The organism is Nonomuraea polychroma (assembly GCF_004011505.1).
Lineage (GTDB): Bacteria > Actinomycetota > Actinomycetes > Streptosporangiales > Streptosporangiaceae > Nonomuraea > Nonomuraea polychroma.
In genome coordinates this window covers 10164494-10605352 of the sequence record NZ_SAUN01000001.1, presented here as the reverse complement: position 1 = coordinate 10605352, position 440859 = coordinate 10164494, and the positions used below count along the sequence as shown (strand labels likewise).

The 440859-nt window shown below is 69.1% G+C and carries 476 protein-coding genes, 5 tRNA genes, 3 pseudogenes and 3 riboswitches (2 of these 487 only partly in view); of the genes and pseudogenes, 196 read left to right on the top strand and 288 right to left on the bottom strand.

What is annotated here, in order from left to right; translation table 11 throughout:
* Together EDD27_RS49590 and EDD27_RS57505 are read right to left on the bottom strand one after the other, a co-directional pair.
* Positions 1-942: the 5' portion of a class I SAM-dependent methyltransferase gene (locus EDD27_RS49590; RefSeq protein ID WP_127939672.1), read on the bottom strand. Its footprint begins 681 nt before the window's first position; the window shows 942 of its 1623 coding nt (coding positions 1-942); its start codon is at positions 940-942; its stop codon lies beyond the left edge, outside the window.
* A gap of 59 nt (positions 943-1001) precedes the next feature.
* A complete protein-coding gene (locus EDD27_RS57505; protein WP_241564655.1) occupies positions 1002-1421 on the bottom strand; it encodes a hypothetical protein in 420 nt (139 codons plus the stop codon).
* A gap of 578 nt (positions 1422-1999) precedes the next feature.
* Between EDD27_RS57505 and EDD27_RS49580 the strand changes: the two genes are divergently transcribed.
* The 10 genes from EDD27_RS49580 (at position 2000) to EDD27_RS49535 (ending at position 13371) form a co-directional block, all read left to right on the top strand.
* Positions 2000-2248 (top strand): acyl carrier protein, encoded by a 249-nt coding sequence (locus EDD27_RS49580; protein ID WP_127939671.1) that lies wholly within the window; start codon positions 2000-2002, stop codon positions 2246-2248.
* Between the two features lie 133 nt (positions 2249-2381).
* Positions 2382-3104: an SDR family NAD(P)-dependent oxidoreductase gene (locus EDD27_RS49575; RefSeq protein ID WP_206642009.1), complete on the top strand. Its 723-nt coding sequence runs from the start codon at positions 2382-2384 to the stop codon at positions 3102-3104.
* Complete coding sequence (locus EDD27_RS49570; RefSeq protein ID WP_127939669.1) at positions 3101-4447, top strand: AMP-binding protein; 1347 nt, start codon at positions 3101-3103, stop codon at positions 4445-4447. Before EDD27_RS49575 ends, EDD27_RS49570 begins: the two co-directional genes overlap by 4 nt.
* 106 nt (positions 4448-4553) lie before the next feature.
* The gene (locus tag EDD27_RS49565; RefSeq protein ID WP_164904141.1) at positions 4554-5579 is read left to right on the top strand and encodes a LuxE/PaaK family acyltransferase; all 1026 of its coding nucleotides are present in this window, start codon (positions 4554-4556) and stop codon (positions 5577-5579) included.
* Entirely contained in the window at positions 5579-6853 is a 1275-nt protein-coding gene (locus EDD27_RS49560) for an acyl-CoA reductase (RefSeq protein WP_206642008.1), read from the top strand. Before EDD27_RS49565 ends, EDD27_RS49560 begins: the two co-directional genes overlap by 1 nt.
* 70 nt (positions 6854-6923) lie before the next feature.
* The gene (locus EDD27_RS49555; RefSeq protein ID WP_127939668.1) at positions 6924-9038 is read left to right on the top strand and encodes a hypothetical protein; all 2115 of its coding nucleotides are present in this window, start codon (positions 6924-6926) and stop codon (positions 9036-9038) included.
* 109 nt (positions 9039-9147) lie between these two features.
* A complete protein-coding gene (locus EDD27_RS49550) occupies positions 9148-10365 on the top strand; it encodes a glycosyltransferase (protein ID WP_127939667.1) in 1218 nt (405 codons plus the stop codon).
* A gap of 2 nt (positions 10366-10367) precedes the next feature.
* Positions 10368-11066 (top strand): class I SAM-dependent methyltransferase, encoded by a 699-nt coding sequence (locus EDD27_RS49545; protein WP_127939666.1) that lies wholly within the window; start codon positions 10368-10370, stop codon positions 11064-11066.
* Positions 11067-11101: 35 nt separating this feature from the next.
* Positions 11102-11773 (top strand): polysaccharide deacetylase family protein, encoded by a 672-nt coding sequence (locus tag EDD27_RS49540; RefSeq protein ID WP_127939665.1) that lies wholly within the window; start codon positions 11102-11104, stop codon positions 11771-11773.
* A 14-nt stretch (positions 11774-11787) separates the two neighbouring features.
* Entirely contained in the window at positions 11788-13371 is a 1584-nt protein-coding gene (locus EDD27_RS49535; RefSeq protein WP_127939664.1) for a hypothetical protein, read from the top strand.
* A 64-nt stretch (positions 13372-13435) separates the two neighbouring features.
* On the opposite strand, the gene EDD27_RS49530 is transcribed toward EDD27_RS49535, so the two are convergent.
* Positions 13436-14341, bottom strand: a complete 906-nt coding sequence (locus EDD27_RS49530; RefSeq protein WP_164904140.1) for a CHRD domain-containing protein — start codon at positions 14339-14341, stop codon at positions 13436-13438.
* A gap of 254 nt (positions 14342-14595) precedes the next feature.
* On the opposite strand from EDD27_RS49530, the gene EDD27_RS49525 reads away from it, so the two are divergent.
* A complete protein-coding gene (locus tag EDD27_RS49525) occupies positions 14596-16209 on the top strand; it encodes a DUF1996 domain-containing protein (protein ID WP_127939662.1) in 1614 nt (537 codons plus the stop codon).
* 111 nt (positions 16210-16320) lie between these two features.
* On the opposite strand, the gene guaA is transcribed toward EDD27_RS49525, so the two are convergent.
* Complete coding sequence (gene guaA, locus EDD27_RS49520; RefSeq protein ID WP_127939661.1) at positions 16321-17868, bottom strand: glutamine-hydrolyzing GMP synthase; 1548 nt, start codon at positions 17866-17868, stop codon at positions 16321-16323.
* 97 nt (positions 17869-17965) lie between these two features.
* Here guaA and EDD27_RS49515 point away from each other — a divergent pair, with 97 nt between their 5' ends.
* Complete coding sequence (locus EDD27_RS49515) at positions 17966-18925, top strand: DUF2207 domain-containing protein (RefSeq protein WP_127939660.1); 960 nt, start codon at positions 17966-17968, stop codon at positions 18923-18925.
* On the opposite strand, the gene EDD27_RS49510 is transcribed toward EDD27_RS49515, so the two are convergent.
* Together EDD27_RS49510 and EDD27_RS49505 are read right to left on the bottom strand one after the other, a co-directional pair.
* Positions 18916-19737 carry an SDR family NAD(P)-dependent oxidoreductase gene (locus EDD27_RS49510; RefSeq protein ID WP_127939659.1) on the bottom strand — a complete coding sequence of 274 codons (822 nt, stop codon included), beginning with the start codon at positions 19735-19737 and terminating at the stop codon, positions 18916-18918. The genes EDD27_RS49515 and EDD27_RS49510 overlap by 10 nt on opposite strands.
* Before the next feature lie 10 nt (positions 19738-19747).
* Positions 19748-21238, bottom strand: a complete 1491-nt coding sequence (locus EDD27_RS49505) for a DUF885 family protein (RefSeq protein ID WP_127939658.1) — start codon at positions 21236-21238, stop codon at positions 19748-19750.
* A gap of 78 nt (positions 21239-21316) precedes the next feature.
* Between EDD27_RS49505 and EDD27_RS49500 the strand changes: the two genes are divergently transcribed.
* A complete protein-coding gene (locus EDD27_RS49500) occupies positions 21317-22060 on the top strand; it encodes an N-acetyltransferase (protein WP_164904139.1) in 744 nt (247 codons plus the stop codon).
* Here the strand turns inward: EDD27_RS49500 and EDD27_RS49495 are convergent.
* Positions 22045-23166, bottom strand: coding sequence for a PLP-dependent cysteine synthase family protein (locus EDD27_RS49495; RefSeq protein WP_127939656.1), 1122 nt, complete (start codon positions 23164-23166; stop codon positions 22045-22047). The two genes, EDD27_RS49500 and EDD27_RS49495, sit on opposite strands and share 16 nt — an antisense overlap.
* Positions 23167-23224: 58 nt before the next feature.
* On the bottom strand, positions 23225-23971 hold the full coding sequence (locus EDD27_RS49490; protein ID WP_127939655.1) for an MBL fold metallo-hydrolase: 747 nt from the start codon (positions 23969-23971) through the stop codon (positions 23225-23227).
* A gap of 230 nt (positions 23972-24201) precedes the next feature.
* Between EDD27_RS49490 and EDD27_RS49485 the strand changes: the two genes are divergently transcribed.
* The 3 genes from EDD27_RS49485 to EDD27_RS49475 all read left to right on the top strand — a co-directional run bounded on the left by EDD27_RS49485 (position 24202) and on the right by EDD27_RS49475 (position 29787).
* The gene (locus EDD27_RS49485; RefSeq protein ID WP_127939654.1) at positions 24202-26469 is read left to right on the top strand and encodes a protein kinase domain-containing protein; all 2268 of its coding nucleotides are present in this window, start codon (positions 24202-24204) and stop codon (positions 26467-26469) included.
* A gap of 31 nt (positions 26470-26500) precedes the next feature.
* On the top strand, positions 26501-28432 hold the full coding sequence (locus EDD27_RS49480) for a beta-propeller domain-containing protein (protein WP_241564654.1): 1932 nt from the start codon (positions 26501-26503) through the stop codon (positions 28430-28432).
* Between the two features lie 107 nt (positions 28433-28539).
* Positions 28540-29787, top strand: a complete 1248-nt coding sequence (locus EDD27_RS49475; RefSeq protein WP_164904138.1) for a S8 family peptidase — start codon at positions 28540-28542, stop codon at positions 29785-29787.
* Between the two features lies 1 nt (position 29788).
* Here the strand turns inward: EDD27_RS49475 and EDD27_RS49470 are convergent, their stop codons facing one another.
* From EDD27_RS49470 to EDD27_RS49460, 3 genes are all read right to left on the bottom strand, one after another.
* Positions 29789-30286, bottom strand: coding sequence for a DinB family protein (locus EDD27_RS49470; RefSeq protein ID WP_127939652.1), 498 nt, complete (start codon positions 30284-30286; stop codon positions 29789-29791).
* 150 nt (positions 30287-30436) lie between these two features.
* Positions 30437-32167: a glycerol-3-phosphate dehydrogenase/oxidase gene (locus EDD27_RS49465; protein ID WP_127939651.1), complete on the bottom strand. Its 1731-nt coding sequence runs from the start codon at positions 32165-32167 to the stop codon at positions 30437-30439.
* Between the two features lie 383 nt (positions 32168-32550).
* Complete coding sequence (locus EDD27_RS49460) at positions 32551-33321, bottom strand: DeoR/GlpR family DNA-binding transcription regulator (protein WP_127939650.1); 771 nt, start codon at positions 33319-33321, stop codon at positions 32551-32553.
* Between the two features lie 127 nt (positions 33322-33448).
* Between EDD27_RS49460 and EDD27_RS49455 the strand changes: the two genes are divergently transcribed.
* The 4 genes from EDD27_RS49455 to EDD27_RS49440 are packed head-to-tail and all read left to right on the top strand — an operon-like array spanning position 33449 to position 37227.
* A complete protein-coding gene (locus EDD27_RS49455; RefSeq protein ID WP_127939649.1) occupies positions 33449-34321 on the top strand; it encodes an SIS domain-containing protein in 873 nt (290 codons plus the stop codon).
* Entirely contained in the window at positions 34318-35454 is a 1137-nt protein-coding gene (gene nagA / locus EDD27_RS49450) for an N-acetylglucosamine-6-phosphate deacetylase (protein WP_127939648.1), read from the top strand. The genes EDD27_RS49455 and nagA overlap by 4 nt, the downstream gene beginning before the upstream one ends.
* Entirely contained in the window at positions 35451-36392 is a 942-nt protein-coding gene (locus tag EDD27_RS49445; protein ID WP_127939647.1) for a 1-phosphofructokinase family hexose kinase, read from the top strand. The genes nagA and EDD27_RS49445 overlap by 4 nt, the downstream gene beginning before the upstream one ends.
* A 10-nt stretch (positions 36393-36402) precedes the next feature.
* A complete protein-coding gene (locus EDD27_RS49440) occupies positions 36403-37227 on the top strand; it encodes a class II fructose-bisphosphate aldolase (protein ID WP_127939646.1) in 825 nt (274 codons plus the stop codon).
* Here the strand turns inward: EDD27_RS49440 and EDD27_RS49435 are convergent.
* From EDD27_RS49435 to EDD27_RS49415, 4 genes are all read right to left on the bottom strand, one after another.
* Positions 37217-37651, bottom strand: coding sequence for a GNAT family N-acetyltransferase (locus EDD27_RS49435; RefSeq protein WP_127939645.1), 435 nt, complete (start codon positions 37649-37651; stop codon positions 37217-37219). The genes EDD27_RS49440 and EDD27_RS49435 overlap by 11 nt on opposite strands.
* Entirely contained in the window at positions 37648-38424 is a 777-nt protein-coding gene (locus tag EDD27_RS49430) for a phosphotransferase family protein (RefSeq protein ID WP_127939644.1), read from the bottom strand. Before EDD27_RS49430 ends, EDD27_RS49435 begins: the two co-directional genes overlap by 4 nt.
* 101 nt (positions 38425-38525) lie before the next feature.
* A complete protein-coding gene (locus tag EDD27_RS49420; RefSeq protein WP_127939643.1) occupies positions 38526-39773 on the bottom strand; it encodes an RNA polymerase sigma factor in 1248 nt (415 codons plus the stop codon).
* Between the two features lie 9 nt (positions 39774-39782).
* On the bottom strand, positions 39783-40022 hold the full coding sequence (locus tag EDD27_RS49415; protein ID WP_127939642.1) for a hypothetical protein: 240 nt from the start codon (positions 40020-40022) through the stop codon (positions 39783-39785).
* A gap of 247 nt (positions 40023-40269) precedes the next feature.
* Between EDD27_RS49415 and EDD27_RS49410 the strand changes: the two genes are divergently transcribed.
* Positions 40270-40959: a Uma2 family endonuclease gene (locus EDD27_RS49410; RefSeq protein WP_127939641.1), complete on the top strand. Its 690-nt coding sequence runs from the start codon at positions 40270-40272 to the stop codon at positions 40957-40959.
* A gap of 39 nt (positions 40960-40998) precedes the next feature.
* Here the strand turns inward: EDD27_RS49410 and EDD27_RS49405 are convergent, their stop codons facing one another.
* The gene (locus EDD27_RS49405; RefSeq protein WP_206642006.1) at positions 40999-42120 is read right to left on the bottom strand and encodes a GuaB3 family IMP dehydrogenase-related protein; all 1122 of its coding nucleotides are present in this window, start codon (positions 42118-42120) and stop codon (positions 40999-41001) included.
* Between the two features lie 4 nt (positions 42121-42124).
* Positions 42125-43606 carry an IMP dehydrogenase gene (gene guaB / locus EDD27_RS49400; protein ID WP_127939640.1) on the bottom strand — a complete coding sequence of 494 codons (1482 nt, stop codon included), beginning with the start codon at positions 43604-43606 and terminating at the stop codon, positions 42125-42127.
* Positions 43607-44044: 438 nt separating this feature from the next.
* Between guaB and EDD27_RS49395 the strand changes: the two genes are divergently transcribed.
* The 3 genes from EDD27_RS49395 to EDD27_RS55140 all read left to right on the top strand — a co-directional run bounded on the left by EDD27_RS49395 (position 44045) and on the right by EDD27_RS55140 (position 45720).
* Entirely contained in the window at positions 44045-45055 is a 1011-nt protein-coding gene (locus EDD27_RS49395) for a helix-turn-helix transcriptional regulator (RefSeq protein WP_127939639.1), read from the top strand.
* Positions 45056-45094: 39 nt separating this feature from the next.
* A complete protein-coding gene (locus EDD27_RS49390; RefSeq protein ID WP_127939638.1) occupies positions 45095-45472 on the top strand; it encodes a DUF5319 domain-containing protein in 378 nt (125 codons plus the stop codon).
* 89 nt (positions 45473-45561) lie between these two features.
* Positions 45562-45720: a hypothetical protein gene (locus tag EDD27_RS55140; protein WP_164904137.1), complete on the top strand. Its 159-nt coding sequence runs from the start codon at positions 45562-45564 to the stop codon at positions 45718-45720.
* A 2-nt stretch (positions 45721-45722) separates the two neighbouring features.
* Here the strand turns inward: EDD27_RS55140 and EDD27_RS49385 are convergent, their stop codons facing one another.
* Positions 45723-46358, bottom strand: coding sequence for a sigma-70 family RNA polymerase sigma factor (locus EDD27_RS49385; RefSeq protein ID WP_127941458.1), 636 nt, complete (start codon positions 46356-46358; stop codon positions 45723-45725).
* Positions 46359-46591: 233 nt separating this feature from the next.
* Positions 46592-47311 carry a GNAT family N-acetyltransferase gene (locus EDD27_RS49380; protein ID WP_206642005.1) on the bottom strand — a complete coding sequence of 240 codons (720 nt, stop codon included), beginning with the start codon at positions 47309-47311 and terminating at the stop codon, positions 46592-46594.
* Positions 47312-47512: 201 nt separating this feature from the next.
* Between EDD27_RS49380 and EDD27_RS49375 the strand changes: the two genes are divergently transcribed.
* Complete coding sequence (locus tag EDD27_RS49375; RefSeq protein ID WP_127939637.1) at positions 47513-47971, top strand: hypothetical protein; 459 nt, start codon at positions 47513-47515, stop codon at positions 47969-47971.
* Here the strand turns inward: EDD27_RS49375 and EDD27_RS49370 are convergent.
* Complete coding sequence (locus EDD27_RS49370) at positions 47932-48525, bottom strand: DUF7711 family protein (RefSeq protein WP_127939636.1); 594 nt, start codon at positions 48523-48525, stop codon at positions 47932-47934. The genes EDD27_RS49375 and EDD27_RS49370 overlap by 40 nt on opposite strands.
* Before the next feature lie 54 nt (positions 48526-48579).
* Positions 48580-48960 (bottom strand): winged helix-turn-helix transcriptional regulator, encoded by a 381-nt coding sequence (locus EDD27_RS49365; RefSeq protein ID WP_127939635.1) that lies wholly within the window; start codon positions 48958-48960, stop codon positions 48580-48582.
* Positions 48961-49024: 64 nt separating this feature from the next.
* Between EDD27_RS49365 and EDD27_RS49360 the strand changes: the two genes are divergently transcribed.
* The 3 genes from EDD27_RS49360 to EDD27_RS49350 are packed head-to-tail and all read left to right on the top strand — an operon-like array spanning position 49025 to position 51074.
* Positions 49025-49438, top strand: coding sequence for a YybH family protein (locus EDD27_RS49360; protein ID WP_127939634.1), 414 nt, complete (start codon positions 49025-49027; stop codon positions 49436-49438).
* 32 nt (positions 49439-49470) lie between these two features.
* Positions 49471-49809: a YciI family protein gene (locus tag EDD27_RS49355; protein ID WP_127939633.1), complete on the top strand. Its 339-nt coding sequence runs from the start codon at positions 49471-49473 to the stop codon at positions 49807-49809.
* Positions 49806-51074: an RNA polymerase sigma factor gene (locus tag EDD27_RS49350; RefSeq protein ID WP_127939632.1), complete on the top strand. Its 1269-nt coding sequence runs from the start codon at positions 49806-49808 to the stop codon at positions 51072-51074. The genes EDD27_RS49355 and EDD27_RS49350 overlap by 4 nt, the downstream gene beginning before the upstream one ends.
* A gap of 69 nt (positions 51075-51143) precedes the next feature.
* Here EDD27_RS49350 and groL read toward each other — a convergent pair whose 3' ends face one another.
* The 3 genes from groL to EDD27_RS49335 all read right to left on the bottom strand — a co-directional run bounded on the left by groL (position 51144) and on the right by EDD27_RS49335 (position 54187).
* The gene (gene groL, locus EDD27_RS49345) at positions 51144-52763 is read right to left on the bottom strand and encodes a chaperonin GroEL (protein WP_127939631.1); all 1620 of its coding nucleotides are present in this window, start codon (positions 52761-52763) and stop codon (positions 51144-51146) included.
* Between the two features lie 72 nt (positions 52764-52835).
* A complete protein-coding gene (groES, locus tag EDD27_RS49340; RefSeq protein WP_043623565.1) occupies positions 52836-53147 on the bottom strand; it encodes a co-chaperone GroES in 312 nt (103 codons plus the stop codon).
* Positions 53148-53329: 182 nt separating this feature from the next.
* Positions 53330-54187, bottom strand: coding sequence for an NAD-dependent epimerase/dehydratase family protein (locus EDD27_RS49335; RefSeq protein ID WP_164904136.1), 858 nt, complete (start codon positions 54185-54187; stop codon positions 53330-53332).
* A gap of 89 nt (positions 54188-54276) precedes the next feature.
* Between EDD27_RS49335 and EDD27_RS49330 the strand changes: the two genes are divergently transcribed.
* From EDD27_RS49330 to EDD27_RS49315, 4 genes are all read left to right on the top strand, one after another.
* Positions 54277-54777 carry a MarR family winged helix-turn-helix transcriptional regulator gene (locus EDD27_RS49330; RefSeq protein ID WP_127939629.1) on the top strand — a complete coding sequence of 167 codons (501 nt, stop codon included), beginning with the start codon at positions 54277-54279 and terminating at the stop codon, positions 54775-54777.
* A 431-nt stretch (positions 54778-55208) separates the two neighbouring features.
* Positions 55209-56366, top strand: coding sequence for a THUMP-like domain-containing protein (locus EDD27_RS49325; RefSeq protein ID WP_127939628.1), 1158 nt, complete (start codon positions 55209-55211; stop codon positions 56364-56366).
* Positions 56367-56624: 258 nt separating this feature from the next.
* The gene (locus EDD27_RS49320) at positions 56625-58565 is read left to right on the top strand and encodes an apolipoprotein A1/A4/E domain-containing protein (RefSeq protein WP_127939627.1); all 1941 of its coding nucleotides are present in this window, start codon (positions 56625-56627) and stop codon (positions 58563-58565) included.
* An 83-nt stretch (positions 58566-58648) separates the two neighbouring features.
* A complete protein-coding gene (locus EDD27_RS49315; protein WP_127939626.1) occupies positions 58649-59017 on the top strand; it encodes a hypothetical protein in 369 nt (122 codons plus the stop codon).
* Positions 59018-59260: 243 nt separating this feature from the next.
* Here the strand turns inward: EDD27_RS49315 and tsaD are convergent, their stop codons facing one another.
* The 12 genes from tsaD to EDD27_RS49255 form a co-directional block, all read right to left on the bottom strand.
* Positions 59261-60292 carry a tRNA (adenosine(37)-N6)-threonylcarbamoyltransferase complex transferase subunit TsaD gene (gene tsaD, locus EDD27_RS49310; protein ID WP_127939625.1) on the bottom strand — a complete coding sequence of 344 codons (1032 nt, stop codon included), beginning with the start codon at positions 60290-60292 and terminating at the stop codon, positions 59261-59263.
* On the bottom strand, positions 60285-60731 hold the full coding sequence (rimI, locus tag EDD27_RS49305) for a ribosomal protein S18-alanine N-acetyltransferase (RefSeq protein ID WP_164904135.1): 447 nt from the start codon (positions 60729-60731) through the stop codon (positions 60285-60287). The genes tsaD and rimI overlap by 8 nt, the downstream gene beginning before the upstream one ends.
* Positions 60728-61372, bottom strand: coding sequence for a tRNA (adenosine(37)-N6)-threonylcarbamoyltransferase complex dimerization subunit type 1 TsaB (gene tsaB / locus EDD27_RS49300; RefSeq protein ID WP_127939624.1), 645 nt, complete (start codon positions 61370-61372; stop codon positions 60728-60730). The genes rimI and tsaB overlap by 4 nt, the downstream gene beginning before the upstream one ends.
* A 44-nt stretch (positions 61373-61416) precedes the next feature.
* Entirely contained in the window at positions 61417-62340 is a 924-nt protein-coding gene (locus tag EDD27_RS49295) for an aminoglycoside phosphotransferase family protein (RefSeq protein ID WP_127939623.1), read from the bottom strand.
* Positions 62337-62876: a class F sortase gene (locus EDD27_RS49290; protein WP_241564653.1), complete on the bottom strand. Its 540-nt coding sequence runs from the start codon at positions 62874-62876 to the stop codon at positions 62337-62339. The genes EDD27_RS49295 and EDD27_RS49290 overlap by 4 nt, the downstream gene beginning before the upstream one ends.
* Positions 62877-62880: 4 nt before the next feature.
* Entirely contained in the window at positions 62881-63603 is a 723-nt protein-coding gene (locus tag EDD27_RS49285) for a hypothetical protein (protein WP_127939622.1), read from the bottom strand.
* A gap of 136 nt (positions 63604-63739) precedes the next feature.
* Entirely contained in the window at positions 63740-64174 is a 435-nt protein-coding gene (gene tsaE / locus EDD27_RS49280; RefSeq protein WP_127941454.1) for a tRNA (adenosine(37)-N6)-threonylcarbamoyltransferase complex ATPase subunit type 1 TsaE, read from the bottom strand.
* A gap of 20 nt (positions 64175-64194) precedes the next feature.
* The gene (locus tag EDD27_RS49275) at positions 64195-65247 is read right to left on the bottom strand and encodes an alpha/beta fold hydrolase (protein WP_127939621.1); all 1053 of its coding nucleotides are present in this window, start codon (positions 65245-65247) and stop codon (positions 64195-64197) included.
* Positions 65248-65260: 13 nt separating this feature from the next.
* Positions 65261-66388: an alanine racemase gene (alr, locus tag EDD27_RS49270; RefSeq protein WP_127939620.1), complete on the bottom strand. Its 1128-nt coding sequence runs from the start codon at positions 66386-66388 to the stop codon at positions 65261-65263.
* A 630-nt stretch (positions 66389-67018) separates the two neighbouring features.
* A complete protein-coding gene (locus EDD27_RS49265; protein WP_127939619.1) occupies positions 67019-68470 on the bottom strand; it encodes an NAD(P)H-hydrate dehydratase in 1452 nt (483 codons plus the stop codon).
* A 9-nt stretch (positions 68471-68479) separates the two neighbouring features.
* On the bottom strand, positions 68480-68830 hold the full coding sequence (locus EDD27_RS49260; protein ID WP_127939618.1) for a holo-ACP synthase: 351 nt from the start codon (positions 68828-68830) through the stop codon (positions 68480-68482).
* 103 nt (positions 68831-68933) lie between these two features.
* Positions 68934-70343: an alkaline phosphatase PhoX gene (locus tag EDD27_RS49255; RefSeq protein ID WP_127939617.1), complete on the bottom strand. Its 1410-nt coding sequence runs from the start codon at positions 70341-70343 to the stop codon at positions 68934-68936.
* A 134-nt stretch (positions 70344-70477) separates the two neighbouring features.
* Here EDD27_RS49255 and coaA point away from each other — a divergent pair, with 134 nt between their 5' ends.
* The 6 genes from coaA (at position 70478) to EDD27_RS49225 (ending at position 75815) form a co-directional block, all read left to right on the top strand.
* Positions 70478-71380 (top strand): type I pantothenate kinase, encoded by a 903-nt coding sequence (gene coaA / locus EDD27_RS49250; RefSeq protein WP_127941453.1) that lies wholly within the window; start codon positions 70478-70480, stop codon positions 71378-71380.
* Between the two features lie 85 nt (positions 71381-71465).
* A complete protein-coding gene (locus EDD27_RS49245) occupies positions 71466-72392 on the top strand; it encodes a DUF389 domain-containing protein (protein ID WP_127939616.1) in 927 nt (308 codons plus the stop codon).
* Positions 72393-72432: 40 nt separating this feature from the next.
* Complete coding sequence (locus tag EDD27_RS49240) at positions 72433-73341, top strand: ABC transporter ATP-binding protein (protein WP_127939615.1); 909 nt, start codon at positions 72433-72435, stop codon at positions 73339-73341.
* Positions 73334-74191: an ABC transporter permease gene (locus EDD27_RS49235; protein WP_127939614.1), complete on the top strand. Its 858-nt coding sequence runs from the start codon at positions 73334-73336 to the stop codon at positions 74189-74191. Before EDD27_RS49240 ends, EDD27_RS49235 begins: the two co-directional genes overlap by 8 nt.
* Positions 74188-75102 carry an ABC transporter ATP-binding protein gene (locus tag EDD27_RS49230; protein ID WP_127939613.1) on the top strand — a complete coding sequence of 305 codons (915 nt, stop codon included), beginning with the start codon at positions 74188-74190 and terminating at the stop codon, positions 75100-75102. Before EDD27_RS49235 ends, EDD27_RS49230 begins: the two co-directional genes overlap by 4 nt.
* A complete protein-coding gene (locus tag EDD27_RS49225; RefSeq protein ID WP_127939612.1) occupies positions 75102-75815 on the top strand; it encodes an ABC transporter permease subunit in 714 nt (237 codons plus the stop codon). Before EDD27_RS49230 ends, EDD27_RS49225 begins: the two co-directional genes overlap by 1 nt.
* A gap of 39 nt (positions 75816-75854) precedes the next feature.
* On the opposite strand, the gene glmM is transcribed toward EDD27_RS49225, so the two are convergent.
* The 3 genes from glmM to rplM are packed head-to-tail and all read right to left on the bottom strand — an operon-like array spanning position 75855 to position 78198.
* On the bottom strand, positions 75855-77204 hold the full coding sequence (gene glmM / locus EDD27_RS49220; RefSeq protein WP_127939611.1) for a phosphoglucosamine mutase: 1350 nt from the start codon (positions 77202-77204) through the stop codon (positions 75855-75857).
* A gap of 2 nt (positions 77205-77206) precedes the next feature.
* Positions 77207-77728, bottom strand: coding sequence for a 30S ribosomal protein S9 (rpsI, locus tag EDD27_RS49215; protein ID WP_127939610.1), 522 nt, complete (start codon positions 77726-77728; stop codon positions 77207-77209).
* 26 nt (positions 77729-77754) lie between these two features.
* Positions 77755-78198, bottom strand: coding sequence for a 50S ribosomal protein L13 (gene rplM / locus EDD27_RS49210; RefSeq protein WP_043623506.1), 444 nt, complete (start codon positions 78196-78198; stop codon positions 77755-77757).
* Positions 78199-78585: 387 nt separating this feature from the next.
* On the opposite strand from rplM, the gene EDD27_RS49205 reads away from it, so the two are divergent.
* From EDD27_RS49205 to EDD27_RS49195, 3 genes are all read left to right on the top strand, one after another.
* The gene (locus tag EDD27_RS49205) at positions 78586-79275 is read left to right on the top strand and encodes a CAP domain-containing protein (RefSeq protein WP_164904134.1); all 690 of its coding nucleotides are present in this window, start codon (positions 78586-78588) and stop codon (positions 79273-79275) included.
* 24 nt (positions 79276-79299) lie between these two features.
* A complete protein-coding gene (locus EDD27_RS49200) occupies positions 79300-80460 on the top strand; it encodes a hypothetical protein (protein ID WP_127939608.1) in 1161 nt (386 codons plus the stop codon).
* Positions 80461-80560: 100 nt separating this feature from the next.
* Positions 80561-82867, top strand: a complete 2307-nt coding sequence (locus tag EDD27_RS49195) for a hypothetical protein (RefSeq protein ID WP_127939607.1) — start codon at positions 80561-80563, stop codon at positions 82865-82867.
* Here EDD27_RS49195 and truA read toward each other — a convergent pair.
* The 44 genes from truA to EDD27_RS48975 form a co-directional block, all read right to left on the bottom strand.
* A complete protein-coding gene (gene truA, locus EDD27_RS49190; RefSeq protein WP_127939606.1) occupies positions 82832-83710 on the bottom strand; it encodes a tRNA pseudouridine(38-40) synthase TruA in 879 nt (292 codons plus the stop codon). The genes EDD27_RS49195 and truA overlap by 36 nt on opposite strands.
* A gap of 72 nt (positions 83711-83782) precedes the next feature.
* On the bottom strand, positions 83783-84313 hold the full coding sequence (rplQ, locus tag EDD27_RS49185) for a 50S ribosomal protein L17 (protein ID WP_127939605.1): 531 nt from the start codon (positions 84311-84313) through the stop codon (positions 83783-83785).
* A 285-nt stretch (positions 84314-84598) separates the two neighbouring features.
* A complete protein-coding gene (locus tag EDD27_RS49180) occupies positions 84599-85615 on the bottom strand; it encodes a DNA-directed RNA polymerase subunit alpha (RefSeq protein WP_103960866.1) in 1017 nt (338 codons plus the stop codon).
* Between the two features lie 97 nt (positions 85616-85712).
* The gene (rpsD, locus tag EDD27_RS49175; protein WP_127939604.1) at positions 85713-86339 is read right to left on the bottom strand and encodes a 30S ribosomal protein S4; all 627 of its coding nucleotides are present in this window, start codon (positions 86337-86339) and stop codon (positions 85713-85715) included.
* 20 nt (positions 86340-86359) lie between these two features.
* Positions 86360-86764 carry a 30S ribosomal protein S11 gene (gene rpsK / locus EDD27_RS49170; RefSeq protein WP_020542285.1) on the bottom strand — a complete coding sequence of 135 codons (405 nt, stop codon included), beginning with the start codon at positions 86762-86764 and terminating at the stop codon, positions 86360-86362.
* A gap of 45 nt (positions 86765-86809) precedes the next feature.
* Positions 86810-87190 carry a 30S ribosomal protein S13 gene (rpsM, locus tag EDD27_RS49165; RefSeq protein WP_043623489.1) on the bottom strand — a complete coding sequence of 127 codons (381 nt, stop codon included), beginning with the start codon at positions 87188-87190 and terminating at the stop codon, positions 86810-86812.
* 221 nt (positions 87191-87411) lie between these two features.
* Entirely contained in the window at positions 87412-87525 is a 114-nt protein-coding gene (gene rpmJ / locus EDD27_RS49160) for a 50S ribosomal protein L36 (protein WP_003956441.1), read from the bottom strand.
* Positions 87526-87549: 24 nt separating this feature from the next.
* The gene (infA, locus tag EDD27_RS49155) at positions 87550-87771 is read right to left on the bottom strand and encodes a translation initiation factor IF-1 (RefSeq protein ID WP_012887858.1); all 222 of its coding nucleotides are present in this window, start codon (positions 87769-87771) and stop codon (positions 87550-87552) included.
* Between the two features lie 321 nt (positions 87772-88092).
* Complete coding sequence (locus EDD27_RS49150) at positions 88093-88506, bottom strand: hypothetical protein (protein ID WP_127939603.1); 414 nt, start codon at positions 88504-88506, stop codon at positions 88093-88095.
* Positions 88507-88608: 102 nt separating this feature from the next.
* Entirely contained in the window at positions 88609-89037 is a 429-nt protein-coding gene (locus EDD27_RS49145) for a DUF1707 SHOCT-like domain-containing protein (RefSeq protein WP_127939602.1), read from the bottom strand.
* 21 nt (positions 89038-89058) lie between these two features.
* On the bottom strand, positions 89059-89868 hold the full coding sequence (gene map, locus EDD27_RS49140; RefSeq protein ID WP_127939601.1) for a type I methionyl aminopeptidase: 810 nt from the start codon (positions 89866-89868) through the stop codon (positions 89059-89061).
* 111 nt (positions 89869-89979) lie between these two features.
* Positions 89980-90633, bottom strand: coding sequence for an adenylate kinase (locus tag EDD27_RS49135; protein ID WP_127939600.1), 654 nt, complete (start codon positions 90631-90633; stop codon positions 89980-89982).
* A complete protein-coding gene (gene secY / locus EDD27_RS49130; RefSeq protein WP_127939599.1) occupies positions 90633-91940 on the bottom strand; it encodes a preprotein translocase subunit SecY in 1308 nt (435 codons plus the stop codon). Before secY ends, EDD27_RS49135 begins: the two co-directional genes overlap by 1 nt.
* Before the next feature lie 172 nt (positions 91941-92112).
* Complete coding sequence (rplO, locus tag EDD27_RS49125) at positions 92113-92568, bottom strand: 50S ribosomal protein L15 (RefSeq protein ID WP_127939598.1); 456 nt, start codon at positions 92566-92568, stop codon at positions 92113-92115.
* Between the two features lie 2 nt (positions 92569-92570).
* Positions 92571-92753, bottom strand: coding sequence for a 50S ribosomal protein L30 (gene rpmD / locus EDD27_RS49120; protein WP_080043226.1), 183 nt, complete (start codon positions 92751-92753; stop codon positions 92571-92573).
* Positions 92754-92755: 2 nt separating this feature from the next.
* The gene (gene rpsE, locus EDD27_RS49115; RefSeq protein ID WP_049572667.1) at positions 92756-93385 is read right to left on the bottom strand and encodes a 30S ribosomal protein S5; all 630 of its coding nucleotides are present in this window, start codon (positions 93383-93385) and stop codon (positions 92756-92758) included.
* A gap of 28 nt (positions 93386-93413) precedes the next feature.
* Positions 93414-93797 carry a 50S ribosomal protein L18 gene (gene rplR / locus EDD27_RS49110; protein WP_127939597.1) on the bottom strand — a complete coding sequence of 128 codons (384 nt, stop codon included), beginning with the start codon at positions 93795-93797 and terminating at the stop codon, positions 93414-93416.
* Between the two features lie 2 nt (positions 93798-93799).
* Entirely contained in the window at positions 93800-94342 is a 543-nt protein-coding gene (gene rplF, locus EDD27_RS49105; protein ID WP_127939596.1) for a 50S ribosomal protein L6, read from the bottom strand.
* 16 nt (positions 94343-94358) lie between these two features.
* Complete coding sequence (gene rpsH, locus EDD27_RS49100) at positions 94359-94757, bottom strand: 30S ribosomal protein S8 (protein ID WP_020542297.1); 399 nt, start codon at positions 94755-94757, stop codon at positions 94359-94361.
* Positions 94758-94984: 227 nt separating this feature from the next.
* Positions 94985-95170: a type Z 30S ribosomal protein S14 gene (locus tag EDD27_RS49095; protein WP_020542298.1), complete on the bottom strand. Its 186-nt coding sequence runs from the start codon at positions 95168-95170 to the stop codon at positions 94985-94987.
* A 5-nt stretch (positions 95171-95175) separates the two neighbouring features.
* On the bottom strand, positions 95176-95751 hold the full coding sequence (rplE, locus tag EDD27_RS49090) for a 50S ribosomal protein L5 (protein ID WP_127939595.1): 576 nt from the start codon (positions 95749-95751) through the stop codon (positions 95176-95178).
* On the bottom strand, positions 95751-96059 hold the full coding sequence (rplX, locus tag EDD27_RS49085; protein ID WP_127939594.1) for a 50S ribosomal protein L24: 309 nt from the start codon (positions 96057-96059) through the stop codon (positions 95751-95753). Before rplX ends, rplE begins: the two co-directional genes overlap by 1 nt.
* A complete protein-coding gene (gene rplN / locus EDD27_RS49080) occupies positions 96059-96430 on the bottom strand; it encodes a 50S ribosomal protein L14 (protein ID WP_026214151.1) in 372 nt (123 codons plus the stop codon). Before rplN ends, rplX begins: the two co-directional genes overlap by 1 nt.
* A 191-nt stretch (positions 96431-96621) precedes the next feature.
* Entirely contained in the window at positions 96622-96912 is a 291-nt protein-coding gene (gene rpsQ / locus EDD27_RS49075; RefSeq protein WP_127939593.1) for a 30S ribosomal protein S17, read from the bottom strand.
* On the bottom strand, positions 96905-97141 hold the full coding sequence (rpmC, locus tag EDD27_RS49070) for a 50S ribosomal protein L29 (RefSeq protein ID WP_080047279.1): 237 nt from the start codon (positions 97139-97141) through the stop codon (positions 96905-96907). The genes rpsQ and rpmC overlap by 8 nt, the downstream gene beginning before the upstream one ends.
* Positions 97141-97560: a 50S ribosomal protein L16 gene (rplP, locus tag EDD27_RS49065; protein WP_106253402.1), complete on the bottom strand. Its 420-nt coding sequence runs from the start codon at positions 97558-97560 to the stop codon at positions 97141-97143. The genes rpmC and rplP overlap by 1 nt, the downstream gene beginning before the upstream one ends.
* A 2-nt stretch (positions 97561-97562) precedes the next feature.
* A complete protein-coding gene (gene rpsC / locus EDD27_RS49060; protein WP_127939592.1) occupies positions 97563-98390 on the bottom strand; it encodes a 30S ribosomal protein S3 in 828 nt (275 codons plus the stop codon).
* Positions 98390-98743: a 50S ribosomal protein L22 gene (gene rplV / locus EDD27_RS49055; RefSeq protein WP_020542306.1), complete on the bottom strand. Its 354-nt coding sequence runs from the start codon at positions 98741-98743 to the stop codon at positions 98390-98392. The genes rpsC and rplV overlap by 1 nt, the downstream gene beginning before the upstream one ends.
* A 24-nt stretch (positions 98744-98767) precedes the next feature.
* The gene (gene rpsS / locus EDD27_RS49050) at positions 98768-99046 is read right to left on the bottom strand and encodes a 30S ribosomal protein S19 (RefSeq protein ID WP_127939591.1); all 279 of its coding nucleotides are present in this window, start codon (positions 99044-99046) and stop codon (positions 98768-98770) included.
* 11 nt (positions 99047-99057) lie between these two features.
* On the bottom strand, positions 99058-99894 hold the full coding sequence (rplB, locus tag EDD27_RS49045; RefSeq protein ID WP_127939590.1) for a 50S ribosomal protein L2: 837 nt from the start codon (positions 99892-99894) through the stop codon (positions 99058-99060).
* A gap of 105 nt (positions 99895-99999) precedes the next feature.
* A complete protein-coding gene (gene rplW, locus EDD27_RS49040; protein WP_127939589.1) occupies positions 100000-100302 on the bottom strand; it encodes a 50S ribosomal protein L23 in 303 nt (100 codons plus the stop codon).
* Positions 100302-100964 (bottom strand): 50S ribosomal protein L4, encoded by a 663-nt coding sequence (rplD, locus tag EDD27_RS49035; RefSeq protein ID WP_127939588.1) that lies wholly within the window; start codon positions 100962-100964, stop codon positions 100302-100304. The genes rplW and rplD overlap by 1 nt, the downstream gene beginning before the upstream one ends.
* Entirely contained in the window at positions 100961-101614 is a 654-nt protein-coding gene (gene rplC, locus EDD27_RS49030; protein WP_127939587.1) for a 50S ribosomal protein L3, read from the bottom strand. The genes rplD and rplC overlap by 4 nt, the downstream gene beginning before the upstream one ends.
* A 14-nt stretch (positions 101615-101628) precedes the next feature.
* The gene (rpsJ, locus tag EDD27_RS49025) at positions 101629-101937 is read right to left on the bottom strand and encodes a 30S ribosomal protein S10 (RefSeq protein WP_012887830.1); all 309 of its coding nucleotides are present in this window, start codon (positions 101935-101937) and stop codon (positions 101629-101631) included.
* Positions 101938-102189: 252 nt separating this feature from the next.
* On the bottom strand, positions 102190-103383 hold the full coding sequence (tuf, locus tag EDD27_RS49020) for an elongation factor Tu (RefSeq protein WP_127939586.1): 1194 nt from the start codon (positions 103381-103383) through the stop codon (positions 102190-102192).
* A gap of 150 nt (positions 103384-103533) precedes the next feature.
* Positions 103534-105582 carry an elongation factor G gene (gene fusA, locus EDD27_RS49015; RefSeq protein ID WP_241564652.1) on the bottom strand — a complete coding sequence of 683 codons (2049 nt, stop codon included), beginning with the start codon at positions 105580-105582 and terminating at the stop codon, positions 103534-103536.
* Between the two features lie 90 nt (positions 105583-105672).
* Complete coding sequence (gene rpsG / locus EDD27_RS49010; RefSeq protein ID WP_020542314.1) at positions 105673-106143, bottom strand: 30S ribosomal protein S7; 471 nt, start codon at positions 106141-106143, stop codon at positions 105673-105675.
* Between the two features lie 2 nt (positions 106144-106145).
* The gene (rpsL, locus tag EDD27_RS49005; protein ID WP_020542315.1) at positions 106146-106520 is read right to left on the bottom strand and encodes a 30S ribosomal protein S12; all 375 of its coding nucleotides are present in this window, start codon (positions 106518-106520) and stop codon (positions 106146-106148) included.
* A 965-nt stretch (positions 106521-107485) separates the two neighbouring features.
* On the bottom strand, positions 107486-111361 hold the full coding sequence (locus EDD27_RS49000; protein ID WP_127939584.1) for a DNA-directed RNA polymerase subunit beta': 3876 nt from the start codon (positions 111359-111361) through the stop codon (positions 107486-107488).
* A gap of 17 nt (positions 111362-111378) precedes the next feature.
* Positions 111379-114849 (bottom strand): DNA-directed RNA polymerase subunit beta, encoded by a 3471-nt coding sequence (gene rpoB / locus EDD27_RS48995; protein ID WP_127939583.1) that lies wholly within the window; start codon positions 114847-114849, stop codon positions 111379-111381.
* Between the two features lie 457 nt (positions 114850-115306).
* Positions 115307-115792, bottom strand: coding sequence for a hypothetical protein (locus EDD27_RS48990; RefSeq protein ID WP_127939582.1), 486 nt, complete (start codon positions 115790-115792; stop codon positions 115307-115309).
* An 8-nt stretch (positions 115793-115800) separates the two neighbouring features.
* Entirely contained in the window at positions 115801-116301 is a 501-nt protein-coding gene (locus EDD27_RS48985) for a hypothetical protein (RefSeq protein ID WP_127939581.1), read from the bottom strand.
* Between the two features lie 193 nt (positions 116302-116494).
* A complete protein-coding gene (locus EDD27_RS48980; protein ID WP_127939580.1) occupies positions 116495-117496 on the bottom strand; it encodes an ABC transporter ATP-binding protein in 1002 nt (333 codons plus the stop codon).
* 91 nt (positions 117497-117587) lie between these two features.
* A complete protein-coding gene (locus tag EDD27_RS48975; RefSeq protein ID WP_206642004.1) occupies positions 117588-118154 on the bottom strand; it encodes a TetR/AcrR family transcriptional regulator in 567 nt (188 codons plus the stop codon).
* A gap of 88 nt (positions 118155-118242) precedes the next feature.
* On the opposite strand from EDD27_RS48975, the gene EDD27_RS48970 reads away from it, so the two are divergent.
* A complete protein-coding gene (locus EDD27_RS48970) occupies positions 118243-118626 on the top strand; it encodes a nuclear transport factor 2 family protein (RefSeq protein WP_127939579.1) in 384 nt (127 codons plus the stop codon).
* Positions 118627-118629: 3 nt separating this feature from the next.
* On the opposite strand, the gene EDD27_RS48965 is transcribed toward EDD27_RS48970, so the two are convergent.
* From EDD27_RS48965 to EDD27_RS48925, 9 genes are all read right to left on the bottom strand, one after another.
* On the bottom strand, positions 118630-120489 hold the full coding sequence (locus EDD27_RS48965; protein WP_241564651.1) for an ArnT family glycosyltransferase: 1860 nt from the start codon (positions 120487-120489) through the stop codon (positions 118630-118632).
* Positions 120490-120641: 152 nt separating this feature from the next.
* Positions 120642-121031: a 50S ribosomal protein L7/L12 gene (rplL, locus tag EDD27_RS48960; RefSeq protein WP_127939577.1), complete on the bottom strand. Its 390-nt coding sequence runs from the start codon at positions 121029-121031 to the stop codon at positions 120642-120644.
* 71 nt (positions 121032-121102) lie between these two features.
* On the bottom strand, positions 121103-121627 hold the full coding sequence (gene rplJ, locus EDD27_RS48955) for a 50S ribosomal protein L10 (protein ID WP_127939576.1): 525 nt from the start codon (positions 121625-121627) through the stop codon (positions 121103-121105).
* A gap of 252 nt (positions 121628-121879) precedes the next feature.
* On the bottom strand, positions 121880-122698 hold the full coding sequence (locus EDD27_RS48950; RefSeq protein ID WP_241564650.1) for an SCO4651 family lipoprotein: 819 nt from the start codon (positions 122696-122698) through the stop codon (positions 121880-121882).
* Between the two features lie 437 nt (positions 122699-123135).
* Complete coding sequence (gene rplA, locus EDD27_RS48945) at positions 123136-123855, bottom strand: 50S ribosomal protein L1 (RefSeq protein WP_127939575.1); 720 nt, start codon at positions 123853-123855, stop codon at positions 123136-123138.
* 59 nt (positions 123856-123914) lie between these two features.
* Positions 123915-124346: a 50S ribosomal protein L11 gene (gene rplK, locus EDD27_RS48940; protein WP_127939574.1), complete on the bottom strand. Its 432-nt coding sequence runs from the start codon at positions 124344-124346 to the stop codon at positions 123915-123917.
* 121 nt (positions 124347-124467) lie between these two features.
* A complete protein-coding gene (gene nusG, locus EDD27_RS48935) occupies positions 124468-125232 on the bottom strand; it encodes a transcription termination/antitermination protein NusG (RefSeq protein ID WP_127939573.1) in 765 nt (254 codons plus the stop codon).
* Positions 125233-125311: 79 nt separating this feature from the next.
* Positions 125312-125557: a preprotein translocase subunit SecE gene (gene secE / locus EDD27_RS48930; protein WP_164904133.1), complete on the bottom strand. Its 246-nt coding sequence runs from the start codon at positions 125555-125557 to the stop codon at positions 125312-125314.
* 78 nt (positions 125558-125635) lie between these two features.
* Positions 125636-125708: transfer RNA gene (locus tag EDD27_RS48925), tRNA-Trp, on the bottom strand.
* 157 nt (positions 125709-125865) lie between these two features.
* Here EDD27_RS48925 and EDD27_RS48920 point away from each other — a divergent pair.
* Positions 125866-127074 carry a pyridoxal phosphate-dependent aminotransferase gene (locus EDD27_RS48920; RefSeq protein WP_127939571.1) on the top strand — a complete coding sequence of 403 codons (1209 nt, stop codon included), beginning with the start codon at positions 125866-125868 and terminating at the stop codon, positions 127072-127074.
* Here EDD27_RS48920 and EDD27_RS48915 read toward each other — a convergent pair.
* Positions 127054-127572: a hypothetical protein gene (locus EDD27_RS48915; RefSeq protein ID WP_127939570.1), complete on the bottom strand. Its 519-nt coding sequence runs from the start codon at positions 127570-127572 to the stop codon at positions 127054-127056. The genes EDD27_RS48920 and EDD27_RS48915 overlap by 21 nt on opposite strands.
* Positions 127573-127625: 53 nt before the next feature.
* On the bottom strand, positions 127626-128312 hold the full coding sequence (locus tag EDD27_RS48910) for a hypothetical protein (protein ID WP_127939569.1): 687 nt from the start codon (positions 128310-128312) through the stop codon (positions 127626-127628).
* 107 nt (positions 128313-128419) lie between these two features.
* Here EDD27_RS48910 and EDD27_RS48905 point away from each other — a divergent pair, with 107 nt between their 5' ends.
* Positions 128420-129442, top strand: coding sequence for an adenosine deaminase (locus tag EDD27_RS48905; RefSeq protein WP_127939568.1), 1023 nt, complete (start codon positions 128420-128422; stop codon positions 129440-129442).
* Here the strand turns inward: EDD27_RS48905 and EDD27_RS48900 are convergent.
* Together EDD27_RS48900 and EDD27_RS48895 are read right to left on the bottom strand one after the other, a co-directional pair.
* Complete coding sequence (locus EDD27_RS48900; RefSeq protein ID WP_127939567.1) at positions 129431-130345, bottom strand: hypothetical protein; 915 nt, start codon at positions 130343-130345, stop codon at positions 129431-129433. The genes EDD27_RS48905 and EDD27_RS48900 overlap by 12 nt on opposite strands.
* The gene (locus EDD27_RS48895) at positions 130332-130871 is read right to left on the bottom strand and encodes an RNA polymerase sigma factor (RefSeq protein ID WP_127939566.1); all 540 of its coding nucleotides are present in this window, start codon (positions 130869-130871) and stop codon (positions 130332-130334) included. The genes EDD27_RS48900 and EDD27_RS48895 overlap by 14 nt, the downstream gene beginning before the upstream one ends.
* Positions 130872-130996: 125 nt before the next feature.
* Here EDD27_RS48895 and EDD27_RS48890 point away from each other — a divergent pair, with 125 nt between their 5' ends.
* Positions 130997-131734 (top strand): class I SAM-dependent methyltransferase, encoded by a 738-nt coding sequence (locus EDD27_RS48890; protein ID WP_127939565.1) that lies wholly within the window; start codon positions 130997-130999, stop codon positions 131732-131734.
* A gap of 30 nt (positions 131735-131764) precedes the next feature.
* On the opposite strand, the gene EDD27_RS48885 is transcribed toward EDD27_RS48890, so the two are convergent.
* The 5 genes from EDD27_RS48885 to EDD27_RS48865 form a co-directional block, all read right to left on the bottom strand.
* Positions 131765-132652 carry a carbohydrate ABC transporter permease gene (locus tag EDD27_RS48885; protein ID WP_241564649.1) on the bottom strand — a complete coding sequence of 296 codons (888 nt, stop codon included), beginning with the start codon at positions 132650-132652 and terminating at the stop codon, positions 131765-131767.
* The gene (locus tag EDD27_RS48880; RefSeq protein WP_127939564.1) at positions 132652-133527 is read right to left on the bottom strand and encodes a carbohydrate ABC transporter permease; all 876 of its coding nucleotides are present in this window, start codon (positions 133525-133527) and stop codon (positions 132652-132654) included. The genes EDD27_RS48885 and EDD27_RS48880 overlap by 1 nt, the downstream gene beginning before the upstream one ends.
* A 67-nt stretch (positions 133528-133594) precedes the next feature.
* Positions 133595-134848 (bottom strand): extracellular solute-binding protein, encoded by a 1254-nt coding sequence (locus EDD27_RS48875; protein ID WP_127941449.1) that lies wholly within the window; start codon positions 134846-134848, stop codon positions 133595-133597.
* A gap of 200 nt (positions 134849-135048) precedes the next feature.
* Positions 135049-136920, bottom strand: a complete 1872-nt coding sequence (locus EDD27_RS48870) for an acyl-CoA dehydrogenase family protein (protein ID WP_127939563.1) — start codon at positions 136918-136920, stop codon at positions 135049-135051.
* 66 nt (positions 136921-136986) lie between these two features.
* The gene (locus tag EDD27_RS48865; protein ID WP_127939562.1) at positions 136987-138225 is read right to left on the bottom strand and encodes an APC family permease; all 1239 of its coding nucleotides are present in this window, start codon (positions 138223-138225) and stop codon (positions 136987-136989) included.
* 81 nt (positions 138226-138306) lie between these two features.
* On the opposite strand from EDD27_RS48865, the gene EDD27_RS48860 reads away from it, so the two are divergent.
* From EDD27_RS48860 to EDD27_RS55135, 3 genes are all read left to right on the top strand, one after another.
* On the top strand, positions 138307-138777 hold the full coding sequence (locus EDD27_RS48860) for an Lrp/AsnC family transcriptional regulator (protein ID WP_127939561.1): 471 nt from the start codon (positions 138307-138309) through the stop codon (positions 138775-138777).
* Positions 138778-138846: 69 nt separating this feature from the next.
* Positions 138847-140274 (top strand): serine hydrolase domain-containing protein, encoded by a 1428-nt coding sequence (locus EDD27_RS48855; protein WP_241564648.1) that lies wholly within the window; start codon positions 138847-138849, stop codon positions 140272-140274.
* A 170-nt stretch (positions 140275-140444) separates the two neighbouring features.
* Positions 140445-140585: a hypothetical protein gene (locus EDD27_RS55135; RefSeq protein ID WP_164904132.1), complete on the top strand. Its 141-nt coding sequence runs from the start codon at positions 140445-140447 to the stop codon at positions 140583-140585.
* Between the two features lie 75 nt (positions 140586-140660).
* Here the strand turns inward: EDD27_RS55135 and EDD27_RS48850 are convergent, their stop codons facing one another.
* The 6 genes from EDD27_RS48850 to EDD27_RS48825 form a co-directional block, all read right to left on the bottom strand.
* Complete coding sequence (locus EDD27_RS48850; protein ID WP_127939560.1) at positions 140661-141806, bottom strand: acetyl-CoA C-acetyltransferase; 1146 nt, start codon at positions 141804-141806, stop codon at positions 140661-140663.
* Between the two features lie 72 nt (positions 141807-141878).
* A complete protein-coding gene (locus tag EDD27_RS48845; protein WP_127939559.1) occupies positions 141879-142532 on the bottom strand; it encodes a hypothetical protein in 654 nt (217 codons plus the stop codon).
* 23 nt (positions 142533-142555) lie between these two features.
* A complete protein-coding gene (locus EDD27_RS48840; protein ID WP_127939558.1) occupies positions 142556-143320 on the bottom strand; it encodes a class F sortase in 765 nt (254 codons plus the stop codon).
* Between the two features lie 5 nt (positions 143321-143325).
* Positions 143326-144192 carry a hypothetical protein gene (locus EDD27_RS48835; protein WP_127939557.1) on the bottom strand — a complete coding sequence of 289 codons (867 nt, stop codon included), beginning with the start codon at positions 144190-144192 and terminating at the stop codon, positions 143326-143328.
* A 119-nt stretch (positions 144193-144311) separates the two neighbouring features.
* Entirely contained in the window at positions 144312-145097 is a 786-nt protein-coding gene (locus EDD27_RS48830; RefSeq protein ID WP_127939556.1) for a class F sortase, read from the bottom strand.
* Positions 145097-146353, bottom strand: coding sequence for a hypothetical protein (locus EDD27_RS48825; protein ID WP_127939555.1), 1257 nt, complete (start codon positions 146351-146353; stop codon positions 145097-145099). Before EDD27_RS48825 ends, EDD27_RS48830 begins: the two co-directional genes overlap by 1 nt.
* 305 nt (positions 146354-146658) lie before the next feature.
* On the opposite strand from EDD27_RS48825, the gene EDD27_RS48820 reads away from it, so the two are divergent.
* Both EDD27_RS48820 and EDD27_RS55130 read left to right on the top strand, forming a co-directional pair.
* Positions 146659-147804 carry an acyl-CoA dehydrogenase family protein gene (locus tag EDD27_RS48820; RefSeq protein WP_127939554.1) on the top strand — a complete coding sequence of 382 codons (1146 nt, stop codon included), beginning with the start codon at positions 146659-146661 and terminating at the stop codon, positions 147802-147804.
* Between the two features lie 44 nt (positions 147805-147848).
* Positions 147849-148010: a hypothetical protein gene (locus tag EDD27_RS55130; RefSeq protein ID WP_164904131.1), complete on the top strand. Its 162-nt coding sequence runs from the start codon at positions 147849-147851 to the stop codon at positions 148008-148010.
* A 4-nt stretch (positions 148011-148014) separates the two neighbouring features.
* Here EDD27_RS55130 and EDD27_RS48815 read toward each other — a convergent pair whose 3' ends face one another.
* Entirely contained in the window at positions 148015-148455 is a 441-nt protein-coding gene (locus EDD27_RS48815) for a MarR family winged helix-turn-helix transcriptional regulator (RefSeq protein ID WP_127939553.1), read from the bottom strand.
* 20 nt (positions 148456-148475) lie between these two features.
* Between EDD27_RS48815 and EDD27_RS48810 the strand changes: the two genes are divergently transcribed.
* Complete coding sequence (locus tag EDD27_RS48810) at positions 148476-148841, top strand: MarR family winged helix-turn-helix transcriptional regulator (protein WP_127939552.1); 366 nt, start codon at positions 148476-148478, stop codon at positions 148839-148841.
* Positions 148842-148863: 22 nt separating this feature from the next.
* On the opposite strand, the gene EDD27_RS48805 is transcribed toward EDD27_RS48810, so the two are convergent.
* The 3 genes from EDD27_RS48805 to EDD27_RS48795 all read right to left on the bottom strand — a co-directional run bounded on the left by EDD27_RS48805 (position 148864) and on the right by EDD27_RS48795 (position 152701).
* The gene (locus EDD27_RS48805) at positions 148864-149640 is read right to left on the bottom strand and encodes an alpha/beta fold hydrolase (protein ID WP_127939551.1); all 777 of its coding nucleotides are present in this window, start codon (positions 149638-149640) and stop codon (positions 148864-148866) included.
* A 16-nt stretch (positions 149641-149656) separates the two neighbouring features.
* Complete coding sequence (locus EDD27_RS48800; RefSeq protein ID WP_127939550.1) at positions 149657-151873, bottom strand: ATP-binding SpoIIE family protein phosphatase; 2217 nt, start codon at positions 151871-151873, stop codon at positions 149657-149659.
* A gap of 123 nt (positions 151874-151996) precedes the next feature.
* Entirely contained in the window at positions 151997-152701 is a 705-nt protein-coding gene (locus tag EDD27_RS48795) for an iron-dependent transcriptional repressor DtxR (protein ID WP_127939549.1), read from the bottom strand.
* Between the two features lie 136 nt (positions 152702-152837).
* On the opposite strand from EDD27_RS48795, the gene EDD27_RS48790 reads away from it, so the two are divergent.
* The gene (locus tag EDD27_RS48790; protein WP_127939548.1) at positions 152838-153455 is read left to right on the top strand and encodes a UdgX family uracil-DNA binding protein; all 618 of its coding nucleotides are present in this window, start codon (positions 152838-152840) and stop codon (positions 153453-153455) included.
* A gap of 112 nt (positions 153456-153567) precedes the next feature.
* On the opposite strand, the gene EDD27_RS48785 is transcribed toward EDD27_RS48790, so the two are convergent.
* Positions 153568-154836: an MFS transporter gene (locus EDD27_RS48785; protein ID WP_241564647.1), complete on the bottom strand. Its 1269-nt coding sequence runs from the start codon at positions 154834-154836 to the stop codon at positions 153568-153570.
* A gap of 10 nt (positions 154837-154846) precedes the next feature.
* Positions 154847-155500, bottom strand: a complete 654-nt coding sequence (gene pdxH, locus EDD27_RS48780; RefSeq protein ID WP_127939547.1) for a pyridoxamine 5'-phosphate oxidase — start codon at positions 155498-155500, stop codon at positions 154847-154849.
* A gap of 258 nt (positions 155501-155758) precedes the next feature.
* Here pdxH and EDD27_RS48775 point away from each other — a divergent pair, with 258 nt between their 5' ends.
* The 3 genes from EDD27_RS48775 (at position 155759) to EDD27_RS48765 (ending at position 158874) form a co-directional block, all read left to right on the top strand.
* Positions 155759-156865, top strand: coding sequence for a citrate synthase 2 (locus EDD27_RS48775; RefSeq protein WP_127939546.1), 1107 nt, complete (start codon positions 155759-155761; stop codon positions 156863-156865).
* A gap of 194 nt (positions 156866-157059) precedes the next feature.
* A complete protein-coding gene (gene serC / locus EDD27_RS48770) occupies positions 157060-158169 on the top strand; it encodes a phosphoserine transaminase (RefSeq protein ID WP_127939545.1) in 1110 nt (369 codons plus the stop codon).
* A 117-nt stretch (positions 158170-158286) separates the two neighbouring features.
* Positions 158287-158874: a TIGR00645 family protein gene (locus EDD27_RS48765; protein ID WP_241564646.1), complete on the top strand. Its 588-nt coding sequence runs from the start codon at positions 158287-158289 to the stop codon at positions 158872-158874.
* Here the strand turns inward: EDD27_RS48765 and EDD27_RS48760 are convergent.
* From EDD27_RS48760 to EDD27_RS48725, 8 genes are all read right to left on the bottom strand, one after another.
* Positions 158868-159497 carry a rhomboid family intramembrane serine protease gene (locus EDD27_RS48760; RefSeq protein WP_127939544.1) on the bottom strand — a complete coding sequence of 210 codons (630 nt, stop codon included), beginning with the start codon at positions 159495-159497 and terminating at the stop codon, positions 158868-158870. The two genes, EDD27_RS48765 and EDD27_RS48760, sit on opposite strands and share 7 nt — an antisense overlap.
* A 112-nt stretch (positions 159498-159609) precedes the next feature.
* Positions 159610-160374 carry a crotonase/enoyl-CoA hydratase family protein gene (locus EDD27_RS48755; RefSeq protein WP_127939543.1) on the bottom strand — a complete coding sequence of 255 codons (765 nt, stop codon included), beginning with the start codon at positions 160372-160374 and terminating at the stop codon, positions 159610-159612.
* A 6-nt stretch (positions 160375-160380) separates the two neighbouring features.
* Positions 160381-161154, bottom strand: coding sequence for an SDR family NAD(P)-dependent oxidoreductase (locus EDD27_RS48750; protein WP_127939542.1), 774 nt, complete (start codon positions 161152-161154; stop codon positions 160381-160383).
* A gap of 48 nt (positions 161155-161202) precedes the next feature.
* Positions 161203-161541, bottom strand: a complete 339-nt coding sequence (locus EDD27_RS48745) for an STAS domain-containing protein (RefSeq protein ID WP_090946873.1) — start codon at positions 161539-161541, stop codon at positions 161203-161205.
* Between the two features lie 84 nt (positions 161542-161625).
* Entirely contained in the window at positions 161626-162360 is a 735-nt protein-coding gene (locus EDD27_RS48740) for an energy-coupling factor ABC transporter ATP-binding protein (protein WP_127939541.1), read from the bottom strand.
* Positions 162357-163112, bottom strand: a complete 756-nt coding sequence (gene cbiQ, locus EDD27_RS48735; protein ID WP_127939540.1) for a cobalt ECF transporter T component CbiQ — start codon at positions 163110-163112, stop codon at positions 162357-162359. Before cbiQ ends, EDD27_RS48740 begins: the two co-directional genes overlap by 4 nt.
* Before the next feature lie 3 nt (positions 163113-163115).
* Positions 163116-164138 (bottom strand): energy-coupling factor ABC transporter permease, encoded by a 1023-nt coding sequence (locus EDD27_RS48730; protein ID WP_127939539.1) that lies wholly within the window; start codon positions 164136-164138, stop codon positions 163116-163118.
* A gap of 74 nt (positions 164139-164212) precedes the next feature.
* Positions 164213-166024 (bottom strand): glycosyltransferase family 2 protein, encoded by a 1812-nt coding sequence (locus EDD27_RS48725; RefSeq protein ID WP_127939538.1) that lies wholly within the window; start codon positions 166022-166024, stop codon positions 164213-164215.
* A 324-nt stretch (positions 166025-166348) separates the two neighbouring features.
* Here EDD27_RS48725 and EDD27_RS48720 point away from each other — a divergent pair, with 324 nt between their 5' ends.
* On the top strand, positions 166349-166705 hold the full coding sequence (locus tag EDD27_RS48720; protein ID WP_127939537.1) for a hypothetical protein: 357 nt from the start codon (positions 166349-166351) through the stop codon (positions 166703-166705).
* Positions 166706-166722: 17 nt separating this feature from the next.
* On the top strand, positions 166723-167088 hold the full coding sequence (locus tag EDD27_RS59220) for a ClpX C4-type zinc finger protein (RefSeq protein ID WP_127939536.1): 366 nt from the start codon (positions 166723-166725) through the stop codon (positions 167086-167088).
* 209 nt (positions 167089-167297) lie between these two features.
* Here EDD27_RS59220 and EDD27_RS48710 read toward each other — a convergent pair whose 3' ends face one another.
* Positions 167298-167867, bottom strand: a complete 570-nt coding sequence (locus EDD27_RS48710) for a CGNR zinc finger domain-containing protein (RefSeq protein ID WP_127939535.1) — start codon at positions 167865-167867, stop codon at positions 167298-167300.
* A gap of 72 nt (positions 167868-167939) precedes the next feature.
* Between EDD27_RS48710 and EDD27_RS48705 the strand changes: the two genes are divergently transcribed.
* Positions 167940-168698, top strand: coding sequence for a class I SAM-dependent methyltransferase (locus EDD27_RS48705; protein WP_127939534.1), 759 nt, complete (start codon positions 167940-167942; stop codon positions 168696-168698).
* Positions 168699-168702: 4 nt separating this feature from the next.
* Here EDD27_RS48705 and EDD27_RS48700 read toward each other — a convergent pair whose 3' ends face one another.
* Genes EDD27_RS48700 through EDD27_RS48690 form a run of 3 tightly spaced genes read right to left on the bottom strand, consistent with a single transcriptional unit; the run spans position 168703 to position 170919 of the window.
* A complete protein-coding gene (locus tag EDD27_RS48700) occupies positions 168703-169332 on the bottom strand; it encodes a hypothetical protein (protein ID WP_127939533.1) in 630 nt (209 codons plus the stop codon).
* Between the two features lie 50 nt (positions 169333-169382).
* Positions 169383-170021 (bottom strand): hypothetical protein, encoded by a 639-nt coding sequence (locus EDD27_RS48695; protein WP_127939532.1) that lies wholly within the window; start codon positions 170019-170021, stop codon positions 169383-169385.
* The gene (locus EDD27_RS48690) at positions 170014-170919 is read right to left on the bottom strand and encodes a hypothetical protein (RefSeq protein ID WP_127939531.1); all 906 of its coding nucleotides are present in this window, start codon (positions 170917-170919) and stop codon (positions 170014-170016) included. The genes EDD27_RS48695 and EDD27_RS48690 overlap by 8 nt, the downstream gene beginning before the upstream one ends.
* 472 nt (positions 170920-171391) lie before the next feature.
* Between EDD27_RS48690 and EDD27_RS48685 the strand changes: the two genes are divergently transcribed.
* Together EDD27_RS48685 and EDD27_RS48680 are read left to right on the top strand one after the other, a co-directional pair.
* Positions 171392-171796: an archease gene (locus EDD27_RS48685; RefSeq protein WP_164904129.1), complete on the top strand. Its 405-nt coding sequence runs from the start codon at positions 171392-171394 to the stop codon at positions 171794-171796.
* Positions 171797-171914: 118 nt separating this feature from the next.
* The gene (locus EDD27_RS48680; RefSeq protein WP_127939529.1) at positions 171915-172190 is read left to right on the top strand and encodes an isoamylase early set domain-containing protein; all 276 of its coding nucleotides are present in this window, start codon (positions 171915-171917) and stop codon (positions 172188-172190) included.
* Positions 172191-172213: 23 nt separating this feature from the next.
* Here the strand turns inward: EDD27_RS48680 and EDD27_RS48675 are convergent, their stop codons facing one another.
* Together EDD27_RS48675 and EDD27_RS48670 are read right to left on the bottom strand one after the other, a co-directional pair.
* A complete protein-coding gene (locus tag EDD27_RS48675; RefSeq protein WP_127939528.1) occupies positions 172214-172678 on the bottom strand; it encodes a hypothetical protein in 465 nt (154 codons plus the stop codon).
* Between the two features lie 112 nt (positions 172679-172790).
* Positions 172791-173390 carry a hypothetical protein gene (locus tag EDD27_RS48670; protein ID WP_127939527.1) on the bottom strand — a complete coding sequence of 200 codons (600 nt, stop codon included), beginning with the start codon at positions 173388-173390 and terminating at the stop codon, positions 172791-172793.
* 97 nt (positions 173391-173487) lie between these two features.
* Here EDD27_RS48670 and EDD27_RS48665 point away from each other — a divergent pair, with 97 nt between their 5' ends.
* Together EDD27_RS48665 and EDD27_RS48660 are read left to right on the top strand one after the other, a co-directional pair.
* Entirely contained in the window at positions 173488-173919 is a 432-nt protein-coding gene (locus EDD27_RS48665; protein ID WP_127939526.1) for a hypothetical protein, read from the top strand.
* A 459-nt stretch (positions 173920-174378) separates the two neighbouring features.
* A complete protein-coding gene (locus EDD27_RS48660) occupies positions 174379-174765 on the top strand; it encodes a hypothetical protein (protein ID WP_127939525.1) in 387 nt (128 codons plus the stop codon).
* Positions 174766-174890: 125 nt separating this feature from the next.
* Here the strand turns inward: EDD27_RS48660 and EDD27_RS48655 are convergent, their stop codons facing one another.
* The gene (locus EDD27_RS48655; protein ID WP_127939524.1) at positions 174891-176228 is read right to left on the bottom strand and encodes an MFS transporter; all 1338 of its coding nucleotides are present in this window, start codon (positions 176226-176228) and stop codon (positions 174891-174893) included.
* Positions 176229-176445: 217 nt separating this feature from the next.
* Between EDD27_RS48655 and EDD27_RS48650 the strand changes: the two genes are divergently transcribed.
* The gene (locus tag EDD27_RS48650) at positions 176446-177174 is read left to right on the top strand and encodes a FadR/GntR family transcriptional regulator (RefSeq protein WP_127939523.1); all 729 of its coding nucleotides are present in this window, start codon (positions 176446-176448) and stop codon (positions 177172-177174) included.
* On the opposite strand, the gene EDD27_RS48645 is transcribed toward EDD27_RS48650, so the two are convergent.
* Positions 177147-178454, bottom strand: coding sequence for an L-fuconate dehydratase (locus tag EDD27_RS48645; protein ID WP_127939522.1), 1308 nt, complete (start codon positions 178452-178454; stop codon positions 177147-177149). The genes EDD27_RS48650 and EDD27_RS48645 overlap by 28 nt on opposite strands.
* 190 nt (positions 178455-178644) lie before the next feature.
* Between EDD27_RS48645 and EDD27_RS48640 the strand changes: the two genes are divergently transcribed.
* Entirely contained in the window at positions 178645-179670 is a 1026-nt protein-coding gene (locus EDD27_RS48640) for a zinc-dependent alcohol dehydrogenase (protein WP_127939521.1), read from the top strand.
* Positions 179667-180428 (top strand): SDR family NAD(P)-dependent oxidoreductase, encoded by a 762-nt coding sequence (locus EDD27_RS48635; RefSeq protein ID WP_127939520.1) that lies wholly within the window; start codon positions 179667-179669, stop codon positions 180426-180428. Before EDD27_RS48640 ends, EDD27_RS48635 begins: the two co-directional genes overlap by 4 nt.
* Before the next feature lie 214 nt (positions 180429-180642).
* Here the strand turns inward: EDD27_RS48635 and EDD27_RS48630 are convergent, their stop codons facing one another.
* Positions 180643-181104, bottom strand: a complete 462-nt coding sequence (locus EDD27_RS48630; protein WP_127939519.1) for a MarR family winged helix-turn-helix transcriptional regulator — start codon at positions 181102-181104, stop codon at positions 180643-180645.
* A gap of 96 nt (positions 181105-181200) precedes the next feature.
* Here EDD27_RS48630 and EDD27_RS48625 point away from each other — a divergent pair, with 96 nt between their 5' ends.
* The 3 genes from EDD27_RS48625 (at position 181201) to EDD27_RS48615 (ending at position 182511) form a co-directional block, all read left to right on the top strand.
* Positions 181201-181569, top strand: coding sequence for a VOC family protein (locus tag EDD27_RS48625; protein WP_127939518.1), 369 nt, complete (start codon positions 181201-181203; stop codon positions 181567-181569).
* 297 nt (positions 181570-181866) lie between these two features.
* Positions 181867-182103, top strand: coding sequence for a hypothetical protein (locus EDD27_RS48620; RefSeq protein WP_127939517.1), 237 nt, complete (start codon positions 181867-181869; stop codon positions 182101-182103).
* 99 nt (positions 182104-182202) lie between these two features.
* Positions 182203-182511, top strand: a complete 309-nt coding sequence (locus EDD27_RS48615) for a PIN domain-containing protein (RefSeq protein WP_241564645.1) — start codon at positions 182203-182205, stop codon at positions 182509-182511.
* A 447-nt stretch (positions 182512-182958) separates the two neighbouring features.
* Here EDD27_RS48615 and EDD27_RS48610 read toward each other — a convergent pair whose 3' ends face one another.
* Positions 182959-183402 (bottom strand): hypothetical protein, encoded by a 444-nt coding sequence (locus EDD27_RS48610; RefSeq protein ID WP_127939516.1) that lies wholly within the window; start codon positions 183400-183402, stop codon positions 182959-182961.
* 270 nt (positions 183403-183672) lie between these two features.
* On the opposite strand from EDD27_RS48610, the gene EDD27_RS48605 reads away from it, so the two are divergent.
* Complete coding sequence (locus EDD27_RS48605; protein WP_127939515.1) at positions 183673-184866, top strand: lipase family protein; 1194 nt, start codon at positions 183673-183675, stop codon at positions 184864-184866.
* Between the two features lie 104 nt (positions 184867-184970).
* The gene (locus EDD27_RS48600; RefSeq protein ID WP_164904128.1) at positions 184971-185657 is read left to right on the top strand and encodes a DUF4097 family beta strand repeat-containing protein; all 687 of its coding nucleotides are present in this window, start codon (positions 184971-184973) and stop codon (positions 185655-185657) included.
* A 349-nt stretch (positions 185658-186006) separates the two neighbouring features.
* Here EDD27_RS48600 and EDD27_RS48590 read toward each other — a convergent pair whose 3' ends face one another.
* The 3 genes and pseudogenes from EDD27_RS48590 to EDD27_RS48580 form a co-directional block, all read right to left on the bottom strand.
* Positions 186007-186906: an IS982 family transposase gene (locus EDD27_RS48590; RefSeq protein WP_127939512.1), complete on the bottom strand. Its 900-nt coding sequence runs from the start codon at positions 186904-186906 to the stop codon at positions 186007-186009.
* A gap of 132 nt (positions 186907-187038) precedes the next feature.
* Positions 187039-187524: a nuclear transport factor 2 family protein gene (locus EDD27_RS48585; RefSeq protein WP_127939511.1), complete on the bottom strand. Its 486-nt coding sequence runs from the start codon at positions 187522-187524 to the stop codon at positions 187039-187041.
* 174 nt (positions 187525-187698) lie between these two features.
* Positions 187699-188124 (bottom strand): annotated as a pseudogene (locus EDD27_RS48580) (transposase family protein); the annotation flags it as partial.
* 31 nt (positions 188125-188155) lie between these two features.
* Between EDD27_RS48580 and EDD27_RS57495 the strand changes: the two are divergent.
* The gene (locus tag EDD27_RS57495) at positions 188156-188587 is read left to right on the top strand and encodes a tyrosine-type recombinase/integrase (RefSeq protein WP_241564644.1); all 432 of its coding nucleotides are present in this window, start codon (positions 188156-188158) and stop codon (positions 188585-188587) included.
* On the opposite strand, the gene EDD27_RS48570 is transcribed toward EDD27_RS57495, so the two are convergent.
* Complete coding sequence (locus EDD27_RS48570) at positions 188575-189153, bottom strand: hypothetical protein (RefSeq protein WP_127939509.1); 579 nt, start codon at positions 189151-189153, stop codon at positions 188575-188577. The genes EDD27_RS57495 and EDD27_RS48570 overlap by 13 nt on opposite strands.
* A gap of 591 nt (positions 189154-189744) precedes the next feature.
* On the opposite strand from EDD27_RS48570, the gene EDD27_RS48565 reads away from it, so the two are divergent.
* Positions 189745-191175: a serine hydrolase domain-containing protein gene (locus EDD27_RS48565; protein ID WP_206642003.1), complete on the top strand. Its 1431-nt coding sequence runs from the start codon at positions 189745-189747 to the stop codon at positions 191173-191175.
* Between the two features lie 317 nt (positions 191176-191492).
* Here EDD27_RS48565 and EDD27_RS48560 read toward each other — a convergent pair.
* The 4 genes from EDD27_RS48560 to EDD27_RS48545 form a co-directional block, all read right to left on the bottom strand.
* Positions 191493-191565, bottom strand: a tRNA-Thr gene (locus EDD27_RS48560).
* 20 nt (positions 191566-191585) lie between these two features.
* Complete coding sequence (gene rlmB, locus EDD27_RS48555; protein WP_127939508.1) at positions 191586-192548, bottom strand: 23S rRNA (guanosine(2251)-2'-O)-methyltransferase RlmB; 963 nt, start codon at positions 192546-192548, stop codon at positions 191586-191588.
* Positions 192549-192618: 70 nt separating this feature from the next.
* A complete protein-coding gene (locus EDD27_RS48550; RefSeq protein WP_127939507.1) occupies positions 192619-193545 on the bottom strand; it encodes an RNA polymerase sigma-70 factor in 927 nt (308 codons plus the stop codon).
* Positions 193542-194453: an NAD-dependent epimerase/dehydratase family protein gene (locus EDD27_RS48545; RefSeq protein ID WP_127939506.1), complete on the bottom strand. Its 912-nt coding sequence runs from the start codon at positions 194451-194453 to the stop codon at positions 193542-193544. The genes EDD27_RS48550 and EDD27_RS48545 overlap by 4 nt, the downstream gene beginning before the upstream one ends.
* A gap of 366 nt (positions 194454-194819) precedes the next feature.
* Between EDD27_RS48545 and EDD27_RS58490 the strand changes: the two genes are divergently transcribed.
* From EDD27_RS58490 to EDD27_RS48525, 5 genes are all read left to right on the top strand, one after another.
* A complete protein-coding gene (locus EDD27_RS58490; RefSeq protein ID WP_338324720.1) occupies positions 194820-194927 on the top strand; it encodes an SDR family NAD(P)-dependent oxidoreductase in 108 nt (35 codons plus the stop codon).
* Positions 194924-195586 carry an SDR family NAD(P)-dependent oxidoreductase gene (locus tag EDD27_RS48540; RefSeq protein WP_338324719.1) on the top strand — a complete coding sequence of 221 codons (663 nt, stop codon included), beginning with the start codon at positions 194924-194926 and terminating at the stop codon, positions 195584-195586. The genes EDD27_RS58490 and EDD27_RS48540 overlap by 4 nt, the downstream gene beginning before the upstream one ends.
* A 323-nt stretch (positions 195587-195909) precedes the next feature.
* Positions 195910-196470: an RNA polymerase sigma factor gene (locus tag EDD27_RS48535; RefSeq protein ID WP_127939505.1), complete on the top strand. Its 561-nt coding sequence runs from the start codon at positions 195910-195912 to the stop codon at positions 196468-196470.
* Positions 196471-196501: 31 nt separating this feature from the next.
* The gene (locus EDD27_RS48530) at positions 196502-196780 is read left to right on the top strand and encodes a hypothetical protein (RefSeq protein WP_127939504.1); all 279 of its coding nucleotides are present in this window, start codon (positions 196502-196504) and stop codon (positions 196778-196780) included.
* Between the two features lie 111 nt (positions 196781-196891).
* Positions 196892-197788, top strand: coding sequence for an LLM class flavin-dependent oxidoreductase (locus EDD27_RS48525; protein WP_127939503.1), 897 nt, complete (start codon positions 196892-196894; stop codon positions 197786-197788).
* On the opposite strand, the gene cysS is transcribed toward EDD27_RS48525, so the two are convergent.
* Positions 197785-199176, bottom strand: coding sequence for a cysteine--tRNA ligase (cysS, locus tag EDD27_RS48520; RefSeq protein ID WP_127939502.1), 1392 nt, complete (start codon positions 199174-199176; stop codon positions 197785-197787). The genes EDD27_RS48525 and cysS overlap by 4 nt on opposite strands.
* A gap of 43 nt (positions 199177-199219) precedes the next feature.
* The gene (locus tag EDD27_RS48515; protein ID WP_127939501.1) at positions 199220-199606 is read right to left on the bottom strand and encodes a PPOX class F420-dependent oxidoreductase; all 387 of its coding nucleotides are present in this window, start codon (positions 199604-199606) and stop codon (positions 199220-199222) included.
* Positions 199607-199659: 53 nt separating this feature from the next.
* Between EDD27_RS48515 and EDD27_RS48510 the strand changes: the two genes are divergently transcribed.
* Positions 199660-200844, top strand: coding sequence for a DUF2637 domain-containing protein (locus EDD27_RS48510; RefSeq protein ID WP_127939500.1), 1185 nt, complete (start codon positions 199660-199662; stop codon positions 200842-200844).
* Positions 200845-200922: 78 nt separating this feature from the next.
* Here EDD27_RS48510 and EDD27_RS48505 read toward each other — a convergent pair whose 3' ends face one another.
* The 4 genes from EDD27_RS48505 to EDD27_RS48490 form a co-directional block, all read right to left on the bottom strand.
* Positions 200923-201150 (bottom strand): GlsB/YeaQ/YmgE family stress response membrane protein, encoded by a 228-nt coding sequence (locus tag EDD27_RS48505; protein WP_421916954.1) that lies wholly within the window; start codon positions 201148-201150, stop codon positions 200923-200925.
* A 140-nt stretch (positions 201151-201290) separates the two neighbouring features.
* Positions 201291-201578 (bottom strand): GlsB/YeaQ/YmgE family stress response membrane protein, encoded by a 288-nt coding sequence (locus EDD27_RS48500; RefSeq protein ID WP_127939498.1) that lies wholly within the window; start codon positions 201576-201578, stop codon positions 201291-201293.
* Between the two features lie 186 nt (positions 201579-201764).
* The gene (ispF, locus tag EDD27_RS48495) at positions 201765-202238 is read right to left on the bottom strand and encodes a 2-C-methyl-D-erythritol 2,4-cyclodiphosphate synthase (protein ID WP_127939497.1); all 474 of its coding nucleotides are present in this window, start codon (positions 202236-202238) and stop codon (positions 201765-201767) included.
* Positions 202239-202255: 17 nt separating this feature from the next.
* Positions 202256-202738: a CarD family transcriptional regulator gene (locus EDD27_RS48490; RefSeq protein ID WP_020544658.1), complete on the bottom strand. Its 483-nt coding sequence runs from the start codon at positions 202736-202738 to the stop codon at positions 202256-202258.
* A 213-nt stretch (positions 202739-202951) separates the two neighbouring features.
* Between EDD27_RS48490 and EDD27_RS48485 the strand changes: the two genes are divergently transcribed.
* On the top strand, positions 202952-203557 hold the full coding sequence (locus EDD27_RS48485; RefSeq protein WP_241564643.1) for a copper chaperone PCu(A)C domain-containing protein: 606 nt from the start codon (positions 202952-202954) through the stop codon (positions 203555-203557).
* A gap of 57 nt (positions 203558-203614) precedes the next feature.
* On the opposite strand, the gene EDD27_RS48480 is transcribed toward EDD27_RS48485, so the two are convergent.
* Both EDD27_RS48480 and EDD27_RS48475 read right to left on the bottom strand, forming a co-directional pair.
* The gene (locus tag EDD27_RS48480) at positions 203615-204307 is read right to left on the bottom strand and encodes a response regulator transcription factor (RefSeq protein WP_127939496.1); all 693 of its coding nucleotides are present in this window, start codon (positions 204305-204307) and stop codon (positions 203615-203617) included.
* Entirely contained in the window at positions 204304-205485 is a 1182-nt protein-coding gene (locus tag EDD27_RS48475; protein WP_127939495.1) for a sensor histidine kinase, read from the bottom strand. Before EDD27_RS48475 ends, EDD27_RS48480 begins: the two co-directional genes overlap by 4 nt.
* A gap of 124 nt (positions 205486-205609) precedes the next feature.
* On the opposite strand from EDD27_RS48475, the gene phoU reads away from it, so the two are divergent.
* Together phoU and EDD27_RS48465 are read left to right on the top strand one after the other, a co-directional pair.
* Positions 205610-206254 (top strand): phosphate signaling complex protein PhoU, encoded by a 645-nt coding sequence (phoU, locus tag EDD27_RS48470; RefSeq protein ID WP_127939494.1) that lies wholly within the window; start codon positions 205610-205612, stop codon positions 206252-206254.
* Positions 206255-206357: 103 nt separating this feature from the next.
* Entirely contained in the window at positions 206358-207164 is an 807-nt protein-coding gene (locus tag EDD27_RS48465) for an alpha/beta fold hydrolase (RefSeq protein WP_127939493.1), read from the top strand.
* On the opposite strand, the gene EDD27_RS48460 is transcribed toward EDD27_RS48465, so the two are convergent.
* Genes EDD27_RS48460 through mshA form a run of 4 tightly spaced genes read right to left on the bottom strand, consistent with a single transcriptional unit; the run spans position 207098 to position 210436 of the window.
* Complete coding sequence (locus EDD27_RS48460) at positions 207098-207943, bottom strand: carbon-nitrogen hydrolase family protein (RefSeq protein WP_164904127.1); 846 nt, start codon at positions 207941-207943, stop codon at positions 207098-207100. The genes EDD27_RS48465 and EDD27_RS48460 overlap by 67 nt on opposite strands.
* The gene (locus tag EDD27_RS48455) at positions 207940-208683 is read right to left on the bottom strand and encodes a phosphoglyceromutase (RefSeq protein ID WP_127939491.1); all 744 of its coding nucleotides are present in this window, start codon (positions 208681-208683) and stop codon (positions 207940-207942) included. Before EDD27_RS48455 ends, EDD27_RS48460 begins: the two co-directional genes overlap by 4 nt.
* 23 nt (positions 208684-208706) lie before the next feature.
* Positions 208707-209186: a type III secretion system chaperone family protein gene (locus tag EDD27_RS48450; protein ID WP_127939490.1), complete on the bottom strand. Its 480-nt coding sequence runs from the start codon at positions 209184-209186 to the stop codon at positions 208707-208709.
* An 11-nt stretch (positions 209187-209197) separates the two neighbouring features.
* Entirely contained in the window at positions 209198-210436 is a 1239-nt protein-coding gene (mshA, locus tag EDD27_RS48445) for a D-inositol-3-phosphate glycosyltransferase (protein WP_127939489.1), read from the bottom strand.
* Positions 210437-210631: 195 nt separating this feature from the next.
* Between mshA and EDD27_RS48440 the strand changes: the two genes are divergently transcribed.
* Both EDD27_RS48440 and EDD27_RS48435 read left to right on the top strand, forming a co-directional pair.
* The gene (locus EDD27_RS48440; protein ID WP_127939488.1) at positions 210632-211372 is read left to right on the top strand and encodes an SDR family NAD(P)-dependent oxidoreductase; all 741 of its coding nucleotides are present in this window, start codon (positions 210632-210634) and stop codon (positions 211370-211372) included.
* Positions 211369-212163, top strand: coding sequence for a class I SAM-dependent methyltransferase (locus EDD27_RS48435; RefSeq protein ID WP_127939487.1), 795 nt, complete (start codon positions 211369-211371; stop codon positions 212161-212163). Before EDD27_RS48440 ends, EDD27_RS48435 begins: the two co-directional genes overlap by 4 nt.
* Here the strand turns inward: EDD27_RS48435 and EDD27_RS48430 are convergent.
* Positions 212160-212663, bottom strand: coding sequence for an O-acetyl-ADP-ribose deacetylase (locus EDD27_RS48430; RefSeq protein ID WP_127939486.1), 504 nt, complete (start codon positions 212661-212663; stop codon positions 212160-212162). The two genes, EDD27_RS48435 and EDD27_RS48430, sit on opposite strands and share 4 nt — an antisense overlap.
* Before the next feature lie 54 nt (positions 212664-212717).
* Between EDD27_RS48430 and EDD27_RS48425 the strand changes: the two genes are divergently transcribed.
* The 7 genes from EDD27_RS48425 to EDD27_RS48395 all read left to right on the top strand — a co-directional run bounded on the left by EDD27_RS48425 (position 212718) and on the right by EDD27_RS48395 (position 216928).
* Entirely contained in the window at positions 212718-213074 is a 357-nt protein-coding gene (locus tag EDD27_RS48425; protein WP_127939485.1) for a BlaI/MecI/CopY family transcriptional regulator, read from the top strand.
* On the top strand, positions 213071-213976 hold the full coding sequence (locus EDD27_RS48420; RefSeq protein WP_127939484.1) for a M56 family metallopeptidase: 906 nt from the start codon (positions 213071-213073) through the stop codon (positions 213974-213976). Before EDD27_RS48425 ends, EDD27_RS48420 begins: the two co-directional genes overlap by 4 nt.
* Positions 213977-213980: 4 nt before the next feature.
* The gene (locus EDD27_RS58190; RefSeq protein ID WP_277750815.1) at positions 213981-214532 is read left to right on the top strand and encodes a helix-turn-helix domain-containing protein; all 552 of its coding nucleotides are present in this window, start codon (positions 213981-213983) and stop codon (positions 214530-214532) included.
* 3 nt (positions 214533-214535) lie between these two features.
* Positions 214536-214964, top strand: a complete 429-nt coding sequence (locus EDD27_RS48410; protein WP_127939482.1) for a hypothetical protein — start codon at positions 214536-214538, stop codon at positions 214962-214964.
* A 122-nt stretch (positions 214965-215086) separates the two neighbouring features.
* A complete protein-coding gene (locus EDD27_RS48405) occupies positions 215087-215458 on the top strand; it encodes a DUF2516 family protein (RefSeq protein ID WP_127939481.1) in 372 nt (123 codons plus the stop codon).
* A 16-nt stretch (positions 215459-215474) separates the two neighbouring features.
* Complete coding sequence (locus EDD27_RS48400) at positions 215475-216209, top strand: alanyl-tRNA editing protein (RefSeq protein ID WP_127939480.1); 735 nt, start codon at positions 215475-215477, stop codon at positions 216207-216209.
* A 119-nt stretch (positions 216210-216328) separates the two neighbouring features.
* Positions 216329-216928 (top strand): hypothetical protein, encoded by a 600-nt coding sequence (locus EDD27_RS48395; protein WP_127939479.1) that lies wholly within the window; start codon positions 216329-216331, stop codon positions 216926-216928.
* An 8-nt stretch (positions 216929-216936) separates the two neighbouring features.
* Here the strand turns inward: EDD27_RS48395 and EDD27_RS48390 are convergent, their stop codons facing one another.
* Positions 216937-217845 carry a TetR/AcrR family transcriptional regulator C-terminal domain-containing protein gene (locus EDD27_RS48390; protein ID WP_127939478.1) on the bottom strand — a complete coding sequence of 303 codons (909 nt, stop codon included), beginning with the start codon at positions 217843-217845 and terminating at the stop codon, positions 216937-216939.
* Between the two features lie 106 nt (positions 217846-217951).
* On the opposite strand from EDD27_RS48390, the gene EDD27_RS48385 reads away from it, so the two are divergent.
* Positions 217952-219040, top strand: coding sequence for an FAD-dependent monooxygenase (locus EDD27_RS48385; protein ID WP_127939477.1), 1089 nt, complete (start codon positions 217952-217954; stop codon positions 219038-219040).
* Positions 219041-219059: 19 nt separating this feature from the next.
* Positions 219060-220667 carry a DUF2207 domain-containing protein gene (locus EDD27_RS48380; protein ID WP_127939476.1) on the top strand — a complete coding sequence of 536 codons (1608 nt, stop codon included), beginning with the start codon at positions 219060-219062 and terminating at the stop codon, positions 220665-220667.
* Here the strand turns inward: EDD27_RS48380 and EDD27_RS48375 are convergent.
* The gene (locus EDD27_RS48375; protein ID WP_127939475.1) at positions 220664-221572 is read right to left on the bottom strand and encodes an asparaginase; all 909 of its coding nucleotides are present in this window, start codon (positions 221570-221572) and stop codon (positions 220664-220666) included. The two genes, EDD27_RS48380 and EDD27_RS48375, sit on opposite strands and share 4 nt — an antisense overlap.
* Positions 221573-221632: 60 nt before the next feature.
* Here EDD27_RS48375 and dtd point away from each other — a divergent pair, with 60 nt between their 5' ends.
* Positions 221633-222058 (top strand): D-aminoacyl-tRNA deacylase, encoded by a 426-nt coding sequence (dtd, locus tag EDD27_RS48370; protein WP_127939474.1) that lies wholly within the window; start codon positions 221633-221635, stop codon positions 222056-222058.
* Between the two features lie 155 nt (positions 222059-222213).
* Here the strand turns inward: dtd and ygfZ are convergent, their stop codons facing one another.
* The 4 genes from ygfZ to EDD27_RS48350 all read right to left on the bottom strand — a co-directional run bounded on the left by ygfZ (position 222214) and on the right by EDD27_RS48350 (position 224745).
* A complete protein-coding gene (gene ygfZ, locus EDD27_RS48365) occupies positions 222214-223152 on the bottom strand; it encodes a CAF17-like 4Fe-4S cluster assembly/insertion protein YgfZ (protein WP_127939473.1) in 939 nt (312 codons plus the stop codon).
* Positions 223153-223210: 58 nt separating this feature from the next.
* Positions 223211-223624, bottom strand: coding sequence for a Fur family transcriptional regulator (locus tag EDD27_RS48360; RefSeq protein ID WP_127939472.1), 414 nt, complete (start codon positions 223622-223624; stop codon positions 223211-223213).
* A gap of 333 nt (positions 223625-223957) precedes the next feature.
* Positions 223958-224260: a DUF2470 domain-containing protein gene (locus tag EDD27_RS48355; RefSeq protein WP_127939471.1), complete on the bottom strand. Its 303-nt coding sequence runs from the start codon at positions 224258-224260 to the stop codon at positions 223958-223960.
* Positions 224257-224745: a heme-binding beta-barrel domain-containing protein gene (locus EDD27_RS48350; RefSeq protein ID WP_127939470.1), complete on the bottom strand. Its 489-nt coding sequence runs from the start codon at positions 224743-224745 to the stop codon at positions 224257-224259. Before EDD27_RS48350 ends, EDD27_RS48355 begins: the two co-directional genes overlap by 4 nt.
* A gap of 104 nt (positions 224746-224849) precedes the next feature.
* Here EDD27_RS48350 and EDD27_RS48345 point away from each other — a divergent pair, with 104 nt between their 5' ends.
* Positions 224850-225212: a DsrE family protein gene (locus tag EDD27_RS48345; protein ID WP_127939469.1), complete on the top strand. Its 363-nt coding sequence runs from the start codon at positions 224850-224852 to the stop codon at positions 225210-225212.
* Here the strand turns inward: EDD27_RS48345 and EDD27_RS48340 are convergent.
* The 7 genes from EDD27_RS48340 to EDD27_RS48310 form a co-directional block, all read right to left on the bottom strand.
* A complete protein-coding gene (locus EDD27_RS48340) occupies positions 225206-225520 on the bottom strand; it encodes an amidohydrolase family protein (RefSeq protein ID WP_127939468.1) in 315 nt (104 codons plus the stop codon). The genes EDD27_RS48345 and EDD27_RS48340 overlap by 7 nt on opposite strands.
* A gap of 487 nt (positions 225521-226007) precedes the next feature.
* The gene (locus EDD27_RS48335) at positions 226008-226289 is read right to left on the bottom strand and encodes a type II toxin-antitoxin system RelE family toxin (protein WP_127939467.1); all 282 of its coding nucleotides are present in this window, start codon (positions 226287-226289) and stop codon (positions 226008-226010) included.
* A gap of 5 nt (positions 226290-226294) precedes the next feature.
* Positions 226295-226576 (bottom strand): type II toxin-antitoxin system Phd/YefM family antitoxin, encoded by a 282-nt coding sequence (locus EDD27_RS48330; RefSeq protein ID WP_241564642.1) that lies wholly within the window; start codon positions 226574-226576, stop codon positions 226295-226297.
* A 224-nt stretch (positions 226577-226800) separates the two neighbouring features.
* Complete coding sequence (locus tag EDD27_RS48325) at positions 226801-227514, bottom strand: type 1 glutamine amidotransferase (protein WP_127939466.1); 714 nt, start codon at positions 227512-227514, stop codon at positions 226801-226803.
* Positions 227504-228733 (bottom strand): MurT ligase domain-containing protein, encoded by a 1230-nt coding sequence (locus EDD27_RS48320; RefSeq protein ID WP_127939465.1) that lies wholly within the window; start codon positions 228731-228733, stop codon positions 227504-227506. The genes EDD27_RS48325 and EDD27_RS48320 overlap by 11 nt, the downstream gene beginning before the upstream one ends.
* A 332-nt stretch (positions 228734-229065) precedes the next feature.
* Positions 229066-232035 (bottom strand): ATP-binding protein, encoded by a 2970-nt coding sequence (locus EDD27_RS48315; protein ID WP_127939464.1) that lies wholly within the window; start codon positions 232033-232035, stop codon positions 229066-229068.
* A gap of 74 nt (positions 232036-232109) precedes the next feature.
* Positions 232110-234053 (bottom strand): hypothetical protein, encoded by a 1944-nt coding sequence (locus tag EDD27_RS48310; protein WP_127939463.1) that lies wholly within the window; start codon positions 234051-234053, stop codon positions 232110-232112.
* A gap of 169 nt (positions 234054-234222) precedes the next feature.
* On the opposite strand from EDD27_RS48310, the gene EDD27_RS48305 reads away from it, so the two are divergent.
* Together EDD27_RS48305 and EDD27_RS48300 are read left to right on the top strand one after the other, a co-directional pair.
* Positions 234223-234882, top strand: coding sequence for a hypothetical protein (locus tag EDD27_RS48305; protein ID WP_127939462.1), 660 nt, complete (start codon positions 234223-234225; stop codon positions 234880-234882).
* Positions 234882-235538 (top strand): hypothetical protein, encoded by a 657-nt coding sequence (locus EDD27_RS48300; protein WP_127939461.1) that lies wholly within the window; start codon positions 234882-234884, stop codon positions 235536-235538. Before EDD27_RS48305 ends, EDD27_RS48300 begins: the two co-directional genes overlap by 1 nt.
* Here EDD27_RS48300 and EDD27_RS48295 read toward each other — a convergent pair.
* Positions 235489-236193, bottom strand: coding sequence for a hypothetical protein (locus EDD27_RS48295; RefSeq protein WP_127939460.1), 705 nt, complete (start codon positions 236191-236193; stop codon positions 235489-235491). The two genes, EDD27_RS48300 and EDD27_RS48295, sit on opposite strands and share 50 nt — an antisense overlap.
* Positions 236194-236388: 195 nt before the next feature.
* Here EDD27_RS48295 and EDD27_RS48290 point away from each other — a divergent pair, with 195 nt between their 5' ends.
* Complete coding sequence (locus EDD27_RS48290; protein WP_127939459.1) at positions 236389-236922, top strand: hypothetical protein; 534 nt, start codon at positions 236389-236391, stop codon at positions 236920-236922.
* On the opposite strand, the gene EDD27_RS48285 is transcribed toward EDD27_RS48290, so the two are convergent.
* Positions 236912-238231 (bottom strand): hypothetical protein, encoded by a 1320-nt coding sequence (locus tag EDD27_RS48285; RefSeq protein ID WP_127939458.1) that lies wholly within the window; start codon positions 238229-238231, stop codon positions 236912-236914. The genes EDD27_RS48290 and EDD27_RS48285 overlap by 11 nt on opposite strands.
* A 150-nt stretch (positions 238232-238381) precedes the next feature.
* Between EDD27_RS48285 and EDD27_RS48280 the strand changes: the two genes are divergently transcribed.
* Positions 238382-238966, top strand: coding sequence for a helix-turn-helix domain-containing protein (locus EDD27_RS48280; protein WP_127939457.1), 585 nt, complete (start codon positions 238382-238384; stop codon positions 238964-238966).
* Here EDD27_RS48280 and EDD27_RS48275 read toward each other — a convergent pair.
* The 11 genes from EDD27_RS48275 to EDD27_RS48230 all read right to left on the bottom strand — a co-directional run bounded on the left by EDD27_RS48275 (position 238912) and on the right by EDD27_RS48230 (position 244919).
* Positions 238912-239694 (bottom strand): methylated-DNA--[protein]-cysteine S-methyltransferase, encoded by a 783-nt coding sequence (locus EDD27_RS48275; protein WP_127939456.1) that lies wholly within the window; start codon positions 239692-239694, stop codon positions 238912-238914. The genes EDD27_RS48280 and EDD27_RS48275 overlap by 55 nt on opposite strands.
* A complete protein-coding gene (locus EDD27_RS48270; protein WP_241564641.1) occupies positions 239691-240242 on the bottom strand; it encodes an RNA polymerase sigma factor in 552 nt (183 codons plus the stop codon). The genes EDD27_RS48275 and EDD27_RS48270 overlap by 4 nt, the downstream gene beginning before the upstream one ends.
* Before the next feature lie 117 nt (positions 240243-240359).
* Positions 240360-240662 (bottom strand): DUF1416 domain-containing protein, encoded by a 303-nt coding sequence (locus tag EDD27_RS48265; protein WP_127939455.1) that lies wholly within the window; start codon positions 240660-240662, stop codon positions 240360-240362.
* Positions 240662-241501: a sulfurtransferase gene (locus tag EDD27_RS48260; protein WP_127939454.1), complete on the bottom strand. Its 840-nt coding sequence runs from the start codon at positions 241499-241501 to the stop codon at positions 240662-240664. The genes EDD27_RS48265 and EDD27_RS48260 overlap by 1 nt, the downstream gene beginning before the upstream one ends.
* Positions 241498-241911, bottom strand: coding sequence for a DUF4395 domain-containing protein (locus EDD27_RS48255; RefSeq protein ID WP_127939453.1), 414 nt, complete (start codon positions 241909-241911; stop codon positions 241498-241500). The genes EDD27_RS48260 and EDD27_RS48255 overlap by 4 nt, the downstream gene beginning before the upstream one ends.
* Before the next feature lie 58 nt (positions 241912-241969).
* Positions 241970-242053 carry a putative leader peptide gene (locus EDD27_RS59130; protein WP_421917383.1) on the bottom strand — a complete coding sequence of 28 codons (84 nt, stop codon included), beginning with the start codon at positions 242051-242053 and terminating at the stop codon, positions 241970-241972.
* Between the two features lie 79 nt (positions 242054-242132).
* Entirely contained in the window at positions 242133-242552 is a 420-nt protein-coding gene (locus tag EDD27_RS48250; RefSeq protein WP_127939452.1) for a thioredoxin family protein, read from the bottom strand.
* A 28-nt stretch (positions 242553-242580) separates the two neighbouring features.
* Complete coding sequence (locus tag EDD27_RS48245) at positions 242581-243390, bottom strand: anti-sigma factor family protein (RefSeq protein ID WP_241564937.1); 810 nt, start codon at positions 243388-243390, stop codon at positions 242581-242583.
* Positions 243390-243947 carry a sigma-70 family RNA polymerase sigma factor gene (locus EDD27_RS48240; protein ID WP_479680937.1) on the bottom strand — a complete coding sequence of 186 codons (558 nt, stop codon included), beginning with the start codon at positions 243945-243947 and terminating at the stop codon, positions 243390-243392. The genes EDD27_RS48245 and EDD27_RS48240 overlap by 1 nt, the downstream gene beginning before the upstream one ends.
* Positions 243940-244605 (bottom strand): LmeA family phospholipid-binding protein, encoded by a 666-nt coding sequence (locus EDD27_RS48235; protein WP_127939450.1) that lies wholly within the window; start codon positions 244603-244605, stop codon positions 243940-243942. Before EDD27_RS48235 ends, EDD27_RS48240 begins: the two co-directional genes overlap by 8 nt.
* A 62-nt stretch (positions 244606-244667) precedes the next feature.
* Complete coding sequence (locus tag EDD27_RS48230; protein ID WP_127939449.1) at positions 244668-244919, bottom strand: MoaD/ThiS family protein; 252 nt, start codon at positions 244917-244919, stop codon at positions 244668-244670.
* Positions 244920-245093: 174 nt separating this feature from the next.
* Here EDD27_RS48230 and EDD27_RS48225 point away from each other — a divergent pair, with 174 nt between their 5' ends.
* The 3 genes from EDD27_RS48225 (at position 245094) to EDD27_RS48215 (ending at position 249797) form a co-directional block, all read left to right on the top strand.
* Positions 245094-245786 carry a response regulator transcription factor gene (locus tag EDD27_RS48225; RefSeq protein WP_127939448.1) on the top strand — a complete coding sequence of 231 codons (693 nt, stop codon included), beginning with the start codon at positions 245094-245096 and terminating at the stop codon, positions 245784-245786.
* Between the two features lie 104 nt (positions 245787-245890).
* Positions 245891-249331, top strand: coding sequence for a tetratricopeptide repeat protein (locus EDD27_RS48220; RefSeq protein WP_127939447.1), 3441 nt, complete (start codon positions 245891-245893; stop codon positions 249329-249331).
* Between the two features lie 103 nt (positions 249332-249434).
* Positions 249435-249797, top strand: a complete 363-nt coding sequence (locus EDD27_RS48215) for a hypothetical protein (protein WP_127939446.1) — start codon at positions 249435-249437, stop codon at positions 249795-249797.
* Between the two features lie 17 nt (positions 249798-249814).
* Here EDD27_RS48215 and EDD27_RS48210 read toward each other — a convergent pair whose 3' ends face one another.
* Positions 249815-250516, bottom strand: coding sequence for a 2'-5' RNA ligase family protein (locus EDD27_RS48210; RefSeq protein WP_127939445.1), 702 nt, complete (start codon positions 250514-250516; stop codon positions 249815-249817).
* Positions 250517-250546: 30 nt separating this feature from the next.
* Entirely contained in the window at positions 250547-251068 is a 522-nt protein-coding gene (locus tag EDD27_RS48205; protein ID WP_127939444.1) for an SET domain-containing protein, read from the bottom strand.
* Between the two features lie 60 nt (positions 251069-251128).
* Between EDD27_RS48205 and EDD27_RS48200 the strand changes: the two genes are divergently transcribed.
* Positions 251129-251737 carry a dienelactone hydrolase family protein gene (locus EDD27_RS48200; protein WP_127939443.1) on the top strand — a complete coding sequence of 203 codons (609 nt, stop codon included), beginning with the start codon at positions 251129-251131 and terminating at the stop codon, positions 251735-251737.
* Between the two features lie 3 nt (positions 251738-251740).
* Here the strand turns inward: EDD27_RS48200 and EDD27_RS48195 are convergent, their stop codons facing one another.
* From EDD27_RS48195 to EDD27_RS48185, 3 genes are read right to left on the bottom strand one after another with little or no spacing between them, the layout of a single operon-like run.
* A complete protein-coding gene (locus tag EDD27_RS48195; protein WP_127941440.1) occupies positions 251741-252589 on the bottom strand; it encodes a PHP domain-containing protein in 849 nt (282 codons plus the stop codon).
* A 5-nt stretch (positions 252590-252594) separates the two neighbouring features.
* The gene (locus tag EDD27_RS48190) at positions 252595-253290 is read right to left on the bottom strand and encodes an anti-sigma factor family protein (RefSeq protein ID WP_127939442.1); all 696 of its coding nucleotides are present in this window, start codon (positions 253288-253290) and stop codon (positions 252595-252597) included.
* Positions 253291-253330: 40 nt separating this feature from the next.
* The gene (locus EDD27_RS48185; protein ID WP_479680936.1) at positions 253331-253855 is read right to left on the bottom strand and encodes a sigma-70 family RNA polymerase sigma factor; all 525 of its coding nucleotides are present in this window, start codon (positions 253853-253855) and stop codon (positions 253331-253333) included.
* Positions 253856-254009: 154 nt separating this feature from the next.
* Here EDD27_RS48185 and EDD27_RS48180 point away from each other — a divergent pair, with 154 nt between their 5' ends.
* The gene (locus EDD27_RS48180) at positions 254010-258239 is read left to right on the top strand and encodes an FtsK/SpoIIIE domain-containing protein (RefSeq protein WP_127939441.1); all 4230 of its coding nucleotides are present in this window, start codon (positions 254010-254012) and stop codon (positions 258237-258239) included.
* Positions 258240-258252: 13 nt separating this feature from the next.
* On the opposite strand, the gene EDD27_RS55125 is transcribed toward EDD27_RS48180, so the two are convergent.
* Positions 258253-259452 carry a protein kinase family protein gene (locus EDD27_RS55125; protein WP_164904126.1) on the bottom strand — a complete coding sequence of 400 codons (1200 nt, stop codon included), beginning with the start codon at positions 259450-259452 and terminating at the stop codon, positions 258253-258255.
* Between the two features lie 359 nt (positions 259453-259811).
* On the opposite strand from EDD27_RS55125, the gene EDD27_RS48170 reads away from it, so the two are divergent.
* The gene (locus EDD27_RS48170) at positions 259812-260420 is read left to right on the top strand and encodes a hypothetical protein (protein ID WP_127939440.1); all 609 of its coding nucleotides are present in this window, start codon (positions 259812-259814) and stop codon (positions 260418-260420) included.
* 52 nt (positions 260421-260472) lie between these two features.
* Here the strand turns inward: EDD27_RS48170 and EDD27_RS48165 are convergent, their stop codons facing one another.
* Positions 260473-261972: a M28 family metallopeptidase gene (locus EDD27_RS48165; RefSeq protein WP_127939439.1), complete on the bottom strand. Its 1500-nt coding sequence runs from the start codon at positions 261970-261972 to the stop codon at positions 260473-260475.
* 120 nt (positions 261973-262092) lie between these two features.
* Positions 262093-263052, bottom strand: coding sequence for a DNA polymerase domain-containing protein (locus EDD27_RS48160; protein WP_241564640.1), 960 nt, complete (start codon positions 263050-263052; stop codon positions 262093-262095).
* Between the two features lie 23 nt (positions 263053-263075).
* Between EDD27_RS48160 and EDD27_RS48155 the strand changes: the two genes are divergently transcribed.
* Together EDD27_RS48155 and EDD27_RS48150 are read left to right on the top strand one after the other, a co-directional pair.
* Positions 263076-263684, top strand: a complete 609-nt coding sequence (locus EDD27_RS48155; RefSeq protein ID WP_127939437.1) for a histidine phosphatase family protein — start codon at positions 263076-263078, stop codon at positions 263682-263684.
* 17 nt (positions 263685-263701) lie between these two features.
* Positions 263702-263797: riboswitch (TPP riboswitch) on the top strand.
* Entirely contained in the window at positions 263786-264460 is a 675-nt protein-coding gene (locus tag EDD27_RS48150) for a TenA family protein (RefSeq protein WP_127939436.1), read from the top strand. It overlaps the preceding riboswitch by 12 nt.
* 3 nt (positions 264461-264463) lie before the next feature.
* Here the strand turns inward: EDD27_RS48150 and EDD27_RS48145 are convergent, their stop codons facing one another.
* Positions 264464-265096 carry a maleylpyruvate isomerase family mycothiol-dependent enzyme gene (locus EDD27_RS48145; protein WP_127939435.1) on the bottom strand — a complete coding sequence of 211 codons (633 nt, stop codon included), beginning with the start codon at positions 265094-265096 and terminating at the stop codon, positions 264464-264466.
* 65 nt (positions 265097-265161) lie between these two features.
* Between EDD27_RS48145 and EDD27_RS48140 the strand changes: the two genes are divergently transcribed.
* Entirely contained in the window at positions 265162-265587 is a 426-nt protein-coding gene (locus EDD27_RS48140) for a MarR family winged helix-turn-helix transcriptional regulator (protein ID WP_127939434.1), read from the top strand.
* On the opposite strand, the gene EDD27_RS48135 is transcribed toward EDD27_RS48140, so the two are convergent.
* Together EDD27_RS48135 and EDD27_RS48130 are read right to left on the bottom strand one after the other, a co-directional pair.
* On the bottom strand, positions 265571-267688 hold the full coding sequence (locus tag EDD27_RS48135) for a carbon starvation CstA family protein (RefSeq protein ID WP_127939433.1): 2118 nt from the start codon (positions 267686-267688) through the stop codon (positions 265571-265573). The genes EDD27_RS48140 and EDD27_RS48135 overlap by 17 nt on opposite strands.
* Before the next feature lie 3 nt (positions 267689-267691).
* On the bottom strand, positions 267692-268030 hold the full coding sequence (locus EDD27_RS48130) for a hypothetical protein (protein WP_127939432.1): 339 nt from the start codon (positions 268028-268030) through the stop codon (positions 267692-267694).
* Between the two features lie 254 nt (positions 268031-268284).
* On the opposite strand from EDD27_RS48130, the gene EDD27_RS48125 reads away from it, so the two are divergent.
* Together EDD27_RS48125 and EDD27_RS48120 are read left to right on the top strand one after the other, a co-directional pair.
* A complete protein-coding gene (locus EDD27_RS48125) occupies positions 268285-268587 on the top strand; it encodes a hypothetical protein (RefSeq protein WP_127939431.1) in 303 nt (100 codons plus the stop codon).
* Positions 268588-269115, top strand: a complete 528-nt coding sequence (locus tag EDD27_RS48120; protein ID WP_127939430.1) for a GNAT family N-acetyltransferase — start codon at positions 268588-268590, stop codon at positions 269113-269115.
* Between the two features lie 6 nt (positions 269116-269121).
* Here the strand turns inward: EDD27_RS48120 and EDD27_RS48115 are convergent, their stop codons facing one another.
* Entirely contained in the window at positions 269122-269655 is a 534-nt protein-coding gene (locus EDD27_RS48115) for a GNAT family N-acetyltransferase (protein ID WP_127939429.1), read from the bottom strand.
* A gap of 89 nt (positions 269656-269744) precedes the next feature.
* The gene (locus tag EDD27_RS48110) at positions 269745-271532 is read right to left on the bottom strand and encodes a bifunctional metallophosphatase/5'-nucleotidase (RefSeq protein WP_127939428.1); all 1788 of its coding nucleotides are present in this window, start codon (positions 271530-271532) and stop codon (positions 269745-269747) included.
* 107 nt (positions 271533-271639) lie between these two features.
* Here EDD27_RS48110 and mshD point away from each other — a divergent pair, with 107 nt between their 5' ends.
* Positions 271640-272542 carry a mycothiol synthase gene (mshD, locus tag EDD27_RS48105; protein WP_127939427.1) on the top strand — a complete coding sequence of 301 codons (903 nt, stop codon included), beginning with the start codon at positions 271640-271642 and terminating at the stop codon, positions 272540-272542.
* 202 nt (positions 272543-272744) lie between these two features.
* Here mshD and EDD27_RS48100 read toward each other — a convergent pair whose 3' ends face one another.
* The 3 genes from EDD27_RS48100 to dcd form a co-directional block, all read right to left on the bottom strand.
* Positions 272745-273749 carry an inorganic phosphate transporter gene (locus EDD27_RS48100; RefSeq protein WP_127939426.1) on the bottom strand — a complete coding sequence of 335 codons (1005 nt, stop codon included), beginning with the start codon at positions 273747-273749 and terminating at the stop codon, positions 272745-272747.
* A gap of 5 nt (positions 273750-273754) precedes the next feature.
* Positions 273755-274372 (bottom strand): DUF47 domain-containing protein, encoded by a 618-nt coding sequence (locus EDD27_RS48095; RefSeq protein ID WP_127939425.1) that lies wholly within the window; start codon positions 274370-274372, stop codon positions 273755-273757.
* 249 nt (positions 274373-274621) lie between these two features.
* On the bottom strand, positions 274622-275197 hold the full coding sequence (dcd, locus tag EDD27_RS48090) for a dCTP deaminase (RefSeq protein ID WP_164904125.1): 576 nt from the start codon (positions 275195-275197) through the stop codon (positions 274622-274624).
* Positions 275198-275296: 99 nt separating this feature from the next.
* On the opposite strand from dcd, the gene EDD27_RS48085 reads away from it, so the two are divergent.
* Positions 275297-275367, top strand: a tRNA-Gly gene (locus EDD27_RS48085).
* A gap of 28 nt (positions 275368-275395) precedes the next feature.
* On the opposite strand, the gene EDD27_RS48080 is transcribed toward EDD27_RS48085, so the two are convergent.
* The 9 genes from EDD27_RS48080 to EDD27_RS48040 all read right to left on the bottom strand — a co-directional run bounded on the left by EDD27_RS48080 (position 275396) and on the right by EDD27_RS48040 (position 281889).
* Entirely contained in the window at positions 275396-275809 is a 414-nt protein-coding gene (locus EDD27_RS48080) for a DUF6188 family protein (protein WP_127939424.1), read from the bottom strand.
* A gap of 322 nt (positions 275810-276131) precedes the next feature.
* Entirely contained in the window at positions 276132-277469 is a 1338-nt protein-coding gene (locus tag EDD27_RS56135) for a tyrosine-type recombinase/integrase (RefSeq protein WP_206642001.1), read from the bottom strand.
* Positions 277469-277675 carry a helix-turn-helix domain-containing protein gene (locus EDD27_RS48065; RefSeq protein ID WP_241564639.1) on the bottom strand — a complete coding sequence of 69 codons (207 nt, stop codon included), beginning with the start codon at positions 277673-277675 and terminating at the stop codon, positions 277469-277471. Before EDD27_RS48065 ends, EDD27_RS56135 begins: the two co-directional genes overlap by 1 nt.
* Before the next feature lie 12 nt (positions 277676-277687).
* Entirely contained in the window at positions 277688-279229 is a 1542-nt protein-coding gene (locus EDD27_RS48060) for a replication initiator (protein ID WP_127939422.1), read from the bottom strand.
* 29 nt (positions 279230-279258) lie between these two features.
* Positions 279259-279411, bottom strand: coding sequence for a hypothetical protein (locus tag EDD27_RS55120; protein ID WP_164904124.1), 153 nt, complete (start codon positions 279409-279411; stop codon positions 279259-279261).
* 6 nt (positions 279412-279417) lie between these two features.
* Positions 279418-280815, bottom strand: a complete 1398-nt coding sequence (locus EDD27_RS48055) for an FtsK/SpoIIIE domain-containing protein (RefSeq protein ID WP_241564638.1) — start codon at positions 280813-280815, stop codon at positions 279418-279420.
* A gap of 89 nt (positions 280816-280904) precedes the next feature.
* Positions 280905-281207 (bottom strand): hypothetical protein, encoded by a 303-nt coding sequence (locus EDD27_RS48050; protein WP_127939421.1) that lies wholly within the window; start codon positions 281205-281207, stop codon positions 280905-280907.
* The gene (locus EDD27_RS48045; protein ID WP_127939420.1) at positions 281204-281479 is read right to left on the bottom strand and encodes a hypothetical protein; all 276 of its coding nucleotides are present in this window, start codon (positions 281477-281479) and stop codon (positions 281204-281206) included. Before EDD27_RS48045 ends, EDD27_RS48050 begins: the two co-directional genes overlap by 4 nt.
* Complete coding sequence (locus tag EDD27_RS48040; protein WP_127939419.1) at positions 281479-281889, bottom strand: plasmid replication, integration and excision activator; 411 nt, start codon at positions 281887-281889, stop codon at positions 281479-281481. Before EDD27_RS48040 ends, EDD27_RS48045 begins: the two co-directional genes overlap by 1 nt.
* A 168-nt stretch (positions 281890-282057) precedes the next feature.
* On the opposite strand from EDD27_RS48040, the gene EDD27_RS48035 reads away from it, so the two are divergent.
* Entirely contained in the window at positions 282058-282513 is a 456-nt protein-coding gene (locus EDD27_RS48035; protein WP_127939418.1) for a hypothetical protein, read from the top strand.
* 6 nt (positions 282514-282519) lie between these two features.
* Here EDD27_RS48035 and EDD27_RS48030 read toward each other — a convergent pair whose 3' ends face one another.
* On the bottom strand, positions 282520-283260 hold the full coding sequence (locus tag EDD27_RS48030) for a GntR family transcriptional regulator (protein WP_127939417.1): 741 nt from the start codon (positions 283258-283260) through the stop codon (positions 282520-282522).
* 780 nt (positions 283261-284040) lie between these two features.
* Here EDD27_RS48030 and EDD27_RS48025 point away from each other — a divergent pair.
* The 3 genes from EDD27_RS48025 (at position 284041) to EDD27_RS48015 (ending at position 286525) form a co-directional block, all read left to right on the top strand.
* Positions 284041-284913: a DUF5919 domain-containing protein gene (locus tag EDD27_RS48025; protein ID WP_127939416.1), complete on the top strand. Its 873-nt coding sequence runs from the start codon at positions 284041-284043 to the stop codon at positions 284911-284913.
* Positions 284910-285734, top strand: coding sequence for an inositol monophosphatase family protein (locus EDD27_RS48020; RefSeq protein WP_127939415.1), 825 nt, complete (start codon positions 284910-284912; stop codon positions 285732-285734). Before EDD27_RS48025 ends, EDD27_RS48020 begins: the two co-directional genes overlap by 4 nt.
* A gap of 419 nt (positions 285735-286153) precedes the next feature.
* The gene (locus EDD27_RS48015; protein ID WP_127939414.1) at positions 286154-286525 is read left to right on the top strand and encodes a hypothetical protein; all 372 of its coding nucleotides are present in this window, start codon (positions 286154-286156) and stop codon (positions 286523-286525) included.
* A gap of 186 nt (positions 286526-286711) precedes the next feature.
* Here EDD27_RS48015 and EDD27_RS48010 read toward each other — a convergent pair whose 3' ends face one another.
* Positions 286712-287200 (bottom strand): hypothetical protein, encoded by a 489-nt coding sequence (locus EDD27_RS48010; protein WP_127939413.1) that lies wholly within the window; start codon positions 287198-287200, stop codon positions 286712-286714.
* 943 nt (positions 287201-288143) lie between these two features.
* Between EDD27_RS48010 and EDD27_RS48005 the strand changes: the two genes are divergently transcribed.
* Positions 288144-288821 (top strand): hypothetical protein, encoded by a 678-nt coding sequence (locus tag EDD27_RS48005; RefSeq protein ID WP_127939412.1) that lies wholly within the window; start codon positions 288144-288146, stop codon positions 288819-288821.
* A gap of 238 nt (positions 288822-289059) precedes the next feature.
* Here the strand turns inward: EDD27_RS48005 and EDD27_RS48000 are convergent, their stop codons facing one another.
* Together EDD27_RS48000 and EDD27_RS47995 are read right to left on the bottom strand one after the other, a co-directional pair.
* Positions 289060-289878 (bottom strand): LppU/SCO3897 family protein, encoded by an 819-nt coding sequence (locus EDD27_RS48000; RefSeq protein ID WP_127939411.1) that lies wholly within the window; start codon positions 289876-289878, stop codon positions 289060-289062.
* Between the two features lie 358 nt (positions 289879-290236).
* On the bottom strand, positions 290237-291073 hold the full coding sequence (locus tag EDD27_RS47995; RefSeq protein ID WP_127939410.1) for a transposase family protein: 837 nt from the start codon (positions 291071-291073) through the stop codon (positions 290237-290239).
* Between the two features lie 344 nt (positions 291074-291417).
* On the opposite strand from EDD27_RS47995, the gene istA reads away from it, so the two are divergent.
* The 5 genes from istA (at position 291418) to EDD27_RS47970 (ending at position 297072) form a co-directional block, all read left to right on the top strand.
* Entirely contained in the window at positions 291418-292905 is a 1488-nt protein-coding gene (gene istA, locus EDD27_RS47990; RefSeq protein WP_127930603.1) for an IS21 family transposase, read from the top strand.
* Entirely contained in the window at positions 292902-293681 is a 780-nt protein-coding gene (gene istB, locus EDD27_RS47985; protein ID WP_127930604.1) for an IS21-like element helper ATPase IstB, read from the top strand. The genes istA and istB overlap by 4 nt, the downstream gene beginning before the upstream one ends.
* A 789-nt stretch (positions 293682-294470) precedes the next feature.
* Entirely contained in the window at positions 294471-295391 is a 921-nt protein-coding gene (locus EDD27_RS47980; RefSeq protein ID WP_127939409.1) for a hypothetical protein, read from the top strand.
* A 564-nt stretch (positions 295392-295955) separates the two neighbouring features.
* Positions 295956-296672, top strand: a complete 717-nt coding sequence (locus tag EDD27_RS47975) for a hypothetical protein (protein ID WP_127939408.1) — start codon at positions 295956-295958, stop codon at positions 296670-296672.
* 112 nt (positions 296673-296784) lie between these two features.
* Entirely contained in the window at positions 296785-297072 is a 288-nt protein-coding gene (locus EDD27_RS47970) for a hypothetical protein (protein WP_127939407.1), read from the top strand.
* Positions 297073-297079: 7 nt separating this feature from the next.
* Here the strand turns inward: EDD27_RS47970 and EDD27_RS47965 are convergent, their stop codons facing one another.
* Positions 297080-297466 carry a hypothetical protein gene (locus EDD27_RS47965; protein WP_164904123.1) on the bottom strand — a complete coding sequence of 129 codons (387 nt, stop codon included), beginning with the start codon at positions 297464-297466 and terminating at the stop codon, positions 297080-297082.
* Positions 297467-297957: 491 nt separating this feature from the next.
* Here EDD27_RS47965 and EDD27_RS47960 point away from each other — a divergent pair, with 491 nt between their 5' ends.
* A complete protein-coding gene (locus EDD27_RS47960; protein WP_127939405.1) occupies positions 297958-298329 on the top strand; it encodes a DUF6247 family protein in 372 nt (123 codons plus the stop codon).
* An 83-nt stretch (positions 298330-298412) separates the two neighbouring features.
* On the opposite strand, the pseudogene EDD27_RS47955 reads toward EDD27_RS47960, so the two are convergent.
* Together EDD27_RS47955 and EDD27_RS47940 are read right to left on the bottom strand one after the other, a co-directional pair.
* Positions 298413-299812 (bottom strand): annotated as a pseudogene (locus EDD27_RS47955) (IS3 family transposase).
* A 412-nt stretch (positions 299813-300224) separates the two neighbouring features.
* Entirely contained in the window at positions 300225-300848 is a 624-nt protein-coding gene (locus EDD27_RS47940) for a hypothetical protein (RefSeq protein ID WP_127939403.1), read from the bottom strand.
* 697 nt (positions 300849-301545) lie between these two features.
* Here EDD27_RS47940 and EDD27_RS47935 point away from each other — a divergent pair.
* The 3 genes from EDD27_RS47935 (at position 301546) to EDD27_RS47925 (ending at position 303462) form a co-directional block, all read left to right on the top strand.
* Positions 301546-302136 (top strand): GNAT family N-acetyltransferase, encoded by a 591-nt coding sequence (locus tag EDD27_RS47935; RefSeq protein ID WP_127939402.1) that lies wholly within the window; start codon positions 301546-301548, stop codon positions 302134-302136.
* A gap of 199 nt (positions 302137-302335) precedes the next feature.
* Positions 302336-302878 (top strand): P-loop nucleotide/nucleoside kinase family protein, encoded by a 543-nt coding sequence (locus tag EDD27_RS56125; RefSeq protein ID WP_206642000.1) that lies wholly within the window; start codon positions 302336-302338, stop codon positions 302876-302878.
* Between the two features lie 113 nt (positions 302879-302991).
* Complete coding sequence (locus tag EDD27_RS47925; RefSeq protein ID WP_127939400.1) at positions 302992-303462, top strand: GNAT family N-acetyltransferase; 471 nt, start codon at positions 302992-302994, stop codon at positions 303460-303462.
* A 17-nt stretch (positions 303463-303479) separates the two neighbouring features.
* Here EDD27_RS47925 and EDD27_RS47920 read toward each other — a convergent pair whose 3' ends face one another.
* Together EDD27_RS47920 and EDD27_RS47915 are read right to left on the bottom strand one after the other, a co-directional pair.
* Positions 303480-303932 (bottom strand): FG-GAP repeat domain-containing protein, encoded by a 453-nt coding sequence (locus EDD27_RS47920; protein WP_127939399.1) that lies wholly within the window; start codon positions 303930-303932, stop codon positions 303480-303482.
* Complete coding sequence (locus EDD27_RS47915) at positions 303932-304687, bottom strand: LamG-like jellyroll fold domain-containing protein (RefSeq protein ID WP_127939398.1); 756 nt, start codon at positions 304685-304687, stop codon at positions 303932-303934. Before EDD27_RS47915 ends, EDD27_RS47920 begins: the two co-directional genes overlap by 1 nt.
* A 236-nt stretch (positions 304688-304923) precedes the next feature.
* On the opposite strand from EDD27_RS47915, the gene EDD27_RS47910 reads away from it, so the two are divergent.
* Both EDD27_RS47910 and EDD27_RS47905 read left to right on the top strand, forming a co-directional pair.
* Positions 304924-305424 carry a GNAT family N-acetyltransferase gene (locus EDD27_RS47910; RefSeq protein WP_127939397.1) on the top strand — a complete coding sequence of 167 codons (501 nt, stop codon included), beginning with the start codon at positions 304924-304926 and terminating at the stop codon, positions 305422-305424.
* Between the two features lie 249 nt (positions 305425-305673).
* Positions 305674-307614 (top strand): FG-GAP-like repeat-containing protein, encoded by a 1941-nt coding sequence (locus EDD27_RS47905; protein ID WP_127939396.1) that lies wholly within the window; start codon positions 305674-305676, stop codon positions 307612-307614.
* A gap of 460 nt (positions 307615-308074) precedes the next feature.
* On the opposite strand, the gene EDD27_RS47900 is transcribed toward EDD27_RS47905, so the two are convergent.
* Entirely contained in the window at positions 308075-308869 is a 795-nt protein-coding gene (locus EDD27_RS47900; RefSeq protein WP_127939395.1) for a class I SAM-dependent methyltransferase, read from the bottom strand.
* 577 nt (positions 308870-309446) lie between these two features.
* Here EDD27_RS47900 and EDD27_RS47895 point away from each other — a divergent pair.
* Both EDD27_RS47895 and EDD27_RS47885 read left to right on the top strand, forming a co-directional pair.
* Positions 309447-310613, top strand: coding sequence for an erythromycin esterase family protein (locus tag EDD27_RS47895; protein ID WP_127939394.1), 1167 nt, complete (start codon positions 309447-309449; stop codon positions 310611-310613).
* Positions 310614-310908: 295 nt separating this feature from the next.
* Positions 310909-311265: a hypothetical protein gene (locus EDD27_RS47885; RefSeq protein WP_127939390.1), complete on the top strand. Its 357-nt coding sequence runs from the start codon at positions 310909-310911 to the stop codon at positions 311263-311265.
* Positions 311266-311323: 58 nt separating this feature from the next.
* Here the strand turns inward: EDD27_RS47885 and nadE are convergent, their stop codons facing one another.
* Positions 311324-312154 carry an ammonia-dependent NAD(+) synthetase gene (gene nadE, locus EDD27_RS47880; protein WP_127939388.1) on the bottom strand — a complete coding sequence of 277 codons (831 nt, stop codon included), beginning with the start codon at positions 312152-312154 and terminating at the stop codon, positions 311324-311326.
* 226 nt (positions 312155-312380) lie between these two features.
* On the opposite strand from nadE, the gene EDD27_RS47875 reads away from it, so the two are divergent.
* From EDD27_RS47875 to EDD27_RS47865, 3 genes are all read left to right on the top strand, one after another.
* The gene (locus EDD27_RS47875) at positions 312381-312743 is read left to right on the top strand and encodes a VOC family protein (protein ID WP_127939386.1); all 363 of its coding nucleotides are present in this window, start codon (positions 312381-312383) and stop codon (positions 312741-312743) included.
* A gap of 503 nt (positions 312744-313246) precedes the next feature.
* Positions 313247-313591, top strand: coding sequence for a hypothetical protein (locus tag EDD27_RS47870; protein ID WP_127939384.1), 345 nt, complete (start codon positions 313247-313249; stop codon positions 313589-313591).
* 240 nt (positions 313592-313831) lie between these two features.
* Positions 313832-314878 (top strand): S66 family peptidase, encoded by a 1047-nt coding sequence (locus tag EDD27_RS47865; protein ID WP_127939382.1) that lies wholly within the window; start codon positions 313832-313834, stop codon positions 314876-314878.
* A 25-nt stretch (positions 314879-314903) separates the two neighbouring features.
* Here EDD27_RS47865 and EDD27_RS47860 read toward each other — a convergent pair whose 3' ends face one another.
* The gene (locus tag EDD27_RS47860; RefSeq protein WP_127939380.1) at positions 314904-316232 is read right to left on the bottom strand and encodes a sensor histidine kinase; all 1329 of its coding nucleotides are present in this window, start codon (positions 316230-316232) and stop codon (positions 314904-314906) included.
* 205 nt (positions 316233-316437) lie between these two features.
* Here EDD27_RS47860 and EDD27_RS47855 point away from each other — a divergent pair, with 205 nt between their 5' ends.
* Both EDD27_RS47855 and EDD27_RS47850 read left to right on the top strand, forming a co-directional pair.
* Positions 316438-316629: a hypothetical protein gene (locus EDD27_RS47855; RefSeq protein ID WP_127939378.1), complete on the top strand. Its 192-nt coding sequence runs from the start codon at positions 316438-316440 to the stop codon at positions 316627-316629.
* Positions 316630-316713: 84 nt separating this feature from the next.
* Positions 316714-317697: an NAD-dependent epimerase/dehydratase family protein gene (locus EDD27_RS47850; protein ID WP_127939376.1), complete on the top strand. Its 984-nt coding sequence runs from the start codon at positions 316714-316716 to the stop codon at positions 317695-317697.
* On the opposite strand, the gene EDD27_RS47845 is transcribed toward EDD27_RS47850, so the two are convergent.
* A complete protein-coding gene (locus EDD27_RS47845) occupies positions 317694-319115 on the bottom strand; it encodes an MFS transporter (protein ID WP_241564637.1) in 1422 nt (473 codons plus the stop codon). The genes EDD27_RS47850 and EDD27_RS47845 overlap by 4 nt on opposite strands.
* A 197-nt stretch (positions 319116-319312) precedes the next feature.
* Here EDD27_RS47845 and EDD27_RS47840 point away from each other — a divergent pair, with 197 nt between their 5' ends.
* A complete protein-coding gene (locus EDD27_RS47840) occupies positions 319313-320722 on the top strand; it encodes a purine-cytosine permease family protein (RefSeq protein WP_127939372.1) in 1410 nt (469 codons plus the stop codon).
* 44 nt (positions 320723-320766) lie between these two features.
* On the top strand, positions 320767-321228 hold the full coding sequence (locus EDD27_RS47835) for a hypothetical protein (protein WP_127939370.1): 462 nt from the start codon (positions 320767-320769) through the stop codon (positions 321226-321228).
* Between the two features lie 6 nt (positions 321229-321234).
* Here the strand turns inward: EDD27_RS47835 and EDD27_RS47830 are convergent, their stop codons facing one another.
* Complete coding sequence (locus tag EDD27_RS47830) at positions 321235-323022, bottom strand: alkyl/aryl-sulfatase (RefSeq protein WP_127939368.1); 1788 nt, start codon at positions 323020-323022, stop codon at positions 321235-321237.
* Positions 323023-323140: 118 nt separating this feature from the next.
* Here EDD27_RS47830 and EDD27_RS47825 point away from each other — a divergent pair, with 118 nt between their 5' ends.
* Together EDD27_RS47825 and EDD27_RS47820 are read left to right on the top strand one after the other, a co-directional pair.
* The gene (locus EDD27_RS47825) at positions 323141-323779 is read left to right on the top strand and encodes an HAD family hydrolase (RefSeq protein WP_127939366.1); all 639 of its coding nucleotides are present in this window, start codon (positions 323141-323143) and stop codon (positions 323777-323779) included.
* A 33-nt stretch (positions 323780-323812) separates the two neighbouring features.
* Complete coding sequence (locus tag EDD27_RS47820; protein ID WP_127939364.1) at positions 323813-324754, top strand: ribose-phosphate diphosphokinase; 942 nt, start codon at positions 323813-323815, stop codon at positions 324752-324754.
* On the opposite strand, the gene EDD27_RS47815 is transcribed toward EDD27_RS47820, so the two are convergent.
* A complete protein-coding gene (locus EDD27_RS47815; RefSeq protein WP_127939362.1) occupies positions 324741-325556 on the bottom strand; it encodes an SDR family NAD(P)-dependent oxidoreductase in 816 nt (271 codons plus the stop codon). The genes EDD27_RS47820 and EDD27_RS47815 overlap by 14 nt on opposite strands.
* Positions 325557-325566: 10 nt before the next feature.
* Between EDD27_RS47815 and EDD27_RS47810 the strand changes: the two genes are divergently transcribed.
* A complete protein-coding gene (locus EDD27_RS47810; RefSeq protein WP_127939360.1) occupies positions 325567-326301 on the top strand; it encodes a nucleotidyltransferase domain-containing protein in 735 nt (244 codons plus the stop codon).
* Here the strand turns inward: EDD27_RS47810 and EDD27_RS47805 are convergent.
* Positions 326276-326830, bottom strand: coding sequence for a TetR/AcrR family transcriptional regulator (locus EDD27_RS47805; RefSeq protein WP_127939358.1), 555 nt, complete (start codon positions 326828-326830; stop codon positions 326276-326278). The genes EDD27_RS47810 and EDD27_RS47805 overlap by 26 nt on opposite strands.
* 80 nt (positions 326831-326910) lie before the next feature.
* Here EDD27_RS47805 and EDD27_RS47800 point away from each other — a divergent pair, with 80 nt between their 5' ends.
* The 4 genes from EDD27_RS47800 to EDD27_RS47785 all read left to right on the top strand — a co-directional run bounded on the left by EDD27_RS47800 (position 326911) and on the right by EDD27_RS47785 (position 329531).
* Positions 326911-327540, top strand: a complete 630-nt coding sequence (locus EDD27_RS47800) for an FMN-dependent NADH-azoreductase (RefSeq protein ID WP_127939357.1) — start codon at positions 326911-326913, stop codon at positions 327538-327540.
* Complete coding sequence (locus EDD27_RS47795) at positions 327537-327851, top strand: DMT family transporter (RefSeq protein ID WP_127939355.1); 315 nt, start codon at positions 327537-327539, stop codon at positions 327849-327851. The genes EDD27_RS47800 and EDD27_RS47795 overlap by 4 nt, the downstream gene beginning before the upstream one ends.
* A gap of 19 nt (positions 327852-327870) precedes the next feature.
* Entirely contained in the window at positions 327871-328509 is a 639-nt protein-coding gene (locus tag EDD27_RS47790) for a maleylpyruvate isomerase N-terminal domain-containing protein (RefSeq protein WP_127939353.1), read from the top strand.
* A 197-nt stretch (positions 328510-328706) separates the two neighbouring features.
* Positions 328707-329531: an NmrA family NAD(P)-binding protein gene (locus EDD27_RS47785; protein ID WP_127939351.1), complete on the top strand. Its 825-nt coding sequence runs from the start codon at positions 328707-328709 to the stop codon at positions 329529-329531.
* Here EDD27_RS47785 and EDD27_RS47780 read toward each other — a convergent pair.
* Positions 329492-330547, bottom strand: coding sequence for an alpha/beta hydrolase family protein (locus EDD27_RS47780; RefSeq protein WP_206641999.1), 1056 nt, complete (start codon positions 330545-330547; stop codon positions 329492-329494). The genes EDD27_RS47785 and EDD27_RS47780 overlap by 40 nt on opposite strands.
* A gap of 110 nt (positions 330548-330657) precedes the next feature.
* Here EDD27_RS47780 and EDD27_RS47775 point away from each other — a divergent pair, with 110 nt between their 5' ends.
* Together EDD27_RS47775 and EDD27_RS47770 are read left to right on the top strand one after the other, a co-directional pair.
* Positions 330658-331764, top strand: a complete 1107-nt coding sequence (locus EDD27_RS47775) for a sensor histidine kinase (protein WP_127939347.1) — start codon at positions 330658-330660, stop codon at positions 331762-331764.
* Positions 331761-332408, top strand: a complete 648-nt coding sequence (locus EDD27_RS47770) for a response regulator (protein WP_127939345.1) — start codon at positions 331761-331763, stop codon at positions 332406-332408. Before EDD27_RS47775 ends, EDD27_RS47770 begins: the two co-directional genes overlap by 4 nt.
* Positions 332409-332417: 9 nt before the next feature.
* Here EDD27_RS47770 and EDD27_RS47765 read toward each other — a convergent pair whose 3' ends face one another.
* On the bottom strand, positions 332418-333443 hold the full coding sequence (locus EDD27_RS47765; RefSeq protein ID WP_164904122.1) for an antibiotic biosynthesis monooxygenase: 1026 nt from the start codon (positions 333441-333443) through the stop codon (positions 332418-332420).
* Positions 333444-333497: 54 nt separating this feature from the next.
* Here EDD27_RS47765 and EDD27_RS47760 point away from each other — a divergent pair, with 54 nt between their 5' ends.
* Positions 333498-334064 (top strand): nucleoside deaminase, encoded by a 567-nt coding sequence (locus tag EDD27_RS47760; RefSeq protein WP_127939344.1) that lies wholly within the window; start codon positions 333498-333500, stop codon positions 334062-334064.
* Positions 334065-334066: 2 nt separating this feature from the next.
* Here the strand turns inward: EDD27_RS47760 and EDD27_RS47755 are convergent, their stop codons facing one another.
* The 5 genes from EDD27_RS47755 to EDD27_RS47735 are packed head-to-tail and all read right to left on the bottom strand — an operon-like array spanning position 334067 to position 339780.
* Positions 334067-335077: an ABC transporter ATP-binding protein gene (locus EDD27_RS47755; protein ID WP_127939342.1), complete on the bottom strand. Its 1011-nt coding sequence runs from the start codon at positions 335075-335077 to the stop codon at positions 334067-334069.
* The gene (locus EDD27_RS47750) at positions 335074-336039 is read right to left on the bottom strand and encodes an ABC transporter ATP-binding protein (protein ID WP_127939340.1); all 966 of its coding nucleotides are present in this window, start codon (positions 336037-336039) and stop codon (positions 335074-335076) included. The genes EDD27_RS47755 and EDD27_RS47750 overlap by 4 nt, the downstream gene beginning before the upstream one ends.
* Positions 336036-336917, bottom strand: coding sequence for an ABC transporter permease (locus EDD27_RS47745; protein WP_127939338.1), 882 nt, complete (start codon positions 336915-336917; stop codon positions 336036-336038). The genes EDD27_RS47750 and EDD27_RS47745 overlap by 4 nt, the downstream gene beginning before the upstream one ends.
* The gene (locus EDD27_RS47740) at positions 336914-337969 is read right to left on the bottom strand and encodes an ABC transporter permease (protein WP_206641998.1); all 1056 of its coding nucleotides are present in this window, start codon (positions 337967-337969) and stop codon (positions 336914-336916) included. The genes EDD27_RS47745 and EDD27_RS47740 overlap by 4 nt, the downstream gene beginning before the upstream one ends.
* Positions 337966-339780, bottom strand: coding sequence for an ABC transporter substrate-binding protein (locus EDD27_RS47735; RefSeq protein ID WP_127939336.1), 1815 nt, complete (start codon positions 339778-339780; stop codon positions 337966-337968). Before EDD27_RS47735 ends, EDD27_RS47740 begins: the two co-directional genes overlap by 4 nt.
* A 147-nt stretch (positions 339781-339927) precedes the next feature.
* On the opposite strand from EDD27_RS47735, the gene EDD27_RS47730 reads away from it, so the two are divergent.
* The gene (locus EDD27_RS47730; protein ID WP_206641997.1) at positions 339928-340284 is read left to right on the top strand and encodes a DUF2809 domain-containing protein; all 357 of its coding nucleotides are present in this window, start codon (positions 339928-339930) and stop codon (positions 340282-340284) included.
* A gap of 184 nt (positions 340285-340468) precedes the next feature.
* Here the strand turns inward: EDD27_RS47730 and ltrA are convergent, their stop codons facing one another.
* Together ltrA and EDD27_RS47720 are read right to left on the bottom strand one after the other, a co-directional pair.
* A complete protein-coding gene (ltrA, locus tag EDD27_RS47725; RefSeq protein WP_277750825.1) occupies positions 340469-341719 on the bottom strand; it encodes a group II intron reverse transcriptase/maturase in 1251 nt (416 codons plus the stop codon).
* Positions 341720-342364: 645 nt separating this feature from the next.
* Complete coding sequence (locus tag EDD27_RS47720; RefSeq protein ID WP_127939332.1) at positions 342365-342628, bottom strand: heavy-metal-associated domain-containing protein; 264 nt, start codon at positions 342626-342628, stop codon at positions 342365-342367.
* Between the two features lie 84 nt (positions 342629-342712).
* On the opposite strand from EDD27_RS47720, the gene EDD27_RS47715 reads away from it, so the two are divergent.
* The 5 genes from EDD27_RS47715 to EDD27_RS56115 all read left to right on the top strand — a co-directional run bounded on the left by EDD27_RS47715 (position 342713) and on the right by EDD27_RS56115 (position 345614).
* Positions 342713-343258 (top strand): type 1 glutamine amidotransferase domain-containing protein, encoded by a 546-nt coding sequence (locus tag EDD27_RS47715; RefSeq protein WP_127939330.1) that lies wholly within the window; start codon positions 342713-342715, stop codon positions 343256-343258.
* 143 nt (positions 343259-343401) lie between these two features.
* Positions 343402-344931, top strand: a complete 1530-nt coding sequence (locus EDD27_RS47710) for an amino acid permease (protein WP_127939328.1) — start codon at positions 343402-343404, stop codon at positions 344929-344931.
* Positions 344932-344999: 68 nt separating this feature from the next.
* The gene (locus EDD27_RS47705; RefSeq protein ID WP_127939326.1) at positions 345000-345227 is read left to right on the top strand and encodes a FitA-like ribbon-helix-helix domain-containing protein; all 228 of its coding nucleotides are present in this window, start codon (positions 345000-345002) and stop codon (positions 345225-345227) included.
* Positions 345224-345445 (top strand): type II toxin-antitoxin system VapC family toxin, encoded by a 222-nt coding sequence (locus tag EDD27_RS56120; protein WP_206641995.1) that lies wholly within the window; start codon positions 345224-345226, stop codon positions 345443-345445. Before EDD27_RS47705 ends, EDD27_RS56120 begins: the two co-directional genes overlap by 4 nt.
* A gap of 22 nt (positions 345446-345467) precedes the next feature.
* A complete protein-coding gene (locus EDD27_RS56115) occupies positions 345468-345614 on the top strand; it encodes a type II toxin-antitoxin system VapC family toxin (RefSeq protein WP_206641992.1) in 147 nt (48 codons plus the stop codon).
* Between the two features lie 8 nt (positions 345615-345622).
* Here EDD27_RS56115 and lipB read toward each other — a convergent pair whose 3' ends face one another.
* Positions 345623-346258, bottom strand: a complete 636-nt coding sequence (gene lipB / locus EDD27_RS47695; protein ID WP_127939324.1) for a lipoyl(octanoyl) transferase LipB — start codon at positions 346256-346258, stop codon at positions 345623-345625.
* 128 nt (positions 346259-346386) lie between these two features.
* On the opposite strand from lipB, the gene EDD27_RS47690 reads away from it, so the two are divergent.
* On the top strand, positions 346387-346938 hold the full coding sequence (locus EDD27_RS47690; protein WP_241564636.1) for an RNA polymerase sigma factor: 552 nt from the start codon (positions 346387-346389) through the stop codon (positions 346936-346938).
* Positions 346935-347486, top strand: a complete 552-nt coding sequence (locus tag EDD27_RS47685) for a hypothetical protein (RefSeq protein WP_127939321.1) — start codon at positions 346935-346937, stop codon at positions 347484-347486. Before EDD27_RS47690 ends, EDD27_RS47685 begins: the two co-directional genes overlap by 4 nt.
* Before the next feature lie 154 nt (positions 347487-347640).
* Here EDD27_RS47685 and EDD27_RS47680 read toward each other — a convergent pair whose 3' ends face one another.
* A complete protein-coding gene (locus tag EDD27_RS47680; RefSeq protein WP_127939319.1) occupies positions 347641-348510 on the bottom strand; it encodes an alpha/beta fold hydrolase in 870 nt (289 codons plus the stop codon).
* Positions 348511-348601: 91 nt separating this feature from the next.
* Between EDD27_RS47680 and EDD27_RS58185 the strand changes: the two genes are divergently transcribed.
* Both EDD27_RS58185 and EDD27_RS47675 read left to right on the top strand, forming a co-directional pair.
* The gene (locus EDD27_RS58185) at positions 348602-348724 is read left to right on the top strand and encodes a hypothetical protein (protein ID WP_277750814.1); all 123 of its coding nucleotides are present in this window, start codon (positions 348602-348604) and stop codon (positions 348722-348724) included.
* A gap of 202 nt (positions 348725-348926) precedes the next feature.
* A complete protein-coding gene (locus EDD27_RS47675; protein ID WP_127939317.1) occupies positions 348927-349517 on the top strand; it encodes a hypothetical protein in 591 nt (196 codons plus the stop codon).
* Between the two features lie 65 nt (positions 349518-349582).
* Here the strand turns inward: EDD27_RS47675 and EDD27_RS47670 are convergent, their stop codons facing one another.
* Entirely contained in the window at positions 349583-349774 is a 192-nt protein-coding gene (locus EDD27_RS47670) for a PspC domain-containing protein (RefSeq protein ID WP_127939315.1), read from the bottom strand.
* A gap of 1042 nt (positions 349775-350816) precedes the next feature.
* Between EDD27_RS47670 and EDD27_RS56110 the strand changes: the two genes are divergently transcribed.
* Positions 350817-351800 carry a hypothetical protein gene (locus tag EDD27_RS56110; protein WP_206641990.1) on the top strand — a complete coding sequence of 328 codons (984 nt, stop codon included), beginning with the start codon at positions 350817-350819 and terminating at the stop codon, positions 351798-351800.
* Here the strand turns inward: EDD27_RS56110 and EDD27_RS47660 are convergent.
* Both EDD27_RS47660 and EDD27_RS47655 read right to left on the bottom strand, forming a co-directional pair.
* On the bottom strand, positions 351790-352296 hold the full coding sequence (locus EDD27_RS47660; RefSeq protein ID WP_241564635.1) for an HAD domain-containing protein: 507 nt from the start codon (positions 352294-352296) through the stop codon (positions 351790-351792). The genes EDD27_RS56110 and EDD27_RS47660 overlap by 11 nt on opposite strands.
* A complete protein-coding gene (locus EDD27_RS47655) occupies positions 352293-353228 on the bottom strand; it encodes an AraC family transcriptional regulator (RefSeq protein ID WP_127939313.1) in 936 nt (311 codons plus the stop codon). The genes EDD27_RS47660 and EDD27_RS47655 overlap by 4 nt, the downstream gene beginning before the upstream one ends.
* A gap of 74 nt (positions 353229-353302) precedes the next feature.
* Between EDD27_RS47655 and EDD27_RS47650 the strand changes: the two genes are divergently transcribed.
* Positions 353303-354112: an NAD(P)H-binding protein gene (locus EDD27_RS47650; protein WP_127939311.1), complete on the top strand. Its 810-nt coding sequence runs from the start codon at positions 353303-353305 to the stop codon at positions 354110-354112.
* Here EDD27_RS47650 and EDD27_RS47645 read toward each other — a convergent pair.
* The 6 genes from EDD27_RS47645 to EDD27_RS47620 are packed head-to-tail and all read right to left on the bottom strand — an operon-like array spanning position 354109 to position 360308.
* Positions 354109-354888: an ABC transporter ATP-binding protein gene (locus EDD27_RS47645; protein ID WP_127939309.1), complete on the bottom strand. Its 780-nt coding sequence runs from the start codon at positions 354886-354888 to the stop codon at positions 354109-354111. The genes EDD27_RS47650 and EDD27_RS47645 overlap by 4 nt on opposite strands.
* Positions 354888-355823 carry an ABC transporter ATP-binding protein gene (locus tag EDD27_RS47640; RefSeq protein ID WP_127939307.1) on the bottom strand — a complete coding sequence of 312 codons (936 nt, stop codon included), beginning with the start codon at positions 355821-355823 and terminating at the stop codon, positions 354888-354890. Before EDD27_RS47640 ends, EDD27_RS47645 begins: the two co-directional genes overlap by 1 nt.
* Positions 355823-356659: an ABC transporter permease gene (locus EDD27_RS47635; protein ID WP_127939305.1), complete on the bottom strand. Its 837-nt coding sequence runs from the start codon at positions 356657-356659 to the stop codon at positions 355823-355825. Before EDD27_RS47635 ends, EDD27_RS47640 begins: the two co-directional genes overlap by 1 nt.
* The gene (locus EDD27_RS47630; RefSeq protein ID WP_127939303.1) at positions 356656-357567 is read right to left on the bottom strand and encodes an ABC transporter permease; all 912 of its coding nucleotides are present in this window, start codon (positions 357565-357567) and stop codon (positions 356656-356658) included. Before EDD27_RS47630 ends, EDD27_RS47635 begins: the two co-directional genes overlap by 4 nt.
* 3 nt (positions 357568-357570) lie before the next feature.
* Positions 357571-359178: an ABC transporter substrate-binding protein gene (locus EDD27_RS47625; RefSeq protein ID WP_127939301.1), complete on the bottom strand. Its 1608-nt coding sequence runs from the start codon at positions 359176-359178 to the stop codon at positions 357571-357573.
* Complete coding sequence (locus EDD27_RS47620; RefSeq protein WP_241564634.1) at positions 359175-360308, bottom strand: C45 family autoproteolytic acyltransferase/hydrolase; 1134 nt, start codon at positions 360306-360308, stop codon at positions 359175-359177. Before EDD27_RS47620 ends, EDD27_RS47625 begins: the two co-directional genes overlap by 4 nt.
* A gap of 114 nt (positions 360309-360422) precedes the next feature.
* Here EDD27_RS47620 and EDD27_RS47615 point away from each other — a divergent pair, with 114 nt between their 5' ends.
* Together EDD27_RS47615 and EDD27_RS47610 are read left to right on the top strand one after the other, a co-directional pair.
* Positions 360423-361304, top strand: a complete 882-nt coding sequence (locus EDD27_RS47615) for a MurR/RpiR family transcriptional regulator (RefSeq protein ID WP_127939297.1) — start codon at positions 360423-360425, stop codon at positions 361302-361304.
* A gap of 84 nt (positions 361305-361388) precedes the next feature.
* The gene (locus EDD27_RS47610) at positions 361389-362219 is read left to right on the top strand and encodes an undecaprenyl-diphosphate phosphatase (protein WP_206641988.1); all 831 of its coding nucleotides are present in this window, start codon (positions 361389-361391) and stop codon (positions 362217-362219) included.
* Here the strand turns inward: EDD27_RS47610 and EDD27_RS47605 are convergent.
* Positions 362150-362863, bottom strand: a complete 714-nt coding sequence (locus EDD27_RS47605; protein WP_206641986.1) for a hypothetical protein — start codon at positions 362861-362863, stop codon at positions 362150-362152. The genes EDD27_RS47610 and EDD27_RS47605 overlap by 70 nt on opposite strands.
* 80 nt (positions 362864-362943) lie before the next feature.
* Positions 362944-363135 carry a hypothetical protein gene (locus tag EDD27_RS47600; protein ID WP_127939295.1) on the bottom strand — a complete coding sequence of 64 codons (192 nt, stop codon included), beginning with the start codon at positions 363133-363135 and terminating at the stop codon, positions 362944-362946.
* Between EDD27_RS47600 and EDD27_RS47595 the strand changes: the two genes are divergently transcribed.
* A complete protein-coding gene (locus EDD27_RS47595; RefSeq protein ID WP_127939293.1) occupies positions 363125-363493 on the top strand; it encodes a hypothetical protein in 369 nt (122 codons plus the stop codon). The two genes, EDD27_RS47600 and EDD27_RS47595, sit on opposite strands and share 11 nt — an antisense overlap.
* 23 nt (positions 363494-363516) lie before the next feature.
* On the opposite strand, the gene EDD27_RS47590 is transcribed toward EDD27_RS47595, so the two are convergent.
* A complete protein-coding gene (locus EDD27_RS47590; RefSeq protein ID WP_164904121.1) occupies positions 363517-364665 on the bottom strand; it encodes an MFS transporter in 1149 nt (382 codons plus the stop codon).
* Positions 364666-364752: 87 nt separating this feature from the next.
* Between EDD27_RS47590 and EDD27_RS47585 the strand changes: the two genes are divergently transcribed.
* From EDD27_RS47585 to EDD27_RS47575, 3 genes are read left to right on the top strand one after another with little or no spacing between them, the layout of a single operon-like run.
* The gene (locus EDD27_RS47585) at positions 364753-365076 is read left to right on the top strand and encodes an ArsR/SmtB family transcription factor (protein WP_127939290.1); all 324 of its coding nucleotides are present in this window, start codon (positions 364753-364755) and stop codon (positions 365074-365076) included.
* Complete coding sequence (hrpB, locus tag EDD27_RS47580) at positions 365063-367441, top strand: ATP-dependent helicase HrpB (RefSeq protein WP_127939288.1); 2379 nt, start codon at positions 365063-365065, stop codon at positions 367439-367441. Before EDD27_RS47585 ends, hrpB begins: the two co-directional genes overlap by 14 nt.
* Positions 367438-368103, top strand: a complete 666-nt coding sequence (locus EDD27_RS47575; protein ID WP_127939286.1) for a hypothetical protein — start codon at positions 367438-367440, stop codon at positions 368101-368103. Before hrpB ends, EDD27_RS47575 begins: the two co-directional genes overlap by 4 nt.
* On the opposite strand, the gene EDD27_RS47570 is transcribed toward EDD27_RS47575, so the two are convergent.
* The gene (locus EDD27_RS47570; RefSeq protein ID WP_127939284.1) at positions 368100-369275 is read right to left on the bottom strand and encodes a threonine synthase; all 1176 of its coding nucleotides are present in this window, start codon (positions 369273-369275) and stop codon (positions 368100-368102) included. The two genes, EDD27_RS47575 and EDD27_RS47570, sit on opposite strands and share 4 nt — an antisense overlap.
* Positions 369276-369327: 52 nt before the next feature.
* Here EDD27_RS47570 and EDD27_RS47565 point away from each other — a divergent pair, with 52 nt between their 5' ends.
* Complete coding sequence (locus EDD27_RS47565; protein WP_127939282.1) at positions 369328-370767, top strand: amidase; 1440 nt, start codon at positions 369328-369330, stop codon at positions 370765-370767.
* 15 nt (positions 370768-370782) lie between these two features.
* Here EDD27_RS47565 and EDD27_RS47560 read toward each other — a convergent pair whose 3' ends face one another.
* From EDD27_RS47560 to deoC, 3 genes are all read right to left on the bottom strand, one after another.
* A complete protein-coding gene (locus EDD27_RS47560; protein WP_127939280.1) occupies positions 370783-371628 on the bottom strand; it encodes an aldehyde dehydrogenase family protein in 846 nt (281 codons plus the stop codon).
* Between the two features lie 169 nt (positions 371629-371797).
* Complete coding sequence (locus tag EDD27_RS47555) at positions 371798-373255, bottom strand: aldehyde dehydrogenase family protein (protein ID WP_127939278.1); 1458 nt, start codon at positions 373253-373255, stop codon at positions 371798-371800.
* A 3-nt stretch (positions 373256-373258) separates the two neighbouring features.
* Positions 373259-374188, bottom strand: coding sequence for a deoxyribose-phosphate aldolase (gene deoC, locus EDD27_RS47550; RefSeq protein ID WP_127941432.1), 930 nt, complete (start codon positions 374186-374188; stop codon positions 373259-373261).
* 191 nt (positions 374189-374379) lie between these two features.
* Here deoC and EDD27_RS55115 point away from each other — a divergent pair, with 191 nt between their 5' ends.
* Together EDD27_RS55115 and EDD27_RS58180 are read left to right on the top strand one after the other, a co-directional pair.
* On the top strand, positions 374380-374526 hold the full coding sequence (locus tag EDD27_RS55115; RefSeq protein ID WP_164904120.1) for a hypothetical protein: 147 nt from the start codon (positions 374380-374382) through the stop codon (positions 374524-374526).
* A gap of 111 nt (positions 374527-374637) precedes the next feature.
* Complete coding sequence (locus EDD27_RS58180) at positions 374638-377490, top strand: helix-turn-helix transcriptional regulator (RefSeq protein WP_277750813.1); 2853 nt, start codon at positions 374638-374640, stop codon at positions 377488-377490.
* Between the two features lie 24 nt (positions 377491-377514).
* Here EDD27_RS58180 and EDD27_RS47540 read toward each other — a convergent pair whose 3' ends face one another.
* The 9 genes from EDD27_RS47540 to EDD27_RS47500 form a co-directional block, all read right to left on the bottom strand.
* Positions 377515-377871, bottom strand: coding sequence for an arsenate reductase family protein (locus tag EDD27_RS47540; RefSeq protein WP_127939274.1), 357 nt, complete (start codon positions 377869-377871; stop codon positions 377515-377517).
* Positions 377872-377990: 119 nt separating this feature from the next.
* On the bottom strand, positions 377991-378557 hold the full coding sequence (locus EDD27_RS47535) for a TMEM165/GDT1 family protein (RefSeq protein WP_127939272.1): 567 nt from the start codon (positions 378555-378557) through the stop codon (positions 377991-377993).
* Positions 378558-378811: 254 nt separating this feature from the next.
* On the bottom strand, positions 378812-379849 hold the full coding sequence (locus tag EDD27_RS47530) for a UDP-N-acetylmuramate dehydrogenase (protein WP_127939270.1): 1038 nt from the start codon (positions 379847-379849) through the stop codon (positions 378812-378814).
* 11 nt (positions 379850-379860) lie between these two features.
* Positions 379861-380850, bottom strand: a complete 990-nt coding sequence (locus EDD27_RS47525; RefSeq protein ID WP_164904119.1) for a hypothetical protein — start codon at positions 380848-380850, stop codon at positions 379861-379863.
* A 180-nt stretch (positions 380851-381030) separates the two neighbouring features.
* Positions 381031-381459 (bottom strand): MaoC family dehydratase, encoded by a 429-nt coding sequence (locus EDD27_RS47520; protein ID WP_127939266.1) that lies wholly within the window; start codon positions 381457-381459, stop codon positions 381031-381033.
* Complete coding sequence (locus EDD27_RS47515) at positions 381459-381908, bottom strand: MaoC family dehydratase N-terminal domain-containing protein (RefSeq protein ID WP_127939264.1); 450 nt, start codon at positions 381906-381908, stop codon at positions 381459-381461. The genes EDD27_RS47520 and EDD27_RS47515 overlap by 1 nt, the downstream gene beginning before the upstream one ends.
* A gap of 492 nt (positions 381909-382400) precedes the next feature.
* Positions 382401-382565: a 50S ribosomal protein L33 gene (gene rpmG, locus EDD27_RS47510; RefSeq protein WP_101786011.1), complete on the bottom strand. Its 165-nt coding sequence runs from the start codon at positions 382563-382565 to the stop codon at positions 382401-382403.
* Between the two features lie 70 nt (positions 382566-382635).
* Positions 382636-382709, bottom strand: a tRNA-Met gene (locus EDD27_RS47505).
* 176 nt (positions 382710-382885) lie between these two features.
* Entirely contained in the window at positions 382886-383923 is a 1038-nt protein-coding gene (locus tag EDD27_RS47500) for a hypothetical protein (protein ID WP_127939262.1), read from the bottom strand.
* Between the two features lie 336 nt (positions 383924-384259).
* Between EDD27_RS47500 and EDD27_RS47495 the strand changes: the two genes are divergently transcribed.
* Positions 384260-386182, top strand: coding sequence for a nucleotide-binding protein (locus EDD27_RS47495; RefSeq protein ID WP_241564633.1), 1923 nt, complete (start codon positions 384260-384262; stop codon positions 386180-386182).
* 239 nt (positions 386183-386421) lie between these two features.
* Here the strand turns inward: EDD27_RS47495 and EDD27_RS55110 are convergent, their stop codons facing one another.
* Positions 386422-386559, bottom strand: a complete 138-nt coding sequence (locus tag EDD27_RS55110) for a hypothetical protein (RefSeq protein ID WP_164903391.1) — start codon at positions 386557-386559, stop codon at positions 386422-386424.
* Between the two features lie 215 nt (positions 386560-386774).
* Here EDD27_RS55110 and EDD27_RS55105 point away from each other — a divergent pair, with 215 nt between their 5' ends.
* Together EDD27_RS55105 and EDD27_RS47480 are read left to right on the top strand one after the other, a co-directional pair.
* On the top strand, positions 386775-389345 hold the full coding sequence (locus EDD27_RS55105) for a DUF7824 domain-containing protein (RefSeq protein ID WP_164904118.1): 2571 nt from the start codon (positions 386775-386777) through the stop codon (positions 389343-389345).
* Between the two features lie 2 nt (positions 389346-389347).
* Positions 389348-390238, top strand: coding sequence for a hypothetical protein (locus EDD27_RS47480; protein ID WP_127939258.1), 891 nt, complete (start codon positions 389348-389350; stop codon positions 390236-390238).
* Between the two features lie 74 nt (positions 390239-390312).
* Here the strand turns inward: EDD27_RS47480 and EDD27_RS47475 are convergent.
* The 5 genes from EDD27_RS47475 to EDD27_RS47455 form a co-directional block, all read right to left on the bottom strand.
* Positions 390313-390385: transfer RNA gene (locus tag EDD27_RS47475), tRNA-Thr, on the bottom strand.
* Between the two features lie 39 nt (positions 390386-390424).
* Positions 390425-390655: a transposase gene (locus EDD27_RS47470; RefSeq protein WP_127939256.1), complete on the bottom strand. Its 231-nt coding sequence runs from the start codon at positions 390653-390655 to the stop codon at positions 390425-390427.
* A 67-nt stretch (positions 390656-390722) separates the two neighbouring features.
* Entirely contained in the window at positions 390723-391247 is a 525-nt protein-coding gene (locus EDD27_RS47465) for a C40 family peptidase (RefSeq protein ID WP_127939254.1), read from the bottom strand.
* A 75-nt stretch (positions 391248-391322) separates the two neighbouring features.
* Positions 391323-392330, bottom strand: coding sequence for a GH25 family lysozyme (locus EDD27_RS47460; protein ID WP_164904117.1), 1008 nt, complete (start codon positions 392328-392330; stop codon positions 391323-391325).
* Positions 392331-392338: 8 nt separating this feature from the next.
* Complete coding sequence (locus tag EDD27_RS47455; protein WP_127939250.1) at positions 392339-392887, bottom strand: P-loop nucleotide/nucleoside kinase family protein; 549 nt, start codon at positions 392885-392887, stop codon at positions 392339-392341.
* A 243-nt stretch (positions 392888-393130) separates the two neighbouring features.
* On the opposite strand from EDD27_RS47455, the gene EDD27_RS47450 reads away from it, so the two are divergent.
* On the top strand, positions 393131-394078 hold the full coding sequence (locus EDD27_RS47450) for an ATP-binding cassette domain-containing protein (protein ID WP_127939248.1): 948 nt from the start codon (positions 393131-393133) through the stop codon (positions 394076-394078).
* Positions 394059-394805 (top strand): ABC transporter permease, encoded by a 747-nt coding sequence (locus tag EDD27_RS47445; protein ID WP_127939246.1) that lies wholly within the window; start codon positions 394059-394061, stop codon positions 394803-394805. Before EDD27_RS47450 ends, EDD27_RS47445 begins: the two co-directional genes overlap by 20 nt.
* Here EDD27_RS47445 and EDD27_RS47440 read toward each other — a convergent pair whose 3' ends face one another.
* Positions 394806-395936 (bottom strand): calcium:cation antiporter, encoded by a 1131-nt coding sequence (locus EDD27_RS47440; RefSeq protein WP_206641984.1) that lies wholly within the window; start codon positions 395934-395936, stop codon positions 394806-394808.
* Between the two features lie 122 nt (positions 395937-396058).
* Here EDD27_RS47440 and EDD27_RS47435 point away from each other — a divergent pair, with 122 nt between their 5' ends.
* Entirely contained in the window at positions 396059-396574 is a 516-nt protein-coding gene (locus tag EDD27_RS47435) for an NUDIX hydrolase (RefSeq protein ID WP_127939243.1), read from the top strand.
* On the opposite strand, the gene EDD27_RS47430 is transcribed toward EDD27_RS47435, so the two are convergent.
* Together EDD27_RS47430 and EDD27_RS47425 are read right to left on the bottom strand one after the other, a co-directional pair.
* Positions 396551-397219: a flavin reductase family protein gene (locus EDD27_RS47430; RefSeq protein WP_127939241.1), complete on the bottom strand. Its 669-nt coding sequence runs from the start codon at positions 397217-397219 to the stop codon at positions 396551-396553. The genes EDD27_RS47435 and EDD27_RS47430 overlap by 24 nt on opposite strands.
* A gap of 52 nt (positions 397220-397271) precedes the next feature.
* Positions 397272-397883: a GNAT family N-acetyltransferase gene (locus tag EDD27_RS47425; protein ID WP_127939239.1), complete on the bottom strand. Its 612-nt coding sequence runs from the start codon at positions 397881-397883 to the stop codon at positions 397272-397274.
* A gap of 6 nt (positions 397884-397889) precedes the next feature.
* Positions 397890-397981, bottom strand: a riboswitch (SAM riboswitch).
* A gap of 84 nt (positions 397982-398065) precedes the next feature.
* Here EDD27_RS47425 and EDD27_RS47420 point away from each other — a divergent pair.
* Positions 398066-398686 carry a maleylpyruvate isomerase N-terminal domain-containing protein gene (locus EDD27_RS47420; protein WP_338324716.1) on the top strand — a complete coding sequence of 207 codons (621 nt, stop codon included), beginning with the start codon at positions 398066-398068 and terminating at the stop codon, positions 398684-398686.
* Positions 398687-398705: 19 nt separating this feature from the next.
* Here the strand turns inward: EDD27_RS47420 and EDD27_RS47415 are convergent, their stop codons facing one another.
* From EDD27_RS47415 to EDD27_RS47405, 3 genes are all read right to left on the bottom strand, one after another.
* Complete coding sequence (locus EDD27_RS47415; RefSeq protein ID WP_127939235.1) at positions 398706-399524, bottom strand: NAD(P)H-binding protein; 819 nt, start codon at positions 399522-399524, stop codon at positions 398706-398708.
* Positions 399525-399708: 184 nt separating this feature from the next.
* Complete coding sequence (locus EDD27_RS47410; RefSeq protein ID WP_127939233.1) at positions 399709-401274, bottom strand: alpha/beta fold hydrolase; 1566 nt, start codon at positions 401272-401274, stop codon at positions 399709-399711.
* 223 nt (positions 401275-401497) lie between these two features.
* Entirely contained in the window at positions 401498-402196 is a 699-nt protein-coding gene (locus EDD27_RS47405; protein ID WP_127939231.1) for a hypothetical protein, read from the bottom strand.
* A gap of 152 nt (positions 402197-402348) precedes the next feature.
* On the opposite strand from EDD27_RS47405, the gene EDD27_RS47400 reads away from it, so the two are divergent.
* Positions 402349-402567: an FCD domain-containing protein gene (locus EDD27_RS47400; protein WP_127939229.1), complete on the top strand. Its 219-nt coding sequence runs from the start codon at positions 402349-402351 to the stop codon at positions 402565-402567.
* A gap of 64 nt (positions 402568-402631) precedes the next feature.
* Here the strand turns inward: EDD27_RS47400 and EDD27_RS47395 are convergent, their stop codons facing one another.
* The 7 genes from EDD27_RS47395 to EDD27_RS47370 form a co-directional block, all read right to left on the bottom strand.
* Positions 402632-403144, bottom strand: coding sequence for a GNAT family N-acetyltransferase (locus EDD27_RS47395; protein ID WP_127939227.1), 513 nt, complete (start codon positions 403142-403144; stop codon positions 402632-402634).
* A gap of 182 nt (positions 403145-403326) precedes the next feature.
* Positions 403327-405474, bottom strand: a complete 2148-nt coding sequence (locus EDD27_RS47390) for a peptidase domain-containing ABC transporter (RefSeq protein WP_127939225.1) — start codon at positions 405472-405474, stop codon at positions 403327-403329.
* Positions 405471-405650: a hypothetical protein gene (locus tag EDD27_RS47385; protein ID WP_127939223.1), complete on the bottom strand. Its 180-nt coding sequence runs from the start codon at positions 405648-405650 to the stop codon at positions 405471-405473. The genes EDD27_RS47390 and EDD27_RS47385 overlap by 4 nt, the downstream gene beginning before the upstream one ends.
* Positions 405647-406627 carry a TIGR04500 family putative peptide maturation system protein gene (locus EDD27_RS47380; RefSeq protein WP_164904115.1) on the bottom strand — a complete coding sequence of 327 codons (981 nt, stop codon included), beginning with the start codon at positions 406625-406627 and terminating at the stop codon, positions 405647-405649. The genes EDD27_RS47385 and EDD27_RS47380 overlap by 4 nt, the downstream gene beginning before the upstream one ends.
* Complete coding sequence (locus tag EDD27_RS55095) at positions 406620-407633, bottom strand: MvdC/MvdD family ATP grasp protein (protein ID WP_164904114.1); 1014 nt, start codon at positions 407631-407633, stop codon at positions 406620-406622. Before EDD27_RS55095 ends, EDD27_RS47380 begins: the two co-directional genes overlap by 8 nt.
* Positions 407634-407773: 140 nt before the next feature.
* Complete coding sequence (locus EDD27_RS47375) at positions 407774-407911, bottom strand: putative ATP-grasp target RiPP (protein WP_127939219.1); 138 nt, start codon at positions 407909-407911, stop codon at positions 407774-407776.
* A gap of 231 nt (positions 407912-408142) precedes the next feature.
* On the bottom strand, positions 408143-409066 hold the full coding sequence (locus tag EDD27_RS47370) for a helix-turn-helix transcriptional regulator (protein ID WP_206642313.1): 924 nt from the start codon (positions 409064-409066) through the stop codon (positions 408143-408145).
* Positions 409067-409163: 97 nt separating this feature from the next.
* On the opposite strand from EDD27_RS47370, the gene EDD27_RS47365 reads away from it, so the two are divergent.
* Together EDD27_RS47365 and EDD27_RS47360 are read left to right on the top strand one after the other, a co-directional pair.
* Positions 409164-409748: a DinB family protein gene (locus tag EDD27_RS47365; RefSeq protein ID WP_127939215.1), complete on the top strand. Its 585-nt coding sequence runs from the start codon at positions 409164-409166 to the stop codon at positions 409746-409748.
* 1 nt (position 409749) lies between these two features.
* Positions 409750-410187: a VOC family protein gene (locus tag EDD27_RS47360; RefSeq protein WP_127939213.1), complete on the top strand. Its 438-nt coding sequence runs from the start codon at positions 409750-409752 to the stop codon at positions 410185-410187.
* 19 nt (positions 410188-410206) lie between these two features.
* On the opposite strand, the gene EDD27_RS47355 is transcribed toward EDD27_RS47360, so the two are convergent.
* The 3 genes from EDD27_RS47355 to EDD27_RS47345 all read right to left on the bottom strand — a co-directional run bounded on the left by EDD27_RS47355 (position 410207) and on the right by EDD27_RS47345 (position 411272).
* Positions 410207-410542 (bottom strand): hypothetical protein, encoded by a 336-nt coding sequence (locus EDD27_RS47355; RefSeq protein WP_127939211.1) that lies wholly within the window; start codon positions 410540-410542, stop codon positions 410207-410209.
* Between the two features lie 62 nt (positions 410543-410604).
* Positions 410605-410853, bottom strand: coding sequence for a hypothetical protein (locus EDD27_RS47350; protein ID WP_127939209.1), 249 nt, complete (start codon positions 410851-410853; stop codon positions 410605-410607).
* A gap of 44 nt (positions 410854-410897) precedes the next feature.
* A complete protein-coding gene (locus EDD27_RS47345) occupies positions 410898-411272 on the bottom strand; it encodes a nitroreductase family deazaflavin-dependent oxidoreductase (protein ID WP_127939207.1) in 375 nt (124 codons plus the stop codon).
* A gap of 198 nt (positions 411273-411470) precedes the next feature.
* Here EDD27_RS47345 and EDD27_RS47340 point away from each other — a divergent pair, with 198 nt between their 5' ends.
* The 5 genes from EDD27_RS47340 (at position 411471) to EDD27_RS47320 (ending at position 415158) form a co-directional block, all read left to right on the top strand.
* Positions 411471-412085 (top strand): TetR/AcrR family transcriptional regulator, encoded by a 615-nt coding sequence (locus EDD27_RS47340; RefSeq protein ID WP_127939205.1) that lies wholly within the window; start codon positions 411471-411473, stop codon positions 412083-412085.
* Between the two features lie 254 nt (positions 412086-412339).
* Positions 412340-413629, top strand: a complete 1290-nt coding sequence (locus EDD27_RS47335) for an MFS transporter (RefSeq protein WP_127939203.1) — start codon at positions 412340-412342, stop codon at positions 413627-413629.
* A 97-nt stretch (positions 413630-413726) separates the two neighbouring features.
* Entirely contained in the window at positions 413727-414254 is a 528-nt protein-coding gene (locus EDD27_RS47330; protein WP_127939201.1) for a PadR family transcriptional regulator, read from the top strand.
* A gap of 3 nt (positions 414255-414257) precedes the next feature.
* On the top strand, positions 414258-414440 hold the full coding sequence (locus EDD27_RS47325) for a hypothetical protein (RefSeq protein WP_127939199.1): 183 nt from the start codon (positions 414258-414260) through the stop codon (positions 414438-414440).
* Between the two features lie 187 nt (positions 414441-414627).
* Positions 414628-415158, top strand: coding sequence for a pyridoxamine 5'-phosphate oxidase family protein (locus tag EDD27_RS47320; protein ID WP_127939197.1), 531 nt, complete (start codon positions 414628-414630; stop codon positions 415156-415158).
* A gap of 96 nt (positions 415159-415254) precedes the next feature.
* On the opposite strand, the gene rraA is transcribed toward EDD27_RS47320, so the two are convergent.
* Positions 415255-415725, bottom strand: coding sequence for a ribonuclease E activity regulator RraA (gene rraA, locus EDD27_RS47315; RefSeq protein ID WP_127939195.1), 471 nt, complete (start codon positions 415723-415725; stop codon positions 415255-415257).
* 317 nt (positions 415726-416042) lie between these two features.
* Between rraA and EDD27_RS47310 the strand changes: the two genes are divergently transcribed.
* The 6 genes from EDD27_RS47310 to EDD27_RS47285 are packed head-to-tail and all read left to right on the top strand — an operon-like array spanning position 416043 to position 421592.
* Positions 416043-416231 carry a CbtB domain-containing protein gene (locus EDD27_RS47310; protein ID WP_127939193.1) on the top strand — a complete coding sequence of 63 codons (189 nt, stop codon included), beginning with the start codon at positions 416043-416045 and terminating at the stop codon, positions 416229-416231.
* An 8-nt stretch (positions 416232-416239) separates the two neighbouring features.
* The gene (locus EDD27_RS47305) at positions 416240-416971 is read left to right on the top strand and encodes a CbtA family protein (RefSeq protein ID WP_127939191.1); all 732 of its coding nucleotides are present in this window, start codon (positions 416240-416242) and stop codon (positions 416969-416971) included.
* Between the two features lie 10 nt (positions 416972-416981).
* The gene (locus EDD27_RS47300) at positions 416982-417539 is read left to right on the top strand and encodes a histidine phosphatase family protein (RefSeq protein WP_127939189.1); all 558 of its coding nucleotides are present in this window, start codon (positions 416982-416984) and stop codon (positions 417537-417539) included.
* A complete protein-coding gene (locus EDD27_RS47295; protein WP_241564632.1) occupies positions 417536-419668 on the top strand; it encodes a VWA domain-containing protein in 2133 nt (710 codons plus the stop codon). The genes EDD27_RS47300 and EDD27_RS47295 overlap by 4 nt, the downstream gene beginning before the upstream one ends.
* Positions 419668-420270 (top strand): cob(I)yrinic acid a,c-diamide adenosyltransferase, encoded by a 603-nt coding sequence (gene cobO / locus EDD27_RS47290; RefSeq protein WP_127939185.1) that lies wholly within the window; start codon positions 419668-419670, stop codon positions 420268-420270. The genes EDD27_RS47295 and cobO overlap by 1 nt, the downstream gene beginning before the upstream one ends.
* Complete coding sequence (locus EDD27_RS47285) at positions 420264-421592, top strand: cobyrinic acid a,c-diamide synthase CobB (RefSeq protein ID WP_127939183.1); 1329 nt, start codon at positions 420264-420266, stop codon at positions 421590-421592. The genes cobO and EDD27_RS47285 overlap by 7 nt, the downstream gene beginning before the upstream one ends.
* Here the strand turns inward: EDD27_RS47285 and cobN are convergent.
* The gene (gene cobN, locus EDD27_RS47280; RefSeq protein WP_127939182.1) at positions 421547-425134 is read right to left on the bottom strand and encodes a cobaltochelatase subunit CobN; all 3588 of its coding nucleotides are present in this window, start codon (positions 425132-425134) and stop codon (positions 421547-421549) included. The two genes, EDD27_RS47285 and cobN, sit on opposite strands and share 46 nt — an antisense overlap.
* A 36-nt stretch (positions 425135-425170) precedes the next feature.
* Positions 425171-425351: riboswitch (cobalamin riboswitch) on the bottom strand.
* Between the two features lie 33 nt (positions 425352-425384).
* Here cobN and cobG point away from each other — a divergent pair.
* From cobG to cobJ, 3 genes are read left to right on the top strand one after another with little or no spacing between them, the layout of a single operon-like run.
* Positions 425385-426557, top strand: a complete 1173-nt coding sequence (gene cobG / locus EDD27_RS47275) for a precorrin-3B synthase (protein WP_241564631.1) — start codon at positions 425385-425387, stop codon at positions 426555-426557.
* Positions 426554-427174: a precorrin-8X methylmutase gene (locus EDD27_RS47270; RefSeq protein WP_164904113.1), complete on the top strand. Its 621-nt coding sequence runs from the start codon at positions 426554-426556 to the stop codon at positions 427172-427174. Before cobG ends, EDD27_RS47270 begins: the two co-directional genes overlap by 4 nt.
* 5 nt (positions 427175-427179) lie before the next feature.
* Positions 427180-428658 carry a precorrin-3B C(17)-methyltransferase gene (cobJ, locus tag EDD27_RS47265; protein WP_127939180.1) on the top strand — a complete coding sequence of 493 codons (1479 nt, stop codon included), beginning with the start codon at positions 427180-427182 and terminating at the stop codon, positions 428656-428658.
* Here the strand turns inward: cobJ and EDD27_RS47260 are convergent.
* From EDD27_RS47260 to EDD27_RS47245, 4 genes are read right to left on the bottom strand one after another with little or no spacing between them, the layout of a single operon-like run.
* A complete protein-coding gene (locus tag EDD27_RS47260; RefSeq protein WP_127939178.1) occupies positions 428649-429377 on the bottom strand; it encodes a cobalt-precorrin-6A reductase in 729 nt (242 codons plus the stop codon). The genes cobJ and EDD27_RS47260 overlap by 10 nt on opposite strands.
* The gene (gene cobM / locus EDD27_RS47255; protein WP_127939176.1) at positions 429362-430117 is read right to left on the bottom strand and encodes a precorrin-4 C(11)-methyltransferase; all 756 of its coding nucleotides are present in this window, start codon (positions 430115-430117) and stop codon (positions 429362-429364) included. Before cobM ends, EDD27_RS47260 begins: the two co-directional genes overlap by 16 nt.
* The gene (cbiE, locus tag EDD27_RS47250; RefSeq protein ID WP_127939174.1) at positions 430114-431328 is read right to left on the bottom strand and encodes a precorrin-6y C5,15-methyltransferase (decarboxylating) subunit CbiE; all 1215 of its coding nucleotides are present in this window, start codon (positions 431326-431328) and stop codon (positions 430114-430116) included. Before cbiE ends, cobM begins: the two co-directional genes overlap by 4 nt.
* Positions 431325-431711 carry a pyridoxamine 5'-phosphate oxidase family protein gene (locus EDD27_RS47245; protein WP_127939172.1) on the bottom strand — a complete coding sequence of 129 codons (387 nt, stop codon included), beginning with the start codon at positions 431709-431711 and terminating at the stop codon, positions 431325-431327. Before EDD27_RS47245 ends, cbiE begins: the two co-directional genes overlap by 4 nt.
* A 72-nt stretch (positions 431712-431783) precedes the next feature.
* On the opposite strand from EDD27_RS47245, the gene cobF reads away from it, so the two are divergent.
* Positions 431784-432542, top strand: a complete 759-nt coding sequence (gene cobF / locus EDD27_RS47240; RefSeq protein ID WP_127939170.1) for a precorrin-6A synthase (deacetylating) — start codon at positions 431784-431786, stop codon at positions 432540-432542.
* Between the two features lie 56 nt (positions 432543-432598).
* On the opposite strand, the gene EDD27_RS47235 is transcribed toward cobF, so the two are convergent.
* On the bottom strand, positions 432599-433261 hold the full coding sequence (locus tag EDD27_RS47235) for a response regulator (protein WP_127939168.1): 663 nt from the start codon (positions 433259-433261) through the stop codon (positions 432599-432601).
* Complete coding sequence (locus EDD27_RS47230) at positions 433258-434385, bottom strand: sensor histidine kinase (RefSeq protein WP_127939166.1); 1128 nt, start codon at positions 434383-434385, stop codon at positions 433258-433260. The genes EDD27_RS47235 and EDD27_RS47230 overlap by 4 nt, the downstream gene beginning before the upstream one ends.
* Before the next feature lie 217 nt (positions 434386-434602).
* Between EDD27_RS47230 and EDD27_RS47225 the strand changes: the two genes are divergently transcribed.
* Entirely contained in the window at positions 434603-435037 is a 435-nt protein-coding gene (locus EDD27_RS47225) for a DUF6223 family protein (protein ID WP_127939164.1), read from the top strand.
* Positions 435038-435383: 346 nt separating this feature from the next.
* Here the strand turns inward: EDD27_RS47225 and EDD27_RS59125 are convergent, their stop codons facing one another.
* Entirely contained in the window at positions 435384-435728 is a 345-nt protein-coding gene (locus EDD27_RS59125) for a hypothetical protein (RefSeq protein WP_421917379.1), read from the bottom strand.
* Entirely contained in the window at positions 435650-436681 is a 1032-nt protein-coding gene (locus EDD27_RS47220) for a hypothetical protein (protein ID WP_206641976.1), read from the bottom strand. Before EDD27_RS47220 ends, EDD27_RS59125 begins: the two co-directional genes overlap by 79 nt.
* 60 nt (positions 436682-436741) lie before the next feature.
* Between EDD27_RS47220 and EDD27_RS47215 the strand changes: the two are divergent.
* From EDD27_RS47215 to EDD27_RS47205, 3 genes and pseudogenes are all read left to right on the top strand, one after another.
* A pseudogene (locus EDD27_RS47215) lies at positions 436742-437158 on the top strand (substrate-binding domain-containing protein); the annotation flags it as partial.
* Positions 437158-439428 (top strand): hypothetical protein, encoded by a 2271-nt coding sequence (locus EDD27_RS55085; protein WP_164904111.1) that lies wholly within the window; start codon positions 437158-437160, stop codon positions 439426-439428. The pseudogene EDD27_RS47215 and the gene EDD27_RS55085, both read left to right, overlap by 1 nt.
* A 114-nt stretch (positions 439429-439542) precedes the next feature.
* The gene (locus EDD27_RS47205; RefSeq protein WP_206641972.1) at positions 439543-440151 is read left to right on the top strand and encodes a histidine phosphatase family protein; all 609 of its coding nucleotides are present in this window, start codon (positions 439543-439545) and stop codon (positions 440149-440151) included.
* A gap of 37 nt (positions 440152-440188) precedes the next feature.
* Here the strand turns inward: EDD27_RS47205 and EDD27_RS47200 are convergent, their stop codons facing one another.
* Positions 440189-440859, bottom strand: partial view of a helix-turn-helix domain-containing protein gene (locus EDD27_RS47200; RefSeq protein WP_127939158.1) — the 3' portion only. The gene runs 244 nt beyond the window's last position; the window shows 671 of its 915 coding nt (coding positions 245-915); its start codon lies off the right edge, out of view; it ends in the stop codon at positions 440189-440191.

The window sequence follows — 440859 nt, the reverse complement described above, 5'->3', positions numbered from 1 at the left end:
GCCGACGGGGAGCTGTTTGAGCCCCCCGCGGGTGAGCTCGTACAGGGCCGGCCCCTCCTCGATGAGGCCGAGCGGCAGCTCGCCCGCCCCGCCTGTGCCGGGGCTTTCGCCGCCCTGTGGGGGACGGGTGGCCACGGCGAGCCACAGCGGGGCCAGCTCCTCCCCCAGGCGGTGCCGGAACACCAGGCGGGTCAGGTGCAGTGGGTCGGCCACCAGCATGCGGTCGCCGCCCCTGGAGCTCAGTGAGAACGTGAGCGCGTCCGGCAGGCCGGACGTCAGTGCCTCACGCGCGAGCAAGGAACGGGGCGCCTGCCGGCACGGGTACGCCGCATAACGCCGCTGCACCGTCAGCCCCGCCGACTCCAGCCCGGCGTCCAGGGCGGCCGGCCCGCTGGGGTAACTGGGGTCGAAGCCGTGCGGGGCCCACTGGTCGTCGGCGCCGTCCCGGTCGGCGGGCCGGGCCTCGATGAAGCGGTCCACGCCGAGGTCGTTACGTACGCCGAGGACCAGCCGCCCGCCGGGGGCGACGAGTGCGGCCAGGGCGTCGAGGGACTCGATCCACGCGGCGGCCGGCGCCTCGGCGGAGTGCGTACGCAGCAGCCCGTCCAGCGCCAGCACCAGGTCGTACGGCTCGTCCGCGGCGAAGACCTCCAGCCGTCCGCAGAAGATCGCCAGCCCCGGATGGCGTTCGCCGAGCGCGCAGGCGTCGGGATAGGAACGCAGGAGCACGGCCGCCGATGGAGCCTGCGCCGCCACCTCCTCCACGACCAGCTGAGGGTGCGGGCCGACCAGCAGGACCCTGCCGCTCGGCGGGAGCATCCGCCTGAACAGCTCCAGCGCCGCACCCCGCCAGTCCGTCGTGCCGCCCACGTTGGACATGTCAGACCACAGCAGCATTTCCCCACCGATCAAATGGACGTTCTCGGGCGCCTCTGTGCTCATGGCCTCATCGCTCTTGGCCTCACTCCGTGAGGCGCGCTCGGTCGCCGTACGCCGCGCGCTCATGAGCAGCGCACCCGCTTCCATCCGAACATTCGCCGTAGTTCCTCCGGTGTCGCCTGATACTCGAATCCCAGCTCGCGCCGCGCCACCTCGGCCGCCAGCTCCGGATCGACGTGCGTGCCGTGCAGCTCGGGCCAGAGCCGCATGCGGCGCGCCGTGCCGCCGTACTCGGGGCGCTCGTCCTCGAACTGCATCGGGTCCCCGTACACGGCCACCTCGCACCCCACCGAGGCGCCGTAGAACAGCGCGCTGCCGAGCCGGTTGGAGGCCACCCTGCGGTGGCGCCGCAGCTGGACCAGTTGCTTGCGCAGGAAATCGCGCCCCTTGCCCTCCCAGCGGGATCCGCGCTCGCCATGGCAGATGACACGAAACCCCCTCGATTCGTACGCTTGCCGAATGTCCGGGTTCGCGAATTCCAACCAATAAAGGCAGACCGTGACCGGACCAGTCTCGACATTTCGGATTTCGTCGGCCAGCCGGGCGTGGTCGCCCTTGACGGAAGACTTCTCCCAACCGTGAAAGGGATACCAGATCGTACCCTCACGCTTCGGCGTAACGCCCAGCTCAGGCTCTAGGTAAAGGAGGTAAATCCACGGGGCTCCGATGAGATAGTGCCCCCTTCGCCCCATCGACCAGCCCCGGCGTCGCAGCACGTCGGACCAGATGAAGCGGGGGTATCCGGGACTGCACCAGTGGTCGTTCGGGGGAAATCCATGGAGATAGTTCCATCCGTGCTGAAGGAAACCTTGGATCCGTTTTGGCACCTCGTCCGGTAGGCCGCAGTATCTTCCGAGTATTCGGGAGTGCCCGTACCAGTGATTGGATTCGTCCATCATTCCTCCCGTAGCGGTTGGCGCGCCCCATGCGACATTCCCAGCGCTCGAGGCGCCTCACGCGCCGTTATACAGTTCCATTACTCGAGGCGGGGGCTTGGTTTCTCCGCGCCGGAAAATGCCGCTACACTACGTCGTGGCTTGAGGACAGAGAGTGAGTGATCATGAGTCATCTCGATCGCCTGCGGGCCGTCTTCCGTAGGGCGCTCAACCTTCCCGCCGACACCGACGTCGACGGTCTCGAATACCGCGCCATCCCACAGTGGGACTCACTGGCCCACATGGCGTTGATCGCCGCGATGGAGGACGAGTTCTCCGTCATGATCGACACCGACGAAATGATCGACATGAGCTCGTTCGCGAAGGCGGCCGAGCTGCTGGAGAAGCATGGCATCGGCGCCGCCGCCATCTGACCCCCGCACCGCCACACCGTCGGGGCCGCCACCGTCCAGCCCCCGCATCGCTACGCCGTCGGGGCCGCTTCCGTCCGGGCGTCCGGCCGCCACGCGAACGGAGCAGGAGGAGCCCTATTCCGAGCCTCCTGTCGTGCTCGTCACCGGGTCCACGGCGGGCATCGGGCGGACGATCGCGGTGCGGCTGGCCGCGGCCGGATACGCCGTCGTGGTGCACGGGCGCGACGAGGAGCGCACGTCAAAGGCCGCCGCCGAGGTGGCGGCGGAGACCGGCGGGCCGGCCTTCCCTGTCCACGCCGACGTGGCGAACCCCTCGCTCGTCTCGGCCATGATGCGCCAGATCTACCAGCATCACGGCCGGCTCGACGCCCTAGTGATCAACGCCGGCATCCACGCCGCGGGCCCACTCGGCATGGTCCGCCACGACACGATCAACCGGTTGTTCGAGGTCAACGCGATGGGTGCGACGCACACCCTGCAGGCCTCGCTCAGGCTGCTGCGCCGGGGCACACGTCCCGCCGTGGTCCTGGTCTCCTCGATCATGGGCCGCGCGGGCGGCCGGGGGCAGGCGGTCTACTCCGCGACCAAGGCGGCGATCATCGGCCTCACCCTGGCCGCGGCCAAGGAGCTGGGGCCCGCCGGGATCAGGGTCAATGCCGTCGCTCCCGGCTACATCCAGACGGACATGCTCTCCACGCTCGACGCCGACGCCCGAGAGGCGACGATCGCGGCGACCCCGCTCGGCCGCCTCGGCACCCCGGACGACGTGGCCGGCGCCGTCACGTTCCTGCTCTCGCCCGCCGCGGGTTTCATCACCGGGCAGGTCATCGGCGTTGACGGCGGGCTGACGCCATGACCGCCGCGCGACCGCAGGACGGGCTCGGCGCCGCCGTGCTCCCGCACCCGGACGCGCGGCTCGTGATCGCCGGGGAGGCCGTGGGCATCGGCGGCGATGAGCTGATCAACCGCATCACACGGACGGCCGTTGCTCTCTCCCAGTTGCGGCCGGGCCCGCTGTTCTGCGGCATGCGCAACAACCTCGCGTCCGTGCTGCGCTACCTGGCGGCCTGGCGTTGCGGCCGGCCCATAGCGCTCCTGGACCCCAACCTCCCGGCCGGGACGCTGGCCGACCTGGCGCGGCGGTTCCGGCCTGCCGTGCTGCTCGGATTCGCGCACGCGCCCGACGGCTCGCCGCCGGCGCGGCGCGACGTCCCCGATCCGCATCCCGACCTCGCCGTCCTCCTCGCCACTTCGGGCTCCACCGGCAACCCCAAGCTCGTACGCCTGTCACGCACCGCCGTCCTGGCCAACGCCCAGGCCATCGCCACGGCGCTGTCCATCACGCCCGGGGAGATCGCCCCGACGAGCCTGCCGCTGCACTACAGCTATGGCCTGTCGGTGCTCAACAGCCACCTGGTGGCGGGCGCGTCCGTGATGCTGACCGAGGCCGGGCTGCTGGAGCGGTCGTTCTGGACGCACCTCGACGCGCACCGGTGCACGTCGCTGGCCGCCGTTCCCTACCAATACGAGATGCTGCGCCGGCTCCGCTACGACCGGTCCGAGCACCCGACGGTCACCACACTCACCCAGGCGGGCGGGCGGCTCAGCCCTGAGCTGATCGCGGAGTTCTCGAAGCAGGCGGACCGGTTCTTCGTCATGTACGGACAGACGGAGGCCACCGCCCGCATCGCCGTCCTTCCGCCGGACCGGCTCGCCGAGAAACCAGGCTCGGTGGGGGTGGCCGTTCCCGGGGGACGGCTGGAGATCGAGGATGGCGAGGTCGTCTACCACGGTCCCAACGTCATGATGGGTTACGCGGAGACGGCCGCGGACCTGGCCCGAGGGGACGATCTGGGTGGTGCGCTGCGCACCGGCGACCTGGGGTGGCTGGACTCCGAGGGTTTCCTCTCCATCACCGGGCGGCTCAAGCGGATCGCCAAGATCTTCGGTGTGCGGGTCAACCTCGACGACATCGAGCGCCTCCTGCGCGACTCCGGACCGGTGGCGGCCACCAGCGGGGACGACCGGGTGACGGTGTGGGCCGAAGGGCTCGACGCGGCCGGGTGCGCGCGGCTGGCGCGGCGGCTGGGCGCCGAGTTGCGGGTGCATTGGAGCGGGTTCGACGTGCGCGGCATCGACCGTCTGCCCCTGCTCGCCACCGGCAAGATCGACTACCGCGCCCTGGAATCCCGCGCATGACCAGCGTGCGGCGGGCTGTGGTGGGTGGATGCACACCGGATGGGCAGCGACTGCGGCAGGTCGATGGGCACCGGGTGGGTGCGGGCACACGGGGAGGGGGCGTTGGGTGAGCGTTTTCACGATGGATGAGGGCGAGCGGGAAGCGGTGCTGGTGCCCGAGCTGGCCGCCCTGACAGAGCGGCACAGGGAAGCCTGCCTGCCCTACCGCCGGATTCTCGACGCGACCGGTGCGGCACCACCCTACGAGCGGCTGGCGGACCTGCCGTGGTTGCCGGTGCGGCTGTTCAAGACGCATGAGTTGCGCAGCGTGCCGCAGGAGCAGGTGTTCAGGGTGCTCACCTCCAGCGGGACGACCGGGCAGCGGCCGAGCCGGATTCACCTCGACCGGGAGGCGGCAGCGGCGCAGACGCGCATGCTGGCGGCCACGCTCAGGGTGGTGCTGGGTGAGCGGCGACTGCCGATGCTGATCGTGGACAGCCGTTCCGTGGTACGCGATCCCACGCTGAGTGCCCGCGGGGCCGGCGTGCTCGGGATGATGAACTTCGGCAGGGACCACACGTTCGTGCTGGACGAGCAGGGGCGGGTGGACGCGGAGGCGGTCAAGGACTTCCTGGCGCGGCACGGAAGCCGGCGGTTTCTGATCTTCGGGTTCACGTTCATGGTATGGCTCTGGCTGCGGGACCTGGGGGCGGATCTGTCGCAGGGGGTGCTGATCCACTCCGGCGGGTGGAAGCGGCTGGCCGAGCAGGCCGTGGACAACGCCGAGTTCCGGCGGCGGCTGGCCGCGGAGTGCGGGCTGACCAGGGTGCACAACTTCTACGGGATGGTCGAGCAGATCGGGACGATCTTTCTGGAGGGGCCCGACGGGGATGGGCTCTACTGTCCTGACTTCGCCGATGTCGTGATCCGTGATCCGGAGACCTGGCAGGAGGCGCCGAATGGCGTGCCGGGGTTGATCGAGGTCGTCAGCACCTTGCCGACGTCTTATCCGGGTCATGTGCTGCTCACCGAGGATCTCGGCGTGGTGCGGGGCGTCGACGACGGGGCCTGGCCGGGGAAACGGTTCGAGGTGCTCGGGAGGTTGCCCCGGGCGGAGGCGCGTGGTTGCAGCGACACCATGGGGCAGGGCTGATGCTGGAGGATTCGACGCCGACGCTATCGGGGGTGGACGGCGGTGCGGCCGCCGCGGGTGATGCGGTGGTGTGGGTGCGGTTCCCGCGGGAGGAGCGCGTACCCGTGGAAATGCTGCTCTCGCAGGTGCGGGGAGGGCTGGAGGTCGGGGACGAGCGGGTTCGGGAGTTCCTGGCGGCGTTCGGGAGGCGGCTGTTGCGGCCGGCTCTGGCGCGCCGGCATCCGGAGCTCGGGTCGCTCGGGTTCTTTCTGCGGCCCAGCGAGCTGGCCCGCACGCTCGAGAGCATGGCCGGCGAGCACGTACGCGTACCACGCGGCCTGATCTTCCACATCCCGCCCGCGAATGTGGACACCGTCTTCGTCTACTCCTGGGCCTTGTCGGCCCTGATGGGCAACCGCAACGTCGTCCGTCTTTCGCCGCGCTCCGGCGCGGTCGCCGAGGTGATCGTGGAGACGTTGCACGAGGCGCTGGCGCAGGCCGACCCCGTCGTCGGCGAGACGCAGCGGATCGTCTCCTACGATCGCTCGGCCGTGGAGGTCACCGCCACCCTCTCCGCTGCATGCGACCTGCGGGTGGTGTGGGGTGGCGACCGTACCGTGCACGACGTCCGGCGGCACCCGCTGCCGCCGCACGCCCGTGATCTGACCTTCCCCGATCGGTCCTCGTTCGCCGTGATACGGGCGGCGGCGTGGTTGTGTGCGCCGCGGGCCGCTCGGGTGACCGCGGCGGAGGGGTTCGTCAACGACGCCTACTGGTTCGACCAGGCGGCCTGCTCGTCGCCGCGGACCGTGTTCTGGGTGGGGGCGCAGGGCGACTGCGACGCGGCGCGGGCCGACTTCCTCGACCACGTGTCGCGGGTCGTCATGGCGCGCGGGTGGGCCGTCGACGCGGCGATGGCCGTGGAGAAGCGGGTCGCCACCTACGGGCTGGCCGCCGAGGGGGCCGCGGAGAGCGTGGAGTTCCGCGGGAACGCGCTGGCCAACGTGACTCTGGCGGCCGCCGCCCGAGCACCGAGGCGGTGGCTGGGCGCCGGGACGTTCGCGCACGCCAGGCTCGGCTCGGCCGCCGAGTTGGTGGGACTGGTCGAGCGGCGGGACCAGACGTTGACACACTTCGGGTTCGGGCGACCCGAGCTGGAGGAGCTGGCCAGGGCGCTGGCCGGACGCGGAGTCGACCGGATGGTGCCGGTGGGCGGCGCGCTCAGTTTCCATCGGGTGTGGGACGGGATCGATCTGCCGGTCGAATTCACCCGGCTGGTCACGGTGATCCGGTGATCTGCCGGCGGTTTCCGGTCTCATGACGATCGCACCGCCTGAGAGCGCGCGTGCCGTACCAGCGCGGCCGTTGAGCCGCCGTCTCGGCTCGGGGTGGTTGCCCGCGGGCGTCGTGGCGGCGGGCGCGGTGGCCGTGTTCCTGTGGTGCGGGGTATCGGCGCGTGATCTCGCGGCGTTCGCCGCGTATGTCGGGATCGGGGTGGCGCTGCCGGGCACGCTGCTCTGGCGGGCGCTGACCGGAGGCGGGAGGTCGACGGCCGAGGACGTCGCGGCGGGTTTGGCACTCGGGTACGCGGTCGAGGTGCTGGCCTACATCCCGGCCAGGGCGGCAGGGTTGCCGCTGCTCGTGCTGGTCCCGCCGGTCGTCGTGCTCGGCACGTTCCTGTGCGTGCCGGGGCTGCGAGGGCACTGGCGGGGCCGGGCCGAGGAGCGGATGCCCGGGTGGTGTGCCTGGGCGCTGGCGGGGGTGGTCGGCTACCTGATCACGTGGAGCACACTGTCGCTCTACCGGGTGCCGATCGCGAGCGCGTACGTGGACATGCCCTACCACCTGGCGCTGGTCGGCGAGGTCAAGCACCACCTGCCGCCCACGTTGCCGTCCGTGCTGGGCGAGCGGCTCTCCTACCACTGGTTCGTCTACGCCGACATGGCGGCCACGAGCTGGGTCACCGGGATCGAGCCCGTGACGCTGGTTTACAGGCTGTCGACGCTGCCGATGTCGGCGGCGATGGTCGTGCTGGTGGCCGTGCTGGGGCGGCGGCTCGGCGGACGCTGGGGGGCCGGGGCGGCGGCGGTCGGGATGACGTACTTCCTGTTCAGCCCGGTCCTGCAGGACGGCGTGGTCTTCACGGCGCGGTCGATGTTCACCGCCTGGGCCAGTCCCACGCAGACGTTCGGGGCGTTGTTGTTCGCGCCTGTGGTGCTGATCTTGCTGGCCGGCCGGTCGCGGGGAGTGTGGGTGGCGCTGGGCGTGCTGCTCCTGGCGCTGACCGGGGCGAAGGCCACGTTCCTGCCGTTGCTGCTGGCGGGGTTGCTGATCGTGGTCGCGGTGCGGTGGGTGGTGGAGCGGCGGGCGCCGGGCAGGTGGCTGGCCGCGGCGGGCGTCACGCTGGTGTGTGTGCTCATCGCCCAGTTCGTGGTGTTCGGGCGGGGGGCTCAGGGGATGGCCGTCGCGCCGTTCGCGACGATGCGGGCGCTGTGGGGGGCGGTGGCCGGCATCGAGACGCCCGCGCTGGCCTCGGTGTCCCTGGTCCCATTGGCGGTGCTGACCCTCGTGCATCTGTTCTGCCTGGCTTGTGTGTGGGGCGGGGTGGCGGGGCTCGGGCGGCTGGTGCTGGAGCCGCCGATGGCGTTGTTGCTCGGGATGGGGGCCGCGGGGATCGGCGCGGCCGTGATGCTGGGGCATCCGGCGGAGTCGCAGCTCTACTTCCTGGAAGGTGTCCGGCCTTACCTGTCGATCGCGGCCGTGTGCGGGGTGCTGGCCCGGGGCGCGACCATGAACACGCCCTGGCGAGCGCGGGCCGTCGGGTGGACGGTGCTCGGGGCGGGCGCGGCCGTGGCGGCGGCGCAGGTCGAGGTGGCCGGAAGTGCGCTGGAGCGGGTGGTGGTGCCGTACCTGGTGCTCGCGGTCGCGGCGGTGGTGTTGTGGCGGTGCGGGGGCGTGCTGGCAGCGGTGGCGTTGCTCGCGGGGTACGCGGTTCCGGCCTCCGTCCGCGACGTGGTCGCGCACGTCACGCCGGCGCCCGGGGAACGCGAAAGGCTGATCCCCGACGGCGCGCTGGAGGCCGGCAGGTGGTTGCGCGACCACTCCTCCCCCGCGGACGTGGTGGCCACCGACCTGCACTGCCGTCCCGTCCCGCGACGCTCGTGCGACAGCAGGCACTACTGGGTGTCGGGGTTCACCGAGCGGCGGGTGCTCGTGGAGGGCTGGGCGTACGCCGAGAGCACGCAGTCGCGCACCCCGTTGTTCGAGACGTCCTACCTGAGGGTGCCGTTCGTGGACCCTGCCCGGCTGGCGGCGAACGACGCGGTGTTCGCTGCGCCGACGGCGGAGAACGTCCGGCACCTCGCCCGCGAATACGGGGTCAAATGGCTTTTCACCCGGGCGAATCCTGATTTGCGGAAATTCGCCAGGCTGCGGTTCCGCAACGGGTCCTTCTCGGTTTACGAAATCACCGGAAAGTAAAGTCACCCCCTGCTCCGCGGAATGGGCAGGAGAAATCGTACGCGTCCCGCTGGACGCCCCAGCAACATTTCCCTGGACGTACGGCCACAGGCAAAGGATCAGGGAATCTATGGACACGCGTGCCGCCACGGAGCCGGCCCCCCGCGTCCTCGACACCGCGGCCCGGCTGGCGAGCGTCGACATCGTCATCCCCGTGCTCAACGAAGAGCGTGCCCTGCCGGGCTGCGTACGTACGCTGGCGGCCTTCCTCGACGACGGCTTCCCGCTGCCGTGGCGCATCACGATCGTGGACAACGGCAGCACCGACGCCACCTGGCCGATCGCCACCGCGCTGGCCGGCCAGTTCGAGCGCGTGCACGCCCGCAGGATCGACGTACGGGGCCGGGGCGCCGCGTTGCGCACGGCCTGGCGGGACAGCCCGGCCGACATCGTGGCGTACATGGACGTGGACCTGTCGACCGACCTCGACGCCCTGTTCCCGCTGGTCGCGGCGGTGGCCAGCGGACACTCCAAGATCGCCATCGGCACCCGTCTGGCGCACAGCGCGCGCACCCGCCGCTCGCTGCGCCGCGAGCTGGTGTCGCGCGCCTACAACGCCCTGCTCAGGTACGGCTTCGGCGCCGGGTTCAGCGACGCCCAGTGCGGTTTCAAGGCGGCCAGGACCGACGTGGTGCGGCCGCTCATGGACAAGGTCGAGGACAACGGCTGGTTCTTCGACACCGAGCTGCTCCTGCTGGCCGAGCACAACGGGCTGCGCGTGCACGAGGTGCCGGTCGACTGGATCGAGGACATGGACTCGCGGGTCCACGTGGTCAGGACCGCGATCGACGACCTGAAGGGGCTGGCGAGGCTCGCCTGGTCGATGTCGACCGGCCGGGCGAGGGTCGAGGTGACCAGGTCCGAGCCGGCGCCGAGGCACCCGGACGCGGTCGTGGCCCGGCCACGGGCGGTGACCTTGGCGAAATTCATGTCATTCGCCGCTATCGGCGTGTTCTCCGTCATCCTGTACACGCTCACTTATCTCCCGTTGCGCGCATTCTGGCCGCCGGCGACCGCGAATTTGGGGGCGCTGGTCCTCGCCGGAATCCTCAATACCGAGGCGAATCGCCGGTGGACGTTCGGCAGGGTGAGACGCAGCACGATGCATGTGCGCGCGGCCGTGCTCTTCGTGGCCAACTATGCGCTCACCACTGCCGCCGTGCTCGCGGTGCCGCCGCACGCCGGACGGCCGGCCGAGGTGGGCGCGGTCGTCGGCACGTACTTCCTGCTCATCGCGATGCGCTTCACCGCGCTGGATCGCTGGGTCTTCTCCCGTACGAGGAACTGAACATGGAAACCGCAGAGATCCGCCGCCTGATCGCGCTGGAAGACAACCACTGGTGGTACCGCGAGCGCCGAGCCATTCTCCGCAGAGAGCTACGCGGGCTCGGCCGCCCGGGGCGGGCGCTGGACATCGGGGCCGCCGGCGGCGGGAACACCAGGGTGCTGGTCGAGGAGGGCTGGGACGCGACCGCGACGGACACCAGCGCGACCGCCATCGAGCTGGCCAGGCAACGCGGCATCAAGGCCGTGTGGGCGGACGCGCGGGAGCTGCCGTTCGAACCGGACAGCGTGGACCTGGTGACCGCGTTCGACGTGCTGGAGCACATTCGCGAGGACCACCTGGTCACCGCGGAGATCGCGAGGGTGCTGGCGCCGGGTGGGCACGTGTTGATCGCAGTGCCGTGCGACATGGCGCTGTGGTCGGCTCACGACCACGCCGTTGGCCACGTCCGCAGGTACCACCGCGACTCCCTGACCGGCGTCGTCGAAAAGGCAGGGCTCCAGGTCCAGCGGATCTGGAGCTGGAACGTGCTCCTGCGGCCCCTGGTGGTCCGGCACCGCCGCCGTTCCCAGGGCAGCGACCTGCGTCAGATGCCGGCAATGGTCAACGCGGGCCTGTCGGCGATCGTGGCGGCCGAGCGGTACTTGCCGGTCAAGTCGCTCAAAGGCGTGAGCCTGTTCCTGCATGCCCGGCTCGGGGGGTGAGTACGGGCGGGCGGCGTTGGCCTAGGCTGTGATTCGTGGTGATTCACGCCTTACTCGCGGCCTCGCTGGCCCTGACCTCCGTCCCCGCCTCTCAGGCGCAGGTCGACTGCGCCCGGGTGAAGTGCCTGGCGCTGACCTTCGACGACGGACCGGGAGCGACCACGCCCGCGCTGCTCAAGACGCTGAAGCAGGCGGGGGCGAAGGCGACGTTCTTCCTGGTGGGCAAGCAGGTGGAGAAGCGTCCCAAGGTCGCCGCGCAGGCGGTGGCTGAGGGGCACGCGATCGGCAACCACACCTACTCCCACGCCTCCCTGCCGACGCTGCTCGACGACGAGATCCTCACGGAGCTTGATAGCACCCAGGAGATCATCGAGGAGGCCACGGGGCGCCGGCCGGTGCTGTTCCGCCCCCCGTACGGGCACACGGACGAGCGGGTGCTCGGAATCGCCGACGAGACGGAGCTCGCGCAGATCATGTGGACGGGCACGACGCTCGACTGGCAGCTGCGTGACGCCAAGAAGATCAAGGCGGCGGTCCTCAGGCTGGCCAAGCGGGACGGCGTGATCCTCATGCACGACACGGTGCCGGCGACCGTGAAGGCCATGCCGGGCATCCTCAAGGAGCTCAAGAAGCGCGGCTACCACCTCGTCACGGTGACGACGCTGCTGCGCGGCAAGGGCCCGAAGTCCGGAGTGAGCTACTTCTAGCGGTTCTGGGAGACATGGGGAGCGACACAACCGTCGAAAAGCCCAGGCCATGGGCCGGCCTCGCGACCTTCCTCGTCATCCAGGCGGTGCTCGGATGCTGGTGGGCGGCCTTCTACCCCGGCCTGTTCAGCCGCGACTCGGTCCTCTACCTCAGCCACACCATCGTCGGCCCCTGGGTGAGCGACCACTCCGTGGTCTACGACGCGCTGCTGTGGCTGAGCTTCAGGACCACCGGCGACCTGGGCGCGGTCACGTTCGCGCAGACCACGGCCATGGCCGGGGCGTTGTCGTTCCTGGCGCAGTCGCTGAAGGCGCTCGGCGCCCCGCGCCGGGCCACCACTGCGGTGGCCATGCTCATGCCGCTGGCGCCGCCCGTGGGGGCGTTCTCGGTCACGTTGTGGAAGGACGTGCCGTTCACGATCTGCGCGGTGGCGATCGCGGGGCTGTGCGCGCGCTTCGCGGCCGGCCGCAGGGTCACCTGGCCGGAGCTGGCCGGGCTCGGGGCGCTGATGCTGGCGCTGGGCTTGTTCCGCGCGAACGGCTTCCTCGTCGTGGGCGTGGCCGTCGTCGTGCTCGTGCTGATCGTCACGACCATGCGGGTGCGCCTGCTGCTCGCCGGCACGGTCGCGGCGGCGCTGCCCCTCGTGCTCACGAACCTGGTGTTCCCCCAGTTCGGCATCGTCGCCCCGGCGAAGACGTACGTGTATCACACGGCCTTCGGGGACATCGCGGTGGCGTACCGGGACCGGCCCGACCTGTTCAGCGCGCAGGACAAGACGCTCATGGCATCAGTCGCGCCGCTGGACCGATGGTGGTGGGGCGGGACGTGTTACACGATCAACCCGCTGATCTGGCGGGGCGACTTCAGCTGGCAACAGGCCGACGCGCGCACCACCGAGCTGCTCGACCTGTGGAAACGGCTGCTGGTCAGCGAGCCGAGACTGATCGTCGAGGCGCGGCTCTGCCGGGGGGCGATCGCGTGGAAACCGGTGCAGGACCCGTTGCACACGGGTGGGGCGACGTACCGGTTCTCGCGCCGGCCCACCGCTGACAGTTACGTCGGGCCGACCAAGGTGCCCGATTTCCCGGGCCGGGAGGTCTACTCGCTGCGGCCGCTGTCGTCCGAGCTGAACCAGGTGGCCGACGGCTGGCTCACGGCTTCGCTGGCGCCCGAGTACGACTGGGCGCTGTGGCGGGGGGCGTCGTGGGCGTACCTGTCGTACCTGGCCGTGGGGCTGGGGGCGGTCGTGCTGCGTAACCGGTACGTGGTGGGGGTGGCGGCCGTGGTGGCCGGGCAGCAGCTGGCGGTGCTGGCCAACATCTCGGCGCAGGACTTCCGGTACATGGCCTCGCCGATCTTCGTTGGGGTGCTGCTGGTGCCGTTGCTCGTGAGGAGCGCGGGAGTGCTCCTGGTCCGGCTGGTACGGCGGCCGCGCCCCGAACCAGCACCAGAGACACCGGAAGCAGCACCCGAGACAGTTGAGGCACAGGAGGCAGCACCCGAGACAGCAGAGGCAGCGGAGGCAACACCGGAGACAGCAGAGGCAAAGGAGGCAGCCGAGCCTTCAGCGGAGCCGGCCAAGAAAGAGCAACCGTAGCTCGCCTGGCCTCGCCTCGCCGGGACGCCTCGCCGACCCCGGCCGGCGAGACGTCCCGCACTCACTACCAGTCGCCCTTGTAGAGCTGGCCGCGGACCGCACCGCCCGGGAACTCGGCGTTGTGCAGGTTGGCGTACCAGTTCTTGGGATTGTTCTTGATGCGGGTAGCGACCTGGGCGGGAGCGGTGGCCGTGCCGGCCAGCCCGTTGACACCGGCGGGCAGTCCTTTCTCGGCCGTGAAGAACGGCACCGCGACCGGGCCGTTCTTGCCCTTCGGCGCGCGGTGGATGTGGGCGGCGGTCGGTGCGGCGACGCGGTTCCAGGCGGCGGCGAAGTGCACCCGGGTGCCCTTCACCCAGACGAGCCAGGCGGCGCGTCCGTCGGGGTCGCCCACCTTCATGCCGGGCGCCGGCACCTCTTGGCTACCGTCGGCCACCGCGGTGAGCGTGGACCGGTTACCGACGGCCAGCACGGACTCGAGCACCACCGGCCGGATCCGGTGCAGTTGCGCGCGTACGGCGCCGCCGGGGAACTCGCCGGTGTGCAGGTTGGCGTACCAGCCCCGGGGGTTGTGCATGATCCTGTTGAGCAGTCCGAGGTCCTTGACGTAGACAGTGCCCTTGACAGCGCTGAGCGAGGCGGGCAGCGCCTGGCCGAAGAACGGGATCCGGACGTCGCCGTTCTGGCCGGCGTGGCCTCGGTGAATATGGAAGCCGGTCGGCGAGGCCACCTTGTGCCATCGGATGGCGTAGTCGACTCGCTGGCCGTGGATGCGGATCACCGCGATCGCACTGCCGTTGCCGTCACCGACCTTCATGCCCGGTGCGGGCACTTCGTTGTCGCCCACGAGCTTCGCCGCGAAGTACATCGGGGTGTTCGACTCGGCCTGGGCGGCGACCGGGCTGAGGGAGGCGCTGATCAGCGCGGTGGCGAGCGCTAGGCCGGGAACGGTGAGGATGCGCTTCGTCATGATCGACCCTTTCAGAGGCCTCGAGGGGTGAGGCCCCCTATAGCGGAGGTGACGCAGGGTGGTACGCCCCGCGTCATCCGCTGGGTTCAATCCGCGAATGTGGACAAATACGCATTCGAGCCCGGCCACGGCCGGATGAACCCTCCGGTTCGCGGCCCCGTACCTCTCGAAGATCGGACTATCCCGACACCGGAAGGAGGGGTCGCATGCGGATTCCATCGGGGGGAAGACGATTCAGACCGTGGTTAGGGGCCTTGTGCGGGAGCATCGCGCTCGCCCTGTCAGCCACCCCGGCATTCGCGCACGCCGGCACGGTCGCAGCACAGACCATCGTCTGCCCAGGCGTCGCAGACAAACTTCCCGACATCCCGGCCGCCGCCCAGGCCGAGGTCGACCGCAACCTCGCTCTCCTGGACAAACAGCTCCAGGAGGCCAACGACCGGCTGGCCCGCTCCGTCGGCCAAGGAGGCCCCAACTTCGTGCAGAACGCCATCCTGGGCCCCCTCGCCTCCAAACGAGGCGCCACCATCGACCGCATCGCCATCGCCATCGGCCGCACCGCCGAACGCCCCACCGGCCTCGACAACCTGGCCACCTGCACCCTCAGCGACACGACGGCGCCGGCGCCACCCGGCGACGGCGCGACGTCCACTCCCGCCCCGACCACCACCACGGCACCCGACCCGGGCACAGGACAGAGCATCGTCTGCCCAAGCGTGGCCGACAAGCTCCCGCCAATCCCGGCCGCCGCCCAGGGCGAGGTCGACCGCAACCTCGCCCTGCTCGAAAAGCAGATCCAAGAGGCCAACAACCGACTCGCCACCTCAATCGGGCAAGGAGGCCCCAACTTCGTCAGAAACGCCATCCTCGGCCCTCTCGCCTCCAAACGAGGCGCCACCATCGACCGCATCGCCATCGCCATCGGCCGCACCGCCCAACGCCCCACCGGCCTCGACAACCTGGCCACCTGCACCCTCAGCAACGAGGGAGGCGCAGAGCTGTCGGCCGCCGACTTCGTCGACATCCAGCAGGTTCCGGCCTCCGAACAACCGGAGCCGAGCGAGACCGGCTCGACCGGCACGTTCCTGTCCCGATGCGGCACGAGCAGTGAGGACCGCAGCAACAACGACAACCTCATCACGGCCCCGGGCGTGAGCAACGGAGCCCAGGCCCTGTACGAGTACGTCGGGAACATGTCCGCCGACGCCCTCTCCACCAACGAGAGCCTGGCCGACGCGGACACCACCTGCCGCAACCAGGCCGACCAATCGGCCTACTTCTGGCCGACCTTGCGCGTACTCGGGGCGGACGCCGCCGAGACGGACGGGGACAACGCCGGCACGGCCGTACAGCCGTCGTCGGTGCGGCTGGAGTACCGCGGCAACCCGACGTCGGAGGTCACCACGCCGCCGCAGTTCCTCAGGATGCTCGCCGGCGACGCCAGAGCCGCGACCAACGGCGGCGCCGAAGCCCGCCCGACATGGACCTGTACGGGCTTCACCGACCGCCTGACCGACAAGTACCCGATCTGCCCCTCCGGCAGCGACCTGGTCCGCGTCTTCGACATGCCGAGCTGCTGGGACGGCGAGAACATCGACAGCGCCGACCACCGCACGAACCTCGCCTTCCCCGACGAGGACGGCGCCTGCCCGAGCGGCACGGAGGCCGTGCCGCAACTGCGCCTGACCCTGACGTACGACGACGTCCCCAACACCGAGCCCGAGGGCACGAACGTCCCGTTCGCCGTGGACAGCCTCGCCAGCGAGGCGAACAGCCCGAACACCGACCACGCCGGCGCCATCGTCGTGATGTCGGAGCAGCTCGTGAACAAGGTCGTCCAGTGCATCAACAGCGACAAGGAGTGCTGACGACCTGAACAGACGCACACACGCCGACGGCCGGACATCGCCCTCATGGCGAGTCCGGCCGTCGGCGCCCACAAGGTCAGCCCGGAACCAGAGGCGCGAGCGTGGCCTAGATCACTCCCATTCGATGGTGCCCGGGGGCTTGCTCGTCACGTCCACCACGACCCGGTTGATCTCCCGGACCTCGTTGGTGATCCGCGTCGAGATCCGCGACAACACGTCGTACGGCACCCGCGCCCAGTCCGCCGTCATCGCGTCCTCCGACGTGACGGGCCGCAGCACCACCGGGTGGCCGTACGTGCGCCCGTCCCCCTGCACGCCCACCGACCGCACGTCGGCCAGCAGCACCACCGGGCACTGCCAGATCTGGCGGTCGAGGCCGGCCCGCGACAGCTCCTCGCGGGCGATCGCGTCGGCCTCCCGCAGCAGGGCCAGGCGCTCGCGGGTCACCTCGCCGACGATGCGGATGCCGAGGCCGGGGCCGGGGAACGGCTGGCGCCAGACCATGGCGGCGGGCAGGCCGAGCTCCTCGCCCGCCCGGCGCACCTCGTCCTTGAACAGCGCGCGCAGCGGCTCCACCAGCTTGAACTGAAGGTCCTCCGGCAGGCCGCCGACGTTGTGGTGGGACTTGATGTTGGCGGTGCCGGTGCCGCCGCCCGACTCGACCACGTCGGGGTAGAGCGTGCCCTGGACCAGGAACTCCACGGGGCCGTCGGCCATGATGGCGCGCTGCTCGTCCTCGAAGACGCGGATGAACTCGCGGCCGATGATCTTGCGCTTCTCCTCGGGGTCGGTGACGCCGTCCAGCGCCTTGAGGAAGCGGTCGGAGGCGTCCACCACGCGCAGCTTGACGCCGGTGGCCGCCACGAAGTCGCGTTCGACCTGCTCGGCCTCGCCCTTGCGCAGCAGGCCGTGGTCGACGAAGACGCAGGTGAGGCGATCGCCGATGGCGCGCTGCACGATCGCGGCGGCCACCGCGGAGTCCACGCCGCCCGACAGCGCGCAGATGGCGCGGCCGTCGCCGACCTGGCGGCGTACGGTCTCGACGGACTCCTCGACGATGTTGAGCATCGTCCAGGTCGGGCGGCAACCGGCCGCGTCGAGGAAGTGCTTGAGCACCACCTGGCCGTGCTCGGAGTGCAGGACCTCGGGGTGGAATTGTACGCCGTAGAGGCCACGCTCGGCGTGCTCGAAGGCGGCGACGGGGGTCTCGCGCGTCGAGGCGGTCACCCGGAAGCCCGCGGGCGCGGCCGCGACGCTGTCACCGTGCGACATCCACACCTTCTGGCTGGCCGGCAGGCCGGCGAAGATGATGCCCTCGTCGAGCACCTCCAGCGCGGTGCCGCCGTATTCGGCGACGCCCGTGCGGGCCACCTCGCCGCCGAGCGCCTGTGCCATGGCCTGGAAGCCGTAGCAGATGCCGAACGTCGGCACGCCCGTCTCGAACAACCCGTGCGGGACGGGCGGTGCGCCCTCGGCGTAGACCGAGGAGGGACCGCCGGACAGGATGATCGCCTTAGGTCTCTTGGCCATCATCTCCTCGACAGTCATCGTCGACGGAACGATCTCGGAGTAGACGTGGCACTCGCGCACCCGCCTGGCGATGAGCTGCGCGTATTGCGCGCCGAAGTCGACCACCAGCACTGTGTCGAATTCAGACACCGTGAGAACCCCCCAAAGGCGAAATGCGGTACCCACAGTCTATCGGCCCCGCATATTGCGCCTGGCCTGCCGGTGAGACTCGTGCTAACACAGAACAATGGATCTTGTCTGGCCGGTGACCGCGTGGGCCGTGTGGGTCGCCGCGCTGGCCGTCGCCTTCAAGGTGTCCAGCCGCGAGCGGCCGCCGACGTCGCCTCCTGCGCGGGACGCGCCCCAGCCCGTGGTGGAGCTTCTGCGCGGCATGCGGGCACAGGAGGTGTTCCATTCGGCGCTGTTCGAGCTGGCCGGGCGCGGGTGGGCGACGGTCGAGGGCGACCGTTTCTCGTTGGCGCCACTCCGCCGGGAGCCGCTGCTGCCGTACGAGCGATGGGTGCTGGAACGGGTGGCCGCCCGGATGGCAGGGGCACCGTACGCGCCGGTCATCGCGCTCATGCCCGACGGCGCCGATCTGGAGCGCGAGTTCATGCCATTGGTCCGGCAGTGTGCGATCGATCTCGGTCTGGCGCGACGGCGGTGGCCCACCATGATCGTGCCACTGCTTCTGGCGGCCGCGCTCGTCGTCCCCTGGTACGCCACCGTCTCCCGGTCCGGGGTGTCGTGGGCCGGCGGGATCGCGACGATGGTGTCGTTCGTGGCGGGGATGAGCCTGCTCATGGGCGGGCGGGGATTCCTGGCGACCGCGCGTGGCCGGGAGATCGCCGGGCCGGAGGCGGCGCCCCCCAACCCCGAGCAGGAGTGGATCTTCACGGGCAGCGGCTGGCACGGCGTGGAGATCGAGCCGGCCGAAGCTCGCCAGAACGCCGGGCAGGCTCCCAAGCGGCAGGAGGTCACCGGGCACGTCGTCAAGCGGTGGGTCCACGTCGAGTCGCACGGCGAGCACGGATCGCGGCGCGACTACTACATCGCGCTGCACGACGGCAGCTCCGACAAGGCCACGGCGTTCCGCGTGGAGCAGAGCGTCTACAAGGACGTGCTGCCGGGTGACGCGGTCCGGCTGGTCGTCAAGCCGCGCAGCGGCACCGTGGTCAGGGTGCTCGCCCATGAGCGTCACTGGTAGGACGGCAGGTTCCCGGTCAGCAGGGTCTCGGTCTGCAGTCGCAGCCTGGCGGCGTATTCGGGGTCGGTCAGCACCAGGAACCGCTCCTCGCGGATGGCCTCCACGGCCAGCTCAGCCACCTGGGACGGCTCGATCCCGTCCGCCGCGTGCCTGCCGACATGGTGGAGCGCGTCGAGTTCGTCCCTGGTGGGGGTGCTGACCAGGCCGGGCGGTCGCACGCGTGCCGACTCGGCGATCCGCGTCCTGACCGCCCCCGGGCAGAGGGCGGTCACGCGGAGTTTGGCGCCCGCGGCGGCCAGATCCTGGGCGAGCGCGTGGGAGGCGGCCAGGGCGGCGTGTTTGCTGAGCGCGTAGCCGCCTGACCCGGGCGCGGCGAACAATCCCGCCACCGACACCGTGTTGACGATGTGCCCCTCGGTGTCCTGCTCGATCATGCGCGGCACGAACGCGCGGATCGCGTGCAGCACGCCCCACACGTTCACACCCAGCAGCCAGGCGAAGTCCTCCTCGCTGCGGGTCCACATGTGGCCGCCCTGATAGACGCCGGCGTTGTTGCAGAGCACGTGCACGGCCCCGAGCTCGCCGAAGCACCGGTTGGCCAGGTGGGCGACGGCGGAGGCGTCGGAGACGTCGGTGATCTGTGTCAGCACCTTGCCGTCCCCGGCCAGCGCGGCAGTCTCCGCCAGCCCGCCGTGGTCGACGTCGGCCAGCATCAGCGACATGCCCTCGGCCGCGAACCGTAACGCCAGGGCCCGGCCGATGCCGCTGGCCGCGCCCGTCACCACCGCAACCTTGCCAACGAGCTCGCGCACGCGATCGACGCTACAGGATCGCGCCGATCAGTCCCAGGGGCGGCGAGCCAAGATCGAGCAGCGCCTTGTGGAAGCGCTGCACGGTGAAGCCCGTCCCCCACTCCGTGCGCGCCCGCTCCCGCAGGTCGAGGATGAGCAGCTTGCCCCAGGTGTAACGGCCGTACGTCGGGTCGAAGGTGGCCCGCCGGGCCTCCGACAGCGCCGCAGGCCCTGCCAGGTGCGTGTCCGACTCGAAGCGCCTGGCGCCTTCCTCGACCGTCATCTGCCCGGTGTGCACGCCGATCGCGCAGGCCAGCCGGGTGACACGGATGAGCGCCTCCACCCACACGCCGATCGCGAAGCGCGGATCGCCGGCCTCGAACCCCTCCTCGACGCACAACTCCTCGGCGTAATGCGCCCACCCCTCGATGAACGACATCGACTGCAGCAGCCGCCGCACCTCCGACGGCGCCCGGCGCAACGCGCGGGCATGCGAGAAGTGCCCCGGCGCCACCTCGTGCACGTTGATCGCCGGCAGCGTCGTGTGGCTGAAGACCTCCAGCCATTCCTCCTGGTCCCGCGCGGGCCAGGAGGGGTCGGGCGGCGTGATGTAGTACCAGGACGGGCCCTCGGGCTCGCCGGGCGAGTTCCAGGCCATCATCGCCATGGCCCAGCGGCGCGACTCGGGCGCGAGCCCGACCAGGCACTCCCCGTCGTGGTAGGGCACGAGGTCCTTCTCGCGGGTGAACGCGATGGCCTTCTCGGTGCCCACCCTGGCCGCCTCGATCACGCCGTTCGCGTCGGGGTGGTCCCTGACCAGCTCTCGTACGACGTCCAGCGGCGGTCCCGAACGCCCCAGCCGCGCACAGGACTCGCCGAGCAGTCCCATGAGCCGGTCCCGCTCGGCGTCGGCCCGCTCGGCCAGCCGGCCGAGGTCCACCGGCAGGCCCTCGGCCGTGCCCATGAGCCTGGCCAGCGCCTCGCCGCCGAGCGCGGCGTCGGGGTCGCCCTCGGCCGCGGCGCGCTCCAGGTGGGCGACGAGCCTGGCGTGAGCCGCCAGCGCGGCCTCTTCCTCGACCCCGGCCGCCAGCCCTCTGGCGGCGCCCATCAGGGACTTCGCAACCGGCGCGCTCAACTGGTCGAGCGAGGCGATCGCCCCGTCCACGGCGTCCGGCCAGAGCGCGAGGTGGGCCGCCTTCGCCGCGGCGCGCTCCTCCTCCGGGCCGTAGTCGCGGTCGTAGCAGGCGAGGTCCAGGTTCGACAGGTGCGCCATCGGGTTCTTGCGGTGCAGCTGCAACTCCCCGAACTGGTAACGCAGGCTCTCCTCGAACACCTTCACATGCTCGGCGTCATGCGGGTCGGCCGGTGCGGCCCCCTCGCCGAGCCGCGCCAGCCCGGCCCGTACGCCGTCGGGCGACAGGTCCTGGATCCGGCCGTCGTATTCGTGCCTGCCGCCGCCCTCGCGTGCCTCGGCCACCATGAGGTCGGTGACCGCCCGCAGCCTGGGGTCAAGTTCCGTCATGGCGCCGACGCTAGCGCACGGGTAATGCGGCGATAAATCACACGACTACCGGCAAATGATGATGTGAAGATGATCGGCATGGCTCTCCAGATCACGACACTCGCCGAGCGCCCCGAGTTCGGGCCGGAGTTGTGGAACATGGACCACACGTGGCCCATGTTCATGCTCCAGGATCCGATCGCCGACCTGTTCTATCCGTTCGCCGACACGATCTACCCCGAGTACGTGCTGGTGGCGGACGACGACGCCGATCCCGGTCGGCTGGTGGCGAGAGCGTGCATGATCCCGTACCGGGCCGATGGGGACGAGCTGCCCGACGACGGATGGGACGGCGTGATCCGGCAGGGCTGGCTGGCCCGCCAGCGCGGCACGCGGCCCGACGCCGTCTCCGCCCTGGAGATCACCGTCCGCCGTGACCTCCAGGGCAAGGGGTTGTCGTCGGTGATGCTGGCGGCGATGCGCGACCGCGCCGCCCGCCACGGTTTCAGCGAGCTGGTCGCGCCGGTCCGGCCCAACATGAAGCACCTCGAACCGCACACCCCGATGAGCGAGTACGCCTACCGCACCCGCGACGACGGCCTGCCGTACGACGCCTGGTTGCGGGTGCACGTGCGGGCCGGCGGCAAGATCGTCAAGGTGGCGCCGCGGTCAATGGTGGTCGCGGGCACGCCGGCCGAGTGGCGCACGTGGTGCGACGTGCCGTTCGACCGCACGGGCACCGTCGAGGTGCCGGGCGCGCTGAACCCCGTGCACTGCTCGATGGAGCACGACCATGTCGTCTACGTGGAGCCGAACGTCTGGGTCAGTCACCCGCTGGGGTGAACTGCGGTGCGGCGGCGCAGCTCAGCGAGGTGCGGGCCGAGGTCCAGGCCTTTCCCGGCGGCCCACGCGTCATTGTGGTATGTCGCCAGATGCCGGTCGGCGGCGTCACCGATGAGCGAGACCACGGTGCCGGACTCGCCTCTGGCACGCATACGTTCGACCAGCTCCAGCGCCGCCCAGAGCGCGGTGCCCGAGGATCCGCCCACCGGCAGCCCCGTCACGTCCCTGATGCGCCTGGCCGCCGCCACGCTCGCCGCATCCGGCACCGGGATGACCAGGTCGACGAGGTCGGGGCGGAAGCCGGGCTCGATGCGCGGCCGTCCGATGCCTTCTATGCGCGAGGGCATGCCGGTCACGTAGTCGGGGGTGTCGAGGGCCCAGCCGGGGAAATACGCCGAATTTTCAGGATCCGCCACGGCAACCCGACACCGCCACCCGCCGCCGCCCGGCGCGGATCCTTCGAGAGTGCCCGATGAGCGGTTCTCCGCTGTCCCTGGCCCGTCTCTTCCGACGGCACCTGAGGCGCGGCCGGCGGCGCTCGGGACGGGACCGTCGGTGTCGGCCGGGTGGTGGGAGCGTAGCCAGTGGCCGAGTGTGGCGGAGGTCGCGCCTGTGCCCGCGCCCGTCACCACCCAGTCCGGGCTCACCTGCCCGAACAGCTCCTCCCCCAGATCATGCGGCGCCGCCCGCCCGAACTGGTCGAGGAAGTGCCCGTCGATCTCCCGGGCCGCGTCGTAGATCGCCAGCGGCGGCGTCACGAACCTGCACTCCCCGCCCAGCGCCTCCACCGCCCGCGCCCGCGCCTCGCTGCGCTCGCCCGGCATGACCACGATGTAGGGCAACCCGAGCCGCCGCGCGAACCACGCCTGCGCCACCGCGGCATTGCCGCCCGTCGCCTCCACCACGGTCGTGCCCTGGGCGACCAGCCCGTCGAGGATGGCCTGCCGGAACAGCGCCCGGGCATGCCGGTGCCGCAGGCTCCCCGTGGGCTGCGCGGACTCGTCCTTCAGCAGCAGCCTGATCCCGGGCGCCGGCACCGGGAAGTCGATCAACGGGGTCGGCGGCCCGGCGGCCAGGACGTCCAGCGCTCGCGCGTTCCAGCTCACCACTCCACCCTGCCAGGCGCTGATCAGGAAGACCCCGCCCGTTCGCCACAGGCGAGCATCACACGTCCAGGTACGTCCGTTCGCCGGGGCCGAGCAGCCGGAGCCGGTCGCCGAAGCCCGCGAACGCCTTCTCCACCGTGTCTCTGCCCTGCGTGAAATGTGCCCAATGCTCGAAGTGCAACGGCACCACGTACCGAGCCTCGAGGATCTCCGCGGCCGTGACGGCGTCGGCGCTCGGCAGCGTCAAATACCCGTCCACCAACGGCGTCCGCGCCCCGCCCGCGAACAACAACGCCACGTCCACCGGCCCCACCCGCTCCGCGACGGCCCGTACGACGTCCAGCGAGGCGTTGTCCCCGCTCACATAGACGGTCGGCAGCCCCTCCCCATCGAGCACGAATCCGGTCACCTCCCCCACCAGATGCTCGGTCCCGTCCGGCCCGTGCTGCGCCGGCACCCCGGTCACCCGCACCGCACCGCCCACCTCGACCGACGTCCAGTTGGGCAGCGCGCGCACCGGCGTGCCCACGCGCTCGGCCGCCGCCCCCGTGGACAACACCAGCGGCACGGACGCCAGGTACGCCCGCCCGGCTCTGTCCAGGTTGTCCGGGTGCTGATCGTGGGAGAGCAGGACGGCGTCCACCGGCCCGACCTCGTCGGCCCCGACGGCGGGGCCGGCGGTCTTCGTGAGTGCCCTGTTCCCGATCGGGTACTCCCCGGGCGCGTCGAACGTGGGGTCGGTCAGCAGCCGCACTCCGCCCATCTCGAGCAGCGCGGTCGGCCCGCCGACGTAACGAATCTCCATGCCCGTCAAGGACACGACGTCGTACCGCCTTATTCCGGCGGGAGCCCAGTGGTGACGGCGACGCCGTGGGGGCCGTCAGATCGTGGCAGCTCAGCGAGGGTTCGCCGCAGATGATCAAGATGGACATTCCGTGTCCTGCCGCTGGCCATCAGGCGCATGCCAGGCGGCCATTCGTAAAGCTACCCATGGGTAGTTTTTGCGGATTCGCGCCATAGCGACAGAATCCCTTCATGGCATCCTTCGCTCAGCTTCGACCCGGAGATCCACAACGGCTGGGGGGCCTGGATCTCCTCGGCAGGCTCGGCGAGGGCGGTCAGGGCGTCGTATACCTCGCCACAGACCACTCTGGCGGAAACGTCGCGGTCAAGTGGCTGCGGCCCGACCTGTCGGGCGACCACGCCAGCGTCGAGCGTTTCCTGCGCGAGGTCCAGGTGGCCCAGCAGGTGGCGCCGTTCTGCACCGCCGCCGTCCTGGGCACCGGGGTCGAGCAGGACCGGCCGTACATCATCAGCGAATACATCGAAGGGCCCTCGCTGCAGCGGGTCGTGCAGGAGGAGGGCCCGCGCTCGGGCACCGTCCTGCACCGTCTGGCCATCGGCACCGCCACCGCGCTGGCCGCCATTCACCAGGCCGGGATCGTGCACCGCGACTTCAAGCCGGCCAACGTGATCATCGGCGCGGACGGGCCCCGGGTGATCGACTTCGGCATCGCCAGGGCGCTGAACGCCACCTCCACCGTCAGCAGCACGGTGGTGGGCACGCCGTCGTACATGCCGCCCGAGCAGATCATGGGGCATACCGTCGGGCCGGCGGCGGACATGTTCGCCTGGGGCAGCACGATGGTGTTCGCCGCCTCGGGACGGGCGCCGTTCGGCAGCGACACGATGCCCGCGGTGATCAACCGGGTGCTCAACCAGCAGCCGGACCTGGGTGTCCTGGACGGGATGCTGGGTGACGTGGTGGCCGAGTGCCTGAACAAGGACCCGTCCCAGCGGCCGACCGCCGAGCAGGTGATCATGCGCCTGCTGCAGCACCCCGCGCCTAAGCCCGGCATGCTCGCGCAGGCCGCCGCCGAGGCGGCCCCGCAGGTGCCCTTCGCGCCGCCGGCGGGCCCGCCCTCGGGTCCGCCGTCGGGCTCGCAGTACGGCCCGCCCTCGAGCCCGCAGTACGGCCCGCCGTCGAATCCGCAGTCCGGCCCGGTCCCCTATCCCGGCGCCGTCCCCCACCCGGCGCCGGGCGCGCATTCCGGCCCGATGCCGCCGCGTCCCCACCAGCAGTGGCAGCAGCCGTCGGCTGCCCCGTACGCGCAGCCGACGCACCCCGGCATGTACGGCCGGCCACCGCAGAAGAGCAGCAAGACCCCGCTGATCATGGGCATCACGGTGGCGACCGCGTTGCTGCTGCTCGCCGGGGTGATCGTGGTCATCCAGCTCGGAAAGTCGGCGGAGGTCGTCGCCGGTCCCGCGGAATCACCGACGTCCGGGCGCACGGGAACCGACAGCACCACCAGCCCGACCGGCCCGCCCGCCAGCTCGGCCACCAATCCGCCCTCGAGTCAGGCGACGGGCCAGGCCGCCGTGCCGCGGACGGGCACCAAGAAGACGCTCCCCGGCGGGAAGATCTCGCTGTACGAGAACCCGTCCGACGCGATCGTCCTGACCTCTTACGAGATTTACGACAAGGCGAAGGACGACTGGATCGACTACGCGAGGGGCTCGCTCCGCGGCTCGTTCACGAAATACGCCGGCAACTGGGAGTCCATGGTCTCGCCCGACGGCCGCTATCTCGCCACCAGGGGCAGGAGCTACAGCTCGGACGACTACGACTTCATCTACATCACCGACCGGGAGTCCAACGATCGCACGACGGTCAAGACCGTCAAGGAGCCGCTGATCAGCAGCATCAGGGCCTGGTCGAAGGACGGCTCGAAGATCCTGCTCAACATGGAGCGGAAGACCGGCGAGGACAAATGGGTCTATCTCGGCTTCGTCATCGTGGACGTGGCCACGAAGGAGGCCACCACGGTCAACGTGTCCGACTCCTCGGTCCGCGACACGGCCTTCGGCTTCGACGGCGCGGACGAGGGCGTGGTCAACGTCTACGGCAGCGAGAAGAACCGCGGCCTGCGCTTCTTCGACACCCGGGGCAAGGCCACACGCTCGTTGCCCGGCATCGGCACGCTGTCGGCCGGCACACAGGACATCTTCTCGCCGTCGGGCAAGGCGTTCGTCACCAACTGCCCCAACGGCGGCGACGGCGACCACTGCATCTGGGACGCCGCCTCCGGTGACCGCCTGCGTAAGTTCTACTCCGACTGCGACAAGGTGCTCGGCTTCTACGACGAGAACCACCTTTACTGCTGGGAGCAGGACAACGGCGTCAACGACGAGATCCAGGTGATCGACTTCTCCGGCAAGTTGTTGCGCAAGCTGCTGGAGGTTCCGGACAACGTCGACTTCAGCCCCGCCTTCACCATCAACCCGCAACCAGGTTCCTGAACCATCGGGCGCGGCAAGCCGTGATGAGGTCATGAAGACGCTGATCCGTACGGCCGTGACCGCCGTGGCACTCGCCACGGTCACGGCCGCCTGCACCTCCTCCACGGGAGGGCCTCCGGCGCCGCCCAAGAAGACGACTCTCGGCGCGGTCCGCCTGGTCGCCTACAACAGCTGCGACGACATGCTGGCGGGGCTGCGCGAGAAAGCGGCGGCGAACGTCGGCCCGTGGGGGTTCGGCGGCGTCATGCCCCTGACGGCGCGGGCGGAGGACACGGCGGCGATCACCCCCAACGCGAAGACGGCCGTACCGGAGCACTCCACGACCAACGTGCACGAGGCCGGCGTGGACGAGCCTGACCTGGTCAAGACCGACGGAAACCGGGTGGTCACGGTGACCGGCGGGACGCTGCGGGTCATCGACACCGCCACGCGCAAGGTCACCTCGACGCTGAAGCTGGCGGAGGGCGACGAGCGGGTCTTCGCCCCCGCCGACCTGCTGCTGTCAGGAGACCGCGCCCTGGTGTTGTTCCGCGGCTTCAGCGACGTCATGTTCAAGGTGTCCAGGGCGCTCCCGTACGGCGACACCCGGTACGTTCTGGTCGACCTGGCCGGCGAGCCCAAGGTCCTGAGCACGGTCAAACCCCAGGGCACGTACGTGGACGCCAGGATGGTCGGCTCCACGGTCAGGATCGTCACCCGCAGCCAGCCGGCCATCGAGCTGCCGCAGCCGAAGGACAACGCCTCGGAGGCCGAGCGGATCAAGGCGAACCAGGCCGCGGTGCGCCAGGCCCCGATCGAGGCCTGGCTGCCCAAGATCGAGATCACCGACGCGTCCGGCGCCGTCAGGAACGACGTGGTCAAGTGCGAGCGGGTCAGCCACCCCGCCGACTACACCGGCACCTCACTGCTGACCGTGCACACGCTCGACCTGGCGCAGGGCGTCACCGCCACCGGCACCGACCCGATCAGCCTCGCGGCCGACGGCGACATCGTGTACGGCACCGGCACGAGCCTGTACGTGGCCAGCAACCCGCGCTGGTGGTCGGTGTTCCCGATGCCGATCGAGGACACCCCGGAGGTTCCCCCGGCGGAGGAGCCCACCCCCGAAGAGCCGAAGCCGACGCCGACGATCCCGCCCGAGGAGACCGAGATCCACCGGTTCGACGTCGGCTCCCCAGGGCCGCCTTCCTACGTGGCCTCCGGCAAGGTCAGCGGCAGGCTGCTGAACCAGTACTCGATGTCCGAGCACGACGGCCACCTCCGCGTCGCCACCACGCTCACCTCGGCCGACGGCAAGAACAGCTCCAGCACCGTCCACGTGCTCAAGGCCGACACCCTGGCCAAGAGCGGCGAGGTCGGCGGGCTCGGCGAGGGCGAACGCATCTACTCGGTCAGGTTCATCGGCGCGGTCGGCTACTGCGTCACGTTCAAGCAGGTAGACCCGCTCTACACGCTCGACCTGCGTGACCCGGCGGCCCCCAAGGTAACCGGCGAGCTGAAGATCACCGGCTACTCGGCGTACCTGCACCCCGGAGGCGAGGGCCGGCTGATCGGGATCGGCCAGGAGGCCAGCGAGCAGGGCAGGACGCTCGGCACCCAGGTGTCGTTGTTCGACGTCAGCGACCCGGCCAGCCCGCGCCGGCTGTCGCAGTTGTTCCAGAAAGACTCCGGGTCCGAGGCCGAGTGGGATCCGCACGCGTTCCTGTACTGGCCGAAGACCGGCCTGTCGGTCATCCCGCTGACGCAGCAGAACGAGTCGGGCGCACTCGTTCTCAAGATCGACGACTCGGGCGTGTCGAAGCTGGGCATGATCAAGCACCCGGCTCAGGCCGGCCAGGACTACCAGCCCGGCATCCAGCGCTCGATGATCATCGGCGACACGATCTGGACGTTCTCCCAGGAGGGCATCCAGGTCAACGACGCCGCGACACTCGCCTCACAAAGCTGGATCCCGCTCCGTTAAGCAACCAGAAGGTGCCGGTTCGTATGCGAATCGGCACCTTTTTTATGGACTTTTCCAGACAAATGATGAAAGCTTTACTGACAGCAGCCTGTCGAGAAAGGGCTTTCATGCGATCACTCACCCCCCTGCTCGCATTGCTCATCGGCGCTCTGGCGTTACCCCTGACGCCACTCCCCGTCTCCGCCGCCGCACCGGACGGCACCTACATCGTCCAGCTCAACCCGGCCATGCGGGCGCCCCGCGGCGTCGCCCAGGACCAGGTGTCCCAGCATGGCGGCGAACTCATCGGCGTCTACGAGCACGCCTTCAAGGGCTACACCGCCCGCCTGAGCGCGGCCGCCGCCGAGCAGCTCAAGCGCAACCCGAACGTGCTGACTGTCGAGCCCGACGCCGAGGTCACCGCCTTCCCGCAGACCACGCCCACCGGCGTACGGCGGATCTTCGGCCCCGACAACCCGAACCTCGACATCGACAGCACCGACGACGTCCGCATCGACGTGGACGTGGCCGTCGTGGACACCGGCGTCGACTACACCCACCCCGACCTGAACGTGGTCGCGCGGGCCAACTGCATGACCGGCGTCTGCCTGAACAACTCCGGCACCGACGACAACGGCCACGGCTCACACGTCGCGGGCACCGTCGGCGCGATCGACAACACCATCGGCCCGGTCGGCGTCGCGCCCGGCGCCCGCATCCACGGAGTGAAGGTCCTCAACGCGGCCGGCTCGGGCACCCTGTCCGGCATCGCCGCCGGCATCAACTGGGTGGTGGCCCGCGCCTCCACCATCGAGGTCATCAACCTCAGCCTGGGCTGCAACGGCTGCTCCAGCAGTGCGATCAGCACCGCGATCACGAACGCGGTCAACGCCGGCATCGTGGTCGTCGTGGCCGCCGGCAACAGCCACGCGAACACCTCGACCTTCTTCCCCGCCAACCACCCCGACGTGGTCACCGTCTCGGCGATGACCGACAACGACGGCCTGCCCGGCGGCGCGGGCGGCAGCAGGCTGTCGTGCCGCAGCGAGACCGACCAGGACGACACCTCGGCGTTCTACTCCAACTACGGCGCCACCGTCGAGATCACCGCACCGGGCACCTGCATCTACTCGACGTGGCGGAACGGCGGCTACAACACCATCAGCGGCACCTCGATGGCCTCCCCGCACGTGGCGGGCGCGGCCGGCATCCTCACCTCGGGTGCTCGCAAGCCGACGACCAGGGCAGGCTCGCTGGCCGTCCGCAGCACGCTGATCTCCACCGGCAACAGCAACTGGACCGACGACTCGGGTGACGGCGTCAAGGAGCCGCTGCTCGACGTGCACGACGCCACGCGGTACCCGCCCGCGCAGTGACCTATAGGCGGGCGGCCTCCTGGCCGCCCGCCAGCTCGCGGGCGATGTCCAGGTGCCCGGCGTGCCGCATGTACTCCTCCAGGACGTGGAACATGATCCACCCCAGGGTCGGCGGCTCCTTGGGCGGCTGGAACCGCCCGATCTGCGAGGCCGGGTCGGACAACGACCGCTTGGCCACGACCTGCCTGGCCCGCTCGCATTGCGCCAGGTAGAACTCCTTGATCTCCTCGAACGACTCGGTGGCGACGAACGCCTCCTCGTCGTCGCGGTCGCCGTACGGGTCCTCGACCGGCTCGCCCGCGAAGTCCCAGACGAGCCACCGCCGCTCCATGTACGCAAGATGCTTGAGCAGCGCGACCGGCGTCCACCCGGAGGGCACCCGGCTCACCTCCGGCTCCGGGAGCCCGTCGAGCACCCGCAGGATCTCCGCGCGGTAGTGATCGAGGTATCCCTCCAGCAACGCGCGGGGATCGGACAGTTGCCGGGACGGTTCGGTCATGCGTCCTCCTTCGTCGGTCGCATGACCGAACTGTTCGCGTGTCTGATTGTTCGCTCGCTTCGCTCACTCACGGCGACCTCCTTCGTCGGTCGCATGACCGAACTGTTCGCGTGTCTGATTGTTCGCTCGCTTCGCTCACTCACGGTGTGCTCACTCCGGTGCGACGACGGGGACGATCTCCGGCGCGCCCAGCCTGATCGCGTCCGCCTCCTGGTCGGAGTCCTGCTCCTGGGAGCGGCGCTCGGCCTCCACGCGCTTGGTGAAGTATTCCACCTCCCTCTTGACCTGCTCCCCGTCCCAGCCGAGCGGCCCGGCCAGCAGCTCCGCCGCCTCCTGCGCCACGGCCGAGCCGCGGTGGAAGGTCTCGATGGAGATGTGCGTACGCCGGGTCAGCACGTCGTTGAGATGCCTGGCGCCCTCATGGGTGGCGGCGTAGACGATCTCGGCACGCAAGTAGTCGTCGGCCCCGGCCAGCGGCCTGGCCAGCGACGGGTCACGCTCGATCAGCTCCAGCACCTCGTCGATGAGGGACCCGTACCGTTGGAGGAGGTGCTCGATCCTGGCCACGTGCAGGGACGAGCTCTGCGCGAGCCGGTGCCTGGAGTTCCACAACGCCTGGTAACCCTCGGCGCCGACGAGCGGGATGCGGTCGGTGCACGAGCGCGGCACCCGCTGGTCGAGGCCGTGTGCCACGGCGTCCACGGCGTCGCGCGCCATGACGCGGTAGGTGGTGTATTTCCCTCCCGCGATCATCACCAGGCCCGGCACCGGATGAGCCACCACGTGCTCCCTGGACAGCTTGGAGGTCTCGTCGGACTCGCCCGACAGCAGCGGCCGCAGCCCGGCGTAGACGCCCTCGACGTCGTCGCGGGTCAGCGGCACCGACAACACGGCGTTCACGTGGTCGAGCAGGTAGTCGATGTCCACCCGGGAGGCCGCCGGATGGGACTTGTCCAGCGTCCACTCGGTGTCCGTGGTGCCGATGATCCAGTGGCGGCCCCAGGGGATCACGAACAACACCGACTTCTCGGTACGCAGGATGATCCCGGTCAGCGAGTGGATCCGGTCACGCGGCACGACCAGGTGGATGCCCTTGGACGCGCGTACGTGGATCTGACCCCGCCCGCCCACCAGCTCCTGGATGTCGTCGGTCCAGACGCCGGTGGCGTTGACCACCTGCTGGGCGCGTACTTCCAGCTCGTCACCGCACTCCAGGTCGCGCACCCGCACGCCGGTGACCCGCTCGCCCTCTCGCAGGAAACCCACCACTTGCGACCGGGGCGCGACGAGGGCGCCGTACGTGGCCGCCGTGCGCAGCGTCGTCATCACGTAACGCGCGTCGTCGACCTGGGCGTCCCAGTATTGAACGGCGCCGGTGAAGGCGGCCTTCTTCAGTGCCGGGGACAGCCGCAGTGCCCGCGACCTGGACAGGTGCCGATGGCCGGGCACGCCGCGGGTGAGCCCGGACGCGTAGCCGAGCATGTCGTAGAGCGCCACGCCGGCGCCCACGTACGGGCGCTCCCAGCCGAAATGGGTCATCGGGAAGAGGAACGGCACCGGCCTGACCAGATGGGGCGCGATCCGCTGGAGCAGGAGCGAACGTTCCTGGAGCGCCTCGCGTACGAGCTCGAAGTTGAGCTGCTCCAGGTAACGCAGACCGCCGTGGATCAGCTTGGAGGAGCGTGAGGAGGTGCCGGAGGCGAAGTCCCTCGCCTCGACCAGCGCGACGTCGAGGCCGCGGGTCGCGGCGTCGAGCGCGATGCCCGCGCCGACGATGCCGCCGCCGACCACGACCACATCGAGCTCCCGCGCGGCCATGTCCTCCAGTGCCGCGGTGCGTTGCGCGGGACCGAGCCCCGCCACACCCCTTCCCGACCCCATAGCTCCCCCAATCGCCTGCGAACCATACCTACCCACGCCCAGCCCCGTACGACCCCCGCCCGGCCGTCCCCGACCCCATGCGCCCGATCCCACCCTTCCACCAGCACCTCATCGCAATGCCGCCACCTGCGCACGATCGCCGGCGTCGTCACCGGCGTTCCGGTCAGGCCACCGGCTGGGGACCTCGCCGCCGGCGCTGTGTCTACCGGCAGCGCCCTGCGAGCTCTCAGCGCCACCTCCAAGCTCCAGCCCCACCAGAACCCCTAGCCCCTCTGAACCCGCAGCGCCATATGAGCCGACGCGATGTGAGCTGGCCGGCCGCGGTTGGTGTGGCCCGGTCGGACGGCCGGTGGACGGTGCGGGGCCTTAGGGAGGGGGAGTTGTCAGGCGCGTACGACCTTGACCCCGGCGTCGGAGAGCTGTCCGGCCACGGCGTCCGGCAGCCGGGAATCCGTGACGAGCGTGTCGATCTGGGAGAGGGGGCAGATGCGCGAGAACGCCCGCTTGCCGATCTTCGAGGAGTCGGCCACCACGACCACCTGCGCGGCCCGGCTGATCAGCAGGTGATTGACGCTGGCCTCGCCCTCGTGGTGCGCCGACGCGCCCAGCTCGACGTCGAGCCCGTCCACACCGAGGAAGGCGACGTCCAGCGTCACCTGCTCCAGCACGCCGGACGCCAGCGGCCCGATGAGCTCATACGACTGCTGCCTGGCCACCCCACCCGTCACCACGATCTTGACGTGCCGGCGCACGGTGAGCTCGGCGGCGATGTTGAGCGCGTTCGTGACGATCGTGAAGCCGGTCTCCAGCGAGGGCAGCGTGGCGAGGGTGCGCGCCAGCTCGGAGGTGGTCGTGCCGCCGTTGAGCCCCACCACGGCCCCCGGCGTGACCAGCTCGGCCGCCGCGGTCGCGATGCGGTGTTTCTCGTCGGCGTGCCTGGCCGTCTTGTAGCGCAGCGGCAGGTCGTAGCTCACGCTCTGCGCGACCGCGCCGCCCCGCGTGCGCATGAGCATCTGCTGCTGGGCCAGCTGGTCGAAGTCCCGCCTGATGGTCGCGGTGGAGACGTCGAGCGCCTGGGCGGCTTCCTCGACCGACAACCTGCCCTCCTGGACCAGCAGCTCCAGGATGGCGTTCCAGCGGTCGTAGCGGGACACGAATGCCTCCTAGCGGATGTGGTCAGGAGCAAGCGTGGCACACCAGGAACGCCCAAGCCACCGCTGCCCATTACTGCGCTTTTCTGCTATAAATAATGCAGAAACAATCAATCAGGGGAGGCATGCGGTGACCACCCACACCGAGGCCGAGATCGCGTCCCAGCCGTCGTGCTGGCGGCGGGCCATCGAGGACGTTCCGGTCGACGTGCTGCCCCGCCGGGGCGAGCGGGTCGCCGTCGTCGGCTGCGGCACGTCGTGGTTCATCGCGATGGCGTACGCCGTCCTGCGCGAGCGCGCCGGGCACGGCGAGACCGACGCCTTCGCCGCCTCCGAGTTCCCCACCGGCCGCCGCTACGACCGCGTGCTGGCGCTGACCCGTTCGGGCACCACGACGGAGGTGCTGGAGCTGCTGGGCCGGATCGACACGGCGACCACGGCCATCACCGCCGATCCCACGACCCCGATCATGACGGCCGCCGGCGAGGTCGCGGTGCTCGACTACGCCGACGAGCGCTCGGTCGTGCAGACCAGGTTCGCCACCACGCAGCTCGCCCTGCTCCGCGCCGGCCTCGGCGAGGACCTGACGCAGGCGATCGCCGACGCCGAGGAGGCGGTGGCCGCGCCGCTGCCCGGCGCGCTGGTCGAGGCCGAGCAGTTCAGCTTCCTGGGCACCGGCTGGTCGGTCGGGCTGGCGCAGGAGGCGGCGCTGAAGATGCGTGAGGCGTCCCGATCGTGGACGGAGGCGTACCCGGCGATGGAATACCGGCACGGCCCCATCAGCATCGCCGCTCCGGGGCGCGTGACGTGGATGCTCGGCACCGCGCCCGACGGCCTGCGGGCGCAGGTCGAGGAGACTGGCGGGACATTCTTCGAGACCGGGCTCGACCCGATGGCCGAGCTCATCCGCGCCCAGCGGGTGGCCGTCGCCCGGGCCTTCGCCCGCGGGCTCAACCCCGACGAGCCCATGCACCTCACGCGATCTGTGATTCTTTCTTCATGAGCCTTACTCTCGCCGACGCCAAGATCGTGACTCCCGAGGGAGTGCACGAAGGGTGGCTGACCATTGAAGACGGCCGCATCACGCACGTCGGCCACGGATCCGCGCCCGGAGCGGGCCTGAGCCTGGGCGGCCGGCACGTCGTCCCTGGATTCGTGGACATCCACAACCACGGCGGCGCGGGCGGCTCGTTCCCCACCGGCGAGCAGGACCGCGCCCGCGACGCGGTGGCGCTGCACCGGCGGCACGGCACCACGACGACCATGGCGAGCCTGGTCACCGACTCGCTCGACGGGTTGACCAGGGCCGCGACGGCACTGGCCGAGCTGTGCGAGGAGGGGTTGCTGGCCGGCATCCACTTCGAGGGCCCCTACATCGCCAGGAGCCGGTGCGGCGCGCACGACCCGACACTGCTGCGCGAGCCGTCGCGGGAGGAGTTCGCGGGGCTGCTGAAGGCGGGGCGCGGGCACGTACGCATGATCACCATCGCGGCCGAGCTGCCCGGCGCGCTCGACATGATCCGCATGGCCGTCGCCGAAGGCGTGATCGCGGCCATCGGGCACAGCGACGCCGACTACGACCAGACGATCCTGGGCATCGAGGCGGGCGCGAGCGTGGCCACGCACCTCTACAACGCGATGCCGCCGCTCGGGCACCGCGCCCCGGGTCCCGTGGCGGCGCTGCTCGACGACGAGCGGGTGACGGTCGAGCTGATCAATGACGGGGTGCACGTGCACCCGGCCATGATGCGGCTGGCGTACGAGGTGGCCGGGCCCGGCAGGACCGCGCTGGTCACGGACGCGATGGCGGCCGCCGGTCTGGGCGACGGCGACTATGGTCTGGGCTCCATGCGGGTACGCGTGGAGGGCGGCGTGGCCCGGCTGGTCGAGGGCGGCTCCATCGCGGGCTCCACGCTGACCATGGACGTCGCGTTCCGCCGCGCCGTGCGGGAGCTCGGCATGTCGCTGCCCGACGCGGTCCAGGTCGCCTCGCTGACGCCCGCACGGGTGCTGGGGCTGGCCGGCAGGATCGGCTCGATCGCCGTCGGCAAGGCGGCCGACCTCGTGGTGCTCTCCGACGAGCTGGACGTGGCCGGGGTGATGAAGGACGGCAGCTGGATCACGGAGCCCCGATGATCCTCACCGTGACGCTCAACATGGCGCTCGACGTGACCTACGAGGTGCCTTCCGTCGACTGGGACGGGGTCAACCGGGTCGGCGCCGTGCACCGGCGCGCGGGCGGCAAGGGCGTCAACGTGGCCCGCGTGCTGGCCACGTTCGGCCGGGACGTGCTGGTCACCGGCCTGGTGGGCGGGCCGACGGGACGGGCGATCGAGGACGACCTGGAGGCGGCGGGCCTGCGGGCGGCGCTGTGCCGCATCGCCGGCGGCTCCCGCACGACGCTGGCGGTCTGCGAGACCGCCGGCACGCCCACCACGCCCGGCCGCCAGGAGGCGCCCACCCCGCACGAGGGGGCCGGGGGCCGGCGGACAGCGCTGTTCAACGAGCCTGGACCTCATGTCACGCCTGACGAGCTGGCCGGCTTCGTGCGGCGCTACACGTCCCTGGCACGCGAGGCCGACGTGGTGGTCCTCTCGGGCAGCCTGCCGCGCGGTGTGCCCGCCGACATCTACGCCACGCTCGCCGGCATCCCCGACGCGCCTGTGATCGTGGACGCCGACGGCGACCCCCTGCGCCACGCGCCCAAGGGCCGCCCTTCGGTCGTCAAGCCCAACGCGGAGGAGCTGGCCAGGGCCTTCCCCGGCAGCGGGGGCGCGCAGGAGCTGCGTAGCCAGGGTGCGGAGGCCGTGGTCGTGTCCATGGGCGCCGACGGGCTGCTGGCCGTGACCGGGGAGGGAACCTTCCGGGCACGGATGCCGTACACCGTGGTGGGCAACCCGACCGGGGCGGGCGACGCGCTCGTGGCCGGGCTGGCGATGGACCAGGCCCGGTCGTGGCCCGACAGACTCAGGACGGCCGCGGCGCTCGGCGCGGCGGCCGTGGCCGCTCCGGTCGCCGGCGCGTTCGACCGCGACGTCTACGCCGACATCCACCCGCAGATCGTCATCACGTAAGGAGCCTGCCATGCCCCTCGCCGCCATCGGCGACATCATCCACCAGTCGCCCGCGGGGGTGGGCGCCTTCAACGTGATCCAACTGGAGCACGCCGGCGCCATCGTGGCCGGTGCCGAAGCGCTCGGCCTGCCGGTCGTCCTTCAGATCAGCGAGAACTGCGTGCGCTACCACGGCGCTCTGGAGCCGATCGCGCTGGCCTCGCTCGCGGTCGCGAGGCGGTCAGAGGTGCCGGTCGCCGTGCATCTCGACCACGCCACCGACCGCGCGCTCGTCGAGGAGGCGGTGGCGCTGGGGCTCGGCTCGGTCATGTACGACGCCTCCGCGCTGCCCGACGAGGACAACGTACGCACCACCGCCGACGTGGCGGCCTGGTGCCACGAGCGGGGCGTGTGGGTGGAGGCCGAGCTGGGCGAGGTCGGCGGCAAGGACGGCGTGCACGCCCCCGGCGCCCGCACCAAACCGCACGAGGCGGTCGACTACGTGGCCAGGACCGGCGTGGACGCGCTGGCCGTGGCCGTGGGCACCTCACACGCGATGACCACCAAGGACGCGGTGCTGGACCTGGAGCTCGTCGCCGAGCTGCGCGCCGCGGTGCCGGTGCCGCTGGTGCTGCACGGCTCGTCGGGCGTGCCGGACGACGTGCTGCGCGATGCCGTACGGCGCGGCATGAAGAAGATCAACATCGCGACGCACCTGAACAAGGCGTTCACCGGCGCGGTACGCGACTACCTGGCCCACGACGAGCGCGTCGTCGACCCCCGCAAGTACATCAAGAGCGGCCGCGACGCGGTGGCTCGCGAGGTCACCCACCTGCTCGGTGTGCTCACGGGCTGAGCTCCTTCCGCATCATCACGGCGGAGCGGCCCTTGACCCCCTCGCGGCCGGTCTCGACGTAGCCGAGCGAGGTGTACAGGGCGATGTTGGAAGCCATCTTGACATTCGTGTAGAGGCGCAGCGCGGGCAGACCGAGCCGGCGCGCCTGCTCCTCGGCGTACGCCAGCAGCGCGCGCCCGATGCCCTTGCCGTGGCTCTCGGGCCGCACGGCGACATTGTCCACCAGCAGGACCCCGTGCTCGGGCACGAGCACGATCAACCCCTGCAGGTCGTCGGTCACGTGCACATGCCCGGCCTCGATGAGCGCGGCGTAGTCGGCCTCCATGGGCACCGGCCGCATGCCGATGACCTCGATCCACGGCTCGTACGCGTCGTGGACCAGCCGCTCCACGGCTGCCCTGTCCTCGGGCCCGGCGAGTCTCATGCGCCCAATGTTGCCAGCACCCGCTCCACCTGTCGCTGGAAGGTCCCGGGCGGATTGCGCGGGCTCTCGTGCGACAGCAGGAACAACCAGGTCATCCCGTGCAGTTTGCGGTAGTCACGCATCAGCCGCTCCTCCGGCGGGCTCAGCTCGAACCGCGCCGCGATGTCCACCTCGCCGTCCACCCACATGGACACGTGCTCGGCCAGCTCCGCCACCTCGAACGCCAGGTCGCTGCGTCCGGAGTCCTCGAAATCGACTCGGCGGACGCGGGCGCCGTCCCAGAGGAAGTTGGCCAGGTTGCCGTCGCCGGCCCCGAACACCGGCCGCATCCCCGACTCGTCCGGCCGCCAGCTCTCCAGCCACCGCAGGCCCTCCTTCACGGCCCGGTCGGCCATCGGGTCCCGCGGCTGCCACTCAGCGCCCCTGTGCCGCACCCAGTCGCAGAGCGCCGCAGGCTGCCACGGACGTATTGGGACACTCTCGAGCACGGCCGGTGGCACCGCCACGTGCATCTCGTCGAGCAGATCGCCCATAGCGGCGACCTGAGCGTCCCCTACGGACAATCCGCGCAGCGAGACACCGTCGATCCTCGTCATCGACACCACGCCGGCCTCGAACGCGATCGGCCGCGGCGTCAGCCCCGGGGCATACTCGGCCAGCAGGCTCAGCGCCCGCCATTCGCGCTCGGCCCCGCCCTGCTTGCCGTCCACGTACCGCTTGATGACGACGTCGCCGTCGTAGACCAGCTCGTGCGTGTGTTGAAGATCGGCCACACGTCAGGGTAGCAATCGCTCCACGGCGCTGGTCACGAGCTTGTGGATCTTCCCCTCGCCGAACACGTCGGGCAGCGTGAGGCGCTCGACGATCAGCCAGTTCATCGCCAGGTAGAGCAGTACGCTCCGGCCGCTTCTCCAGGCGACGGCACTCCCTCGCGTTGACGCCGTAGGAACTGGCGCTCCACCTCGTTGCCCGCCTCCGCGATGGCCGCCTCGTACGCCTGCGCCGCCTCGTCATGCCGCCCCAGCCGCCGCAACAAGTCGGCGCGGACGGCGTGGTAGAGGTGATAGCCGGCCACATCGAGCCCATCGACCAGGGCCAACGCCTTCTCCGGCCCTTCCGACTCGGCCACCGCCACCGCCCGGTGCAAGGCCACGACCGGACTCGGGTCGAACGTCAGGAGCTGATCGTACAGCCGTACGATCTGGCCCCAATCCGTGTCCCCCGCGGTCGGCGCGTCGCTGTGCACCGCGTTGATCGCGGCCTGGATCTGGTAGGGGCCCGGCCGGTCCAGCAGCAGGCAGCGCCGTACGATGGCCTGGCCTTCCTCCACGAGTCCCCGGTCCCACAATCCGCGATCCTGCTCGGCCAGCGTCACCAGCTCACCCGCCGCCCCCGTACGGGCGGCCCGCCGTGACTCGATGAGCAACATGAGCGCGAGCAACCCCATGACCTCGGGCTCGCCGGGCATGAGCGAGACCAGCAGCCGCCCGAGCCTGATGGCCTCCGCGCAGAGCTCTTCGCGGACGAGGCGCTCGCCGGAGCTGGCCGCGTACCCCTCGTTGAAGATCAGATAGATCACGGCCAGCACGGACCGCAGCCGGCCGGGCAGGTCGGCCTCCTCCGGCACCCGGTACGGGATCTTCGCGTCCCGGATCTTGCTCTTGGCCCTGACCAGCCGCTGCGCCATGGTCGTCTCGGGCACGAGGAACGCCCGCGCGATCTCCGCCGTGGTGAGGCCGCCGAGCAACCGCAGCGTCAGCGCGACCTGGGCGTGCGGGGCGAGCGCGGGGTGGCAGCAGGTGAAGATCAGCCGCAGCCGATCGTCCGGTACGGCTCCCTCCTCCGGAGGAGCGGCCTGCTGGGCGTGCAGCAGCGCGGCCTGCGCGTGCTTGTCCTGCCGCACCGACTCCCTGCGCAGCCGGTCGAGGGCCCGGTTGCGGGCGGTGGTGATGATCCACCCCGCCGGACTCGGCGGCACCCCGTCCACCGGCCACCGCCGCACCGCGACCGTGAACGCCTCCTGCACGGCATCCTCGGCCACGTCGATGTCCCCGAAGGCACGCACCAGTACGGCCACGGCGCGGCCGTACTCCTCGCGGAACACCCGCTCGACATCGGGCATGAGGCTGCCTCAGCGCCGCCCGCGCGCCATCGTCTCCACCGTGTTCTTGGCCTCCAGCAGGGACGCCCCGGTCGCCTCACGGTAGATCTTGATGGCCAGGATCGTCTTCCCCCGCTCCAAGGCCTGGTAGAACTCCGGCGGCAGGAACGGCCCCTGAGGGTCCGCGAGCGCGGGATCGATGCCGAGATGCCGCTGAAGGTCCGCGACCTGCCGCTCGAGCCGGGCGATTCTCTCCTCTACGGAATCCATAGCCAAACACTACGCGTCCGGATCAAGAAGCACGCGCACGAGCCGCTTCCCGAACTCCTCCGCCTGATTCGGGAGCCGCCGTGCCCGCCGGGAAACTCGATCAGCTCACGGCCGAGCCGGCGGGCCTCCTTGACGCCGAACCTGCAGGCGAGCGCATAGGAAACGGAAGTTACGGGATGAAGACCACGGCTTGCAGCATCCCCAGTACAGTGAGTGATGGGAGTCCTTACGATGACGGGAGCTGATCGTGAAGGAGGAGTCACAAAAAGTGACTGCAGCTGTCATCACCCTGCACGGGGGGCTTCGCGTCATCCTGCCCGACTCCCCATACCAGATGTGGGTCGCGGGTGAACTCCACGACTATCTCCACATCCCACACGACGGCACCCGAATCGAAATCATCGATGGAGAGCTCGTCGTGTCCCCCGCCCCCCGGTTCCGCCACAATGCCGTCATCCTGCAGATCATCGAGACGCTGGCGAACCGCAGAAATGCCGACCCATCCTACCGATGGCGATGTATCCACAGCAATGAGCTGGGCTTTGTCGCCGAGGAGAACGGCTACATCCCCGATCTCATCGTCATGGACGCCGAGATCTGGCAGGGCGCGTGGGACCTTAACCCCACGCATCTGGTCACCGACCAGGCTGAGATAGTCATCGAAGTAACATCCCCCGCCACGGCAAAGTGGGACCGACCCCCGACGGGCAAGCAGACGGGCAAGGGGAAGTGGTGCGGATACGCAAGGGCCGAGATCCCCTACTACCTGCTCATCGACCTCGATCCGTCCGTCTCGAGAATCTCCCTCTACTCGATCCCCGACCAAGCCTCTGGCGCCTATCTCCACCAGGAGAGCTGGAGCCTCGGCGAGACGATCACCTTGCCGGACCCGATCGAGATCGAGATCCCCACGGAGGACTGGAAGCCCTGGGATTGACCTGCCACCAGCCCTCAGGATCCCCGAGGGCTGGCCAGGTCAGCGCTGGATCGGCGCCACCACGACCTCGACCCGCTGGAACTCCTTGATGTCGGAGTAACCGGTCGACGCCATCGTCCGCTTCAAAGCACCCATCAGGTTCATCGACCCGTCCGCCACACTCGACGGCCCGTGCAGGATCTGCGCCAGCGTGCCCACGGTCCCGAACTCGACCCGCCGCCCCCTCGGCAGATCCGGGTGGTGCGCCTCCGACCCCCAGTGGAACCCGTGCCCCGGCGCCTCGGCGGCCCGTGCCAGCGGCGAGCCCACCATCACGGCGTCCGCCCCGCACGCGATCGCCTTCGCGATGTCGCCCGAGGTGCCCATGCCGCCGTCGGCGATCACATGGACGTAGCGGCCGCCGGACTCGTCCATGTAGTCCCGCCGCGCCGCCGCGACGTCCGAGATCGCGGTGGCCATCGGCACCGCCACCCCGAGCACGTTACGCGTGGTGTGCGAGGCGCCGCCGCCGAAGCCCACCAGGACCCCGGCCGCGCCGGTGCGCATCAGGTGCAGGGCGGCGGTGTACGTGGCGCAGCCGCCCACGATGACCGGCACGTCGAGCTCGTAGATGAACTGCTTGAGGTTGAGCGGCTCGGCACGCCCCGACACGTGCTCGGCGGAGACCGTGGTGCCGCGGATGACGAAGATGTCCACGCCCGCGTCGATCACGGCCTTGTGGTATTGGACCGTGCGCTGCGGCGACAGGCGTACGGCCGTCGTCACCCCGGAGGCCCGGATCTCCTCGATGCGCCGCCCGATCAGATCCTCCTTGATCGGCGCCGCATAGATCTCCTGGAGCCGCTTGGTGGCCGCCGCCGCGTCCAGGGCGGCGCACTCCTCCAACAGCGGCGACGGGTCGTCGTACCGCGTCCACAGCCCTTCGAGGTCGAGCGGGGCCAGGCCGCCGAGCCGCCCGATCTCGATCGCGGTGGCCGGTGACACCACGCTGTCCATGGGCGCGACGACCACGGGCAGCTCGAACCGGTAGGCGTCGATCTGCCAGGCGATCGAGACCTCCTCCGGGTCACGAGTGCGCCGTGAGGGCACCAGGCCGATCTCGTCAAGCGCGTACGCCCGCCGCCCGGTCTTCCCCCGGCCGATCTCCACCTGCTGAGTCATGAACTTACCTTCTGTGATAGTTCGGAGCTTCCACGGTCATCTGGATGTCGTGGGGGTGGCTCTCCTTGAGGCCTGCCGCCGTGATCGGCATGAGCTCGCAGTCGGTGTGCATCTGCTCGATCGTGCGGCACCCGGCATACCACATGCCCTGGCGCAGCCCGCCGACCAGTTGGTGAGCGACGGCCGCCACCGGGCCGCGGTAGGGCACCTGACCCTCGATGCCCTCGGGGATGTATTTGTCCTCGCCGCCGACGTCGGCCTGCGCGTAGCGGTCCTTGCTGAAGGAGGCGCCGCCGCGCTCGCGGTTGCGTACGGCGCCGAGCGAGCCCATGCCCCGGTAGGACTTGAACTGCTTGCCGTTGATGAAGATCAGCTCACCGGGCGACTCCTCGCACCCGGCCAGCAGCGAGCCCAGCATGACCGTGTCCGCGCCCGCCGCGATGGCCTTGACGATGTCGCCGGAGTATTGCAGGCCGCCGTCGCCGATGACCGGGACGCCCGCCGGCCCGCACGCCTTCGACGCCTCATAAATGGCCGTCACCTGCGGCGCGCCCACGCCGGCCACCACGCGGGTGGTGCAGATGGAGCCGGGCCCGACCCCCACCTTGACCGCGTCCGCGCCCGCGTCGACCAGCATCTGCGCGCCCGCCCTGGTCGCGACGTTGCCGCCGATGACCTCGACCTTGCTGTTGGCCTTGAGCTTGCCGATCATGTCGGCGAGGCCCTTGGAGTGCCCGTGGGCCACGTCCACGATCACCACGTCCACCCCGGCCTCGATCAGCGCCTTGGCACGCTGCTCTGCGTCCCCGCCGACCCCCACGGCCGCGCCCACGAGCAGGCGCCCGTCGGCGTCCTTGGTGGACAGCGGATATTGCTCGCTCTTGGTGAAGTCCTTGACCGTGATCAGGCCGCGCAGCCGGCCGTCGGCGTCGACGAGGGGCAGCTTCTCGATCTTGTTCTGCCTGAGCAGCGCGAACGCCTCGTCCCGCGACACCCCCACCGGGGCGGTGACCAGCGGCATCTTGGTCATGACCTCGCGGACGGGCCGCGACTGGTCGGTCTCGAAGCGCATGTCGCGATTGGTCACGATGCCGACGAGCGTGCCCGACACGTCCGTCACGGGCACCCCCGAGATCCGGTACGTCGCACACAACCGCTCGACGTCGGCCAGCGTGTCGTCCGGGCTGCAGGTCACCGGGTTGGTGACCATCCCGGCCTCGGATCGTTTGACCAGGTCGACCTGCTGTGCCTGCTCCTCGACCGACAGGTTGCGGTGGAGGATGCCGATGCCGCCCTGCCGGGCCATGGCGACCGCCATGCGCGCCTCGGTGACGGTGTCCATGGCCGCCGAGACCAATGGGATGGACAGCGAGATGCCGCGCGACAGGCGGGACCTGGTGTCAGCCTCCCCTGGCTGCAGGTCCGAATATGCTGGCACCAACAGCACGTCGTCGAAGGTCAATCCTGTCCCGGTGAACTTGGACATGCTGCGGCCCCCTCTGCCATCCTGCGTTGATTGGACCAAGTCTAGGGCCTGGCTCCAAACCGCGTTTCTGGGGCTGGAGACAATGACGCCGGGAGGACGATGACCCCCACGGTCCGTCGTACTCCCGGCATCGAAAGTGCCAGGGGATGGGACGGTCGGTGATCCGTCCCATCCCCCGGCCACCGGCATCCGGTGTGGTGGCGCGACGCACCCACCGAACCCCCCTCCGCGTTCTGATGAGCGGCGCGACCACTGTCTCTCAAGGATGCCGACGCTGCGTAAATCTTGCGTTACAGAACGGCACATCGCAAGGTGAAAACGTGCAATTGCACGAAGTTGCATCACGCGGGCGGCGAGTCGATGCAAGAAGGGGACACGAGAGGAATGCGGCGTTATTCTCGCGGCACGCTCGTGAACCCCCCACCGGAGCCGCACATAATGCGCAACGAGTACCGCATCGGGTCAGACGCCTTCGAGACGCTGGGCCTCGACCCCGCCCAGCGCGCGCTCTACACCGCCATCCTGCGGCTGCACCGAGCGACGCGTACGGATCTCGCACAGGCCATGGACGGGCCGGTGGAGAAGGTCGGCCGCCAGCTCGACGCCCTCGTCAAGCTGGGGGTGGTCGACGAACAATCGGGCGAGTACCTGGCCAGGCACCCGGCGGCCGCCCTGGGCCGGGTGATCGCCGAGCGCCTGGACCGGCTGGCCGAGGAGAGCCGCATGATCGACTCGGCGCTCGGCTCGATCCGCACCTTGATCCGCGATTACGACGCCGGCCGGGACTACCAGAGCGGCCCGTTCATGGTCGAAATGGCAAGCGGTGCGGATGTGCTCTACGAAAGCGTGGTCGGCATCGCCGTGCAGTCGCCCGGTATGGAATTGCTGACCGCTATTCCGGATGAGCGCACCATGACTGACTTTGTCCGTAAATTTGCAGACCCATGGATAGATGCGCAGAAACGAAAACTTCTTACGGTTCGCGCTGTCATCCCTGTCGCGACCCTCACGCTGCCCGGCGTTCGCGACCAGCTGACCGAGCTCACCGAGACCGGCGGCAAGGTACGCACGCTGCGCCGCGTGCCGAGCTGGTTCATGACCGCCGGACCGGAGGTCGCGGGCCTGCCCGCGTTCTGGGGCGGCAACCTGCCCGACCACGCCTACAACTTCTATCTCGTCCGCACGCCGATCGTGGTCGGCGTGCTCCGCACCCTCTTCGACGAGCTGTGGGCCCGGGCCGTGCCCCTCCCCTGGGGCCGCAGAGGCGACGGGATGGTGCAGGTCCTGCGCCTGGCGGCGCAGGGCATGTGCGACGAGTCGATCGCCCGCCAGCTGGGCGTGTCGGTCAGGACGGTACGCGCCAGGTTCGCCGACGCCATGGCCGAGCTGGGCACGCAGTCACGCTTCCACGCAGGTGTGGAGGCCACCCGGCGCGGATGGCTGAGCTAATACTCTCCGCTCGGGCCGCATCGGTCATATGGTGGGAAGGTGCTGGAAGACGTCCCCCGCGACCCGTTCGCGGACGACCCGAACGACCCTTCCTCGGCGATGGGCGCGCTCGACGACGCGGAGCCACTCACCGCGCAAGAGCGTGACGAGGCCATCACGGACCTCGCCGACGTCGAGGTCTTCCGCTCCCTGCTCGAACCACAGGGGGTGCTGGGTCTCGTACTCGACTGCCCGGAATGCGGCGAGCAGCACTTCTTCGACTGGGAGCTGCTGCGCGGCAACCTACGACAAATGATCGAGAAAGGTCAGCCTCAGGTCCACGAGCCGGCCTTTCACCCCGACCCGGCCGACTACGTCACCTGGGAGTACGCCAGGGGCTATGTCGACGGCGTCATCGACACGGAGGAACGCCGCTGACCGACACCATCGAGCTCGGATGAGCCCGACCGGCCGCCGTCGCGGATCGTGGACGAGCTCAACCCGCCACCGCCACCGAACAGAGAGGAATGCCGGCAGCCATCATCGTCGCCATCGAGGACGTCGCTGACGAGAGCGGCCAGCAACCGCACAGCGGGATCGCCTCGGTGGATCGAGCTCTGACGGCCCTTCGCAGGGTCCTCACCACGACCGAGCGCATCGAGCAGCGCGTCGGTCTCTTCCTCTGACGTCAAGCCGACTCCAGCTCGGCCATCTGCCGCAACCTGGCCAGCGCCCGATGCTGGGCGACGCGGACCGCACCTGGTGACATACCGAGTACATTACCGGTCTCCTCCGCGGACAGCCCCGAGACCACCCGCAAGAGCAACAATTCCCGCTGATTGTCGGGCAGCCGGGCCAGCAGCCTGCGCGCGTGCTCGACCTCGATGTAGCGGACCACGGTCTCCTCCGGCCCGGGCCCCTCGTCCGGGCCGTCCGGCAGATCCTGGGTCGGCACGGCCGACCGGACCGAGCTGCGCAGCGCATCGGCCACCTTGTGCGAGGCGATCCCGAAGACGAAGGACGCGAAAGGCCGCCCCATGTCCCGGTACCGCGGCAGCGCGGACAACACCGCGATGCACACCTCCTGGGCAACGTCGTCGGCAATGTGATATTGCCCCGAAACCCTGCCCAGCCTGGCGCGGCAATACCGCACCACCATCGGACGCAACTCGCCGAGCAGGGATTCGATCGCGGTGCGATCCCCCTGTACGGCGAGGCTCGTCAGTTCCCTAAGGTCGGAGTCATCCGTCCGTGCCGGAAGTCTCGACGCGAGCCTTACCCCAATTTTGGCGTCGGCGACGCTTCCCTCGCTCACGATAGGCATGATGCCCGCGTTGATCCGGCCTGTCGTCATGGCGAACGGCTACGGATTGGTCACATTGAAGCGACGATAACGAACAGTAATCAACCGGCCACACTAAGCCTTATCGCCCGACATAATATTTCACCCGACAACCCGAAATGCGTGACAATTGTCAGACCGCAGACGCTTATCACCCGCTCCCGGTTTACTCCAATAATCCACCTTTTCCCCCACTTATCCCCATGTCCTGATGCTCACCTCTGGAGCCGGAGGCTGAGCTGCGAGCCCCACTCCCGGAACCCGAGCGCTCGCGCGACGCGTCGCGACGCCTCAGGGCGCGCCCTCCACTGGGGCAAGAGGCCGCCCGCCAGCGCGTCCGCGACGGCCGTGGAGGCCACCTGCCGAGCCAGTCCCCGGCCGCGATGCCGCGGCGCGGTCAGGACGGACAGATGTGCCGCCACATCCACCCACGAGCGGTAGCCGGCGACGGCGACCACGTCCTGTCCCGCGCCGCGGATCACGAAGGCGGCCGACGTGATCTCGTCCAGACCGCTCTCCTCCGCGTCCTCCTTCGGCACCGACGCCACCAGCTCGCGGACGTCATGGTGATCCGCAGGCACGCTCGCGACTCCGGCGTGGCCGGCGGCGACGAAGTCCTCGGCGTCCAAGTACGCCAGCGTCGCCGGGCCCAGCACCTCCGCCACGGGCAGCTGAGATGGCAGCCGGCCGAGATCGACACCGATTTCCGTCACCTGGCGGACCAGAGCGTTCCGCAACGGCCCGATCAGCCCGGCATGGGGCACGGTGGCCAGGACCGCCTCGTCGAGCGCGACCACGCCTGCCCATCCCGGCGGGCACAACAGCGACTCGGGCGCGACCACGACCTCCACGCCACCACGCCTGGGGAACGTGACAGGGACCCGAGCCAGGCTCGCCCACATCCGTCGCGCCCGGTCCAGAGAGCTCCACGACACTCGTCGATCATCCCGGCCGGCGGAGCCCGGCAGCAACCGGTTTCGACCGATGAGCCGTCCGGGCTCGCCGCGCCGTTCCGATCGCCGCGTGGCGGGAATCAGCGGGAAGGGACGTGAAGACAGGCGTCCCGGCGGCCACGACAGGCGGCGGTCCCAGCACGCGAGGACCGCCGCAGCACTCCGCGGGAGGCGCTGATCATCATGCATTGGCACGCCTACCAGTGGACGGGCGCCGGAGTCGAGCGCGAGAACGAAGCCGACAGGCGGCCGGACTCGCCCGACTTCCGGGCCTCCGCCCTGCCGCCGATGCGAACGGGCGATTGGCTGGCCAAGCCCGCCTCCCGGATCGCGGCCAGCTTCGACGATGTCGAAGCGGCGATCGGCTGGCTCACGGCCGCGTACGGCGAGATCCGGGACGTGCTCCACACACCCGACCGCGTCCCCCTGGAGGACCGTCTGGCGGCCGCCAGGGACCTGCTGCGGCGCGGTGTGGACGTCCAGTGGGGCGAATGGCTGCAGGGTGGCCGGTTCGCCACCATCGGCATGATCTGCTGCCCGAATCGGCACGTGTCCCATCCATGCCCGATTCGGCGGGGTGCTGGGGTGGCGGGCTTACGAGGTCACTCGCCGCGGGCCTCGAGCAGCTCCAGGTATCCCTGAACGGCCTCCCACAGGTGATGCTCAGGCTGCCGGCCGATCCCCCGGTGCTCTCGCCGCCACCGCCGCTCCCAGTACGAGCGATGAACGACACGCAGGTGCTCGAGAGCCGCTTCCAACTCGCCGGCGACCTGCGTCCGCTCCTCCTCGGCACCGGCCGTCACCCGGCGCAGCCGATCGAGGCGACGCTCGCCCAGCGCGTCGAGCACACCTTTGTCGGGCCCGTCCAGGGACCAGAACCGGACCGGACCCCGGATGACGTGGTTCCACACCGGATCGCGGAAGGACCGCCAGTAGTAGGCGACGCCACCCTTGTCCAGCTCCAGGAAGTCGACCAGCCACGCGGTGCCGGGCGGCTGGGATCCCCAGGTCACCTCCTCCGGCGGCAGGTTCAGCACGAAGACGGCCTCGATGTGATCAATGGGATCGGCGCCCTCCAGCAGGTCGCCGAAGACATACGCCTCACGCAGAAACGGCTGCGCCGCCGGCACGCGCCTGGTCTGGTCGCACGCCTCGGCGAGCATGCGCACTCTCTCTACCGCCCGCCGGTACTGCATCGTGCGCCCCCTCCTCACGTTCGGCTCGCGACCAGCGTACGAGTTGCGCCCTCCTCAAAGGGCCGTCGTGGCCCCCCAGTCCCAGAGGGCCTGGAGGACGGGGCCGAGGCGGCGGCCCTGCGGCGTCAGCCTGTAGTGGGTGCGGGACGGCCAGCCGGGCTCGCGGCGCCGGTCCACGACGCCCGCCTCGGTGAGATGAGCCAGCCGATCGGACAGGACCTTGTCCGACAGCACGGGCAGCGCCTGGCGGAGCTCGGTGAAGGTGCGGTCGCCCTGCAGGAGCTCGCGGATCACCAGGGTCGTCCAGCGGCCGCGCAGGGCGGCGAGGGTGATCTCGACCGGACAGGACGGGGTGGGCTCGGTGACGGCCGCGCGCGGGTCGTCGGGCAGTCCCGGGCGGGTCGTGTGACGGTGACCAACCGTTTGGTGAGTCACGAAGGCGCCTCCTAGCGTTGCCGCGTCCCCCTACTTCTACCTTCTGGAAGGGCGTGCGTTGAGGATGCGGGAGCTTGCCGAGCGGCCGGAGGATGTGCCGCTGGTGTTCGCGGAGAGGTTCAACAGCGGCGATCCGGCGGCGGTGGCCGAGGTGTACGAGAGCGGAGCCGTGTTCGTGCCCGAGCCGGGCACTCCGCTGACCGGGGCGGAGGCTCAGGCGGCCAACGGGCGGTTCGTGGGTCTCGGGGTGCCGATCAGCGTCCGGCCCCGGCACGTCTACGCCACAGCCGACATCGCGCTGCTCATCGTGGACTGGCTCATCGAGGGCACGGATCGCGACGGGCGGCCGGTACGCATCGAGGGCACCGCCACCGACGTGGCCCGTCGCGGGCCGGACGGGCGCTGGCGGTACATCATTGACAATCCTTTCGGCGTAGTCCTGTCGAATTCCGGCCGGCCGTCCGACATAAGGGTGTAGGAGACGAGTTCACCACCGAACGGGAGAACCTCATGGCCCAGTACGCGATCCTCCTGTACGCACAGGCCCCCGCCGACGCCGACGATCTGACCCCGCAGGAGCGGGAGGCGCACCAGCGGCACGCCGACGAGCTGGGCGACGCCATGCTCACGGCGTTCGCGCTCCAGCCCAGCACCACCGCCACCTCCATCCGCGGCGACGCCGTCACGGACGGGCCTTTCGTCGATGCCAAGGAGGTCGTCGCGGGCTTCTGCGTGATCGAGGCTCCTGACCTGGACGCCGCTTTGGAAATGGCCCGCCGCAATCCCATCACCCAACTGGGCGGCGGCGTCGAGGTACGGCCCGTGGCGAGCGGGTTCGTCCGGGGATGACGGACGTCGAAGCCGCGGTCGTGGATGCGCACCGCCGCCGCTGGGCCCTGGTCCTGGCGTCGACGGCGCGCGTGGCCGGGGATCTCGACCTGGCCGAGGAGTGCGTGCAGGAGGCGTACGCCGCGGCCCTGACCAGCTGGGCGCGCGACGGCATCCCTGACAACCCGGCGGCCTGGCTCACCACCACGGCCAGGCGTCGCGCCATGGACGCGGTACGGCGGGAGAGGGTGTTCCGCTCCAAGCTGCCGCTGCTGATCGAGCCCGAGCCGGAGGAGCCGGCGGACGAGGGTGACATGGACGAACCCGAGGACGCGGTGCCGGACGAGCGGCTACGCCTGATCTTCATGTGCTGCCATCCGGCGCTGGCGCAAGAAGCACAGCTGGCGCTCACCCTCAGGCTGGTGTGCGGAGTGCCCACCGTGGACATCGCCCGCGCGTTCCTGGTGCCGGAGACGACGATGGCCGCCCGGCTGACCCGGGCGAAGAAGAAGATCTCGACTGCCAGGATCCCGTACCGGGTGCCGGGTGCGGCGGCGCTGCCGGACCGGCTACGCGGGGTGCTCGGTGTGATCCATCTGCTCTTCACCACCGGGTACACCGCGCCTTCGGGCACGTCGCTGATGCGTACGGACCTGATGGACCAGGCGCTGCACCTCGCCCGCATGCTGCGCGAGCTGATGCCCGACGAGCGGGAGGTGTGGGGGCTGCTGGCCCTCTTGCTGGTCACCGACGCCCGGCGGGCCACCAGGGTCGACTCCCGCGGGCGGTTGCTGCGGCTGGAGGATCAGGATCGGTCGCGATGGGACCGGGCGGCGATCGGCGAGGCGCACGACCTGATCGTGGGCGGCCTGCGTGGCGGGCGGCCGGGGCGCTACGTGCTGCAGGCCGCGATCGCGTCCCTGTACGCCGAGGCGCCGGCCTACGACCAGACGGACTGGCCGCAGATCGTGACCCTGTACGACGCGTTGCTGAAGGTGTGGCCGTCCCCGGTGGTGGCGCTGAACCGCACGGTGGCCCTGGCCCGCGTCTCCGGCCCGGCACGGGCGCTGGCGGACGTCGAGGAACTGGAGAAGGACGAACGGCTCGCCGGATACCAGTATCTTCCGGCGATCAAGGCGGACCTGCTGCGGCGCCTCGGCCGGGCGCGTGCGGCCTCGGCCGCCTACCGGCAGGCCATGGAGCTCGCCACGAACGAGGCTGAGCGGGTGTTCCTTGCCGAGCAGCTCTCGGATCTCGAGGAGGCGGATCAGGAGGCCGGGCGATGAGCCGACCTGGACGAGAACGCCGTACGGCCCGCACCCCAGGGGATGCGGGCCGTACGACGAACGAACGGGTCAGTGGCCGTGGCCGTGACCGTGGCCCTGGCCGGCGGCCGGGGCCTCCTCCTCGGGCTTGTCCACCACGAGCACCTCGGTGGTGAGCAGCATGCCCGCGATCGAGGCCGCGTTCTGCACGGCGGACCGCGTGACCTTCACCGGGTCGATGACGCCCTGGTCGAGCAGGTTGCCGTATTCGCCGGTCGCGGCGTTGAGGCCGTGACCAGGCTGCAGCTCGGCAATCTTGTGGGTGACCACGTAGCCCTCGAGACCGGCGTTCTCGGCGATCCAGCGGGCCGGCTCGACCAGCGCGCGGCGGACCACGCCGACACCCGTGGCCTCGTCGCCCGACAGACCGAGGTCGTCGAGGTCCTTGGAGACGTGGATGAGCGCGGAGCCACCGCCGGAGACGATGCCCTCCTCGATCGCGGCGCGCGTCGCGGAGATCGCGTCCTCGAGGCGGTGCTTCTTCTCCTTGAGCTCGACCTCGGTGGCGGCGCCGACACGCAGCACGCACACACCGCCGGCGAGCTTGGCCAGGCGCTCCTGCAGCTTCTCGCGGTCCCAGTCGGAGTCGGACTGCTCGATGGCGAGCCTGATCTCCTTGACGCGGTCCTCGATGGCCTGCGCGTCACCGGCGCCGTCCACGATCGTGGTGTTGTCCTTGGTCACCACGATGCGGCGGGCCTGGCCGAGCACCTCGAGACCGACGTGCTCGAGCTTGAGGCCGACCTCCTCGCTGACGACCTGGCCGCCGGTGAGGATGGCCATGTCCTGCAGCATCGCCTTGCGGCGGTCGCCGAAGCCCGGGGCCTTGACGCCCACGGAGGTGAACGTGCCGCGGATCTTGTTGGTGACCAGGACGGCCAGGGCCTCGCCCTCGACGTCCTCGGCGACCACGAGCAGCGGCTTCTTCGTCTGGGCGACCTTCTCCAGCAGCGGCAGGAAGTCCGCGATGGAGGAGATCTTGCTCTGGGTGAGCAGGATGTAGGCGTCCTCCAGGACGGACTCCATCCGCTCGGGGTCGGTCACCATGTAGGCCGACAGGTAGCCCTTGTCGAACTGCATGCCCTCGGTGAACTCGAGCTCCATGCCCATGGCGTTGGACTCTTCGACGGTGAGCACACCGTCCTTGCCCACCTTGTCGAACGCCTCGGCGATCAGGTCGCCGATCTGCGCGTCCTGCGCGGAGATCGTGGCGACGTTAGCGATCTCCTTCTTGTCCTCGACCGGCCGCGCGCTGGCGAGCAGCTTGTCGCTGATCTCCCTGGCGGCCTTGTCGATGCCGCGCTTGAGCGACAGCGGCGAGGCGCCGGCGGCGACGTTGCGCAGGCCCTCGCGGACCATGGCCTGGGCCAGGACGGTCGCGGTGGTGGTGCCGTCACCCGCGATGTCGTTGGTCTTGGTCGCCACTTCCTTGGCGAGCTGGGCGCCAAGGTTTTCGTAGCGCTCCTCCAGCTCGATCTCACGAGCGATGGTCACACCGTCGTTCGTGATCGTCGGCGCACCGAACTTCTTGTCGATGACGACATTGCGGCCACGCGGGCCGAGGGTTACCTTCACGGCGTCCGCGAGGGCGTTGACGCCGCGCTCAAGCGCGCGGCGGGCGTCCTCGTCGAACTCCAGGATCTTCGCCATTGCTGAAAGTCCTCTCCTAGCGTCGAAAGCCCCGGTCGCCCTGAAGAGCGCCCGGGGCTCGACACATCCGGCTTACTTCTCGATGATCGCGAGAACGTCGCGGGCGGAGAGCACGAGGTACTCCTCGCCGCCGTACTTGACCTCGGTGCCGCCGTACTTGCTGTAGAGGACGATGTCGCCCTCCGAGACGTCGAGCGGAATCCGCTTGTCGCCGTCCTCGTCCCAGTTGCCAGGGCCCACAGCGAGGACCTTGCCCTCCTGCGGCTTCTCCTTGGCGGTGTCCGGGATAACAAGGCCGGACGCGGTCGTCTGCTCGGCCTCAAGCGGCTGAACCACGATGCGGTCGCCGAGCGGCTTAACGGGAACCTTAGTGGCGGTCGTCACGATCGGACCTCCCCTTCAGATTTGAATGATCAGAAGAGGCGACCAGCGGGGCCTGCCGTCGCGGGTGTCAGACCTGCCTCGTCGCACGTTGGCACTCTCAAGGGGAGAGTGCCAACAGGAAACATATGCAAGAGGGGCTTGACAGTCAACACGAACGCGTCTGCTCAGAGCGATAAGGCCCCCTATTCGGCGTACGAACCCTCCGCGAGATCGGCGACGACGCCGGGACGGGCGGGGTTCCAGCCGAGGGCCTCGCGGGTGCGGGCGGCGCTGACCCGCTGGCTGATCGACAGCGCGTGCGCGAAGCCCTCCCCGAGCACGTCCGCGGCCTCCTCGAGCGGCCACGGCTCGGCCGTCTCCTTGACGCCGGCCGACCTGGCCGCCGCCTCGGCCACGGCAGTCATGGGCACGGCCTCCTCGCTGACGCCGTGGTAGACGGCCGCCTCGCCCTTCTCCACCGCGGTCACGATCAGCTCGGCCAGGTCGTCCACGTGCACGAACGTCCACGTCGGCGGCTCGCCACCGGCGTGGACGTACACGCCGGTCCCGCGCTGGGCGGCCTGGACGCGCAGGAGTGCCGGGATGCCGGCGCCGCGCCCGTACACGACGCCGGGCCGCACCACGGAGCCGCCACCGTCCAGCACCAGCCGCTCCACCTCGTGCCGGTACGCCACCAGCGGAATCGGCCGCGCCGGGCTGTCCTCGTCCGCGCCGTCGGTCTCGCCGAGCACCCACACGCCGCTCACATAGACGACCTTCTTGCCCGACCCGGCCAGGGCCGCGATGGTCGCCAGGTCGGTGCCGTATTCGCCGGTCAGATGACCCGCGTGCACGATCGCGTCGATGTCGGCGCTGATCGCGGCCTGCAGGGTCGAGGCGTCCGCCAGGTCCCCGTAGCGCTCCTCGGCCGCGGCAGGCACCCGCCTGGCTCCGCCGGCCGCCGGCCGCACGAACGCGACCACCTCATGCCCCCGCTCGACCAGGCGCTCCACCACGGCCGCCCCGATGTAACCCGTCCCGCCGGCAACCAGGACCTTCATTGTCCCACCCCAAAGATTTCGACATTGAACATTTCCATGCAGAACGTAACGCACGACGTCGAACATTTCAATGTCGTACGATTACCGACATGGACGACGTGGTGGACACGATGCTGGAGCAGTGGGCCTGCACCCGGCCCGACGTCGACGTGTCCCCCCTGGGCGTGATCGGCCGGGTGACGCGGGCGTCGCGACTGCTGGAGCGCGGGGTCAAGGAGTTCCTGGCCGAGCACGGGCTGGAGGCGTGGGAGTTCGACATGCTGACCACGCTGCTCAGGAGCGGCGACGACGCCACCATGTGCATGAAGGACGTGTCCGCGGCCGCCATGATCAGCCCTGGCGCGCTGACCAACCGGATGGACCGCCTGGTCGAACGCGAGCTGGTGGAACGCCGGCCGGCCCCGGGGAACCGGCGCATGACGCTGGTCACGCTGACGGACGAGGGGCGGCGGCTGGCCAACGACCTGCTGGAGCGGCACGCGGCCCACGAGGACCGCCTGCTGTCCGGCCTGTCCGCCACCGACCGCGACGCCCTGGCCGGCCTCCTCCGCAAGCTCCTCCTCTCCCTGGGCGACACCGCCCCCATGTGACGCGTCCCCACGCCTCCGTAGGGGCACCCGTGGAGGGCGCCTCCGGCCGCGCAGCGGTGGCGACGCACCGGCTGCGGCGACGACGGCCACCGCCCATCGCAGCGGGCGCACCGGCTGGTGTGGCGGTCGCGCCGGCCCAGCGCGGAAGCCGGACCGGCCAGAGCGGGCTCGGGTGCCGGGCTCGGATGCCGGGCACGGGTGCCGGGCACGGGTGCCGGGCACGGGTGCCGGGCACGGGTGCCGCGCTCGGAATGCACGGCGAGCGGGCTCGGGACCCGATGCACAGCAGGCGGGCCCAGGTGCCGGTCCGGGGCCGGACGGGCTCAGGTGCCTGGAACGGGGTGGGGCCGTCCGGGCAGGTGGTGTGGTGGGCTCGGCGGTGGCTCGGCGGTGGCTCGGCGGGGCTTGACGGGGCGATAACGTCGTGTGATGTGGACCTTGACGCGTTCAACGAGCTTCTGACGCCGCGCGGGCAACAAGCGCTCGCCGAGGCCGGGGAGCTTGCCGGCGCGGACCCGGTCGCCGCCGCCACGAAGCTGCGCAAATCGTATGACGCCCCGCTCACCTCGGCCGCCCTGACGCAGGCCGGCCTGCGGGCACGCGGCAAGGCCAAGTTCGGCGACGACGCCCGGCTGATGTACTTCACTCCCCACGGCCTGGAGCAGTCCACGCGCAAGGAGGTGGCCGAGCACCGCGCCGGCCGCCTGGCAGGAGCCGCCGTCATAGACGCCTGCTGCGGCATCGGCGGCGACTTCGTGGCCCTCGCCCGCGCCGGATGCACGGTGACGGCCGTGGACGTCGACCCTCTGACCGTCGCCGTGGCCAGGGCCAACGCCGAGGCGCTCGGGCTGGCCGACCGGGTGACGGTGACCGCGGGGGACGCGGCCGCCGTCCGTCCGGAGGACTACGACGTGCTGTTCGTCGATCCGGCACGGCGGACGAGCCGGGGAAGGACGTTCGACCCGCTGGCTTACTCGCCCCCCTGGCCCGTGGTGCTCGGCCTGGTCGCCAGGGCCGAGCGGGCCTGTCTCAAGGTCGCGCCGGGGATCCCGTACGAGTTCATCCCGGCGGAGGCCGAGGCCGAGTGGGTCTCGTACAAGGGCGAGGTCAAAGAGGCCGCCCTCTGGACCGGTGACGGGCCGACCCGCCGCGCCACGCTGCTGCCCGGCGGCCACACCATGACCGCCACCAACGTCAAGGCGCCGGTCGGCGCGATGGGGCGCTACATCTACGAACCCGATGGCGCCGCGATCCGGGCACATCTCGTGGGCGAGGTGGCCGAGTTGGTCGGCGGGCGCCTGCTCGATCCGCTCGTCGCGTACATCGCGGCCGACGAGCCGGTGGACACCCCGTGGGCCGCGAGATACGAAGTCAATGAGATTATGCCGTTCTCGCTGAAAAAGCTGCGTGCAGCACTCCGTGAACGACAAATCGGAAATGTCACCATCAAAAAGCGCGCCTCCGCACTCGACATCGAGCGCCTCCGGGCAGACCTGCGTCTCAATGGAGAAAAGTCCGCAGTAATCATCTTGACGCGGATCATGGCCAGGCCATATGCCCTCATCTGCGACACCTCGCCACCCGCCTGAACAGGGAAATCGGTCATTCTTCCGTTAATCGCGATCTTTCAATTCAGCCCTGACGGACCTTGATCGAGAGGCTAAGGTGGACGGGCGGGAGTTCTCCCCCTAATGCGGTTACCCGCGTTCTCGCTCTTTCATCTGCAAACCGGACCTACCCCACCGCTGCGCGGCAGACCGTCGGCGACGCGAAGGAGCCTTTCGGTGGACAATTCCAACCACACCACCCTTCTTCAGGCAGGAGGCCACTCCCCTATCTCCGAGAGGATGCGTGACCTGCTCCAGCGCGCCGCCCAAGACCACGTGTACGAGCAGCGCACGCAGGGCGCCGTGCTCGACGAGATCCGCCAGCGGCTCGAGGGCATGGAGTGGCTGCTGCGCGAAGTACGCGAGCGCGAGCTGGGCGGGCTGAGCGGCACCCTGGAGTCGGTCAACGGCCGGCTGGAGGACATCGCCGCCAGGCCGCCGATGTGGGCGGAGGGCCTGGCACAGCACGTGGAGGCGGTACGCGACCACGTCGACGCGGTCGGCGAGCGAGTGGGCCACGTGGACGCCCGCGTCGGGCCGGTCACGGAGCTGCCGAGCATCTGGGCCGACCTGGGCACCGTGGGCGAAAACGTGGACGAAGCGCTCAAACGCCTGCAGTCCGTGCTCAACACCACCGATGGCATCACCAAGGGCATGTCCGATTTCGCCACGATGCTGGCCAACCTCAATTCCAGCATGGAAGCCGCCGCCAGCCGATTCACCAGACTCGACAAGTCGGTGGCCGAGCTGGCCACCCGTACCGACCGGGTGGAGTCCGCGATCGGCGGCCTGTCCGAGGACGTCAACGAGCGCCTGGCCGGCGTGACCGAGCAGATGGCCGTCAAGGTCGACACGGTCGTGCAGCGCCTGACGACCCGCATGGAGGACACCAGCGAGCTCCTGACCGGGCGAATGGGCGAGATGGACCGGCGTCTCACGACCCGGCTCGACGAAACGGACCAGAGGCTCATCACCCGGCTCGACGAGGCCGACCAGAGCCTCACCATCAGGCTCGACGACACCCATCACCGCCTCACCGCCAAACTGGACGAGACCGACCACCGCCTCACGACCAAGCTCGACGAGGCCGACCAGCGGCTCACGGCTCGTCTGGAGGAGACCGACCGGCACCTGACCGCCCGGCTCGACGAGACGGACGAGCGCCTCGCGGTACGCCTCGACGCGGCGGACGAGCGCCTCGCCGTACGCCTCAAGGAGGCCGACGCGCAGCTCCACGACCGCCTGGCCGACGCCGAGCAGCGCCTCACCACCCGGCTCGACGAGACCGACCAGCACCTGGCCGTGCAGCTCGGCGAGAGCGAGCAGCGTCTGACGGCCAGGCTGGACGGCGTGGACGCCAGGCTCGACCGGGCCGAGGGCAGGCTGGTGGGCCTGGACACCAGGCTCACCGGGTTCGACGGCCGGCTGGAGTCCGCCGACGAATGCCTGGCCGACATCGACACCAGGCTCGACGGTCTCGACGGCAGGATGGGCGGCGTCGACAAGCGGCTCTCGGGCATGGACAGCCGGCTCGGCGCGGTGGACAAACGGCTGGGCACCATGGACGGCCACCTGGCCCGGCACGACGACCGTTTCGACGCGTTGGACGTACGCATGGACACTCGCTTCACCGCGCTCGACGAGCGAGTGGCCGCCACCGACCAGCGCCTGGGCGAGACCGCCACCCGCAACGAGGGCCGCTTCAACCGCCTCGACAGCCAGATGGACGCGATCGACGAGCGGCTGGTCGAGGCCGAGGAGCACCTGAGCGGCCGCTTTGACACGATCGACGGCCACCTGGGCGGGCTCGACACCCGCTTCAACGGCCTCGACACCCATATGGACGGCCTGGCCACCCGCGCCGAGCAGGCCGGCGCCCACCTGGAGGCGGTGGACGACCGGATCGAGGCCGTCAGCGAGCGCGTGAGCCGGCTGCCCGCGGCCCTGGGCATCTCGGAGCTCCAGTCGCAGACCGGCGAGCAGGCCGCGCGCCTGGCCGCGGCCGCCGACACGCTGACCGACCTCGTCAGGTCCCGCCCCGACCGCGACGAGCTGGCCGAGACCGTCACCGGCATCGTCGAGCCCGCGGCCACCGACCTCACCAAGCGCCTCAGCGCCTTGGAGGAGACGATGCTGGCACTGGCCGAGGCGCTGCTGCGACCCAGCAGGACCAAGGACTGAGTGTGGGGGAGGTCACAGCCGGAGCTGTCACGTCCGCCTGATCGAAAGCGTCCGTTGCTCGGAGGCGAAAGGAGAACGGACGCATGATCGTCACGATTGCGGTGGTGGTGGGAGCGGCCATGATGCTGGCCGCCGGTGTGTGGATGCGGATCGACCCGGCGAGCTTCGCGGAATGGGCCGGCTGGCCCAATCACGTCCATTTCCTGCACGACGCGGGCGTGTTCCAGATCGGCATCGGGCTGATGATGCTCGCCGCGTTGTGGTGGCGTGACGTGATCGCGGTCGTGCTGGCGGGCTTCCTGTTCACCAACACGTTCCACGCGATCAACCACCTCCAGGACCAGTCCATGGGCGGGCGGGCGTCCGACTGGTGGATTCTGGGCCTGTTCTCGCTGCTCGCAGGCGTGGCGCTGGTCTTGCGCCTGCGCGCGGTGCGGGGCAGGCCGGCCTGAGGCGCCATCACCCCGCCCGAGCCCAGCACACCGCGCCCGCCCGACACACCCGCGCCCATCACGTCCGCACCCAGCGCGCCAGGCAAGGGTGTGCCACGGTGAGGGCCACCGTGTGAAGGCCCGCCCGTGCGAGGACGTAGCGGGTGAGGGGGACCGCGGTGAGGGCGTGGCGGGTGAGGGGGACCGCGTGAGGGCGTGAGGAGACACACGTCCGATGTGGCGGCCCGTGAGGGGGTGCAGGCGTCAGACGTGGACCGTGGTGATCGGCAGGGAGGAGTCGGCGGGGATCTCCAGGCTCGAGGGTGTGACACCGGCTGTGACCAGGTTCGAGCCCAGGGCGGCGACCATGGCCCCGTTGTCGGTGCACAGGCCCGGACGGGGCACCCGCAGCCGCACCCCGGCCGCGTCGCACCGCTCCTGGGCCAGCGCCCGGAGCCGGGAGTTGGCCGCCACGCCGCCGCCGATCAGCAGGTCCGCCACGTCGTACTTCCGGCAGGCCTGCAGCGCCTTGCGGGTCAGCACGTCCACCACGGCCTCCTGGAAGGACGCGGCCACGTCGGCCACGTGGATGGACTCGCCCGCCCTCTCCCGCGCCTCGATCCAGCGTGCGACAGCCGTCTTGAGCCCGGAGAAGGAGAAGTCGAGCGTGCCGTCGTCGATCTTCCCGCGCGGGAAGGCGATCGCCGTGCCGGAGCCCTCTCGGGCGGCCCGGTCGATGTGCGGACCGCCGGGGAACGGCAGCCCGAGCACCCGCGCTACCTTGTCGAACGCCTCCCCCGCCGCATCGTCCACCGTCGAACCGAGCGAGATCACGTCCTGGGCCACGTCGGGCACGAGCAACAACGACGAGTGACCGCCGGAGACCAGCAGGGCGACGCACGGCTTGGGCAGCGGCCCGTGCTCCAGCTGATCGACGGCGACGTGCGCGGCCAAATGGTTGACGCCGTAGAGCGGCACGCCGAGGCCGAGCGCGTAGGACTTGGCCGCCGCGACCCCGACCAGCAGCGCGCCGGCGAGCCCAGGCCCTGCGGTGACGGCGATGGCGTCGATGTCGGAGAACTTCAGCCCGCCCGCGGCCAGCGCGGCCTCCACGGTCGGCGTCATCGCCTCCAGGTGGGCGCGGGAGGCGACCTCGGGCACCACGCCGCCGAACCTGGCGTGCTCGTCCATGCTGGAGGCGATGGTGTTGGCCAGCAGCGTGTGACCCCTGACGATGCCGATGCCGGTCTCGTCGCAGGACGTCTCGATGCCCAGGACCAGTGGTTCGTCAGCCATCCAGCTTCCTTCTCATCATGATCGCGTCGGTGCCGTCGTCGTAGTAGCGGCGGCGGGTGCCGATCTCCTCGAACCCGAAATGCCGGTAAACGGTCTGTGCGCGCGGGTTGTCGGCGCGTACTTCGAGGAACACCTCCCGCGCACCCCTGCGGTGCGCCTCGGCCAGCAGCTCGGTCAGCATCGCGCTGCCGATGCCGGTGCCCTGATGCTTCTCCAGCACCGCGATCGTCTGAACGTCGGCCTGGTCGGCCGCGGCGGCGAGCCCGGCGTAGCCCACGATCTCCTCGTCGACCAGCGCCACCACATAGTGGCGCGAACGCGGCATGTCGTCCAGCTCACCGCGCATCATGCCTTCGCTCCACGCGTCGAGCGGGAACGTGGCCCGCTCGATCGCCATGACCGCCGGCAGGTCGGCCGCGGTCATCGGCCTGAGCTTCATGCCGTCACCCTCTTGGGCGCCCCGGGCACCACGGCGTCGGGCCGGCGCAGGTAGATCGGGCGGGGCGGGCCGAGCGGGGTGCCGTCCGCGAGCCGCTCGGCCGCGAGTGCGGCCAGGGCCCCGGCGAAGGGGTAGAGGGGCGCGTCGCTCTGTCCGAGAACATCGCGATAAAGGTCCGCGCCCGCTCCCACCACCGGCAATCCCTCCACCGGCACCTGTGCGGGCCGGTCCACGAAGGGCCCGTCGAGTCTGGTGCGCATGTCCGCATAACGCGCCCAGAACACCTCTTTACGCCGCGCATCGGTGGCCACCAGGAACGGCTCCTCGAGCCCGCTGCCGTAGGCGACCGCGTCGAGCGTGCAGATGCCGTACGCGGGCACGCCCAGCGTGGTCGCGAGACCCTGCGCGGTCATCAGGCCGACGCGCAGCCCGGTGTAGGGGCCGGGGCCGCTGCCCGCCACGATGGCCGTCACGTCGCGCAGCGTGGCGCGCGCCTCGCTCAGCACCCGCTCGATGGTGGGCACGAGCAGCTCGCCGTGGCGCCGCGCGTCGATCGTCGTGGACTCGGCAAGCACCCGCTCACCGTTGTGGAGCGCGGCGGTGACGGCAGGCGTCGCGGTATCAAAGGCCAGGACCAGCACGACTGTTTAGCCTACCCGCAGGTCGGCTCTCACCCGGCCGTATCTCAGGACCAGCCGGTACGTCGCCGCAGCCAATCAAGCGCAATCACGCCGTGGGCTCGCTGGAACTCTCTGACCGTGGGGATCCCCGGTGGGTCCGGCTGCCGGGACTGCCGCACGAAAAAGCCGGTGAGTGCGGCGAGGACCGCCGTCACCGCCTGATCCGGGTCGGTGAACAGCTCATGCGGCGGCGGCCCGCCCTGCATGCCCACCGAGATCAGCATGCCCATCCGATCGAACCAGGGTGGCCCCAAGCAGGCCCATGGCCAGTCCACGATGTAGACCCGGTCGTCAGTGAGCAGGATGTTGTCCGCCCGCAGGTCGGCGTGGACCAGGCTGTCGCCCGCCGCGGCCGCGACCCACCCGGACTCCAGCTCGGCCAGCTCGGCTAGGTGGCGCAGGGCCCACGGGTCGAGCCCGTCGGGGTCCTCTTTCGTCAGCTTGCGCCAGCCGTCGAACTTCGGCCCGAAGACCTCCTCGATCCGCGGCGCGTCGATCGGCGAGGGCGTGAGCGCCGCCGACATGCTCTCGACCGCCTCCAGCACCCGATCGAGCTCATCGCGCCGCCACGGCAGCTCCGGATGACGGCCGCCCTCGATGTCCTCGAAGACCAGCACCACCCACCCCGCCAGCTCGAACCCGGTCAGCAGCCGGGGTGCGGGCACGGACGCGGGCAGAGCAGCGGCGATCTTGAGCTCAGACCGGTAGATCCCCGGTGTGTCGGGATTGGGCTCAGGACCGACGGCCTTGACGAAGGCACGCCTGCCCCCTTCGGTACGCAGCCGCACCGCGGCGGCCGGCGAGAACCCGCCTGGCTGCGTGCTCGCCTCGACCACACGCCCGCCCAGGAACTCTTCGACGGCCGCGCGCACCTCCGGGTGCACCTCATGCCAGGGCACCCGCGTACCGGCCGCAGGAGGATGGCTCACACCTGCGAAGCGTAGACGATGATGTTGTCCAGGTATTCGCCCTTGGCATAGTCGAACTTGCCGCCACAGGTCACCAGCCTGAGCCCCTCCTCGACGTACACGCGCCTGGTCGGGAACCTGTCCTTGTGCACCTGCTCGATCGAGTCCACCTTGTACGTCACGGTCTTGCCGTCGCTGCGCTCGACCTTCACGGTCTCGCCCTTGCGTAGCCGCCCGAGCTTGTAGAACACGGCCGGCGCCGTCTTGGTGTCCACGTGGCCGATGATCACTGAGGCGCCCTTCTCGCCGGGCACCGCACTGCCGGAGTACCACCCGGCCACCTTGGGCTTCTCGTACGGCGGCAGCTCGACGTCGCCGTTCTTCTCCAGGCCGAGCTTCATCAGCGGGGCTTCGACGTCGATGGAGGGGATGTCGATGCTCTCGGGTACGACGTTCGCGACAGACGTGGAGTCGGTCTGCTGCATGCCCCTGCCGAACGCGAACAGCAGCAGTCCCGTCACGGCCCCCGCGAGCACCACCCGTCCTGGGCGGGCCATCGTGTTACGCCCGGTTACGCCGCTTGACCGCGAAGGCGATGCCACCGGCCAGCGCCAGGGCGATCAGCACGCCCGCGGGGCCGAGCGGGATCGAGGACTCGTCGCTGACGTCCTGGGCGTACGTGCCGCCGCCGCCGGCCCTGGGCGCCTTGGTCGGCACGTTGGTCGGCAACGCCTCGCCCGCGACGACCCGGAGCGTGGCCGTGCCCATGTCGTTGGTGCCGTCGCACTTGACGTTGACGGTGTACGAGCCGCGCCTGACCGTCCCCCCGACCTCCGCCGAGCCGCGTACCCAGGGCGAGCCGTTGGCGGCGCCGGTCGGCGCGGGGGAGCTCGAGCCCGCAGGAACCGGGTTGAGCGTGGCGCCGCTGACGAACGCCCGCGAGGTGGCGGTGCCGGTGTGCGCGGGGCCGCCGCTCGGGAGAGGGCAGTTGGCCAGGATCCACACCGTGGAGGTCTGGCCGGCCGTGACCCGGTCGGGGTTGAGCTGGACCTGGATGGTGGGTCGTGTGATGGTCGGCCGTGGGCCGGCCGTCGTGGGGGTGGCGGTCGGGGTGCCGCTTGGACTGGTGGTGGCGGTGCCGGTGGCTGTTGGGGTCGGTGTGCCTGATGGTGTGGTTTCTGCCGAAGCCGTGCAGCCGGTCAGACCGACCATGACGATGGCTCCCGCGTACGCGACTCGCCTGACCCTGAGCACCGGCCGCACCCCACTTTGCCGTCTTGCCACCAGCATCCACCCGAATCGTGGATGTCGCCCCTCCTGATACCCAGAAAATCTGGGGAATCCCTAGCCAATGATCATGATTTACATCATTGGCCCGGTACGTCAAGGGTGCCAGCTTTGCCGGGGATTGATCGCGATTTTAATCTTCCAGCCGATCAAACGGCGTGTCGGCCCACCGCGCGCCCACGGCGCGCAACGTCACGATCCTGGCCTCGTCGCCGGCCTCGCGATCGATGTGGACCTCCAGCCGGTCCTCGGACAGGCCCTCGACCAGGCCTTCGCCCCACTCGACGACCGTGACGGAGTCCTCCAGCGAGGCGTCCAGGTCCAGGTCGTCCACCTCCAGGTCGCCGCCCAGCCGGTAGGCGTCGGCGTGGACCAGCGGCGGGCCCTGGCGCAGGGACGGGTGCACCCTGGCGATCACGAATGTGGGCGAGGTGATGGGGCCGCGTACCTTGAGTCCTTCGGCGAGGCCCTGCACGAGCGTGGTCTTGCCGGCACCGAGCGGCCCGGACAACACGACCAGGTCGCCGGCGCGCAGGAACGCGGCCAGGCGGGCGCCGTACGCGCGCATGTCCTCGGCGGTCGCGGCCCTCACTCGCCCTCCACTCTCTTGACCAGGTCGCGCAGCGCGTCGTTGACGACGCCGGGACGTTCGAGCTGGATCAGATGGGAGGTGTCGGGCACCTCCGTCAGCTGAGCCTTGGGCAGCGCGGCGGCGATGGCCTTGCTGTGGTCGGGCGGGGTCAGCCAGTCCCGATCGCCGACCATGATCGCGGTCGGGACCGGGTCGAGCACGTGCAGCGCGGACAGCTTGTCGTGGTTCATCAGCGCCGGGTAGAAGTCGGCGAACACCTCGGTCGGCGTCGCCCTGATCATCGACTCGGCGAAGTCGACGACCGTGGGGCTGATGTTCCTGGAGTCCCCGAAGCCCATGTAGCGGGTGATCAGGAAGGCGATGTCGCTGCCCACGCTGCGGGTCCTGTCGACCAGCGAGCCCCGCTTGCCCAGCATCGACACGGTGGAGGGCGCGACCTTGTGCACGACCTTGGAGAACATCGCCGGCAGGCCCAGCGTCAGCTCGGCCAACTTGCCCGCCGAGGTGGCGATGAGCGACACGGCGCGGATCTTGTCGCCGAACAGCTCCGGGTGGTGGTCGGCGAGCGCCATGATCGTCATGCCGCCCATCGAGTGGCCGACCAGCACGCACGGCCCCGGCACGAACTCCTCGATCACCTCAGCCAGGTCCGCGCCCAGCCGGTCGATCATGCTGTCGTCGGCGTCGGCGCGCTGGGAGCGGCCGTGCGAGCGCTGGTCCCACAGGACGATGCGGTAGTTCTCGCGAAGGTCCTTGCGCTGGTAGTGCCAGGACTCCAGGTTGAGGCAGTAGCCGTGGCAGAAGACGATGGTCAGCGGCGCGTCCTCGGGGCCGTCGATCTCGACGTGCAGCGCCACCCCATCAGAGGTGATGAGCGTGCGCTCCCTGCCCCGCAGCTCACCGAACGGCTCATTCGCCTCGGTATCGGGGCGCAGCCTGATCCGGCCGACCGCGTAGCGCTTGGCCAGCGCCGCCGCCGCGACACCGGCGGACGCCGCGCCGACGAGCGCGCCGGCGATTCCTACCTTGCGCCGTGTTGTCGTCGTCATCTCCCCGATCCTTCTATGCCCGACCCTCGTAAACCCGCGGCACTCGCGAGCCGATCCTGGTCACGATTTCATGCGTGATCGTGCCGAGCGTATCCGCCCACTCCTGAGCAGTGGGCTCGCCCCCGTCACCAGGGCCGAACAGCACGACCTCGTCACCCGCCGCCAGCGGATCATCACCCATGTCGATCATGAACTGGTCCATGCAGACCCGGCCGGCGATCTGCCTGCGGCGGCCGCCCGCCAGGACCTCGGCCCTGCCCGTTGCGTGCCTGAGTATGCCGTCGGCGTAGCCGAGCGGGACGAGCCCCAGCGTGGTCTCGCGATCGGTGGTGTAGAGGTGGGCGTACGACACCCCAGAGCCCTCGGGGACACGCTTGACCAGTCCGACCTGGGCGGTGAGCGTCATGGCCGGCCGGAGGCCGAAGTCGCCCAGCTCGGGGATCGGGCTCAGGCCGTACATCGCGATGCCGGGCCTGACCAGGTCGTAGCGGGCGTCCGGGAGCGTCATGGTGGCGGCCGAGTTGGAGATGTGCCTGATCACGTGCGAGCCGCTCGCCCCTGCCTGCTCCGCGAGCTTGAGCGCGGACTTGAACGCCTCCAACTGCTGCTCGATCGACGGATGGCCGGGAATGTCGGCGCAGGCGAAGTGCGACCAGAGTCCGACGATCTCGATGACGCCCTCGGCCCGCAGCTCCATGGCCTTGGCCAGCACCCCTGGCCAGGCGGCGAGCGGGGAGCCGCCTCGGCTCATGCCGGTGTCGGCCTCCAGGTGCATCTTGGCGGTGCGTCCCGTACGCCGCACGGCGGCGGCGATCTCGTCGAGCAGCCGCTCGTCGGCGGCCGACAATTCGATGTCCTGCGCCAGCGCCTCGTCGAGCGGCTCGTCCGGCGTGATGAGCCAGGCCAGGATCGGCGCTGTCACACCGCCCGCGCGCAGCTCGAGCGCCTCCCTGACGAACGCGGTGCCGAGCCGGCTCACGCCTGCCTCCAGCACCGTCGCGGCACACGGCACGAGGCCGTGCCCGTAGGCGTCGGCCTTGACGGCGCCCATCAGCTCGGCGCCGCCCGCCTGGTCCTTGAGCAGGGCCACGTTGTGCCTGATCGCCGTCAGGTCCACCCGCGCCTGCGCAGGTGTGGCCATCGAGGAGTACATCCTTCTAGTGTGGCAGCTCAGACGTGTGGTCGAGCGCGATTCTCACCGCCCCATCCCCACACCGCAACTTTCGCCACCCACCCCGCCCCACCCCACCACACACGCCGATCCGTCCGCACCGCACCGGATCTCGCCCCCACACGCACCGTACCCCGCCACACAACGCACCCCGTCTCGCCGCCGCAGGCGGGCGCACGCCGCTGCCGCGCCGCACCTCGCCTGCCGCCATCCACGCCGATCTCCACCGAAGGCGCAACAGGGCCGCACGCCCCCGGCGCCACAGGCGCAGCCGGACCGCAGAGGCAGCCGGACCGCAGAGGCAGCCGGACCGCAGGGGCAGCCGGACCGCAGAGGCAGCCGGACCGCAGGGGCAGCCGGGCCGCAGGTTCGCGGCGACGCAGGCGTGGCCCGCGGCGTGCTGCCGCTCGGCATTCACCGCGGAGCGCGGCCTCCGTCCGTGTGCCCCTCTTGCATCGGTCCTGACGCCGACAGGCGGCCCGGTGCGGCGGCGGCTGCGCAGGCGAGGCGCGTGGGCGAGGGCACGCCGTGGGCCCCCGCCAGGAGTTTCACCGCGCAGGCCGGTCCGGAGCGGCGCGTCGGCCGTGGAGCGTGCGGCCGTCAGCCGTTGTCGCCGCTCACCGCGCGGATGGCCGCGGGGATCGCCGTGGCCACGTCGGCCGCCGCGAGTGGTGCGCCGTCGGCGGCCATACGGCCGGCCAGCCCGTGCAGGTACGCCGCGCACGCTGCGGCGTCGTAGCAGCTGAGCCCCTGAGCGAGCAGCGAACCCGCCACTCCGGACAACACGTCGCCGGTGCCGCCCGTGGCCAGCCAGGACGTGCCGGTGCCGTTGACGCGGGCCGGCCTGGAGTCCTCGGCGATCACCGTGGTCGATCCCTTGAGCAGCACGGTCACGCCCAGTTCGGCCGCCGCCCGGCGGGTGTACTCCAGCCTGGCGGCCTCGATGTCGTCACGGTCCACCCGGATCAGCCTGGCCAACTCCCCGGCGTGCGGCGTGATCAGCACCGGCGCGCTGCGGAACAGCAGCGAACGTTCCCGGGCCACCAGCGTCAGCGCGTCGGCGTCGATCAGCACAGGCACATGGGATTCGAGCACCCTGGCCGCCAGCTCGTGCGCCCAGTCGTCGGTGCCGAGCCCCGGACCGAGCACCCAGGCCTGCACCCGCCCGACGTCGTCGATCGAGGGCCGCTCCAGTTGGGTGATCACCGCCTCCGGCCAGTGCGCGCGCACCTGGGCCACGGGGGCGGCCGGCCCGGCGTACCGCACCATGCCCGCCCCGGCTCGCAGCGCCCCGCCCACGGCGAGCACGGCGGCGCCGGTGTACAGATCGCTTCCTGCCGCGACGCCCAGCACGCCCCTGCGGTATTTGTCCGACTCCTTGCCCGGGCGCGGCAGCAGGACGTCCACGTCGCTGTCGGTCAGCGCGGCGACGTCGGGGTCGGGCAGGTAGGACCCGAGCCCGATGTCCACCAGCTCCACGATCCCGGCGCAGGCGGCGCCGGGATCGAGCAGCAATCCCGTCTTGTAGGCGCCCATGGTGACGGTCACCCGGGCGCGCACGGCCGTCCCCTGCACCTGCCCGGTGCTCGCGTCCACGCCGCTCGGCACGTCCACCGCGACGATGGGGGCGGCGGCCGCGTTCGCCTCCTGGACGAGCTCCTGGTACGGCTCACGCAACGCCCCCGTCGCCCCGATCCCGACGAGCCCGTCGACGATCAGGTCGGCCCGGTCGAGAGCCGTCCGGTCGACCACCCGCCCGCCGGCCTCCCGGAGCGCCGCCAGACCCTCCTGGTGCGTCTTGGACCCGGCCAGGATGGCGCCCACCCACGCTCCACGCCTGGCCAGGCGCTCGCCGGCGTAGAGCGCGTCACCGCCGTTGTCGCCGCTGCCGACGAGGAGCACGACACGTTTGCCGTACACACTGCCGAGCAGGTCGGCGCAGACGGCGGCGAGCCCGGCGGCGGCCCGCTGCATGAGCGTGCCGGGCGGCAGCTTCGCCATGAGCACGTGCTCGGCGGCCCGGATCTGGTCGGCGGTGTAGGCGGTGCGCATGATCCGAAGCTATCCCTCCGCGATCACATAGGCCACGGCCACGCCCCCGTCGTGGCTGAGCGACAGGTGCCAGCGCTTGACCCCCAGGTCGTAGGCGACCTCGGCGACCTTGCCGGTGACCCGCAGCTCCGGCTTGCCCAATTCGTCGCAGCGCACCTCCGCCTCCAGGTGCCCCAGCCCCTTGGGCGCGCCGAGCGCCTTGGCCACGGCTTCCTTGGCGGCGAACCTGGCGGCCAGCGAATGCACCGGGAGCGGCCGCTCCACGTCGGTGAACAGCCGCTCACGCAGCCGCGGCGTACGTTCGAGCGCCGCCTCGAAGCGGGCGATGTCCACGACGTCCACGCCGATACCCAGGATCACCGTCTTAGGTTACGCCGGCAAGAAACCTGATCATTGGCCTGCCGCCCTACCGCCGTGCCCGGTCAGGACCGTAGCGGCAGTCCATCTGGCAGGTTTCTCATCGTCAAAAGAGACCGCGCTCCCACGGGCCCCAGATCGCGATGGACCTGCCCTGCTTGGCCTGGACATTGACGTACAGCGTGTGGCCGCCGGGCCCGAAGGTGGAGCCCGCGAACTCGGCGCCGGGGTCGTCGGGGATCGGCTTCAGGCGGCAGAAGTCGAAGATCTGCCCCGAACGGGTGAGCCCGCGCAGGTAGTTGTCGCCCTCGCCGTCCTCGCACAACACCAGCGTGCCGCGCCTGCTGACCGTCACATTGTCGGGCAGGTCGAGCGCAGACGCGCGCGGCGACTCGTAGACGAGCTTGAGCCGGCCGCTCCACGTCTCATACGCCCATACCTGCCCCCGGCCCTTGCCGAACCCCGACGGCGGCGGGTCGGCGGGATCGGTGTCCCCGCCCTGCGTGGAGACGAAGTACACGGTTCCCTGGTGGAAGACCGCGCCCTCCAGCCTGGAGAAGATCGCCGCTCCCTTGGCCCGGCCCTGCCGGCCGACGGCCTGCACGACCTCGTCGTTGGACGGTTTGCCGCGGAAGTCGGGGTCGGGGTCGTCGATGTCCACCCACTCGGTGGCGTACGCGGCCCCGGGCTCCTGGCCGAGCGACAGGTCCTTGCGCTTGGCGCCTTTGACGGCAAGCATCTGCAGCCGGCCACCGTCGAGCAACTTCCCGGCCAGGACCGGGTGCTTCGGCGGCAGGTACCGATAGAAACCGGACGGGAAGCCGAAATTGTCCTCGGTGAGGTAGATCGCGCCCGAGGACGGGTCGAACGCCGCCGATTCGTGCGGGAAGCGCCCCGCCGACCTGATCGGCCTCGCCGTGGCCACGCGACCGACCGGGACCTCGAAGATGTAGCCGTGCTTCTCGGTCAGCCTGGAGTTGTCGCCGCCGGAGAAGTCGTCGGCGACATCGGGGCCGTTGACCGTCTCCTCGCAGCTCACCCAGGCGCGCCACGGCATGGGGCCGCCCGAGCAGTTCATCATCGTGCCGTTGAGCGACGGGCCGCTCTTGATCACTTCGCCGTAGCGGGTGACGCGCAACGTCGACGTGCCGCCGCCGGCCATCGGGTCGTAGGCCCGCTCCTTGTCGCCGAACGCGCCGACGGAGCCGTTGACCTCGTGGTTGCGGATCAGGATCGTGCTGCCGCCCGGACCGGAGAACGCCGCCATGCCGTCGTGCCGGCCCGGCACGGTGGACCCGTCACTGAACTTCTCACCCGCAGTGCTGAACGAGCGGTATTTGAACCCCTCCGGCAGGTACAGCCGCACCTTTCCGTCACGCAGGTCGCGCACGGGGCGCAGCGACCCGTACCCGCTGGGCGCCGCCTTCGCGCCACCTTGCGCACCGGCGCACGCGACCCCGGCGAAGGGCCCGGCGATGCCGGCGACCACATTCGAGATGAAGCGTCGACGATCCACAACCCGCGAGAGTATCCCTTTCCCCGAACTGAGTCTCGGTAATCCCACCACTTTATCCACAGCTTGTGGACACACACCCACCCGAAGGCCGGGTTGGCGGCGATCGCTACGCTGCCTAGGTGAACAACGGCTACGTGGAACTGAGCAGGGAGCAGTGGAGCGAGCTCCGCAAGAACACGCCCTTGACTCTCACCGCAGAAGAGCTGGAAGAGCTGCGCGGCGTCGACGACCCCATCGACCTCAACGAAGTCACCGACATCTATCTCCCGCTGACCCGGCTGCTCAACCTGCACTTCACCGGGTCCAAGCAGCGCAGCAGCGTGCTGAGCGCGTTCCTCGGACATCCCGAGCAGCGTGTCCCCTACGTCCTGGGCCTCGCGGGCAGTGTCGCGGTGGGCAAGTCGACGACGGCGCGGCTGCTGCACACGCTGCTGGCCCGCTGGCCCGAGCACCCGCACGTGGAGCTGATCACCACTGACAGCTTCCTCTATCCCAACGCGGTGCTGGAGTCCAAGGGGATCATGCACCGTAAGGGATTCCCGGAGAGCTACGACCGGCGGGCGCTGGTCAGGTTCGTGGCGGAGGTGAAGGCGGGGGCGGCGGAGATCCAGGCCCCTGTGTACAGCCATCTGGAGTACGACATCGTCCCCGGCGCCGCCCAGACTGTGAAAAGTCCCGACATTCTGATCATTGAGGGCCTCAACGTCCTCCAGCCCGCCCCGCCCACCTCCCTCGCCGTCAACGACTACTTCGACTTCTCCATCTACGTCGACGCCAAGGTCGAAGACATCCGCACGTGGTACGTCGAACGTTTCCACAAGCTCCGCCGGACCGCCTTCGAAGACCCGAAGTCATACTTCCGGCACATCGCAGACATGTCCTACGACGAGGCCACCGCCTTCGCGGTCAACGTCTGGCGCGACATCAACGAGCGCAACCTGGTCGAGAACATCGCCCCCACGCGCGGCCGCGCCGACCTCGTGCTGAAGAAGGGCGCCGACCACTCGGTCAGGCGGGTACGACTGCGCCGGACCTGAACGCCTCCCTGCCACCGTCCCCGGCTCGGTCACCGGGACACACGCCTCGCAACGCCGTCAACGTTCGATGGACAACAATGGGCGAGTGCTGCATCTGCGACTGATCTGCCCGCCCGCACGGACCGATGAGGTGGCGGCGGTGTTGGAAGACTGCCCTGGCGTCACCAACATCGTCGTCCTGCCCGGCGCCGCCCGCGTCCCGAAGGGCGACGTGATCATTTGCGACGCGGCCAGGGAGTCGGCCAATGAGGTGCTCGGCCGCCTCAAGTGGCTGGAGACCGAGGGCTCCATCGCCGTCGAGCAGGTCGATCTCTCCCTCTCCAAGGTCGCGGACGACGCGATCGAGGAGGCGCCGGGCGCCCCTGACGACGCGGTGATCTGGGAGGAGCTGGCACGGAAGGTGTCGGCGGACTCCCGCATCACGTGGGCGTACCTCGCTTTCCTGGCCATCGCCACCCAGCTCGCCGGGATCGCCGTGCTGCAGAACTCGCTCGTCCTGATCATGGGCGCGATGGTGCTCGGCCCGGAGTTCGGCCCGGTCGCCGCCATCTGCTTCGGCCTGCTCCGCGGCAAGTGGCCGCTGATCGCCACCGCGTTCAGAACGCTCGCCGTCGGGTTCGCGGTGGCCATCGCCATCACCTTCGCCTGCGCGCTCGTCTCGACCTGGCTCGGCTGGATCGACATGAGCAACCTCGACACGAACGCGGAGATGGAGTTCATCGTCAAGCCCGACAAGTGGTCGTTCATCGTGGCGCTGCTGGCCGGCGTTGCCGGCGTCCTGTCGATCACCGCGGGCAAGTCGTCGGCCCTGATCGGCGTCTTCATCTCGGTGACCACGGTCCCGGCGGCCGGCCACGCGGCCGTGGCGCTGGCGCTGGGGGCCTGGAACGAGGTCGCGCCCTCAGCCTGGCAGCTCACGGTCAACATCCTCGGCATGGTCATCTCGGGCACCGCGACGCTCATGGTCCAGCGGAAATTCTGGCCTCAAGTAGGACGACGTTCATCCGTATGACCGAGGCGACGGCCCTGGCCGCCCAGGTAGGGTCCGGCACATGCACATCCTCGCCACCGAGGGGCTGACCAAACGATTCCCCACCGTCACCGCGGTCGACCAGCTCACGGTCACCGTAGGACCCGGAGTCACCGGCCTGGTGGGGGCCAACGGCGCGGGCAAGTCGACGCTCATCAAGATCCTGCTCGGCCTGCTACCGCCCAGCGGCGGCGCGGCGCGCGTGCTCGATCTGGACGTCACGTCCCAGGGCGCAGAGATCCGCAGGCTCGTCGGCTACATGCCGGAGCACGAATGCCTGCCACCTGACGTCTCCGCCACCGAGTTAGTCGTCCACCTCGCACAGATGTCCGGGCTGCCGCGTACGGCCGCCCGCGAGCGCGCCGCCGACGTGCTGCGCCATGTCGGCCTGGCCGAAGAGCGTTACCGCCCCATCGGCGGCTACTCCACGGGCATGAAGCAGCGGGTCAAGCTGGCCCAGGCCCTCGTGCACGACCCCAAGCTGATCTTCCTCGACGAGCCGACCAACGGCCTCGACCCGCGCGGCCGCGACGAGATGCTCATGCTGATCAGGCGCATCGGCACCGAGTTCGGCATCAGCGTGCTGGTCACCTCGCACCTGCTGGGCGAGCTGGAGCGCATCTGCGACCACGTGATCGTCATCGACGCCGGGCGGCTGCTGCGTTCCTCGGCCATCGGCGAGTTCACGCAGTCCACGCAGACCGTCACGGTCGAGGTCGACGAGGGCATGGATCCGCTCGCGGCCCGTCTGGCCGAGGCCGGGCAGACGGTCTCGCAGCAGGGCCGCATGCTGGTGGTCAAGGTGGACGGGCCCGAGACGTACGACGCGATCAGGGACGCCGCCGCCGACCTCGACCTCTGCCTGATCCGCCTGGAGCAGGGGCGTCACCGCATCGAGGACGTCTTCAGGGAGGAGGTCGCGGGTGTCTGAGATCTACGACATCGGTTACCGCCATTACGACGGCCCCCGGCTGGGGCGCGGCTACTCGACCAGGGCGCTGGCCGTGCACAGTTTGCGCGGTGTCTTCGGTCTGGGCCGCCCGGCCCGCAGCAAGATCATTCCATTCGCCCTGTTCACCATCATGCTGCTGCCGGCCGTGGTGAACATCGCCATGATGGCCCTGCTCCAGCAGCGCGGCATCGCCTACAGCGGGTTCGCGGTCGTCATGCAGGCCGTGGTGGCGATCTTCCTGGCCTCGCAGGCCCCTACCGCCGTCGCCCCCGACCTGCGCCACCGCGTGCTTCCGCTCTACCTGTCGCGTCCCGTCTCGATCGTCGAGTACGTCAGCGCCAAGGTGGCCGCGATGACCGTGGCGCTGTTCCTGCTGGTCGCGGTGCCGCTCACGCTGATCTACGTGGGCGAGCTGGTCGTGGACATGCCCGGCCCGCCGGCCACCGGCGAGTACGTCGGCGCCATCGTCATGGCCCTTGTGCTGGCGGCGTTGCTGTCGGTGATCGGGCTGGCACTGGCCTCGTTCACGCCACGGCGCGGGCTCGGCGTGGCCTCGGTGATCGTCCTCTACCTGCTGTCGTCGGCGGCGGTCCCGATGGTCTACGGCATCTTGGCCGAGTCCGGCAACGAGGAGGGCGCTGCCTGGGCGTGGCTGCTGAACCCGTTCTGGCTGGTCGACTCCGTGCAGTCCTGGTTGTTCGGCACGCCGCCGCACTCCATCGAAGGCGGCTATCCCAACGGCCCGGCCTCGGCGGCGATCCTCGTGGTGCTGCTCGGCGTCGGCCTGGCCGCCCTCGCGCTGCGTTACAGGAAAGCGGCCTCGCGATGAAGATCGAGCTCTCGCAGGTGTCCCGCTGGTACGGCAACGTGGTCGCGGTCAACGACGTGACGATGACCATCGGCCCCGGCGTGACGGGCCTGCTCGGCCCCAACGGCGCGGGCAAGTCGACGCTCCTCCACATGATGGCCGGTTTCCTGTCGCCGTCCGGCGGCACGGTGACGCTGGACGGCAGCAAGGTCTGGAAGAACCACCACATTTACCGAAATATCGGCCTGGTCCCGGAGCGGGAGGGTGTGTATGGCTTCCTGACGGGCTGGCAGTTCGTCCTCTCAGCCGCCCGCCTCCACGGGCTCCCCGACCCGGTCGAGGCCGCCCGCAAGGCGCTGGCCACGGTCGAGATGGAGGAGCCGAAGGACCGCCGCGTGGAGACGTACTCGAAGGGGATGCGCCAGCGCGTCAAGGTGGCCGCGGCGCTGGTTCACGACCCGCCGGTGCTCCTGCTCGACGAGCCGTTCAACGGCATGGACCCGCGCCAGCGCCTCCACCTGATGGACCTGATCCGCGCCATGGGCACGGCCGGCAAGACCATCCTGTTCAGCTCCCACATCCTGGAGGAGGTCGAACGGGTCGCCCAGCACATCGAGGTCCTGGTGGCGGGGCGGCACGCGGCATCGGGCAACTTCCGCGAGATCAGGCGGCTGATGACCGACCGGCCCCACCTGTTCATGATCCGTTCGAGCGACGACAGGAAACTCGCCGCCGCCCTCATCCGCGACCACTCGGCCGGAGGCATCACACTCCGCCCGGACGGCTTGGAGGTCCAGGCGACCGAGTTCCGCCGCTTCGCCCGTCTCCTGCCCAAGCTGGCCCAGGCGGAGGGCGTACGCCTGCACCAGGTCTCCCCGGCCGACGAAGATCTGGAGAGCGTCTTCTCCTACCTGATCAACAGGAGCACCTGATGAATACAGTGGTTGCGGGCATTACATACCGCGCCTTGCTGGGCCGTCGAAGGATCATCCTGCTCCTGCTGCTCCCCCTGGCCCTCGTCAGCATGGCCGTGTTGTTCCGCCTTCTGGGCGAGGGCGACCAGGACACGGCCGTCGTGCTGTCGAAATTCGCCATCGGCACCGTCCTGCCGCTGCTCGGCGTGATCGCGGGCACCGGGGTCATCGCCCCGGAGATCGACGACGGCACCATCATTCACCTGATGTCCAAGCCGATCTCCCGCCCGCTGATCGTCCAGACGAAGTTCCTGGTGGCGGCCTCGGTGCTGGTCTTGTTCGGCGCCGTGCCGACGTACTTCGCGGCCTGGCTCCTGATCAGCAACGAGGACGGCATCGCCGCAGGCTTCGCGCTGGGCGCCCTGGCGGCCGGCATCGCCTACGCCGCCGTCTTCCTGCTGCTGGGCATCGTCACCCGGCACGCGGTCACGATCGGCGTCATCTACGCCCTGGTGTGGGAGACCGTGGTGGGCAACGTCATCGTGGGGGCGCGGAAGTTCTCGATTCAGCACTGGGGCACGACGATCGCCGACCAGATCTCGGCCTCGCCGTTCTTCCAGGCCGACGTCACGCTGAGCTTCGCCGTCCCGGCTCTGATCATCGTGACCGTCGGCGGCGTCTTCTGGGCAGGCCAGCGCCTGCGGGCCTTCTCACTCACGGGAGACGAATAAAAAAGATCGGGTACGGCACGTCAAACGTGCCGTACCCGATCAGGAAGCGCAGGCCTTGCGGACCACGTCCGCGAGGCGGCCCGCCACCTGGGTGGCGTGCTCCTCCGACGCGGCCTCGACCATGACGCGGATCATCGGCTCGGTGCCGCTCGGCCGGATCAGGACCCGGCCCGTCTCGCCCAGCTCCGCCTCGGCCAGAGCCACGGCTTCGGCGAGCTCGGGCACGGAGGCCTTGCCCTTGTCCACGTCCTTGACGTTGATCAGGATCTGCGGCAGCGGCGTCATCACCGAGGCCAGCTCCTTCAGCGGCACGCCTGCCTTGGCCATCACGCCCAGCAGGTGCAGCGAGGTGAGCAGGCCGTCGCCGGTGGTGGCGTGGTCCAGCATGATGACGTGGCCCGACTGCTCGCCGCCCAGGTTGTAGCCGTCGGACTTCATGCGTTCGAGCACGTAGCGGTCGCCCACCGCGGTCTCCACCACGGTGATGCCCGCATCGCGCATCGCCAGCTTGAAGCCCAGGTTGGACATGACGGTCGCGACCACGGTGTCCTTGGCCAGTAACCCTTCGCCGTGCATGGCGGCCGCGAGGATGGCCATGATGTGGTCGCCGTCGATGATCGCGCCCGTGTGGTCGACCGCCAGGCAGCGGTCGGCGTCGCCGTCATAGGCCACGCCCAGGTCCGCGCCGCGTGAGATGACCACCTGCTGGAGCTTGTCCAGGTGCGTGGAGCCGTGGCCGTTGTTGATGTTGAGGCCGTCCGGCCGGGCGCCGATGGCCTCGACCCTCGCCCCCGCGCGGACCAGCGCCTCGGGAGCCACCATGTGGGCGGCGCCGTGGGCGCAGTCGACCACGACATTGAGGCCGTCGAGGGCGGCGTTCATCGTGGTCAGCACGTGCGAGATGTAGCGGTCGGCCTCGCCGTACGCGTCCCGCACACGGCCCACGCCGGAGCCGATCGGGAAGCTCCACTCCTCGCCGAGCCTGCGCTCGATCTCGTCCTCGACCGCGTCGGACAGCTTGAAGCCGCCACGGGCCAGGAACTTGATGCCGTTGTCCGGCGCCGGGTTGTGCGACGCCGACAACATGACGCCGAGATCGGCGCCGAGCGCGGCCGTGAGGTGGGCGACGGCAGGGGTGGGCAGCACGCCGAGGCGCAGCACATCCACTCCGGACGCCGCAAGGCCGGCGACCACGGCGGCCTCGAGAAACTCTCCCGAGGCACGCGGGTCCCGGCCCACGACCGCCACCGGACGGCGCCCGGTGGCGGCGAACGCGCCTGCATCGCCGAGGACATGGGCCGCTGCCACGGACAGATCCATGGCGAGTTCGGCCGTGAGGTCGCGACCTGCGACCCCGCGTACCCCGTCGGTGCCGAAAAGGCGCGCCAACGTTAGCGCTTGCTGTACTGCGGAGCCTTACGGGCCTTCTTGAGGCCGTACTTCTTCCGCTCCGTGGCGCGGGCGTCACGGGTGAGGAAGCCGGCCTTCTTCAGCGGCGGGCGGTTGACTTCGACGTCCAGGATCGCCAGGGCGCGGGACAGGCCCATGCGCAGCGCGCCGGCCTGGCCGGTCACGCCGCCGCCGTCGATGCGCGCGATGACGTCGAACGCCTCCTCGGCGCCGAGCACCACGAAGGGCTCGTTGACGATCTGCTGGTGGACCTTGTTGGGGAAGTAGACGTCCAGCGAACGACCGTTGATCGTCCACTTGCCGGTGCCGGGGACGATGCGCACGCGGGCGATCGCCTCCTTGCGGCGGCCGGTGCCATACGAGTTGCCCGTCGTGACGGGCTTACGCACGGGCTGGTCGGCGCTGGCGGCGGACTCGGTGGTGTACTCGGACGGGAAGTCCTCGCTGGAGAAGTCCTCCAGCTCGGCCTCGACGGCCGTCTCGACACCGGTGGGCTCAGCCACGGTTCTCCTCTAACTCTTTCGAACTACTACTGGGCGATCTGGGTGATCTGGAACGGCACCGGCTGCTGGGCCTGGTGCGGGTGCTCGGAACCCGCGTAGACCTTCAGCTTCTTGGCCATCTTCCGGCCGAGGGAGTTCTTCGGCAGCATGCCCTTGACGGCCTTCTCGACGGCCTTCTCCGGCCGCTTCTCCATGAGCTCGCCGTAGCTGACGGAACGCAGACCGCCCGGGTAGCCCGAGTGGCGGTAGGCCTTCTTCTGCTCAAGCTTGTTGCCGCTCAGCGCGATCTTGTCCGCGTTGATGACGATGACGAAGTCACCGGTGTCGACGTGGTTGGCGAAGATCGGCTTGTGCTTGCCGCGGAGCAGGGTCGCGACGTGGCTGGCCAGCCGGCCCAGCACGACATCGGTCGCGTCGATGACGTACCACTGACGCTGGACGTCGGCGGGCTTCGGTGAGTACGTGCGCACGGTCGTAGCCTTCTTTATGCTCGCGTCTTCGGCGCTGTCGGATGCGACAGCTACATTTGGTCGGTCGGTGCGGGCACACGGCAGCCCGGACCTTCCGTCTCCTCACGATGGGAGATGACGCCGGACGCGCCGCGCATTGGTCTCGCTGGACCTATGCACACAACGAACGATTAGGCTACCCGCCAACAGGCGCGCAGGTCAAAAGACCGGTAACCTCGTGCGAGTCTACCCGACCGCAGAACGGTTCGGTTTCGTTTCCCTGGGACCCCTTCTTTCCCAGGACCAGACATCTCTATCGTTGACTGCGGTATGTGGCAGAACTCTCACACCCGGCCAACCCAGCGGGGCGCTCGGCGCCGGAGTCATCTGGGTGTGTTGACCTGCCTCATGGCGGCGGTCTTGTTCACCGGCGTGCTGATCGGCCGGCTGACCGACGCCCCCCAGCCGAACCCGCACATCTTCCTCAACGGCACCGCCCCGCCCGCCGCCGCCACGGCCAACCCCGCGCCGACGGAGGCGAAGAAGGCGCTGCAGCAGCTCGAGAGCGTGCCGCGCGAGGTCACGACCAAGAAGGTCCCTGGCGCCACGGGCACCCCGAAGCCCACCGCCAAGACGCCCGACGGCCAGATCCCCGGCTTCGACTCCCAGGACGACCCCGCCCAAACGTTCCCCGGCACGGAGTCGTCCGTCGCGGTGATCCCCGGCATGGCGTCCAAGGTCGTGTCCCTCACCAATACGGCCAGGTCCAAGCGCGGTTGCGGGCCGTTGAGGGTCGATCGGGGGCTCATGCGCTCGGCGCGTACACACTCACTGGAGATGGCCAAGATGGGGCAGCTCACGCACAACTCCCCCGACGGCGCCTCCCCGTGGGACCGCATGGAGCGCGCCGGATACCGCTACGGCGCCGCCGAGAACATCGGCGCCGGATACAGCAACCCCGAAGAGGCGGTACGCGGCTGGCTGGAAAGCCCGGACCACCGCAAGAACATCCTGGACTGCCGGTTGAAGGCCATCGGCGTCGGCGTCGCCTCCGGCCCGAACGGCCCGTGGTGGACTCAGGACTTCGGAACCCAATGACGGCTAGCACGGTAATGTCGCCGCATGGCTTTTCCCGAGGAACGTGAGAACGGCACGGGCAGCGCGCCCTACGGGATGGGCAGCGCGCCGCCGTGGTCCGACATGGGAGGCGCTCGGCAGGCGACCGGCATGAGAGGCACGCCTCCGGCGAACGGGTCGGCAGGCGCGCCACGAGGGGACGGCTTCGGACGCGCTCCGCAGGGCGACGGATTCGGTGGATCCCCGCAGGGCGACGCATTCGGCGGGTCCCCGCAAGGGGGCCTGTTCGGCGGGTCCCCGCAGGGGGACGGCCTGGGACGCGCTCCGCAGGAGGCCGGCATGGGGGGTGCCCCGCAGGAGGCACCCGCCCCCGAGCAGGAGACGGTCACCACCTCACGTCGCTCCCGCTCCCGGAAGGAGCGGGCGGCCGCCGCCGACGACACCGAAAAGGCGCCGCAGAGCAGGATCGGCTGGAGTCCTTACGACGAGGGCCCACGCTCGCGCGCGCCGCTGTGGTTCACGATCGGCGGCGTGCTGGTGCTCGGACTGCTCGGTGGCGGCCTCGCGCTGATGTGGAACGCCGGCGGCCCCACCACCGCCGAGACCGCCGCCCCCCGCCGGACGTCCGCGCCGCTGCCGTCCCCCCCACCTGGCAAGTACGGCTTCGCGGAGTCCCGCACCACGGACCCCGAAGCGATCACGGTCAAGGAGATCTTCGGCTCGAAGAAGAAGTTCACGATCTCCGGCCGGTCCTACGAGATGACGATCACCAGCAAGGACAAGAAGTGCACCGACGGCGCCCTGGGCGACAAGCTGCAGAAGGCGCTCAAGGACGGCAAGTGCAACCAGCTCGTCCGGGCCAGCTTCCGCGACAAGGCGGGCAAGGTGATCGGCACGGTCGGCGTGGCCAACCTCACGACCGGCAAGAACGCGGGCAAGGTGGCCAAGAGCGGCGACGAGAAGAACTACGTGAAACCGCTGTCGGGTAAGGACAGTGTCACCAAATTCCTCGGCTCGGGCAGCGGCGGAGCCAAGATCTGGACGCACGGCCACTACGCGATCATGGTGTGGTTCCAGAACAAGGACGGCACGAAGCCCGACAAGAACGGCTCCAAGCAGCTCTTCCGGGCCATCGACGACATCACCAAGGCCACGGTGTTCAAGGCTCTGGACCACCGTTCGATGACCGGCAGCCCGCTGACGTAACCCGGCTTTACATGCCTTAAGCCCCCAAACGGGATGCCGGATGCCTCTGGGAACGTCCATACCGACATAACGATCTCGCTACTCTCGCTAGGCTCGCCCTATGCGTGGTCAGGAACCCGGGTCCGAGCACGATCACAGGGAGGCCGCCGGCTCGGCCAGACCTGCGACGCCACCGCCGAGCTTCGGCCAGACCAGCGGGGAAGACGTTCCACCGGCGTTCCCACCTTCCGAGGAGGCGGACGACGGCGAGACGTCGTCCGTCGTCCCCGTGCTCAAGGGACCGCCGCCCGGGCTGTCCGATCTGGTGCGTACGGATGCGCAGCCGTGGGAGGTGCCGGGCGACGACGCCGCCCCCTACGACTGGTTCGCCGACCACACGGACACCGACCCCGCCCTCGCCGCCCCCTCCCGCACCGATCCCGGGCCCTCTGGCACCGGCCCCGCCGACCCTGGCCCTGCTGTCCCTGCCGCGACCAACGCCGGCTCAGGCTTCGACAAGCCGCGCACCGACAGCCCGTGGGCCGACCCGGATCAGGCCGGCACGTCGCGGTCCGGGCGCCCGCCGGTCGGGCCCGGCGGGGACGTGCCGCAGTGGCCGGCCGAGCCGATGGTGCCCGGTGCTCCGCCGTGGGAGCCGCCACCCGCGTTCACCGCCGCAGCGGCGGGCATGCCGGTGTGGCCGGGCCCCGCACCGGACCCGCATGCCTTGCCGCCGTGGCCGGCCGCCACAGGCGAACTCGTGGCCGAGCCGGACGCGGACGACCAGGACACTCCCGCCCTGTCCCCCGGCGCTGCCGAGCCGCAAGGCGCCACCCGGCCGGCCCACTACTTCGACCCCGAGGCCGCACGCCGGGAAGCCGAAGCCGCTCAGCAGCGCGCCGGCGAACCGGGCACGACACGCCCGCACACCGCCGCCCCCACCACGCCGCCGCACGAGAGCCCCGCACGGCCCATCGCCGCGCCATCAGGCATCTCGCAGCCGGCCACGGCACTACCGCCCGCCGCACCGCCCCAGAGCCCCGCACAGGCCGTCACCGCGCCTTTGAGCATCTCCCAGCCCGGCACCGCACAGCCACCGGCCACCATGCAGCCGAGCACCGCACAACCCGGCGCCGCCGATCCTGCAGGCGCCAAGCCGGAGGACGGCACCCGGCCGGGGCCCGCCACGCTGGCGGAAACCGTTCCATACCCAACCGTCCGGCGACAGGCCGCGCCGCAGGAGACCGGCAGCACCCCGGACGACACCTCTCAGGAAGACGCCGCGAACCAGTCCCCATCACGGGAAATCGCCCATCAGCGGCCAACCGTCCCCCTCTCCGCGCCTATCGCGCCGGAGCGCGAGGACACCCGTCCCGTCACCCATAAGGACGCCACCCGCCCAGCCAGTCATGACACCCCGCACTCCCCTCACGAGAGCAAGGGCCCGGCCCACTACTTCGACCCCAACGCCCCGACCCCGGCGACCGCCCGTCCTCCGGAGCCCGGCGACGTGCCGGTCTGGCCGCCCCACTCCCCCGTCAGCCAGAAACTCCCGGACCTCCCCTTCTCCAGGGACACCTGGGGCCAGAGGCCGTCGACCGCGCTCGACCTGCCCACTCCGCCCCAGGGCAGCGGCCCGGCCTTTCCGCCTGGAGCGTTCAAACAACCACCGTTCCAGACCCCGCCGCCGCCCCCGGCGCCCCAGGGCTCGAGCAAACGAGCACTCCTGGTGACGCTGGGCGCGCTGGCCCTGGCCGGGGTGGCCACCGGGGGCTTCTTCGCCTTCCAGGCCGTCAGCAACCCCACCGCCACCACGGCCGCCTCCCGCGGCAGCGCCACCCCCTCCACGCCGCCCACCGAAGAGCCTGAGGCCGCGCCCTCCGACGCGCCGCCCGGCTCCGTGCTCAATTCCGAGGAGACCGACCCGCAGAAGTTGTCGCTGTCGGAGGCGTTCCCGAAGAAGAAGGTCAGCGCGGCGGGCGCCACGTTCACCAGGGTCAAGGCCGGCATCGAGACGACCTGTGACAAGGCCGCGACGGGCGCGTTCGCCGAGGCGCTGAAAGAGCAGAAGTGCAGCCGCGTGCTGCGTGCCACCTACGTCGACAGCAAACGCCGCTACGCCATCACCACCGGCATCGCCGTGCTGCCGACCAAGGAGGCGGCCACGGCCGTCGACCAGGCGAAGGACCTCAACAAGAACGTCTGGTTCCGCCCCTTGCCCGGAGCGGAGGGCTCGGGCGGCGAGCGCGTGCACATCGCCGGCGGCTACGCGTCGGGCCTGGTGTGGGGCCGGTACATCGTCTTCAGCTACGCCACCCACGCCGACGGCCACACCCCGTCAGCCAACGAGAAGACGTTGCCCAAGGTCAGCGGGGCGTTCCGCGACCAGACCTCACTCGTCCTGGAGCGCCGCGCCACCAAGGGGTGAGAGCATCCGTACGCGGCGCGTGGCCTCGGCTCGCGCGGCGAGCTCCGGCTCCGGCGGGTAGCCGACCTCCTCCAGGCACAACCCGTGGGCGGGGGCCACATGAACGCCGGAGTCGCGGACGGCGCGGGTCAGCACCTCTCCGGGCCACTCCACCGGCCGCCGACCGTCGCCGACCGCCAGCAACGAGCCGACCAGGGCCCGCACCATCGAGTGGCAGAAGGCGTCGGCCACGACCGTGGCCACGAGCACGCCGTCCGGCTCGCGTACCCACTCCAGCCGCTGCAGTTCTCTGATCGTGGTGGCCCCTTCGCGCCTCTTGCAGAACGCCGCGAAGTCGTGCTCGCCGATCAGCCGCGTCGCCGCCGCGTTCAGCGCACCTAGGTCCAGCGGGCGGTTGTGCCAGACCACCTCGTGCCGCCGGAGCGGGTCGACGCCGCCGACGGCGTCGCTCACCCGGTACGCGTACCGCCGGAACGTCGCCGAGAAACGGGCGTCGAAGCCCTCAGGAGCCACGGAGACCCGATAAATCCGTACATCGGGTGTCATGACCCCACCCAGGCGTCGCACGAGCGCAGAAAGCCGCTCATCCACGCTCAGCGGCCCCCGGTTCCCGTCCAGCTCTGCCAGCGACCCGTCGGGCACGTCCACGTGGGCGACCTGGCCGCGGGCGTGCACCCCGGCGTCGGTACGCCCGGCCACGGTCAGCATGGCCGGCTCGCCGAGGCGCAGGATCCGGCCGAGCGCCTGCTCGATCTCGCCCTGAACCGTACGCCGCCCGGGTTGTCTGGCCCACCCGGAGAAATCGGTCCCGTCGTACGCGAGGTCGAGGCGGAGCCGTACCACGATGATCCTCCCTAACCGAAAAGGGCCCGAACCCCCCGTTGGGGGTCCGGGCCCGATGCATACAGCCTGAGATCAGGCCTCGTCCTTCTTCGCCTCAGCCTCGGCGGCCGGGGTCTCCTCGGCGGCGGCCTCAGGAGCCTCCGCGGCCTCGGCCTTGGCTTCCTCGGCCTTGGGCGCCTCGGTCTCCTCCGCGGGCGCCGCGGCGGCGGCCGGAGCCTCGGTGCGGCGGGTGGTGACGGCGTTCAGCGGCTCGGTCACCAGCTCGATGACCGCCATCGGGGCGTTGTCGCCCTTACGCGCACCGATCTTGGTGATGCGGGTGTAGCCACCGGGACGCTCGGCGAACGTCGTCGCGATCTCGGTGAAGAGGTGGTGCACGACGCCCTTGTCCTTGACGACGGTCAGGACCTGGCGACGGTTGTGGATGTCGCCCTTCTTCGCCTTGGTGATCAGGCGCTCCGCCAGCGGACGCAGGCGCTTGGCCTTCGTGACCGTCGTACGGATCTTGCCATGGCGGAACAGATCGGTGGCCAGGTTGGCCAGGATCAGCCGCTCGTGCGCCGGGCTGCCGCCAAGACGTGCACCCTTGGTGGGCTTGGGCATTTCATCTCTCCTTGTGGATTAACCCGCCCCGGCCGTACCAGGTACCGGAGTCGGGCCGGCGCCGCGGACGCGCGACACCGTTACTTTCACCCGCACACCCCTCCCACGCCCAGGAAGGCCCCTTCCGGAACCTCCCCGAGACCGAGGACCGGCGATCTCTCACCGGCTCTCCCTCCCCAAGGACCTCAGCCCCGGAGACCGAGGACCGGCGATCTCTCGCCGATCCCCTTCTCCACAGGACCTCAGCCCTCCGAAAGGCGCGGAGACGCTACAAGCGGGACGTGTCTAGTACTGCTCCGTCTCGACGTAAGCGCTGTCGTCGTCGTCATAGCCGCCACCGGCCACCGCGCTCGGGTCGAACCCGGGCGGGGAGTCCTTGAGCGCCAGCGACATCTCGTGCAGCTTCTGCTTGACCTCTTCGATCGACTTCGCACCGAAGTTGCGGATGTCGAGGAGGTCCTGCTCGCTGCGCGCCACGAGCTCACCCACGGTGTGGATGCCCTCGCGCTTGAGGCAGTTGTACGACCGGACGGTGAGGTTGAGCTCCTCGATCGGCAGCGCGAGGTCGGCCGCCAGGGCGGCGTCGGTCGGCGACGGGCCGATGTCGATGCCCTCGGCCTCGACGTTGAGCTCACGGGCCAGGCCGAAGAGCTCGACGAGGGTCTTACCGGCGGAGGCCACCGCGTCGCGGGGCTTCATGGCCGGCTTGGTCTCGACGTCGAGGATGAGGCGGTCGAAGTCGGTACGCTGCTCGACTCGGGTCGCCTCGACCTTGTAGGTGACCTTGAGCACCGGCGAGTAGATCGAGTCGATCGGAATGCGGCCGATCTCCTGACCGGGCTGCTTGTTCTGCGCGGCGGAGACGTAGCCCCGGCCGCGCTCGACGGTCAGCTCCATCTCCAGCTTCGCCTTGCCGTTGAGCGTGGCGATGCGCAGCTCGGGGTTGTGCACCTCGACACCGGCCGGCGGCGCGATGTCGGCGGCGGTGACCTCGCCCGGGCCCTGCTTGCGCAGGTACATCACGACCGGCTCGTCGTGCTCGGAGGAGACGACCAGTTCCTTGAGGTTGAGGATGATGTCGGTGACGTCTTCCTTGACCCCGGGAACGGTCGAGAACTCGTGCAGCACGCCCTCGATGCGGATGCTCGTCACGGCCGCGCCCGGAATGGACGACAGCAGCGTGCGGCGCAGCGAGTTGCCGATGGTGTAGCCGAAGCCCGGCTCCAGCGGCTCGATGACGAATCGGGACCGGGTGTCGTCGATCGACTCTTCGAGAAGAGTCGGACGCTGAGCGATCAGCATGTGCGGGTTCTCCCCTTTTTCGTGTGGCGCCCGCTATATGACGCCACTCCGATATAAAGCGTAGTCGAGGTGCGGAAATCCGCACCTCGACCAAGGCTCACTTCGAGTAGTACTCGACGATGAGCTGCTCTTGCACCTGGGTGTCGATCTGCTGGCGAACCGGCAGCTGGTGAACCAGGACGCGAAGCTTGTCCGGCACGACGCCGAGCCACGCCGGAACAGTGCGCTCGCCCGCGGTCGCCCGAGCGACCTCGTAGGGCAGCAGGTTGCGCTTGTTCTCGCGGACCTCGATGATGTCGTGCTCGCGAACGCGGTAGGACGGAATGTCCACCTTCTTGCCGTTCACCAGGATGTGGCCGTGGCGCACCTGCTGGCGAGCGGCGTCACGCGACTGCGCGAACCCGGCGCGGTAGACGACGTTGTCGAGACGGGTCTCCAGGATCTGGAGCAGCACCTCACCCGACTTGCCGCTCTTGCCCGCGGCCTCCTCGTAGTAGTTGCGGAACTGCTTCTCGAGGACGCCGTAGATGCGGCGGGTCTTCTGCTTCTCACGAAGCTGAAGCTGGTACTCGGACTCCTTGGGGCGTCCGCGGCCGTGCTCACCCGGCGGGTAAGGACGGATCTCGATGGGGCACTTGGCGGACTCGCACTTGCTGCCCTTGAGGAAGAGCTTGGTCTTCTCGCGACGGCAGAGCTTGCAGTCCGCGCCCGTGTAACGAGCCATTTCTCTCTATCTCCTGGGATTCAGACGCGGCGACGCTTGGGAGGGCGGCAACCGTTGTGCGGAACCGGCGTGACGTCCTGGATCGAACCCACCTCGAGGCCGGTGGCCTGCAGCGAGCGGATCGCGGTCTCACGGCCGGAGCCGGGACCCTTGACGAAGACGTCGACCTTGCGCATGCCGTGCTCCATGGCGCGGCGAGCGGCGTTCTCCGCGGCCATCTGAGCGGCGAACGGGGTGGACTTACGGGAGCCCTTGAAACCCACGTGGCCGGCGCTGGCCCAGGAGATCACGTTCCCGTTCGGGTCGGTGATCGAAACGATCGTGTTGTTGAACGTGCTCTTGATGTGGGCGTGCCCATGAGCGACGTTCTTCTTCTCCTTGCGGCGCACCTTCTTCGGGGCGCCCTGACGGCTCTTAGGAGGCATTGTTTGCCATTACTCCTGAGGTCTTCGATCCCGCGGCTGCGAGGACTACTTCTTACCGGGCTTCTTCTTGCCGGCGACGGTCTTCTTCTTGCCCTTACGGGTGCGCGCGTTGGTCTGCGTGCGCTGACCGTGCACGGGCAGGCCCTTGCGGTGCCGGATGCCCTGGTAGCAACCGATTTCGATCTTGCGACGAATGTCGGCCTGGACCTCGCGGCGCAGGTCACCCTCGATCTTGAAGTTCGCCTCGATGTAGTCACGCATCGGGACGAGCTCGGTGTCGGAGAGCTGGTGGACCCGGAGGTCGCCGCTGACACCGGTGGCCTGGAGGATCTCCTGGGCGCGGGTGCGGCCGATTCCGTAGATGTAGGTGAGAGCGATCTCCAGCCGCTTGTCGCGGGGGAGGTCGACGCCAACCAGGCGAGCCATGGTCGGGCATTCTCCTTCTTTGTGGCGGAGGTCTTGCGCCTCACTGCCCCTCCCCAATGCCCGGGGTGAGGGCCCCGGCCTCCGACCGGGGGTCTTCCGAGTGGTTCAGGTCCTTCGGAAAAGGCCTGCCTGCCCGGGTGTGAAACGCGCTAACTGTTGCAGGCTTCTCATGCGTCGAGTCCGCTCCCTCGCGGGGCGGACTCGGAGAAGCCTTGCGGCGACTAGCCCTGGCGCTGCTTGTGGCGCAGGTTGTCGCAGATCACCATGACGCGACCGTGCCGGCGGATCACCTTGCACTTGTCGCAGATCTTCTTGACGCTCGGCTTTACCTTCATTGTCCTTTGTGTCCTCAGACGTTCTTACTTGTATCGGTAGACGATCCGCCCACGACTGAGGTCGTAGGGGCTCAGTTCAACGACTACCCGGTCGTCTGGAAGGATCCGGATGTAGTGCATCCGCATCCGTCCGCTGATGTGGGCCAGGACCTTATGGCCGTTGTCGAGCTGCACCCGGAACATGGCGTTCGGGAGCGATTCGACCACAGTGCCCTCGATCTCGATGGCGCCGTCTTTCTTGGCCAAAATTCCTCGCGTTTCACTGATCGGTCGTCTGAGGCTCCGGTTCACTACGCAGCCGCGACCTTCACGCTTCGAAGAGAGCGACGATCGGCAAGGACCGCCGACGCGTGATAGTCATAGTGAGCCGACTAAGGAGTGTACGACACCTGGCTTGAAAACGCGAAAACGCGTGCCAGATGTCCTGACACAACCACGTCATAGTGTACCGCAGGTTCATCGGCCCCGACGCGCACAACGGAAGGCCCGCCGAGGGAGAGAACTCGGCGGGCCTTCCGGGGGGTAGGGCTCTCAGGGCAGTGCGGTGCCTCGCGACCATGGGATGGACTAGTAGATGCGGTGCGCGGAGCCGCAGGCCGTGAACTTGCCGCCCCAGCAGGTGTAGGTGTACAGCTTCTTGATCCCGTGCTTGGACCAGGTCTCGCTGTACGACCCGTTCCACTCGCGGGAGAACGTGTGCCAGCTACCGCCGGAGTAGTACTTGAACCACACGTAGCCGTGCTTCGGCGTGAACTCCTTGCCGTACCACTTCGTGTAGACCTTGCCGTTCTGCTTCCAGGTCTTGCCGTAGGTGTAGGCCTTATGGTTGCTGGAGTGGTACTTGCCCCAGGTGCCCATCGACGTTGCCGTCGAGGCGGCGGTCTGGGTCGCGGTGGCCGCCTGGGCGGCGGGGGCGGCGACGGCGAGGCCGGTGACGGCGATCGAACCGGCGAGGGCGGCGGCTGCGAGGACCTTACGCATGTGGATTCCTCCGTGAGTCGTGTTCCTGACACCGCTCACGTTAGGAAGTCGCTCTTATCCGTACTGCGCAGGAATCCACACAGTGCACTACTGCACACTGCCCTAGTTTCTCTTCGGCTGGTTGCTCCCGAAAATGGTGCTCACCAGCAAAATCACGCCCCAGGGCCCCATCACCCACAGCGGCCACGGATAGACCCCGCCGTCCGACGAGATGCTGACGATCAGCCAGATGACCCAGTTGATCCCGCTGGCCATGGCCCAGGCGCCCCAGGCCGCCTTCATGCCCGAATGCATGCCGTCTTTGCTCTCGATGGCTTTCGCCGTCTTCGCGGGCCGGTTGCGCAGGTCCACGTCGGGCAGGTCGGACGTCAGCTTGGCGAGTTCGCCGTAGGTCTTGCTCTGGTAGAGCTGTTCGAGCCGCTCGTTGAACTCGTCCATCGTGATGCGGCCCTGCGCGGTGTGCTCGCGAAGGATGGCGGCCACCCGGTCGCGGTCGGAGTCGGATGCTCGCATTTCGGGGCTGTTCGCCATCCCGCCCACTCCCGGCTACGGCTAGGTCTGCAGTTGAGTAAGGCGCTCCTTGCCCCCGTCTAGGGCGGTTAGCACCCATGGACCATTATGTGTCACCGCAACGCTGTGTTCGAAGTGTGCGGAGGCCTTGCCGTCGATCGTGACCACGGTCCAGTCGTCGGCCAGCACGCGCGTCCGCTCCGTGCCCAGGTTGACCATCGGCTCGACGGCCAGGCACATGCCCTCCTCCAGCACCGGGCCACGCCCGGGCCGGCCGTGGTTGGCGATCCACGGATCCATGTGCATCTCGGTGCCGATGCCGTGGCCGCCGTACTCCGGAGGGATGCCGAAACGGCCTTGCGACTTGACGTACCGCTCGATCTCGTGGCCGATGTCGGACAGGTGGCGGCCGGGCCGCAGCGCCGCGATGCCGCGCCACATGGACTCTTCCGTGATGCGCATGAGCTCCGTGAGCTTGGGATCCACCTCACCGACAGGGACCGTGACCGCGGAGTCTCCGTGCCAGCCGTCGAGGATGGCGCCGCAGTCGATTGAGATGATGTCGCCCTCGCGCAGCTTGCGGGCGTCGGTCGGGATGCCGTGCACCACCTCGTCGTTCACCGACGCGCAGATCGTCGCGGGAAAGCCCTGGTAACCCTTGAACGACGGAATCGCGCCTTCGTCCCTGATCGCCTTCTCGGCGATGGAGTCGAGGTCGAGCGGCGTCATGCCGGGCTCGACCGAGCGCTTCAGCAGGTCGAGCGTGCGTCCGACCACCAGTCCGGCGGCTCGCATCTTCTCGAGCTGCTCCGGTGACTTGATCTGGATTCCGTGGCGGTTCCTCTTGAACATGTAATGCCCCCCTGGGTCACTCAACGGGCCACTTGGGGGCCCAATTCCCCCACAATAGCCGCGAGGTGGCACGGAATCCCGTGCCACCTCCGCACATCGGTGCCGCCGCAGCTAGCCCATGAACGGGCGGATCGCCTCCATGGCTCGCTGGGTGACCTCCTCGACCGGTCCGGTCGCGTCGACCCCCACGAGGATGCCCTCGTCGGCGTAGTACGAGACCAGCGGCGCCGTCTGCTCCTGGTAAACCTCCAGGCGGTGCCGTACGGTCTCCTCCTTGTCGTCGTCCCGCTGGAACAGCGCGCCCCCGCACGCGTCGCACCTGTCGTCCTTCTTGTCGTCGAACTCGACGTGCCAGATGCGGCCGCACTGGCTGCACGTGCGCCGGCCGGCCAGCCGCCTGACCACCTCGTCGTCGTCCACGACGACGAGCTCGAGGACGAGGTCCAGCGCCTGGCCCCAGTCCTTGAGCATGTCGCGCAGGATCTCGGCCTGCGCGACATTCCGCGGGAACCCGTCGAGCAGGAAACCGTCCTGCGCGTCGGACTCCGAGAGCCGATCGCGGACCATGGCGATGGTGACCTCGTCGGGCACCAGGTCGCCACGGTCCATATATGTCTTGGCCAGCTTGCCAAGATCCGTGCCCCCCGAGACGTTGGCATGGAAGATGTCACCTGTCGAGATCTTCGGGATGGACAGGTTCGATGCGATGTACTGGGCCTGTGTCCCCTTACCCGCTCCGGGGGGCCCGACCAGAACGAGACGCACTACCGCAGGAAGCCTTCGTAATTACGCTGCTGAAGCTGGCTCTCGACCTGCTTAACGGTGTCCAGTCCGACGCCTACCATGATCAGAATGCTCGTCCCTCCGAACGGGAAGTTCTGGCTCGCACCGGCCACCGCCAGCGCGACGATCGGGACCATGGAGATCAGACCCAGATAGATCGCGCCCGGTGTGGTCAGACGGGTGAGCACGAAGTTCAGGTATTCAGCCGTCGGCCTGCCGGGGCGGATGCCCGGAATGAACCCACCGTACTTCTTCATGTTGTCGGCGACTTCGGTGGGGTTGAACGTAATCGACACGTAGAAGTACGTGAAGAAGATGATCAACGCGAAGAACGTGGCCATGTAGATCGGGGTGTCGCCCGTGGCCAGGTTCTGGGAGATCCACCGGATCACCACGTTGTCACTGGTCTGGAAGAGCGAGGTGAACAGCTGCGGGAGGTAGAGCAGTGAGGAGGCGAAGATGACCGGGATGATGCCGGCCTGGTTGACCTTGAGCGGGATGTAGGTGGACGTGCCGCCGTACATCCTGCGGCCGACCATCCGCTTGGCGTATTGAACCGGGATGCGCCGCTGCCCCTGCTCGACGAAGACCACCGCGGCGATCATGAAGACGCCGACCACCATGACGACCGCGAAGGTGAACTTGTTGGCCTGGAAGATGTTGGCCAGCTCGGACGGGAAGACCGCGACGATCTGGGTGAAGATCAGAATCGACATGCCGTTGCCGACGCCCCGGTCGGTGATCAGCTCGCCCAGCCACATGATGACGGACGTGCCGGCCGTCATGATGACCACCATCGTGACGATGCCGAAGATGTTGTCGGGGTCGAGCAGGACGTCCTGCTGGCAGTTCGGGAAGAGCTGGCCGGTGCGGGCCAGGGCGATGAACGCCGTCGACTGCAGGACCGCGAGTCCGATGGTCAGATAACGCGTGTACTGCGTGATCTTTGTCTGGCCGGACTGGCCTTCCTTCTTCAGCGCCTCGAGGCGCGGAATCACGACGACGAGCAGCTGGAGAATGATGCTCGCGGTGATGTACGGCATGATGCCGAGCGCGAACACTGAAAGTTTCAGGAGGGCGCCGCCGCTGAACAGCTGCACCATCCCGTAGATGTTGCCGGTGTCTTGATCAGCGCGCGCCTGATTGAAACAGGCCGCCAGATTCTGTACGTGAACTCCCGGAGTCGGAAGAACCGAGCCGAGACGGAAAAGCGCGATGATGCCCAGGGTGAAGAGCAACTTCTTGCGCAGGTCCGGCGTCCGGAACGCCCGGGTAAACGCGGTCAGCACGGTCCCTCCTGCGCGCCTATAAGGCGATGTGAGTATGCGGCGATGGTGCGGGAATCTGCCATCTGAGTCTCATTGTCAAACGAGCCGGACAGAAGCCTGCCGTCTGCGAACTCTAACGCACTACGGGCGTGGGGGCCCATTGTCAGAGCCCCCACGCCTCGTCATAGCGTTGCTACAGCTCGGTAACGGAGCCACCGGCGGCGGCGATCTTCTCCTTCGCGGCGGACGAGAAGGCGTGAGCCTGCACGTTCACCGCGACCGAGATCTCGCCGGTGCCGAGCACCTTGACGAGCTGGTTCTTGCGAACAGCACCCTTGGCGACCAGCGCCTCGACGGTGACCTCGCCACCATCGGGGAACAGCTCGCCGAGCTTGTCGAGGTTGACGACCTGGTAGGTCGTCTTGAACAGGGCGTTGGAGAAGCCCTTGAGCTTCGGCAGACGCCTCTGCAGCGGCACCTGGCCACCCTCGAAACCGAGGGGGACCGACGTGCGGGCGTGGCTGCCCTTGGTGCCGCGACCGGCCGTCTTGCCCTTCGACGCCTCGCCACGGCCCTTGCGGACCTTGGCCTTGTTGGCGCCCGGAGCAGGACGGAGGTCGTGAATCTTGAGCGGAGCCTTGTCAGTCATGACTAGTCGACCTCTTCCACCTCGACGAGGTGCGTCACCACGGAGACCATCCCGCGAATCTCGGGCCGGTCCTCCTTGACGACGACATCGCCGATTCGCTTCAGGCCAAGCGAACGCAGCGAGTCACGCTGGTTCTGCTTGCCACCGATCTTCGAGCGAACCTGAGTGATCTTCAGGCGTGCCATGACTAGCTCACCGCCTTCGCGGCCGCGGCTTCCGCGATGCCCTCGCGCTGAGCCTTGAGCATCCGGGCCGGAGCCACGTCCTCGATCGGCAGGCCACGGCGGGCGGCGATCTCCTCGGGCCGGGAAAGGCCCTTCAGAGCCGCCACGGTGGCGTGCACGATGTTGATCGGGTTGTCCGAGCCGAGCGACTTGGACAGCACGTCGTGGATACCGGCACACTCCAGCACCGCACGCACCGGGCCACCGGCGATGACGCCGGTACCGGCCGAGGCCGGACGCAGGAAGACGACGCCGGCCGCCTCCTCGCCCTGCACGGTGTGCGGAATGGTGCCCTGGATGCGCGGCACCTTGAAGAAGTGCTTCTTCGCTTCCTCGACGCCCTTGGCGATGGCGGCGGGGACTTCCTTGGCCTTGCCATAGCCGACGCCGACCAGGCCGTTGCCGTCACCGACGACGACGAGGGCGGTGAAGCTGAAGCGACGACCACCCTTCACGACCTTGGCCACTCGGTTGATCTTCACTACGCGCTCGATGTACGAGACGCCCTTGTCGGCGGCGCCACCGCGGCGATCGTCACGACGGTCCCGCCGCTCGCCACCGGTGCCGCCACCGCGACGCGGAGCTGCAGCCATCAGTGGTTCCTCATCTCAATTGCGGTCATCAGAACTCGAGCCCGCCTTCGCGGGCGCTGTCCGCCAGAGCGGCGATGCGCCCGGCGTAGCGGTTTCCACCGCGGTCGAAGACGACCGCCGTGATCCCGGCTTCCTTGGCCCGCTGAGCGAGGAGCTCGCCGACCTTCTTGGCCTTCTCGGTCTTGTCCGCCTCCAGCGCGCGCAGCGAGGGGTCCATGGTGGACGCGCTCACCAGCGTGTGGCCGACGGTGTCGTCCACGATCTGGACGAATATGTGACGGGTCGAGCGGTTGACGACCAGGCGCGGGCGCGCGGTCGTGCCGACGACGTTCTTGCGGACGCGGCGGTGACGGCGGGCCCGCGAGACGGTGCGGGCAGCCGTGTGCTTGCTGAACGCAGTCTTCGGAGCCATGCCTACTTACCAGCCTTTCCGACCTTGCGGCGGATCTGTTCGCCCTGGTAACGCACGCCCTTGCCCTTGTACGGGTCAGGCTTGCGCAACTTGCGGATGTTGGCGGCGACCTCGCCGACCTTCTGCTTGTCGATGCCGTCCACGTGGAACAGGGTCGGCTTCTCGACGCGGAAGGAGACGCCCTCGGGGGCGTCGACGATGACCGGGTGACTGAAGCCCAGCGAGAACTCCAGCTGCGTCGGGCCCTTGGCCTGAACGCGGTAACCGACGCCGACGATCTCCAGGGACTTCGAGTACCCCTGGGTGACGCCCTGCACCATGTTGGCGATCAGCGTCCTGGACAGGCCGTGCAGCGCACGCACCTTGTTCTCGTCGCTGGGCCGGGTGACGGCGATGGCGCCGTCGTCGTCCCGAGCCACCTTGATGGGCTCGGCGACCGTGTGAGTGAGCGTGCCCTTCGGGCCCTTGACCTGGACATCCTGGCCGTCGATCGTGATGTCTACGCCGCTGGGCACAGGGATGGGCAGCCGTCCGATACGCGACATGCTGTGTTCCTCCCCTCTACCAGACGTAGGCGAGGACTTCCCCGCCCACACCACGCTTGCCGGCCTGCTTGTCGGTCATGAGGCCGTGGGACGTCGAGATGATCGCGACGCCCAGTCCGCCCAGGACTCGAGGCAGGTTGTCCTTCTTCGCATAAACCCGCAGACCGGGCTTGGAAACCCGGCGCAGGCCCGCGAGCGACCGCTCACGGGTGGGCCCGAACTTGAGCTCCACCACGAGGTTCTTCCCGACCTTGGCGTCTTCGACGGTCCAGGCCTGGATGTAGCCCTCCTGCTGGAGGATCTCGGCGATGTGCGCCTTGATCTTCGAATACGGCATCGACACGCTGTCGTGGTACGCCGAGTTCGCGTTGCGCAGACGTGTCAACATGTCTGCAATCGGGTCGGTCATCGTCATGATGGCCAGTGGCCTTCCTCGCCGCGGTTTCCAGTCGGCCAAGCACTGCTGATGGTCGAGTCCGCCTCAGCTTGCACCCTGAGGTCTGCTTCGCATCCCTCAGCGTCCGCTTCGGCTACCTCTCCGTGCTCTGCCGGTGGACCTTCGGCGCGGTCACGGACGCAAGCGCGTCCTGATCTTCTTCTGATATGTACGGTGGGGCGACGCAGGGCCGCCCCTTAGGGTATCTACCAGCTGGACTTGGTGATGCCGGGCAGCTCGCCCCGGTGCGCCATCTCGCGGAAGCACACGCGGCAGAGCCCGAACTTGCGGTAGACGGCGCGCGGCCGGCCACAACGCGAGCACCGGGTGTAGGCCCGGACCTCGAACTTCTGCTTGCGCCCCGCCTTGGCGATCAGCGACTTCTTCGCCATCTGGATCAGGCCTCCTTGAAGGGGAACCCGAGGAGCTTCAGCAGCGCCCGGCCCTGTTCGTCGTTCGTCGCGGTGGTCACGATCGTGATGTCCATGCCCCGCGGCCGGTCGACCTTGTCCTGGTCGACCTCGTGGAACATGACCTGCTCGGTCAGACCGAACGTGTAGTTGCCGTTGCCGTCGAACTGCTTGGGCGACAGGCCGCGGAAGTCCCTGATACGGGGCAGCGCCAGCGCCAGCAGCCGGTCGAGGAACTCCCACATGCGGTCGCCGCGCAGCGTGACGTGCGCGCCGATCGGCATGCCCTCACGCAGCTTGAACTGCGCGATGGACTTGCGCGCCCGGACGACGGCCGGCTTCTGGCCGGTGATCGCGGTGAGGTCGCGAACGGCGCCCTCGATGAGCTTCGAGTCACGAGCCGCCTCGCCCACGCCCATGTTGACCTTGATCTTGGTCAGGGCCGGGATCTGCATGACGTTCTCGATGCCGAACTGCTCGCGAAGCTGCTGCGCGATCTCTTCGCGGTACTTCGTCTTGAGTCGCGGCGTCGGGCGCTCGGTCTCAGTGGTCGTGGCGGTCATCAGCTGTCCTCACCCGTCTTCTCGTCGGCCGTCTTCTCGTCGGCCTTCTTGTCGGCGGGCTTCTCGTCCTTGAGCTTCTTCACGTTCGAGACGTGGATCGGGCCCTCCATGGTCTGCACGCCGCCGGTCTTGGCGCCGCGCGGACCCTGGTGGGTCTCCTTCGAGTGCTTCTTGATCATGTTGACGCCCTCGACCACCACGCGGTCCTCGCGCGGGAGAGTGGCGATCACACGGCCCTTGGCACCCCGGTCCTTGCCGGCGATGACCTGAACGAGGTCACCCTTCTTCACATGCAACGACTTCGGCATTACAACACCTCCGGGGCGAGCGAGATGATGCGCATGAACTTCTTGTCGCGCAGCTCGCGGCCGACCGGGCCGAAGATACGAGTGCCGCGAGGGTCACCGCTGTCCTTGATGATGACGGCGGCGTTCTCGTCGAAGCGGATGTAGGAGCCGTCGGGCCGGCGGCGCTCCTTGACAGTGCGGACGATGACGGCCTTGACCACGTCGCCCTTCTTGACGCCAGTGCTGCCCGGCAGCGCGTCCTTGACAGTGGCGACGATGACGTCGCCGATACCGGCGTAGCGTCGGCCCGAGCCACCGAGAACACGGATGCAAAGGATCTCCTTTGCGCCCGTGTTGTCGGCGACCTTGAGCCGCGACTCCTGCTGGATCACGTTGAACTCCTGTTAGTCGCGCCGGTTCTCATTTCTGAGCCTGGCGGAACCCGTCGTTGTCTTGTTCCCCCGGCCACAGCCCTCTCAGAGGGCCGCACCGCAGGCGACGCGGGACCTGGTGGCCCCGCGTCCTTGGACGCCGTCATGGGGGCTCTGAGAGCCCCCACGAGGCGCGGTATATCCGAGAAGGGTTACTTGGCCTTCTCGAGGATCTCCACGACCCTCCACCGCTTGGTGGCGGAGAGGGGGCGGGTCTCCATGAGCAGCACGCGGTCGCCGACGCCGCAGGCGTTGGCCTCGTCGTGCGCCTTGTACTTGGTCGTACGGCGGATGACCTTGCCGTACAGGCGGTGCTTCACGCGGTCCTCGACGGCGACGACGACGGTCTTGTCCATCTTGTCGCTGACGACCAGGCCCTCACGGACCTTGCGGAAGTTCCGCGCGTTCTCGGTGGTGTTCTCAGTGGTCTCAGTCTCAGCCATCGCTCGTCTCCTTCTCGACCGTGACGATGCCGAGCTCACGCTCGCGCATCACGGTGTAGATACGGGCGATCTCGCGGCGGACGGCACGCAGCCGCCCGTGGCTCTCCAACTGACCGGTCGCCGCCTGGAAGCGGAGGTTGAACAGCTCCTCCTTGGCCTCCTTGAGCTTCTGGACCAGGGTGTCCTGGTCCTCCACTCGCAGCTCGCCGGCGGTCAGGCCCTTAGCCATCACGCCTCACCCACTTCACGCTTAACGATCTTGCACTTCATCGGGAGCTTGTGAATCGCCCTGGTGAGCGCCTCACGCGCCACCGACTCCGCCACGCCGGACAGCTCGAACATCACGCGTCCGGGCTTGACGTTGGCGATCCACCACTCCGGCGAGCCCTTACCGGAACCCATGCGGGTCTCGGCGGGCTTCTTGGTGAGGGGGCGGTCGGGGTAGATGTTGATCCACACCTTGCCGCCACGGCGGATGTGACGGGTCATGGCGATACGAGCGGACTCGATCTGGCGGTTGGTCACGTAGGAGTGCTCAATCGCCTGAATGCCGAACTCGCCGAACACGACCCTGGTGCCGCCCTTGGCGGCTCCGCTGCGGTCAGGCCGGTGCTGCTTGCGGTGCTTGACCCTGCGCGGGATCAGCATGGTCAGCTCCCTTCAGCACCCGGCTGCGCGGCCGGGCCGGTCTCGGGGGCAGCCTGGGAGGCCGCCTCGGTGCGGGGGGCGCGGCCGCCACGACGCGGGCGGTCGCCACCACGACGGGGACGCTCACCGCCACCACGACGGTCGTCACGCTCGCGACGCTGGCCGGCACGAGCGCCGGCGGCAGCCGCCTCGCGCTCGGCGCGGCTGGTCGGAGCCTCGCCCTTGTAGATCCAGACCTTCACGCCGATGCGGCCGAAGGTCGTACGGGCCTCGTAGAAGCCGTAGTCGATGTCCGCGCGGAGCGTGTGCAGCGGCACCCGGCCCTCGCGGTAGAACTCCGACCTCGACATCTCGGCGCCGCCCAGACGACCCGCGCACTGGACACGGATGCCCTTGGCGCCGGACTTCATGGCCGACTGCATCGCCTTGCGCATGGCACGGCGGAACGAGACACGGCTGGACAGCTGCTCGGCCACGCCCTGCGCGACGAGCTGCGCGTCGATCTCCGGGTTCTTGACCTCGAGGATGTTGAGCTGGACCTGCTTCTTGGTCAGCTTCTCCAGGTCGCCACGGATACGGTCCGCCTCGGCGCCGCGCCGGCCGATCACGATGCCGGGACGCGCGGTGTGGATGTCCACCTGTACGCGGTCCGTGGTGCGCTCGATCTCGACCTTGGAGATGCCGGCCCGCTCCATGCCCTTCTGCAGCATGCGGCGGATCGCCACGTCCTCGGCGACGTACGACTTGTACAGCTTGTCGGCGTACCACCGGCTCTTGAAGTCGGTCGTGATGCCGAGGCGGAACCCGTGCGGGTTAACCTTCTGGCCCACTATCGGGTCCTTCCCTTCGGCTCGCGGGACTCCACGATCACAGTGATGTGGCTCGTCCGCTTGTTGATCCGATAGGCGCGACCCTGTGCACGCGGGCGGAACCGCTTCAGCGTCGGGCCCTCGTCGACCCACGCCCGGCTGACGACGAGCGTCTGCGGGTCGAGGTCGAAGTTGTGCTCCGCGTTCGCCATCGCGCTGCTGAGCACCTTGTAGATCGGCTCGCTCGCCGACTGGGGAGCGAACTGCAGCACGGCCTGCGCCTCCGAAGCGGGCAGCCCGCGAATGAGGTCCACCACGCGGCGGGCCTTCTGGGGCGTGACACGGACGAACCGCGCCTGAGCCCTGGCTTCCATCGCTTTCTCCTACTTCCGGGACGCTTACCGCCGGCTGCGGCGGTCTTCCTTGACGTGGCTGCGGAACGTCCGCGTGGGGGCGAACTCTCCGAGCTTGTGGCCGATCATGGACTCGGTGATGAACACCGGGACGTGCTTGCGGCCGTCGTGCACGGCGATCGTGTGCCCGAGCATGTCAGGAACGATCATGGAGCGCCGCGACCACGTCTTGATGACGTTCTTGGTGCCCTTCTCGTTCTGGGCGTCCACCTTCTTGGCGAGGTGGTCGTCCACGAAGGGACCCTTCTTAAGGCTACGTGGCATTTCGGCTGCTCCTACCGCTTCTTCCTCTTGCTCCGACGACGGATGATCAGCCGGTCGCTGGACTTGTTGGCCTGGCGGGTGCGGCCCTCGGGCTTGCCCTTCGGGTTCACCGGGTGGCGACCGCCGGAGGTCTTGCCCTCACCACCACCGTGCGGGTGGTCGACGGGGTTCATCGCGACACCGCGGACGGTGGGGCGCTTGCCCTTCCACCGCATGCGGCCGGCCTTGCCCCAGTTGATGTTGGCCTGCTCGGCGTTGCCGACCTGGCCCACCGTCGCCCGGCAGCGCACGTCGACCATGCGCATCTCACCGGACGGCATACGCAGGGTGGCGTACTGGCCTTCCTTGGCGAGCAGCTGGATCTGGGCGCCCGCGCTACGACCGAGCTTGGCGCCGCCGCCCGGACGGAGCTCCACCGCGTGGATGAAGGTACCGGTCGGGATGTTGCGCAGCGGCAGGCAGTTGCCCGGCTTGATGTCGGCCGCGGGGCCGTTCTCGATACGGTCGCCCTGCTTGAGGCCCGTCGGCGCGATGATGTAGCGCTTCTCGCCGTCGGCGTAGTGGAGCAGAGCGATATTGGCGGTGCGGTTGGGGTCGTACTCGATGTGAGCGACCTTGGCCGGAATGCCGTCCTTGTCATGCCTACGGAAGTCAATGATCCGGTAGGCGCGCTTGTGACCGCCGCCCTGGTGGCGCGCGGTGACTCGGCCGTGTACGTTGCGGCCGCCCTTACCGTGAAGGGGCGCAAGCAACGACTTCTCGGGCTCGCTGCGGGTGATCTCGGAGAAGTCCGAGACACTCGATCCGCGGCGACCCGGAGTGGTCGGCTTGTACTTACGGATGCCCATCTTTTTCGTTCATCCTTCGTCGGTTACATGGGTGAGCCCGCCGCACCGAAGTGCGACGGTCTCTCCCCGCGCAAGCCCTGCGGCCGGCGCTCACTTCTATGGCTGCTAGCCGATCTGACCGAAGATGTCGATCCGATCGCCCTCGACCAGGCTCACGATCGCGCGCTTGGTGTCGGGACGCTTGCCGTAGCCGGTACGGGTGCGCTTGCGCTTGCCCTGCCGGTTGATCGTGTTCACGTCGGTGACCTTGACCCCGAAGATCTGCTCAACAGCGATCTTGACCTCGGTCTTGTTCGCGGTCTTCTTCACCAGGAACGTGTACTTGTTGTGCTCGTCGATCAGGCCGTAGCTCTTCTCAGAGACGACCGGCTTGATGATGACGTCACGCGGGTCGGCGATCTTCTCCATCAGGCCTCTTCTCCCTTGCTGGACGCCGCCGTCGCGGAAAGCCGAGCGACGACCTGGTCGTACGCCTCCTGGGTGAAGACCACGTCGTCGGACACGAGCACGTCGTACGTGTTGAGCTGCCCCGCGTCCAGCAGGTGGACCTCAGGGGCGTTGCGCAGGCTCAGCCACGTCAGCTCGTCGGCCTCGTCGACCACGACGAGCACCCGCGGAGCCTGCGTGACCTTGCGCAGCGCCTCGAGCGCCGCCTTGGTCTTGGGGGTCTCCCCCGGGACCAGGGAGCTGACCACGTGGACGCGGCCGCCGCTCGCGCGGTCGGACAGGGCGCCGCGCAGCGCGGCGGCCTTCATCTTCTTGGGCGTGCGCTGCGAGTAGTCACGCGGCACTGGACCGTGGACGGTGCCACCGCCGGCGAACTGCGGCGCGCGGGTCGAGCCCTGACGGGCGCGGCCGGTGCCCTTCTGGCGGTACGGCTTCTTGCCGCCGCCGGAGACCTCACCACGGTTCTTGGCCTTGTGAGTGCCCTGCCGGCGAGCGGCGAGCTGGGCCACGACCACCTGGTGGATCAGCGGAACGTTGACCTTGGTCCCGAAGATGTCCTCAGGCAGGTCAACCGTGCCGGTCTTCGCCCCGCTGGGGTCGAGGACGTCAATAGTGGTGCTCACTTGGATGCCCCCTTCTTGGCAGCGGTACGGACGAGGACCAGGCTGCCGTTGGCGCCGGGGATCGCACCCTTGATCAGGATGAGACCCTTCTCGGCGTCCACGGAGTGAACCTTGAGGCTCTGCACAGTGGTGCGGACGTTACCCATCCGGCCAGCCATGCGCAGACCCTTGAAAACGCGGCCCGGGGTGGCGCAGCCACCGATGGAACCCGGCGAGCGGTGCTTGCGCTGCGTACCGTGCGACGCGCCCAGACCACCGAAGCCGTGCCGCTTCATGACACCGGCGAAGCCCTTGCCCTTGCTCTTGCCCGTCACGTCGACGAACTGGCCGGCCTCGAAGGTGTCGGCCAGCAGCTCCTGGCCCAGGGTGTAGTCGCTCGCGTCGTCGGTGCGGATCTCCGCGAAGTAACGGCGCGGGGTGATGTCGTGCTTGCGCAGGTAGTCGCCGAGCGGCTTGTTGACCTTCCGGGGGTCGACCTGCCCGAAGCCGAGCTGGATGGCGGAGTAGCCGTCCTTGTCGGCGGTGCGGACGCGGGTCACCACGCACGGACCGGCCTCGACCACGGTCACCGGAACCATCCGGTTGTCCGCGTCGAAGACCTGGGTCATGCCGAGCTTCTTGCCCAGGACGCCCTTGATCGTCTTAGCCATGTCAGTGCGTTCCCTCAGAGCTTGATCGAAATGTCGACACCCGCGGGGAGGTCGAGACGCATGAGCGAGTCAACCGTCTTGGGGGTCGGGTCGATGATGTCAATCAGCCGCTTGTGCGTGCGCATCTCGAAGTGCTCGCGGCTGTCCTTGTACTTGTGCGGCGAGCGGATGACGCAGTACACGTTCTTCTCGGTCGGCAGCGGCACCGGGCCCGCGACCTTCGCGCCAGTCCGCGTCACCGTCTCGACGATCTTCTTGGCCGAGCTATCGATGACCTCGTGGTCATAGGCCTTAAGCCGGATGCGGATCTTCTGTCCCGCCATAGTGGCCTCGGTGTCCTTCGCTGTCGTCTGAAAAAGTATCGTGCGGCCTGTTGCCGCTGTGCTGGTGCAGGCCAGAGCCTGCTTGACCCCACGAGGCAGACGTAGTCGATCTGCCTTTTCTTCCGTGATCCGGCAGTGACTTCGGTCACGAGGCCGAAGCTACTGCTGGATCACGGCGCTTTGCGCGGGGCTCTTACGTGGTGCGACGGTCGGACCCGAGGTTCGGGGCCGACCGCCGCCCCGACGGTCTAGCTACTTGATGATCTTCACGACCCGGCCGGCGCCGACGGTGCGGCCACCCTCACGGATCGCGAACTTGAGGCCTTCCTCCATGGCGATGGGCTGGATCAGCTCAACGCGCATCTCGGTGTTGTCGCCCGGCATGACCATCTCGGTGCCCTCAGGGAGGTGCACGACACCGGTCACGTCAGTCGTACGGAAGTAGAACTGCGGGCGGTAGTTGTTGAAGAACGGCGTGTGGCGGCCGCCCTCGTCCTTGGACAGGATGTAGACCTGGCCGGTGAACTCGGTGTGCGGGGTCGTGGTGCCCGGCTTGATGATGCACTGGCCGCGCTCGACCTCGTCGCGCTTGATGCCGCGGAGCAGCAGGGCGGCGTTGTCACCGGCGTGACCCTCGTCGAGCATCTTGTTGAACATCTCGATGCTGGTGACGGTGGTGGTCGTCTTCTCCGTCTTGATGCCGATGATGTCGACCTGCTCGTTGACCTTGACGACACCGCGCTCGATACGGCCGGTGACGACCGTGCCGCGACCGGTGATCGAGAAGACGTCCTCGACCGGCATGAGGAACGGCTTGTCCGTCTCACGCGGCGGCTCAGGAACGTTCTCGTCCACGGCGTTCATCAGCTCGACGATGCTGTCGGCCCACTTCTCGTCGCCCTCGAGAGCCTTGAGCGCGGAGACGCGGACGACCGGCAGGTCGTCGCCGGGGAACTCCTGAGCGGACAGGAGCTCACGGACCTCCAGCTCGACGAGCTCGAGGATCTCCTCGTCGTCCACCATGTCGGCCTTGTTGAGGGCCACGACGATGTAGGGGACGCCGACCTGGCGGGCCAGGAGGACGTGCTCCTTCGTCTGCGGCATCGGGCCGTCGGTAGCGGCGACCACGAGGATGGCGCCGTCCATCTGCGCGGCACCGGTGATCATGTTCTTGACGTAGTCCGCGTGACCCGGGCAGTCAACGTGCGCGTAGTGACGCTTCTCCGTCTGGTACTCGACGTGCGCGATCGAGATCGTGATGCCGCGAGCCTTCTCCTCGGGCGCCTTGTCGATCTTGTCGAACGGGGTCGCCTTGTTCAGCTCGGGGAAACGGTCGTGGAGCACCTTGGTGATCGCCGCGGTCAGCGTGGTCTTGCCGTGGTCGATGTGCCCAATGGTGCCGATGTTCATGTGCGGCTTGGTCCGCTCGAACTTGGCCTTAGCCACTGGTTCTCTCCTTGAGAATCTGACTGACTTTCGTCTACACACTCGGGCCCGGGAACTCCCGAACCCCTTGGCGGCGGGGTGGCTCTCACCACCCCACCAGGGACCAGGACAGAAGTCCTGGCCCGATCCCTCGCGGGATCGGACCAGAAGCTACTCGCCCCGGGCCTTCGCGACGATCTCCTTGGCGATGCCCGGAGGCACCTCTGCGTAGGAGTCGAACTGCATGCTGTAGCTCGCGCGCCCCTGCGTCTTGCTACGAAGGTCGCCCACGTAGCCGAACATCTCAGACAGCGGCACGAGCGCCTGGACGACACGGGCGCCGGCCCGCTCGTCCATCGCCTGGATCTGCCCGCGGCGACCGTTGAGGTCACCGATGACGTCACCCATGTAGTCCTCGGGCGTGGTGACCTCAACGGCCATCATCGGCTCGAGAAGCACTGCGTCGGCCTTGCGCGCGGCCTCCTTGAAGGCCATCGAGCCGGCGATCTTGAACGCCATCTCCGAGGAGTCGACGTCGTGCGCGGCACCGTCGATCAGCGTCACCTTCACGCCCACCATCGGGTAGCCGGCCAGCACGCCGAACTCGGCGGCCTCCTGAGCACCCGCATCGACCGAGGGGATGTACTCCCTCGGGACGCGGCCGCCCGTGACCTTGTTCTCGAACTCGTAGCCGTCGTTGCCTTCGCCCAGCGGCTCGAGGTTGATGATCACCCGCGCGAACTGGCCGGAACCACCGGTCTGCTTCTTGTGGGTGTAGTCGAGCTTCTCCACCTTGCGGCGGATGGTCTCGCGGTAGGCCACCTGCGGACGACCGACGTTGGCCTCGACCTTGAACTCGCGACGCATACGGTCGACGAGGATCTCCAGGTGAAGCTCGCCCATGCCCCAGATGACCGTCTGGCCGGTCTCCTCGTCCCTGCGGACCTGGAAGGACGGGTCCTCCTCGGCCAGACGCTGGATCGCGGTCGACAGCTTCTCCTGGTCGCCCTTGGTCTTGGGCTCGATGGCGACGTTGATGACCGGAGCCGGGAACGTCATCGACTCGAGCACGACCTGGTTCGACGGGTCGGACAGGGTGTCACCGGTCGTGGTGTCCTTCAGACCCATGACCGCGACGATCTGACCGGCGATGGCCGTCGGGCGCTCTTCGCGCTTGTTGGCGTGCATCTGGTAGATCTTGCCGATCCGCTCCTTCTTACCCTTCACAGAGTTGACGACCTGTGAACCGGTCTCGAGCGTGCCCGAGTAGATGCGGATGTACGTGAGCTTGCCCAAGTGGGGGTCGCTGGCGATCTTGAAGGCCAGAGCGGAGAACGGCTCCGTCGGGTCCGCGTGACGCTCGATCACCTGGTCCTCCTTGCCGACCGCGTGGCCCTTGAAGGCCGGGATGTCGGTCGGGGCGGGGAGGTAGGCGACGATCGCGTCGAGCAGGGGCTGCACGCCCTTGTTCTTGAACGCGGTGCCGCAGAGCACCGGGTTGATGGCGCTGGCCAGCGTGGCGCGGCGGATGGCCGCGACCAGCTGCTCCTCGGTGGGCTCCTGGCCCTCGAGGAAGAGCTCCATCAGCTCGTCGTCGTTCTCGGCGACGGTCTCGATGAGACGGTCCCGCCACTCGCGAGCGGCCTCGGCGTGGTCGGCCGGGATGTCGACGGTGTCGTACATCTCGCCCTTGGCGGCCTCGGCGCTCCAGATGAGACCCTTCATCTTGATGAGGTCGATGACGCCCTTGAAGTCGGCCTCAACGCCCCACGGAAGCTGGATCACAGCCGGGGTCGCACCCAGGCGGCTGACCATCATCTCGACGCAGCGGTGGAACTCCGCACCGACCCGGTCCATCTTGTTGACGAAGCAGATCCGGGGAACTTCGTAGCGGTCAGCCTGGCGCCACACCGTCTCCGACTGCGGCTCGACACCCGCGACGCCGTCGAACACGGCAACCGCACCGTCCAGGACGCGGAGCGAACGCTCCACCTCGATGGTGAAGTCGACGTGACCCGGAGTGTCGATGATGTTGATGGTGTGACCGATCCACTCACAGGTGGTCGCGGCAGACGTGATCGTGATGCCGCGCTCCTGCTCCTGCTCCATCCAGTCCATCGTGGCAGCGCCCTCGTGGACCTCACCGATCTTGTAGTTGATACCGGTGTAGAACAGGATGCGCTCGGTCGTGGTGGTCTTGCCCGCGTCGATATGGGCCATGATCCCAATATTGCGGACCTTGGCCAGGTCAAGAGCGGTCGTAGCGGCCACTTTAACTCGCGTCCTCGTCGTCTCGTCGAACCCGCCGGGTTACCAGCGGTAGTGGGCGAAGGCCTTGTTGGACTCGGCCATCTTGTGGGTGTCCTCGCGCTTCTTGACGCTCGCCCCGAGGCCGTTGCTGGCGTCGAGGAGTTCGTTCATGAGGCGCTCAGTCATGGTCTTCTCGCGGCGGGCGCGGGAGTACTGCACCAGCCAGCGCAGGGCCAGGGTGGTGCTGCGCGCGGCGCGCACCTCGACCGGCACCTGGTAGGTCGCGCCACCGACCCGGCGGCTGCGGACCTCGAGAGTGGGCTTGACGTTGTCGAGCGCGCGCTTCAGGGTGACGACCGGGTCGTTGCCCGTCTTCTCCCTGCAGCCCTCGAGGGCGCCGTAAACGATCGACTGCGCGATGGAGCGCTTGCCGTCCAGAAGCACCTTGTTGATCAGAGCGGTGACCAGCGGCGAGCTGTAAACCGGGTCAGCCATGAGCTGACGACGGCCAGGAGAACCCTTACGAGGCATTGTTAGCTCTTCTCCTTCTTCGCGCCGTAGCGGCTACGGGCCTGCTTGCGGTTGCGGACACCCTGGGTGTCCAGCGAACCGCGGATGATCTTGTAGCGAACACCAGGCAGGTCCTTCACACGACCGCCACGCACGAGCACGATGGAGTGCTCCTGCAGGTTGTGGCCCACACCGGGGATGTAGGCCGTGACCTCAATGCCGTTCGTGAGCCGAACGCGGGCCACCTTACGCAGTGCCGAGTTGGGCTTCTTCGGGGTCGTGGTGTAGACGCGCTGGCACACGCCGCGCCGCTGCGGACTCCCCTTGAGGGCAGGAGTCTTGGTCTTGGAGACCTTGTCCTGCCGGCCCTTGCGGACCAACTGCTGAATAGTGGGCACTGCCACTCCGTTTCGTGCCTTGGCCGGTGTTACGTCAGTTGTGGTGCATTTCGCAGGTTCTGCCGGTGTCATGACCTGCTGGTTTTACCCGTCTCGGCGCCCCCGCGCTCGGGCGTGTCGCGCTATTCACGCAGACGTCCCGCGAGGTTTACGAGCCAGGAAGCCGTCCCGCACTCGTAATGAGCGCACGGTCGAGAGCCCGCATAGAGACGGGCACGATGTCCAAGACTACCCAGGCCCATGCGACACGTCAAAACGGCGCGACATAGCAGGCAAGCCATGCCACTCCGGATCGCCGGGGCCTACTCATCCAGCCCATCTACAGCTCCACACCAATGATATAGGCTCCCGCATCCTTCCGTCCGCCGTACGCCCAACCGTCACCTGACCGCGACCAACCACCGACCGCTTGCCGGGGCCCCGCTGGGCTCGCGTTGACACGTCCCGCAGAACGCCTGCCCGAACCCGGCCCCACAAGGCACCGTAACGCCAGCCGGCCCACGCCTCGCCTCGGACCCTGGCCCACGGTGCGCCGTAGCGGCGGCCCACCACTGAAGGGCTCAGAAACCGTCTCCCTGGAGGGTCCTCAGCCCCGTACGGCGACTGGAACGGCCACGGCACCGCCGTAACGAAAGAAGGGGTTGACGGCACACGCCCACCGGGCGCGACGGACCCGCGCAGAAACCCCCGAAACCCAAGCGCCTCGCGAAGGAGCGCGACCTCGGCGGAAAAGCAGCGCGCCCGGGCCTCTCGGACGAGAGACCCGGGCGCGTTACCTGAAAACCTGGACGGCGCGGACCTCTCGGACGAGAGACCCGGGCGCGTTACCTGGAAACCTGGACGGCGCGGGCCTCTCGGACGAGAGACCCGGGCGCGTCACCTAGAGATGGGCGGGGCCTCTCGAACGAGTCGAACCAGTCGAACAAGTCGACCGAGAGACCCTGCCCCTTCCGATGAGCGAGAATTCACCGGTTGTACTGACCGAAGTCGTACTCCTCCAGCGGAACCGCCTCGCCACTGCCCGTGCCGAACGTGTAGTCCGCCGCGGAGCCGTCGTAGCCACCGACCGTGTACATGGCCGCCTTGGCCTCTTCGGTCGGCTCCACCCGGATGTTCCGGTACTGCGGCATGCCCGTGCCGGCCGGGATGAGCTTACCGATGATGACGTTTTCCTTCAGACCCAGCAGCGAGTCGGACTTGGCGTGGATAGCCGCGTCCGTCAGCACCCTGGTCGTCTCCTGGAAGGACGCCGCCGACAGCCAGGACTCGGTCGCGAGCGAGGCCTTCGTGATGCCCATGAGCACCGGACGACCGGCGGCCGGGGAGCCGCCCTCCGCCACCGTCTCGCGGTTCATCAGCTCGAAGCGCGGCCGCTCCACGAGCTCGCCGGGCAGCAGGTCGGTGTCGCCGGACTCCAGCACGTTGACCCTCTTCAGCATCTGCCGAACGATGATCTCGATGTGCTTGTCGTGGATCGACACACCCTGGGACCGGTAGACCTGCTGGACCTCCGCCACCAGGTGCAGCTGCACGGCCCGCGGGCCGAGGATGCGCAGCACCTCGTTGGGGTTGACCGCACCGGCGACCAGCTGCTGACCGACCGAGACGCGCTGACCGTCCTGCACCAGCAGGCGCGACCGCATCGAGACCGGGTAGGCGATCTCCTCCGAGCCGTCGTCCGGAGTGATGACGATCTTCCTGGTCTTGTCGGTCTCGTCGATCCTGACCCGGCCCTCAGCCTCGGAGATCGGGGCGACACCCTTGGGGATGCGCGCCTCGAACAGCTCCGTGACACGGGGCAGACCGTGGGTGATGTCGGCGCCGGCCACACCACCGGTGTGGAAGGTCCGCATCGTCAGCTGCGTGCCGGGCTCACCGATCGACTGGGCGGCGATGATGCCGACCGCCTCGCCGACGTCCACGAGCTTGCCGGTGGCCAGCGAGCGGCCGTAGCACGTCGCGCAGACACCGATCTTCGCCTCGCAGACGAGCGCGCTACGCGTGCGCACGGTCTCGACCCCGGCCTCGACCAGCTTCGTCACGTGGGTGTCGTTGATGTCGACGCCCGCCGGGACGATGACCTTGCCGTCGACCTCGACGTCCTCGGCCAGGATGCGGCCGTGCACGTTGGACTCGGCGTTCTCCGCCTTGACCAGGTTGCCGGACGCGTCCCTGTCGGCCACGTGCAGCGGGACCGCGCGGTCGGTGCCGCAGTCGATCTCACGCACGATGACGTCCTGCGCCACGTCCACCAGACGACGGGTCAGGTAACCCGAGTCGGCGGTACGCAGAGCGGTGTCGGCCAGACCCTTCCGCTGACCGTGGGTGGAGATGAAGTACTCCAGCACCGACAGGCCCTCGCGGAACGAGGCCTTGATCGGCCGCGGGATCGTCTCACCCTTGGTGTTGGACACGAGGCCGCGGATGCCGGCGATCTGCCGGACCTGCATCTTGTTACCACGGGCGCCGGAGTTGACCATCATCCAGACCGGGTTGGTCGCCGGGAAGGCGTTGACCATGTCGGTCTCGACGTCGGCCGTCGCGTGCGTCCAGATCTCGATGAGCTCCTGACGGCGCTCCTCGTCGGTGATCAGACCGCGCTCGTACTCGCGCTGGACCTTGTCGGCCCGGCGCTCGTAGTTCTCCATGATCTCGGTCTTGTTGGGCGGCGCGACGACGTCCTCGATCGAGATCGTGACGCCGGAGCGGGTCGCCCAGCGGAAGCCGGCGTCCTTGAGCGCGTCGAGCGACGCGGCGACCTCGATCTTCGGGTAGGTCTCCGCCAGCTCGTTCACGATCACGGACAGCTGCTTCTTGCCGACCTGGAAGTCGACGAACGGGTAGCTCTCCGGCAGCGTCTGGTTGAACAGGCACCGGCCGAACGTCGTCTCCAGCCTGAGCGGGTCACCCTGCTCCCAGCCCTCGGGAGCGACCCAGTCGCGCGGCGGCAGGACGTCCTTCAGCCGGATCTGGATCTTCGCCTGGATCTCCAGCTCGCCACGGTCGAAGGCCATCTGCGCCTCGGCGATCGAGCCGAACACGCGGCCCTCGCCGATCGCGCCGTCCTTCTGGGTGGTCAGCCAGTAGAGGCCGATGACCATGTCCTGAGTGGGCATCGTCACGGGCTTGCCGTCGGCCGGCTTGAGGATGTTGTTGGTCGAGAGCATCAGGATGCGTGCCTCGGCCTGGGCCTCAGCCGACAGCGGCAGGTGCACGGCCATCTGGTCGCCGTCGAAGTCCGCGTTGAACGCGGTGCAGACGAGCGGGTGGATCTGGATGGCCTTGCCCTCGACCAGCTGCGGCTCGAACGCCTGGATGCCCAGGCGGTGGAGCGTCGGAGCGCGGTTGAGCAGCACCGGGTGCTCGGTGATGACCTCTTCGAGCACGTCCCACACCACGGGACGGGCACGCTCGACCATCCGCTTGGCCGACTTGATGTTCTGCGCGTGGTTGAGGTCCACGAGCCTCTTCATCACGAACGGCTTGAACAGCTCCAGCGCCATCTGCTTGGGCAGACCGCACTGGTGCAGCTTGAGCTGCGGGCCGACGACGATGACCGAACGGCCGGAGTAGTCGACTCGCTTGCCCAGCAGGTTCTGGCGGAAACGACCCTGCTTACCCTTCAGCATGTCGCTGAGGGACTTCAGCGGCCGGTTGCCGGGACCGGTGACCGGGCGACCGCGGCGGCCGTTGTCGAACAGCGCGTCCACGGCCTCCTGCAGCATCCGCTTCTCGTTGTTCACGATGATCTCGGGCGCGCCGAGGTCGAGCAGACGCTTGAGGCGGTTGTTCCGGTTGATGACCCGGCGGTAGAGGTCGTTGAGGTCGGACGTCGCGAACCGGCCACCGTCGAGCTGCACCATCGGGCGCAGGTCCGGCGGGATGACCGGAATGCAGTCCAGCACCATGCCACGCGGCGAGTTGGTGGTGTTGAGGAACGCCGACACGACCTTGAGCCGCTTGAGCGCGCGGGCCTTCTTCTGGCCCTTGCCGCTGCGGATGGTCTCGCGCAGGTTTTCGGCCTCGGCGTCGAGGTCGAAGCTGATCAGGCGGTCCTGGATCGCCTGCGCACCCATGCCGCCCTTGAAGTAGCGGCCGAAGCGGTCACGCATCTCGCGGTAGAGCAGCTCGTCGCCCTCGAGGTCCTGGACCTTGAGGTTCTTGAAGCGGCTCCAGACCTCGTCGAGCCGGTCCAGCTCACGCTGGGCGCGGTCGCGCAGCTGGCGCATCTCGCGCTCGGCGCCCTCGCGGACCTTGCGGCGCTGGTCGCCCTTGGCGCCGGCAGCCTCCAGCTCGGCCAGGTCGGCCTCGAGCTTCTTCTGCCGGGCCTCGACGTCGGCGTCGCGGCGCTGCTCGATGTGCTGCCGCTCGACGGAGATCTTCGCCTCCAGCGAGGGCAGGTCACGCTCACGCATCTCGGTGTCGACATGCGTGATCATGTAGGCCGCGAAGTAGATGACCTTCTCCAGGTCCTTCGGGGCCAGGTCGAGCAGGTAGCCGAGGCGCGACGGGACGCCCTTGAAGTACCAGATGTGCGTGACCGGCGCGGCCAGCTCGATGTGGCCCATCCGCTCACGGCGCACCTTGGCCCGGGTCACCTCGACGCCGCAGCGCTCACAGATGATGCCCTTGAACCGGACGCGCTTGTACTTACCGCAGTAGCACTCCCAGTCCCGGGTGGGGCCGAAGATCTTCTCGCAGAAGAGCCCGTCCTTTTCCGGCTTGAGGGTTCGGTAGTTGATCGTCTCGGGCTTCTTGACCTCGCCGTGCGACCACTGACGGATGTCGTCGGCGGTCGCAAGACCGATCCTGAGCTCGTCGAAGAAGTTGACGTCTAGCATTTTCTGCGATCTCCCCCTCAGACTTCTTCCACGCTGCTCGGCTCACGCCGGGACAGATCGATGCCGAGCTCCTCCGCGGCGCGGAAGACGTCCTCGTCGGTGTCGCGCATCTCGATGGACATGCCGTCGCTGGAGAGCACCTCGACGTTCAGGCACAGCGACTGCATTTCCTTGATGAGGACCTTGAAGGACTCCGGAATGCCGGGCTCGGGGATGTTCTCGCCCTTGACGATGGCCTCGTAGACCTTCACTCGGCCGAGGACGTCGTCGGACTTGATGGTCAGCAGCTCCTGCAGGGCGTAGGCGGCGCCGTACGCCTCCAGCGCCCACACCTCCATCTCACCGAAGCGCTGCCCACCGAACTGGGCCTTACCGCCGAGCGGCTGCTGGGTGATCATGGAGTAGGGGCCGGTCGACCGAGCGTGAATCTTGTCGTCGACCAGGTGGAGCAGCTTGAGGATGTAGATGTAGCCGACCGAGATCGGGTACGGGAACGGCTCGCCGGAGCGACCGTCGAACAGCTGGGCCTTGCCGGTCTCCTGCACCATGCGGTCACCGTCGCGGTTGGCCACGGTGTTGCTGAGCAGGCCGACGATCTCCGCCTCGTGCGCGCCGTCGAAGACCGGGGTGGCGACGTTGGTGCGCGGGGCGACCTTCTCGAAGCCCTTCTCGCGCAGCCGGTCGGCCCAGGCCTCCTGGATGCCGGAGATGTCCCAGCCTCTGGCGGCGATCCAGCCGAGGTGGGTCTCCAGCACCTGGCCGACGTTCATCCGGCCGGGCACGCCCAGCGGGTTGAGGATGATGTCGACCGGGGTGCCGTCCTCCAGGAACGGCATGTCCTCGACCGGCAGGATCTTGGAGATGACACCCTTGTTGCCGTGCCGGCCGGCCAGCTTGTCACCATCGGTGATCTTGCGCTTCTGCGCCACATAGACGCGGACCAGCTCGTTGACGCCCGGAGGAAGCTCATCACCCTCCTCACGGGAGAACACCCGCACCCCGATGACCTTGCCCTGCTCGCCGTGCGGCACCTTCAACGAGGTGTCACGGACCTCACGGGCCTTCTCACCGAAGATCGCACGCAGCAGCCGCTCCTCCGGCGTCAGCTCGGTCTCACCCTTCGGGGTGACCTTGCCGACCAGGATGTCACCGGGCACGACCTCGGCGCCGATGCGGATGATGCCCCGCTCGTCCAGGTCGGCCAGCACCTCCTCGGAGACGTTCGGGATGTCCCGGGTGATCTCCTCCGGGCCCAGCTTGGTGTCCCGGGCGTCGACCTCGTGCTCCTCGATGTGGATCGAGGACAGCACGTCGTCCTGCACCAGCCGCTGCGACAGGATGATCGCGTCTTCGTAGTTGTGGCCCTCCCACGGCATGAACGCCACCAGAAGGTTCTTGCCCAGCGCCATCTCACCCTTGTCGGTGCACGGGCCGTCGGCGATGACCTGGTTGACCTCCACCCGGTCGCCCTCGGCCACGATGGGCTTCTGGTTGAAGCTCGTGCCCTGGTTGGAGCGCTTGAACTTCGCGACGCGGTAGGTGGTCCGGGTGCCGTCGTCGTTCATGACGGTGATGTAGTCGGCGGAGACCTCCTCGACCACACCGGCCTTCTCGGCGCTGATGACGTCGCCGGCGTCGGTCGCGGCACGGTATTCCATGCCGGTGCCGACCAGCGGCGCCTCGCTCTTGAGCAGCGGCACCGACTGGCGCTGCATGTTGGAGCCCATGAGCGCCCGGTTGGCGTCGTCGTGCTCCAGGAAGGGGATCATCGCGGTGGCCACCGACACCATCTGGCGCGGCGACACGTCGATGTAGTCGACCTCCTCGGCACGGGCGAGCTCGGTCTCACCGCCCTTGGTGCGGACCAGGACGCGGGACTCGGCGAACGATCCGTCGGCGTTGAGCGCCGTGTTGGCCTGCGCCTTGACGTAGCGGTCCTCTTCGTCGGCGGTGAGGTAGTCGATCTGTTCGGTCACCTTGCCGTCGACGACCTTGCGGTAAGGAGTCTCGACGAAGCCGAACGCGTTGATCCGGCCGTAGGAGGCCAGCGAGCCGATCAGACCGATGTTGGGACCTTCAGGGGTCTCGATCGGGCACATCCGGCCATAGTGGGACGGGTGCACGTCACGGACCTCGAAGCCGGCCCGCTCACGGGACAGACCACCGGGACCCAGCGCGGACAGACGCCGCTTGTGCGTCAGGCCAGCCAGCGGGTTGGTCTGGTCCATGAACTGCGACAGCTGCGAAGTGCCGAAGAACTCCTTGATCGACGCCACGACCGGGCGGATGTTGATCAGGGTCTGCGGCGTGATCGCCTCGACGTCCTGCGTGGTCATGCGCTCACGCACGACCCGCTCCATACGGGCCAGGCCCAGACGGACCTGGTTCTGGATCAACTCGCCGACGCTACGCAGGCGGCGGTTGCCGAAGTGGTCGATGTCGTCGACCTCGACGATGACCTCGCGGTCACCCGCGCCCGGCATCGACTCCTCGCCCGCGTGCAGGCGGACGATGTACTCGATCGTGGCGACGATGTCGTCTTCGGTCAGCGTGCCCTGGGTGATCTCCGCGTCGACACCCAGCTTCTTGTTGATCTTGTAGCGGCCCACCTTGGCCAGGTCATACCGCTTGGGATTGAAGTAGAGATTCTCCAGCAAGGTCTGCGCCGACTCCTTGGTCGGCGGCTCACCCGGCCGCAGCTTGCGATAAATGTCCAGCAGCGCGTCATCCTGGCCGGCCGTGTGGTCCTTCTCCAGGGTGGCCCGCATCGACTCGTACTGGCCGAAACGCTCGAGAATCTGATCGCTGGTCCAGCCCAGTGCCTTAAGAAGCACGGTGACGGCCTGCTTGCGCTTACGGTCGATGCGCACACCGACGCTGTCGCGCTTGTCGATCTCGAACTCCAGCCACGCACCGCGCGACGGGATGACCTTGCAGCCGTACAGATCCTTGTCCGACGTCTTGTCGACATTACGTTCGAAATAGACGCCAGGCGAACGGACCAGCTGCGAGACCACGACACGCTCGGTGCCGTTGATGATGAACGTGCCCTTCGGCGTCATGAGCGGGAAATCCCCCATGAACACCGTCTGGCTCTTGATCTCACCAGTGGTGTTATTGATGAACTCCGCCGTCACGAACATCGGGGCGGAGAAGGTCATGTCCTTGTCTTTGCACTCGTCTACGGAGTACTTCGGCGGCTCGAAGCGGTGGTCGCGGAACGACAAGGACATGGTCCCCGAGAAGTCCTCGATCGGACTGATCTCTTCGAAGATCTCTTCGAGGCCCGACTGGGTCGGGACGTCCTTGCGCCCGGCCTGACGAGCCGCCTCTACCCGGGCCTTCCACTTCTCGTTTCCGAGCAGCCAATCGAAAGACTCGGTCTGCAGAGCGAGAAGGTCAGGAACTTCGAGAGGCTCCTGGATGCGCGCAAATGACACGCGACGGGGACCAGCGGGTACGGCGGAGGCGTTGCGCGAGGCTGCCAACAGATGTCCTTCCGAGGGCTCGCGGCGGACTGACTACACGCACGCCAGACAACCTCGCAACGTGAGCAAGCATCGCGGGTCGTCAAAGGGCAGCGCAAAGGGGCAGTGTAGCCGAACGGCACACGCCTGTCCACTTCGCTCTCGCTGCATGCTCCACGTTGGTCGCAGCATCGCCCGTTCAGGCGGAAACGTCAAGCCCGCGAGCCGGACTTTTGGCCGACTGGGGGCCCCGACGCTGGGTTTTCTCCCCTGTGTGACCGATCGCCTACCGCACAGGCCCAAGACGATACCCGCGAACGGGGGCGGTTAACGCTCTGTCACACCAGGGGTCGAACCCATGCCGACAACCGGTGTAGCTGTGACTGGGGTACCCCTGTCATATGCATCGCTAAACCAGATTTTTGGTAACAATTGAAGGAAGCGGCACGCCCGCCGGGGCTGGGAGGCCCCGAGGGCTTCATGCGGTGCCCAGCAAGGTCGACAAGCCGGCGGCCAGCCAGCGAGAGTCCTGCCGCACCATGACGAGCCTGACCCGGTTCTGCGCGAACTCGTGCTGGGGGCTGGTTTCGCCGGAGATCTCCTTGACCGTAGCAGTGTTCACGAAGAGCAGAACCTCGACGCGGTCAGGCTCGGCCCGCTCCACCCCGGCTGCCAGCACCGCGATGGTCCGGACGATCTTCTCCGCCTTGGCCCTGGAGACCAGACTCGTGGCCAATTCTTTGTAGTGGCCGGTCAGTTCACCGGTGGTGTGCGCCCCGGCGCGCACCAGATCCTCCTCAACGGTCCGGTAGTCGTACGAGAGCAGGTCGGGCGCGACCTTCCTGGCCGCGACCACGGCCTCGGCGCCGGCCGCGTCGGCGTCGCGAAGGTCACGCAGGTTGAACCACATCGTGGGCACCAGCACGCCCGCGACGACCACGAGCAAGCCCAGCACGACAATCATGGACGTCCTCACAGCACCCGCACCGCCTTGGAGACCAGCCAGGCGCCGCCGACCTTGTCCAGGTCCATCGACCACCGGTGATACCGCGCCTCAGGCGGGTTCTTCGAGCCGTCCCAGCGGATCTCCACGTCCGCCACGACCAGCACCTTGGCCTTCGCACCAGCCAGCGAGACGAGCCCGGTGGCGCGCAGCACGCCCTGCTGGACGATCTTGCTCCCGACCGCGGTGGACTTGACCTTGTCCGTGGTGGCGGCGTATTCGGCCCTGGCCGCCCCCGTGGAGGTCTCGAGAAGGCGCCGCAGGTCGGCCTCGACGGTCCGGTAGTCCAGCGAGATCAGGTTCTTGGCGTGGGCGCCCGCCGCCAGCAGCGCGGCTTCCTTGTCGCCTGCCCTGCCCTGCTCCTCGCGTGCCTCCACGGCGATCCACACGCCCAGCCCGACCAGCACCGCCAGCATCCCGCTGAGCGACGCGATCAGGATGCGGGCGGGCCGAACGTCGAGCCCTGTCACGTCTGCCTCACCCCTTCCCGCGCGCCTGGCCGCCGCCGGATCATAACGCGACGGTCACGCCTGGAGCCCCTGAACCAACCGAGACGGCAAGGAAGGGGCGAATGGCTTGCAGGATCCCGCAATTGCCCCCATACGGCCCTCAGAGGCTCGCTGAGCGCTCGTTCCAGGCCGGCCCAAGCAAAGAGGCGGGGCCCTACTTGACGCCGTGCAGGTAGGCGTTGACCAGGCGCGGGTATTCCTCCAGCCAGTTGCGGCCGCGCTCGTCCACGAACGAGCCCTGCGGCGGAATCACGCCGTTGGCGGCCAGCCAGGTGCCGGGCGGCTGCTGGGCACGGCGGATCCGGTTGCCGGTCGGCATGAGCTGCGGCGGGATCGGCGGCAGCGCGCCGGGATCGTGTCCCATCTGGGCCTCGGCCTCCAGCTCGGAGATGTCCTTCTCCTCCGACATGCCGATCGGGCCATGCCTTCTGGCGTTGAGGAACTGCCGGACCACCGGCTCGTCGCTCGACAACAACATCTCGCGCGGGCCGAACATCACCAGCTCCCGCCGGAAGAGCAGCCCGATGCTGTCGGGCACCGTACGGGCGGTGTTGATGTCGTGCGTCACGATCAGGAACGTCGCCTCGACCTCGGCGTTGAGATCGACGATGAGCTGGTTGAGATACGCCGTGCGCACCGGGTCGAGCCCGGAGTCCGGCTCGTCGAACAGGATGATCTCCGGATCGAGCACCAGCGCCCTGGCCAGTCCCGCCCGCTTGCGCATGCCGCCCGAGATCTCCCCCGGCAGCTTGCGCTCCGCGCCGAGCAGGCCCACCAGCTCCATCTTCTCCATCACGATCTGGCGGATCTGGGACTCGCTCTTCTTGGTGTGCTCGCGCAGCGGGAAGGCGATGTTGTCGTAGAGGTTGAGCGAGCCGAACAACGCGCCGTCCTGGAACAGCACGCCGAAGAGCCTGCGCAGCTCGTAGAGCTTGCTCTCGGTGCAGTTGGCCAGGTCGTAGCCGTCGATCCAGATGTGGCCCCGGTCCGGCCGCTGCAGCCCGACCAGCGTCTTGAGAAAGACCGACTTGCCGGTGCCCGACGGGCCGAGCAGCACGGAGATCTCGCCCGCGGGCAGGGTGAGGGAGACGTCCTCCCAGATGACCTGGCGGCCGAACGACTTGGTGAGCCCGTCCACGACGACTTCGACGCCCACTGGGTCACCTTCCCGGACTAGGGGATGATGCCCTCACCGTAACGAGGTCCGTCGGGGCGGTGACCCGAACCGAGAACTTGTTACTAGGCGGTTATGAGACTGTCGGTCCAGTAAGCGCCCGCAGGCTCGGGCGCAGCACGCGCGCGATCTCCTCCTGGGGTACGTCACGCAGTTCGTCCAGCTCGAGCAGCTGGTGGCCGACCGTCACGCCGAGCATGACCATGGTCATCAGCGCCGCGCGCAGGCGGGCGTCCTCGCCCGGGATCGAGTCGGCCAGCCGGTCGATCTGCTTGCCCAGCAACTCCCGTGCCGACGCGGCGGCCTCGGGGTGGGTCAGCATGGAGCGCATCATGGCCAGCGAGCTCTGCGGCAGCTCGCCGATCTTCATGGAGAGCGCGCCGATCAGCTGGTCGACGAGCTCGTCGGCGTCCAGCCCGGCGTCGGGGACCGGCGCCACGCGCACGGCTTGACGGAAGAGCTCCTGCTTGCTCCCGAAGTACTGCATGACCAGGGCGGGATCGACCGCGGCCGCCCGCGCGACGGCCCTGATCGTGGTGCGCTCGAACCCCATGTCCGCGAAGAGCGTCCTGGCCGCGTCGAGGATCCTGCCCTCGGTCCTGCGCCGTCGTTCGGCCCGGGGAAGCAGTCTCTCGCTCACGCTCTGACTCTACACACGTTGACCGTTTCGATATTTCCGCTCTACGCTCGTTGAGTCAACGGCTGTTGAGTGAAATGAGGGGCCATCCATGTCCATCGACGAGATCGTCACCGGCTACCACGACGCGATGCTCCACAAGTCGGCCGACGCTCTGGCCGACCTCTACGCCGAGGACGGCCTGCACGAGTTCCCGTTCGGCGGGCTGCCGCCGTACGAAGGGAGGGAGGAGATCCGCGCGGGCTACCGCGCGTCCTGGGGTGCGACGCCGGCCCAGGTCCAGGAGGTACGCAGACTCGCGCTGCACCGCACGGAGGATCCCGAGGTCGTCGTGGTGGAGCAGGACACCTACGTCACGGCCGGGGACCGGTCGATCACGGTCCCCGGCCTCCTGGTCCTCCGGATCAGGAACGGTGAGATCGTCCACACGCGGGACTACATGGACACGTCCGCCATCGCCAGAGTCCGCGCCTGACCATCAGGCCTGGGTGAGGTCGAAGACGGTGGTGCCGCCGACAGTGGTGGCGGTGAAATTCTCCTGGACCCAGGCGGCGATCTTGGCCGCGTCGTCGCTGCCGCCCGTGCTGCGTCCGCCGAAACCGCCCATTCCGGCGCCCAGGAAGTAGTGGATCTTCTTCTCGGCCACGTACTGCTGGAACTGTTCCAGCGTCGGCGCGGGATCGGTGCCGTTGAACCCGCCCACCGCCATGACCGGTTGACCGCTGGCGAGCTGGTAGCCGGCCGCGTTGTTGGAGCCGACGGTCGCCGCCGCCCAGGTGCGGCCGGAGGCGCCGTCCTTCAGCAGCGTGGTCAGCTCGGCGGCCGGGGTGCCGGCGTTGAGCAGCCCGCCCATGCCGCCACGGCCCATCCTGCCCTGCCCGCCGGCGAACGGCCGGCTGAACGCCTGGCCTCCGCCGTTCGGCCGCTGGAACCCGTTGGGGGGCCTCTGGAAGCCACCACCGGGCCCGCCCCCGGTGGACGGCCCGGCCGTCGGGATGGCTCCGGTGTGCGGCGTCGCGGCGGTGTCCACGGCGTACGCGGCCGGCCCCGCCAGGCACGCCACCAGGGCGACCGCCACCACGGCCAGGACGCGGCGGGTCAGCACCATCGCCAGCGCGGCCCCCAGGCCCGCCACCACCACGGCGATCCCCAGCCACGCGTTCCAGTCGGCGCTGCGGGACAGCAGCACGTACGACCACACGGCCGTCCCGGCCGTGACCACGGCGAGCAGCCAGCGCGCGCCCCGTTCCCAGAGCACGGCGACCCCCATGCCCACCAGCACGGCGATGGCCGGAGCCAGCGCCACGGTGTAGTACGCGTGGAAGATCCCCTGCATGAGGCTGAAGACCAGCCCCGTCACGATGAGCCAGCTCCCCCACACCCAGAACGCGGCGCGTACCGGATCGACCCGCGGCGCCCGCCGAGTCAGCCACGTGACCGCGACCAGCAGCACCAGGGCCGCGGGCAGCAGCCACGAGATCTGCCCGCCCGCCTCGGTGTCGAACATGCGCAACCAGCCGGCCTCCTGGTTGAGGTTCCCCAGCCCGCCGTAGTCGGCCCCGTTGAGCCGGCCGATGCCGTTGTAGCCGAGCGCCAGCTCCAGCACGCTGTTGGTCTGCGAGCCACCGATGTACGGCCGCTCCGAGGCGGGCACCAGCGCCACCGCCAGCAACCACCATCCGGCGGCGGCCACCATCGCGGCGCCGGCCAGCAGCAGCTGCCAGATCCGCCGCCAGAACGCCACGGGCGCGGTCAGCAGGTAGACCAGCGCGAACCCGGGCAACACAAGGAACGCCTGCAACATCTTCGCCAGGAAGGCGAACCCGATCGCCGCGCCCGCGAGCACCAGCCACTTGGTCGCGCCCCGCTCCTGGGCGCGCACCACGCAACAGCCCGCGACGGTCAGCAGCAGCACCAGCAGCGCGTCGGGGTTGTTGAACCGGAACATCAGCACGGCCACCGGCGTGACCGCCATGACGGCCGCGGCCAGCAGCGCCGCCCACGGGTTGACCAGCCGGCGCGCGGAGGCGTACACCATGGCCACGGTTCCGACGCCCATCAGCGCCTGTGGCACGAGGATGGCCCAGGAGTTCAGCCCGAACAGCCGCACGCTGAGCGCCATGGGCCACAACGAGGCGGGCGTCTTGTCGACGGTGATCGCGTTCGCGGCGTCGGAGGCCCCGAAGAAGAACGCCGTCCAGCTCTGGCTGCCGGCCTGCACGGCTGCCGAGTAATACGAATTGGCCCATCCTGAGGCGCCCAGGCCCCAGATGTACAGCACGCCAGTGCCCATGAGGAGGGCGGCCAGCGCCCAACGAGACTTAGCTTCGGTAACCACATCCGGCACGCTAGGCAAGCCGTTTGGCGGGGCGATGAAACCCGGATGAGAATCTCCTGAGCCGCGTCGGCACGGCCCAGGCATGCGAAAAGGGGCGGAGACATCCGGCACCAGGATGTCTCGCGCCCCTTCTCAGAAGAGACAGGACCGTCTTACTTCACGGTCACGGTGGCGCCGGCGCCCTCGAGGGCAGCCTTGGCCTTCTCCGCCTGCTCCTTGTTGACCTTGCCGTCGAAGACGTTCTTCGGAGCGCCGTCCACCAGGTCCTTGGCCTCCTTGAGGCCCAGGGACGTCAGGGCGCGGATCTCCTTGATGACCTGGATCTTCTTGTCGCCGGCAGCCTCGAGAACGACGTCGAACTCGTCCTGCTCCTCCTCGACAGCGGCCTCGGCGGGGGCAGCGCCGGCGGCGGCGGCAACCGCGACCGGGGCGGCGGCCTTGACGTCGAAGACCTCTTCGAACTGCTTCACGAACTCGGACAGCTCGAGGAGGGTCATCTCCTTGAACGTGTCGAGCAGCTCTTCGGTGCTGAGCTTCGCCATGATGTTTTCCTTACGTTTAGGACTTGCAGAAAACTAGGAACGGGACCGCGGTAGGTGCGGCAACCCCCGTGTTACTCGCCCGCCTCTTCGCGCTTCGCGCGGAGGGCGTCGGCCAGTTGAGCCATTTGCGTGGGCAGCGCGGCGAACATCGCGGCAGCGGCGCTCTGCTTCGCCTTGAGCGCACCGGCAAGCTTCGCGAGGAGGACCTCGCGGGACTCGAGGTCGGCGAGCTTGGTGATCTCAGTGGCGTTGAGGGCCTTGCCCTCGAGCACGCCGCCCTTGATCACCAGAAGGGGATTGGCCTTGGCGAAGTCACGCAGACCCTTGGCAGCCTCCACGACGTCGCCCTTGACAAAGGCGACGGCGGTCGGACCAACCAGCAGGTCATCGAGACCCGTCACGCCTGCCTCGTTGGCGGCGATCTTGGTCAGGGTGTTCTTCGCCACGGCGAACTTCGCATTCTCACCGAGAGAGGTGCGCAGCTCCTTGAGCTGAGCGACGGTGAGACCGCGGTACTCGGTCAGAACGGCGGCAGCGCTGCCCGCGAACTCGTTCTTGAGCTCGGCAACCGCTGTCGCCTTATCCGGCCTCGCCATGGGCCTCCTTCCAGATGTGCCACCGGCGAAGGCCCCTGAACATGAGAACAGCCCCGGGCGCAGGAGCGCACACGGGGCTCACACACGGATCAACACCATGTGGGAAACTCGTATCACACCTGCGCGGGTCGTCCACATGATGTGGAGCCTTCGGTCGTCAGGTTGTGAGCACCTGACGACGACCGGCGGTCTTCGGCAACGACCAGAGTACGTCCTGGTCGCCGAGTTTCCAAATCGTTCTCCGTCAACCCATCAGTTGGTCGTGCCCTTGGGCAGCTCTCCGACCTGGTCGGCGGGCGGAGTCTCGATGGTCACGGGCTTGTTGAAGTCCTTGAAGAACAGCGTGGCGTCGAGCGTGGCGCCTTCCTTCTGCCCGTTCAGCGCGAGCTTGCGCGGCAGCCCGTCGGCGGCCACCCAGATGTCGAACTTGACGTCCTTCAGCTCGGCGAGGTTCGTACGGGCCTGCTGCTGCTCCTCCGCGGGCAGCAACTGCACGGCCGCGTCGACAGGGAAGCTGCCGCTGTAGTGGGTGGTGTCCTCACCGTTGACGCTCTCGTTGCCGACCGACGTCACGTCCTGCGAGGCCGTGACCAGCTTCGTCACGTTGGCCAGGTCGAACTGCTGGATCTGGGCCAGGTACTGGTTGACCTGGGCGGAGTCGCCCATCTCTGCGAGCGAGACCTTGATCCACGGCTTGGTGGAACCGACCAGGTCCTTGAGCGCCTCGACCTTGACGTAGACGGCGTCGCCCTGCAGCACGGCTCGCACGCCGCCCGGCAGGCTCTTTCCGCCCATGTCGACGGTGTCCAGCGTCAGGTCCACAGCCAGGGGCTGCTTCTGGTAGAGCATCCGCCCCTGCACCCTGCCGTCGCCTTGCTGGGGATGCGTCGCGTTCGCCACCGCGTCGACGGTGTAGCTCGAGACCTCTGCCGTCTTCTGCGCGGCCTGCGCCAGCACTTCGGAGGCCGCCAAATTGACCTGGATGGGCTGGGCAGCCGTGCCACAGCCGGCAACCGAGGCCACCACGAGCGCGGCTCCGGCCGCGGCGAGACTTATCGTGCGCTTCAGCATGTCTTGACCCTACGTTTGCATTCCACGGTCGTAGCGCCTTCCCCGCACAATTAGGGGAAAACCCAGGGTTATCCCCCACAAGCCCTTCACATCATCTTCACAACTCACCATGCGAACGCCTCTGGCCGTCCTGGCCCGCTACGTACCCGGTTTACGCCCTCCGACGCTCGAACGGCCCACAGGCACCACGGGGCCGGCCCACTGTGCGTCGTCACGGCGCCCAGCCACTGAAGGGCTCAGAGGCCGTCTCCCTGGAGGGTCCTCAGCCGGAGTACGGCGACTGGGGTGGGGGCGGCTTGCCGTACAGGATGGAAAACCCACCACAAGAGGAAGAACCCTCGCCACACGCGGAAGCCCCTCACAAGAGGACGAAGAAGACCCCCTGAAGAAGAAAACCCCCGCCCGAAAACGGGCGGGGGATTCCTAAGAGCGAAGAATCAGCTCTCCAGCTCCGCGGTGATGCCACGGGTGACGTTGGGGTCGACCGGGACGCCCGGGCCCATCGTCGTGGAGAACGTGACCTTCTTCAGGTAACGGCCCTTGGCCGCCGACGGCTTGAGACGCAGCACCTCGTCCAGGGCGGCAGCGTAGTTCTCCAGGAGCTCGCGCTCGCCGAACGACGTCTTGCCGATGATGAAGTGCAGGTTGGCCTGCCGGTCGGTACGGAACTCGATCTTGCCGCCCTTGATCTCCGTCACGGCCTTGGCGACGTCGGGCGTCACGGTGCCGGTCTTCGGGTTGGGCATGAGACCACGCGGACCGAGCACGCGGCCCAGGCGGCCGACCTTGCCCATCATGTCCGGCGTGGCCACGACGGCGTCGAACTCGTTGAGCCTGTTGCCCTTGGAGATCTCGTCGATCAGCTCGTCGGCGCCGACGATGTCGGCGCCCGCCTCGCGGGCCGCCTCGGCACGGTCACCGGTCGCGAAGACCAGGACCCGGGCGGTCTTACCGGTGCCGTGCGGGAGGTTGACCGTGCCACGCACGATCTGGTCGGCCTTGCGAGGGTCGACGCCCAGCCGCAGCGCGACCTCGACGGTGGAGTCGAACTTGGTGGTCGACGTCTCCTTGGCGAGCTTCGCGGCCTCGACGGGCGTGTAGAGCTTGTCGCGGTCGACCTTGGCGGCCGCGTCTTTGTGCGCCTTGCTGCGCTTCATTTCTTACTCCTTGTGGTAGACGGGCCTGACGGCCCTCCCACGAACGTCTGGAAAGGGTGTTACTCGGCGACCGTGATGCCCATCGACCGGGCGGTGCCGGCGATGATCTTCTCGGCGGCCTCGATGTCGTTGGCGTTGAGGTCGGGCATCTTCGTCTCGGCGATGCTGCGCAGCTGCTCGCGGCTCAGCTTGCCGACCTTGTCGCGGTGCGGGACCGCGCTGCCCTTGTCGAGGCCGAGGGCCTTCTTGATCAGCTCGGGGGCCGGCGGCGTCTTCGTGATGAAGGTGAAGCTGCGGTCCTCGAAAATGGTGATCTCAACGGGGATGATGTTGCCCCGCTGGGCCTCCGTCGCAGCGTTGTACTGCTTGACGAAGTCCATGATGTTGACGCCGTGGGGACCGAGGGCGGTACCCACCGGCGGCGCCGGGGTGGCCTGGCCAGCGGGAAGCTGGACCTTCACCAGAGCGGCGATTTTCTTCTTCGGAGGCATTTGTCCTTCTCCGGGTCCTGATTGGGATGCTTGTCAGGGCCATCCGATTGCAGCCCTGACATGTCGGAAGGCCGCCCTTCGCGAAGACGGCCAGCCGAACGTCTAAGTGTATGCGATCGCCTTAGATCTTCGAGACCTGGTTGAACGACAGCTCGACCGGGGTCTCGCGGCCGAAGATCGAGACGAGCACCTTGAGCTTCTGCGACTCGGGGCTGATCTCGCTCACCGAGGCCGGCAGCGTGGCGAACGGGCCGTCCATGACCGTGACCGACTCGCCGATCTCGAACTCGACCGTCGGGCCCGCGGTCGTCTTGGCCGCGGCCTTCTTGGTCTCCTCGCTCGGCTCGGGCGCGAGCAGCTTGGCGACCTCGTCAAGGCTGAGCGGGCTCGGCTTGTTGGACAGGCCCACGAAGCCGGTCACGCCGGGCGTGTTACGCACCGCGGCCCAGGACTCGTCGGTCAGCTCCATGCGCACCAGCACGTAGCCGGGCAGCACACGCTCCTTGACCGGCACCTTCTTGCCGCTCTTGAACTCCTGGACGGTGTGCGTGGGCACCTCGACCTGGTAGATGTAGTCCTCCATGTTGAGCGACACGTTGCGGCTCTCGATGTTGGACTTCACGCGGTTCTCGTAGCCGGCATAGGAGTGGATGACATACCACTCGCCGGGCAGGCCGCGCAGCGACTGCTTGAACTCCTCGACGGGGTCGACGTCGGGAAGATCCGAAGCGTCCTCGGCGGCGACAGCCTCGACCTCGGCCGCCTCGTCGCTCTCCGCGACCTCGGCCTCTTCGAGAGCCGCCTCGGCGGCTTCCTCAGTGGCCTCTTCCAGCTCGTCGCCCCACTCCTCGCGGGACTCGTCGGCCGGAATAGAAGACTCGGACACGGTGACTCTTCCTCTTTCGTCTATCGATTGAGCTCGTATCGATGGCGACTCCGTCAGGCCGGAACCGGCGGCGTCTGGATCAGGCTCCGCCGAAAACGCGGAGCACCAGCCATCCCAGGGCGGCGTCGAGGCCGTACACGATGCCAACCATGATCAGAACGAATATCAGAACGACCGTGGTATAGGTGATGAGATCCTTGCGTGTCGGCCAAATGACCTTACGAAGCTCGCCGACGACCTGCCGGTAGAAAAGGGCAGGCGATGTGCGCGTCTTCTTTTCGCCACTGGGCTTGTCGGCGGTCTCGCCGCGAGTGTCGATCGCCACAGTCCTCACCTGAATTCGTCGGTATCCAACGCAGTTTGCGGCGCGCTTACACGCCTATCATTGCGCGGACCGCACTCGCAGGGCACGAGGGACTCGAACCCCCAACCGCCGGTTTTGGAGACCGGTGCGCTACCAATTGCGCCAGTGCCCTATGTCATCAACCAGAGTACCCTGATCGACTCACTGCCTGGACCGAACCGCTCGGCGACATGCGGCGGAAGGACCAGGCGAAAGCATACGGGTGAATGCCCGGTACGTCGAACCCGAACCTGATCGCCCAGGTCACGACCACGTGGGACGATGGACCCATGTCCACCCGACCTCGCATCTCCGCAAGAATTTCCGCGATTTCCGAGTCTGCCACCCTCGCCGTGGACGCCAAGGCCAAGGCGATGAAGGCGGCCGGACGCCCCGTCATCGGCTTCGGCGCGGGCGAGCCCGACTTCCCGACGCCCGGCTACATCGTCGAGGCGGCGATCGAGGCGGCCCGCCAGCCCCGCTTCCACAAGTACACCCCGGCGGGCGGGCTGCCCGAGCTCAAGCAGGCCGTCGCCGACAAGACCAGGCGCGACTCCGGCTATGCCGTCGAGCCGTCTCAGGTGCTGATCACCAATGGCGGCAAGCAGGCCGTCTACGAGGCCTTCGCGACGCTGCTCGACCCGGGTGACGAGGTCCTCGTGGTCGCGCCCTACTGGACGACCTACCCCGAGGCGATCAAGCTGGCCGGTGGCGTGCAGGTGGACGTCGTCACCGACGAGTCCACCGGCTACCTGGCGAGCGTCGAGCGGCTGGAGGCCGCGCGCACCGAGCGTACGAAGGTCGTGCTGTTCGTCTCTCCGTCCAACCCGACCGGCGCCGTCCACTCGCGCGAGGAGACGATCGCGATCGGCCGCTGGGCGGCCGAGCACGGCCTGTGGGTCGTCACCGACGAGATCTACGAGCACCTGGTGTACGGCGACGCCGAGTTCACCAGCATCGCCACGGCCGTCCCCGAGCTGGGCGACCGCGTGGTGATCCTCAACGGCGTGGCCAAGACCTACGCGATGACGGGCTGGCGCGTGGGCTGGCTGATCGGCCCGGCCGACGTGGTCAAGGCGGCCACGAACCTGCAGTCGCACGCCACCTCCAACGTCTCCAACGTCGCGCAGATGGCGGCTCTGGCCGCGGTCTCCGGCGACCTGTCGGCGGTGGGCGAGATGCGCACGGCGTTCGACCGGCGCCGCCAGACGATGGTGCGCATGCTCAACGAGATCCCGGGCGTGTTCTGCCCCGAGCCGAAGGGGGCGTTCTACGCGTACCCGTCGGTCAAGGAGCTGATCGGCAAGGAGCTGCGGGGCCGGCGGCCCCAGACCTCGAGCGAGCTGGCCGAGCTGATCCTGGAGCAGGCCGAGGTGGCGGTGGTGCCCGGAGAGGCGTTCGGCACGCCGGGCTACTTCAGGCTGTCGTACGCGCTGGGCGACGACGACCTGGTGGAGGGCGTCAGCCGCATGGGCAAGCTACTGGCCGAGGCCCGCTGACACGCCTGCGGCGATGTGCCTGATCTGGGGCGCGAGGCCGGGTGTCGCGCCGATGTAGACCGCGGTGCCCGGCCGCTCCAGCCACATGAAGTTACGCAGCCCCCGCTTGGTGGTCCAGCGCAGCGCCGGCCTGCCCTTGTACGCCGTCAGCGTCGACCTGGCGACCAGCGTGGCGAACTGCTCGGCGGTGCGCACGCCGCAGACCACGCCGACGTAGAGGTGCTCGTCGTTCCTGCGCCAGATCAGGCCGTCGACGTCGAGCCGGCGGGCGAGCGAGGCCAGGTGGGCGAACGAGCCCGCACGCCTCAGCTCGGCCGGCACCGCGGCCAGATGCACGTCGGTGTCGCCGCAGGACAACGAGACGGTCTTGCTCCTGGCCGGTTCGGGCGACGACGGCACTGCGGTGGCGGTGATGCCGGTGGGCTCGGGTTCGGGCACCTCACCGGCGCCGCAGCCGGTGAGCGCGAGCACGAGGAGCACTGCCGTCGGACGACGCATCGACCCCCCATGACGTGTGTGGATACCCGGAAGCAAGGGACTGGGAAGGGGTCCTAGTCTCCTACAGGAGCCTTCACGGAGGCGGCAACTGCGACGAGTTCCCCACGGAGGGATTCGCTGACTCTGATCCACGCGCCCGTGCCGACCCGTTCGAGCCAGACGATGACGCGGCCGCCGCTCGGATGCCGGCCGACTGCGGCGGGCCGGCCTCGCACGGTCGTGTCGCGTGCGTCGAGCAGGGTGACCCGGGAGCGGTAGCTCTGCCAGTCCGCCGCCACGATACCGTGCTCGACCTGCACTTCGACGAACCTGTCCGCGGTGCCGAACCTGGCCCAGCCGCCGTCGACGCCAGGCTCGGGCTCGATCACCCCGCCGCCGCTGCGTTCGAGCCCCGCGGGGAGGTAGGTGAGCCAGAAGTCGTCGGAGATCACCGCGAGGGTGGTGGCCCGTGGGTCCGAGACGCGGGTGGGCGCGCCGGCCGCGGCCGCGCTCGGTCCTTTGTCCGACGAGGCAGGCGTGGGCCCGGCTGACGCGGGACGGGCGGCCTCCGCCGGGTTCCCGTCAAGGCGTGCCTCTGGAGTGGCCACGGCCAGAGGCGGAGGCGCCTCCGCTGCAGGGCGGGCTGTGCGCCCGAATCCCGACGAGAACAGCGTGTAGATGACGAGGCCCGTCAGCGCGAACGCCACCGCCGCCGCCGCCGCGCGCCATCCCCGTCCGCGGTCGCGCCCCTGAGGGATCATGCATCGTTGATCCCCGGTTATCGCCCGCCCATCACTTCTCCACCCGGATGCTTTCCGGGAGTAACGCGGCAGCGAGGTGCCTCCAGGTCAAGTGGCAAGATGAACAGATGCCACGGCCCCTAGACGCGCTTCCCAAGGCCCATCTCCACCTGCACTTCACCGGCTCGATGCGGCACACCACGCTGATCGAGCTGGCACGGGAGCAGGGGCTGCACCTGCCCGACGCGCTGGAGCAGGACTGGCCGCCCAAGCTGCGGGCCACCGACGAGCGCGGCTGGTTCAGGTTCCAGCGGCTGTACGACATCGCCAGGTCCGTGCTCAGCCGGCCCGAGCACGTCTACCGGTTGTTGCGCGAGACGGCCGAGGACGAGGCGGCGGCCGGCTCGCGATGGCTGGAGATCCAGGTGGACCCGTCGGGGTACGCCCAGCGTTTCGGCGGCCTGACGGCCACGTTGGAGCTGGTGCTCGACGCCGTAGGGCAGGCGGCCGGGCACGCCGGGATCGGGATCGCGGTGGTCGTGGCGGCGAACAGGACCAGGCATCCGCTCGACGCGAACACGCTGGCCAGGCTGGCCTCCCAATATGTCGGCAAGGGCGTGGTCGGGTTCGGGCTGTCCAACGACGAGCGCCGGGGCGAGGCCAGGGATTTCGAGCGGGCGTTCAGAATCGCCAAACGGGCCGGGCTGATGTCCGTGCCGCACGGCGGCGAGCTGATGGGGCCGCGCAGCGTGGCGCAGTGTGTGGACGACCTGGCAGCGGACCGGGTCGGGCACGGTGTGCGGGCGGCCGAGGACCAGTGGCTGATGCATCGGCTGGCCGACCGGCAGATCTGCTGCGAGATCTGCCCCACCTCGAACCTGGGGCTGGGGGTCGCCCAGGACGTCGCTGACGTGCCGCTGCGGCGGCTGTTCGACGCGGGGGTGCCGATCGCGCTGGGGTCGGACGACCCGCTGCTGTTCGGGGCGCGGTTGCTGCGGCAGTACGAGCTGGCCAGGGAGGTCTACGGCTTCAGCGACGCCGAGATCGCCGAGCTGGCGCGGCAGTCCGTACGCTCGTCCGCGGCGCCGGAGTCCGTGCGCAAGGAGCTGCTCAAAGGCGTGGACGACTGGCTCACCGGCTCATTGGAGTGACGTGGCGATCCTGATGGCCTCCTCCTTGGTGCGGACGCCCTCCAAGCGGTAGTTGATGGTGTCCTGATGCCAGATGAGCGTGGCGGCCGCCTGGCGCAGCGGCACCTCCGTGCCGTCCTCGCGCTTGATGTACCCGAGCGGGTGCTCGCCTCCGAGCCAGAACGCCTGGTACGGGCCGACTTTCACGAAGTCGAGGAACGGCGGGGCGAGCTTCTTGAAGAAGATGGGGTCGATGGCGCCGTCGAACTGATCGAGCCGGACGCCGCCCGGCCAGAACAGCGACACCACCCTGCCGTTGTCGGCGACCGACGCGTTGCTCGGCCGGCCGAGCCCGGATGGCATCTTGACCTCGAACCTCGCCAGACTCTGGACTTCGGGCAGGGAGACGGTGCGCTCGCCGGGCAGGGACGCGGTGGTGGTGACCGGCGGGGGTGTGGTCTCGCTCACCTGGAGCTCGATCCCGGCGAAACGCAGGATCCTCGCGACGGCGGCCCGGCCCTGCGGGGTGGCGGCCGTGATGGCGATGACGACGGCGACCACCGCCGCCACGATCGTCCACCGCCGCCGGCGACTCCGCCGCGCCGGTCTGCGCCCATCGTCCCGCCTCCCCGGCGGCCGGGACCGTGCCGGTCGAACGGGGGTGCTGTAGGGCCCATGCGCCGGATCGGGGCCCGGCGTGCCACCGGAGCCAGGCATGTCGCCGGAGGCGGGCGTGTCGTCGGGCACGTGGTCGACGTCCGGCGCCGGTGTGGCGGGGTCCGATGATGGGCCAGGGGTGGATTCGAGGCGGGCGCGGACGGCGGCGGCCACGTCGGTGGGAGGCGGCGCGGGCACGTCGATGAGCTCGCCGAGCGCCAGCAGCTCCGCCTCCAGCCCATCCTCGAACGGCTCACGCGAACTCATTGCCCACCTCCTCCCTCAACCGGGCCAGCCCGCGGTGTGTGCTGGACTTCACGGTGCCGACCGGCCAGTCGAGCACCTGGGCCGTCTCCGCCTCGCTCAGCTGTAAGAAGTACCGGCAGACGACAGCCTGACGTTCCCGCTCGGGCAGCGCGCGCACCGCCGCCAGCAGCCGAGTTCGCCGATCGGTGGCGACGGCGGTGCCCTCGGGGTCGTCCGGCGCCGCGACGTCGGCGGTCGCGCCGAGCCGGAGCGCCAGCTCGGCACGCCGTCCCCGCGACCGCGTCAGGTTATGCGTCTCATTGGCCACGATGCGCAGCAGCCACGGCCGGAAGGGCGCGTCCCTGCGGAAGCTCGCCAGGTGACGGAACGCCTTGACGAAGGCCTCCTGCACCACGTCCTCGGCTTCGTCCCCCGCACCCAGCATGTACGCGGTACGGTGGGCGAGCGCGCTGTAGCGGGCGACCAGCGCCTCATAGGCCGCTAAGTCACCGTCGAGCGAGCGCGCGATCGCCTCGTCGTCGTCCATGGCGAGTCAGATTCCATCGCACCGAGGGGTCTGCGGGGAAGGGCGTTTCGCGGATCGCGTGACCCCTACCGCCGACAGGGGCATTAGACTCGGGCAATCCATGTGCCCCTTGAAGGAACGGGATTATGTCTTCTGGGTATGACCGTGTAGTACAACCGGCGGCCGGTGACGAGGCCCTGGAGAACCACCTAGGTGGGGACGAGGCCAAGAATTATCGGCAGTACGAGTTCGACATGGTCGCCCCGCATGTCGGCCGCTCGATGCTGGAGATCGGCTCGGGGCTGGGCCACTTCGCCGAGCAGTTCCTGCCGCGCCTGGACCGGCTCGTCGTGAGCGACTTCGACCCCTACTGCGTCGAGCAGTTGAAGAAGCGCTTCGAGGGCCGCGACGAGATCGACGTCCTGCAGTTCGGCCTGCCGACCGACATCCCGCTCGAGGACAAGGTCGACACCGTCGTCATGATGAACGTGCTGGAGCACATCGAGGAGGACGCCGAGGCGCTGCGCTCGCTGGCCCGGGTCACGCTGCCCGGCGGCCGCATCATCATCTGGGTGCCCGGCTACATGCAGCTCTACGGAGACTTCGACCGCAAGGTCGGCCACGTCCAGCGCTACACGCCCAAGACGCTGGCCTCGGCGGTCGCCAAGGCGGGCCTGGACGTCGAGGTGCTCAAGCCGATCAACTTCCTGGGCGGCATCGCCTGGTGGGCGGCGGTGCGCCGGGGCGGCGTGGGCTACCCGGACCCGCGGCTGGTCAAGATCTACGACCGTACGGTGGTCCCGCTGACCCGCCTGATCGAGCGGTTCGTGCGTCCGCCGTTCGGCCAGACGGTGTTCTGCGTGGCCCGGGTCCCGCAGAAGTAAGGCCCAGGGGGAAGAAGCTCCCCCTGGGGTTCACTTGATGGAGCCGGCGGTCAGCCCGCCCACCACCTTGCGCTCGATCAGCGCGAACAGAATGATCACCGGGATGGTGGCGATCACGGACCCGGCGAACAGGTTCTGCCAGTCCACCTGGTATTGCCCGATGAACGAGTTCAGCGCCACGGTGAGCGGCTGGTTCTCGGGCGTCGTGGTCAGGGTCAGGGCGACCACGAACTCGTTCCACGCCGCGATGAACGTGAAGATCAGCGCGGTGATCACGCCCGGCATGGCCAGCGGCAACGTGATCCGGAACAACGCGCCGAAGCGCCCGTTCCCATCGATGAACGCGGCCTCCTCCAGCTCGCGCGGGATCGAGGCGAAGTACGCGTTCAGGATCCACACCGCGAACGCCAGGTTGAACCCGCCGTTGACCAGGATCAGCGACCAGACCGAGTCCACCAGCCCGAACTGGAAGAACTCGCGGTAGATGCCGACCAGCATGGCCGTGGGCTGGAACATCTGGGTGATCAGCACGAGGATCAGGAACGCGGTGCGCCCTCTGAAGTGGTGCCGGGCCGAGTAGTACGCCGCCGGCAACGCCACCAGCAGCACGAGGATCGTCGACCCGGCGGCCACCTTGATCGTGACCCAGAGGTTCCCGGCCAGCCCGCTGGTCCAGAAGTTGGTGAGGTTCGACCACACCCACTCCTCGGGCCAGAACGTGACGTCACGCAGCGAGTCCTGGGCCCGCAGCGAGGTGAGCAGCATCACCACGTACGGGAACAGGAACACGAACGCGATGACGTACGCGCTCGCCGCGATGACCACGGTCTTGAGCCGCGGCATCCGGCGCGGGGCGGCGCCGCGCGGCCTGGCGTGATGGCGCGGCTTGGCCTGCGGCGGCATCGTGTTGACGGCCATCACGCCACCTCCTTGTTCCACCGGGACACCCGAAGGAAGATCAGGGTCAGCACGATCACCATGCCGAAGTTGACGACGGACATGGCGGCCGACTCACCGATGTCGGAGCCCTTGAGGATGAACATGAGGATCGTCGAGGTGGCCGTCGAATAACCGGGCTGCCCGTGCGTCATCGCCCAGATGATCGGGAAGCTGTTGAAGACGTTCATCACGTTGATCAGTGCCGCCACGGTGAGCGCGGGACGCAGCAGCGGCAGCGTGATCGACCAGTACGTACGGAACCGTCCGGCCCCGTCCATCCTGGCCGCCTCGTAGACGTCGCCGGGAATCGTCGCCAGCCCGGCCAGCAACGCGTACGTGGTGAACGGCACCGACACGAAGACCGCCACGAACACCAGCCACGGCATCGCGGTGGAGGCGTCGCCGAGCTGGTCGGCCGCCGCCCCGCCCATGGCGTCGATGAGCCCGAGCTTCAACCGGATCTGGTTGATCACGCCGACCTCGGGGTCGAGCATCCACTTGAAGATGATCGCCGTCATCAGCACCGAGGCCGCCCACGGAGCGATCAGTGCCCAGCGGGCGATCTTGCGGCCCGGGAACCGCTGGTTGAACAGCTGGGCCAGGGCCAGCGAGATCAGCACGGTGAGCGCGACGACCGCGACCACCCAGATCACGCTGCGGACCATGATGTCGGCGAAGTCCTTCTCGCCGAACAACTTCTCGTAGTTGGCGAACCCGTTGCCGCCCTGGACCACGCCGAACCGGCTGATCTTGAGGAACGACGACCTGATCATCTCGATCACGGGCCAGAGCACGACGACGGCGATGAGCACCACGGCGGGCCCGACCCAGGCGAGGGGTTCAAGGGCGCGCAACCTTTTCAATGCAAAGCCTTCCGTGAAACGGACGGCCCGGCGAGGAGACGCCGGGCCGTCCTCCCGATCAACCGGCCTCGGCGACCTTCTGGAGCTCGCCGAGGACCGTGGCCGGGTCCTCCTTGACGGCGCCGCCGATGGTCTGCTTGATCTTCGGGTTCACGTCGGCCCACTTGGGGTCCTGGAACGGGTAGAAGCTGGCGTTCGGCAGCGCGTCCAGGAACGGCTTGAGCTTCTCGTCACTCGACAGCTTCTGGATGCCGCCGTTGGTGACGGGCAGCAGCTTGTACGTGTCGGAGATCTTCGTCGCGGCATTGCCGGTGTAGAAGAAGTCGAAGAACTTCTTGATCTCGGCGGCGTGGCCGTTCTTGTTGAACGCCATGATCCAGTCCATGACGCCGAGCGTGGTGTCGAGCGGGCCGGCCTTGCCTGGGATGGGCGCGACGCCGTAGTTCTTCAGCCCGGCCGCGTCGAAGATCGGGATGGACATGGGGCCGCCGTTGACCATGCCGACCTTGCCGGCGCCGAAGTCCTCCCAGACCGTCTTGCGGTCCTTGGTGCCGGGGTTCGGGGTGGTCAGGCCCGCGTCGACCAGGCCCTTGAGGTAGGTGAACGTCTCGACGTTCTGCGGGGAGTTGATCGCCCACTTGCCGGAGGCGTCCTTGTAGCCGCCGCCGTTGCCGAGCATCCACAGGAACGACTCGGCCTGGGCCTCCTCCTGGCCGAGCGGCAGGCCGAACGGCTGCGTCACGCCGGCCTTCTTCAGCTTCTCGGCCGCCGCCTTGAGCTCGTCCCACGTCTTCGGCGGCTCGGTGATGCCGGCCTTGGTGAACAGGTCCTTGTTGTAGAACAGGGCGCGGGCGGAGGAGACGAACGGGATGCCGTACGCGGTCCCGTCGACCTTGCCGAACTCGGCGAACTTCTGCAGCATGTCGCCGGAGACGTTCGGGGACAGGACCTCGTCCACCTTGTGGAGCAGCCCGTCCTTGACGAAGCCGGAGTAGTCGCCGGTCTGCAGGATGTCGGGCACCTGGCCGTTCTGGACCATGGTGGCGACCTGCTTGTCGATGTCGTTCCAGTTGATGACCTGGACCTCGACCTTGATGTTGGGGTTCGCGGCCTGGAACTCGTCCACGACCCCCTTCCAGAACGTCTCGCCCGAGTTCGGCTTGCCGGGTCCGTCACCGTAGTCGGCCGCGACCATCTTGAGCGTGACCTGGCCGCCGGCCGAGGCCTGCGTTCCGCCGCCGTCGCCGGAGCCGCAGCTGGACAGGACCAGCACCGTGGCAAGGCCGAGAGCGGCGCCGCCCACAAGCTTCATGTTCACTGGAGATACCGCCTTCTCGTCGGACGGGTGACGCTGGTCCGTACCAGCTACCGGACCCCGCCCTGGGGGGATGGGCACGCGCGACGCGCGTTTGCGCCAGAGTAAGCCCGCGTTAAGGAGCCGGTCTATACCGGCTTGTCTCGATTTGAAAACACTCTTCCCTAAAAAGGCTCACAACCGGTCTAGACCGGACGTCAGAGGATCTTCCGCCGGACGTTCTCCCCGCCCTCCGGCGTGCCGATCCACGGCCCCTCGATGGACGGGTCGAGGATGCCTTCCTCGACGAAGCCGTAGCGGCCCTCCAGCACGTAGCCGGCCAGCCGCGCGTCGTGGGCGTCGCTGTTGTCCCAGAGCCGGTCGAACAACGCGTCCACGCGACGTCGCGCCTGGTGGCAGAAGGTGTCGGCCAGCTCGTACGGCCTGCGCCCCAGGTCCTTGGCGTCCTCTTCGGCCTTGACGCAGGCGGCGGTCATGGCGAACAACTCTGCCCCGATGTCGACGATCCGGCCCAGGAAGGACTGTTTGTGCTCCAGCCTGCCCTGCCAGCGGGACATGCCGTAGAAGGTGGACCGGGCCAGCTTCCTGCTGGTCCGCTCCACGAAACGCAGGTGCGCGGCCAGCGGGCCGAAGTCGGCGTACGCGGTGGGCAGGTTGCCGGTGCCGGCCACCAGCGTGGGCAGCCACTTGGCGTAGAAGCGGCTGGCCCGTTTGAGCGCCTGGGTGCGCTCGTGGCGGGAGGCGTCCGGGTTGATCAACTCTCCGGCGGCCGACAGGTGCGCGTCCACGGCCTCCCTGGTGATCATCAGCCGCATGATCTCGGAGGAACCCTCGAAGATGCGGTTGATGCGCGAGTCGCGGAGCATCTGCTCGGCCGGCACGCCGCGCTCGCCGCGGGCGGCCAGCGACTCGGCCGTCTCGTAGCCGCGCCCGCCCCTGATCTGGACCAGTTCGTCGAGCGCCTGGTACGACATCTCGGTCGCGTAGAGCTTGCCCAGCGCCGCCTCGATCCTGATGTCGTTGCGCTTGTCGTCGGCCAGGCGGCTGGTGAGCTCCATGACGGCCTCCAGCGCGTACGCGGTGGCCGCGATGAAGGCGATCTTGGTGGCCACGGCCTCGTGCGTGCCGATCTTGTGGCCCCATTGCACGCGCGCGTTGCCCCACTCGCGGGCGATCTTCAGCGCCCACTTGGCGTTCCCCGCGCATGTGGCCGGGAGCGACAGGCGGCCGGTGTTGAGCGTGGTCAGCGCGATCCGCAGCCCGTCGCCCTCGCGCCCGATCAGGTTCTTCGCGGGCACCCTGACCTGGGAGAACTCGGTGACGCCGTTCTCGATCCCGCGCAGCCCCATGAAGCCGTTACGGCGTTTGACCGTGATGCCCGGCGAGTCCGCCTCGACCACGAACGCGCTGATCTTCTTGCCGGTACGGGCCATGACCACGAGCAGGTCGGCGACGACGCCGTTCGTCGTCCACAACTTGACGCCGTCGAGCACGTAATCGTCGCCGTCGCGGACGGCGGTCGTGGACAGGCGTGCAGGGTCGGAGCCGACGTCCGGCTCGGTCAGCAGAAAAGCGGAAATTTCGCCCGCCGCGCACCTTGGCAGGAATTCTCGCTTCTGTTCCTCCGTGCCGAACAACTTCAGCGGCTGCGGCACCCCGATCGACTGGTGCGCCGACAGCAGTGTGGCCAGCGCCGGGCAGTACGAGCCGACGAGCATGAGAGCTCGGCAGTAGTACAGGTAGGGAAGCCCGAGCCCGCCGTACTCCTCGCCGATCGTGATCCCGAACGCGCCGAGCCCCGCCAGTCCCTTGACCACCTCGTCCGGTATCTGCCCGGTCCGCTCGATGAGCGCCGGATCGACGTGCGCGTCGAGGTAGCGGCGCACCGCGCGGACGAACTCCTCACCGCGCTTGGTGGCCTCGTCGGGCAGCGTGGGCGCCGGATAGACCAGATCCAGCCGGAAGTCGCCCAGGAACAACTGCCTGCCGAAGCTCGGCAGCCTCCATTCCTTCTCGCGGGCCTGCTCGCCGACTGCCCTGGACTCCGCGTACTTGGCGTGCTCGGTCATAGCACCTCCCGACGTTGCGCCGTCCCGTGCTATGAGTAGTGCCCGCCCGACGGCGCCCTTCGCCGTTTATATGCCCTTTTTCTGCGGACGGCGAGAGCCGGCCGCCAGCACGGCCGCCGCCACGAGCGCGAGCACGGCGGGAACCACCAGGTAGACGCCGCAAAACCCGAGCGCCGCCAACGACAGCCCGGCCCCCACGACGGCCACGGTGCGGTGCCGGCCCGCGGGCAACATCCGCACCGCGGCCACCACGCCGGCCGCCGTGACGGCGGCCAGGCACGCCGAGGTCGCCCGCATCAGCAGGTCCAGATCCACCGCCCACACCAGCACGGGCAGACACAGCACGGCAAGCAGCCCGAGGCTCCGGTACGGCGTCCGCCCCGGCTCCCCGCCCGAGGCGAACCAGCCGGGCAGCGCCCCGTCCCTGGCCAGGGCCGCCCCGAGCCGCGCGGCCCCGGCGAGGTAGGTGTTGACCGCCCCGAACGTCAGCAGCACGGCCACCACCCCGGTCACGGGCCGCGCCGCATCGCCGAGGCCCAGCGCCAGCATCGCCGACAACGGCACCTCGGTCATGTCGGCGCCCAGAACGGCGACGGAGGTCACCGACACCCCCACGTAGAGGACAGTGATCACGGCGAGGGTCGCGACCGTGGCCCGTACCAGTCCGTTCGCCCGGTCGGCGAACTCGGCCGACAGGTGGCTGGCCGCCTCCCAGCCGACGAAGGCGAACATGAGCACACCGGCCGCGCTCGCCACGCCCGCCATGCCGTGCGGGGCGAAGGGCGTGAAGTTGGCCGGGTCGGCGTGCGGGGCGGCGCTGATCACGGCGGCGGCCAGCAGCCCCACCAGCAGCACGACGAAGCCGATCTGCAGCAGCCCGGACGTCCGCAGGCCCGCGGCGTTGGCCGCGAAAGCGGCGATCATGATGAGCCAGGCGGCCAGGGTGCCGTCCACGCCGAAGCACGCCTCGACGTACTGGCCGCCCACGAGTGCGCCCGCGACGGTCCCGATGGGGACGGCGCCGAAGAACCACCATCCGGTCACCGCGGAGGCGCGTCGGCCGAACGCGAGCCCGACGAAGCTCGCCACTCCCCCGCCGTCCGGGTACCGCGCGCCGAGCGCGGCGAAGGTCAGCGCCACGGGGACGCTGAGCGCCAGCAGCCCCGCCCAGGCCAGCACGGAGGCGGGCCCGGCGGCGGAGGCGGCGAGATACGGCAGCACCAGCATCCCCGGCCCGAGCACCGCGCCCACCAGCAGTGCCGTGCCTTGCCCAGCAGTCATGCGGGCATACGTCTGTTGCGTCATGCCGCCGAAATTAGCTCGTATGGACGGTAATCTGGGTGCTCTCCCGAACGCATGACCGGACAGAGAAGGAAAGCTCCACACATGGACGAACTTGATTCGGCGATCGTGCGGTTGCTCCAAACGGATGCGCGGCAGTCGAACCGGGAGCTCGCCCGGCAACTCGGCATCGCCCCCTCGACCTGTCTGGAGCGGGTCAGGGCGCTCACCCGCCGCGGCGTCATCCGCGGCTACCACGCCGACATCGACCCGGCCGCGCTCAACCGCACCGTCCAGGCGATGGTCGCGGTTCAGGTACGCCCGCTCAGCCGGGCGGTGATCAACGCGTTCAAGTCGTCGGCCGCCGAGATGCCCGAGGTGCTCAGCGTGTTCGTGCTGGCGGGCGGGGACGACTTCCTCCTGCACGTGGCCGTGCAGGACCTGGATCACCTGCACGCGTTCCTGCTGGACAAGCTGAGCAAGCGCAAGGAGATCGTCGGCTTCCGCACGTCGGTGATCTATCAGCAGGTCCAGAAGGCCGTCCCGATCCGGCTCCCGTCGCCCCGCGAGACCTGACTTTCGTCAGGGGTTGTTCTGGACGATCGGCCGATCCGCCGAAAGGTCTCCCCTCTCTAGGTTTCTCCCGTGAAGATCCTCCTGATCGGCCTTTACGCGGCAATGTCCGTCGCTGCCCCGGCTCCCGCCATGACCCCTGCCGCGATCGACGCTTACATGCGCGGCGCGCTGGAATCGGGCGGCCTGCCTGGTGTGTCCGTGGTCGTCACGCACGGCGGCAAGGTGGTGCACGCGGCCGGGTACGGCCACGACTCCGAGGGCCGCGCGGTCACCGAGAACACCCCGATGCGGGTGGCCTCGGTGAGCAAGTCGTTCACCGCGATGGCGGTCATGACGCTCGTGGAGCGGGGCAAGATACGGCTGGACGAGCCGGTGGCCGCGCAGCTCCCGCGCTTCCGGATGGACGACCCGCGCGCGGCCCGGATCACCGTACGCCACCTGCTGAATCAGACCTCCGGCCTGTCGGACACCACAGTCGACATCAACGAGTTGGAGAGTGCCACGTCGCTCGCCGACTACACCGCCCGCCTGGCCGACGACGGGCTGCGCGCCGACCCCGGCACCCGCTGGGAGTACTGCAACGTCAACTACAACCTGGCCGCCAGGCTGGTCGAGGTGGCGAGCGGCCAGGACTTCGGCGATTACCTGCGCGACCGGGTGTTCGGCCCGCTCGGCATGAAGTCCAGCGCCGTCAGCGACCAGGTCGTCAGGCCCGCCGACGGCTACAACTCGGTCTTCGGCGTCTGGCTTCCCCGTCCCGAGCTGCCCGGCTTCCTCAGCGGCAGCGGCTCGGGAGGAGTGATCACCACGGCCGCCGACATGGGCAAATGGCTGATCGCCCAGTCCGGCGACGGCCGCCCCCTGGTCAAGCGGCAAAGCCTGGAGACCATGCACACGCCCACCGCCATCAGGAACTACGGCATGGGCTGGGGCATCGACCAGGAAACCGGGCAGCTCGCGCATTCCGGCAACCTGTTCACCTATAACGCCGTCGAAGCGATCTCCCCCCAGTCCGGCTACGGCTTCGCCGTCATGACCAACAGCGCGGCGCTGCACGACGCCACGTACGACATCATGCTCGGGCTCACGGCACTGAGCGAGGGGCGGACCCCGGAGCGGCCGGGCGGGGACCGGCAGCTGTTCGAGCTGGTGCTGGCTCTGATCGCAGTGGCCGCGGCGGGCCTATCGGCGATGGGCGTGCTCCGGGCCCGGCGGTGGGCGGCCAGGCAAGCGGGCAAGCCGCGGTGGCGGGCCTGGCTGCGGCTGGCTCCGCTGCTGCTGCCCGCCGCAGCGCTGGCCGCGTATCCGGACCTGATCTCGCTCCTGATGAACGGCCGGACGGTCACCTGGGCCCAGCTCACATATTTCGCCGCACCGCTGTCGCTCATGCTGCTCGTGACGGCGCTCGCGGGCGCGCTCGTGGCCGCGGCCCGCGTCTTCAGGCTCCGCAGCGGGCGGGCGCGGCGACCGGCTGCTGCCGCCAAGTCGCTGATTTAATCCGTTGCGGGGCGTTCCGGCTCCCCCGTACTGTCATGGACATGCGCCTTTACCTGTAATTCGCCTCAGCAGCGAGACCGCCTCCGTCCGACCATCCAGACGCGGCAGCTGAGCATGTCGACCGGCCTTCGTGAGCGAGCCGCGTCGTGAATTACGTAAAGGAGCCTCTTATGCGAGTTCGCGCAGCCAAGAAGGGCAAGAAGACCCCGGGCCTTCCCGGGCGTGAGATGCCCATGCCGCCCCGGCAGATGCCCCGGATGCCGCAGCGTCCGATCGCGCCGCCCCGGCGCATCCCGTCCAAGGGCCGCTGAGACCACTACCTGGATGGGTAGTTAGCGCGAGCGCCGCCTCCCTCGTTACGCCCGGAGGCGGCGCTCGCAACCCCCTTAAAGCCTTTCGATGATCGTGACGTTGGCCTGGCCGCCGCCCTCGCACATCGTCTGCAGCCCGTAGCGGCCGCTCGTGCGCTCAAGCTCGTGCAGGAGCTTGGTCATGAGGATCGCCCCCGTGCCGCCGAGCGGGTGGCCGAGCGCGATGGCGCCGCCGTTGGGGTTGACCTTGGCGGGGTCGGCGCCGAGCTCGTGCATCCAGGCCAGCGGCACCGGCGCGAACGCCTCGTTGATCTCCACGACGTCGATGTCGTCGATCGACATGCCGGCCTTCTTGAGCGCCCGCCGCGTGGCGGGGATCGGCGCGGTCAGCATGTAGATCGGGTCGTCGCCCATGAGCGCGAGCTGGTGGATGCGGGCGCGCGGCGTCAGCCCGTGGTCCTTGACGGCCTGCTCGGAAGCGATCAGCACCGCGCCGGAGCCGTCGGAGATCTGCGAGGAGGTGGCGGCGGTGATCTGGCCGCCCTCCTTCAGCGTCTTCAGCGAGGCCATCTTCTCCAGCGTCGTGTCCGCCCGCGGGCCCTCGTCGTCCTCGACGCCGTTGATCGGCGCGATCTGGTCCTTGAAGTGGCCGTTCGCGATCGCCTTGGCGGCCCGCTGGTGGGACTCGAGCGCGAACTGCTCCAGCACCTCCCGCGTGTAGCCCCACTTCTCGCACATCAGCTCCGCGCCGCGGAACTGCGAGATCTCCTGCTTGCCGTATCGCTCGACCCACTTGTCGCCGAACGGGAACGGCATGCCCTTCTCCAGGGCGGCCGTGATCGAGGAGCCCATGGGCACGATGCTCATCGACTCGACGCCGCCGGCCACGACCAGGTCCTGAGTGCCGGACATGACGCCCTGAGCGGCGAAGTGGATCGACTGCTGCGAGGAGCCGCACTGCCGGTCGATCGTGACGCCGGCGGTGGTCTCCGGCAGACCCGCCGACAGCCAGGCATTACGGGCGATGTCCATGCTCTGGGGGCCGAACTGCATGACGCATCCCATGATGACGTCCTCGACCGCCGCGGGGTCGACACCGGTGCGGTCGATCAGCGCCTTCAGCGTGTGAGCGGCCAGGTCAGTGGGGTGGACGGTGGACAGACCGCCCTTCTTCTTGCCGACCGGGGTGCGGACAGCCCCGACGATGTACGCCTCTGCCACGGTGCCTCCTGAGAACCGAGCATTATTCGGTTACTAGGAGCAGGGTACAACAGAATGACGTTCGGCCGCTGCTCAGGCCGGAGGCAGCAGGTCCTCCGCCGCGTCCACCCTGAACCGCCACCGGTCCACGACCAGCCCGTTCAGCGCCTCGGACAGCTCCAGCGCCAGCGCCCCCAGCTTGACCTGCTCGTCACCGCGCAACTCGATCGCGGTCAGCTCGGTCGCGAAAGGCAGCAGCTCCTGTACGGCCGGGGGCTGGCCCTTCTGCAGGACCAGGACGGCCTTGATGTCACCGGCGGTGAACGTGAACTCGTCGTCCTCCTGCGGCTCCAGCAGCGGCGCAAGGTCCTCGGCGGTCGGGCGTGTCGGGAGGATGACCGCGGGACCCGTGTTCTCCTCGTCGGAAGGGTCGCTCACCTCGCCGCGGCAGACCGCAAGCCCTTTGAGCCTGAAGGCGATGCCCTCGGCGAGATAGCGGTCGAAGAAGTCCAGCGGCAGCGGCCCTTCGGCGGCCACCCGCACCGCCCAGACCTTCTCCAGCTCGCCGCCCGCCAGGTCGCTGTCCGCCTCCACGGGCGCGCAGACCCGGACGTCGGTGGCCACGATGTCGTCGCCGTCCTTCTTGGCCCCCGGGTCGGCGAGCTGGACGATGCGCAGCAGCTCGGCCGGATCAGGTTTGGCCGGCAGTGCCGCCGTGGGGCCAGTACGCAGTCTCCGCTTCGCCATCCAGCCCATGCCCGCCTCCGCGCTCAGCTTCGATAGGAGCTCGTCATCGTCGCGTAGACGATGATGTTGTCGGTGTAATGCCCGGTACGCCGATCGTAGGTCCCGCCGCAGGTGATCAGGTGGAGCTGGGCGTTGTCCTGCGGCCCGTAGACCCGCTGGGTCGGGAACGTCTTCTTGTTCGCCTGCTCCACGCCGCCGACGGTGAAGACCGCCGTGGTGCCGTCCTGGCGCTTGACCTCGATGCTGTCACCGTTCTTGATCTCGAACAACCGGCTGAACACCGCGCTGCGCGTCCTGGTGTCCTTGTGCCCGAGGAGCACGGCGGGACCGGCCTGGCCCGGGGTCGACATGTTCCGGTACCAGCCCACCAGGTTGGGGTTGTCCGGCGGCGGCACCTGGATCGTCCCGTCCTTGGCGAGGCCGACGGACTTGATCGGCGCGTTGATCCCCAGCCGCTTGATCATGATCCGGACGGGGGTGGACGGCATCATCGCCGGGGCCGGGTTGATCTGCGGCAGCGGCGGCGGCACGTCGGGGGCCGCCTGGAACAGCGCCTGCTCCGGCTTGCCGCTCTGGTTCGGCTGCGACGGCAGCGCCAGGCTGTCCCTGTTGTTCGACGCGAGGCCGTACTCGTCCGGGGAGCGGAGCACGATCAGCAGCCCGGCCACCACGGTCACGACGCCTGCGATGGCCGCTACGAGCAGCACGGTCCTGAGCGCCGTGCTCCCCTTGTCCTCGGGTGGAGGCGGTGCTGCCCCGCCGCCGCCATACGGGTAATACCCAGACATTTCAGTCAGCCCCGGGTGGCGTTACGGCGACGCATGACCAGCCCACCCACGGTCGCGGCCGCGATCAGCGCCGCGCCGGTCAGGATGAACATCCGCCCGTCAGGCCCCATCTCGCCACCGGCCCCGGTGTCCGCCCCTTCCTTGGGGGTCTTGGACTTGTTGGTCTTCTCGGGCGGGGTGACGGTCACCGTTGCGGTGCTGGTCTTGGTGGGCTTGGGGGTGCTCGAGGTCGGGGTGTTGGTCGGCGTGTTGGTCGGGGTGTTCGTGCCATTGGTGGCGGTGCTGCCGGTGCCGACGACCAGGGTCGCGGCGGGACCGGCGCCGGTAGCCGTCGGCTGACAGTTGTAGGTCGCGCCATTGGCCTGGACCGAGAACCCACCGCCCTTGAGAGTCACAGTGCCGGATGCAGTCGGCACGACGACCATGGTCATGGCCGGCACTGGCACAGGGGAACCGGTCGACACAGACGCCTGAGCAGTCACCACGCCATTGGCGCTAATACTGGTCGAGGGCAGAGGCGTGCCGTTCGGGCTGACGGCGCCCGATGCCGAAACAGTGGCACCTGTCGGGATCGGCGTGGTCGCCGGCAGAGGCGTCTGCGATGCGGTACCTGTGGGCGTAAGCACGTCCCACGTGACCGTCACCGTGGCGCTGGGCGAGATGGTCCCGGCCGGCCCTCTCAACTCCATACGGAAGTGGTAGGGCGATGGCGCTCCTTCCGCCGGGCCGCAGTTGTAGACCACGTCCACCGGGGCAGCGATCGCAGCCACCACAGGTAGACCACCGAAGATGCCTGCGCCTAGGACGGCCATAGCGGATGTCTTGAGGGCGAGGCGGCGCCTCGCCTTGGACGTCAGCACTTCCATCTCCATTCAGCGCAGTATCAACAGTCGTGCCAGAATCCCAGCCGTTTGTCACGGTTAGGTTGAGATCTTACGAACTGACCCTGTCAACTTCCGGTAAACCGCCAAATCGGCCACAGCGATCTCGGTCACCCCTTCTTCTTGGACAACGTCGCGTACACGACGATGTTGTCCTGGTAGCTGTGCGCCCCCTTGTTGAAGACACCGCCACACGTGACGAGCCTGAGCTCGGCCCCGCTGGTGTTGCCGTACACCCGCTTGGTCGGGAATGTCGACTTGCTCACCTGCTCGATCCCACTCACCGTGAACCGGGTGACCTTGCCGTCCGACCGGTACACGTAGATGTGGTCACCCTTGGCCAGCTCCGACAGCCGGGCGAAGACAGCAGGACCCTTACGGGTGCTGACGTGACCGTTGATGACCGAAGGCCCAGCTTCGCCGGGGACCGGCGAGAAGCGGTACCAGCCGGTCTGGTTCTGCTTGGTCAGCGGCGGGGTGCCGAGGTTGCCCTTGATGTCCACGGTGACCTGCCCGATGGGGGCGTTCACCTTGATCTTGGGGATCTTGATGCGGGAGGGCTTCGTCTTGGCCTTCGCGACCTTGGTCTTGGGCGCCGGGATGGGCGCCACGGTGGGCACGGCGGCCAGTGGCGGCGGCGCGTCGAGCCGGGCCGGCGTCAGGCCGGACTTGCCGCCGGGTCCGACGGTCGGCGGCAGGACGAACGCGCCCGCGTTCTCGATCTGCACCGTGGACGGCTGGTCCATGGCCGCGAGGCCCGGCCCTGAGCCGTCGTCCACCGGGGGCGCCAGGGAGAGCAGACCCACCATGACGGCGCCCACGCCGGCCAGCGAGCCGGCGATCAGCAGTCCCGGCAGCGCCTTGTTGAGCGGCGACTTCTGCGGCTGCTCGGTCATCACTTCACACCTCCGGCGTGCGCGGTGCGGCGGCGCCACAACAGCAGGCCTCCGGCCGCACTGCCCATGATCATCGCGGATCCGCTCGCGATCAGTCCGTACGCCCCCGTGTCCACGGGTGGATCGGGCAACTCACCGGTCTCCACTCCGCCCTTGGGCGTCTTGGCGATCTGCGGTCTCACATACTTCGTCGCCGTCGGCTTCACGGACGTCGTGGTGGTCGGCGTCGCGGTGCTCACTGTCCCGGGGATGACGCTCACGAGCCCCGGCTCCGTGTACTGCGAGGTGGGGTTGCTGGTGGGCGTCGTGGTGGTGGTCGGCGTCACCGTGTTCGTCGGACTGGTCGGCGGCGTGGTCGTCGGGGGCGTGCTCGTGGGGGACGTCGGGGGCGTGCTGCTCGGCCTCTCCCCGACGGTCACCACGATCGACCCGGGAGGGCTGGCAGGCGTGCACTTCGCGCTGTGGAAACCGGTCGGCTTCTGAGCCGTGGCGGTCGAGACCTCGAACGCGTCCAGCCACATCGGCTTGGCCGAGTTGGTCGAGGCGTTCTCAACCTTGATGACGTGCTTGCCGTATTTCAGCGTGGACGACTCCCACAGTACTTTGCCGCCCTCGAGATCATCATTGACCGGATCGTCGTTGGCGTCGCGCGAAGGATCGACCGTGGCCCGCTTGCTGCCGTCGATATAGATGTTGACCGGTCCCGAGTCCTTGTCCGTCGGCCCGATGTACTTCACGCTCGTGCCGATGAAGTTCAACTCGGCGGAGGCGTTCAGTTCCGTGGTCTCGTGCAGGTCGTTGTGCACGTGGTGCTCGGAGGACGGGCGGTCGTCCCGCGACATCCACGTGCCGCTGTAGACGATCTGCATGTCGCTCGGGTTGTCGGCATCGTCACCGTCGTTGATGACCACGCTGTTGTCCGGCGGGGTGAAGTCGAGGTCGATGTCCTTCGGCGTGATCCTGATGGTGCCCGTCTTGTTGATCAGGCCGGGGTCGTTCAGCATCGGAGGCAGGCCGAGGGGGGCGTCGGGGCGCAGTTCCTTCTCAGGCTCGGCACTACCCCTGGGCTGGAGGATGCCCTGCCAGTCGCTCTTGAGCTCGAGGTTGCCGATGGCATGCACCTGTCCGCCAGGGCCGAAGTAGCCAGGCGACTGGAACGTGCTGCCGTCGCCGGTGTACTCCAGCTTCCAGGAGTAGTTGAGCGGGCCGCCGACCACGAGATCCGTCTCGAAGGTGAGGTAGGTCGTCAGCTTCACCGGAGGGTTCCGAACGATGCTGCTCGATCCTGTAGCCGTACAGATGTACTCGACCTCGAGATCGGCCGGCGCCGCCGATGCGGGCAGGTTCGGCAACACTGCCACACCTAACGCCGCGAGGGAACCGACCGATGCGGCGATCCACGCCTTGCGCCACCGACTCACGGAAGACTCCGATCACCCATAAATAGACCGAGGGTAGATCTTAGGGGCGAAAACACCCGCAACACATGCTGAATGAGGCATCCGCTGGCACTTGTGATAAAGCCGTGTCCAGTAACAGAATCCTGTTCGGGAGGCGAAGGATGGAAAGAGACCTCTTCGACGAGGAACACCTGCTCTTCAGGGACACGGTGCGCGAGTTCATGGCCCGCGAAGTGGTGCCGCACCACGCGCAGTGGGAGAAGGACGGCATCGTCCCGCGCGAGGTGTGGAAGAAGGCCGGTGAACTGGGCATGTTCGGCTTTTCGGTCCCCGAGGAGTACGGCGGCGCGGGCGTCACGGATTTCCGGTACAACACGGTGATCGTCGAGGAGATCATGCGGCACGGTGCGACCGGGCTCGGCTTCTCGCTGCACAACGACGTCATGGCGCCGTACGTCGTCGATCTGACCAATGACGAGCAGAAGCAGCGGTGGTTGCCCGGCTTCGCCGCCGGGGAGCTGATCACGGCGATCGCGATGAGCGAGCCGGGTGCGGGCAGCGACCTGCAGGGCATCAGGACCACCGCCGTCCGCGAAGGCGACCACTACGTCGTCAACGGGCAGAAGACGTTCATCACCAACGGCATCAACGCCGACCTCGTGGTCGTGGTGGCCAAGACCGACCCGGAGGCGGGGGCCAGGGGCACGACGTTGATCGTCGTGGAGCGCGGCATGGAGGGGTTCACCCGGGGACGCAACCTCGACAAGGTCGGCATGAAGGCGCAGGACACCGCCGAGTTGTTCTTCGAGAACGTCCGCGTGCCCGTCGCCAACCGCCTCGGCCCGAACGACGGCGAGGGCTTCTTCCAGCTCATGCACAACCTGCCCCAGGAACGCCTGTCGATCGCGGTGGCGGCGGTGGCCGCGGCGGAGTCCGTCCTGGAGCAGACCATCGAGTACTGCAAGACCCGCCAGGCCTTCGGCCGCAGCATAGGTTCGTTCCAGAACACCCGGTTCGTCCTGGCCGAGCTGGCCACCGAAACCGAGATCGCCCGCCACTACGTCGACAAGTGCATCCTGGCGCTCAACGCCAAGCAGCTCACGGCGGTGGACGCGGCCAAGGCCAAGTGGTGGACGACCGAACTGCAGAACAAGGTCATCGACCGCTGCGTCCAGCTCCACGGCGGGTACGGCTACATGATGGAGTACCCGGTCGCCAAGGCCTGGCTGGACAGCCGCGTCCAGACCATCTACGGCGGCACGACCGAGATCATGAAGGAGATCATCGGCCGGTCATTCGGTTTTTAGTTCCTGGCGCGCGGGCGAGCACCCGACGCCACATACTGGGGAGCATGGACGGCGGCCTGATCCTCCTGGTCTTCCTGGCGTTGCTCGTCGCCTGGGGGCTCAATCGCGTGCGCCGGGCGTTCCGCCTGGGTCCCGTGGGCTACGCCGGCGTGATGATCGTGTTCATCATCGCCATGCTGCTCGTCTGGGGCCAGACAAAGATCTAGGGATCTAGGGAATCGCCTCGACGAAGCGGGTGAGCAGCCGGGCGAACTCGGCGCGCTCGGCCGCCGACCACCCCTCCATCGCCGCCGCGAACGCCGCCTGCCTGGCGCGGTGGGCTTGCTCCAGCGCCGCGCTGCCCTTGTCGGTCAGCGCCAGGTGCGACCTGCGCCCGTCCGCCTGATCGGCCTCGCGCCTGACCAGCCCCGCCTCCACGGCCGCGGCCACGAGCCGGCTTGCCCGCGGCTGGTCCACGCTCAACGCCTGCGCGACCGCGGTCACGGTGACGGGCTCGCGAGCGCCCTCGATCACATCCAGCACGTCGTACTCAGGCCCGGCGCCCTGGGCCTTCGCCAGCACACGCCTGCTCTGCCTGCGCCTGATGGCGACCATCGCCCGCTCGACCGCGCGGAGCTCGCGGAGCTCCGCAATTTCCTTGTCTTCATACATATAGTTGGTATTTTACATCTATGGACAGACCTATCGGCTATTGGTTGAAGCACCTGGACAATCTCCTGGAGAGCGCCATGGATCAGGCGCTCGAGACCGTCACCCGAAGGGAGTGGCAGGTGCTCAACGCCGCGGCGCAGGGCGGCGGCTCCGGGCCCATGCCGTTCGACGGGGTGGAAGAAGCCGTGGAGCGCCTCGTGGCGAGAGGGTGGCTGTCGGACGAGCGGCTCACCGAGGCGGGCAAGGCCGCGCACGCGGAGATCGCCGAGCGGGTTGGCCGGTTCAGGCGGCAGGTGAGCGCGGGGGTGACCCCGGAGGAATATCAGGCGACCGTGGACGTGCTGCGCCGAATGGCCGCCAATCTCACAGGGCCGCCGACCTCATGAAGTCCACCTCACGAAGTCGGTGTCATGAATCCGAGGACTCCAGGAGGACGCGGGCCACGAGGTCCGGGTCGTCGCTCATCGGTACGTGCCCGCAGCCCTTCAGCAGCTTGACCCGCTGTCCCGACCACCGAGCCGCGCGTACCGCCTGACGGCGCGGCAGCAGCCGGTCGTGCTCGCCCCACGCGATCGTGATCTGCGTCTTGGGCGGCGCCGGCGGCATCACCCCGGCGAACGACTCCAGCGTCTCGTCGAACCCGGTCGACGCCGCCAGCGCCCGCGTGGCCGCGAGCAGCGCGGCCGGCTCCAGCCTCGACGGGTGGGCGACCAGCACGCCGGTGGACAGGGCACGGAGGAACGGGCTCTCCGCCGTCCTGACGGCCTGCTCGGGCGGCATCGCCCGGGCGGTGGCCCGCAGCGCGCGCAGCACGGTCCGGCAGTAGAGCAGCTCGGCGCGGGACCAGAAGCCGGCCGGCGACAACGCGGTCGCCGTACGTACGACGCCGCGCGAGGCCAGCTCCAGCGCGATGTACCCGCCGAGCGAGTTGCCCGCCACGTGCGGCTCCCGGATGCCCAGCAACGCGCAGAACGACTCGACCGCGTTGGCCAGCGACTCGGCGGTGTACGGGACGCGGTCAGGAAACCCCGGCGACGCCCCGAACCCGGGCAGGTCGACCGCGATCACGGTGCGGAAGGCGGCCAGACGATCCATCACCGGCGACCACGCCTGCCAGTGGTGACCGATGCCGTGGATGAGGATCAGCGGCGGGCCGGAGCCCCGCCGATCAAAGGCCAGCTCCATGCCGCCAGTGAATCACTCACCTGCCACGGGTGGGAATCTCGAACCAGACGGCTTTGCCTTCCCTGGTAGGTCGCGATCCCCAGCGTCTGGCCAACTGGTCGACGAGGTAGAGGCCGCGCCCGCCCTCGTCGTTCTCCCCCGCGCTGCGGATCCGCGGCAGGCGCAGGTCCTGGTCGAAGACCTCGACCCAGACCGCCTCCTCGCCCCGGCGCAGCCGCAGCGTGAACTCCTTGTCGCCGACCACTTCGTCCTCGAAACCCGGCATGTCCCAGGACTCCTCGAACGGCAGCGGCGGCCCTTCCACGACCAGCTCCCTGCGCGGCACGCCGGCGCCGGCGGCGTGCAGGACGACGTTCGTCACAACCTCGGAGACCAGCAGGCAGGCCAGCTCGGCGCGCTCTTCGGGCACGTTCCAGCCGGCGAACGCCTCCGAGGCCATCCGGCGCGCCTCACCGACCATGATCGGCTGGGCGGGGAACGTGCGCTCCTCGACGTCGAGGTCCACGTCGCTGGAGCGCACGACCAGGATCGCCATGTCGTCGTCGATCTCGCCGGGCACCGCCACCGTGGCGGCGTCGGCGACGCGCTCGACGTCGGCGTCGGACATCTTGGCGAGTTTCTCGCACAGCACGCCGAGCGTCTCGGCGTCGCTCGGCATCCTGCCGTCGCGGCTGGGGCGGCGGTCGACCAGGCCGTCGGTGTAGAGGAGCAGCGCCGCACCCGGAGGCAGCGTGCGCGTCTCCTCCTTGTAGACGAGGTCGGCGTGCATGCCCTTGGCGCGTACGCCGAGCGGCTGGCCGACCTCCTCGATGTCCAGCTCGACGCACTGGCCGTCGACCAGCAGCAGCGGCGGGGCGTGCCCCGCGTTGGCGAAGGACAGCTGCCGGGACCAGGCGTCGTAGACGAGGTATTGGCAGGTCACGATGGGCGGGATGCTGACGTCGGCGCCGTTGTCGTCCTGCTCGGGGGTGGCGATGATGCGGGTCCACTCATCAAGCCTGGCCAGGATGTCGGCGGGCGACTTGTCGTCCTGCGCGAAGGCCCGTAGTGCGGCGCGCAGCTGGCCCATGATGGCCGCCGCCTTGGCGCCCCTGCCCTCGACGTCGCCGATCACGATGCCGACGCGACCGGCGGACAGCGGGATCACGTCGTACCAGTCGCCGCCCACCTGGGTCTGGATGCCCTGTCCGTGGGAGGCGAGCGGCGCCGCCGGGTAGTAGCGCACCGCGATCTCCAGGCCGTCGAGCTGCGGCAGCGCCCTCGGCAGCAGGTATTTCTGGAACGACTCCGCCGTGTGCCGCTCCTCCTCGAACAGCAGGGCGTTGTCGATCGCCAGCGCGACCCTGGTGGCGATGGCGCCCACGAAGTCGCGGTCGAAGGCGTCGTAATGAGGGCTGCGGCGGTCGGTGAGGTTGGACAGACCGAGGTACATCAGGCCGAGGGTCTCGCCGCGCACCAGCAGGGGGGCGACGATGGCCGAGGTCATGCCGATCTCGCCGCACAGTCGCGCGCTGTCGTCATGGGGGGCCGGGTAGCTGCTGCTGGAGAAGTCCTCGACGAGGATGGTCTCCTGGCGGCGCAGCGCCGCGTCCGCGTAGTGGCCGGCGGGGTAGCGGATCTCCGCGCCCACCGGCTTCCATGTGCCCGACGGCGGCGTCCACCCCTGCACGTGTTGTGAGACCCGGCGGACGAGCCGGTCGCCCTCCATCAACTCGATGAAGCAGTGGTCGGCGAACTGCGGGACGAGCATCTCGGCGACGCGCTTGAGCGTCTCCTCGACGTAGAGGGAGGCGGCCAGCCGCTCGCCGATGCGCTCGAGCAGCCCGAACCGGTCCTTTTCCCGCTCGTTGCTGCGCAGCGCCTCGCGCGCCATGATGACGATGCCGGTCACCGATCCCGACGGGTGGCGCAACGGCACGGCTTGGGCGCGCACGTAGACGATGGCGCCGTCGCCGCGCTTGACGTCGAACGTGCCCTCCCACACGCCGCCCTTGAGCACGTGCTTGGCCAGCTCGATCGCCAGCGGGTGGTCCCTCTCCATGATCCCGAGGGACAGGATGGACGTGCCTCTGGCGGCGCCAGGGCGACCGAAGAGCTTCTCGGCGAACGGGTTCCAATAGAGGAGGTTGCTGAAACGGTCGGTGACGACCACCGCCATTTCCGCGTGGTCTAGCACGGATCCGGCAGCAAGGTGATCAGCCGCATCTTGTGACAGATCCCCCCAACGCTTCATCCGGAGACCACTCCTCGGGGTGGCGAGCATGCAAAGCGAACCACGAGCGCTCCTGCAACAGTCTTGGCCAGGGGAGAGTGGAGGGCCTCCCAGGAGGGATTCAACCAAGCAGCCGCGCGCGCGTCAGCGCTTGGAGACAAATACGTGCGCGGCAACATCGCGCGGAAGCTCCGCGGGAGTGTCGTTCGCGTCACCGTCACCTGTCACCCGCACACCGTCGTCGCTCGCCGCGAGCGTGACCTCGCGTCCGGGTTGTATCCCAACTTGCTTGAGTTTAAGCATCACAGCGGGATCACTTTGCACTTGTTCGCTAATTCGCCGGACGACGACGGGTATATCTCTCGGTCCTGCCACGTCGCACATGGACGTCAACTGGTTGGCGCCGGCCTCGGCCGGCTCCTTGGCGCCCAGCTCCGCAAGCCCGGGGATGGGGTTTCCGTGCGGGCACACGGTGGGGTTGTCGAGCAACGTCACCAGCCGCGCCTCCACGGACTCCGACATGACGTGCTCCCAGCGGCACGCCTCTATGTGCACCTCTTCCCAGGGAAGCCCGATCACCTGGGTCAGCAGGCACTCCGCGAGCCGGTGCTTGCGCATCACCCGCGTGGCGAGCTGGCGGCCGAGCTCGGTCATCGACAGGTGCCGGTCGCCCTCGACGCGGACGAGTCCGTCACGCTCCATGCGCGCGACCGTCTGGCTCACCGTGGGGCCGCTCTGTTGCAGCCGCTCGGCGATGCGCGCGCGAAGGGGGACGATGCCCTCTTCCTCGAGCTCGTAAATCGTGCGGAGATACATCTCCGTCGTATCGATCAGGCCGTGTGCGGTCAAGACAGTCCTCCCAACTGAATGGTACGCCGGTCGTGGCGTTTGGGTGCCTCTGCACGCTGACCCACCCGACCTAGGACTGAGCCCGCCCGCCTCGGGCACAGGGCTCACAGGAACCCTATTGGGAGAACGACCGACGATGGATAAGGACGGCAACAACAGCGCGGCCGAGTTCCTTCCCGACCAGTTGGATCTCGAATCGCTGCGCCGCGCCGCCGCAGGCTGCCAGGGGTGCGGCCTGTACAGGAACGCCACGCAGACGGTTTTCGGTGAAGGACCTGGCCAGGCGACGTTCATGCTGGTGGGCGAGCAGCCCGGGGACCAGGAGGACCGTCAGGGCCATCCGTTCGTCGGTCCGGCGGGCCGCATTCTGGACAAAGGGCTGGCGGAAGCTGGTATTCCGCGTGACGACGTTTACGTCACCAACGCGGTCAAGCACTTTTCCTTCGTGCCGCGCGGGAAAAGGCGTATTCACCAGAAGCCGACGGCCGCCGAAGTCGCGGCCTGCCATCCATGGCTCGACGCGGAGCTGGCCGTGGTGGATCCCGCGGTGATCGTGGTGCTGGGTGCGACGGCCGCGCAGGCGCTGCTGGGGCGGACGTTCCGGGTCACGCAGCACAGGGGCGAGCCGATGCCGCTCGGGAACGCGCTCGCCGTGGCCACCATCCACCCGTCGGCCGTGTTGCGCGCGCCGGACAGGGACGCCGCCTACGCGGGCTTCCTCTCCGACCTCCAAGCAGCGGCCCGGGCAGCGTGACCGGCCCCCAGGCGTTCGTCTGGGCAGCGTGACAGGCCCCCAGGCGGTCGTCTGGGCAGCGTGACAGGCCCCCAGGCGGTCGCCCGCCCAGTGCTGAGCGCCGGCCGGCGGCCTATTCCGGGGCGGCCTCCCGGCCCTTGGCGGCCGTACCCGCCCGGTAGTTCCTGAAGGCGCCCACGGACAGGCCCACGACCAGCACCGCGGCCGCGCACGCCAGGCCGCCCCCCACCCACGCGCCGGTCAGCCCGAACACCGTCGCCGTCGCACCGGCCCGCACGTCGCCCAGGCGCGGCCCGCCCGCCACGACCACCATGAACGCGCCCTGCAGCCGTCCCCGCATCTCGTCGGGCGCGTACAGCTGCAGGATCGACTGCCGCCAGACCGACGACACCACGTCCGCCGCTCCCCCGACGGCCATGAACGCCACCACCAGCCACAACTCGTGCACCAGCCCGGCCGCGGCCACGGCCAGCCCCCAGACGGCGATGACGACGACCAGCGCCACGCCCTGCCGCGCGACCCGCCCCACCCAGCCGGAGAACAACGCGCCGATGACGGAGCCGCCGGCCATGGCCGAATACAGCAGGCCCAGCGCGGTTTCCGACCCGCCGAACGACTTGTCGACCAGCTCGGGGAACAACGCCCGCGGCAGCGCGAACACCATCGCGATGATGTCGACCACGAACGACATCAGCAGCACCGGGCTCCTGACGATGAAGCTGAGCCCCTCCAGGACCGCCCGTCCACCCGGACGGCTCACTTCGCCCTTCGGAGGCAGTGAGGGCAGTCTGAGAGCCGCGTAGAGGCTTCCGGCGAAGAGGAGGGCGTCCACCGCGTACGCCGCGGCGAACCCGCCGGTGGCCACCAGCACGCCCCCGACCATCGGGCCGATCACCGCGCCGATGCTGTAGACCAGCGAGTTGAGCGCGTTCGCGGCGGGCACGAGCTCGGGCTCAAGGATCCTCGGGATGATCGCGCCCCTGGTCGGCCCGGTGATGGCGAAGCCGGTGGCGTTCAGCGCGACCGCGGCGAAGATCAGATAAACGTTCCCCGTCCCGAGCAGCGCCTGCACCAGGATGAACAGGGTGGCCGCCCAGGCCACGGCCGAGCCGATGAGCAGCACCTTGCGCCGGTCCATGGCGTCGGCGACCGCCCCGCCCCACAGGCCGAACACCACCAGCGGCACCAGGTTGGCCATGCTGAGCAGCCCCACCCAGAACGAGGAGTGCGTCAGCTCCCAGACCTGCTGGCCGACCGCCACGACGGTGACCCCGACCCCGACGTGCGAGACGGCCTGGCCGAGCCAGATCCGCCGGTACGCGGGCACGCCCAGCGGACGAGTGTCCACCAGATGACGTTTGACCAGCTCCCCGAATGCCACTCGATTCACATTAGGGCGCGAGTCTCTCCAGGACCCATCCGGGGCGCGTGCGCCGGTAGCGGAGACGGTCGTGCATACGATCGAGCTGTCCCTGCCAGAACTCCATCTCGATCGGAGTCACACGGAAGCCGCCCCAGAAGTCGGGCACCGGCGGGTCGTCCGGCCAGCGGTCGGCCAGCTCGCGGTAGCGGGCGTCCAGTTCCTCCCTCGACCGCACGACCGCCGACTGGCGCGAGGCCCACGCGCCGATGCGCGAACCGTACGGGCGGGATCTGAAATATTCGGCCGACTCCTCGTGGGAGATCTTGGCGACGGTGCCCTCGATGCGGACCTGGCGTCGGATGGGGTGCCAAGGGAACAACAGTGAGGCCCGGGGATTCTCGGCCAGGTCGCGGCCCTTGCGCGACTCGTAGTTGGTGTAGAAGACGAATCCGCGTTCGTCGTAGCCCTTCAGCAGGACCGTCCTGGCGCTGGGGCGGCCGCCTGCGGAGGCGGTGGCCAGGATCATGGCGTTGGGTTCCGGCAGGCCGGCGTCGACCGCGTCCTGGAACCAGACGGTGAATTGTGCGATGGGGTCGGACGCGAGGTCTGATTCGAACAGCGGCTCGCCCTCGTACGTACGGCGAAGCCCCGCCAGCACGGGCGGGCGCGGGGTGGCATCCACGAAACGGTATTCTTGCGCGCCCCGCCTGGAAGATCCCATGCACCCGCTGAGTCATGGCGATCTCATGCCGACTTCCGAGACCCGCTGAGTCATGGTGACCTCACGCCGGCTGCTGACAACCCTCCTACCAGGGGGTTTGGCGTTACGGCGGGTCCCGAGACCGAGCATGACCTGGGAGGGGGTTAAATTGACCCGCCGGTATCTCGACATCAAGGCTTTGCGTTGCCGAAACATGGCAAGAAAGGGAGGCGGCCGAGCATGTCCGACTTCAAACCCGGGCTCGAAGGCGTAGTAGCTTTCGAGACCGAGATCGCGGAACCGGACAAAGAAGGGGGCGCCCTTCGATACCGGGGCGTCGACATCGAGGAGCTGGTCGGCCGTGTCCCGTTCGGGGCCGTGTGGGGCCTGCTGGTAGACAACACGTTCCAGCCGGGTCTGCCCCCGGCGGAGCCGTACCCCATTCCTGTCCACTCAGGTGACATCCGCGTAGACGTGCAGAGCGCGCTGGCCATGCTGGCTCCTGCCTATGGCTTCAAGCCGCTGCTCGACATCAGTGACGAGGAGGCCCGCGACCAGTTGGCGCGTGCTTCCGTGATGGCGCTGTCGTTCGTGGCGCAGTCCGCCCGCGGGCTCGGCCTGCCGATGGTGCCGCAGAGCCGGGTCGACGAGGCGAAGACCATCGTCGAGCGGTTCATGATCCGCTGGCGCGGTGAGCCCGATCCCAAGCACGTCAAGGCCATCGACGCCTACTGGACCTCGGCAGCCGAGCACGGCATGAACGCATCCACGTTCACCGCCCGCGTCATCGCCTCCACCGGCGCCGACGTGGCCGCCGCGCTCTCCGGCGCCGTCGGCGCCATGTCCGGTCCGCTGCACGGTGGCGCCCCGGCCCGGGTGCTGCACATGATCGAGGGCGTCGAGCAGCTCGGCGACGCCAAGAAGTACGTCCAGAGCGAGCTCGACAAGGGCAACAGGCTCATGGGCTTCGGCCACCGCGTGTACCGGGCCGAGGACCCGCGCGCCCGCGTGCTGCGCCGTACCGCCAAGGAGCTCGACGCCCCGCGTTACGAGGTCGCGGCGGCGCTGGAGCAGGCCGCGCTGGAGGAACTGCACGCGCGCAAGCCCGACCGGGTGCTGGCCACCAACGTGGAGTACTGGGCGGCCGTGGTGCTGGACTTCGCCGAGGTTCCGTCCCACATGTTCACCTCGATGTTCACCTGCGCCCGCACGGCCGGCTGGGCCGCGCACATCCTGGAGCAGAAGCGCACGGGCAGGCTGGTCCGCCCCAGCGCGAACTACGTGGGCCCCGCCTCACGTCCGCTCAACGACGTGCCCGGCGCCGACCAGGTGGTCGGGAAGTACTGATCGATCTGTTCACGGCTACCGCGCGGCTCGCACCCGCGCGGTAGCCGTTTTTTCATGCGATGATCCCCAAGTCAGGCTTAAGCAGGCACGGATTCTGCCTGCCGCTGACCTGGGATTATTTGTGAAAGTTTCACGAATCTCAGAATCCGGGACCCCGTGCGAGCCACCCCGCGCCGGTCAGTACGCTGGGGCACGTGGCTGACATTGTGATTCCCGCTGACATCAAGCCCGCCGACGGTCGATTCGGCTGCGGGCCCTCGAAGGTGCGCACCGAGCAACTGGCCGCGCTCGCCGCCTCCGGCGCGAGCCTCATGGGCACTTCCCACCGCCAGAAGCCGGTCAAGAACCTGGTCGGCCGCGTACGCTCCGGACTCGCCGACCTGTTCTCGCTGCCCGAGGGCTACCAGGTCGTGCTGGGCAACGGCGGCACCACGGCGTTCTGGGACATCGCCGCCTTCGGGCTCGTCCGCGAGAAGTCGCAGCACCTGTCGTTCGGCGAGTTCTCCTCGAAGTTCGCCGCGGTCACCAAGAAGGCCCCCTGGCTGGCCGAGCCCAGCGTGATCAAGTCGGAGGTCGGCACCTACCCGACCGCGGTGGCCGAAGAGGGCGTGGACGTCTACGCGCTCACCCACAACGAGACCTCGACCGGCGTCGCCATGCCGATCAAGCGGGTCGGTTCCGATGACTCGCTGGTGCTCGTGGACGCCACCTCCGGCGCCGGCGGCCTGCCCGTCGACATCACCGAGAGCGACGTCTACTACTTCGCGCCGCAGAAGAGCTTCGCCTCCGACGGCGGCCTCTGGATCGCGATCATGTCGCCGCGCGCCCTGGCCAGGGTCGAGGAGATCGCCGCGACCGGCCGTTACGTGCCGGAGTTCTTCAGCCTGCCGGTCGCGATCGACAACTCCGCGAAGGACCAGACCTACAACACCCCGGCCGTGGCCACGCTGTTCCTGCTGGCCGACCAGCTCGACTGGATGAACGGCAACGGCGGCCTGGCCTGGACCACCGCCCGCACGGCCGACTCCGCCACGCGCCTCTACACGTGGGCCGAGAAGACGGCCTACACCACGCCGTTCGCCGCTCCCGAGTTCCGCTCGCAGGTGGTCGGCACGATCGACTTCAGCGACGACGTGGACGCCGCGGCCGTGGCCAAGGTGCTGCGCGCCAACGGGATCGTCGACACCGAGCCCTACCGCAAGCTGGGCCGCAACCAGCTGCGCATCGCGATGTTCCCGGCCATCGACTCGGCCGACATCGAGGCGCTGACGGTCTGCGTCGACTACGTGGTCGAGCGCATCTAGCGGCTCACTCGACGTCCTGCCCGGATCTCGCCGGCACCGGCATTCCGCCGGTGCCGGCCGCGAGCGCTGCCGGCCGTGCTCGTCCGGACCTTCCCGCTTGAGCAGTAGGAATCATTCTTGCCCGAAATCCCCCCATTCGGCCAGGGAACCGTGCGCCCCAAGAGCCTCGGCTACCTGATGTTCGCCAGCCGCTGGCTTCAGGTGCCGCTCTATCTGGGCCTGATCGTGGCGCAGGCGGTGTACGTCTGGCAGTTCGTGCTGGAGCTCTGGCACCTGATCGAGACGGTGTTCCTGCACACCGGCCCGCTTCCGGCGGGCTCACCCTCGCCCGAGGTCGTGGTGATGCTCACGGTCCTGGCGCTCATCGACGTGGTGATGATCTCCAATCTGCTGATCATGGTGATCATCGGCGGTTATGAGACCTTCGTCTCCCGCATCGACCTCAACGACCATCCCGACGAGCCGGAGTGGCTCTCTCACGTCAACGCCAACGTGTTGAAGGTCAAGCTGGCCACGGCCATCATCGGCATCTCATCGGTGCACCTGCTGCAGACCTTCATCAGGGCGCAGTCGACACCGAACGACAAGATCATGTGGCAGACGATCATGCACCTGGCATTCGTGGCCTCCGCCGTGGGCCTGGCCTTCATCGACCGCCTGCTGTCGACGTCCCCCGCCGAGCACACGCGGTCACATCTTCAGTAGGCCGGGATATCGCTCTTCTTACGACGTAGGAGCCAACCGGCGACCACGCCGCCGATGAGGCCGAACAGGTGTCCCTGCCAGGAGATGCCCGGCTGGTTGGGCAGCAGCCCCGCCAGGATGCCGTAGTACGCGATGCCCACGCCCACGGCGATGACGATGTCGAGCAGCCGCCGATCGAACACGCCCCTGGCCATGATGTAGCCGAAGTAGCCGAACACCAGCCCGCTCGCCCCGACCGTGTAGACGGCGGGGCTCGTCAGCCAGGTGCCCAGCCCGCCGATCAGGATGATGATCAGGCTGGCCCACAGGAACTTGCGCACGTCGCGCAGCCCGGCGAGGAAGCCGAGCACCAGCAGCGGCAATGAGTTGGCCATGAGGTGGCCGAAGCCGCCGTGCAGGAAGGGCGCGAAGAGGATGCCGACCAGCCCTTCGGGGTCCCAGCCGAGGATGCCGAACTGGTCGAGCGTGCCGTTGAGCACGAAGTCGACGCCCTCGACGACCCACATCACGACGAGCATGGCGACCACGATGATGAGCGCGCTGAGCGCGCCGGAGAGAAGGGCTCCGGCACTGCGCTTGGCCGGCTCGAACCTGGGACCCGAATAGTCGCTGCGCTCGCTCATGCGCTCTCCCGTAGCTCGTCTTCTCTCTTTACCGTACGCAGGAAGCGCTATGAACGCGCTAAAGGATTCCCCCTCCCGGTTCCCGGGAGGGGGACGCCTATGCGTGGGACGCCTATTCGCCCTTCCACTGGGGCGCGCGCTTCTCGGCGAAGGCCGCGGCGCCCTCTATGGCGTCTTTGGAGCCGAACACCGGATTGATGATCGCGCCTTGCTTCGCGAACATCTCCTCCAGCGACCAGTCCTGCGACTCGATGATCACCTTCTTGGTGGCGGCGAGCGCCAGCGGGGCGTTGGCGGCGATCTTGCGGGCCAGCTCCAGGGCGCCCTCCAGGGCCGCGCCCGGCTCGGTGATCCGGTTGACCAGGCCGAGCTCGTACAGGCGGGAGGCCGGGTAGTGGTCACCGGTCAGCGCGATCTCCATGGCCACGTGGTACGGGATCCGCCGCGGCAGCCGCATGATGCCGCCCGCCCCGGCCACCAGCCCACGCTTGGGCTCGGGCAGCCCGAACGTGGCCGCCGACGACGCCACGATGACGTCGCAGGCCAGCGCGAGCTCGAACCCGCCGGCGAGCGCGTACCCTTCGACGGCGGCCACGAGCGGCTTCTTCGGCGGGGCCTCGGTCAGCCCGCCGAATCCGCGCCCTTCCACCACCGGGAAGTCACCGGTCAGGAACCCCTTCAGGTCCATCCCCGCCGAGAAGGTGCCCTCGGCGCCGGTCAGGACATATGCCGAAATGTCAGGACGTGCATCGAGCTCATCCAGCGCGCCCGCGATCCCGCGCGCCACGGCCCCATTGACGGCGTTGCGCGCCTTGGGCCGGTTGATGGTAATGATCGCGACATTGCCGGACTCCTCGACGAGCACTTCGTCAGACACGAGACCTCACTTGGGCTGGAAGCGGATGCCGCCGTCGAAGCGGATGACCTCGGCGTTCATGTAGTCGTTCTCGATCAGCATGCGCACCAGGTGGGCGAACTCGTCGGCCCGGCCCATGCGCTTGGGGAAGACCACCGGCGCGACCAGCTTGGACTTGAACTCCTCGGCGTTGGGCGAGAAGCCGTAGATCGGGGTGTCGATGATGCCGGGGCAGATCGTGTTCACGCGCACGCCGATGGCCGACAGGTCACGGGCCGCGGGCACCGTCATGCCCACGATGCCGCCCTTGGAGGCCGAGTACGCCAGCTGACCCGTCTGCCCCTCCAGGGCCGCCACCGAGGCCGTGTTGATCACCACGCCGCGCTGCCCGTCGGCGTCGGCCGGCTCCGTCTTCGCGATCGCGGCCGCCCCGATGCGCATGAGGTTGAACGTGCCGATCAGGTTGACCTCGATGACCTTGCGGTAGGTGGCCGGATTGTGCGGCTGACCGTCGCGGTTGACGGTGCGCTCCGCCCAGCCGATGCCGGCGCTGTTGACCACCACGCGCAACGGCTTACCAGTGGCCACGGCGGCGTCCACGGCCGCCTGCACCTGCTCGTCGTCGGACACGTCCGTCTTGGCGAAGACACCGCCGATCTCGTCGGCGACGCTCTTGCCGCGTTCCTCGTTGAGGTCGGCGACGACCACGGTGGCGCCGGCGCGAGCCAGCTCGCGCGCGGTGGCCTCACCCAGGCCGCTGGCGCCGCCGGAAATGATTGCTGCAGATCCGTTCACGTCCATAGACCGGACCCTAACCCGGCGACCGAATGAAGTTCTACTCGGGGGTCGTCAAATCTCGCCCACGGCGCTGTCGACGTCGGAATACACCTTGATCCGCCGGTCCAGCCCCGTGGTGCGGAGAATGCGTGCCACGGGCGCCTGCGGCGCCGCCAGCGACACGCCGCCGCCTTCGCCCGTCGCCAGCCGCCAGGCCTCGATCAGCACCGACAGCCCGCTGGAATCCATGAACGACAGCTGCTGCAGGTCGAGCACGAGCCTGGCACCGTCCTGCTTGATGGCATCGCGTACCTCGTCACGGAGGAACGGCGCGGTGAACAGGTCGAGCTCTCCCTCAACGGCCACCACCACGGCGTCTCCCAGGGCGTGTCGCGCAAGCCGCAGCTTCATTTGGCCCCTCCTCGATGAGCCACTGTACTTCGACATCCCCGGAAACCGGACATGCAAGACTCCGAAGATTGATGCCGAACGTCCTCACACCGCCGGGATGGCGAAGCCGTACGGGAGTTCCAGGCGGTGCTTGGCCAGGAGTTCGGTGTCCGCCAGCAGCTCACGCGTGGGCCCGTCGGCGGCGATCACGCCGTCGGAGAGGACGAGCGAGCGCTCGCACAACTCCAGCGCGTACGGCAGGTCGTGCGTGACCATGAGCACCGTCACGTCCAGGGAACGCAGGATCTCGGCCAGCTCCCTGCGGGCGGCCGGGTCCAGGTTGGACGAGGGCTCGTCGAGCACCAGGATCTCCGGCTCCATAGCGAGCACGGTCGCGACCGCCACCCGGCGCCGCTGGCCGAACGACAGGTGGTGCGGCGGCCGGTCGATGGCCTCCAGCATGCCCACCCGCTCCAGCGCGCCCTTGACCACCCGATCCAGGTCCTCGCCGCGCACGCCCGCGTTGGCCGGGCCGAAGGCCACGTCGTCCCGGACCGTGGGCATGAAGAGCTGGTCGTCGGGGTCCTGGAAGACCAGGCCGACGCGCTGCCTGACCTCTTTGAGCGTGTCCTTGCGCACCGGGGTGCCGGCCACGGTGACAGTGCCGTGCCCCGGGGTGAGTATCCCGTTGAGGTGCATGACGAGCGTGGTCTTGCCGGCGCCGTTGGGGCCGAGCAGGGCCACCCGCTCGCCGCGGCTGATCGACAGGTCCACGCCGAACAACGCCTGCGTGCCGTCGGGGTAGGCGTAGGCGAGCTGCCTGACGTCGAGAGAGTTCACAGACCGAGTCCCAACACTGCGAGTGCCGCGGCGGGCAGAGCGAGAGCGGTGCCCCATTGGGGGGCGGATGCCGACATGTCATGAATTATCGGCATAGCACCGGAGTATCCGCGGCTCAACATCGCCAGATGCACCCGCTCGCCCCGCTCGTACGAACGGATGAACAACGCCCCTGCGGACCGCGCGATCACCGGGATGTGCCGGAAATTCCGGGCTTCGAACCCACGAGACTCCCGCGCCACCCGCATCCGCCGCATCTCATCCATGATCACGTCCATGTATCTCAGCATGAACATGGCGATCTGCACGAGCAGGCTCGGCAGGCGCAGCCGCTGTGCCCCGATGAGGATGACCCTCGGCTCCGTGGTGGCCGCCAGCAGGATCGAGGCGGCCACCCCCAGCGTGGCCTTGGCCAGGATGTTCCAGGCCGCCCAGAGACCAGGCACGCTCAGCGAGAGCCCCAGCACCGTGATCCGCTCCCCCAGCCCTATGACCGGGATGAGGAACGCGAACAGCACGAAGGGCACCTCGATCACCATCCGCCGCACGATGTAGGCGGCCGGCACCCGAGCCACCGCCGCGACGACGCCGAGCAACACCGCATAGGCCGCGAACGCCCAGAACCGCTCGCGCGGCGTGGCCACCACGACGACGGCGAACGCGAAGACCGCGAGCAGCTTGCACTGCGGCGGCAGCCGGTGCACGACCGAGCCGCCCGGCAGGTAGAGCTGATGGTGATGCCCGGCGCCCACGTCTCACACCTTGATCTTTTTTTCGGTGATCTCGTCTCGACTCCTGGCGGCGTAGGCCACGGCCCCGGCGATGAGCAGCACGAGCCCCACGCCGATGATCCCGGCCACGCCCACGGGGATCCCGCCCACCTCACCGTAGTCGGCCAGCGCCCACCCGCCGAGCCCGTGGTCGGTGGCCCGGTCGAGGAAGCCCTGGTTCTCGGCCACCGCCTCCAGCCCGTCGGGGTCGGATGAGGCGAAGAACGACACGGCGCCGGCCAGCACCAGCGTCACCAGACCCCCGCCGGCCAGGAACATCCAGCCGGCACCGCGGGCGGGAACAGGCTCATTCTCACCCACGGTCGTGGTCGTCCCCTCGGCGCCGCGCAGGACGAGCGGCTTGGCCAGGCCGCGGGCGCCGTACACGAGGTCGGGTCGCACGGCGATCACCGCGCCGACGGTCAGCGCCGTGATCACGCCCTCGCCGATGCCGATCAGCAGGTGCACGCCGCCCATCGCGGCGGCCACCGCCCCCACCTCGATCGGCGCCGTCCCGCCGATCCAGAACAGCAGCGTGAACACCAGCGCGGAGGCCGGCACGGAGACCAGCGCGGCCAGGAACGCCGCCAGCGTGACCCCGCCCGTGCCCCTGGCCAGCCCGGTGACCAGCCGGAAGACCGCCCAGCCGACGAGCACGGTGACGAGGCCCATGATCGTGATGTTGACGCCCAGCGCGGTCAGCCCGCCGTCGGCGAAGAACACCGCCTGCACCAGAAGGACCACTGCCATGCAGAGCACGCCGGTATAGGGCCCGACGAGTATCGCCGCCAGCGCGCCGCCCAGAAGGTGCCCGCTGGTGCCCGCGGCGACGGGGAAGTTGAGCATCTGCACGGCGAAGATGAAGGCCGCGACGAGCCCGGCCATGGGCGCGGTGCGGTCGTCGAGCTCACGCCGCGCCCCGCGGAGGCACACCGCGACTCCGGCGGCCGCCACCGCCCCGGCGGAGACGGAGGTAACTGCGTTGAAGAAGCCATCGGGTACGTGCACGACCATGCCTCCCAAGAGGACGAACAAGCGCTCCTACTTTAAAGCATGGTCTTGCACCTGCATATATGTGGCAATTAGCGCCAAATCTTCCTGACGATCGTCCCGGGCGTCAGCCGCCGTACCACCGTGCTCAGCCGCCCCTTCCCCGAGGTCGCGTACGGCCGGACGGTCCGCAGCAGGGCGGCGAACCACCATCGGCGCGGCGGCGCGACCGCCTCGGCGTCGGCCTCGATCCTGAACCGCGCGGGCGGCCCGCCGAGGTCGAGCTCCAGATAGGCGTCCCAGGTGCCGGGCGTGAGCTTGCCCACCGCCGGCCTGGCCGTGAACCCGCCGCTGGGCAGCGCCGTCACCGGCTCGGTCCGCTCGCGACCCGTCTGCCGCTCGCGCCAGACGATCCGCCTGATCTGCGCGGCCGCCGGAGTGGTGCCCGCGACGGTGACCTCACCGTCGACCACCAGCCGGTTCCCGAGCCCCCACCTGGCCCTGATGAGCCTGGCCGTGCCGGGCACCCCGACCACGTGCCCGCCGACGTCGATGCTCAGATTGCCGTTGTCCTTGGTGAAGTACGGCAGGATCACCCTGTCGCCGAACAGCCGGGGCGGCGGGCAGGTGATGCCGCTCTCGCGCTCGGCGCCGAGCCTGCCGAAACGCACGACGCCCTCGAGCTCGACCGCCACCCGCAGATCCCAGACGCCGGAATCGAGCGTGCTCGTCTCGACGCGGGCGGTGAACTCGCCGCCCTTGCGCTGCGCGGGCACGAACAGCTCGGTGTGCGGGGTGTGCCGGGAGCGCAGCACCACGGCCACGCCGTCGTCCCTGCCGATGCCGTCGAGCCGGGCCGCGCCCGTCACCAGGAGGCGGGCGCCGTCCCAGCGCAGCCCGGTCAGCCTGCGCCGCACGGTGGCGCTCTCGATGCGGGCCAGGCGCACCAGCCGGTCGATGTCGTCCAGCGCGCCGGCTCGCTGCCGGTCGATGGCGCCCAGCCGCTCGTGCACGCCGGGCGTGTACCACTCGTCGCAGAGGGCGGCGACCTCCCGCGCGATGTCCTTGCGCCGGATGTCGTCGCTCTCCAGGAACACCGTCCCGAGCTGGGCGAACACGTCCAGCCTGAAGTGCCTGCGCAGCAGGTGGTCGCGCAGCGGGCCCGGCTCGACGTGCCCGGCCATGACCCGGATCGGCTCTCTGATCATGGTCAGCCACGCGATCGGATCCCTGCTGCCGGGCTGCTGCATGACGCTGCTGCCGTCCGGCCTGGACACGAGGTGGTAGCAGTCGTAGTCGGCGACGACGGAGATCACGCCGGCGTGGCAGTAGGCGTGGACCGTGAAGAGGATGTCCTCGCCGACGGGCATGCCCTCGCCGAACCTGATGCGGTGGCGTTCGAGCAGGTCCCTCCTGAACAGCTTGAAGCAGCACAGGCTGTTGTAGACGGCGCTGTCGCCGAGCTCCGCCCGGTCGGCGCTGTGCTGGAACATCGACACCGGCGCCCGCCTGCCGTGCCCCACGATCTTGCCGAGGACGATGTCGGAGCCGTTCCTGTCGGCCATGGCGACCATGCGTTCCAGCGCCTCGGGGCCGAGGTAGTCGTCGGCGTCACAGAAGAACACGTACCGCCCGGTGGCGTGCCCGAGGCCGACGTTGCGCGGGTGGCCGGCGCCGCCGCTGCGCTCGATGTGCACCACCCGGATGCTGTCCTTGTGGTAGGAGGCATAGAGGTCCAGCAGCTCGGCACTGCCGTCCGTGGAGCCGTCGTCGACGACGACGATCTCCTTCTTGATCCGCTGCACGAGCACGGACGTGAGGCATCTGTCGAGGTATTCCCGGCAGTTGTGTGCGGGGATGACGACGCTGACGTCGACCTCGTCCTGGTTGCCTGTCGCCGGCATCGCCACCACTCCCGGGCTACGGTCTGCTGTCGCTCCGTTTCAGTATGTGACGAACGCGGGGGGTCGTGGGGGCCGATCGCAGGTCTTCATCCCCCGGCTTTTGCGGACACCGGATATTCACGGCATTCCTCGAATAAGCCCCGGCAAGGTCGTCAATTACCACATTCAGCCGCGACCGAACGGGCTTCAGGAAAGAGGATTTCCCACCGGGGAGGAGAAACCTCACCAGCGGGTGCATGGAGGTCTTCCGCCGATGGCCCGAGTGATCCGCACGCGGAGGTTGCGCGTCTACAGTTAGGCATCCTTGACCGGGAGGTGGCGGGAATGGGATCGGATCTCCGCAGGAGAACGGCCGGATCGGCGGTGCACACTGCCGAGTTCATCGTCTCTTCGGCTCGGCTGGCGGAGCTGCACGAATGCTCTGTCTTGCTGCGCCGTACGAGGATGCGGGCCGAAGAGATCGTTGACGAGGCCCGCGCGTTGCTGGCCGGGGCGGAGCGCCTCGGCGACGCCGATCGCATCCTGAGCCTGCGCGTGCAGGTGGAGCAGGCACGACAGGCGTACTCCAAAGTGCTGACCGCGTACGTGACGATCTGCCGAAGGATCACTGAGGAACGGCAGGCCATCTTGCAGGCACAGATGGAGCGGGATCGGCGCGCAGGATTGTCAGGCGTCGCCTGACGGCCTACTGTCAGGCCATGCCTGACTGGAAGGACAAGATCCGCTGCTCTTTCTGTCACAAGAAGAGTTCGGAGGTGGAAAAGCTCATTGCCGGTCCTGGTGTGCACATTTGCGACCAGTGCATCCAACTCTGCAATGACATCCTGGAAGAGGAACGACTCGTCACCTCCACCGAGCCCCGCCTCCCCATGTGGGAGACGATGACCGAAGAGCAAATACTCGAACATCTACCGAAAATCGCGGCCGTGCAGGCCCAGGTCGACGACAATCTGCGCGACTGGGTGGCGCACCTACGCGGCAGAGACGTCAGCTGGGAGCGCATCGGCGCGGCACTCGGCATGACACGCCAATCGGCATGGGAGCGCTTCAGAAGCGAGACGTAGGGTGTAAACCGGTGTGACTTGTGGGGCGTCATTCAGTCAGGGAGGCCCATTATGCGCGTCCTTGACGGCCTCGCGGCGCCGGACCTGGACCAGCTCCAGCTGGAGCTGGTCCTCATCCTCGCGCTGCACGAAGAGGCAGAACGGCTGGCCGCCGAATGAACGGGCTCCAGCTCCCCGGTCCGCACCGGGGAGCTGGAGCAGGGGGCCGGTCAGTCGGTCTTGCTCCTGGCGCGGAAGGCGGCCGTCTTGACGCGGTTCTGGCAGGCGGTGGAGCAGAACCTGCGGGTGCCGTTGCGTGACACGTCCACGTAGACCCGGTCACAGTGAGGCGCCGTGCAGACCCCGAGGCGGTCACTGAACTCGCTGCCCAGCACGATCGCCAGCCCGGTCGCGCAACTCGCCGCCCAGTCGCCGGCCATGGTGCCGCCACGGCCGTGGAAGTGCAGGTGCCACGGCTCGCCGTCGTGCTTCTCGAGCATCGGCCTGGCGCGGGTCTCCTCCAGGAGCTCGTTGACCCGCGTGGCCGCGGTGTCGATGTCCGCCGCGGCGACGGCGACGAAGACCGTCCGCAGGCGGGCGGCGACCTCGGTGAGCTCCGCGCCCTCCGCCGCGGTGACCTCCCGGTAGGCCGGGTAGACGCTGCGCAGGCCCTCAGTGGCGGCGGCGCCGGCGTCGGCGGGCGCAGGGAAGGTCCGTCCACGCTGCTCGCCTGGGGTCAGCGCGTTCACCAGGGCGACCGTGACCCTGACCACCACATCCGTGTGACTGTTGTAATCCAATTGACCGGTTACACCTTCGTGTTCTACGTTGTGACTGCCGAAAGTTTAAACGACGGTCACAAGGAGACGTTCGTGCTCACACACGATGCCGCACTCGACTGGATCGCGCGCTGGGACCGCCAGCAGGAGGGCTACCTTCCCGACCGCGAGGAGCGGTTCACCGCGTTGATCGACGCCGTGGAGGCGCTGGAACGGCCCGATCCGCTGGTCATCGACCTGGGGTGCGGACCGGGGTCGTTGTCCGCGCGGCTGCTCGACCGGCTGCCCAAGGCCACGGTCGTGTCGGTGGACGCCGATCCGCTGCTGCTCGGGCTCGGGCGGGCAGCGTATCCGCAGCTCACGTTCGTACCCGCAGATCTGCGTACGAGCGGGTGGACGGGGCTGCTCGGCCTGGACCGGCCCGCCGACGCCGCGGTCAGCACGACCGCGCTGCACTGGATCTCCGGGCCCGACCTGCGCCGCGTCTACGGGGAACTGGCCGATGTGCTGCGGCCGGGCGGGCTGCTGCTCAACGGCGACCACATGGACACCGACGACACCACGCCCGTCCTGGCGCGGCTGGAGCGTGCCGTGCACGAGCGCCAGAGCGAGCGGGCGTTCGGCGCGGACCGGCCGGAGGACTGGCGGGCCTGGTGGGAGGCGATCATGGCGGATCCGGCGTTCGCCGAGCTCAATCAGGAGCGCACCACGGCCGGGGCCGCCCACCACGGCTCCGAGTCGCACCTGATGTCGCATCACGTCGAGGCGCTCCGGGATAGCGGCTTCACCGAGATCGGCACGCTCTGGCAACACGGGAACAACCGGCTGCTGTGCGCCGTGCGAGGCGACTGATCGGTCAGCGGGCGGGGAACAGCGCGATCCTGCTCACGTACCCCGGCGAGAAGCTGGGCGGCGATGACGGGGGCCCGGCCGATCGCCACGCTCCGGCGAGCATGCCGGTCACGTCGGCCGCCAGATCCGCAGGCGTGACGAAGCACGCCGACCTCGTCTCTTGACCGGCACGGCACAGGACCAGGTCGGGCGGCGCGGGCGCCTCCCTGCCACCGTCGCCCGCCTTACGGTGCAGCAAGACCGGGTAACCGGCGAGTTCCCAGCCGCGCGCCCGGAGATCGGGCGTGCGCCACGGGCTCAACAGCAGCGTGCTGCCCGAGGCGTCCACCTTGTTCTCGGTCATGCGCTCGACCTCGTTCACCACCTCGTACCACTCCTCGTCCGAGCCTGGCGGATACACGACGGCCGCCCACCACCGGTCCTCTCCTCGCGCCACGCATACCCGCCCAGACCTGCTGGAACGTTCCCCATGCAGCAGTGCGGAGGCCGCGGCCCACACCTGCGCGTACCACACGGTGTCGGCGGAGAACGCCGCCGACACCGTGGCTGCCGGCCCGTGCGCCGCGTACAGCGGAAGGTCGTGCGGCGGCGAGGGTAAACCGTGGACAGCGGCCCAGGCCGTGGTGTCGGCCATGACGGCCTGCGTGCGCGCGAGGGTGGCCGCCTCATGAACTTCGGGTGTGATCAGGTGTTCGCAACGCCGTCGAGGAGGGACCACAACACGGGAAGGTCACGCGCCTTCCCGCGTTCGTTCGCCGAAGCGCTGCCGAGCGACCGAGGAGCGATCACTGTGGAGGGCACGTTGCCGGCCAGTTCGGTCGCGACCAGCGACACGCTCCAGGATTCCGTCGCGGAGAAGCTAGCGTGCAGGCGGCCCGCCGGAATGAGGTACGGCTCGCCGCCCGGCATCCTGCGCAGCCGCCGATCCTCCTGGACCGTCACGCCGTCCCGCTCCATCCGAAGGCGGCTGCTCCCCCGGCCGTAGTCGCTGCTCACCGAATACGCCGCCAGCGGCGACCCCGGCTCGTCGAAAGCTGTGTAGCCGGCCTCGTCCAGCACGCCCAGCAGCACTCGGCTCCACAGGTGCCAGCCATGCGCGTGCACCTGCTGCAGATGCGTGCCGTTCATCCGCATCCGCTCCTCCTGCACTGCCTTGGGTGGCCACAGGTGCATGCGGATCTGCCAGCCCGGCGCGAAAGCCTGCGCCAGCCGTACCACCATGAATCCATAGGGATGCTCGTAGGCGAGCACCCGGTCGCGGTCCGCCCACTCCCGGACATCCTCGACGCGGCAGCCGGCCAGCCACGCGGCCGGGCTAGGCATAATCGTGCTCCCGGTTCAGGGTCCGCACTATTTCCCGGAGTTCCTCCCGCGACGGCCGACATATTTCCAGGGAGTCATAGAATTCCTCGAGAATGACAAAGTGCTGCTCGGCCAGTTTCCGGGGATCAGTAGGTATGGCCTTACTCAGCCGCGGCCTGACGACCCGGCAGGCCTTCCAGCTGATGTCGAAGTCGTCCAGATACGGCTTGAAGAACTGCGACTCCCTGCGGAAGAGCAACGCGTCCTCCCCTTTGTTCTGCCCGGTGACCAGGGCCACCTGGTCGGTGAGATCCAGGCTCATCACCCAAATCGAAGGGCTGAGCCCGAACTCGACCGTGACCCTGGGCGCGTCCTTGGTATGGAGGGCGGCACGCAGCATCGACGCGCACACCTCCAGCCGCGCCCGCGCGGCCGACCAGGTTCCCACGCGGGAGCGGATGTCGCTCATCGACTCGGCATAGGCCGCCAGCAGCTGCGGCTGGTCGGGATCGAGACACTGCACCCGCATCCTGATCGAGGCGCCTCGCTCCAAGGCGGATGCGACCAGGGCGGGGAGGGTCACCGAGGTGAAATAGTTGGCGCCGCGCGAACGGACCGACCACTCTCGCGCGTTGTCGCAGAGGTCCGCGATCACCCGGGCGATGTCACGACTGGAGACGGTCTCGTACGCGGGCGCGGCGTCCTGGGGGAAGAGATAGATGTACGCGGCGCCGACGATGATGGAGGTCAGTACGGCGGCGATGAGATTGTCGGTGATCCCGGAAAGACTCTGCAGGACCGTGCTGTCGGCCGTGGTGGTGCGTAAGGTGGTGAATCTCAGCAGAATGAGCACGGCGCCGGCCAGGCCGAGCGAAAGGAAATACCACCGGCGTATGAATGCGGAGCGGGAAAGATTCACTCGAGCCGTCCTCATCGAATGCGCAAGCGGCCGAACCGGTCCATGGTAAGACACCCCGTGGGGCCGGAGAAGTGGTGTTCGTATTTCCAGCTCAGACCCTCCGCGAGTCCCGCACCCGCGCGGCGGTCACCTCGTGACCGGAGATCCCCACCGAAGCCGGATCCCAGACCTGGGCTTCACCGGAGCCGAGATTGCGGCGAACCGGGTGGTGGTGACAAAGCACCGCACGCCGCTGAAGTATGCGCGCCTTCGGGCCCCATCACACCTTGTCGGGATTTGCGGGAGAGCTTGGCTTTGGTACTTATCTGGAGCACTTCGACCCTGCCCTCGTGCGCGCGCACACCATCCCCTGATGCACCTTTCTCCGCCGGGCCGGAACAGGGGTGCGAGTCGCGCCTGTGCGGCCCCTGCCCTCTTCCCAGCGGTTCGTGTGGGTGGTGGAGTGGACAGTGTGGGGAGAGGGCATCGCGCGGTGTCGCATGTCGTCGGCATCGTCGTGGAAGCGTGGGCGGACACTCGGGAGGAGTGCCTGGCAGAGGCGGTGCAGGCTCTGGTGGAGAACTTCGCCGACGTGGGCGACGCCGTCCCGGACGACAGCGTCGTGATCGTCTCGGCGGAGGAGACCGACGAGGCGCTGCTCATGGACGTGCTGGACGAGGCGATCTACCAGGTGGAGGCATGCCATCGGGTGGCGGTGGACGTGTCCGTCGACGAGCGCACCAAGGCCACCATGGGGCAGGTCGAGGTACGGCTGGCCACCGTGCCGGTCGGCGCCGTGGTGCGGGTGGGGCCGGTGCCCAAGGCGGTCGCCGTACAGCACCTGCGCTTCGGCAGGACCGACGGCGTGTGGCGGGCCCACGTGGACGTCGACGTCTAAGCGAACCTGATCTGTGAACTCTGGTGAAATGTAGGTTACGTCCCGCGCGTCCTATTCCTCCTGGCGCTCCCGTCCCACCAAGCTGGGGGCCGTTCCCCGCCCCCCGGGAGGATTTGCAATGCTCAGGCGTACACCCCTGTTCGGGAAGAAGACCCGGATCACCTTCACCCTGCCCGCGGACCAGCCCGCCGGCATCGTCAGCGTCGTCGGCGACTTCAACGACTGGTCACCCGGCCGCCACGAACTCCTGCTTCGCCGCAGCGGCCTGCGTACGGTGTCGGTGATCCTCCCGCCGGGGATTCATCGCTTCCGTTACCTGGCGACCGGCGGCATGTGGTTCGACGACGAGTCGGCCGACCACATCGACCGGGACGGCAGCCTGCTCCAGCTCTGAGCCGCGCCGTCCGGGCCTGTAGGTCACACCTGGGCGCCTTCGTCGAGGCGTATGAACGTGGCGCCCCCGGCGGCCGCGCGGGCGCCGAGCACGTGCCCGGCGCACATCCTCGTCTCCGTACCGGCCCGGTCGATCACCTTCCACGTCACCGGCTCCCGGCACGGTTGACCGGGCCGGTCGTAGGTCCAGGTGCGCCGGCACACCCGGCACGTGGAGACGCCGGCTCCGGAGGAGAGGGTGTTGCCGTGCTCGGGGCAGACGCGCCACGGCAAGCCGCACGGCTGGGACTGGAGCTTGGCCAGGTCCGCCGCTGCACGCTGCAGGTCCTCGGCGCCCCGGGACAGCCAGTCCGCGGCGAGCCTCGCCATCGCGAGGTGGTCGTGTTCCGGAGATCCGTTCGGAGCGCCGCCGCAGAGTGCCCGAACCTCGGCGGTGAGCGCCTCGGCGCGGCTCGCGAGGGCGCGCAGGTGCGCGGGAGTGACGGTCATGCAGGCTCCCATCTCGCAAAGGCCGACGTGGTCGCGGCCGGGGACTGGTTGCTGATGTGGACCCTACGTCGTGCACGGCGGCGGGAGGCGTTATGTCTCCCAGCCGTGATCGTCACGCGGCCGGCACCGCGTACCAAGTGGTGGCGCTCACCGTGGCGGGACCGCGCTCCCAGCTCAACGGGCCGGCAGGGCGCAGGACGTCCGCCGCCCACGCTTGGGCGTCGTCATCGGTCACAATCCGCGGCCGGGGAATCCGGCTGACCACGCCGACCAGGTGCCAGCCGCCGGGATGGCGGTAGAGAGCGTACTGCTCGACCAGCAGGCCGCTGGTGGTGTGCCAGCCACCGTCCGGATCGGCCTCATCGAAGGGCTCCCAGGGCCGCAGCCGGGCGGCGACCTGACGACCGGCCCAGGACTTGGCCTGGGGTGTGGTGCAGAGGCGCGGCATGCGGGCAAGCAGGATGCCCGCCACCAGGTGCCGCCGGTGCCGACGTAGCACGTAGACGGTGCCCGTCTCCGCGGGAGCCGCACGATCGGGGGCGTCGAGCTCCGGGTGGACGCGCCGCGAGACCACCGTTTCCAGCAGTCCGACGGAGGCCGTGTCGCCGAGGGCGTGGTGGAACGCCGCGGTGTCGCCGAGGTCCACGGCCAGGTCGGGCAGGGTGTCGGAGAGCGCAGGGGGATGATCGTCGTACTCACCGGCTAAGGTCACCTCACCGACGATAGATCCGCTCCGGCCGGATGATCCCATAATCCGGCCAAGTCACCCGCCCCTGGCGGTGCGGCTGCATCGCCGCCATGATCAGGGGATGGCAGACTTCGACATTCGTCCCGAGGGAGTCGACCCAGCCGGATATGACCGGCTGGCCCAACGGGTCGCGCGGGCTCGGGCAGGGGAAGAGACGCTGACGGGCCATCAGTTGCTGGCGGAGCTGGCGGCCTTGAGCAGCAACCTGGTCAAGGATGGATACGACGTGCACCAGGTCGTGGCGACGGCCGAGAGATGGGCACGGCTCCTGGACACGGTGCCCGCGCACTTCAAGGTGACGCTCCGGGGCTACCACCGCTCACAGGTGGACGCCTTACGAGCCCGCGTGGAGGCAGGTGAGATCACCGGCGCCGAGTTCCGTGAGACGTATTTCGACGTGGTCATCAGGGGTTATGACCGCCATCAAGTGCACGCTGCGATGGAACACTGGGCCGCAGCTCTCGACGAGAACGCGGGACCGGTCCACGGCTGACCCCCGCGTCCTCGTCGGCCCAGCCCGGATACCGATGGTCAGGAGAGAACAACTCCTTGATCGGCGATGGCGGAAAGACGGAACCCCTGTGCAGACGGGAGTCGACGAAGCGCTGCGCCGCCGACAACGCCCGTGCCAGATCCGCCGCGGCAAGCGCCCCGTCCGGGAGCGCCTGACCGGCACCCGGTAGGTGGGGCCCATGCCCTCGACCACGAAGCCGAGATAGCGGTCGTGCACGGTAACAGCAGTGATCCTTCGTGTTTCGAGCACTCGAGGAGACGACGTCCACGTACCACTCGTCGCGCCAGCCGAAGGGCTCGTAGATCACCTCCACGTCTTCCTCGACGAGCCAGGAGTACCCGCCTCCGGACAACTCAACGGATCCTCAACGGGTCCTCAACATCCCCTGCCGCAGAATCCGGTCATGCACGGTTCACTCCACCGGGAAGGGGACAAGAAATGACGCGGAAGCCGTTTCTCACACGCCTGGGCACCGTGGCTGCCACGATGGTCGTCCTCGGCGCCAGTCTGAGCGGCCAGGTCCAGCCGGCGGCAGCGGAGAGCGCGGCGGCTCCCACGTGCCGCGGCTGGGTCCACGGCAACTACGACGCCGGCTGGGACAGCATCGCCAAGGCCAGCTACCTGAAGGTCGGCCCCTACGCCGTCTGCGGCAACATCAAATACCTCCGGGAGAACACCAAGGTCTACTTCCACTGCCAGCGTCTCAACGGCTACGGCCACACCTGGGTCTACGTCCGGGTCGAGGGGACCAAGAAGGAGGGCTGGGTGTCGTTCGACAACCTGGAGCACTGGAGCGCGAACCTCATCGCACACTGCGACGGCTGAAGGCGACCTTCTGCGGTAGCCCGGCCTGGCTTGCGTACCGCGCACGTCATTTCCGGTTCCCTGGCTCGGCCTACCTATGCACGACCAGGCATGACTCGTTCTCCAGGGATGCCGGACGAGAGCCCTCAGGAGCCGCTCGTGGCGGCAGGGGCAGAGCCGATCAGCTTGAGCGGCTCGATCCTGCCCATGATCACAAGATAGTTGAACGCCCCCACCAGGGCGATCACCCCGATCACCAGCAGCGGTACGACGAACGATCCCGTGGCGTCCACCAGCGCGCCCACCACGATCGGCGTGATGATCCCGGCGAAGTTGGACGCGAAGTTCTGTACCCCGCCAAGAGATCCGACGTGCCTGGAACTGGGCGCGACATCGGCGGGGAGCGACCAGATGCCGGTGCCGGCGACGGTGAGGCTGCCGTACGAGATCGACAGGAGCGTCAGCGCCATCCACGCCTCCGGCACCACCGCGGCGAACATGATCACTGACCCGCCGACGAGCCCGCCGACGATGACCGTCTTGCGTACCCGGGTGACCGAAGCGCCCCTGCGGATGGCCCGATCGGCCAGGAGGCCTCCGGCCCAGCCGGACAGCACCGCGAACAGGCCAGGGATGGCCCCGAAGAAGCCCAGCTTCAGCAGGGAGAAGCCGCGCTCGGTCACCAGGTATGACGGGAAGAAGGTGATGAAGAAATAGATGACGCTGTTCAGGCAGAAGAAGCCGAACATCATGCTCAGGACCGTGCGGTAGCGGAACAGCGACCGCCACGGGATCCGCGCGGCCTCCTCGGCGTCGGTTTCCGCCGTGCGGGCGCCGCCGCCCTCGACGTACTCGATCTCGGCCGCGCTCGCACCGGGGTGCTGCCGCGGGTCCCGGTAGTACTTCCACCAGACGAGCGCCCAGACGACCCCGACCGCGCCGATGACGACGAAGACGGCGCGCCAGTGCAGCCACGCGATGAGACCGGTCACGACGGGGAGCGCGATGACCGCGCCGACCCTGGAGCCCGAGTCCCAGATGCTGGTGGCGAAGGCGCGCTCCCTGGTCGGGAACCAGGTCGCCACGACCTTGGCCGCGGTGCTGGGGGCCGGGCTCTCACCGATGCCGAGCAGGAAGCGGAGCGTGAGCAGGGACCAGAAGCCGCGGGCGAGCCCGGTCAGCGCCGTGAAGATCGACCACCACACGGCGGCGAGGAAGAAGGAGCGCCGCGGCCCGACCTTGTCCACGTACCAGCCGGCGACGAGCTGGCAGGCGTCGTAGGCCCAGAAGAACGCCGCGAACACCAGCCCCTGCTGCGTCGCGGTCAGGTGGAAGTCCTCCCCCATGAACGGCAGCGCGACGCTGAGACTCGCACGGTCGAGGTAATTGATCGACAGTCCGGCGAACGCCAGCCAGATGATCGTCCATCGGATCCTGGTCGTTCCCGTGCGTGATCTGACCGGTTGGGGATGCGCTTGCGTCATCGCGACGCCCTCCTTCGTGCGGGGGAGCAACCGCCGGAAGCCCTGACGAATGGCGTGACAAACCCCGGACGGCTTTCCGGAATCATCTGATGAATATCGTATTTCGTCAAGGTTTCGCCAGCATTCGCGCAGCAAATCGCCAATCGGTACGGTGATTGATCTGATGATTGACCTGTGATACGGCCGTGGCCCCTGGCGTTGGCTTTAAACTGGTCAGATGACTACCCGCGAGCCGCGCGCATCGCAATCCGACATCGTGGTCGAGGGCATCAAGCGCATGATCATCAATGGTGCGCTGTCGGCGGGATCCCGCCTTCCCGTGGAGAAGGACCTGGCCGCCCAGCTAGGCGTGTCACGCAGCTCGCTCCGCGAAGGGGTCCGCGCGCTGGTCATCACCGGAGTGCTGGAGACCCGGCAGGGCGACGGCACTTACGTGACCGCGCTCGACCCGGGGATACTGCTGAGCCCGATCGGTTTCCTGGTCGACCTGCACCGGCCGGAAAACGTCGCCGACCTGCAGTCCGTGCGGCGGGTGCTGGAGACCGAGGCCGTGGGGCGGGCCGCGCTGCGCATCACCGACGAGGAGCTCGACCGGGCCGAGCAGATCCTGACGTCCATGGAGCTGCTGCTCCAGACCGAGCCGATCGACCACGAGGCGATCATGAACGCCGACATCACGTTCCACCGCCTCATCGCCGCGGCGTCACACAACACGACCCTGGAGGCGCTGATCGAGGCGCTGGCCAGCCGTACGGTACGGGCCCGCCTGTGGCGGGCCATCAACGCCGACGGGGCCGAGTTCGACACCCACAAGGAGCATCAGGCCATCCTCCAGGCGCTCAGGACACGGGATCCCGATGCGGCCCGGCTGCGGATGGGGGTGCACCTGCTCGCCGTGGAGCAGTACCTGTCGGCGAATCAGGAGTCCGTGGCCCTGGCCCAGTAGTCGCCGTCGGGGAAGGAGAACGTCGCCAGCGTGGCGTCGTACATCTGCGCGCTGTAGCCGGGACGGGCCGGCAGCATGTAGGCGCCGTTCTTGACGACGCACGGGTCGACGAAGTGCTCGTGCAGGTGGTCGACGTATTCCGTCACCCTGCCCTCGAGCGAGCCCGACACGGCGACGTAGTCGAAGATCGACAGGTGCTGCACCAGCTCGCAGAGGCCGACGCCGCCCGCGTGCGGGCACACCGGCACGCCGAACTTCTTGGCCATCAGATAGACCGCGAGAATCTCGTTGACGCTGGCGAGCCTGGCGGAGTCGAGCTGGCAGAAGTCGATGGCCTCGGCCTGGAACATCTGCTTGAACAGGACCCGATTCATCCCGTGCTCGCCGGTGGCCACGCCGATGGGCGTGACGGCCTTGCGGATCGCGGCGTGGCCGAGGATGTCGTCGGGGCTGGTGGGCTCCTCGATCCACAGTGGCTCGAACTCCGCGAGCGCGCGTACCCACTCGATCGCCTGCGGCACGTCCCAGACCTGGTTGGCGTCGATCATCAGGCTGGCGTCGGCGCCGATGACCTCGCGGGCGATGCGCAACCGGCGGATGTCGTCGTCGAGGCTGGCGCCGACCTTCAGCTTCACGTGCTTGTATCCGGCCTCGACGGCTTCCTGACAGAGCCGCCGCAGCTTCTCGTCGGAGTATCCGAGCCAGCCCGCGCTGGTCGTGTAGCACGGGTAACCGGTCTCGGCCAGCTCGGCGACGCGGTCGGCGCGGGTCGGCTCCAGCTCCTTCAGCAGCGCTACCGCCTCGTCGCGGGTGAGCACGTCCGACAGGTACGACAGGTCGGCGACGTCGGCCAGCTCCTCCGAGGTCATGTCGGTCAGCAACCGCCACAGCGGCTTGCCGGCGACGCGGGCCGCCAGGTCCCACACGGCGTTCATGACGGCGGCCATGGCGAGGTGTTCGACGCCCTTCTCCGGCCCCAGCCACCGCAGTTGCGAGTCGGACTTGAGGTGGCGGTAGACGCCGCCCAGGTCCGTCACCACGTCCTCCACGGCCATGCCGACCAGTGGAAGGCCACGCTGCTTGGCGGCGAGCACGCAGATGTCGTTGCCCCTGCCGATCGTGAACGTGAAGCCGAAGCCGGACAGATCCGGGTCGTCGGTCCTGATCACGACGTAGGCGGCCGAGTAGTCGCCGTCCTTGTTCATCGCGTCGGAGCCGTCCAGGCTCAGCGATGTCGGGAAACGTACGTCGAAGGCGTCCACGCCGATGATCGCGGTCATTCACTCTCCAGCGGAGCTCGTACGGTACGTCACAATCTGTGACATCAGATCAACCGTCGCCAGAATACATCTGATGAATAACCACGCAAAGCCTCACAGCATCCGGCAAATCCGGAAAGAACCACATCTTTCATCTGATGTCTGTTGTGTATGCTGCTGCCGGAACACCAGAGCGATGGGAGCCCGAACGGTGCTAACCGCCAATTACCTGGGGAATCAGACGATCGGCATCCGCGAGGCGGATCCGTCGCCCCCGAAGGCCGGTCAGGTGCAGATCGAGGTCGCGTACACCGGAATCTGCGGCACGGACCTGCACATCCTCCACGGACACATGGACGCCAGGGTCAAGCCGCCCGCCATCATCGGCCACGAGATGAGCGGAGTCATCGCCGCCGTGGGCGACGGAGTCACCGGGTGGGCCGCCGGCGACCACGTCACTGTCATGCCGCTGGACTGGGACGGTTCCTGTCCCGCGTGCCGTGCGGGCAACCAGCACATCTGCCAGAACCTCACCTTCGTCGGCATCGACTCCCCCGGCGCGCTCCAGGGCCTGTGGAACGTCGACGCCGATCTCCTGGTCCCCCTGCCCAAGACCCTGCGCCTGGACCACGCGGCCCTGGTCGAGCCCGTGGCGGTCGCCGTCCACGACGTACGGCGAGCCGAGCTCGCGCCGGGCGACCGCGCGGTGGTCGTCGGCGGCGGCCCCATCGGCGTGCTCATCGCCGCGGTCGCCAGGCACGAGGGCGCGGACGTCGTGGTCGTCGAGATAGACCCGCGACGCAGACAGGCCGCCGCGGCCATGGGGTTCCGCGTGCTCGACCCCTCGGCCACCGACCAGGTCGCGTGGGTCGAGGAATGGACGCAGGGAGCCGGCGCGGACGTGGCATTCGAGGTGTCCGGCGCGGCGGCGGCGGTGCTGGGCGTGACGAACCTGGTGAAGGTACGGGGCACGGTCGTCGTGGTGGCCATCCATCCACAGCCGCGGCCGGTCGACCTGCAACGCGTCTTCTGGCGCGAGCTGCGCTTGCTGGGCGCGCGCGTCTACCAGCGCGCCGACTTCGAGCGCGCCGTCGAGTTGCTGGCCACGGGGGTGATCCCGGCCGGCGAGCTGATCACCGAGATCGTGCCGATCACCGGGACGGCGGACGCCTTCGCCGCCCTGGAGTCGGGGCGGGCCATGAAGATCCTCGTGAACGTCTCTGGGGGTACGGCATGAGCCACGAACTCTTCGACCTGACCGGGAGCACGGCCGTCGTGACGGGCGCCCGCCGCGGCATCGGCCTGGCCATCGCCGAGGCGCTGGCCAGGGCGGGCGCCGACATCATAGGCGTCAGCGCGGCCATGGAGCCGTCGGGCAGCGAGGTGGCGGGCCGCGTGGAAGCGGCGGGACGGACTTTCACGCCGCTTCAGGCCGACTTCTCCGACCGGGCGGCCGTCAGCGCGCTCGCCGCCCACCTCGAGGGGCTCGGTGTCGACATCCTGGTGAACAACGCGGGCACCATCGAGCGGGAGCCCGCCGCCCAGCACCCGATCGAGCTGTGGGACCGGGTCATCGAGACCAACCTCAACAGCCAGTTCGTGCTCAGCCAGGCCGTCGGCCGGTCGATGATCGAGCGAGGCCACGGCAAGATCATCTTCATCGCATCGCTGCTGAGCTTCCAGGGCGGCATCAACGTGCCCGGCTACACCGCTTCCAAGTCGGCGCTGGCGGGGCTGACGAAGGCGCTGGCCAACGAGTGGATGCCGAAGGGCGTCAACGTCAACGCCATCGCCCCCGGCTACATCGCCACGGACAACACGCAGGCGCTCCGGGACGACCCCGAGCGCAGCAGGTCCCTTCTGGAGCGCATCCCGGCCGGCCGGTGGGGGTCGGCGAGCGACCTCGGCGGTGCCGCGGTGTTCCTGGCCGGTCGCGCCTCCGATTACGTCTCCGGCGTCGTGCTCCCCGTGGACGGCGGCTGGCTCGCCCGCTGACGTCCACGCCGCGTTTGCTCGGCGGCGAACCCGTCGAGGGCTGGCGAAGGATCTGACGTGCAAGGAGATCCTGGACCGGTTCGTGCGTCCGCAACCGCCAGGCCGTCTTGCGATCTCCTCCTGGGGAGGCACTCAGTCAGACCTCTCATCCGGTGGCAAGGACCGACGAAGTCGGTCTGCAGCAGCGACCTGCGGCCCGGGGTGCGGCGGGCGGTCATCCGTCGAGGGCGGCGGCCATGCGGTCGAGGTCGGCCAGCAGGGCGTCCAGGCGGCGGGCTGGGATCGCGCCGATCATGCGCCGCTCTATGTCGTAGACCGCGGCGCGTGCCGCCGTCAGGCGGCGCAGCCCCTCGTCGGTGAGGTGCACCGGCAGGGCCCGGCCGTGGTCGGCGGTGGCGGGGCGGGTGACCAGCCCGCCGTCCTGCAGGCCGCGCAGCACGACGCTGGAGGACTGCCGGGTGACGAAGGTCCCCCGGGCCAGTTCGGAGCCGGAGATTCCCGGGCGCTCGTCCAGCAGTTCCAGGCAGGCGTACTGCGGCACGGTCAGGTCGTGCTCGCGCAGCGCCTTGTCCATCGCGCCGCGCAGCGCAGCGGCAGCCCGCTTGAGCCGGTATCCCACGTGCTCGGTGACGTCCCCGGCCGCGTGGGGCGGAACGGGCTTCCCCTCCTCTGTCATGTCAATATTTTGACATAGGCGGCGGGTCGGGCGTACCGTGAGCTATGTCAAAGTCCTGACATCAGGATGCGGATTCCAACCACCCAGGAGCACTTCATGACCGCCACCGTCACCGGCCCCGACTTCCTCGCCCTGCAGGTACGCGACCTCGAGGCGGCCGCCGCCTTCTTCGAGCAGCACCTCGGCCTGGTCCGGGCCCCGGCCGCGCCCCCGCACGCCGTGGTGTTCGCCACCCGGCCGATCCCGTTCGCCGTCCGCGAGCCGCTGCCCGGCGTCGACCTCGACAGCGGACGGCCCGGCCTCGGCGTGGCGCTGTGGCTGGCCGCCGACGATGCCCAGGCCCTGCACGACCGGCTCGCCGCCGCGGGCGTGCCCATCCTCAGCGCGCCGCAGGACGGCCCCTTCGGCCGGATGTTCACCTTCCTCGGCCCCGAGGGCTACGCCCTCACCGTGCACGGAGGCTGAGAAGGCGACACGTCGAACAGCGCAACACTAGAAACGTCGGAACCGCGTAACGGTGGCACGTGGGCTAATTTCTCACCTACGAAAATGCGCCTGACCAGGCCAGCGACCGGACATTCTCGGCTCTAAAGCGCAATCAAGGCAGCGGCAGTGTGCACGGAGCGGACCTGGTCGGCTATCACCGCACGAATCGGGCGGTCTCCACCCTAGCCCGTCCACGGCCTTACATGATCGTCCACACCCCTCGTTAGCATTCGCGACCGCAAGATCGAATCGATCTCACCACGTAGACTCCAATGTATGAGTGCGCTGCATGAGGAGTACGAAGACCTTCATCGCCTGGTCGACCGCCTTACGCTTCCCCAGGCACGAGCCTTGCGTGCCGTCGCACTTGAACTGGTCCACGACCAGCCGGCACCGATCGCCGAGCAAGTGGAGAGACGACGGACACTCTCCTTCGCCGGCATCGTCGCGGACGAAGCTGACAGCGCTCAGCGGTCGGAGGAAATCCTTCGAGATCACTTCCGGCAGAGCTGATGCTCATCTGCGACACCGGCCCTCTGTACGCCGTACTCAACCGCAAGGACCAGGACCACGAGCGTTGTGTCGCGCTCCTCGAAACACATCGTGGTCCACTTGTCGTTCCTGCTCCTGCGCTTACCGAGGTCTGCTGGCTCCTCGAGTCTCGAGTCGGTCCAGACGCAGGTCCGGTTCCTTAGCTCCATCGTCGATGGTGAATTGGCGCTCGAACCGTTGGTGCTCGACGATGCAGCCCGGATGGCCGAGCTCGTCAGGACCTACTCCAACTTCCCTCTCGGTGCTGCAGACGCTTCCGTAATCGCCGTGGCCGAACGCCTTGACGCCCGCGAGGTCGCCACCCTTGATCACAGACACTTCCACGCCATCAAGCCGAAGCACGTGACGGCCCTCACCTTGCTCCCTTAGCAACTCACTCCATCTCTAAACGATCATCAAGAGGCACTTGCCGACAGCGAGCGACCGCCGCGTGGCGAGCGAAGTCATCTCGAGTTCTTCCGCGCAGCAACTCTCGGCGACGCCCAAGGTGACTCCACAGACCCCGAAGACAAAGTCGGAAGCACAAGGCCCCTGACGGCGTAATACCTGCTCAGGGGCCTTTGACTGGCAGAGCCGACGAGGGAGTCGAAGCCCTGACCTTCTGTTTACAAGGCCCTCCGAACAATCTTCACGGTCGTTCAGGGCCGTTCCTTGTGCTGGTCGCCGACGGCCCGGCCGTTCAGATCCGTGCCGTCAATTCGATCGTGCATTCGGGTGGCTCCCAAAGGCGGTGGCTCCCAGCAAAGCCAACAGATCACCTCGTCGAGTTACCCGGACCTTTTGAGCACTTGGCGCCCGAGACGGACGAATCGTCTATCAATCGTCGATCCAGATGTACCACGGTCCGTCGAGGTGGCGATAGAAGCCCGGCGCGTCGATGTCCGGCTCGCCGCTCAGACTCCAAGCGAGGCCGTAGCTTGTGAAGAATCCCGTGTCCTCGATCACGAAGCCGAAGGCCCTGCAGGATCCTTCAAGGTACTCGACGGGATACAGGCCGATCCAATGCCGCTTTCCCGGCGGCGTCCCCTCTGACACCGTCTTCGCGAAGTGGTCGAGGCTGCCACGCGACAACTCGAAACGCATCCTGACCGGCGCACCGACGTAGACCAGCGAGCCCGTCAACACCACGACGAGGGGCGGCACAGCCCAGAACGGCCAGTTACGACGCAATGCGACCAGCCTCCCCCGCCTGACAAGGACGGAACCCAGCACGATCAGCCAGCCGACGCCGAACGACAGCCAGCCGGCGCCGACGAGCATGAGCCACGTGAAATGCCACCCGGGAACACTCGTCGTATAAATGGTCCCTAGTACGGCAGCCGCCATTCGCTAGCTGAGCTGGGTATATGCGGTGGCCAGGCGGGTGCGTCGGTGGAACCAGCGGGCGCGTGCTTGATCCCGGCAGGGCGGTCCAGGCGGGACGAAGACGCCGTTCACGCTCCACGGCGGCGCAGGGGTAAGGCTGGCACTACCAAGAACCAGGGTGCCGCCAGCAATGCCGCTCTTTGCGGCTGTATCTAGGGTTTCGGCATGACCTTTTCTCGCGCCTTAGTAACCGCCGGGCTCGCCCTGGGCTGCCTTGCCACCACGTTGCCCGCCGAAGCCTCAGTAGCACAAACCGTGGCACGCGGCGCCGTGGTCTCCTCGACCCTCGTCGAGAAGCTGGACAAGGGCCAGATCGCCGAGCGGCTCAAGGCGGCCGGCATCGATGCGGCGCAGGTGAAGTACGGGGTCAGCGCCTATCGCGTGGTCTATCGCACCGTGGACGCCAAGGGCCGGTCCACCACCGCCAGCCAGTTGGTCGCCCTGCCTGACAACGGCCGGCGCGACCTGCGGGTCGTCTCCTGGTTGCACGGCACCACCGTCTACCGGGGTGATGTGGCCTCGGTGAACGAGAAATCCACCGACCGCGCCGCGGCGCTGCTGTTCGCGGGAGCCGGGCATGCGGTGTCCGCCCCTGACTATCTCGGCCTGGGCATGGGGCCCGGCCACCACACCTATGGAGACCCGCGGACCACGGTCTCCGCCCCGGTGGACGCCCTTCGCGCGACCCGCGCCTTCACCAGGGGCCACGAGCGCCGGCTCGACTCGCGCGTGCTGGTCAGCGGCTTCTCACAGGGCGGTCCCGCGACCATGATGGTGGGGCGCTTCCTGCAGCAGGGTCAGGACCCGTACTTCCGGCTGGGAGGCCTCGCCCCGATCGCCGGTCCGTTCGACCTGAGTTCTTTCGAGGCCGCCGCGGCGGACGACAAGATTCGGATGGCCTCGCTCTACCTGGCCTACTTCGTGATCTCGGCGGACCGCTATACCGACGTCTACGGCACGCCGAGCGAGGCCTTCCGCGCCCCGTACGACGAGCAGGTGGAGAAGCTCTTCGACGGAAACCACCAGGCCGCGGAGATCGCCCAGGCGTTGCCGCCGACGTCCGAGAAGTTGTTCACCGCGCAGTTCCTGGACAGGGTGCGCAAGCCGACCGGCAAACTGAAAGAACTGCTGACCGCGCTCGACTCCACCTGCAACTGGAAGCCGGCCGTTCCGGTCCGCCTGCATCACGCCAAGGGCGACGCCGACGTCGCCTACGACAACGCGCTGTACTGCCAGCGTCAACTGCGTTCCCACGGTGCCACGCAGACCCTCACCGACGCGGGCAGCGTGGATCACAACCAGACCGTCCGTAAGGCGCTGCCGCTGGTGGTCGCCGGCTTCACGGGCAACTGGGCTTGATCCGTCCGGTCTCAGCGATGTCCTCAGGAACAACTCCAGGGATCAATCGAGGCCGGTACATCAGGATGACTCGGAATTGCACCATGAAAATGAAGGCAAAAGCGATGATCGCGTGCTCTATCGGGCTCGTTGCGGTATTGACCGGCTGCGGTACCAGCGACCCGCTGGATGAGGAGATCGTGTCGTACGACGTCACCGACAAGGTAGCGGCGTTGCACGTCGAAGCCGACAACGCCGGGACCGTCGAAGTGGTCGAGTCCCATCGTCGGAGCATCCACGTGACGGAGCGGCTCAGCTGGCTCAAGGACAAGCCGAAGGCCAGCCACAAGGTGCAAGGCGACACGCTAGAGCTGACGTTCGCCTGTCCCACCACCTGGGGGTGGGGAGCCTTGGGCGCGTCTTGCGACGTGCACTACCAGATCGAGGCGCCCAAGGGACTCCGCATCAAGGTGAGCTCCGACTCGGGAAAGCTGACGCTGAAGAACCTGTCAGGCGAGTTGGAAGCCACCACCGACTCCGGGGCAATCGAGGCCACCGAGCTGACAGGCGCGAAAGTCGCCACGAAGACCGGCTCGGGTGACATGAACCTGGCCTTCGCCGGGCCACCCGACCAGGTCACTACCACCACGGATTCGGGCAAGACCGTGATCCATGTGCCTCAGGGGTCGTACAACATCGTGGCCAAGACGGACTCCGGCCACAAGAACATCAAGCCCGCGAGCCTCCCCTCGGCCCTGCGCACGATCGCGCTGTCCAGCGACTCCGGGGACCTGGAGGTCAGGACACCCTGACGGGCACCTCCTAACGACAGCCGCCATTCGTTAGCTCAGCTGGGTGTATGCGGTGGCCAGGCGGGCGCGGCAACGGAACCAGCGGGCGCGTGCTTGATGGCCGGCGTCGCCAGGCTGACCAGTGAGCAACGTGTTCCAGGGTCGGTGTGTGGCCAGTGACGGCGTTGAACAGGCGCTTGACCTCTGCGATCGTCAGCGGGATCAGGCCAGGGTCCTCGGGCGGTGCTTCGTCGGGACGGGTGGGGCGCGTGGCCTGGGTGTCGGTGCGGTGCCGGGTCGCGGCGGCGGTGGCCGCGCAGACGGCCAAGGCGGCAATGACCAGCACTAGACGAGTAAGTCCGAAGTTCGGTCAGTGGTCGTAGGCGATCAACGAACGGGTGATGGGCTGGCCGGTGGCGCGGTTGTGCCAGACCGCCGCAGTCAACGCCAGGATCCGTTGGGCGATGCGAACCGCGACGCCCAACGGACTGCGCCCGCCATGCAGCTCCAGATCGAGCTGGCCTTTGAGGGTGTCGTTGACTGACTCGATGAGCTGGCGGATCGGTTTGAGGAACTGCTCACCCGGGCGGGGCGCGCGGTTGCGGTAGGAGGGCCGGAGTAGGTGCACGCCGCGTTCGGCCAGGTAGGCGTCGAGTCCGGCGGAGACATAGCCCTTGTCAGCGATGATCAGCAGGCCGGGGCGCTCGATGAGCAGGTGGGGGTCGTGGTCGAGGACGGCCATCAGCACCTGACGCTCGTCGAGTTTCGGAGTGGCCAGGGCCCAGGTGATCGGTAATCCGGCAGGAGTGCACACCAGGTGCAGGCGCAGGCCCCAGAAGAACCGCGAGTGGGAGCGGCAGTAGCCGTAGCCGGCCCAGCCGGCCAACTCCGAGCGCTGAACGGTGGGGCGGGAGCCGCATTCAACCGGGGTGGAGTCCACGACCCAGACCGGGTCGGTCCACAGGTCGGTGTCGCGGGCCAGGGCGCGGATAGCGCGTTGGATCAGGGGCAGCGATGCGCGCAGGCGTTTGTTGTAGCCGGACTGGCCAGGCAAGTAGGGGAAGGCGCCGGGCAGGTGCACCGGCAGGAAGCGCAGCCAGCGGGTCTCGGAGCGGATGCCGAGCAGGGCTTGGGCGATGGCCAGGGTGAGCAGTTCGGCGTCGGTGAGTTTGGGCGGGCGACCGATGCGGGCGGGCGTGCCGGGAGCACCGAGCCAGTCATCGATCTTGACGTAGAGTGCGGTGACAAGGGTGTTGAGGTCTGTTGTCACAAACCGATCTTCAACACCCTTCGTCATGGCCCGCTACTGCCGAAGCTGTGCCGAGCCGCCAGGTAGGTGGTCTACGTGCCGGTAACGTGCGGGAACACTGCGGTCGGCTGTCCCCTCCTTCGGCCCAGGGCTCTACGTGTGCGAGGTCGCGGCGGCGATGGCGGCGGGATCCCAGTAGAACGGCCGGCATTCAAGCATGCGCCCGTTCCGTACCCGAATCAGTTGCATGATCAGCGTGTCGATCTCCTGGCCAGTTGCACGAGCGCGGAACCGTACCCGGCTCCGTACCACCACCGTGTCCCTGTCGCCCCAGTGTTCCTGCTCAAGGAACTCCATGGATGCCCAGGTCTCGCTGAAAGCGGCCAGGAACCGCTCCAGCCCGTCACGTCCTCGCCACGTCCCCGTCCCCGTGAAAGGCAAACCAGGAGCCTGATACAGGACGACCTCAGGGTCCAGATATGCGGCCACCTCGTCATAGCTAGCCTTGCCGAACCCACCCGCGGCCACGTACGCGGCCTCGGCCCGGTAGAACTTCTCCATCACCGTCCAGGCGTCCTGCCATCGGTCCCCGGCAGGCGAGCCGTCAGTCTGCTTGTCGGTCACATTCGCCGTACTCATGGCTTCAGCGTCACAGGCAGGTGAAGAACCGTGCTGGCGGTGATCGGACGCCTCAGTGGCGACATCCGTAATGGCATCGATCTTGGCGGCGGTGCGTGAGCCCGGACACCAGACCGCCTACCTCGCGGCTCGGCACATCCTGGGAGCACCCGAACGAGTTCCGACTTACTCGTCTAGGTGCCGCAGCAGCGCCTGGTGGAGGCGGACCTGGGACTCGTCCAGGCCGAACAGGTCCTTGTCGGCCCGGAAGCTCTCCTCCACCGGCCATCGCAGCCCGGCGGCGGCGATCAGGCGAGCCAGGGCGGCTGGCTGACCGGCGGGCACGAAGCAGTAGTGAAAGGCCAGTTCACCACTCTTGCGGTGCTTGCGCACCAGCAGACAGTGGGCGGGGCTGGCAGTGGCGATCCAGGCCCAGGCGTAGGTTCGCTCGCCCTTGGAGCCGGTCCCGGCCGAGCGGATGACCCACCGGCGTTTCTGCCTCAGATGCTTGGCCACGGCTTGTTCGCAGGTCAGGCAGGTGCCGCCGCCGAGGGTGGGGGTGAAGGTGGCACGGATACGCAAGACGTAGGCCTGGCCGTGTTCTTCCAGGAAGGAGGGGAGAGTCTCGAGAGAGGACAGCTCGGATGAGGCGATGGGTCGCCATGATGGCCGTCGCTGTGGCCGTGTCCGTCCCGGTTACCGGGCCTGTACAGCTGCGCATGCTCAGGCGGCCCCGACCGGCCCAGCCGACGCGCTCAGGCGCCAGTTGGTCGAGAACCGGGGTGTGACCATACCAGTCACAACGGAGCCTTGGTTATTCGGGCGGTACCGACTAGTTCTTGGACGATCCCCGCGCCGTGGGCGCACTCGGCCAGCCCTCTTATTCAATGGCAAGGACCGCCACATCCACGCCACGACCCTGCTACTGGCCGGCGTCCCGGTCCATGTCGTCGCGGCCCGCCTAGGCCACGCCGACCCAGCAATCACCCTCCGGGTGTACGCGCATGTAATCCATGAGCAAGCGGCCACGGTTGCGGAGGTCTTCGCATGTGCCCTGAGCGGACGACTGACTCACTCGCCATGACCGAGGATGACTGCCATCTGATCGGCTTCGAGCCATTCCAGGTCCAACGATGCGCCGCTTTCCATCTCGATGATTGCCATGGCGCTCGCTTTAGAGAGCGGGGTGAAAGGGTCCGGGAGAAGGTGCAGTACATGGTTAAGGGCATGCGGTTCGGCTCCGTACACCGCAGTACGATCCAGGGCCGGCACCTCGACGAGAACGCGTCCATCAACCGCGTAGACGAGGCGATTTCCTCCGTTGACGTGCCACCCAACGTTCCAGAGCCGGGCTCCCTCGCTCAGCCGATCCATGAGCCCCGGCACCCACGAGACGACCTCCCCGACGTGGTCCAGCAGCATGATTGATGAGCCACAGTCAGCGATATGAACCGCTGGGACGTAGAGCGGCCCCTCCCGCACATCCAGCATGCGGATGTCCGCCTCAGGGCCGGCGAGTCGCTCAGCGACGTCGGCCACGCTCAAGGGCGCCGCGAGGGACTGGATGGCCGTCCACGACATACCAACCTCAAGCCACTGAGCAGTGTCGAGTAATCGGCAATAGTGATCCACGAGTTCGCTGGAGGGCATAGCCCGTGATCGCACCGAGGCAGCAAGGGAGTTAGCAAGATCTCAATATCGTCCTGACAAATATGAAGCCCCTGACGGCGTATCGCCTGTTCGAGGGTTTCCGGCTACACCTGTGACACCGGTCCATCAGAATCCCGTCTGCGTACCTGCATGGGAATTCTCGGCAATGCGTCCCGACACTGGAGCAGTCTCAATCGCCAACGTCACCATTCCGCATCTTCTCGAGCGCCTCGTCGAGGCGGCGTCGCGGGCACGGCACCCTCAGCGTCACCGAGGACTCACCCTGGCTCTTCCCTGGCGCCCTCGCCGGACAACACCTCAGCGACTTCCACCTGGGAACCCGGTTGAAGCGCCTGGGCATCTGCTCCGCCCCCGGCCGGACCTCCGCCCTCATGAACCTCTCCACCCAACTGCCGGCCGTAATCCTCACCGAACTGCTGGCAATCAGTCCCGGGACCGCCACCGCCTGGACCCAGGCCGGCGGCTACCGGGCCCGCTACGCGGCTCAACTCCCCGATCGACCCAATCGCGGAACCTAAGCACTGTCCGAAACTCGATGGGCGGATTTGGCGGATTCGTTAGGGTGTCTGGATGCCTTCTCAGCGCACCCTACTGCCGCGATCGACACCGGCCGCCTCGGGGATGTCGTCCCGTTCGATCGCCGCGCTGCTGGATCGGCTCGAAGCGCAATCCATTGAGTGTCACTCCATCATGGTCGTACGCCACGGTCACGTCGTCGCCGAAGGCTGGTGGGCGCCGTACTCGGCCGAACGCCCGCATCTTCTTTACTCGCTGACCAAGTCGTTCACCTCGGTCGCCGTGGGGCTCGCGATCGCCGACGGGCTGCTGTCGCTGGACGATCGGGTGGTGGACGTGTTGCCCGACCACGTTCCGGCCGGCATCTCGGAGCAGGGACGCCGCCTCACCGTTGACCACCTGCTGTCCATGACGGCCGGACACCGTACGGACAGCCTTGCCGAGGCCTGGCAACTGGAACCGGGCGACCTGGTGAAGGGCTTCCTGCGCGTACCGTTTCCCGAGTCCGAGGGAACACGGCACGCCTACGACAATCCGACCACCTTCGTCCTGGCCCGGATGGTGGAACGGGTCATGGGCCGCGGCCTCCCGGAACTGCTCGACGAGCGCCTCTTCAAGCCGATGGGCGTCGACCACGCCGAATGGGATCGGGTCGCGAGCGGTGCCGCCTTCGGATTCCACGGACTGCACCTCGCGACCGAGGCCGTCGCCGCCTTCGGTGAACTGCTGCTGCGCGGAGGCCTTTGGGGCGACCGGCGGCTCGTCCCGCGCGAATGGGTGGAACTCGCGACCAGACGGCACATCGATACCCTGCCATTCGAGGACGGACTGGGGGACGCCGACTTCCTTTGCGGGTACGGTTACCAGTTCTGGATGTCGCCTCACGGTTACCACGGTCACGGCTCCTTCGGCCAGCAATGCGTGGTCGTCCCGTCGCACGATCTCGTGGTCGCCGTGACCGGCGGCCATACAGAGTCACAGGCAATGCTCGACGCAATATGGGGGTGCCTGCTGCCCGGCGTGGACCACGCGGGAAGCACCCGGGACGACGAGATCCTCGCCGATCGGCTGCGGCGGCTGTCATTCGCGCCGGTGCCGGGTTCGGCCGCCCCGGAGCGTTCCGTCAAGGCGAGACTCGACGCCTCCGCCGAGGATTCGGCTCTGCCCGACGGAACCACGGTGATCGTCGATTCCGTGGACGGTGGGTGGCTCCTGCGATTCGGGTCGTTCCTCAACGTCGAGGTCGGCCACGGTGAATGGCGGGAGAGTTCGCCGCTCGGCCGCCCTGTCGTCGCGGCCGGCGCCTGGCAGGGCAACACGTTCGTCGCCGAGCTTTACGTCATCACCACCCCGCACCGGGTTCGGCTGGTGGTCGACGCCGACGCGGGGACAGCGGTGGCGACATGGAGCATTGTGCCCCTGACCGGCCCCAGTCTGGCGTTGCATGTGCGGTCGCCGCTGATGACACGGCCCGACGTCGCGTAGGTGATGTTGGCTAGGCTCGCAGGTGTCGGCTACGGGATGTCTCGTCACCCGGTGTTGGCCTGGTTCGGACCGTGGATGGATGCAGGTGTTCTCGGCCCAACTGGGCATTGCGCAGGTTCTGTTAGCCGAAGTTACCGATACACCTGCTGGAGGCGACCGCCGCGCCGCGACCGAAGCCATTTCCAGCGCTCTCCTGGGGAAACAACTCCCGGTGGCTCCCAAGGTGGCTCCCGCAGACGCCGAAGACACCGGTTAAAGATCGGAAAGCAGAAGGCCCCTGACGGCGTAATGCCTGCTCAGGGGCCTTTCTGTTGCAGAGCCGACGAGGGGAATCGAACCCCTGACCTTCTGTTTACAAGACAGATGCTCTGCCGATTGAGCTACGTCGGCGCGGCCTACCAGTGTAGACGCTAGAGACGCCTGTGACGAGCGACTTCATACAGCGCCACGCCCGCCGCCACGCCCGCGTTGAGCGATTCGGCCGCCGCGCGCATCGGGATGCGGGCCAGTACGTCGCAGTGCTCGCGGACCAGGCGGGAGAGGCCCTTGCCCTCCGAGCCCACGACGATCACTGCGGGCTCGGACAGGAGTTGGACGTCGCCGATGTCGGTTTCGCCGGCGCCGTCGAGGCCGATGACGAACAGGCCAGCGTCGCGGTATTCGCGCAGGGCCGCCGTCAGGTTGGCGGCGCGGGCGACGCGAAGGCTGGCCAGGGTGCCGGCGGACGTCTTCCATGCGCCTCCCGTGACGCCGGCCGAGCGGCGCGAAGGGATGAGGAGGCCGTGGGCGCCGAAGGCGGTGGCGGAGCGGGCGATCGCGCCCAGGTTGCGGGGGTCGGTGACCGAGTCCAGGGCGACGATCAGAGGGATCTCTGCTGCGTCGTGCGCGAGTTCCACCAGCTCCGAGGGGTGCGCGTAGTCGTATGCGGGGATTTGGAGTGCGATCCCCTGGTGCACGCCGCCCTCCGTCAGGCGGTCGAGCTTTTCGCGGGTGGCCTCGAGCAGGGCGATGCCGCGTTCTGTTGCGATCTTGATGGAGTCGCGTACGCGGTCGTCGTTGTCGATGCGCTGAGCGACGTAGAGGGCGTTGGAGGGCACCCCTGCCTGCAGGGCCTCCAGCACGGGGTTGCGGCCGCCGATGAACTCAGGGGCGTCTTCCGAGCGGCGCTGCTTCGTCGGTGCCGAACGGCGTGCGCCGCCCTGCTCCTCGCGGGCAATGCGCTCGGCGCGGGCCTTGTCCTTATACCAATGGCGCATTTCGGCAGGCGGAGTCGCGCCCTTGCCCTCGAGGGAACGGCGTTTCTGCCCCCCGGTGCCTTTGGACGGGCCCTTTTTCTTTGCGGGCCTGCCCGAAGCCCTACCCCCTGCTGCCATGCCATCAAGGGTACTCGGGTCGCCGGGCGCCTCATCCCACGCCGATCGTGCTCAGGATTGCGCCAGCGCGTCAGTCTGTGGGGCGGCGGCGGGCCTGGTTCACCTCGCGGACGACCGCCCACGCGTCCGCCACCGGGCCCAGGTGCCCGAGCTTGTCGGGGTTGATCACCGCGCGGATCGTCTGGATCTGCCCGTCCAGGATGTCGAGCGCCAAGGTGTTGACGACCTTGCCGTCCCGGTCCCGGAAGATCGCGCCCGCCTGGCCGTTCACCTCGTGCGGCTCCACGACGCCGCCGATCCGGACGAACGGCGTGACGAGCGCGGCCAGCGTCCGGGCCACGTTCTCCGCGCCGAAGACGCCCTTGCCCCACAGCGGGGCCTTGCCGCCACTGTCGCCGACCATCTGCACGTCCGCGGCCAGCAACTTCCGCAGCCCGTCCACGTCCCCCTCCCGGAAGGCATCGAAGAATCGCCCGGCGAGCTGCTCGCGTTCCCGGCGGCCGGCCTCGAACCGGGCGCGTCCCGCGTCCATGTGGCGGCGCGCCCGCACCACGAGCTGGCGGCACGCCGCCTCCGACCGCCCCACCGCCGAGGCGACCTCACCGAAGCCGAACCCGAACACCTCCCGCAGCACGAAGACCGCCCGCTCGAGCGGGCTGAGCCGCTCCAGCAGCAACAGGGCCGCCATCGAGATCGAGTCGGCCAGCTCCGCCGACCGCTGCGGGTCCTGGTACGGGTCGGCCAGCAGCGGCTCGGGGAACCACTCCCCGACGTACTCCTCCCGCCGGACGCGCGCCGAGCGCAGCACGTCAATCGCGATCCGGGACACCACGGCTGACAGGAACGCTTTGACCGACGCGGGCTGGGTCGGGGTGGCCTCGTAGCGCAGCCAGGTCTCCTGGACCGCGTCCTCAGCCTCGCTCACGCTGCCGAGGATCCGGTAGGCGATCGAGAACAGCAGCGGCCGCAGCTCCTGGAACTCCTCGGCCCGGGTCACGCCAGCTCCTCCTTGAAGCCCTGCCGCCAGGAGGGGTAGCGCAGCTGCCAGCCGAGCTCCCGCTTGGCCTTGGCGTTGGAGAAGCCGCGCCCCTCGGTCATCATCGTCACCGCCGTCTTCCCGGCCAGCGGCCGGGCCAGCCAGGTGGGGATCCGCATCGGTGGCTTGGCCCCCGCGCACGCTGCCAGGTAGGGCAGCCACTGGTTGGCCGGGGCCGGCTCGTCGTCGACGATGTTGAACACGCCTCTCGCCTTCTGCTCCACGGCCAGGACGGTGGCGCTCGCCGCGTCGTCGAGATGCACCCACGAGCTGTAGCCGCCGCCGTGCCCGACGACGGGGTACTGCCGCTTGCGCACGAGCTCGACCTGATCGTCGGTGGCGCCCGGCCCGTAGAACGCGCCGTATCGCAGGACCGCGCCACCAGCCTTGACGACCACCTCCTCAAGATGGCGGATCGCCTCCGCCGCCTTGCCCGTGCTCGTCGGGTCCAGCGGGTCCTCCTCGGTCTTCACCCATCCGCCCTGGCGGATGCCGTTCCAAGCGGCGTAGCTCTGTGCGACGACATGGGGTACGCCGACCGCTTCGGCGGCGGCCAGCAGGTGGTCCGTCCCCTCGGTACGCAGCCGGTTGGTGGTGGCGAACCAGCGGTCGAAATGTTTGATGTCGGGCTTGCCGGAGATGGCGGTCATCTCGTGCACGATCACCTCCGGCCGGGCCTGGGCCACCGCCTCACCGACCGACGCCGCATCCAGCCCGTCCATCACGACCGCCTCGGCGCCCAGCCGCTCCAGCAGGCCCAGCTTGGCCGCGCTCCTCGTCGTGGCCGTCACCTGGTGGCCGCGCGCCACGAGCTGCGGCACCAGCCGCCGCCCCAACGCCCCGGCCCCGCCTGCTACGAACACCCGCATGACCATCACCTTCCCGACGTGAGCGTCTGTCTGCTCTACCTGGGACGAGACAGCCCGACCACCCGTGACATGACCCGCCGCCCGTGACATGACCCGCCGCCCGTGACATGACCGGCACCCGTGACATGAAAAGGCCAGACAGTTGGGAAAGATCGTTCGCGGCTGTTGGTCGATGCCCCCACGATTTCGTGGGGGCATCGAGCCGGCAGGCGGTGGTTGAGGAGATCTCCCCGCAGGTGGAGAGCAAGGAGAGCGCCGTCATCAGGTGACCGGCGACCGGCTCCCCTGTCTTCCCTCCCATGTCACAGGCGGCCAGGGCTGTCTCGTCCCGGGCGGAGACAGACTCTCTCGAACAGGAGCTTGGTCATGAACGAGCACACCACTCACCAGAAGGTGGCAATGATCACCGGGGCGAACAAAGGGATCGGCCGCGCGACCGCCGAGCAGCTCGCCGCGCTGGGCATGACGGTTTGATCGGCGCCAGAGACCCGCGCCGCGGTGAGGAGGCCACCGCGGCGGTGCGCGCGGCGGGCGGCGACGCGCACGCGGTCATCCTGGATGTCACCGACCCGGCCACCGTCCAGGAGGCCGCGAGGTGGGTCGAGGAGCGCTTCGGCCACCTTGACGTGCTGGTCAACAACGCCGGAATCACCGGCTCCGGGCAGGTCTCGCCCGAGGACGCCCGTGATCAAATCCCCAGCTCCGTCGACCTGGACATGGTTCGAGCGGTGTTCGAGATCAATGTCTTCGGGGTGATCGCGGTGACCAATGCCATGCTTCCGCTGCTGCGGCGCTCGCCGGCGCCACGCATCGTCAACGTCAGCAGCGCCGCCGGGTCGCTGACCATCAACAGCATTCCGGACGGCCCGCTGGTGGGCTTGCCGACGTCGGCCGCGTACTCGCCCTCCAAGACCGCGCTGAACGCGCTGACCGTGCAGTACGCCAATGAGCTGCGTAAGGGCGGCATCCTGGTCAACGCCGCCGATCCCGGCTTCGTCGACACGGACATCAACAATCACACCGGCTACCTCACCACCGGGCAGGGCGCCGCTGTCGTGGTGCGCCTGGCCACGCTCGGCGCGGACGGACCGACCGGCGGGTTCTTCGGCGAGAACGGCCCGGTGCCCTGGTAAACGGTCAGGTGGCCCGCTCGGCCCGGATCCACATGGGCGGGCGGCCGAGCTCACCTTCGCGCGCGGACGGGGATGACGTCATGGCGGCAGGGCTCCAAGGAGTACACGGCATGAATGACCTCGATCACCGCCCTCCAGCGATGACGTCGCCATGAGGTGAATCCTTTCGCGGCTTCCGTCCCTCTCATTCACGTCCCGGCAAACCCGCCGGCGACAACGGACTTGGAGGTTGGTCGTCGTGGTCGTAGGTATCGCCGTCGCCGTCGCTGCCGTGCTCATCTGCGCGTGTAGTGTCGTCGTGCTCCGCCGGAGGGGGCGTGGACGTGGCTGAGACGACGTGGTCGGACGAGCGGCTGGTCGCCGCCGCGCGCCGCGGGGACGTCGAGTCGATCGCGGCGTTGGTGGCGGGCGCGCACCCGCACGTGCAGCGGTTCGCGCGGTCGTTGTGCGCCACGCCCGAGGATGCCGAGGACGCTGCGCAGGAGGCGCTCATCGTCCTGTATCGCAAGATCGGCACATTGCGCGCTTCCGGTGCGCTTGTTTCGTGGATGTTCCGGATCATTCGCAATGAATGCATCCGGCGGGCACGGCTCATGATGCGGTCTCAGGCGCCCCTCCCTGAGGCGGCCGCAGGGCCGTCAGCCGAGGACGAGGTGTTCGAGCGTCTGGAGGCCGCGCGGGTGGCGGCGGCGATCGCGGCACTGCCCGCCGAGCAGCGGCAGGTGCTGATCATGCGGGATGTGCAAGGGCTCAGTGGCCGGATGGTCGCTGACGCGCTGGGGCTCAGCACCGCGGCGATGAAGTCGCGGTTGCATCGTGCCCGTGCGGCGGTGCAGCGTACGTTGTCCGATCCGGCCCCAGGTGATCTCGATGCCGCCTTCTAACGGGTCACGAGTCCCGGATCTGGAGGTCTCGGTGACCGATGGCCGAAGCTTCGCCAGTTCGTCGCTGGCTCGGCATCTGGTGCGCGGTGTGGTGGGTTTCGGGGCATTGGTCGGCTCGGTAGTGCTCGTGCCGGTGATCTGGCCGGTCAGCTTGGCGCTCGCCGCCCTGGGGGTGCTCGCGTTTCGCGGGTGCCCGACCTGCTGGGCGATCGGGCTGGCACAGACGATCTCACGTGGGCGACTACGACGTTCGTGCTCGGACGGCGGATGCGAGCTGAAAGTGGCCGAACGTCCCCGAAGCAGCGCCTGAGGGATCTCTGGCATGTTGTCGGCCGAAGGCCCCAGGCGGAATTGACCTCGATCCCGGTTGAGGTTTTAGCGTCGTGTCATCCGGTTCCGCCCGCCACACACAAGGATGACGATGCAGATCATCACGAGCCTGCCTGCCGACGACTCCGGCCTTCCCGCCATCGCCATGGCTTGCCACCTGGAAGCCCTCGGGTACGACGCCGTCGGGATGCCGGATCTGCTCATCGGCGACGGTACGCCAGGATTCGACCCCACCCTCGTCCTGGCTGCCGTCGCAGCCGTTACCAGCACGATCAAACTGGAATTCGGTGTGTTGTCTCTGCCACTCCGCCCCGCCGCCTGGCTCGCCGCACAGATCCAGACACTCCAGCATTTGTCCGGCGGCCGTGTCGTGCTCGGAGTCGGCCTCGGCGGCTTTCCGGGGTCGCCGTTCTGGCGCGCGGCCGGCGGAGCACCGCGGGGAGAGCGGGGCCGCCGCGCCGACGCCGCGCTGGAGCTCCTGCCGCGCCTCATCCGGGGAGAACCGGCCGAGATGATTCCCGGCGAGAAGGTGGTCCTGGCCCCGGCTGCCCCGGTCCCGCCCATCCTGATCGGCGGGAACTCCGAGGCCGCGATGCGCCGCGCCGTGGCGTATGGGGACGGGTGGACCCCCTCCCTCATCAGCCCGGAGGACCTGGCGGGGAAAGCGGCGCGGTTGCGTGAGATCGCCCACGAGCTCGGGCGGCCCGTGCCCGCGATCTCCGTGGGCGGTCACGCCTTCCTCGCGGGTGACACCGCGGCCGCTGTGGAGTCCTTCGTGCGTTCCCTGGTCGACGTGCACCGGATGTCGCCCGAGGAGGCGGCGAGCGTCCCGGTGACCGGCAGCCCGGCGCAGGTGGCCGAGCGCCTGGCCGCGTACGCCGCCGCCGGAGCCGACGCGGTCGGACTCGGCCTCGACGGCGGCGACTGGCCGCGGCAAGCGGAGCTGCTCGCCGAAGCGAGAGCCCTCGCAGTGGGGCAGCAGGGCTAGTGGGAGAGCTCCCAGCGGGGCCCGTGCGGCGTGTCCTCCACCGTGATGCCCGCCGCCGCCAGCTGGTCCCTGATCGCGTCCGCCGCCGCGTAGTCCTTGCGCGCCCGGGCCGCCTTCCGCTGCTCCAGCGCCACCGCCACCAGCGCGTCCACCACGGGAGCCAGGTCCGAACCGGCGCCCCGCCACTGCGGTGAACGCGGGTCGAGGCCGAGGACGTCCAGCATGTTCTGCGTCTCGGCCAGCAGCCGCGCCACAGCCTCCTTGTCGCCCCGCGACAGCGCCACGTTGCCCTCGCGCACCACCTCGTGCACGACCGCCAGCGCCTGAGGCGTGCCCAGGTCGTCGTTGAGCGCGTCCACGAACGCCTGCGGCAGCGGAGCGTCGGCGTCCACGTCGTGGATCACCTCGGCGGCGCGGGTCACGAACCCCTCGATGCGCTGGTAGGCGGCCGCCGCCTCCTGCAGCGCCTCCTCCGAGTATTCGATCGAGGAGCGGTAATGCGGCGCCGCCAGGTAGTAGCGCAGCTCCACCGGCCGCACCTTCTGCACCATCTCAGGGATCAGCAGCGAGTTGCCGAGCGACTTGCTCATCTTCTCGGCGCCGATCTTGAGCATGCCGTTGTGCATCCAGTAGCGGGCGAACCCGTCACCGGCCGCCTGGGACTGGGCGATCTCGTTTTCGTGGTGCGGGAAGATCAGGTCGATCCCGCCCCCGTGAATGTCGAACGTCGGCCCGAGGTATTTCGTCGCCATGGCCGAGCACTCCAGGTGCCAGCCCGGACGCCCAGGGCCCCAGGGCGTCGGCCAGGTCGGCTCGCCCGGCTTCTCGCCCTTCCACAGGGCGAAGTCGCGCGGGTCGCGCTTGCACGACTCGTCGTCGGTGTCGGCCGCGGCCCGCATGTTCTCCACCTTCTGGTTGGAGAGAGAGCCGTAGCGGTCGGCGTAGGACTGCACGTTGAAGTAGACGTCGCCGCCTGAGGCGTAGGCGTGGCCGAGGTCGATCAGCCGCTGCATCAGCGTGATCATCTCGGGTACGTGTCCCGTGGCCCGCGGCTCGACCGTCGGCGGCAGGCAGCCCAGCGTGTCGTAGGCCCATGTGAAGGCCCGCTGGTTGCGCTCGGCCACCACGAACCAGGGAACGCTCTCCTCGGCCGCGACCCTGATGATCTTGTCATCGATGTCCGTGACGTTGCGGCAGAACGTCACGTCATAGCCGGAACGCGCCAGCCAGCGCCGCAGCACGTCGAAGTTCACACCTGAGCGGATGTGCCCGATGTGCGGAGGAGCCTGCACGGTCGCTCCACACAGGTAAATCGACGCCCGGCCGGCTTCGACCGGAACGAATTCACGGATGGCGCGCGTGCTGGTGTCGTAGATGTGCAGGCTCACGAACGCAAGGCTAATGCCTTGGCGGCGTTATCACGTCGATAAATCAGCCCCGCAACGTGACCCTGTCCGGCCGGATCCGGACAATCAGCCGTTCAACGCCCGGCTTGTCCTCCCACGACTGGCCCCGATACTTCTGCGAGAGCTCTTCGATGAGCGCGCCCGTGGGGTCAGGCGTCATGGTCACGCGCCCACGAACCTCCACATACCGGTACGGGTCATCCGGGTCGATGACCAGCAGGCTCGCCCGGGGATCGCGCTCGAAGTTGAGCGGCTTCCTCCGCCCCTTGGCGGTCGAGAAGATCACGTCGTCGCCGTCCGTACGCACCCACACGACCGTCGACTGCGGCCCGCCGTCGGGGTTGATGCTCGTCACCGTCGCGAAGTTCGGCGCGTCCAGGAGTTTGCGTGCTTCTTCCGGCAGCTGGGGCATGTCTCTCCCTTGATCGGTCTTGATCCCCATTCTTCTGTAGGCTCGAAAGCGCCATGGACGTGACTCCCCCCTCTACGCTCCGTCGCCTGGGCATCGCCCTGGCCGGGCTCGCGGTCGCCGCCCTCACCGGCGCCGCCTGCGTGCTCTCCTTCGACGACCTTCGTGACCTCGCCGTCACCGGCGAGGCCAGGCCGGACCTCGCCTTCCTCTATCCGGCCGCGTTCGACGCGCTTCTCGTGGTCGCGCTGATCGGCCTGTTGCTGCTGCGCTCGGCCGGGCTGCTGGCGCGGGTGCAGGCGGCGATCGTGCTGGTCCTGCTCATCGTGGCCGCGGCGGCGGCGAACGTCGCCACGGCGGTGCGGTTCGTTTTCGACGTACGGCAGACGGCCATAGGCGTGGCCCTGGCGCCCTGGATCATGCTGGCCGTGGCCCTGTGGTTGTGGCTGCTGATGATCAAGAACGTGCAGGGACGCCGGGCCTCCAGGGACGATGAGGGGGACGACGGCACGAGGGAACCGGACATCGTGCCCTTCCACCGTGGCCGGCCCGCCGAGACGCCGCCTCCGCTGGTCCCCGAGGCGCCTGCGCCCGTGATGGAGCCCACGCCGCTGGTCGGCCCCACCGCCGCACCCGAGACGCCGCCGGTGCCGGCGCAGGATCGCCCCTTGGCCTCCGCTGAGGAGCAGTTGCCGGTCTCGGCGCGGGTGACCGAATGGCCGGCCAAGGAGCTGACACACGAGCCCGCCCAGGAGCCAACACACGAGCCCGCCGAGGAACAGGCTCACGAGCGCGCCCAGGACCACGCTCAAAAGCCCGTTCAGGAGCAGGAGCACGCCTGGGCAGCCGCTGAGCCCGTTCATGAGGATGGCGAGGAGCTCGCGCCAGAGCCCGAGACCCGCCCTGTCCGCTGGGGTGACCGGGTCAAGCCGACCGACGTCCTGGTCCACCCGCGCCCGGACGTGAGAGACGACAGCGACGACAGGGACGCCGACACCCAGCCGCATCCGGTCTTCGAGGAGGATGAGGGAGTCCCCGACCCGTTGCACGGCCCAGAGGTCGCCGACGACGGCGAGCCGCGGACGACGGCAGACCAAGCCGACGATCATCAAGCCGACGTCGACGTCGCGGAGCAGCGCGAGGAGGGTTCAGAGGACACCACGCCGCACCCGGCGGTCCACGACGACACCCCGGCGCCTTCGGGCCGCCTACGCAGCAGCCCTCGCCCACCAGAAGACTGACGCTGAGAGGCCCAACCGTAGAAGGCGTAGAAGGCCCGCCCGGAAGCCGTGCTTCCGGGCGGGCCGATGTATCTCCGTCTAGACGCTGGTCCCCCGCCGGAGCCCCGCGACCAGGCCGACGCCGACAATTGCCAGCACCACCTGCATCACCAGCTCGATCCAGTCGATGCCCGGCGTCGTCTGCACGCCGAGCACCTGCGCGAGCAGCGTGCCCAGGAGGGCGGCCACGATGCCGACGACGATGGTGAGGATCCACCCGATGGCCTGCCTGCCGGGAAGCAACAGGCGACCGATTGCGCCAATCACGGCGCCAATCACAATGGCGCCAAGGATGGATTGGATTGTCATGACATGAAACCTCCCCGTGAGAGTGAGCGGTTCACTCCCACGGGGATGCTCGCTACCCGATCTACGGCGATTATGCGCGGTCTTGGTGTACGAGCAGGTCAGGTGGGTGTCCCACGGGTTTTTCCGGTGCGCCCCATGCCCATTCGGGTCACGAGGAGCACACCCACGACCGCCAGCGCGAGCTGGAGTATGTGCTCGATCCAGTCGATACCACGCGTGTCGGCCCAGCCGAACGCGTGCGCTATCAGTGTCCCGATCAGCGCGGCCACGATACCGACGATCAGGGTCAGGCCGATGGACATGCTCTGCTTGCCGGGCACTATCAGCCTGGCCAGCGCACCGACGATGGCGCCGATGACGAGAGCGGAGACAATCGCGCCGATCATGTGTTGCTCCCCCCGAAGACGTTCACATGGTCTGGGGGGAGACCTACCCCCCGAACTGGACAAACAACCCAAAGAGGAAGGCGGCGGTCCGTACCGCGCCAGTGACGAACCGCCGCCTTCGCATGAGGCGGGCTAGGCGACGACCCGCCAGGACACCCTCACGTATCCCACCATGAAGACGCCCGGCTACGCGGGAAGGTTGACTACCAACGCGGTCGCGATGGCCGCGATGCCCTCTCCACGCCCCGTCAGGCCGAGCCCGTCGGTGGTGGTGGCGGAGACGCTCACCGGCGCTCCCACGGCGGCGCCGAGCGCCTTCTCGGCCTCCGCACGGCGCGGCGCCAGCCTGGGCCGGTTGCCGATCACTTGGATGGCCACATTGCCGATCTCATAGCCCGCGGCACGAACCTGGCGGGCGGTCTCCTCGAGCAGCGCAGCGCCCGAGGCGCCGGCCCAGCGCGGGTCGGCGGTGCCGAACAGCAGGCCGAGGTCGCCCAGCCCGGCGGCGGACAGCAGCGCATCGCACGCGGCGTGCGCGGCTGCATCGCCGTCGGAGTGGCCGTCCAGCCCGATCTCACCCGGCCAATGCAGGCCGGCGAGGTTGAGCTCTCGTCCCGAAGCGCTTGAACTGAACGGGTGGACGTCGACTCCGACGCCCACCCGTGGAAGATTCGCGCTCAGGAGTTGAGGACCTCGTCGAGCAGGGCCTCAGCCTTGTCCTCATTGGTCTTCTCGGCCAGGGCCAACTCACTGACCAGGATCTGCCGTGCCTTGGCGAGCATACGCTTCTCGCCTGCGGAAAGACCACGTTCGCGGTCCCTCCGCCACAGGTCCCGAACCACCTCGGCGACCTTGTTCACATCGCCGGAGGCGAGCTTTTCCAGATTGGCCTTGTAGCGACGAGACCAGTTGGTCGGCTCTTCCGTGTGCGGCATCCGAAGGACGTCGAAAACCCTCTCAAGGCCTTCCTGACCGACAACATCGCGCACACCGACGAGTTCTGCGTTTTCAGCTGGCACCTGGACGGTAAGGTCGCCCTTGTCGACCTTGAGCACCAGGTAGGTCTTTTCCTCACCCTTGATGGATCGCGTCGTGATTGCTTCGATCCGAGCAGCCCCATGGTGGGGGTAGACGACAGTGTCGCCGACCTGGAAAGTCATGTGACAAGTACCCCTTCCGCTGTACTCCAGCGTACCACGCATCCACAGGCTCCCGGAACAGTGAAAACCCCATAACTGCAGGTCAAGGCCGCATATTAGGGCTTGACAAACGGTCAACTCTATGAAACTCCATTCCGGACATAGCGAATGACCTGCGGGGGTGTTGATATGACCATGGATTGGGGCGGATATGGTGGGCGCTGCCCTACACGCATGCGCAAGACCAAGGAGAACCCGCCCGTGACCAGCCGACGCTGGATTGCCGTAGCCGCCGCGTTCTTGGCAGCCCCCGTACTCGCCGGCTGCGGGGCTGGATTCGACGCCACCACCAACATGCCCTATGCCCCCGTCGAGGGCCAGGCCTTGATCGAGAAGGGCGCTTACGGCTCTCGCGGCATTCAGATCCCGCAGGCGTTCATCCTCGGCCCGGACGCCGGCGCCCAGCTTCCGTGGCGCGGCTCGGCCCCGATCTACCTGAACATCCTCAACACGGCCGGCGCGCCCGACACCCTGCAGGCCGTCTCCGCGGGGAGCATGGGCACGGTGAAGGTCACGGCCCCGATCCAGCTGCCGAGCAACCAGCTCGTGAACACCGGCAAGCCGAGCCCGCAGCTCATGCTCGAAGCGATCCCTAAGAGTCTCAGGGGCGGCGAGACCATCAGGCTGGACCTCCAGTTCGCCAACGCCGGGACAGTGTCCATGAACGTGCCTGTGGTCACGCGCAGCCGCGAATTCGCGGCCTACCCCCCGGCCCCTGGCGCCACGCCGGCCCCGACGCCCACTCCGACGCCGTCCGCGCACGCGGAGGAGTCACACTAAAAGCATGACAAAACCCTTGTCCCGGTACGGCAAACGCGCACCGGAACAAGGGTTTTGTTATTCCTCCACCGCGTCGAACTTGTAGCCCAGGCCGCGCACCGTCAGGATGCAGCGCGGGTTGGACGGGTCGGACTCGATCTTCGCGCGCAGCCGCTTGACGTGGACGTCCAGCGTCTTGGTGTCGCCCACGTAGTCGGCGCCCCAGACGCGGTCGATGAGCTGACCGCGCGTGAGCACCCGGCCCGCGTTGCGCAGCAGGACCTCCAGCAGCTCGAACTCCTTCAGCGGCAGCTGCACCTGCTCCCCGCGCACGGCCACGACGTGCCGGTCGACGTCCATGCGCACGGGGCCGACGGCCAGCACCGCGGTCTCCAGCTCCTCCGGCACGTCGCCCTGGCGGCGGAGCACCGCGCGGATGCGGGCGACCAGCTCCCGCGAGGAGAACGGCTTGGTGACGTAGTCGTCGGCCCCCAGCTCGAGGCCGACGACCTTGTCGATCTCGCTGTCCTTGGCCGTCAGCATGATGACGGGCACCTTGGAGCGCTGCCGGAGGGAACGGCACACCTCCGTACCGGGCAAACCTGGCAGCATCAGGTCGAGCAGCACCAGATCCGCTCCGTTGCGGTCGAACGTGTCGAGCGCCTCGGGTCCGGTCGCCGCGACCGACACCTCGAAGCCCTCCTTGCGCAGCATGTAGGACAGGGCGTCGGAGAAGGACTCCTCATCCTCGACGACCAGTACTCGGGTCATTTAGCAGTCTCCAGGGGAATCGAGGGTGGTACGGCCACCGCCGTCCCGCCGAAGGCGGGCAGGCGGAGCGTGAAGGTGGAGCCGGACCCTTCCTTGCTCCATACGGACACCTCGCCGGCGTGGGCCGCGGCGACGTGCTTGACGATAGCGAGACCGAGCCCCGTGCCGCCGGTGGCCCGGGATCTGGCCGCGTCGACGCGGAAGAAGCGCTCGAAGATGCGCTCCAGCGCCTCCTCGGGGATGCCGATGCCTTGATCGCTGACGCTGATCTCCACGAAGTCGTTCGCGGGGCGGACGCTGACCACGACCCTCGTGTGCTCGGGGCTGTAGGCGACCGCGTTGTCGATGAGGTTGCGCAGCGCGGTGACGAGCAGCTCGTCGTCGCCCCAGATGCGCAGGCCCTCGGTGCCGCCGGAGACCAGCGCGATGTCCTTGGCCACCGCCTTGGTGTTGCAGTGGTCGATGGCGTCGTGAATGGCCTCGTCGATCGACACCTGGCCGGGGGTGGGGATGGGCTCGGCGCCCTGGATCCTGCTGAGCGTTATCAGGTCCTGGACGAGGTAGTTGAGCCGAGCCGCCTCGTGTTGCATGCGGCCGGCGAAGCGGGTGACAGCCTCGGGGTCGTCAGCGGCGTCCTGGATGGTCTCGGCCAGCAGGCTCAGCGCGCCGACCGGGGTCTTCAGCTCGTGGCTGACGTTGGCGACGAAGTCACGGCGCACCGCCTCGACCCTGCGCCGCTCGGTCTGGTCCTCGGCGAGCACCAGGACCTGGCCGTAGGTGCCCAGTGGCGCGACGCGTACCGCGAAGTTGGTGGTTTCCTGGCCGAACTTGTGCCCGGCGACGTCGATCTCGCTCTCGCGGATCTCGCCGTCGCGGCGCACCTGGCGGGCCAGCGCGAGGAGCTCGGCGGCCATCAGCCGGTCGCCCTTGACCAGGCCGAAGGCCCGCGCCGCCGAGCTGGCGCGCAGCACGCGGTCGTGCGCGTCGAGCACCACGGCGGACGAGGGGAGCACCGCGAGCACGGAGGCGACGCCCTGCGGCAGCGCCGCGCCGCTCTCCACGCCGTCGGTCTCGACGGTACGGCGAGGGGCCTCGATCTGGTTTCGGTAGAACAGGACGGCCAGGGCGCCCACGACGAACCCGGCCAGGGCCGCGAAGCTCATGGCCAACTCACTCATGTCTCCGATGGTAGGCGGCCTTTCCCCAGGGACAGACCCCCTCATCAGGGGATGAACGACCCTTTCCTGGAAAGTTCATTTAGGTGTAGGGGTTCGTTCATCGGGCGACACATACGGTGGCCACATGCGCGACGCCTACCACGAAGAACTCGACGGGCTCACGGACAAGCTGGTCGAGATGACCAGGCTGGTCCGGTCGGCCATCTCCCGTGCCACCACGGCCCTCCTCGACCCCGACCTGGCGCTCGCCGAGAACGTCATCTCCCGTGACGACGAGGTGAACGCGCTGTTCGCGGAGGTCGAGTCGACGATCTTCGACCTGATGGCCAGGCAGCAGCCGGTCGCGATCGACCTGCGCACGATGATCACGGCGCTGCGCATGGGCACCGACCTCGAGCGCATGGGCGATCTGGCCGTGCACGTCGCCAAGGTGGCCCGGCTGCGCCACCCCGACTCGGCGATCCCGCTGGAGATGCGCTCCACGATCCTGGAGATGGGCCAGATCGCGGAGAACATCGTCACCAAGGCCGGCAGCTGCGTGGCCACGCGCGACGTCGAGTCGGCGCTGGAGCTGCCGAAGGACGACGACGCGATGGACCGGCTGCACAGCCGGTTGTTCCGGCTGCTGCTGGCGAAGGACTGGCAGCACGGCGTGGAGCCGGCCATCGACATCACGCTGATCGGGCGATACTACGAGCGTTACGCCGACCACGCCGTCCGGGTCGCGCAGGACGTCGTCTACCTGGTGACCGGCACCCGGCCGACCTGATTTCCGCGAACCTTTCGCCAACCTTTTCGGAAAGCCGCGACGATTTCCGCCGCCGCCGGGAGTCCTACCTTCGACACGCCCCCGAAAAGGAAGGACGACCGGCATGGCCACCAGCCACACTCTCGACGTGCCCGGCGCGCACCTGTACTACGAGGTACGCGGCACGGGCCCGCTGCTCTTCGTCATCGGATCGCCGATGGACGCCGCGGCGTTCGCGCCGTTCGCCGACGCGCTCGCGGGCGACCACACCGTGGTCACCCTCGACCCGCGCGGCGTCTCCGGCAGCAGGCTCGACGATCCCGAGCAGGATTCCACGCCCGAGCTGCGGGCCGACGACGTCGCCGCGATCATGGACGCGCTCGGGGTCGAGACCGCCGACGTGTTCGGCAGCAGCGGCGGCGCGGTGACCGGGCTGGCGCTGGTCGAGCGGCATCCGCGGCGGGTGCGCACGCTGGTCGCGCACGAGCCTCCGGTCCTGGAGCTGCTGCCGGACGCCGCCGAGCGGCGGGCCGGGGTGGAGGACATCATCGCGACCTACCAGCGGGAGGGCGTGGGGGCCGCCTGGGTGAAGTTCATGATCACCGCGGGCTTCGACCTGGAGGCCGAGGGCGCGCCCGGCGCGCCGCAGGAGCCGACGCCGCAGGACCTGGCCAACAGCGCCCACTTCTTCCTGCACGAGCTACGCGGCACCACTCGGTACGTGCCGGACGCCGCCGCCTTGACGGCCGGGCCGGCCCGCGTCGTGGTCGGCATCGGGGTCGAGTCCGGCAATCTGGTCACGTACCGGACGTCGGTCGCGCTGGCCGAGCTGCTCGGCACGCCGCCCGTGGAGTTCCCCGGCGATCACGGCGGGTTCCTGGCACGGCCGGTGGAGTGCGCGGACGTGCTGCGGAAGGTGCTGGCGGGCTGATCCGTGACGCTGCTCGACCATCTGCTGTAGAGCGCGGGGTTCTGGGCCACGTCCCAGCGCGCCAGAAGTGACGGGCCCGTCGGATCGATGGCGGCCACGAGCAGGGCCGGCTCGGTGGCGGGCGCCTCGCCGACGATCCGCCCGTCCGGGGCGACGATCCGGGTCGCGCCCATGCCCTCGTGCTCCCCCGCCGTTCCTGCGACATCGGCCGCGATCACCCAGCAGTCGTTCTCCACCGCTCGGGCGATGAGAGTCGCGCACGACCTGGCCCGCCAGCGGCGCGTGACGTCCGCAGGCAGATCGTTGTTGAGCGGGCACACCAGGATGCGCGCGCCCGCCAGCGCCAGGAGGCGGGACGGCTCGATGAAGTTGCAGTCGTAGCAGATCACCACGCCGAAGGCGGTGTCGGCGTGGTGATGGAGCGGCAGATCCGCGCCCGGGTCGAAGGCCGCTTCACGGGGGAACAGCTTGCGGGAGACGCCGAGGAGACGGCCGTCGCGGATCACCGCCGCCGAGCTGTGCAGCCGGCCGTCGCCGGCGCGCTCGGTGAAGCCGGCGACGACGGTCAGGGCCGGAGGAGCCGCCCCGAACGCCGGGATCAGCTCCTCCGCCGACGTGGCGACGGTCGCGGCCGCGGCCCGGTCGCGGGGCATGCCGCCGAAATAGCACTCCGGGAGGACGAGCAGGTCGACGCCCTCCCGCGCGCACCGGTCCAGAGCGGCTCCGAGGCCCCCGGCCGCGTGGCAGGACAGGTCGGCCTGGAGTGCCGCTACCTTCAACGGCCCTGGTTGGCCACGGCCTCGATGGCGGCCTTGGCGGCCTCCGGGTCCAGGTATTCGCCGCCGCGCCGCAGCGGCCGGAACTCGGCGTCGAGCTCATAGACCAGGGGGATCCCGGTCGGGATGTTGAGTCCCGCGATGTCCTCGTCGCTGATGTCGTCCAGGTGCTTCACCAGGGCCCGCAGCGAGTTGCCGTGCGCCGCCACCAGGACGGTCCGCCCGGCCGCCAGGTCCGGAACGATCGAGTCGTACCAGTACGGCAGCATGCGGTCGACCACGTCCTTCAAGCACTCCGTCCGCGGCATGAGCTCCGGCGGCAGGAGGGCGTAGCGCGGGTCACCGGCCTGGGAGTATTCGTCGTCGTCGGCGATCGGGGGCGGCGGCACGTCGTACGAGCGGCGCCAGAGCATGAACTGCTCCTCCCCGAACTCCTCCCGGGTCTGCGCCTTGTTCTTGCCCTGCAGAGCCCCGTAGTGGCGCTCGTTGAGCCGCCAGCTGCGGGTGACCGGCAGCCAGGGCATGTCGGCCTCCGCCAACGCCAGCTGGGCCGTCTGGATGGCCCGGGTCAGGAGGCTGGTGTGGACGACGTCCGGGCGCTGCCCGGCTTCCAAGAGGAGCTTGCCTCCGCGGCGGGCCTCGTCCTCGCCCTTCGCCGAGAGGCTCACGTCCACCCAACCGGTGAACAGCCCCTTGGCGTTCCAGTCACTCTCACCGTGCCGTAGCAGCACCAAAGTCGCCATGGGCCCAATCCTACGGATACGGCTCAGCGGTCGGGGTCGGCGAAGCGGGCGAACGCCTGGAGGTTGGCCAGCGACTCGCCCCGTTTGGCCCGCCAGGCCCACTCCCGCCTGATCGAGGAGGCGAAGCCCAGCTCCAGCGCCCGGTCGAACCAGTCGTCGGAGTACGTCAGCACGCAGCCGAGCAGCCGGTCCACCTCCTCCTCGGTGACGGCGGACAGCGGCACCCGGCCCACGAGGTAGACGTCCCCGACGGGGTCGAGCGAGAAGTGCACCCCGTACATGGAGCCGTTCTTCTCCAGCAGCCAGCGGTAGAACTCGGTGTGGTTCTCATCGGGCTGGCGGCAGAAGAACGCCTCGACGTGGAGCACCCGCTCCCCCACGATCAGCCAGGTCATGGTGGCGAGCTTGTGCTGGCCGGGGAGCTTGGCGAGGAACGCCCCCGGCCGCGGCTCGTCATAAGAGACGTCCGCGGCCTTGAGCGCGGCTTCGACGACATCGCGCATAGAAGTGCACGCTACAGATTGACGGCCACGGGCGTCTTGTGCAGGTTCGCGATGGCGGCCGCGTACACCTCCATCAGCCGCGACGCGGTGGCCTGCCAGCCGAAGGCGGCCGCGTGGGTGCGGGCGCCACGCGAGAGATGGTCGCGCCAGTGCGGCGCGGTGATGAAGCCGCGGAGCGCCTGGGCCCATTCGGCGGGGTCGTGACCGTCCACGAGCAGGCCCGAGACACCGTCCCTGACGGCGGTACGCAGGCCGCCGACGGCGGCCGCGGCCACGGGCGTGCCGCAGGCCTGGGACTCCAGGGCGACGAGGCCGAACGACTCGCTGTAGGAGGGCACGACGGTGACGGAGGCGGCCCGGTACCAGTCGGCCAGCTCGTGCTGAGCGGCCGGGGGCACGAGGCGTACGACGTCGGAGATGCCCAGCTCGGCGGCCAGCTCGGTGAGCATGGACGGCCTGGCCAGTCCGTTGCCGGACGGGCCGCCGACGCAGGCGATCACCAGGCGCTCGCGCAGCGACGGCTCCTCGATGATCATTCTGGAGGCGGCGCGCAGCAGCACGTCAGGAGCTTTGAGCGGCTGGATACGCCCCACGAACAGCAGCACGTGCGCGCCCAGCGGCAGGCCGAGCCGGTCCCGGGCGGCGGCCTGCGAGCCCGGGCGGAAGACGGTGAGGTTGACGCCAGGGTTGACGACGGCGACGCGGTCCTCGGCGGCGCCGTACAGGTCGATGAGCTCGTGGGCCTCGTCGGCGGTGTTGGCCACGAGGCGGTCGGCGATCTCCACGACCTGTTCCTCGCCGACCACGCGGGCCTGCGGCTCGGGCTTGTCGCCGTCGGCCAGCAGGAGGTTCTTGACCTTGGCCATGGTGTGCATGGTGTGCACGAGCGGCACGCCCCAGCGTTCCTTGGCCAGCCAGCCGACCTGGCCGGACAGCCAGTAGTGGGAGTGGATGACGTCGTAGCGGCCCGGGTCGTACATGGCCTCGGTGCGCAGCACCTCCGACAAGAACGCGCACAGTTGCCCGGGCAGGTCGGCGCGGTCCATCTCCTCGTACGGCCCCGCGGTCAAATGCCTGACGAGGACGCCGGGGGCGAGCTCGGCCACGGGTGGCAGGTCACGGGCGGTCGCCCGGGTGAAGATCTCCACCTCTACGCCCAGCTGCGCCAGCAGCTTGGCGGACTCGACGATGTACACGTTCATGCCCCCGGCGTCGCCCGTTCCGGGCTGGTCCAGGGGCGATGTGTGCATGCTGATGGTCGCGACCCGTCCGACCCGTCGTCGCCTCACTCGACACCACCTCCAAGAGCGTTACAACCATCAAATTTTTTCCGACATTCCCGACAAGCTGCTGCAGCGCGGCACGAGCGGGCGGAATGTCGCCACGGCGGGGGGACGAGAGGGCGGCGCCCGGGCAGCGGGGCGAGGCCTGGCAGGATGAGGGGCATGCGGAGAACGGCTGTGGTGACCGGGGCGAGCAGCGGGATCGGCGAGGCGACGGCACGCCGGCTCGCCGCCGAGGGCTATGAGGTGGTGGCGGGCGCGCGGCGGCGCGAACGGCTGGACAAGCTGGCCGCCGACGAGCCGCTGATCAGGGCGGTGACGCTCGACGTGACCTCGCAGGAGTCGGTGGACGCGCTCGCGGCCTCGCTCGACCGCTGCGACGTGCTGGTCAACAACGCCGGCGGCGCGTTCGGGCTGGAGCCGGTCGCGGACGGGCGGCTCGAGGACTGGCAGCAGATGTACGACGTCAACGTGCTCGGCTCGCTGCGCATGACCCAGGCCCTCATGCCCAAGCTCATCGAGTCGGGCGACGGTGTGCTGGTGATGCTGACCTCGACGGCGGGACTGGTGTCGTACGAGGGCGGCGGCGGCTACTGCGCGGCCAAGCACGCCCAGACGTCGATGACCGAGACGCTGCGCCTGGAACTGGTCGGCCGGCCGGTGCGGGTCGTCGAGATCGCGCCGGGCATGGTGAAGAGCGAGGGGTTCGCGGTCACCAGGTTCCGCGGCGACGAGGCGGCCGCGGCCCGCGTGTACGAGGGCGTGCCCGACCCGCTGAGCTCGGACGACGTGGCCGACGCCATCGCGTGGTGCGTCACCAGGCCCGCCCACGTGAACATCGACCGCCTGATCATCCGCCCCCGCGCCCAGGCCGCGCAGCACCGGGTGCACCGCGTCACGTGAACAAGCCCGTCGGCGCCATCACCAGGGGGACGACCGCGCACAACCGGCTGCGGCGCTGCGATCGCTGGATCGCGGCGGTGCACGGGCGGCGGCTGCGGGCGGTCGATCGGCCGCTGGTGGTGGACCTGGGCTACGGGGCCTCGCATGTCACGACGCTGGAGCTCTTCACCCGGCTGCGCCGGGTCTCCCCCGGGGTCGAGGTGGTGGGGATCGAGATCGACCCGGCCAGGGTGGCGGTGGCGAAGCCGTACGAGCGGGAGGGGCTGAGCTTCCGGCTCGGCGGCTTCGAGCTGCCCGTGTCCCGGCCGCCGGTGCTGATCAGGGCGTTCAACGTGTTGCGCCAGTACGCCGAGGCGGAGGCCTGGCACTACTGGGACGTGCTGCGCGGCCGGCTGGCCCCGTACGGGGTGCTGGTCGAGGGGACGTCGTCGGAGAACGGCCGGCGGGCGGTCTGGGTGGGCCTGTCGTCCCGCGGGCCCGAGACGATCACCTTCTCGGCCCGCTTCGACGCCTTCGAACGGCCCTCCGACCTGGCCGACCGGCTGCCGAAGACCCTCATCCACCGGAACGTCCCGGGTGAGCGCATCCATACGTTCCTGCGGGACTTCGACCACGCGTGGGCGGTCAGCGCGCCGTACGGCGTGCACGGGGCGAGGCAGCGGTGGCTGGCCGCCGTACAGGCTCTGGCGGGCACCTGGCCGGTTCCCACGCGGCCACCACTGGGCGGCGCGGCCAGGTGGCGGCTCGGCGAGGTGACCTTGCCCTGGCCGGCGGTCAGCCCCCGAGACTAGAGCCGCGACTCGAACGCGGTGTACGCCGTGCGATCGAACAACACGAACCTGACGTCCTCGACCGACGTGTCCGCCCGCCGCACCGCGTCCAGCGCGATGCGTGCCGCGTCGTCCATGGGCCAGCCGTAGATCCCGGTCGAGATCGCGGGAAAGGCCACCGACCCGGCCCCGAGCTCCTCGGCGACGCGGAGCGACGCCACGTAGCAGGAGGCGAGCAACTCCGAACGGTCCTCCGACGTGGAGTGGACAGGCCCGACCGTGTGGATCACCCAGCGGGCCGGGAGCCGCCCTGCCGTCGTCGCCACGGCCTGGCCCGCCGGGAGGCCCTTGCCGTAACGGGCGGCCCGCAGCTTCCTGCATTCCTCCAGGATCTCCGGGCCGCCGCGGCGGTGGATGGCGCCGTCGACGCCCCCGCCGCCCATGAGCGAGGAGTTGGCCGCGTTGACGATGGCGTCCACCCGCTGCTCGGTGATGTCTCCCTGGACCAGGGTGATTTCCATCTCACCAGCATCCCGGATGCCAGCTCGACAGGTTGTAGAGCTACCCTGAAGGGCGTGAAGGGTCTTGGCGAACTCGAGCGCAGCATCATGGACATCCTCTGGGCGGAGAACACCTCGTTGACCGCCCGCGAGGTCGGCAGGCTCATAGCCGACCGTGACCTTGCCCCCACGACGGTCATGACCGTGCTCGACCGCCTCACCCGCAAGGGATTCCTGCACCGGACGCGCGACGGCCGTGCGTGGAGATATCAGCCGGCGGAAAGCCGTGACGCGTACATCGCCGAGCTTATGCTGGAAGCCTTGGATTTGACGGGCGACCGATCGGCCGCCCTCACTCGCTTCGCCCAGGCCGTGTCAGGACCGGAGGCGGAGATCCTGCGCAGAGCCCTCACGGAGCTGGAGGAAGAGTGATCACGGCAGCGGCGCTGGCAGCGCTCGCCACGGCGTGCGCGGTCGGCTCCTGGCGTTTCACGACGGCCCGGTGGACCTCACGCGCGCCCCGGCTGGCCATCATTCTCTGGCAGTCCCTGGGCGTGGCCTGGGGCCTGGCCACGACCGGCGCCATGCTGGCGTACGCGGTCCAGCCCTACGGCCTTGGCGTGCTGCCCGGGCTCATCGCGTTCGCGCGCGGCGAGACGCCTCGCGCACCCTGGGACGCGCTCCACGTGCTGGCCATGATCGCGGGGATCACCGCGCTGGCCGTGCTGGTCGTGGTGCTGCTCACGGCAGGGGTGCAGGCGCTGCGGGCTCGGCGGCGGCACCGCATGCTGCTCGCGCTGATCGCCCACGACGACCCGGCCATGCCCGGGGTGCGGGTGCTCGACCACCCGAGCGCGGCGGCGTACTGCGTACCGGGACTGCGTTCGCAGGTCGTGGTCAGCGAAGGCGCGCGCAAGCTGCTGTCGCAGGACGAGCTGGCGGCCGTGCTGGCGCACGAGGCCGCGCACGTACGCGAGCGCCATGACCTGGTCCTGCTGCCGTTCGCCGCGCTGCGCAGGGCGTTGCCCTGGTCGAAGGTCGTGGCCGACGCTCAGGCGCAGGTGGAGCTGCTCATCGAGATGGCCGCCGACGACCGCGCCCGCCGCTACTGCTCGCCGCGCCGGCTGGCCACGGCGCTGCTCAGGTTCGGCACGGCCGGGGCCATGCCGACACCGCACGGCATGCTGGGCCTGCACGCCCACAACGTCATGGCGAGGGTGGACCGGCTGGTCAAGCCGGGTCCCGAGCTGGCCGTGTCCGTGCGGTACGGGTACATCGCACTGTCTGTGACATTGGTCACCGCCGCCCCCTTCCTGTGGGTTATCCAGCTCTGACTGCTTGCTCCTGTTAATCATCCTGTTTGCAATTGCAAGCAGCGCGATGCAGACTAGAGGCATGGCACTACCGAAAGTCGGCTCGATCGGTGAATACATCCGCGAGCAGCGGCAGCAGGCGAAGATCTCGCTGCGCCAGCTCGCCGAGGCAGCTGGGGTCTCCAATCCGTACCTCAGCCAGATCGAGCGCGGGCTGCGCAAGCCGAGCGCCGAGATCCTCAACCAGATCGCCAAGGGTCTGCGGATCTCCGCGCAAGCGCTCTACGTGCAGGCGGGCCTCATCGAGGACCGCGAACCGCCGAGCGACGTGACCACTGCCATCAGGGCCGACACGCATCTCACCGAGCGGCAACGCCAGGTGCTGATCGACATTTATGAGTCGTTCCGCAAGGAGAAGCGCGCCGAGGATGAGCAAACCTCCCAGAACGCTCACCCTCGGCACGGCTCCGGACCGGACGACGAGGAGCCGCTGCCCGAGGAGTTTCTCGCCGCTCTTGAGCCCTATGCGGCGACCTCACGCAACGGCAACGTCACCCAGGAAACCAAGGAAGGTTAACCCATGACGCTCGCCACCGAGGTCAAGAAGCTCACTGACTCCAAGCCGTTCTACGCCGTCGCGGGCGCCGGCGACTTCGCCGTGGAGAAGCTGCGCGAGCTGCCCGAGCAGCTGCGCAAGCTCCAGTCCCGCCGCTACGAGCTGGCCAGGGACCTGCCCGAGCGCACCCGTGCCTACGCCGACAAGGCCGAGGGTCTCGCCAGGGAGCTCCCGGAGAAGGCCCGCGAGTACGCCGACCAGCTGACCCACAAGGCCACCGAGGTCTATGAGGACTTCGCCACGCGCGGCCGCAAGGTCGTCAGCAAGGCGTCGGGCGAGGCCGCGCTGGAGCTGGAAGAGGTGTCGGAGGCCGCCGAGCCGCCCGTCGCCGAGCCCGTCGAGCCGGTCAAGAAGACCCGCTCGACCCGCACCACCCGTACGACGAAGGCCTGATGTGACGGAAAGGCCCGGCTCCCTTGGGGAGGCGGGCCTTTCCGCTTTGGGGTGCCCGGTCGGCCGGGGCGCCCATTAGGCTGGTGGCCGGTCTCATAGCGGCGTTGGGCGGAGCCAACAACATGAATCTGATCAACGGTGTCTTCAACCTTCTCTTTCTGGTGCTCGCCGCCATCATCTTCGGCATGTCGGTCTACGCGATCGTGCACGCCCTGCGGGTGCCGGCCAACGCGTTCATCTCGGCGGGCAAGCTGAAGAAGGAGCTGTGGCTGCTCATCCTGGGACTGGCGACGCTGTTCTCCGGCGCTGGGGCATGGATGTACTTCGACGCCTTCCTGGGCGCCCTAGCCATGGGCAACCCCAAGTTCATCGGCATCGGCCTCGGCCTGTTCTCGATCCTCGCCGTCATCGCCGCCACCGTCTACATCGTGGACGTGAAGCCCGCCGTCAAGGGCATGGGCCGGGGCAACAGCGGGCCGTACGGCCCCTGGTAGTCGCTAGGCTTCCGGCATGAGCAACGACCTCCACGGACGTACCCACCGGCTGGAACTGGCGGATCAGAGCCTCAGGGACTTCGAGGCCGTCGTGCTGGAGGCGAGCCCGGAGGGGATCGTCCTCGACAAGTCGGCGTTCTATCCGGGCGGCGGCGGCCAGCCGGCCGACCACGGCGTGCTGATCTGGCAGGGCGTGGAGACCCGCATCGTCGGGGCCCGCAAGGGCGATGATCTCTACCTGATCCCGGCCGAGGGCGACCCGATCCCGCCCGTGGGCACCGTGGTCACGGGAGCGGTCGCCGACGAGCGCCGCTCGGCCCTCATGCGTACGCACTCCGGCCTGCACGTGTTGTGCGGGGTGGTGTTCAGGGACTACGGCTGTCTGGTCACGGGCGGCAACATGGACGAGCTCAGCGCGCGGATGGACTTCAACCTGCCCGAGGTGCCTCCTGGCTTCAAGGAGGCCGTCGAGGACGCCTGCAACGCCGAGATCGTCGCCGACCGGCGCATCGACGTGAGGGTGCTGCCGCGTGCGGAGGCGTTCGCCATCCCTGACATCATCCGCACCGCCACGAACCTGGTGCCGGAGACGGTCCAGGACGTGCGTGTCGTCGACATCGTGGGCCTCGACACCCAGGCGGACGGCGGCACCCACGTGGCCTCGACGAAGCAGATCGGCCGGATCAAGGTCGCCAAGATCGAGAGCAAGGGCCGGGGTTTTCGCCGCCTGCGCATCCAGATCTCCGACTGAACGGGTCCCCGCCCTGACCGGCGCCCAACTGGAATTGCGGATTACCTGATCAGGGCTCCCGCGCCCCTGTTCGCGGCATTTACGCTTGGCTCCTGCAGCGCCGCGCAACGGGGGTTGGCGTGTCCGACGAAATCGCTGAGTCGCACCCTGTTCCCCTTCTTCGCGGGACCGCGCGGCAAGCGGCGCGCGTGGACTGGAAGCGCGGGCTGGTCGCGTTGATCGGGGTCGCCATCCCCGGGATCAAGGCGAGTCTGGAATGGGGCTGGCTGGGCACCATCGGAATCCTCGGCGTGGGGGTGATCGTATTCTCGATCATCACGCCTGCCCAGAAGCTCCTGGCCGTCCGTCTGCGTGCCGCCTTCGGCGATCCTTCCGGCTTCGCGGTCGCGTTCCAGCCGTTCGATCCCCGCGACTACCGACGCTTCGGAGCCAAGCAATGGCGTCGGCAGTCCTACCGGGCACTGCTGGCGATCGACCGGGGCCGGCTCACCTTCCGGCCTGACGAAAAGAGCCGCCTCAAGGGGCGGAACGCCTTCTCCGTGCCGTTGGCAGACATCCGCACCATCGTCGTGAGGCGCCCTCACCACCTCCGCCCAGGCGCGATGGCGTTCGTCGAGCTGCAGGGTGGTGGAGTGCTTCATCTCCGCCTCCTCGACCGCGGCGCGGCGTTCGTCGCGGTCCTGCGTGCGGCCGGCGTCCCGCGGGTCGAGGAAGATTGAGCGTGCGACTAGCCGATCATCTTCTCGAAGCCGTCGAGGAGCCGGCCGAGGCCGAACTCGAAGAGGCGGTCGAGGTCGAGGTCGAAGTCGCCCAGGTCGGCCAGGAACGCGGCGAAGGCGGTGTAGCCGTCTGACTCGCTGATCGCCCGTAGCCGGTCCTCCTGCCCGCTCATCCACTCCTCGTCAGTGAGCCCCGTGGCGGCTCTCGCCCGTCGCTCCATCTCGAGGTTGGCGGCGATGCCTTGGACGTAGCTGTAGAGCAGGATCTGCAGGTCCATCTTGGTCGTGGCGTCCAGGCCGGTGTCCGCCAGCGCCGCCATGACCCACTCCGTGTGCTTGGCCAGGCCGGCCGAGGGCAGCGGCCGGTACAACGAGGTGACCCCGGCCATCCAAGGGTGCGCCCGGTAGGCGGCCCACTGCAGGCGAGCGGTCGTCTCGAACGCGGCCCGCCAGCCGGGCGGCCGTTCGGCGGGCAGCGGGAAGTCTTCGACCGCCGCGTCGACCATGAGCAGGACCAGGTCGTCCTTGCTGCCAATATGGCGGTAGAGGGACATGGTCGCCAAGCCGAGCCGGTCGGCGATCGCTCGCATGGTCACGTCGGGGAGCCCTTCGGCGTCGGCGATCTCGATGGCTGCCCGGACGATGCGCTCCCGCATCCGGCCAGATCCAGAAATTTCCGGACGCCGGGCCGCCCGCCCGCCGCCCTGCTCCGCCACGACCGTCCCCACCCGCGGCTCGGCCACCACGACACCCTCCTGTGCCAGCAGCGCCAGTGCCTTGGTGGCGGTGGCCAGCGCGACCCCCCAGTCCCTGGCGAGCTGTCTGGTGGACGGCACCCGGTCCCCGGGACGCAACCTGCCGTCGGCGATGCGCCGTTTGATGTCGCCTGCGATCCGCGCGTAGGGCGGAGTGTTCATCAGACCCTCCTGTACTAGTACAGATCTTCCCATCATAACGTTGCGAGCTGCTGTATGTACGACGTACATTCAGACCTGCGTACAACGTCAACAAGGGAGTCACATCATGAAGGCGCTCATTTCCGGCGCGAGTGTCGGCGGTCCGGTCCTGGCCTACTGGCTGCGGCGCAACGGCGCCGAGGTGACGGTCGTCGAGCGCGCCCCGGCCCCGCGCAAGGGCGGCCAGGCCATCGACATCAGGGGCGCGGCGCTGACCGTGGCCGCGCGCATGGGCATCCTGGAGCAGGCCCGGGCACTGCGGACGACCATGCAGGGCATGTCCATGGTGGACGGCGACGGCAACGAGCTCATGCGCAGCACCGAGGGCACGCTGAGCGGCGGCGACTTCGACAGCCCCGACGTCGAGATCATGCGCGACGATCTGACCGCGCTCGTCACCGCGGCCGCCGACGCCGACTACGTCTACGGCGACTCGATCGCCTCACTCACCCAGGACGCCGACGGCGTGGACGTGACGTTCGAGAGCGGCAGGCAGGAGCGTTACGACTATGTGGTCGGCGCCGACGGGCTGCACTCCAACGTGCGGCGGCTGGCGTTCGGCCCGGAGGAGCGGTTCCTCGAGCACCTCGGCATGTACGTCTCGATCTTCACCGCGCCGAACTTCCTCGGCCTGGACCACTGGCAGACCTGGTTTCGCGAGGGCGACGTCGGCGGGGCGGTGTTCAGCGACAGGGACCCCGGAGTGATGCGCGTCAACCTGGGATTCGGCGCGGGCCCGATCGCCTACGACCACCGCGACGTGGAGCAGCAGAAGCGCCTGATCCAGGAGCACTGCGCCGGGGCGCGTTGGGAGGTGCCGAAGCTGCTGGAGGCCATGTGGGCGGCCGACGACTTCTACTTCGACGCCATGGCGCAGGTGAAGATGGAGCGCTGGTCGACCGGCCGGGTGACGCTGATCGGCGACGCCGGTTACTGCGCCTCGCCGCTGTCCGGCCAGGGCACGAGCCTGGCCATGGTGGGGGCGTACGTGCTGGCGCAGGAGCTCGCCGCCGACGCGGCCGGCGCGTTCGACCGGTACGAGAAGCGCATGCGGCCCTTCGTCGCGCAGAACCAGGCGCTCGCCGTCGAGAACCCCGGCCAGGGCGCCTCACCGGAAAGTGTTCAGCTGGCCGCCAACGGCATCACCTTGGACTGAACCGATACGATTTGCCGCCATGACGGGTATCAGACTCACGATGGCCGCCCTCGGGGCCACCGCTCTGACGTTGACCGCCGCCCCCGCCATGGCGACGGCGGCCGGGATCACGACCGACGTGACGATGACCCTGGGCAAGGACGGCACCCTGCACGTGGTCGAGAAGATCAGCGGGGGCTCGGGCGGGCTGAAGCGTACGTTCCTCGCCAGGACCCGCTACGACGACAGCTACGACCGCCTCTACCAGATCTCGAACGTCAAGGGCGGCACGCTCGCCGGCGACCTGCTCACCGTGACGGGCCAGACCGTCGAGTACGACGTCAAGGGCGCGGTGACGACCTCGGGCGGCGTCGAGGAGCTGCGCTGGTTCGCGGTGAACGGCTGGAACCAGCAGGTCGACAAGGCCACGGTCAAGGTCAACGGCCCCGGCCTGGTGCAGAACCTGTCCTGCTTCGCCGGCGACCTGACCTCCGCCATCGGGTGCACGGCGGCCTCGATGGACCACTCCGCCACCCAGGCCGACTTCGAGCAGGAGAACATCGCGCCCGGCCAGGCCCTGACCGTCGTCATCGGCTACCCGAAGGGCTCCAGCACCGGCGCCCCGATCCTGGAGAAGCGTTTCTCGCTGGCGGCCGCGTTCACCCTGAACACCATCACGGGCGGCGCGCTGGCGGGCCTGCTGGTGCTGCTGCTGGGCGGCGTCGGCCTGCTCTACTGGACGCGCGGCCGCGACGCCAGGGTCGTCAGCCATGAGCAGGACGCCGTCAATCCCGTGCAGAACGGGCACTTCTCGCCGCCCGACGGGGTGCGTCCCGGGCAGATCGGCACACTCGTCGACGAGCAGGCCGACGTGGTCGACGTGACCGCCACGATCGTCGACCTCGCCGTCCGCGGCTACCTGCGGATCGACGAGCAGCCCCGCCAGACGTACGACGCGCCCGACTGGATGCTGGTCAGGCTGCCGAACGCACCCGTCAACGCGCTCCTGCCGTACGAGCGCGCGCTCTACGACGCCATCTTCGACGGCCGGGACGCGGTGCTGCTGTCGCAGATGTCCGGCTCGTTCGCGACCCACCTGGGCAAGGTCCGCGACGCCCTGTACGCCGACGTGGTCAAGCAGGGCTGGTTCGCCCGCCGCCCGGACACCGAGCGCACCAGGTGGACCACGATCGGCGTGGTGCTGATCGGCGTGGGCCTGCTGGCGACCGTGGCGCTGGCCTGGTTCACGACGTACGGGCTGCTGGGCCTGGCTCTGGTCATCGCGGGCGGCGCGCTGGCGGTCGGCGGCCAGTACATGCCGGCCAAGACCGCCAAGGGGTCGGCGGCGATGGCGCACACCATGAAGTTCCGCGAATACCTGTTCTCCGGCGAGCTGGGCAACGTGCCCGAGCAGCACCGAGTGGAGCTGTTCTCCCGCTACCTGCCGTACGCGGTGATCTTCGACGGGGTGGAGCACTGGTCACGCGTGGTGGCCGCGGTCACCGGCAACGGCGGGCAGGCCGACAACCTCTACTGGTACCACGGGCCCGCGGAGTGGGACCTGTCCAAGTTCGCCGGCTCGATGCGGACGTTCACGACGACCACCTCGGGCGCGATCTCCGCGACCCGCCAGTTCCGCACGCTCTAACGGATCCGTACCTCACCGACCGGGCGGCCCCCGCCGAGCACCGGCGTGGCCGCCAGCTCGGCGAGCTCTGGAGCGTCCAGCCCCAGCGAGCGCAGCGCCGCCACCGTGACGGGCACGCGGGCGCGCTGCGAACCGTCCTCGATCTTCACGGTGCCCGCCCGCCCGTCCTCGAACACGAACGCGTCGAACGCCTCCGCCCCGGCCTTCAGCATGAGCCCGGGCAGCGCCCGCATGAGCTTGGCCTCGGGGCGGTCGGTGCCCGACGTCCACTCCGGGTAGGCGCGCATGGCGTCGAAGATCTTGCGCTCGTACGAGTCCGGCGACGACATGGGGAACGCCCGGAACGCCTTCGTCACGCCCAGCATGGACACGAAGAACAGCGGCGCCCCGCACCCGTCCACACCCGAGGCCGCCACCCGCTCGCCGGTCAGGTCCTCGACCGTCTCCCTGATCGCGCGCTGCAGCGGATGCTTGGGCTCCAGGTAGGTGTCGAGCGGCCAGTCGTTCAGGACACAGGTGGCCAGCATGGCGGCGTGCTTGCCGGAGCAGTTCATGAAGACGCGGCCGCGTTCGGTGACCGTACGGTCGAACGGGTAGTCCTCGGGGCACCGCAGCGCCGACTCCTCCAGCCCCGCCCCCGCCAGGATCTTCCTGACGCCGTCCACGTGGAACGGCTCGCCCGAGTGGGAGGCGCAGGCCAGCGCGAGCAACTCGTCCTCCAGCGGCAACCCGCCACGCAGCATGCCGAGCGCCTGGAGCGGCTTCATCGACGATCGTGGCGACGCGGGCACGTGCACCGCGCCCCGCGCCTCGACCGGGCGGCCTTCCGCGTCCACGGTGAGCATGCGAGCCTGATGCGTGGACTCCACGAACCCGGACCGGACAACTTCCACGATCAACGACATTTCCCCATCCCTTCCGGCATGAGTCTACGGAGGGTTTTTCCTGGGCCAGAATGGGATCCCATGCGAGCAGTGGTGCAGCGAGTGAGTTCAGCGTCCGTCGAGGTCGAAGGCCGGACCGTCGGGGCGGTCAGCGAGCCCGGCCTGCTGGTCCTGGTGGGCGTCACGCACACGGACACGCGGGCGGAGGCCGCCAAGCTCGCCGCCAAACTCTGGGGCCTGCGCATCCTGCACGGCGAGAAGTCCTGCTCGGACGTGTCCGCGCCGCTCCTGGTGATCAGCCAGTTCACCCTGTACGGCGACGCGCGCAAGGGCAGGCGGCCCACCTGGCAGGCCGCCGCCCCCGGGCCGGTCGCCGAGCCGCTGGTGGACGCCGTGGTGGAGGAGTTGCGCGGCTTGGGCGCGCACGTGGAGACGGGCGTCTTCGGCGCGGACATGAAGGTGTCCCTCGTCAACGACGGCCCGATCACCCTCGTCATCGACATCTAGCCGCCGTTTTCGCGCCTGCCGCGTCGTCACCCCTGTGCCCGCCTCCGCTCAACGGGGACCACGACCTCCCTCGGCCTTCTCCAAGGGACCTCCGCCGAAGCGCGGAGGGGCGGTGAAGAAGCGCAGGCAGGTCGCGGTGACGAGCCGGAAAGGGTCTAGCGGATGCGCCGGCGCAGCGAGGGATCGATGGCGACGTTGCGGCCCGCGTCCGGCGGCACGACGACCTCCTGGGCCGCCGCGACCCCTCCGGCCAGCAAGGACGCGTCCACCGGCACCGTACGCTTGACCACCGCCAGCGCGATCGGCCCCAGCTCGTGGTGCCGGGCGGCCGAGCCGACCACCCCGACCTCCTGGCTCTCGAAGATCACCGGATCGCCGTGCACGGGCAACGTGTCGACGCTGCCGTCGAGATGCAGGAACACCAGGCGGCGCGGCGGATGCCCCAGGTTGTGCACCCGGGCCACCGTCTCCTGACCCCGGTAGCAGCCCTTGCTGAGGTGCACGGCCGAGCCGACCCAGCCCAACTCGTGCGGGATGGTCTTGTGGTCGGTCTCGAACCCCATCCGCGGCCGGTGCTGCTCGATCCGCAGCGCCTCATAAGCCCACAATCCCGCCAGCGGCCGGCCCAGGTGGTCGGCCAGCTCCGCCCGCGGCACCAGAAAGTCCTCCGTGGCCGTGGAGAGCACGGCCAGGTCGTCGGCCCGCGACACCTCGACCCGGAGCATGAAGCGCATGCGGTCGAGATAGTCGATCAAGCTCTGCGCGGTGCCCGGCTCGACGTGGGCCAGCACGCTCTCGCCGTCGTCCACCAGCGTCAGGTGATGCTGCACGCGGCCCTGCAGATCGAGGTCCAGCGTCTGCGTCCATTCGCCGGGTTTCAGCGTGTCGAGCTTCTGCGAGGTCAGGTCGTTGAGCCATTTCAGCCGATCGGCGCCCGAGATCCGGATCACCTCGCGGTTGCTGCGGTCGACGACCGCCTCGCCCTTGGCCAACGCGCGCTGCTCGGCGTAGAGGTCGCCGTAGTGCGCGGCTACGTCGGAGTCCGGCGCGTCCGCCGCGACGGCGCCGGGGAGATCGAGCAGAGGGCTACGCATGCTCTCCAGGCTATCCGCAGCCGCGGCGGCGGCCGACAACCGCCCCGGAGCAGATGATCTAGCGGCAGTTGCGGCAGCGCCCGAAGACGGTCAGATGGTGGACGTCGGCAACGAACCCCAGCTCGTCGTCAAGCCCTTTGACCAGCCCCTCGGCCAGCTCGGGCCGCACCTCGAACACCTTGTCGCACCCCCGGCACACCAGGTGCACGTGGTCGGCCTCGGCCGCCAGGTGATAGGTCGGCGCCCCGTGCCCGAGATGCGTGTGGGTGACCAGGCCCAGCTCTTCCAGCAGCTCCAGCGTGCGGTAGACGGTCGAGATGTTGACCCCGCGCGCCGTCTCCCGGACCTTGACGCAGATCTCCTCAGGCGTGGCGTGCTCCAGGTCCTTGACCGCTTCGAGGACGAGCTGGCGCTGCGGTGTGACCCGGTAGCCCTTCGCGCGGAGTTCCTCGTGCCACTGCGTCTCGGTCATGCTCCCGAGTCTAGGCGCAACACGCCGCAGCCTGCGGTGGACCGCTGAACGCGGCGCACCTGACGACCCGGGGATATTCACTTGCCCCCTCCGCGGGCGACCGCATAGCTTCATGAGTACGCGGAAAGGAGGTGGTCCGAATAATGGTTTCTCATAGTCGGGCTAGCGAGGTGGTTGTCCGCTGACGTCGCGGACACCTTGTCTCGTCTCGTGACGTTGGCGAATACGAGGCAACCACCGGGGCCCCTGGCAGCCGGAGGGCGGGATCCGATCCCGACCATGGTCCATCCGGCCCGCTTGCACGGCAGGCGGAGTGATGCCCGGGGCCCTTCTTTAATGTTCACCTCTGATCGGCAGGCCGAGGTTGCCGCACGCCTCGCGATAGAGCTCCACCACGGCCTTGCGCACCTGGGCGCGCTCGGTGAGCGTCTCGCCCCAGGGCACTCTGACCCGCTCCCCGCCGTCGATCGTGAACTCGATCGCCTCGGCGTCGACGTCGCTCGTCAGCGCCGTGGTGGCGTCGGGCCGCCCGCCGAGGCCCCGCACGATGATCAGCGAGTCCGCGGCGTGGTCGTCGTTCATGTGGCGCTTGATCGCCTCGACGGCGTCAGCGGTGAAGGGCGTGCGCGTGCTCATGCCACCTTCTTCAACTCGGCGGACATATGGTCCGTCAGGGGGTGCCCGACCGCGGCCATCTCATAGGCCCACATCAGGTTGCCGTTGACCAGCCCGTAGAGCCGGTGTCCTGCGGTGTATTCCTTGGCCGTGGCGGTGCGGGCGACGACGTCCGTACGCAGCTCGATCTTGTGGAAGACGACCTCGCCGATGTAGATCTCGACGATCCCGGTCGGGTGCGCGAGCACCACCTCGATCTGCCTGTCCGGCTGCGGCCGCCAGTATCCCGACTCCGTGGCCAGCGGCCTGACCCGGTTGCCGTCCTGGTCGAGCAGCCACGTGCGGCTCACGTAGGTCAGGAACGGCTTGCCGTTGTGCCCGAACTCGATCTCCTGGCCGAAGTTGAAGCTCTCGATCGTCGGATAGCCGCCCACGCCGGCGCCCTCCCAGCGACCGAGCAGGAAGGCGATCGGCTCCAGATCAGGGTGCACCTCAGGTTCTTCCATGGTTTCCAAGCGTAGTGGCGCGCCGGGCACGTACGGCATCGGACGACGGCCTTGAGCTCCGCCTCGATCCCCACGCGGCCTCCATCGGAGCTAGGGTGGCGAATATGGCACGATCACTGGTGATCAAGGTGACCGCCGGGGCGGACGCCCCGGAGCGCTGCAACCAGGCGTTCACGGTCGCTGCCGCCGCGCTCGCGAGCGGCGTACCCGTTTCTCTTTGGCTGACCGGCGAGTCGTCGTGGTTCGCGCTGCCGGGCCGGGCCAAGGATTTCAGCCTGCCGCATGCCGCTCCGCTCGCTGACCTGCTCGAGGCCATCCTGGCGGGCGGCCGGGTGACGCTCTGCACCCAGTGCGCGGCCCGCAGGAACATCACGGTGGACGACGTCATCGACGGTGTCCGCATCGCGGGCGCTCCGGCGTTCGTGGAGGAAGCGGTCGCCGAGGGCGCCCAGGCCCTGGTCTACTGACGACCTCGGACGACCCCTGGACGCAGCAGGACCCGTCCTCGTCGTTGCCCGGTGCAGGCGCCGTCGCGGATGACCGGCTCGCCGTCCAGGAGCACGGTCATCACTCCCGTCAGCTCGGCGGCTGGATCGAGCGGAGTGCCGTCATGCCCGATCGTGGCCGGATCGAACACGACCACGTCAGCAGCGCTTCCGGGGAGCAGCGTCCCCCGGCCGTGCAGGCCGAAGTGGCCGGCCGTGAGTGAGGTCGCCTTCCTGATCGCTTCCGGCCAGGTGAGGAGGTTCAGCTCGCGGACGTAGCGGCCGAGCAGCCGCGGGAAGGTGCCGTAGGTGTGCGGGTCACCGGGCCAGGCCCGGCAGCGCGTTGTCCGAGCCGACGGCGATCAGCGGGCTCGCCATGATCGTGAGCCGGAGCCTCCTCGGTGAAATGCCAACTCCGCTGGACGCCCTCGGCGCCGGCCGAGCCGGGCAGCGCGGACCAGCGTGGAGCCGTCGTTCATGCACTTCCTCCGGTGGTACGCGAGTCGGCATGATGACGACCATCTCCGCTGAGGGATCATCTGGCCTAGATGACGCCGCCACAGCAGAGCAGTCGCTTGCTGTGGGGTGAGCACAACCCACGCCGGCGTCCGGCGAGCTCAGGAGCTAGGCTCCCTCCTCCTGGGGCAGGGTCTTTCCGGTTTCCAGCAGCGTCTTGAGGCTGGACACGATCGCCGGCCGGCCCTCGCTGCAACTCGCCAACGGCGCGAGTGAAGTAGCCGAACAGGACCTACGCTGCTCCGGGCAGGCAGCCTGGCCTTACTGAACCTGGCGGTACATATCGCGGCGATTGCCGACGACCAAGACCCACACAATCAACTGACCATCCTCAACGGTATAGACGACGCGGTAGTCGCCGATCCTGAGTCGCCAGCGGGCACTGTGCCCCTGGAGGGGCTTGATGTCGAACGCCGCGGCATCCCCTGCGTCCATCGCCTTCTGAAGTTCGGCAAGGCGATACAGGATCCGCAGCGCATCCGGGCGCGGAATTTTGAGCATGTCGCGCTGGGCGTGCGGAGTGAACCGCGTGACGTGGCCCATGAGAGTCATTCCTGAGGGGCGCGGAACAAGGCGGCCATCTCTTCGAGCGTGACGGACCTTTCCGTGCCCTCAGACTCGGCTTCATCGGCCAGTTGGTTGAGCCACGCCTCTTCCACGCCTTCCGCAATCTGCCTCAGGCGCTGATATTCTCCGATGTCGATCACGACGGCTTCCTGCTTGCCGCGCCGAGTGATGATCGTCGGGGTCTCCTCCCGGCGAGCGCGGTCGATGACGTCAGCGAGATGACTGCGGACCTCGGCCATGGATTCGATCACCGGCTCACTCATGTCATCAATGTAACAGATGTACATGACGCGCGCCTGCTCGCCCGGCTCGCTGTCCTCTCGTGGCCGGCTCTCGGGCTACCCCAGGTCAATCCCGTCACGGGCGACCGGCGTTATCGGGTGGAGCAGCCTCTTCCAGGCTTGATACGCCCGAACGATCGCCTCACCGACAGACACGCACGCCCAGCTCGGGCCATGGCACACCGTCATGGCCCGAGCCGCGCAGGTCAGTCCTGCAGGACGGTCGCCAGGCGTTCCTGGCGGAGGGCCTCGTAGCGGGAGTCGTCGAGCGGACTCAGCTGCCCGACCCGCCACGACAGCAGCAGATCAGCCAGCGCGGGGTTGCGGGCCAGCGCCGGCCCGTGCAGGTATGTCCCGACCACGTGGCCCGCGTAGCAGCCTTCGAACCCGTCCCCGTTGCCGACGCCCTTGACCGTCCTGGACAGCGGCCTGACGCCGGGACCCAGGTGGGTGACGCCCATGTGGTTCTCAAAACCGGTCAGGGTGGGCAGGCCGAGCGTGGCGTCCACCTCGGCCACCAGCTCGCCCACCGCCCGGGCGGGGCCGCGGGAGCTGGCGATGTCCAGCAGTCCGATCCCGTCCACCGGCTGGCCTTCCTCACCGCCGAACGTGCTGCCCATGATCTGGTAACCGGCGCACACCGCCAGCAGGGCGGCCCCGCCGGCGACGGCGCGGTGGAGGCCGCCGTCCCTGCGCAGGCGCTCGGCGGCCAGGATCTGGGGCCGGTCCTCGCCGCCGCCGATCAGGTAGACGTCGCCGCTCTCCGGCACCGGATCCGCCGACCGTACGTGGATCGTCTCCGTCTCGATCCCCCTGCGCTGTGCCCGCTGCTCCAGGACGAGGACGTTGCCCTGGTCACCGTAGGTGCTCAGCAGGTCAGGGTAGATCCAGACGATGCGCAGGACGCTGTCAGACGGCACGACCGAACTCCGATCGGATCTGCTGGAAGGCGGTGTAATTGGCGATCACGTCCACGCGGCCCGGCGGCTGCATGGCCAGCGCCTCCGTGAACGAGTTGCACAGCGTGAACGGCACGTCCGCCACGTCGAGCCGGAGCGCCAGGTCGAGGCGGCGCTCGCCGGTCACGAAGACGGGACGGCCGCGCAGGATGCGGTAGTCGACGTCCCACAACCACGACGTGTCGCGGCCGTCAGGCCCTTGGGCGTTGACCGAGAGGATGATCGGCAGCTGCGGGTCGGCGACGTCGAACGCCTCCAGCCAGCCTGCCGGGTTCTTCGCGAGCAGGAGCCGGGCGTGGCGGCCTTCGCGCTCGACCGTCGTGTAGCGGCCCGCCACCGAGGTGACCTCGCGGAGCCGGGGCAGCGCGCGCTCCACCGGCACTCCGAACGCCTCCGCGACGGCCAGCGCCATCACCGCGTTGGAGCGGTTGGCCAGGCCGGGGAGCTGGATGTCCAGCAACCACCGCTGCCCGCGCGGGTCGACCGCCACCTCGTCGTCCAGTGCCCACTGCGGCTCGGGCCGGTGGAACGTGCACTCGCGGCAGGCCCAGAAGGCGTCCTTGCGATCGAGCGGGCCGCCGCACTCGGGGCAGCACCAGGAGTCTTCCTTCCACCGCTGCCCGCCGGCGACCCACGTGACCTTGGCGGCCGTGGAGGCGCCCCAGGTGACGAGCGGGTCGTCGCAGTTGGCGATGACGTGGGTGGGCTTGCCCGACAGCGCCCTGCGCCACTTCTGGGCCAGCAGCCAGATCTCGGCTGCGCGGTCCATCTGGTCGCGGCTGAGGTTCATCAGGCAGACGACGCCTGCGCCGGTCGTGTCGAGGACCTCGGGCAGGTATTTCTCGTCCACCTCCAGGACGCCGTAGGGAGCGGCCTTGTGCTGGGCGAGCGCAGAGACGTGGCCGGCCGGCATGTTGGCGCCGAACGCGTTGGTGGCCACCTCGCCGAGCTCGAGCAGCGCCGAGGTGATCAGCCTGGTGGTGGTGGTCTTGCCGTTGGTGGCGCTGACCAGGGCCAGCCTGCGGTCGCGCGCCAGCTTGCGCAGGAGGTCCGGCTCGAGCAGCAGGCCGACCCGCCCGCCGATCACCGATCCGTCGCCGCGCCCGGTCATCCTGGACAGCGTGGCGGCGCTGCGGCCCAGGGCGCTGGCGAGCTGAGCCCGCAGAGGAAGCTGGGTCATGACCAAGGATCCTAGTCGGCGTTGGCCACAACTCTGGAGACGCGCGCGTAAACGCGATCCCGTTTGGCGCCCCGCGCCGGGCGCTCGACGGTTGGCGCCTGTCGAGGGCTGAGGTCCTTTGGGGAGAGAGGGAGGGGACGGAGGGGGAGGCGATCCCGGGCATGTCGGCCGCGGGCCCGTGGTGGTGGGGCTCGGCCAGGGATGACCCGCCGCGCAGGTGCGGCCGCGGGCGCCATCCGCCGCGCAGGTGCGGCCGGGACGGAAGATCCACCGCCGCGCAGGTGCGGCCGGGACGGAAGACCCACCGCCGCGCGGGTGCGGGCGAGGACGGGTTACGGCAGCGTCGGGGAGTGGTCGGCGAAGGTGATCTCTGGGGCGCCGCCGTGGTCGAACGGCAGGACGAAGCGGCGCGGCCAGGACAGGACGCCCTCCAGCCACCCGGCCCCCATGGTCTGCCCCACGTGCCGGATCCGGGCCGACGACTCGATGCCGATCGCGACGGTCGTGATGTCCCGCTGCACGCCTTCGTTCTCGTCGTCCCCCAAGATGACCCGCCACGCCAGCTCCCGGTTGCGGTCCACCTCCATCGACAGCGGGTGGTGCCGCAGCGCCTTGGCCCGGTGGCCGAGCAGCTCCGTGTGCACCCGGTCCCCCGCGGCGGCGCCGTTGCCGTTGGGTGAGTGGAAGAGCGCGTACTCCATGGGCGGGGCCGGGTCGCGCAGGTTCGGGGCGGGCCGGCCGTACGGGAAGAGCCTGTCCACCTCGTGCAGCCACCGCACCTGGGGAATGACCCACGACGGCCCGGGATGGTCGCCTCCGCCATCGAGGCCGGCGAGCAGGCGTGCGGCCGTCTCCGCGGCCTTCTCGGTGAGCAGCGCGGGGTCGAACCAGCTACGCAGCGACCAGGCGCGGCGCTGCACCGCGCGTTCGATCAGGGTGGCGAGGAGGCATTCGCGCCGCCGCGCCGGCAGGTCGGACCAGGCGGCGGACAAGGCACGCGGCACGCCGGGGAGCGGGCGGTTGCTGACGTAGGCGAGGACGACGGTGTCGCACCAGATGCGCAGCCAGGCCCAGTCCGGGGCGTCGGCGAGCACGTCCGCCTCCCGAAGCTCCACGAGCGTGCACGCCTGCCCAGTGCGGCATTGCGCGCCGCACGCCGCCGACCGGCGGCCCCGGATGGGCGGCGGCGGCCCGGGAAGGGCCTTCTCCCTGGACTCGCCGAGCGGTACGCGGACCCGCAGCGGCCGGTCCATCCCATCCGCGAAGACCGCGGCCGAGCCGGGCTGGAGCGAGACCACGTGCCGGGATTGCTCGTCGCTCAGGTTCATGGCGGCGCCGACAAGCCGCCTGTCGTCCTCGGCGGGCAGCCGGTGCACGACCTTGAGTGCGGTGTTCTTGACCACGTCGGAGACGAGCTTGGTGGGGATCTGCTCGGCCACGACGATGCCCTCCCCGTACGCCCTGATCTCCGCGAGCAGCCCGGCCAGCAGCTCCACGGCGTGCGTGGAGGCTCGCCCCTGACCGCGGTCGCGCAGCAGCCGGTGGGCCTCCTCGATCACGATGACGTGGCGCAGCTCGTGGGACTTCTCCGTACGCGCCCGCATCCGCAGGTGCTCGACGATGCGGATGATCAGCGTGCCCATGAGGAAGGCCTTGTCCTCGTCGTTGGCCACGTCCTCGATGGCCAGCACGACGTCGCGTTCGAGCAGCCCGCCGATGTCGGCGGGGTGGCCGCCCTCGAAGAAGCGCCCGGCCGAGCCGACTCTCAAGGACCGGAGCCGGAGCGAGATGAAGCCCTCGACGTCGGCCTGGACCTCGCGGCCGTACCCGATCTCCTTGATCACGTCCATGGCGTGCTGCTGGAGCTGTTCGAGGGTGGGGACACTGGGCGGGACGTTGGAGCCGGGGACCGCGCCCCCGGTGACGACGTCCCAGCCGGTGGCCTCGTAGACGCGCTGCAGGGCCAGCGACATGATCTGCGGGAAGGGCTCCTCGGCGTCGAAGGCGGCCATGAACAGCGCCCTGACCATGTCGATGTGGGCCTGGACCGGATAGCCGGGCTCGGGTTCGAGCGGGTTGATGCTGAACGGCACGCCGTCGGGCGCGGACGGATTGATCACGGTGACCGGTTCGTCGACGCGGCCGGCCATGGCGGCGTACTCGGACTTGGCCGGCTCGATGGCCAGCCACGGGATGCGTGCCCTGCTGAGCTGCTCCAGCAGGTGCCGGACCGTCTGCGACTTGCCCGAGCCGGTCGCCCCCGTCACGAACGCGTGCCTGTTGAGCGTGGCCAGCGGCACCCGGAACGTCCCGACGCCCCGGTCCTGCCCGTCGAGGATCTCCCCCAGCTCCAGCTCGCCGCCGTCGGCCTCGGAGGTCACGTCGAAGAAGCCCCAGTCGAGCACGCGTACGCCGGGCACCTCCCGCCGGGGCAGCCCGGCCAGCGCGGCAAGCGCTCCCGCGGTGGCGGCGAACGGGGCGGCGGCGCCGTCGGCGGGGTCCTGCATGGTGATCGCGAGGGCCTCCGACAGTGCGTAGACCGCGCGGTGCGAGCTACGCAGCCGGTACGGGTGGTGGCTCATCTCGACCGACCCGACCAGCACGGGCGCGATCTGCCGCAGCTCGTCGGCGGTGGCCCCGCCGGCCAGCACGCGCACGTTCCAGAGCCCGGCCTCCCTGAACGCGTCCAGCTCCTGCATGCGCCGCTCGGCCCGCTCGGCGTCGAAGCGGGAGCGCTCGGAGGCGTCACCGTACTGCCTGAGCACGTTGAGCTGGGTACGCAGGTGCGCCACCTCGGCGTCCAGCAGGTCCGTCGGCTCGGCCACCACCAGCCACGCGAACGGCCGGGACATGAGCGTGACCAGCGTCGACTCGAAGAGGGTCGGCCGCGTCAGCTCGTCGGGGTCGCCCTTCTCCCTGCTGCCCAGCGGCGGTGCCTGCCGCCCCGGACACGGCGTCCACACCAGGTCCGCGAGGTCCGCCAGGTATTCGTCCGACAGCTGCACCCCCCGGGCCCCGCCGGGGAACAGCAACGGCTGCGGCCCCCGCGGGTTTCCTGGCGTGTCGGTGGCCCGGCGCGGCTGACGTGGCGGCGACAGCGGGCCCGCGTTGGTGATGAGTTCGAGCGGCGCCCCGGAACCCCGCGACAGCCACCCGATGACGAACGGCCGGTCGCGCTGCGCCGCCGACAACACGGCGGGCAGCACGGTGACGAAATCCCATTCCGCCGACGAGCTTCGCGAAGGCGCGGCGATGGATTGGATCCGATACCAGGGCCCAGTCAGCGAGACGCTCGGCTGCATTCTTCAATCCCCCATAGACGGTTTCTTTGTCAAACTCCGCCAACCGTCAGCTCGGCACCTTGACATTGACCATCTCATTGCCTGCCCTTTCGCCAGTCCAGGCGTGGCGGTGGTGGCCCGAGGTTCGGCGGCGGCTCCCCGTCGCCGTCCTGCGCCTGGGAATCGAGCGCCAGCACGGCCTCGCGTACGTCCTCGAGCTCGCCCAGCGTCGTCTTGGGGAAGGTGAGGATGGCGGGGTTGGCGTCCGCGAGGCGGACGCGCCTGCCCTGGGCCGTCGCGTCCGTGACGATCACCGAGGTCGTGGGCAGTTGCTGGAGCTGGTGCGGCTCGACGAGGAACTCGCGCGAACGCTGCAGCACCCGCTCCTTCTCCGCGATCTTGTCGGCGCTCCTGCCCCACTCGGTGGACTCGGTGATGTCCTCGGCGAGGTCGGCGTTGCCCTCCTCGCGCTCCTCTCTGGCGTCGTCCACCTGCGAGATCGTCGAGGTGTAACCGCCGTCGAGGCCCGGCAGCGAGTCGCTGATCGTCTCGGTGAGCTGGGCCAGCTCCAGCCGGTGTTCGGTCCCGACGTGCTCGCTGGCGACCCGCGCGTCCTCGGCGTTGCCCAGCCGCATGAACGCCACCGCCGCGTGCCCGCGGCCGAGCCGCTCCCGCACGGTGGGGGTGAGCGACCGATAAGTCAGGACAAGTCCGGTACGCGAGGTCTCGCAGGCATCCATCAGCCGATCGAGCACGTCACCCCTGAGCTTGTCCGCGCCCGCCACGATGATCGTGTGGTACCAGGGCCGGTCGGAGGCCGGTGACTGGCGCAGGATGTGGGTGAGCGCGGTGGCCACGTACGTGCCGAGCACGCGGTTGCCGAACACGCCCGCCTGCCGGTCCATGCTCACCACCCGGAGCCGGGCGGGCGGCAGGCGTACGGCCTCCGTGCCGAGCGTCTCCAGCTTGCGCAGCTGGGACTCCAGCGCCCAGGCGCGCTCGATCACCACCCGGTCGCTCACCCCGCGCCCGAACAACGTCCCGATACGCTCGAGCTGGGTCGCGGTGATCAGCCCGAACCGCAGGTCGTCCCGCGGGTCGCCCACCTGCGCCAGCGCCCGCAGCGCGGCCGTGACCTGGCTGATCGTGGCGTTGTCCCCGAGCACCTCCAGCACCCGCTCCAGGATGGCGTTGTCGAAGCTGAGGTCGCGGGTCGTGCGGTGCTCCTCGCTGACGCTCACCACGTGCGCCAGCACATCCGCGAACGCCTCCGGCTTCAGCGTGGCGCCCAGGTCGAGCCGGGGTAAGTCGACCGGCAGCACCCAGACCAGCGGATCGTCGCCACCCTTGCGGGCCAGCTCGATCAGGTCCTTCGCGATCGCCCCCTCGGACAGGTCAAGCACGGTCAGGTGCCCGCCGCTGTAGAGCCGCGTGGCCCCGATCAGGGTGACCAGCGCCGACCAACCGGGCAACGTGCCGCCGGCCACGTCGATGCGGTCGATCTCGTGCGGTACGGCCACCGCGTACCACGTGAGCTGCTTGTCGTAGCGCTCCTTGGACTCCTGCCATTCGCGGTACCGCTTGGCATGATCCTCCTGGGCGCGGAACAGCTCTTTGTCACGTTCCTGCTGCTGGCGCTGATCCCTGGCCTGCTGCTCCAGGACCCGGTACTTGACCGCCCGATCGCCCTGCAGCAGCGCATAGCTGCAGATACCCGCCACCCCGCCGGCCGCGGCCAGCGCGACGAGCGCGAACGGCCAGGCGAGGTAGCCGGCGACGGCCACGGCCAGGATGAGCACGCTCAGGACCAGCATGAACAGCCGGAACATGCGCACCGGCCGGTTGAGAAGATCCTCCTGGAGCCGCTCGCGGCGCATCAGCTCGATCTCGGCGGGGTCGGGCCCGGCGGGGGGCGGGTTCTCGGCCGGCGAGGGGCGTTTCGGCGGAGGTCCCGGGTCGGCGTGCAGCAGGATGTACTGCCAGCCCAGGTAGATGCGGTCCGCCTGCAGCTGGGCATGATCGGGATGCACGTCCGCCACGTGACCCTCCGGCCGCGATATGTCGTTAGGTGTAGGGGCCAGCCTTTTCCGCTCCGTGACAGCGTATGAGCTTCAAGCCCCGAAGCGGCAGGGTTCTCCGCAATTTCGACCAGTCCGATGGGAGCATTGCGGCAGATGGGACAAGCGATACCTACTACCATCCTTTGCCATGACGGAACCCTCCGGCGGCAGCACTGACAAGCCACGACGCCCGGTAGTGGTGCCCGCAGCCGCTCTGGTGGCGCTCACGGCCGTCGGCATCACCGCTCTCCTGGGTGGTCTCAACGAACGACCCGATCCCCCGCCGAAAACGCTCAAGCCAGGGCAGACGCTTGATCAGGGGCAGTTCGACACTCAGGTCGTGGAGTCGAAGTTCGTCGTGGAGAAGGCGGAGAACCAGTTCGCCGAGGACAAGCGCTACGTCGACGTGGTGTTCAAAGTGACGAACAAGACCGACCAGACCGTCAGCGTGGGCAGCCCGCCCCACGACAAAGGCAAAGGCTTCAACTTCGGCAGCACGCTGCTGAAGATGACACCGCAGATCAAGACCAAGTTCGGCCCCGACATGTTCGTCCTGTCCAAGGGCGCCACCTCCAGGCAGTTGCACCCCGGCGTACAGTCCATGGTGGTCGCCCGCTACGAACTCGACGCGGCCGCGCAGCCTCCGAAGCAGGTGAGTTACGACATAGGCGCCATGGAGCACTTGGAGAACCCGCTCACCGGCCTCAGCAACTGGTTCCTGGTCAGCGAGCCGGAACCGCTCACCAACGCGTTGAAGGACAAGGTGGTCGCAAAGATCACCCTGCCCGTCGAGTCGCAGGGGGCGTGATGACGGCCACCCAGCAGCGCGCCGCAGCCCCGCGCCGCAGCCACAACCGCAGGCAGACCGCTCGCCGTAGCGGCGCGGGATCACGTGTGCTGCACGTCGTCGCGGGCCTGGTCCTGGCCGCCGGGGCGGTGGCCGTCCAGTCGCTGGCGCTGTCGGCTGATGACATGGGCATGCCGCTCACCTACACCGGCGCCAAGGGCCAGGACGTGGACGCGGGGCGTTTCTCCGTTCGCGTGCAGAAGGTCTCCTCGGCCAAGGCGATCAAGGTCCAGAACAAGAACGTCCCTACCGAGCAGGTGTTCCTGGTGGTGGAGGCCGCGGCCACCGTGCCCGCCGAACCCGTGCACCTGGGCATGCCGAACCTGCTCGCGGCCGACGGCAAGGTCTACGCCGCGAGCGACAAGATCGACAAGACCAAGACGCTGGCCCACCCGTGGATCCAGCCGGGCTGGTGGACCACGGGCCGATTCGTGTTCGAAGTGCCGGCCTCGGCTCTGCCGGGCGCGCAGGCCGTGTTCCAGCTCCCGGTCTCCGGCCTCTACAGCGAGCCGCTGCCTCCGGAGGCGCAGATCGACCTCGGCATCGACGACGCCACCGCCAAACAGCTCACCACCGCGCCCGCAGCCGTCTTCGACCTGGACGAGAAGAAGAAGTAAGGCCATGACCAGGAACGACCCGAGCCGCGACTGGTTCGCCCCACCTCCCGGCCAGCCTGACCAACCGCCCGAGCCCGACCAGCCACCGCAGCCCGGCGAGCCGCGCCCGTCCGACCGGGCGGCCCACTCCGGGCAGCCACCCCACCCTGGCCGGCAGAGCCAGCAGCCACAGCCGGGGTACGGCCGGCCGACGCCGCCTGGGCAACAACCGCCGCCATACGGCCGGCCTCCTCACACGGGGCCGCAGCACGACCAAGGACATCCGCCCCAGCATGGCCAGGGCCCGCAACCTGGGCAACCCCCGCAGTACGGGCAGCCCTCGCCGTACAACCAGCCACCGCAGTACGGGCCCCCGCAGCACGGCCGCCCCCCGCAGCAGGGGCAGCCGCCACAGCACAGGCAATCCCCCCAGCATGGCCAGCCCCCGCAGCACGGCCAGCCGCCACAGTACGGGCCCCCGCAGCATGGGCGGCCCGCACACCAGCAGCAGCGCCACGGCCAGCAGCGGCAGCCACCGCCTCCCGTCCCGATGATGCAGCCGCGCCGCGGCGCGGATGCCTTCCCGGACCAGCAGGTGTGGCCCCCCGCATCGCAGTCCGAGCCCATCGGCGGCGCCACACAGCCCTTGCCCGTCATCCCCGGCGGACCGGCGCATCCACCCACCATTCCCAGCGGACAGGCGCACCCGTCCACCATCCCCGGCGGGCAGACGCACCCATCCATCGCCCCTGGCGGAGCCGAGCCCCCACGTCAGCCCTCCCCCGCCGGCACGCCGCCGCAGCCGCCGGAGACCCCCTCTCCGGCCGCGCAGGGGCCCACTCCACGCAAGCCGCGCACCCTGCTCCTCGGCGTGAGCGCACTCGTGGCGTTCGTTCTGGCCATGGCCATCCCGACCGGCGACCAGTACCTCTTCTACAAGAGCGGGCAGCCCGACGACGTCGTGCACGAGGTCCCCAAGGGGCAGGAGAAGGCGTTCGAGCACGTGTCATGGAAGACGTCGATCGAGCCCATGGTGCCCGCGCCGAGCAACACCACCCCCGACAAGCAGTGGCTCAAGATCACCATCACCCGGAAGGCCCTCGACGACACCGGCAAGGTGCTCACCGCCAAGCCGGAGCTCTTCCTGCGGGACAAGCAGGAGCGCACCTGGCAGGTGGAGGTCATGGAGGACAACACTCCGGTGGGCGAGGACGGCGTGGTCGGCAGGCCGTACTCGTACATTGCCGGGGCGGTCGTGCCCAAGGCGGTGGCCGACGAGGTGGAGTTGCACCTGAGGCCGAACACCACCTACCGTTCCGACACCCCGACGGAGAAACTCCTGGAGATCAAGCCGGAGGAAGAGGAGAAGACCAAGCACAAGGACGTGCTGGTGTTCAAGCGGTGATGTCCTCGCCCTGCAGCCGCGCCCGGGTGGCCGCGATGTCGAACGTCGCGGCCAGCACGGAGTAGGCCAGGACCGTCACCAGCAAGTCCTTGACGAACTCGACCGGCCGGCTGACCACGAGCCACATGTACGGCACGTCGGAGCCGATGAGCGTGTTGACCACCCGCTCCAGGTAGTCCGCGCCCACGTGCAGCCCGACGTACAGCAGGCACATCAACCCGAACAGCGTGATGCCGCCCTTGACGGTGATCCTGAAGGCGTTGACCACGGGCACCCAGCGGTCACGGAAACCGCCGATGAACCGGTCCGTGGCCCGCTGGGTGAGGTCGTGGCTGCCCTCCAGCCGGTCCATGCCCCGCTCCAGCCGGGTGCCGCGCAGCGCCCTGCGGGTGTCGTCGACCGTGCCGCCGAAGACCAGCACCGCGATCGCCAGCCAGGTGAGCGGCACGGCAAGCGCGTCGATGACGTGCGGCCAGGTGTCACCCGCCCATTTCCAGAAGGCCTCCCAGCCGGGCACGTTCTCCTTGGCGTGCTCCCACGCCTCGCTCGCGCCTCCCACGACCGCCCGATGCGAGGCCCAGTCCTCGCGTGCCTTGGTGAAGGTGAAGATGGCGTTCAGGCCGCAGAACACGAAGGCGAACTCCGAGAACGCGGCCGCGATGCCGGAGAACCTGCCCTTGCTCTTCTCGACGAGGTGGGCGAAGAGCATGCGCATGCCGAAGGTCACGACCATGGCGCCGATCGAGACCCGCCAGTCCAGGCCGACCAGCCCCATCCCGTACGTGACCTCTTCTTCGGTCCCGTTGGCCACGTTGTTGAAGATCGGCGTGTAGAAGTTGTCGTCCAGGTTGTGGAACAGGTCCATCCACTGGAAGTCGGAAGCGTCCTTGATGTAGAGCTCCCAGGCCAGGTAGATCAGCGCGAAGGCAGGACCCACCCGGTTGAGCGACACCCAGAACGGCTCGTCCTCCTGTCCGTCCGCCCTACGCGCCTGGGTCTCCCGGAGCACCCGGCGCAGCGAAAGGAACATGCCCGTGATGACGGTCATGGAGATGAGGATCACCACGGTCATCAACACCAGGGTCACGACCAGGCGAACCTGTCGGAGGCTCCCGTGCGAGATCTCCGTGGCCGCATAGAGGATCGCCCAGCGAGACAGCTCGCCCGCGGAGAACCACAGGATCAGCGGCAGCGCGGCTTTCCCTGCCAGGCGTAGCGCGTGCAGGGGCAGCGAGTACGGCGACGGCAGCCGCTGAGCCGGCGTAGGCCCAGGTTGGGGCGGCGCCATCACACCTGTCGAACCGGACATCTGTGGAATCGTATCGGTCTGTCTCTTACGTCGCAGCCGCAACCCGAGAAAGCGCCATCGCCGCCCCCCACATCCCTGAGCAGTGACAAAAGAATTATCCGGCGGCGAATGCCCGCGACGCGGCGCGTCCTCTGTTGCACCATGACGGGTATGGAGCCGCTGCCCGCATTCGACGCCGACCCGCGCGCGGTGGGAGACCGATTACGGCGGCTACGGCAGGAGCGCGGGGTCTCGCTGTCCGAGCTCGCCAAACGCGCCGGCATCGGCAAGGCCACTCTGTCCGGGGTCGAGATGGGCACGCACAGCCCGACCCTGGAGACGCTCTGGGCGATCACGGCGCAGCTCGGCGTGCCGATCGGGGCCATATTCGACCCGCCGCCCGAGCCGCAGATCATGCGCGGCACGGCGATGGAGGCCGAGTTGCTCGAGGTGTTCGAGGATGACCGGGTCACGTACGAGCTCTATCGGGTACGCGTCCCGCCCGGCATCACGCAGACCTCGCCCCCGCACCACGAGGGCGTGACCGAGCACGTCACGGTCTTCAGCGGCACGCTGAGCGCCGGCCCGATCAAGGAGCCGCTGACGGCCGGGCCGGGGGATCACATCTCGTGGCGCTCGGACGTGCCGCACGGCTACCGCGCGCACGGCCCCGACATCGTCCGCGCCACGCTCCTCATGCGTTACCCCGCCACGCCCTTAGCCCGTCCGCCTGACGCCTGTCCCGCCACCCCCTGAGCCGGCCGGCAGGTGCGGCAGGGCCGGTAGCCGGCGCCGGTGGCCTGGGCGAGGGTGCGGAAGCCGTGCCGGTGCGCGGGCGTGATGCGCCTGGCGTTGTGGCACGTCGGGAAGCAGACGACGCCCGTGGTGTCGCTGGCCAGGTAGAACACGCGCTCCCCGGCCAGGCGCCGCAGCCGCTCCAGGTCGACGCCCTCGGCGAGCAGCAGCCGTTCCTTGGCCGCCGCGCCGAACACGTAGTCGCCTGCCGCACCGTCCGACCTGGTGACCCGGTGGCATGGGAGCAGCAGCGGCACCGGGTTGTTCGCCAGCGCCGTGCCCACCGCGCGCACGGCCCTGGGCCGGCCGATTCGGGCGGCGATCCACGCGTAGGGGCGTACCTCACCGCGGGGGATCGTGCGCGCGGCCTCCAGCACGTCGCGCTGGAAGTCGCTCATCCCGCGCAGATCCAGCCGCACCCCGGAGGCCCGGCCGGTACGCAGCGCGGTCAGCAGCCCCGCAGGCGGCCTGCCGGCTGTCAGCAGCGGTCGCCCGAACCGGGCCCTGAACGCCTCGGCGAACCCGTCGCCGGCGTGCACGTACGCCACCCCCTGGTCGGTGAACGCGACCCGCAGCTCCCCGATCGGCCCCGGCACGCTCACCCAGCGGGCGGCGATCCTGTCGAGCAGCCCGTCCGGCGCGTCGGCGGCCAGGGCCCCCAACCCGGCGAGCAAGCGGTCCTCGGTCATCGGGCACCTCCCAGTGCGCGTAGCCGCCGCAATCCCCGCGACACGTGCGACTTGACCGTGCCCTGCGGGATCTTGAGGACGATGGCGATCTCGCTGACCGGCAGGTCGACGACGTGCCTGAGCACCACCGCGGCCCGCTGCTCTTCGGGCAACTGGCTCAGCAGCTCGGCCAGCTCGTCGCCGGTCTCGCGGCGCACCGCCGCCTCCTCGACGTCCTGGCCGGGATCGACGGAGTCCACCGGCTCGTCGCGGAGGTCGGGCGGCGGCTTGCGGGCCTTGGTGCGGGCCCAGTTACGCCAGAGGTTCATCAGGACCGTCATCAGCCACGCCCGCGGCTGGAGCGCGGCGATGCGGTCACGGTCGTAGCCGGCCAGAGCCCGGTACGCCCGCAGGAACGCCTCCGCGGTGAGGTCCTCGGCGCAGGCCCAGCGCCCGCTCAGCCGCAACGCGGTCGAGAAGACGAGGTTGCGGTAGGCGGCGTACATCTCGGCGAACCCCTCGTCGAGGTCGTCGAGCAGCGCCTTGCACACCGGATCGATCTCACTCACATGGGATACAACACCGGCGAGCCAGAATCGGTTGCACGCGAAAGTTCCACGTCCGAAAGACGCGACCACGCGAAAAGGCCCGCGTCCGAAAGACGCGGGCCCTCACGACGCCGGTGGTCAGACGGCGACGGCGAGCTGGGCGACCTCACCCAGCTTGGCCTCCACCTGGACGTCCCTGGTGACGCCGCCGCCCGCGATGATGCGGACGGTCCAGTCGCCGGGAGCGGCGAAGAAGCGGAAGACGCCCTCCTCCGACACCACGACCTCGCCGGTGAACTCGCCGGAGTGGTCCAGCAGCCGGGCATATGCGGTGCCCGCGCCGGTCACCACGCCCTGGATCACGGCCTGGTTGGTCAGATCGATCCCGGCCGGCAGCGCAATCGTCTGCTCCGGCGCTCCGCAACCCTGTGCAGTCGTCATCAGCGGGCCTCCCCCAGCTCGATCGGCACGCCCACGAGCGAGCCGTACTCGGTCCACGAACCGTCGTAGTTCTTCACGTTGTCCTGCTCGAGCAGCTCGTGCAGCACGAACCACGTGTGCGCCGAACGCTCGCCGATGCGGCAGTAGGCGATGGTGTCCTTGCCGAAGTCGACCCCGGCCTCCTGGTAGAGGGTGCGCAGGTCGTCGTCGGACTTGAAGGTCCCGTCGTCGTTGGCCGCCTTGGACCACGGGATGTTGCGGGCGGTCGGCACGTGCCCCGCGCGCTGCGCCTGCTCCTGCGGCAGGTGGGCGGGGGCGAGCAGCTTGCCGGTGAACTCGTCGGGCGAGCGAACGTCCACGAGGTTGAGCTTGCCGATGGCGGAGACCACGTCGTCGCGGAAGGCGCGGATCGCGGTGTCCTGCTCGTTGGCGACGTATTGGGTCTTGGGCCGCTGCGGCACGTCCTTGACCAGCTCGCGGGAGTCCAGCTCCCACTTCTTACGGCCGCCGTCGAGCAGCTTGACGTTCTCGTGGCCGTAGAGCTTGAAGTACCAGTACGCATAGGCGGCGAACCAGTTGTTGTTACCGCCGTAGAGCACGACGGTGTCATCGTTCGAGATGCCGCGGTCGGACAGCAGGGCCTCGAAACCGGTCTTGTCCACGAAGTCGCGGCGGACCGGGTCCTGCAGGTCCTGCCGCCAGTCAACCTTCACGGCGCCACGGATGTGGCCCTTGTCGTAGGCGCTGACGTCCTCGTCGACCTCGACGAGAACGACACCGGGGGTGTCGAGGTTGGCCTCGACCCAGTCAGCGTCCACCAGGGCGGCGGAGCGGCTCATTTGGGTACCTCCATGTTGGCAGCGGGCAGTAGTCGGCGAATGAGCAGGTACATCTCGCAGCCAAGGCAGAATCCGAAGGCTGCGTTGAGGAAAGCGGCGAGGAGAGCCGCGGCCGTGGCCACGAGGGCCAGCGGCATGATCCCGGCGACATATCCGGCCAGGCCCGCGACCGCGAAGACCAGTCCCACCGCCTGCGCGAACCGCGGTGGACGGGCGTCCTCGGTCTCCTTCGGGGCGCTCTTGACGAGCGCCTTGAAGAGCATCGTGTACGGCGAGCGCCCCGCGATTCCGAGCGCGAAGACCACCGCCTGGGCGGCGAGCAGCCAGGCACTCTGGGTCAGCAGGACGGAAACGAGGACCACGGTTGTGATGGCCGCGCCGAAGCGCAGCGCTCTGGGATCGGCACGCATCGTGGGATGCTCCTGAAGGGTCGATTGGGGCGGATCGGATGTCCGCGCGAGATCGTCCTCAGGCAGCGCGACAGAGCGCGGTGGTCACGCGGCAGAAATCAACCGCGCGCCGCTTTGTGAGCAGCTCTGTCGATGGGTTCATGCGCATGACACTACTCGTCGTCTCGTCATCTGTCACATCTCGTCCGATTGATGAGACAACTCGTGAGACAACGTTACTCTCACGAGCCCGGTACGGCCGCCGCGAGCGCCGCCAGCACGTCGGCCTTGCGCGGCTGCCCCGAGGCTCTTTTCACGATGGCGCCCGAGGCGTCGAGCACCAGGACGGTCGGCGTGCGCATGACGTCCAGCCGCCGCACCAGGTCCAGCCGGGACTCGGCGTCGATCTCGACGTGGCTCACCCCCGGCACGAGTTCGCTGACGTCGGCCAGGATCCGCCTGGTCGCCCGGCACGGCTGGCAGAAGGCGGTCGAGAACTGCACCAGCGTCGCCCGCTCCCCCAGCCCGGCCCCGAGGTCCGCGGCGGACAGCCGATCCTGAGAGTCGTCCGCGTCACGCACTCGTCCGTTGCGGCGCAGGAACACCACCCCGATCACCGATCCGAGCGCCAGCGTCGCCAGCGCCACCCACAAACCCGTCACGCATGGTGCAACCACGGGCGGTCGCGGTTTACTTCCCGGTGCCCTTGACTCTGACGAGCACTTTCCCCGTCTGGTCGACGACCTCGAACCTGGCGATGTCCCTCATGGACACTGTGGTCTTGCTCTTGAAGGCAGGCTTGTCCTGGTAGCCCTCGCGGCTGACGACCCAGCTCTCCGTGGCGTCCCGGCGTCCGTCCTTGTCCACGACGACGAGACTGCAGGTGGTGCCGGCCGGCACGCCAGTGACGCGCACGCCGAGCTCCGTGCCGCCACCGCTGAGTGGCCAGGCCATCACGATGGCGTTGTAGCCCTTGGCCGCGTTCTGACCGGTGAACTCGCGTCCGGCGACCGCCTTCTGAGGTGTCGCGGGTCCCCTGCTGGCCGACGCCTTGGGGCTGGCCTCGGCCTTGAGCGCCTGGTCGCTTTCCGTAGCCGCGAAAGGCTGCTCACCCTTCGGCATCGGCGACGGCGTGACCGAGGGCGCCGCCACGGACGACGCCACCTGGGGCTCACTCTCCTGGATGACCGTCCAGACCGTGCCGCCGAGCCCCAGCAGCGCGACGGAGGCCGCGGCCACCAGCAGCAGGCGGCCGCGCCTACTCCGCTTGGCGCGGGCGTTGAGCAGCCGGTCGAGCACCTGGCGCGGGGGGCTGGCCACCAGCTCGACGTCGCGTTCCGACACCTTTCCCAGGAACGAGGACACGCCCTCGAGCTCCAGCAGCTCGGCGCCGCACGCCTCGCAGGTCGCGAGGTGGGTGTCGATCTCCAGCGCCTCGTCAGGGTCGAGTGCACCCAGGGCGTGCGCGCCCAGGGCCAGGCGTACCTCCTCACACGTCATCACGGCGCCAGCCCCCGCTCCTCGAGCGCGAGCTTGAGCGCGCGCAGCGCGTAGTAGGTGCGCGACTTGACCGTCCCCGGCGGAATGCCCAGCGTCGCCGACGCCTCCTTCACCGATCGCCCCCGGTAGTAGACCTCCAACAGCACCTCTCGGTGCTCCGGCCGCAGCGCGGCCAGCGCCTCGGCCACCGCCCACGACTCGACCGCCCGCTCCAGATCGTCCTCGGCGGGCAGGACCGCCAGCGCCTCGTCGCCGGTCTCCGGCGGCCGGGCCTTCTTGGCGCGAGCCTGGTCGACGACGAGGTTGCGGGCCACCGTGAACAGCCACGCGCGGATCGGCCGGCCGGAGAGCGCGTCGGGATGCCGCCAGGCCCGGAGCAGCGTCTCCTGCACGACATCCTCCGCCCGTCCCGAGTCACCGGTCAGTCGCAGCACGTATCCGTAGAGTGGCCCCGCGTGCTCGTCGAAGAGGGTCCTCACGAGTTCCTCGTCGGCGGTGCCCGCTGAGTTCACACCCTCATCACGTACGCCCGGGCGGCCCGGTTCAAGCTCATCCACGAATCGGCACGTCAGACGCTTCGGCCGAGATCTCCAATCCCTCGGCCACACTCTTGACCCCGGTCACCTTCACGTCGAAGGGCAACTCCCCCTTGAACGGGATCGTGTAGGAAACGAACTGCGCGACCTGGGCGGGCAAGCCGTCGATCTTTTCCGCCTGGAGCCTGATGCCCCCGTCGGCCACCTCGACCCGCATCTCCGCGTTGAACTGCACCTTCCTCACCCCAACCGTCACCTCGCCGGATGCCGTGAGCCGCTGCCCGTTGCCGCCGATCTTGACGCCCTCCGGCGCGTACTTGTCGATCGTCGCCCTGGTCAGGGTGCCTGCGATCGTCACGCGACCGGCCCGGGCCGTGGGTCTGTTCTGGAGGACGTCGGCCAGCGGTGCCGTGACGTCGTAGGCCGCTCCCCGCAGGTTCTTCACCGGCACGCCGCCGTACGAGAACGTGCCGAGATTGAACCGTACCTCCGGATAACGCCCGGCGATGGCCTGAGTGAGAAAGGGGATGCCCTCGATCGTCACGGTGGGCGTGCCGGACAGGTCGGCGGCGGCGGCGATCCTATTGGACAGGTCGCGTTCCACTCCGGCCGCGGCGACCCTGTCGACGACGACAAGGAGAATGACCAGCACGATCAAGAAAACGATCAGCTTGCGCATGAGGCTCCCTGTCTGGACGGGGGGCAAGAGCCTATCGACTCATTCCCCGAGAAGACGTGCGATCACCCGCCGGCGAACGGCGGCAGCACCTCCACGGTCGCGCCGTCAGCCAGAACGACCTCGTCATGAGGTCGTTTGCCGACCGGCGAACCGTCCACGAGGAACGAACAACGCCGCACGACGCGTGCCAGGTCTGCACGATTTTGTGTGATTTTCGTCATTAGTTCACCAAGCGTGACTGCTTCGTAGGCTTCCTCGGCCACGCCGGCCGCTTCCTTGGCCGCCGCCCAATACCGCACTTTTCCAGTGGCCATGCCATCCTCACCCTCTACCTCGGTCCATTGTGCGTCGCCCTTAACGAGGTTGTTTCCGAGAACGCGCTGTTCACCTGGTGGACGCGCAATGGACGTGACTTACTCGTGGGATATCCTCACCTACAGGACCTGGGCGACGTAGCCCCCGGGTCCTTGCGCGTTTAGGAGGCCGTAATGAGCAACCTGCTCCTGCTGACCAACGCCCTCGAGCCATCAGCCGAGGTGCTTCCGGCGCTGGGGTTGCTGCTTCACTCGGTCCGGGTCGTTCCGGCGGAGGCATCCGCGCTGATCGACACACCACCGGCCGATGCCGTCCTCGTGGACGCGCGCAAGGAGCTGGTGCAGGCCAAGAGTCTGTGCCGGTTGATCCGCACGACCGGCATCGACTGCCCGTTGCTGGTGATCGTGACCGAGGGCGGTCTGGCCGCGATGACCGCCGAGTGGGGCGCCGACGACGTGCTGCTCGACAGCGCGGGCCCGGCCGAGGTCGAGGCGCGGCTGCGCATGGCGACCGGCCGCATCTCGCAGCTCGCCTCGGAGGACGTGCCCGACGAGATCCGCAGCGGCGACCTGGCCATCGACGAGGCCACCTACACCGCCCGCCTGCGCGGCCGGGTGCTCGACCTGACGTTCAAGGAGTTCGAGCTGCTGAAATACCTCGCCCAGCACCCGGGCAGGGTCTTCACCCGCGCCCAGCTGCTGCAGGAGGTCTGGGGCTACGACTACTTCGGCGGCACCAGGACGGTCGACGTGCACGTGCGGCGCCTGCGCGCCAAGCTCGGCACCGAATACGAGTCGCTGATCGGAACGGTCCGCAACGTCGGTTACCGTTTCGTCCCCGACCGCACCGACACCGCACACGTCTGATCTCTGATCTGGCAGGGTTCGAGCCGATGTGACACATTGGTGTTCGGCTCGTTTTGCATCTGTCACGTCGAGGACACCGCCGTCCACAGGGGGATGGTGTCGGGGTGGAATCGTTCAGGTCACTGGTCGACGAGGGCGCCCGTCCGCGCGTGTTCCGGCGTAACGAGACCATTTGCTCCCCGTTGCGGCCGGTCGGCCGCGTTTACGTCATCGACTACGGCTACGCCCGCGAATACACCCCCGCCGGAGAGCGCGAGGCCATTCACGACCTGCGCGGCGACGGCGACCTCATCGGCGAGCTGGCCTTCTGGAGCCCGAGCGAGCGGGTCAGGGTGGACGCGCTCACCGAGCTGCGGGCCTGGCCCATCGACATACGGCGGCTGCGCGAGCACGCCTCGGCCAGCCCGACCGTGGCCACGGCGCTGGTCCAGGAGCTGTTCGCCAGGCACGTGGCCGCCCGCAGGCACGAGGCGCTCGCCCGCGCCCCGGTCGCCGCCCGCCTCGCTGTGTGGTTGCTGCACCTCGACGAGCGCTACGGGCTGGCCTCGGAGTCCGCTCCGCCGCTGTCCATGGAGACCCTGGCCGACCTGGTGGGCAGCTCCCCCGACGTGGTGCAGCGGCAGCTCCAGCAGTGGGTCCAGCGCGGCTGGCTGGTACGCCCCGGTTACCGGCGCCTGCGGATCGAGGACCCGCCCGCGCTGCGGGCCGCAGCCGGCGACTGGGAGCAGTTGTCGGAGCCCTGGACCGGCCGGGTGACGCCGTTCCTGACCCGCCCCGGCGCGCCGGTGGATCCGCTGCCGGTCGGCGAGCTGCCCAAGCCCCGCCAGCTGCATGCCGACGTGCCGGACTTCACCGGGCGGCAGCAGAGCCTGGACATCCTCACGGCCTGGCTGGAACGGCCCCGCAGGACGAACACCATGGTCGTGCAGGGCTTACCGGGCGTGGGCAAGACCGCGCTGGTGACGCACTGGGGCCATCTGCACGCCGACCGGTTCCCCGACGGCCAGATCGTGATCGACCTGCGGGGCCAGTCACCGAGCCAGCCCCCGATGAACGCCGTGGAGGCGCTCGGGCAGATCCTGCGCTCGCTGGGCGTCAGCGAGCCCGCCTCCGACGAGGCCGAGCTGATGCTCCTCTACCGCAGCAGGATCGCCGGGCGCCGGCTGCTGCTCATCCTCGACAACGCCGCCGACCCCGGCCAGGTGCGGCCGCTGCTGCCGGGCAGCAAGGACTGCGTGGTGCTGGTGACCAGCCGGACGCGGATGGCGCCGCTGCGCGCCACCGGCCACGCCGACCTCATGGACCTGCCCGTGCTCGACCCGGGAAACGCGGTGGCGCTGCTGGTGGCGGTGCTCGGGGAGGGCTCGCGGCGGGCCGCCGACCGGGACGCGCTCGCGGAGCTGGCCAGGGTGTGCTCGTACCATCCGTTCGCGTTACGGATCTCGGCGGCCAAGCTGGCCGAGAATCCCGGTATGAGCGTGCGGTCGCGCGTGCAGGAGCTGCGCAGGCCGGACCGGCTGCTGGTGGGAGACCCCGAGGAGGCGTTCAGGTCGGCGCTGGACCTGGCGTACGAGTCGCTGAGCCCGGCGCAGCGACGGGCGTTCCGGCACGTGGGGCTGCTGCCGGGACGGGACTTCACGCCTGAAGTGCTGGCCGCCGCGCTCGGTGTGCCGGTGAGCGAGGCCGTGGTCGCCGTGGAGGGCCTGCACCGGGCCTACCTCGTCGAGCCGCTGCCCGGGCCGCGGTACCGGGTGCACGACCTGGTCAAGCGGCTGGCCAGGGAGCTGGGCAGGCACGCCGAGGCAGGCGTGCGCGAGGCCAGGGCGCGGCTGCTCGACCACTACCTGGCGGTCGCGACCGATCCGGCGACGCCGCGCGAGTGGTTCGAGGCCGAGCGGCGTTCGCTGGTGTCGGCCGTGCGGCTGGCCGAGGAGAGCGGCGCGCACGGGATGGCCTGGCGGCTGGCCGAGGCCGTGTTCGAGCCGTTCAGGCGGCTGCGGTTCTACGAGAACAACCTGGAGATCCAGCAGGCCGGGCTGACCTCGGCCATGCAGGTCGGCAACCGGCGGGCGATCGCGCTCATGCGCGGCAACCTCGGCTCCATTCACCGGGACATCGGGCCGTCGACACTGGCCGCCAGGTTCATCGGCGAGTCGCTGGCCGACTACACCGAGCTCGGCGACAACGTGGGGCGCGCCCGCGCGCTCGACGATCTGGCCGAGGTGCACGGCATCGCGGGCAACAGCGAGGACGCGCTCAACTGCGCGGGCGAGGCGCTGGAGCTCTACCGGGAGATCGGCGACCTGGCCGGCGTGGCCGGCTGCCTGCACACACTCTCGCGGCTGCACCTGTCCCAGGAGCGGTACGAGCTGGCGCTGCACTACGCCGGCCAGGCCCTGGACGTGCGCGAAGAACTGGGTGACCGCCGGGGCACCGCGCAGAGCCTGATCATCCTGGCCCGGGTGCAGCAGAACCTGGGCGAGCCCAACGCGGCGCTGTCGGAGGGCCTGGATGCTCTGTCGATCTGCCACGAGCTGGGCGACGAGCACGCCGAGGCCGAGACCCTGCTCTGCCTGGCCGAGATCTACGACCTGCTGCGGCTGCCGCACGACGCGCAGCGCGACGCCGAGCGGGCGCTGGCCGGCTACACCGCCACGGGCGATCAGCACGGGTGCGGCCGGGCCCTGTGCGCGCTCGGGCGCATCGCCCGCAACGGCTCCCGGTACGACGAGGCCCTCGACTACTACGAGCAGGCCCTGGCCGTGCAGGTCGAGCTCCATCACGAGCAGGGCAAGGCCGAGACGCTCGGCGACATCGGCCTGGTGCACTGGCGGTTGTCGGACTACCTGCGTGCCGACGACTACCTGAACCAGGCGCTGACGATCAGCCGGGTGATCCACGACGAGCCCGTCGAGGCCCGGATGCTCAACAGGCTCGCCAGGGTGCGGCGGCGCCAGGGCATGGTCCAGGTGGCGTTCGTGTACGCGCTGGAGGCCCTCGACATCGTGCAGGGCATGGGCAACCGGCGGGCCGAGGCGGACGTGCAGGAGACGCTGGCGTACACGTACCTGTCGCTCGGGATGCACAAGCCCGCCCTGCGGGCGGCGAAGGCGTCGCTGGCGATCAGGGAGGAGCTGCGTGACAACCGGGCCAGCGCCTTGTTGTCGATCGCGCAGGCGCTGCACACGGCGGGCCGCCCGGCCGCGGCGCTCGAGCCGGCCATGGAGACGGTCGAGCTGCAGAACGAGACCGGCACCAGGGACCGGTGGGCCGCGGCGCTCACGACGCTGGCCATGGTGCTGCTCGACCTGGACCGGGGCGAGGAGGCGCTGGTCTACGCGCGCCAGGCCAGGGACGTGCACCTGGAGTGCGGGACCAGGCGGGACCTCGGATGCGCGCTGCGGGCGCTCGGGCTGATCTCGGCCAGACTGGGCGACCGGGGCGCGGCGATCTCGTATCTGGCCGAGGCCGTGCGCACGCTCGAAGAAGTGGGTGACATCGTCGAGGTGCAGCGGGTGGCGGAAGAGCTACGGGAATTGGCGTGAAACACCGGCAAAAGTCGTGAATTTTCAGATGTGAGGTCGCAGATCTTCTCCGGATCCTCCCGTTAGCTGGTGCTACCAGCTCATCCACTCGGAGGTGATCCGGATGCTCAAGAGTCAAATGCGGCGAGATCTGAAGTGGCTCAAGCGACAGGCTCGCAAGGACAGACGGATCACCGTCGCGCTGCTTGCCGGCGTCGTGGCCTTCTGGACCCGGCAGCTGCCCTTCGACGAGGCGCCCGGCGACATCCTGCGGGCACTGTCGTTCGGACTGGTGGCCGCCTCGGCGCTCACCTGGCTGGCGTCCGCGCTGCTCGCGGCCCGGACCATCCGGACGCCCGAGGAGCCGGTGGCCGGGCTCCGCTGGGTGTCCAGGATCCAGCGGAGCAAGGAGTGGGCGTTCTGGTCGGCGGGGGCCTTCGTGGCCTGGCACGTGCTGCAGTTCGTCACTGCGCTGGTGCTCGGCTGACCGACGGCGGCGGGGTGTCACCCAGGAATGGGGCCGGGTGACGCCCCGTCGCTCTCGTCGCCCAGGACCGCCCGCTCCAGGGACCTGACCTTGATGCGCTGTCCCGTGAGCACGAACTGGACGACCTCCACCGAGGTCAGCTCGGTCACCCCGAAGTCGGCGTCGGCGTGGGCGTCGCACCACGCGACGATCTCGCGCGGGTTGAGGAGGGGTCCGGCGAAGTGGACAAGGCTCACGTACCAGCGGTCGCGGATCCGGCCGTGCTCCAGGTCCCTGACGCCGCGGCTCTCCATGGCGTGGGCGAAGCGCTTCCACAACGTGACGAGGGTGTCGTCCTCGGGGTGGCCGTACACCAGCACGCCGCCCCGATGGGGGCTCACGCCCTTCAGGCGGATTCTTGCGGGCGCCACGCCGGTGGCGGTCTCGGCCATGGCTCGCGCGTACGTCCGGCGCAGAGGGTCGTCCTCGGGAATGCGGTCGCGGTAGGGCTCCAGGGACCTGAGGGTGACGTGCAGGGTCGGACCGCCGTGCACCCAGTGGCCCGGGGCGTCTATGGTCGCGGCCAGTTCCGAGAGGCGGTCCACGACCGCGCCTTCGGGGCGGAGCACGACCGCGGCGCCCCATCGCCTCGCGCCTTCCACCATGGGCAGGTCATGGGTGGCCCGGCCGGACAGGAGGGCAGCACGCCCCTTCGCACAAAACTCCACAAAATCCGACATTCAACCAAGTATGCCAAGGACATCGGTCCATCAGGGGCTCATCGCCCGGATGAGCTCGAGCAGGGCCGGCGTCCAATGATCGCCGTATCGCTCCTGGAGGTCGGCGCGTCTCCAGTCCGCACCGGTGATCAGGCCGCGGCAGAGCGCCGTGCCGCACCGGCACTCCATGGCGAAGCCGGGCGCGGCGGTGCAGGTGGCGTAGTCGTTCGTGACCTCCTCGCCCGGACGGAGGTCGCGGCGCGCGGCCAGGGTGTACGGGCCCGTCCACCACAGGTTGGGGTCGCAGCTGTGGTTGCTCTTGCCGATCGGCCGGCCGGGCGGCAGGACCAGATGGAGGTCGCCGTGCGCGGCGATCGTGTCGACGTACGGGACCGCGGGGTCGGCGAACAGGTCCTGCAGCTCGGTCCAGGTGACCAGCCGTCCGCCGAGTCGCGACACGACGGTCCCGGCCGGGATGGCCGCCGTGGCGAACAGGCCGTCGCCGGCGATGAGCGAGGGCCGGACCTCGATGTGCGGGTGCGTCCAGCAGTCGGGCTCCGGTTCCACGGGCATGAGGCCAGGGTAGACCTGGGCGTACGGGGGTAGCGGCACGTCATTGGGGAGGTGTGTCACGTGGCCGGCGATCTGATCGTTCCTGATGCCGCTCAGGGGATCGTGGTGTTCGTGCACGGCAGCGGGAGCAGCCGGTTCAGCCCGCGCAACCGTTACGTGGCGAGCACGCTCAACCAGGCAGGGCTGGGCACGCTGCTGTTCGACCTGCTCACGCCGGAGGAGGAGACCGATCGGGCGAACGTGTTCGACATCGGGCTGCTGGCCGAGCGGTTGCTGGAGCGGACGAGTTGGGTGCGGGAGCAACCGGAGGCCAAGGATCTGCCGATCGGGTATTTCGGCGCGAGCACCGGGGCCGCCGCCGCGCTGTGGGCGGCCGCCGAGCCGGACAATGCGATCGCGGCGATCGTCTCGCGCGGCGGGCGGCCGGACCTGGCGGGGCCGCGGCTGGCCGCGGTACGAGCGCCGACGCTGCTCATCGTGGGCGGCAGGGACCCGGTGGTGGTGGAGCTGAACGAGGAGGCGCAGCGGCGGTTGCGGGCCGAGAGCAGGCTGACCATCGTGCCCGGCGCCACTCACCTGTTCGAGGAGCCGGGCGCGCTGGACGCGGTGGCCGAGCACGCCCGCGACTGGTTCGCCACCCACTTCTCAGCGCCGCAGAAGCCGGAGTGATCCTCAGCCGGCAATGACGGGCGTCGCGCCCGTCGCCTCGGCCACCAGGCGCTCGTAGACCTCCGGTGCGGTCGTCTCGCAGCCCAGCCGGTGGCCGGTCAGCTCGCCGTGGTCGTCGCTCGACCCGGTCACCGCCAGCCCCAACTCCCCCGCCAGCCCGCGGACGTGGGCCCGCGCGGGCGCCTCGTGGTCCCGATGATCGGCCTCGACCCCGAACAGCCCGGCCTCCGCCAGCTCGGCGATCCACTCGTCGGGCACGACCGTGCCGCGCTTGGCCGCCTTCGGATGGGCCAGCACCGGGACCCCGCCCGCGGCACGTACCAGGCGGACCGCCCTTTCGGGGTCCAGCGCGTAACGGGCGACGTGCGCGCGGCCGCCCGTCCCGATCCACTCCGGTGTGAACGCCAGCTCCGGCGCGGCGATCACCCCGGCGGCAACCATGGCCCGGGCGATGTGCGGCCGCCCCACCGGGCTACCCGCGGCCAGCTCGGACACCTGCTCCCAGGTGACCGGAGCGCCCAGCTCCACCAGCCGCTCCACGGTGAGCCGTCCGCGCAGCTCGCGGGCCTCCCTGATGCGCACGCACTCGGCCGCCAAGTCCGGCTCCAGCGGGTCGAAGAGGTACGCGAGCAGGTGGATGCTCTGCCCGGCGCGCCGGCACGACAACTCCATGCCCGGCACGAACGTCAGCCCGGCGGGCAGCGCCTCGATCGCCGCGCGATGCCCGTCCACGTTGTCGTGGTCGGTCAGCGCGAGCACGTCGAGGCCCCGCTCGCGGGCCCGGCTCACCACGTCGGCCGGGGGCTGGGTGCCGTCGGAGGCGTCGCTGTGGCTGTGCAGGTCGATGCGCATGGGCATTACACCGCGATGGTGGCCAGGGTCCGGCCCTCGAAGGTCTCGATCGTGAAGTGGTTGAGGTCGTCCTGGGGCAGGCTGGTGCCGCCGTGCAACACCAGGGGATCGGGGGAGCCGGGCACGCCGTACCCCTTGTCGGGGACGCCCCAGCTGGCCACGACCTCGGAGCGGCCGTCGTCGCCGACCGCGAGCAGCCGGCACTGCAGCGGGCCCTTGACGCCCTTGAGCTCCAGCGCGACGTGGGTGCCCCAGCCCTTGTCCTCCAGGCCGACGACGGCGGTGGTGCCGGTGGCGGGGTCGGTGGCGGAGTAGGTGTTCCCGGTCATGAGCAGCTCGCGGGCCGGACCGTGAATGCTGTCGGGATTGGGGCCGCTGGTGAGCGAATTGACCGCGAGGAAGACTCCGGCGGCGATCAGGACACACGCGGCCGCGGCCGTGATCGTGCGGTGGAGGCGGCGGCGACGGCGTTCGGTGGCGGCACGGCGTACCAGAAGTGATTCGACCTGCGGGTCCGGCGGGTTGGGCAGGAGATCGTCCGGGTGCACGCCCCTGATCAGCTGCCCCATCTCGGCGAACGCCCCCACCTCGTCGGCGCAGCTGGCGCAGCCGGCCAGATGGCGTTCGAACGCCGCCCGCTCGTGCTCGTCGAGCAGGCCGAGCGCGTACGCGGCCACGTCTTCGTGATGCACCTCGGTCACGGCTGCACCACCCCCCTTTCGTCATTGTGATGCGCCTCCGTCACGGCAACATCACCCCCCTTTCCTCCAATGCGACGCGCAAGGCACGCATGGCGTAGTACACGCGGGACTTCACCGTGCCCACGGGCACGCCGATCGTCTCCGCCGCCTCCTGGATCGTGCGGTCGAGCAGGAACGTCTCCGTGAGGACCTGCCGGTGTGCCGGGGACAACGAGAGCATCGCGTCGGTCACGACGATCTCGCGCAATAAACGCTCGTCCTCGGCGGCCACGGGCTGGGCACGTTCGGGGACCTCTTCGACGGTGTCCAGGGGGCGTGTGCCGGAGCGGCGGCGGTCGTCGATGACGACGCGGCGCGCGACGGTCGCCAGCCAGGGCATGAGCGAGCCCGAGTCGGTGCGGAGCTCGTGGAGGTTGCGCCAGGCGCGTACCAAGGTCTCCTGCACGACGTCCTCGGCCCAGCGGCGGTCGCCGCCCGTCAGCCGGATGGCGAAGGCCATCAGGGGGGCGCCGTATTCGCGGTAGAGGGCTCGGACCATGGCTTCATCGGTTACGCGGCGATTCACGGGGCTCCTCGCGCTGCCGATATCGCGAAATTCGCTCCGATATGGGAATTCTTACTGTAGCCAGCGACGGGGGCGGCGACTATGTACTTTGCCCCTCTGGTCGCACAGTCAGATTCAAACAATAAATCGGGCCACGTCCCCTGGAGAGGGGATTATGATCATTCGGACCACGATCCGCGATGCGGCGGCCTCCGCCGAGCTCGATGTCGAGGTGGTGGCGGAGCCGGAGACCACCGTCGGCTCGCTGCTACGAGCCCTGCCCGTGCCCGTCCGAGGACGGCCGTGCTTCGTCGGCGCCACCAAGCTTGATCCCGACGCCCCCGTCGCCGACACCCCGATCGTGTCGGGGACGACGATCAGCGTGGGCGAGCCGGACGGAGCTCGACGTGCCCAGCCCTGGCGGCCACTGACCGCGGCCGGCGCGATCCGCGTGTTCGCCGGGCCCGACGCGGGCCAGGTGCTCTGGCTCAGCCCCGGCAGCCACGTCATCGGCAGGGAGTGGACCGACATCCCGCTCCCGCGCGACCAGAAGGTCTCCAGGCGGCACGCCCGCCTGGACGTGTCGTGGACCGGCGAGGTCACGGTCGCCGACCTCGGCTCGCGCGGCGGCACGCTGGTGGACGAACTTCCCGTGCGCGGAGGCGAGCCGGTCCTGCTGGGGCCCGACGGGGTGCTGCAGGTGGGCGACAACCGGCTGCGGTGGGCGCCGCTGCCGCCGTCGCGGCTGCGGACCACGCGCGGCAGGGACGGGCGCGTCGACTTCGACCGGGCGTTCTCGCCGGCCCCGGCGGTGCCGGCGGCCAGGATCGCCCTGCCCAGGAACGAGACGCCGCAGCGTAATAGCGCGGTCGCGGTGCTTTCGTCGCTGCTGCCGCTGCCGATTTCCATCGCGATGGCGATCCTGCTGAAGAGCCCGTATTTTCTGCTGTTCGGAATATTGACGCCGGTGACGTTCTTCGCCACGCAGTGGGTCGAGGGGCGGCAGCGCAAGAAGAAAGAACGCGAGTTCGAAGAGCGCAAGCAGGAGGCGCTCGAACGGATCCGCCGCCACGTCGTCCACGAGCAGTGGCTGCGCCATCTGGTCGCGCCGGACGAGGTGGACCTGACCTTCGCCGCCACCCACGAGGGTCCCGGGTTGTGGCCGCGCAACGCCGACTCCCCCGACGGACTGACGTTACGCGTGGGGGTCGCCGACCAGCCGGCCACGATCGAGTTCGACGGGGAGCGGTGGCCGGGGTTCGCCGAGCCCGTGCTGCGCGGGGTGCCGGTCACCGTGGATCTCCGCGAGATCGGCGTGCTCGGTGTCATCGGCCCTCCGCAGCCGGTCGACGCCCTGCTGCGCTGGCTGCTGGTTCAGCTCGGCACGTTGCGCGCGCCGGATGAGCTGCGGCTGGTGCTGATCACCGCGTCAGGGGGCGAGCATCTGGGGTGGGCACGCTGGCTGCCGCATCTGAGCCCGGACGGCCCCGTTCCCTGCCTGATCGGCAACACGCCCGAGACCAGGGCCGAGCGGGTCGAGGAGCTGAAGAACCTGGTCACCGAGCGACGCGGGACCAGGGACCGGCAGTTCTCCGAGGACGTGGTCGTGGTGCTCGACGGCGCGCGGGCGCTACGCGACATCCCCGGCATGAAGGAGATCCTCCGGGAGGGCCCGTCGGTCGGCGTGTACGTGATCTGCGCCGACCAGCGCAGCATGAACGAATGCCGCGGCGTCTGCGACCTGGACGGCGTCGGCATGCTGCTCACCCGCGGCCGCCAGGGCCTGCCGGTGTTCGTGCAGCCGGAGAGCCTCGGCGCGCGGGCCGCCGAGCGGATCGCCCGCGCGGTGGCGCCCATGCGCGACCGTCTCACGCTGGCCCGGGCGGAGAACGTGATCCCGTCCGCGGTGCGCCTGCTGGACGTGCTCGGACTCGGCGTGCCCGACGCCGGCCACGTCCTGACCCGCTGGAGCACCGACCCCCGCCCGACGACCCGGATCGCCATCGGCGCCGACGGCTCGGGGCCCGTCTTCGTGGATCTGGCGGCCGACGGCCCGCACACGATGCTGGGCGGGGCGACCGGGGCGGGCAAGAGCATCCTGCTGCAGACGCTCGTCACCTCGCTGCTGCTGGCCAACCGGCCGGACGAGCTGAACCTGGTGCTGGTGGACTTCAAGGGCGGCAGCGCGTTCCTGCCGTTCGAGCACTGCCCGCACGTGGTGGGGCTGATCCGCTCCACCGGCGACACGGCCGCCGACGTCTTCGACGAGAGCGCGGCCGGGCGCGTGCTGGCTTCGGTACGCGCCGAGGTCCGCCGCCGCGAGGCGATCCTGGCCCGCTACGGCGGCGAGATCGACGCCTACTGGGAGGCGGGCGGGCGGCTGCCGCGACTGGTCATGGTGTTCGACGAGTTCGCGCGGGTGCTGGAGACCTCGCCGGACTTCCTGCGCGAGCTGGTGAACGTGGCCGCCAAGGGCCGCTCACTCGGCATGCACCTGGTGCTGGCCACCCAGTCGTTGCAGGGCAAGTTGTCACCCGAGTTGAAGAACAACATCTCGCTGCGCATCACGCTGCGCCAGAACGAGCCCTCCGACAGCACCGAGGTCCTGGGCGTGCCGGATGCCGCCACCATCCCGTCCCGGTTACGCGGGCGAGGCATGATCATGCGGGTGGGCGGGGAGCAGCGCACGCCGCAACTCTTCCAGACCGGCTACCTGGGCAATCCGCCTCCGACCGGCGCCACCGCGGCCACGGCACGGCCGCTGCCCTGGCCCGCGCTGGGGCTCCCGCGTCCCGAGGCGCCGTCGTCCACGGCGCGGGGGCGTACCGACCAGGATCTGGCGATCGCGGCCGTGCTGGACGCGGCGCGGCGGCTGCCGACCGAGCCGCCGTTCCGTCCGCTGCTGCCGCCGCTGCCGGCCGCGCTGCCGCTGGCGGCGGTGGCCGGTGCGGACGGGGTGCCGTACGGGCTGGTCGACGATCCCGACCAGCAGGCGCAGCCGGCTCTCGCGCTGAACCTCGGCGGGACCGAGCGGCTCCTGGTGGCCGGCGGGCCGCAGTCGGGGCGTACCACGTTCGTCCGCACCCTGATCTCCAGCCTGGCGGCGCGGTGCTCGCCCGCCCAGGTGTGGTTGTACGTCATCGAGAACCAGCCCGACGGGCTGGCGGCGTACGCGTCGCTGCCGCACTGCGGAGCGGTCGTGGCGGCCGGTGAGCCGGATCGTGTCCGGCGGGTGGTGACGTGGCTGACCGGTGAGATGGACCGGCGGCGGCTGTCCCCTGCCAGGGGGTCGGGGGATCCCGCGATCGTCCTGGTCATCGACGGGTGGGAGTACTTCGAGGACCGCGGCGACCCCGAATTCCTCGAGACGCCGCTGCTGGTCGCCGTGCGAGGGCTCGTGGCCGGTGGGCCGCCGGTCGGGATCCACGTGGTGGCGGTCGGAGGGCATGACATGCTCCGGGGCAAGACGCCGGATCTGTTCTCGCAGCGACTGCTTCTGCCGTTCCCACGGGAGGAGACGCGGCGGTTCCATCTGGCGTCGAGCATGGTGTCGCCGCCGGTGTTGCCCGGTCGCGCCATCGAGGCCGCCACCGGGTTGCACGTCCAGATCTGCCTGCCGCCCGAGCAGCTGACGATCATGCCCGGCGATGGGCGGCGGCCGCTCGCGAAGCCGTTCCCTCCGATGCCCGTGACGATCCCGCTGAGCGAGATCGGCGACGCGGAAGGCGGCGCGATGGGCGTCGGCGGACCCGACGTCGTGCCGGTCGGCGTCGGCGGACCCGACGTCCTCCCGGTCGGCCTGGACCTCTTCGAGACGGGACCGCACCTGGTGCTCGTGTCGGGGCCGCCAGGATCAGGCCGCAGCAACGCCGCCCTGGTCATGGCCGCGGGGCTGCTGCGTCGCGGCGTGGGCGTCCTGGCCATCGCCCCGCCCCGCTCCCCGCTGATCCGCTCGCTGCCGGGCGCCCGTACGCTGGCGGGCACGTCGTTCACCGACACCGACCTCCGGGAGGCCGTCGGTGCCTTCGAGGGGGCCCGCCACGCCGTGATCGTCGACGACTTCGACCAATTGACGATCACCCCCACCGAGCAGAACTTCACCCCCCAGCCCACCCTCCTGCAGGACATCCTCGCCCCCGCCGATCTGGGCAGCCGTGCCCTGATCATGACGGGGGACGCCACTCCCCTCCTGGAGGGCCGGCGCCGCTCGTTGTCCGCCGAGGTCACCGAGATCCTCCGCACCGGCACCCGGTTCCTGCTCACGCCCGCGAACCGGATCAACGCCCGCGAACACGGCCTCACCCTGGAAGCCGACCAGTTCTTCGGCGGCCCGCCGGGGCGCGCGTACATGGCCACGTCACGGCGAGTGGACCTGGTCCAGTTCGCAGCCATGGAGGACGGCTAGGTGTTCTGTCCCGTCACCCCTTGATGGCCTCGAACGCACGCCAATTCTGGTAGGCCGTCTCCGCCACCTTCGTCCCCTCCGCCCTGGTCTCGGTCTGCACCCTGAGCCGCACCGGCAGCCCATCGGCCGCCAGCCGCACCTCGAATTCGACCGGGCCTTCTTTCACGATCTGGCCGTAGGAATCCACCCGCCCCTCGGCCCTGAGCCGGTGCGCCATGGTCGCGCCCGTGATCGTCAGGCCACCGTCCGGCTCCGGCGCGGCGCTCACGTTTGTCCCCGCCGCGTCGATCAGCGCCTTGATCGTGCGCGGCGAGCTGAAGCGCCGGACGGCGGCCGCGGAGAGCGGCGCGCACGTCTCGATCCCCGGCGCCTCCGCGTCGAACGGAACCCCGGCGGCCACGCCCCTGTCCCCCACGATGGACACAGCGACAGGGGGATCGTTCTCGCAGGCCAACTCCATCTCATAAGCGGTGGCGGCGTCCGGGTCGAAGCTCAACCGCCCCGCCGCGGCGACGCCCCCGCGGACGTACTGGAAGCCGGCGGTACGGCGATCGATGGCACCGAGCACGTCACGCCAATCGGGCTCCCGCGTCGCACTGGAGATCATGACGACCGCCACCGCCGCGACCGCGGCGATCGACACGCCGATCGCGACCCCGGCCACGAACCACGGCTTGCGCCAGAGCGGCGTGGAGGCGGGCGGCGCCTCGTCAGGCGGCGGCTCGTACGGCCTGAGCCGGCTCTCGGCCTCCCGCAACAGATCGTCCACACGCGCGTGGGAGACGGCCGCGGAGTGCCCGAGCAAGATGCTCACCAGCTCCACAGCGGTCGGACGCGAGCCCGGGTCGGGCTGCCGGCAGTGGTCGATCACCGTGCGCAGCGCCGGGAGCAACTGGTCGAGGTCCGGCTCCCCACCCTGTCCCGCCAGTTGCCCGGTCGCCGCGAACACGATCACGTCGGCCCAGTCACGCACGTCCCGCGAGGGGAGCTCGCTGTCCCGGGGCCCCGGCGCGACGTACACCTGCCCGTGCGCCTCGATCATGACGTTTCCCGGGTTGAGCCGCAGTCCCGCGATCCCGGCCAGGTGCAGCCTGGCCATGGTGGTGGCGCTGCCCAGCGCGAGCCGATAGAGCGCCTCGCCCTTGACCGGCCCGCTCGCCCTCACGAGGTCGCCGAGCGGCCGGCCGCTTCCGAGGTAATCGTGCGGTTGCAAAGCCCTGCCTTCATTCCATCCGTAGACCTCGCGGCCGGGAAAGGCCCGGCCGGGCGGCGCGTCGCCCGGAGCGGCGACAGCACCACGATGCGGGGCGTCGATCCTGGCTGAGATCCGCTGAAATTCCATCGCCATTCCCGGTGCAGTCTGAGTTGCACGAGGCGGGCACGCCGATGTTCGCCCAGGTGAGCCACTTTCCGGCCGCCTTTCCGGCCGTCGGCGAGCGCCGTTTTCCGCAACGTTGTACGCCACTCGCCCGGCCCGGGTTCACCGTCATTCAGGAAAGGTCTGCGGCTTGACCTTGACGCGACGTCAACGTGTGCAATCGGAGGTGTTCGGCACCGAGGGAGAGGGATGGGATGGTCAAAGCCGCGCTACGGGTCGTGGGGTTCGAGCTCAAGGGCCTGGCCAGCATCGCGCTGTGGATCGTGCGCCGCCGGCACGGCGTGCCCGCGGGCGCGACCGCCGTGACGTACGCGAAGGAGCAGGCGTTCACGTTGTGGCTGATGCTGTTCGCCATGGCGGTCGAGACCGTGGTCGTGGACCTGCTGCTGGTCGCGACCGGCGTGCCGGAGTGGATCCGGTTCACGGTGCTGATCGCCGACGTGTACGGGCTGCTGTTCGGGGTCATGCTGGCCGCGTCCTGCGCCACCCGGCCCCACGTCCTCACGGCAGGCGAGCTGCGTATCCGGTACGGCGCGTACTTCGAGGTGCGTGTGCCCCGGGATCTCATCGCCTCGGTGCGCACGAGCCGCAACGACAACGTGAGCAGCATGGTCTCGGTCAAGGACGGGCACCTGAGGGTGGCGGTCGCGTCCCGGACCAACGTGTCGATCGAGCTGACCGAGCCGGTCGCGTTCGTCCGCCCGCTCGGCCGCCGTGCGGAGGCCACCACGATCAGCTTCTTCGCCGACAAGCCGGAGGCGTTGGTGGCCGGTCTGCGATCCGAGCGCACTGTGCCTTCATGACGAGCGCCGGGCAGGCGGTGAGCCGCATGCCCGGCGGGGTGTCAGCGGCCGGTCAGCCGGCCGTCTTCGTTGCCACGGCCGCCGCTGCGGCGGCCGTCCTCGGTGGGATGGAGCGGAGGTTGAAGGCGTAGCGGGCGACGGAGTCGGCGATGGCGTCGGAGTCCACGTCCAGCGCCGTCGCGTTCACGTTGGCGATCGTGTCGCACGCCTGGTGGTAGCACGCGTCGTAGGCGACCCCGGCCGTGCCGCCGAACAGCGCCGCCTCCTCGGCCGTCTTGATGCCTTCCGCGCCGGTGAAGATGCCGCCGGCCGGGATGCCGACCTCGATGAACGGCCCGTAGTCGGAGCGGCCGTCGAAGTCGGTGCCGACGGTGGGCAGGTTGCGTGCGCCGTAGAACGCCTCGAGCTGCTTCTCGATCTCGGCCGAGCCGGGCGGTCCTGCAGGGGAGCCGACGTTGTCGGAGTTGTCCCCGTCGTACAGCTTGTAGGCGTAGTTCGGCGAGGCGACCATGTCGAAGTTCAGGTACAACCTGATGCGGTCCCGCTCCGCCTGGGACAACGACGCGACGTACTGGTCGGAGCCGAGCAGCCCGATCTCCTCCGCGGCCCAGAACGCGAAGCGCACCTTGTTCTTGACCGGGTAACGCGCCATCTCCTCGGCGACCTCCAGGATCGCCGCGGTGCCGGAGCCGTTGTCGTTGATGCCCGGCCCTTCGGTCACGCTGTCGAGGTGGGCGCCGACCATGACGACGTTGCGGGGGTCGCCGAAGCGGCTCTCGGCGATCACGTTCTCGTTGGTGCCGAGCACGAGGTTGGCGTCGACCTTGAGCCGTACGGTCGCGCCGGCCGTGCTCGCGAGCTCGTTGCCCACGGCGAAGTCGGCGAACACCATGGGGATCCCGGCCCGCCACTCGCCGATGTCCAGCGCGAACGCCTCGGTACGCCCCGGCTGGCCCTCGTTGAACACGATGATCCCGGTCGCGCCCGCCGCGGCCGCATTCTGGATCTTGGTGACGAACGCGCATGTGCCGCGCTGGACGAGCGCGATCCGTCCCGCCACGAACCCGGCGAAGTCGGACGCCTCGCAGCCACTGGTGGAGCTCGGCGTCGGCGCGGGCGGCAGTGTCAGGTCCACGCCCTGGACCTGGGCGGTCACGTCACCGGACGGGGAGGGCTGGAAGGTGAAGAAGTCCTCGTTGGGGACGTAGGCCTTTGGGGTGGGCGCGGTCAGATTGAGCGTGGGCGCCGTCTTCTCGCTCCAGCTCTCGACGAAGTTGATCGGATTCAGCGTGACCTTGTAGCCGGCCCTGCGCAGCTTGTCCGCCACGTAGTCGCGGGAGGCGTCGTAGCCGGTGGTGCCGGCCGCGCGGTTGCCCCCGTTGGCGGTGGCGATGTCCTGCAGGGCCTGAAGGTGCTTGTGCACGTTCGTGCCCTTGACCTGCTGGACGAGCAGCTTGGCGAAGGCGTCGTCGAGCCCGCCGGCGTTGGCGGGCGTCGCCAAGGCGAGCGGCAAGGCGAGCGCGGAGATGAGTGCGATGACGAATCTGCGCATGCGGGGTACTCCCTAGGGACAGAAAGGCGAGTAATGTCCCCCCGAGCCTCGCCCGAACGCGACACTAACCCGGCTCCGCACCGCCGGGAATGCCTACCAATAGACCAAATTCAGGGACTTTCACTCCGCGGCGCGGCGCGCGCGACGGAGCTCGGCGCGGCGCTTGCCCTCGTGCATCGCCTGCACGCGGGCGATCGGGATCGTGTGCCCCTCCTCGATGAGGTCGGCGGGCAGCCGCTGCGGCGCGGGCATGGCCTCCGCCCACGGGTCGGCGTCCTTGAGCAGCCCGGCCGCGGTGTGCACGGTGAAGTCGCCCGGCGCCACCCGGTCGAGGTCCGACCAGAGCACCGGGAAGGACACCGGCACGCCGGGACGCACGCGCGGACTGTAGGCGGCCACGACCGTGGCGCCGCCTGCCCGGGTGGAGTCGATGAACACCTTGCCCGCACGGTCCTCGCGGATGAACGCCGTGGTGGCCAGCGCCGGATCCACCCGCTCGGCGCGCGCGCCCACCGCGCGGGTGGCCGCGGCCAGGTCGTCCACGGCGGTCCCCGCCGCCACGGGCACGAACACGTGCACGCCTTTGGCTCCGCTGGTCTTCACCGCGCCCGCCAGCCCCGCCTCCTCCAGCGCCTGGCGGACGAGGAACGCGGCGCGCACGGCCAGCCCGAAGGACTCGCTCCCCTCGGGCGGGTCGAGATCGAGCACCATGTGCGTGGGCTGGTCGCCGGCGAACAGCGACGGGTGATACTCGACCGCCCGCTGGTTGGCGAACCACAGCAGCGTCCGCCGGTCGTTGCACACCGCGTACGTCACCTGCCGGCGTGACGCCTCGGCCCAGACGGAGAACCTCTCCACCCATTCGGGGGCGTATTTCGGCAGGTTCTTCTGCATGAAGGGCTCCTGCCCGGGGCGTACCCGGATCACCGAGAGCGCCCGGTCGCGCAGGACCGGGAGGATGCGGTCGCCGACCGCGTCGAGGTAGTCGACCAGGTCACGCTTGGTCGCACCCGCCCCGTCGAACAGCGGCTGGTCGAGGTTGCTCAGGGCCACCCCGTCACGCGTCTCATCGCTGCTCACCCGCCTCACCATATCGGGGAAGAATGGGCGAGACCATGACCCGTTACCTCTACCTGGCCCGCCACGGCGAGGCCACCTCCGACGAACGATCCCTGACCGCGAACGGCCGCCGCCAGGCCACGCTCCTCGGCGAGCGGCTCAAGGACGTCCCCCTCTCCGCCATCCACCACGGCCCGCTCCCCCGGGCGACGCAGACCGCCCGCCTGATCGGCGCGCAGCTCCCCGGCGTCCCGCTGCGCGTTTCCGAGGCCGCCGGGGACTACATTCCCTACCTGCCGGCGAAGGAGGAGCTGCCCCCGGAGCACGCCGACCGGTTCCTCGGCTTTCTCCAGCAGTTCCCCGCCGCCGAAGACGATCTCACCGCCGAGGCCATGCGCACGTTCACGGGCCCGGTGACGGAGGGCCCCCGCCACGAGCTGGTCGTCACCCACAACTTCCTGATCGGCTGGCTCGTCCGCGCCGCGCTGGACGCCCCGAAGTGGCGCTGGCTCGGCCTCAACCACGGCAACGCCGCCCTGACCGTCATCCGGTACGCCCCCGACCGCCCCTCCTCGGTGCTCTTCTACAACGACATGGGGCACCTGCCCGCCGAGCTGCGCTGGACCGGATTCCCGCCCGAGCTGCGGGAGTGAGTCCCTGTTACAGTGAGGCCGTTGACGCGGGGTGCCCGGAGGCCCGGGCTGAGATCACACCCGTTGAACCTGCTCTAGTTCGCACTAGCGAAGGGACGTCGATGTTCTGCGACGACATGTGGCTGCGTACCGCCGAGCTGATGACCGCCATCCACGATCATCCCTTCAACGTCGCGCTCGGCGACGGCACACTCGACCGGGACCGGTTCGCGTTCTACATCGTGCAGGACGGCCGCTATCTGGAGGCGTTCTCCAAGGCCCTGGCCACGGCGTCGGCCCGGGCCACCGACCCGGCGGACGCGGCGTTCTTCGCGCAGAGCGCGCACACCGCCCTGGCCGCCGAGCGCCTGCTGCACGCCGGGTACGTCGAGGAGCTCGGCGCCGACGCGGCCGGGATCGCCACGTCGCCGACCTGCCTGGCGTACGCGTCGTTCCTGCAGGCCACGGCGCTCGCCGCGCCCTACCCGGTGCTGGCGGCAGCGGTGCTGCCGTGCTTCTGGATCTATCAGGACGTCGGCACGGCGCTGCTGCGGCGCACCGGCGACGTGCCGGACCATCCGTACCGGAAGTGGATCGACACCTATTCGGACCCGGGGTTCGCGGCCTCCGTCGCGCAGGCCAAGGCCATCGCCGACCGGCTGGCCGCCACGGCCGATCCGGCGACCAGGGATGCCATGGTGCAGGCCTACTGCACGGCGGCGGCGTACGAGTGGATGTTCTGGGACAGCGCCTGGCGGCGCGAGACCTGGCCGACGGCGGGGTGGCTCACCCCGTGACGGCTACCGCAGGCGGACCAGCAGCGCCGCCGTGCCCGCCCCGGTGAGGCTCGGCAGCGCGGCGGGGCGCCCGCTCAGCAGCAGGAGCAGCGCCTGGATGGGTCCCTCCACCACGTCGCCCTCCCCGACCGCCCAGTCCACGTCGGTGGCCACCAGCCGGAGCCCGCGTAGCCGCCGCTGCGGGTAGAAGGGGAAACCTCGTTCCCAGATGTGGGTGGCGCAGGCTCGGGCCGGGACGAGCGGCATGACACGCTCGAGGCCGAGCGGCACGGTGATGTCCTGGCCGTGGACGAGTGCGTCGAACAACGGGTCGAGCGGCTTGGTCGAGGGCGCCCGGCGGCGCGAGCCGGCCGACTCGCGCACCTGCGCGACGATCTCGCGGATCGGCAGCCTGGCGTGCCGCACCGCCGAGTCGTGAACCATGCGATCGAAGTTGCCGCGTGCCCGGACGAACTCGACCAGCCCCCACGCGAGGTTCGCCCGGGTGGCGAGTGCCAGGTGGGCGGCCACGTCCCGCACCCGCCAGCCGTCGCAGAGTGAGGGCCGCTCCCATTCCGCCGCCGGCAACGATTCGAGCAGGTCGGCCAGGCCGCGCCGCTCGATCTCGAGGGCAGCCCAGATCTTCTCCTGGTCCATCCCGCACTCCTCCGTTTGCTAAGGTGACCTTAATATAAGGCAGCCTTAGCAAAAGGAGAAGACCCATGGCCGCCACGCATCCGCCGCACGTCGTGGCCCTGCTCTACGAGGCATACCTGCGCCTGCAGAACGTCGTGCAGGCGGCCGGCAACGCGTACGACGCGAACGTCCGGCCCGCGCACTCAGCGGTGTTCTTCCACATGGAGCACGAGGGCATCCGGTTGAGCAGGCTCGCCGAGAAGGCCCAGATGACCCCCCAGGCCATGGGGGCGCTGGTGGACGACCTGGAGCGGCTGGGATACCTGCGCCGGGTGCCCGACCCGGCCGACCGCCGCGCCAAGCTGATCCTCTTCACCGAGCGGGGCGACGAGGCCCTGAAGATCGGCTATGCCGCGATCGACGAGGTGGAGCGCCGGCTCGCGGGGTTGCTCGGCGAGGACGGCCTCGCCGAGCTGAACACCACGCTGAGCCGCCTCATCCAGGAGTTTTAGCCATCATCTCGCGCTCCTCGCGGGTGGGGATGAGCCCGGACGGCGCCAGGAGCTTCGACTCCTCGAACGGTGCCTCGGTGGTCGGCAGCGGCTCCCGCGTCCTGATCGCCTTCACCCACACCCGGGCCGCGTCCAGGATCACGATGATGATCATGAGGGCGAACAAGGCGGCCAGGATGCCGTCCACGGTGGAGTTGATCACGATCTGCCGCATCGCGTCCATGGACTTGGCGGGCGCGAGCAGCTGTCCCTGATCGAGCGCGGCCTGATAACGGTCACGCTGGGCGAAGAAGCCGAGCCCCGGGTCGGGCGAGAACACCTTCTGGTAGCTGGCCGTCAGGGTCACGGCCACGTCCCAGGCCAGTGGCACCGCCGTCACCCAGGCCCATTTGAGCCGTCCGCTCTTGATCAGCAGGGTCGTGGCCACGGTGAGCGCGACCGCGGCCAGCAACTGGTTGGCGATGCCGAAGAGCGGGAACAGCTGGTTGATGCCGCCGAGCGGGTCATTGACGCCCTGGTAGAGGAAGTATCCCCAGGCCGCCACGACCACCGCGCTGGAGGCCACCAGCCCCGGCCACCAGCTCACCCGCGCCATCGGCTTCCACAGGTTGCCGACCGTGTCCTGGAGCATGAACCGCCCCACCCGCGTCCCGGCGTCCACCGTCGTGAGGATGAACAACGCCTCGAACATGATCGCGAAGTGGTACCAGAACGCCTGCAACGCCGCTCCCCCGAGGAACCCGGAGAAGATCTGCGAGATGCCCACGGCCAGCGTGGGCGCGCCGCCCGTCCGGGCGATCAGCGTCTCCTCCTGTACGGCCGCCGCCGCGGCCTGCAGCTCCTCGGGCGTGATCACGAAGCCCATGTTCGTGACCGCCTGGGCGGCGGTCTGCACGGTGGTCCCGACGACGCCTGCCGGCGAGTTCATCGCGAAGTAGAGCCCGGGGGTCAGCACGCAGGCCGCGGTGATGGCCATGATGGCGACGAACGACTCCATGAGCATGGAGCCGTACCCGATCATCCGGACCTGCGTCTCCTTCTGGATCATCTTGGGTGTCGTGCCGGATGCGATCAGCGAGTGGAAGCCGGACAACGCCCCGCAGGCGATGATGATGAACACGAACGGGAACAACGAGCCCGCGAAGACCGGTCCCTTGCCGCTGAAGGCGAAGTCGGTGAACGCGGTGGTCTGCATCGGCGGCATCGTGATGGCGATGCCGATCGCGATCAGCACGATCGTGCCGATCTTCATGAACGTGGACAGGTAGTCGCGCGGCGCGAGCAGCATCCACACCGGCAGCACCGCGGCGACGAACCCGTAGGCGATGAGCCACAACGCGAGCGCCGACGGGCTCAGCGTGAAGAACGGCGCCCAGCTGGACCCCTGCACCCAGCCGCCGGCCATGATCGACAGGAGCAGCAGCGCCACCCCGATCACGGTGGTCTCGACGACCCTGCCGGGCCGGATCACCCGCAGGTAGAAGCCCATGAACAGGGCGATGGGGATCGTCATCGCGATGGAGAAGACGCCCCACGGCGACTGGGCGAGCGCGTTGACCACGACGAGCGCCAGCACGGCCAGCAGGATGATCATGATGGCGAAGACCGCGATGAGCGCCGCCGCCCCGCCGACCGGGCCGATCTCCTCGCGGGCCATCTGGCCGAGGCTGCGCCCGTTGCGCCGCATGGAGAAGAACAGGATCACCATGTCCTGCACGGCCCCGGCGAAGATCACGCCCGCCACGATCCAGATGGTCCCGGGCAGGTAGCCCATCTGAGCCGCGAGCACGGGTCCCACCAGCGGCCCCGCCCCCGCGATGGCGGCGAAGTGGTGCCCGAACAGGATCCGCCGGTCCGTCGGCTGGTAGTCGATGCCGTTGTCGAGCCGCTCGGCAGGAGTGGCCCGGCGATCGTCGGCGCGCAGCACCTTGCGGACGATGAGGCGGGCATAGAACCGGTAGGCGATGGCGTACGAGCCGAGCGCGGCGCAGAGCAGCCACACCGCGTTGACTTTCTCGCCTCTGGACAGGGCGAGGACCGCCCATCCGACGGCGCCCACGATCGCGACCAGCGTCCAGATGATGATGGAGCGCAACTTCACCGGTTACCTCCCGTGCTGAGAGCCATATAGAGGGCGCCCCAGGCAGCAACGCAGCCCGGCGTCCGGCGGCAGATCGGTGGTGAAGCGCCGCCAGTGCCACAGCGGACGGCAGTCGATCGTGACCGGAAGCTCGGCCAGATGCACCCAGGCTGTCGGATGCGCGTACACGAGATCGGTTTCGAGGCTGCGCGCCCGCTTGGGCAGCCGGGAGCGGCGTAGTGGCCTGACGGAGAACTCCCCGGCGTCCGCGCAGCAGAGGCCGGTCACGTGCCAGTCGAAGAACACCACTTCGTCGTCGCGCAGCGCTTCACGAGCGGCGGGCGTGAGCGTGATACGGGACATCTGTGGCTCCTGAAAATCAGGCAGCTCAGAATTTAACGTCGGCCTTACCCCTTGTAGTCGCAGTTGAAACGGCCTTGGCGAGACCTCGCCGCACGCGGACGCGCCCCTGGCTCGGGGTGACCGAGCCGGGGGCGCATCTTGTCAGCGAGCACGGTCGAGAGCCACATCTCCAGTGCCCTGCGCAAGCTCGGCTACCTGTCGCGCGAGGAGCTGGCCACGCACCCGCTCGCCGCGGACGAAATAGGCTGGCCACCATGTCCGACTCAGACACACGGCAGGACGTCCGCGTCGAGATCACGATGACCATGTCGATCATCGATGCCCAGGCCCTGCGGGACGCGGCCATCGACACGATCGAGAGGAAGGGCGTCTGGCACATCGGACCGGACGCGACAGACGCACAGAAGCAGGCCGAAATCGATCAGATCGCGGCCGATCCCGCCCACGCGGTGAGTAATCTGGTCGCTTTCATGAACATTGACGACCTCATCGCGGCGCGCATCCCGGGCCTGGAGCCCGACAGCGCGTCCGTGCGCGCGAGAGTGGAGAACACCTAGGTGCTGACCGGAGAGCGGGTACGCCTGCGAGCCCTGGAGCCGGCCGACAGCGAGGACATGTGGCGGTGGTACCACGATCCCGAGGTCGGCCGGTGGATGGACGGCTCGCCACCCATCTCACTCGCCCAGAACATCGAGAAAGGCGAGAACCGGCCGCGCAACACCTTCGAGGAGATGGTGCTCGGCATCGAGGCGCTCGACGACCAGAAGCTGATCGGCTACGTCGCGCTCGGCGAGACCGACTTCATCCACGGCGAGGCGACCGTGCAGAGCATCGCCATCGGCGACCGCTCCCGCTGGGGCGCCGGTTACGCGACCGACGCCCTGCGGGTGATCTGCCGGTACGCGTTCGAGGAGATGGGCCTGCACCGGCTGATGCTGTGGGTGGTCGCGGACAACGAGGCGGCCGTTCGCGCGTACACGAAGGTGGGGTTCGTCGAGGAGGGCCGGCGCAGGGAGGCGTTCCGCACGCGGGGCAAGCGGCACGACTTCCTCATGATGGGCATGCTGAGCTCCGAGCTCAGGTGAGGCCCGTCACGGCTCGTCGTGCCAGTCGGGCGGGGTGACGGTCCCGGAGGTCCAGTCGCGGCGCAGGATGGCGTAGCCGACCGCGTCGTGCCGCATGCCGTCCGGGGCCGGCCAGGCCTCCCGGTAGTGCCCCTCCTTCGCGTAGCCGCTCTTGCGGAAGACCGCCCGCATCGCGTGGTTGTCCTGGCGGGTCGTGCCCTCGATCCGCAGGACGTCGGGCAGCTCGGTGAACAGGTAACCGGTCAGCCAGGCCACCGCCGCCGTACCGAGGCCCTGCCCGCGCCACTGCTTGCGTACGCGCAGGTCGAACATGGGTGTGTCGTCGGCGAGGTCCTGCAGCTTGACCAGCCCCGCGCGCTCGCCGTCCGCGAGGATCCAGAACGTCCGCGTCTCGTCGTCGTCGTAGCGGCCTTCGGCGGCGAACCGCCGCACGGTCTCGCGGTCCTGCGTGCCCGCGTGGTACGGCCATTCCTCGCCGGTCAGGAAGTCGGCGAGCGCCTCGCCGTCGCCGGCGGAGATTCTCGAGAAGTCAATGTGCACCCGTCGAGGGTGATCGTCGGCTCATGCCCCGGTCAACCGGATTTCGGGCCCGCCCTTGACGAGAAAGGCGGGCCCGATCCGATGTGGAGCTAGTCGATCATGGTGATGCGGTTGGTGGCAGGCGGCGCGGCGGGGTTGTTCGCGCCGAGGTAGTCGACGAAGGCGTCGATGTCCAGCGGCCCGCTCCACAGGTCCGTCCCGTCCCGGAAGGCGAGGAACGCGTCACCGCCGCCCACCAGGAAGTTGTTCGCCGCGACCCGGATCGTCTGCGTGTCCGTCACCGGCACCCCGTCGATCTTCATGTCCGACACCTTGGAGCCCCACGCGGCGCTCCGCCTGTAGGTGTAGGTGAAGTTCGCCGAGGGCTGCAGGATCTTGGTGAACGACTGGTTGTTGGGCCCGCCGGTGAACTGCTGCTCGAGCACTGTCTTCAGCTGGGCGCCCGTCAGGGTCACGACCTGCATGAGATTGTTGAACGGCTGCGTGGTGAACGCCTCGCCGTACGTCACGACGCCGTCGCCCTCGTTCGCCGGCGAGCTCGCGTACGTCAGCGGCGCCCGTACACCGCCCGGGTTCATCAGGGCGATCTGCGCGTTGCCGCCGGTCTTGGTGGCGGCCAGCTGGGCGTCGGCGATGAGGTTGCCGAGCGGGGTCTCGCCGGAGGGGGCGGGCGCGTTGGTGATGTCGGTGGTGATCGTGCCGACCGCCTTGTTGGCGACGGGAGCGACACGGTCCTTCCACGTCTGCACGAAAGCGGAAATTTCAGGATCGGGGGCAACCGTCCGTGTGACCACATGGTTGTCCGCCACGACCGACGCCCGCTCGATGTCCCGGGTCCGGAGGTCGACGTTCATGTCCACCTGCGTGATGACCCGGCCGAACGAGCCGCCCTGCGAGTAGACGCGGTCGTTGCCCGCCGGGTCCTTGACCTTGCACAGGTACGCCTGGTGCGAGTGCCCGCTGAGCACCATGTCGATCTCGGGGTCCACCTGCGTGGCGATGCGGTTGCCCGCTCCCGGGATGGCGCTGCACGCGTCCGGCGACTGGCCGGTGTTCACCTGGTCGCCCTCGTGCACGAGCACGACCTGGGCCTTGACGCCCACCAGCTTGAGGATCTTCGAGGCGATGTTCGCGGCCTTGACCTCGTCCGCGAACTTGAGGTCCTTGATGCCCTCGGTCGTGACGATGCTCGGCGTGGTCTGCGTGACGAGCCCGATGAAGCCGATCGGGACGCCGTTCATCCACTTGACGCTGACCGGCGGCAGCGCGGGCACGCCCCAGTCGGCCAGCAGCTCCTTGACCTCGGTCTGCTTGGCGCCGAGCGCGGCCAGCGCGTCCGTCTTCTCGTTGGGGTTCTTGAACAAGACATTGGCGCCGACGTAGTCGAACTGAGCGCCCTTCCACTCGCCGGCCGGCGAGCAGCCGTCGACCGGGTGGCAGCCGCCGTCCATGATGCGGCGCAGCTCGGCGTACCCTTCGTCGAACTCGTGGTTGCCCACAGCGGCCACCTTGAGCCCCAGCTTGTCCATGAACTCGATGGACGGCTCGTCGTGGTACGCCGCCGAGATCAGCGGCGTCGCCCCGATGAGGTCACCCTGGGCCACGGCGATGGTGTTCTGGTCGGCCAGGGACTTCATGTGCGCGGCGATGTAGGCCGCACCCCCGGCGTCGACGGTGTGGCCGTGCTCGTCCACCATGCGGCCGGACGACCCGGTCGGGGGCTCGAGGTGGCCATGGAAGTCGTTGAGCGCGAGGAGTCGTACGGGAACCGTACGCGGAGGGGCCTTGCTCGCGTCCGCCGGGAGGGTGGCGAGGAAAACCGCACCCGACGTGACGGCTCCGGCCAACGCCAGCCGGAGGAGGGATCGAGACGTCATGGCCTTAGACGTTAAGGCCGGAAGCTATGCGGCCAATGTCGCAAAGGTAACGATTTGCCCGGCTGCCGCATGGCGTCTTTTGCCAGTTGTCCGCCTAGAGTGCTCGTGTGAGCGCGCACGTGAAGATCAGGGAACGACTGGACGACGCGGAGATCGCCGAGGTGCTCGGCCTGGTGGAAGCGGCGACGGAGGCCGATGGCGTCCGCCCCCTCAACGAGCACGTGATGCTCCACCTCAGATACGGCGGCGACCCGCAGGCACGCTCACTCCTGCTGTACGGGGACACGTTGCTGGGGTATGCCCACGTCGATCCGACCGACGAGGTCCAGGGCCCGAGCGCCGAGCTGGTCATCCACCCGGCGCACCGCCGCCAGGGCCATGGCGCCCGCCTGCTGCGATCCGTGCTCGAGCTGGGCGACGGCCGGTTGCGGCTGTGGGCGCACGGTGACCACGCGGGCGCAGGGGCGCTGGCGGCGCGGTTCGGCCTCGAACGCGTCCGCTCGCTCTGGCAGATGCGCCGCTCCCTGTTCGCCCCCTTGGAGGCGACCGCCCTGCCGGAGGGGGTGCGGGTGCGGGCATTCGTGCCCGGCCAGGACGAGGAGGCCTGGCTCAAGGTCAACGCCGCCGCCTTCGCCCACCACCCCGAGCAGGGCGCGTGGACGATGGACGACCTGCTGCGGCGCGAGCAGGAGCCCTGGTTCGACCCGGAGGGTTTCTTCCTGGCCTCCCGCGGCGATCGGCTGGTCGGCTTCCACTGGACGAAGATCCATGGCTCGTCCGAGCACGGCCACGAGCCGCTCGGCGAGGTCTACGTGGTGGGCGTGGATCCCTCACAGCAGGGCACCGGCCTGGGCAGAGCGCTCACCCTGGCCGGCCTGAGCCACCTGCGCGCCCGCGGCCTCGCCCAGGCGATGCTGTACGTGGACGAGGCCAACACGGCGGCGATCAGGCTGTACGAGTCCCTGGGCTTCGCCCGCTGGGACGTGGACGTGATGTACGCGCTCGCATAGCGGTCATCCAACGACCGCGAGCGACAGCGGACGGACAGCGGACGGGCGGCGGACGGGCGGCGGACGGGCAGCGGACGGGCGGCGGACGGGCGGCGGACGGGCAGCGGACGGGCGGCGGACGGGCAGCGGACGGGCGGCGGACGGGCAGCGGACGGGCGGCGGACGGGAGGAACCATCCGCCGACCGCGTTACGAACGGACGGTCATTCGACGATCGCGTGGAGGATGAAGTAGGAGACCGCCGCCACCGCGGCGGCGGCCGGGATGGTCAGGATCCATGCCGTCACGATGTTCCCCGCCACCCCCCACCGGACGGCACTGAGGCGTTTGGTCGCGCCCACACCCATGATCGCCGAAGTGATCGTGTGCGTGGTCGAGATCGGCGCCCCGAACCCGATGGCGGCCGCGTACAGGACGGTCGACGCCGCCGTCTCCGCCGCGAACCCCTGCGGCGGGTCGAGCGCGATGATGCGCCGCCCCAGCGTACGCATGATGCGCCAGCCGCCCGCGTACGTGCCGAGGGAGATCGCACCCGCGGCGGCCAGGATGACCCACTGCGGGATGGGGTCGTCCGGCGCGACATGGCCGCCGACGACGAGGGCCAGGAAGATCACACCCATCGTCTTCTGCGCGTCCTGCAGGCCGTGCCCGAGCGCCATGGCGGCGGCCGAGACGGTCTGGGCGTAGCGGAAGCCGCGGTTGGTCTTGCCCGGCTGGCTGTTGCGGAAGATCCAATAAATCGCGATCATGATCAGGGCGGCGAGGCTGAACCCCACCAACGGCGAGATCACCATCGGGATGACGACCTTCTCGAGGACGCCGTCCCAGTGCACCACGCTGGCCGAGGCCAGCGCGGAGCCCACCAGGCCGCCGATGAGCGCGTGGCTGGAGGAGGAGGGCAGGCCGAAATACCAGGTGATCAAGTTCCAGGTGATCGCGCCGATGAGCGCCGCTGCCACGATGACCAGGCCGTGTGAGCCGTCCGGCGCGTCGATGATGCCCTTGCCGACCGTCGAGGCGACCTGGGTGCCCAGGTGAGCGCCGATGAAGTTCATGGCCGCGGCCATGAACAACGCGGCCCTGGGCGTGAGGGCTCGGGTCGAGACGGAGGTCGCGATGGCGTTCGCCGCGTCGTGGAACCCGTTGGTGTAGTCGAAGACCAGTGCGACGACGACCACGCCGATGACGAGGGCGAGCGAGAGGTCCACTGGGCCTAGCTTTCCTTGACCGCGATGGACTCGACGGTGTTGGCCACGTGCTCGAAGGCGTCGGCCGCCTCCTCGAGGGCGTCGACGACCTCCTTCATCTTCATGACCGTGAGGGCGTCGTACTCGCCGCTGAACAGCTTGGCCAGCAGCCTCCTGTAGACCTGGTCGCCCTGGTTCTCCAGGCGGTTGACCTCGATCCAGTATTCGTTGAGGTTCTTCATCGAGCGCAGCCGCGGCATGGCCTCGGCGGTCAGCTCGGCGGCCCGCTCCAGCACCTCGACCTGCCTGACCACGTCCTTGGGCAGGTGGTCGAGCTGGTAGAGGACGATGAGGTCGGAGGCGGCCTCCATGGCGTCCATCACGTCGTCGAGGTTGGAGGCGAGGCGGTAGATGTCCTCGCGATCGAACGGAGTGATGAAGCTCTCATTGAGCCGGTTCATGATCGCATGGGTGCGTTCGTCACCGGCGTGCTCGCAAGCGCGCATCTTCTCGGCCAGGGCCTCACGGTCCGAGCCCTCGCTGATGATCTCCACTAGCAAGCGCGATGCAGTGACCAGGTTGTTCGCCGAGTCGGCGAACAGGTCGTAGTAGCTGTCCTCACGTGGCGTGAGACGCAGGCGCACGTCGTTCTCCAGCTGTGCGGGGATGGTCCGTGGAAGAGGGTATGGCCTACCAGGCGAAATGCGAACTTCATCTCTCCTTCGCCTAATGGCTACCCGCCGTATGTTGTGTGACACCGAGATTGCGGGTACAGCTGGGCGCTTTCGCCGCTAGCACCCCTTCCCACCAGTCCGCACACCCTCGCGGGCGCCCGAAAACCGCCCGCCGCTCACCCGAATGTTCTCTTTGTGTTCACCTTCCGTTCATCTTGTTCAGATCTTCGTACGGTGAAAGTTCCGGAACGACCTGGACGGCGTGGGCCCCCGCTGCCCCTGATAGCGCGAGCCGTACTTGGCGGACCCGTACGGGTGCTCAGCCGGCGAGCTGAGCTTGAACACGCACAACTGCCCGATCTTCATCCCCGGCCACAACTTGATCGGCAACGTCGCCACGTTCGACAACTCCAGCGTTACATGCCCACTGAAACCAGGATCAATGAACCCGGCCGTCGAGTGAGTCAGCAACCCGAGCCGCCCCAGCGAACTCTTGCCCTCCAGCCGCGACGCCAGGTCGTCGGGCAACGTGATCACCTCATACGTGGAGGCCAGCACGAACTCGCCAGGATGCAAGATGAACGGCTCGTCACCATCAGGCTCCACCATCCGCGTCAGATCCGGCTGCTCGATCGACGGATCGATGTGCGGATACCGATGGTTCTCGAACACCCGGAAGAACCGATCGAGCCGCACATCGATGCTGGAGGGCTGGATCATGTCCCGGTCGAAGGGGTCGACGGTGAGCCGGCCGGCGTTGATCTCGGCAAGGATGTCGCGGTCAGATAGCAGCACGGAGAGCAACCTACCGCCCGGGTGGAAACTGTGTGAGCTCGGGATTGCTGTTGTGGGGCAAGTTTCCGCTACAGTGGGGGACGCGACTTGGAGTCGCGCGCGGGTGTAGTTCAATGGCAGAACATCAGCTTCCCAAGCTGACAGCGCGGGTTCGATTCCCGTCACCCGCTCTCATGGCAAGGGCTCGATCGGTTCCTGTTACTGCCAAACCGCAACGTCGCCCCCTGGCATACAAACGAGACACAGGCTCTCGGGGCCGTGTACGCTCCACGCCTCATATCCGGCGTCGGGTTTCACGTTCAGATGCATCCCGCTGTCGAACACCAACCGCAGCATTCCCGACTTGAAGGCAACGGATGAGAGGAGCGTCGTACCGAAGAGAGCCAGGGCCGGTGCCACCTCCTGCCGTTCCGGTACAAGACGTGAGGTCACCACGTCGGAGGCGCGTAACGGACCCTCGCTGAGCACCGCCTCAGCCTCCAGGTCCACTTGCGCTTCGCCGTCCAACACCAGCGTCAACTGATAGCTCACGCGGATTTGAGTCACCTGCATGCTGCGGTACGGCAGCAGCCAACGATCTTCTAACTCGACCAGTTCCGTTCCATCGACCATGCGATATCCCTGTCAGACGTCGTCCGCAACCCTGCTGGCGCTTTGACGCGCTCCGTGCCCGTTGCGTGCCCGTTCGGAGAGCGATCAGCGGGGAGTCACGGGGACTCACGGTCACTCGACTGGCATATGCCCAGGTCAGCGTTTCCCCTGCTTGGAGGCCTGGATCTTGAAAGAGTTCCCAAGCTGACAGCGCGGGTTCGATTCCCGTCACCCGCTCTCAGACTGAAAGCCCAGGTAGACCGATGGATTCGGTACCTGGGCTTTGATCTTGTCTAGGGCTGTTGATCTCTGCGTGCCATTAGCGTGCCATTAAGCCAGGCGATCATCCGGCGGGAACCAGCAGGCCAGGCGGATCGTCATCGTCGCGTGCCCGTTCGTGCCCGATGAGGTGCTTGTCGATCGCTTCCGTGATCAGCTTGTCGGCCCCTCTCACAGCGTGCTGATAGATCATCGCAGCCCGGACATTGTCGTGCCCCATGCGTGCCATGAGGTCCTTGAGACCCGCGCCGGAATCCGCCGCGATCATGTTTCCCGTGTGGCGGAGATCATGGAAGTGCAGCCCCGGAACACCGATCGCCCGAACGGCCTCCATCCACCCGGCGAGCTTGTTGAACCCGCTCCTCCTCATCGGGCCGCCCTTGATCCCAGTGAAGATCAGCGCTCCCGCCTCGGGCTTCACGTAGAGCCGCAGATGCTCCTTGAGAGCCGGAATGATCGCCTGTGGGATGCCGACGATCCGCTTGCCCGCCTTGGACTTGGGCGGGCCAAGGACCAGTTCGCCTGTGGAGCGTTCCACATACGCCAGGCGCACGCGGACTGTTCCCGCGTCGATGTCGAGATCGGCTCTTGTGAGTGCGGTGATCTCGCCCCAGCGCAGGCTCGCGAAGGTGGCCAGCAGGACGAAGGCCCGGTAACGGCGATCGTGCGTGCAGTCGGCCTGTCCGGTGTCGATCATCCGCCACAGCGCCCGCTCGGCCTCGGCCCGCGTCGGGAAGACCTCTGGAAAGGTACGCATCTCGCCGTGCCTCTGGAAGCGCACCCGGTATCCCTCGCCCTTCTTGAGGCCCCGGATGCTCCCCACCGGGCGACGTCCAACCTTGTCCGCCAGCTCGAAGACCTGCCCCACGGACAGAACCGGTCGCTCTTCGGCGTGCTCGTCGCCGGCCCCGCGGATGCGGCACGGGTTGCGCGAGATGATCCGGTCGTCCTCGGCTGCCGTCGTCAGCACGGCACGCAGCAGTCGGTACGCCTTGGCCGCCATGCTCACGGAGACGCCCTTGCCGAGCAGGTCCGCCCGCCACTGCCGAATCATCGCCGTCGAGAGCTTCCCGAGCGGGACGTTGCCGAGATACGGCGTGATGTGCTTCTTGAGCAGCCAGCGGTACAGATCGACCGTCCTGGGGCGAAGGCCGGGACGCTGATCGATCCAGATTGCCGAATACTCGGCGAGCTTGATCTTGGCTCGCTCAGGGTCGGTCCACGTCCCGGCGAGGATCCGCCCCTCGATCAGTGTGAGCGCTCGATCCGCGTCGCCCTTGCGCTCGTAGGTCTCCTCACCGGTCCTGATGCGTCCGTCCGGCCCCGGGTAGCGGATCTGGAACCGGCCCGAGGGCAGCTTGCGGATGTTGCCGAAACGACGGTGGTTGTCCTTGTTCGCCATCAGGCGGCCCTCCCGGTTGCGTCGAAGGTCGTCAGAGGCGCGACGGTGCCCGCGACGACGAAGGCGATCAGTGCTGACTCACGGATGCGGACGTGCCGCCCGACCTTCACGAACTCGATGCGGCGTTCAGCGATCAGTCGGCGGACGAAGCGAACCGAGGTGTGCAGCAACTCGGCCGCTTCCGGGACGGTGAACAGTTGGTCCAAGATCTCCTCCTCTCAGGCTGCCTGCGGATTTGCCGAAAGACTTTGTTCTTTGAGCTGTCTCAGGTGGGCACGCCATCGCTGGCGTTCGGCGATGGATCGCAGGAGCCGGACACCGATCGGTGCGAGATCGGGATCACCTGGTCTGACTGGCTGCCAGACGTAGCGATGCGGGTCTGTGGGCTCGTCGGCCTGGCCGAGCGCTTCCAGAACCCAGGTACGGCGGTCCTGTTTGTGCTCGGCGAGCGTCTTGTTGCTCCACTTGCGGGAGACGAGGACACGACGACCGGCGTATCCGAGGTGTTCCGGCTTGTGGGCCTTGGACCGACAGCGGCCAGGAGACATCCCGGCCTTGGCGTTCTTGGGCTGCACGCCGTAGCGCAGCCAGTTCGGGCAGGTCGGCGAGCAGGGTTCGTAACGCAGGGCATCGACGAAGCGAGCCGCGTGCTCCCGCTGCGCTTGACCGTCCAAGGTCTCGCCGAGGCTCTTCGTGAGGTACTTGGACAGGTACCGGATGCACTGGTCAGCGTCCGGCGACCCGGCGAGCACGCCCTTGACGTCCACCTGGTCGCCGAAGCGGATCACGTGCATTGGCTCGTCGCCGAGTTGGTCGAGGGCTTCGTCCCAGGTGGGCAGGACCTCTCCCGTGTCGGGGTCCAAGTAGCCGATGCCGTCGTTCCAGACGGGCAGGTGCTCGCCCTCGAAACGAGCCTCGTCAGTCTGGGGCCACCAGACTTGGTGATAGGTGGCCGCCGCTATCTGCTTCATCTCGGCGCGTGGCAGGGTGCCCCGGATAGCCATGTGCAGGTGCGGCGCGAGCCGCTTCTGAGGCTCCACGGTGGCGAAGTACTGCACGTCATAGCCCGCCACCCGGCGAAGGTTCTGCACGAACCGGTCCACGAGCTTGGAGAAGTGCAGCGCGTCACGAGCCGCCCGGACGTAGTCGTACGAGTCCGGATCGATGGGAGCGCCGTTCATCACCTTGCCGTAGCCCGGCAGGGTGAGTGTGACGAACAGGGAGGGCCGGTAGCTCCTGCCGTCCGCCGCCTCGAAGGTCCGCCCCAGCGTCGTGCTCGCCATCTTCCGTTTGGGCAGGTCGGGTGCGTCCTGGCGGCGCTTCGTGGAGCGGACGCGTTTGGAGCCCGTACGTCCCAGAACGTTTCCGCGCATCCCGGCCTCGTTGATCTCGATGTCGAGCCCGGTCAGCACGGCGTCCAAGTCGGCGGTGTCGCTGCCGGCCTTTGCTTCCTGGTCCCGCTTCGCCTGCATGTCGGCCCGGAACTCGACGAGCCAGCGCTGTCCGTCGGTCGGCTCGTCAGGCGTGATGATCGGCTCCTCGTTGAGGTGCCAGCCCTCCCGGCACTGCGCCATCCGGAGTTGCCGGTTGCGCTTGGCGCAGGGAGGACACTTGCTCTCCAGCGGCGAGCCGCATGGGACGTCGACGACCTCTGACTTGCCAGTCGTCATGTCGAGCCGCTTAAGCGCCACGGGTCGGATGCAGACGCCGTGAAGCTTGGCGATCTCCTCGGCAACGTCGCGGGCGAGCGGCTGAGCCATGCGGATAGCGCGTGGAGTCCTGCGGTCGGTCAACGGACCTCCTCTCCGATCTCGGGGAACGTGAGCGCGGTCTGTCCGCACTCGGAGCACTCGACCAGGCCGCGCAGCGGGTCGAGCCACAGGACGTTGAGGGCGCCGCAGATGGAGCAGCGCAGGCCGTTGAGGAAGTGAGCCAGCGTCATCGGGCCTCACCGACCATCGCGCGGATGTCGTCGTCGGAGACGTACGCGGCACGGACGCGAATCGGATCGGGACTGGTCTCCAGCCGCACGTATCCGACGCGCGCCTCGCTCCGAACGAGGAGAGATCCGGTCGGCCAGCGCGCCGCGATCCCTCGCCCCGTCACCGAGCACCATGTCCACTTGCTCCGACTCGTCAAGCCGCAGAGCGATCTTGTCCGGGAAGAGGTTGCGGATGTTCATGACCTCCTTGCGAGGGTCCTGCAGGGCCGCCAGGACGCCCACGCCGACCGCTCGTCCCTGAGTGGTCAGCGTGGCCAGGGCAGCGGAGATGCGCTGCCTGAGCTGCTTGTCGGACTGGTACGCGGTCAGGAACGCCACCTCGTCGACCACGACCAGGACGAAGGGATCATCGAGCGTCGGCGTGTGCGAACGCTGAACGCCAGCGAAGCGAGCCGCCCGCTTCTGCATGACGCTCACGGCCTCGTCCAACAGGTCAGCGCAGTCAGCAGGATCAGCCGCGTACCGGCCGTTGAAGAGCGGCCTGCCGTACGACAGCTCCATCAGCTTCGGATCGAGCGCCCAAACCTCCACCAGGCCCGCCCGCATGGCCGGCAAGAGCCCGCGGATCGCTGACCAGATGATCGAGCCCTTGCCCGCCCCTGTGGCACCGGCGACCAGGACGTGAGCCCCATGCAGCCGGAGCCGCCAGGGTGAGCCGTCCTCTTGCTTGCCGATCTCGATCGGCCCCACAGTCGGTATGTCTGGGACAGGAAGTGCCGGTATGGGTGTGGCCAGTGGATCACGGCGTGGAAAGGTCAGCACGAGCCGGCCGGACTTGGCCACCGAGACCCGGCACGTCTCCGAGCCGAAGCCATGGGAAAGGTTCTCGATCCTGTCGGCCCAGTCCTTGACCGCCTGGCCGTCGAGCATGCGGACGGCGACCTGATCGGACCACGAGTCGCACGTGACCCTGACCAGCCGCGGAATGTACTCCCGTCCACGTATGCACCGAGCCAGGCCGGAGACGGTCATGACTGGCCGCCAGCGTCGCCGGTAGATCCAGAACCAGCGAACGAAGGCGACCAGTCGCCAGCCGACGCATCGCACAAACCGCGGCCGGTCGAGGAATGCCCAGGCACCCAGGCCGACCAGTGCAGGCATGACGACCAGCAGAGCGACGCGCCAGCCGTACGCCCAGCACAGGGCACCGGGAACGGCGATGACGGCCATCGCCACAGGATGCCGCCAGACGAGACGACCGAGTCCGGCGACGAACCGGGCAACGAAGATGGTGAGGGTGATGACGGCCGGGGTCTGGACCACGGCCGGTTTGAAGACCACCGCCGTGTCAGGGGTGGTGGAGACGATGCGGTGCGGCTCATCGCCGGGCATCCTCTTGAACATTAGGGTGAAGTCCTTCCGAAACATGTCGCGTGTGTGAGGAAGGTCGAGGGGCCGCCGGAAGTTGCCGCTTCCTGCGGCCCCGCTGAACATCAGGCCGCCTCGCCAGCCGTGGCCTTGGCCGACTGCTCGGAGTGCAGCCGCTCGCAGTCGGCCAGGTAGCGAGCGGCGGCGTTGAAGATCTCGCGAGCCACGGTGAGGTCGTCGTCGGTCACCGGCCCAACGGTGGAGACGGTGACCGAGGCGTCCGAGGTCTCCAGGTCGAAGCAGGGCTTGCCGCTGTCCCCCAGCCAGGCGCGCGCCCGCAACTGCGCCGAGTTGAACGCGACGCTGATCCGGGACGGCTGATCGGGGCGTATGGAGACCGTGACGTAGGTGTACGGGCTGAGCGTCATCGACCCGCCACCCCCAGCCCGTTCGGGAGCCCGTGGAACATGCGCTCCACCGCACCGGCGAACATGGCGGCCTCGCGCGCCAGGCTCCGAGCGAACTCGACGTCGTCGAGGGTGACATGATCGTTCGCCGACGTGGTGACAAGAACCTGCGTGCCGCCGAAGACCAGCCCCAGGACCGGCGACCGCTGCGGATACGGATGGCTGCGTACGTCAGCGCCCTGACCGACCTTGAGGTTGATCGTGCTGGCCGGACGAGCCTTGGGCCGCCCCATCACGCCGCGTCCTTAGCGGCGGTCGTCTTGCCAGCAGGGCGAGGAGCCCGCATCTCGCGAACCTTGATCGAGTACGCCAGCCTCCCGGCCTGGTTGACGTACGGCGTGACGGTCATGTGGTCGAACTCGACCGGCGTGAACGGCAGTCCGGCCATGGGAGCCGGAGGTACGGGCTGCACCGGGTTGAGGATCTTGACGGACACGGTCTTCTGAGCGGCCTTGAGCGACGGGTCCGCGTCCATGACGGAGACCTGCCAGACGAGCCCTCCGCTCTGCTTGTCGCGGGACTGAACGAAGCGCCCGTTGGTCGAGGCGTCGAAGTCCTTGACGGGCTCGACCTCGCCGACGATGTAGCAGCCGTGCGGGAAGACCATGTCGAACGTGACGGGGATGGGACCTTGCAGTGCCATGAGGCTTGCTCCTAAGTCGTATTGTCGCTAACTCGTCTTGTCGAGCTGCCATGAAGCTACCCCAGTTTCGAGCACTCGACAACACGAGTTAGCGAATTAATTGAAGGGTGTCAGCTCAATGACCAGGCAAAACGGGAGATTGTCGTACAAGGTGGCTACGGTTCGGGCGTGACGTACCCCGATGTCATCCCGATTTCATATGAGCCCGACTATCACACCGACCGCATCGGCCGGTGGCGCGAGGGTCAGTTTCTCGGCGGGGTCGTGCCCGCCTTTCGGGAAGGCTACTCAAGAACAGAAGACTGGTTGTCCCATAAGCGGTGGTATGCCGTCCTTCACCGCTTTAGCGCTGACGGGCACTACCTGGACTCACGGATCGAATGCACCGGAGCCGACGACAGGCACAGGGAGTCGGTAGACGCCGCGGACCAGCGACTGAGTGAATGGCTCGCCGAACTGCCCGAGCTCGAGTTCTGCGACATCGCCATCCGCCCGTTTCGGCTGGAGTTCGACGGCGTCGTCTTCGGCCTGATCCTGGAAAATCACGAAGGCGACGAGTGCGCGGAGCTTTATCCCAACAACATCGGCTTCTATGCGCCTTGGGACGGCCTCTACGACACCTGATCGTCCTTACAGCGAATAGGAATCCTCAAGTTCGTGAAGATCGCCCGGCATCACTAGATCAACGACCATCACGGGCCGTCCGCCTCCGTTGAACACGCTCGCCAGCACTCCGAGGACGGGAGTGGTCTTGCGTATCTCCAGGAGCTTGGCCTCTTCGGCCGAAGGATGCCGGGCACTCAACCGCTCGACGACATGCTGGAGCTTGAGGCCTTTCCTTGTCTGGAGATGCTGTCTGATGCCGACTGTGAGCGGCTCCGCCTCGCCGAGTTGCGTGTCGTCGGCCTGATGCGCCGGGCACCAGACCGTGACCAGATCAGTTGGCCGTTCATCGTCGCGGAACAGGACGCGGCGTCGTACCACAGGAGATCCCTCCGGCACGTCGAGGAGTTTCGCTACTGGAGCAGTCGCCACCTGGCGCCCTGCCTCAACGATCGAGCAGTTTTCGCCTGTCTCCACTCGATCCAGTACCGCCCGCCCAGGCCGGCCGCTCTGTTCGGCGGAGACAGGCGGGGCCGCCTTCACGAAAGATCCCCTGCCGTGCTCGCGCTCGATGACTCCACGGAGCTGGAGCACTTGGAGCGCCCGTACGACGGTTGGACGACTTACCCCAAACTCGCGGACAAGCTGCGTCTCCGAAGGCAGCAGGGAACCTGGAGGATAGGTCCCGTCCGCGATCTTCTGCCTGATCGCCTGAACGATCTGGGCATACTTCGGCGGGGCGAACTCTTCAGACGACATGACGACCATCCAACAACTCGACTTGTCGTAAAGCCTAGTTCGAGTCGAGCTGTCTGTCTTCCCCTCGGGAAGAGCAAGCGGGACGGACAGACTGGTGGGGGCTACCTGACTGCGCTACAGGAGCCCCCACCACCCAAGACGCGACGGCATGAGTACCCGGTGTTGATCATTCCGCCGCGCCTCGCTTATCGGGCCTGCCCCTCCAGGAGTGCGTTCCAGACGCTGTGCGCCTGTCCCAAACGCCAGCGATACGTCTCGTGGACCTCAGTCACGCCGCTGACTAGCCGCGTCCGCCGAATGTAGGCAAGACCGGCTGCGTGGCGCAGCTCGTACACGGTGTTCTCGCACTCGCACGTCCAGGCGAACGCGCGGTAGCGCTCTTCGCCCCTGTTGGGCTCTCGCCAGACGAGGCGCATGTGGTCTGGCCTGGCAGGTGCCACGTGAGGGCTCAGGCAGTTGGTGCGCACGATCACGACTGCGCTCCAACCGTGCCGGTCCCGTCGCACCGCCAGCAAGCGTCCTTGTGTCGCTCGCCGGAGTCGGCGTCGCCGGACTTCTCGGTTGCCACCACGATCCGGCGAAGGCTCACGTATTTCCAGCCCCGCCCCGAGCAGGAGTCACATCGCGCAGTCATGCAACGAGGATTGCCCGGGGACCTGTCACGTCTCGATCGCCCGCGAGTACCGTCTGTGATCGGCTCGTCTCTGTTCGTCTCCTCCTTGTCTCGTCCGCGCTCGTCTCTGTCGCTAACCTGGGCCCAATATGGCACCCCAGCCCGAGGCGCGGATCATGACTGACCAGCCGATCCTGTTGAAGGTCCTGCTGACGCAACGCCACTGGCAGACCTACAGCACGTTCTGTAAGGAGTACGACAAGGCGGCCAAGAAGGTCGACCCGTCGTTGCAGGGCGGTTGGCCGAGCCGTGCTCAGCTCCATCGCTGGCTGTCCGGCGAGCTCAAGGGCCTGCCGTACTCCGGCCACTGTCGCGTCTTGGAGGCGATGTTCCCGGGCAGGTCGGCCCACGAACTGTTCTCCACGAACGCCGTCGAAGTGCCCACGCCGAGGACAGAGCCAGAAACCGCCAGAAGTGCCGGCCCCGAGACCCAAGTCTGCGCCATGCCGCAGATGGCCGACGTAACCGCCGTCTTCAGCAGCCGAGCCGCTTTCTCATCCGCCTATCCCGCATCGACTCTGTTCGACAGCGCGAAGGAGATCAACGCGGCAGGCTTGTCGCTCAACGTGCTTTGCCACGGCTACCCCGATCACCAGCTCAGGCGCCTGCTGGACTCAGGCACCCGGATCCGGTGTCTCTTCCTCGACCCGAAGGGCCAAGCGATCCGCGCCCGCGAAGCAGAAGAGGGCTACACCGACAGCACGCTGACCACACTCACGGCGCTCAACATCACCATGTTGACCAGGCTCCGCGCCCGGCTCGACACCGCATCCGCTCAACGCCTCGAACTGCACGTCTACGACGAGACGATCCGGTTCAACCTCCTCATCGTGGACCGGGCACTCTGCGTGATGCAGCCCTACCTGCCACAAGCCCGCGGAGTCGACTCCCCAACGTTCGTGATCAGAGACAACACCGCCGCCGAAGGCCTGTTTCCCGTCTTCGACCAGGTGTTCACCGAGATGTGGGAGCGGAGCAAACCCGTATGACCATCGACGCCCGAACCCTCCTCCCCATCGCCGAACACGCCGCTTCGATAGCCAGCGAAATCATCAGATCGAAGGCTCCCGGCGTCGTCACCGCCAAGGGCGACCGCGATATGGCGACCGAGGTCGACTACGCCGTAGAACACGCCGTACGCGAATTCCTTTCCCGGGAAACACCCGAGATCGGCTTCCTCGGCGAAGAGGAAGGTGTGAGCAGTACCGGTGACGGCCTGATGTGGGCACTCGACCCGGTAGACGGGACGGCCAACTTCCTGCACGGCATCCCGCTCTGCGGCGTCTCTCTCGGCTTGGTCGACAAGGACATGCCCACCCTCGGAGTCATCGAGCTGCCGATCCTCGGCATCCGCTACACCGCAGCAGAAGGAGCAGGCGCCCAAGCCAACGGCTCCACCATCCGGGCAAGTGACGCCCGAGACTTGGAGTCCGCCATCGTGGCCCTCGGCGACTATGCGGTGGGCGAGAACGCCCACGAACGTAACCGGCCCCGCTTCGCCCTGACGCATGAACTTGCCGCACGCGTTCAGCGCATACGGATGTTCGGCTCAGCCGCAATTGATCTGGCCTGGGTAGCGGACGGCAGGATCGACGCCAACATCATGCTCAGCAACAACCCATGGGACACCGCCGCCGGCGTCGTCATCGCTCGCGAAGCCGGAGCCGCAGTCGTCGACATCGACGGCAGCCCACACAGCATGACAGCCCACGCGACCATCGCCGCAAGTCCGAAGCTCGTTGCCGACCTTGTCGAACTCATCACAGAAGCCCGCAAGGCGGCGAAATACAGCGAGCGCACTGCCGAATAGCTCTTGTAGGTATCAAGCGGCGGCGCGGCGCGCCGCCGTACCCCGGCCCTCCGCCCGCCCGCCGTCCGGGCGTGCGGCCTGGGGGCCGGTCCCGGACGGCGGCGGGACACCGGGCCGGGCACCGCACGCCGGCCTCGCCGTACTAGCCGAACACACCGACCTGGATTGCCGCGCCGCCGCACAGATGCAGCCCTACGATCGCCACGTGTGGGCTGGCCTCCGTTGCTGGTTGGGGGCGATCGACGATCCGGTGCTTCGTTCCTCAGCACCGGCTCACCGGATAGCGGCCGGCTGCCCGTACTTCCTCACGCATACCCACGTCCGTACTCTGCATGAGGCCACGTCCGCTCCTGCCGATGAGGGAACCACGGTCTTGGTGACGATCTTGTGCGTCGTCTAGAAAGTGGCATCATCTGTCCATGAGCTACGACCTTGCGGTCTGGGAGGGCGAGCGCCCGTCTAGCGATCAAGAAGCTGGGGAGACGCACAGCGCCCTGTACGAGCAGTACATCGACACCGACGTTGAAATCCCGCCGACTCCCTTGATCGCAAAGTTCGTTGAGCAGCTCTTGCAGCGCTGGCCGGATCTGGACGACGTAGATGAGGATGACGACGAGTACGAAGACATCCCCTGGTCCACGTCTCCACTGATTGGAGAGGCAGCAGGGCCGTACATCTACTTTCCTATGGGGTACCGCCGGGCAGAGGAGGCCTCGGCGTACGCGGTCCAGGTCGCGGCCCAACTGGGGCTGAACTGCTATGACCCTCAGGAGGATCGGCTTCGAACGTGATGCTGCGACTCAGAGCTGTCTACAGAGCCCGTCCTAGCGCATGATCGTCGTGCCATAGCGTGCCATTAAGAGCGGTAACGAGGGGTCAATCACGGTCACTCACGACCAATCTCAGCCGCAGGTCAACGCCCCCTACGAGCCAGGATCCGTGCAATTCCCAAGCTGACGGTGCGGAACCGAGCCTTTTTAGGCACCCTCCCATGCCCACACAACCACAAGGGCTTCAGGCTTGGGCGCCTTCTCTTTGATCATCCCTTGGATACTCGGTTCATTCTCGATTTCGGCAGGGTGAAACGGACGCACAACCAGGTGATCATTTTCCCACGTGGGTGACTCCATTGTTGTCGATGTTGGTCGGTTCTCACGCAATATCTTCCAGCCGCGCTTACCCAAAAGGTCGACAGTCTTGTCGACGGACTCAGGACCACTCTTGCCGCCGACATCGATCACAAACGTAGTGATGATATCGTTCGTATCTTCCCAGATTCCATCAGAGGTCGACTCACCTATTACTCTTCCGATGCTGCGCACTTCATCGAGGACCGCCGGATCAACCTGCCATGTCGTATATCCGCACCCCGACATGAGCAGGGAAGTGGTAAGAAGAATTGCGGAATTTATACGCACTAAGCATGCCCGCCTTCGGCGTGGGCAGGCATGGGACGACATGGTCATGAGGGAGTCCTTGGTCTCAGGGGATCACGTGACTGCAGAGGCAGCCTGATCATTCCGTTGAGGGTCGAGTTGAGGCAAGCCCACATAAGCCAGCACCTTAAGGGCAGGACTGTTCGCGCTGTATCTCATGCTCCGACCACATGGCGATTGGGATCCCAGGCCCGACTGCGGCACGCCGGTTGCGTGCCCGTTGCGTGCCCGTTCGCAGAGCGATCAGTGGGGAGTCACGGGGACTCACGGTCACTCGACCGGCATACGCCCAGGTCGGCGTTTCCCCAGCTCAGCCCACGTGATCTTGAAAGAGTTCCCAAGCTGACAGCGCGGGTTCGATTCCCGTCACCCGCTCTCAGTATGAAGGTCCGGATTAGAGGCCTTTCCGCCCTGTCTCCTGGCTTCCCAGCCTGGTCCTGCGTCCCTTGCGGCAGAATGTCGGGATGCTTTTGGGATGGGATGCTCTGCACGCGCACGACTGGTCACGCTTGTCGCATGCCTACGGGCAGCTACGGATTCACTGGGTCATCTCCAGCGCCTATCGGACGATGACGACACCGCGTGGGTCGAGACGGTTGAGCACCTCTACGGATCGGTCACCCACCAAAGCTCCGTCTACTCCGCCACAGCCCCCGCAGCCCTCGTGGTCGCCGACCTACTCGCAAATCCGCAGTTCGATCAGTCGATCTCGGTCAACGGGTGGCAGCCGGAGCCCGTGCGCGCGTATCTTCTCAGCTTTCTCGCCGTGGTAGCCGAGGGTACCGAGCCTGACAGGACGGAGAGTGAGCTTTGGGAGGCATACTGCACTCCTCGCAAGAGCGGTGCTTCCAGTGCGCGAAATGAGGAACCGGATACTGAGGGCTATGAGGCCATCATTCAGTGTCGAGCTGCCTCACCCGCCCTGGTGGATCCCGTCCTCCAGTGCTTGACGGACCACGATCTCCACACTCGGGTGGCCGCCACGACCACGGCAGCGCTGCTATGCCAGGTGCCAACGGTTGCGAGCCGACGGACTGAGATCATCACCCTGATCGAGAGCCGCGCACGCAATGCCGACACCTCCTACGAGAAGGCCAAGACGCTCGTCGAACTCGACCAGATCGGTGCCGTAAACAGAGACTTTCTCTTCGACCAAGACCCGCGCATCCGGCTCCTGGCGGCCTCCGCATCCAACCTCGCGGACGACCCGGACGGGACACGAGTCATCCTCGACGCGATTGCCGATCCGGACCAGTTCGCCGATTGGTATCCCGATCCGCATCTGCTGCTACTGGGCACCGACGACCACTCTCCAAGCCGCCTGATCAGTGAGGCCGTACGGCGCGTGCCGGACTTTGCCGAACTACTGCCGACAGCGCTGGCGGTGGCAGCCAGAGCGGGCCATTCCACTGGATATCCAGACTGGGGCTTGCTATTGGAAGCAGCCTTCCCACCACCTCAGCGATTCTCCGCGAACAGCCCTCTGAACGAAGCCCAACGCGCTTACCTTCAAGCCCTTCTCGACAACAACGAGATCTGGCGCCCCGGGCCTCTGGAGACGTTCTGGACCCCGGACAAGCTGTTCACCCTAGTAAGACTTCCCTATGACCGTCAGCTCCTGGCCGCCATCGTCAACTCCTCAGATAACTGAGGCGGTGTCAGCCGCAGACTTGATCGTCGTGCCGGATCCGTGCCAGAACAGGCGGGGAACCGCGGTCACTGACGGACGCTCAAGGTCAACCGACCGCTCTGACCTGCACCCCTATCTTCGCAGCTCATTACGGCAAGATCAGTAGCCGGTTCCCAAGCTGACAGCGCGGATTCGATTCCCGTCACCCGCTCTCAGACTGAAAAGCCAGGTCGTCCGCGCTTCATGTCCGCTGAAGAGGTCATCGTGTGCGGACTAGACAAAACACGTCGGCTTGCGCCTCTGAGTGTTCGCTGCTCCAGTGGCTAACCATGACCTCATTCTGGGCGCATCGACTGTTGTCCGGCGACTCGGAATCCAACTCTGCACGGGTTGCGACGGTCTTCTTAGTGATCTTCCATGCAGCAGTTGCGTCAGCACACGGGACCACCTTGTAGTCCGTGTAGGTGTCGCCGGTAACGCAGTCGTTGACTTTAGCGGTTTGGTAGAAGTCGACTGCTGGGGAACTAACGTCGTCGGCTTCCGCTTTGGCGTGCTGACTTGCTACCGCGGTAGCGGCCCATGCTAGGCAGTAGACGGTCGCCTTGGCATTGTCATCCCCTTCTGAGTAGGCGGTAGTCCTCTCGCCCTCGGGGCAGATGTCGCCGCCGTTGGACATTCTGGCGTTAAAGGCGGCCATGGTCATGTCGGTGAAGACATGTGTGATCCTCTGGATCGCATCTGGGTCTGTACAGGCGACAATCTCGTGCTCTGTATTCTTGCCAGCCTTTAGGCAGTCGCCGGGTTTGGTGTTCTTGGGTATGCCGGACCGGTCCGGCATCTCAGCCGAGACAACGGGGCGCGTGACTTGGCGAATCACGGCGCTGACGGCGAGCAGAGATCCTGCGACCAGAACGGCAATCCCAACTACGATGAGCGTGATCCCTGGAGGGCGAAGCCGTCTACGGCCGACGGGATATGTCGTAGGCTCTGTCCAGGTCTCAGGAAATTGCTCGCTGTCACCTCCCCGCAGTACGGGCTCTTCCGGCTGCGACGACTGATCTCCGGGGGGTGTCGACACGCCGGGGCTCCTCTCACGATCACTTATTGCTCAGTCAAACGTTCCGATGACCAACTGAGGTTCCAGCTATACCAGAGGCAATTTCAGGACCGACGATGGGACTGGCGTTGAAGATGCATCGCTGTGCTCCTCGGCGTGTCCGCATGTCTCTAACAGGAGCCATCTACGCGATCTCACAGGGTCTCGCAATGGAATTTCACACTCTGTCATTTCAGATAAGCCATCAGTCACTTCCGGCGGATGTCGGCCAGTTCTCGAACCGGCAGCGCGCCGTGTAGATCAATCCAGATTCAGCCAGTGTTTTCCCTGGTCAACAGATAGGCGCACGGTTCAACTCGCCCCTCGTACTGATGTGATCTCAGCGAATTGCCGGTAGGTAATCGTGCTCGAAGTGGGTGAGAACAAGCGCCGCGCGGGCGATGTCGCCGATTCTGCTCGGGCTCACGGTGATGTGCTGGAGAGTCCGCCAGCGGCCTTTGAGCAGGGCGAATCCACGCTCGCCGAGACAGCGTAGGGCTCGTAGAAGCCGGTTGTAGGTGCGGTTGTCCGGGCTGAGGATCTGGTTGCCTTCGAGCTGTTTGATCGGCGTGTGGATGCCGATTCCCGCGCCGTCGTAGCCGCTGTCGGCGAGGGTCGGCAGGCCGCGTGCGGCTGCGACGTACAGCGCACCCAGGACGTGAGCGCGGGCGGCGGTGAGGTCGTGGACGGAGCCGGGTTCGACCTCGGCGATCCACAACGGCAGCCCGTCCGGTGCCGAGAGCGCTTGCAGGTTGCCGGCGTGCTGGTGGGCCTTGCCTGAGTACCAGGCGTCGATGGGTTCGCCCTTGACGCTGACGGTCTGCTCGGCGCAGCGGTCGATGGAGATCAGGGTGCCATCGAGTATCACGTATGCCAGCCCCTCAGCGTGTGCGCGCTCGATGGCTTGGGACAGATCCGGCGCTTGAGCTGCGAGAACCTCGATTCCCTCGTGGATGTAGCGGTAGGCGGTGGCCCGGGAGACGCGATGATCACGGCCGAGCTTGGGAACGTCATGCTCACCGCGGAACCAGCGCACCACCATGACCGCCTGCCGGAACGGGCTCAAGACCCGGCTGCCTTTCGGGGTGCCACGCAGGCGGCGTTCTTCGTGCAGGAGGCGGGCGACGTACTGAACGAGTGCGCGGGAGACGTCGAGCGTGGCACGATGAGCAATCACGTGGAGCCTTCCGGCCGGTTGAGCGTCTTGTGGTGAGAGCTCTTTTACCGGGGGCTCCACGCCTGTTTCCGGCCTTCGGCGACTCCTCCCGAAAGGCCCGGAACGTCGGCAACGACGTCCAAGAAATCCCAATCGTCCGAACTATTTCGCTGAGATCACCTCACTGTCCGTGGCCATGTAAAAGTCCCCGCAGGTGGCCAGTTCGAGGTCACCACTGGCGGCCGGTTTAGGTCCCCACTTCTCCTTCGTGCTGTTCGCGTGTCGCGAGGAGGGGTGTGCCCTGAGCGGTGATCGTGACGGTGTCAGCCAGTCACGAGATCACCGCTCAGGGGGTCTGCCCGGCCATGAAGTCTGCGGGGGAAGTCATGGACATCATCGCCGCCTACCGGGAGGTAGGCACCTATCGCGGAGCCGCCGAGATGTGCGGCACCACGCACAAGACCGTCAAACGCATCATCAACAAGGCGCTGGCCGGGGACAAGGCGCCGAGCCGTAAGCGGCGCGAGCACAACTTCGACGAGGTCACCGATCTGGTCGTCGAGAAGGTGAAGGCCACCGCGGGGAAGATCTCGGCCAAGCGGCTGCTGCCACTGGCGCAAGCCGCGGGATATGCCGGGTCGGCGCGCAACTTCCGCCGCCTGGTGGCCGAGGTGAAGAAGAACTGGCGGCGCGAGCACCCGCGCGGCCGGCGGCCGGCAGTCTGGACACCGGGCGAGATGCTGGTCATCGATTGGGGAGATGCCGGGCGCGGGCTGCACGTGTTCTGCGCGGTGCTGGCCTGGTCACGGGTGCGGTTCGTCCGCTTCGCCGACAACGAGCGCGCCGAGACCACGCTCGCCTTCCTGGCCGAGTGCTTTGAGGAACTCCGTGGCGTGCCCAAGGTGGTGCTCGCCGATCGGATGGGCTGCCTGAAAGGCGGCGTGGTGGCCAACAAGGTCATCCCGACCGCCGACTACGTGCGCTTCGCCACGCACTACGCCTTCCGGCCGGACTGGTGCGAGGCCGCCGACCCGGAATCGAAGGGCATCGTGGAGAACCTGGTCGGCTATGCCAAGCGGGACCTGGTCGTGCCGCAGGCGCCGTTCGATGACCTGACGATGGCCAACCTCGCGGCCCGCCGATGGTGCGCCGAGGTCAACTCCGTGGTGCATTCGGAGATCTGCGCGGTTCCGGCCGAACGGCTGGTCAGCGAGCGGCAGGTGTTGACCGCGCTGCCCTCACTGCGTCCGACGATCGGCAAGCCGCCGGCGACGCGCAAGGTCGACCGGCTGTCGTGCGTGCGGTTCGGCTCGGCCCGCTACTCGGTGCCCACCCGGCTGATCGGCACGCGGGTCGCCGTGGTGGAGACGGCCGGACGGCTGCTGATCACGGACCTGGCCACCGGACAGATCGTCGCCGATCACGCCCCGGTCCCGCCCGGCGAGGCGTCGGTCATCGATGAGCATTACGGCGGCCCTCGGCCCACGCCGCGCCGGGCCGCCCGCGCCCGCACCGAGACCGAGAAGGCGTTCCTGGCACTCGGCCCGATCGCCGAGACGTTCTTGACCGGCTCAGCCGCCTCCGGCAACACCCGCCTGGCCGCTGATCTGGTCGAGCTGGCCGCGCTGCAAGCGGCTCACGGCCAGGCGGCGCTGCTGACCGCGCTGGAGCGGGCTATCGCCTTTCGCCGCTGGCGCGCCGATGACGTGCGCGCCATCCTGGCCGCCGGAGCCGGCACGGCGCAGGTCCGCCCGCCTGGAGACGCCCTGGTCCTGGAGTTGCCGCACGTCCCGACCCGCTCCCTGGCGGACTACACCCTGGACAAGCTCGACCGGATCGGAGACGCCTCATGACCGCCGCGAGCGTCCCCGCTCTGGCCGCCGATCTCGATAGCGGGCTGCGCCGGTTGAAGCTGTCCACGATCCGCAGGCTGGCGCCCGAGCTGCTGGTCACCGCCCGCACCCAGCGCTGGAATCCCGAAGAGTTCCTGCGCACCCTCATCGATGCCGAGCTGGCCGCCCGTGATGAGTCCAACGCCCGGGCGCGGATGAAGGCCGCCGCCTTCCCGGTGATCAAAACGATCGAGGAGTTCGACATCGCCGCTTCCTCGATCCCTCAGGCGAGTTTCGACTACCTGGCCAGCTTGGAGTGGATCCGCGCGGCGGAAAACTACTGCGCGGTCGGCCCGGCCGGCACCGGCAAGTCCCATAGCCTCATCGCCTTCGGCGTTGCCGCCATTCAGGCCGGGCATAAGGTCCGCTACTTCACCGCCGCCGAACTCGTCGAGACCCTCTATCGAGGGCTGGCCGACAACTCCGTCGGCCGCGTGATCGAGAACCTGCTGCGCGCCGACCTGGTCATCATCGACGAAGTGGGGTTCGCCCCACTCGATGACACCGGCACCCAGCTGCTGTTCCGGTTCGTCGCGGCCGCCTACGAGCGGCGCGCCTTGGGGATCGGCTCGCACTGGCCCTTCGACCAGTGGGGCCGCTTCCTGCCCGAACACACCACTGCTGTCAGCCTGCTTGATCGGCTGCTGCACCACAGCATCGTCGTGGTCACCGAGGGTGAGTCGTTTCGCATGCGGCAGGCCCGCAGCCGGGGCCCAGAACGCCTCCCCAAGAAGTAGTCAACTCCGCGACCCTGGGGACATTTACGTGGCCACCAGCGGCGACACGCACTTGGCCGTTGACACGTACAGTGGCACCTTCCTCGGCGGCCTCGTGCCCGTGCGTGCCCGTTCGGGGTCACTCGACCCGCTCTGACCTGTGTCCCCGTTTTCCCAGCTCAGCACGGCAAGATCAGTAGATGGTTCCCAAGCTGACAGCGCGGGTTCGATTCCCGTCACCCGCTCTCAACGCGGGAGCCCAGGTGGACCGATGGATTCGGCGCCTGGGCATTGATCTTGTCTGGGGTTGTTGATCTCCGCGTACCATTGCGTGCCATTCGGGGAGGAGCCGGGAAAGATGGTCACGGCCGTGCACCCGCTTGGCCAGACCGGAGATGTCCATGACCGACTATCAGTGACGCCGGCAGTTCGTGACCAGCCGCCACCAGGCGAGCAGGTACGGCGGCCAGGCAGCCGCAGAAGCATGCCGTATGGGTGGCGTTGGGGTAAGGTCCAGGGCAAGGCATACAAGATCGACAGGGCGACCTCGGGGGTATCGCTGATAGCTCGTGCGATCCCCATCCGGCTCAAGGGCGTGGACGGGTACCTACACCTGCCGTGCTCCGAGAACTTCTCCACCTGCGAGGTCTGCCCATGATCTCAAGGCTCGCGCTTACGGCCCTGATGCTCCTGGCGTCATGCACACCTCCCCCGGCGTCCGCGAAGCGTCATGCGACGCCGGAACCTCTGATCATTTCCTCGCACTGGAAGAGGGCGCTTGACCGGCGATTCAGCAGGATAGGCGACATTGTGGCGCCAGACACGAAGGCGGCCTGGGTCGTCGGCTCATGGCACGCGGCGGAGGACCAACCGGCCCACGGCAGGATCGGCCGCTGGGACGATTCCCGCTGGCAGGTCCAGCGCCTGGGCGAAGACCGGTCGTTTTGGACGGTCGACGCCTCCGGCCCCCGCAACGTCTGGATGGCGGGCGGAAGAGGCGCCGTCCGGCGATGGGACGGCGAGCGTTATCACGACAGCCAGCCCGCTGGCCCGGACTACCACGCACTGGACCTCGCCGTGGACGGTCGCCGCGCGGTGTTGACCTCCACCACATGGAACGCGGGCGACCCCGTCGCCGTAGTCTCCTGGGACGGCGAGCGTGTCACAAAGACGTTCGTCGACTTCGGCTTCCGCGCGGTCGCCGCCGGGCAGGGACACACCTGGATCGCCGGGGTGCGGAAGGGTGACAAGTGCGGCCCCGACCAGCCCATGGTGTCGCACCGCGCGCCGGGAGACAGAGGATTTCATCCGGTCTCCGTCCCTGGCGACGGCGCCCTCGCGGCGTTGGCGTACGACAGTCCCAGCAACGTGTGGGCCGTGGGCAGGACCGGTGACGCCTGCGGGCGCGACAATCGGCCGCTCATCCTGCACTGGGACGGACGTAGCTGGCAGAAGGCCACGCTGCCGGACTGGACGGGCAAGCTGACCACCGTCGGCGCCTCCGGCCGTGAAGTCTGGGCTGCGGGCGTCGATGAGAAGACCAGGCCATGGCAAGTGATGACCCTGCACTTCGACGGAAGCCGATGGACGCGGGAGTACGTGATGGTGGGCAATGCCGAGGACGAGGACGTCGTCACCTCAGTGAGGCTGGCCCGCGTTCCTGGCACCTCTCGGATGTGGCTGGCCGGGTCGCTGAACGACGCCGCCGGATTCGTCTACCGCAGCAGGTGAGGCGGCCACGCTCCCTCGGCGTGGTCAGGCGCGGCTTTCGCCGCCAGATCACGCCCAGCGAATTCTTCGCCGGGTTACTGCACCGCACGCCCGCTTGTACCTGCGTTTGGCAATGAGCCATGTGATGTCCAAGATCGGGCTCCGTCGAGAGAGACGGTCCTACTAGGCTGCGCTGGCATGCGGCTCATCTCGGTTCTACTTCTGCTGCTCGTGGGTTGTGCTCCCCGGTCCGCATCACCTGCCCAGACGCCCGAGCCGCCGGTCCGGTCGTGGCGGCTGACGCACACCTGGACCGAGGCTGGCGAGCACAAGTGGCACTCGATCGCCGCCATGAGCTCGGGGGAAGCCTGGTCATTTGTCCAGGGTGAGAAGTCGCTGATGATGCGCTGGGATGGGCATGCCTGGCGGCCCCTAGACCTGCCCAAGAATTTCAGCACGGCGGGTTACGCCTTCGGTTTCAAGACCTCGCCAGCCGGCGATGATCTTTGGCTGGTAGCCAGCGGTGTATGGCAATGGGCGCGGGGCGAATGGGTGAAACGCCCCTGGCCATCTCACGGACAGGATATGGACGGACAGGACATGGCGGTCGCGGCCAAGGACGAGGTGTGGATGGCCGAGGTCGGCGAGTACGGAGGATGGCAACTGAGCCGGTGGGATGGGAGCAACTGGAAGGAGGTACGGAAACCCGGAGGTGACCCAAGGTCACTGGAGAGGGTCGCCGCTTCCGGGGCAGGCCAGATCTGGGCGATTCAGGCCGGGCATGACGAGACCCAGGCCATCCGGTGGGAGGGCTCGCGGTGGAGCGTTCACCCCTTGCCCCAGGTCGCTGTCCCGGCGCCCAGCCCCACCACCGCGGAGTGCATCAGCACTGGCTGGCCGCGGTTCTCGATCGAGGCCATGGCCGTACCCACCCCCGACGACGCTTGGGCCGTGGGCTCGGTCCTGGTGGAGAAGCCCGGGGCATGCATGCACTACATGGCGAAGGAGGGCGTGGTCCTGCACTGGGAGGGCGGGGAGTGGAGACGGGTGGAGCGCCAACTGACCGGGACGGCGCTGACCGTTGCCCGGGCGGACACGGCAGGAGGGGTGTGGATCGCGGCCAACCCCGTTCAGGGCCGCCGGCCGTACCTGCTCCACGTCAGGGACGGGCGGTGGACCGAGCATCCGCTGCCCGAAGGGCCGACCGAGATCATGGATATCGCGCCAGTGCCCGGCACCACCCGGGTGTGGGTATACACCAGGCGGGGCAGCGGGGTGTCGCAGATCTACGAGTTCGCGTAGGCGTAGGCGTACTCGAGAGAACGCAGAGCTAATCCACCACCGGCCACGGCACAGCCAGAGGGTCCTCCAAGAACAATCCCTAGTACCGAACTGTCCCCGTGTCGTCGGCCTGATGAGCCGGACACCAGACCGTGATCAGATCAGTTGGCCGTTCATCGTCGCGGAGGACTCGCCTTACCTCGATGGACCACAAATCGATGAATTATCGGCGAGCGCACGTGATGCGCTCGCCGAGGTCGATGACTCCCGCCTGTTCGAAGTGGCCCGGCGTTGGACGATGGAGCCGCTCTGCCCTTTCCGCGACGGTGACGTGTTGGACGTGGTCGAGGAGCTCGTCGCCCTTGCGCGGCGGGCCAAGGAGAGCGATGAAATGCTCTACTGCTGGTGGATCCCGGGTTAGCCATCCACTACTGATCCATGGCCTCCTCATCAAGAGGCGGCAGGACGCCGTATGCGTCGTCGATTTCCCCAGTCGCGATCATGTCCTGCACTGCGGCGATCATCGAGTCGAAGCCGGGTTCACGGATGACGACCAGATCGGAGCACCAGAAGTACCGGCCGCTGAGGCACTCGCCTGTGTCCCGCCAACGATCCATGATCTTGCTGACGACGCCGAACGTCATGAACGTCGCGGACCGGCGAGTGCCGTCGGACAGTGTGATGGTCGCGTCGGCTTGGTCGGCGGTTTCGGGAGCGTACCCTTCCCAGCGTGGGATCAGCATCTCGAAGCTGGGCTTGCTGATGCGGTAGAAAGCGCCGTCGATCTCGATCACCATCCCCACCCTGTCGAGCATCACGGGACACCGCAACGAGAGTGCATCGACTCGCTCTGTCCGGGCAGGTCACGCGTTGGCCGGTCGGGCCATTAGCGGGCCATTAAGAGGGGTGACGAGCAGTCAACCACGGTCACTCACGACCCGGTTTCTTCGCAGCTCAGCGCCTCATCAGGCCATGATCGATGCAGTTCCCAAGCTGACAGCACGGGTTCGATTCCCGTCACCCGCTCTCAACACGAAAGCCCAGGTAGACCGATGGATTCGGCGCCTGGGTCTTGTCGCGTCAAGGCAAGCTCATCTCGCCGTGCCCAGTATGTCTGGCACGAGGGCGGCCAAGGAAACCGGAAGGCTGGTCCAGGACTGCAACAGCAGGAGCCGCTGTGGTGTTGCGGCGACGGAAGGCGTAGCCGCACGTCACGAGATTGAGGGCGGGCAAGCCGCTAAGCTCGAAGGCGTACGCATGCGTCCAGTTGATCAGTGCACGGACGCTTTCAGCCGGAGGTGGCAACGTGACAGCTGAGCCGTACGAGCCGGTCATCGCGAGGACTCCTGATCAGATCGTCGAGTCGCTGAACGGTGATCGGAGTCCTCGTAACATCCGCGCGTGCCTGCCTCCTGCCGACCGCGGTCACTTCGACAAGGACTACCGGCAGGCTATGGCCAAGGCCACCGAGGAACTGGACCTCTCACCGGTAAATGATCTGCTGGCTCACTGGTGTCATATAGCCAGGATGAAGGCAACTGGCGAGTACGAAGAGGTCATGGAGCAAGCTGCTCGAGTGCAAGAGCAGATAGAGAGTGGCGAGTACGTCCAAGGCCGGCCGCTCCGTGAGGTCTTGGCCGAGCGGGCTGCTGCGCTCGGCGTGAAGCTGGACCTATAGATGTACACAGTCGGTTAGAGCAAGCAGGTAGATGAGCAGATCGCAGCCTCGGTACCTGTCAAGGATCTTGAGACAGTCTCTTGCTATGTGGACGCTATGAGCGCTTGTGGGGTCGGTGGATTGATCCACGCCGCGGTGGGCATAGGGGGCGGGGTCGGCGGTCGGCCGAACCGCGTTGGATTGGCCGCATAGGCCGCGGCCAGAACCTGAGCTCGCTGGAGCTGGATCTGCCCGGCGGTGCCGAAGTAGACCGAGGCCGGGGTGTGCAGCCCCAGCGCCGCATGACGGTGCTCGTGCCGGTAGTAGTCGAAGAAATCGGTGCACCAGGCGTGCGCGTGCTCGATCGAGGAGAACTGCTCGGGGAAGTCGAAGCGGTACTTCAGCGTCTTGAACTGGGCTTCCGAATAGGGGTTGTCGTTGGACACGCGCGGGCGGGAATGGCTGCGCTGCACCCCCAGGTCCACCAGTAACTGAGCGACGTTCTTGGACGTCATCGCGCTGCCCCGGTCGGCGTGGATCGCCTTGGGCCGGCCGTGTGCCGTGATCAGTCCGGCCATCCACCGCTCGGCGATGGCGGCGTCCTCGGCCGCCTCCAGCCGCCAGCCCACCGGGTAACGGCTGAAGATATCGAGCATCACATACAGCTGGTAGAAGGTGCCGCGGGTCGGGCCGGGCAGGCGGGTGATATCCCAGCTCCACACGTCGTTCGGCTGATGGGCCACCAACTCGGGTTTGACATGGGCCGGATGCGCGGCCAGCCGACGCCGCTCGCGCACCAGTCCCTGCTCGCGCAGCAGCCGGTACATGGTCGATTGAGAGGCCAGGTAGACCCCTTCGTCCAGCAATTCGGCCCAGATCTGCGCGACTGCCTTGTCGGCGAAGCGCGGCTCGGTCAGCACTGCCAGCACGCGCTCACGCTCGTCGAGCGTCAGCGCGTTGGGCGGCGGCTCGACGGGGCCGGGCTTACGCGGCGGGCCACTGGCCCGGGCGCGTTGGCGATACAGGCTGGCCCGCGACTTGCCCAGCAGCGCGCACGCCGCGCTGGTCGAGGTGACGGCTTCCAGGTCAGCGAAGACCTCGCCTATCGCCTGTTCGACCTCGGCTTTGAGGCCGCGCTCTCGGAGAGCGTCTCCAAGAGCGCATGTGCTTTTCCCACCAGATCCAACGCCGCGTCTTTTCGGGCCAGTTCGGCCTCGAGCGCTTCCACCTTGCGCCGCAGCCGCTCCAGCTCGGCCTGCTCGCCGCTCTTGCCCGAGCGTTTGCCGCCCTTGGCCAGGCCGTCCAGCGCTCCCGCCTCGGCCGCCCGCCGCCACTCCACGAGATGCGAGGAGTACAGCCCTTCCCGCCGCAGCAGCGCGCCCCGCGCGCCCGGTTCGGTCAGCGCGTCGTATTCGGCCAAGATCGCCTGCTTGTACTCGGGCGTGAACGTCCGCCGCCGCGGCCGGTCCGCGCGTGGCCCCTGCTTGCCCTTACCCGAGCTCATTGCTCCATCATCGGCGATCGACGCCGGGGAACGCTCGGCCAGTCTCATGCTCACGGTTCGTTGAGATCCTTACTCACCCTCATCAGTCAGATGAACTGTAGTCACATCAGTCTCAACAAACCCTGACAGAGAGGGCCTTGCCGGCCGAGGCGCTCGCACCCTTCCTCGAGGCAACTGTCTTTCTGCAAGTCGCCCCCTGGAACGGCAATCCATTCGTGAAGGAACGGCCTGACGCCCCCATGAGGACTCACACCTTTGGCGAAGGTGGAGCAGGGATGATCACGTATCTGATTGTCGAGTACCGGCGGCTGGTAGAGATCATCCAGGTAGTCTGGCACGGCTGACCGAGCTCAGAAGCAACCGGTCGTCTGTCCGTACTTCGGCGCGCATCCCCATGCATGCACCGACGCGATCAAGGCAGTTCACCGACCGGTGCGACGGTATGCGTCCCATCGCCGGTGCACCGCCAAACGGCCGTCCCATGTTCATATCCGGCGTGCAGGCCTTGATCGTGCGTGGTGCAGACAGGCCAGACCTTCCGAATCAACTCCATGATCGTTTCTTGGACGGCATCGGCGACATCCGCGAGCGCCCCTTGAGCGCTACTGCCCGCGATGGGTTCGATGCCGTTGCCGTGATAACCACCCTGGAACTCCACCCAGGCGAGACCACTGCTGTCCCAGTCTTGGGTGACCAAGCGAAGCGTACCGGTGATCCCGCTGGTGCGAACGTCACGCTCCACGACCTCTAACGCGTGCTCCAGCGTCGTCCACAGACGGGGTTCGAGGGCGAAGGTCGGCTCGAAGTTGGCGTCGCCGAGAAGGCTCTCGCTCAGGCGGGTCAGGTCAGCCGTGGTCAGATGGGTAGCGGGGCGTTCGAGGAGTTCCCGCGTAGCCGGAGTGCTTTTGCCCCATGCCTCCAGCAAGGACGCCAGTTCGACGACGGGTTCGGCTTCGAGGCCGCCGTCGCGCAATGCCGTGTAGATATGGCCCGTCAACTCCTCGACCACCTGATTGGCTTGCTCATCGGAGTGCACGTTGCAGTGTCGCCTCACTGCATCAAGCCCGGCAAGAGAGATTTTCGCGCCATATCGACGATGCACGGCAATCCCGAGGGGATCGGGCTGATCGCCGGGCCATTAGCGGGCCATTAACCAGGGTGAGGAACGGTCAACCACGGTCACTCATGACCGGCCTTCTGCCCAGCTCAGCGCCGCAGTGGGCAGGGATCGATGCAGTTCCCAAGCTGACAGCACGGGTTCGATTCCCGTCACCCGCTCTCAGCCTGAAAGCCCAGGCCGATGGATTCGGTAACTGGGCTTTGATCATCGCACTCGCACCGACGGAAGAGGCGGTCAGCGGTCCCAACGAGGGTCTCCTCCGGCCAAGCCGCCAAGGCCGCCGCTACCGCACCCGGCCACATCCGAGTGTGCTCAAGAGCGATCATCGCCGCCATAGGACGACGGCCAAGCCCTGGAACATGATGGATCAAAGCTCTGTGGGTCCCGCACGCCGATCGTCGCGTACGGACCTCCGAAGGGCGACTACGCGGCATGGCCCTTTCTGATCGATGTCATGCGCATGATCGCATGCCTAGAGCCTGACCCCAAGCACCCGAGCGCCGGAAGCAAACGTGCGACCGGAAAGCCGTTCTCACGCGCGCCCGTGCTCCGGCCATGTAAGAGGAGACACCATGGAACCTCGTCACCTCAATCACCCGGCATCATTCAGATCATGAGCCATCCCGAAGTGCGACTCCGGCGGCTACAACCCACCGATGTCGAAGCCGTCCACTCCTGGGCCGGGCTCCCCGAGGTCTGCCGGTATCAGGCATGGGGACCGAACTCCCTCACTCAAACGCGTGAGTTCGTGGCAGAAGCCGTAGCCGCATGGCATGAAGGCCCACAAACACGTTTTGCCTACGCAGCCCTCTATGACGATGAGGTCATAGGAATGGGGGAGTTTCACATCCGCAGCCTCCAGCACGCCCAAGGTGAGATTCAGTACGTCACCCACCCCCGCGTCTGGGGCCATGGCTTGGGCACCGCCATCGGCCGACAACTGCTCCGCATCGGTTTCCACCAACTCCGGATGCACCGCATCTACGCCACCTGCGACCCGCGAAATGCCGCCTCAGCGGCCATCCTCAAGAAACTAGGAATGGCACATGAAGGCCACCTCCGGCACACCGCCAAGTTGCGCGACGGCTGGCGAGATTCCGCCCTATTCAGCATCCTCGACAGCGAATGGACTGACGGTCACAACTCACACCCGGCACCATCAGGAAACAGTGTCTCAGGCGAGGGCGCTCCGGCTCCGGGATGATGACCGCCCAGGGCACCCGGGCCGTGGATGGCTGAGGTGGAAGCCTGATCATCCCGCCCGCCGTCGACCCAGGACAAGCCGAGCAGGGGCTCTTCGGCGAGCTTCCCCTGAGAGCGTCGGCGATGGCTCGGTCTCGCTCCGTCGCGGCGTGCCGGGGTTGCAGAGGTGTGATCGTGGGCGTGACGATAAGGTCCCAGCCGTGAACGATATTGCTGGTGGGGCTGAAGATGAACGGCTCTTAGATGGTTCGCAGGACGCGTCGGCGCGGTCCGTCGTGATGATGTGTGGGATCGCGGGGTCAGGCAAGTCGACCTATGCACAAGCGTTGGAGCGGCGCGGCTATGTCCGGCTGTCGATCGATGAAGCGATCTGGGCGCAATTCGGGCGCGATGCCGCCGAGTTCGAACCGGCAGCGTACGAGAACCACAAAGCAGCTGCCGAGGAAACATTGAAGAAGCGGCTCGTGGACCTGATGGAAGCCGGCCGACCGGTGGTCCTGGACTACAGTTTCTGGCGCCGGACGACTCGTGACCACTACAAGGCCCTGATCGAGAGCCATGGGTGTCAGTGGGAGCTGATCTATCTCAAGGCGAGCCCTGAGACGCTGCGGCGGCGGCTCGCCGTACGCAACAAGCTGCACGGGGCCAACTCTGTGACCGTGTCCGAGGATCTTCTCAACAGGTATCTGGCCGGATTTGAGGAGCCCGTTGACGAAGGGCAGCTCACGATTCCGCAGGACTGAGACGGCCGATGACGGGGCCTGGGCTTGATCTTTCCGGGGCGGCTATCGATCTCGGCGTGCCCTGGTGGAGCCTCCCCCGGGCTAGCAGAAGCCGGGGCGATAACATCACGATCATGGCGGATTGGGAGTTTCGGCCGGCTTCGGCGGCGGACGTCGAGGCGGTGGCCGAGTTGCGGGCCGTGGTGATGAGGCCGGATCTCGAGCGGCTCGGGCGGTACGACGAGCAGCGTGTGCGGCAGCGGCTGCGGGACGGGTTCACGCCGGCGCACACCTGGATGATCGAGGTGGGTGGTGCCATTGCCGGTTGCGTGGCGTTGCGGCCGGCGAAGGACACCTACTGGCTGGAGCACTTCTACTTGGACCCGGAGTTGCAGGGCAAGGGCATCGGTTCTGCCGTGCTGCGCACGCTTCTGGAGCGGTGCGACCGCGAAGACGCCGTGGTCCGGCTGAACGTGCTGCAGGGGAGCCCGGCCCGCCGACTGTATGAGCGGCACGGGTTCACGATCGAGGCCGAGGACCAGGTGGACGTATTCATGGTGCGCGAACCACTCTCGGCTTGGCGATCATCCGGTGGGAGCATTTGACGCCGGAGTGAAGGCGGTCAGAAGTGCGGTGTCCAGCCGGTTCCGATGGGGATGGCGCTGGAGAACTTGTTGGCGCCCTTGCCGTTCCAGATGTAGAGCGTGCCGTCGCGCGTGGCCGCGATGTCGGTGTGGCCGTCGTTGTTGACGTCCCCGAGCGACATCAGCGTGCCGGCGTAGGGTTCCCAGCCGGGCCCGAGTTCGGTGGCGGTGGTGAAGTTGTCGGCGCCCCGGCCGTTCCAGACGTACAGGGTGCTGGTGTCCTTCTGGACCGCCAGCAGGTCGCTGATCCCGTCGCCGTTGAAGTCGCCGGCGATCGGCCGGCTGAACGCGGTCCAGCCGGGCCCGATGGCGGTGGCCGGGCCGAACGTGTTGCCGCCTTCGCCGTGCCAGACGGTCAACGTCCCGGTGGCGGCCGAGAAGATGTCGCCGATGCCGTCGGCGTTGAAGTCCGGCGTGGCCGATGCGGTCATCACGGTGTAGTGCGACCGGAGCTCCGCTCCCGAGAGCTCGCGGTCATAGATCGCGAACTTTCCGATCGCTCCCTTGAAATAGGACTGCCCGTCGCGGGTGCCGACCGGACCGGCGCGGTTCCCGGCTTGGGCTTGACGATGACCTCGTCCTCCGTACCAGGGCGATAGGCCAGGTTGTCGGAGCCCGCCAGCACGCCGTCGCGGTAGATGCGTACCTTCCCGTACGTACCCTCCGCGGTGTCGAACGTGATCGCGTAGTGGATCCACTGGTTGACGTTCACCGGCTGCTGAAAGTACGCCCCGGCGCCATAGCCGCCATCGAGGTTCCAGGCGTAACCGGAGATGCGGTTGGGGCGGTTCTCGTCGTTGTCCTTCGAGTACATCCGGCCGGCCCACTCGCGGTTGCCGCCACCGCCTGACTTCGTGCCCTTCCCCATGAAGTAGACGTAGCCGGTCTGTTCCTCGTCGGGGAACTGGAGGGTGTGCGGCCTGATCCACGCCTCCACGGTGAACTTGCCCGTGGTGGAGATGTGGAATTGCTTGGCGGTGGGAATCTCGAAGTATCCCGACGAGCCGTTGAAGACGGCGGCCCCGTCCCGGTTGGGCAGTTGGACGGTGCTGGTGACGCCGCGGTAGGTCCCCTTGTGGTCGTTTCCGGTGTGGTCGGTCTCCGTACCGTGGGAGGGGTGCGACAGCCGCCAGTAGGCCACCGGGCCGTGCGAGAGAACCAGCTTGTCGTACGCGCTCAGGCCCATGGAGCGGGCCGCGGCTGAATGCGGGAGGCATGTGAAGGCCACAAGCAGGGCGGCGAACAGGCCTGCGGCGAGGAGACGGCGGTATATCCGCGGTATGTCGTTCCCGCCGGGGGCGATGTTTGGGCGATCGCAGCGACGCACCTGATCCCCGTGCCATTAGGGCGGCCCTGTCTCTGGTCGTGATCACGTGAGCCGGGGCTGAAGCACTCCTGCGAAGCCCCGTTAGGGTCGGTGCCATGTCCGCTGCCTCTGAGTCCGTGCCCGCACCAGCGCTCGTCTTTCGTCCCGCGACACGCGCCGACCTGCCTGCGGTGCTCGCCCTGCTCGCCGATGAGGAGAGCGTGGTCGACCCGGCGGCGGTCGTGGTCGCGGAGGCATACGAACGCGCCTTCGCGGCGATTGAGTCGGACCCGCGCAACGAGATGCTGGTCTTGGTCGAAGGCGCCGGCGACCGGGGCGATGACGGCACGGTGGTGGGCTGTCTGCAGGCGACGTACATCCCAGGTCTCGGCAAGGGCGGCGTCGAGCGTGCCCTCATCGAGGCAGTACGAGTCCGCGCCGACAGGCGCGGTGGAGGGCTCGGAAGGGTCTTGATGGAGCGCGCGGCCGCGCGGGCACGCGCGCGAGGATGCGAGCTCATCCAGCTGACCAGCAACAAGCGGCGAGAGGATGCGCACCGCTTCTACGTGGCTTTGGGCTATGCCAACAGCCACGAGGGGTTCAAGCTCACGCTCTAGGAAGAGCCCCTCCTGGCGTCCCTTCTTCGTGCGGTTGGCGGCCTGGTCGGCTCTTCCCGTGATGACCGCCCTGGTGCCGAGTCGGCGAAGACAGGCCCGGTCGAGACAGCAAGATCCCGACCCGGCGGGTGTGCAACTGTGCGCACGGTATATCGCGGGTATAGCGGACCCCTGTCTGAGGCACGATCGCCTTGACGGGCTGAGCCGGCGGCTGGCGGAATAGGCGTCCGCTTCTTTGGAAGGAAACCCGTGCGTCTCGCCCGTCCTCTTGCCGCCACCATGCTCGTGGTCGCTGCTTTATCCGTGCCGCAGCCTGCGCAGGCGGCCGTGTTCAAGCACCCTGGCGTTCTGGTCAGCCGCGCTCAGCTCGACTTCGTCAGGGCCAACCTCGGCAACGAACCGTGGAAGTCTGCCTGGAACTCCCTCCAAGGCAGTTCCTACGCCTCGCTGTCCTATACGGCCAAGCCCCGCGCCGAAGTGAAGTGCGGCCCGTCGTCGAATCCCGACTATGGCTGCTCGGACGAGCGCAAGGACTCCATGGCGGCATACACGCACGCGCTGCAGTGGTACCTCACCAAAGACTCCCGCTACGCCGTCAAGGCGATCCAGATCATGGACGCCTGGTCAGCCGTGATCACCAAGCACACCGGTGACAACGCGCCGCTGCAGACCGGCTGGGCGGGCGCCAACTTCTCCCGGGCCGCCGAACTCATCAAGCACACCTACACCGGCTGGACCCAGGCCGGCCGGTTCGCCAACAAGCTGCGCACCGTGTATCTCCCGACCTTGATCGCCGGAAGGCCGAACAACAACGGCAACTGGGAATTGATCATGACGGATGCCGCCATCGGCATCGCCGTGCACCTCGACGACCGTGCCTCCTTCGACCGGGCGATCCAGACCTGGTACGGCAGGCTGCCCGCCTACATCTACCTCAAGACGGACGGCTCGCTGCCCAAGGCACCGCCGAACAGCAAGTACGACACCAAAGCGGAGATCATCGACTACTGGCACGGACAGACCACGTTCGTGGACGGGCTGACCCAGGAAACCTGCCGTGACTTCTGGCACACCGGATGGGGTCTCGCGGCCATCTCCCACGTCGCGGAGACGGCCCGCCACCAGGGCGTGGACCTGTACGCCAAGGCCAAGCACCGGCTGCGATTCGCGATGAACTTCCACGCTCGCCTGCAACTGGGCGGGACGGTGCCGTCGTGGTTGTGCGGCGGAAAGGTCACCAAGGACCTTGGAAAGCACTTCGAGGTCGGCTACAACGCGCTGCACCACCGTCTCGGATACGACGACATTCCCTACGCCACGCAATGGGTCGAGCAGAACCGCCCCGTCGGGGTGTCACACTTCCTGGGCTGGGAGACCCTCACCCACGCACAGAACCCGCGCGATGCCGGGATGAGCGCATCGGCCACGCCGGACTTCAACGCCGACGGCATCGGCGACATCTTCTCGGCCGCCACCGGGACGCTGACCGTCTGGCACGGCGAAGGCGGCAACACGTTCGGCCCGGCCACCGCCATCGGGCCCGGCTGGACCGCGTTCAGCCGGCCGGTCGCCGGCGACTTCAACGGCGACGGGATCAGCGACCTGCTGGCGGTCCAGAAGGACACCAGCACCCTGTACGTCTGGAACGGCCGGGGCGCCGACAACTTCACCACCGCCACCGAACTCGGGCCCGGCTGGGAACCCTACGCCGGCACGCTGATGTCGCTCGGGGACGTCGACAACGACGGCCACACCGACATCGGCGCCGTACACGCCGACACCGGCACGCTCAACATCTGGAACGGCAAGGGCGCCAACACCTTCGCCACCCGGCAGGCGATCGGGCCCGGCTGGACCGCGTTCAGCCGGCCGATCGCCGGCGACTTCAACGGCGACGGCATCGGCGACCTGCTGGCCGTCAAGAAGGACACCAGCACCCTGCACGTCTGGAACGGCCGGGGCGCCGACAACTTCACCACCGCCACCGAACTCGGGCCCGGCTGGGAACCCTACGCCGGCACGCTGATGTCGCTCGGGGACGTCAACAACGACGGCCACACCGACATCGGCGCCGTACACAGCGAAACCGGCACGCTCAACATCTGGAACGGCAAGGGCGCCAACAAATTCGGCCCGGCCACCGCCATCAGCTCCGGCTGGACACCGCACTTCCAAGGGTCTGCCGGATGAGGATCACACCGGGACTCCACCCCGCCATAGCCTGAGCACGATTGATCGTACGCATCTGATGCGATTCCTGAGGGGGCGCGAGCGGATGTACTCTGCTCGCGCGCCCGTTCCATCTGGATCTTGCTCGTCGGGCTGGTCAGGGGTGATCCGCGGAACGGGTGGCAGGCACAAGCCCGATGTGCGCAGTAGTGCGGTAGTAAAGCCGGGGCTGGAGAAGATCTCTGTGGCTACGACCTCACCCGCGCCCCTGACGGAAGACCATCAGGAAGATCATTCAGCGTCATGCCGAAGGTTGATCCTCTGAGGCAGCCGTCGAGGGTGGCAGGAAATCAGGCAGGGTACGGACGTGGCGCCAGCAAGATCAGGGACACCCGTCCTTCAGCGCACCACGTCCGCGATCTGCTTGTCCTCGGGGAGTCCGCCGCGAGCCGCCGGCCATCCTTTGCGGTGCCCAATGACGTCATAGACGTCGGCCGATGGTGAGGGCGGCCGACCAGTGGCGAGTGAGTTGGCCGTCCGGGCGTGCGGCGAGGAGGCGGCGTATCTCCTGGTAGAGGCGTTCATTCTTGGCCGGCTCCATGGCGATGTGGCCGGAGAACGTGTCGAGCAGCGCGATGTATTCGTCTGCCGTGTAGCGCAAAGCCCACACGTAGAGCCGCGTCCCGACGACCGCGAAGTGCCCGGAGGCCTCGAATTCGGCGGCGGTGGGGTCTGGCTGGTCCTCAGGTGGTGGAGGCGGCCACGGGCCGTCATGGCCTTCGCCGATCTCCTCATAGACCTTCTGGATCTCGGTGAAGAAGGGGTCGAAGCCTGCCGGCAATGGGTGGTCGGCGTTCCATACGGCCAAATGGCCGCCCTCGGCAAGGAGGGCGGCTGCCTTCGCGTACTTGACCTCCGGGTCCACCCAGTTCCAGGCCGTGGCCGCGTAGACGAGATCGAAGAGGACCCCGGTCGGCGGCTCCCAGTCTTCGAACGATGAGGTGATCATCGAGACGTCGGCGAATTCGGCAAGACAGTGGCGTGCCTCCGCCGCCAGGGCATCGCCGAGTTCGACCGCGGTGATCCGAAAGCCCATCCTGGCCAGGGGCAGTGTGGCCTTCCCTGGGCCGCATCCGACTTCGAGCAGGTGCGCGGGTGGTTCGATACCCGAGATCGCGAGCAGGTCGGAATACAGATCGGCAGGGTAGTCGGGGCGCGCCTTCTGATACAGGGAAGCCACGGTGTCGAAGGTGGATCGCAGACGTTCGCGGGACATCCATCAATCCTGGCAGGCCTCCCCCCTCGCGGGTTGATCTCCTGCGTACTTCTCGAGCCGTGATCAGCACGTGGTCCCCGCGATCGGTGACCTGCTGGACCACCACGTCGTTCAGGGAGGGGAAGAACAGATAAAGCACTGATCAGTGGCCATCTCAAAAGGCTGCAGGCTTGTCATGAATCACGAAGCAGAGTTGAACTTCGCCCACCGCCTGACCGACCGGGCGAGCGCGATCGCCCTGCGTCATCTTGCAGTGGCGGAGATGACCGCCGAAAGGAAGAACGACGGGGGCCCGGTCACCCGAGCCGACCGTGGGATCGAAAACGATCTGCGCTCAATGATCGGCTCCCGGTATCCACCCACGAACGGTAACCGCTCCACAGACTTTGATCCCGACCCTCAGCTTTGGCCCTACTGGAGGGCTTGTGGATGATCAAGGCCGAGATGTTCACCGCGATCCCTAGGGATGCGCGATCGAAATGATGGATGGATGCATCAACGATTGAAGGTCGATCGCGGTAGAAGCAGGATTTCCACGGCAAAGTTTACACCGAAAGTTCAACGATACCGTTGAAGCATGGATATCAAGGAAACAACCCGGCCCCTCGACGGCGCGAGCGTCTCGGCGTTCCTCCGGTCGCTGCCCGCCCGGCCCCTGCTGCTCGGTCTGGGCGAGGCCAGGCACTTCGTGGAGGAGCTCGGCGCGCTGCGCAACGAGATCTTCCGGCACCTCGTCGAGCACGAGGGCTACCGGTCGTTCGCCATCGAGAGCGACTGCCTCATGGGCCTCGTGGTGGACGACTACGTCACGACGGGCACGGGCACGCTCGATGACGTCATGGAACGCGGCTTCAGCCACGGCTTCGGCGCGTCACCGGCCAACCGCGAGCTCGTACGCTGGATGCGGGCGTACAACGAGGAGCATGCCGAAAAGCTCCGGTTCTTCGGCTTCGACGCACCTCTGGAGTATTGGGCGGCGAGCCCGCGCCAGGCGCTCACCGCCCTCTACGCCCTCCTCGACGGCCCGCTCCCCCGCACAGTAGTAACCAGGGAAACCCTCGACACGCTGCTGGGCCCGGACGACCGGTGGTCGAACGAGGCCACGGCCATGGACCCGTCCCAGTCGATCGGCCAGTCCGCCGACGCCCAGCGGCTGCGGCTGATCGCCGACGACCTGGTGGCGCTGCTCGACACGCAGGCGCCGCGGCTGAGCGCGGAGGACAGGGAGCGGGCGGCACTGTACGGGCGCACCGCCACCGGCCTGCTCCGCTACCACTACTGGATGGCCGACGCTTCCTCGGCACGGTGGACCCGGCTGTCGGCCCTGCGGGACGCGATGATGGCCGCCAACCTGCGTGCCGTCGCCGAGCACGGCCCGGCCCTGGTCTTCTCCTCCAACCTCCACCTGCAGCGGAACAAGAGCTTCATGTCGTTCGGCGACCAGATGCTGGAGTGGTGGAGCGCGGGGGCGATCATCGAGACGCACTTGGGCGACCGGTACGCCTTCCTGGCCTCGGCTCTCGGCACGGTCGGCGACAACACCCCGCCCCCGGACACCGTCGAGGGCCTCCTGTCCACGCTCCCGTGGGATCACGCTCTCATCGACGCCCGCCGCCTGGCCGAGGCCATCACGAAGACCGTCCCGCGCAGCTCCCACGATTTCGCCTATTTCCCGCTGGACCCGGACCACCTCGACATGATCGACGGCATCGTCTTCCTCAAGGAGGTTGCCGACAGGGAGTGACAGCGCATGGCTGTCGGCCTGGCCTGACAGCCATGCGCCCCATCACCACGCCATCCATGCCCGCCCCTCGCTGTGGGCGGATCCTCAGGTCCCCAGGCGCTTGCTGCTGTGCGGGCTGGTCGCTGGCCTGCTGACGGCGGCCTTCGCCGTCGGCCTGCGCCGGCCGCTCAAGGCGCTCTGGGGCCGATCCTGGTGAGGTCTGGGGCATCACCTGCCTGGTGCCGGCGCGACAAGTCCGCACTGGTGTTCTGTCACGCAGGCGAACCGCTGACCGATCTCGTGCATCTGAAGAAACATGAGATTCCAGACGCTCGCGATCAGCGCGCTGACCCTGCTGGCGGTCCCCCTGTTGCCCCCTCACTCCGCCACCGCCGCCACGGGCTGCCCCAGGCCCGCGACGGCCAACGTGGACAGCGGATGGGGGATCATGCGCGGCGCCTACAACCTCAAGAAGGGCCCCTACGCCGGTCCCGTCTGCGGGACGGTCACCAAGGTGCCGCAAGGCAAGGTGCTCTACTTCCTGTGCTGGACCAAGAACAGCCACAACCACCTGTGGGTCTACGCCCGCGTGAAGGGCACCAAGACGCACGGGTGGATGTCGGTGGACAACCTCAAGGTGGTCAAGACCGACCACTACCGGCTCTGCCGCTGACCTTCTGGATCTTCCGCTTCCCCCGTCGGGGTAGGACAAGTGGCTGACGGGGGCCAGTTCAGGGGACGATCGGCAGCTGTCGCTTGTGCTCAGTGAGCCGGTAGCGGCGGACGATAGCCGCGAAGGCGGCCTCATCGACCGGCTTGCCTTCCAGGAGGTCGTCGATGTCGTCGTAGGTGACGCCGAGCGCCTCCTCGTCGGGCCTGCCGGGGTTCAGTGTCTCCAGGTCCGCGGTCGGGGTCTTCCGGATCAGCGCGGACGGCGCACCCAGCGCCTGCGACATGGCCCGTACGCGCCGCTTGGTGAGGCCCGTGAGCGGAGCCACGTCGGCCGCGCCATCGCCGAACTTGGTGAAGAAGCCGGAGACCGCCTCGGCAGCGTGGTCAGTGCCCACAACCAGGCCTTCGTGCGCGCCCGCTACCGCGTACTGAGCGATCATGCGCTGCCGGGCCTTGATGTTGCCGTGCACGAAGTCCTGCTGGTGCGCGTCGCGGAAGACCATGCCGCCGGCGAGCACCGCCTCCAGCGCGGCGTCGCTGGCGGGCTTCACATCGACGGTCAGGATCCGGTCGGGCCGGATGAACTCCAGCGCCAGCTGCGCGTCCTTCTCGTCGGCCTGGACGCCGTACGGTAGCCGCATCGCGAAGAACGTCGATTCCCGCCCGGCGGCACGGACCCGCTCGACCGCCAACTGGCACAGCCTCCCCGCGGTCATGGAGTCCACACCGCCGCTGATGCCCAGCACCAACGAGCGCAGGCCCGTGGAGGTCAGCTGGTCGGTGAGGAAGGCCACTCGGCGCTCGATCTCCTGCCGTACATCGAAGGACGCGCTCACCTGAAGATCCCGGGCGATCTCCTGCTGCAGGGACATGGACGCCAGGTCGGTCACGGTTGCTCCTCGGTTGGGCACGTGGGCGGGGTCGGCACGCGCCGCCGAGCCGGGACCACAGGCGTGCGCAGGGGACGGGAGCACTCTAGAGCAAGGCCGCGAAGTCCCTTTCACGGCATATGACGTGGAAGCCGCTGTCCCCCTCCGCGAAGCGCCCGGGCCCACGATCGGCAGTGTGGATTAATGCATCGACGTTGCGTACGCTCGCCGGTTACCGTCTGAGGCCATGCGGCTGAATCATCTAGCCCTCGCCGTACGCGACATCGAGCGCTCCCGCAGGTTCTACGAGACCTACTTCGGCTTCGATGCCGGCCCGGCGAGCAGGTATGAGGACGGAACCTTGATCATCCGGGATCGGGAGGGATTCGATCTCGCCCTCCACCCCGACCCCGATCCCCGCAGGCTGCCCGATTTCGCGCACTTCGGGTTCACGACACCCGATGTCGCGGGGCGCCTGGCCCTCCTTGAGCGTGATGGTGTACCGATCGTGGAGCGGTGGTCGGAGCCCGGGTTCGACAGCTTCAAGTGCGTGGACCCGGACGGATACGTGGTGGAGGTCTACTGGGAGGAGCCGGTCTCCGAAGCCTGACCCGGCGGCTTCGCCTCCCTCACCACGACCCTCGACCTGCCCAGCCCCGTACTCAGGTCCATGCATGGCTATGGCACGCTCATGCCCATGCACTTCAGAACGGGCACGCCGCCGCCACCCTCCCGGCAAGGCCGTCTACCCGGAGGTGCTCAGGGACAATGCCCCTGCCATCGCCTTCTACGAGCGATGCGGCGGCAGCGCCACGCGAGACTTCCGGGAGCGTATGCCCACAGGCATTGAGCTACCCGTGATCGAGTACACCTCGGCGCCGGAAGGGGTGAACGCCCTTACCGGCAGCGCGTGGCCAACGACCTGGTCAACCCGTAAGCGCCTCTGGCGAAGGTCCGGTCTCTCTCGCGCGCCGCACCGGGAGAATTCCGCTCCGATACTGGCGATCACGTGCCGTCCCCTGAGGTTCGGTTCGGCCACCCGCTCTCGGTGCGGCAGCCAGGTCAACCGGTGGATTCCGGCCTGCTGACAACCCCTACCGGCATCATCGAGTCATGGGCATCTGGGTCTACATACGCGGCTGGCTGGAGTTCTCTGGGCAGCGGGAGGAAGCCGAGCGCATCATTCGCCAGGGGGAGATCCAGGGCTGGACCTTTCCTTCGGGTGGCTGGCTCGACGCCGCCTGCTATGCGCGGGCTGTCCGCGAGCATGAAGTCCACGAGGTGCTCGAGCAGGTCCGGCAGATCGCCATGCTCCCGGCGATCGATGAAGACGACGATCGCGTCTGCGGCCTGTTCTTGGCCTTTCATGAAGTGCACGGTCAAACCGAATGGCAGGTCCGCGATGGTGAGCTCATCGTCGGCCCGGCGCCGCCGCGCTACGACTATCTCCGCCGATAGCGGCCGGGTAGGGCGACGGCCAGCACGTGTTCCTTGGAGGGGCTTCGTCCGAGGACGGAAGAGAGCACGTGCGTGGCCGCAGGGACCATTGTGACGGCTGTGCCAGGGCCGCGCAGGCGAATCAGATCGATGGCCGCACTTTCTCTGACCTGGGCACATGGTGCTCGCCCAGCCAGGCCGCGCACGGCGAGGACTCGCAAATCAATGGCCGTTGCGAGGGGAAGCCGTGAAGATACGTTCATGCATACCCCCTCCTATCCGGGCAAGCCGCGGCGCGGTGATCGGGTGGCGGTCGTGTCGCCGTCCGCCGGACTGCCGGAGATCTTCCCGCTGCCCTACGAGCTGGGACTCCGGCGGCTGCGCGAGGACTTCGGCCTGATCCCGGTGGAGTATCCGACGACCCGCACGATGGGGTCGTCGCCGGCCGACCGCGCCAGGGATCTCCATTCCGCCTTCGCCGACCCGGACATCGCCGCCGTGATCTGCAGCATCGGCGGCGACGACCAGCTCACCGTGCTGGCCCACCTCGACCGCGACCTGCTGAAGGCCAATCCGAAGCCGTTCTTCGGCTACAGCGACGCCACCAACATGCTGGCCTTCCTGTGGGACCTCGGGATCGTCGGGTACCACGGGGGCGCGATCATGACCGAGTTCGGCCGGGCGGGGGCGATGCATCCGCTCACCGCGGAGTCGCTGCGTGCCGCCCTGTTCACCAGCGGCCCGTACGAGTTGCGCCCGGCCACCGCCTACACCGACGTGGACCGGCCGTGGGACGATCCCGAGACGTTCGCGAGCGAGCCGCCGATGACGCCGTGCCCGAGCGGCTGGACGTGGCACAACGCCGACCGGGTCGTCGAGGGCGTGAGCTGGGGCGGCTGTCTGGAGATCGTGTCGTGGCTGCTGATGGCCGACCGTGCGATCCGCCCGGCAGAGGAGCACGAGGGCGGGGTGCTGTTCTTCGAGACCTCGGAGGAGATGCCGAGCGCCACGGAGGTTTACCGGATCCTGCGCTGCATGGGCGAGCGTGGGCTGCTGCGGCGCTTCGGCGGCGTCATGGTCGGCCGTGCCCGCGGCTGGTCGCTCGAGCGGCGCACCGCTCCCGAGGAGAGGGTCGCGTACGCGCGTGACCAGCGGGAGGCGGTGCTGCGCGCGTTCGCCGAGTACAACGATGACGCGCTGATCGTCTTCGACGTCGACTTCGGGCACACCGATCCGAAATTGGTGATCCCGTACGGTGGGCGGATCCGCCTCGACGGACCCGCACGCACGATCACGGTCTCCTACTGAGCCAGTTCGGCGCGGAAGGCGGAGTCTACGGCCCGCCCTCGTACAGCGGGAGCACGACCACGAAGCGGGCGCCGGGCGCGTGCTCGGCGATGGTGAGTGTGCCGCCGTGGGCGGTGACGATCTCGCGGGACAGAGGGAGCCCGAGGCCGCTGCCGCCCTTGTCCTTGACGCGGGCGCTCTCCAGGCGGGTGAAGCGTTCGAAGACACGCTCCCTGTCCTCTGGAGGGATGCCTTCGCCGTCGTCCGTCACCGTCACGATCACCTTGTCGTCGTCGACCGTGACCGAAAAGTCGATTTTGGTGGCGGCGTGCCGGGTGGCGTTGTCGAGGAGGTTCGTCAGGAGGCGGTCGAGCTGTATGGGTGAGCCGTAGACGGGTGCCGGGTGGCAGGGGGCGAGGATGATGGGGACTCTGGAGCCCTCGCGGCGGCGTACCTGCTCTGCTGCCATGTGGCACATGTCCACCACGCGGCGCTGCACGGCCGCGCCCGCGTCCAGCTTGGCCAGCATCAGCAGCTCTTCGATGATGTAGGTGAGGCGGTCGGCGGCGGCCAGGGCGCGGGCGCCGGTGGCCTGCCAGTCCGTTTCCTCCGGGTAGGCGTTGGCGAACTCGAGCTGGGCGCGCAGGGCCGAGATGGGGCTGCGGAGCTCGTGCGAGGCGTCGGCGACGAAGCGGCGCTGGGTTTCCGCGGATCGTTGGAGGCGGTCGAGGGTGTCGTTCGTGGTGGCGGCGAGACTGCTGATCTCGTCTCCTGTGTTGGGTACGGGGACGCGCCTGCTGAGGTCCTGGCCGGTGATCTCCGCCATCTCGGTGCGGATGCGCTCGACCGGGCGCAGGGCGAACCCGACGACCGCCCAGGTCGTGCCCGCGACGATGAAGAGGACCAGCGGGGTGCCGAGGAAGACCAGGATGTAGAGCCAGGCCAGGGACTTGTTGACCTCGGCGAGCGAGGCGGCACCGTAAACGGCGACGAGCCCTTGGGGGGTCTGCACGGGCAGGGCCATGATGAGGTATTGCTCTTCGCTCTCACCCAGGCGGGGCGGCAACGTGCGATCGGTCGCGTAGATCTTGTCGGGGTGGCGTCCCGGCACGGACGGCAGGAGCGGCGGGTCGCCCTGCAGGTCGGGGGTGGCCGCCAGCACCTTGCCCGTCGGGGAGACCACCTGCAAGAGGTGGACCTGCGACGGCGTCCCGAGTTCTGCCGGGAGCCGGCCGAGCTGGGCCTGGGCGGCGACCCTGCGTACCGCCAGCTCCACCCGGGTGTGCACCATGGCTCGCATGTTGCTCGGCACGGTGGCGAGGGTGACGGTGGACGTGGCGGTGAAGACCAGCGCCGCGACCAAGGTCGCGATCATGGTCAGGCGCGCCCGAATTGAGCGTGGAAAGAGCCTTTTCACCGTCCATCCCCCGTACTCACTGTCTGTGACACTTACCCAGGTAAGGCCTGCACAACAGCAAGGGCTCTGATCTGGTGCTACGCGGATCGAGATTCGGTAAGCGGGCTGTCAAGAGGAGTGTTTCGCCACGCTCCGCGTTTCTCGTCGGCCCATGATCGGGTGGGTGAGGGGTGACGGAGTCGAAGTGGTGGCGGGCGAGGGTCCGCTCGGTGTCCGCGGGCTCACCGTGCGGGTCCCGGGTGAGCCGGAGCCCCGCCCGGGAGGGCGGGTGGCGGCCTGCTCGTCGCCCGTTCCTCCTGATGCTCCTGAGTACGACGACGACGATTTCGCTGACCCGGGTGGGTGCGAGTTCTGAGAGCTCGCGGCTTTCGCTTGTGGCGATTCCGCTGATGGCGTGGACGTCTGTTCGGGTGTAGGCGCCTGGGCCAGAGTGGGTGCCATGAAAGTTCTGGTGCTAGGTGGCACGGAGTTCGTGGGGCGGGCGGTCGTCGAGGAGGCGCTTGGCCTGGGCTGGGACGTGACGGTGTTCAACCGGGGCAGCAACGAGCCGCCCGCGGGAGTGACGGCGTTGCGCGGCGACCGGACGGCGCCCGGTGGGTTGGCGGCGCTGGAGCGCGGCGAGTGGGACGTCGTGGTCGACACCTGGTCGTGGGCGGCCTCCGCGGTCAGGGACTCGGCGTCGTTGCTGGCGGAGAGGGCGGGACACTACGTCTACGTGTCCAGCAGATCGGTGTACGCCGAGCCCCTGCCCTTCGGCGCGGACGAGAGCGCGCCGGTCGTGGCGGCGTCCGCCGACGATGACGACGACTCCGACTACGCCAGGAACAAGGCGGGGGCGGAGCTTGCGGCGGTCGCGGCGTTCGGGGACCGGGCTCTGCTGGCCAGGGCAGGGTTGATCATCGGGCCTTACGAGAACGTCGGGCGGCTGCCGTGGTGGCTGACCAGGATCGCCCGTGGCGGGCCGGTGCTCGCGCCCGGGCCCGCTGACCTCGGGTTGCAGTACGTCGACGCACGTGACCTGGCCGTGTGGTGCCTCCGGGCGGCCGAACGCGGGATCGGCGGGGCGTTCAACGTGGTGAGCCCTCCGGGCTTCGTGACGATGCGGGAGTTGCTCGACACGTGTGTGAAGGTGACCGGCGCCGACGCCGAGCTGCGGTGGATCGAGGCGGAGAAGATCCTGGCGGCGGGGGTGACGCCGTGGATCCAGCTGCCGATCTGGCTGGTGGGCGAGGACTACGACTTCATGCATGGAGGTGACGTGTCCAAGGCCATGGCGGCGGGGCTGCGGCTGCGGCCCCTGGCGGAGACGGTGGCCGACTCGTGGGCGTGGTTGCAGAGCATCGGCGGCCAGGCTCCCCTGCGTCCGGATCGGCCCCAGAAGGGCATCGATCCCGCGGTGGAGGCGAGGCTCCTGGCCGGTTAAGGCTGGTCACGAGGAGCAGCGGAGCGGTGGGTGCGGAGGAGGTCGTAGAGGGCGGCGGCCAGGGCGACGGCGATGAAGAGCAGCACCACCAGCAGGCCGTGGCGGAAGGCCGTCGGCCAGCCGTCGCTCAGCGAGCCGAAGACCGTCGAGCCCACCGCCGCGATCCCGACGGCCGACCCGAGCCGCTGCCCCGTCTGCAACACCCCGGCCGCGCTGCCGCCGCCCTCCGGCGGCACCTCGGACAGGGTGATCGCCTGGTTGGGGGAGATCACCAGACCGCTGCCCACGCCCGCGACCAGCAACGGCAGCGCGGTCGCGAGCCCGACCCCGTGGCCGGGCACCAGCGCGGTGGCGGCCATCGTGGCGGAGAGCCCGACGATCACCGTGGTCAGGCCGGCGGCGACCAGCCGCCGACCGGCCCGCGACACGAGCCGCCCGCCGACCACGGACGCCGAGGCCGACCCGAGGGCGAACGGCGTGATCGCCAACCCAGCCATGAGCGGGCTGTAGGCGAGGCCGCTCTGGAGGTAGAGCGTGAAGGTGAAGAAGATGCCGGTGAAGCCGGCGAAGTAGAACAGCGCGATCGCCGAGCCCATGCTGTAGGAGCGCTTGCGGAACAAGGACAGGTCGATCAGCGGCTCGCGGGGATAGACCCGCTCCCAGGCCACGAAGCCGACCAGCACGGTGAGCGCGGCAGGGATGAGCAGCCACTTGGTCCCGCCCTCCCACTGATGCCGCTGGATGATCGGCAACAGCAGGCCCGCGACTCCGACGCCGAGCAGGAGCACGCCCATCGGATCCATGTCCTCCCGCCGCTCCCCGGATTCCACCTTCCGGGGCGCCGGCAGCACGCGATAGGCCAGGGGCAGCAGGGCGATGCCGACCGGCAGGTTCACCAGGAACACCCACCGCCACCCGTGCTCGGGTCCGAGGATGCTGACCAGCGCCCCGCCGATCAGCGGCCCGGCCGCCGTGGACACGCCGATGGTGGCGCCCAGCGCGCCGAACGCCCGCGCCCGCTCGTACCCGCCGAACATCTGCTGGATCAGCCCCGAGACCTGCGGGTTCAGCATGCCGGCCGCCATGCCCTGCACCAGCCTGGCCCCGATCAACAGCGTCATGTCCCCGGCGAACCCGCATGCCGCGCTGGACAGCGTGAACAACGCCACCCCGAACAAGAAGATCGCCCGCCGGCTCCTGGCGTCCCCCAGCCGCCCGGCCGGAATCAGCAGCAGCCCGAACGTGAGGGCGTACCCGGACAGCGTCCACTGCAGCCCGTCCTCCGTCGCCCGCAGCCCTTCCCTGATGGACGGCAGCGCCACGTTCACGATGCTCACGTCCAGACCGCTCATGAACGCCGCCACCAGGCACACGGCCAGTGCGCGTCGGCGTGTGTCGAATCCGGACGCCCCTATCACGACTACCTCTCCGCGCGGCGGCGGCAGGAGTCGGCACGGCGCACCGCGGCCCGACCATGATTCCCTGGAAGCTATTACATATCGCCCGTAGCCATCCATGAATTCTTTGCCCGTCGCGGGACGATCAGGCTTGCCATAGCCCAGGTGGGCCGGCCACAGGGATGGGCTTCTCCGCGGAACGCAGGTAACGTCCGATCATGGACATGATGACCGTCGAGCAGAACGGCATCAACGCCGTTCCCGAGGCGGAGCGGCGCGGCCGGCCGGGTGACCTGTTCTGGCCGTGGGCGGGCTCCAACCTGTCGCTGTTCGGCGTGGCGTTCGGCGTGTACGTCGTAGGTCTCGGCCTTGGCGTCGTGCCCGCCGTCATCACCGGCGCCATCGGGTACGCGCTGTCGTTCCTGCTGGTCGGCCTGGTCGCGATCGGCGGCACCCGCTCCGGCGTGCCGACGATGACGCTGGGGCGGGCGCCCTTCGGATACCAGGGCAACAAGCTGCCCACGGTGTTCTCCTACATTTCGAACGTCGGCTGGGAGATCGTGCTGGCCACGCTGGCGGCGCAGAGCGGCGCGGCCATCCTGGCGCGGCTCGTGCCCGGCCTGCCCGGCACGACGGCCACCGCCATCTGCTTCGCCGTCGCGGCCTTGGTGGTGATCGCGGTCGGCGTGTACGGCCACGCCATGATCATGGTGGTCCAGCGTTACCTGACGTACGCGTTCATCGTGCTGACCGTCATTTACATGATCCTCATGATGCCCAGACTCGGTGTGTCGCTGGAGACCACGGCCGGGCCCGGCGGCTGGGTGGGCGGGATCATCTTCGCGATGACCCTGCTCGGCCTCGGCTGGGTCAACTGCGGCGCCGACTACTCGCGTTACCTGCCGGCGAACTCCCCTGCGCGATCGGTGGCACTGTGGACGATGCTCGGGGGCGCGTTGCCACCGATGGTGCTGCTCGTGTTCGGGGTGCTGCTGGCGGGCGGCGATCCGCAACTGGCCGGGGCGGCGGGCGGCGACCCGGTGGGGGCGCTGGCGGGGGCGCTGCCGACGTGGTTCCTGCTGCCGTACCTGCTGACCGCCATCGGCGGTTTCCTGGCCGGGGCGATCATGGACATTTATTCGTCCGGGCTGTCGATGCTGGCGCTCGGGGTGCCGATCAGGCGGCACTACGCGGTGCTGATCGACGGGCTCCTCATGCTGCTCGGCGGCTACTACCTGCTGTTCGTCTCCAGCAGTTTCCTCGCCACCTTCCAGGCGTTCCTGGCGATCGTCGGCGTGGTGATGGCGGCCTGGGTCGCGATCTTCCTGGTGGACATGTGGCGGCAGCGGGCCGGCGGCCGGGCGTACGACGAGCGGTTACTGCGGGCCGGGGCGCCGGCCGTCAACTGGCCCGGCGTCGTGTCGCTGGTGGTGGCGTCGGCGGTGGGGCTGGGCCTCATCACGTCCGCCGACCAGAACATCGCCGCCGTCGTGGGCTTCCTGATGAGCGAGGATCTGGAGAAGAGCACGTTCGGGGCGGCCAACATCGGCGTGGTCATCGCGCTCGTGCTGGCCGGGGTGCTGTACTACCTGATCACCGCAATGACGCGACCCCGCCGCGCCGTCTGACGCGCCTGGCGGCAGCAGCCGCTTCCGGTTACCGTGGGTGACTGATGATGGACATGTCGTTGCGGCTGCTGCGGTGGACGGTGCACGCCACGGCCTTCACGCTGCTGGTGGTCGCCGTCCTCACCGCGCTGCGCGAGGACCGGGTGGCCGTGGCCGTCGGGGGTATGCTGCTCGGGCTGGCGTACGCGGCGGGTTTCGCGATCGAGGGCAGGCGGGTGTGGCTGGGCTCGGTGACCGCGGGCTGGGTGGTGCTGGCCGTGGCGGCGCCGCCGTTCGTATGGCTGGCCTTTCCGCTGCTCTTCTCGTACCTGCACGTGCTGCCGCTGTGGGGGGCGATGTTCGGGGTCGGGGCGCTGACGTCGGCGGCGATCCTGGCGGCGGCCTGGCACGCGGGCGGGCTGACGGTGCCGCTGGTGCTGGGGCCGGGCGTCGCGGCCGTCGTCGTCACGTTGCTGGCGCTGGCCTGCCGGGCACTGCTGGCCGAGGCCGGGCAACGGCCCGAATGAGCCCGTTCAGGCGGTGACGATGGCGAAGTCCGGCACCGGCCGGTCCAGCACCGCGACCAGCCGCCGCAGCGCCGACGTGTCGCCCTCGCGTTCCACCCCTTCGACGCCCTTGCCCGACAGCAGGCCGAGCAACTGGGCCTTGGTCAGCCGCAGCGTCAGGTCCGCGGCCTCGTCGGACGGCTGGGCCTGGTGGATCAGCGCCCCGTTGGACAACGTCGTACGGTGCCGCTCCCCCAGGTCGGTCAGGTGCCAGTCGATCGCCAGGTGTTCGTGCCAGGCCCGCGGGCCGTCGACGCGGATGGCGAGCGAGTCGAAGACCTGCTCCACGCTCAGCGCGGCGAACAGATCGGGCGCGACGCTGTCAGTGGTGGCGGGCACGATGCCGTCCGCCAGCTCCAGCGCGCCCATGAGGTAGAAGTTGCGCCACGTGGCGTTCTCCGCGCCGTGGCCGAGCCTGGTGTAGACCTGGGCGAGCAGGTCGCGGGCCTCCTTGTTGCCCTCGTCGGCGAAGACGGCGTGGTTGAGCAGCTGGGCGGCGAAGCGCAGGTCGTTCTCGGCCAGGTAACGCCGGGCGAACTCGACGACGGACGCACCGCCGCCCAGGCACTCGACGTATCGGATCGCGCTCTCCCGCGGCGGGTGCTCCCACAGGTGGGCTGGGTTGCCGTCGAACCAGCCCACGTACTGCTGGTAGATGGCCTTGACATTGTGGCTGGCCGAGCCGTGGTAGCCGTGGGTGTGCCAGGAGCGCTCGAGTTCGGGCGGCAGTTGCACGGCCTCGGCGATCTCGGCCGCCGTCAGGCCCTTGTTGAGCAGGCGCAGGGTCTGATCGTGCAGATAGGCGTACATGTCGCGCTGCCGGGCCAGAAAGCGGGCGATGTCGTCGCGGCCCCACGTCGGCCAATGGTGTGCGGCGAAGGCGATGTCGGCCTGGCCGCCGAACAGGGACAGTGCCTCGTTGAGGCAGCGCGCCCAGGCCCGGGCGTCGCGGAACGGGCCGCCGCGCAGGGACAGCAGATTGTGCTGGTTGTGGGTGGCGTTCTCGGCCAGGCACAACGCGTGGTGGTCGGGCAGGAGGAAGGTCATCTCGGCGCCGGAGCCCAAGTGGAAGATCATCCGTACGCCGTCGACCGTCTCCTCCTGTCCGGTGCGGGTGATGTCGACCGTGGGCGGGATGAGGGACAGGCTGCCCGTCGAGACGGTCATGCCGAGGCCGCAGCCGATCTGGCCTTCGGGTGAGCGGGGCAGGGCGGGCCCGTACATGTAGACGGCACGGCGGGTGAGCGCCGGGCCCGCGTACACGGTCTCCGACACCGCCTGCTCCAGGAACCCGGCGGCGGCCAGGATGGGCACGCCGCCGCGGGTGACGCCGCGGACGCCGCCGAAGTGGTCGGCGTGCGGGTGGGTGTAGATCACGCCGGTGACGGGCCGGTCGCCGCGGTGGGCGCGGTACAACTTCAGCGCGGCGGCGGCGCACTCTGTGGAGATCAGCGGGTCGATGACGATGACCCCGCTCTCGCCCTCGACCAGCGTCATGTTGGACAGGTCCAGGCCGCGTACCTGATAGAGGCCGTCGGCGACCTCGTACAGACCTTGTCTGGCACACAGCTGGGCCTGACGCCACAGACTGGGATGGGCTGTCGCCGGGCACTCGCCCTGGAGGAAGTCGTAGGAGTCGCCGTCCCAGATGACCCTGCCGTCCGCCGTCCTGATCACAGCGGGGCTGAGTTTGGCGATGAAACCCCGGTCCGCATCCGCGAAGTCGCCCCTGTCGTGAAATGGAAGGTCTGCCATGCCTAGCCGCATGCCCGGTATTCAGCCGGGGGTAGCTCAATGAACGCCCCTAAGAGGATGAATCTCGGGCAATAAGGACATGCGATGATGTTGGACCTGTCGATCCACGGGAGATGCCATGGAAGCGTGCGTGTTCGACCTCGACGGCGTGCTGGTCGACTCCGAGCCGGTGTGGGAGGAGGTGCGGCGGGCGTTCGTCGCCGAGCACGGCGGCACGTGGCAGGCGGACACCCAGTCCAGGCTGATGGGCATGAGCACCGCCGAGTGGGCCGCGTACCTGTCCGAGCTGGGCGTGCGGATGGCGCCGGACGAGATCGCGCGCGGTGTGGTGGATCAGATGGCTGAGCGCTACCGCGACGAGATGCCGCTGCTGCCCGGTGCGGTGGAGGCGGTGCGGCGCGCGTCCGGGCACGTCACCCTGGGGCTGGCCAGTTCGTCGCCGCGCCGGCTGATCGACGTGGTGCTGGACGCGGCCGAGCTGAAGGAGTGTTTCGCGGCCACGGTGTCCACCGAGGAGGTCGCTCGCGGCAAGCCGGCGCCGGACGGGTACTTGGAGGCGGCGCGGCGGATGAATGTCGATCCACGCGCGTGCGTGGCGGTCGAGGATTCGAGCAACGGGCTGCGGTCGGCGCATGCCGCCGGGATGCGGGTGATCGCCGTGCCGCACCCGCGGTACCCGCCCGCGCCGGACGCGCTCGCGCTGGCCTGGCGGGTGTTGCCGGGACTCGACGCGCTCACCCTCGACCTGCTCTCGTGAACGTGTGCACCTAGTGGCTATGCTCTGGGAACCGTGCGAGACATCACGGTTTTCAGCGGCACCGCCCACCCCGAACTAGCCGAAGAGATCTGCGCCCACCTGGGCACTCCCCTGCACCCGGTCAAGGTCAGCCGCTTCGCCAACGACGCGCTGGAAGTGCAGTTGCAGGCCAACTGCCGCGAGCGTGACGTCTTCCTCATCCAGCCGCTGGTGCCGCCCGTCCAGGAGCACCTGGTCGAACTGCTGCTCATGCTGGACGCCGCCCGTGGCGCGTCGGCGGCCAGAACCACTGTGGTGCTCCCGCATTACGCCTATGCGCGGTCGGACAAGAAGGACGCGCCGCGGATCTCCATCGGCGCACGGCTGGTCGCCGACCTGATGGTGGCCGCGGGCGCCGACCGGGTGCTGGCGATGACGCTGCACTCGCCGCAGGTGCACGGCTTCTTCAGCGTCCCCGTCGACCACCTGCACGCGCTGCGGGAGCTGGCCGCGCACTTCCGCCAGTACGACCTGTCGAACACGGTCGTCGTCTCCCCCGACCTCGGCAACGCCAAGGAGGCCGCCCACTTCGCCCGCCTGCTCGGCACCGGCGTCGCGATGGGCGCCAAACAACGCTTCAGCGACGACCGCGTAGTGATCAGCTCGGTCATCGGCGACGTGGAGGGCAAGGACGTCATCGTCCTGGACGACGAGATCGCCAAGGGCAGCACGGTCATCGAGCTGCTCGACCGGCTGCGCGAGCGCGGCGTGCGCTCGGTGCGCCTGGCCTGCACGCACGGGCTCTTCTCCAGCGGCGCGGTGGAGCGGCTGGGCGCGCTGCCCGAGGTCGCGGAGATCGTCTGCACGAACACCGTGCCGCCGCCGCCCAAGCCCAGCGACAAGCTCACGGTCCTGTCGATCGCGCCCGCCCTGGCCGAGGCCATGCGCCGCATTCACGACGGCGAGTCGGTGAGCGCCTTGTTCAGTACATCTTGACGACCTGCGCGGTCACGCGCCGCCCCTGGTGAGAGGCCAGGAACGTGATCACCTCGGCCACGTCCTCCGGCTGCCCGACCGACCGCAGCGGGCCATGGGTGCGGGCCAGCTCCCCCACCGCCTCGTTGATCCAGCCGGTGTCGGTGATGGGCGGATGGACCATGTTGGCGGTGACGCCGTACGGGCCCAGCTCGTGCGCGGCCGACATCGTGTAACTCTCCTGGGCCGCCTTCGCGGCGCCGTACGAGACCTCCGTCGGGAAGCCCTGCGGCCCTTCCGACGTCAGGCCGATGATCCGGCCCCAGGAGGCGCCGCGGTCGATGTGCCGCCGGGCGAACTCGGCGATCAGCAGGGCGGCCGCACGCACGTCCACCGCGAACTGCCCGTCGTGCGTCTCGGCGTCCACCGGCCGGAGCGGGCGGCCGAAGCCGTCGCGCTCGGTCGGCGCGAAGGTGTCGCTGCGCCAGCCGCTGGCGTTGTTGACCAGGATCTCCACCGGCCCGAACGCCTTCTCCACCTGGTCGAACAGCACCCTCGGGGTCCCGGGATCGGCCAGGTCCGCCTCGGCCGACTCGGCCTGGCCGCCTGCCTCCCGGATGCGGCGCACCACGTCGTCGGCACCGGCGGCGCGATGACGGTCGTAGGCCTCCGGATAGGCCGGATGGGCGAGCGGCGGCAGCCGCTTATAGGTCACGAAGACCGAAACGCCCTCGGCCGCCAGCGCGATCGCGGTCGCCGCGCCGATGCCGTGATTGGCCCCGGTGATCAATGCGACCTTTCCAGCCAGCCGTGTATCGATCATAGTTGCCATCATGCACGCAGCGACCGACCGCCTGCTAAGGCATTTTCTGGAAGCAGTGGAGCCGGCCGTACCTCTCGTGGCGTTATGGGCGCACGGGTCACTGGCGACGGACGACTACCAGCCGGGCCTCAGCGATCTGGACCTCGTCGCCGTCGTGGGGGAGCCGATCACGATGGAGCAGTGGCGGCGGATCAAGGCTCTGCACCGGGCCATCGACCTGCCGCTCGCCGACAAGCTGCACTGTTCCTACATGGCCAGGCAGGAGCTTGCGGACCTGTCGGCCGAGCACGTGACGTGGGCGCACGAGCGGATCTTCCGGCGTCCGGTCACCGCCGTCACGCGGCGCGAACTGCACACCAAGCCCCTGGAGCTGCACGGGCCGCCGCCCGCCGGCCTGCTGCCGCCGGTGTCGGACGCGGAGCTCGCCGAGTTCGTACGGACTGACCTGCGGGACTTCTGGCTGGACCGGACGCGCGGACGGCGACGGTGGCTGCACGACATCTGGGTGGACCTGGGCATGGTCACGGTCGCCAGGGCCGCGGTCACGCTGCGGGACGGGCAGTTGATCAGCAAGCGGGAGGCCCTGGAGGTGCTGCACGAGCTGGGCGCGCCCGCGATCGTGGTGGCCGACGTGCGAGCCCGCAGGTACGGCACGACGGCGCCGCCGCTGAGCCGGTTCAGGAGGGCCAAGCTGGCCCGCGCGTTCATCAGGTCCACGATCACCAGGGTTCTAGAATCGCCGTGAGCCTGGTCAGCGCCTCGGTGATCTGGGTGGGGGTCAGGCCGAGCACCGAGCGCTGATAGCTGTAGACCTCGGGGGCCAGCGGGGCGAGCAGGACGTCGACCAGGGCGTCCGGGCCAGGCGTGCCGACAGCGACCAGGAGCGCGCGCACGTGCGCCCGCCAGAAGCCGTACGCGCCGGTCTCGAAGCGGGAGCGGCCCACCTCCGACCCGAGCACCAGGTGCGCGTGGTCCTCCAGCAGCCGCACCATGGCGGCATAGAAGGCGGCCAGCCGCTCGGCGGGCGGCGCGCCGGGGCCCAGCGGCGGCTCGCCGCGCAACAAGCGCTCCTGCAGCTCGCGTTCGTGCTCGTCGAGCAGCGCGACCGCGATCGAGGCCCGGTCCGGGTAACGGCGGTAGAGGGTGCCCCTGCCCACCCCCGCCTTCCTGGCGATGTCGTCCATCGTCACGTCCTGCGGCGGCTTCTCGGCGAAGAGCTGGGCGGCCGCTTCCAGGATCCGGGCGCGGTTGCGCGCGGCGTCGGCTCTTTCCATGACGGCAATTGTAAGTGGACACTCCGTCCGCCTATATTGAACCGGACAGCGTGTCCACATAGCCACCCTTTGGAGAGATCATGTTGCTGCATCTGGACGCCAGCGCGCGCCGCGCGGCGTCGTTCTCGCGCAGGTTGTCGAGCGTGTACGCCGAGACCTGGCGAGCCGCCCACCCACAGGCCGGGTACGTCTACCGCGACCTCGCCGCACAACCCGTGCCGCACATCGGCGAGGCCTGGACGGAGGTGTGCGACTACATCCTTGAGCACGAGATAACCGATATTTCGCGTTATGGGGAGGCGGCCCGCACCTCCGCCCAACGCCAAGCGTGGGCCGTCGTGGAGCCGCTGCTGGCCGAGGTCGTGGCGGCGGAGGTCATCCTGATCGGCACGCCGATGTACAACTACTCGATCCCGTCGGCGCTGAAGGCCTGGCTGGACCAGATCACGTTCCCCAAGATGTCGCTCGAAGGCCGCTCGTTCGTGGTGACCGGCGCGCGTGGCGGCGCGTACGGCCCGGGCACGCCCCGCGAGCCGTACGACCACCAGGAGCGCTACCTCCGCGACTTCTTCAAGGGCCACTTCCGGGTCGAGGACGTGACGTTCATCCACGCCGAACTGGTCAACGCCCGTCTCGATCCGGCGCTGGCGCACCTGCGCGACCGGCACGAGGAGTCCCTGGCGGCGGCGCTGAAGGAGGCGGCGCGGTGAACTGGCTGATCCTGGTGCTGGCCGGGCTGGTCGAGGTGGCGTGGTCGCAGAGCATCAAACCCACGCACAACTTCACCAAGCCCCTGCCCACACTGGTCTGCCTGGCCTTGATGGCCGCCGCCGTCTGGCTGCTGTCGCAGGCCATGAACACCCTGCCGGTCGGCACCGCGTACGCGGTCTTCACCGGCATCGGCGCCGTCGGCGCGATCACCCTGGGCATCGTGCTCAACGATGACCCCGTCTCGGTCGGCCGAATGGCGGCCCTCGGGCTGATTGTCGGCGGGATAGTGTTGGCCCGAGTCACCACCTGAAGCAGGGGAAAGGCGGCAAATGGGGGACAGAAGGCAGTCCTATCTGGTGGCCGCGGCGTCGGCGGTGTCCCTCCTGGGCGATCCCGCCGTGAGCGCGGCATGGGACAAGCCGAGCGCACTGACGGAATTCAGCGTCGCGGGGCTGGCCGGGCATCTGGCTCTCCAGCTCGTCCGGGTTCGGGACGCGCTCGCGCTCGACAGAGAGGCGCAGGAGCCGATCGAGCTCATCGAGCACTTTTCGAGGTCCCCGTGGGTGCAGGCGGGCCTCGACCACGAGAGCAACGTCTACGTCCGCCGCGGCGGGGAGGCAGCCGCCGCCGATGGGCCGGCCGCGCTGGTGGAGCGCTCGCAGGCGCTGCTCGACGAGCTGAGCGCCACACTGCCCGCCGAGCCCGCGGATCGCGCGATCCCGCTCCCCTGGGCCGAATGGTCGCTCAGGCTGGACGACCTCCTGCTCACCAGACTGGTCGAGCTGGTCGTGCACTCCGACGACCTGGCCGCGAGCGTGGGCATCGAGACACCGGCCCTGCCCGACTCGGTCATCGATCCCGTGGTCGAGCTGCTGGCCCGGCTGGCCGTGCACCGGCACGGGGCGACCGCGGTCATCCGCACGCTGAGCCGCGCCGAACGCGCCCCGGCCACCATCAGCGCCTTCTAGGGCGATCATGCGCAGGGCCGTGACGACGTCACGGCCCTGCGCGCTTCCTTGATGCCGCGCACGAGCTGCTCGCACTCCCGGTAAGCGCAGCCCGCTCCTCGACGGACGCCATCTCTTTCGGAAATCTACGGAATGAAGCATTCCGTTCTGCTATAGTGAAATCAGAACGTTCCGTTCCGAACAGAAAGAGGTTCGCCATGACCTTCCTCGTCACCGGTGCCACCGGGACCGTCGGCCGTCTCGTCGTCGAGGAGCTCCTCGCGGCCGGACATCAGGTGCGGGCCCTGACCAGGGACCCCGCCAAGGCGAGCCTGCCCGAGGGCGTCGAGGTCGTCGCGGGCGACCTGGCCAGGCTGGACACCCTGGCCGGCGTCTTCGACGGCGTCGAGGGCGCACACTTCATCAACTTCGCGGGTGACGACTACACGCCCCTGCCGGACGGCGCCGGTCTGGCGAAAATGGCCGCCGAGGCGGGCGTGCGGCGGGTCACGGTGCTCGGCGGGCGTGCGGACGGCGAGTTGGAGCAGGCGCTGGCCGGCACGGACATCGAGTGGACGCTGCTCGAGCCCGTCGAGTTCATGTCCAACACCTTGCGCTGGTGGGCGCACACGATCAAGACGGAAGGCGTCATCAAGGAGCCGTTCGGCGACCGGCTGAGCGCGCTCGTGCACGAGCGTGACATCGCCGCCGTGGCCGCGACGGTGCTGGTTCAGGGGGGACACGGCGGCATGACGTACACGCTGACCGGTCCCGAGGCGATCACGCTCAGGGAGAAGGTCGCGATCCTGGGCGCGGCGATCGGCAGGGACGTGCGGTTCGTGGAGCTGACCGTGGACGAGGCGCGGGCCAAGTGGCGCGGCGACGGCATGGGTGAGGAGACCATCGAGTTCCTCGTCAACGCGCTCGGCAACACACCGGAGGCCGGCTACACCGTGGTCCCGACCGTGCGGGAGATCACCGGCCGGGACGCGCGCAGCTTCGCTCAGTGGGCGGCGGAGAACGCCGACGCGTTCCGCGTGTGATCGGTGACCTCGGGATAGGCCTCGACCGGCGTGTTCTTACCGCGGAGGTGCCGGTCGAGGAAGGCGGTGAGATGGGCGCGGGTGATGCGCAACGCCCGCGTGCCGTCGAGCTCCTGGCCGGGGATGCCGAGTGGCGCCCTGAGCACGGCGTAGTCGACGAATGCCGAGTGATCCGTGCCCGCGACCGTGATCCATCGCTTCGGGCCGGTCATGTTGCGCCAGGACGTCTGCCACGAGCCGCCGGGCACGTGCTTCGGCGTCCCGACCAGCATGAAGGGCCGCTCCAGACGCTCGACATCCGGCTGGAAGGACCCGTCCAGGTTGACGCCGGCCTTGATGCGCGGGTCCACCGCCATGGCGTGGGCGGCGCTGTTGCCGCCCATCGAGTGGCCGGCCATGGCGATCCGCGACCTGTCGATCGCCTTGCCCCAGCGGCCCTTGGCCAGCTCGTCCAGCACGAATCGCACGTCCGCCACCCGGCCCGCGGCCACCTTGGTGCCGTCCTGACCCTTCACGCAGGCCAGGCAGGTGGTGGTGCGGCCGTCGGGGAACGTGGTGGCGACCGACTCATAGGTGTGCTCCACGGCCGCGACCAGATATCCCCTGCTGGCGAGGTCCTCGCCCAGCGAGGTGAGGGTGGCGCGGGGGAAGCTGAAGCCGGGTGACATCACGACCAGCGGCAGACGGCCCCGGCGTACGGGGGCGTCCAGCGTGGCGTACGTCCTGACCTTGGTGAGCGCGTCCGGGGGGACGTTCTCGTAGGGCTTCAGCACGGCGGCCGACTCCTGCGGGGTGAGATAGGGCGCCCGCTTCCTGGCGGCCTTGCGGGCCGGGTACCAGAGGGTGACCATCAGCTCCCGCTCACCGGCCTCAGGGTTCCAGGGGTCGGGACGGCTGGAGTCGACCAGGTGCAGGCTGGTGGTGCCGACGGGTTTCGGCCCGGTCGGCTCCGGCAGGGCGAGGTCGGTCGCCGGGGCTGTGTGCGCGGCAAGGACGATCAAGGATAGAGCGATCATGCACTCCACGATCGCGGCGGGAAGCATCTGACCGCCCGCCCCGATCGTCGATCGGCTGTTACTACTTTCGTCGTAAAGGCCTTTCCGGTCGGGCCCATACGCTGGTGGCCATGCGGTTCGTTCTGCTCGGGGCAGGGGTGTGCGGGCTCTCGCTGCTCGTGGTGCACGGGCAGGCCGGGGTCCCGTCGAGCCTGCCGCTTCCGGTGCTGGTCGTGGTGGCCGCCGCGGCGGGGCTGGCCGCCTGGTGGGCGCGACGGTCGTGGTGGCCGCTGGCCGCCGTGGGGGCCGTCACGTACGCGTGGCTCGTGATGTGGCCGCCGCTGCTGGTCGCCTCCTACCACGCGGGCCGCACGCTGACCAGAAGCCGCGACGTCGCCGCCTATCTAGGCGGCTGCCTGGTGGCGTGCGGGATCTCCGCGGTCGTGAGCGAGTGGCAGGAGTTTGAAACCGCCGGACCGGGCAACGCGCTGGTGATGGCTCTGGGCGTGGTCGGGCTGCCGTTCGCGCTGGGCCTCCTCGTCCGTGCCAGGCGCGAGCTCCAGAAGCGGGTGGAACACGAGCACGTCATGCGGGCCGAGCAGGCCAGGGCGCAGGAGCGGGCCAGGATCGCCAGGGAGATGCACGACGTCGTCGCCCACCGGGTCTCGCTGATCGTGCTGCACGCCGGCGCGCTGGAGGTGCGGGCGGCCGAAGAGGAGACCGTGCGGACCGCCGCCATGATCGGCGGAATCGGCCGGGAGGCGCTGGCCGACCTCCGCGACGTGCTCGGCGTCCTGCGCTCGACCAAGACCGACGACCAGCCGCCGCCCACGCTCTCCGACCTGGACCGCCTGCTCGACCAGTCCCGCGCTCTGGGCATCGCGGTGACGAGGCACGACGAGGGCGAGGTACGCCCGGTGGAAGCGGCCGTGGAGCGGACGGCGTACCGGGTGATCCAGGAGGCGCTCACCAACGTGCACAAGCACGCGGCGGATGCCCGCACGGACGTGCGCATCCGTTACGGGCCGGACGAACTGGAGGTGGAGGTGCGCAACCAGGCGCCGACGGCACCGCGTCAGGAGCTGCCCGGCGCGGGCTGGGGCCTCGTGGGGCTGCGGGAGCGGGTCGAGCTGCTCGGCGGCACGCTGCGCAGCAGCGCGGAGGAAGGCGGCGGTTTCCTCGTGTGCGCCAGCATCCCGGCGGCGCTGCCGGTGGCCGTCGATCGGCGGCCCGCATGATCAGGGTGCTCGTCGTCGACGACGAGGAGCTCGTACGGTCGGGGCTACGGCTGATCCTGGAGGCCGCGGGCGACATCGCGGTCGTCGGCGAGGCCCGGGACGGAGCCGAGGCCGTGTCCGCCGTGGCGCGGCTACGGCCGGAGGTCGTGCTGATGGACGTACGCATGCCCGGCATGGACGGCCTGACCGCCGCCGCCCACCTGCTGTCCTGGCCTGACGCCCCCAAACTGATCATGTTGACCACGTTCGACCTGGACGAGTACGTGCACGAGGCGCTGCGGCTGGGCGCGGTCGGGTTCCTGCTCAAGGACACCCCGCCGAGGGAGCTCGCCGCCGCCGTCCGCACGGTCGCCGGCGGCCCGGCCATGCTCTCGCCCTCGGTCACCAAACGCCTGATCGCCTCGTACGCCGACCGCAGACCCTCGCGCGCCGAGACCGCACGCAAGCAGCTCGCCACGCTCACCGGCCGCGAGGAGGACGTGATCAGGGCGCTGGCCCGCGGCCTGTCCAACGCCGAGATCGGCCGCGAGCTACGCCTGACGGAGGCCACGGTGAAGGCGCACGTCAGCCGCCTGCTGGCCAAGCTGGGCCTGGCCAACCGGGTCCAGGCGGCCATCCTGGTCCACGACGCCGACCTGGGCTGACCGCGATGTCTAGCCGGTGATCAGGCCGAAGACGGCGATGCACAGCGCCATGCACACCACCATCACCAACGCGCCCGCGATGTTCGTGAAGGCCGAGCCGCCCCCGCTGGGCGACAGCCAGGACGCGAAGACTCTGTTGACGAGCGGCATCATCAGCCACGTGAGGATGGAGACGCTGAAGACGTTGCTGATGAACATGGCGAAGTATCCAGGCAGGCGCATCGCCTCGAACGCGCGGCCTACCGTCAAATTCAGGATCATCACCGTGGGATAGAGGCTCAGCACCACGGACATGGCCTGTTTCCAGTTGGGCGGGGGTTCTTGCGCCGTCTCGCCGTTGAACCGGAACCAGCCGCTGAACGCCGACTTGACCGTACGCACGTCGAAGTCGGCGAAGTAGTCGCGCCCCTCGTCCAGGAGTTTCCCGCGGGTGTCGGACTCGAGCCAGTCGTCGAGGTGCTCCCGGGTGTCGTAGCGGAACATGACGACCCAGTTCTCCTGGACACCCGGCACGGGCTCGAACGCTTCGAACCCCAGGAATCCGGGGAACTTCTCCTGCGCCTTGCGAACCTTGTCCTGCCAGCGCTGGAAATCACGCTCACGGCCCGGCCGCACCTTGTGGGAGATCACTGCCGTGACCGCCTCCCGGGCCGGCGGTTCCCCGGCCAGGACCTCCAGTCCCGGCGGTTCCTCCAACAGCGGGCCAACCTCGTCGAGCAGTCTTCTGCGCGTTTCAGAGTCGAGCCATCCGGTCAATTCGCCGGTGCTCGAGAAGCGGAACACGACCACCCAGGCATGCTGCTCACCAGAGATTGGCGGATAAACATCCGAACCCTCGAAACCGGGATATGAGCGCACGGTGTCATTGATTTTCTGCTGCCATCGCCGATAGTCCGCCTCGCGGTCTTCGCGGACTTTCAAGGAGATCACCACGGTGGCGGCGCCGCCTCCGGGTCCGCCGCGCACATAGGACTTCACCTGGGCAAGTGTAGTCCAGAGAGCCCGGGGAAGAAATGCGGCAAACGAATCGACCATTACGGTTGATCAGGCCAAGATTTCAGTCGCATTTTACCTGCTGGAGGTCATCAAATGACACCCAAGGATTTCATGGCCGAAGCCGTACGGCTGGCCACCGAATCGGTGACTCATGGATGGGGCGGCCCGTTCGGCGCGGTCATCGTCAAGGACGGTGAAATTCTGGCCCGCGGCCAGAATCGCGTTCTTCTCACCGGCGATCCGACCGCGCACGGCGAAGTCGAAGCGATCCGCAAGGCCATTCAGGTCCTGAATCCGCAGGCGCCCTCCGTCCCGGAGGAACACCAGAACGAGTCGACGCTCGAGCTCGTGCCACGTCCCCCGGGCTCGCCCGACCCGCTGCCGGAGCGGGCCAGGATGCTCATGGGCTGTTCGCTCTACACGAGCGGCTATCCGTGCCCGATGTGCATGAGCGCCATTTACTGGTCAAGGATCGACGCCGTGCACTTCAGCGCGGACCTGGAGGCGACCAGGAAGATCGGTTTCGACGACGCCTTCCAGTACGAAGACTTCACGAAGCCTCTCGACCAGCGCAAGATCGAGGTGGATCAAGTCCATCCGGAGCTCGGCGCCCAAGCGTACGCGGCTTGGGCGAACAAGCCCGACCATCACCCCTACTGAAATCAGGCCTCGCCGACCGCGTCCGCGTAATAGCAGGCCGCCTGCGCCTCGGACACCGGGGGCAGGATGGCCAGCGGCTCCGCACGGCACTGGGCGTCCACCCCGGCCTCGGCCGCCCGGCCGGAGGCGAGCACCTGGCAGCGGGCGTGGAAGCGGCACCCGCCCGGGATCCGCGTCGGGTCCGGCGGCTCACCGGTCAGCACCACCCGCTCAGGGGACTCGGGCAACACCGACATCAGCGCCTGGGTGTACGGGTGCCGCGGCGCGGTCAGCACCTGCTCGACAGGCCCGGACTCGACGATCCTGCCCAGGTACATCACGGCCACCCGGTCCGCGATGTTCCACGCCAGCCCCAGGTCGTGGGTGACGACCAGTGCCGACAACCCCAGTTCCTCCCGCAGCTTGAGCAGCAGAGCCAGGATCTCGCCGCGTACGGAGGCGTCGAGCGAGGCCACCGGCTCGTCGGCGACCAACACCTTAGGGTTCAGCGCCAGCGCGCCCGCGATCACCACGCGCTGCCGCTGCCCGCCGGACAGCTCGTGCGGGTAGCGCAGGAAGAACCGGTCAGGCGGCCGCAACCCCGCCCTGGACAGGGCCGTGGCCACGACCTCCCGCTCGTCCTGCAGGGCGTGGATGCGCGGGCCCTCGGCGACGGCCTCGTACACCGTGTGCCGGGGGTTGAGCGAGCCCGTCGGGTCCTGCAGGACGAGCTGCACCTGCCTGCGGTAGGCCTTGAGCGCCTTGGAGGAGTAGTCCAGCGCGGCGCCGCCGTAGCGGACCTCGCCGGAGGTGGGACGTTCGAGGCCGAGCAGGGTGCGGGCCAGCGTGGTCTTGCCGCAGCCGGACTCGCCGACCAGCGCCACGATCTCGCCCTCGCCGATCGCCAGGTTCACGCCGTCCACGGCGCGGGCGCGGCGGCCGCGCGCGGTGAACTCCACGTGCAGGTCACGGGCCTCCAGCAAGGTCGGCCGCGTCGTCGAGACCGCCTCGGTAGCGGTCTGCGTCTCGGTCATGGGGCCTCCTGTACGTGCACGCAGGCCGCGGTGCGGCCCTTGCCGGCCGCCCAGAGCTCCACGTCCATGGTCGCGCACTCCTCCAGCGCGACCGGGCAGCGCGGGTGGAACGAGCAGCCGGTCGGCAGCTGCATCGGGTCGGGCGGGTCACCGCCGAGCCCCTTGGGAGCCAGGCGCGACGCGGGATCGCCGACCGTCGGGAACGCCGCCGCCAGCGCCCGGCTGTAGGGGTGTTTGGCGTCGTGGAAGACCTCGTGCGACGGGCCGTGTTCGACGACGCGGCCGGCGTACATGACCGCGAGCTGGTCGCACACGTCGGCGAGCACCGACAGGTCGTGCGAGATCATGATCAGGGAGATGTCGTGCTGGGCCACCAGCTCCTTGATCAACGTGAGGACCTGTGCCTGGACCATCACGTCGAGCGCGGTGGTGGGCTCGTCGGCGATGATCAGCCGGGGCGAGCAGGCCAGCGCCATCGCGATCATCACGCGTTGCCGCTGCCCGCCCGACAACTCGTGCGGGAAGCTGCGGGCCCGCCAGGCCGGCAGGCCGACCTGTTCGAGCAGCTCGGTGACGCGCTTGCGGGCGGCGTCCGGCTTGGCCAGGCCGTGCACGAGCAGCGGCTCGGCGATCTGGTCGCCGATCTTGCGTACCGGGTTGAGCCCGTGCTGGGCGCCCTGGAACACGATCGACGCCTCCGCCCAGCGCACCGCCCGCATGCGGCCCCAGTTCATGGCGAGGACGTCCTCGCCGTCGAGCAGGATCCGGCCGCCGACGCGCGCGTCCCGGGGCAGGAGCCTGAGCAGCGCCATGGCCAGCGTGGATTTGCCGGATCCCGACTCGCCGGCGACTCCGAGTGCCGCTCCGGAGTCGAGCGTCAGTGACACGCCGCGCACCGCGGGCACCTCGCCCGAGGCGATGCGGTAGGTCACCGACAAATCGTCGAGTTCAAGCAAGCTCATGCGGCCCTCCTGAGACGAGGGTTCAACACGGCCTCCAGGGCGCGGCCGACCAGAGTGAACGCCATGACGACGGCGAGGATGGCCAGGCCAGGGATGGTGATGTACCACCACGCGCCATTGTTGGCCGCGCCGAAGTCGTAGGAATGCCGCAGCATGGTGCCCCATGAGGTCTTGTTCGCACTGGCGCCGAGGAAGGCCAGCGTGGACTCTGTCACGATCGCGCTGGCGACCTCGAGCGTGGTGCTGGCCAGCAGAAGCGGCGCCACGTTGGGAAGCACGTGCCTGGTCGTGATGTGCCAGTGCCCGGCGCCGAGCGCCTTTGAACGCTCGATGTAGGGCCTGGCCTCCACGGCCAGGGTCTGCGCTCGGATAAGGCGAGCCGTCGCCGGCCACGTCGTGATCCCGATCGCCATGATGATCGTGAAGGTGCTGCCGCCCAGGATGGCCGCCAGTACCAGCGCGGTGACCAGTGACGGCAGCACCAGGAACCAGTCGGTGATCCGCATGAGCACGCCGCCGAGCCAGCCGCGGAAGTGTCCGGCGGCGACGCCGACGACCAACCCGATCACGACGCTGAGCAGCGCGGCGAGGAAACCGATGAGCAGCGACGTGCGCGAGCCCCACCACACCATCAGCAGGATCGAGCGCCTCGATTCGTCGGTGCCGAAAGGGTCCTCGAGGCTCGGCGGGGCGAACTTCTCGCCGGTGGCGTCGACGACGCTGGTCACGTTCTCGTCGATGAACAGTGGCGCGATGAGGGTGAGCACCACGGCGACGAGGAGGATGACCAGACCGGCCACTCCAGTTCGGCGGCTTCGGAAGTCGGCCCAGAAGCGGCTCAGCGCGAGCCGTCTGCGGGTAGCGGCGAGACTCGTCATGCCGACCTCACCCTCGGGTCGAGCACGTGGTACACCACGTCGGCCAGCGTGTTCATGACGACCACCGCCACGGTGATCAGTAGGAACGTGCCTTGCATGAGCGTGAAGTCAGGCACCCTGACCGCCTCGTAGAACAGCTGACCCAGGCCCGGCCAGGTGTAGATGGTTTCCACGGTCACCGCGCCGCCGACTACGAAGCCGATTCGCATGAAGACCAGCGTCACCGTGGGCAGCAGCGCGTTCGGCACCGCGTGCCGCCGGCGCACCTCGTCGTCGCGCAGCCCTTTGGCCCGGGCCACGGTGACGTAGTCCTGGCTGACCTCCTCCAACAGCGACGAGCGCATGACCAGGAGGTACTGCGCGTAAACCACGGCCACGAGCGTCAGGCACGGCAGCACCATGTGGGACGCCACGTCCAGGATGTAGGCGAAGCCGTCGGGCGCGTCCACGCTCTCGATCCCTCGGAAGGGGAACAGGCCCGGGATCGGCCCGATGCCGACACCGAACACCATCATGAGCAGCAGTCCCAGCCAGAACGTGGGCACCGACCACAGAACCAGAGACGCTCCCGTGGAGAAGCGGTCGAATCTGCTGCCGAACCGCCACCCGGCCCGGGTGCCCTGCCAGATGCCGAGGCTGACCGCGATGATCAAGCCTGTGCCGGTCAGCAGCAGCGTCGGGCCGATGCGCTCGCCGATCAGGTCGAGCACTGGCCGCTTGTACTCGTAGGAGGTGCCGAGGTCGAGCCTGAGCGTGTCGCCCACGAAGTCGAAGAACTGGTCGACGAGCGGCTTGTCGAGGCCGAGCCGGCGGCGTTCCAGGTCGAGCTGCGCAGGGGTCATGTTGCGGCCCTGCGCGAGGTTGCGTACCGGGTCGCCGGGCAGGAGGCGGAACACGAAGAACGTGCCGATGATCACCATGGCGATGCTGAACAACGCCCCACCGGCCTTCGACAACGCGTACTGCAGCGTGCCGCGGCCAGTGGGGCGGTCGTCACCAGGGCCCGCCGCCTGGGCGGCGACGGGCTCTGCTGCTTCGAGAGGAGTCGTCATTCGCGTTCGTCGGCGGTGCTCTTGCGCCGCCTGGTCAGGAGGAAGGCCGCCAGGCCCACGACCACCACGCCGCCGACGACACCGACGATGAGGCCGGTGTTGGAGCCGCCGCCGCTCGCGCCGCCGCCCGTCGCCGTGGCCTTGACGTCCACGGTGTAGAACGGCCAGTAGCCGCTGCCGCCGTACAGCAGGCCCTTGGCCTCCGGGATCGGGGTGATGCTGGTGATCCGGTCCTTGCGGTAGCCCTCGAGGTCGTTCGGGTAGTAGATGGCGATGATCGGCGCCTGCGTGTAGAGCCGCTCCTGCATCTGCTTGAGGATCTCGGCGCGCTTGGGCCGGTCGAGCTCCTTCAGCTGCTCCTGGTAGAGCTTCTCGAACGTCTCGTCGCAGAAGAACGACTCGGTGCCGCCGCCCTCGCCGCCCGGGGCCGGCCTGCGGCTGCACAGGTGCGTGGCCATGACCTCCTCGGGGTCGGGGTTGACCGACCAGCCGCTGATCGCGATGTCGAACAGGCCGGTGACGCCGGTCTCCTCGCTGAACTTGCTGGAGTCGAGCTTCTTGGTGGTCAGCGTGATGCCGATCTCCTTGAAGAAGCCGGTCAGGTATTCGGCGAGCTTGTCCTCGATCGGGGTGTCGGTGTGGATGCTGAAGCGGAACTCCAGCTTGCGGCCCCCGTCGGGCATCGTACGGACGCCGTCGGCGCCCTTCTTGTAGCCGGCGTCGTCGAGGATCTTGTTGGCCTTGGCGGGGTCGTAGGTGACCTTGGTGTCGCCGGTGGCCTCCCAGAAGAAGTCCGTGTACATGGGCGGCACGATCGAGCCGTCAGCGGGCTTGGCCAGGCCGTTCTGAACCTCGTCGACCAGCTTCTGCTTGTCGATGGCGTAGTGCAGCGCCTGGCGGACCTTGACGTCCTTCAGCGCAGGGTGGCCGTCGCCGACGGGCTTGTCGTCGGTCGTGGTGGCGCCGTGGTTGATCTGCAGGTAGGACGCGCGCCGGCCCTGGGTGTTCCACGCCTCGATGTTCGGGTCGTTCTGGATGGCCTGGAACTCGGGCGGCTGCAGGCGGCCGATCAGGTCGATGTCACCGTTCTTCAGGCCGGCGATGGCGGCCTGCGGATTGTCGTAGAAGATGACCTGCAGCTCGTCGATCTTGGGCTTGCCGCGCCAGTAGTTCGGGTTGGCCTGCAGCTTGACGTACTGGTCCTTCTTGTGCTCGATCGCGAAGTACGGGCCGCTGCTCACGCTCGGGTACTTCTCGGCGTCGTAGTTGGCCATGTCGGTGACCGACTCCCAGACATGCTTGGGCATGATCGGGACCGGGTTCTCCAGCATGGACGCCTGCGGGGCCTTGAGCTTGATGGTCAGGTCCTGGCCGCTGGCCGTGACGCTCTCGAAGTTCTCCACCGCCGGGCCGTTGGCGGTCTTGGCGGCCTCGTCCGTCATCATCTTGTTGAACGTCCAGGCCGCGTCCTCAGCCGTGATCGGCTTGCCGTCCGACCATTTGGCGGCGCGGATCTTGAACGTCCAGGTGAGCCCGTCCTCGGACGTGGTCCACGATTCGGCCAGGTCGGGGCTGGGCTGGAGGGTCTTGGAGTCGGGGACGGTGAGGAAGCCGTACATCCAGCGGTGGATCGACGTCGAGACCAGGCGGACCGCCAGGAACGGGTTCATCGAGTCCATGGCCTGCGTCGCGCCGACGCGCATGGTCTTCTTCCCCGCCGACGGATCCTGGGCAAGGGCGGCGGTGGTGCCCTGACCTGCTACTAAAAGCGCCACGCCCAGCGCTGCCAGGCGCGCGAGCCATTTCCTCATAAGTGCCTCACCTTCAGGCGGGGATTCCTGTGTAGAGAAAGGCACACCATACGAAGACCGCGTGTCAACGCGTGGCGGAAAATTGTTTCATCTTCGTATCCTTCGGCGGTGTAAATTTTCAGCCCCTTTGGGACTACCGTGAGCTGCGTGCCTCGCCTGCCCGTCGCCCTCGCCGCCGCCCTGACGATCGCGGCCGGGCTGGGGGTGCGGCTGTTGTGGGACGGCCCGGTGCCCAAATACGCGGGCGACGCCCTTTACACCGTGCTGATCTACGCTCTCATCGTGCTGATCCGGCCGGGAATCCGCCCGTGGGCGGCCGCGCTGGTGGCCGCGGCGGTGAGCTGGGCCATCGAGTTCGCCCAGCTCACGGAGATCCCTTCCGTCCTTCGCCCGGTGCTCGGCAGCACCTTCAACCCGCCCGACTTGTTCTGGTACGCCGCGGGAGCGGGTGCCGCCTTCGCCGCCCACGCCCTCTGGCTCAGGCGGCCACCCGCGCACCCCTGACCACGGGGGCGGTGCGGGCCTCTGGCCAAATGGATCGGTCCAAGCCGAGCCGCATCTCGCAGCTACGTCACCTCGAGGACATCAGCCGCACCCTGCTCGATCACCTGGGCGAATCGAGTAGGGGACGGGGTTGACCCGTCCCCTCTCACACCACCGGACATGCGGGCCCGCATCCGGCGGTTCGTCAGGCCGTGGTTTTGAGCCTGTGCCAGGTCGGATAGAGACCCTTCAGGCCAAGGTCGGTCCAGTGGATGTTGGGCAGTGCCCGCGCCAGGATGGGTGAGCCCGCGATGCGCCAGTAGCCCTTGCCGCTCGATGCCCATTCCCTGGCCTTGTGGTCAGGGATGCCGAGCTTGCGCAGGTTGCGGCGTCGGGTCTTGGGCTTCTTCCATTCTTTCCAGCGGATCTGCCGCATCCGACGGCGAAACCACTCATCCAGATCCTTGAACACCCTGGGGGTGTCGGCCAGATGGAAGTAGGCCATCCACCCGGTGACATAGGCGTTGAGCTTGCCGATCCTGCAGGGCATCGACACGCTCCACCTGCGACTGGTCAACTCCCGGATGCGGTCCTTCAGGCGGCTGACCGCCTTTGGATCGACCCGGATCTTGACCCCGGACCGAGTGAAGAAGAACCCGAACCCCAGCAACGTCGCCTCGCGAGCGTGCCGGACCGAGGACTTCTCGGTGTTGACCTTGAGTTTCAACCGCTGCTCGATCATCGTGGTCACCGAGTCGAGCACCCGGTGCGCGGCCCGTCTGCTGCGCACGAAGACACGGATGTCATCAGCGAAGCGGACGAACCGGTGACCGCGTTTCCACAACTCCCGGTCCAGATCATCCAGCATGATGTTCGACAAGATCGGCGACAGCGGGGAACCCTGAGGAGTCCCCTCCACCGTGGCCTGGACGATCCCATCGACCATCACTCCGGCCTCCAGATACGCCCGGATGAGTTTGAGGATCTTGCGGTCGTCGACCTTGCGCGCCACCCGTGCCATCAGCACGTCGAACTGGACCCGGTCAAAGAACCGTTCAAGATCGACATCTACCACCCATCGCAGCCCATCCTCCACACATCGCCGCGCGACCCGCACCGCCTGATGGGCGGACTTGCCAGGGCGAAACCCGAAGCTGGAACCGGAAAAGAACGGGTCGAAGATCGGCACGAGCACTTGCGCAATCGCCTGCTGGATCAACCTGTCCAGCACAGTGGGCACTCCCAGCATCCGCTGACCGCCCCCGGGTTTGGGGATCACCACCCGGCGGACCGGCAACGGCCGATACGTGCCCGCATCCAACGCCTCCCGCACGCTCGCCCAGTGCTCGCGGATCCACGGACGAAGTTCTTCCGTGCTCATTCCGTCCACGCCAGGCGCGCCCCGGTTGGCCTCCACACGCCTCAACGCCCGGCCCAGATTCCCCGGCGAAAGCATCTGCTCCCACAACGAGACCCCCAGGCCCGGGATCACGGACTCCGGTAAGGGCGCCGACCTGCCGCTACGCTCCGTCGTGGTACTCACCGGATGCACCGGCCCCTCCCACCACGGGCCCGCACACGCGAGATGGCTGCGATCACCGCGACCGGCACGAGCACCTCACCCTCACCCGCTCTACCTGACGTTCGGTCCTTCCCGGCTGATTGTCCGTTCCCCTCACCGGTACTACGACCTCTGCTGACTTCTGCCCGGTCAGTGCCCACCTCACGATGACCACCGTCGGCGCGGCGACAACGACAGCACAACCGACACCCGGACAGACCTCCCCGGATAAGAACGATCACTTTCCCCCTGCAACCGCCGCGTTTACACACCAGCCGTCTTGGCAGTGACGGGCTTCGCCGTAGCATGCAGGCTCACCCCAGCTGGCATGCCTCATACGCGGTTCGCGTTCCTCGGTGCAGGGTTTCGCCTCGGGCTTCCTCCCCACCTCGCCTCACGACGACGCAGTTGCCTCCGGCTCGGAGTTAGCACTACCTCTTCCTCCAGGGGACTTTCACCCCCAAGCAATCGCCCATGCCGGGCGTACATGACGAAGCCCGCCACACCGGCTGGACGGCGTGGCGGGCGTTGACGAACAGGTCAGTGGCAACCACCGGAGCCGCAGCACGAGCCGCCGGCCTGCGGCAGCAGCTCGACCTTGCCGGCCAGCTCGTAGCCGGCCTCGGTCACGGCCTCCTCGACCAGCGCGCGGTCGAGCGGCGCCGCGCTCGTCACCGTCACGGCTCCGGACGCCAGGTCCACCTGGACCTCGCTCACCCCGGCCACCTTGCCGACCTCGGCGGTCACCGAGCTGACGCAGTGGCCGCAGGTCATGCCCTCAACCTGGTATGTCGTAACAGTCATGTCGCCACTATACCCCTAGGGGGTAAAGACGCATACATCTGACCCCGGCGGATAGGTGGATGAAAACACGTGGGAGGAGTTCACATGCTGAACGGCAAGACCATCGCGTTCCTGGTCGCTCCCGAGGGAGTGGAGCAGGTGGAGCTCACCGAACCATGGAAGGCCGTCAAGCAGGCGGGCGGGACGCCGCGGCTCGTCTCCACCCACCGGGGTCAGGTCCAGGCGTTCCACCACCTGGACAAGGCGGACACGTTCGCCGTGGACGACACGGTGGACAGCGCCGAGGCCACCGCGTTCGACGGCCTCGTACTCCCGGGTGGTGTCGCCAACCCCGACCGCCTGCGTACGGTGCCGCAGGCCGTGCAGTTCGTCCGCGCCTTCTTCGACGCGGGCAAACCCGTGGCGGCCATCTGCCACGCGCCGTGGACCTTGATCGAGGCCGACGTGGTACGCGGACGTACGCTCACGTCCTGGCCCAGCCTCCGGACCGACCTGCGCAACGCCGGCGCGACCTGGGAGGACCAGGAGGTCATCGTGTGCACGGCCGGCCCGAACACGCTGGTCACCAGCCGCAAGCCGGACGATCTCAAGGCCTTCTGTCAGGCCGCGACCGACGCGTTCGGCGAGTGACCTGCCGCCCGCGGCCCTCCGGGACCGCGGGCTTCTTTCTGCCCTGACCCCATCGAAACTCGCCTGTAACGCCTTGTCACCGGAAAGGAAATGGTCTAGATGTAGTCCAATTGGAGCGTCCTCCGCGCCCCCAGGGAGACCTCATGACCATTGACGAGGATTCCAGGCGACTTGCCGAGCTCGGCTACAAACAAGAGCTGGCCCGAACCTGGAGCGGATTCTCAAACTTCGCCATCTCCTTCTCCATCATCTCGATCCTCGCCGGCTGCTTCACGACGTTCGGACAGGCCTGGAACAACGGCGGCCCCATCGCCATCTCCTGGGGCTGGCCGCTGATCTCGTTGTTCATCCTTATCATCGGCTTCTGCATGTCGGAGCTGGTGTCGGCATACCCGACCGCCGGCGGCATCTACTGGTGGGCCGCCAAGATGGGCAAGCCGATCCACGGCTGGTTCACCGGCTGGCTCAACCTGATCGGCCTCATCGCCGTCACCGCGTCGGTCGACTACGGCTGCGCGACGTTCCTCAACATCACCCTCAACCGGCTGACCGGCGGCGCGTGGGAAGCCACGCTGCCTCAAGCGTTCCTGCTGTTCGTGATCATCTTGGCGCTGCACGCCCTGATCAACATCTACAGCCACAGGCTGATCTCGGTGCTGCAGAACGTCTCGGTCTGGTGGCACGTGGTGGGCGCCGCGATCGTCGTCGCCATCCTGATCTTCGCGCCCAGCCAGCACCAGACGGCCGACTTCGTCTTCTTCGGCACCAACAACAACTCCGGCTTCGGCGACGGCTCCAACGGCTTCACCTTCTGGCTGTACGTGCTGCCGCTCGGCTTCCTGCTCACCCAGTACACGATCACCGGCTTCGACGCCTGCGCCCACGTGTCAGAGGAGACGCAGGGCGCCGCCAAGAGCGCGGCTCGCGGCCTGTGGCAGTCGATCTTCTACTCGGCCATCGGCGGCTGGATCCTGCTGCTGGCGTTCCTGTTCGCCGCCACGAACGTCGACGAGCTCAACAAACAGGGCGGCTTCGTCGGCGCCATCTTCGAGACCGCACTGTCGTCCCCGCTGGCCACCGCGATCTTCGCGATCTCCACCATCGGGCAGTTCTTCTGCGGGATGAGCTGCGTGACGTCGATGTCGCGGATGACGTACGCGTTCTCGCGCGACGGCGCGGTGCCCGGCTGGCGGCTGTGGTCCAAGGTGGACCGTAACCGCACCCCCGTCAACGCGATCCTCGGGGGCTGCGTGGTGGCCGCGCTGATCACGCTGCCCGCCCTGTACGCCCCTCCCGGCCTCACCACGCCGGTCGCGTTCTACGCCGTCGTGTCGATCGCGGTCATCGGGCTCTACCTGGCGTTCCTGATCCCGATCTGGTTGCGCCTGCGCATGGGCGACAAGTTCGAGCCCGGCCCGTGGACCCTTGGCAAGAGATATCGGGTCCTGTGCTGGATCGCCTGCGTCGAGATCGTGATCGTCTCGATCTACTTCATCATGCCGTTCTCGCCGGCCGGCGTACCGGGCAACCCGGACTTCACGTGGACGTCGGTCAACTACGCGCCGATCGCGGTGGGGCTCGTGCTGATCGGCATCGCCCTGTGGTGGTCGTTGTCGGCCAAGCACTGGTTCACAGGTCCTCGCCGCACGGTCGACGAGGTCCCGGCACCCTGACGGCTTGCGGGTGGGTACGGCTGACGCAGGCCGTACCCACCTGCTTGCAACTTGCTAGCATCCTGGACATGGCAACCCTCTACATTCGGGATGTCCCCGAGCCGGTCGCCGAGTCGTTGAAGGAGCGCGCCGCCGAAGCCGGCATGTCCCTGTCGGCTTACGTTGCCAGAGAGCTAGCCGATATCGCCGCCCGTCCGACCAACGCGGAGATAGTCAAGCGGCTGAAGACGCAAGATCGCTCTCAGGGGCCGTCGACGGCTGACATTCTCGAGGCTGTCGCAGAGGGCAGGCGGTGATCGTCATCGATTCCTCGGCAATGGTCGAGGCACTGGTCGGCCGCGAGGCGCCGCTAGAGCTCCTCGACGCCCTTCAGGCAAGTGTCCACGCCCCACACCTGCTCGATGTGGAGGTCTTGTCCACCCTGCGAGGGCTCGCGTTGGGCGGCAAGCTGACCTCCGCCGCGGCCGAGCAGGGCACGAGCCGACTATCTGGCCCTGAGAATCTCCCGTTATGAGATCAAGGGGATCGCGGATCGAGTGTGGGAGCTGCGGTACAACTACACCGCCTACAACGCCTCCTACCTCGCACTGGCCGAGGCGTTGGAAGCTCCCCTCTTCACCTGTGACGGCAAGCTGGCTGGAAGCGCGCACAACGCTGACGTGCAGGTGTTTCCGCGCAGCTGACCCGGCCGTCAGGACGCTTCGAAGGCGGCGGCCACGGCCGTGCGGACCTCGTCCATGGAAGCCGTGCCAAGCTCGCGCTTGAGCGAGGTCATGTCCACGTCCGGCATCCCGCAGGCGATCGCCCAGTTCCAGGGCGTCAGGTCGCCGTCCACGTTGAGCGCGAATCCGTGGCTGGTCACGCCCCGGCTCTGCCGCATCCCGATCGAGATGATCTTCCGGCCGGTTTCCACGGTCCAGACGCCGGTGAGCAGCTCGGACCCCGGCGGGGTGTCGCGCCGCTCGGCCGGCAAGCCCAGCTTGCCCAGCGCCTCCACCAGCCGCAGCTCCACCTCGCGCACGTAGTCGACGATGCCCTGGTCCTCATCCAGCTTGACGATCAGGTAGCCGACGAGCTGGCCCGGCCCGTGGTAGGTGAGCTGCCCGCCACGGCCCGTCTCGACCACCGGGATGCCGCGCGTGGGGTCGGGCAGGTGGGTGAGCGGCGTGCGGCGGCCGATGGTGTAGACGGACGGATGGCTGAGCAGCCAGAGCGTGTCCGGCCGCTCGTCCCGCTGGCGGTGCCCGACGAGGTCGGTCATGCGCTCCATCGCCGTGTCGTAGTCGACGAGATCGTCCTGAATGAGTGTCAGCGGCCTTGCCCTCATGCTTCGAGGATAAGGCGCATCTAGGACAGCAGCGCATGCCCAGCTCAACACCACAATGGTCCAAGCTTGTAACCCTTTCTCCAGTTCTCACCAAGCAGGGATGTGAATCGACGAAGGGAGCACGGCCGGTGCGTCGCAAACAGGCGAAGATCGCCACAGATCCTGTGGCCTTCGAGGCCTTCTACCGACGGCACGTCGATGCGGTCACCCGTTTCCTCGCCCGTCGCGTCGACGATCCGCACACCGTCGCGGATCTGGTGGCCGAGGTGTTCGTAGCGGTGCTCGACTCGGCCCACACCTACCGGGCCGAACTGGGCACCGAGATCGCGTGGCTCTACGGAGTGGCCCGCAAGACGATCTCGGCCGAGCGGCGCCGGGCGTACAAGCAGCACCAGCTGACGGATCGGGTGAGCGGGCGCCGCCCGCTGGACACCGACGACGTCGCCAGGCTCGAAGAGCGCATCGACGCGGAGCAGCAAGCCAGGCGGGCCTTCGAGGCCATGGCCGAGCTGCCCGAGGGCGAACGCGCCGTGCTCGAGCTGGTCGTCATCGACCAGCTCACGGTCACGGAAGCGGCGCAGGCCCTCGGCATCCGGCAAGGGGCCGCCAAGGTACGGCTGCACCGCGCCCGCCGGACGCTGCGGAACCTGCCCTTCGTCATGGATGGAGCACCAGGATGAGATTCGAGGAGCACCTGCTGATGGATCTGAAAGCCGAGATCACGGCCCGCGCCGAACGGCGCCACCGCATCGCCCGCCGACTGTACGCCGGGGGCGCGGTGGCAGCGCTGGCCGCCGCGGCGGCGTTCGCGGTCCCGTCGCTGACGGGCACGGAGTCGCCTGCCTACGCCGTGAGCAAGAACGCCGACGGCACGGTCAGAGTGGAGATCAACGAGTTCGAGGACGCCGACCAGCTGGAACAGGACCTGGCGAAGCAAGGCGTCAGGGCCGACATCAGCTACCTCCCGGCCGGCAAGGACTGCAAGCCGCCCAGAGGCAAGACCACCGGCCAGGTGGCCCTGGGGCCGGACTCCAACGCGGCCGCCCGCATGCGCGACGGCGGGCTGGACATCGATCCCCGGCGCATCGGAGAGGACCAGACGTTGGTGATGGCGTTCGCCGGGACCTCTCAGGAGACCGCCGAGACGAAGAAGCAGAAAACGCTGTGGTCGCTCACGGCATCCTTGATCACCGGTCGGGTCGGGCCATGCGTCGTCGTCGACGCCTGACCTGGAACGACGTCGGCGGCTCCGAGGGGCAACCGCCCGCCGGCAACTGACCATCAGCGGCCACCGGACGTTGACCGGCCGCGCAGCACCCCGCTGCGCGGCCCGTTCGGGAGCGCGGGCAGCGGGGGCGCCTGCCCGGGGATCAGAATCCGCCCTACTCGGACAGGACCTGGCGGAGCGTGACGGCGAAGGCGTCCGGGTCGCCCTTATAGCCGAACTCGCCGCCGAGGAAGCCGCCGTGGTGGCTGGGGAAGGTCACCGGCTTCGTGCCGAGCCGTTCGGCGACCGCCACGCCCCCGCGGTAGGCCATTTCGCCCTCCGATTCGGCTCCGACGCCGACGACGATGCGGGTCTGCGCAGCGCGCAGCGCCTCGAAATCGTGGCGGTAGTGCGTACACGTCATGATGTTCTGCCCGAACAGCGGGTCGTCACGGGAGCCGTCGTCTTCCGTCGGCATCCCGAGGTCGGCCGGGTTCGGAACGGGCAGATCGGCGAAATCAGCCGGGATCTCGCCGCGCAGGCTGGTGACCGCGATGAACTTCGCCATCGCGGGTCCGAAACCGTCCCGCTCGTACGTCTGGCGGATGTCCACCACCGCGGCCAGCGCCTGCTCCCGGTCCGGCAATTCCTGGGCGGCCGGGGGCTCGTGCGCCACGAGCGTGCGGACCTGCTCCGGATGCCGGGCCACCAGCGCCAGCCCGTTGACCGCGCCCCCGCTGCTGGCGAAGATGTCCACCGGCCCGCCGCCGAGCGCGTCGATCAGCCGGTGCAGGTCGTCGCCGTGCAGCTCGGGCGTCGACTCGGCGGCGCCGTCGGTCCGCTTGCTCCGCCCGATCCCTCGCGGGTCATAGGTCACCACCGTACGATCCTGGAAGTGTTCGGCCAGGCTGGTGAACCCGCTGGCGTCCATCGGCGATCCGATCATCAGCAGGATCGGCGCGGCGCTCGCCGCGGACTCCCGTACGTCGTAGGCGAGAGTGGCGCCGGGGACCTCTAGGGTGCGGGTCTTGGGTTCGGTTGTCATGTGGTCGCTCCTTTCTCCATGCTCGTAATAGAGACCGCCGGGAACAGTGAAACTCATCGGCATCACGCAGGGGTGGGTTAGCGTCGGCGCCATGGTGATGATGCTGAGTCAGGAAGCGTTCGCGCGTGCGCGGAGTTTCCTGTTCCGCCACGGGCGGGCGCTGGACCGGGCCAGGTTCCGGCACTGGTTCGAGTCGGCTCGGCCGGCGAGGTGATGGCCGAACTGGCACGATTCCAGAACCCGGACGGCGGGTTCGGGCACGGCCTGGAGCCGGACCTGCGCACGCCCGCCTCATCGGCGATCGCGACCTCGGTCGCGTTCGCGGTGTTGCGCGAGGTGGGCGCGCCCGCCACCGAACCGGTGGAGCGGCAGGGCATCGAATACCTGCTCAAGACCTATGACAGCGAGCGTTCGGTGTGGAGCATCGTGCCGCGGAGGTCGAGGACGCGCCGCACGCGACGTGGTGGACCTACGCCGGCATCGATCAGACCTTCGACAGTAGCCGGATCAACCCGACCGCCGACCTGCTCGGCGTGCTCCACGACTACGCCGAACTCGTGCCGGCGGACCTGCCGGCTCAGCTCACGAGCACGGTCCTGGAGCGGCTGGAGGCGGCCGCCGACGACCTGAACGCGTTCCGGTGCGCCGTCATGCTGGGCGCCGCCCGCCGCCTGCCGGAGCAGGTGCGTGCCCGGGTGGCCGGGGTACTCGCCGCCGGCGTGCACCGAGTGGTCAACGTGGATCCCGCGGCCTGGCCGAGGTATGTGCTCCAGCCGCTGGACGTGGCTCCATCGCCACGGTCGACGCTGGCCGGCGTGATTGACCGAACAGCGATCGACGCCAACCTCGACTACTGGATCAACGGCCTGCCGGCCGACGGCGCCTGGCCGCTGACCTGGAGCTGGGCCGATAGCGACGAGATGGCATGGCGACAGGCCGAACTGGATGGCAAGGGCCACCAGATCGTCGAGCGGCTGACGGTCCTCCGCGAGTACGGCCGGATCTAGGGCGAACCACCCGCCGGCCGACCTCTCGGTCAGGCGACGGGTGAGCGACCTTGGGGACCGCGGGCCTACGCCGTCCGGTAGCCCTTCGGCTCCTCGGGAATGAGGATCCACATGATGACGTAGACGACCCACAGCGGCCCCGGGATGAGGGACAGGAGCAGCCAGAGGATACGGACGAGCGTGGGCGACCAGCCCAGCTTGTCGGCGAGGCCCCCGCAGACCCCCGCTATGATCCTGTGCTCTCGTGAGCGGTACATATTGATCCCTCCGTGAATGACGACCTACCTAGGAAACGGACAGCCAGGTCGCATGACTCCCGCTAAGAGCCCTGAGAAAACCCTTAAGGGTCGACAACGGCAGCACAAGTGCGTCGAGCTCGTAGGAATTGATGACCGACCTAAGGGACGGGCAAGCGCGGGTCAGCCCATCGAACCCGATCGCTCAAATGTTCTATCCAAGAAAGCCAAATATCTGTAGTCTTACGACCACGCTGAGTAAAGTATTGAGAGATCGGTGGAGGTCATGCAGATACACCGGTGTGCTCCCGGTCGGCCAGTAGTGGCCTCCTTGCGCGTCTGCTGCCCGGCGACGAGCTGTGCCCATATCACGCTGGAGAGCGTCCAGCATGGCTGAGCTGCGTACAATCGCGCCACCGTACGTCGCGGCCGCTTCCCCCGGGGTAGCGGTTCGTGACCGGCTCAAAGGACTGACCGGTCAGGAGGAGACGGTGCTCCGGCTGGTGGGGGCGCATCTCGGCTCGCTGGCCTCGCAGGACCTTGCGGTGCGCTGCAGTGACGCCTTGGCGCACGACGCGGACCGGTGGGCAGCCCGTAAGCGGGAACTGACTGAGCTCTCGTCGGCGCGCTGGGCCGGAGCGATCACCAAGGCCTCGCATGATCAGTGGGCGCTGGCGCGGCGCAGCCAACTCGCCTACATCCACAACCTCGAGGCTGGGATCGCCACGATCACCCGTCGTCTGTCCGCGCCGGTGCGTCAGAAGGGCAGCAAGGACGCTCCGGCTGGGTACCGCTCGCGTAAGGAGTGGTTCGCCAAGTCCCGCCGCCTGCGTGTGCTGATCGATCGGCTGGCCGCCGCCCGGGCCGACTGGAAGAACGGGCGGGTACACATCGTGCGCGGCGGCAAACGGCTAGCCAGAAACCGGCACTATCTCGAGGCCGCGGGGTTGGACGAGGCCGGATGGCGGGCGCGGTGGGAAGCCAAGCGGTGGTTCCTGGCCGCCGACGGCGAGTCCGGCAAGCGGTACGGCAACGAGACCATCCGCGTCACCCCGACGGCCAGGTGTCACTCAAGCTGCCCGCCCCGCTGGCGCACCTGGCCAACGCCCCGCACGGCCGGTATGTACTGTCCGCCCGGGTCCGGTTCGCGCACCGGCGCAGCGAGTGGGCCGACCGTATCGAGGCCAACCGGGCTGTGGCCTACCGCATCCACCTGGATACCGACCGCGGCCGCTGGTACCTGACCGCCTCCTGGCAGACCCTGCCCGCCCCAGCCGTCCCGTTGCAAGCCGCCCTCGCCCACGGGCTGATTGCCGTGGACACCAACGCTGACCACCTGGCGGCCTGGCGCCTGGACATCCACGGCAACCCGATCGGCCGCCCCCGCCACTTCGGCTACGACCTGTCCGGCACGGCCGAACACCGCGACGCCCAAGTCCGCCACGCCCTGTCGCGGCTGCTGTTCTGGGCCAAGACGTGTGGGGCGGCCGCAATCGCGATCGAGGATCTGGATTTCGCGGCGGAAAAGACGCGGGAGAAGCATGGTCGCCGCAAACGGTTCCGGCAACTGATCTCCGGCCTGCCCACCGCTAGGCTGCGCGCCCGTCTGGTCTCGATGGCGAGCGCGGCCGGTATCGCGATCGTCGCGGTGGATCCGGCGTACACGAGCAGGTGGGGCGCGCAGCATTGGCAGGCCCCACTCACCCGCAAGAACGGCAAGAACAGTAAGAACAAGAAGAATCAGTCGACGACTCGCCACGACGCGGCGGCGGTGGCGATCGGCAGACGCGCCCAGGGGCATGCGATCCGGCGACGGACGGCACCGCCCCCGCACGACCGGAGCGATCGTACGGGGCATCGGACCGCCCAGGCCGGATCGTACGTTCCTGGGGGTGAGGGACCCCGTCCCCGCATTTCCGGACCACGCACACGATGCGTGCCGCCCGGATGCGGCGAGAACACGGGCGACCAGAACGCTCAACACCGTTCGGAGCGTTCGGCCGGGCAGGAGTCGTGGCACCAGCCATTACTCCCGCTCAGTCCTTAGGAACGGTCAGCCATTCTTGTGCCATGCCCAGATGGCGGCTGGTCAGTCCGTGTGCGGGGTCGACGTGGACGAGGAGGAAATCATCCAGACCCTGATGCACCCTGAGATACTCCTCGTCCTCCGCCCACACCTGGTCGTCGAACCAGACGAACGGGCGGCGTCCGGCGTACGCCGCCACGTGCGGCGTCTTGAACAGCTCGCCGTACTCGCTCGGCGGGGACCGCGGGAAGTCCGGCGTCATGGGGATGACGGGCAGCGAGGGCAGCCCGATCCTGGGAGCGATCCAGTCGTTGGCGTGGTGCTCCCAGGTGGTGGCCCAGACCAGCTCCGCCCCGGTGGCCAGCGCCAGGTCGAGGAGGCGGCGGCCGTGCCTGGGGTTGAGGTGGACGGTGTAGAGCTCGCCGTCGATCGTGCACCGGTAGCGGCGGAAGTCGGGGGTGGGCCGGCCCATGGGGTTGAGCACCCCGTCCACGTCGAGCAGCAGCAGAGGTTTCACGTGGCGGCTCCGGACGTGGCGTCGCGCTCGCGGTACTCCTGAGGGCTGATCCCCCGTACGCGCTTGAAGGCCGCGCTGAGCGCGAACGGGCTGCCGTACCCGACCTTCCTGGCGACGGACCCGATCGTGGCGTCGGGCTCGCGCAGCAGGTCGGCGGCCAGGGCGAGGCGCCAGTCGGTGAGGAAGGACATCGGCGGCTCGCCGACCAGTTCGGTGAAGCGCCGGGCCAGCGACGCCCTCGACACGCCGACCTCGGCGGCCAGGGCGGCGACCGTCCACGGGTGGGCGGGGTTGTTGTGCAACATCCGCATGGCCTTGCCGACCACCGGGTCGCTCATGGCGCGGTACCAGGCCGGCGCCTCATGGGTGGCGAACCACGACCGCAGCACCGCGATGAGCAGCAGGTCGAGCAGCCGGTCCAGGACCGCCTCCTGTCCGGGCTCGTCCTTGACGATCTCGGCGCCGAGCAGCGCGGCGATCGGCCCGCCGGGCTGGACGATCACCGGGGGCAGCGCCTCCAGCAGTCGCCTGCTGACCTCGCCTTCCATGGTGTAGGCGCCGGTCAGCATCACGGTGTCGCCGTCGGGGTTGTCCCCCCACGTCCGCACCCCCAGGTCCATCGCCTGCGCGAGCGACTCGCCGTCGAGCGTGGTGCAGTGCTCGCCTGGGTGGATCACGATCTGCGGTTTGGTGCCGGGATCGTCCGCCAGCGTGTACGGCTCCGGCCCCCTGTTGATCACGACCTCGCCCGGCCCGACGCGTACCGGCTCGCCATTGTCGGGCACCACCCACGCCTGCCCGCGCACCACCGCGGTGGCCGCCAGCGGCGCCTGGTCCTGGATACGCAGCGCCCAGGGTGAATCGAGAATCACGCGGAGCAGGAAGGCGCCACGGGCACGTGGGCCGTCGAGCAATGCCGCGAGCTGGTCCATGGCCAGACGATCGCATATGGGATTGCGCTTCTCAACCATGGAGAGTCTGCCGCGTACGGCGGCTTACTAGACGCATGACAACTTTGGTAACCAGCGGCACGGGCAAGACCGGCCGCCGCGTGGCCGACCGGCTCACCGCTCTCGGCCTGCCCGTACGGATCGGGTCCCGCTCCTCCGCTCCGCCCTTCGACTGGGCCGACCGCTCCACGTGGCCGGCCGCGCTCGACGGCGTCTCGGCCGTCTACCTCGCCTACTACCCGGACCTGGCCTTCCCCGGCGCGTACGACGACATCAAGGCCTTCACCGACCTCGCGGTACGCAACGGGGTGCGGCGGCTGGTCCTGCTGTCGGGCCGGGGCGAGCCGGAGGCGCAGGCCAGTGAGGTGACCGTGCAGGAGTCCGGCGCCGAGTGGACGATCGTCCGCTGTAGCTGGTTCATGCAGAACTTCAGCGAGGACTTCCTCCTGGAGCCGATACGCGAGGGCGTCGTCGCGCTGCCCGCCGCCGACGTGCCCGAGCCGTTCGTGGACGTCGACGACATCGCCGACGTGGCGGTGGCGGCGCTCAGCCAGGACGGCCATGTCGGCAAGCTCTACGAGCTGACCGGGCCGCGCCTGCTGACGTTCGCGCGCGCCGCCGAGGAACTGTCCCAGGCCACCGGCAGGAAGATCTCGTTCGTCCGGGTGACACCGGAGGAGTACGTGGCCGCGGCCGTCACGCACGGCGTGCCCCAGGCGGAGGCGGAGAGCCTGTCCGCGATGTTCACCGAGATCCTCGACGGCCGCAACGCGAACGTGAGCGACGGTGTCCAGCAGGCGCTGGGCCGCCCGGCCCGCGACTTCACCGACTTCGCCAGGGCCAACGCCCATGTGTGGAAGCTCTAGCCGGGCCGAGTCGACACCTTGATCACGTCGGCGGGGTCCCAGCCGGGCCGCGGCACCGAGTCCAGCAACAACCGCGTGTACGGGTGCTCCGGCTCCGCCAGCACCCGCTCCACCGGCCCCCGCTCGACCACCACCCCCCGATGCAGCACCAGCGTCTCCTCGCACAGGTGCCGCACCACCGCCAGGTCGTGGCTGACGAACAGCAGCGCCACCCCGGAGTCGCGGCGTACTTGGACGAGCAGCTCCAGGATCTGGGCCTGGATCGACACGTCGAGCGCGGCCACCGCCTCGTCCAGCACCAGCACCGACGGCTCCACCGCCAGCGCCCGCGCGATGGCGAGCCGCTGGCGCTGGCCCCCGCTGAGCTGATGTGGCCGCGCGCCGGCCTCGCGGGCGCCGAGGCCGACCTGGTCCAGCAGGTCAAGGGCGCGCGAGCGGTCCTTGCCGTGCAGCCGGAGCGCGGCCTGCAGGCATTGGGCCGCGGTGAGCCGGGGGTCGAGCGAGACGTACGGGTCCTGGAAGACCATCTGGATCTCCCGCGCGCGGCGCAACCTCGCCTCCTTGCCGCGCTCCTTGGCGGGACGCTCCCGGCCGTCCACGACGATCCTGCCGGAGTCGGGCCTGACGAGGCCGACGAGCATGCGCGCGATCGTGGTCTTCCCCGACCCGGACTCGCCCACCAGCCCGAGCGAGCCGCCGGACGGCAGCTCGAAGGAGACCCGGTCGGCCGCCACGGTCCCGTGGAAGGACTTGCACAGATCGTGTACGGCGAGCATCACATCTCCCAGCAGGCGGCGAACCCGCCCGATACGGTCACGGGCTCCGGCCGCCGCTCGGTGCACACGTCCACAGCGTGTGGACAACGAGGCGCGAACGGGCAGCCGGCGAAGGCGTCGTCCAGCGACGGCGGCCGCCCGGGGATGGGCCGGATCGGGCGGGGGTCGCCCAGCTCGGGCGTGCAGGCCAGCAGCCCGGCCGTGTACGGATGCCGCGGATCCTCGAAGAGCTCCTTGGCCGGCCGCGACTCGACGACGGTCCCGGCGTACAACACGTGCACCCGGTCGCAGAACGCCGCCGCCAGATGCAGATCGTGCGTGATGAACAACATGCCGAGCTCCCGTTCGGCCTGCACCCGGCGCAGCAGGGCGAGCGTCTCGGCCTGCGTGGTCACGTCGAGCGCGCTCGTCGCCTCGTCGGCCAGCAGCAACGCGGGATCGGCGGCCAGCGCGGCGGCGATGACCACCCGCTGCAGCATGCCGCCGGACAACTCGTGCGGGTACTGCCGCATGCGCAGCTCGGGGTCGCGCAGGCCGGCCGCCGCCAGCAGCTCGGCCGCCCGCGCGCGGCTCTCGGCCTTCGACCGGCCCATTGTGTGCACCATGCGCTCGGTCAGGAAGTCGCCGATCCTGCGGACCGGGTTGAGCGACGAACGCGGGTCCTGGTAGATCATCGACACCTGGGAGGCCCGCAGGTCCCTGAGCGCGGCCGGGTCCATGGTGAGCACGTCCTCGCCGGAGACCAGCACCCGTCCGGAGACCTTGGCCGAAGCAGGCAGCAGCCGCAGCACCGAGCGGGCGATCGTGGACTTGCCGGAGCCGGACTCGCCGACCAGCCCCACGATCTCGCCCTTGCCGACGGTGAGCGACACCTCGCGCAGGATCGGCCGCCGGCCGCCTGCCTCGATCGTCAGCCCTTCGACCGAGAGCACCATCACGCCCCCCTCACGCCCATGCGGTCGGCGAGGCGTACGCCGATCACGTTGAACGACACGACCACCAGCGCGATGGCCGCGCCCGGCACCAGCACCGGCAGGAACGCGCCCTGCACGATCGCCGGCTGCCCCTCCTTGACCATGAGCCCCCAGTCGGACGACGGCGGCTGCGCGCCGAAGCCGAGGAAGCTCAGCGTGGCCAGGCTCATCAGCCCCTCGCCGAACAGCACGACCAGGTAGCCGACGATCGAGCGGGCCATGTTGGGCACCAGATGGCGCACGCAGATCGCCAGACCGCCCATGCCCTGGACGCGGTAGGCGTCGATGTACGGCTTGGCGCACTCGCCCAGCGCGACGCTCCTGGTGTATTTGGCGATCGTCGGCGCGTAGGCCAGGCCGAGCGCGATGACGGCCGTGGTCATGCCGTTGCCGAAGACGGCCACGATCAGCACCACGAACAGCAGGCCGGGGAAGGCGTACATGACGTCGGTCACCCGGGACACGACGGCGTCCGCCCAGCCGCGGTGCCAGGCGGCCAGCGTGCCGAGCGCGACGCCGAGCACCGACGCGATGGCCAGCAGCAGCAGCGGGCCGATCAGCGACGTACGGGCGCCGTAGAGGACCCTGGACAGCAGGTCGCGGCCCGACTGGTCGGCGCCCAGCAGGTGCTCGGGCGACATGGGCGCCAGCGTGGCGGCGAGGTCGACCGCGTCCGGCTCGTAAGGCGCCACCAGCGGCGCGAGCACCGCCGCCGCCACGACCAGCCCGAGGAAGGCGGTGGCGAGCCCGTGGCCGAGCGGCCGCGTGGCCCGGGGAGAGAGCACCAGTGTGGTCATGTCCGCCTCACTCGGGGATCGATCAGCGGCTGCAGCAGGTCGACCAATGTCGTCACCGCGATGTAGGCGGCGACCATGAGCAGCAGCACCGCCTGCGTCACCGGGAAGTCGTGCGTGTTGATGGCGTTGACCAGCAGCGAGCCGATGCCGTTGAGCCCGAAAGCGGTCTCCACGGTCACCGTGCCCGCCAGCATCCCGGCCGTGACCAGCCCGCACATGGTCACGATCGGCCCGAGCGCGCCCCTGAACACGTGCCTGACCACGATCAACCGCTCGGACAGGCCGGAGGCGCGGGCCACGGTCACGTGGTCGAGCTCGCGCTGCTCCACCATGGCCTGCCGGGTGACGCGGCTGATGATGGCCAGCGCGCCCAGCGCCAGCGTCACGGCCGGCAGCGTCAGGTGCCAGAGCGACCCGCCGCCCATGACCGGGAACCAGCCGAGCTGCACGCCGAACAGGGAGATCAGCACGGTGGCGACCACGAACGGCGGCACCGACGTGGCGAACGTCGTGCCCGCCACCACCGCCGCGTCCGTACGCCCGCCGCGCACGGCCGCCATCACCCCGAGCGCGACGCCGAACACCACGAACAACACCGACGCGTACGCCACCAGGCCGAGCGTGCTCGGCAGCCGGGCCGCCAGCAGGTCGGCGACCTGGTCGTTGTACTGCAGCGACCGGCCGAGGTCGCCGGTCACCGCGTCACCCAGCCAGCGGCCATATTGCACCAGGAACGGGTCGTCGAGGTGGTATTGAGCGCGGATCGCGGCCAGGTATTCGGGCGTGAGGTTCTCCTTGCCGCCCGCCAGGAAGGTGACCGGATCCCCGGGGGCCGCGTACGACGCCCCGAAGATCACGAACGACGTGGCGAGCAGCGTGGCGAGCAGCCCGGCCAGCTTGCGCACCATAGGTCAGCCCTTGGCCCCGAGGTCGACCGCCCACGGGTAGCCCATGTGCACCTGGGAGGCGGGCGGGCCCGTCACCTTGCTGCCGAGCACGACCGCGTTGGGCACCTCGACCAGCGAGATCCACACCATGTCGGCGGTGAACATGCGCTGCAGCTCGATGACGTGCTTGGCGCGGGCCGCGTCGTCGGTGGTCTCCAGCGCCTTGGCCACGAGCTCGTCGTAGGCGGGCGAGCTGTAGCCGACCCAGTTGTTGGACGAGCCGGTCAGGCCGTTGTCGTAGAAGCCGATGGGGTCGGCCTTGGTGATGTACCAGTCGTCGGGCACGAGGTCGACCTGGGCCCGCATCGACTTGTCCGTGTAGAAGCTGCCGAACTCGCTCGCGGGGACGGTCTTGATCTCGGCCGACAGCCCGATCTTCTTGGCCGCGTCGACCACCGCGTTGGCGATCACCGTTCGGGCCTGCTCGCCGTTGGTCGCCACGATGATCGGCTCTTTCGGCGAGCCGGCCTCCTGCACGAGCTTCTTGGCCTCCTCGAGCTGCGGCGACTCGGGCGCGCCCTGGAGCTGGTCGTAGGCCGTCTGGAACGCCTCCTTCTCGTACGACCACGCCCCGGCCCCGACCGGCACCTTCCACGGCCGGGCCAGCCCGGCGAACCCGGACTTGGCGATGCCCGCCCGGTCCACGGCCAGCGACAGCGCCCGCCGGATCTTCGGGTCCTTCAGCACGCCCCGGTCGGTCGGCAGCAGCACGAACACCTTCGTGGTCGCGCCGTAGGCGACGCTGACCGCCTGGTTGGCCTGCAGCGCGACGGCCGGTCCTGTGTCCGACAGGTATGCGCCCTGCGCCGCGCCCGTGGCCAGGCTGTTGACGAGCGCCGTGTCGTCGGCCCACTTGAACGCGATGCTCTTGGTGAGCGGCTTGACCTCTTTGTTCCAGTAGGCGTCGTAGCGCTCGATCGTGATCTGGCTGCCCGAGGCCCACTCCTTCACCTGGTAGGGCCCGCTGCAGCCGTCCTCGTGCCCCGGAGTGCCGTAGTCCTTGCCCAGCTTCTCCACGACCTCCTTGTTGAGCACGATGCCCGCGCCGCCCGCGAGGGCCTGCACGAACAGCGCGTTGGGTTTCTTGAAGGCGATCGTGACCTGGTGGTCGCCGGTCTTGCCGACGGACTCGACGTCCTCGAACTCGTCGGACTCGTCCATGCCCTCGCCGGCGTGCCGCTTGAGGCTCCACACCACGTCGTCGGCCGTCACCGGGGAGCCGTCGTGGAACGTGGCGTCCTGGCGCAACGTGAGCACCATGGTCTTGGGGTCGGGCTGCTCGGCCTTCTCGGCCAGCCATGGCTTGACCGTCATGTCGGGCTGGGTCTGCATGAGGCGCTCGCACACGTTGGCCATGACCGTGCGGTTGTTGGTGCCGCCGTCCGAGTCGAGGTCGAGCGTGCCGGGCTCCTCGTCGAGCAGCCAGACAGCGCTGTCGAGCGGGCCGGCGGCCTTGGCCGTGCGGTCGACGAGGGTGAGCTTGGCCGGGTCGGGTGCTTTGGTGGTGGCGGCGGGGCCGCCGCACGCCGCGGTGAGCGCGATCAGCCCGGCGAGGGCGAGTGTCTTCTTCACGGGGTCACTTCTCCATGGGGGCCGTCGTAGAGGTTCCACGGCACGCGCTCGTATTCGTGGTCGCAGGGCGTGCCGGCCGCGATCAAGTAGTCGCCCGTGGTGAGGTCGACGCAGCTCGACAGCAGGGTCGCCCACCGCTTGACGGCGGGCTGGGTGGGGTCGGGGTGGGTGCAGAGGGACTCGGGATGACCCAGGTGGTCGGACATCGCGGCCCTGATCCGCTTACGGGCCTCGTCGGTGCCGGACGCCTCGCGTACGAGCCGCAGGCCGCCCTCCGCTCGCGGGACGCGGAACAGGGAGTCGGCGGAGCTCGGGCGGTAGGTCGCGGCCAGTTGCGGTGGCACGAACGCCTGGTAGTGGTTGCCGTGGACGAGCAGCCCGTTGGACGGGTACATCCAGCCGACCGCGCCCGGCGTGGTCTCCAGGTCGATCGCGAACCCCTCGCGGTGGGTGACGAGCGCGTTGCTGGCGATGTGGGCCCGGGACTTGGTCAGCGCCTCCAGCGCGGCGTTGAGGTTGTCGCTGTCGAGCACCCTGCGCCTGATGAGCGTCTGCGGCACGCCCACCGAGTCGTCGAAGCGGCCGCCGAGCCCGTTGGCGTTGAGCGCGATGCCTGCCGAGTTGGCCCCCTGCCGCCCGACCTGGCCCGCCTCCACATGCATGATCACCGTCGGCCGGCCCGGCTGCACGACCCTCAGCACCATCAGCGTGTCCGAGACGCCGTGCCGCCAGTCCCAGTTTTGCCCCGCGTAGACGTGGCCGTCGCCGGACGCCTCCCCCAACAGCGCGAACGACGTGCACCCGTCCGGCTCCATGGAGCTGAAGGTGGTGTCATAGATGATCTCGCCGCGGGCGTTGAGCGCCAGAACGTCGAGGAAGCCGACACCCGCTCCCTCGGCGATGCCCTCCATCTCCTCGACCAGCTCGGGCGCGAACGCCTTGCTCGGCTCCACCCAGCGGGCCGCCCGCCCCACGACCTGCTCCCACGTCAGACCGCTGGAGAACGCGAACGCCTCGGCGTAGTAGGCCAGAGCACGCTGGACGCGGTCGCGGGCCTGCTCACCGTATTGGCGCCCGCGCTCGCGCGGGCCTCCGGAGATCTCGACGAGAGGCAGGGATGTGAGGCTCAATGGTGCTCCTTGGACCGGCCGCGACCCTGTAACGTTCATTTCAGGAGGCGGCGAGTCTTGTAGCGGTCGTTTCCAAGAAGAGTAACGAGCGCTACAAGAGAGTCAAGGATCGTAATGGAAAATTCACATAGCCCGATCGAGCAGCTCAGGGCCATGGTCCGGCAGCTGTGGGAAGAGCTCTCGCCTGCCGAGCGGGCCGTGTGCCACTACTTGATCTCCGCCTCGCCCGAGCAGATCCTCTTCGCCAGCGCGCAGGAGCTGGGCAACGCGACGGGCACCAGCAACGCCACCGTGGTCCGCACCATGCAGCGGCTCGGCTTCGGCGGGCTGCCGGGGCTGAAGCGGGCGCTGGCCGCCGAGTTCACCTCGGCGGTGGCCCCGGACGTGCGGCTCAGGCAGCGCATCAGCCACGTCGGGCAGGACCTGTCGGGCATCTGGGAGCGGGTCTTCGACGAGGCACGCGAGCGCATCGACCACTGCCGGCGCCTGCTCGACGCCGAGGCTTTCAAGAAGGCGGTCGAGCTGCTGGTCAACGCGCCCGCGGCGCTCGTGTTCGGCACCGGCGCCTCGGAGCCGGCCGCCCGCCACCTGGCGCTCAAGCTGGGCCGGCGCGGCCACCGCGTACGCGCCACCGCGGCGACGGGCTTCGCCCTGGCCGACGACCTGCTCTGGCTGGGCCACGGCGAGGTGCTGGTCATCTTCCAGCCCGGCCGCCGGCTGAAGGAGATCACCGTGCTCATCGACCGGGCCCACGCGGTGGGCGCGAGCACCGTGCTGATCTCCGACGAGCTCGGCGGTGAGTTCGCCGAGCGCGTCGAGGCCGTCCTCGCGGCCCCGCACACGCCCACGGGCATCACGGCCGAGCCGCTGACCGGCATCATCGTGGCCGACGCCCTGCTGCTGGCGCTCGACTCGCTCGACGAGTCCCGCTCGGTCGAGCACTCGCACCAGCTCAACGCCCTACGCGAGCACCTGCTCGGCCCCCGCATCCGCTAGCTCGACGCGCTTCAGGCGGCTCCCGGGTTCCCACTTTCCGCTAGCCTCACCCTCGTCACTCATGTGTTCCTGAAAGGTGTCGTCGTGATCGGCTGGTTCGAAGCGGTGATTCTGGGGTTGATCCAAGGGCTCACGGAGTTCTTGCCGATCTCCTCCAGCGCCCACATCCGGGTGGTCTCCGCTTTCGCCGGCTGGCAGGACCCCGGGGCGGCGTTCACGGCCGTCATCCAGATCGGCACCGAGACGGCCGTGATCATCTACTTCCGCAAGGAGCTCTGGGAGATCATCTCCACCTGGACGAGGTCGTTGTGGAACAAGGACCTGCGCAGCCACTGGGCCGCCCGCATGGGGTGGTACGTCATCGTCGGCACGCTCCCCATCGGCGTGCTCGGCCTGGTGCTGAAGGACCAGATCGAGACCGTCTTCCGCGACCTGCGCCTGGTGGGCACCACGCTGATCGTCTTCGCCCTCATCCTGTGGTTCGCCGACCGGACCGCCCGCAACAAGCTCACGCTGGAGAAGCACCTCAGCTTCACCCACGCCATCGTGTACGGCTTCGCGCAGGCCCTCGCGCTGATCCCCGGCGTCTCCCGCTCCGGCGGCACCACCACCGCGGGCCTGCTGCTCGACTACCGCCGCGAGGACGCGGCCAAATACTCGTTCCTGCTGGCCATCCCGGCCGTCCTGGCGTCGGGCCTGTACGAGCTCAGCGAGATCGGCAACGGGCCGGCGCCCGCGTGGGGGCCGACCATCATCGCCACGATCATCTCGTTCATCGTCGGCTACCTGGCGGTGGCCTGGTTCCTGCGGTACATCAGCACCCACCGCTTCACGGGCTTCGTGATCTACCGGATCGTGCTCGGATTCTTCGTGATATTGGCGGTCTCCGCCGGCTGGATCCCGCCGCAGGGGTAGTACGCCGCCCACGCCTCGTCGCCCATCCTGAGGATCTTCACCCCGATCCAGCCGAGGGCCACGACGGGGGCGGCCCAGAAGGGCACGGTCGCGGGGCCGTACGGGACCGCGAAGGAGCCGAGGTAGCCGGCGGCCACGACGAGCGGCACCCACCAGCCCGTGAACCCGGTCCGCCAGACGAGCACGGTCAGCAGCGGCAGGCCGAGGAGCCCGAAGAACATCCACGGCATCTGGAACCCGAAGATCACCCCGGGCAGGTCGACGATCTCGTCCATGGGCTTCTGCGCCTGCTCGGGCGGGTAGCGGCGGCCCAGCCACCACTCCACGGGATCCATCATCAGCAGAGCCGACAGGGAGAGGTAGCCGATGATGGTCAGGCCGCCCAGCACGTGGCTGAGCAGCATGAGCCGGCGCCTGGTGAGATGCAGCAGGCCGAGTACGGCCACGGCCATGAGCATCCAGCTCCAGTGGTAGAGGACCGACTGGATCTGGGCGAGCGCGGGGTTGTCGCCGAAGCTGACCGCCTCCCGGTCGTCGCCCCAGGTGCCCGGGTCGACGGCGACGGCGATGGCCTGGAGCAGCGGGGCCACGATCAGCAGGACGCCTGCCGTGACGCGGCGGAATGTCACCTGGTTGTTCACCATGGCGCCGACGGTAGGCGGGGAGCCTGCCCGCGGTCGTCCGCCTGCTGGAGGACGGCTCGTCCCCTGTCAGACGGAGAAGATCAGGCGGCGCGGCGGGCGGTGACGTCGTGGCCCGCCCAGGTGAGGGCGACCTCGCCGTTCGGCAGGAAGTCCAGCTCCACCTCGCCCTTCATCCTGGCGAAGAAGCGGGTCTGCGACATAGGCCGCAGCTCGGTCCTGACCAGCCCGTGCACCTCCACCATCAGCCTGTCGCCGTCGCGCGTGACGTCCATCGTCGAGGTGCGGCCCATCACCGGGGACCGGCAGCGCCGCGTGTACGCCATCACGCCCAAGAGCCGGCGCAGGCTACAGGACCTGCCGCGCAAGGCGCTGGCCGCGCCCCCGCACGCGACGAGGTCCGACTTCGCGCTGGCGCTGCGCTGGCACGCGTTGCTGGAATCGGGCGAAGCACGGGAGCTGGTGGCGGCCTCGTCCCGGGCACTGGAGGGACGGCGGGCGGAGATCGCCGCCGGGCGGGAGGCGAAGGCGGGGTTGTCGCCGCTGGCCGACGTCCTGTTCGAGAACGCCGAGGCACACCTTGCCGCCGACGCGAAACTCCTGGAGGACATCCAGCGCCTGCTGGACCGGTAGGACACCGGTCCAGGCCTCCAGCGTTATCCGACGGCCGCGCTCTCCCTGGAGACGATCGGCGCCTTGCGGTAGGTGGCCATCGTGAACAGCAGCGTCACCAGCCCGAACGCGGTGGCGAGCACGATCACGCCGGCGCGGCCGTACCAGTCGAGCGCCGCGCCGCCGGCGAGCCCGGCCACGAACAGCCCGAGGTACTGCGCGGACGACAGCAGCCCCAGCCCGACCGGCACGTTGCCGGGCACCGCTGCGACGGTCCTGAACTGCTGGGCGGGCACCACGAGCCAGCCGAGCGCACCCCACAGGAACGCCCAGACGAGCGCGATCGGCAGAGCGAGGTTCGCGACGGGGATGAGGGCCAGGAACACGGTGGAGGCGGCCAGGCCCAGAATGATCATCCTGCGCGGGCCGTACGTGTCGGTGAGGCGCCCGCCGAGCTGGTTGCCGATGACGCCGCCGAGCCCCCACGCCCACAACACCGCGGGGAGCGGCAGGTCGAACAGCGACCCGATGTAGGTGTACGCGGTGAACCCCGCCGCGAACAGCAACAGCTGAGTGGCCAGCACCGCCAGCACCCGCCGGTCACCGAGCGGCGTGAAGCGCTCCTTGAGCCGCCCCGACGCCGGGATCTTGAGCTCGGGCACCACGGCCGCCACCCAGACGAGTCCGATCACCCCGAGCCCCACCACCAGCCAGATCGTGGCCCGCCAGCTCGTGGCCGTGCCGAGCCAGGTGCCGAGCGGCACCCCGATCGCCGACGAGACACTCATCCCGCCGATGACCAGCGCCAGCGCCCGCCCCCGGCGCTCCGGGGCGGTCAGCGCGTTCGCCACGCCCGACGCGGTCGGCGTGAACATGGCCGCCCCGATGGCGGCGATCACCCGTGTGGCCAGGACGAGCGCGTACGTCGGCGCGAGCGCGGTCAGCACGTTGCCCAGCACGAAGACACCGATGGCCAGAAGCAACAACCGCTTACGCGGCAGGCGGGCGGTCAGGGCGGCGAGCAGCGGCGACAACACCGCGTACGCCAGCGCGAAGACCGTCATCAACTGCCCGGCCGCCGACGGGGAGATCGCCAGATCTGCCGAGATGGGCGGCAAGAGCCCGGCGGTCACGAACATGCCCGTACCGATTGCGAAATTTCCGACAGCAAGCGGGAAGAGCCGCGCACTCATGAAGCCTCCAGCGGATGTTGGATGCCCATCAAACTGTCCTATAGTTTGATTGTTGTCAAACCATAAGACCGAGGTAGGGTTTCTTCCATGCGCCTGCTGCCGCATCCCGCCACCGAGGACATCGAGCTCACCGAGGTCCTGCGGGCGCTTGCCGACCCGGTCCGGCTGGAGATCGTCGCCCGGCTGTCCGTGGCCGGCGAGTTGAACTGCACCGTCGCCGGCGACGACCTCGGGGTGCACAAGTCGACCGCCTCACACCACTACAGGACGCTTCGCGAGGCAGGCGTGGTGCTCACCAAGCAGGAAGGCAGGCTCAAGTTCATGAGCCTGCGCCGCGACGACCTGGAGACCCGTTTCCCCGGTCTGCTCGACTCGATCCTCGCCGCGACCACACCTCATGCCCGCCCCTGACCCGCTGCCCATCCACCACGTCCTGCCCGAGCTGCTCGCCGTGCTCGAGCGGCACGGCACCGCCGTCCTGACGGCCCCGCCCGGCACGGGCAAGACGACGGTGGCGCCGCTGGCGCTGGCCGAGGCGGGGATGCGGGTGCTGGTGGCCGAGCCCCGCCGGCTGGCGGTGCGCGCGGCGGCCCGGCGGATGGGCGTCAGCTACACGATCCGCGGCGAGCGCCACACCGGCGCGAACCCCATGGTCGAGGTGGTCACGACCGGCGTGCTGCTCCAGCGCCTCCAGCGGGACCAGGAGCTGGCCGGAGTGGACGTGGTCATGCTGGACGAGTGCCACGAGCGGCACCTGGACGCGGACACGGCGCTGGCGTTCCTGCTGGACGTGCGCGACACGCTCCGCCCCGACCTGCGTCTCATCGCGACCTCCGCCACCGCCGACGCCGGGCCGTGGTCCCGCCTGGTGAGTGGCCCCGTGGTGACGGCCACCGGGGCCGCCTACCCCGTCGAGACGGTATGGGCCCCGCCCCCGCGCCCGGTCGCCCCGCCCCACGGTCTGCGCGTGGACCCCGCGCTGCTGTCCCACGTGGCCTCCGTGGTCCGCCGCGCCCTGGCCGAAGGCGACGGCGACGTGCTGTGTTTCCTCCCGGGCGTGGGCGAGATCGCCAGGGTCGCGGCGGCGCTCTCCGATGTCCCGGAGATCCTGCAGGTGCACGGCCAGGCGCCGGCCCACGTCCAGGACGCCGTCCTGTCGGCGGGGCCGGCGCGCCGGGTGGTCCTGGCCACGTCCGTCGCCGAGTCGAGCTTGACCGTTCCCGGCGTCCGGGTGGTCGTGGATTCCGGGCTGGCGCGCGAGCCGCGTACGGACCATGCCCGGGGGCTGGGGTCGCTCACCACGGTCAGAGTCTCCAAGGCGGCCGCGGCCCAGCGGGCGGGCCGCGCGGGCCGGGAGGCCCCTGGGACGGTGTACCGGTGCTGGACCGCCGCCGATCACGAGCGCCTGGCCGACCATCCGCGTCCCGAGATCGTGCTCGCGGACCTGACCGGGTTCGCGTTGCAGGCGGCCTGCTGGGGTGACACCGATGCCTCCGGCCTGGCGCTCCTGGACCCGCCCCCACCGGCCGCGATGGCCGCCGCCACCCGCACCTTGGCGGAGCTCGGTGCTCTCGGGCCGGACTCCCGGGCGACGGACCGCGGGCGGCGGATGGCGCTCGCCGGCGTGCACCCACGCCTGGCCAGGGCGCTGCTGGATCTGGGCCCGCGTGCCGCCGACGTGGTGGCCCTGCTGTCCGAGCAGTTGCCGCGCGACGCGGGCGACGACCTCGTGGAGGTCTGGCGCACGGCCCGCCGCGGCGGATCCGGCTTCGCCGCACGCTGGCGCCAGGAGGCCCAGCGTCTCCGGAGAGCGGCCGGCCCGGCCGGTGCAGAAATCGAGCAGGACGTGCTGGCCGGGATGGCCGTGGCGCTGGCGTTCCCGGAGCGGGTGGCGCGGCGGCGGGGCGGCGGATATCTCATGGCGTCCGGCACGCGGGCCCAGATCCCCGAGGGCTCCCGGCTGCAGACCGCCGAGTGGCTGGCCATCGCGGTCGCCGACCGCCCGACGGGGTCGGCGTCGGCACGCATCAGGCAGGCGGTCGCGATCGACGAGGACATCGCCAGGCTGGCGCACCCCACCACGACGGAAGACGAGGTCGAGTGGCGGGTCCCGCCGGGCGAGCGGCGCGGCGACGTCTCCGCCCGCCGGGTCGAGCGTATGGGCGCCATCGAGCTGTCCTCGACCCCGCTCAAGGACGCCGACGTCCGCGAGGCCATCCTGTACGGCCTCCGCACCGAAGAAGTCCTGACCTGGACGAAACAGGCCAAAGACCTCAGGGACCGCCTGGCCTTCTGCCACCGCGCGATCGGCGCCCCGTGGCCCTCGATGGACGCGCTCATCGACCTGGCCGACCAGTGGCTGGAACCCGAGCTGTCGAGGGCCCGCCACCGCGCCGACCTGGAACGCCTCGACGTGGCCCAAGCGCTCAAACGCCTGATCCCATGGAGCGAACGCCTGGAGAAGGCCGCCCCCGAGCGCATCCACGTGCCCAGCGGCTCCCACGTCAAGATCGACTACTCGGGCGAGCAACCGGTGCTGGCGGTCAAGTTGCAGGAGCTGTTCGGCTGGCAGGAGACACCGGAGATCGCGGGCGTGCCGGTGCTGGTGCACCTGCTGTCCCCCGCGGGCCGGCCTGTGGCGGTCACCGCGGACCTGGCGTCGTTCTGGCGGGACGGCTACCGTTCCGTACGTGCCGAGCTCCGCGGCCGCTACCCCAAACACCCCTGGCCGGAGGATCCCCTGACCGCCGTCCCCACGCACCGGACCCGCCGATGACGATCATCGCGCTGGCCGCCCGCGACAACGCCGAGTGGTGCGACACCATGTGCCGCGCGCACGGCCTGTCAGGCACGTTCACCGAACGCGCCTGGACCAATCCCGCCAGGACCCCGCCCTTCTACCCCGACGCCGTCACCCTGTCCCCCGACGCCACGGCCGCCGACGTACTCGGCCGCATCGACGCGGCTCCGGGCGCCTCGGTCAAGGACAGCTTCGCCACCCTCGACCTGCCGGGTTTCGACGTGCTCTTCGAGGCCCAGTGGATCCACCACCCGGCCCCGGCGAGCACGCCGGCGACCACCGCGATCACCTGGGAGGTGGTCGGGGACGCGGCCACGTTGCGCGACTGGGAGCAGGCGAGCTTCGCGGGCGAGACGACGGGGCTCTTCCTGCCGGGGTTGCTCGACGGGGCGACGGTGCTGTGCGGCCGGCTCGGGGGCGACATCGTCTGCGGCGCCGTCCTCACCCCGCGCGAGCACGTCGTCGGCGTCTCCAACGTGTACGGCACCGACATGGGCTCGACCTGGGCAGGCACCATCACCATGGCGGCACGGCTCTTCCCCGGCCGCCCGCTGGTCGGCTACGAGATCGACACGGAAGACGCCGTGAAACACGGCTTCACCACGGCCGGCCCGCTCCGCGTCTGGCTGAAGCGCTAGATCAGATCCTCCAAGGTCGGGTTCTCCAGCAGGGGAAACGTCTCCGTGCCGACCCCCATGTCCTTGAAGCCGCTGGACGTGGCGATGCAGACGACCGGGCCGTCGAAGTCGCGCCGCAGCCGCCGGTATCCGGCCAGCCCGGCCGCCCCGGACAACTCCTGCCACATGCCTTGCCGCGCCAGGTCCCGCTGTGCCTGCCGCATCTCGTCGTCCGTCACCAGCACCGCCTCGCCGCCGCTGTCCCGCACGGCCAGCACGCCCCGGTGCCCGCCGACCGGTCCCGCGATGCCGTACGCGTCGCTGTGGCCCAATTCGACGACCGCGGCCGGCGCGCCGGTGGCGATCGCCCGGGCGTGCGGCCCGCCCGCCGCCGTCTCGCAGGAGAACATCCGGGGCGTGGCGTCGGCCAGCCCCAGCAGCCGCAGCTCCGTGAAGCCCTTCCACACGCCGTAGAGCAGCTCGGCGTAGCCGGTGGGCGCGAAGACCGCCGCGGGAACCCGGCCGAGCTGCAGGAACATCTCGTACGCGATCGTCTTGTAGCCTTCGGGCCCGAACGGGTGCCCGGTGTGAGTGACCGTTTGATTGCTGACCGGGTGGTATCCGAGCCGGTCCACGACCTCCCGCAACAACGGCCACCGGGCCTCGACGGGCACGGAGACGACGCGGGCCCCGTACGCGCGGGCGAACGCCTGCACGGCCGGCGGCGAACCGGCCGAGGTCAGCACGATCGCGCGTAGCCCGGCCCGTGCGGCGTAGGCGGCGGCCGAGGCCCCGTGGTTGCCGGAGGAGGCCACGACCACGCCTGGCGCGCCTGCGGCAACGGCGGCGCTGACCGTGACCCGGTTGAGCCGGTCCTTGTGCGACCAGGTCGGATTCCGCGACTCGTCCTTGAGATAGATCCCGTCGAACTCGACCAGCGGCGTCCCGCCCTCCCCCAACGTGGGGACGTGCAGCGGCGGCAGCAGCGGCGACCAGCGCGCGATGTCGGTCCCGGGCTCCTGGTCGAACAGGCGCCTGTCCACCCGCGCGTAGTCGTACACGACCTCCAGCGGATAGGCGATCTCGTCGGTGCTCGTCTTCGGGCAGCCCCGCGTCAGCGGCGGGAACAGCGGGAACTCGATCGATGGAGCTCCGAGGGAACGTTGGCCGGTGGCGAGCGATGTGCTGTTCACGTGTTGTCACCCTACTCTCGCCACCAGGTGCGAAAAGCTGCACACTCTAGTCATGTTGTGGGCAGGCAGGACCGCCATCGAGATCGCGACGGCCGTCCGGCACGGCGATGTCTCGGCCACGACGGTCGTCGAGGAGCACCTTCACGTCATCTCCGAGCGGGACCCCGAGGTGGGAGCGTTCCGGCTGGTCAGGGAGCAGGCCGTGGAGGAGGCGCAGGCTGTGCAGAAACGTCCCGACCTGGCGGAGTTGCCGCTGGCGGGCGTTCCCGTGGCGGTGAAGGACAACCTGGAGGTGGCGGGCGAGGCCACCCGCGGCGGCTCCGCCGCCACCGCGGACGTGCCCGCGGCGGCGGACCACCCGGCGGTCGCCCGGCTGCGTGCGGCGGGCGCGGTGGTCGTCGGTCTGACCAACCTCCCCGAGCTGGGGCTCGTGGCGTTCGGCGACAGCGCGTACGGCATCGTGCGCAACCCCTGGGACCGGACGCGCACGCCCGGCGGCTCGTCCTCGGGGAGCGCCGCGGCCGTGGCGGCGGGCATGGTGCCACTCGCGCTGGGCAACGACGGCATGGGCTCGCTGCGCATCCCGGGGGCGGCCTGCGGCGTGCTGGCCATCAAGCCGGGCGCCGACGTGGTGCCCCCGCCGTCCAACGACTGGAACCGCCTGACGGAGAACGGCCCGCTGGCCACGACGGCGTCCGACCTGGCGCTGGCGCTGTCCGTGCTGGCCGCCGACCCGTCGCTGGCCGAGGCGTGGCGCGGTGGGCGGCGGGTGGATCCGCGCCCGCCCATGTTGCGCTCGGTCTGGGCGGACGACGACGAGGTGTGGGAGCCGCAGCCGCCGCCGGACAGCCCGGAGCCGTTCGACCTGCGGGTGGCGTACGCGCCGCAGCCGCTGCCGATCGGCCTGCCCATGGACAAGGAGTACCGGGCGGCGGTGCGCGCGGCGGCGGAGACGTTGCGGGTGGCCGGGCACACGGTGGTCGAGCATGGCCACCGGCTGCCTGCCTGGCTGGGTCCCGCGGCGATCGCCACCTGGCTCAGCCAGGCCGCCGCATCGGTGGCCGACATGGACAGGCACACCGTGGAGCGGCGCACCCGGGCGCTGGCCCGCGCGGGGAGGGTGCTGGCCAGGCTGAAGCTGGACGGCGTACGCGGGCGCGAGCGTTGGAGCGCCTACGGGGCCGATCAGTGGTTCGGCGACGCCGACGTGCTGGTCACGCCCGCGCTGGGCACCGTCCCGCCCAAGGCGGACCGCTGGGGGGATCGCGGGCTCCTCCGCAACGTGCTGGCGAACGTGCGGTTCGCCCCCGCCACAGGCGCGTGGAACATGTGCGGCTGGCCCGCGATCACCGTGCCCATCGCCACGCACTCCAGCGGCCTGCCGATCGGCGTGCAGCTCATCGCGCCGCCCGGCGGCGAGCCGCACCTGCTCGGCCTGACCGCCCAGCTCCAGTCCGCTCATCCGCCGGTGCGGCCGCGTGGCTATCACTGAGGCCTAGAGCCTGGCTCAGATCCCCACCGGGTGCCAGACGGTCTTGGTCTCCAGGAACCGTGTCATCCGCCGGATCCCCGGGTCGGCCGTCCAGTCCTCCTGGGCGGGGCGCAGGACCCGCTTGAGGTTCTCCGCCGCCGCCTGCTCGCAGCGCAGCGCCAGGTCGGCGTCCGTCACCCCGGTCAGGTCGAGCCCGTTGACGTCCATGTGGGACGCCAGCCAGGGCGCGAGCTCGGCCTGCCGCCCGGTGAGGACGTTGACGACGCCGCCGGGCAGGTCGGAGGTGGCCAGCACCTCGGCCAGGGTGATCGAGGCCAGCGGCGACGGCTCGGAGGCCACGACCACACAGGTGTTGCCGGTGACGATCACCGGCGCGACCACCGACACCAGTCCGAGCAGCGGATCGGCGGGCGCGACGATCGCGACCACCCCGGTCGGCTCGGGTGAGGACAGGTTGAAGTAGGGACCGGCGACCGGGTTGGCCGCCCCGTGCACCGAGGCGATCTTGTCGGACCACCCCGCGTACCAGACCAGCCGGTCCACCGCCGCGTCCACCGCCTCCAGGGCCGCCCGCTTGCCGCCGCCGAGCTCCTCGGCGAACTGGGCGCGCCGCCCCTCCAGCATCTCGGCGACCCGGTAGAGGATCTGCCCCCGGTTGTACGGGGTCGCCCCCGACCAGCCGGGGAACGCCTTGCGCGCGGCCACGACGGCGTCGCGGGCGTCCTTGCGCGAGGCCTGCGAGGCGTTGGCGAGGAATTCGCCCTTGGGCGAGGTCACGGGGTAGGACCTCCCACTCTCAGAGCGCGGGAACGCCCCGCCGATGTACAGCTTGTAGGTCTTTCTGACGGTCAGCCGGCTCATCGGCCCTCCTGCGAGGTCTGGACGGGAACGAAGACCTGGCCGCACCGGCTCACGCCGCAGCGGTGGGCGTACCAGCCGGTGCGCACCGGACGGCCGGCCCGTGCGAAAGCGTGGCCTCGGGTCGCCTGCGCACGCCGTTTCCTGCGCCCGAAGCGGCGATGCTCACACGTCAAGACAGGCCTCCAAGCCGAGCAGCCGATGCTCTCACATCGAGGTAGGCCTCCAACCCGAGCAACCCGCCCTCGCGGCCGTACCCGGACTCCTTGTAACCGCCGAAGGGAGAGGCGGGGTCGAACTTGTTGAACGTGTTGGCCCAGACCACACCGGCCCGGAGCTTGTCGGCCATCCACAGGATGCGCGAGCCCTTCTCGGTCCAGATGCCCGCGGACAGCCCGTAGGGGGTGTTGTTGGCCTTCTCGACGGCCTCGGCCGGGGTGCGGAAGGTCAGCACGGAGAGCACCGGGCCGAAGATCTCGTCCCTGGCGATCGTGTGCGACTGCGCGACCCCGGTGAAGATCGTCGGCGGGAACCAGAAGCCGCGCTCGGGCAGCTCGCACGCCGGCGACCAGCGAAGCGCCCCCTCCGACTCGCCGATCTCGGACAGCTCCCGGATCTTGGCCAGCTGGTCGGCGGAGTTGATCGCGCCGACGTCGGTGTTCTTGTCCAGCGGGTCGCCGACCCGCAGCGTGGCGAGCCTGCGCTTGAGCGAGGCCAGGAGCTCGTCCTGGATCGACTCCTGCACCAGCAGCCGGGAGCCCGCGCAGCACACGTGCCCCTGGTTGAAGAAGATGCCGTTGACGATGCCCTCGACGGCCTGGTCGATGGCGGCGTCCTCGAACACGATGTTCGCCGCCTTGCCGCCCAGCTCCAGCGTCAGCTTCTTGTCGGTGCCCGCCACGGTGCGCGCGATGATCCGGCCGACCTCGGTGGAGCCGGTGAAGGCCACCTTGTTGACGTCGGGGTGCGCGACCACGGCCGCGCCGGTCTCGCCCGCGCCGGTCACGATGTTGACCACGCCCGGCGGCAGGTCGGCCTGCCGGCAGATGTCGGCGAACCACAACGCGGTCAGCGGCGTGGTCTCGGCCGGCTTGAGCACGACCGTGTTACCGCAGGCCAGCGCGGGCGCGATCTTCCAGGCCAGCATGAGCAGGGGGAAGTTCCACGGGATGACCTGCCCGGCCACGCCCAGCGGCTTGGTCCCGAACCCGGCGTATTCCAGCTTGTCGGCCCAGCCGGCGTAGTAGAAGAAGTGCGCCGCCACCAGCGGCAGGTCCACGTCGCGGGACTCGCGGATCGGCTTGCCGTTGTCCAGCGACTCCAGCACGGCCAGCTCGCGGGCCCGCTCCTGGATGATGCGCGCGATGCGGAACAGGTATTTCGCCCGCTCGGCGCCGGGCAGCGCGCTCCAGACGCCGAACGCCTTGCGTGCGGCCTGCACGGCCCGGTCCACGTCGTCGGACGTGGCGGTGGAGATCTCGGCCAGCGACTCCTCGGTCGCCGGGTTGATCGTCTTGAACGTGGGACCCGAGCCGTCGACGAATTCGCCGTTGATGAACAGCCCGTACGACGGTTTGATGTCGACGACGTCGGTGGACTCGGGGGCGGGTGCGTACTCGAAGATCGCCATCGGCTAGTCCAGGGTGAAGTAGTCGGGGCCGGCGTAACGGCCGGTGGCCAGCTTCTGACGCTGCATCAGCAGGTCGTTGAGCAGCGAGGAGGCGCCGAGCCTGAACCATTCGGGCGTCAGCCAGTCGTCCCCCGCGGTCTCGTTGACCAGCACCAGGTTTTTGATCGCGTCCTTGGTCGTGCGGATGCCGCCGGCCGGCTTGACGCCCACCTGCCGTCCCGTCGCGTCACGGAAGTCCCGCACGGCCTCCAACATGATCAGCGTCACCGGCAGCGTCGCGGCCGGGGAGACCTTGCCGGTCGAGGTCTTGATGAAGTCGGCGCCCGCCAGCATCGCCAGCCAGGAGGCCCGCCGCACATTGTCGTAGGTCGCCAGCTCGCCGGTCTCCAGGATCACCTTCAGGTGCGCCTCACCACACGCGGCCTTGACCGCGACGATCTCCTCGAAGACCTTCATGTAGTCGCCGGACAGGAACGCGCCGCGGTCGATCACCATGTCGACCTCGTCGGCGCCCGCCGCGACGGCCAGTGCCGTGTCGGTCACCTTGACCTCCAGCGAGGAGCGCCCACTGGGGAACGCGGTCGCCACGGAGGCCACCTTCACCCCCGACCCGCGCACGGCCTCGGCGGCCACGGCGACCAGGTCGGGATAAACGCAGACGGCCGCCACCTTGGGGGCGTCGCCGCCGGGGCGCACGGCCTTCGTGCACATCGCGCGCACCTTGCCTGCGGTGTCCGCGCCTTCGAGGGTGGTCAGGTCGACCATGGAAATGGCGAGGTCGATGGCCTTGGCCTTGGCGGTGGTCTTGATCGATCGGGTGCCGAGCATGGCCGCCCGCTGGTCCGCGCCGACCCGGTCGACGCCGGGCAGGCCGTGCAGGAATGCCCGTAGCGTCGCGCCGGACGCGGCGACGTCCGCGAGCGAAGTCGTCAGAGTTGACACCAACACAGCATCGCCGACCAGGGCCTCCTCCTCCAAACCGGACCCCCTTAGGCCGCCGTGCGCGGGGGTCCTAGGTATGCCGACCTCGACTGACGCCCAGAGATAAGGCATCCGCCCAATGTGGCGTACCTGGCCTTAGGCGCACTCTTAAAGGTGTCAGCACGAACAAGGAGATATGAGTGATGAATCCCGAAATCGAGTACGAGCTCATGAAGAACCACGCGAGCGAGCTGCGCAAGGCCGCGGCCGAGCACCGGCGGGTACGCGACGCGGAGCGGGCCAACAAGTCCGAGCGCCGCTCGCTCTTCGGCAAGCGCCGTTCCTCATGAGCACCCCACGAGAGCCCGGCCACAACCTCCCTCGTGGCCGGGCCTCCATGCCCCCGTAGAGCCCCCTAAATTCGTCGAAAGCAATCAGTGAGGCATGACATGCTGGATGACATGCGGGGACGTTCTGTCAGTCCCGTCTTCGTCGGGCGGGAGCAGGAGCTGGAGGCTCTCGCCGAAAGCTTCGACGAGGCCAGAAAAGGCAAAGTGACAGCGGTCCTGCTAGGGGGCGAGGCCGGCGTCGGCAAGACCCGGCTCGTGCAGCGCTTCACCGAACGTTGCGCCGCCGACGGCGCGCACGTGCTGTTCGGCGGTTGCGTGGAGCTGTCCACCGAGGGCCTGGCCTACGCGCCGTTCACGGCGGCGCTGCGGCAACTCGTCAGGGAACAGGGCCCGGCCACCGTCGCCGGGTTACTCCCTGAAGGCGCCCAGCGCGACCTCGCCCGCCTGTTGCCCGAGTTCGGCGAGCCCATCGGCGACGGCGAGACCGACACCGGCCGCGCGCGGCTCTTCGAGCAGTTTCTCACGCTGCTGGAACGCCTGGCCGACAGCCGCCCCACGATCCTCGTCATCGAGGACATCCACTGGGCCGATCGGTCCAGCCGCGACCTCATCGCCTTCCTCAGCCGCAACCTGCACATCCCGCAGGTGCTGATGGTCATGACCTACCGCTCCGACGACCTGCACCGCCAGCATCCGCTCAGGCCCGTGCTGGCCGAGCTCGGCCGGGTGCACGGCGTCCACCGGCTCGACCTGCCCCGCCTGTCGCGCGACGAGGTCGCCCAGCAGATGACCGGGATCCTCGGCAAGGTCCCCGAATACGGCAGCGTCCGGAACGTCTACGAACGCAGCGAAGGCATCCCGCTGTTCGTCGAGGCCCTGCTGGAGTGCGGCGTGGACTGCTCGTTCCCCGATTCCATGCAGGACCTCATCCTCGGCTCCGTCGAGCGCCTGCCCGAGGAGACCCAGCGCGTGCTGCGCATCGCCGCGGCCGGCGGCATCCGGGTCGGCCACGCGCTGCTGGCCGCCGTGAGCGGCCTGTCCGACGTCGAGCTGGAGAGCGCGCTGCGCCCGGCCATCGCGGGCAACGTCCTGCAGGTCGCCGACAGCCGCGCGTACGTCTTCAGGCACTCCCTGATCCGCGAGGCCGTCCACGACGAGCTGCTGCCGGGCGAGCACCAGCGCCTGCACGCCAGGTTCGCCGAGGAGATCTCCAAGGACCGCACGCTCGTCCCGCCCGGACGCGCCCCCGTCGAGCTGGCACACCATTGGTACGGCGCCCGCAACGACCTCTGGGCGCTGATCTCGGCGTGGGAGGCGGCGCGCAAGTCGTTCAAGGCGTTCGCCTACACCGAGGCCGTGCCGCTGCTCGAACGCGTGCTCATGCTCTGGGACCGGGTGCCCGACGCGGCCGAGCGCATCGGCGCCGACCACACCGCCGTGCTGGAACGGGCCGCTGAGGCCGCGAACGCCGGCGGCGAGGTCGACAAGGGCATGAAGTTCGTCAAGGCCGCCCTGTCCCAGCTGGACGAGACCCGCGAGCCAGGTCGTGTGGCGCAGCTGATCGTGCGGCGGGCCGGGTTCAAGATGAACAAAGGCCAGATGGGGGTCATCGAAGACCTCAGGCACGCGCTGCGGCTCGTCCCTGAGGACAGCCTCGACCGGGCCGAGGTCCTCACCACGCTGAGCCGCCACCTCATGCTGCGCGGCGAGATCGCCGAGGCGAGCGAGGTCGTCGCCGAAGGCCTGCGTCTGGCCAGGGAGCACGGCGACCGGTGCCTCGAGGCCGACCTGCTGATGAACCTGGCGCTCGGCCACTCGCTCAACGGCGAGCTCGAGTCCACCATCGCGGTCAACGAGCAGGCGCTGGAGATCGGCCACGAGGAGCGCTCCGGCCGCATCATCACGCGGGCGATCGGCAACAACATCGACGCGCTGATCGACCTGGGCCGGGAGGAAGAGGCCATCCGCCTGTCCGAACAGGGCTGGAAGATCGCCAAGGAATACGGCAGGCTCCGCGGCAGCGGCCTGTTCGTCATGAACAACTGGGCCGAGGCGCTGGAGTCGATCGGCCGCTGGGACGAGTCCATCGAGCTCGTCGACGCCGCGCTCAGCCATGGCCCCCACCTGCGCACCCGATACGCCCTGCTGCGGGTGCGCGCCGACATCGCCCTGGCCAGGGGCGAGATGCAACTGGTCGAGAGCCTGCTGTCCGAGATCGGCGTGCTCAAGGACCGCGCCGAGGACTTCGTCCAGGACATCACCAGCAACGCGCGACTGCACATCGGCTGGCACCTGCTGCGGGGCGAGCCCGACGCCGCGCTGACCGTGGCCGAACGGGTGCTCGCCCTCCCCAGGCAGTCGTCCAAGGCCATGCTGGGCTGGCGCCTGCTCGCCCTGCTCCGCATCGTCTGCGACGGCGCCGAGGGCACCGAGCCCGACCGTGCCGCGGCGGTCCGCGCACACGCCGCCGAGGTGGCCGCCGAGCTGTCGGTGATCGGTCCTGTCGTGGAGGCGTACCGGCTGTCGTACATCGGCGACTTCGACGGGGCGGCCGCAGGCTGGGAGCGGCTCAAGCGCCCGCACAACCAGGCCAAGGCCCTGTTCCGGGCCGCCGCGGCCGCCGCGCGGGCCGGCGACCGTGAGGGCGCGGCCGCGCGGCTGAAGCCGGCGCTGCCGCTGGCGCAGGCGCTGCGGGCCACCCCGCTGGTCGAGGAGATCGAGACGCTGTTGCGGCGGGTGGGCGGCACGCAGCAGGGCCAGGAGTCGTCGGAGTTGTTGACGCCGCGCGAGCTGGAGGTCCTGCGGCTGGTCACCCAGGGCAGAACCAACCGGGACATCGCCGCCGAGTTGTTCATCTCCGCCAAGACGGTCAGCGTGCATGTGTCGAACATCCTGGCCAAGCTCGGCGTCACGACCCGCGGCGAGGCGGCCGCCGCCGCCCACCGCCTGTCCCTGATCTCGTAACTTCTCAGGGCAGCACGGAACTTCTCAGGGCAGCACGGAGCGCACGGCGGCCTCGGTCCGGCCGACCACGGCAGACCCGTCGTCGGCCGTGATGATCGGGCGCTGGATGAGGATCGGGTGCTCGGCGAGCGCGGCGATCCAGCGCTCGCGAGCGGGCTCGTCGCGAGGCCATGTGTCCATGCCGAGCTCCTTGGCCACCTGCTCGCCTGTCCTGGTGATGTCCCACGGCTCCAGGCCCAGCCGCCCCAGGACCTCTCGGAGCTCATCCTCGGTCGGCGGATCCTCCAGGTAACGGCGCACGGTGTACTGGGCGGACTCGGCGTCCAGGACCGACAGTGCCGACCGGCACTTGGAGCAGCGGGGATTGATCCAGATTTCCATGTCTCCGATCATCTCCTCCCACGAGCGTTCGCGCCCGTGCCGAAGCCGAGGACCTCGGCGAAGCGGGGAACGAACATCGGCCACGATAAGAGCATGGCTCCCGGACGAGCCTCCGGCGTCTACAGGATCGCCTCGCCCAGCAGCACCACGCCGAAGAGGGCGAAGGCGGCGGCGGCACCGTACCGGATGACCTTCTCGGGGAGGTGCTTGCCGAGCAGGCGGCCGACGAGGATGGCCAGGGCGTCGGCCGCGACCATGCCGACGGTCGAGCCGATCCAGGTGCCGACCCAGCCGTACTGCGTCGCCAACGCGATCGTGGCCAGCATCGTCTTGTCGCCCAGCTCGCTCAGGAAGAACGCCACGGTGACCGCGATCAGGGCGTTCCTGGTGGTGCGCTGGGCCTTGCGCGACTCCTCCTCGGTCAGCTCGTCACCGCGCAACGTCCACACGGCGAACCCGAGGAAGGCCAGCCCGGCCACCACCGAGATCGCGGTCGTCGGCAGCGCGTCCCCGATGAGGCCGCCTACGGCCACACTCACCAGATGCACGACGGTGGTGGCGATCGTGATGCCCAGGAGCACGGGCCAGGTCTTGAAACGGGTCGCGAACGTCATCGCCATGAGCTGGCTCTTGTCACCGAGCTCGGCCACGAAGATGACGGCGAGGCTGATCCAGAACGCTTCCAACGGTCCTCTTCCGCGCAACCGGACCGCAAGCAGGCACCCGGGGAGTTTTCGGGCACGACTTCGGCCCGGCAGCGTCTTGATCCATACGACTGCCAGGCCGAAGGTCTCGTCCGCCCGTCAAGGCCCGCGTGACCGGGCGCGCGTACGCGCCAGTATGTCGATCACACGATTGGGACTACTCCCCCTCGGCAATTCCGACTCACCATAACAGCCCAGAACGGATGCCTATTCCCGAAGGGTCCGGTCGCGTCGGGTTACTCGCCCAGGGCGCAGCCGACGAGCACCGGCTCGTTGACGAGCGTGACCCCGAACTTCTCCCGCACTCCGTCCCGCACCTCACGCGCCAGCGCGAGCAGGTCGGCGGTGGTGGCGGCGCACGTCGGGTTGGTCAGGGCGAGGGTGTGCTTGGTGGAGATGCGTACGGGCCCGCGCTCGTATCCCTTCGGAAAGCCCGCCTGCTCGATCAGCCACGCGGCCGGCACCTTGAGCGACCCGTCGGGCATCTCCCACCGCGGATGGTCGGGCGCCCGCGTCGCCAGCTCCGCCGCCTCTTCGGCGGTCAGGATCGGGTTGGTGAAGAACGAGCCGACGCTGCGCGTGTCAGGATCGTCCGGATCGAGCACCATGCCCTTGCCGCGCCGCAAGCCCAGGACGGCCTCACGAGCCTGCGCCAGCGGCACCCGGCCGCCGAGCTCGACCTGCAGCCGCCCGGCCAGCTCCTGGTACGCCACAGGTCCGGACATTTCAGAAATATCCAGCGCGTACGTCACCGCCAGCACCACATACCGCGCCAGATCGCGCTTGAAGGCACTGCCCCGGTAGGAGAACCCGCACTGCCGCGCCTCCAGATCCACCACCTGCCGCGTGCGGCGATCGTAAGCACGCACGCACCGGACGGTCTGGGAGACCTCCTGCCCGTACGCGCCGACGTTCTGGATCGGCGTGGAGCCCACTTGCCCGGGGATGCCGGACATGCATTCGATGCCCGACCAGCCCTCCGCCACCGCGCGGGCCACGAACGGATCCCAGTCCTCGCCCGCTTCGACCGTGACCAGCACCTCATCGCCGTCACGGGTAGCGGACACACCGCGGGTCGCGACCTTGATGACGAGCCCGTCGAATCCCGCGTCGGACACGACGACGTTGCTGCCCCCGCCCAGCACCAGCGTGGGCATCGCGGTCCTGTCGGCCTCGGCTATCAGGGACACGAGCTGCTCCGCCGTGGTCGCTTCGGCGAATTCGCGGGCGGGACCGCCCAGGCGCAGCGTCGTGTACGGCGCGAGCATTTCCATGGGCACCTAGCTTAGGAGGCGCTCAGCATGCGCAGCACCCCGTCATAGTTGCGCTGCGACTCCCGCTCCCGGTAGTCGGCCGGAACGTCATGCGTGCCGAGCCGCTCCACCGGCAGCGTCCCCTGCGGCACGACCAGCTCGCCACGCAGCCCGAGCGACAGCTCCAGGTCCGCGTTGCGGCCGTAGTTGGCGTCCTCGGGCAGCGCGCCGAGGGCGGCCGATCGGCGTACCGCCATGAGGTCGCCGGTCAGCGCCGGCACCCTGCCCGGGCCGGCCTCACGCCCGTCGGCAGGGTCCACGCCCCGCCACCCGGCGGCCACCGCCCCTTCCGCGACGGCCGCGACCAGCGGCGTCAGCGCGTCGCCGCGGAGCACGATCGACGTCTCCATCAGCACGTGGACGTCCGACTCGTCCAACCGCAGCAGTTTGGCCCGGCTCTCGCCCCAGGTCGCCGTGCCTCCGCGCCAGTGCGGCCGCTCGGCCACGCGCCAGACGGCGACGCGGTCCGGGTACCGGTCGGCCAGGTCGTCCAGCACGTCACCGGCGCCGTCGAGGTTGCCCAGGTCGAGCGCCAGCACCGACACGTCGGTGTGGTCGATCACCGACTGGACGCAGGCACGCACGTCAGCGGGCCAGCCGTCGACGAGCAGGGCCACGGCTGCCGTGACGTCCTTGATCTCCAACCGCTGCCGCTCGGCGTTGACGCCCAGGTTGTCGAGACGGTTCGTGGCCAGGGTGCCGTCCCAGGCGCGCTGGGCGTGCAGCATGCCGTCGCCCGCGTCGCCGTGCTGGCCGGGGTCACCAGAGAAGCCCAGCTCGGCGGCGGGGTTGGCACGGGCGTGCGTACCGGAGCCCGCGGAGCCGGCGCTCGGCTTGGCCCCGGCCGTCCCCACACCGGTCGCGGTGCCGCCGCCCGTGGTGTCCCGTCCGGTTCCCGAGCTGCCCGCCACCTGCTCCAACCGGGCGGGACGGAGCCGCCCGGGCGGTTTGGCGTCGGTCACGGCGGAGACGGGGATCGACCGGACCGTGGGCCATACCTGTCGCGCAGCTTCAGTCATAGGCACACGGGTACCCGAGAGCCGCCCGACATATCATCACCCATCACGACGGCGGGCCCGACCTGTCATCAGGTGTCACGCCCGGGACCTCAGCCTCACGACAGCAGGGCCCTCGACCTCGCGTCAGGACAGTTGGACCACCGCACGAGCTTTGGACAGCACCTTGGCCTCGCCCGACCTGGCCGTCAGAGCGATGACCACCCGCTTGTCCTCGAGCTTCTCCTCCACGACCCCGCTCACCGAGATCGTCGCCCCTTGGTCGTCGTCGGGCACGACCACCATCGACGAGAACCGCACCCCGAAGTCCACCACCGCGCCGGGATCCCCCACCCAGTCGGTGACGAACCGCCCGGCCTGCGCCATCGTGTACATCCCGTGCGCGATCACGTCAGGCAGCCCGACCATCTTGGCGAACCGCTCGTTCCAGTGGATCTGGTTGAAGTCCCCGGAGGCTCCCGCGTACATCACCAGGTTGAGCCTGCGCACGTTGTAGTCCACGGCCGGGAGCTCCTGCCCGACCTCGACCTCGTCGTAGTTCACCTTGGCGCCCATCAGCCGGCCCCTCCGCGCTCGACGATCGTGTTGTAGGTGACGCAGACCGGCTCCCCCTCGACGGTCGTCACCTCGCTGCGCACCGTCAGCAGCTCGTTGCGCCCGGCGGTCCGGATGTCGGTGATCGTGGCGGTGCTGACCAGCTGATCGCCGGCGTAGACGGGGCGTGCGTACTCGAAACGCTGCTCGCCGTGGACGACCATGGCGAAGTTGAGGCCGAGATCGGGATCCGCCAGCGCCTCACCGCCGCTCTGGAGGCTGAACACGATGGGGAACGTCGGCGGCGCGATCACGTCGGGGTATCCGGCGGCCTGGGCGGCCTCTGTGTCGCGGTAGATCGGGTTGGCGTCGCCGATCGCGGCCGCGAACTCCCTGATCTTCACCCGGCTGACCTCGTAGGGGGCGCTGGGCGGATAGGTCCTGCCCACGAAGTCACGGTTCAAGGCCATCACTGCTCCCTCGCGCAATGTCCGCTGCTGAGGCCGACGTTAACAGAACAAGGTTCGGCTGTCGTCAGTGATGACCGCGTTTTTGCGCCGCCGCGCTTGGTTCTTCCGGCCGCCGTTTCTTCCGGCCCCGCCGTGCTCCCCCGCCGTCCTCGGTGTCGCCGTGCTTCCCCCGCGGCTCTCCCGGCCCCGCCATCCTCGGCCTCGCCGTGCTTCCCCGCGGCTCTCCCGGCCCCGCCGTACTCCCGGCCCCGCCGTACTCCGGTTTCACACCCGGTCTTTACGCGTTGCCGTAGCCGGCCAACCGCCGTCGCCGGCGAGCGTCAGTCCAGGGAAACGCCCTCTGACCGGTCAGTGGCGCGCCGCCGTTACGGCGCGCACGCTTGACCATCCGCGTGGTGAGGCGGGCACCCGGGGCACAGACACGACAAACCGGCGCCCACGCCAGGACGCCGGTCGCGCGATATGAAGGAGGGAAGAAGTCGCCCTGGAGAGCTATCGAGTCTCGCGGTGCGCGCGGTGCGTGCGGCAGTTGGGGCAGTACTTCTTCAGCTCAAGCCGATCCGGGTCGTTACGCCGGTTCTTCCGCGTGATGTAGTTGCGGTGCTTGCACTCCTGGCAGGCCAGCGTGATCTTCGGCCTAACGTCGGTGGCAGCCACTTGGGAGTGCCTTTCTACGTTCGGGACATGGACACGCCCATGCCCAGGTGGTCGACCTGGGTTTGGGCAGTAGCGGAGGCCGGACTTGAACCGGCGACACAACGATTATGAGCCGTTTGCTCTGCCTGACTGAGCTACTCCGCCTTTGAGCCGGTATGGACCCGGCCTGTAGAGGATACCCGACGCAGGGAGCAGTTTCGTAACTCACCTGATCGAGCGGGGTGCCTCCCAGCAGTATGCCTCAGCACCCCCGAGAACCGAAATCAAGATACTACCTGCCGCCCATAGTCGGGCGCCCCCTCAACTGGCGGACACGTGTGTCAGACCCGGACACCTGCCTTGCGCCACACCTTCAGCAACCTGCGGGCCGAGCCACCGATGGGGCCGACGGCCTCGTACAGCACGTCGCGTGAGACCGGCTTGGCTTGCGCCACGGCGGTCACCGCGTCGTCCGGACCGGTGATCGTGTGGGAGCACACACTCAGCAGGTAGCCGGGGATCCGCAGGCGCGGATCCGTGCAGCCCACCAGCGGTACGCCCACGGCGGCCACGACCGGGAAGACCGTGCCCGGGATGCCGATGGCGGCCTCGGCCCGCGCCGACGCCTGGACCGACGGGACGGAGCTGATCTCGTACCGCTCCCACAACGAGCGGTCCTCGCGCGGGTGCAGGCCCACCAGGATGTGCTTGCCCGCCGCCGCGAGCCGCTCGGCGGCGGCCAGGAGCAGCTCGGTGCCCGGGGCCGAGCCGCCGGTCTGGCTGGACTTGGTGACGCTGGTGAGGACCAGGACGGTGCCGGGTTCGGGGGTGTGCCGGGGCAGATCGTCGGTCTGCGGCGTGCCGACGACCGTGATGGGGCTGCGCGTGCCCAGGTAGTCGTCGAACACCTTCGCCTCGGCCGGAGAGGACGCGGTGATCGCCCTGAGCCGCGAGCGGAACTCCGCCGCGCGGGGCGCCTCGACGGGCAGCTGGTACGCGAGCGAGCTGGCGATCATCGGCAGCTCGGGCAGCTGAGCGGCGCAGTCCGCGGGCCAGTCTCCCGCGCCCGTCACCACGAGCAGGTCGGCCGGCGGAATGCGGTCCGGGGTCGCCACCGGGACCGGATCACCCGGCTTGATCCCGGACAGGTCGGGCACCAACTGCACGACCTCCCAGCCTCGGCGACGTGCCTCGGGTAGCAGTGGGGCCACGTGGTAGGTGCCCCATGGCTCGTTCGTGGCGATCAGGACACGGGGCGCTCTCGCGCTCGACCGGTCCGCCGCATGGGCGGCACCACCCAGAGCAGCGAGGCCCGCCGCGGAGAGGGTGCCGCCGAGCAGGGAACGGCGGGTAACAAGCGATCTGTCATCGAACTTCACGAGATCAGAACCTATGGGGCCGTTGCTACTTGGTCATGAACGGTGGGCGTCGCCCTGACGAATGAGCACACGCGACTCCAGGGCAATCAGCGCGGCAGGCAACGCGGGGAGCGCCTGGGCCGCTAATCCATGCACCGGCCGATAAATAGCGGAAATCGGACGGCAAGTGGCATCCGCTGCCAAGTCGTGAAATATCAAGAAACTTGAAGATTTCTTGACTCGCCACACTGCGTAACCAACCGAACACGCGGAATAAATGTTGAGGAATCGCCAAAACCGAACGAGCCCAGGGCCCTTGGGGATCTTTAGCTATGTGGACTCCAAATGCAGCGGCCCTTGGCCGACAGCCGGAGCAGGGGGCCTACCTATGTTTCGAACTCGTGCAGGCAATCAAGACTGAGCCCGACGGAGCAGGCCCGGCGCACGGAAAGGAAATATAACATGGCTGACCAAGAAGATCGGCATGACGAGAGCCAGCTGGGGAAGGAAGATTACAATCTCCTTTTGGAAGCGGTTCGCCTCGTTCCGGGACTCGAGACTGCGGCACAGTTCACCAAGCTTGCGATGCGGAAACTCACGTTCCCCCTGAACTCTCCTGAAGATTTGCGCCCGCTGTTCGATGGCGCAGAAGGAACAATCACCGGCACCAAGCAAGAGATTCCCGTATCGCACCTGTACAAGCACCTTCCCGCCCAAATGTTCCCGATCACCAGCTCCACGGATCTGATCGGCGTCGCGCTCAAACCTCGCCTTCCCATGGAGCCAGGTGAGAAGGGTGGCGGCACGGCGGGCAAGTCCGCCGAATCCACCGAGCCCGTCGCACTCAAGACGCACGCCAAGCCCGACGACGAGCCACTCGAGCAGCCGCACGCCACGGCCGAAGCCGCGGAGCGCGTCACCGCGCCGGCCGACTCGGATCCCACACCGGTCCAGCCGTCGGCCGCGGAGGACGACGAGCACGCGCACGCCGGTGCCGACCACAACGGTGACCAGGTCATGCACGCCGGCGCCCATGGCACTCCCAACGGCAGCGGCGAGCACAACCGCGCCAAGATGGCCGTCGAGGACGCCGAGCCGATCACGGCCGACGAGGCACCCCGGCCGGCTTCCGAGGAGGAGGACGACATGGCATCTCAGCCGGCTCTCGAGGATGAGGTGATGGCCTCGAACGGCCACGGGCCTTCGGCGTCCGAGCAGGAGACATCTTCCGCTCCGGAGCAGCAAGCACCTTCCGCGAACGACGACGACGTGGCCGAGCCGGTTCGGGCGCCGTATCAAGCGCGCCACAGCTCAGCTCCGCGGCCATACTTCGGCGCCGCTCCCCGGCAGCAAGCGCCAGACAACGGTCTCGACACCGCATCGCTGCTCGGGAACAGTCGCGACATACCCAGTTATGGCTGGCGCCGACTTCTCTACATATCGACAGGGGGTTTGTTCAAGCCGGGTGAGTCTCACGAGACGCGTCGCCGCCGTGACCTGATCGCCCGCGCCCGTACGCCGATTTCGACGGCCCACCACCGGGTCGCCGTGCTCAGCCTCAAGGGCGGTGTGGGAAAGACCACGACCACGGCCTGCCTCGGCGCCACCCTCGCCGAGGTCCGCGGTGACCGGGTCATCGCCATCGACGCCAACCCCGACCGTGGGACCCTCTCGGACAAGATCGAGCTCGAGACGACCGCCACAGTGCGCGACGTGCTCAACGAGCGTGACATGATCCAGCGCTACGTCGACATCCGCGCCTTCACCTCACAGGCCCCATCCCGCCTGGAGGTCCTCGCGTCCGATCGCGATCCGTCGGTGTCCGAGGCATTCACCGCAGCCGACTACCAGGCGGTGTCCGCCATCCTCGAGAACTTCTACTCGATCTGCATCACCGACTGCGGTACCGGTCTGCTCCACTCGGCCATGTCCGGTGTCCTCAACCTGGCCGACCAGCTCGTCGTGGTCACCTCTCCGGCCGTGGACTGCGCCCGCGCCACCTCCGCGACGCTGGACTGGCTGGTCACCCATCACCACGAAGACCTGGTCCGCGCGGCCACGGTGGTGCTGTGCAGTGTCCGTCCCAAGTCCCCGGTGGACCTCGACCATCTCGAGGCCCACTTCGCGGCCCACTGCCGCTCCGTGGTCCGCGTACCCTACGACCCCCACCTGGAAGAGGGCGCGGAGGTCGACCTCGCAAGGCTGCATCCCCGAACCCGGGACGCGTTTCTCCACCTGGCCGCCTCCGTGGGTGACGGCTTCGGCGGTTCGCAGCCCTGAATGCGGTACGGCCCACAATGTCGAACGCCCGGCTCCAATACCTGGAGTCGGGCGTTCGGCCTGTTCATGCTACGAGCCTCAAGGTGCCCCACATCGACGAGGAACCGAGGCACGCGGCGGTCGTGAGGAAGGCTCGAAAGCCTGCACCAAGCCAGGCGCCCTTGCGGGCACTCCAGGTCCGAAAGGGAGAAGGAAGCCCTCGAATGGCCTCAAGACGCCCCCACCGCATCAGGCAAGGATCAGTTCGTGGAGCGTCCCAGGCGTGTACACCCGCGCGTCCGGCGTTCCAGCAGGGTGGCAGAGCACTTGAAGCCGACGCTCAGCAGGGCGGCGTCGAGCTGGCGGGCGGCCGCCTCTCCCCAACCGGCGGGCGCCACGTCGGCGATGGGAACTCGTAGCCGCCGGACGATGACGAGGCTTTCCAGAGTGTCCGCTGAGGCACCATATAGCCGACATCCGCCCGCATTCCGCGGATTTTCCGCCCGCGGTCTCCGCAATCGGGCGGCCCGGCGGCGGGCGGCCGGTTGGGGAGGGGCGGCACGGGAGTCCGGCCGGCCGAAAGTGTCGGCAGGCCCGGTTACTGTCCCGCGCTATGGATCACTGGGGCGAGATCAAGAAGCTGATCGAGACGAGGCACGCCGACCGGCTGGCGGAGGTGCTCAAAGCACTGGACGACCAGGCCCGCAAGGAGGTCGCGGCCCGATTACCAGAGCTGCTGAAGGAGCTGCGCGCGCGGTTCGATCGGTGGGACGACGGCCTGGTCCACTACGGGATCGTGCTGCGGGTGGCGGGCGCCGCCACGTTCGGCGGCGCCGCGGCCGTGGTGTCCTGGCTCTATCGGCGCGACTTCGCCCCCCAGTGGGACGGCCCCGACGGCGACGTGGATCTCATCCTGGCGGTCATCGCCGATCGCCCCGCCGCCTGGCGCGCCGACCTGGCCGAACGGCTGGTGCTGCGGATGCGCGTCGCCGACGACCGCGGCATGCCGCTGACGTTGGCCCTGCTCCGCGAGACCGGCATCGAGCCACCGCCGCACGACCCGCTGGTGGCCGGCTGGGTGAGTCAGTGGCCGACGCGTCTCGGCGACGACCCGCTGCTCGACCACCTGGTGCCGCGGCTGTTCGAGGCCCAGGGCGTGGGCCGGATGTTGCAGTGGGAGCGGGATCCGCACGAGGGCTGGCTGGGCGCGCTGCTGAAGCTGGCCGGAGCGGGCCGCCTCAAGCGCGAGGCGCTGATCGATGGGTGCGTACGCCGATTCCTGCTCGGCGGCACGGCCATCGACCTGCGCTTCTTCGTACGCCTGCACGAGGCGCTCAACCCCTCTCCCACCGAGGCGGCTCCGCACGTCCGCGACTACCTGCGTCTGCTGCCCGCCTCCCCCGGACCCGTCGCCGAGCTGGCCATGAAGCACCTGCGCGGCCGCGACGATCTCGCCATCGACGATCTCGCCGAGGCGTGGGAGTCACTGCTGTTCCGCTCTGAGCGCAAGCTGGTGCGCGCCGGGTTGTCGTGGCTCAACGGTTCCGTGCGGCGTGCGCCCGCGTTGGCCGACGTGATCGCCGCACCGTTGGCCCGCGCGTTCGCCGCCGACTCCGCCGAGCTTCAGGACAAGGCCGTCGAGCTGGCCCTCGCCCACGCCGGCGGCATGAGCGAGGATGGGCGCGCCGCCGTCCGCGAGGCGATCGAGCTGCTCCCGCCCCACCTCGGCCATCAGGCCGCCGCGGTCTTCGGGGGCGGCGACGTGGCCGAGGCCGAGCCGGCATTCGTGCCGCCGGCGCTGTCCGCCGCGCCGGAGCGCGCCCGCGGCGTCGCGTCCCCGATCGCGTCCGTGGAGGAGCTCCGCCGGATGATCACGAGCGGGGCAGGTTCGTGGCAGGCGTGGGAACGCCTGCTCGCCGGTTTCGTCACGCACACCGGCCGCGACCGGGCAGGTGTGGCGGCGGCGTTGGACGCCCGGCTGTTCGGCGATCTCTTCTGGCAGTACCGCCTGGAGAACTGGAGTCGGCCCGGCCAGTGGCTCCAGCGCGCCGCTCAGTCTCTGGGACTCAACGCGCCGGCTCGGCGCGCCTGGCAGAGCTTCATGCCGAAAGCCGGGCTGGCGATGCCACACCGGCTCCTGCTGCACCGCGCGGCCGAGATCCTGCGGGCCGTCGAGGAGGACACCCTTCCGCCGCTGCTGCTTGCCACGCCTACGCACAGCACCGGGCACGTGGCGGCGGCCGAGCTGGTCCGGCGGCTGGAGGTCATCGAAGCGGCCGGGGCCAAGCCGTTGGCCGCCGACTTCCAGCAGGCGCTGCTGCGCCTGCCGCGAACCCCTGATCCCGAGGCGGCCGAGCGAGCGGCGCGCCTGACGTCCGCCGCGGGCAAGATCCTCGCCGGCTGGACCTGTCCGGAGGTCGAGATCCGGCTGGAGTGGACGTGCGGGAACGGCGGCGACGACCACGACTGGCACGACCGGGACCACCACCACGACGTGCGCCTGGTGCCGACGGCGACCGCCGCGCCCACCGGGCTGCCGCTGGTCGATCTGATGCTCAGCGTCCCCCAGAGCTCGGCCGACGCCGAGCACCGCGAATGGTGGCCCTCGATGCTGCCCTCGCACCGCGAGGTCGCCGCCGCGCACCTCATGCCTCACGTGCTCAGGCGCTACTGGGGCGATCCTCCCGTCGGCCCGGAGGAGGCCCGTGAGCTCGCCCGGGCCGAAGGACCGGCGGGAGCGGCGTTCGCGGCTGTGCTCGCGCGTGTCCTGGGCGACCCGCAGATGCCGGCGTCGGTCGACGTCCTGCTGGAAGTGGCCGCGCGGGACGAACTGCCCGCGGCCGAGATCGGCCACCAGATCGGGCTCCTCGTGGCCAGTGGCGAGGTCAGGATGACCGACATGGTCGCCCCCCTCGACTCCGCGGCCCGGCGTGGTGCCCACGCACACGTGTGGCGGATCGTCGCCGCCGCGCTGCCCGCGTTGTTGCCCGCGCCGGGCGGGCGTCCACGTAACGGCCTGGCCGCGTTCGTCACGCTCGCCGTCACGACCGCATGGTGGTCAGGCGCGCGCGGCGAGATTCCCGAGGTACGCGCCATGGCCGCCCGCAAGGGCAACAGCGGCCTGCTCCGTGAGATCCGCCGCCTGCACGACCAGCTGACCAGCGGCACCGGCCAGGAAGGATGATCATGGCGCGCAAGCAGAAGCGACGCTGGCGCTCCCGTAGCGACGAGGGCCACGCCCTGCGGATGGCGATCGGCGACCTCGCCCGCGCCGCTGCCGAACCGGGCTGGTCGCGGCTGGTCGTCCGCCGCGCCCAGGTCGGCGCGTACGCGGTGACCACCGTCACCCGCGACGGCCACGAGATCATCGCCGAGGGCATGGACGAGCCGTTCCAGCGCCTCCGTGAGCTGTCGTACAGGGCCGACGCCGGCACCTGGTTCACCTGCGAGCTGGCGTTCTCGGCCGGCACCCGGGGCTGCACCGGCCGCGTCGACTCCTCCGCACGGCCGTTCGAGCACGTGCCTGCGTTGGCGGCGCTGGCGGAGCTGACCACGTTCCCGCGCGCCGAGCCGCCCGCCTGGCTGCTGGACGCGCTGCCGACCGCCGCACCCATCGGCCTGCCCACCACATACGGCGACTGCTACGACCGGTGGCGCGACGGCGACCAGCCGCCACCGCCGCCGATCACCGGAGGGTTGGCCTACCATCCGGCCAGGACCCTGATCGCCCGCTCATTCGCCCAGCGTGAAAGGCACGGCGGCCGCCACCGGATCCTGCTGTCAGGGCAGGCCGACGACCCCCAAGCCGAGTTCCTTCTGGTCGAGAGCAATCAGGAGCTCTATGGGGTGGGACGCCACGGCGGCACGCGCGGCGCTCTTGAGGGCATTCGCTCCGTCACGCTGGACGGCACGGTGCTCCGGCTCGAGCTGACTCCCGAGGCCGCCGACCTGCTGGAGACCGAGACCACCTTCGAGGTCGGCCTGGACCTTCCGTCCGAGCAGATCAGCGAGCTACGCACCGCCCTGGCCGCCATGCTGAAGTCCGTCGCCGAGCCACCCGAGCTGATCGGCTTCTGAGAAATGGCGCAAAAACGCGGAACGCCCGGACCCCGTGATCACACGAGCCGGGCGTTTTGCCTGTTCAAGTCGAGAGCCCCCAAACGGAATCGAACCGTTGACCTTCTCCTTACCATGGAGACGCTCTGCCGACTGAGCTATAGGGGCCTGTCCGTCGCTGCGGACAGGTGTAACCATACACGGCACTCAGCGATGATGCGAACTCGTTCCGGCCCGGATGATCTCCTCCGGTTCGCGCCGCGCGGGAAGCTCGATCACCTCGCACAGATCGGCCAATTCGACGTGCCTGGCCACCTCCGCCACGGAGGAGCAGTCCGCGACCACCCATCCGTGCCTGCGCACCCGCAGCACCTGTCGCCCGGCCCGCACGGCGCCCACGACCTCATAGCCGTCGAGACCGACCCATCGCCTTTCCATAGCGGCACAGAGTAGCCTCAGGGTCTCTCAATTTTCGCCACGCCACAGGCGTTACCGCCATACCGACTCAGTACCGGTAGAACCCCGCGAAGTTCTTCAGCCGCGCGATGTCGTCGATCCGCACCACGGCCCCGGTCTCGGGCGCGTTCATCATCTTGCCCTGGCCCAGGTAGATGCCCACGTGGTGGGTTCTGACGGTCTTCTTGGTGATTTTGCCGAAGAAGACAAGATCGCCCGGTACGGGAGCGGAGTCCACCCGCCGCATCCTCCGGACGTGATCATTGGTGTTCCCAGGCCCCAGCACGTCCTCGCCATGTGCCAGCGCGTACACCCATCGGGCGAACCCCGAGCAGTCGAGCCCCCGCGTCTTGGCAGCCGGGCAGGGTTTGATCCGGCCCTTGTAGCCCTTGCAGGTCCCCTTCGACGGCCCCGGCCGCTCCGCGTGGCCGCCGCCCCATGAGTACACGATGCCGCGCCGCTCGATCTCGTACGCGATCTGCACGATCCTTGGCAACACGCGTGTGGCGAACGGCATGGAAGCCGTGGCGGTCAGCAGGATCAGCACTGCCGCCACGGCTAACCGCCGCTTCATCCCGTCCCAGTTCCCTTCTGTCGGGCCCCGGGATTCAGTCTGCCTTATCCCCTACTTATCCGTACTTATCTGGCTTTATCCGGCTTTGAGGGAGAGCTTCACGGAGCCGACGGTGATGTTCAGGCCGACCGTGCCCTTCGACTTGCGGGGCTTGGTGGTGAACGTGAACGTCACCTTCTTGCCGCGTGGCAGGTCCGCGATCGTGCAGCGCACCGCCGTGCCGCTGTACGAGCACCCCGGCGCCTTGACCACGCGCTGCCCGCCGAACGCCCGCCCGGAGACCTTGACGTTCGTGACAGGGTGCGGACCGGTGTTCGCGACGGTGATCGTGTAACTCCGCCTGCTCTTCGCCGCGCCCGTGACCGACACCTCCGCCGGCGGGTTGGCCATCGCCTTGAGCTGGGCCTCCGAGCCGTTGAACGCGTTCGCGCCGCCGACCAGCGGCCCCTTGTCCGCCGACTGCCAGAAGGTGTGCCGCTTCCAGCTCTTCGGCAACTCCCCGGGATCGCTGCCCCAGCGCGCGAGCCAGAGCGGGTTCGACTTGAACTTCGTGGAGTTGCCCGTGCAGGTCTGCCACCAGCTCGTGGTGGTGTAGATGATCGCGTGCCGGCCGGTCCGCGCGCGGTACCTGGTCGTGAAGTCCTTGAGCCAGGTGACCATGTCCTCGGTGGACAGGTCGTAACAGTGGTTCTTGCCGTTCTTGTCCTTGTACGGGTTGTCCTCGATATCGAGCACCCCCTGCAACGTCTGGCCGTCGGCGATCCAGCTGCCGCCGTTCTGCAGGAAATATTCGGCCTGTGTTGCCCCATCGGATTCGTGCGGTTGCGCGAAGTGATATGCACCGCGAACCAGTCCGGCCGCCGCGGCACCGCCGAACTGGGCGTCGAAACGTGGGTTACGGTAGTTCGTCCCCTCGGTGGCATGGACGAACGCGAACTTCCCGCCCCCAGAGGCGACGCTTTCCCAGTCGATGTCACCGGTCCAGTTGCTGACATCGACCCCAGGTACGCCATCGGCCGCCTCGGCGACCCCGCCACCCATCCCAAGCGCCACGATTACCGCGAATAACCAGAGACGTTTCACGCCGCAGATCATTGCGGAGCTTCACACAATTCCGCAAGTCCAGAAATGTCAACCGATTTCGAGGTATCGAGCCAATACACCGGCCCCAGCGCCAGCGGCTCCGCTCCTGCCGCCCATTCCCGCCAGCGCGCGTCGCCGACGTCGGCGTCGCCGTGGATCGTGTGCCGCACGCGGGCCTCGTATCGGCTCCTGGCGAGCTCGGGCGGCACGTGGCACCAGACCTCCCGCACCCGCGCCGAACCGGCCCCATTGAACTCGATCCCCGCTCTCGCGAGCCCGGCCCGCACGACCGGCCGCAGCGGCGCCAGCCACGGACTCTCCATCACCGCGCCGCGCCCGGCGTTCGCGAGCAGCGTCCACATGCTCTCGCCGGCGGCCGCCCCCAGCCGCCGGCTCCACTCCTGCTCGCTCATCCCGGCGGGCTTTTCGAGCATGTCGGCAAGCGTCTCCTTGAGATCGTCCTTGCAGAAGACCGGCAGGCCGAGCACCCGTCCGAGCGCTCGCGCCACCGTCGTCTTGCCCGACCCGGGCAGCCCGTTCACCAGAACCACAAGCATGCCGCTCCTCCACCCGCCCGACCGATTTCGAAATTCTCCGCCACTTTCCGAAAGACCGCACGTCAGAGCCCTGAAACTGGCGGTCATCGGCAGGTCACGGAGCGGGGATTTTCGCAGGTGGGGACTCTTTATGAACGTGATGTTCGCGTTTGCCAAGAGCGGTTTTGGCTGCACAAACTTGATGCGATTCTCCATCGAGCCCCCGACCTGGGGTTCCTTCGCCATGCCCGCAGGAGGCCGACCATGATCCATGCCCGGGGCTTGACCCGAGTGTTCAAGCTCAAGAAGAAGGAGACCGTCGAGGCCGTCCGTGGCATCGACCTCGACGTCGAACCCGGCCAACTGGTGGCGTTCCTCGGCCCGAACGGCGCCGGCAAGTCGACCACGCTGCGCATGCTCACGACCCTCCTGCCACCCACCTCGGGCACCGCCACGGTGGCCGGGCACGACGTGGCCAGGGACCCGGCAGGCGTACGGTCCCGCATCGGCTACGTCGGCCAGCGCGACAGCGCGGGCGAGGACTTCCTGGTCCGTGACGAGCTGGTCACCCAGGGCCGCTGCTACGGCATGCCCGTCAAGGAGGCGGCGGCCCGCGCCGACGAGCTGCTCGACCTGCTCGACCTGGCGCCGCTGGCCAAGCGCCGCCCGGGCACGCTCTCGGGCGGCCAGCGCCGCCGTCTCGACATCGCGCTCGGCCTCGTCCACCGCCCCGACCTGCTCTTCCTCGACGAGCCTTCGACCGGGCTCGACCCGAAGAGCCGCGCCGAGATCTGGCAGCACATCCTGCGGCTGCGGGAGGCGTACGGGACGACGTTGTTTCTCACCACCCACTACCTGGAGGAGGCCGACACGATGGCCGAACGCGTAGTGATCATCGACAACGGCCTGATCATCGCGGACGGCACGTCGGAGCAGCTCAAGAACGATCTGGCCGGCGACCACATCACGCTCACCACCAGCACGGAGGAGGAGGCGCGGCGGGCCGCGGAGATGAGCGGCGGCGGCACGGCGGCGGGCACGACCGTGCGGCTGCGGGTCGCCAACGCGGCCGCCGCCCTGCCCGAGTGCCTGCGTGCCCTGGACTCAGCCGGCATCAAGGTCACCACGGCAGAGACCACCCGCCCCACCCTCGACGACGTGTTCCTCACTCTCACCGGGAGAAGCCTCACCGATGACGACATTTCTGCGTGACACCACCACCGTCTTCTCGCGCGAGTTCAAGCCCGCCCTGCGCAATCCGGCCGCGCTGCTGTTCGAGATGGGGCAGCCGCTGTTGTTCCTGTTCTTGTTCGGGTCGCTGCTGGACGGGGCCGTCGGGTCGTCGTGGCAGTGGTTCGTGCCGGGAATCCTGGTCATGATGTGCCTGACGGGGCCCATGTCCGCCGGTTACACGCTGCTGGTCGAGCTGATCGGCGGCTCGATGGAGCGCATGCTGGTCACGCCCCTGAACCGGACGGCGATGCTGGTGGGCAGGGCCATGAAGGCGATGATCGTGCTGCTGGTCCAGGCCGTGCTGATCATCCTGATGGCGGTCCCGCTGGGCTTCGAACTGCACACGGCGGGGGTGCTGGCCGGCCTGGCCCAGCTGGTGGTCTTCGGGGTCGGGCTGGGCGCGCTCTCGTTCGTCCTGGCCATCAAGTCGTTCCCGGCGGGCACGCTGTTCTGGGTGGTCAGCCAGTCGATCATGTTCCCCCTGCTGCTCCTGTCGGGGGTGCTGCTGCCGCTGGAGACGGCCCCGGCGTGGCTGCGCACGATCGGGCAGGTCAACCCGGTGACGTACATCGTGGACGCCCAGCGATCCCTGTTCGCCGGCGACCTCGGCGACCCCTCGATCCTGTACGGCACCGCGTCCGCCTGCCTGATCGCCGCAGCCGGCCTCTATCTGGGCAACCGCGCCATGCGCCAGGGCGTGGTCTGATCAGGGACTGATCGCCAGGAACAGGAACGCCGCGAACAACACCAGGTGCACCCCGCTCTGCATGAGCGTCGCCCGGCCCGGCACGACCGTGAGCGTCGAGACCACCACGGTCAGGGCAAGCAGCACCATGTGGGTGCCGCCCAGGCCGAGCAGCAGCGGCCCTTCGAGCCAGATGGACGCCACCGCGATGGCCGGGATGGTCAGCCCGATGCTCGCCATCGCCGACCCGAGCGCCAGGTTCAGGCTGATCTGGACCTGGTCGCGCCGGGCCGCGTTGAGTGCGGCGATCGTCTCGGGCAGCAGCACCAGCAGCGCGATCACCACGCCGACGACGGCCTGCGGCAGCCCGGCCGACGACACCGCCAGCTCGATGATCGGCGACTCGACCTTGGCCAGGCCGACAACCGACACGAGCGCGACCAGCAGCAGCCCGAGGCTGGTCAACGCGGTGCGCCCGGAGGGCCGGGGCGCGTGCTCCTCGGGATCGATCGTGTCGATGGTCGCGCTCACTTGGCCCTCGCTGGTCACGCGAGCTACCGCTCTCGGGCCTGAACGTTCGCCGCTCCGTGCGCCGTCCCTGGGGACCGGCAGGAAGTAGTCGCGGTGCCGTACCGTCTGGGTCAGCACGAACAACCCGTACAGCGCCAGCGAGGCGACAGCGGCGAAGCCCAGCTGAGCGGGTGAGAACGCCGGCCCTTGTGCGCTCGTCGTGAACGTGGGCAGCACCAGGCTCAGCGTGGCGAGCGTGGCCACGGTGGCGAGCGCCTTGCCCGTGCCCTCCGCGTTGAACGCCGCGGTCCGCCGTTTCAAGGTGACGGCGAGCAGGGACAGTCCCACGATGCCGTTGCAGGAGATCATCACGGCCGCGAACACGGTGTCGCGGGCCAGCGACCCGGCCTGCGCGCCACCGGTGATCATGAGGCTGACGATGAGCGCCACCTCGATCACCGTCACGGCCACCGCCAGCACCAGCGAGCCGAACGGCTCCCCGACGCGGTGCGCGATGACCTCGGCGTGGTGCACGGCGGCCAGCACCGCTCCGGCCAGCAGCAGGGCCACTATGATCGCGGGCGCCACCGCCAGCGTGCGGCCCCAGGAAAGCCCCAGCGCGAGCAGCGCCAGGGCGGGCATGAAAACGGTCCACAATCTCGCAGCGTTACGGATCATATACAAGGCGTTCTTCCCTTCTTTCGGGGACAGGAAAGGGGTTTCACCTTGATAATGCCTTGACATCCGTTTTTGAGGGGAATCGCGTGGCCCATGTGATCGCGACGAGCACCGTGCCCTGGATCCCTGTGGCGCACCGCATTGACGTCATGCTCTCCGGGACCGTTCCGCCCCTGGAGCACACCACGTCGGCATTCGCGTTCGTCGCGGACGGACTCGGCAGGACCCTGATGACCTGCGTGGATCGGGAGGGGCGGGGTTGGGACATCCCGGGCGGCCATCTCGAGCCCGGGGAGAAGGCGATCGACGCCGCGGTACGCGAGCTGCACGAGGAGACCGGCCTGCGCCTGCCGGCCGCCACCCTGTCGATCTTCGCCTGGCAGCGCATCGAGCTCCTTGACGCCCCGCCCGCCGACTACCGATATCCGTCGTTGACGTACATGGCCATGTTCCGCGCCGTCGTGCCGGGCCCGGGCGACCCGACCCGGCCGCCGGCCGGCTCGGAGAGCACCCGGGCCGAGTGGCTGCCGCGTGCCGACATCGAGCGTCTCTGCGGGCCGCGTACGTGGCTGACGTTGCTAGAGCGCGCGGGCTCGCTCTAGGTCTTCCCCGCGGTAGAAGTGCTCGGGAATGCGGGCCAGTGTGGAGGGATGGACCTGCGGTCCCAGGCCGTACAACTTCTGGAAGCTCATGATCAGCGGCCGCCAGGCGTCGGGATCGATCCGGTCGCTCGTCCCGGCCATCCGGATCTCCTCGTGCACCCAGACCCGCTGCACGCGTACCTCGAACGCCAGCACCCCGCCGTCGTCCCCCACCGGATGCACCGCCTCCACCACGGCCTCCATGCTGACCGGGCACTCGGCCACCCGCGGCGGCGTCACGGTCTCGGAGGGCGTGGCGGTCAGGCCGGCCCGCTGGAACTTGTCCGCCACGTACCGGTACCCGCGCTCCCACTTGCGGTCGGGAACGGGATCGGAGCCGGTCGTGAGCGCGAGCCGGTCGACGGCCGCGGCGAGCGCGTCGGACGGCAGATTCAGTACGCACTCACGTGTCCTGACCAGGTTCTGAGCCGTCTTGGCCCGTGAACCCAATCCCAGCATCCCCCGCCAGCCGAGCCAGAAGGCCGACGACATGGGTGCCAGGTTGGGGGTGCCGTCCTCGTTCGTGGAGGAGATCAGCACGACGGGCGTGCCGAAGTAGAGAATGTTGGGCTCGATCCTGGTGTGCTGGTCGAGGAAAATGCTCATGCCCACGACTATCGCCGCTGGTCAGGCGCGACGCTGGCGCGTATCGGACGCCTCAGCAGCGGCTCAGGATCCGGGCGCCCAGAGCCGCCTTGACCTCCGGCCATTCCTCGGCGATCACCGAGAAGATGGCCGAGTCCCGCACCTTCCCCTCCTCACCCGGCGCCCACGAGCGTGACCAATTCCGCAGCACGCCCTCGAACCGGGCGCCGAGGCGCTCGATCGCCCGCCGCGAACGCGCGTTCCTGGCATCCGTCTTGAGATCGACCCGCACCACGCCGAGCACCTCGAACGCGTACGTCAACAGCAGGAGCTTCGCCTCGGCGTTGATCCCCGTGCCCTGCGCCGACGCCGCCAGCCACGTCCACCCCACCTCGATCGCCCGCAGGTCCTCGCGCCCCGGCCAGAAGCGGGGATCCCAGAAAGCCGTGCAACCGACGGCCCTGCCATCCGCCACCCGCACCTGCGCGAACGGCGTCAGCCCCGGGCGCTCCAACTGCTCGCGCAGGTACGCCTCCATGTCCGCACCCGGAGGCACCAGGGTGAACGCGTAGGCGGAACGATCCTCCTCCGCCGCCCGCGCCAGATCCGCCGCGTGCCGCATCGTCAGCGGCTCCAGCCTGACCAGGGATCCGTGCAGCACAGGAACATCGAGCCGCAGGCTCATGAAACCTCCTCATCGTTCCTGGCGTTGGCACCTTGCCGCTTCGGGGCAGGTTGCCGGACCGTCACAGGGCCAGGTCCCTCAGATCCTCTGGATGAAATCTCGGTGCGCCGATCATACCGTTCGGCAATCCACCGGAAAGCCTCCTCTGTCCGCTCGTCCTCGTCTTGTCAGTGCCGTGTGCGATGATCCCCGGCATGAACGGCAGCATGGTCGTGCAGACCGCCACCGAATGCGCGAGATTTCTCCGCTCCGTAACGGACCGAGACTGGACGCAAACCCCCATTCCCGGAATGGAGTGGACCGTCGCGAGGACCGTGGCTCACGTGAGCGACTGCCTGTTGTGGTACACCACGGATCTTGCCGCCGGCGAGCAGGAGCTCAGCACCGCGGAGATCCGTGTCCGCCCGGAGTCGAAGCCAGACGACCTCATCACCACGATGACCACATACGCGACGATCCTCGCGCGCGTCGTCGACGGGACTCCACCCGGAGGACGTGGATGCCATCCCTTCGGCCTCGCGGACGCCTCCGGCTTCGCCGCGATGGCCTGCGACGAGATGCTGGTGCACACCGCCGACGTCGGCACTGGCGTCGGTCAAGCCTTTCTCCCGGCCGAGACAGCCGCGGCGGCCACGTTGCGTCGCCTGTTCCCGTGGGCACCGGCGGACACGGACCCGTGGGAGACGTTGTTGTGGGCCAACGGCCGCAACGACCTGCCCGGCCAGGAGCGGCAAGTGGGGTGGAGGTGGCACTGCGCCCCGCTGAGCGAATGGAACGGCGCCAACCCCAGACGCCGGACCTGAGCCCTCTAGATGGGGCCCGTCAGCGGAAGAGGTGCACGTGCTCGGCCACCCACTGGGCGAAGGTCCGTGCCGGTCGGCTTGTGACCTCCTCCACGGTCGGTAGCACGATGGAGCCCTCAACCGGCGGGTTCGTCTCCAATTGGATGGCGAACTCGAGGTACTCGTCCGGATAGCCGGACGCTCGCATGTCCTCGCGAGCTTGCTCTTCCGTGAGCCGGACGAGCTCCACGGGACGCCCGATGGCCGCACTGATCGTGCTCAGCTTGTCCGGCAGCGTCAGGGCCTGTGGACCGGTCAGCGCGTAGGCCTTCCCCGCGTGCCCATCCTGGATCAGCGCGGTGGCCGCCACCGCGGCGATGTCGGCCTCGTGCACCATCGCGCTGGACCGACCACCGTCGAACGCCCGGACCACGCCTTCGGTGCGGATGGACTCCGCCAGGTCGAGCGCGTTGGCCATGAACTCCACGGGACGCAGGTGGGTCCACCCCAGATCGCTGTCGTCGAGAGCCTGTTCCACCGTGCTCGGATCCCATCCGCCCAGCACCGTCACTCGCTGCACGCCGGCCTTGGCCGCCATTTCGACGATCTCGTGCCCGGTCTGCAGCGGCCCGCCGTCATCTCCACCGAACGTGATGAGGTGGAGGCCGGTGACCCCGTCCCATACGGGCCTGAGCGTGTCCGGGTTCGTCAGGTCTCCCTGCACGACCTCGGCCTCGGCCGGCAGCCTGGCCGCTGCTGGATCGCGTGTCAGAGCTCGCACGCGCTCGCCTGCCCGAATGAGCTGCTCGACGAGTTGACGACCAACGGTTCCGGTCGCTCCGGTCACAAGAACGGTCATGAGTCGGCTCCGCTCTCCTCTAGGGGAAACATGAGCGGAACGCTAGAGCTCATTGAGGCCGGATCGTTTCCGCATTCGCCGCTGCCTCGGCAATCATCCGTGGGCGCCGCCCTGGCCTCGCAGTTGGCCATGGGCGGCGCCCTGCGCGCGATACGCGCCTATGCCGGTGTGATCACTGCCCTGGCTACGAGCGGGACGAGAGCGCGACCGGGCCGGACCAGGGCAGCCCGTCCGTCGGCCACAGCTCGGCCTGCCGCTTGACCGTGTTCTCGACCCTGCCGCCCACCGGGCAGCGGAAGCCGTGCGGAGGCACGGTCAGCGAGATCAGGTAGTTGTCGATGGGCACCGTGCTGCACTCGTCCTTGCCGTAGATGCGGTGACCCCAGCCCTCGTACGTGAGCAGCACGGCCTTGGAGCCGAGCTGGCGGTTCACGTTGGCGGACCATATCCACGGGGTGGAGGGGTCGTGGATCGAGTTGCCCAGCAGGATCGGAGCGCTGCCCGTGTAGCGCAGCGTGTGCTGCGGGTTGGTGGTGGGGTGGTTGAGGCAGACGGGCAGGTCCTCGATCGGCATCGGGTTGAAGCGCATGTCCGGGGCGAAACGGGCGGAGTTCCGCATGATCTCGGCGTACTCGTCATAGTTGCGCACCCGGAGGTTGTAGTCCTCACAGAGGATCACGGTCGGCAGGTGGGCGACTTCCCCGGACACGGGCTGCCGGCCGGGCAGCGGCGGCACCCACGACGGCGGCTCGCCACCGTCCAGGGCGCGAATCACCTCGCTCATCAGCTGCCAGGCAGGCCCCTCGGTGCCCAGCACGCCGTTCCACAGGAGCTGCAGCTCGGTCATCGGGCGATCCGGAACGCCGGGCCAGTAGAGCTCGCCCTTGCGCGCCTTGTCCAGCAGCCTCGCCCACACCGCGCGGACGTCCTGCCCGTGCAGGGCGCAGCCGGGCTCCTGGTCGCACCAGCCGACGAACTGGTCGAAGGCGTCCTCGACGGCGGCGGCCTCGGTGTACAGGAACGCCTTGACACCGAGGCTGTGGTCCATGTTGCTGTCCAGGGCGAGAGCCCGGATCCGGTTCGGGAACAGCTCGGCGTACATCTGCCCGAGCAGGGTGCCGTACGAGACCCCGTAGAAGGTCAGCTTCTCTTCGCCGAGCGCGGCGCGCAGGGCGTCCATGTCACGTGCGACGTTGGCCGAGTCGACGTGGTCGTACAGGGGGCCGGTGCGGGCCCGGCAATCGGCGTGCAGCCTCTTGTTGTAGGCGGTCCACTTGTCGAAGTCGGCCTGGCTCTTCATGACGGCGTACGGCATCTCGTTGTACACCGACGCCGAGCAGATCACCGGGTTACTGCGGCCCACGCCTCGGGGGTCGAAACCGACGATGTCGAACCGCTTCTGGATCTCCTCGGTGAAGAATCCGGGGGAGCTGTAGGCGAACTCCACACCCGATCCGCCCGGGCCACCCGCGCCGAGCACCAGAGACCCGATCCGGGCGGCGGGGTCGGTGGCCTTGCGCCGGGCGACGGCGAGGTCAACCGTGGGCCCGTCCGGCTTCGACCAGTCGATCGGGACGGTGAGCGTGCCGCACTCGGCGGCGGGCTCCTCCTGGCAGGGCTCCCATGCGATGCTGCTCCTCCCGCTGACCGCCGAGACACCGCTCTCAGCGGCCGCCCCTGCCGGTGACAGGGGTAACAGCGCCGCCAGGGTCACGAAGGCGGCGGCGAGCACGGAAGATCTTCTTCGCACATTGCTCCAATCGTTGGTCGGCGGCCGGCCTGCTCACACGACAGGCGGCCGATCCTCGATCATCCCGGGTCAAGGGCGCGCGCGCAGAAGGTTAGGAAATTTCGCACAAGTGACCGATTCCGCCGCTTTTGTCCAGGTCCGCCCCGCCACATGCACGGGGCTTGGTCACCCGCGATGTGGTGGACCAGCCTTGATGCGCTGCACACGTGGTCCGAGGGCTGCTCTATCCGTGCCAAGAGCGGTGAGTCTCCAGTGCGTGGGAGAACTGCTCAGCGGCTTCGGCAGACTTGGCGCGGACCAGCCCGGCGGTCAGCATCCGGGCAGGCGCCGGCCCGGCGATCCAAGCCTCCAAGTTGGCATACCAGTCGGCGTCGTGTCCGCTGTGTACGGTGAAATCCTCCACGAGCCATGCCATATGGCGGGCCGCCGCCTCGGGGTCGAGTGCCTCCCATTCGGCCAGGTAGGGAGCCAGTTCCAGACCGAGGGTATCCGCGATGATCTCGATCATGCTCATGACGTCGACGTCACGTGGATAGTGAAGAAGAGTCTGTCGCCACCACGCATTGACGACGGTCATGATGGCTTCCTGCTCGGCTTGCCTCAGACTTCGCCATCCGAACGTGACCCACCGCATCACCGAGTCGGCGTAAAGGCCGTCGAGCTCTTCGAGGATGAGCAGTTCCAGCAGCCGGGGCAAGTAGTGCTTGAACTCTTCGAGGTCTCCCCACGTGGAGATGGCGTGCGAAGCGTACGGCTGCAGCGCGGATGCGGTGAGCAGACGAAGCGGTGCCGCACGTGCTGCCTGAACGCTTTCAGGCGACACGCAGTGGTCGCACACGGCGGTCTCGGCGGGAAGTGGGTATCGGGAGAAGACCGCATACAGGTTGTCCAACGCCGAGCCGAGATCAGACAACGTGTTCACCCACGGATGCTACGGCGCCTTCGACAAGATCTCATCAGAGTTCGCCACAGACCGGCCGTCCGCTCCCACGACGGGAGTGCGTAGCGTGCCAAGCCGGTCGATCTCGACCTCCACGACGTCGCCCGGCTGCAGCAGCCACGGCGGCGTAGCGCATCGCCGAGATCAGCCCCAACCATGTGGCCAAGGCCGTCTACCTGAGCATGACGCGGTTCATCACCGAGATGTCCGAGCACGCCGATCCCGACGACGGCCGCGACGAGGACTATCTCCGCCTTCGGCTGGAGGTGCACGCGGAGCTGGTGAACGCGATCATCGCGGGCGATGTCGCGCGCACCGTGGCGGCGGTCGAGCGCCACCACGCCCCCTCGTGAAGGAGGTCCCTCCGGGTGGGGGTGGCCACGCTCACCTCCGTCGGTGAGCGTGGCCGCAGTTGGGTCAGACTCCGAACGCGGCCGGGTAGCGGATGGTGCCGGACGGCACGGGCCGGCTGGGGTCGAAGACGAGCGCCATCATGTACTTGTCCTCGACGTCGAAGGGCGACCGGATGCCATGGCGCGAGGCCGGGACGAAGCCGAAGCGGGGGTAGTACTCGGCGTGGCCGAGCACGAGCACGAGGTTTTCCCCCTGCTGCCGGGCGGCGTCGAGGGCGCCGCGGATGGCGGCCGAACCGGCGCCGCGCCGCTGGTGCTCCGGCCGTACGGCGCACGGGCCCAGGGTGAGGGCGGGGAAGCCGTCGACGTGGCAGCGGGTGAGCAGCGCGAACCCGGCGATGGCGCCGTCGGGCTGCTGCGCGATCCACGAGAGGCCGGGCAGCCAGGCCGCCGGGTCGGCACGCAGGGCCTCGACCAGGTCCGCCTCGTGAGGGGTGGGGAAGGCGGCGAGGTTGACCTCGCGGATCTGGGCGAGGTCGGCGGCGGTCTCGGGGCGGGTGATCCAGGAAGTGGTCATGGGGTGTTCGAGTCCGTTTCTGTGCTCGCCTGCCGATTCGATCAAGTGCGTGCCGTTCGATATGGAAAGCTACAACCGTCGTTCCCGTACGGGACCGTGCTTCATCTGAGCAGCCAGCAGGGCAACGCTCACCTGCACTGGCACGTCGCGGCCCTGCCACGCCCCGACACGTCGGAAAGCCGTCACGGCGAGGCCGCGCGCACCGTTTGGGCGGCCACCAGGGCGGCGTAACGGCCTCCATAGGCCAGGAGCCGCTCATGGGTGCCCCACTCGACAATGCGGCCGCCGTCGACCACCAAGATCAGATCCGCGTCGCGGATGGTGCTCAACCGGTGTGCGATGACGATCCGGGTCTGGGTGAGCCGGGCGAGGTGGCTCTCGATCGCCGCCTCGCTCTCGCTGTCGAGGTTGCTGGTCGCCTCGTCCAGCAGCAGGATCTTCGGCCGGGAGAGCAGGGCACGCGCGAGGGCGAGCCGCTGCCGCTGGCCGCCCGAGAGTCCGGCGCCCTCGGTGAGCATGGTCTCGTACCCCATGGGCATCTGGCGGATCTCGGCGTCCAGGCGGGCCGTCTTCGCCGTCTCGACGATCCGGGCGAAGGACGCGTCGGGGTCGTTGAGCGCGATGTTCTCCCTGATCGTGCCGGTGAAGAGCGAGGGGTCCTGGGTGACGACGCCGAACTGCCGCCGCAGCGTGCGCAGGTTGAGCTCGCTCACCGGCACCCCGTCATAAAGGATCTCGCCCGTGGTCGGCGTGTGCAGGGCCAGCAGCAGCCGGGCCAGCGTGCTCTTGCCCGACCCGGAGGGGCCGACCAACGCGACCTTCTGGCCGGGTTCGATCTTCAGTGAGATGCCCTGGAGCGTCCACGGCGCCCGGGGGTCGTACCGGAAGCCGACGTTGCGCAGCTCGACCGCGCCGCGCAACCGGAGGACCTCGATGCCTTCGGAGGGTTCGGGGTCGGAGGTCAGGATGTCGGAGAGCCTGTCGAAGTGGGCGCCCGCCTGCTGGAGGCTCTGCATGCTCGCCATGAGCGACGACAGCGGTGTGAGCGCGCCGACGGCGATGGCGTTGAGCGCGAGCAGAGTGCCCAAGGTGAGGTCCCCGTCCAGTGCCCGCCAGGCCCCGACCCACAGCAGGCCGAGCGGGGCGAGCACGCGGAAGGCGCCGAGCGCCGCCTCCAGCAGGCCCTGGGTGATGCCGCCGCGGATGTCCGCGTTGAGCTGGGCGGTGAAGTTCTTGGACCATTGGTCGACCGCGCGCTTCTCGGCCCCGGACGCCTTGAGGGTCTCGATTCCCCCGATGGCCTGGATCAGCTGGCTCTGCGTCGCCGAGAACGCGGTCAGTTCCTGCTGGGCGAGGTAGTTGACCCGGCGGCTGGTCGCCAGCAGCAGCACGATCTGCAGGACGGCGACGCCGAGGAGGCACGCACCGAACAGCGGGTCCTGTATGAAGACCAGGATCAGGTATCCGATCGCCAGCGGCCCGTCCAGCAGGGCTGACAGGATCTGGCCGGTCAGCATCTCCCTGAGCACCGCGACGCTGCCCGCCCTGGTGACCAGGTCTCCCTTGCCGCGCAGCGCGAAGTAGCGGTACGGCAGGGCGACCAGGTGGGAGACCACTCCCCGGGTCAGCTCGGCGTCGGCGCCCGCCCGGACCGCGACCAACAGGACCGACCGCAGCGCGCCGACCACGAACTGTGTCACCGTGGCGAGCAGTATGCCCGCGCCGAGCACGCCAAGGAGCGTATCGGCACCCATGGGCAGCACCCGGTCCACCAGCACCTGCGAGAACAGCGGCAGCACCAGCCCGAGCGCCTGCAGCAGCAGCGACGCGAGCACGACCTGCGCGAGCAGGCCCCGCCGGCGCATGACGAGATTCTTCAGGAACTGGCGCCGCCACGTGCTCGCCGCACTGGAGCGCCCCCGCCGGAACGCCGGGCCCGGCTCGAAGGCCAGCAGGACGCCGGTGAATCCGGCGTTGAACTCCTCCGCCGAGAGCCTGCGCCGCCCCCGCGCGGGGTCCACGATGTCGACGCGATCGGGAGCCCAGCGCTCGACCACGACGAAGTGGTTGAACTCCCAGTGGACGATGGCGGGCATGGGGATGCGGGCGAGGTCCTCGGGTTCCAGTGAGAAGGCCTTGGCGGTCAGCCCCGACTCACGGGCGCCCGCCACGATGGCGAGCGCGGTGAGCCCGTCCCTGCCGACCTGGAGCCGGTCGGTGAGTTCGTGGAGCGAGAGGCGGTGCCCGTGGAACGACAGCACCATGGCCAGGCACGCCGCCCCGCATTCGGCGACGGTGTTCTGGAGCAGGACCGGCACGCGCCTGCTCATGACGAAATCCCTGATGCCACGACGAGCGCGAGGCCGCCCCCGATGGCGAGGAGCACCATGACCAGCCCCCAGAGAAGCACGAACCACCTTCGCCGGATGACCAGCGGCTTGCTCTCCCGGGTGGCGGGGTCGGCGTACCGGCGCAGCGCCTCCTCACGGTAGATGGGGCGGCTCATGACCAGTGCCATTCGATCGACGCGCGCTCGCGGCGCTCGGCCAGCCAGGCGTTGAAGGCGGCCTGCCCGGCGGCGGCCAGGGTGGCGGGGTCGTCCTCGGCGGGACGGCGTTCGATCACCGAGCCGGTGAGGAAGCCCTTCTCATGCCGGACGGGCCCGACGACGCTCCCGGGCTCGGCGCCCCGCAGCGGCTCGGGCAGCTCGTACTCCCACCGGTCGCCCACGATCGCCTGGACCTCACCGGCGGCCGCCGTCAGCGAGGCGATCAGATCGGCGGGCGCGGCGGCGGCGAGGGGGGCCGGACCCGTCACCCACAGAGCCCGTACCCTGGCGAACTCGGCGCGGCGCGTGGCGAGGCAGGCGGGGGCGAGCTCCGCCTCCTTGCGCCGCCGGAACCTGCGGCGGCGGGCGATGCCGCCGACATACTCCTCGAACTGCGGCAGGGACATTCCGACCTGCTCAAGCCAGGCGACGGTCGCCGCGCGGTCGTGCAGGCCGCGCCCTCTGCGGAACTCGTCGGCCGCCGCCTGGAGGTCCTCGACGGCCAGCGGCTCGTCGTCGGCCATCACCTCGTTGAGGAGCAGGCACTGCTCGACGATCTCGTCGTGCGGGGACATGGTGGTGCGGGAGAGCGAGCGCAGCATGGTGAGCGCCTGGGCCACGGACAGGTGAACCTGGTCCACGCTGACCAGCTGGCCCGCCGCCCAGTGGGTCGAGTGCTCGATCAGCCAGGGCACGCCCTCGTCGGCCGGGGCGGTCAGCGCGACCGTCCCGCCGTCCGGGTGCGCGAGCAGGAGGTCGTAGTCGACCACCGGTGTACCGGGCCGGAGGTCGACGACGAGCTGGGCATCGGTTCCCGGGTTCTCGGCCGTCCACTCCGCGGCGGTCCTGCGGGCCGCGTCGACGTGGGCGCGCCTGCGGGGCAGCCCGCGCAGCAGTTCGACGGCGGACTCCAGCACGGCGCCGAAGTCACTCATGGGACTCTCCTTCTTGCGCAGGGGTGACCGTCTGACCGGCGATCTCGTCGCGGGCGAGCCAGGCGGCGATGGCGTCGCTGATGGGCAGGCCCGTACGCATCTCAACGAACCCCCAGGCGCCATTGGGGTTGATCTCCAGGAAGACGTAGTCGCCTTCCGGTGTGAGGATCAGGTCGATGGCTCCGTACGTCAGCCCCAACGAGGCGACCAGCTCGACGCACCGCTTTTCCACGTCCGCGGGAAGCGCGTGCGCGGCGTACCTGACCCGGTCGTCGTCGTAGTGGCGCCAGTCCTCCCTGGCCGTCCGGGACGCCTGTGAGTCGATCTCGGCGGCGAACACCTCGTCCGCCACGACGATCACGCGCAGCTCCACGGCCTTGGACACGTACGGCTGGAGGATCACGGGCTCGTGCTGGAGCAGGTGCCGTGAGGTCAGGTGACGGCGGGTCAGCACGGTCGTGTACGTACGGTGCTCCTCGCCGTCGATCGTGAAGTCATCGGAGTTGATCTGCTTGGCGATGAGCCTGCCCCCGGCACGCTCGTACGCCGGGACCAGCTCGGCCGGGTCGTTGGTGAACGACGTCTTCGGTATGGAGAAACCCAGCGCCGCCGCGCGGGCCATATGAATGATCTTGTTGTGGGCCTGACGCTCTGGCTCGCGCCGCGCGGGCAGCCACCGGGCGGGGATCAGGTCCCACGCTCCGTCCAGAAGGAACTGCGCCTGCCAGGCGACGTGCTCTCGATGGCTCGGCTCCGACACCTCGGCCGACGCCGCCGAGCGGGTCGGGCGCCTGCGCCACACCGCCGTCACCGTCGAAAGATCGAGCGTGCCGTTGTCGGTGTGGAGGGTGATTCGGTGCTCTCCGTCCGCGAAGGTCACCGTGAGGCGGCTCCTGGCGGGGAACTCCCCGCTGTCCCACCAGGTCACCGCAATGTTCCGGCGCAGCAGCTTCGGCATCACCAGGTCGACCGTGTCGTCCAGAGGCTCGCTCAGTATGAGGATCATGTTCCAGTCGCCTCGCTCGCGGTGTCTCTCAGCGTGAAGACGGCGGCGGAGCGGGCCGGGGCCCGCTCCGCCGCCGCGGAAGGAGATCAATGTGAACGGATGGTTCTCATCTTCCTGATCAGAACTCGCCCGGTACGGGGTTAGTTGTTCTCCCACTCGGCGGGCTTGCCACCGATGTACCAGGAGATGGTCCACCGGCCGCCGGCCACGTCGCCCAGCTCGGCCTCGGTCAGCTCGGCGCCGTCGATGGCAAGGTCGTTCAGCGAGATCTTGGACATTTCGTCCCCCTTTCACCGCTTCCGCGGTGTGTCTTCGTTCCCCCGGTGTTTCCGTGGAACCTGTCGTGCTTACGAAGACGAAGTTAGGGATGACGACTTGGAAGGTAGTTGGAGCAGACTGGGATCTTGACTTGCGGTTCTTCTGCCAGCGCTCTGAGCTGCGCGAACACGGCATCGAGCCGGACGAGGAGGATATCCTCCGGCACTGGGACGGCTGTTTGACCGGGTCCGTCAGCCGGTCCCGGTCATCGCCGCGAGGCGGCGGGCGAGCAGGGCGGCGGCCTCCCGCAGCTCCGGCGGCTCCAGCACTTCCACCTCGAAGCGCAGCCTGGCCACGTGCACGGCGAGCCACTCCAGGTCTTCCCCGCCGACGACGAGCACGCACCACCCGTCGCGATCGTCCTCGACCCGCCCCACCTGGGGCGGCACCAGCTCCCGCACCTGGTCGGGCCGGGCGTGCACCCGCACGCGGGCGAGATACCGGTACGGCGCCGCGGTCACGGACCGCTGCACGTAGGCGACGGGGTCCGGATGCTCTCTTGCCCGGAAGCGCCAGGTCGTCGCCGCCACCTCGCGCATCCGGTCCAGCCTGAAGGTGCGCCAGTCGTCGCGGTCGACGTCCCAGGCCATCAGGTACCAGCGGCGGCCGGTGGCGACCATCCGCACCGGCTCGACCGTGCGCTCGTACTCCCCGCCGTCGCGGCCCGCGTACCGGAACCGCACCCGCACGGCGTCGCGACAGGCCCGCGCGAGCGTCACCAGCAGCTCCGGATCGATCTCGACCCCAGGGCCGACCAGGGTCTCGGTCGCGCCGTGCACCGCTCGCACCTCGGCGCGCAGCCGGGGCGGCATCACCTGGTCGAGCTTCGCCAGCGCGCGCAGTGCCGCCTCGCCGGCCCCGGCGACCGTGCCCCCCGAGGCCAGCCGCAGGGACACCGCCGTCGCGATCGCCTCCTCGTCGTCGAGGAGCAGCGGCGGCAGCCGGGTGCCCGCGCCGAGCTGGTAGCCGCCGCCGACGCCCGGCGACGCGTGCACGGGGTAGCCGAGCGCGCGCAGCCGCTCCACGTCGCGGCGCACCGAGCGGTCGGTGACTCCCAGCTCGGCGGCGAGCTCGGTGGCGGTCCAGGACGGCCGGCGCTGCAGCAGCGCCAGCATCCGCAGCACCCGCTCGGTGGTCGCCTCGACGGTCACGCGGTCATCGTTTCACACATCACGGAACGATCCTGTCCGGTATTGGCGGCAGGGTGGAATCATGACCGACCAGACTTGGAACCCTCTGCTCCGAGAGCAGCTCGCCTGGCACTGGACCAGCCAGCTGCGCGATCGGCTCGACGGGCTCACCGACGACGAGTACTTCTGGGAACCGGCGCCCGGCTGCTGGAGCGTGCGCCCGCGCGGCACCGGCACCGCACCGGTGCAGGCCGGGGCCGGCGCGATGACCATCGACTTCGCGATGCCGGTGCCCGACCCGCCACCGTTCACCACGATCGCCTGGCGACTCGGACACGTGATCGTCGGCGTGCTCGCGATGCGCAACGCCGCGCACTTCGGTCGCGCGCCCACCGACTACTACTCGTTCGAGTACGCCCCGACCGCAACCGCGGCGCTGGCCCAGCTCGACGCGGAGTACGCCACGTGGCTGGCCGGGGTCGAATCCCTCGGCGAAACCGGCCTCGCCCGCCCGTCCGGGAAGGCGGAGGGAGAGCACGCCGAGCGTCCTCTGGCAGCGCTGGTCCTGCACATCAACCGCGAGCTGATCCACCATCTGGCCGAGGTGTGCCTGCTGCGCGACCTCTACCTGCACACCCACCAGCAGACCCGACAGGAGGCGAGCTGAGATGGCCCGCGACGTCCAGATCACCTTCGACTGCGCCGACCCGGCCGGACTGTCGGCCTTCTGGGCCGAAGCCCTCGGCTACCCGCTGCAGGACCCGCCCAAGGGCTTCGAGTCGTGGGAGCAGGCCCTGGAGGCGATGGGCGTGCCGCCCGAGAACCGCAACGACGCCTCGGCGGTGGTCGACCCCGAGGGCTCGCGGCCACGGCTGTTCTTCCAGCGGGTGCCGGAGGGCAAGCAGGCCAAGAACCGCGTGCACCTCGACGTGCGGGCCGCGCCCGGGCTCGAGGGCGAGGCTCGGATGGCGGCCCTGGAGGCGGAGGCCGAGCGGCTCGTCTCCCACGGCGCCACCCGGCTCCAGCGCTACGAGCCCGCTCCTCCGCTCGGCGCCGGTCACATCATGATGGCCGACCCCGAGGGCAACGAGTTCTGCCTCGACTGATCAGGCGCCCGGCATCCCACTAACCGGAGAACCTCTGCGCGAGGTCCCGGGCCCACTGCGCGGCCTTGGCCGCCTCGTCGCCGGTGACGGGCGCGCCGGGCCACCGGCTCAGGCGCTCCACCTGCTCGGCGAAGCGCAGGTGCTCCTGGTGAGCGTGTTCCCGGCAGGCGAGGCAGGTGACGCTTTCCGGACGAGACGAGGTCATCGCATAGGGCACCTGGAGTCCGCAACCGGTGGTGACGACACTCGGTGCGTCGGGCACAGCACCCAACGTCGACGCGATCAGGTTGCGGTAGGCGGCACCGGCCTGCATCACCTTCTGCTCGACGTGGATGTGCGGATCGGTCTCACTCATCTGCGTCCGCCTCCGTCCGGGTCGTCCCGGACTCAGACTAATGCGTTTGGTGACGGGCCTCCTTACACCGCGAGCAGGCCGCGCAGGACATAGGGCATGATCCCGCCGTGCCGGTAGTAGTCAGCCTCGCGCGGGGTGTCGAGGCGGAGGCGGGCTTGGAAGGTGACGTCATCGGCGGTGAGCGCTTTGGTCTCTTCCATCAGCCGCCTGACAGCGGAGGGGCGGCCGGGTCCACGCGGCCGATCCAGTTCGGCCAGGTCGTAGGGGCGGGCGGCATCGGTCGCCGTCAGCGATACCTCGCGGCGGAACACCGAGAGGCGCCACCCGATGAGCGATCCGGAGGGTGCGGCAAGCGTCAGCCTGTGACCAGGTCCATGCGGAGGAACTCGGTGATGCGGAGCAGCTTCGGTGGGCGTGCCACCTCATCGGGGAGGGCCTGGAACGCCTCGTCTTCCCCGACGAGGCGTGGGGAGGCGAGTTCCACCTCCCTTTCGTCGACCCAGAGCCGCGCACCTTCGGCTGCCAGGACGTTCTGCACCCAGTCCGAGCGCGATCCATAAACCAGAACGAACAGGTAGCCGCCGTCGACAGGATGCGCATCGAGCGGCGTGCGGTACGTCGCGCCGGAAATGCGACCGACGTGAATCAGCACCGGCCACTTCCCGCCGGCGATCGCGCGAGGGTTGAACACCCTCTTGTTCACATGCCCCCACCACTTCGGCATCGGCATCGGGATCTCCTTCTCTCGCCCTGGGGGGCGCATTGTAGGTCGGACGTTCGCCGAGCCCTCAGCTGATGCCGACCCGAGAGGACTTACACCAGTAAGGCGGCTTACAGATGTAAGGTTGGCTTACGCTTGTAAGGTTGTCAATCCGCGCATCCCGGAGCCGTCGTGTCACGACCATCACAACCACTCAGCAGAGGTCTCGTGCTGGAAGCCGCGATCCGGGTCGCGGATCGCGGCGGCGTGGAGGCGATCACGATGCGTCGGGTGGCGCAGGAACTGGGCGTGGAGGCGATGTCGCTCTACCACCACGTACCGAACAAGGACGCGATCCTCGACGGCGTGGTCGACATGGTGTTCGCGGCGATCAAGCTACCCCGTGTCGAGTGCGACGATTGGCGCGACGCGATCCGTGCGCGCGCCTCCTCTGCACGTGCGGTCCTGTCGCAGCACAGCTGGGCTCTCGGCCTCATGGACTCCCGTCATAACCCGGGGCCGGCGACGCTACGCCACCACGACGCCGTCCTCGGCGTCCTCCGGGAGGCGGGGTTCACGCTGCCGATGGCCGCGCACGCTGTCTCGCTCATCGACAGCTACATCGCCGGGTTCGTCCTCCAGGAGGCGAACCTGCCGGTGACGACGCCGGACGATGTCGAGGAAGTGGCCGGCAGCATCCTCGAGCACCTGCCGGCGGACGAGTTGCCGTACCTCACAGAGATGATCGTCGACCACGCCCTGCGGCCGGGCTACGACCACACGAGCGAGTTCGGCTACGGCCTGGACCTGATTCTGGATGCGCTCGAAGCTCGCCGGAGGTAGAGCCCCGGCAAACCCTGCCGGATCCTGCTATCTTCGTCGAAGCCGCCCGGACCCGCCTTGGCCCGGGCCTGACGTTTCTCCTCCGCCCGGTGATCGGGGGCGGCGGTGAGGGCGCGTGTCCCGTCCTCCCGCAGTCCTGGACGTCCCCCGGCGGGCCACGGGTCGCACCATTCATTTCATCGCACCCCCGGCGGGGGTGCCAGGCGCCGGCGACCCAAGGTGGCCCGCCCCGCCGGCGGCGATGAAGGACACCCATGCCGTCCACCGCATCCGGCTACAGTCCCCTGCTGCGCACCCCCGGTGCCGCCGCCTTCTTCCTCACCGCTGCCGTGGGCCGCGTCGGCATCGCCATGACCGGTCTCGGCCTGGTCTGGCTGCTGCACGCCCGCACCGGCTCCTACGGCACCGCCGGCCTGGCCGCTGCCGGCTTTGCCCTCGCCGAAGCCCTGATCGGGCCTCATGTGGCCCGCCTGATCGACCGGTTCGGGCAGACCCGCGTCCTGCCGTTCTGCCTCCTCGCCCACGGCGCCGCCATCGCGGGCGTCCTCGCGTCCACCACTGCCACGGCGGCCATCGCCGCCGCCACCTGCGCCGGCGCGACCATCCCCCAGTTCGGAGCCCTCTCCGCCGCCCGCTGGGCGCATCTGCTGCGCGAGCGGCGAGCGGACGAGCTGCCCACCGCCTTCTCCCTGGAATCGCTGGCCAACGCCACCGCCTTCCTCTTCGGCCCCGTCCTGGTCACCGCGCTCGGCGCGGTCGGTGACACGACGCTGGCCAGCACCATCGCCGCGGCCCTGATCGTCGGCGGGGGTGCGGCGCTGGCCGCCCAGCGCCACACCGAGCCGCCGCCCGCCCGCGAGCACGTCGAACGCGCCGCGCCCACCGACCGCGCCGACCACGCTGCACACGCCGTACACGCCCGCCCCGGGCGGACCCTGCTGCGGCCGGCCTTCCTCCTCCTGGCCGCGCTCAACCTGGCCATCGGGCTGTACTTCGGCACCATGGGGGTCTCGGTGAGCGCCTTCGCCGTCGAACACGGCATGCCCGGCGCGGCCGCGCCGATCATGGCCGCCTGCAGCCTCAGCGGGCTGTTCTCCGGATGGCTCTACGGGCTGCGCCGGCACCGCGCCCCGGCGCACCGCCGGCTCGTGGTCGCCACCGCCTGGCTGACGGCCACGGGGCTGCTGCTTCCCCTCGCGCCTTCCGCGATCTGGCTGGGTGCGGCAGTGGTGATGACGGAGGCGGCGGTGCCGCCCACGCTCGTCCTGCTGAACGTCCTGACGGAGAAGGCCGTCCATCCGAGGGCCCTCACTCAAGCGTTCACCTGGAACAACTCCGCCAGCGCGGCAGGTTCGGCGTTGGCGGCGTCCCTCGCCGGCCGCGCCGCCGACGGGCTGGGCGCCTCTGCCGCCCTCGCGCTGGCCCCCGCGGCCGGTCTCGTCCTCCTCGTCCTGGCCCTCTCCCTCTCGTTCGCCGCTCGGGTGTCGGCGGCAGGGCCGAGCACCCGGCGCGAGAGCGGCAGCGGCGACCGTACGGCGACCTAGGGCCTTCTGGAGCTCGCACCAGGTACCGCGCGGGCTTGACAGCGGCGGGGATAACCGTTAGCTATAGGGTGAATGGCTAACGGTTAGGGGAGGCCCCATGCAGCAGGAAGTGGTGCTGGCGATGCTGGCCAAGGAGCCGTCGCACGGCTACCAGCTGCGCGCGCGGCTGCGCGACGCGCTCGGCCCTCTCGGTGACGCGATGAACGCCGGGCAGATCTACGTCACGCTGACCCGGCTGGAAAAGGCCGGCCTGCTAGAAGTCGAGAGGTCTGCCGATGGCGCCGACCGGTCGGATCGCAAGGTGTACGCGCTCACCCCCAACGGCCAACAGCGAGTCGCCGAGTGGATCGCCGAGGTGAGCTGGCCGAAGCCCGACCTCGCGGAGTTCCACCTCAAGCTGATCGCGGCCGCGTCGGCCGGGCTGGCCGACCCGATCACCATCGTCGACACCCAGCGCCGCGAGCTGCTGCGCCGGCTGCGTGACGCCCAGCGCGCCGCCATGGCCGAGCCGGACCGCTCGGACGCGGCGCTGTTGTTGGAGGGCATCGTGCTCCGGCTGCAGGCGGACCTGCGCTGGCTCGAAGCATGTGAGAAGAACTGGACCCACCGAAGGAGTGGATCGTGAGCAATGCCCCCGACACGTCCGTGCTTCGCGCCCGCGGCTTACGAAAGGAGTACGGCAGCGGGGAAGCCGCTTCCCGCGTTCTGGCTGCTGCTCGCCGTGGTGCTGGCAACCGTGCTCGTGGTGGCGGCGCTCACCGCTGTTCCCGCCCGCCTCGGCGGGCGCCGTCCCGTGACCGAGGCTCTCTAAGCCGAGCATTCGCGCGGCCCGGAAGCCAACCCGGACGCGCGGGATTCCGCCAGGCGGCCCGGTACGGTACGCAAGGCGAATGAAGAAATAAGACACAAGGTGTCGGGTTTTGGGTCGAGCATGGTGGCACCGGTCGGCGTCGACGGCGGACGTGGACCGGGGCCCCTACGGATAGACAAGGATCTTGATGCGCGAAACGCCAGAAGAGCTCAAGGAGCTTCAGGCCCTCCTCGACGCCTCCCTCTCCCGCTCCACCTCCCACCTCCGCTCGATCATCAACACCGAGCGCACACTGACCGCAGAGCAGGTCACCCAGATCCTGACCGGCATGTGCACTCTGGCCCTGTCCACCGTGACGGCGAAGGGCGAGCCGCGGATCAGCGGCGTGGACGGGCACTTCCTGCACGGCAAGTGGCATTTCGGTACGGCGCGCAACGCCGCCAAGGCCCGCCATCTCGCCGCCCGCCCCGCCGTCAGCGCCGCGCACATGCGGGGTGAGGACCTGGGCGTGTTCACGCACGGCACGGTGGAGATCCTCAACCCGCAGGACGGCGAGCCGGCCGCAGACTGGCCGGACCTGCTCGCGTACCTCAAGGGCTTCTACGGCGATGACGCCTTCGACTGGGACATCGACCTGGTCTACTACCGGCTGCATCCGCACTGGATGACCGTCTACGCCCCCGATATCGCGAAGCTCACTGCGGCGTCCCAGTCCTGATCCGCAGCACAAGCCCGAGAGGGCTCTTCCACCAGGCGCGCGAGTTCGTCATGCCCTGCGTGCCGACCTGCGCCTTCTCCCCTTACTGCGTCAACTCTAGGCGCGTGCCACGAGGATGCCGTCGTCATCGCTGAATAGCTCGGCCCCTGGGTGGAAGGTGACACCGCCGAAAGTGACCGGGACGTCACGCTCGCCAGTGCCCTCCTTGCCGCTCTTGCGCGGGTTGGAACCCAGCGCCTTGACACCCAGGTCCAGTTCACGCAGGGCGGCGACATCCCGTACTGCACCGTTGATGACCACGCCGGCCCAGCCGTTGGCGACGGCCAGGCCGGCGATGACGTCACCCATGAGGGCGGTGTGCAGCGAGCCGCCGCCATCGACCACCAGGACGCGTCCCTCGCCGGGCTCTCCCAGGACGGACTTGAGCAGCGCGTTGTCCTCATGGCAGCGAACGGTGACGACCGTGCCGGCGAAGGCCCGGCGGCCGCCGTACTGGCGCAACTGCAGGTCGCAGGAGTCGAGCTGGTCGCCGCGCTCGTCGTAGAGGTCTGCGGTCACGATGGTCATAGCGCGGCCTGTCTGCGAATCGGCGGGGGTGCCAGTGGCGAACTGCTGCCGGTGCCACGACCGTACAGGTGGTCAGTCGTCGGGGCCTTCCATCTCGCCGCTACGGGGGTGGGGCCGGGACCGAAGGCAGGCACGGGTCGTTGACGCGGACGGGAGAAAAGGATACGTTCCGGTGGATTTCACGGTTGTCCAAGGGAAATCCGGTGAGATGCCGGTGCGGACGCGCCACTGTATCCGGGACGTAGATCCCGGGAGCCAGGTCGCTTGGGCTTGCGTGACCTCATTTGTTGGGACGCGTCATCCCTGAGGAGGCTTGTATGAGTGGTCTGTCCGCTCCTTCGGTAATCTCATTTCCCCGTCTGCGGTTGTGGCTGCTGGCTGTGCCGGTGCTGCTGCTGATCGCCTACCTGGTGCTGATGGACAACGGGGCCATCTCTCAGACCGGTGCTTACCTGCACGAACTCATGCACGACGGGCGCCATCTGCTCGGCGTGCCCTGCCACTAGGCGTCTGCATGGTACGCACCCTGCTGGTCAGGGGCCTGCTTCTGGGCCTGCTGGCCGGATTGATCGCGGGCGGCTTCGCCTTCACCTTCGGGGAACCGCAGGTGGACAGCGCAATCGCGCTGGAGGCGGCCCATGAAGCACCTGGTCATGACCATGCCGAGGAGGAACTGGTCAGCAGGCCGGGGCAGAAGGCCGGGCTCTTCCTGGCCACGGGCCTGTACGGGCTGGCGGTGGGAGGGGTCTTCGCTCTCGTGTACGCGGGCCTGCGCGGACGGGTCGGCCCTCGGTCGGAGGGCGCGTTGGCGCTCACCGTTGCCGGGACCGCGTTCGTGGCGGTGATCCTGGTGCCGTTCGTGAAGTATCCGGCCAGCCCGCCGGCTGTCGGGGACCCGGAGACGATCAACAGTCGCACCGTTCTCTACCTGGTGATGATTCTCGTCGGGCTGGCCGCGACGGTGATCGCGGTGGCGACCGCGCGCCGGGTGACTGCCGGGCCTTGGGCACGGTGGGTCGCGGCGGTGGTGGCGTTCCTGGTTCCGGTGATCGCGGCGTGGACTCTGCTGCCGACCGTGAACGAGGTGCCCGAGGGCTTCTCCGCCACGTTGTTGTGGCAGTTCAGGCTCGCGTCGCTGGGGACGCAGCTCGTGTTCTGGACGGCCTTCGGCGTGCTGTTCGGGTGGGTGAGCGACCGGGCGGCGCATCGTGCGGCCGCTCGGGCGACCGTCGCCTCGCCGAGCTGAGCTGAGCGGGGTGCTTTTCGTCCGGCACGCCAGTACGCCGGGGATGCGGGCCGCCTGCTTTCCCGCGGCCGACGAGGATGCCGATGCGGCGAGCCTGGCCAGGGCCGCCGCCTTGGCTTCGGTGGTGGCCGGGCCGGTGGCGTGCGCGGCTCCCAGCGCTGCCGCACGCCAGACCGTCGCCGCCATCGGCCAGCAGGTTCGGGTGGTTCCGGCGCTCGCGGAGGCGGATTGCGGCCGGTGGCGCGGCTTGCCGTACGAGCAGGTCGCGCGGGAGGAGCCGGCTGGTTTGGCGAGCTGGCTGGCCGACCCTCGCTCGGCCCCGCACGGTGGTGAGAGCCTGGCCGCGCACGCCGAGCGGGTCGCCGGCTGGCTCGAGTCGGTACGCGCGGAGCCCGACATGGTCGTCGTCTGCGACGCGGGCACCATCCGGGCGGCGCTCGGCCATGCGCTGGAGCTGGACCCGCTGTGTGCCGCCCGTTTCGATCTCGCGCCACTGTCCTTCACCGAGCTGACCGTCACACAGGACGGATGGCGGCTCGCCCATGTCAACCGGAAGGTCCTGTTTTGATAGTCACATATCCGTTCAGCGCGGTCGTCGGGCTCGATGACCTGAAGCTGGCGCTGGTGCTCAACGCGATCTCCCCGCGAGTGGGCGGCGTGCTCGTACGCGGCGAGAAGGGCACCGCGAAGTCCACCATCGTGCGTGCGCTGGCCGCCCAGCTCCCCGCTGTGCACGTGGTGCGCGGATGCCGATTCTCCTGCGATCCGGCCGCGCCCGACGCCGGATGCCCCGACGGACCGCACGAGCCCGGAGCGCAGGGTATGGAGCGCCCTGCCGCGCTGGTGGAGCTGCCGGTCGGAGCTTCGGAGGACCGGCTGGTCGGCTCGCTCGATGTGGAGCGGGCGCTGACAGAGGGAGTGAAAGCGTTCGAGCCGGGCCTGCTGGCCGCGGCCCATCGCGGCGTCCTCTATGTGGACGAGGTGAACCTGCTGCACGACCACCTCGTCGACCTGCTGCTCGACGCGGCGGCCCTGGGCACGTGTTACGTGGAGCGCGAGTCGGTGTCGGTACGGCATGCCGCCAGGTTCCTGCTGGTCGGGACCATGAACCCGGAGGAGGGGGAGCTCCGCCCGCAGTTGCTGGACAGGTTCGGGCTGACGGTCGAGGTCAAGGCGTCCAGGGATCCGGCGGAGCGCGCCGAGGTGGTGCGGAGGCGGCTCGCCTTCGATGCGGACGCCGAGGCGTTCGCGGCTCGGTGGGCGGCTGAGGAGGCGGCGCTGGCGAGCCGGATCGCTCAGGCCAGAGCTCTGGTGCCGGACGTGCGGCTGCCCGACGCGCGGCTGCGGCAGATCGCGACGGTGTGTGCGGCGTTCGAGGTGGACGGTTTGCGCGCCGACCTGGTCACGGCGAACACGGCCATCGCCCATGCCGCCTGGCAGGGCCGCGACGTGGTGACCACCGAGGACGTACGTGCCGCCGCGCGGCTGTCGCTGCCGCACCGGCGGCGGCGTGATCCGTTCGATGCGCCGGGGCTGGACGAAGCCCTGCTCGACGAGTTGTTGGCGCGAACGTCCGAGGACGAGGACGAGGATCCCGACGATCCCGCCGGCGGCGGTCCTGATGTTTCCGGACCTGAGGGACCTGAGGGGCCTGGGGGGCCGGAGGGCTCGTCGACGTCGGCCGGGGACGGCGCACCGTCGGCCTCGGACCGGCCGACAGACGGCCCGCGGCACACCGGGCGCGAGGCCGAGGGCTCCGGGCCGGTGGATCGTCCGGCAGATGCCGGGCGGCCACCGGCGACCGACGACGCAGAGCCGGCAGCCGAGGACGCGGGGCCGCGATCGGCCGGCGAAGGCTCCGCACCGCGATCGGACGGCGAGGCGCAGGAGGCGGCGGGGCGGGTGGCCGGAGTGGCGGCGCCGTACCGGGTGCCGTTGCTGGAGGTGCCCGGGATCGGCGAGGGCGCCGCGGGGCGGCGGTCGCGCTCGCGCACTCCGCACGGCCGGGCCACCGGCTCGCGCCGCCCCGGCGGACGCGTACGCGATCTGCATGTGACGGCGACGATGCTGGCGGCGGCGCCACACCAGATCGGGCGCGGGCGGGTCGGTCCGGGGCTGGTGCTGCGCGAGGACGACCTGCGGGAAGTGGTGCGCGAGGGCAGGGAGGGCAACCTCGTGCTGTTCGTCGTGGACGCGAGCGGCTCGATGGCGGCGCGCAAGCGGATGACCTCGGTCAAGACGGCGGTGCTCAGTCTGCTGCTCGATGCGTATCAGCGGCGCGACAAGGTCGGCCTGGTCACCTTCCGCGGCGTGGGCGCGGAGGTCGCGCTGCCCCCGACGTCGTCGGTCGAGGCGGGCGCGGCGCGGTTGCGTTCGCTGCCGACCGGCGGGCGTACGCCGCTGGCGGCGGGGCTGGTGCGTGCGGCGGAGGTGCTGCGCGTGGAGCGGCTGCGCGACCCGGCGCGGCGGCCGCTGCTGGTGCTGGTGACGGATGGGCGTGCCACGTCAGGGGGCGACGTGGACCGGGCCGCCGCGCTGCTGGAGGGCACGGCGGTGGTGGTCGTGGACTGCGAGAGCGGGCCGGTACGGCTCGGCCTGGCGGTCCGGCTGGCGGCCCGGTTGCGGGCCCGTGTCGTTCCTCTCGACTCCCTGGCCGACCTCGGTTCGGTCATCCGTGACTACAGGAAGGCAGTCTGATGCCGCAGGGAAAGCCCGCCGTCGTACCGGATGACGGCCTCACCACCCGGCAGCGTCGCAACCGGCCGCTGCTGATCGTGCACACCGGTCCTGGGAAGGGCAAGTCGACGGCCGCGTTCGGGATGGCGTTGCGGGCCTGGAACCAGGGCTGGCCGGTCGGGGTGTTCCAGTTCGTGAAGTCGGCCAAGTGGCGCATCGGCGAGGAGCGGGCGCTGAAGGTGCTCGGAGAGTCGGGCGAGGGCGGCTCGGTGACCTGGCACAAGATGGGCGAGGGCTGGTCGTGGATCCAGCGGCCGGGCACCGAGGAGGACCACGCGGCCGACGCACGGGAGGGATGGGAGCAGATCAAGCGCGATCTGGCCGCCGAGACGTACCGGTTCTACGTGCTGGACGAGTTCACGTACCCGCTGAAGTGGGGCTGGCTGGAGCTGGACGACGTGCTGGACGCGCTCGCCGAGCGGCCCGGCAACCAGCACGTGGTGATCACCGGCAGGGACGCGCCCGAGCGGCTGATCGAGGTGGCCGATCTGGTGACGGAGATGGGCAAGGTTCGCCATCCCATGGACGCCGGACAGAAGGGGCAGAAGGGCATCGAATGGTAGTTCCCCGGCTCGTCATCGCCGCGCCGGCGTCGGGCAGCGGCAAGACGACGGTGGCCACAGGGCTGATGGCGGCGCTGCGGGCGCGTGGGCTGAGGGTCTCGCCGCACAAGGTGGGGCCGGACTACATCGACCCCGGCTATCACGCGCTGGCCACCGGGCGTCCCGGTCGCAATCTGGATCCGTGGCTGGTCGGCGAGGAGCGCGTGCGACCGCTGTTCCTGCACGGGGCGGCGGGATGCGATGTGGCGGTGGTCGAGGGCGTGATGGGGCTGTTCGACGGCAAGGGGGACACGGACTTCGCCTCGACCGCGCACGTGGCCCGGCTGCTGGACGCGCCGGTGGTGCTCGTGCTGGACGCGGCGCGGCAGAGCAGGTCGGTGGCGGCGGTGGTGCACGGGTTCGCCACGTTCGACTCGCGGGTGCGGGTGGGCGGGGTGGTGCTCAACCGGGTGGGCTCGGATCGACACGAGGAGCTGTGCCGTTCCGCCCTTGCCGCGGCGGGGGTGCCGGTGCTCGGGGCGATCCGCCGAGATGACGCCGTCTCCATGCCGTCCCGGCATCTGGGGTTGGTGCCCGTCGCCGAACGGGAGGCCGAGGCGCTGGCCTCGGTGGAGCGGCTGGCCGCGCTGGTGGCACGCTCGTGTGATCTGGACGCGTTGCTGCGGCTGGCGGCGTCGGCTCCACGGCTGGGCGCGGCTCACTGGGAGCCGTTGCACGTTGTGCGGAAGGACAGGCCGGTGGTGGCGGTGGCGGGCGGGGCGGCGTTCACGTTCGGCTATGCCGAGCATGTCGAGCTGCTGCGGGCGGCCGGTGCGGACGTCGCGGTGTTCGACCCGCTGCGTGATGAGACGCTGCCGGACGGGACCGCCGCGCTCGTGATCGGCGGCGGCTTCCCCGAGGTGTACGCGGCCGAGCTGGCCGCCAACGAGCCGCTGCGCGAGGAGGTGGCCGCCTTCCGCGGGCCGATCGCGGCCGAGTGCGCCGGGCTGCTCTATCTGTGCGAGGAGCTGGACGGGCAGCGGATGTGCGGGCGGGTGCCGGGCCGGGCTCGGATGACGTCCAGGCTCACGCTCGGCTACCGGGACGCGGTCGCGCTCACGCGTTCGCCGCTGACGGAGCAGGGCGAGCGCTTCCGCGGGCACGAGTTCCACCGCACCGCCGTCGCATACGCGGGCGAGCCGCTGTTCCGCTGGGAGGGCGGCGCCGACGGGTTCGGCGACGCCCTGGTGACCGCGTCCTATCTGCACCTGCACTGGGCCGGGCAGCCGATGACGGCTCACCGGTTGGTGTCGTCCTCCAGGTCGCCCTCGGTCTTGAGGTAGACCTCCTGCAGGCCGCGCAGGATCTCCGGATCGGGGTGCTGCCACATGCCGCGCTCGGCGGCCTCCAGCAGACGTTCGGCGATGCCGTGCAGCGCCCAGGGGTTGGACTGCGCCATGAACGCCTGGTTCTCCGGGTCGAGCACGTAGGTCTCGGTGAGCTTGTCGTACATCCAGTCGGCGACCACCCCGGTGGTGGCGTCGTAGCCGAACAGGTAGTCGACGGTGGCGGCCAGCTCGAAGGCGCCCTTGTAGCCGTGGCGGCGCATCGCGGCCAGCCAGCGCGGATTGACCACCCTGGCGCGGAAGATGCGCGAGGTCTCTTCCGACAGGGTGCGGGTGCGGACGGCGTCGGGGCGGGTGCTGTCGCCGACGTACGCGGCCGGGGCTCTGCCGGTGAGCGCGCGCACGGTGGCGATCATGCCGCCGTGGTACTGGAAGTAGTCGTCGGAGTCGGCGATGTCGTGCTCGCGGGTGTCGACGTTCTTGGCCGCCACGGCGATCCTGCGGTAGGCGTCCTCCATCTGCGGGCGCGCGGCGACGCCGTCGAGGTCGCGGCCGTAGGCGAAGCCGCCCCACACCGCGTACACCTCGGCCAGGTCGGCGTCGTCGCGCCAGTTGCGGCTGTCGATCAGCGGCAGCAGCCCCGCCCCGTACGCGCCCGGCGCGGAGCCGAAGATGCGCATGGTCGCCCGGCGCTCGTCGCCTCCGGTTGCGGCCACGTGGGCGCGCACGTAGTTGTCCTCGTCCGGCTCGTCCAGGGACGCGGCCAGCCGTACGGCGTCGTCGAGCATGGCCACCACGTGCGGGAACGCGTCGCGGAATAAGCCGCTGATGCGGACCGTCACGTCGATCCTGGGGCGGCCCAGTTCGGCGAGGGGGATCGGCTCCAGGGAAGTGACCCGGCGCGAGGCCTCGTCCCATACGGGGCGGATGCCGAGCAGGGCCAGCACCTCGGCCACGTCGTCACCCGCCGTGCGCATGGCGCTGGTGCCCCACACGGACAGTCCCACCGAACGCGGCCACTCGCCGGTGTCCGACCGGTAGCGCTCCAGCAGCGACTCCGCCATGGCCTGGCCCGTCTCCCACGCCAGTCTGCTGGGAACCGCTCGGGGGTCGACGGAGTAGAAGTTGCGGCCGGTCGGCAACACGTTGACCAGACCCCGTAACGGCGAGCCGCTCGGCCCGGCGGGGACGTAGCCGCCGTCCAGGGCGTGCAGGACGTGGTCGAGCTCGTCGGTGGTGCGGGCCAGGCGCGGCACCATCTCGGTGGCGGCGAAGGTGAGAACGCGCGTCACGAGATCGCGCCGCTCGGCAGGCAGCCCGCGCGTGACCTCCGCCGCGGCATCCGCCGCCCACCCGCGTTCCTCCATGGCCGCCACCAGCGCCCGGGCGGTCTCCTCGGCCCGGTCCACGCTGCCGAGCCCCGCCGTGCCGTCCTCGGCCAGGCCGAGCGCCTCGCGCAGGCCGGGCAGCGTCTCGCGGCCCGACCACATCTGCCGGGCGCGCAGCATCGCCAGGACCAGGTCCACGCGGACGTGGCCCGTCGGTGCCTGCCCGAGCACATGCAGGCCGTCGCGGATCTGCGCGTCCTTGACCTCGCACAGCCACCCGTCCACGTGCAGGATGAAGTCGTCGAACTCGCTGTCGTGCGGCCGGTCCGCCAGCCCCAGATCGTGGTCGAGCCGGGCGGCCTGGATCAGCGTCCAGATCTGCGCCCGGATGGCGGGCAGCTTGGCCGGGTCCATGGCCGCGATCGTGGCGTGCTCGTCCAGCAGTTGCTCCAGCCGGGCGATGTCGCCGTACGTCTCCGCCCGCGCCATCGGCGGCACCAGGTGGTCCACCAGAACGGCGTGCGCCCGCCGCTTGGCCTGCGTGCCCTCACCCGGATCGTTCACCAGGAACGGGTAGACCAACGGCAGGTCGCCGATGGCCGCGTCGGTGCCGCACGCGGCGGACATGCCGGCCGACTTGCCGGGCAGCCACTCCAGGTTTCCGTGTTTGCCCACGTGCACCATGGCGTGTGCGCCGAAGTCGGCCGACAGCCAGCGGTAGGCGGCCAGGTAGTGGTGGCTGGGCGGCAGGTCGGGGTCGTGGTAGATGGCGATCGGGTTCTCGCCGAAACCGCGCGGCGGCTGCACCATCACCACCAGGTTCCCGGCCCGCAGCGCCGCCAGGACGATGTCGCCCTCGTGCACGAACAACTCGCCCGGCGGCGGCCCCCAGTGCCGCTCCATCCCCGCCCGCAGGTCCTCGGGCAGGGTGCGGTACCAGCGCTCGTAGGAGGCGGCGGAGATGCGTACCGGATTGCCCGCCAGGTGCTCCTCGGTCAGCCAGTCCTGGTCCTGGCCGCCGGCCGCGATCAGCGCGTGGATGAGCGCGTCGCCGTCCTGCTCGGCCACCCCGGGGAAGCCCTCGCCCAGGTCGTAGCCCGCTTCGGCGAGCTTGGCCAGCAGCCTCACCGTGCTGGCCGGGGTGTCCAGGCCGACCGCGTTGCCCACACGGGAGTGCTTGGTCGGGTACGCCGACAACATCACGACCAGGCGGCGCTCGGCAGGCGGGGTGTGCCGGAGCAGCCCGTGCCGTACCGCGATGCCCGCTACCCGGGCGGCCCGCTCGGGGTCGGCGACGTAGACGGTCAGCCCCTCGGGGTCGATCTCCTTGAACGAGAACGGCACCGTGATGATCCGCCCGTCGAACTCCGGAATGGCCACCTGCGAGGCGGCGTCCAGCGGCGACAGGCCGTCGTCGTTCTCCTCCCACGCCTGCCTGCTGGTGGTCAGGCAGAGCCCCTGCAGGATCGGCACGTCCAGGGCGGCCAGCGCGCCCACGTCCCACGCCTCGTCGTCCCCGCCCGCGCTCGCCGTGGCGGGGCGCGAGCCGCCCGCCGCCAGCACGGTCACCACCAGCGCGTCGGCGGCGCGCAGGGTGTCGAGCAGCTCGGGCTCGGCGGTGCGCAGGGAGGAGCAGAAGACCGGCAGCGCCTGCCCCCCGGCCTCCTCGACGGCCGCGCAGAGCGTCTCCACGAACGCGGTGTTGCCGGCCATGTGATGCGCGCGGTAGTAGAGCACACCGATCACGGGTCCCGGCCCGGGCCGTGCGCCGCGTTCCAGCAGCCCCCAGGAGGGCGTGCGCTCCGGCGGCGCGAATCCCCGTCCGGTCAACAGCACCGTGTCCGACAGGAACGCGTGCAACTCGGTCAGGTTGGACGGCCCGCCATGGGCGAGGTAGGCGTGGGCCTCGGCGCAGACGCCGCCGCTGACCGTGGACAGCTCCATCAGCTCGGCGTCCGGCGCCTGCTCACCGCCCAGCACCACCACCGGACGAGGGCCGGCCAGCAGCGCATCCAGGCCCTCCTCCCAGGCGCGCCGGCCGCCGAGCAGGCGTACCACGACCAGGTCGACGCCCTCCAGGAGGGCGGGCAGATCCTCGGCCGCCAGCCGGGCCGGATTGCCCAACCGGTAGGCGGCGCCGCTGGCGCGTGCGCTCAGCAGGTCGGTGTCGGAGGTGGAGAGCAGCAGGACGGTACGGCTGTCGCCAGGCACGACGCAATCCTCCCTCGGGGTCCTCGCCCCGGTCGCGGGTGTCGCGACGGCTGGAGTCTCCTGACTCCCGGATCAGCGCTCACCCCGGCCTTCCCACCCGTCGCCGGGCAGTGGCCTGCGGTGGGGTTCGCTCCCCGGTCACAGTGGCGGGACCGCGCCGGATTCGCACCGGCTTCCTCCCTTGCCATCGCCTATCGAGGAGCCTACGACAGGAGCGACTCCCGCCAGAAGTGGCGTTACCATCCTGATCGTGTCCATAGCCGACTTTTCCGGACGGGTGCGCCCTGATGCCTGTCCGGGGGCGCTACAGGTGCACGAGGCCGCCGACGGCGCGCTGGCCCGGATTCGCCTGCCCGGCGGCGCCATCTCACCCGCCCAGCTCCGCACGGTGGCGGCCGGTGCGGCCGACCTCGGCTCGGGCGTGATCGAGCTGACGTCCCGGGCGAACGTGCAGGTGCGTGGCCTGCGTTCGCCCGCCGCCTTCGCCGAGGGGATCGCCGCCGCCGGCCTGCTGCCGTCGGCGGCGCACGAGCGGGTGCGCAACATCGTGGCCTCGCCGCTCGGCGGGCGCGGGCGCGCGGGGCTGCTCGACACCCAGCCGTTGGTGGAGGCGCTGGACCGGACACTGTGTGCGCTGCCCCGCCTGGCCGGGCTGCCGGGACGGTTCCTGTTCGCGGTGGACGACGGCACCGGCGACATGCCTGGGCTCGGCGCCGACGTCACGTTCGTCCCCGGCGCTGCGAAGGGGCGGCTGCTGCTGGCGGGGGTGGATGCCGGGCTCGCTGTGGGGGCGGATGTGGCGGTCCGACGGATGATCGCCGCCGCCGAGGCGTTCCTCGACGAACGGGAGAGCTCCGGAGGAGAACGGGCCGCCTGGCGGATCGGGGAGCTGGCGGACGGGCCGGCCCGGATCGCGGCCCGGCTCGGCGCTGCCGGAGACCGTGCCACGACGCCCCTTCCCGCCGTGCCTGCGCAGCGCGCTGGGCGCATCGATCAGCGTGATGGCCGCGTGGCGCTGGAGGCCGTGGTGCCGCTCGGACGGCTGTCCGCCGCACAGGCACGCACCATCGCTGACGTGGCCTGTGACCGCGTGCCCATCCGGTTCACGCCGTGGCGGACCATCGTGCTCCTTGACGTGCCGCCTGCCGGCGCCGACGGGGTGACGCGGAGCTTGGAGGCGGCCGGGCTGGTCACCGACCCGGCGTCGCCCTGGGTCGGCGTGAGCGCCTGCACCGGCCGTCCGGGCTGCGCCAAGTCGCTGGCCGACGTGCAAGAAGACGCGCGGCGCTGGGTGGCGGCCCTTGACAGTCCTCCGGCGACACCCGTGCACTGGGCCGGTTGCGAGCGGCGCTGCGGGCTGCCGCGCGGCCAGGTCGTCCAGATGATCGCCACCGGCGACGGATACCAGGAAAGGCAGCAGTGAGCGACTACCTCCGCGACGGCGCCGAGATCTACCGGCGCTCGTTCGCGACCATCCGCGCCGAGACCGACCTCACCGGGATGCCGCCCGAGGTGGCGCAGGTTGCGGTACGGATGATCCACGCCTGCGGCATGACCGACCTCGTCGCCGACCTGGACTGGTCGCCGGGGGTCGTCGTCCGGGCCCGCGAGGCGCTGCGTGGTGGAGCGCCCGTGCTGTGCGATGCGCAGATGGTCGCCTCCGGCGTGACCAGGCGCAGGCTGCCCGCGGACAACGACGTGGTGTGCACACTGAGCGACCCCGGCGTGCCGGAACTGGCCGAGCGGCTCGGCACCACGCGCAGCGCCGCGGCACTGGAGCTCTGGCGCGACCGCCTCGACGGCGCTGTGGTGGCGATCGGCAACGCGCCGACCGCGCTGTTCCGGCTGCTGGAGCTGGTCGCAGAGGGCGCGGGCAGGCCCGCCGCCGTGCTCGGGATCCCGGTGGGGTTCATCGGCGCGGCCGAGTCCAAGCGGGCGCTGGCGGACAGCGACCTGGAGTACCTGGTGGTGCACGGCCGCCGCGGCGGCAGTGCGATGACGGCGGCGGCGGTCAACGCCATCGCGAACGAGACGGAGTGATGGCGATGACGGGACGGCTGTACGGCGTCGGCCTCGGCCCCGGGGACCCGGAGCTGGTCACGGTCAAGACGGCCCGGCTGATCGGCGAGGCCGACGTGATCGCCTACCACGCCGCCAGGCACGGCCGCAGCATCGCCCGCTCGATCGCGCTGCCGTACATGAAGGAGGGGCAGATCGAGGAGCTGCTGCTCTACCCGCTGACGACGGAGACCACCGACCATCCCGGCGGCTACCAGGGCGCGCTCGACGACTTCTACGCCGACTGCGCCGAGCGGCTGGCCGCCCACCTGGACGCGGGCCGGACCGTGGTCGTCCTGTCGGAGGGCGACCCGCTGTTCTACGGCTCGTACATGCACATGCACAAGCGGCTCGCCCACCGCTACCCCACCGAGGTGGTGCCCGGCGTCACCTCCGTCAGCGCCGCCTCCGCGGTGCTGGGCCGGCCGCTGGTCGAGCGGGACGAGGTGCTGACCGTGCTGCCCGGCACGCTGCCCGCCGAGGTGCTGGCGGAGCGGCTGCGCGACACCGACTCGGCGGCGGTGCTCAAGCTGGGCCGGACCTTCGAGAAGGTCCGCGACGCCCTGGCGGAGGCGGGGCGGCTGGACGACGCCTGGTACGTCGAGCGCGCCACCATGGGCGCCGAGCGCGTCGCACCGCTCAAGGACGTGGACGCCGACGGCGTGCCGTACTTCTCGCTGGCCCTGCTCGCCAGCCCCGCCGAACGGACCTTCGTCCCCGAACCGCCCGCGGCCGAGTCCCGGGGCGAGGTGGTCGTGGTGGGCCTCGGGCCCGCCGGGCGGCCGTGGCTGACGCCCGAGGCCCAGGAGGCGCTCGCGGCGGCGACCGACCTGGTCGGCTACGGCCCCTACGTGGACCGCGTCGCCCCGAATCCGCGCCAGCGCCGCCACCGCACCGACAACCGGGTCGAGGCCGAGCGCGCCCGGCACGCCCTGGAGCTGGCCCGAGACGGAGCGCGGGTGGCCGTGGTGTCCTCCGGCGATCCGGGCGTGTTCGCCATGGCCAGCGCCGTGCTGGAGGCGGCGGCCGACTTCCCGGACGTGCCGGTGCGGATCGTCCCCGGGCTGACCGCCGCGCAGGCGGTGGCCAGCCGGGTCGGCGCTCCGCTGGGCCACGACTACTGCGTGCTGTCGCTGTCGGACCTGCTCAAACCGTGGGAGGTGGTGGCCGGCCGGCTGACCGCCGCCGCCAAGGCCGACCTGGTGCTGGCGATCTACAACCCGGCCTCGCGCAGCCGTACCTGGCAGGTTGCCGCGGCCCGTGACCTGTTGCTGGAGCACCGTGACGCCGCCACCCCGGTGGTCATCGGGCGCAATGTCGGCGGCGATCATGAGAGCGTCACCGTCACCACGCTCGGCGAGCTCGACCCCGCGCAGGTGGACATGCGCTGCCTGCTGATCGTCGGCTCCTCGACGACCCGGGTCACCGATCGCGGCGTCGTCTACACGCCGCGCCGCTACCCCTGAGCCCAGGCCGCCGCCTCCTCGATGGTCTCCACCAGCCGGACGCCGGTGGGCAGCGGCGGCCGGTTCACCATGATCACCGGCAGTCCGAGCTCGCGGGCCGCGACCAGCTTGGCGGTCGTCATCCGCCCGCCGCTGTCCTTGGTGACCAGCACGTCCAGGCGGTGCTCGCGGATGATGGCGCGCTCCCCCTCGACGGTGTACGGCCCACGGTCGAGCAGGACGTGCACGTTGTCCGGGACGGGCGGCTCGGGCGGGTCGACCGACCTGGCGAGCAGCCACACCCCGGGCAGGCCGGTGAAGACCGGCAGGCTCCGGCGTCCGGTGGTCAGGAACACCCGCGCCGGGCTCGGCAGCCACGCGGCGGCCTCGTGCAGGGACGCGACGCGCTGCCAGGCGTCACCCGGCCCTTCCCGCCAGCCCGGACGGCGCAGGACCAGCAGCGGCACGCCCGTCCTCGCCGACGCCTGGGCCGCCGAGGCGGTCATCCGCGCGGCGAACGGGTGCGTGGCGTCCACCACGGCGTCGATCCGCTCGGCGGCCAGCCAGGCGGCCAGCCCGTCCGGCCCGCCGAACCCGCCTTCGCGCACCTCCCCGACCGGCAGGCGCGGATTGCTCACCCGCCCGGCCAGCGACGACACCACGTGAACACCGCGCACGGCCAGCTCGGCAGCCAGCGCCCGAGCCTCGGCCGTGCCGCCCAGGATCAGGACCCGTCGCACGGCCGCGCCCGCTCCGAGCTGTAGAGGTGGCTGTCGGGGAACTGCGTGGCCGACAGCACCCGGCCGACGACGATCACGGCCGTGCGCCGGATCCCGGCCTCGTGGACCTGCCCGGCGATGTCCGCCAGCGTGCCACGCAGGATCACCTCATCGGGCCTGCTGGCCCGCGCCACCACCGCCACCGGGCAGTCCGGCCCGTAGGACGGCAGCAGCTCCCCCACCACCGCGTCGATCCGCTGCACGGCCAGGTGCAGCACCATCGTGGCGCCGCTCGCGCCCAGTGTCTTCAGGTCCTCCCCCTCGGGCATCGGCGTGGCTCGCGCCGAGGTGCGGGTCAGGATGACCGTCTGGCCGACGCCCGGCACGGTCAGCTCCCTGCCCAGCGAGGCCGCCGCCGCCGCGAACGCCGGCACCCCGGGGACCACCTCGTACGGCACGCCGAGCTCGTCCAGCCTGCGCATCTGCTCGGCCACCGCGCTGAACACGGACGGGTCGCCCGAGTGCAGCCGGGCCACGTCGAGGCCCGCACGGTGGGCGGCGAGCAGTTCCGCGACGATCTCGTCGAGGGTCAGGTTCGCGGTGTTCACGAGCCGGGCTCCCTCCGGGCACGAGTCCAGGAGTTCCCGGGGCACCAGCGAGCCCGCATACAGACACACCGGCGACGACTGCAGCCGCCGCAGCCCGCGCAAGGTGATCAGGTCCGCGGCGCCGGGGCCCGCCCCGATGAAGTACACGGTCATGGCACGTCCTTCCTGGTGACCGACCACACGGTCACCGGCATGGCGGCCCGCCAGCCCGTGAAGGAGCCGACGGGCGAGGCCCGCTGCACGGCCAGGCGTACCAGATCGCCGCCGAGCCGGGCGTACCACTGGGCGATGACGGACTCCGACTCCAGGGTGACGGCGTTCGCTACCAGCCGGCCACCGGGCCGCAGCGCCGCCCAGCAACTCTCCAGCAGCCCGGGCGCGGTGGCTCCGCCGCCGACGAACACCGCGTCCGGCGCGGGCAGGCCCTCGAGCGCCGCCGGCGCCCTGCCTCCGACGACCCGCAGCGACGGCACTCCGAGCCGCTCGGCGTTGCGCGCTATGGCGGCGGCGCGGTCGGCCCTGCTCTCGATCGCCACAGCGGAGCACGCCGGGTGGCTGCGCATCCACTCAATGGCGATGCTGCCCGCTCCCGCTCCCACGTCCCACAGCAGTTGGCCGGGCAGCGGCGCGAGCCGCGACAAGCTGACGGCCCGCACCTCCCGCTTGGTGAGCTGCCCGTCGTGTTCGAACGCCGCATCGGGCAGCCCAGGCACGCGTGCCAGCGGCTCGACGCCGGGTTCGGCCACGCACTCGACGGCGATCACGTTCAGCGCGGACGGCTCGGATCCCGGCGATGCCCAGGTCGCCGCCGTTCCCGTCAGGACGGACTCGCTTGCCGCGCCCAGGTCCGACAGGACGGTCATGGGGCTCGGACCGTACCCCGCCCCGGCCAGCAGCCCGGCTACAAGGGATGGGGAGTCGCGCCCGGCGCCGAGCACGACGACCCGCCGCCCTGGGACGATCGCGGCCTTCAGCGCCGCCAGTGGGCGCCCCACGAGGCTGACCACGTCGACCTGCTCCACCGGCCAGCCGAGCCGGGCGCACGCGAGCGACAGCGACGAAAGATGCGGCACCACGCGGACGTTCGCCGCGCCCAGCAGTCGCACCAGCGTGGAGCCGATGCCGTAGAACAGGGGATCGCCACTGGCCAGCACGCACACCTCGCGCCCGGCGTACCTCTCCATGAGCGAGGGCAGCGCGGGCAACAGCGGTGCGGGCCAGGCGACCCGCTCGGCCGCCGGCGCGGGCACGAGGTCGAGCTGCCTGCGGCCGCCCATGAGAACCTCGGCGGTCTCCAGGGCCAGCCGCGCGGCGGCGGACAACCCGTCCCAGCCGTCCGCGCCGATGCCGACGACGGTGATCACACGTTGCCCAGCACGCGCGTCACCTGGATCTCCACGACGACCCGCGACGGGTTCGGCCGGGGCGGCTTGTAGCGGGCGGCGTAGCGGCGCTCGGCATCGGCGACCTGCTCCGGACCGGTACGCAGCACCGCCCGGCCCTCCAGCGTCGACCAGCGGCGGCCGTCCACCTGACAGACGGCCACCAGCGCGCCGCCTGCGCCGATGAGCCGGGCCTTGACCGAGGAACTCGAGGTGATCACCCGGGCGATGCCGGTCTCCAGGTCCAGCGTCGCGCCGACCGGCACCACGTGAGGCGGGCCGTCGGGGCGCGCGGTGGACAGCGTGCACAGGTGCCGCTCCTGCCAGAACGCGGCGAAGGCGTCGCCCTGCTCGACGAGATCCACGCCCCTCCTTGGCCTCCTTGGGGTAATTTGCGAGGCATATCGTATATCCACCGTTCTGGCAGACTCGTGCGGGTGAAGCGGCTACTCGTCATCGGCATCGGCGCCGGCGATCCCGACCATCTCACCCTGCAGGCGGTCAAGGCCATCGCCGCCACCGACGTGTTCCTCATCGTGGACAAGGGCGAGGTCAAGCACGATCTGGTCCAGCTTCGGCTGGACCTGATCACCGAGCACGGCCGCCGGCCGTACCGGGTCATCGAGGCCCGCGACCCCGAGCGCGACCGGACCGCCCCGGCGTACACCGCCGCCGTGGAGGACTGGCGCACGCGGCGGGCGCTTGCCCTCGAGGCGCTCGTCCGGGACGAGCTGCCCGACGGCCAGACCGGGGCGTTCCTGGTATGGGGCGATCCAAGCGTGTACGACAGCACGCTGGCCATCGTCGAGGAGATCCTCCAGCGTGGGAACGTCACCTTCGAGTACGAGGTCATCCCCGGGATCAGCAGCGTGGCCGCGCTCACCGCCCGCCACCGCACCAGCCTCACCCAGGTCGGACGGCCCGTGCACCTCACCACGGGCCGCCGCCTCGCCGAGCACGGCCCCACCGCCGACGACGTGGTCGTCATGCTGGACGCGCACTGCTCCTTCGCCGGCCTCGACGACTTCCACATCCACTGGGGCGCCTACCTTGGAACTCCCGACGAGATCCTGGTGTCCGGGCCGGTGGCCGAGGTCGGCGATCGCATCCGCGAGTTGCGTGCCGAGGCGCGTACCCGCAAGGGCTGGATCATGGACACATACCTCCTGCGTCGCCTGCCTCGTACAGAGGGTTGACGCGGCCTGCCGGTCAGCCTCGCCCGTGCTGGCCCCTGATGGCGATATCGGGGATGTCAGGAGTTGCGTGGGGTCACCAGACCGGATTCGTAGGCGAGGACGACGAGTTGGGCGCGGTCACGGGCGTGGAGCTTGGCCATGGCCCGGTTGACATGGGTTTTCGCGGTCTGTGAGCTGATCGCCATGCGGTCGGCGATCTGGTCGTTGGACAGGCCCTGCGCGACCAGGGCGACGGCCTCGCGTTCGCGGTTGGTCAGCTCTTCCAGCCCCGTGCCGGCGCCGATGTGGAGCGGCTGGGTGACGTACCGGTTGATCAGCTTGCGGGTGATCGATGGCGCGAGCAGGGCGTCACCGCGCGCGGCAACGCGTACGGCGTGCAGGAAGTCTTCCGGCACGATGTCTTTGACGAGGAATCCGGCCGCGCCGGCGCGCAACGCGTTGAAGACGTATTCGTCCAAGCCGTAGTTGGTCAGGATGACGACATGCACCCCGGCCAGGGTCGGGTCCGCGGCGATGCGCCGGGTCGCCTCGATGCCGTCGAGGACCGGCATCTGGATGTCGATGAGCGCGACGTCGGGCCGGTGTTCCTTGACCAGGGCCAGGCCCTCCCGCCCGTCGGCGGCCTCGGCCACCACCTCGATGTCGTCTTCGAGGTCGAGGAGCGCGCGGAATCCGCTGCGAAGGAGCGGCTGGTCGTCGACCAGCAGGACACGGATCATGACGTTCGGTCCACGGGGAGTTCGGCCTGGACGGTGAAGCCGCCCTCGCCGCGCGGTGCCGCTAATAGGCGACCGCCGAGGGCGGTGACGCGTTCCCGCATGCCGAGCAGCCCGACGCCGGGCACAGGGGCGGTGTCCGGGGTGGCCTTGCCGTCGTCATCGATGCGTACCGCGAGAGCGTCGGGACGGTAGTCGATCCGGACCGACGCCGTCGCGGCGGCGGCGTGACGGGCGATGTTGGTGAGTGACTCCTGAACGATCCGGTAGGCGGTCCGGTCCACCGCGGCCGGCACGTCATGTCGTTGTCCCTCGATCGTCAGCGTCGCCTCCAGACCGGTCGTCCGAGCCCGTTCCACCAGTTCCGCGACGTGGTCGAGCCCACGGGGCGGACTCGTGTCGTCGTCGCGCAGCGCCTCCAGGGTCGCCCGCAGTTCCCGGGCCGCCTCACGTCCGGCCTCCTGGATCGCCAGCAGCGCCTCCGGCACCTGTTCGCCCCGCTTGCGGGCCACGTGGACGGCGACCTCGGCCTGTAGCTTGATGATCGAGATCTGGTGGGTGAGCGAGTCGTGCAACTCCCGCGCGATGTGCAGCCGCTCCTCGTCGGCGCGGCGCCGCGCGGTCTCCTCCCGGGTGCGCTCGGCTTCGTCCGCCCGCCGCTCGGCCTGCCGCAGCGCTTCACCCGCGGCGCCGGCCGCGATCAGCCAGGCCAGCTCCAGGGCGCCCCGGGCCTGCGCGAACGCCTCGCCCGTGTCGTGCAGGCCCGAGGCCAGGGCCGCCAGGGGGAGAACAGCCAGCATGATCACACTCGCCACCACCGTGACGGTACGGTGTCCCGCCCGCACGGCTGCGTACACCGCGAACAGGTACGCGACGGCCGGCACGTCGAAACCGGCCGCCTGATAACCCGCCGCGCACAGCCCCGTGACGGCCAGGACGAGAACCGGGGCCCGGCGGCGCGCGGCCAGCCCCAGACCGCCGGCCGTCAGCAGCACGTAGCCGAGCAGGTCGAGGTACGTGCCGGAGTGCTGCTCGGACAGCCCGGTGACCAGCAGCGCCGCCGCCACGCCGACGGCGATCCCCCAGTCGGTGACACGTGCCCGGCCACCGAATCGTCCTACGCTCATGCGCGCACCATAGCCCCATGTCGGGGCCGGCAAATCCGGCGCAAGGATGACGGCCGCCTACCGCACACGCAGTACCTTCGCGGCTCCTGCAGCGTCCGCGGCAGCCGGCTAAGGCATCGGCGGCAGCACGGATTTCCCACGCCAGCGGGACGATCCGCGGTGGGTCCGGCGGACATCATCAGGCGACGACCAGTCCTCGGAGGAGAAGGAGCATCCCATGTCCGTCCGTCACCTGCTCGCCGCCGCAGCCGCCCCGCTCGCAGCTTTCTGGCTCGCCACACCTGCGGCCGCACACGTCCTAGTCCAGCCGGACCCCGTCAGTTCCTACGGCTTGACCGCCGGGCGTCTCTGGTCCTTGGTGGCCGCGCTGCTGGGGCTGGCCGGCGCGGTCATCGGCGGGCTCGCTCTGGCCCGCTCCGCCGGCCGTATCGGCAAAGGCAACGGAAGACGCGGAGCCATCGTGGCCCTGGTAGCAGGACTGGCGGGGGCGGTCATCGGCGGGCTGGTCGTGGCGGCCGCCGAGGGTGGCCCCGGCACCGGCTACGGAATTGTCGGGGGCTATGTGGCCCTGGTGGTGGGGCTGATCAGCACGGTCCTCGGCGGGCTCGCTCTGACCCGCAACCGCCGCACCGCCGCACCGGCCGACCGCTGACCGGCCGACCGGCTGACCGGCCGACCCCTGACCGGCCGACCGGCCGACCGGAGCCTCTTTGGCGGCGAGGGCCGACCGCAACGAGGGGAGGTCACGTGCGCGGCTTGCGCCGCTCCAGCCAGTCAGGGTCGGTAGCCGGACTCGGCAGAGCGCCCGGCCGCCTCCAGCAGCCGGAGGCGCACTCCCGGACCGTCTGCCGCGGCCTTTGCCCCACTCTTCCCCAGCCTTCACCTCGCGACCGTTTACCGGATCCGTAGAGGGCATGCGAACAGGGAAGGATCGTTCGAAGGAGCGGACCATGGTCGTCAAGCCCGAGCAGCTCGCCTTCTACGCGGTTCTCATCGCACTAGGAGTGCTGGAGATCGTCGAATGGCCCATTGTGGCCATCGTCGGCGTCGGCCACTTCCTGGCCGGCCAGCACCGCTTCGTCATCTTGCAGGAAGCCGGGGAGGCCGCGGAATTCGCCTGAGCGGATCCGCCCGGCCCTGCCCGGGCGTGCCGGGCAGAGCACGGGTGCAGGCCTGGCTGACCTCCTCCCCTTCGGCTTAGGGAGTGGCGCGGAAGGTGTAGTTCGAGGAGTGGTGACGAACTGCGACGCCGTGGCACTGTCGATCACCTTCGTGCCCTGTGTGCTCCCATCGAGCACGACGACGTTCGCCGCGACGTTGCTGACCACGCTGTTGTTGGACAGGTGGTTGTTGTGTCCGGAGGCGACCAGGATGATGGTGGGTTGGGCGCCGAAGGGGTGATCTTGGCGGGGGCGACGTCGTAGGCGAAGAGGTTGCCGGTCACCATGTTGCCGTCACCGCGCAGGTGGACCACCCCGTACAGGTCGTCCTTGTGTTGCGGAGGTGAATAGCCGATGTGGCCTGCGCCGATGTGGTTGTCGGTGACCTTCGACGCCTGCCCGGAGCCGATCAGCTCCACACAGCTGCCGCATTCGGCGATGAAGTTGCCGCGCACGCTCAGCGCGTCCGCGTCCCGCACGATCAGCGCTCGCTCCAGGTAGACGAACCCCATACGTTCGATGCGGAAGGCGTCGTTGGCCGTGTCGACCCGGATCCCGATCTTGCCGTTGGTGTAGGCGTTCTGGTTCGGCGTGAAGGAGAGCCCGTCGAGGCAGAAGTTGTCGAAGACGACCGAGCTCAGCCGCGGATCCCCGCTGCGGGAGACGAGGAAGGCCTCGCTTTTGCCGTCGGTGTTCTCGACCCGGATCCGGCTGCCGCCCGGCCAGATCTCGTGCCAGGACCAGGTGTCCCCGGCGTTGTAGCGGATGCTGGAGGAGGCGAAGCCGTGGCCGTCGCCCCTGATGGTGAGGTAGCTGACGTCGACCGTGACCCTGGTCTTGAGAGGGTAGTCGCCGGGAGGGATGTAGATCACCGCCCCGGGCTTCGACGACTGGTTGGGCTGGCGGGTCTTGATGTCGGCGATGATGTCGTTGATCAGTGCACCGATGTCGGTGTAGCAGGTGATGGCCGGGTTGGTGGAGTGGCGCCAGGTCGTGACGTCGTACACCGTGGGCGGCGTTGCCATGGCGGACGCGGGGGACTGGCCCGACAGCACGGCTAAGCCGGCCGCTGCCGCGCCAACGGCCGGGGCTCGGAGCAGCACGCGCCTGCTGAGGCCGGAATCCTTCTGGGTCATGCGGTTCCTCCTGGGGGGTGAGAAGCGAAATCCGGGTGGGAGGGGACAGGTGGAGTTCGCCCGGCGCTGGTGGCCGCCGAGCACGGGGACACCGCGGGCGGCTACCGCGCCGCCAGGCGCCTGCTCGACCTCCCGGAGCGGCCGTCCGCGATCTTCTGCTTCAACGACCGGATGGCGATGGGGTGCTACCGGGCCGCAGGGGAGCTCGGGCTGAGCATCCCTCACGATCTGTCCGTGGTCGGCTATGACGACCAGGACCTCATCGCCCCGGAGCTCTCTCCGCCGCTGACCACGGTCGCGCTGCCCCACTACCAGATGGGTGAATGGGCGGTCCGCACCCTGCTCGCCGCAATCGAAGGCACGGCGATCCCGCAAGCTGCTGTCGCGATGCCGTGCCCGCTCGTCCGGCGCGACTCGGTGGGGCCGCCGGTCGGGGCCTTGTCCAGAAGCGCGGCAGCGTGCGACCGTACGGCGTGATGTCAGCGCAAGAGCAGGACAGCACTGGGCCGAATCCGCTGCATGCCGACAGTCTGCTGTTCGAGATGTACATGGCCGCGCTCGACCACGTGCTCGGCAAGCAAGAGATCAGGTCGGCTTTCGAGGAGTACGGCCTGACTGCCAGCGCGGTGCGCCTGCAGCTCACGGCCGATGCCCGGCGGGTGTTCGCGCGGGCCGTGCCAGAGTTCGACGCCTACCAGGCGCTGGTGCGCGACCGGATGGATCTTCTGCTGCCCAGCGAGAACAAGCTCGTCGCGTTGCGACCGCTGGCTATCTGGCTGGCGTCGGCCGGGGCGTTGGCTGTGGTGGGTGCGCAGGTCGGAGCACTCTGGTGGGAATCGGCTTGGATCGGGTGGTGGGCGGGCGTCGTGCTGCTTGTGGCCGCCGCGGTCGCCTTCTGGCTGTTCAAGGTGCCGATGCAGCGTTTCGGCCGCCGCCTGCTGGGCGGCGACCTGGTCGCCGGGCTCAACCCCGAGCTGGATCGCGCCAGGAGCGCGCTGATGCGAGCCGTCGGACGTGGCGCGTTGCTCGAAGAGGTGCGGGCGATCGTCAACCTCATGCGGGCCGACCGGTTCGGCGGGACGTTCTCGGTCACCAGCAGCCCCGGTCTGTACGAGCTGCACGACAGCGTCTTCTACGTTCCAACGCGGACGGCACAGGAGGTGCGCAGGCTTCTGGACACTGTCAGCGGCATCAGCCTCGGTGTCGCGGGCCCGCGTGGCGCCGGCAAGTCCACGATCATCCGTTACTACTGCGACCCCGCCCAGACCACCAGCGACGATCTGCGCTGCATGGTCGCCGCGCCCGTCGACTACGCCGCACGCGACTTCGTGCTCCACCTGTTCGCGACCTTCTGTAAGAGCGTGATCAGGCACTACACGGCGCGCCCGGACGAGGACGAGCAGGAAGAGAGGCTGCGCGACGGGATGACGACGATCCAGTGGCTTGGCCGCGAACTGGTCATCGGGCTGGCCCTCTATGGCGTGATCGGGGCCGGGGTGTGGTTCCTGGTGCCAGATCCCTGGAGGCTGGCGGTCGTCGTGGTGGTGGGCGCGGTGGGTCTGTGGCGCTACATCAGCATGGTCATGCGGGCAATTCTGCGCTGGGGACGGCACCGGGATGAGGAGACACGCAAACTGGTCAGAGCGGCCAGGAGGCACCTGACCAGGGTGCGCTTCCTCCAATCGCGCAGTTTGACCTGGTCCGGCGCGGTCAAACTGGCCATCGGCGTGGAGGGACAGGTTGGAGAGTCGGTGTCTCATGCCGAGCAGCCGCTCAGCTATCCGGAGGCTGTGGAGCAATTCCGCGACTTCACTCGCCGCGTCGCCGCCTTCGCCGACAAAAAGGGACACAGCGTCTTTATCGGCGTGGACGAGCTCGACAAGATTGGTTCGGCGGAGCAGGCAGAACGCTTCCTCAACGAGATCAAGGGCATCTTCGGCCTTCCGCATGTCTACTTCATGGTGTCGGTTTCCGACGACGCCCTCATGGCCTTCGAACGGCGTGGCCTCCCCCTCCGCGACGCCTTCGACAGCTCCTTCGACGAGATCATCCGGGTGGGTACGCTCGATTACGCCGAGAGCCGCCGGTTGCTGTACCGGCGGATCATCGGCCTCAGCGAGCCGTACGTCGCTCTCTGCCACGTGCTGGCAGGAGGGCTGGCCCGCGACCTGCTGCGGGCCGCGCGTCAACTCGTCCGCCTCGGCCACGCCCTGATGGCCCCGGACGGCTGGCAGGGACAGGAGGAGGAGCTCTTCTTCGGCGTCGACGTGAACCGCTACGTGTTCATGGCCGAGGACAACGAGGCCGGAGATCCGCTGCCGCCGCCGTCCCTACGTGAGCTGTCGGCGGCGCTGGCCTCGGAGGAACTCACCCGCAAGGCGCGCGCGATCGTCCATGCACTAGGTGAGGGCGACTGCCGCGACCTGCTCTACGAGGTGGCTTACGGAGAAGCCGTGCTGGACGAGCCGATGAGGATCGTGGACACGGTGCTGGCCCAGGGCCAACTCGCCCCGCTCCTGCGGGATTTCGCGGCGTACGCCTATTTCTGTGAGACGTTGCGGACCTTCTTCGGAGAGCTGGATGACGCGACGATCGCCCGCTGCACGGACGCGAAGCGATGGCCGGGCAGCTTCGACGCGCTGGCGGCCGCGCGTTACGCGTTCGTGGTGGACGCGGAGATCGCGTGGCAAGCCGTCTCCGCCTTCCGCTCGGCGTGGCAGCTACCCGTACGGGATCTTCACCGGTGAAGCCGGCGCACCGGAAGAGCTACGAGCGGTGAACGCGCCCCACCCGGTCGCGCTCGTCCGCGCCGGAGACCGCTGTGAACGCGGCCGTCCGGTTGAGCGCGAGGACGTGGCCGCATGAGCGGCCGGGTGCGAGTGTGGTGTCTGCGCCACGGCGAATCGGCGAACGTCATTGCCGGGATCGCGGGAGCCGTTCCGACGGCACCACTGACGGCTCGTGGCCGCCGCCAGGCCATCGCCGCCGCCCAAGCGCTCGCGGGCGAGCCGCTCGCCAGGATCTACGCCAGTACGGCGCTGCGGGCACGCCAAACCGCCGAGCTCCTTGCCACCGCGCCGACCGTCGACATCGCGGAGATGCCGGAACTGGTCGAAGTCGGAATCGGTCAGCACGAGGGGACGAGCGACCCGTCGATCCGCGCACATACCGCAGAGGTGCTCCGTGCCTGGATCATCGATCAGGATCTGGGCCGACGGGTGGCAGACGGCGAGTCAGGCCGCCAGGTCGTCGCCCGTGTGACGGCGGCGTTCCGGCAGATCGCCGACCTTCATCCCGGGGAGACCGTCGCGGTCGTCGGCCACGTCGCCAGCCTCACCGTCACGCTTGGCCGGCTCTGCGCCCTCGGCACCCGGGTCTGGGGAAAGCCGCTGCCGCACGCTCACCCCTTCCTCGTCGAAGGGGACGGCCACGCCTGGAGCTGCCCGGCGTGGCCCGGTGCGGCCGACTAACTGTCCGAGCGTGATTTCCCGCAACCTGCGAAACGAGTCAGGAACTCCTGCGCTCGCTCTTCGACTCGGCCGGGGCGCTGAGTGGAGTAAGGGCGGCTGATCGGCTACGTCGCCGGTACTCGGTGGGTGTCAGCCCGACCAGGGTCCGGAAGCGGCGGGCGAAGTACGTCGGGTCGTCCCAGCCGACGGCGGCGCCGACCCGAGCAGCCGGCAGGGCCGAGTGTGCCAGCAACGTGGCGGCGCGCTCGGCCCGTAGCCGGGCCAGGAAGTCCAGTGGCGTCAACCCGACGTACCGCCTGAACAGCCGGCCGAGATAGGTGGGATCCAGGTTGACAGCCCGGGCGAGGTCATCCAGCCGCCACGGATGGGCAGGCGCTGCCTCGAGCCGGGCGACGGTGGCGGCGACAGCGGGGTGAATGGCGGGCTCGAGCGTTTCCCGTTCGGGGTCACGGCCGTCGGCCAGGATGCCGAGCACGGTGATCAGCCGGCCCAGCACACGGCCCGGCCGGCCCTGATCGGCTCCGAGGTCCCGTTCGAGCAGGCTGATCTCCGCGATGGCCTCCTCGGCGGCGGCCGGATCGACGGTCACGACCGCAACGCCGTGCGTGCCGGATGCCACCGGATCGGTCCACAGCGTCCGGCGCAGCATCGGGATGTCGTACAGCGCCGCCAGTTCGGCCCGTAGTGCCTGGGCGGACAGGCAGCAGT

Bases quoted from the DNA above. Each gene is read 5' to 3' on its own strand.
- rplO (WP_127939598.1), bottom strand. From the start codon at position 92,568: ATGACTGACAAGGCTCCGCTCAAGATTCACGACCTCCGTCCTGCTCCG.
- rplQ (WP_127939605.1), bottom strand. From the start codon at position 84,313: ATGCCCAAGCCCACCAAGGGTGCACGTCTTGGCGGCAGCCCGGCGCAC.
- EDD27_RS48165 (WP_127939439.1), bottom strand. From the start codon at position 261,972: ATGCGCAGATTCGTCATCGCACTCATCTCCGCGCTCGCCTTGCCGCTC.
- fusA (WP_241564652.1), bottom strand. From the start codon at position 105,582: ATGGCCCATATCGACGCGGGCAAGACCACCACGACCGAGCGCATCCTG.
- EDD27_RS47480 (WP_127939258.1), top strand. From the start codon at position 389,348: ATGGCGCGCAAGCAGAAGCGACGCTGGCGCTCCCGTAGCGACGAGGGC.
- EDD27_RS47430 (WP_127939241.1), bottom strand. From the start codon at position 397,219: ATGAGCATTTTCCTCGACCAGCACACCAGGATCGAGCCCAACATTCTC.
- EDD27_RS49385 (WP_127941458.1), bottom strand. From the start codon at position 46,358: ATGCCTATCGTGAGCGAGGGAAGCGTCGCCGACGCCAAAATTGGGGTA.
- EDD27_RS48605 (WP_127939515.1), top strand. From the start codon at position 183,673: ATGACCTTTTCTCGCGCCTTAGTAACCGCCGGGCTCGCCCTGGGCTGC.
- EDD27_RS48680 (WP_127939529.1), top strand. From the start codon at position 171,915: ATGCTCAGGCGTACACCCCTGTTCGGGAAGAAGACCCGGATCACCTTC.
- EDD27_RS48025 (WP_127939416.1), top strand. From the start codon at position 284,041: ATGACTGACCAGCCGATCCTGTTGAAGGTCCTGCTGACGCAACGCCAC.
- lipB (WP_127939324.1), bottom strand. From the start codon at position 346,258: ATGAGGGCAAGGCCGCTGACACTCATTCAGGACGATCTCGTCGACTAC.
- EDD27_RS48455 (WP_127939491.1), bottom strand. From the start codon at position 208,683: ATGGCGACTTTGGTGCTGCTACGGCACGGTGAGAGTGACTGGAACGCC.
- EDD27_RS47760 (WP_127939344.1), top strand. From the start codon at position 333,498: ATGACACCCAAGGATTTCATGGCCGAAGCCGTACGGCTGGCCACCGAA.
- EDD27_RS49475 (WP_164904138.1), top strand. From the start codon at position 28,540: ATGCGATCACTCACCCCCCTGCTCGCATTGCTCATCGGCGCTCTGGCG.
- EDD27_RS48315 (WP_127939464.1), bottom strand. From the start codon at position 232,035: ATGCAGCCGAGCGTCTCGCTGACTGGGCCCTGGTATCGGATCCAATCC.
- EDD27_RS47320 (WP_127939197.1), top strand. From the start codon at position 414,628: ATGCGCGAAACGCCAGAAGAGCTCAAGGAGCTTCAGGCCCTCCTCGAC.
- EDD27_RS47775 (WP_127939347.1), top strand. From the start codon at position 330,658: ATGCGGTTCGTTCTGCTCGGGGCAGGGGTGTGCGGGCTCTCGCTGCTC.
- EDD27_RS48900 (WP_127939567.1), bottom strand. From the start codon at position 130,345: ATGAGTTCGCGTGAGCCGTTCGAGGATGGGCTGGAGGCGGAGCTGCTG.
- rpsE (WP_049572667.1), bottom strand. From the start codon at position 93,385: ATGGCTGCAGCTCCGCGTCGCGGTGGCGGCACCGGTGGCGAGCGGCGG.
- EDD27_RS47450 (WP_127939248.1), top strand. From the start codon at position 393,131: ATGATCCATGCCCGGGGCTTGACCCGAGTGTTCAAGCTCAAGAAGAAG.
- EDD27_RS49095 (WP_020542298.1), bottom strand. From the start codon at position 95,170: ATGGCGAAGAAGTCGCTGATCGCCAAGGCGGGGCGCAAGCAGAAGTTC.
- EDD27_RS48870 (WP_127939563.1), bottom strand. From the start codon at position 136,920: ATGACCGAGCACGCCAAGTACGCGGAGTCCAGGGCAGTCGGCGAGCAG.
- EDD27_RS47800 (WP_127939357.1), top strand. From the start codon at position 326,911: ATGTTGCTGCATCTGGACGCCAGCGCGCGCCGCGCGGCGTCGTTCTCG.
- EDD27_RS48255 (WP_127939453.1), bottom strand. From the start codon at position 241,911: ATGCGTGCCGATCCCAGAGCGCTGCGCTTCGGCGCGGCCATCACAACC.
- EDD27_RS48810 (WP_127939552.1), top strand. From the start codon at position 148,476: ATGGACAGACCTATCGGCTATTGGTTGAAGCACCTGGACAATCTCCTG.
- EDD27_RS49315 (WP_127939626.1), top strand. From the start codon at position 58,649: ATGATCGTCACGATTGCGGTGGTGGTGGGAGCGGCCATGATGCTGGCC.
- EDD27_RS47830 (WP_127939368.1), bottom strand. From the start codon at position 323,022: ATGGCAGACCTTCCATTTCACGACAGGGGCGACTTCGCGGATGCGGAC.
- EDD27_RS49240 (WP_127939615.1), top strand. From the start codon at position 72,433: ATGCACATCCTCGCCACCGAGGGGCTGACCAAACGATTCCCCACCGTC.
- rimI (WP_164904135.1), bottom strand. From the start codon at position 60,731: ATGAAGCTCAGGCCGATGACCGCGGCCGACCTGCCGGCGGTCATGGCG.
- EDD27_RS49360 (WP_127939634.1), top strand. From the start codon at position 49,025: ATGCGGGAGCTTGCCGAGCGGCCGGAGGATGTGCCGCTGGTGTTCGCG.
- EDD27_RS47555 (WP_127939278.1), bottom strand. From the start codon at position 373,255: ATGGCGATCTTCGAGTACGCACCCGCCCCCGAGTCCACCGACGTCGTC.
- EDD27_RS49405 (WP_206642006.1), bottom strand. From the start codon at position 42,120: ATGACTCAGCAGGTGGAGATCGGCCGGGGGAAGACCGGGCGGCGGGCG.
- EDD27_RS48650 (WP_127939523.1), top strand. From the start codon at position 176,446: ATGACTACCCGCGAGCCGCGCGCATCGCAATCCGACATCGTGGTCGAG.
- EDD27_RS47765 (WP_164904122.1), bottom strand. From the start codon at position 333,443: ATGGTCGATTCGTTTGCCGCATTTCTTCCCCGGGCTCTCTGGACTACA.
- EDD27_RS49355 (WP_127939633.1), top strand. From the start codon at position 49,471: ATGGCCCAGTACGCGATCCTCCTGTACGCACAGGCCCCCGCCGACGCC.
- EDD27_RS47630 (WP_127939303.1), bottom strand. From the start codon at position 357,567: ATGGTGCGCAAGCTGGCCGGGCTGCTCGCCACGCTGCTCGCCACGTCG.
- EDD27_RS47415 (WP_127939235.1), bottom strand. From the start codon at position 399,524: ATGACCGTTCTTGTGACCGGAGCGACCGGAACCGTTGGTCGTCAACTC.
- EDD27_RS48620 (WP_127939517.1), top strand. From the start codon at position 181,867: ATGAGTGCGCTGCATGAGGAGTACGAAGACCTTCATCGCCTGGTCGAC.
- EDD27_RS47205 (WP_206641972.1), top strand. From the start codon at position 439,543: ATGAGCGGCCGGGTGCGAGTGTGGTGTCTGCGCCACGGCGAATCGGCG.
- EDD27_RS47520 (WP_127939266.1), bottom strand. From the start codon at position 381,459: ATGGGCGCCAAGGTGAACTACGACGAGGTCGAGGTCGGGCAGGAGCTC.
- EDD27_RS48635 (WP_127939520.1), top strand. From the start codon at position 179,667: ATGAGCCACGAACTCTTCGACCTGACCGGGAGCACGGCCGTCGTGACG.
- EDD27_RS49290 (WP_241564653.1), bottom strand. From the start codon at position 62,876: ATGGCCCGCCCAGGACGGGTGGTGCTCGCGGGGGCCGTGACGGGACTG.
- EDD27_RS47645 (WP_127939309.1), bottom strand. From the start codon at position 354,888: ATGCTCGCCGTACACGATCTGTGCAAGTCCTTCCACGGGACCGTGGCG.
- EDD27_RS49415 (WP_127939642.1), bottom strand. From the start codon at position 40,022: ATGGATTCCGTAGAGGAGAGAATCGCCCGGCTCGAGCGGCAGGTCGCG.
- EDD27_RS48050 (WP_127939421.1), bottom strand. From the start codon at position 281,207: ATGACGCTCAGCCCGTACACCTACGTCACGGTCTCCATACGCCCCGAT.
- EDD27_RS47865 (WP_127939382.1), top strand. From the start codon at position 313,832: ATGCATACCCCCTCCTATCCGGGCAAGCCGCGGCGCGGTGATCGGGTG.
- EDD27_RS47310 (WP_127939193.1), top strand. From the start codon at position 416,043: ATGAGTGGTCTGTCCGCTCCTTCGGTAATCTCATTTCCCCGTCTGCGG.
- rplW (WP_127939589.1), bottom strand. From the start codon at position 100,302: ATGGAGAAGATCGCCGACCCGCGTGACGTCATCATCAAGCCGGTCGTC.
- EDD27_RS48510 (WP_127939500.1), top strand. From the start codon at position 199,660: ATGGACGTGACTCCCCCCTCTACGCTCCGTCGCCTGGGCATCGCCCTG.
- EDD27_RS48300 (WP_127939461.1), top strand. From the start codon at position 234,882: ATGACGGCCACCCAGCAGCGCGCCGCAGCCCCGCGCCGCAGCCACAAC.
- EDD27_RS48330 (WP_241564642.1), bottom strand. From the start codon at position 226,576: ATGAGTGAGCCGGTGATCGAATCCATGGCCGAGGTCCGCAGTCATCTC.
- EDD27_RS55115 (WP_164904120.1), top strand. From the start codon at position 374,380: ATGAATCCCGAAATCGAGTACGAGCTCATGAAGAACCACGCGAGCGAG.
- EDD27_RS48180 (WP_127939441.1), top strand. From the start codon at position 254,010: ATGATCATTCGGACCACGATCCGCGATGCGGCGGCCTCCGCCGAGCTC.
- EDD27_RS48630 (WP_127939519.1), bottom strand. From the start codon at position 181,104: ATGACAGAGGAGGGGAAGCCCGTTCCGCCCCACGCGGCCGGGGACGTC.
- ygfZ (WP_127939473.1), bottom strand. From the start codon at position 223,152: ATGCGTAGCCCTCTGCTCGATCTCCCCGGCGCCGTCGCGGCGGACGCG.
- EDD27_RS48600 (WP_164904128.1), top strand. From the start codon at position 184,971: ATGATCGCGTGCTCTATCGGGCTCGTTGCGGTATTGACCGGCTGCGGT.
- EDD27_RS48335 (WP_127939467.1), bottom strand. From the start codon at position 226,289: ATGGGCCACGTCACGCGGTTCACTCCGCACGCCCAGCGCGACATGCTC.
- EDD27_RS48695 (WP_127939532.1), bottom strand. From the start codon at position 170,021: ATGCCTAGCCCGGCCGCGTGGCTGGCCGGCTGCCGCGTCGAGGATGTC.
- EDD27_RS47390 (WP_127939225.1), bottom strand. From the start codon at position 405,474: ATGAGCAGGCGCGTGCCGGTCCTGCTCCAGAACACCGTCGCCGAATGC.
- EDD27_RS47420 (WP_338324716.1), top strand. From the start codon at position 398,066: ATGATCCCCGGCATGAACGGCAGCATGGTCGTGCAGACCGCCACCGAA.
- EDD27_RS48565 (WP_206642003.1), top strand. From the start codon at position 189,745: ATGCCTTCTCAGCGCACCCTACTGCCGCGATCGACACCGGCCGCCTCG.
- EDD27_RS48345 (WP_127939469.1), top strand. From the start codon at position 224,850: ATGGCACGATCACTGGTGATCAAGGTGACCGCCGGGGCGGACGCCCCG.
- EDD27_RS48390 (WP_127939478.1), bottom strand. From the start codon at position 217,845: ATGAACACTCCGCCCTACGCGCGGATCGCAGGCGACATCAAACGGCGC.
- rpsQ (WP_127939593.1), bottom strand. From the start codon at position 96,912: ATGGCTGAGACTGAGACCACTGAGAACACCACCGAGAACGCGCGGAAC.
- EDD27_RS47650 (WP_127939311.1), top strand. From the start codon at position 353,303: ATGACAACTTTGGTAACCAGCGGCACGGGCAAGACCGGCCGCCGCGTG.
- EDD27_RS49420 (WP_127939643.1), bottom strand. From the start codon at position 39,773: ATGCCCGATGTCGAGCGGGTGTTCCGCGAGGAGTACGGCCGCGCCGTG.
- EDD27_RS49550 (WP_127939667.1), top strand. From the start codon at position 9,148: ATGGACACGCGTGCCGCCACGGAGCCGGCCCCCCGCGTCCTCGACACC.
- EDD27_RS48265 (WP_127939455.1), bottom strand. From the start codon at position 240,662: ATGACGACTGCACAGGGTTGCGGAGCGCCGGAGCAGACGATTGCGCTG.
- EDD27_RS59220 (WP_127939536.1), top strand. From the start codon at position 166,723: ATGCCTGACTGGAAGGACAAGATCCGCTGCTCTTTCTGTCACAAGAAG.
- EDD27_RS47540 (WP_127939274.1), bottom strand. From the start codon at position 377,871: ATGGAAATCTGGATCAATCCCCGCTGCTCCAAGTGCCGGTCGGCACTG.
- EDD27_RS49570 (WP_127939669.1), top strand. From the start codon at position 3,101: ATGACCGCCGCGCGACCGCAGGACGGGCTCGGCGCCGCCGTGCTCCCG.
- rpmC (WP_080047279.1), bottom strand. From the start codon at position 97,141: ATGGCTAAGGGCCTGACCGCCGGCGAGCTGCGAGTGGAGGACCAGGAC.
- EDD27_RS48475 (WP_127939495.1), bottom strand. From the start codon at position 205,485: ATGAGTGAGTTGGCCATGAGCTTCGCGGCCCTGGCCGGGTTCGTCGTG.
- EDD27_RS49505 (WP_127939658.1), bottom strand. From the start codon at position 21,238: ATGACGGAACTTGACCCCAGGCTGCGGGCGGTCACCGACCTCATGGTG.
- EDD27_RS48835 (WP_127939557.1), bottom strand. From the start codon at position 144,192: ATGGAGATGGAAGTGCTGACGTCCAAGGCGAGGCGCCGCCTCGCCCTC.
- rpsM (WP_043623489.1), bottom strand. From the start codon at position 87,190: ATGGCTCGCCTGGTTGGCGTCGACCTCCCCCGCGACAAGCGGCTGGAG.
- EDD27_RS48745 (WP_090946873.1), bottom strand. From the start codon at position 161,541: ATGAAGCTGCGGCTTGCGCGACACGCCCTGGGAGACGCCGTGGTGGTG.
- EDD27_RS47345 (WP_127939207.1), bottom strand. From the start codon at position 411,272: ATGCCGATGCCGAAGTGGTGGGGGCATGTGAACAAGAGGGTGTTCAAC.
- EDD27_RS47635 (WP_127939305.1), bottom strand. From the start codon at position 356,659: ATGACCACACTGGTGCTCTCTCCCCGGGCCACGCGGCCGCTCGGCCAC.
- EDD27_RS48045 (WP_127939420.1), bottom strand. From the start codon at position 281,479: ATGGGGCGGCCCAAGGCTCGTCCGGCCAGCACGATCAACCTCAAGGTC.
- EDD27_RS48970 (WP_127939579.1), top strand. From the start codon at position 118,243: ATGTCCATCGACGAGATCGTCACCGGCTACCACGACGCGATGCTCCAC.
- EDD27_RS47455 (WP_127939250.1), bottom strand. From the start codon at position 392,887: ATGCTTGTGGTTCTGGTGAACGGGCTGCCCGGGTCGGGCAAGACGACG.
- EDD27_RS48480 (WP_127939496.1), bottom strand. From the start codon at position 204,307: ATGACCCGAGTACTGGTCGTCGAGGATGAGGAGTCCTTCTCCGACGCC.
- EDD27_RS48990 (WP_127939582.1), bottom strand. From the start codon at position 115,792: ATGATTGTCGTGCTGGGCTTGCTCGTGGTCGTCGCGGGCGTGCTGGTG.
- EDD27_RS48140 (WP_127939434.1), top strand. From the start codon at position 265,162: ATGGCCGCCACGCATCCGCCGCACGTCGTGGCCCTGCTCTACGAGGCA.
- EDD27_RS47920 (WP_127939399.1), bottom strand. From the start codon at position 303,932: ATGACCGCATCGGCCACGCCGGACTTCAACGCCGACGGCATCGGCGAC.
- istA (WP_127930603.1), top strand. From the start codon at position 291,418: ATGAAGTCTGCGGGGGAAGTCATGGACATCATCGCCGCCTACCGGGAG.
- EDD27_RS48150 (WP_127939436.1), top strand. From the start codon at position 263,786: ATGTTCTGCGACGACATGTGGCTGCGTACCGCCGAGCTGATGACCGCC.
- EDD27_RS47815 (WP_127939362.1), bottom strand. From the start codon at position 325,556: ATGATCGATACACGGCTGGCTGGAAAGGTCGCATTGATCACCGGGGCC.
- EDD27_RS58180 (WP_277750813.1), top strand. From the start codon at position 374,638: ATGCGGGGACGTTCTGTCAGTCCCGTCTTCGTCGGGCGGGAGCAGGAG.
- EDD27_RS47900 (WP_127939395.1), bottom strand. From the start codon at position 308,869: ATGTCCCGCGAACGTCTGCGATCCACCTTCGACACCGTGGCTTCCCTG.
- EDD27_RS48655 (WP_127939524.1), bottom strand. From the start codon at position 176,228: ATGACGCAAGCGCATCCCCAACCGGTCAGATCACGCACGGGAACGACC.
- EDD27_RS49375 (WP_127939637.1), top strand. From the start codon at position 47,513: ATGCATTGGCACGCCTACCAGTGGACGGGCGCCGGAGTCGAGCGCGAG.
- EDD27_RS47860 (WP_127939380.1), bottom strand. From the start codon at position 316,232: ATGATCGCGACCTTGGTCGCGGCGCTGGTCTTCACCGCCACGTCCACC.
- EDD27_RS49150 (WP_127939603.1), bottom strand. From the start codon at position 88,506: ATGCGTAAGGTCCTCGCAGCCGCCGCCCTCGCCGGTTCGATCGCCGTC.
- EDD27_RS48660 (WP_127939525.1), top strand. From the start codon at position 174,379: ATGACGCGGAAGCCGTTTCTCACACGCCTGGGCACCGTGGCTGCCACG.
- EDD27_RS48400 (WP_127939480.1), top strand. From the start codon at position 215,475: ATGAGCAACGACCTCCACGGACGTACCCACCGGCTGGAACTGGCGGAT.
- EDD27_RS48230 (WP_127939449.1), bottom strand. From the start codon at position 244,919: ATGGCCACTGGAAAAGTGCGGTATTGGGCGGCGGCCAAGGAAGCGGCC.
- EDD27_RS47935 (WP_127939402.1), top strand. From the start codon at position 301,546: ATGAGCCATCCCGAAGTGCGACTCCGGCGGCTACAACCCACCGATGTC.
- EDD27_RS47365 (WP_127939215.1), top strand. From the start codon at position 409,164: ATGACCGACCAGACTTGGAACCCTCTGCTCCGAGAGCAGCTCGCCTGG.
- EDD27_RS47600 (WP_127939295.1), bottom strand. From the start codon at position 363,135: ATGGACGTCACGCGCGACGGCGACAGGCTGATGGTGGAGGTGCACGGG.
- EDD27_RS48375 (WP_127939475.1), bottom strand. From the start codon at position 221,572: ATGTCGTTGATCGTGGAAGTTGTCCGGTCCGGGTTCGTGGAGTCCACG.
- EDD27_RS48080 (WP_127939424.1), bottom strand. From the start codon at position 275,809: ATGGTCGATGGAACGGAACTGGTCGAGTTAGAAGATCGTTGGCTGCTG.
- hrpB (WP_127939288.1), top strand. From the start codon at position 365,063: ATGCCCGCCCCTGACCCGCTGCCCATCCACCACGTCCTGCCCGAGCTG.
- EDD27_RS47515 (WP_127939264.1), bottom strand. From the start codon at position 381,908: ATGGCCTTGAACCGTGACTTCGTGGGCAGGACCTATCCGCCCAGCGCC.
- EDD27_RS48570 (WP_127939509.1), bottom strand. From the start codon at position 189,153: ATGCCCTCCAGCGAACTCGTGGATCACTATTGCCGATTACTCGACACT.
- cobO (WP_127939185.1), top strand. From the start codon at position 419,668: ATGCCGCAGGGAAAGCCCGCCGTCGTACCGGATGACGGCCTCACCACC.
- EDD27_RS47615 (WP_127939297.1), top strand. From the start codon at position 360,423: ATGGAAAATTCACATAGCCCGATCGAGCAGCTCAGGGCCATGGTCCGG.
- EDD27_RS47750 (WP_127939340.1), bottom strand. From the start codon at position 336,039: ATGAGCTTGCTTGAACTCGACGATTTGTCGGTGACCTACCGCATCGCC.
- EDD27_RS48430 (WP_127939486.1), bottom strand. From the start codon at position 212,663: ATGGAAATCACCCTGGTCCAGGGAGACATCACCGAGCAGCGGGTGGAC.
- EDD27_RS49225 (WP_127939612.1), top strand. From the start codon at position 75,102: ATGAATACAGTGGTTGCGGGCATTACATACCGCGCCTTGCTGGGCCGT.
- guaB (WP_127939640.1), bottom strand. From the start codon at position 43,606: ATGTCCAAGTTCACCGGGACAGGATTGACCTTCGACGACGTGCTGTTG.
- EDD27_RS48700 (WP_127939533.1), bottom strand. From the start codon at position 169,332: ATGGCCGACACCACGGCCTGGGCCGCTGTCCACGGTTTACCCTCGCCG.
- EDD27_RS48305 (WP_127939462.1), top strand. From the start codon at position 234,223: ATGACGGAACCCTCCGGCGGCAGCACTGACAAGCCACGACGCCCGGTA.
- rpsJ (WP_012887830.1), bottom strand. From the start codon at position 101,937: ATGGCGGGACAGAAGATCCGCATCCGGCTTAAGGCCTATGACCACGAG.
- EDD27_RS49200 (WP_127939608.1), top strand. From the start codon at position 79,300: ATGGCTTTTCCCGAGGAACGTGAGAACGGCACGGGCAGCGCGCCCTAC.
- EDD27_RS48225 (WP_127939448.1), top strand. From the start codon at position 245,094: ATGAGCAACCTGCTCCTGCTGACCAACGCCCTCGAGCCATCAGCCGAG.
- EDD27_RS48110 (WP_127939428.1), bottom strand. From the start codon at position 271,532: ATGACGTCTCGATCCCTCCTCCGGCTGGCGTTGGCCGGAGCCGTCACG.
- EDD27_RS49470 (WP_127939652.1), bottom strand. From the start codon at position 30,286: ATGACCGAACCGTCCCGGCAACTGTCCGATCCCCGCGCGTTGCTGGAG.
- EDD27_RS49350 (WP_127939632.1), top strand. From the start codon at position 49,806: ATGACGGACGTCGAAGCCGCGGTCGTGGATGCGCACCGCCGCCGCTGG.
- cobJ (WP_127939180.1), top strand. From the start codon at position 427,180: ATGACGGGACGGCTGTACGGCGTCGGCCTCGGCCCCGGGGACCCGGAG.
- EDD27_RS55095 (WP_164904114.1), bottom strand. From the start codon at position 407,633: ATGATCCTCATACTGAGCGAGCCTCTGGACGACACGGTCGACCTGGTG.
- EDD27_RS47565 (WP_127939282.1), top strand. From the start codon at position 369,328: ATGTTGTGGGCAGGCAGGACCGCCATCGAGATCGCGACGGCCGTCCGG.
- EDD27_RS48905 (WP_127939568.1), top strand. From the start codon at position 128,420: ATGCCACGGCCCCTAGACGCGCTTCCCAAGGCCCATCTCCACCTGCAC.
- EDD27_RS48610 (WP_127939516.1), bottom strand. From the start codon at position 183,402: ATGCTCGTCGGCGCCGGCTGGCTGTCGTTCGGCGTCGGCTGGCTGATC.
- EDD27_RS48235 (WP_127939450.1), bottom strand. From the start codon at position 244,605: ATGCGCAAGCTGATCGTTTTCTTGATCGTGCTGGTCATTCTCCTTGTC.
- EDD27_RS47235 (WP_127939168.1), bottom strand. From the start codon at position 433,261: ATGATCCGTGTCCTGCTGGTCGACGACCAGCCGCTCCTTCGCAGCGGA.
- EDD27_RS48350 (WP_127939470.1), bottom strand. From the start codon at position 224,745: ATGGAAGAACCTGAGGTGCACCCTGATCTGGAGCCGATCGCCTTCCTG.
- EDD27_RS48525 (WP_127939503.1), top strand. From the start codon at position 196,892: ATGCAGATCATCACGAGCCTGCCTGCCGACGACTCCGGCCTTCCCGCC.
- EDD27_RS47305 (WP_127939191.1), top strand. From the start codon at position 416,240: ATGGTACGCACCCTGCTGGTCAGGGGCCTGCTTCTGGGCCTGCTGGCC.
- EDD27_RS48210 (WP_127939445.1), bottom strand. From the start codon at position 250,516: ATGTCGGATTTTGTGGAGTTTTGTGCGAAGGGGCGTGCTGCCCTCCTG.
- EDD27_RS49145 (WP_127939602.1), bottom strand. From the start codon at position 89,037: ATGGCGAACAGCCCCGAAATGCGAGCATCCGACTCCGACCGCGACCGG.
- rpsH (WP_020542297.1), bottom strand. From the start codon at position 94,757: ATGACGATGACCGACCCGATTGCAGACATGTTGACACGTCTGCGCAAC.
- EDD27_RS47395 (WP_127939227.1), bottom strand. From the start codon at position 403,144: ATGACCACTTCCTGGATCACCCGCCCCGAGACCGCCGCCGACCTCGCC.
- EDD27_RS47885 (WP_127939390.1), top strand. From the start codon at position 310,909: ATGAGATTCCAGACGCTCGCGATCAGCGCGCTGACCCTGCTGGCGGTC.
- EDD27_RS47370 (WP_206642313.1), bottom strand. From the start codon at position 409,066: ATGCTGGCGCTGCTGCAGCGCCGGCCGTCCTGGACCGCCACCGAGCTC.
- EDD27_RS48245 (WP_241564937.1), bottom strand. From the start codon at position 243,390: ATGACGTGTGAGGAGGTACGCCTGGCCCTGGGCGCGCACGCCCTGGGT.
- EDD27_RS47590 (WP_164904121.1), bottom strand. From the start codon at position 364,665: ATGAGTGCGCGGCTCTTCCCGCTTGCTGTCGGAAATTTCGCAATCGGT.
- EDD27_RS48125 (WP_127939431.1), top strand. From the start codon at position 268,285: ATGTCCGACTCAGACACACGGCAGGACGTCCGCGTCGAGATCACGATG.
- EDD27_RS48645 (WP_127939522.1), bottom strand. From the start codon at position 178,454: ATGACCGCGATCATCGGCGTGGACGCCTTCGACGTACGTTTCCCGACA.
- EDD27_RS48890 (WP_127939565.1), top strand. From the start codon at position 130,997: ATGTCTTCTGGGTATGACCGTGTAGTACAACCGGCGGCCGGTGACGAG.
- mshA (WP_127939489.1), bottom strand. From the start codon at position 210,436: ATGCACACATCGCCCCTGGACCAGCCCGGAACGGGCGACGCCGGGGGC.
- EDD27_RS48840 (WP_127939558.1), bottom strand. From the start codon at position 143,320: ATGTCTGGGTATTACCCGTATGGCGGCGGCGGGGCAGCACCGCCTCCA.
- nagA (WP_127939648.1), top strand. From the start codon at position 34,318: ATGAGCCTTACTCTCGCCGACGCCAAGATCGTGACTCCCGAGGGAGTG.
- EDD27_RS47790 (WP_127939353.1), top strand. From the start codon at position 327,871: ATGGGGGACAGAAGGCAGTCCTATCTGGTGGCCGCGGCGTCGGCGGTG.
- EDD27_RS49335 (WP_164904136.1), bottom strand. From the start codon at position 54,187: ATGAAGGTCCTGGTTGCCGGCGGGACGGGTTACATCGGGGCGGCCGTG.
- EDD27_RS57495 (WP_241564644.1), top strand. From the start codon at position 188,156: ATGGGTCGCCATGATGGCCGTCGCTGTGGCCGTGTCCGTCCCGGTTAC.
- EDD27_RS49205 (WP_164904134.1), top strand. From the start codon at position 78,586: ATGGCGGCGGTCTTGTTCACCGGCGTGCTGATCGGCCGGCTGACCGAC.
- EDD27_RS48215 (WP_127939446.1), top strand. From the start codon at position 249,435: ATGCTCAAGAGTCAAATGCGGCGAGATCTGAAGTGGCTCAAGCGACAG.
- rplB (WP_127939590.1), bottom strand. From the start codon at position 99,894: ATGGGCATCCGTAAGTACAAGCCGACCACTCCGGGTCGCCGCGGATCG.
- EDD27_RS48295 (WP_127939460.1), bottom strand. From the start codon at position 236,193: ATGCGCCGGTCCGCCGGGGATGACGGGCAAGGGCTGTGTGGCGCCGCC.
- EDD27_RS49330 (WP_127939629.1), top strand. From the start codon at position 54,277: ATGGACGACGTGGTGGACACGATGCTGGAGCAGTGGGCCTGCACCCGG.
- EDD27_RS49580 (WP_127939671.1), top strand. From the start codon at position 2,000: ATGAGTCATCTCGATCGCCTGCGGGCCGTCTTCCGTAGGGCGCTCAAC.
- EDD27_RS49490 (WP_127939655.1), bottom strand. From the start codon at position 23,971: ATGGAGATTCGTTACGTCGGCGGGCCGACCGCGCTGCTCGAGATGGGC.
- EDD27_RS47745 (WP_127939338.1), bottom strand. From the start codon at position 336,917: ATGACGAGTCTCGCCGCTACCCGCAGACGGCTCGCGCTGAGCCGCTTC.
- EDD27_RS48865 (WP_127939562.1), bottom strand. From the start codon at position 138,225: ATGACGCAACAGACGTATGCCCGCATGACTGCTGGGCAAGGCACGGCA.
- EDD27_RS48320 (WP_127939465.1), bottom strand. From the start codon at position 228,733: ATGACCCAGCTTCCTCTGCGGGCTCAGCTCGCCAGCGCCCTGGGCCGC.
- EDD27_RS47385 (WP_127939223.1), bottom strand. From the start codon at position 405,650: ATGAGCCGCCCCATCTACCGTGAGGAGGCGCTGCGCCGGTACGCCGAC.
- EDD27_RS47825 (WP_127939366.1), top strand. From the start codon at position 323,141: ATGGAAGCGTGCGTGTTCGACCTCGACGGCGTGCTGGTCGACTCCGAG.
- rpsK (WP_020542285.1), bottom strand. From the start codon at position 86,764: ATGCCTCCTAAGAGCCGTCAGGGCGCCCCGAAGAAGGTGCGCCGCAAG.
- EDD27_RS47710 (WP_127939328.1), top strand. From the start codon at position 343,402: ATGACCATTGACGAGGATTCCAGGCGACTTGCCGAGCTCGGCTACAAA.
- rlmB (WP_127939508.1), bottom strand. From the start codon at position 192,548: ATGGCAGCAGGGGGTAGGGCTTCGGGCAGGCCCGCAAAGAAAAAGGGC.
- EDD27_RS48885 (WP_241564649.1), bottom strand. From the start codon at position 132,652: ATGGCCGTCAACACGATGCCGCCGCAGGCCAAGCCGCGCCATCACGCC.
- EDD27_RS49000 (WP_127939584.1), bottom strand. From the start codon at position 111,361: ATGCTAGACGTCAACTTCTTCGACGAGCTCAGGATCGGTCTTGCGACC.
- EDD27_RS47220 (WP_206641976.1), bottom strand. From the start codon at position 436,681: ATGACCCAGAAGGATTCCGGCCTCAGCAGGCGCGTGCTGCTCCGAGCC.
- EDD27_RS48440 (WP_127939488.1), top strand. From the start codon at position 210,632: ATGCGGAGAACGGCTGTGGTGACCGGGGCGAGCAGCGGGATCGGCGAG.
- EDD27_RS47355 (WP_127939211.1), bottom strand. From the start codon at position 410,542: ATGAGTGAGACCGATCCGCACATCCACGTCGAGCAGAAGGTGATGCAG.
- EDD27_RS48920 (WP_127939571.1), top strand. From the start codon at position 125,866: ATGTCCACCCGACCTCGCATCTCCGCAAGAATTTCCGCGATTTCCGAG.
- EDD27_RS48205 (WP_127939444.1), bottom strand. From the start codon at position 251,068: ATGCCCGTGGAACCGGAGCCCGACTGCTGGACGCACCCGCACATCGAG.
- EDD27_RS47895 (WP_127939394.1), top strand. From the start codon at position 309,447: ATGGATATCAAGGAAACAACCCGGCCCCTCGACGGCGCGAGCGTCTCG.
- rplL (WP_127939577.1), bottom strand. From the start codon at position 121,031: ATGGCGAAGCTCAGCACCGAAGAGCTGCTCGACACGTTCAAGGAGATG.
- alr (WP_127939620.1), bottom strand. From the start codon at position 66,388: ATGGCCACACCTGCGCAGGCGCGGGTGGACCTGACGGCGATCAGGCAC.
- EDD27_RS49545 (WP_127939666.1), top strand. From the start codon at position 10,368: ATGGAAACCGCAGAGATCCGCCGCCTGATCGCGCTGGAAGACAACCAC.
- rplE (WP_127939595.1), bottom strand. From the start codon at position 95,751: ATGACCGCCACGACCACTGAGACCGAGCGCCCGACGCCGCGACTCAAG.
- EDD27_RS49445 (WP_127939647.1), top strand. From the start codon at position 35,451: ATGATCCTCACCGTGACGCTCAACATGGCGCTCGACGTGACCTACGAG.
- EDD27_RS48040 (WP_127939419.1), bottom strand. From the start codon at position 281,889: ATGGCACTGCAAGGTCCCATCCCCGTCACGTTCGACATGGTCTTCCCG.
- rplX (WP_127939594.1), bottom strand. From the start codon at position 96,059: ATGCCGAAGTCGTTGCATGTGAAGAAGGGTGACCTCGTTCAGGTCATC.
- EDD27_RS48155 (WP_127939437.1), top strand. From the start codon at position 263,076: ATGGGCGAGACCATGACCCGTTACCTCTACCTGGCCCGCCACGGCGAG.
- EDD27_RS47575 (WP_127939286.1), top strand. From the start codon at position 367,438: ATGACGATCATCGCGCTGGCCGCCCGCGACAACGCCGAGTGGTGCGAC.
- EDD27_RS48950 (WP_241564650.1), bottom strand. From the start codon at position 122,698: ATGCTGAAGCGCACGATAAGTCTCGCCGCGGCCGGAGCCGCGCTCGTG.
- EDD27_RS48260 (WP_127939454.1), bottom strand. From the start codon at position 241,501: ATGAGCCGCTCCGCCGCCCTGGTGGACGCTGACTGGGTCGAGGCCAAC.
- rpsD (WP_127939604.1), bottom strand. From the start codon at position 86,339: ATGGCTCGTTACACGGGCGCGGACTGCAAGCTCTGCCGTCGCGAGAAG.
- EDD27_RS47530 (WP_127939270.1), bottom strand. From the start codon at position 379,849: ATGGAAATGCTCGCGCCGTACACGACGCTGCGCCTGGGCGGTCCCGCC.
- EDD27_RS55130 (WP_164904131.1), top strand. From the start codon at position 147,849: ATGGACGGCGGCCTGATCCTCCTGGTCTTCCTGGCGTTGCTCGTCGCC.
- EDD27_RS47915 (WP_127939398.1), bottom strand. From the start codon at position 304,687: ATGGGCCTGAGCGCGTACGACAAGCTGGTTCTCTCGCACGGCCCGGTG.
- EDD27_RS47225 (WP_127939164.1), top strand. From the start codon at position 434,603: ATGTCCGTCCGTCACCTGCTCGCCGCCGCAGCCGCCCCGCTCGCAGCT.
- EDD27_RS48360 (WP_127939472.1), bottom strand. From the start codon at position 223,624: ATGACCGAGACGCAGTGGCACGAGGAACTCCGCGCGAAGGGCTACCGG.
- EDD27_RS47325 (WP_127939199.1), top strand. From the start codon at position 414,258: ATGCCCCCGACACGTCCGTGCTTCGCGCCCGCGGCTTACGAAAGGAGT.
- EDD27_RS48485 (WP_241564643.1), top strand. From the start codon at position 202,952: ATGCGCAAGACCAAGGAGAACCCGCCCGTGACCAGCCGACGCTGGATT.
- EDD27_RS47720 (WP_127939332.1), bottom strand. From the start codon at position 342,628: ATGACTGTTACGACATACCAGGTTGAGGGCATGACCTGCGGCCACTGC.
- EDD27_RS47445 (WP_127939246.1), top strand. From the start codon at position 394,059: ATGACGACATTTCTGCGTGACACCACCACCGTCTTCTCGCGCGAGTTC.
- EDD27_RS47375 (WP_127939219.1), bottom strand. From the start codon at position 407,911: ATGTCCAAGATCTCGCTGAACGACCTTGCCATCGACGGCGCCGAGCTG.
- EDD27_RS47785 (WP_127939351.1), top strand. From the start codon at position 328,707: ATGACCTTCCTCGTCACCGGTGCCACCGGGACCGTCGGCCGTCTCGTC.
- rplV (WP_020542306.1), bottom strand. From the start codon at position 98,743: ATGGAAGCCAGGGCTCAGGCGCGGTTCGTCCGTGTCACGCCCCAGAAG.
- EDD27_RS49500 (WP_164904139.1), top strand. From the start codon at position 21,317: ATGGCTCTCCAGATCACGACACTCGCCGAGCGCCCCGAGTTCGGGCCG.
- EDD27_RS48915 (WP_127939570.1), bottom strand. From the start codon at position 127,572: ATGCGTCGTCCGACGGCAGTGCTCCTCGTGCTCGCGCTCACCGGCTGC.
- EDD27_RS47755 (WP_127939342.1), bottom strand. From the start codon at position 335,077: ATGACCGAGACGCAGACCGCTACCGAGGCGGTCTCGACGACGCGGCCG.
- EDD27_RS48285 (WP_127939458.1), bottom strand. From the start codon at position 238,231: ATGTCCGGTTCGACAGGTGTGATGGCGCCGCCCCAACCTGGGCCTACG.
- rpmD (WP_080043226.1), bottom strand. From the start codon at position 92,753: ATGGCACGCCTGAAGATCACTCAGGTTCGCTCGAAGATCGGTGGCAAG.
- EDD27_RS58490 (WP_338324720.1), top strand. From the start codon at position 194,820: ATGAACGAGCACACCACTCACCAGAAGGTGGCAATGATCACCGGGGCG.
- rplA (WP_127939575.1), bottom strand. From the start codon at position 123,855: ATGAAGCGCAGCAAGGCGCACAAAGACGCGGCCGCCAAGGTCGACCGC.
- EDD27_RS49480 (WP_241564654.1), top strand. From the start codon at position 26,501: ATGAAGACGCTGATCCGTACGGCCGTGACCGCCGTGGCACTCGCCACG.
- tsaD (WP_127939625.1), bottom strand. From the start codon at position 60,292: ATGGCTGACGAACCACTGGTCCTGGGCATCGAGACGTCCTGCGACGAG.
- EDD27_RS48910 (WP_127939569.1), bottom strand. From the start codon at position 128,312: ATGATCCCTCAGGGGCGCGACCGCGGACGGGGATGGCGCGCGGCGGCG.
- EDD27_RS48545 (WP_127939506.1), bottom strand. From the start codon at position 194,453: ATGCGGGTGTTCGTAGCAGGCGGGGCCGGGGCGTTGGGGCGGCGGCTG.
- EDD27_RS49370 (WP_127939636.1), bottom strand. From the start codon at position 48,525: ATGCAGTACCGGCGGGCGGTAGAGAGAGTGCGCATGCTCGCCGAGGCG.
- EDD27_RS47840 (WP_127939372.1), top strand. From the start codon at position 319,313: ATGGACATGATGACCGTCGAGCAGAACGGCATCAACGCCGTTCCCGAG.
- EDD27_RS48405 (WP_127939481.1), top strand. From the start codon at position 215,087: ATGAATCTGATCAACGGTGTCTTCAACCTTCTCTTTCTGGTGCTCGCC.
- EDD27_RS48020 (WP_127939415.1), top strand. From the start codon at position 284,910: ATGACCATCGACGCCCGAACCCTCCTCCCCATCGCCGAACACGCCGCT.
- EDD27_RS48625 (WP_127939518.1), top strand. From the start codon at position 181,201: ATGACCGCCACCGTCACCGGCCCCGACTTCCTCGCCCTGCAGGTACGC.
- EDD27_RS48775 (WP_127939546.1), top strand. From the start codon at position 155,759: ATGTCCGACTTCAAACCCGGGCTCGAAGGCGTAGTAGCTTTCGAGACC.
- EDD27_RS55120 (WP_164904124.1), bottom strand. From the start codon at position 279,411: ATGACGCTGGCTCACTTCCTCAACGGCCTGCGCTGCTCCATCTGCGGC.
- EDD27_RS47285 (WP_127939183.1), top strand. From the start codon at position 420,264: ATGGTAGTTCCCCGGCTCGTCATCGCCGCGCCGGCGTCGGGCAGCGGC.
- EDD27_RS48145 (WP_127939435.1), bottom strand. From the start codon at position 265,096: ATGGACCAGGAGAAGATCTGGGCTGCCCTCGAGATCGAGCGGCGCGGC.
- EDD27_RS47875 (WP_127939386.1), top strand. From the start codon at position 312,381: ATGCGGCTGAATCATCTAGCCCTCGCCGTACGCGACATCGAGCGCTCC.
- rpsS (WP_127939591.1), bottom strand. From the start codon at position 99,046: ATGCCACGTAGCCTTAAGAAGGGTCCCTTCGTGGACGACCACCTCGCC.
- EDD27_RS47465 (WP_127939254.1), bottom strand. From the start codon at position 391,247: ATGAAGCGGCGGTTAGCCGTGGCGGCAGTGCTGATCCTGCTGACCGCC.
- EDD27_RS47360 (WP_127939213.1), top strand. From the start codon at position 409,750: ATGGCCCGCGACGTCCAGATCACCTTCGACTGCGCCGACCCGGCCGGA.
- EDD27_RS47585 (WP_127939290.1), top strand. From the start codon at position 364,753: ATGCGCCTGCTGCCGCATCCCGCCACCGAGGACATCGAGCTCACCGAG.
- EDD27_RS49465 (WP_127939651.1), bottom strand. From the start codon at position 32,167: ATGGGGTCGGGAAGGGGTGTGGCGGGGCTCGGTCCCGCGCAACGCACC.
- EDD27_RS47780 (WP_206641999.1), bottom strand. From the start codon at position 330,547: ATGATCGCTCTATCCTTGATCGTCCTTGCCGCGCACACAGCCCCGGCG.
- EDD27_RS47640 (WP_127939307.1), bottom strand. From the start codon at position 355,823: ATGGTGCTCTCGGTCGAAGGGCTGACGATCGAGGCAGGCGGCCGGCGG.
- EDD27_RS48170 (WP_127939440.1), top strand. From the start codon at position 259,812: ATGGTCAAAGCCGCGCTACGGGTCGTGGGGTTCGAGCTCAAGGGCCTG.
- EDD27_RS55085 (WP_164904111.1), top strand. From the start codon at position 437,158: ATGTCAGCGCAAGAGCAGGACAGCACTGGGCCGAATCCGCTGCATGCC.
- EDD27_RS47965 (WP_164904123.1), bottom strand. From the start codon at position 297,466: ATGCTCGACAGGGTGGGGATGGTGATCGAGATCGACGGCGCTTTCTAC.
- rpsG (WP_020542314.1), bottom strand. From the start codon at position 106,143: ATGCCTCGTAAGGGTTCTCCTGGCCGTCGTCAGCTCATGGCTGACCCG.
- ltrA (WP_277750825.1), bottom strand. From the start codon at position 341,719: ATGCTTTCGCCGGGGAATCTGGGCCGGGCGTTGAGGCGTGTGGAGGCC.
- EDD27_RS47975 (WP_127939408.1), top strand. From the start codon at position 295,956: ATGGACGGACAGGACATGGCGGTCGCGGCCAAGGACGAGGTGTGGATG.
- EDD27_RS47670 (WP_127939315.1), bottom strand. From the start codon at position 349,774: ATGTACCGCTCACGAGAGCACAGGATCATAGCGGGGGTCTGCGGGGGC.
- map (WP_127939601.1), bottom strand. From the start codon at position 89,868: ATGTTCAAGAGGAACCGCCACGGAATCCAGATCAAGTCACCGGAGCAG.
- EDD27_RS47470 (WP_127939256.1), bottom strand. From the start codon at position 390,655: ATGGAAAGGCGATGGGTCGGTCTCGACGGCTATGAGGTCGTGGGCGCC.
- EDD27_RS48665 (WP_127939526.1), top strand. From the start codon at position 173,488: ATGGCAGACTTCGACATTCGTCCCGAGGGAGTCGACCCAGCCGGATAT.
- EDD27_RS49275 (WP_127939621.1), bottom strand. From the start codon at position 65,247: ATGACGACGACAACACGGCGCAAGGTAGGAATCGCCGGCGCGCTCGTC.
- EDD27_RS47680 (WP_127939319.1), bottom strand. From the start codon at position 348,510: ATGACAACCGAACCCAAGACCCGCACCCTAGAGGTCCCCGGCGCCACT.
- EDD27_RS56135 (WP_206642001.1), bottom strand. From the start codon at position 277,469: ATGGCGAACAAGGACAACCACCGTCGTTTCGGCAACATCCGCAAGCTG.
- groL (WP_127939631.1), bottom strand. From the start codon at position 52,763: ATGGCGAAGATCCTGGAGTTCGACGAGGACGCCCGCCGCGCGCTTGAG.
- EDD27_RS48195 (WP_127941440.1), bottom strand. From the start codon at position 252,589: ATGCGCATCGACCTGCACAGCCACAGCGACGCCTCCGACGGCACCCAG.
- EDD27_RS48355 (WP_127939471.1), bottom strand. From the start codon at position 224,260: ATGAGCACGCGCACGCCCTTCACCGCTGACGCCGTCGAGGCGATCAAG.
- phoU (WP_127939494.1), top strand. From the start codon at position 205,610: ATGCGCGACGCCTACCACGAAGAACTCGACGGGCTCACGGACAAGCTG.
- EDD27_RS48450 (WP_127939490.1), bottom strand. From the start codon at position 209,186: ATGCGCGATGTCGTCGAAGCCGCGCTCAAGGCCGCGGACGTCTCTTAT.
- EDD27_RS49440 (WP_127939646.1), top strand. From the start codon at position 36,403: ATGCCCCTCGCCGCCATCGGCGACATCATCCACCAGTCGCCCGCGGGG.
- EDD27_RS48760 (WP_127939544.1), bottom strand. From the start codon at position 159,497: ATGAGCGAGCGCAGCGACTATTCGGGTCCCAGGTTCGAGCCGGCCAAG.
- EDD27_RS48815 (WP_127939553.1), bottom strand. From the start codon at position 148,455: ATGTATGAAGACAAGGAAATTGCGGAGCTCCGCGAGCTCCGCGCGGTC.
- EDD27_RS47870 (WP_127939384.1), top strand. From the start codon at position 313,247: ATGGGCATCTGGGTCTACATACGCGGCTGGCTGGAGTTCTCTGGGCAG.
- EDD27_RS47770 (WP_127939345.1), top strand. From the start codon at position 331,761: ATGATCAGGGTGCTCGTCGTCGACGACGAGGAGCTCGTACGGTCGGGG.
- EDD27_RS47835 (WP_127939370.1), top strand. From the start codon at position 320,767: ATGATGGACATGTCGTTGCGGCTGCTGCGGTGGACGGTGCACGCCACG.
- EDD27_RS48015 (WP_127939414.1), top strand. From the start codon at position 286,154: ATGAGCTACGACCTTGCGGTCTGGGAGGGCGAGCGCCCGTCTAGCGAT.
- EDD27_RS48830 (WP_127939556.1), bottom strand. From the start codon at position 145,097: ATGACCGAGCAGCCGCAGAAGTCGCCGCTCAACAAGGCGCTGCCGGGA.
- EDD27_RS48280 (WP_127939457.1), top strand. From the start codon at position 238,382: ATGGAGCCGCTGCCCGCATTCGACGCCGACCCGCGCGCGGTGGGAGAC.
- EDD27_RS47560 (WP_127939280.1), bottom strand. From the start codon at position 371,628: ATGAGCCGGCTGACCGTCAGAAAGACCTACAAGCTGTACATCGGCGGG.
- EDD27_RS48515 (WP_127939501.1), bottom strand. From the start codon at position 199,606: ATGCCCCAGCTGCCGGAAGAAGCACGCAAACTCCTGGACGCGCCGAAC.
- EDD27_RS47705 (WP_127939326.1), top strand. From the start codon at position 345,000: ATGGCAACCCTCTACATTCGGGATGTCCCCGAGCCGGTCGCCGAGTCG.
- EDD27_RS55135 (WP_164904132.1), top strand. From the start codon at position 140,445: ATGCGAGTTCGCGCAGCCAAGAAGGGCAAGAAGACCCCGGGCCTTCCC.
- EDD27_RS49320 (WP_127939627.1), top strand. From the start codon at position 56,625: ATGCGTGACCTGCTCCAGCGCGCCGCCCAAGACCACGTGTACGAGCAG.
- EDD27_RS49515 (WP_127939660.1), top strand. From the start codon at position 17,966: ATGGATCTTGTCTGGCCGGTGACCGCGTGGGCCGTGTGGGTCGCCGCG.
- rplF (WP_127939596.1), bottom strand. From the start codon at position 94,342: ATGTCGCGTATCGGACGGCTGCCCATCCCTGTGCCCAGCGGCGTAGAC.
- EDD27_RS47970 (WP_127939407.1), top strand. From the start codon at position 296,785: ATGAGCCGGACACCAGACCGTGATCAGATCAGTTGGCCGTTCATCGTC.
- EDD27_RS47425 (WP_127939239.1), bottom strand. From the start codon at position 397,883: ATGAGCCTGCGGCTCGATGTTCCTGTGCTGCACGGATCCCTGGTCAGG.
- EDD27_RS48875 (WP_127941449.1), bottom strand. From the start codon at position 134,848: ATGAAGCTTGTGGGCGGCGCCGCTCTCGGCCTTGCCACGGTGCTGGTC.
- EDD27_RS48055 (WP_241564638.1), bottom strand. From the start codon at position 280,815: ATGTTCAAGAGGATGCCCGGCGATGAGCCGCACCGCATCGTCTCCACC.
- rpmJ (WP_003956441.1), bottom strand. From the start codon at position 87,525: ATGAAGGTAAAGCCGAGCGTCAAGAAGATCTGCGACAAGTGCAAGGTG.
- EDD27_RS49265 (WP_127939619.1), bottom strand. From the start codon at position 68,470: ATGCGCACCGCCTACACCGCCGACCAGATCCGGGCCGCCGAGCACGTG.
- EDD27_RS47380 (WP_164904115.1), bottom strand. From the start codon at position 406,627: ATGAGTGACTTCGGCGCCGTGCTGGAGTCCGCCGTCGAACTGCTGCGC.
- EDD27_RS48490 (WP_020544658.1), bottom strand. From the start codon at position 202,738: ATGACTTTCCAGGTCGGCGACACTGTCGTCTACCCCCACCATGGGGCT.
- EDD27_RS48385 (WP_127939477.1), top strand. From the start codon at position 217,952: ATGAAGGCGCTCATTTCCGGCGCGAGTGTCGGCGGTCCGGTCCTGGCC.
- EDD27_RS47715 (WP_127939330.1), top strand. From the start codon at position 342,713: ATGCTGAACGGCAAGACCATCGCGTTCCTGGTCGCTCCCGAGGGAGTG.
- EDD27_RS49395 (WP_127939639.1), top strand. From the start codon at position 44,045: ATGCGCAACGAGTACCGCATCGGGTCAGACGCCTTCGAGACGCTGGGC.
- EDD27_RS48790 (WP_127939548.1), top strand. From the start codon at position 152,838: ATGGATAAGGACGGCAACAACAGCGCGGCCGAGTTCCTTCCCGACCAG.
- EDD27_RS49535 (WP_127939664.1), top strand. From the start codon at position 11,788: ATGGGGAGCGACACAACCGTCGAAAAGCCCAGGCCATGGGCCGGCCTC.
- EDD27_RS47850 (WP_127939376.1), top strand. From the start codon at position 316,714: ATGAAAGTTCTGGTGCTAGGTGGCACGGAGTTCGTGGGGCGGGCGGTC.
- cobM (WP_127939176.1), bottom strand. From the start codon at position 430,117: ATGACCGTGTACTTCATCGGGGCGGGCCCCGGCGCCGCGGACCTGATC.
- rraA (WP_127939195.1), bottom strand. From the start codon at position 415,725: ATGACCATCGTGACCGCAGACCTCTACGACGAGCGCGGCGACCAGCTC.
- EDD27_RS47655 (WP_127939313.1), bottom strand. From the start codon at position 353,228: ATGGACCAGCTCGCGGCATTGCTCGACGGCCCACGTGCCCGTGGCGCC.
- EDD27_RS55105 (WP_164904118.1), top strand. From the start codon at position 386,775: ATGGATCACTGGGGCGAGATCAAGAAGCTGATCGAGACGAGGCACGCC.
- tsaE (WP_127941454.1), bottom strand. From the start codon at position 64,174: ATGCGCGCGTACGGCGCCCGCCTGGCCGCGTTCCTGCGCGCCGGCGAC.
- EDD27_RS47685 (WP_127939321.1), top strand. From the start codon at position 346,935: ATGAGATTCGAGGAGCACCTGCTGATGGATCTGAAAGCCGAGATCACG.
- EDD27_RS49530 (WP_164904140.1), bottom strand. From the start codon at position 14,341: ATGACGAAGCGCATCCTCACCGTTCCCGGCCTAGCGCTCGCCACCGCG.
- EDD27_RS48380 (WP_127939476.1), top strand. From the start codon at position 219,060: ATGACGGGTATCAGACTCACGATGGCCGCCCTCGGGGCCACCGCTCTG.
- EDD27_RS48410 (WP_127939482.1), top strand. From the start codon at position 214,536: ATGACGCTCGCCACCGAGGTCAAGAAGCTCACTGACTCCAAGCCGTTC.
- EDD27_RS47910 (WP_127939397.1), top strand. From the start codon at position 304,924: ATGTCCGCTGCCTCTGAGTCCGTGCCCGCACCAGCGCTCGTCTTTCGT.
- EDD27_RS48895 (WP_127939566.1), bottom strand. From the start codon at position 130,871: ATGGACGACGACGAGGCGATCGCGCGCTCGCTCGACGGTGACTTAGCG.
- rplP (WP_106253402.1), bottom strand. From the start codon at position 97,560: ATGCTGATCCCGCGCAGGGTCAAGCACCGCAAGCAGCACCGGCCTGAC.
- EDD27_RS48845 (WP_127939559.1), bottom strand. From the start codon at position 142,532: ATGGCGAAGCGGAGACTGCGTACTGGCCCCACGGCGGCACTGCCGGCC.
- EDD27_RS47735 (WP_127939336.1), bottom strand. From the start codon at position 339,780: ATGAGGAAATGGCTCGCGCGCCTGGCAGCGCTGGGCGTGGCGCTTTTA.
- EDD27_RS48130 (WP_127939432.1), bottom strand. From the start codon at position 268,030: ATGTCCCGTATCACGCTCACGCCCGCCGCTCGTGAAGCGCTGCGCGAC.
- EDD27_RS47230 (WP_127939166.1), bottom strand. From the start codon at position 434,385: ATGAGCGTAGGACGATTCGGTGGCCGGGCACGTGTCACCGACTGGGGG.
- EDD27_RS49180 (WP_103960866.1), bottom strand. From the start codon at position 85,615: ATGCTGATCGCTCAGCGTCCGACTCTTCTCGAAGAGTCGATCGACGAC.
- EDD27_RS49195 (WP_127939607.1), top strand. From the start codon at position 80,561: ATGCGTGGTCAGGAACCCGGGTCCGAGCACGATCACAGGGAGGCCGCC.
- EDD27_RS48465 (WP_127939493.1), top strand. From the start codon at position 206,358: ATGGCCACCAGCCACACTCTCGACGTGCCCGGCGCGCACCTGTACTAC.
- EDD27_RS47335 (WP_127939203.1), top strand. From the start codon at position 412,340: ATGCCGTCCACCGCATCCGGCTACAGTCCCCTGCTGCGCACCCCCGGT.
- EDD27_RS48725 (WP_127939538.1), bottom strand. From the start codon at position 166,024: ATGCCGGCGACAGGCAACCAGGACGAGGTCGACGTCAGCGTCGTCATC.
- rplC (WP_127939587.1), bottom strand. From the start codon at position 101,614: ATGGCTAAGACGATCAAGGGCGTCCTGGGCAAGAAGCTCGGCATGACC.
- EDD27_RS48820 (WP_127939554.1), top strand. From the start codon at position 146,659: ATGGAAAGAGACCTCTTCGACGAGGAACACCTGCTCTTCAGGGACACG.
- EDD27_RS48860 (WP_127939561.1), top strand. From the start codon at position 138,307: ATGGACGAACTTGATTCGGCGATCGTGCGGTTGCTCCAAACGGATGCG.
- EDD27_RS48275 (WP_127939456.1), bottom strand. From the start codon at position 239,694: ATGACCGAGGACCGCTTGCTCGCCGGGTTGGGGGCCCTGGCCGCCGAC.
- EDD27_RS55140 (WP_164904137.1), top strand. From the start codon at position 45,562: ATGCCGGCAGCCATCATCGTCGCCATCGAGGACGTCGCTGACGAGAGC.
- dtd (WP_127939474.1), top strand. From the start codon at position 221,633: ATGCGAGCAGTGGTGCAGCGAGTGAGTTCAGCGTCCGTCGAGGTCGAA.
- EDD27_RS48060 (WP_127939422.1), bottom strand. From the start codon at position 279,229: ATGGCTCAGCCGCTCGCCCGCGACGTTGCCGAGGAGATCGCCAAGCTT.
- EDD27_RS48500 (WP_127939498.1), bottom strand. From the start codon at position 201,578: ATGATCGGCGCGATTGTCTCCGCTCTCGTCATCGGCGCCATCGTCGGT.
- EDD27_RS48805 (WP_127939551.1), bottom strand. From the start codon at position 149,640: ATGGAGCTGGCCTTTGATCGGCGGGGCTCCGGCCCGCCGCTGATCCTC.
- rplK (WP_127939574.1), bottom strand. From the start codon at position 124,346: ATGCCTCCGAAGAAGAAAATCGCCGCTCTGGTGAAGGTCCAGCTTCCC.
- rplJ (WP_127939576.1), bottom strand. From the start codon at position 121,627: ATGGCGAGGCCGGATAAGGCGACAGCGGTTGCCGAGCTCAAGAACGAG.
- EDD27_RS58185 (WP_277750814.1), top strand. From the start codon at position 348,602: ATGGTGATGATGCTGAGTCAGGAAGCGTTCGCGCGTGCGCGGAGTTTC.
- EDD27_RS48030 (WP_127939417.1), bottom strand. From the start codon at position 283,260: ATGGTCGTCATGTCGTCTGAAGAGTTCGCCCCGCCGAAGTATGCCCAG.
- EDD27_RS47740 (WP_206641998.1), bottom strand. From the start codon at position 337,969: ATGACGACTCCTCTCGAAGCAGCAGAGCCCGTCGCCGCCCAGGCGGCG.
- EDD27_RS47925 (WP_127939400.1), top strand. From the start codon at position 302,992: ATGGCGGATTGGGAGTTTCGGCCGGCTTCGGCGGCGGACGTCGAGGCG.
- EDD27_RS47605 (WP_206641986.1), bottom strand. From the start codon at position 362,863: ATGGTGAACAACCAGGTGACATTCCGCCGCGTCACGGCAGGCGTCCTG.
- istB (WP_127930604.1), top strand. From the start codon at position 292,902: ATGACCGCCGCGAGCGTCCCCGCTCTGGCCGCCGATCTCGATAGCGGG.
- EDD27_RS49435 (WP_127939645.1), bottom strand. From the start codon at position 37,651: ATGAGACTCGCCGGGCCCGAGGACAGGGCAGCCGTGGAGCGGCTGGTC.
- EDD27_RS48585 (WP_127939511.1), bottom strand. From the start codon at position 187,524: ATGAGTACGGCGAATGTGACCGACAAGCAGACTGACGGCTCGCCTGCC.
- EDD27_RS47440 (WP_206641984.1), bottom strand. From the start codon at position 395,936: ATGCCCGCCCTGGCGCTGCTCGCGCTGGGGCTTTCCTGGGGCCGCACG.
- EDD27_RS48800 (WP_127939550.1), bottom strand. From the start codon at position 151,873: ATGAAGCGTTGGGGGGATCTGTCACAAGATGCGGCTGATCACCTTGCT.
- EDD27_RS48720 (WP_127939537.1), top strand. From the start codon at position 166,349: ATGGGATCGGATCTCCGCAGGAGAACGGCCGGATCGGCGGTGCACACT.
- EDD27_RS49485 (WP_127939654.1), top strand. From the start codon at position 24,202: ATGGCATCCTTCGCTCAGCTTCGACCCGGAGATCCACAACGGCTGGGG.
- EDD27_RS47810 (WP_127939360.1), top strand. From the start codon at position 325,567: ATGCACGCAGCGACCGACCGCCTGCTAAGGCATTTTCTGGAAGCAGTG.
- EDD27_RS47805 (WP_127939358.1), bottom strand. From the start codon at position 326,830: ATGGAAAGAGCCGACGCCGCGCGCAACCGCGCCCGGATCCTGGAAGCG.
- EDD27_RS48010 (WP_127939413.1), bottom strand. From the start codon at position 287,200: ATGACCATGTCGTCCCATGCCTGCCCACGCCGAAGGCGGGCATGCTTA.
- rplR (WP_127939597.1), bottom strand. From the start codon at position 93,797: ATGGCTCCGAAGACTGCGTTCAGCAAGCACACGGCTGCCCGCACCGTC.
- EDD27_RS47330 (WP_127939201.1), top strand. From the start codon at position 413,727: ATGCAGCAGGAAGTGGTGCTGGCGATGCTGGCCAAGGAGCCGTCGCAC.
- EDD27_RS48675 (WP_127939528.1), bottom strand. From the start codon at position 172,678: ATGACCGTCACTCCCGCGCACCTGCGCGCCCTCGCGAGCCGCGCCGAG.
- EDD27_RS48750 (WP_127939542.1), bottom strand. From the start codon at position 161,154: ATGGACGTGAACGGATCTGCAGCAATCATTTCCGGCGGCGCCAGCGGC.
- EDD27_RS49560 (WP_206642008.1), top strand. From the start codon at position 5,579: ATGCTGGAGGATTCGACGCCGACGCTATCGGGGGTGGACGGCGGTGCG.
- EDD27_RS49230 (WP_127939613.1), top strand. From the start codon at position 74,188: ATGAAGATCGAGCTCTCGCAGGTGTCCCGCTGGTACGGCAACGTGGTC.
- EDD27_RS59130 (WP_421917383.1), bottom strand. From the start codon at position 242,053: ATGAACCCATCGACAGAGCTGCTCACAAAGCGGCGCGCGGTTGATTTC.